This is a genomic window from Massilia aurea (assembly GCF_024753205.1).
GTDB classification, from domain to species: Bacteria; Pseudomonadota; Gammaproteobacteria; order Burkholderiales; family Burkholderiaceae_D; genus Telluria; species Telluria aurea.
The window spans coordinates 517,516-978,888 of sequence record NZ_JANUGZ010000001.1 but is presented as its reverse complement, the minus strand read 5'-3'; the positions used below and the strand labels follow the sequence as shown (position 1 = coordinate 978,888).

General features: G+C 64.4%; 391 protein-coding genes, 13 tRNA genes, 2 pseudogenes and 2 riboswitches (2 of these 408 cut by a window edge). Of the genes and pseudogenes, 259 read left to right on the top strand and 147 right to left on the bottom strand.

From position 1 onward, the window contains the following. The 14 genes from NX775_RS04120 to NX775_RS04055 form a co-directional block, all read left to right on the top strand. Positions 1 to 487 carry the 3' portion of a hypothetical protein gene (locus tag NX775_RS04120; RefSeq protein WP_258834829.1) on the top strand. The gene continues 449 nt to the left of window position 1, outside the view, so only the last 487 of its 936 coding nucleotides appear in the window; its start codon lies off the left edge, out of view; its stop codon occupies positions 485 to 487. Beyond that, entirely contained in the window at positions 484 to 1,317 is an 834-nt protein-coding gene (locus NX775_RS04115) for a hypothetical protein (RefSeq protein ID WP_258834828.1), read from the top strand. The genes NX775_RS04120 and NX775_RS04115 overlap by 4 nt, the downstream gene beginning before the upstream one ends. An 8-nt stretch (positions 1,318 to 1,325) precedes the next feature. Further along, positions 1,326 to 2,111, top strand: coding sequence for a hypothetical protein (locus NX775_RS04110; protein WP_258834827.1), 786 nt, complete (start codon positions 1,326 to 1,328; stop codon positions 2,109 to 2,111). Beyond that, positions 2,108 to 2,302, top strand: coding sequence for a hypothetical protein (locus NX775_RS04105; protein ID WP_258834826.1), 195 nt, complete (start codon positions 2,108 to 2,110; stop codon positions 2,300 to 2,302). Before NX775_RS04110 ends, NX775_RS04105 begins: the two co-directional genes overlap by 4 nt. A 2-nt stretch (positions 2,303 to 2,304) precedes the next feature. Beyond that, positions 2,305 to 3,279: a Flp pilus assembly protein CpaB gene (gene cpaB / locus NX775_RS04100; protein WP_258834825.1), complete on the top strand. Its 975-nt coding sequence runs from the start codon at positions 2,305 to 2,307 to the stop codon at positions 3,277 to 3,279. 68 nt (positions 3,280 to 3,347) lie between these two features. Further along, positions 3,348 to 4,997, top strand: a complete 1,650-nt coding sequence (locus tag NX775_RS04095; protein ID WP_258834824.1) for a type II and III secretion system protein family protein — start codon at positions 3,348 to 3,350, stop codon at positions 4,995 to 4,997. An 8-nt stretch (positions 4,998 to 5,005) separates the two neighbouring features. Continuing rightward, on the top strand, positions 5,006 to 6,880 hold the full coding sequence (locus tag NX775_RS04090; RefSeq protein WP_258834823.1) for a TadA family conjugal transfer-associated ATPase: 1,875 nt from the start codon (positions 5,006 to 5,008) through the stop codon (positions 6,878 to 6,880). Continuing rightward, complete coding sequence (locus tag NX775_RS04085; protein ID WP_258834822.1) at positions 6,877 to 7,737, top strand: type II secretion system F family protein; 861 nt, start codon at positions 6,877 to 6,879, stop codon at positions 7,735 to 7,737. Before NX775_RS04090 ends, NX775_RS04085 begins: the two co-directional genes overlap by 4 nt. A 24-nt stretch (positions 7,738 to 7,761) precedes the next feature. Continuing rightward, positions 7,762 to 8,694, top strand: a complete 933-nt coding sequence (locus tag NX775_RS04080; RefSeq protein WP_258834821.1) for a type II secretion system F family protein — start codon at positions 7,762 to 7,764, stop codon at positions 8,692 to 8,694. Positions 8,695 to 8,715: 21 nt separating this feature from the next. Continuing rightward, entirely contained in the window at positions 8,716 to 10,371 is a 1,656-nt protein-coding gene (locus tag NX775_RS04075) for a DUF192 domain-containing protein (RefSeq protein ID WP_258834820.1), read from the top strand. A gap of 28 nt (positions 10,372 to 10,399) precedes the next feature. Then, entirely contained in the window at positions 10,400 to 15,028 is a 4,629-nt protein-coding gene (locus tag NX775_RS04070) for an RHS repeat-associated core domain-containing protein (RefSeq protein WP_307732061.1), read from the top strand. Between the two features lie 30 nt (positions 15,029 to 15,058). Further along, on the top strand, positions 15,059 to 16,102 hold the full coding sequence (locus tag NX775_RS04065) for a hypothetical protein (protein ID WP_258834819.1): 1,044 nt from the start codon (positions 15,059 to 15,061) through the stop codon (positions 16,100 to 16,102). Then, entirely contained in the window at positions 16,102 to 16,290 is a 189-nt protein-coding gene (locus tag NX775_RS04060) for a hypothetical protein (RefSeq protein WP_258834818.1), read from the top strand. Before NX775_RS04065 ends, NX775_RS04060 begins: the two co-directional genes overlap by 1 nt. 357 nt (positions 16,291 to 16,647) lie before the next feature. Beyond that, positions 16,648 to 17,628, top strand: coding sequence for a magnesium and cobalt transport protein CorA (locus NX775_RS04055; RefSeq protein ID WP_258834817.1), 981 nt, complete (start codon positions 16,648 to 16,650; stop codon positions 17,626 to 17,628). 15 nt (positions 17,629 to 17,643) lie between these two features. Here the strand turns inward: NX775_RS04055 and NX775_RS04050 are convergent, their stop codons facing one another. Beyond that, positions 17,644 to 19,020, bottom strand: a complete 1,377-nt coding sequence (locus tag NX775_RS04050; RefSeq protein ID WP_258834816.1) for an ATP-binding protein — start codon at positions 19,018 to 19,020, stop codon at positions 17,644 to 17,646. Next, a complete protein-coding gene (locus NX775_RS04045; protein WP_258834815.1) occupies positions 19,010 to 19,672 on the bottom strand; it encodes a response regulator in 663 nt (220 codons plus the stop codon). The genes NX775_RS04050 and NX775_RS04045 overlap by 11 nt, the downstream gene beginning before the upstream one ends. Before the next feature lie 160 nt (positions 19,673 to 19,832). Here NX775_RS04045 and NX775_RS04040 point away from each other — a divergent pair, with 160 nt between their 5' ends. From NX775_RS04040 to NX775_RS04020, 5 genes are all read left to right on the top strand, one after another. Next, positions 19,833 to 21,875, top strand: coding sequence for a glycoside hydrolase family 97 protein (locus NX775_RS04040; RefSeq protein WP_258834814.1), 2,043 nt, complete (start codon positions 19,833 to 19,835; stop codon positions 21,873 to 21,875). A gap of 149 nt (positions 21,876 to 22,024) precedes the next feature. Beyond that, complete coding sequence (locus NX775_RS04035; protein WP_258835107.1) at positions 22,025 to 23,176, top strand: MFS transporter; 1,152 nt, start codon at positions 22,025 to 22,027, stop codon at positions 23,174 to 23,176. 46 nt (positions 23,177 to 23,222) lie between these two features. Further along, positions 23,223 to 24,056, top strand: a complete 834-nt coding sequence (locus NX775_RS04030) for a PhzF family phenazine biosynthesis protein (protein ID WP_258834813.1) — start codon at positions 23,223 to 23,225, stop codon at positions 24,054 to 24,056. A gap of 179 nt (positions 24,057 to 24,235) precedes the next feature. Then, complete coding sequence (locus tag NX775_RS04025; RefSeq protein ID WP_258834812.1) at positions 24,236 to 24,994, top strand: N-acyl amino acid synthase FeeM domain-containing protein; 759 nt, start codon at positions 24,236 to 24,238, stop codon at positions 24,992 to 24,994. Positions 24,995 to 25,129: 135 nt separating this feature from the next. Next, complete coding sequence (locus NX775_RS04020; RefSeq protein WP_258834811.1) at positions 25,130 to 28,069, top strand: putative bifunctional diguanylate cyclase/phosphodiesterase; 2,940 nt, start codon at positions 25,130 to 25,132, stop codon at positions 28,067 to 28,069. Between the two features lie 84 nt (positions 28,070 to 28,153). On the opposite strand, the gene NX775_RS04015 is transcribed toward NX775_RS04020, so the two are convergent. Together NX775_RS04015 and NX775_RS04010 are read right to left on the bottom strand one after the other, a co-directional pair. Next, positions 28,154 to 28,747 carry a PEP-CTERM sorting domain-containing protein gene (locus NX775_RS04015; protein ID WP_258834810.1) on the bottom strand — a complete coding sequence of 198 codons (594 nt, stop codon included), beginning with the start codon at positions 28,745 to 28,747 and terminating at the stop codon, positions 28,154 to 28,156. Positions 28,748 to 28,911: 164 nt separating this feature from the next. Further along, entirely contained in the window at positions 28,912 to 29,295 is a 384-nt protein-coding gene (locus tag NX775_RS04010; RefSeq protein ID WP_258834809.1) for a DUF4124 domain-containing protein, read from the bottom strand. Between the two features lie 192 nt (positions 29,296 to 29,487). On the opposite strand from NX775_RS04010, the gene NX775_RS04005 reads away from it, so the two are divergent. Next, positions 29,488 to 30,480, top strand: a complete 993-nt coding sequence (locus tag NX775_RS04005; protein ID WP_258834808.1) for a 2-hydroxyacid dehydrogenase — start codon at positions 29,488 to 29,490, stop codon at positions 30,478 to 30,480. A 90-nt stretch (positions 30,481 to 30,570) separates the two neighbouring features. Next, positions 30,571 to 31,062, top strand: a complete 492-nt coding sequence (locus NX775_RS04000; protein WP_258834807.1) for a hypothetical protein — start codon at positions 30,571 to 30,573, stop codon at positions 31,060 to 31,062. Here NX775_RS04000 and NX775_RS24135 read toward each other — a convergent pair. Next, the gene (locus NX775_RS24135; RefSeq protein ID WP_258834806.1) at positions 31,007 to 32,254 is read right to left on the bottom strand and encodes a S41 family peptidase; all 1,248 of its coding nucleotides are present in this window, start codon (positions 32,252 to 32,254) and stop codon (positions 31,007 to 31,009) included. The genes NX775_RS04000 and NX775_RS24135 overlap by 56 nt on opposite strands. Positions 32,255 to 32,528: 274 nt before the next feature. On the opposite strand from NX775_RS24135, the gene NX775_RS03990 reads away from it, so the two are divergent. Continuing rightward, complete coding sequence (locus tag NX775_RS03990; protein WP_258834805.1) at positions 32,529 to 33,497, top strand: threo-3-hydroxy-L-aspartate ammonia-lyase; 969 nt, start codon at positions 32,529 to 32,531, stop codon at positions 33,495 to 33,497. Between the two features lie 12 nt (positions 33,498 to 33,509). Here the strand turns inward: NX775_RS03990 and NX775_RS03985 are convergent, their stop codons facing one another. Both NX775_RS03985 and ompR read right to left on the bottom strand, forming a co-directional pair. Beyond that, positions 33,510 to 34,895: a sensor histidine kinase family protein gene (locus NX775_RS03985; RefSeq protein WP_441295283.1), complete on the bottom strand. Its 1,386-nt coding sequence runs from the start codon at positions 34,893 to 34,895 to the stop codon at positions 33,510 to 33,512. Next, positions 34,895 to 35,662, bottom strand: a complete 768-nt coding sequence (gene ompR / locus NX775_RS03980) for an osmolarity response regulator transcription factor OmpR (protein ID WP_258834804.1) — start codon at positions 35,660 to 35,662, stop codon at positions 34,895 to 34,897. Before ompR ends, NX775_RS03985 begins: the two co-directional genes overlap by 1 nt. A 200-nt stretch (positions 35,663 to 35,862) precedes the next feature. Between ompR and NX775_RS03975 the strand changes: the two genes are divergently transcribed. From NX775_RS03975 to NX775_RS03965, 3 genes are all read left to right on the top strand, one after another. Then, positions 35,863 to 36,228: a hypothetical protein gene (locus NX775_RS03975; protein WP_258834803.1), complete on the top strand. Its 366-nt coding sequence runs from the start codon at positions 35,863 to 35,865 to the stop codon at positions 36,226 to 36,228. A gap of 241 nt (positions 36,229 to 36,469) precedes the next feature. After that, positions 36,470 to 38,347, top strand: a complete 1,878-nt coding sequence (locus NX775_RS03970) for a flagellar assembly protein A (protein WP_258834802.1) — start codon at positions 36,470 to 36,472, stop codon at positions 38,345 to 38,347. A 99-nt stretch (positions 38,348 to 38,446) separates the two neighbouring features. Next, on the top strand, positions 38,447 to 38,929 hold the full coding sequence (locus NX775_RS03965; RefSeq protein WP_183557956.1) for a chemotaxis protein CheW: 483 nt from the start codon (positions 38,447 to 38,449) through the stop codon (positions 38,927 to 38,929). Positions 38,930 to 38,947: 18 nt separating this feature from the next. Here NX775_RS03965 and NX775_RS03960 read toward each other — a convergent pair whose 3' ends face one another. The 4 genes from NX775_RS03960 to NX775_RS03945 all read right to left on the bottom strand — a co-directional run bounded on the left by NX775_RS03960 (position 38,948) and on the right by NX775_RS03945 (position 43,520). Beyond that, on the bottom strand, positions 38,948 to 40,921 hold the full coding sequence (locus NX775_RS03960; RefSeq protein WP_258834801.1) for an ATP-binding cassette domain-containing protein: 1,974 nt from the start codon (positions 40,919 to 40,921) through the stop codon (positions 38,948 to 38,950). A gap of 187 nt (positions 40,922 to 41,108) precedes the next feature. Further along, complete coding sequence (gene prmB, locus NX775_RS03955) at positions 41,109 to 42,002, bottom strand: 50S ribosomal protein L3 N(5)-glutamine methyltransferase (RefSeq protein WP_258834800.1); 894 nt, start codon at positions 42,000 to 42,002, stop codon at positions 41,109 to 41,111. 25 nt (positions 42,003 to 42,027) lie between these two features. Next, complete coding sequence (gene dapE / locus NX775_RS03950) at positions 42,028 to 43,164, bottom strand: succinyl-diaminopimelate desuccinylase (RefSeq protein ID WP_258834799.1); 1,137 nt, start codon at positions 43,162 to 43,164, stop codon at positions 42,028 to 42,030. Further along, positions 43,161 to 43,520 (bottom strand): ArsC family reductase, encoded by a 360-nt coding sequence (locus NX775_RS03945; RefSeq protein WP_258834798.1) that lies wholly within the window; start codon positions 43,518 to 43,520, stop codon positions 43,161 to 43,163. Before NX775_RS03945 ends, dapE begins: the two co-directional genes overlap by 4 nt. Before the next feature lie 180 nt (positions 43,521 to 43,700). Here NX775_RS03945 and NX775_RS03940 point away from each other — a divergent pair, with 180 nt between their 5' ends. After that, positions 43,701 to 46,787, top strand: coding sequence for a TrlF family AAA-like ATPase (locus NX775_RS03940; protein WP_343829455.1), 3,087 nt, complete (start codon positions 43,701 to 43,703; stop codon positions 46,785 to 46,787). 65 nt (positions 46,788 to 46,852) lie between these two features. Here NX775_RS03940 and NX775_RS03935 read toward each other — a convergent pair whose 3' ends face one another. The 3 genes from NX775_RS03935 to dapC form a co-directional block, all read right to left on the bottom strand. After that, positions 46,853 to 47,998: a PilT/PilU family type 4a pilus ATPase gene (locus tag NX775_RS03935; protein WP_258834796.1), complete on the bottom strand. Its 1,146-nt coding sequence runs from the start codon at positions 47,996 to 47,998 to the stop codon at positions 46,853 to 46,855. A gap of 93 nt (positions 47,999 to 48,091) precedes the next feature. Continuing rightward, positions 48,092 to 48,916 carry a 2,3,4,5-tetrahydropyridine-2,6-dicarboxylate N-succinyltransferase gene (dapD, locus tag NX775_RS03930; RefSeq protein WP_258834795.1) on the bottom strand — a complete coding sequence of 275 codons (825 nt, stop codon included), beginning with the start codon at positions 48,914 to 48,916 and terminating at the stop codon, positions 48,092 to 48,094. 42 nt (positions 48,917 to 48,958) lie between these two features. Beyond that, a complete protein-coding gene (gene dapC / locus NX775_RS03925) occupies positions 48,959 to 50,173 on the bottom strand; it encodes a succinyldiaminopimelate transaminase (RefSeq protein WP_258834794.1) in 1,215 nt (404 codons plus the stop codon). A gap of 141 nt (positions 50,174 to 50,314) precedes the next feature. On the opposite strand from dapC, the gene NX775_RS03920 reads away from it, so the two are divergent. After that, the gene (locus NX775_RS03920; RefSeq protein WP_258834793.1) at positions 50,315 to 51,094 is read left to right on the top strand and encodes a YoaK family protein; all 780 of its coding nucleotides are present in this window, start codon (positions 50,315 to 50,317) and stop codon (positions 51,092 to 51,094) included. A 203-nt stretch (positions 51,095 to 51,297) separates the two neighbouring features. Then, on the top strand, positions 51,298 to 52,524 hold the full coding sequence (locus tag NX775_RS03915; RefSeq protein WP_258834792.1) for an alpha/beta hydrolase: 1,227 nt from the start codon (positions 51,298 to 51,300) through the stop codon (positions 52,522 to 52,524). A 341-nt stretch (positions 52,525 to 52,865) separates the two neighbouring features. Here NX775_RS03915 and NX775_RS03910 read toward each other — a convergent pair whose 3' ends face one another. Then, positions 52,866 to 53,936, bottom strand: a complete 1,071-nt coding sequence (locus NX775_RS03910) for an AraC family transcriptional regulator (RefSeq protein ID WP_258834791.1) — start codon at positions 53,934 to 53,936, stop codon at positions 52,866 to 52,868. A 224-nt stretch (positions 53,937 to 54,160) separates the two neighbouring features. Between NX775_RS03910 and NX775_RS03905 the strand changes: the two genes are divergently transcribed. After that, positions 54,161 to 55,717: a glycerol-3-phosphate dehydrogenase/oxidase gene (locus NX775_RS03905; protein WP_258834790.1), complete on the top strand. Its 1,557-nt coding sequence runs from the start codon at positions 54,161 to 54,163 to the stop codon at positions 55,715 to 55,717. 9 nt (positions 55,718 to 55,726) lie between these two features. On the opposite strand, the gene NX775_RS03900 is transcribed toward NX775_RS03905, so the two are convergent. The 3 genes from NX775_RS03900 to NX775_RS03890 all read right to left on the bottom strand — a co-directional run bounded on the left by NX775_RS03900 (position 55,727) and on the right by NX775_RS03890 (position 59,062). Next, complete coding sequence (locus NX775_RS03900; RefSeq protein WP_258834789.1) at positions 55,727 to 57,085, bottom strand: diguanylate cyclase; 1,359 nt, start codon at positions 57,083 to 57,085, stop codon at positions 55,727 to 55,729. A 160-nt stretch (positions 57,086 to 57,245) separates the two neighbouring features. Further along, the gene (locus NX775_RS03895; protein WP_258834788.1) at positions 57,246 to 58,439 is read right to left on the bottom strand and encodes an aminotransferase-like domain-containing protein; all 1,194 of its coding nucleotides are present in this window, start codon (positions 58,437 to 58,439) and stop codon (positions 57,246 to 57,248) included. 161 nt (positions 58,440 to 58,600) lie between these two features. Further along, positions 58,601 to 59,062 (bottom strand): RidA family protein, encoded by a 462-nt coding sequence (locus NX775_RS03890; RefSeq protein WP_258834787.1) that lies wholly within the window; start codon positions 59,060 to 59,062, stop codon positions 58,601 to 58,603. Positions 59,063 to 59,266: 204 nt separating this feature from the next. On the opposite strand from NX775_RS03890, the gene htpG reads away from it, so the two are divergent. Next, positions 59,267 to 61,186, top strand: a complete 1,920-nt coding sequence (gene htpG, locus NX775_RS03885) for a molecular chaperone HtpG (protein ID WP_258834786.1) — start codon at positions 59,267 to 59,269, stop codon at positions 61,184 to 61,186. A 93-nt stretch (positions 61,187 to 61,279) separates the two neighbouring features. Here htpG and NX775_RS03880 read toward each other — a convergent pair whose 3' ends face one another. Genes NX775_RS03880 through NX775_RS03865 form a run of 4 tightly spaced genes read right to left on the bottom strand, consistent with a single transcriptional unit; the run spans position 61,280 to position 63,891 of the window. Beyond that, complete coding sequence (locus NX775_RS03880) at positions 61,280 to 61,669, bottom strand: GFA family protein (protein ID WP_258834785.1); 390 nt, start codon at positions 61,667 to 61,669, stop codon at positions 61,280 to 61,282. After that, complete coding sequence (locus NX775_RS03875; protein WP_258834784.1) at positions 61,670 to 62,206, bottom strand: GNAT family N-acetyltransferase; 537 nt, start codon at positions 62,204 to 62,206, stop codon at positions 61,670 to 61,672. It abuts the gene before it with no gap. A 3-nt stretch (positions 62,207 to 62,209) separates the two neighbouring features. Then, entirely contained in the window at positions 62,210 to 62,755 is a 546-nt protein-coding gene (locus NX775_RS03870) for an RBBP9/YdeN family alpha/beta hydrolase (protein ID WP_258834783.1), read from the bottom strand. Next, complete coding sequence (locus tag NX775_RS03865; RefSeq protein WP_258834782.1) at positions 62,752 to 63,891, bottom strand: acyltransferase family protein; 1,140 nt, start codon at positions 63,889 to 63,891, stop codon at positions 62,752 to 62,754. Before NX775_RS03865 ends, NX775_RS03870 begins: the two co-directional genes overlap by 4 nt. A gap of 202 nt (positions 63,892 to 64,093) precedes the next feature. On the opposite strand from NX775_RS03865, the gene NX775_RS03860 reads away from it, so the two are divergent. The 17 genes from NX775_RS03860 to NX775_RS03780 all read left to right on the top strand — a co-directional run bounded on the left by NX775_RS03860 (position 64,094) and on the right by NX775_RS03780 (position 77,489). After that, positions 64,094 to 64,285 (top strand): hypothetical protein, encoded by a 192-nt coding sequence (locus NX775_RS03860; RefSeq protein WP_258834781.1) that lies wholly within the window; start codon positions 64,094 to 64,096, stop codon positions 64,283 to 64,285. Between the two features lie 179 nt (positions 64,286 to 64,464). Continuing rightward, on the top strand, positions 64,465 to 64,782 hold the full coding sequence (flhD, locus tag NX775_RS03855; protein ID WP_183558046.1) for a flagellar transcriptional regulator FlhD: 318 nt from the start codon (positions 64,465 to 64,467) through the stop codon (positions 64,780 to 64,782). Positions 64,783 to 64,834: 52 nt separating this feature from the next. After that, positions 64,835 to 65,425: a flagellar transcriptional regulator FlhC gene (gene flhC / locus NX775_RS03850; RefSeq protein WP_258834780.1), complete on the top strand. Its 591-nt coding sequence runs from the start codon at positions 64,835 to 64,837 to the stop codon at positions 65,423 to 65,425. Between the two features lie 22 nt (positions 65,426 to 65,447). Continuing rightward, positions 65,448 to 66,233 carry a class I SAM-dependent methyltransferase gene (locus tag NX775_RS03845; protein WP_258834779.1) on the top strand — a complete coding sequence of 262 codons (786 nt, stop codon included), beginning with the start codon at positions 65,448 to 65,450 and terminating at the stop codon, positions 66,231 to 66,233. 147 nt (positions 66,234 to 66,380) lie between these two features. After that, complete coding sequence (gene motA, locus NX775_RS03840; protein ID WP_258834778.1) at positions 66,381 to 67,235, top strand: flagellar motor stator protein MotA; 855 nt, start codon at positions 66,381 to 66,383, stop codon at positions 67,233 to 67,235. A 52-nt stretch (positions 67,236 to 67,287) separates the two neighbouring features. Then, complete coding sequence (gene motB / locus NX775_RS03835; RefSeq protein WP_258835105.1) at positions 67,288 to 68,223, top strand: flagellar motor protein MotB; 936 nt, start codon at positions 67,288 to 67,290, stop codon at positions 68,221 to 68,223. A gap of 34 nt (positions 68,224 to 68,257) precedes the next feature. Beyond that, a complete protein-coding gene (locus NX775_RS03830) occupies positions 68,258 to 68,806 on the top strand; it encodes a chemotaxis protein (protein ID WP_258834777.1) in 549 nt (182 codons plus the stop codon). A gap of 77 nt (positions 68,807 to 68,883) precedes the next feature. Beyond that, the gene (locus NX775_RS03825; RefSeq protein ID WP_183558064.1) at positions 68,884 to 69,249 is read left to right on the top strand and encodes a response regulator; all 366 of its coding nucleotides are present in this window, start codon (positions 68,884 to 68,886) and stop codon (positions 69,247 to 69,249) included. A 41-nt stretch (positions 69,250 to 69,290) separates the two neighbouring features. Further along, entirely contained in the window at positions 69,291 to 71,450 is a 2,160-nt protein-coding gene (gene cheA / locus NX775_RS03820; protein ID WP_258834776.1) for a chemotaxis protein CheA, read from the top strand. Between the two features lie 32 nt (positions 71,451 to 71,482). Then, positions 71,483 to 71,986, top strand: a complete 504-nt coding sequence (locus NX775_RS03815; protein ID WP_183558070.1) for a chemotaxis protein CheW — start codon at positions 71,483 to 71,485, stop codon at positions 71,984 to 71,986. A gap of 81 nt (positions 71,987 to 72,067) precedes the next feature. Then, positions 72,068 to 72,922: a CheR family methyltransferase gene (locus NX775_RS03810; RefSeq protein WP_258834775.1), complete on the top strand. Its 855-nt coding sequence runs from the start codon at positions 72,068 to 72,070 to the stop codon at positions 72,920 to 72,922. Positions 72,923 to 72,937: 15 nt separating this feature from the next. Next, positions 72,938 to 73,534 carry a chemoreceptor glutamine deamidase CheD gene (gene cheD, locus NX775_RS03805; protein ID WP_183558077.1) on the top strand — a complete coding sequence of 199 codons (597 nt, stop codon included), beginning with the start codon at positions 72,938 to 72,940 and terminating at the stop codon, positions 73,532 to 73,534. 17 nt (positions 73,535 to 73,551) lie between these two features. Beyond that, positions 73,552 to 74,616, top strand: coding sequence for a protein-glutamate methylesterase/protein-glutamine glutaminase (locus NX775_RS03800; protein WP_183558080.1), 1,065 nt, complete (start codon positions 73,552 to 73,554; stop codon positions 74,614 to 74,616). Positions 74,617 to 74,745: 129 nt separating this feature from the next. Continuing rightward, positions 74,746 to 75,144 carry a chemotaxis response regulator CheY gene (cheY, locus tag NX775_RS03795; RefSeq protein WP_183558083.1) on the top strand — a complete coding sequence of 133 codons (399 nt, stop codon included), beginning with the start codon at positions 74,746 to 74,748 and terminating at the stop codon, positions 75,142 to 75,144. A 1-nt stretch (position 75,145) separates the two neighbouring features. Then, positions 75,146 to 75,796, top strand: coding sequence for a protein phosphatase CheZ (cheZ, locus tag NX775_RS03790; protein WP_258834774.1), 651 nt, complete (start codon positions 75,146 to 75,148; stop codon positions 75,794 to 75,796). Positions 75,797 to 75,828: 32 nt separating this feature from the next. After that, the gene (locus NX775_RS03785) at positions 75,829 to 77,043 is read left to right on the top strand and encodes an EAL and HDOD domain-containing protein (RefSeq protein WP_258834773.1); all 1,215 of its coding nucleotides are present in this window, start codon (positions 75,829 to 75,831) and stop codon (positions 77,041 to 77,043) included. A 59-nt stretch (positions 77,044 to 77,102) separates the two neighbouring features. Continuing rightward, positions 77,103 to 77,489, top strand: a complete 387-nt coding sequence (locus tag NX775_RS03780) for a response regulator (protein ID WP_258834772.1) — start codon at positions 77,103 to 77,105, stop codon at positions 77,487 to 77,489. A 23-nt stretch (positions 77,490 to 77,512) separates the two neighbouring features. Here the strand turns inward: NX775_RS03780 and panC are convergent, their stop codons facing one another. The 5 genes from panC to metG form a co-directional block, all read right to left on the bottom strand. Beyond that, positions 77,513 to 78,352 carry a pantoate--beta-alanine ligase gene (gene panC, locus NX775_RS03775; protein ID WP_258834771.1) on the bottom strand — a complete coding sequence of 280 codons (840 nt, stop codon included), beginning with the start codon at positions 78,350 to 78,352 and terminating at the stop codon, positions 77,513 to 77,515. 27 nt (positions 78,353 to 78,379) lie between these two features. Further along, on the bottom strand, positions 78,380 to 79,237 hold the full coding sequence (locus NX775_RS03770; protein WP_370660558.1) for a segregation and condensation protein A: 858 nt from the start codon (positions 79,235 to 79,237) through the stop codon (positions 78,380 to 78,382). Positions 79,238 to 79,251: 14 nt separating this feature from the next. Further along, positions 79,252 to 79,461 (bottom strand): DUF3460 family protein, encoded by a 210-nt coding sequence (locus NX775_RS03765; protein WP_183558098.1) that lies wholly within the window; start codon positions 79,459 to 79,461, stop codon positions 79,252 to 79,254. Positions 79,462 to 79,562: 101 nt separating this feature from the next. Then, positions 79,563 to 80,879 carry an enoyl ACP reductase FabMG family protein gene (locus NX775_RS03760; protein ID WP_258834770.1) on the bottom strand — a complete coding sequence of 439 codons (1,317 nt, stop codon included), beginning with the start codon at positions 80,877 to 80,879 and terminating at the stop codon, positions 79,563 to 79,565. Between the two features lie 164 nt (positions 80,880 to 81,043). Further along, complete coding sequence (metG, locus tag NX775_RS03755; RefSeq protein ID WP_258834769.1) at positions 81,044 to 83,209, bottom strand: methionine--tRNA ligase; 2,166 nt, start codon at positions 83,207 to 83,209, stop codon at positions 81,044 to 81,046. Between the two features lie 161 nt (positions 83,210 to 83,370). Here metG and apbC point away from each other — a divergent pair, with 161 nt between their 5' ends. From apbC to NX775_RS03715, 8 genes are all read left to right on the top strand, one after another. After that, complete coding sequence (apbC, locus tag NX775_RS03750) at positions 83,371 to 84,459, top strand: iron-sulfur cluster carrier protein ApbC (RefSeq protein ID WP_183558121.1); 1,089 nt, start codon at positions 83,371 to 83,373, stop codon at positions 84,457 to 84,459. Between the two features lie 319 nt (positions 84,460 to 84,778). Then, positions 84,779 to 86,170 (top strand): glutamate--tRNA ligase, encoded by a 1,392-nt coding sequence (gene gltX / locus NX775_RS03745; protein ID WP_258834768.1) that lies wholly within the window; start codon positions 84,779 to 84,781, stop codon positions 86,168 to 86,170. 91 nt (positions 86,171 to 86,261) lie between these two features. Next, positions 86,262 to 86,337 (top strand) — tRNA-Ala (locus NX775_RS03740). Between the two features lie 90 nt (positions 86,338 to 86,427). Then, positions 86,428 to 86,503: transfer RNA gene (locus NX775_RS03735), tRNA-Glu, on the top strand. Between the two features lie 92 nt (positions 86,504 to 86,595). Continuing rightward, positions 86,596 to 86,671 (top strand) — tRNA-Ala (locus tag NX775_RS03730). 75 nt (positions 86,672 to 86,746) lie between these two features. Next, positions 86,747 to 86,822, top strand: a tRNA-Glu gene (locus NX775_RS03725). Positions 86,823 to 86,915: 93 nt separating this feature from the next. Continuing rightward, positions 86,916 to 86,991: transfer RNA gene (locus NX775_RS03720), tRNA-Glu, on the top strand. A gap of 217 nt (positions 86,992 to 87,208) precedes the next feature. Then, positions 87,209 to 87,284, top strand: a tRNA-Glu gene (locus tag NX775_RS03715). A gap of 81 nt (positions 87,285 to 87,365) precedes the next feature. Here NX775_RS03715 and NX775_RS03710 read toward each other — a convergent pair. From NX775_RS03710 to NX775_RS03700, 3 genes are all read right to left on the bottom strand, one after another. Beyond that, positions 87,366 to 89,270 carry a S8 family serine peptidase gene (locus NX775_RS03710; RefSeq protein WP_258834767.1) on the bottom strand — a complete coding sequence of 635 codons (1,905 nt, stop codon included), beginning with the start codon at positions 89,268 to 89,270 and terminating at the stop codon, positions 87,366 to 87,368. A gap of 24 nt (positions 89,271 to 89,294) precedes the next feature. Beyond that, the gene (locus NX775_RS03705) at positions 89,295 to 89,552 is read right to left on the bottom strand and encodes a hypothetical protein (protein ID WP_258834766.1); all 258 of its coding nucleotides are present in this window, start codon (positions 89,550 to 89,552) and stop codon (positions 89,295 to 89,297) included. A gap of 85 nt (positions 89,553 to 89,637) precedes the next feature. Continuing rightward, entirely contained in the window at positions 89,638 to 90,564 is a 927-nt protein-coding gene (locus NX775_RS03700; protein ID WP_258834765.1) for a hypothetical protein, read from the bottom strand. 359 nt (positions 90,565 to 90,923) lie between these two features. Here NX775_RS03700 and earP point away from each other — a divergent pair, with 359 nt between their 5' ends. After that, on the top strand, positions 90,924 to 92,099 hold the full coding sequence (earP, locus tag NX775_RS03695) for an elongation factor P maturation arginine rhamnosyltransferase EarP (RefSeq protein ID WP_258834764.1): 1,176 nt from the start codon (positions 90,924 to 90,926) through the stop codon (positions 92,097 to 92,099). A gap of 107 nt (positions 92,100 to 92,206) precedes the next feature. Continuing rightward, positions 92,207 to 92,782: an elongation factor P gene (locus tag NX775_RS03690; protein ID WP_183558142.1), complete on the top strand. Its 576-nt coding sequence runs from the start codon at positions 92,207 to 92,209 to the stop codon at positions 92,780 to 92,782. 225 nt (positions 92,783 to 93,007) lie between these two features. On the opposite strand, the gene ilvD is transcribed toward NX775_RS03690, so the two are convergent. Then, complete coding sequence (ilvD, locus tag NX775_RS03685; RefSeq protein WP_258834763.1) at positions 93,008 to 94,873, bottom strand: dihydroxy-acid dehydratase; 1,866 nt, start codon at positions 94,871 to 94,873, stop codon at positions 93,008 to 93,010. A 175-nt stretch (positions 94,874 to 95,048) separates the two neighbouring features. Between ilvD and NX775_RS03680 the strand changes: the two genes are divergently transcribed. Then, on the top strand, positions 95,049 to 96,641 hold the full coding sequence (locus NX775_RS03680) for an amidase (protein WP_258834762.1): 1,593 nt from the start codon (positions 95,049 to 95,051) through the stop codon (positions 96,639 to 96,641). A 4-nt stretch (positions 96,642 to 96,645) separates the two neighbouring features. Here the strand turns inward: NX775_RS03680 and NX775_RS03675 are convergent, their stop codons facing one another. From NX775_RS03675 to NX775_RS03635, 9 genes are all read right to left on the bottom strand, one after another. Further along, complete coding sequence (locus tag NX775_RS03675; protein ID WP_258834761.1) at positions 96,646 to 97,137, bottom strand: TssQ family T6SS-associated lipoprotein; 492 nt, start codon at positions 97,135 to 97,137, stop codon at positions 96,646 to 96,648. After that, positions 97,134 to 98,429 (bottom strand): PEGA domain-containing protein, encoded by a 1,296-nt coding sequence (locus NX775_RS24025; RefSeq protein ID WP_307732056.1) that lies wholly within the window; start codon positions 98,427 to 98,429, stop codon positions 97,134 to 97,136. The genes NX775_RS03675 and NX775_RS24025 overlap by 4 nt, the downstream gene beginning before the upstream one ends. 140 nt (positions 98,430 to 98,569) lie before the next feature. Then, on the bottom strand, positions 98,570 to 99,979 hold the full coding sequence (dbpA, locus tag NX775_RS03665; protein WP_258834760.1) for an ATP-dependent RNA helicase DbpA: 1,410 nt from the start codon (positions 99,977 to 99,979) through the stop codon (positions 98,570 to 98,572). Between the two features lie 27 nt (positions 99,980 to 100,006). Further along, positions 100,007 to 100,240, bottom strand: a complete 234-nt coding sequence (locus tag NX775_RS03660) for a hypothetical protein (RefSeq protein ID WP_183558164.1) — start codon at positions 100,238 to 100,240, stop codon at positions 100,007 to 100,009. Positions 100,241 to 100,317: 77 nt separating this feature from the next. Further along, a tRNA-Met gene (locus NX775_RS03655) sits at positions 100,318 to 100,394 on the bottom strand. Between the two features lie 62 nt (positions 100,395 to 100,456). Next, a complete protein-coding gene (locus NX775_RS03650; protein ID WP_258834759.1) occupies positions 100,457 to 101,599 on the bottom strand; it encodes a methyltransferase in 1,143 nt (380 codons plus the stop codon). Positions 101,600 to 101,618: 19 nt separating this feature from the next. Further along, a complete protein-coding gene (locus NX775_RS03645; RefSeq protein WP_183558170.1) occupies positions 101,619 to 101,828 on the bottom strand; it encodes a hypothetical protein in 210 nt (69 codons plus the stop codon). Between the two features lie 56 nt (positions 101,829 to 101,884). Further along, entirely contained in the window at positions 101,885 to 105,634 is a 3,750-nt protein-coding gene (locus tag NX775_RS03640) for an AAA family ATPase (RefSeq protein WP_258834758.1), read from the bottom strand. Continuing rightward, on the bottom strand, positions 105,631 to 106,902 hold the full coding sequence (locus NX775_RS03635; protein WP_258834757.1) for an exonuclease SbcCD subunit D C-terminal domain-containing protein: 1,272 nt from the start codon (positions 106,900 to 106,902) through the stop codon (positions 105,631 to 105,633). The genes NX775_RS03640 and NX775_RS03635 overlap by 4 nt, the downstream gene beginning before the upstream one ends. Positions 106,903 to 107,208: 306 nt before the next feature. Here NX775_RS03635 and NX775_RS03630 point away from each other — a divergent pair, with 306 nt between their 5' ends. From NX775_RS03630 to NX775_RS03590, 9 genes are all read left to right on the top strand, one after another. After that, positions 107,209 to 107,793 carry a hypothetical protein gene (locus NX775_RS03630; RefSeq protein ID WP_258834756.1) on the top strand — a complete coding sequence of 195 codons (585 nt, stop codon included), beginning with the start codon at positions 107,209 to 107,211 and terminating at the stop codon, positions 107,791 to 107,793. A 77-nt stretch (positions 107,794 to 107,870) separates the two neighbouring features. Then, positions 107,871 to 110,585, top strand: a complete 2,715-nt coding sequence (locus NX775_RS03625) for a DUF349 domain-containing protein (protein ID WP_258834755.1) — start codon at positions 107,871 to 107,873, stop codon at positions 110,583 to 110,585. Next, a complete protein-coding gene (gene moaE / locus NX775_RS03620; RefSeq protein WP_183558183.1) occupies positions 110,582 to 111,040 on the top strand; it encodes a molybdopterin synthase catalytic subunit MoaE in 459 nt (152 codons plus the stop codon). Before NX775_RS03625 ends, moaE begins: the two co-directional genes overlap by 4 nt. Further along, complete coding sequence (gene crcB, locus NX775_RS03615; protein WP_258834754.1) at positions 111,025 to 111,411, top strand: fluoride efflux transporter CrcB; 387 nt, start codon at positions 111,025 to 111,027, stop codon at positions 111,409 to 111,411. The genes moaE and crcB overlap by 16 nt, the downstream gene beginning before the upstream one ends. A gap of 97 nt (positions 111,412 to 111,508) precedes the next feature. Continuing rightward, positions 111,509 to 111,934: an inner membrane protein YiaA gene (gene yiaA, locus NX775_RS03610; RefSeq protein WP_258834753.1), complete on the top strand. Its 426-nt coding sequence runs from the start codon at positions 111,509 to 111,511 to the stop codon at positions 111,932 to 111,934. A 113-nt stretch (positions 111,935 to 112,047) separates the two neighbouring features. Next, positions 112,048 to 114,654 carry an ATP-dependent chaperone ClpB gene (clpB, locus tag NX775_RS03605; protein ID WP_258834752.1) on the top strand — a complete coding sequence of 869 codons (2,607 nt, stop codon included), beginning with the start codon at positions 112,048 to 112,050 and terminating at the stop codon, positions 114,652 to 114,654. 328 nt (positions 114,655 to 114,982) lie between these two features. After that, positions 114,983 to 116,281 carry an isocitrate lyase gene (gene aceA, locus NX775_RS03600; protein WP_258834751.1) on the top strand — a complete coding sequence of 433 codons (1,299 nt, stop codon included), beginning with the start codon at positions 114,983 to 114,985 and terminating at the stop codon, positions 116,279 to 116,281. Between the two features lie 166 nt (positions 116,282 to 116,447). Continuing rightward, the gene (locus tag NX775_RS03595; RefSeq protein ID WP_258834750.1) at positions 116,448 to 117,767 is read left to right on the top strand and encodes a 23S rRNA (adenine(2030)-N(6))-methyltransferase RlmJ; all 1,320 of its coding nucleotides are present in this window, start codon (positions 116,448 to 116,450) and stop codon (positions 117,765 to 117,767) included. Positions 117,768 to 117,892: 125 nt separating this feature from the next. After that, a complete protein-coding gene (locus NX775_RS03590; protein WP_258834749.1) occupies positions 117,893 to 119,161 on the top strand; it encodes an EAL and HDOD domain-containing protein in 1,269 nt (422 codons plus the stop codon). A 14-nt stretch (positions 119,162 to 119,175) separates the two neighbouring features. Here the strand turns inward: NX775_RS03590 and NX775_RS03585 are convergent, their stop codons facing one another. Both NX775_RS03585 and NX775_RS03580 read right to left on the bottom strand, forming a co-directional pair. Then, positions 119,176 to 119,925 carry an SAM-dependent methyltransferase gene (locus tag NX775_RS03585; RefSeq protein ID WP_258834748.1) on the bottom strand — a complete coding sequence of 250 codons (750 nt, stop codon included), beginning with the start codon at positions 119,923 to 119,925 and terminating at the stop codon, positions 119,176 to 119,178. 20 nt (positions 119,926 to 119,945) lie between these two features. Further along, positions 119,946 to 120,560: a Maf-like protein gene (locus NX775_RS03580; protein WP_258834747.1), complete on the bottom strand. Its 615-nt coding sequence runs from the start codon at positions 120,558 to 120,560 to the stop codon at positions 119,946 to 119,948. Positions 120,561 to 120,656: 96 nt separating this feature from the next. Between NX775_RS03580 and NX775_RS03575 the strand changes: the two genes are divergently transcribed. From NX775_RS03575 to NX775_RS03440, 28 genes are all read left to right on the top strand, one after another. After that, positions 120,657 to 121,154, top strand: a complete 498-nt coding sequence (locus tag NX775_RS03575; RefSeq protein ID WP_183558204.1) for a YceD family protein — start codon at positions 120,657 to 120,659, stop codon at positions 121,152 to 121,154. 251 nt (positions 121,155 to 121,405) lie between these two features. Further along, positions 121,406 to 121,588 (top strand): 50S ribosomal protein L32, encoded by a 183-nt coding sequence (gene rpmF / locus NX775_RS03570; RefSeq protein ID WP_028104096.1) that lies wholly within the window; start codon positions 121,406 to 121,408, stop codon positions 121,586 to 121,588. A 212-nt stretch (positions 121,589 to 121,800) separates the two neighbouring features. Then, a complete protein-coding gene (gene plsX, locus NX775_RS03565; RefSeq protein ID WP_258834746.1) occupies positions 121,801 to 122,871 on the top strand; it encodes a phosphate acyltransferase PlsX in 1,071 nt (356 codons plus the stop codon). A gap of 19 nt (positions 122,872 to 122,890) precedes the next feature. Further along, positions 122,891 to 123,877: a beta-ketoacyl-ACP synthase III gene (locus tag NX775_RS03560; RefSeq protein WP_307732053.1), complete on the top strand. Its 987-nt coding sequence runs from the start codon at positions 122,891 to 122,893 to the stop codon at positions 123,875 to 123,877. A 67-nt stretch (positions 123,878 to 123,944) separates the two neighbouring features. Further along, positions 123,945 to 124,880, top strand: coding sequence for an ACP S-malonyltransferase (gene fabD, locus NX775_RS03555; protein ID WP_258834745.1), 936 nt, complete (start codon positions 123,945 to 123,947; stop codon positions 124,878 to 124,880). 39 nt (positions 124,881 to 124,919) lie between these two features. Continuing rightward, positions 124,920 to 125,657 (top strand): 3-oxoacyl-ACP reductase FabG, encoded by a 738-nt coding sequence (gene fabG / locus NX775_RS03550; protein WP_258834744.1) that lies wholly within the window; start codon positions 124,920 to 124,922, stop codon positions 125,655 to 125,657. A gap of 212 nt (positions 125,658 to 125,869) precedes the next feature. Beyond that, positions 125,870 to 126,109, top strand: a complete 240-nt coding sequence (gene acpP / locus NX775_RS03545; protein ID WP_020653257.1) for an acyl carrier protein — start codon at positions 125,870 to 125,872, stop codon at positions 126,107 to 126,109. A gap of 42 nt (positions 126,110 to 126,151) precedes the next feature. Beyond that, a complete protein-coding gene (gene fabF, locus NX775_RS03540) occupies positions 126,152 to 127,399 on the top strand; it encodes a beta-ketoacyl-ACP synthase II (protein ID WP_183558217.1) in 1,248 nt (415 codons plus the stop codon). A 174-nt stretch (positions 127,400 to 127,573) separates the two neighbouring features. Then, complete coding sequence (locus NX775_RS03535) at positions 127,574 to 128,173, top strand: protein YgfX (protein WP_258834743.1); 600 nt, start codon at positions 127,574 to 127,576, stop codon at positions 128,171 to 128,173. Positions 128,174 to 128,226: 53 nt separating this feature from the next. Beyond that, positions 128,227 to 128,829: an RNA polymerase sigma factor RpoE gene (gene rpoE, locus NX775_RS03530; protein WP_258834742.1), complete on the top strand. Its 603-nt coding sequence runs from the start codon at positions 128,227 to 128,229 to the stop codon at positions 128,827 to 128,829. Between the two features lie 72 nt (positions 128,830 to 128,901). Beyond that, positions 128,902 to 129,216, top strand: a complete 315-nt coding sequence (locus tag NX775_RS03525; protein WP_258834741.1) for a sigma-E factor negative regulatory protein — start codon at positions 128,902 to 128,904, stop codon at positions 129,214 to 129,216. A 133-nt stretch (positions 129,217 to 129,349) separates the two neighbouring features. Then, complete coding sequence (locus tag NX775_RS03520; protein WP_258834740.1) at positions 129,350 to 130,813, top strand: Do family serine endopeptidase; 1,464 nt, start codon at positions 129,350 to 129,352, stop codon at positions 130,811 to 130,813. Continuing rightward, complete coding sequence (locus NX775_RS03515) at positions 130,813 to 131,118, top strand: glutaredoxin family protein (protein WP_258834739.1); 306 nt, start codon at positions 130,813 to 130,815, stop codon at positions 131,116 to 131,118. The genes NX775_RS03520 and NX775_RS03515 overlap by 1 nt, the downstream gene beginning before the upstream one ends. Positions 131,119 to 131,299: 181 nt before the next feature. After that, on the top strand, positions 131,300 to 133,093 hold the full coding sequence (gene lepA, locus NX775_RS03510; RefSeq protein WP_183558236.1) for a translation elongation factor 4: 1,794 nt from the start codon (positions 131,300 to 131,302) through the stop codon (positions 133,091 to 133,093). Continuing rightward, positions 133,093 to 134,022 (top strand): signal peptidase I, encoded by a 930-nt coding sequence (gene lepB / locus NX775_RS03505; RefSeq protein WP_258834738.1) that lies wholly within the window; start codon positions 133,093 to 133,095, stop codon positions 134,020 to 134,022. The genes lepA and lepB overlap by 1 nt, the downstream gene beginning before the upstream one ends. Before the next feature lie 10 nt (positions 134,023 to 134,032). Beyond that, positions 134,033 to 134,419 carry a DUF4845 domain-containing protein gene (locus NX775_RS03500; RefSeq protein ID WP_258834737.1) on the top strand — a complete coding sequence of 129 codons (387 nt, stop codon included), beginning with the start codon at positions 134,033 to 134,035 and terminating at the stop codon, positions 134,417 to 134,419. A gap of 95 nt (positions 134,420 to 134,514) precedes the next feature. Continuing rightward, positions 134,515 to 135,306, top strand: a complete 792-nt coding sequence (gene rnc / locus NX775_RS03495; protein WP_258834736.1) for a ribonuclease III — start codon at positions 134,515 to 134,517, stop codon at positions 135,304 to 135,306. Beyond that, positions 135,303 to 136,199: a GTPase Era gene (era, locus tag NX775_RS03490; RefSeq protein ID WP_258834735.1), complete on the top strand. Its 897-nt coding sequence runs from the start codon at positions 135,303 to 135,305 to the stop codon at positions 136,197 to 136,199. Before rnc ends, era begins: the two co-directional genes overlap by 4 nt. Positions 136,200 to 136,223: 24 nt before the next feature. Next, positions 136,224 to 137,054 carry a DNA repair protein RecO gene (gene recO, locus NX775_RS03485; RefSeq protein WP_258834734.1) on the top strand — a complete coding sequence of 277 codons (831 nt, stop codon included), beginning with the start codon at positions 136,224 to 136,226 and terminating at the stop codon, positions 137,052 to 137,054. 16 nt (positions 137,055 to 137,070) lie between these two features. Next, positions 137,071 to 137,853, top strand: a complete 783-nt coding sequence (gene pdxJ, locus NX775_RS03480) for a pyridoxine 5'-phosphate synthase (protein WP_258834733.1) — start codon at positions 137,071 to 137,073, stop codon at positions 137,851 to 137,853. Beyond that, complete coding sequence (gene acpS, locus NX775_RS03475) at positions 137,850 to 138,254, top strand: holo-ACP synthase (protein ID WP_258834732.1); 405 nt, start codon at positions 137,850 to 137,852, stop codon at positions 138,252 to 138,254. Before pdxJ ends, acpS begins: the two co-directional genes overlap by 4 nt. Before the next feature lie 18 nt (positions 138,255 to 138,272). After that, positions 138,273 to 140,273, top strand: coding sequence for an excinuclease ABC subunit UvrC (gene uvrC / locus NX775_RS03470; protein ID WP_258834731.1), 2,001 nt, complete (start codon positions 138,273 to 138,275; stop codon positions 140,271 to 140,273). Positions 140,274 to 140,472: 199 nt separating this feature from the next. After that, positions 140,473 to 141,051: a CDP-diacylglycerol--glycerol-3-phosphate 3-phosphatidyltransferase gene (gene pgsA, locus NX775_RS03465; protein WP_258834730.1), complete on the top strand. Its 579-nt coding sequence runs from the start codon at positions 140,473 to 140,475 to the stop codon at positions 141,049 to 141,051. 87 nt (positions 141,052 to 141,138) lie between these two features. After that, a tRNA-Gly gene (locus NX775_RS03460) sits at positions 141,139 to 141,214 on the top strand. Between the two features lie 67 nt (positions 141,215 to 141,281). Continuing rightward, a tRNA-Gly gene (locus NX775_RS03455) sits at positions 141,282 to 141,357 on the top strand. 76 nt (positions 141,358 to 141,433) lie between these two features. Next, positions 141,434 to 141,509 (top strand) — tRNA-Gly (locus NX775_RS03450). Positions 141,510 to 141,546: 37 nt separating this feature from the next. Next, positions 141,547 to 141,622, top strand: a tRNA-Gly gene (locus NX775_RS03445). A gap of 78 nt (positions 141,623 to 141,700) precedes the next feature. After that, positions 141,701 to 141,774: transfer RNA gene (locus tag NX775_RS03440), tRNA-Cys, on the top strand. Positions 141,775 to 141,854: 80 nt separating this feature from the next. On the opposite strand, the gene NX775_RS03435 is transcribed toward NX775_RS03440, so the two are convergent. The 7 genes from NX775_RS03435 to NX775_RS03405 form a co-directional block, all read right to left on the bottom strand. Further along, on the bottom strand, positions 141,855 to 142,262 hold the full coding sequence (locus NX775_RS03435; protein WP_258834729.1) for a hemerythrin domain-containing protein: 408 nt from the start codon (positions 142,260 to 142,262) through the stop codon (positions 141,855 to 141,857). A gap of 102 nt (positions 142,263 to 142,364) precedes the next feature. Continuing rightward, positions 142,365 to 143,207: a universal stress protein gene (locus tag NX775_RS03430; protein WP_258834728.1), complete on the bottom strand. Its 843-nt coding sequence runs from the start codon at positions 143,205 to 143,207 to the stop codon at positions 142,365 to 142,367. A gap of 51 nt (positions 143,208 to 143,258) precedes the next feature. Beyond that, the gene (locus NX775_RS03425; RefSeq protein WP_258834727.1) at positions 143,259 to 144,314 is read right to left on the bottom strand and encodes an NAD(P)-dependent alcohol dehydrogenase; all 1,056 of its coding nucleotides are present in this window, start codon (positions 144,312 to 144,314) and stop codon (positions 143,259 to 143,261) included. 145 nt (positions 144,315 to 144,459) lie between these two features. Continuing rightward, positions 144,460 to 145,230, bottom strand: a complete 771-nt coding sequence (locus NX775_RS03420; protein WP_258834726.1) for a helix-turn-helix domain-containing protein — start codon at positions 145,228 to 145,230, stop codon at positions 144,460 to 144,462. Next, complete coding sequence (locus NX775_RS03415; RefSeq protein WP_258834725.1) at positions 145,227 to 146,198, bottom strand: diguanylate cyclase domain-containing protein; 972 nt, start codon at positions 146,196 to 146,198, stop codon at positions 145,227 to 145,229. The genes NX775_RS03420 and NX775_RS03415 overlap by 4 nt, the downstream gene beginning before the upstream one ends. Positions 146,199 to 146,359: 161 nt before the next feature. Next, positions 146,360 to 148,840, bottom strand: a complete 2,481-nt coding sequence (locus tag NX775_RS03410) for a cation-translocating P-type ATPase (RefSeq protein WP_258834724.1) — start codon at positions 148,838 to 148,840, stop codon at positions 146,360 to 146,362. Continuing rightward, positions 148,840 to 149,763, bottom strand: a complete 924-nt coding sequence (locus tag NX775_RS03405) for a universal stress protein (protein WP_258834723.1) — start codon at positions 149,761 to 149,763, stop codon at positions 148,840 to 148,842. The genes NX775_RS03410 and NX775_RS03405 overlap by 1 nt, the downstream gene beginning before the upstream one ends. Before the next feature lie 164 nt (positions 149,764 to 149,927). Between NX775_RS03405 and NX775_RS03400 the strand changes: the two genes are divergently transcribed. From NX775_RS03400 to NX775_RS03390, 3 genes and pseudogenes are all read left to right on the top strand, one after another. Continuing rightward, entirely contained in the window at positions 149,928 to 150,335 is a 408-nt protein-coding gene (locus NX775_RS03400) for a universal stress protein (protein WP_258834722.1), read from the top strand. 9 nt (positions 150,336 to 150,344) lie between these two features. Next, a pseudogene (locus tag NX775_RS03395) lies at positions 150,345 to 152,106 on the top strand (PHA/PHB synthase family protein). 131 nt (positions 152,107 to 152,237) lie between these two features. After that, entirely contained in the window at positions 152,238 to 152,408 is a 171-nt protein-coding gene (locus NX775_RS03390) for a hypothetical protein (RefSeq protein ID WP_258834721.1), read from the top strand. A gap of 55 nt (positions 152,409 to 152,463) precedes the next feature. Here NX775_RS03390 and NX775_RS03385 read toward each other — a convergent pair whose 3' ends face one another. From NX775_RS03385 to NX775_RS03365, 5 genes are all read right to left on the bottom strand, one after another. Further along, entirely contained in the window at positions 152,464 to 154,062 is a 1,599-nt protein-coding gene (locus NX775_RS03385; protein WP_258834720.1) for a L,D-transpeptidase family protein, read from the bottom strand. A gap of 145 nt (positions 154,063 to 154,207) precedes the next feature. Further along, positions 154,208 to 156,316 (bottom strand): TonB-dependent receptor, encoded by a 2,109-nt coding sequence (locus NX775_RS03380; protein ID WP_258834719.1) that lies wholly within the window; start codon positions 156,314 to 156,316, stop codon positions 154,208 to 154,210. 47 nt (positions 156,317 to 156,363) lie between these two features. Further along, complete coding sequence (locus NX775_RS03375) at positions 156,364 to 157,866, bottom strand: DUF3526 domain-containing protein (RefSeq protein ID WP_258834718.1); 1,503 nt, start codon at positions 157,864 to 157,866, stop codon at positions 156,364 to 156,366. Next, positions 157,863 to 159,344 (bottom strand): DUF3526 domain-containing protein, encoded by a 1,482-nt coding sequence (locus NX775_RS03370; RefSeq protein WP_258834717.1) that lies wholly within the window; start codon positions 159,342 to 159,344, stop codon positions 157,863 to 157,865. The genes NX775_RS03375 and NX775_RS03370 overlap by 4 nt, the downstream gene beginning before the upstream one ends. Next, positions 159,292 to 159,996: an ABC transporter ATP-binding protein gene (locus NX775_RS03365; protein ID WP_258834716.1), complete on the bottom strand. Its 705-nt coding sequence runs from the start codon at positions 159,994 to 159,996 to the stop codon at positions 159,292 to 159,294. The genes NX775_RS03370 and NX775_RS03365 overlap by 53 nt, the downstream gene beginning before the upstream one ends. A 272-nt stretch (positions 159,997 to 160,268) precedes the next feature. Between NX775_RS03365 and NX775_RS03360 the strand changes: the two genes are divergently transcribed. The 5 genes from NX775_RS03360 to NX775_RS03340 all read left to right on the top strand — a co-directional run bounded on the left by NX775_RS03360 (position 160,269) and on the right by NX775_RS03340 (position 165,920). Beyond that, complete coding sequence (locus NX775_RS03360; protein ID WP_258834715.1) at positions 160,269 to 161,630, top strand: MmgE/PrpD family protein; 1,362 nt, start codon at positions 160,269 to 160,271, stop codon at positions 161,628 to 161,630. 53 nt (positions 161,631 to 161,683) lie between these two features. Then, on the top strand, positions 161,684 to 162,619 hold the full coding sequence (locus tag NX775_RS03355; protein WP_258834714.1) for a LysR family transcriptional regulator: 936 nt from the start codon (positions 161,684 to 161,686) through the stop codon (positions 162,617 to 162,619). A gap of 75 nt (positions 162,620 to 162,694) precedes the next feature. Beyond that, positions 162,695 to 163,906: a CaiB/BaiF CoA transferase family protein gene (locus NX775_RS03350; RefSeq protein ID WP_258834713.1), complete on the top strand. Its 1,212-nt coding sequence runs from the start codon at positions 162,695 to 162,697 to the stop codon at positions 163,904 to 163,906. Next, positions 163,903 to 164,880: a hydroxymethylglutaryl-CoA lyase gene (locus NX775_RS03345; protein WP_258834712.1), complete on the top strand. Its 978-nt coding sequence runs from the start codon at positions 163,903 to 163,905 to the stop codon at positions 164,878 to 164,880. Before NX775_RS03350 ends, NX775_RS03345 begins: the two co-directional genes overlap by 4 nt. A gap of 53 nt (positions 164,881 to 164,933) precedes the next feature. Then, on the top strand, positions 164,934 to 165,920 hold the full coding sequence (locus NX775_RS03340) for a Bug family tripartite tricarboxylate transporter substrate binding protein (RefSeq protein ID WP_258834711.1): 987 nt from the start codon (positions 164,934 to 164,936) through the stop codon (positions 165,918 to 165,920). Positions 165,921 to 165,992: 72 nt separating this feature from the next. Here the strand turns inward: NX775_RS03340 and NX775_RS03335 are convergent, their stop codons facing one another. Further along, positions 165,993 to 168,194 (bottom strand): EAL domain-containing protein, encoded by a 2,202-nt coding sequence (locus NX775_RS03335; RefSeq protein WP_258834710.1) that lies wholly within the window; start codon positions 168,192 to 168,194, stop codon positions 165,993 to 165,995. 288 nt (positions 168,195 to 168,482) lie between these two features. Here NX775_RS03335 and NX775_RS03330 point away from each other — a divergent pair, with 288 nt between their 5' ends. Continuing rightward, positions 168,483 to 168,905, top strand: coding sequence for a hypothetical protein (locus NX775_RS03330; RefSeq protein ID WP_258834709.1), 423 nt, complete (start codon positions 168,483 to 168,485; stop codon positions 168,903 to 168,905). Between the two features lie 33 nt (positions 168,906 to 168,938). Here NX775_RS03330 and NX775_RS03325 read toward each other — a convergent pair whose 3' ends face one another. The 3 genes from NX775_RS03325 to NX775_RS03315 form a co-directional block, all read right to left on the bottom strand. Continuing rightward, positions 168,939 to 169,535, bottom strand: coding sequence for a PEP-CTERM sorting domain-containing protein (locus NX775_RS03325; RefSeq protein WP_258834708.1), 597 nt, complete (start codon positions 169,533 to 169,535; stop codon positions 168,939 to 168,941). 223 nt (positions 169,536 to 169,758) lie between these two features. After that, positions 169,759 to 172,500, bottom strand: a complete 2,742-nt coding sequence (locus NX775_RS03320) for a TonB-dependent receptor (protein WP_258834707.1) — start codon at positions 172,498 to 172,500, stop codon at positions 169,759 to 169,761. Positions 172,501 to 172,669: 169 nt separating this feature from the next. Beyond that, the gene (locus tag NX775_RS03315; protein ID WP_258834706.1) at positions 172,670 to 173,131 is read right to left on the bottom strand and encodes an RcnB family protein; all 462 of its coding nucleotides are present in this window, start codon (positions 173,129 to 173,131) and stop codon (positions 172,670 to 172,672) included. 197 nt (positions 173,132 to 173,328) lie between these two features. On the opposite strand from NX775_RS03315, the gene NX775_RS03310 reads away from it, so the two are divergent. Next, positions 173,329 to 174,285 (top strand): hypothetical protein, encoded by a 957-nt coding sequence (locus NX775_RS03310; RefSeq protein WP_258834705.1) that lies wholly within the window; start codon positions 173,329 to 173,331, stop codon positions 174,283 to 174,285. Here NX775_RS03310 and NX775_RS03305 read toward each other — a convergent pair. Then, positions 174,260 to 175,480 carry a sugar diacid recognition domain-containing protein gene (locus NX775_RS03305; protein ID WP_258834704.1) on the bottom strand — a complete coding sequence of 407 codons (1,221 nt, stop codon included), beginning with the start codon at positions 175,478 to 175,480 and terminating at the stop codon, positions 174,260 to 174,262. The two genes, NX775_RS03310 and NX775_RS03305, sit on opposite strands and share 26 nt — an antisense overlap. Before the next feature lie 219 nt (positions 175,481 to 175,699). On the opposite strand from NX775_RS03305, the gene NX775_RS03300 reads away from it, so the two are divergent. Beyond that, positions 175,700 to 177,013: an MFS transporter gene (locus tag NX775_RS03300; RefSeq protein WP_258834703.1), complete on the top strand. Its 1,314-nt coding sequence runs from the start codon at positions 175,700 to 175,702 to the stop codon at positions 177,011 to 177,013. Between the two features lie 12 nt (positions 177,014 to 177,025). Continuing rightward, entirely contained in the window at positions 177,026 to 178,165 is a 1,140-nt protein-coding gene (locus tag NX775_RS03295) for a glycerate kinase (RefSeq protein ID WP_258834702.1), read from the top strand. 273 nt (positions 178,166 to 178,438) lie between these two features. On the opposite strand, the gene NX775_RS03290 is transcribed toward NX775_RS03295, so the two are convergent. Next, positions 178,439 to 179,368 (bottom strand): LysR family transcriptional regulator, encoded by a 930-nt coding sequence (locus tag NX775_RS03290; protein ID WP_258834701.1) that lies wholly within the window; start codon positions 179,366 to 179,368, stop codon positions 178,439 to 178,441. 179 nt (positions 179,369 to 179,547) lie between these two features. On the opposite strand from NX775_RS03290, the gene NX775_RS03285 reads away from it, so the two are divergent. From NX775_RS03285 to NX775_RS03270, 4 genes are read left to right on the top strand one after another with little or no spacing between them, the layout of a single operon-like run. Then, positions 179,548 to 180,345 carry an HpcH/HpaI aldolase/citrate lyase family protein gene (locus NX775_RS03285; protein ID WP_258834700.1) on the top strand — a complete coding sequence of 266 codons (798 nt, stop codon included), beginning with the start codon at positions 179,548 to 179,550 and terminating at the stop codon, positions 180,343 to 180,345. Positions 180,346 to 180,371: 26 nt separating this feature from the next. Then, a complete protein-coding gene (locus NX775_RS03280) occupies positions 180,372 to 181,214 on the top strand; it encodes an HTD2 family dehydratase (protein ID WP_258834699.1) in 843 nt (280 codons plus the stop codon). Positions 181,215 to 181,242: 28 nt separating this feature from the next. Further along, complete coding sequence (locus tag NX775_RS03275; RefSeq protein WP_258834698.1) at positions 181,243 to 182,400, top strand: acyl-CoA dehydrogenase family protein; 1,158 nt, start codon at positions 181,243 to 181,245, stop codon at positions 182,398 to 182,400. 21 nt (positions 182,401 to 182,421) lie between these two features. Continuing rightward, the gene (locus NX775_RS03270; protein WP_258835102.1) at positions 182,422 to 183,600 is read left to right on the top strand and encodes a CaiB/BaiF CoA transferase family protein; all 1,179 of its coding nucleotides are present in this window, start codon (positions 182,422 to 182,424) and stop codon (positions 183,598 to 183,600) included. Positions 183,601 to 183,664: 64 nt separating this feature from the next. On the opposite strand, the gene NX775_RS03265 is transcribed toward NX775_RS03270, so the two are convergent. Beyond that, positions 183,665 to 184,648: a tripartite tricarboxylate transporter substrate-binding protein gene (locus tag NX775_RS03265; protein ID WP_258834697.1), complete on the bottom strand. Its 984-nt coding sequence runs from the start codon at positions 184,646 to 184,648 to the stop codon at positions 183,665 to 183,667. A gap of 304 nt (positions 184,649 to 184,952) precedes the next feature. Between NX775_RS03265 and NX775_RS03260 the strand changes: the two genes are divergently transcribed. From NX775_RS03260 to NX775_RS03250, 3 genes are all read left to right on the top strand, one after another. Further along, the gene (locus tag NX775_RS03260) at positions 184,953 to 187,019 is read left to right on the top strand and encodes a TonB-dependent siderophore receptor (protein WP_258834696.1); all 2,067 of its coding nucleotides are present in this window, start codon (positions 184,953 to 184,955) and stop codon (positions 187,017 to 187,019) included. Then, the gene (locus NX775_RS03255; RefSeq protein WP_258834695.1) at positions 187,016 to 189,580 is read left to right on the top strand and encodes a PepSY domain-containing protein; all 2,565 of its coding nucleotides are present in this window, start codon (positions 187,016 to 187,018) and stop codon (positions 189,578 to 189,580) included. Before NX775_RS03260 ends, NX775_RS03255 begins: the two co-directional genes overlap by 4 nt. Before the next feature lie 71 nt (positions 189,581 to 189,651). Continuing rightward, entirely contained in the window at positions 189,652 to 190,239 is a 588-nt protein-coding gene (locus NX775_RS03250; protein WP_258834694.1) for a nitroreductase family protein, read from the top strand. A gap of 227 nt (positions 190,240 to 190,466) precedes the next feature. Here the strand turns inward: NX775_RS03250 and NX775_RS03245 are convergent, their stop codons facing one another. Both NX775_RS03245 and sugE read right to left on the bottom strand, forming a co-directional pair. Beyond that, positions 190,467 to 190,676 (bottom strand): cold-shock protein, encoded by a 210-nt coding sequence (locus tag NX775_RS03245; RefSeq protein ID WP_258834693.1) that lies wholly within the window; start codon positions 190,674 to 190,676, stop codon positions 190,467 to 190,469. Between the two features lie 214 nt (positions 190,677 to 190,890). Beyond that, the gene (sugE, locus tag NX775_RS03240; RefSeq protein WP_258834692.1) at positions 190,891 to 191,211 is read right to left on the bottom strand and encodes a quaternary ammonium compound efflux SMR transporter SugE; all 321 of its coding nucleotides are present in this window, start codon (positions 191,209 to 191,211) and stop codon (positions 190,891 to 190,893) included. An 81-nt stretch (positions 191,212 to 191,292) separates the two neighbouring features. Between sugE and NX775_RS03235 the strand changes: the two genes are divergently transcribed. Next, the gene (locus NX775_RS03235; protein WP_258834691.1) at positions 191,293 to 192,186 is read left to right on the top strand and encodes a LysR family transcriptional regulator; all 894 of its coding nucleotides are present in this window, start codon (positions 191,293 to 191,295) and stop codon (positions 192,184 to 192,186) included. Between the two features lie 141 nt (positions 192,187 to 192,327). Further along, on the top strand, positions 192,328 to 194,529 hold the full coding sequence (locus tag NX775_RS03230; protein WP_258834690.1) for an NADP-dependent malic enzyme: 2,202 nt from the start codon (positions 192,328 to 192,330) through the stop codon (positions 194,527 to 194,529). Between the two features lie 90 nt (positions 194,530 to 194,619). Here NX775_RS03230 and NX775_RS03225 read toward each other — a convergent pair whose 3' ends face one another. After that, positions 194,620 to 195,513, bottom strand: a complete 894-nt coding sequence (locus NX775_RS03225) for a LysR family transcriptional regulator (RefSeq protein ID WP_258834689.1) — start codon at positions 195,511 to 195,513, stop codon at positions 194,620 to 194,622. A gap of 96 nt (positions 195,514 to 195,609) precedes the next feature. Here NX775_RS03225 and NX775_RS03220 point away from each other — a divergent pair, with 96 nt between their 5' ends. Beyond that, positions 195,610 to 196,776: a mandelate racemase/muconate lactonizing enzyme family protein gene (locus NX775_RS03220; RefSeq protein ID WP_258834688.1), complete on the top strand. Its 1,167-nt coding sequence runs from the start codon at positions 195,610 to 195,612 to the stop codon at positions 196,774 to 196,776. Here the strand turns inward: NX775_RS03220 and NX775_RS03215 are convergent, their stop codons facing one another. After that, positions 196,777 to 197,259: an RDD family protein gene (locus tag NX775_RS03215; RefSeq protein WP_258834687.1), complete on the bottom strand. Its 483-nt coding sequence runs from the start codon at positions 197,257 to 197,259 to the stop codon at positions 196,777 to 196,779. Between the two features lie 63 nt (positions 197,260 to 197,322). Continuing rightward, on the bottom strand, positions 197,323 to 198,405 hold the full coding sequence (locus NX775_RS03210) for a tartrate dehydrogenase (protein WP_258834686.1): 1,083 nt from the start codon (positions 198,403 to 198,405) through the stop codon (positions 197,323 to 197,325). Positions 198,406 to 198,499: 94 nt separating this feature from the next. Between NX775_RS03210 and NX775_RS03205 the strand changes: the two genes are divergently transcribed. From NX775_RS03205 to NX775_RS03195, 3 genes are all read left to right on the top strand, one after another. Next, complete coding sequence (locus tag NX775_RS03205; RefSeq protein ID WP_258834685.1) at positions 198,500 to 199,417, top strand: LysR substrate-binding domain-containing protein; 918 nt, start codon at positions 198,500 to 198,502, stop codon at positions 199,415 to 199,417. Then, positions 199,404 to 199,553: a hypothetical protein gene (locus NX775_RS03200; protein ID WP_258834684.1), complete on the top strand. Its 150-nt coding sequence runs from the start codon at positions 199,404 to 199,406 to the stop codon at positions 199,551 to 199,553. Before NX775_RS03205 ends, NX775_RS03200 begins: the two co-directional genes overlap by 14 nt. Positions 199,554 to 199,768: 215 nt before the next feature. Then, complete coding sequence (locus tag NX775_RS03195; protein ID WP_258834683.1) at positions 199,769 to 200,422, top strand: YitT family protein; 654 nt, start codon at positions 199,769 to 199,771, stop codon at positions 200,420 to 200,422. Positions 200,423 to 200,870: 448 nt separating this feature from the next. Here NX775_RS03195 and tssA read toward each other — a convergent pair whose 3' ends face one another. From tssA to NX775_RS03120, 15 genes are all read right to left on the bottom strand, one after another. Further along, positions 200,871 to 201,980 (bottom strand): type VI secretion system protein TssA, encoded by a 1,110-nt coding sequence (gene tssA, locus NX775_RS03190; RefSeq protein WP_258834682.1) that lies wholly within the window; start codon positions 201,978 to 201,980, stop codon positions 200,871 to 200,873. Between the two features lie 155 nt (positions 201,981 to 202,135). Continuing rightward, positions 202,136 to 203,521, bottom strand: a complete 1,386-nt coding sequence (locus NX775_RS03185) for a sensor histidine kinase (RefSeq protein WP_258834681.1) — start codon at positions 203,519 to 203,521, stop codon at positions 202,136 to 202,138. Further along, positions 203,518 to 204,198: a response regulator transcription factor gene (locus tag NX775_RS03180; RefSeq protein WP_258834680.1), complete on the bottom strand. Its 681-nt coding sequence runs from the start codon at positions 204,196 to 204,198 to the stop codon at positions 203,518 to 203,520. Before NX775_RS03180 ends, NX775_RS03185 begins: the two co-directional genes overlap by 4 nt. 7 nt (positions 204,199 to 204,205) lie before the next feature. Next, a complete protein-coding gene (locus NX775_RS03175) occupies positions 204,206 to 207,379 on the bottom strand; it encodes an efflux RND transporter permease subunit (protein WP_258834679.1) in 3,174 nt (1,057 codons plus the stop codon). A 6-nt stretch (positions 207,380 to 207,385) separates the two neighbouring features. Next, positions 207,386 to 208,597, bottom strand: coding sequence for an efflux RND transporter periplasmic adaptor subunit (locus tag NX775_RS03170; RefSeq protein ID WP_307732049.1), 1,212 nt, complete (start codon positions 208,595 to 208,597; stop codon positions 207,386 to 207,388). A gap of 127 nt (positions 208,598 to 208,724) precedes the next feature. Further along, positions 208,725 to 209,570 carry a type II CAAX endopeptidase family protein gene (locus NX775_RS03165; protein ID WP_258834678.1) on the bottom strand — a complete coding sequence of 282 codons (846 nt, stop codon included), beginning with the start codon at positions 209,568 to 209,570 and terminating at the stop codon, positions 208,725 to 208,727. Next, positions 209,567 to 210,127, bottom strand: coding sequence for a MarR family winged helix-turn-helix transcriptional regulator (locus tag NX775_RS03160; protein ID WP_258834677.1), 561 nt, complete (start codon positions 210,125 to 210,127; stop codon positions 209,567 to 209,569). The genes NX775_RS03165 and NX775_RS03160 overlap by 4 nt, the downstream gene beginning before the upstream one ends. A gap of 137 nt (positions 210,128 to 210,264) precedes the next feature. Continuing rightward, positions 210,265 to 211,857: a sensor histidine kinase gene (locus NX775_RS03155; RefSeq protein WP_258834676.1), complete on the bottom strand. Its 1,593-nt coding sequence runs from the start codon at positions 211,855 to 211,857 to the stop codon at positions 210,265 to 210,267. A gap of 20 nt (positions 211,858 to 211,877) precedes the next feature. After that, positions 211,878 to 212,525 carry a response regulator gene (locus tag NX775_RS03150; RefSeq protein ID WP_258834675.1) on the bottom strand — a complete coding sequence of 216 codons (648 nt, stop codon included), beginning with the start codon at positions 212,523 to 212,525 and terminating at the stop codon, positions 211,878 to 211,880. A gap of 86 nt (positions 212,526 to 212,611) precedes the next feature. Next, entirely contained in the window at positions 212,612 to 214,234 is a 1,623-nt protein-coding gene (locus tag NX775_RS03145) for a sensor histidine kinase (protein ID WP_258834674.1), read from the bottom strand. A gap of 13 nt (positions 214,235 to 214,247) precedes the next feature. Next, positions 214,248 to 214,907, bottom strand: coding sequence for a response regulator (locus NX775_RS03140; RefSeq protein ID WP_258834673.1), 660 nt, complete (start codon positions 214,905 to 214,907; stop codon positions 214,248 to 214,250). Between the two features lie 229 nt (positions 214,908 to 215,136). After that, the gene (locus tag NX775_RS03135) at positions 215,137 to 216,816 is read right to left on the bottom strand and encodes a hypothetical protein (protein WP_258834672.1); all 1,680 of its coding nucleotides are present in this window, start codon (positions 216,814 to 216,816) and stop codon (positions 215,137 to 215,139) included. Positions 216,817 to 216,830: 14 nt separating this feature from the next. Next, a complete protein-coding gene (locus NX775_RS03130) occupies positions 216,831 to 221,618 on the bottom strand; it encodes a hypothetical protein (protein WP_258834671.1) in 4,788 nt (1,595 codons plus the stop codon). Positions 221,619 to 221,725: 107 nt separating this feature from the next. Next, positions 221,726 to 223,036, bottom strand: a complete 1,311-nt coding sequence (locus tag NX775_RS03125) for an NEW3 domain-containing protein (protein ID WP_258834670.1) — start codon at positions 223,034 to 223,036, stop codon at positions 221,726 to 221,728. Positions 223,037 to 223,165: 129 nt separating this feature from the next. Next, a complete protein-coding gene (locus NX775_RS03120; RefSeq protein ID WP_258834669.1) occupies positions 223,166 to 223,717 on the bottom strand; it encodes a hypothetical protein in 552 nt (183 codons plus the stop codon). On the opposite strand from NX775_RS03120, the gene NX775_RS03115 reads away from it, so the two are divergent. The 5 genes from NX775_RS03115 (at position 223,716) to NX775_RS03095 (ending at position 228,645) form a co-directional block, all read left to right on the top strand. Then, positions 223,716 to 223,913 carry a hypothetical protein gene (locus tag NX775_RS03115; RefSeq protein WP_258834668.1) on the top strand — a complete coding sequence of 66 codons (198 nt, stop codon included), beginning with the start codon at positions 223,716 to 223,718 and terminating at the stop codon, positions 223,911 to 223,913. The genes NX775_RS03120 and NX775_RS03115 overlap by 2 nt on opposite strands. A 124-nt stretch (positions 223,914 to 224,037) precedes the next feature. Then, positions 224,038 to 225,735, top strand: a complete 1,698-nt coding sequence (locus NX775_RS03110) for a methyl-accepting chemotaxis protein (RefSeq protein ID WP_258834667.1) — start codon at positions 224,038 to 224,040, stop codon at positions 225,733 to 225,735. A gap of 17 nt (positions 225,736 to 225,752) precedes the next feature. Next, positions 225,753 to 226,571 (top strand): CheR family methyltransferase, encoded by an 819-nt coding sequence (locus NX775_RS03105; RefSeq protein WP_258834666.1) that lies wholly within the window; start codon positions 225,753 to 225,755, stop codon positions 226,569 to 226,571. Continuing rightward, entirely contained in the window at positions 226,568 to 227,059 is a 492-nt protein-coding gene (locus NX775_RS03100; RefSeq protein ID WP_258834665.1) for a chemotaxis protein CheD, read from the top strand. The genes NX775_RS03105 and NX775_RS03100 overlap by 4 nt, the downstream gene beginning before the upstream one ends. Beyond that, the gene (locus NX775_RS03095; RefSeq protein WP_258834664.1) at positions 227,056 to 228,645 is read left to right on the top strand and encodes a chemotaxis protein CheW; all 1,590 of its coding nucleotides are present in this window, start codon (positions 227,056 to 227,058) and stop codon (positions 228,643 to 228,645) included. The genes NX775_RS03100 and NX775_RS03095 overlap by 4 nt, the downstream gene beginning before the upstream one ends. A gap of 55 nt (positions 228,646 to 228,700) precedes the next feature. On the opposite strand, the gene NX775_RS03090 is transcribed toward NX775_RS03095, so the two are convergent. Continuing rightward, positions 228,701 to 231,901, bottom strand: a complete 3,201-nt coding sequence (locus NX775_RS03090) for a hybrid sensor histidine kinase/response regulator (protein WP_258834663.1) — start codon at positions 231,899 to 231,901, stop codon at positions 228,701 to 228,703. Positions 231,902 to 232,000: 99 nt separating this feature from the next. Between NX775_RS03090 and NX775_RS03085 the strand changes: the two genes are divergently transcribed. Beyond that, on the top strand, positions 232,001 to 232,702 hold the full coding sequence (locus NX775_RS03085) for an SOS response-associated peptidase family protein (protein ID WP_258834662.1): 702 nt from the start codon (positions 232,001 to 232,003) through the stop codon (positions 232,700 to 232,702). Here NX775_RS03085 and gudD read toward each other — a convergent pair whose 3' ends face one another. The 6 genes from gudD to NX775_RS03055 all read right to left on the bottom strand — a co-directional run bounded on the left by gudD (position 232,703) and on the right by NX775_RS03055 (position 239,686). Further along, positions 232,703 to 234,043: a glucarate dehydratase gene (gudD, locus tag NX775_RS03080; protein ID WP_307732047.1), complete on the bottom strand. Its 1,341-nt coding sequence runs from the start codon at positions 234,041 to 234,043 to the stop codon at positions 232,703 to 232,705. It abuts the gene before it with no gap. Between the two features lie 39 nt (positions 234,044 to 234,082). Continuing rightward, positions 234,083 to 235,051 (bottom strand): Bug family tripartite tricarboxylate transporter substrate binding protein, encoded by a 969-nt coding sequence (locus tag NX775_RS03075; RefSeq protein ID WP_258834661.1) that lies wholly within the window; start codon positions 235,049 to 235,051, stop codon positions 234,083 to 234,085. 30 nt (positions 235,052 to 235,081) lie between these two features. Then, positions 235,082 to 236,155 carry a porin gene (locus tag NX775_RS03070; RefSeq protein WP_258834660.1) on the bottom strand — a complete coding sequence of 358 codons (1,074 nt, stop codon included), beginning with the start codon at positions 236,153 to 236,155 and terminating at the stop codon, positions 235,082 to 235,084. A 156-nt stretch (positions 236,156 to 236,311) separates the two neighbouring features. Next, the gene (locus NX775_RS03065; protein ID WP_258834659.1) at positions 236,312 to 237,196 is read right to left on the bottom strand and encodes a LysR family transcriptional regulator; all 885 of its coding nucleotides are present in this window, start codon (positions 237,194 to 237,196) and stop codon (positions 236,312 to 236,314) included. Positions 237,197 to 237,288: 92 nt separating this feature from the next. After that, a complete protein-coding gene (gene alr, locus NX775_RS03060; RefSeq protein WP_258834658.1) occupies positions 237,289 to 238,389 on the bottom strand; it encodes an alanine racemase in 1,101 nt (366 codons plus the stop codon). A gap of 4 nt (positions 238,390 to 238,393) precedes the next feature. Continuing rightward, complete coding sequence (locus NX775_RS03055) at positions 238,394 to 239,686, bottom strand: D-amino acid dehydrogenase (protein ID WP_258834657.1); 1,293 nt, start codon at positions 239,684 to 239,686, stop codon at positions 238,394 to 238,396. Positions 239,687 to 239,798: 112 nt separating this feature from the next. Here NX775_RS03055 and NX775_RS03050 point away from each other — a divergent pair, with 112 nt between their 5' ends. The 4 genes from NX775_RS03050 to NX775_RS03035 all read left to right on the top strand — a co-directional run bounded on the left by NX775_RS03050 (position 239,799) and on the right by NX775_RS03035 (position 242,497). Then, positions 239,799 to 240,284: an Lrp/AsnC ligand binding domain-containing protein gene (locus tag NX775_RS03050; protein WP_258834656.1), complete on the top strand. Its 486-nt coding sequence runs from the start codon at positions 239,799 to 239,801 to the stop codon at positions 240,282 to 240,284. Between the two features lie 73 nt (positions 240,285 to 240,357). Continuing rightward, positions 240,358 to 241,419: an NAD(P)H-dependent flavin oxidoreductase gene (locus NX775_RS03045; RefSeq protein ID WP_258834655.1), complete on the top strand. Its 1,062-nt coding sequence runs from the start codon at positions 240,358 to 240,360 to the stop codon at positions 241,417 to 241,419. 1 nt (position 241,420) lies between these two features. Further along, positions 241,421 to 241,963: a flavin reductase family protein gene (locus NX775_RS03040; RefSeq protein WP_258834654.1), complete on the top strand. Its 543-nt coding sequence runs from the start codon at positions 241,421 to 241,423 to the stop codon at positions 241,961 to 241,963. A gap of 93 nt (positions 241,964 to 242,056) precedes the next feature. Then, a complete protein-coding gene (locus NX775_RS03035; RefSeq protein WP_258834653.1) occupies positions 242,057 to 242,497 on the top strand; it encodes a hypothetical protein in 441 nt (146 codons plus the stop codon). Here the strand turns inward: NX775_RS03035 and NX775_RS03030 are convergent. From NX775_RS03030 to NX775_RS03020, 3 genes are all read right to left on the bottom strand, one after another. Then, positions 242,445 to 243,278, bottom strand: coding sequence for a universal stress protein (locus tag NX775_RS03030; protein ID WP_258834652.1), 834 nt, complete (start codon positions 243,276 to 243,278; stop codon positions 242,445 to 242,447). The two genes, NX775_RS03035 and NX775_RS03030, sit on opposite strands and share 53 nt — an antisense overlap. 93 nt (positions 243,279 to 243,371) lie before the next feature. Continuing rightward, on the bottom strand, positions 243,372 to 243,767 hold the full coding sequence (locus NX775_RS03025; protein WP_258834651.1) for an MAPEG family protein: 396 nt from the start codon (positions 243,765 to 243,767) through the stop codon (positions 243,372 to 243,374). Between the two features lie 89 nt (positions 243,768 to 243,856). After that, positions 243,857 to 245,086 (bottom strand): metal-dependent hydrolase, encoded by a 1,230-nt coding sequence (locus NX775_RS03020; RefSeq protein ID WP_258834650.1) that lies wholly within the window; start codon positions 245,084 to 245,086, stop codon positions 243,857 to 243,859. A 160-nt stretch (positions 245,087 to 245,246) separates the two neighbouring features. Between NX775_RS03020 and NX775_RS03015 the strand changes: the two genes are divergently transcribed. Together NX775_RS03015 and hemN are read left to right on the top strand one after the other, a co-directional pair. Then, positions 245,247 to 246,881 (top strand): methyl-accepting chemotaxis protein, encoded by a 1,635-nt coding sequence (locus NX775_RS03015; protein ID WP_258834649.1) that lies wholly within the window; start codon positions 245,247 to 245,249, stop codon positions 246,879 to 246,881. 79 nt (positions 246,882 to 246,960) lie between these two features. Beyond that, entirely contained in the window at positions 246,961 to 248,394 is a 1,434-nt protein-coding gene (gene hemN / locus NX775_RS03010) for an oxygen-independent coproporphyrinogen III oxidase (RefSeq protein ID WP_258834648.1), read from the top strand. Positions 248,395 to 248,402: 8 nt separating this feature from the next. On the opposite strand, the gene NX775_RS03005 is transcribed toward hemN, so the two are convergent. Both NX775_RS03005 and NX775_RS03000 read right to left on the bottom strand, forming a co-directional pair. Continuing rightward, on the bottom strand, positions 248,403 to 248,885 hold the full coding sequence (locus NX775_RS03005) for a hypothetical protein (protein WP_258834647.1): 483 nt from the start codon (positions 248,883 to 248,885) through the stop codon (positions 248,403 to 248,405). Positions 248,886 to 249,000: 115 nt separating this feature from the next. Continuing rightward, a complete protein-coding gene (locus NX775_RS03000) occupies positions 249,001 to 249,966 on the bottom strand; it encodes an arsenic resistance protein (protein WP_258834646.1) in 966 nt (321 codons plus the stop codon). A gap of 89 nt (positions 249,967 to 250,055) precedes the next feature. On the opposite strand from NX775_RS03000, the gene NX775_RS02995 reads away from it, so the two are divergent. Continuing rightward, positions 250,056 to 250,403: a hypothetical protein gene (locus NX775_RS02995; RefSeq protein ID WP_258834645.1), complete on the top strand. Its 348-nt coding sequence runs from the start codon at positions 250,056 to 250,058 to the stop codon at positions 250,401 to 250,403. 139 nt (positions 250,404 to 250,542) lie between these two features. Next, positions 250,543 to 252,375, top strand: a complete 1,833-nt coding sequence (locus NX775_RS02990) for a DUF885 domain-containing protein (protein ID WP_258834644.1) — start codon at positions 250,543 to 250,545, stop codon at positions 252,373 to 252,375. Between the two features lie 175 nt (positions 252,376 to 252,550). On the opposite strand, the gene NX775_RS02985 is transcribed toward NX775_RS02990, so the two are convergent. After that, the gene (locus NX775_RS02985; RefSeq protein WP_258834643.1) at positions 252,551 to 252,928 is read right to left on the bottom strand and encodes a cupin domain-containing protein; all 378 of its coding nucleotides are present in this window, start codon (positions 252,926 to 252,928) and stop codon (positions 252,551 to 252,553) included. A 140-nt stretch (positions 252,929 to 253,068) separates the two neighbouring features. On the opposite strand from NX775_RS02985, the gene NX775_RS02980 reads away from it, so the two are divergent. The 4 genes from NX775_RS02980 to NX775_RS02965 all read left to right on the top strand — a co-directional run bounded on the left by NX775_RS02980 (position 253,069) and on the right by NX775_RS02965 (position 257,259). Next, entirely contained in the window at positions 253,069 to 253,350 is a 282-nt protein-coding gene (locus NX775_RS02980) for a LysR family transcriptional regulator (protein WP_258834642.1), read from the top strand. A 32-nt stretch (positions 253,351 to 253,382) separates the two neighbouring features. Then, positions 253,383 to 253,973 carry a substrate binding domain-containing protein gene (locus tag NX775_RS02975; protein ID WP_258834641.1) on the top strand — a complete coding sequence of 197 codons (591 nt, stop codon included), beginning with the start codon at positions 253,383 to 253,385 and terminating at the stop codon, positions 253,971 to 253,973. Between the two features lie 130 nt (positions 253,974 to 254,103). Further along, on the top strand, positions 254,104 to 256,371 hold the full coding sequence (locus NX775_RS02970) for a catecholate siderophore receptor Fiu (protein ID WP_258834640.1): 2,268 nt from the start codon (positions 254,104 to 254,106) through the stop codon (positions 256,369 to 256,371). Between the two features lie 51 nt (positions 256,372 to 256,422). Further along, positions 256,423 to 257,259, top strand: a complete 837-nt coding sequence (locus NX775_RS02965; RefSeq protein ID WP_258834639.1) for a metallophosphoesterase — start codon at positions 256,423 to 256,425, stop codon at positions 257,257 to 257,259. Here NX775_RS02965 and NX775_RS02960 read toward each other — a convergent pair whose 3' ends face one another. From NX775_RS02960 to NX775_RS02940, 5 genes are all read right to left on the bottom strand, one after another. Next, a complete protein-coding gene (locus NX775_RS02960; RefSeq protein WP_258834638.1) occupies positions 257,260 to 259,533 on the bottom strand; it encodes a penicillin-binding protein 1A in 2,274 nt (757 codons plus the stop codon). 159 nt (positions 259,534 to 259,692) lie between these two features. Next, complete coding sequence (fnr, locus tag NX775_RS02955) at positions 259,693 to 260,454, bottom strand: fumarate/nitrate reduction transcriptional regulator Fnr (RefSeq protein WP_258834637.1); 762 nt, start codon at positions 260,452 to 260,454, stop codon at positions 259,693 to 259,695. A 43-nt stretch (positions 260,455 to 260,497) separates the two neighbouring features. Then, positions 260,498 to 260,692, bottom strand: coding sequence for a type II toxin-antitoxin system antitoxin (locus tag NX775_RS02950; RefSeq protein ID WP_183553196.1), 195 nt, complete (start codon positions 260,690 to 260,692; stop codon positions 260,498 to 260,500). Positions 260,693 to 260,704: 12 nt separating this feature from the next. Further along, on the bottom strand, positions 260,705 to 261,598 hold the full coding sequence (locus tag NX775_RS02945) for an SPFH domain-containing protein (RefSeq protein WP_258834636.1): 894 nt from the start codon (positions 261,596 to 261,598) through the stop codon (positions 260,705 to 260,707). Positions 261,599 to 261,705: 107 nt separating this feature from the next. Next, positions 261,706 to 261,972, bottom strand: coding sequence for a hypothetical protein (locus NX775_RS02940; RefSeq protein WP_183553191.1), 267 nt, complete (start codon positions 261,970 to 261,972; stop codon positions 261,706 to 261,708). Positions 261,973 to 262,129: 157 nt separating this feature from the next. Here NX775_RS02940 and NX775_RS02935 point away from each other — a divergent pair, with 157 nt between their 5' ends. The 3 genes from NX775_RS02935 (at position 262,130) to pncB (ending at position 265,690) form a co-directional block, all read left to right on the top strand. Next, the gene (locus NX775_RS02935) at positions 262,130 to 263,821 is read left to right on the top strand and encodes an AMP-binding protein (protein ID WP_258834635.1); all 1,692 of its coding nucleotides are present in this window, start codon (positions 262,130 to 262,132) and stop codon (positions 263,819 to 263,821) included. A 74-nt stretch (positions 263,822 to 263,895) separates the two neighbouring features. Continuing rightward, positions 263,896 to 264,444: an SET domain-containing protein gene (locus NX775_RS02930; RefSeq protein ID WP_258834634.1), complete on the top strand. Its 549-nt coding sequence runs from the start codon at positions 263,896 to 263,898 to the stop codon at positions 264,442 to 264,444. 58 nt (positions 264,445 to 264,502) lie between these two features. Beyond that, positions 264,503 to 265,690 (top strand): nicotinate phosphoribosyltransferase, encoded by a 1,188-nt coding sequence (pncB, locus tag NX775_RS02925; RefSeq protein ID WP_258834633.1) that lies wholly within the window; start codon positions 264,503 to 264,505, stop codon positions 265,688 to 265,690. A 22-nt stretch (positions 265,691 to 265,712) separates the two neighbouring features. Here pncB and NX775_RS02920 read toward each other — a convergent pair whose 3' ends face one another. From NX775_RS02920 to NX775_RS02905, 4 genes are all read right to left on the bottom strand, one after another. Continuing rightward, complete coding sequence (locus tag NX775_RS02920; protein ID WP_258834632.1) at positions 265,713 to 266,894, bottom strand: DNA topoisomerase IB; 1,182 nt, start codon at positions 266,892 to 266,894, stop codon at positions 265,713 to 265,715. A gap of 104 nt (positions 266,895 to 266,998) precedes the next feature. Then, entirely contained in the window at positions 266,999 to 268,645 is a 1,647-nt protein-coding gene (locus NX775_RS02915) for a Na+/H+ antiporter (RefSeq protein ID WP_258834631.1), read from the bottom strand. Positions 268,646 to 268,708: 63 nt separating this feature from the next. Further along, complete coding sequence (locus tag NX775_RS02910; RefSeq protein WP_258834630.1) at positions 268,709 to 271,027, bottom strand: putative bifunctional diguanylate cyclase/phosphodiesterase; 2,319 nt, start codon at positions 271,025 to 271,027, stop codon at positions 268,709 to 268,711. Positions 271,028 to 271,193: 166 nt separating this feature from the next. Continuing rightward, positions 271,194 to 273,422, bottom strand: a complete 2,229-nt coding sequence (locus NX775_RS02905) for a hybrid sensor histidine kinase/response regulator (RefSeq protein WP_258834629.1) — start codon at positions 273,420 to 273,422, stop codon at positions 271,194 to 271,196. Between the two features lie 249 nt (positions 273,423 to 273,671). Here NX775_RS02905 and NX775_RS02900 point away from each other — a divergent pair, with 249 nt between their 5' ends. The 4 genes from NX775_RS02900 to NX775_RS02885 are packed head-to-tail and all read left to right on the top strand — an operon-like array spanning position 273,672 to position 278,461. Continuing rightward, positions 273,672 to 276,002 carry a bifunctional salicylyl-CoA 5-hydroxylase/oxidoreductase gene (locus NX775_RS02900; protein ID WP_258834628.1) on the top strand — a complete coding sequence of 777 codons (2,331 nt, stop codon included), beginning with the start codon at positions 273,672 to 273,674 and terminating at the stop codon, positions 276,000 to 276,002. A gap of 39 nt (positions 276,003 to 276,041) precedes the next feature. Then, positions 276,042 to 276,881, top strand: a complete 840-nt coding sequence (locus tag NX775_RS02895; protein ID WP_258834627.1) for an enoyl-CoA hydratase family protein — start codon at positions 276,042 to 276,044, stop codon at positions 276,879 to 276,881. After that, entirely contained in the window at positions 276,881 to 278,047 is a 1,167-nt protein-coding gene (locus NX775_RS02890) for an acyl-CoA dehydrogenase family protein (protein ID WP_258834626.1), read from the top strand. The genes NX775_RS02895 and NX775_RS02890 overlap by 1 nt, the downstream gene beginning before the upstream one ends. A 21-nt stretch (positions 278,048 to 278,068) precedes the next feature. Continuing rightward, positions 278,069 to 278,461, top strand: coding sequence for a RidA family protein (locus NX775_RS02885; protein WP_258834625.1), 393 nt, complete (start codon positions 278,069 to 278,071; stop codon positions 278,459 to 278,461). Between the two features lie 95 nt (positions 278,462 to 278,556). On the opposite strand, the gene NX775_RS02880 is transcribed toward NX775_RS02885, so the two are convergent. Then, complete coding sequence (locus NX775_RS02880) at positions 278,557 to 279,981, bottom strand: SRPBCC family protein (protein ID WP_258834624.1); 1,425 nt, start codon at positions 279,979 to 279,981, stop codon at positions 278,557 to 278,559. 529 nt (positions 279,982 to 280,510) lie between these two features. On the opposite strand from NX775_RS02880, the gene NX775_RS02875 reads away from it, so the two are divergent. Next, on the top strand, positions 280,511 to 280,852 hold the full coding sequence (locus NX775_RS02875; RefSeq protein ID WP_258834623.1) for a hypothetical protein: 342 nt from the start codon (positions 280,511 to 280,513) through the stop codon (positions 280,850 to 280,852). A 66-nt stretch (positions 280,853 to 280,918) separates the two neighbouring features. On the opposite strand, the gene NX775_RS02870 is transcribed toward NX775_RS02875, so the two are convergent. From NX775_RS02870 to NX775_RS02855, 4 genes are read right to left on the bottom strand one after another with little or no spacing between them, the layout of a single operon-like run. Continuing rightward, a complete protein-coding gene (locus tag NX775_RS02870) occupies positions 280,919 to 281,722 on the bottom strand; it encodes an ABC transporter substrate-binding protein (protein ID WP_258834622.1) in 804 nt (267 codons plus the stop codon). A 25-nt stretch (positions 281,723 to 281,747) separates the two neighbouring features. Next, positions 281,748 to 282,401: an energy-coupling factor ABC transporter ATP-binding protein gene (locus tag NX775_RS02865; RefSeq protein ID WP_258834621.1), complete on the bottom strand. Its 654-nt coding sequence runs from the start codon at positions 282,399 to 282,401 to the stop codon at positions 281,748 to 281,750. Continuing rightward, positions 282,398 to 283,105, bottom strand: coding sequence for an ABC transporter permease (locus tag NX775_RS02860; protein WP_258834620.1), 708 nt, complete (start codon positions 283,103 to 283,105; stop codon positions 282,398 to 282,400). Before NX775_RS02860 ends, NX775_RS02865 begins: the two co-directional genes overlap by 4 nt. Continuing rightward, positions 283,106 to 284,002 (bottom strand): formate dehydrogenase accessory sulfurtransferase FdhD, encoded by an 897-nt coding sequence (locus NX775_RS02855; RefSeq protein WP_307732043.1) that lies wholly within the window; start codon positions 284,000 to 284,002, stop codon positions 283,106 to 283,108. A 234-nt stretch (positions 284,003 to 284,236) separates the two neighbouring features. Here NX775_RS02855 and NX775_RS02850 point away from each other — a divergent pair, with 234 nt between their 5' ends. The 12 genes from NX775_RS02850 to NX775_RS02795 are packed head-to-tail and all read left to right on the top strand — an operon-like array spanning position 284,237 to position 294,827. Then, positions 284,237 to 284,908, top strand: coding sequence for a TorD/DmsD family molecular chaperone (locus tag NX775_RS02850; RefSeq protein WP_258834619.1), 672 nt, complete (start codon positions 284,237 to 284,239; stop codon positions 284,906 to 284,908). After that, positions 284,898 to 285,107: a formate dehydrogenase gene (locus tag NX775_RS02845; protein WP_258834618.1), complete on the top strand. Its 210-nt coding sequence runs from the start codon at positions 284,898 to 284,900 to the stop codon at positions 285,105 to 285,107. The genes NX775_RS02850 and NX775_RS02845 overlap by 11 nt, the downstream gene beginning before the upstream one ends. A gap of 30 nt (positions 285,108 to 285,137) precedes the next feature. Next, a complete protein-coding gene (locus NX775_RS02840; protein WP_258834617.1) occupies positions 285,138 to 287,957 on the top strand; it encodes a formate dehydrogenase subunit alpha in 2,820 nt (939 codons plus the stop codon). A 34-nt stretch (positions 287,958 to 287,991) separates the two neighbouring features. Beyond that, positions 287,992 to 288,663, top strand: coding sequence for a formate dehydrogenase FDH3 subunit beta (fdh3B, locus tag NX775_RS02835; protein ID WP_258834616.1), 672 nt, complete (start codon positions 287,992 to 287,994; stop codon positions 288,661 to 288,663). Then, entirely contained in the window at positions 288,660 to 288,887 is a 228-nt protein-coding gene (locus tag NX775_RS02830; RefSeq protein ID WP_258834615.1) for a hypothetical protein, read from the top strand. The genes fdh3B and NX775_RS02830 overlap by 4 nt, the downstream gene beginning before the upstream one ends. 9 nt (positions 288,888 to 288,896) lie before the next feature. Further along, on the top strand, positions 288,897 to 290,024 hold the full coding sequence (locus tag NX775_RS02825; protein ID WP_258834614.1) for a formate dehydrogenase subunit gamma: 1,128 nt from the start codon (positions 288,897 to 288,899) through the stop codon (positions 290,022 to 290,024). Positions 290,025 to 290,032: 8 nt separating this feature from the next. Continuing rightward, positions 290,033 to 290,482: a hypothetical protein gene (locus tag NX775_RS02820; protein ID WP_258834613.1), complete on the top strand. Its 450-nt coding sequence runs from the start codon at positions 290,033 to 290,035 to the stop codon at positions 290,480 to 290,482. Continuing rightward, the gene (locus NX775_RS02815; RefSeq protein WP_258834612.1) at positions 290,479 to 291,036 is read left to right on the top strand and encodes a hypothetical protein; all 558 of its coding nucleotides are present in this window, start codon (positions 290,479 to 290,481) and stop codon (positions 291,034 to 291,036) included. The genes NX775_RS02820 and NX775_RS02815 overlap by 4 nt, the downstream gene beginning before the upstream one ends. A gap of 16 nt (positions 291,037 to 291,052) precedes the next feature. Further along, positions 291,053 to 291,496 (top strand): DUF3305 domain-containing protein, encoded by a 444-nt coding sequence (locus tag NX775_RS02810; RefSeq protein ID WP_258834611.1) that lies wholly within the window; start codon positions 291,053 to 291,055, stop codon positions 291,494 to 291,496. Further along, a complete protein-coding gene (locus NX775_RS02805) occupies positions 291,493 to 292,125 on the top strand; it encodes a DUF3306 domain-containing protein (protein ID WP_258834610.1) in 633 nt (210 codons plus the stop codon). The genes NX775_RS02810 and NX775_RS02805 overlap by 4 nt, the downstream gene beginning before the upstream one ends. Beyond that, positions 292,122 to 293,801, top strand: a complete 1,680-nt coding sequence (locus tag NX775_RS02800) for a 4Fe-4S binding protein (protein ID WP_258834609.1) — start codon at positions 292,122 to 292,124, stop codon at positions 293,799 to 293,801. Before NX775_RS02805 ends, NX775_RS02800 begins: the two co-directional genes overlap by 4 nt. 33 nt (positions 293,802 to 293,834) lie before the next feature. Continuing rightward, positions 293,835 to 294,827: an MBL fold metallo-hydrolase gene (locus NX775_RS02795; protein ID WP_258834608.1), complete on the top strand. Its 993-nt coding sequence runs from the start codon at positions 293,835 to 293,837 to the stop codon at positions 294,825 to 294,827. A gap of 61 nt (positions 294,828 to 294,888) precedes the next feature. On the opposite strand, the gene NX775_RS24015 is transcribed toward NX775_RS02795, so the two are convergent. From NX775_RS24015 to NX775_RS02770, 4 genes are all read right to left on the bottom strand, one after another. Further along, a complete protein-coding gene (locus NX775_RS24015) occupies positions 294,889 to 296,493 on the bottom strand; it encodes a methyl-accepting chemotaxis protein (RefSeq protein ID WP_307732042.1) in 1,605 nt (534 codons plus the stop codon). Between the two features lie 307 nt (positions 296,494 to 296,800). Beyond that, positions 296,801 to 297,652, bottom strand: coding sequence for an S-formylglutathione hydrolase (gene fghA / locus NX775_RS02780; RefSeq protein ID WP_258835098.1), 852 nt, complete (start codon positions 297,650 to 297,652; stop codon positions 296,801 to 296,803). A 61-nt stretch (positions 297,653 to 297,713) separates the two neighbouring features. Continuing rightward, entirely contained in the window at positions 297,714 to 298,295 is a 582-nt protein-coding gene (locus tag NX775_RS02775) for a chromate transporter (protein ID WP_258834607.1), read from the bottom strand. Then, positions 298,292 to 298,900 carry a chromate transporter gene (locus NX775_RS02770; protein WP_258834606.1) on the bottom strand — a complete coding sequence of 203 codons (609 nt, stop codon included), beginning with the start codon at positions 298,898 to 298,900 and terminating at the stop codon, positions 298,292 to 298,294. The genes NX775_RS02775 and NX775_RS02770 overlap by 4 nt, the downstream gene beginning before the upstream one ends. Before the next feature lie 141 nt (positions 298,901 to 299,041). Between NX775_RS02770 and NX775_RS02765 the strand changes: the two genes are divergently transcribed. The 3 genes from NX775_RS02765 to NX775_RS02755 all read left to right on the top strand — a co-directional run bounded on the left by NX775_RS02765 (position 299,042) and on the right by NX775_RS02755 (position 303,639). Next, positions 299,042 to 299,260 carry a hypothetical protein gene (locus NX775_RS02765; protein WP_258834605.1) on the top strand — a complete coding sequence of 73 codons (219 nt, stop codon included), beginning with the start codon at positions 299,042 to 299,044 and terminating at the stop codon, positions 299,258 to 299,260. Positions 299,261 to 299,587: 327 nt separating this feature from the next. Beyond that, on the top strand, positions 299,588 to 301,681 hold the full coding sequence (locus NX775_RS02760) for an ATP-dependent helicase (protein ID WP_258834604.1): 2,094 nt from the start codon (positions 299,588 to 299,590) through the stop codon (positions 301,679 to 301,681). A 524-nt stretch (positions 301,682 to 302,205) separates the two neighbouring features. Next, entirely contained in the window at positions 302,206 to 303,639 is a 1,434-nt protein-coding gene (locus NX775_RS02755; protein ID WP_258834603.1) for a sugar porter family MFS transporter, read from the top strand. Between the two features lie 18 nt (positions 303,640 to 303,657). On the opposite strand, the gene NX775_RS02750 is transcribed toward NX775_RS02755, so the two are convergent. Next, entirely contained in the window at positions 303,658 to 304,185 is a 528-nt protein-coding gene (locus NX775_RS02750) for a hypothetical protein (protein ID WP_258834602.1), read from the bottom strand. A 148-nt stretch (positions 304,186 to 304,333) separates the two neighbouring features. Between NX775_RS02750 and NX775_RS02745 the strand changes: the two genes are divergently transcribed. The 6 genes from NX775_RS02745 to NX775_RS02725 all read left to right on the top strand — a co-directional run bounded on the left by NX775_RS02745 (position 304,334) and on the right by NX775_RS02725 (position 313,908). Further along, positions 304,334 to 309,187, top strand: coding sequence for a DEAD/DEAH box helicase family protein (locus tag NX775_RS02745; RefSeq protein WP_258834601.1), 4,854 nt, complete (start codon positions 304,334 to 304,336; stop codon positions 309,185 to 309,187). Then, positions 309,136 to 310,611, top strand: coding sequence for a hypothetical protein (locus NX775_RS02740; RefSeq protein WP_258834600.1), 1,476 nt, complete (start codon positions 309,136 to 309,138; stop codon positions 310,609 to 310,611). The genes NX775_RS02745 and NX775_RS02740 overlap by 52 nt, the downstream gene beginning before the upstream one ends. 217 nt (positions 310,612 to 310,828) lie before the next feature. Next, on the top strand, positions 310,829 to 312,076 hold the full coding sequence (locus NX775_RS02735) for a hypothetical protein (protein WP_258834599.1): 1,248 nt from the start codon (positions 310,829 to 310,831) through the stop codon (positions 312,074 to 312,076). Between the two features lie 466 nt (positions 312,077 to 312,542). Further along, positions 312,543 to 312,743 (top strand): hypothetical protein, encoded by a 201-nt coding sequence (locus NX775_RS02730; RefSeq protein ID WP_258834598.1) that lies wholly within the window; start codon positions 312,543 to 312,545, stop codon positions 312,741 to 312,743. Next, positions 312,740 to 312,793: an SEC-C metal-binding domain-containing protein gene (locus NX775_RS24270; RefSeq protein ID WP_502572601.1), complete on the top strand. Its 54-nt coding sequence runs from the start codon at positions 312,740 to 312,742 to the stop codon at positions 312,791 to 312,793. Before NX775_RS02730 ends, NX775_RS24270 begins: the two co-directional genes overlap by 4 nt. Before the next feature lie 116 nt (positions 312,794 to 312,909). After that, positions 312,910 to 313,908, top strand: a complete 999-nt coding sequence (locus tag NX775_RS02725; RefSeq protein ID WP_258834597.1) for a hypothetical protein — start codon at positions 312,910 to 312,912, stop codon at positions 313,906 to 313,908. A 380-nt stretch (positions 313,909 to 314,288) separates the two neighbouring features. Here NX775_RS02725 and NX775_RS02720 read toward each other — a convergent pair whose 3' ends face one another. After that, a complete protein-coding gene (locus NX775_RS02720) occupies positions 314,289 to 314,903 on the bottom strand; it encodes a phosphohydrolase (RefSeq protein WP_258835097.1) in 615 nt (204 codons plus the stop codon). Positions 314,904 to 315,387: 484 nt separating this feature from the next. Here NX775_RS02720 and NX775_RS02715 point away from each other — a divergent pair, with 484 nt between their 5' ends. Further along, a complete protein-coding gene (locus tag NX775_RS02715; protein WP_258834596.1) occupies positions 315,388 to 316,140 on the top strand; it encodes a helix-turn-helix transcriptional regulator in 753 nt (250 codons plus the stop codon). Here the strand turns inward: NX775_RS02715 and NX775_RS02710 are convergent. Beyond that, positions 316,115 to 316,387, bottom strand: a complete 273-nt coding sequence (locus NX775_RS02710) for a helix-turn-helix domain-containing protein (protein WP_258834595.1) — start codon at positions 316,385 to 316,387, stop codon at positions 316,115 to 316,117. The two genes, NX775_RS02715 and NX775_RS02710, sit on opposite strands and share 26 nt — an antisense overlap. Positions 316,388 to 316,566: 179 nt before the next feature. On the opposite strand from NX775_RS02710, the gene NX775_RS02705 reads away from it, so the two are divergent. From NX775_RS02705 to NX775_RS02675, 7 genes are all read left to right on the top strand, one after another. Further along, complete coding sequence (locus NX775_RS02705) at positions 316,567 to 317,148, top strand: acyl-homoserine-lactone synthase (protein WP_258834594.1); 582 nt, start codon at positions 316,567 to 316,569, stop codon at positions 317,146 to 317,148. A gap of 148 nt (positions 317,149 to 317,296) precedes the next feature. Then, positions 317,297 to 320,350, top strand: coding sequence for a CHASE domain-containing hybrid sensor histidine kinase/response regulator family protein (locus tag NX775_RS02700; RefSeq protein ID WP_258834593.1), 3,054 nt, complete (start codon positions 317,297 to 317,299; stop codon positions 320,348 to 320,350). Positions 320,351 to 320,422: 72 nt separating this feature from the next. Beyond that, positions 320,423 to 323,851: an exodeoxyribonuclease V subunit gamma gene (gene recC / locus NX775_RS02695; protein WP_258834592.1), complete on the top strand. Its 3,429-nt coding sequence runs from the start codon at positions 320,423 to 320,425 to the stop codon at positions 323,849 to 323,851. A gap of 9 nt (positions 323,852 to 323,860) precedes the next feature. Further along, a complete protein-coding gene (gene recB / locus NX775_RS02690; protein ID WP_258834591.1) occupies positions 323,861 to 327,508 on the top strand; it encodes an exodeoxyribonuclease V subunit beta in 3,648 nt (1,215 codons plus the stop codon). Continuing rightward, the gene (gene recD / locus NX775_RS02685; RefSeq protein ID WP_258834590.1) at positions 327,495 to 329,420 is read left to right on the top strand and encodes an exodeoxyribonuclease V subunit alpha; all 1,926 of its coding nucleotides are present in this window, start codon (positions 327,495 to 327,497) and stop codon (positions 329,418 to 329,420) included. Before recB ends, recD begins: the two co-directional genes overlap by 14 nt. 89 nt (positions 329,421 to 329,509) lie before the next feature. Then, positions 329,510 to 330,172: a thiol:disulfide interchange protein DsbA/DsbL gene (locus NX775_RS02680; RefSeq protein WP_258834589.1), complete on the top strand. Its 663-nt coding sequence runs from the start codon at positions 329,510 to 329,512 to the stop codon at positions 330,170 to 330,172. Positions 330,173 to 330,211: 39 nt separating this feature from the next. Further along, complete coding sequence (locus NX775_RS02675; RefSeq protein ID WP_258834588.1) at positions 330,212 to 330,739, top strand: GNAT family N-acetyltransferase; 528 nt, start codon at positions 330,212 to 330,214, stop codon at positions 330,737 to 330,739. Positions 330,740 to 330,788: 49 nt separating this feature from the next. Here the strand turns inward: NX775_RS02675 and NX775_RS02670 are convergent, their stop codons facing one another. Both NX775_RS02670 and NX775_RS02665 read right to left on the bottom strand, forming a co-directional pair. Continuing rightward, positions 330,789 to 331,754 carry a serine hydrolase gene (locus NX775_RS02670; RefSeq protein WP_258834587.1) on the bottom strand — a complete coding sequence of 322 codons (966 nt, stop codon included), beginning with the start codon at positions 331,752 to 331,754 and terminating at the stop codon, positions 330,789 to 330,791. Positions 331,755 to 332,042: 288 nt separating this feature from the next. Further along, positions 332,043 to 333,062, bottom strand: coding sequence for a sulfate ABC transporter substrate-binding protein (locus NX775_RS02665; protein WP_258834586.1), 1,020 nt, complete (start codon positions 333,060 to 333,062; stop codon positions 332,043 to 332,045). 220 nt (positions 333,063 to 333,282) lie between these two features. On the opposite strand from NX775_RS02665, the gene NX775_RS02660 reads away from it, so the two are divergent. The 5 genes from NX775_RS02660 to NX775_RS02640 all read left to right on the top strand — a co-directional run bounded on the left by NX775_RS02660 (position 333,283) and on the right by NX775_RS02640 (position 335,943). Continuing rightward, positions 333,283 to 333,807 carry a GNAT family N-acetyltransferase gene (locus NX775_RS02660; protein ID WP_258834585.1) on the top strand — a complete coding sequence of 175 codons (525 nt, stop codon included), beginning with the start codon at positions 333,283 to 333,285 and terminating at the stop codon, positions 333,805 to 333,807. A gap of 122 nt (positions 333,808 to 333,929) precedes the next feature. Further along, positions 333,930 to 334,547, top strand: a complete 618-nt coding sequence (locus NX775_RS02655; RefSeq protein WP_258834584.1) for a YcbK family protein — start codon at positions 333,930 to 333,932, stop codon at positions 334,545 to 334,547. A gap of 144 nt (positions 334,548 to 334,691) precedes the next feature. Then, complete coding sequence (locus tag NX775_RS02650) at positions 334,692 to 334,982, top strand: DUF378 domain-containing protein (RefSeq protein WP_258834583.1); 291 nt, start codon at positions 334,692 to 334,694, stop codon at positions 334,980 to 334,982. Between the two features lie 6 nt (positions 334,983 to 334,988). Further along, positions 334,989 to 335,450, top strand: coding sequence for a metallophosphoesterase family protein (locus tag NX775_RS02645; protein ID WP_258835096.1), 462 nt, complete (start codon positions 334,989 to 334,991; stop codon positions 335,448 to 335,450). 88 nt (positions 335,451 to 335,538) lie between these two features. Then, positions 335,539 to 335,943: a hypothetical protein gene (locus NX775_RS02640; RefSeq protein ID WP_183553116.1), complete on the top strand. Its 405-nt coding sequence runs from the start codon at positions 335,539 to 335,541 to the stop codon at positions 335,941 to 335,943. Between the two features lie 6 nt (positions 335,944 to 335,949). Here NX775_RS02640 and NX775_RS02635 read toward each other — a convergent pair whose 3' ends face one another. After that, a complete protein-coding gene (locus tag NX775_RS02635) occupies positions 335,950 to 336,933 on the bottom strand; it encodes an SMP-30/gluconolactonase/LRE family protein (RefSeq protein WP_258834582.1) in 984 nt (327 codons plus the stop codon). A gap of 126 nt (positions 336,934 to 337,059) precedes the next feature. Here NX775_RS02635 and NX775_RS02630 point away from each other — a divergent pair, with 126 nt between their 5' ends. Then, a complete protein-coding gene (locus NX775_RS02630) occupies positions 337,060 to 338,172 on the top strand; it encodes a Gfo/Idh/MocA family protein (protein ID WP_258834581.1) in 1,113 nt (370 codons plus the stop codon). Positions 338,173 to 338,233: 61 nt separating this feature from the next. After that, a complete protein-coding gene (locus NX775_RS02625; RefSeq protein WP_258834580.1) occupies positions 338,234 to 339,064 on the top strand; it encodes a transporter substrate-binding domain-containing protein in 831 nt (276 codons plus the stop codon). A gap of 59 nt (positions 339,065 to 339,123) precedes the next feature. Here NX775_RS02625 and NX775_RS02620 read toward each other — a convergent pair whose 3' ends face one another. Continuing rightward, entirely contained in the window at positions 339,124 to 339,477 is a 354-nt protein-coding gene (locus NX775_RS02620) for a hypothetical protein (RefSeq protein ID WP_258834579.1), read from the bottom strand. 132 nt (positions 339,478 to 339,609) lie between these two features. Continuing rightward, on the bottom strand, positions 339,610 to 341,286 hold the full coding sequence (locus NX775_RS02615) for an electron transfer flavoprotein-ubiquinone oxidoreductase (RefSeq protein ID WP_258834578.1): 1,677 nt from the start codon (positions 341,284 to 341,286) through the stop codon (positions 339,610 to 339,612). Positions 341,287 to 341,468: 182 nt separating this feature from the next. Here NX775_RS02615 and NX775_RS02610 point away from each other — a divergent pair, with 182 nt between their 5' ends. Genes NX775_RS02610 through NX775_RS02600 form a run of 3 tightly spaced genes read left to right on the top strand, consistent with a single transcriptional unit; the run spans position 341,469 to position 344,226 of the window. Further along, positions 341,469 to 342,245, top strand: a complete 777-nt coding sequence (locus tag NX775_RS02610) for an SDR family oxidoreductase (RefSeq protein WP_183553104.1) — start codon at positions 341,469 to 341,471, stop codon at positions 342,243 to 342,245. Between the two features lie 17 nt (positions 342,246 to 342,262). Continuing rightward, complete coding sequence (locus NX775_RS02605; protein WP_258834577.1) at positions 342,263 to 342,694, top strand: acyl-CoA thioesterase; 432 nt, start codon at positions 342,263 to 342,265, stop codon at positions 342,692 to 342,694. Continuing rightward, a complete protein-coding gene (locus tag NX775_RS02600; RefSeq protein WP_258835095.1) occupies positions 342,691 to 344,226 on the top strand; it encodes an HAL/PAL/TAL family ammonia-lyase in 1,536 nt (511 codons plus the stop codon). The genes NX775_RS02605 and NX775_RS02600 overlap by 4 nt, the downstream gene beginning before the upstream one ends. Before the next feature lie 35 nt (positions 344,227 to 344,261). On the opposite strand, the gene NX775_RS02595 is transcribed toward NX775_RS02600, so the two are convergent. Further along, positions 344,262 to 344,819 (bottom strand): PAS and helix-turn-helix domain-containing protein, encoded by a 558-nt coding sequence (locus tag NX775_RS02595; protein WP_258835094.1) that lies wholly within the window; start codon positions 344,817 to 344,819, stop codon positions 344,262 to 344,264. 129 nt (positions 344,820 to 344,948) lie between these two features. Between NX775_RS02595 and NX775_RS02590 the strand changes: the two genes are divergently transcribed. Then, positions 344,949 to 345,644, top strand: coding sequence for a CoA transferase subunit A (locus NX775_RS02590; protein WP_258834576.1), 696 nt, complete (start codon positions 344,949 to 344,951; stop codon positions 345,642 to 345,644). 36 nt (positions 345,645 to 345,680) lie between these two features. Next, the gene (locus NX775_RS02585; RefSeq protein WP_258834575.1) at positions 345,681 to 346,340 is read left to right on the top strand and encodes a 3-oxoacid CoA-transferase subunit B; all 660 of its coding nucleotides are present in this window, start codon (positions 345,681 to 345,683) and stop codon (positions 346,338 to 346,340) included. Between the two features lie 136 nt (positions 346,341 to 346,476). On the opposite strand, the gene NX775_RS02580 is transcribed toward NX775_RS02585, so the two are convergent. From NX775_RS02580 to NX775_RS02565, 4 genes are all read right to left on the bottom strand, one after another. Further along, entirely contained in the window at positions 346,477 to 347,748 is a 1,272-nt protein-coding gene (locus NX775_RS02580) for a M56 family metallopeptidase (protein WP_258834574.1), read from the bottom strand. Then, positions 347,745 to 348,131 carry a BlaI/MecI/CopY family transcriptional regulator gene (locus NX775_RS02575; protein WP_258834573.1) on the bottom strand — a complete coding sequence of 129 codons (387 nt, stop codon included), beginning with the start codon at positions 348,129 to 348,131 and terminating at the stop codon, positions 347,745 to 347,747. The genes NX775_RS02580 and NX775_RS02575 overlap by 4 nt, the downstream gene beginning before the upstream one ends. Before the next feature lie 89 nt (positions 348,132 to 348,220). Further along, positions 348,221 to 348,631 (bottom strand): DNA-binding transcriptional response regulator, encoded by a 411-nt coding sequence (locus NX775_RS02570; RefSeq protein ID WP_258834572.1) that lies wholly within the window; start codon positions 348,629 to 348,631, stop codon positions 348,221 to 348,223. Further along, positions 348,624 to 349,127 carry a GAF domain-containing protein gene (locus NX775_RS02565; protein WP_258834571.1) on the bottom strand — a complete coding sequence of 168 codons (504 nt, stop codon included), beginning with the start codon at positions 349,125 to 349,127 and terminating at the stop codon, positions 348,624 to 348,626. Before NX775_RS02565 ends, NX775_RS02570 begins: the two co-directional genes overlap by 8 nt. Positions 349,128 to 349,308: 181 nt before the next feature. On the opposite strand from NX775_RS02565, the gene NX775_RS02560 reads away from it, so the two are divergent. Further along, positions 349,309 to 350,277, top strand: coding sequence for an IS1595 family transposase (locus NX775_RS02560; protein ID WP_258834570.1), 969 nt, complete (start codon positions 349,309 to 349,311; stop codon positions 350,275 to 350,277). A gap of 70 nt (positions 350,278 to 350,347) precedes the next feature. On the opposite strand, the gene NX775_RS02555 is transcribed toward NX775_RS02560, so the two are convergent. Both NX775_RS02555 and NX775_RS02550 read right to left on the bottom strand, forming a co-directional pair. After that, complete coding sequence (locus NX775_RS02555; protein WP_258834569.1) at positions 350,348 to 351,649, bottom strand: dicarboxylate/amino acid:cation symporter; 1,302 nt, start codon at positions 351,647 to 351,649, stop codon at positions 350,348 to 350,350. Positions 351,650 to 351,812: 163 nt separating this feature from the next. Further along, entirely contained in the window at positions 351,813 to 352,595 is a 783-nt protein-coding gene (locus NX775_RS02550; protein WP_258834568.1) for a 3-hydroxybutyrate dehydrogenase, read from the bottom strand. Between the two features lie 149 nt (positions 352,596 to 352,744). On the opposite strand from NX775_RS02550, the gene NX775_RS02545 reads away from it, so the two are divergent. The 6 genes from NX775_RS02545 (at position 352,745) to NX775_RS02520 (ending at position 358,754) form a co-directional block, all read left to right on the top strand. Beyond that, a complete protein-coding gene (locus tag NX775_RS02545; RefSeq protein ID WP_258834567.1) occupies positions 352,745 to 353,632 on the top strand; it encodes an alpha/beta fold hydrolase in 888 nt (295 codons plus the stop codon). Between the two features lie 41 nt (positions 353,633 to 353,673). Further along, entirely contained in the window at positions 353,674 to 354,024 is a 351-nt protein-coding gene (locus NX775_RS02540; protein WP_183553092.1) for a RidA family protein, read from the top strand. A gap of 4 nt (positions 354,025 to 354,028) precedes the next feature. Then, positions 354,029 to 356,269 (top strand): RelA/SpoT family protein, encoded by a 2,241-nt coding sequence (locus NX775_RS02535; protein ID WP_258834566.1) that lies wholly within the window; start codon positions 354,029 to 354,031, stop codon positions 356,267 to 356,269. Positions 356,270 to 356,353: 84 nt separating this feature from the next. Beyond that, complete coding sequence (locus tag NX775_RS02530) at positions 356,354 to 357,160, top strand: MlaE family ABC transporter permease (RefSeq protein WP_258834565.1); 807 nt, start codon at positions 356,354 to 356,356, stop codon at positions 357,158 to 357,160. Between the two features lie 20 nt (positions 357,161 to 357,180). Next, positions 357,181 to 358,128, top strand: coding sequence for an MlaD family protein (locus NX775_RS02525; protein ID WP_258834564.1), 948 nt, complete (start codon positions 357,181 to 357,183; stop codon positions 358,126 to 358,128). Beyond that, positions 358,125 to 358,754 (top strand): hypothetical protein, encoded by a 630-nt coding sequence (locus NX775_RS02520; RefSeq protein WP_258834563.1) that lies wholly within the window; start codon positions 358,125 to 358,127, stop codon positions 358,752 to 358,754. The genes NX775_RS02525 and NX775_RS02520 overlap by 4 nt, the downstream gene beginning before the upstream one ends. Positions 358,755 to 358,765: 11 nt before the next feature. Here NX775_RS02520 and NX775_RS02515 read toward each other — a convergent pair whose 3' ends face one another. Both NX775_RS02515 and NX775_RS02510 read right to left on the bottom strand, forming a co-directional pair. Continuing rightward, entirely contained in the window at positions 358,766 to 359,695 is a 930-nt protein-coding gene (locus NX775_RS02515; RefSeq protein ID WP_258834562.1) for an NAD(P)/FAD-dependent oxidoreductase, read from the bottom strand. A 107-nt stretch (positions 359,696 to 359,802) separates the two neighbouring features. Beyond that, positions 359,803 to 360,726 carry a cation diffusion facilitator family transporter gene (locus tag NX775_RS02510; RefSeq protein WP_258835093.1) on the bottom strand — a complete coding sequence of 308 codons (924 nt, stop codon included), beginning with the start codon at positions 360,724 to 360,726 and terminating at the stop codon, positions 359,803 to 359,805. A 132-nt stretch (positions 360,727 to 360,858) separates the two neighbouring features. Between NX775_RS02510 and NX775_RS02505 the strand changes: the two genes are divergently transcribed. The 11 genes from NX775_RS02505 (at position 360,859) to NX775_RS02455 (ending at position 371,585) form a co-directional block, all read left to right on the top strand. Continuing rightward, a tRNA-Val gene (locus NX775_RS02505) sits at positions 360,859 to 360,935 on the top strand. Positions 360,936 to 361,140: 205 nt separating this feature from the next. Beyond that, a complete protein-coding gene (gene thrS / locus NX775_RS02500; protein WP_183553081.1) occupies positions 361,141 to 363,051 on the top strand; it encodes a threonine--tRNA ligase in 1,911 nt (636 codons plus the stop codon). Between the two features lie 87 nt (positions 363,052 to 363,138). Beyond that, positions 363,139 to 363,609 carry a translation initiation factor IF-3 gene (gene infC, locus NX775_RS02495; RefSeq protein ID WP_221290154.1) on the top strand — a complete coding sequence of 157 codons (471 nt, stop codon included), beginning with the start codon at positions 363,139 to 363,141 and terminating at the stop codon, positions 363,607 to 363,609. Positions 363,610 to 363,898: 289 nt separating this feature from the next. Next, on the top strand, positions 363,899 to 364,096 hold the full coding sequence (gene rpmI, locus NX775_RS02490; RefSeq protein WP_183553079.1) for a 50S ribosomal protein L35: 198 nt from the start codon (positions 363,899 to 363,901) through the stop codon (positions 364,094 to 364,096). 20 nt (positions 364,097 to 364,116) lie between these two features. Beyond that, positions 364,117 to 364,476, top strand: a complete 360-nt coding sequence (gene rplT / locus NX775_RS02485; RefSeq protein ID WP_183553077.1) for a 50S ribosomal protein L20 — start codon at positions 364,117 to 364,119, stop codon at positions 364,474 to 364,476. 137 nt (positions 364,477 to 364,613) lie between these two features. Further along, positions 364,614 to 365,627, top strand: a complete 1,014-nt coding sequence (gene pheS, locus NX775_RS02480; protein ID WP_258834561.1) for a phenylalanine--tRNA ligase subunit alpha — start codon at positions 364,614 to 364,616, stop codon at positions 365,625 to 365,627. A gap of 23 nt (positions 365,628 to 365,650) precedes the next feature. Further along, positions 365,651 to 368,077 carry a phenylalanine--tRNA ligase subunit beta gene (pheT, locus tag NX775_RS02475; protein WP_258834560.1) on the top strand — a complete coding sequence of 809 codons (2,427 nt, stop codon included), beginning with the start codon at positions 365,651 to 365,653 and terminating at the stop codon, positions 368,075 to 368,077. Between the two features lie 152 nt (positions 368,078 to 368,229). Next, positions 368,230 to 368,598 (top strand): integration host factor subunit alpha, encoded by a 369-nt coding sequence (locus tag NX775_RS02470; RefSeq protein WP_183553735.1) that lies wholly within the window; start codon positions 368,230 to 368,232, stop codon positions 368,596 to 368,598. 6 nt (positions 368,599 to 368,604) lie between these two features. After that, a complete protein-coding gene (locus tag NX775_RS02465) occupies positions 368,605 to 369,012 on the top strand; it encodes a MerR family transcriptional regulator (protein WP_258834559.1) in 408 nt (135 codons plus the stop codon). A gap of 247 nt (positions 369,013 to 369,259) precedes the next feature. Beyond that, entirely contained in the window at positions 369,260 to 369,892 is a 633-nt protein-coding gene (locus NX775_RS02460) for a response regulator (protein ID WP_091873377.1), read from the top strand. 202 nt (positions 369,893 to 370,094) lie between these two features. Continuing rightward, positions 370,095 to 371,585 (top strand): CHASE3 domain-containing protein, encoded by a 1,491-nt coding sequence (locus tag NX775_RS02455; RefSeq protein ID WP_258834558.1) that lies wholly within the window; start codon positions 370,095 to 370,097, stop codon positions 371,583 to 371,585. Positions 371,586 to 371,589: 4 nt separating this feature from the next. Here the strand turns inward: NX775_RS02455 and NX775_RS02450 are convergent, their stop codons facing one another. After that, positions 371,590 to 372,393 carry a Crp/Fnr family transcriptional regulator gene (locus NX775_RS02450; protein ID WP_183553067.1) on the bottom strand — a complete coding sequence of 268 codons (804 nt, stop codon included), beginning with the start codon at positions 372,391 to 372,393 and terminating at the stop codon, positions 371,590 to 371,592. Between the two features lie 289 nt (positions 372,394 to 372,682). Here NX775_RS02450 and NX775_RS02445 point away from each other — a divergent pair, with 289 nt between their 5' ends. The 9 genes from NX775_RS02445 to NX775_RS02405 all read left to right on the top strand — a co-directional run bounded on the left by NX775_RS02445 (position 372,683) and on the right by NX775_RS02405 (position 384,670). Next, positions 372,683 to 373,399: a response regulator transcription factor gene (locus tag NX775_RS02445; protein ID WP_258834557.1), complete on the top strand. Its 717-nt coding sequence runs from the start codon at positions 372,683 to 372,685 to the stop codon at positions 373,397 to 373,399. 13 nt (positions 373,400 to 373,412) lie between these two features. Next, positions 373,413 to 374,744 (top strand): sensor histidine kinase, encoded by a 1,332-nt coding sequence (locus NX775_RS02440; RefSeq protein ID WP_258834556.1) that lies wholly within the window; start codon positions 373,413 to 373,415, stop codon positions 374,742 to 374,744. A gap of 121 nt (positions 374,745 to 374,865) precedes the next feature. Then, the gene (locus NX775_RS02435) at positions 374,866 to 375,282 is read left to right on the top strand and encodes a type IV pilin protein (protein WP_258834555.1); all 417 of its coding nucleotides are present in this window, start codon (positions 374,866 to 374,868) and stop codon (positions 375,280 to 375,282) included. Further along, positions 375,270 to 375,902, top strand: a complete 633-nt coding sequence (locus NX775_RS02430; RefSeq protein WP_258834554.1) for a prepilin-type N-terminal cleavage/methylation domain-containing protein — start codon at positions 375,270 to 375,272, stop codon at positions 375,900 to 375,902. Before NX775_RS02435 ends, NX775_RS02430 begins: the two co-directional genes overlap by 13 nt. Continuing rightward, on the top strand, positions 375,899 to 376,363 hold the full coding sequence (locus tag NX775_RS02425) for a prepilin-type N-terminal cleavage/methylation domain-containing protein (RefSeq protein ID WP_258834553.1): 465 nt from the start codon (positions 375,899 to 375,901) through the stop codon (positions 376,361 to 376,363). Before NX775_RS02430 ends, NX775_RS02425 begins: the two co-directional genes overlap by 4 nt. Further along, the gene (locus tag NX775_RS02420) at positions 376,360 to 377,532 is read left to right on the top strand and encodes a PilW family protein (RefSeq protein ID WP_258834552.1); all 1,173 of its coding nucleotides are present in this window, start codon (positions 376,360 to 376,362) and stop codon (positions 377,530 to 377,532) included. Before NX775_RS02425 ends, NX775_RS02420 begins: the two co-directional genes overlap by 4 nt. After that, positions 377,529 to 378,131, top strand: coding sequence for a pilus assembly PilX family protein (locus NX775_RS02415; protein ID WP_258834551.1), 603 nt, complete (start codon positions 377,529 to 377,531; stop codon positions 378,129 to 378,131). Before NX775_RS02420 ends, NX775_RS02415 begins: the two co-directional genes overlap by 4 nt. A 35-nt stretch (positions 378,132 to 378,166) precedes the next feature. After that, the gene (locus NX775_RS02410; RefSeq protein ID WP_258834550.1) at positions 378,167 to 382,873 is read left to right on the top strand and encodes a pilus assembly protein; all 4,707 of its coding nucleotides are present in this window, start codon (positions 378,167 to 378,169) and stop codon (positions 382,871 to 382,873) included. A 120-nt stretch (positions 382,874 to 382,993) separates the two neighbouring features. Further along, positions 382,994 to 384,670 carry a peptide chain release factor 3 gene (locus tag NX775_RS02405; protein WP_258834549.1) on the top strand — a complete coding sequence of 559 codons (1,677 nt, stop codon included), beginning with the start codon at positions 382,994 to 382,996 and terminating at the stop codon, positions 384,668 to 384,670. 72 nt (positions 384,671 to 384,742) lie between these two features. Here NX775_RS02405 and NX775_RS02400 read toward each other — a convergent pair whose 3' ends face one another. Then, complete coding sequence (locus tag NX775_RS02400; RefSeq protein ID WP_258834548.1) at positions 384,743 to 385,744, bottom strand: DUF3108 domain-containing protein; 1,002 nt, start codon at positions 385,742 to 385,744, stop codon at positions 384,743 to 384,745. Positions 385,745 to 385,994: 250 nt separating this feature from the next. On the opposite strand from NX775_RS02400, the gene NX775_RS02395 reads away from it, so the two are divergent. After that, the gene (locus NX775_RS02395; RefSeq protein WP_258834547.1) at positions 385,995 to 387,707 is read left to right on the top strand and encodes a methyl-accepting chemotaxis protein; all 1,713 of its coding nucleotides are present in this window, start codon (positions 385,995 to 385,997) and stop codon (positions 387,705 to 387,707) included. 25 nt (positions 387,708 to 387,732) lie between these two features. Here the strand turns inward: NX775_RS02395 and gcvP are convergent, their stop codons facing one another. From gcvP to gcvT, 3 genes are all read right to left on the bottom strand, one after another. Then, entirely contained in the window at positions 387,733 to 390,615 is a 2,883-nt protein-coding gene (gcvP, locus tag NX775_RS02390; RefSeq protein WP_258834546.1) for an aminomethyl-transferring glycine dehydrogenase, read from the bottom strand. 95 nt (positions 390,616 to 390,710) lie between these two features. After that, positions 390,711 to 391,091 (bottom strand): glycine cleavage system protein GcvH, encoded by a 381-nt coding sequence (gene gcvH, locus NX775_RS02385; protein ID WP_258834545.1) that lies wholly within the window; start codon positions 391,089 to 391,091, stop codon positions 390,711 to 390,713. Positions 391,092 to 391,149: 58 nt separating this feature from the next. Next, positions 391,150 to 392,268 (bottom strand): glycine cleavage system aminomethyltransferase GcvT, encoded by a 1,119-nt coding sequence (gcvT, locus tag NX775_RS02380; protein WP_258834544.1) that lies wholly within the window; start codon positions 392,266 to 392,268, stop codon positions 391,150 to 391,152. A gap of 46 nt (positions 392,269 to 392,314) precedes the next feature. Further along, positions 392,315 to 392,411: riboswitch (glycine riboswitch) on the bottom strand. Positions 392,412 to 392,428: 17 nt separating this feature from the next. After that, positions 392,429 to 392,513, bottom strand: a riboswitch (glycine riboswitch). A gap of 404 nt (positions 392,514 to 392,917) precedes the next feature. Between gcvT and NX775_RS02375 the strand changes: the two genes are divergently transcribed. Continuing rightward, positions 392,918 to 393,478, top strand: a complete 561-nt coding sequence (locus tag NX775_RS02375; protein ID WP_258834543.1) for an ATP-dependent Clp protease proteolytic subunit — start codon at positions 392,918 to 392,920, stop codon at positions 393,476 to 393,478. Positions 393,479 to 393,528: 50 nt separating this feature from the next. Here NX775_RS02375 and NX775_RS02370 read toward each other — a convergent pair whose 3' ends face one another. Then, positions 393,529 to 393,828, bottom strand: a complete 300-nt coding sequence (locus NX775_RS02370) for a hypothetical protein (RefSeq protein WP_258834542.1) — start codon at positions 393,826 to 393,828, stop codon at positions 393,529 to 393,531. 286 nt (positions 393,829 to 394,114) lie between these two features. On the opposite strand from NX775_RS02370, the gene NX775_RS02365 reads away from it, so the two are divergent. The 7 genes from NX775_RS02365 (at position 394,115) to NX775_RS02335 (ending at position 406,010) form a co-directional block, all read left to right on the top strand. Then, entirely contained in the window at positions 394,115 to 396,496 is a 2,382-nt protein-coding gene (locus NX775_RS02365) for a DUF1631 family protein (protein WP_258834541.1), read from the top strand. A gap of 91 nt (positions 396,497 to 396,587) precedes the next feature. Further along, positions 396,588 to 400,100, top strand: coding sequence for a chromosome segregation protein SMC (gene smc / locus NX775_RS02360; protein WP_258834540.1), 3,513 nt, complete (start codon positions 396,588 to 396,590; stop codon positions 400,098 to 400,100). A gap of 194 nt (positions 400,101 to 400,294) precedes the next feature. Beyond that, on the top strand, positions 400,295 to 401,722 hold the full coding sequence (locus tag NX775_RS02355; RefSeq protein WP_258834539.1) for a cell division protein ZipA C-terminal FtsZ-binding domain-containing protein: 1,428 nt from the start codon (positions 400,295 to 400,297) through the stop codon (positions 401,720 to 401,722). A gap of 10 nt (positions 401,723 to 401,732) precedes the next feature. After that, positions 401,733 to 404,093: an NAD-dependent DNA ligase LigA gene (gene ligA / locus NX775_RS02350; protein ID WP_502572599.1), complete on the top strand. Its 2,361-nt coding sequence runs from the start codon at positions 401,733 to 401,735 to the stop codon at positions 404,091 to 404,093. A gap of 5 nt (positions 404,094 to 404,098) precedes the next feature. Continuing rightward, complete coding sequence (galU, locus tag NX775_RS02345) at positions 404,099 to 404,992, top strand: UTP--glucose-1-phosphate uridylyltransferase GalU (RefSeq protein ID WP_258834538.1); 894 nt, start codon at positions 404,099 to 404,101, stop codon at positions 404,990 to 404,992. Continuing rightward, the gene (gene def, locus NX775_RS02340) at positions 404,989 to 405,525 is read left to right on the top strand and encodes a peptide deformylase (RefSeq protein ID WP_258834537.1); all 537 of its coding nucleotides are present in this window, start codon (positions 404,989 to 404,991) and stop codon (positions 405,523 to 405,525) included. The genes galU and def overlap by 4 nt, the downstream gene beginning before the upstream one ends. Continuing rightward, the gene (locus NX775_RS02335) at positions 405,525 to 406,010 is read left to right on the top strand and encodes a hypothetical protein (protein ID WP_370660557.1); all 486 of its coding nucleotides are present in this window, start codon (positions 405,525 to 405,527) and stop codon (positions 406,008 to 406,010) included. The genes def and NX775_RS02335 overlap by 1 nt, the downstream gene beginning before the upstream one ends. A 183-nt stretch (positions 406,011 to 406,193) precedes the next feature. Here NX775_RS02335 and NX775_RS02330 read toward each other — a convergent pair whose 3' ends face one another. Then, on the bottom strand, positions 406,194 to 407,990 hold the full coding sequence (locus tag NX775_RS02330) for a DUF885 domain-containing protein (protein ID WP_258834535.1): 1,797 nt from the start codon (positions 407,988 to 407,990) through the stop codon (positions 406,194 to 406,196). Positions 407,991 to 408,308: 318 nt separating this feature from the next. Here NX775_RS02330 and NX775_RS02325 point away from each other — a divergent pair, with 318 nt between their 5' ends. The 6 genes from NX775_RS02325 (at position 408,309) to NX775_RS02300 (ending at position 413,790) form a co-directional block, all read left to right on the top strand. Continuing rightward, positions 408,309 to 408,692, top strand: coding sequence for a hypothetical protein (locus tag NX775_RS02325; RefSeq protein ID WP_183553022.1), 384 nt, complete (start codon positions 408,309 to 408,311; stop codon positions 408,690 to 408,692). Then, positions 408,692 to 410,158, top strand: a complete 1,467-nt coding sequence (locus NX775_RS02320) for an ATPase domain-containing protein (protein ID WP_258834534.1) — start codon at positions 408,692 to 408,694, stop codon at positions 410,156 to 410,158. The genes NX775_RS02325 and NX775_RS02320 overlap by 1 nt, the downstream gene beginning before the upstream one ends. Positions 410,159 to 410,167: 9 nt before the next feature. Continuing rightward, complete coding sequence (locus tag NX775_RS02315; RefSeq protein ID WP_258834533.1) at positions 410,168 to 411,463, top strand: hybrid sensor histidine kinase/response regulator; 1,296 nt, start codon at positions 410,168 to 410,170, stop codon at positions 411,461 to 411,463. A 106-nt stretch (positions 411,464 to 411,569) separates the two neighbouring features. Next, complete coding sequence (locus NX775_RS02310) at positions 411,570 to 412,103, top strand: TetR/AcrR family transcriptional regulator (RefSeq protein ID WP_258834532.1); 534 nt, start codon at positions 411,570 to 411,572, stop codon at positions 412,101 to 412,103. Further along, positions 412,093 to 413,256, top strand: coding sequence for an MFS transporter (locus NX775_RS02305; RefSeq protein WP_258834531.1), 1,164 nt, complete (start codon positions 412,093 to 412,095; stop codon positions 413,254 to 413,256). The genes NX775_RS02310 and NX775_RS02305 overlap by 11 nt, the downstream gene beginning before the upstream one ends. 300 nt (positions 413,257 to 413,556) lie before the next feature. Next, positions 413,557 to 413,790 carry a hypothetical protein gene (locus NX775_RS02300; RefSeq protein WP_258834530.1) on the top strand — a complete coding sequence of 78 codons (234 nt, stop codon included), beginning with the start codon at positions 413,557 to 413,559 and terminating at the stop codon, positions 413,788 to 413,790. Between the two features lie 50 nt (positions 413,791 to 413,840). Here NX775_RS02300 and NX775_RS02295 read toward each other — a convergent pair whose 3' ends face one another. Further along, on the bottom strand, positions 413,841 to 414,317 hold the full coding sequence (locus NX775_RS02295) for a VOC family protein (RefSeq protein ID WP_258834529.1): 477 nt from the start codon (positions 414,315 to 414,317) through the stop codon (positions 413,841 to 413,843). Positions 414,318 to 414,499: 182 nt separating this feature from the next. Here NX775_RS02295 and NX775_RS02290 point away from each other — a divergent pair, with 182 nt between their 5' ends. Next, complete coding sequence (locus NX775_RS02290; RefSeq protein ID WP_258834528.1) at positions 414,500 to 415,417, top strand: LysR family transcriptional regulator; 918 nt, start codon at positions 414,500 to 414,502, stop codon at positions 415,415 to 415,417. Between the two features lie 298 nt (positions 415,418 to 415,715). Here NX775_RS02290 and NX775_RS02285 read toward each other — a convergent pair whose 3' ends face one another. The 3 genes from NX775_RS02285 to NX775_RS02275 form a co-directional block, all read right to left on the bottom strand. After that, positions 415,716 to 417,548: a glycoside hydrolase family protein gene (locus tag NX775_RS02285; protein WP_258834527.1), complete on the bottom strand. Its 1,833-nt coding sequence runs from the start codon at positions 417,546 to 417,548 to the stop codon at positions 415,716 to 415,718. Between the two features lie 307 nt (positions 417,549 to 417,855). Then, a complete protein-coding gene (locus NX775_RS02280) occupies positions 417,856 to 419,052 on the bottom strand; it encodes a pyridoxal phosphate-dependent aminotransferase (RefSeq protein ID WP_258834526.1) in 1,197 nt (398 codons plus the stop codon). A 46-nt stretch (positions 419,053 to 419,098) separates the two neighbouring features. Further along, positions 419,099 to 420,601 carry a peptide MFS transporter gene (locus tag NX775_RS02275; RefSeq protein WP_258834525.1) on the bottom strand — a complete coding sequence of 501 codons (1,503 nt, stop codon included), beginning with the start codon at positions 420,599 to 420,601 and terminating at the stop codon, positions 419,099 to 419,101. A 239-nt stretch (positions 420,602 to 420,840) separates the two neighbouring features. Between NX775_RS02275 and NX775_RS02270 the strand changes: the two genes are divergently transcribed. Together NX775_RS02270 and NX775_RS02265 are read left to right on the top strand one after the other, a co-directional pair. Then, positions 420,841 to 423,261: a glycoside hydrolase family 31 protein gene (locus NX775_RS02270; RefSeq protein WP_258834524.1), complete on the top strand. Its 2,421-nt coding sequence runs from the start codon at positions 420,841 to 420,843 to the stop codon at positions 423,259 to 423,261. An 85-nt stretch (positions 423,262 to 423,346) separates the two neighbouring features. Continuing rightward, positions 423,347 to 424,426 (top strand): catalase family protein, encoded by a 1,080-nt coding sequence (locus NX775_RS02265; RefSeq protein WP_258834523.1) that lies wholly within the window; start codon positions 423,347 to 423,349, stop codon positions 424,424 to 424,426. A gap of 11 nt (positions 424,427 to 424,437) precedes the next feature. Here the strand turns inward: NX775_RS02265 and NX775_RS02260 are convergent, their stop codons facing one another. From NX775_RS02260 to xth, 3 genes are all read right to left on the bottom strand, one after another. After that, the gene (locus NX775_RS02260) at positions 424,438 to 425,064 is read right to left on the bottom strand and encodes a LysE family translocator (RefSeq protein WP_258834522.1); all 627 of its coding nucleotides are present in this window, start codon (positions 425,062 to 425,064) and stop codon (positions 424,438 to 424,440) included. An 86-nt stretch (positions 425,065 to 425,150) separates the two neighbouring features. Continuing rightward, complete coding sequence (locus tag NX775_RS02255) at positions 425,151 to 425,726, bottom strand: MliC family protein (RefSeq protein WP_258834521.1); 576 nt, start codon at positions 425,724 to 425,726, stop codon at positions 425,151 to 425,153. Positions 425,727 to 425,784: 58 nt separating this feature from the next. Further along, positions 425,785 to 426,579 carry an exodeoxyribonuclease III gene (xth, locus tag NX775_RS02250; protein ID WP_258834520.1) on the bottom strand — a complete coding sequence of 265 codons (795 nt, stop codon included), beginning with the start codon at positions 426,577 to 426,579 and terminating at the stop codon, positions 425,785 to 425,787. A gap of 184 nt (positions 426,580 to 426,763) precedes the next feature. Between xth and NX775_RS02245 the strand changes: the two genes are divergently transcribed. The 6 genes from NX775_RS02245 to NX775_RS02220 all read left to right on the top strand — a co-directional run bounded on the left by NX775_RS02245 (position 426,764) and on the right by NX775_RS02220 (position 432,619). Then, complete coding sequence (locus NX775_RS02245) at positions 426,764 to 427,594, top strand: ABC transporter substrate-binding protein (protein WP_258834519.1); 831 nt, start codon at positions 426,764 to 426,766, stop codon at positions 427,592 to 427,594. Positions 427,595 to 427,596: 2 nt separating this feature from the next. Further along, positions 427,597 to 428,295, top strand: coding sequence for an amino acid ABC transporter permease (locus NX775_RS02240; protein ID WP_258834518.1), 699 nt, complete (start codon positions 427,597 to 427,599; stop codon positions 428,293 to 428,295). A 16-nt stretch (positions 428,296 to 428,311) separates the two neighbouring features. Continuing rightward, on the top strand, positions 428,312 to 429,004 hold the full coding sequence (locus tag NX775_RS02235; protein WP_258834517.1) for an amino acid ABC transporter permease: 693 nt from the start codon (positions 428,312 to 428,314) through the stop codon (positions 429,002 to 429,004). 20 nt (positions 429,005 to 429,024) lie between these two features. After that, positions 429,025 to 429,753: an amino acid ABC transporter ATP-binding protein gene (locus NX775_RS02230; RefSeq protein WP_258834516.1), complete on the top strand. Its 729-nt coding sequence runs from the start codon at positions 429,025 to 429,027 to the stop codon at positions 429,751 to 429,753. A 166-nt stretch (positions 429,754 to 429,919) separates the two neighbouring features. Further along, positions 429,920 to 431,569 (top strand): hybrid sensor histidine kinase/response regulator, encoded by a 1,650-nt coding sequence (locus NX775_RS02225; RefSeq protein ID WP_258834515.1) that lies wholly within the window; start codon positions 429,920 to 429,922, stop codon positions 431,567 to 431,569. Positions 431,570 to 431,638: 69 nt separating this feature from the next. After that, positions 431,639 to 432,619 (top strand): aldo/keto reductase, encoded by a 981-nt coding sequence (locus tag NX775_RS02220; RefSeq protein ID WP_258834514.1) that lies wholly within the window; start codon positions 431,639 to 431,641, stop codon positions 432,617 to 432,619. A gap of 181 nt (positions 432,620 to 432,800) precedes the next feature. On the opposite strand, the gene NX775_RS02215 is transcribed toward NX775_RS02220, so the two are convergent. The 3 genes and pseudogenes from NX775_RS02215 to map form a co-directional block, all read right to left on the bottom strand. Next, positions 432,801 to 433,547: a pseudouridine synthase gene (locus tag NX775_RS02215; RefSeq protein WP_258834513.1), complete on the bottom strand. Its 747-nt coding sequence runs from the start codon at positions 433,545 to 433,547 to the stop codon at positions 432,801 to 432,803. Positions 433,548 to 433,575: 28 nt separating this feature from the next. Further along, on the bottom strand, positions 433,576 to 436,158 hold the full coding sequence (locus NX775_RS02210; protein ID WP_258834512.1) for a [protein-PII] uridylyltransferase: 2,583 nt from the start codon (positions 436,156 to 436,158) through the stop codon (positions 433,576 to 433,578). A 9-nt stretch (positions 436,159 to 436,167) separates the two neighbouring features. Continuing rightward, a pseudogene (map, locus tag NX775_RS02205) lies at positions 436,168 to 437,058 on the bottom strand (type I methionyl aminopeptidase); the annotation flags it as partial. 295 nt (positions 437,059 to 437,353) lie between these two features. On the opposite strand from map, the gene rpsB reads away from it, so the two are divergent. From rpsB to NX775_RS02120, 17 genes are all read left to right on the top strand, one after another. Next, entirely contained in the window at positions 437,354 to 438,106 is a 753-nt protein-coding gene (gene rpsB, locus NX775_RS02200) for a 30S ribosomal protein S2 (RefSeq protein ID WP_258834511.1), read from the top strand. A gap of 139 nt (positions 438,107 to 438,245) precedes the next feature. Beyond that, a complete protein-coding gene (tsf, locus tag NX775_RS02195) occupies positions 438,246 to 439,154 on the top strand; it encodes a translation elongation factor Ts (protein WP_258834510.1) in 909 nt (302 codons plus the stop codon). Between the two features lie 338 nt (positions 439,155 to 439,492). Continuing rightward, positions 439,493 to 440,209: a UMP kinase gene (gene pyrH / locus NX775_RS02190; RefSeq protein WP_183552976.1), complete on the top strand. Its 717-nt coding sequence runs from the start codon at positions 439,493 to 439,495 to the stop codon at positions 440,207 to 440,209. A 25-nt stretch (positions 440,210 to 440,234) separates the two neighbouring features. Next, positions 440,235 to 440,795, top strand: a complete 561-nt coding sequence (gene frr / locus NX775_RS02185) for a ribosome recycling factor (RefSeq protein ID WP_258834509.1) — start codon at positions 440,235 to 440,237, stop codon at positions 440,793 to 440,795. A 152-nt stretch (positions 440,796 to 440,947) separates the two neighbouring features. Then, the gene (uppS, locus tag NX775_RS02180) at positions 440,948 to 441,697 is read left to right on the top strand and encodes a polyprenyl diphosphate synthase (RefSeq protein WP_370660556.1); all 750 of its coding nucleotides are present in this window, start codon (positions 440,948 to 440,950) and stop codon (positions 441,695 to 441,697) included. Next, positions 441,698 to 442,528, top strand: coding sequence for a phosphatidate cytidylyltransferase (locus NX775_RS02175; protein WP_258834508.1), 831 nt, complete (start codon positions 441,698 to 441,700; stop codon positions 442,526 to 442,528). Positions 442,529 to 442,540: 12 nt separating this feature from the next. After that, positions 442,541 to 443,713 carry a 1-deoxy-D-xylulose-5-phosphate reductoisomerase gene (ispC, locus tag NX775_RS02170; RefSeq protein ID WP_258834507.1) on the top strand — a complete coding sequence of 391 codons (1,173 nt, stop codon included), beginning with the start codon at positions 442,541 to 442,543 and terminating at the stop codon, positions 443,711 to 443,713. A gap of 17 nt (positions 443,714 to 443,730) precedes the next feature. Next, positions 443,731 to 445,068: an RIP metalloprotease RseP gene (gene rseP / locus NX775_RS02165; protein WP_258834506.1), complete on the top strand. Its 1,338-nt coding sequence runs from the start codon at positions 443,731 to 443,733 to the stop codon at positions 445,066 to 445,068. A gap of 81 nt (positions 445,069 to 445,149) precedes the next feature. After that, positions 445,150 to 447,498, top strand: coding sequence for an outer membrane protein assembly factor BamA (gene bamA, locus NX775_RS02160; RefSeq protein ID WP_258834505.1), 2,349 nt, complete (start codon positions 445,150 to 445,152; stop codon positions 447,496 to 447,498). 40 nt (positions 447,499 to 447,538) lie between these two features. Further along, positions 447,539 to 448,084: an OmpH/Skp family outer membrane protein gene (locus NX775_RS02155; RefSeq protein ID WP_258834504.1), complete on the top strand. Its 546-nt coding sequence runs from the start codon at positions 447,539 to 447,541 to the stop codon at positions 448,082 to 448,084. A 57-nt stretch (positions 448,085 to 448,141) separates the two neighbouring features. Then, the gene (lpxD, locus tag NX775_RS02150; protein ID WP_258834503.1) at positions 448,142 to 449,191 is read left to right on the top strand and encodes a UDP-3-O-(3-hydroxymyristoyl)glucosamine N-acyltransferase; all 1,050 of its coding nucleotides are present in this window, start codon (positions 448,142 to 448,144) and stop codon (positions 449,189 to 449,191) included. Beyond that, a complete protein-coding gene (gene fabZ, locus NX775_RS02145) occupies positions 449,188 to 449,700 on the top strand; it encodes a 3-hydroxyacyl-ACP dehydratase FabZ (RefSeq protein WP_183552960.1) in 513 nt (170 codons plus the stop codon). The genes lpxD and fabZ overlap by 4 nt, the downstream gene beginning before the upstream one ends. A gap of 9 nt (positions 449,701 to 449,709) precedes the next feature. Beyond that, positions 449,710 to 450,498: an acyl-ACP--UDP-N-acetylglucosamine O-acyltransferase gene (gene lpxA, locus NX775_RS02140; RefSeq protein WP_258834502.1), complete on the top strand. Its 789-nt coding sequence runs from the start codon at positions 449,710 to 449,712 to the stop codon at positions 450,496 to 450,498. Then, positions 450,482 to 451,684 (top strand): lipid-A-disaccharide synthase, encoded by a 1,203-nt coding sequence (lpxB, locus tag NX775_RS02135; RefSeq protein WP_258834501.1) that lies wholly within the window; start codon positions 450,482 to 450,484, stop codon positions 451,682 to 451,684. The genes lpxA and lpxB overlap by 17 nt, the downstream gene beginning before the upstream one ends. Next, positions 451,681 to 452,349 carry a ribonuclease HII gene (rnhB, locus tag NX775_RS02130; protein ID WP_258834500.1) on the top strand — a complete coding sequence of 223 codons (669 nt, stop codon included), beginning with the start codon at positions 451,681 to 451,683 and terminating at the stop codon, positions 452,347 to 452,349. Before lpxB ends, rnhB begins: the two co-directional genes overlap by 4 nt. Then, positions 452,346 to 453,131 (top strand): TrmH family RNA methyltransferase, encoded by a 786-nt coding sequence (locus NX775_RS02125; protein WP_258834499.1) that lies wholly within the window; start codon positions 452,346 to 452,348, stop codon positions 453,129 to 453,131. The genes rnhB and NX775_RS02125 overlap by 4 nt, the downstream gene beginning before the upstream one ends. A 50-nt stretch (positions 453,132 to 453,181) precedes the next feature. Next, the gene (locus tag NX775_RS02120; protein WP_258834498.1) at positions 453,182 to 454,378 is read left to right on the top strand and encodes an EAL domain-containing response regulator; all 1,197 of its coding nucleotides are present in this window, start codon (positions 453,182 to 453,184) and stop codon (positions 454,376 to 454,378) included. A 26-nt stretch (positions 454,379 to 454,404) separates the two neighbouring features. On the opposite strand, the gene NX775_RS02115 is transcribed toward NX775_RS02120, so the two are convergent. Next, positions 454,405 to 455,421 (bottom strand): LacI family DNA-binding transcriptional regulator, encoded by a 1,017-nt coding sequence (locus NX775_RS02115; protein ID WP_258834497.1) that lies wholly within the window; start codon positions 455,419 to 455,421, stop codon positions 454,405 to 454,407. Positions 455,422 to 455,705: 284 nt separating this feature from the next. Here NX775_RS02115 and NX775_RS02110 point away from each other — a divergent pair, with 284 nt between their 5' ends. From NX775_RS02110 to NX775_RS02095, 4 genes are all read left to right on the top strand, one after another. Beyond that, positions 455,706 to 458,588 carry a TonB-dependent receptor gene (locus tag NX775_RS02110; protein WP_258834496.1) on the top strand — a complete coding sequence of 961 codons (2,883 nt, stop codon included), beginning with the start codon at positions 455,706 to 455,708 and terminating at the stop codon, positions 458,586 to 458,588. A 36-nt stretch (positions 458,589 to 458,624) separates the two neighbouring features. Beyond that, a complete protein-coding gene (locus NX775_RS02105; RefSeq protein ID WP_258834495.1) occupies positions 458,625 to 459,956 on the top strand; it encodes a BNR repeat-containing protein in 1,332 nt (443 codons plus the stop codon). 22 nt (positions 459,957 to 459,978) lie between these two features. Further along, the gene (locus tag NX775_RS02100) at positions 459,979 to 461,142 is read left to right on the top strand and encodes a glycoside hydrolase family 88/105 protein (RefSeq protein ID WP_258834494.1); all 1,164 of its coding nucleotides are present in this window, start codon (positions 459,979 to 459,981) and stop codon (positions 461,140 to 461,142) included. Between the two features lie 69 nt (positions 461,143 to 461,211). Continuing rightward, positions 461,212 to 461,373: the 5' portion of a beta-galactosidase gene (locus NX775_RS02095; protein ID WP_258834493.1), read on the top strand. 2,226 nt of this gene lie beyond the right edge of the window; only the first 162 of its 2,388 coding nucleotides appear in the window; the start codon lies at positions 461,212 to 461,214; its stop codon lies off the right edge, out of view.

The window sequence follows — 461,373 nt, the reverse complement described above, 5'->3', positions numbered from 1 at the left end:
GGGCAAGGGCGTCTGCCAGATCGACCTGGTCGCGAAAAAAGCCGATGGTGAGTGCGGGCCCGGCGGCCATGCCGATGCTCGCCCTGTCGCCAGCGCCCCACCGCGGCCGCCGGCCGACATGATGAAGCGGCTGGCCGCGAACCCCGCCTTTGCTGCGGCCATGCCACAGATGCTGAAAGCCGCTGCCATGGCGCCCGCGCGCGGCGCACAACATACGGTGGCAGGCGTGCATTGCAGGCGCTGGACGCAGCCCATCGACGACAAGGGCACGAAGTCAACGCTGTGCTATGCCATTGGTGGATCATTCTTGCCGCTGCATGCCGTTGACAAGGACGGCTTCGGCGGCCTGCTGCTGGAGAGCACCACGCCCGAAGGTTTTCAACTGAAGGCAGTCGATGCACGCCTGGATACCGAAGTAGGTGGTGCCGTCTTCGCACCGTACCTGCATAGTGGTTTCGCGATCAATGCCGACCGGAGCGTGCCATGAAGCGCCACGTTGCAACGGGTCTGCGCCGGCGGCACGATTGTGGCCAGGCATTGACGGAGTTCGTCGTCATCGCGCTGGCGCTGGTGCCGCTGTTCCTGCTGATTCCACTCATCGGCAAATACCAGAGCATCAGCCACGCCACCGAACTGGCCAGCCGCTACGTGGCGTTTGATGCGATCACCAATAACGAAGGCATGAATGCCTATAAGCCTCGTGCCCAGCTAGAGCAGGAAGTGCGGCGACGCTTCTTCAGCAATTCCGATGCGCCGATCAAAACCAACGACGAAGCGGGCGATTTCAAGGCTAACCAGAACCTGATGTGGGTCGATCCACAGGGTGCGGCACTGATCCGCCACTTTTCCGATATCAGCGTCAGTTTTGGCACGTCCAATGGTACCAGTCATGCAAGCGGCATCAGCAGCGCCGACGATGACAGGCCGTTCAACATGCCGACGCCGTTCAAGGCTGCCGATACGATGGGCCTGAAAAACGGCATCTATCGCGCCAATGTTCATGTCACGCTGGCCAACCTGAAGGACATCGGCCCCGGCTATGCATCGACCTACGAGGGTTTCAAGAACATCAACCTGTCGGTGTCGCGCCATACGGCGGTGGTGCCCGACAGCTGGACCGCTGCCGATCCGCAGCAGGTGCAGTCGCGCTTCGGCCAGAAGTTACTTTTCCCGGGCGAGTTGCTGAAGAACGCCAGGCCGCTCGTAAAAGCAGCTGTCACCGTGCTCCAGTCGCCGGCAGGCCACAACGCGCATGCTCCCAAGCTCGGCGAGCTCGATTTCTGGCGCGACGAAGTGCCGAAGGATCGCACACGATGAAGGCCGGCATGTTGACAGTTGCCGGCTGCGGCTGGCGGCATGGTTTCGCGGTCGTGCTTGGCATGTTGGCACTGGCCGTTTGTGCAGCGGTGTCGGGCGCGCCCGGCAACAGCGTGTCGGATTGGCCGGACACCGCGCTGCCCCCTGGCGCTGCGCCGTATGCCATCGGCGAGCAGCTCAATGTGAATGGCCTGCCGATGCGGCTGCGCGGCTTCAGCACCACCAGTTCGCCCGCGCTGACGGCAGCGTGGTTCCGCGATCACCTGCCGCGGCCCCTGATGGAGAACCGCGCCGGTGACCGGCTGGTGCTGGGCCGTGCCAGCGGCAATTACTACATCACGGTCCAGTTGTCGCCGCAGGGAGCCGGCACGAATGGCCTGGTGGCGGTGACCGATGTGCGCGCCAGCCTTGGGGGCCGTGCTACCACCCGTGCGGCCAACGATAAATTGCTGTCCGCGCTGCCTTCCGGCACCCAGGTCCTGAACTCGATGACCTCCATCGATGCTGGCCGCAACGCCACCTTCGTCGTGCTGGCCAATACCTACAGCGAGGACGCAAACCGCGAACGCTTGCAGCAGATGCTGCGCCGCGACGGCTACGAGCTCGAACGCGAGTCACGCGCCGCCGATGCGGGCGCCGCGGCGCTGGCAGCTATGCCACGCGGCGCGGCCGGCGGTCGCACGATGTTCTTCAGCGGGAAACGCCGCGAAGCGGTCGCCGTCATCAGCCGCATGCCGGACAACCGGGTCGTCATTGTCCTCAATACCATCACCTCGATCGAAACCTTCAAATGAATTACCGACAAGCAGGGCACACATCGCTGGAGTACGTGATCGTTTGCGCGGCCCTAGCCTTCGCGCTGTTCGTGCCGATCAGCGGCGATGCGGCCAGTCCGGAAGGCGCCCGCTCCACGCTCAAGGTCGTGCTGGATATCTTCAAGCAGTCCTACCGCGACGTCAGTCACGCCATCTCCTTACCGAACTGATCATGAACCTGGACCGTCTCAAACCGCTGCGCCGCTTCCGGCCTGGCAAGACCTGGATCGTTCTGGGTGTCGCGCTTGCCATCGGCGGTCTAGCCGCGTTTGCCGCCACCCGCTACCTGAACAACCGCGTGGAAGCGATCGAAGCGCGCACCAAGGGCAGCACCGTGCAGGTGGTGGTGGCCAAGGTAGACATCGCCCGTGGCGTCAAGCTCGATAACACCAACGTGGCAGTGCGCAACGTGCCAATTGAATATGCGCACTCTGTGGCCGTAACGCCGGACGATTTTCCCCGCATCGACGGCCAGGCATTGGCCTATCCGGTCAAGGCCGGCGAGATGGTCCTGTGGGGCCTGATGGAGGCGCAGAAGGCGCCGACATTCTCGGCACGGGTGGAAGCGGGCCGTCGCGCGATGACGGTCCCTGTCGATGAAATCAATTCCATCTCGGGCCTGCTCGAACCCGGTGACATGATCGACCTGATCGCCACGGTCGACCAGAACGGCAAGAAGCTGACGTTCCCGCTGCTGCAGCGCGTGCACGTACTGGCCACCGGGCAACGCCAGGTCGACGATGCCACCGCTGGCGACAACCGCCAGTACACCACCGTCACCATCGACACCACGCCGGCGCAGGCGCAGAACCTGATCGTGGCGCGCGACATCGGCAAGCTCACCGCGCTACTACGCAACCCGGACGACAACCAGCCGATCGGTGCTGAAGTCAACGACCTGGCGTCGTTGTTGGGCATACAAGGGCGGCCGAAGGCTGCCGGGGGCGGCCAGGCGCGGCGCGGCGTACCGGTAATCTACGGTAACAGCAAGGTGCCATCCGAGGCGTTGTACCTGCGCCGCACGGGTGGACGGGCTCTCGTCAATCCCGGCGAAGCCCCGGCGCCGGGCGCGAATACACAGTCGGCAGCGGGCGACGATGACCAGTCCGTGCCCGGCACCCAGACCACCACTATTGGCATGCGCTGAAGCGCGCCTCTTACTTTTCCTGATCCATGAGCCAGAACACAATCCAGCTGAATCTTCAAGCAAGACGATTGGCAACGCTGTCGTTGTCGATCCTCGCGGCCCTGGCCACCGCACCCCTGCAAGCCGTCGCACAGGTCACCGCGCAACAACCGGCGGCCGCCAGCCGCGCAGTATCCGCATCGTCGTCATTTGGCGCTCCAACGCCAGCCGCGCTGGCGCCGAAAGCCATCGCTGCCCCTGCCGTGCCCCAAGGAGCGGCACCGGGAACGCAATTCTTGAGCCGCAATCCGATCACCGAGGCGGGCGCCGCTAAGATCAGGCGGGCCGCTCGGAAGACGGTCGAACCGTATGCGCCGATCAATGCGGATGGCGAGCTGGCCCCAGTCTCCGAGATCGAACTGTACGTGGGTGAATCTCGCGTGTTCCCTACCCCGGGCGTGGCCCGTATCGCCGTGGGCAATGGCCAGATCCTCAGCGCTAGTGCGCTGGACGGCCGGGAAATCATCGTGTTCGGCAATGGCGTGGGCGTGTCGTCGCTGTTCGTGTGGAACGAGGACGGTCGCTACCAGCGCATCAAGGTCAATATTGTGTCGGGCGAGACGGCGCGCATCACACGCGAGGTGGCGGGATTTCTTCGCCATATTCCCAGGGCCACCGCGTCGGTGGTGGGTGACAAGGTGATCGTCGAAGGCGAGGAGCTGTCCGATATCGATCGCGAGAAGGTCGCCGAGCTGGCCAAGCGCTATCCGCAGATCGTCAATTTCACCAGCCCGATCGGCTGGGAGCAGACGGTGCTGATGGATGTGAAGGTCGTGGAATTTCCCAAGTCCGAGCTGCGCGAACTGGGCTTGAGATGGAATCCCACCGGCGGCGGCGCCTTGGGCGCGATCTGGTCGCCGTTCAACCGCGGTAATAACGGCGCCGCAGTGGGCGGTCGCCAGATCACCATCACGGCACCGGCCGGCCAGCAGCCGCCGATCTCGAACATCGACCAGAGCCAAGGTGTGGTCCTACCGTCCTCGCTGACACTGATGAGCGCGATAAATGTGGGTTTAAATGCGCAACTGAACCTGCTCGAGCAGAACGGCAGCGCGTCGATCCTTGCCGAGCCGCAGCTGTCCACCCGCAGCGGAGGCAAATCGAGCTTCCTCGCCGGCGGCGAATTTCCCTATTCGGTGGCTAACGACAATGGCGTGACGATCCTGTTCAAGCCCTATGGCATCCGGCTCGAGATCGAACCCAAGGTGGGGCGCAATGGCGTGATCCGTGCCGAGATCGATTCAGATGTCAGTTCGCTGGACCCGTCGGTGACGACGACCAGCGGCCCGGCCCTGCTGACGCGGCGCACCAAGACCGAATTCAATGTGCGCAGCGGTGAGACGATCGTCTTGTCTGGCCTGCTGCAGCGGACTACCAGCAACGATATCGACAAGGTGCCAGTGCTGGGCGACCTGCCCGTGCTGGGCGCGCTGTTCCGGTCCAAGCGTTTCCAGAACCGCGAGACGGAGCTGGTGGTCTTCGTCACGCCGACCGTCGTCGATACCCGCGCGCCGGGCCTCGTCGAACGTGTCGAGCGCACCAAGGAACGGCTCGGCGAACACATGGGACCTATGCCGTTCCTGTCCGATCCGCTACAGCCGCAGACGGATGCGGGGGAAGTCTTCACGCCGGCCGCCACGTCCACTGCGGCGCCGGTCGTCACCAATGAAACACGCTAGGAGTCGCCATGCTGGATATTGAAATCACCGCGGGCGATGGCGCGCCGCACCTGCTTGAAGTGCCGGACGAAGCGATCATCGGCAAAGGCAGCGACAGCGACATCCGGCTCGATGGCTGGCGCCTGGGCAAGGAACACGCGCGGCTGTACCGTACGCCGGCCGGCGTGGTGGTGCAGGACTTGGGGGCGTACATCGGCCTGTCCGTCAACGGCGCGCGAGTGGATTCGCAGTATGGCCCCCTGGCCGCGAGCGACGTGATCACCGTGGGCGGCTACCGGTTGCGCGTCCTCAACAGCATGCCCGAAGCGCCGCAGGTGCAGGCGGCGTCGCCCGTATCGCGCTCCAGTTCGGCGCCGGCGCGCAACCGTCAGGCCACCGAGGAACTGGAAAGCTCGCGCCACTTGGCGGCACGGGCAGCCGAGGCCGTGCAGGCGGCGCTTCGGCAGCCGGCGCTGGGTGCGGTGGTCGATGCTGCGCCGGCCAACGGTTTCGCGCTGGTGCCCGGTGTTGATGTGCGCCGCAAGGAGCTTGAATTCGAATGGCGCAAGCGCATCCACGCAAAGCTGCTCGATACAATGGACCTGCGCCGCCACGATGTGTCGAGCATGAGCGACGAGCAACTGCGTACCGAGAGCGCCACAGTGATCCGCACCATCATGCGCGAAATAGATGCAGACCTGCCGCGCGAACTGGACCGCGCAGTGCTGAGCCGCCAGGTGCTCGACGAGGCCGTGGGCCTGGGGCCGCTGGAAGAACTGCTGGCCGATGATACTGTCAGCGAGATCATGGTCAACCGCTACGACGAGATATATGTCGAACGCAATGGCCGCCTCCTGCGCCATCCGCTCACGTTCACCGGCGACCGTGCCGTGCTGGGCGTGATCGAGCGCATCGTGGCACCACTAGGCCGTCGGATCGACGAGTCGTCGCCGATGGTCGATGCCCGGCTGAAGGACGGCTCCCGGGTCAACGCCATCATCGCGCCACTGGCCCTGAAAGGTCCGGCGTTGACGATTCGTAAATTCTCGGCGCGGCGCCTGACGTCGCAGGACCTGGTGGAATTCGGTGCGCTGAGCCCGAACATGGCTGACTTTCTGCAGATCTGCGTGGAGTCGCGCAAGAACATCATCGTATCCGGCGGCACGGGGTCGGGCAAGACCACGCTGCTGAATATCCTGTCCAATTTCATTCCGTCGGGAGAACGCATCATCACCGTGGAAGACGCGGCGGAACTGAAGCTGCACCACGAGCACCTGATCAGCCTGGAGTCGCGACCGCCCAATTTGGAAGGCAAGGGCAGCGTGCCGATCCGCGACCTGGTAAAGAACACGCTGCGCATGCGGCCGGACCGCATCGTCGTTGGCGAGTGCCGCGGCGCCGAGGCGCTTGACATGCTGCAGGCGATGAACACGGGCCATGAAGGATCGCTGACGACCCTGCACGCGAACACGCCGCGTGATGGCCTGGCCCGACTCGAAACGATGGTGCTGATGGCCGGCATGGACCTGCCGCTGACGGCGATCCGCGAACAGATCTCGTCGGCCGTGGACGTGGTGGTGCAGCAGTCGCGCTTTGCCTGCGGCTCGCGCAAGGTGACCAGCATTACCGAATTGACCGGCATGGAAAGCGGCAAGGTCCAGTTGCAGGAACTGTTCCGCTTCGTCAGCCAGGGTTACGGCAATCCGGACCAGCATGGACTGAAGCGGGTGCAAGGCTACTTCACCGGCTGCGACATGGTGCCGAACTTCTACGAGGAGCTGCGCGCCGTCGGCGCCGATCTCGACATGGATATCTTCAAGCCCACGCTGCCGCCCGGCCACGAGCAGGTGGAGCGGCGCGACTGGCGTACCCGCAGCAGCACCGACAGGCGGCGCGCGTCATGAACGATACGGCGGTGATCGCCGGCATCAGCGTCGTCATCGCGCTGGCGGCCGGCATGCTGACCTGGCTGGCCATCGACGTCGGCACCGGCTCGATGAAGCGTTACCGCTCCAGCTTCACGGAGCGCACCCGCTTCCAGGTGCGCGAGTTCTTCTTGTTTATCGATCCACGCCAGCTGTTCGTTCTGAACATGGCCGGGATCGTGCTGGGAGCGCTGATGACATGGCTCTTCACCGACAGCGCGCTGCTGGCACTTGCGATGGCTGTCGCGCTGACATTCGCGCCGCGGGTGCTGTACGCGCGCTTGCGTGCCCGCCGCCTGCGCCAGTTCGAGGAACAGTTGCCTGATGCGTTGATGATGCTGGCTGGCGGCATGCGCGCCGGCGCCGGCTTCAGCTCGGCGCTGACCCAGCTGGTGCAGGAAGCCCCGGCGCCGCTGGGCCAGGAATTTTCGCTGATGCTGCGCGAGCAGCGCATCGGCGTGACACTTGAACAGAGCCTGAACAATCTTGCGCACCGCATGCCTACGCAGACCACGATCCTCGTCGTGTCGGCCATGCGCATCGCGGCGGAAACGGGCGGCGGCCTGGCCGAAACGCTGGAACGCACGGCCGGCACCATCCGGAGCCGCCTGCAAATGGAAGGCAAGATCCGCGCGCTGACGGCGCAGGGCAAGCTGCAGGCTTGGGTAGTGGGGCTGCTGCCCGTGGGACTGGCGCTGGTGCTGGGCAAGATGGAACCGGCGGCAATGGACATGTTGTGGCACACCCGCGTGGGCTGGGCCGTACTGGCCGTTCTGGCGGTGCTCGAAGCGTTGGGCGTGTACGTGATCCGCAAGATCATCGCTATCGACGTTTGAGGGACAAGCGACAGGGAAATGGACATGGATAAGTTACTGCTCGAACATGGCACGGCACTAATCGTGATGGTAGCGCTGGCGGCCGGCCTGTCGGTGGCGCTGGTGGCCTGGTTGCTTAGCAGCGCGCTGGCCGACGTCCCGACGGAAGACCGCTCGTACAAGGACGCGCCGCCGCTAGGCTTTCGACTCGTCTGGTACCCGATCCACTGGCTTAGCTATTTTCTCGAACCGCTGATCTCGACGCGACGGCTGGCCGCGATCCAGGCGCAGCTGCGCCAGGCAGGGTTGGATTACACTGTGACCGCGCCGCAGATGGTGGGCGCGCGCGTGCTCGGCGCCATCGTGATAACGGCGCTGTGCTGGTGGGGCCTGGCGAGCTTCGACAACCCGCCCGATGGTGAACAGGGACTGGCGCTGACGCTGTACTGGCAGGTGATGGGGGCCGGCGCCCTGCTGGGCTTTTTCTATCCGTCGTTCTGGCTGCGCGACCTGATGAGGGCGCGGCGCAGCGAGCTGCTCAAGACACTGCCGTTCTACCTGGACATCATCACGTTGTGCGTCGAGGCTGGCTTAAACCTGCAGGGTGCTCTCAACCAGGCGGTCGCGAAAGGGCCGAAGGGCGTGCTGCGCACCGAGATCCAGCGCGTGCTGCGCGATATCCGTGCTGGCAAAGCGCGCGCCGAAGCGATGCGTTCGATGGCCGACCGACTGGTCGAACCGAATGTGACGCACTTCATCACTGCCGTGATCCAGGCAGAGCGGATGGGCATGAACCTGGGGCCGGTGTTGCGCGCGCAGGCCGACCAGCGCCGCACCGAGCGGTTCGCTCGGGCCGAGAAGCTGGCCATGGAAGCGCCCGTGAAGATGCTGTTCCCCCTGATCGCGTTCATTTTCCCGTGCACGTTCATCGTGCTGTTCTTCCCGATTGTCATGAAATTCATGCACCCCGGTGTCTGACGAACCTCGCTGCGACCCCTTATGACCAATTCCTCCGTTTTGCCCGCAGCGGCGCCGAGCGACACCCGGTTACTGACCATCAGCGGCAGCCACGCGCTGGCAGTGCGCCGCGCGGCCAGTTTCTTCAGCCGCTTCCGTGGCCTGATGCTGACCTCCTGCCTGGCAGCCGACAGCGGCCTGCTGCTGACTGACTGTCCTGGCGTGCACACCGCGTTCATGCGCTTCGCCATTGACGTGCTGTATCTGGACCGCGACGGCGTGGTGCTCAAGTGCGTGCCGCGCCTGCGGCCGTGGCGCACCAGTGCCAGCAACATGGGCCGTGGCGTCAATGGCCAACGCCATGTGCGCGCCGCGCACACGCTGGAACTGGCCGTTGGCAGCATAGAGCGCCTACAGGTCCGGCCCGGTGACCGGCTGCACCAGCCGCACTGGTTCGCGTCCACGTCGGCACCCCGGTCAGCCGACACCCCGCCGCGCCAGCCGCGGCGCCGTGCGACGCTGCGCCAACGCGGATCGGCCGTCGTCGAACTGGCGGTTGTGGGGCCGATCATGGCGATGATCGGGCTCGGTTCCATCCAGTACAGCCAGCTGTTTTTCGCCAAGAACACGCTTGATCATGCCGGCTTTCTGGCAGCGCGCGCGGGCAGCACGGGCAACGCGAAGATGGACACCATCAAGCAGGCATTCATGGGCGGGCTGGTGCCGATGTTCGGCGGCGGCGACACGGCCGCCAAGCTGGCCAAATCGTTGATCGACGTGGAAAAGGAACTGGCAAAGCCCAATCGCTATCGCGTCGAGATGCTGAATCCGACCAAGGAGTCGTTCGCCGACTTCAATGATCCGGCCCTGCAGGCGCTGCTGAAAACGGGCGGCAAGCGGGTGATCTCCAACCGCTCGCTGGCGTTCAAAGGCAATGCCGTCGGGTTAACGTCAGGCCAGACGCGGCAGGATGCCAACCTGATCAAGCTGCGCATTACCTACGGCCTGAAGCCGGTCGTGCCGATCGTGCGCAGCATCTACACGACCTACCTGAAGTGGCAGGATACCGGCGGAGACGCGGTGCGCACGGCGATGATCGCCGAGGGACTGGTCCCCGTCGTCACGCATGTGACAATGCAGATGCAGTCCGACGCCATCGAGCCGGACAATCCCGTGTCGCTGCCCGGCGACGGCAATGGCGGTAACCCGAGCAACCCGGGCGATCCACCGGTGACGACCGATCCGCCGCCGGATGACGACTGCATGCTTGGCGGGTGCAGCACGCCACCGACCGATGGCACGCCCGGCTGGTGTCCGGTGCCGATCACGGCCGAGCTGAGTGCCGACACGCTGTTCGGCTTCGACCAGGCCAAGCTGACGCCAGACGGCATCGCGGCGCTCGACCAGCTATTGCAGAGTACGAGCGGCAAGACGTTCAGCACGATGACCGTCATCGGTCATACCGATCCGATCGGCACGGAAGCGTACAACCTCGACCTGTCTCGCCGGCGCGCCGAGGCCGTGCGTGACTACCTGCTGTCGAAAGGGCTCAAAGTTGACCAGGTTAACATCGTGGGCGCCGGTGCCGCCGACCTCGTAGTGCCGGCTGAGGCCTGCACCGGCAAGACGGGCACTGCCCTGCAGACCTGTTACGCGGCCAACCGGCGTGTGACGGTGGAACTGAAGCCGAAGACCTGAAACAGACCGACATCCTGATATCGACGACATGAAGACACTTTCGAGATTGCGGCTGCGCGCCGACCTGTCCACCAGTGTGCTGACACTGACACTGATGCTGGTGCTGGTGCTGGCGACGTGGGCCTGGCCCGTTGCCGATGCCCTGGCGTGTCCCGCGGGCGGCGGTACCTGTTCGATTGGCACGGAGGAGCCCGCGAGCTTGCCGCTGGCTAGTTCCCTCAACGTCGGCGCAGGCAATCCGATCAATGTCATGAGTGGTAACAAGTACCTGCGCGAAGAAGACATGCCGGCACTGCCGGGCGTGCTGGGGCTGGAGATCGTCCGTCACTACAACAGCATCGTCAGCGGCGTACGGGCGCCGGTCGGTATCATTGGACGCGGCTGGAAGCTGTCGTACGAAACGCAGCTGCTGGTGGCCACCGGCGGCATGCAGATCGTGCAGGCCGATGGCGCCGTCAGCAACTTTAGCCGCGACGTGCTGCGTCCCACGGTGGCCGTCGGCAGCAATCCTGCCAATGGCATCATCCGCGCCGAACGTCGCAAGGGCAGGGAAGAATACGTGTGGCACTGGACGGATGGCCGCGAACTGACATTCGACCATCGCGGCAAGCTGATGCAGATCCGCGCGGCCACGGGCGAAGTGGCGAGCCTGCTGTACGACGCCCGCGGCCTGCTGGTCAAGGTCACCGATCCGCAGGGCCGTAGCCTGCGCTTGGCGTACCTGGATCGCGAGACCGCGCGCCGCGCGGACCGTTTCCGCGGCGTGCAGAGCATCGACAGCCCAGTCGGCCGGTTCACCTATGACCACGGCAGCAGCGCGCCGCAAGGCAGCGGCACCGACCGCCGTGTCTTGCTGGCCAGCCTTGTCGCCGTGAGCCACCCGGATGGGAGCCAGATGCGTCAGTACCATTACGAAGATGCCCGCTATCCCACTTACCTGACCGGCATCAGCATCGGCGCCGAACGCTTCGCCACCTACGCGTATGATGCCATCGGCAAGGGCGTGCTGTCGACGCATGCCAACGGCAGCGACAAGGTGACGCTCGACTTCTCGCGGCCGGGAATGACGGTCGTGACCAACAGCCTGGGGCAGGAGACTCGCTATCGCTTCGCGCTGCAGGATGACGATTACCGGCTGGCCGAAGTGCGCGGCCCGGGCTGCGCATGGTGCGGGCCGGGAGACCGGCGCTACGACTACAACCGCGCCGGCCAGCTGGTGGAAACCACCGGACTGGATGCGCAGGGCGTGCCGCAGCAGACCGTGCGCACCGATGTCGACTACCTTGGCCGGCCGGTGCGCGTGACGCGTCGGGTGTATGGCACGGACAGTGTACCCGCATCGCGCCTCGTCTCCCGCTATGAATATGCCGACCAGCGCACCACGCGGCCGACGCTGGTCGCCTGGCCCAGTGTCGTCGCGGGTCGTGAAGCGCTGCGGCGGATTGCCTACAATGCGGCCGGCCAACCGGTCAGCGTGAAGGAGCGTGGCTGGTCGCCCGCCGTCGGCGGCGAGGCGCCTGGTGCGATCGAACGCACCACCCTGTACCGATATCGCGTCGTCCAGGGACGCAGCCTGCTGGCCGAAATCGACGGCCCGCTGCCGAACGGGAAGACCGCGACACCGGCCGATTCCGATATCACCCGATTCGAGTACGACCAGGGCGGCTCGTACGTGACCCGGACCGTCGCACCCGGCAACGTAGTGACCGAAGTGCGCGAACGCGACTCGGCGCTGCGGCCGCTTATGACGGTCAGCACCGACGGGGTGCGCATGCTGTCGGTCGAAGAACGCCTCGCGCCCTCCGGGCAGGTGCTCAAGCGCATCGAGAGCGCATGGCTGCTGGACGACAAGGGGCAGGCAGATCCCGGCACGCGGCAGGTGAATGTACTGGAATACCGCTACGACGGGCAGGGCCGGCTGCAGACAGCACTGGCACCCGGCGGCGGCATGACGCGCTACCGTTACGACGGTGCTGGCAACCTGACGCAGCGCATCGCGCCGGATGGCAGCAGCGTCACGCACACGTTCGACACCGAGCGGCAGCTGACGGCCGAGACACGTCATGGTCCGGCGGCAGGCAGCGGGATCACGTGGCGCTACGATGCCGAAGGCAGGTCGGACAGCGCTGCCGCGACCCTCGACTGGCGCTCCGGCCGTATTGACGAGCGCTGGCCAGACGCAACGCAGCCATGGACCGCCAGACATCAGCTGGGCGCCGCCGACACTGCGTCCGAGGGCTTGGTCGAGGAAGTCACGCGGCCGGACGGTAGTCAGGTGCGCCGCTGGTTTGATGACTTCGGCCGCATCGTCGCCACCCGTTCGCCCGAGCAGGGCTTGCGGCTGGCGCGCTACGACAATGCCGGCAACGTGGTGGCACTGCGCGATGGCGTGGGCGTCACCACCACGGTGCGGCGCGACGCACAGGGCCGCGCGCTGGAAGTGCGCTACGCCGATGCAACGGCGCGCGTGCAGCAGCAACTGACGTTGCGCTACGCGGGCATCGCGCTGGCCGAAGAGACGCGATTCGAACGGGGCGCCGTCGATAGCCGGATCACCTGGCTCAGCGATGCGTGGGGTCGGACCAGCGGTAAGCAGCTGACCATCTTCGGCGCGCAAGGAAAGCCTGCACCCACGCTGGTGGTTGGCAGCACGATCGACCGCGAAGACCAGGCTGTGCGCAGGACGCTACCGTCGGGCGCCGAGCTGTCGTACCACTACGATGCCGCCGGCAATGTCGGCCGCATCGAACTGGATGGGCACCCGCTGCTGAGCGACATCCGCCACACGATGACGCTGACCGGCTTGCGGCCCACGGCATTTGAGTATGCCAACGGGCGGCGCAGCGAGACACGCTACAACGCCGACGGCACGCTGGCCAGCCACCTGACCGGCACGGATCTGTTCACCGCCACCCACGATCCGGCGAGCCGCAGCAGCCGTTTCCAGCGCACGGCGGTGCCATTGGCGGCCACGGCGCAGGCGGCGGGTGGCTGGGCGTCGGTAATCAGCAGCTGGATCGGAACCGCCCATGCCGCGGCGCCACCACCGGCGTCCATCGCCGCGCCGGTGAGCATGACTTATGACACGCACGGCAGGCTGGTAAGGGAGCAGCGCGGCGGGCACGACGCATTCGCCGTCGAGTACGATAGCCTGGGCAACCGTGGCGGCACGGCGGCGGCCAGCATCGACGGCATCGGCAACGTGCTGGCGTCCGGCAAGCTGCGCCTTGCCTACAATGCCGCCGGTGAACTGCAGCGCGTGACCGATGAGCGCGGTGTCGAGCGCGCGGCCTATCGTTACGACGCACGCGGTCACCGCATCGCCAAGCAGGCGGGCGGCGAGACGCGCTATTTCATGTACGACGATGGTCAATTGCTTGCTGAAGCGGATGCGGCCGGCCGCGTCGTGGCCGAATATGTCTACCTGGGCCGCCGGCCCGTCGCGCGGCTGCGCTATGATGCGAGCCCGCGCGGCTGGTTGCCGGGCAGCCGGCTCAAGCCGGTCATCGAGTACCTGCACACTGACCAACGCGATGCGGTGGCCACCATCACCGCTGCCGATGGCCACCTGTTGTGGCGCGGCGAGCTCGATGCATTCGGCGTGCTGCGCGCCGAGACGGGTGCCGCAGGCAGCATGCCGCTGCGCCTGGCCGGCCAGTACGCTGACCGGGAAACGGGCTTGTACTACAACGTCCATCGTTACTACGATCCGGCGCAGGGACGCTACCTGCAGGCCGACCCACTGGGCCTGGCCGCCGGCTTGAACATGTACGCCTACACTGGCAACGATCCATTGAGCAAGACGGATCCGCTGGGACTCAATCCGGAGCCAGATGACGGTTGGGCAGGGATCGTGCAGCCGTGGTTGTTCGGCACCTTCGTGCACTCGGCGTTTGCAGACCAAGTCCGGCTCTTCCAGCCCGGGTGGGGCGCCAACGATGGCCGCGAAGGTACCTGGAAAGACCTGCGTCCCGATGCGTATTTCGTCAAGCCGGGGAACGACAAGGTCAACTATACCGGAACGCTATGGGAATTGAAGCCCATTACCTGGGCTTCGGGGCCCAAATACAAAGCAGGTTTGGCAGAGGTTCTCCTGTACAAGAGCAAGGCCAAAACCGGCTGCTGGAGCGCCGGATCCAGCAGCTCGCTGGCCAACCGCCTCACTGCCGATGAAATTTTCATGGGCAACGCCACGTATGAAGTAAATTACGTCGCGGACAAGCAGGATGGCTCGGGCCTGATCTTCTACACGAAGAAGAAGCTCGAGACAAAGCCGGAACCCAAGATCGTGCCAGTCCCAGCCCTATCGAAGAAGGATAGTGACGAGCTGGCCAGGCAGATGCAGGCCGTGCGTAACCAAGGCAAGAAGGAAGGCTGGTCAACCTTGCAGGAGATCGGCATGATAGTTCTGATCGGCCTAGCCATCGCTGCGGCCATTGCCGTTGCCTTCCTGGCCGCATCGACGATCGGCGCGATCATTTCGGCAATTGCCGGCGCAATCGCCGCTGCGGCATCGGGCGCGGTAACGCTACTTGCAGCGATTGCCGCCGTGTTCGCACTGGGTACAGGTGTGGCGGCGGCAGCTGAAGCAAAAGGCAAGGAAAAGGAACAGGGGCTGCTGGATGGCGCGATCGGCTGGTTCAAGAGCTGGTTCTGAGGCCACCGCGTACCAACAATGAAAGGATTTATGGCAAGCAAAAAATTTGAATCGTTCGCGCAACACCTGCGCGCGGCATTGTCCGATGATGCAGGCATGCTCTTTGATTTCCAGTTGCAGTTGATGACACGTGAAATTGCCGAAGGCTGGAAGGCATTTCACGCGCAGGCGGTTTTATTCAAAGAGATATTGCCGGATCCCCTGATCAATGAACTCGGTAGGCAGCATGCGGTGGAAAATCTGCGCTGCGAGATCTGGCGCGATCGTGACCAGATGGTCTGGGTTGGTTTTGGTCAGCTCGGCTCCCAGTATCGTTCTTCTCTGCTCACTCAGTGGTCCGAACATCCGGAAACCCTGGCGGAATACCGCAATTTCCTGCACGTGGGCGAGCTGGACACGGGTGCAGCACCAACGCCGAATCCGCTCGATCGCACCGCCAATGCCGTGTTGAGAGACCGTATCGAGACAGATAATCAGCACTGGTGGTACAAAACCCAGGCAGACACGACAGACTGGTATGTGGAGGCAGCGGCGCAAGGCGTGCTGACGCCGCCACTGATGGTCCGCGAACTGGAGCCGGCCACGCCCGTTCGGGACATGAGCGTGGCCTTGGCGGACGACGGGCCGTACTGGAAAGCCGTGCACCAGGCCCGCTGGCGACGGGTCATGAATGCGACGGAATTTGCTGTATTTACCAAGCCAGACGAAAACCTGCGCCTGATGGCGGCATTGGCCCCGGACTTCCCTTATGCTCCGGGACTGAGTACGGGTAAGCGGCTTATTTTCGTTCAAGAAGGCGAGAGAGCGTTGGCTTGGGCGCTAATGGTCGACAAGACCGATGGAAGTACCACTTACCGCTATCCGCCAAAGCTCATTCTGATCAGCCGCGAACAAACGAAGAAGCTCAAGGACGACGACATAATCTTCCACAATGTAATTGGTACTTGGTTCGTCAGCTACACCTCCGGTGCGCGCTGCCTTGAAACCGAACTACTGTTCCATTTGCCGCGCAGCAGGCGGCTGATCGAATTTTACGAGCCCTACGTGCGGCAGGTGCTCAGTCACGCGGGTTGATGGAAGGTGACTTGCTGGCCGGATCGGTCGTGTTGCCGATCCTGTCGAACGATTTCAGATCCTGTCAATCCATCCATCGATCGCCGTCATCGCCTGCTCGTCGCGCTCGCCGCAGCGATCCGTTTCTCGCCTTTCTGCCGCATGGCGTCGAGCACCGCCAGCCCTACGCGCCGAAGAACCAACCCTGAATGCTCTGACGTTGGTGAAGACCCGCACACTTGCAAGCAGATTCAGCCGTTAGCAGGCCGTTCGCTTGACGAACCGCGGGCTGAATCTGCTCGTTCATCCGCAGGTAGCTTCTGTGCGACTGTAACGAGAAGAAATTCGTGGTCAAAGTTTCTGTGTCATGAGTCCTTTCCTCTGCGTCCGACCTTGCGCGGTTTCGCCTCATTTTTGACAAAATTTTTACGCGGCGCTGCGTAGAATCGCGGCCACGATCAATGTTGCATGACGAGACCCCATGACTATCCGACGAGACAGCGCGAAAGGGCGTAATCCTGGCCATACCGTGTTCACGCGCCAGCGCGCACTGCAGGAGCCGATCAGTGAATGAAGTGGCGACGCGCATCAACTGCACGGTGTATCGCAAGGGCGTCAAGCTGGAAGAGATCCAGATCGAGGATATCAGCGTCGCGCTGGAAGATGAGGACACCTTCGTCTGGCTCGGCTTGTTCGAGCCAGACAAGGAACTGATGGACATGGTGCAGGACGAATTCGACCTGCACGACCTGGCGGTGGAAGACGCGCGCAAGGCGCACCAGCGGCCCAAGATCGAAGAGTATGGCGAGAACCTGTTTGTCGTGCTGCATACGGTGTCGCTGGTCGAGCAGGCGATCCACTTTGGCGAAACGCACGTGTTTGTCGGGCCGCGCTTCGTGATGACGATCCGGCATGGCATGTCCAACGGATATCGCGCGGTCCGCGAACGCGCCGAGAGCGTGCCCGCCAAACTCGCGATGGGCCCCGGGTACGTGCTCTACACGATCATCGATTTCATCGTCGATCATTACCAGCCATGCATGGATATGCTGCAGGACCGATTCCGCCAGGTGGAGAAGGCATTGTTTCTGCCCAATCCGTCGTCGGATAACCTGGAAGAGTTCTACAACCTGAAAAACGAGCTGTTGTCGGTGCATGGGGCGGCGGCGCCATTGATCGACATCTGTAACGAATTGCTGCGTTTTCACGGCGACATCATCCCGGCCGGAAACCGCATCTACTACCGGGACATTCTCGACCATGTCGCGCGCGTAACGCAGACGGCAGACCGGATCGGCGAGATGATCAATGCCGCCATGCAGGTGGCGCTGGCGCAGGTGACGATTCGCCAGAATGACGTCGTCAAGCGCCTCGCCGGCTGGGGCGCGATCTTGGCGGTGCCGACGATGGTGTTCAGCCTGTACGGCATGAACTTCCAGCACATGCCGGAGCTGGCCTGGCGCTGGAGTTATCCCGCGGTGATGTTCGGGATCGTCGCCGGTTGCGCGCTGCTGCACCGGCGGCTGAAGCGTGTCGGCTGGTTGTAGGCACCACCCGGAAAGCTACCCCACGGCGCCAGTGAACGTAATGGTCGCGCACACGCCGCGACCATGCTCGCCATTCTCCAGCGAGATCGTGCCGCCGTTCCTTGCCGCGCCCCGTTCGGCAATTGCCAGCCCCAGTCCTGAACCCAGCTGCTCCTGCCCCGGCACCCGGTAGAACCGCTCGAACACCTTGTCGCGCAGATCCGGCGCAATCCCCGGCCCTCCATCGCAGATCGCCAGCCGGTAGCCAGAAGCAGCACGCGTCAGGCGCACGGTGATGCGGCCATCCGTCGGTGAATACTTGATTGCATTGCTGATCAGGTTATCGACCGCCGACGCCATGCTTTCCAGATGCAGCGGCAGCGCACCGGTGGCGTCGGGGGCAGCGTCGAATTCGATCTCGATATTGCGCTGCACCGCCAAGTGCGCCGCCGTCGCCACGCGCTCGCGCACGAAGTCGGCCACGTCCGTCAGCGGGCACGCCTGCGCGACCTGCGGTTCGGCCCGGGCGCGTTCGAGCGCCAGCAACTGGTGCACCGTGTGCGTGGCGCGAGCGACGCCGCTGCGCAGGCCGGCCGCCGGCTCGGCGCAGCGCTCGGCCATTTCGGCGCCGGCGCGGCTCATCAAGACGTGGGCGTTGATCTGGATGGCCGCCAGTGGCGTCTTGAGTTCGTGCGCGGCGTCGGTCAGGAACTCGTGTTCGTGCTCGATGCGCTGACTCAGGCGATGCATCAGGCCATTGATCGCTACCACCAGCGGCGAGAGTTCCTTGTACTTGGAGTCGGGCAGCGGCGTCAGGTCGGCATCCGTGCGCTGGGCGATGCTCGACGCGATCGAGCGCAGTGGCCGCAGGCCGATGCCGACGATCAGCCACGCCGGAATCAACAGCAGCGGCAGGCTGAAGAAGGTCGACGACAGCAGGAAGCTCACGCCCCAGATGGTCAGCATCCACTCGTCGTCGACTTCGTGGCGGCGCTCGACGACGATGCGGTTGCCCGCGTCGTGCGCCGTCCAGCGCACCCACGCGTAGGCGCCGCGCGCGGCCACCTCGGGCAGCACGTCCGGCAGCTGCGGCATCGAGTTGTAGAGCAGGCGGCCATCGAGCCAGACCCGCACGCGCACGCGCGAGTGGTAATCGAGCTCCTTGAACATGCGCTCGCGGTTCACCTCGATCGCGGCAAGCGCCGGCAGCATGCGCTCGGGCCGGGCGCCGGTGTCCACCAGGTGCGACAGGATGTTGAGCGTATGCGCCTTGTTTTCGCTGAAGGTACGCGTGCGCTGCGTGACCTTGGCCTCATAAAACATCCACAGCACGCCGATGATCGCGACGCTGACGATCACGCCGGCAAAGCTGAACATCAGGCGCCGGAACAGCGAGGACTGTCTAAACGTCACGCTGCACCATGTAGCCGACGCCGCGCACGGTGCGGATCACGCCTTCGCCCACTTTTTTGCGCAGGTTGAAGATGTGCACGTCCAGCGTCTGGCTCTGGCCTTCGCCGGAGGGCAGGGCGCGCCGTTCGAGCTCGACGCGCGTGAGCACGCGGTTGGCCTGCTTCATCAAGGTAAGCAGCAGCGCGAATTCGGTTTTCGAGAGCGTGACGCTCTGGCCAGCGCGCGTGACGAGCATGCGGTTTTCGTCCAGTTCAATGTCGCCCGCCACCCACAGGTTTTCTTCCAGTGCGCCGTGGCTGCGGCGCACGATTGCGCGCAGGCGCACCAGCAGTTCGGGAATCTCGAAGGGCTTGATCAGGTAGTCGTCGGCGCCCAGGTCGAATCCCTTCAGGCGGTCCTGCAGGCTGTCGCGCGCGCTGATGATCAACACCGGCAGTCGCACGCCCTCATCGCGCAGCGCGCGCAGCACGTCGGTGCCGTCGCCATCGGGCAGGCCCAGGTCGAGCACCACCGCGTCGAACGATTCGCTGCGCATGCGCGCGGCCGCGCCCTGGGCCAGGCGCAGCCATACCGCTGTGTGGCCCTCGTCCTGGAACACCGACAAGAGGGCCTGGCCGATCGCCAGATCGTCTTCGATCATCAGAATTTTCATGCCGGAAGTGTATCAGTGCGCTGCGCTTCGGGCGCCGCGACGAATCTTCAGATTCGCTTCAGCCGCACATTGACCGCGCATCCCCGATGCCGGACTATCCGGGGCGACCGCTTTCAGGTTGAAATTGCAACAGAAAACAAGACGAGACAGGAGACGAAGGATGCGTACCAGTTTATTGAAGATGAGCCTCGTGGCGCTGGGCATGGTGATCAGTACCGGCGCGTTCGCCGCCGAAGACCTGATGGCGACCGTCGAGTCGCCCGGCAAGGTGCTCAAGGTGTCGTTGCAGGTGGCCCCGGACGGGCGCCTGTCGTACCAGGTCGAGCGCAAGGGCCAGCCGGTCATCGCGCCGTCGCGCCTGGGCTTCGTGCTGGCCAGCGACAAGCCGCTCGATGCCGGTTTTGCGATGGAGCGCCACCTGGTCACGGCCCATGACAGCACTTGGGAGCAGCCGTGGGGCGAGCGTCGCACGGTTCGCAATCACTACAGCCAGCTGCGCGTGGACGTGCACCAGAAGAAGGATGGCCGGCGCCTGGCGATCGTGTTTCGCGTGTTCGACGATGGCGTGGGCTTCCGCTACGAATTCCCGAAGCAGACCAATAACCGCGCCGTGCACATTGCCGACGAGCTGACCGAGTTCGTGGTGGCGCAGCCAGCTACCGCCTGGTGGCAGCAGGCCGGTGAAGTCTGGGCGCTCGAATACCCGATCCAGAAAACGCCGCTGCGTGAAGTGGGCATGGCCAACACGCCGATGACGGTGCGCATGGAAAACGGCACGCACATCGCCTTCCACGAAGCGGCGCTGGTCGACTACGCGTCGATGTGGCTGCGCCGGGTCGAAGGCCAGCGCCTGCGCGCGCACCTGACGCCGTCCGCCAACGGCGCGCCGGTCGTGCGCACCGGGAGCTTCACGACGCCGTGGCGCACGATGCAGATCGCGGGCGATGCGGCGGGCCTGTACATGTCCGACCTCGTGCTGAACCTCAACGAGCCCAATAAACTGGGCGACGTCTCGTGGGTCAAGCCATCGAAGTATGTCGGCGTCTGGTGGGACATGCACTTGGAGACCAAAACCTGGGCCGCGGGCGACCGGCTCGGCGCGACGACCGATTATACGAAGCGCTACATCGACTTCGCGGCAAAGAACGGCTTCCGTGGCGTACTGGTCGAAGGCTGGAATCCGGGCTGGGACAGCGACTGGGCCGGCAACGGCGCGGACATGGACTTCACCCGCTCGAACCCGCGCTTCGACCTGCCGGCACTGGCGGCGTACGGCAAAGCGCGCGGTGTCCACATCATCGGCCATCACGAAACCGGCGGCAATATCGCGCACTACGAAAAGCAGCTCGATGCAGCGCTGCGCCTGTATGCAAAGAACGGCGTGGACAGCATCAAGACCGGCTACGTGACCGACGGCGGCGCCGCCCAGTTCATGGGCAAGAACGGCAAGGTCCATTTTGGCTACACAGATTCGCAAGAGGGCGTGCGCCACTACCAGAAGGTGGTCGAGGATGCGGCGCGCTACAAGATCGCGATCAACACGCACGAGCCGGTGAAGGACACGGGCCTGCGCCGCACCTATCCGAACTGGATCTCGCGTGAAGGCGCGCGCGGCACGGAGTACAACGCCTGGGGCGATCCGGTCAACAGCGTCGAGCACGAGGCCAACCTGGTGTTCACCCGCATGCTCAGCGGCCCGCTCGATTACACGCCGGGCATCCTGAGCCTGGAGGGCAAGGACAAGAAGCCGTTCAACTCGACCCAGGCCAAGCAGCTGGCCAACTTCGTGGTGATCTATTCGCCGGTGGTGATGGCGGCGGATCTGATCGAGCATTACGACCGCTATCCGGGCGCGTTCAAGTTCATACGCGACGTGCCGACCGACTGGGACGATACGCGTGTGCTGCATGGCGCTGTCGGTGAATACGCAACCATTGCGCGCAAGGACCGCAACTCGAGCGCCTGGTACGTCGGCTCGGTCACCGATGGCAATGCGCGCACGCTCGATCTGCCATTGTCGTTCCTCGATGCCGGCAAATCGTATGTGGCCGAAATCTACCGCGATGGCGACAAGGCGGATTATCGCAGCGAGCGCCGCTTCGACCTGGTGATCGAGAAGCGCACCGTCAAGAGCACCGACACCATCAAGATGGTGCTGGCGCCGGGCGGCGGGCAAGCCATCCGGCTGGTGCCGGCCAGCTAACCGACCGTTGGTAAAAGAACCGGCGCCCGCGGGCGCCGGTTTTCGCATATCCTGTCGGACTGTTCTGTCCACCCGCGTCGTCCATGTCCACATCTTCCTCGCCGTCCAGCACCACCTCCGCAGTCACCCCGGCCGCCTCCGGCGCCGTGATGCAGATCCTTCTCTCGGTTGCCTTCGTCCACCTGCTCAACGATTGCGTGCAGGCGGTGCTGCCGTCGATCTACCCGCTCCTGAAGCACGAATTCAACCTGACCTTTACCCAGGTCGGCCTGATCACGCTGACGTTCCAGTGCACCGCGTCGCTGCTGCAGCCGTGGATCGGCCTGTACACCGACAAGCGGCCGATTCCGTTCCTGCTGCCGGCCGGGATGTGCGTAACGCTGCTCGGCGTGGGGTTGCTGGCGTGGGCCAACAGCTATCCGATGCTGCTGGTTGCTGCCGGCATGATCGGCGTGGGCTCGTCGACCTTCCACCCGGAAGCCTCGCGCGTGGCGCGCCTGGCCTCGGGCGGGCGCTTCGGATTTGCGCAGTCGGTGTTCCAGGTTGGCGGCAATGCCGGCTCGGCCCTGGGGCCGTTGCTGGCGGCGGCGATCGTCGTCGGCCGCGGGCAGGCCGAGATCGCCTGGTTCATGCTGCTGGTGCTCGTTGCGGTGGCGGTGCTGGTGGGCGTGAGCCGCTGGTACAGCCACCACCTGATGAACATGGTCAAGAAAGCGGCGCTGCATGCCGGTCCGGCGCTGCCGCGCAAGAAGGTGATCCAGGCGCTGGCCGTGCTGGCGCTGCTGGTGTTCTCCAAGTACATCTATATGGCGAGCCTGCAGACCTACTACACCTTCTTCCTCATTGAGAAGTTCAAGCTGCCCGTGGGCACCGCCCAGATGTACTTGTTCCTGTTCCTGGCATCGGTGGCGTTGGGCACGTTCGCGGGCGGGCCGATCGGCGACAAGATCGGGCGCAAGCGCGTGATCTGGTTCTCGATTCTGGGCGCGGCGCCGTTCACGATCGCACTGCCGTACGCCGACCTGTTCTGGACCGGCGTGTTGTCGGTCATCATCGGCCTGGTGATGTCGTCGGCGTTCTCGGCCATCGTCGTGTTCGCTCAGGAGCTGGTGCCGGGCAAGGTCGGCCTGATCTCGGGCATCTTCTTCGGCCTGATGTTTGGCATCAGCGGCATGGGTGCGGCCGCGATGGGCACCATCGCCGACGTGCACGGCATCGCGCAGGTGTACCAGATCGCCTCGTTCCTGCCGCTGCTGGGCATCCTGGCCGTGCTGCTGCCGCGCATCGACGCCCGGCGCTAGCGGCCCGGCGCTATGATGGGTGTTTCCAATCACTGAGGAAGCACCCATGCGCCAGGATATTGAACTTCTCGCCGCCTTTGACGACCACGGGCAGGGCGGTAATCCGGCCGGGGTCTGGATCGGCGCGGTCTTGCCGCCGGCTGCCGAGATGGCTGCAATGGCGCGCGACGTCGGATTTTCCGAAACCGCGTTTGCCGCGCCCGAAGGCGAGGGGTGGCGCGTGCGTTATTTTTCGCCCGCTTCCGAAGTGCCGTTCTGTGGCCACGCGACGATTGCCCTGGGTGCCGCCCTGGCGCGCCGGCATGGTGCTGGCCGCTTTGCGCTGACCCTGAATGCCGCTGCCATCTCTGTCGAGGGACGGCAGGACGGCGCGCGCATGCAGGCGGCGCTGCAGTCCCCGCCTACCCGTAGCCGTCCTGCGCCGCCCGCTCTTGTCGACGCTGCGCTCGCGCTGTTCGGCTACGGGCACGCCGACCTCGATCCACGCCTGCCGCCCGCATGCATTCACGCCGGCGCCGATCACCTGTTCCTGGCGCTGTCCAGCCGCGCTGCGCTGGCGGCGATGACGTACGCGCTCGACCCGGGCCGGGCGCTGATGGACGCCCACGGCCTGGTGACGATCGTGCTGGCCTGGTCCGAACACAATAATCTGTTTCATTCGCGCAACGCTTTTGCCTCCGGTGGCGTGCTGGAAGATCCGGCGACGGGCGCTGCGACGGCCGCGCTGGCCGGCTATTTGCGCGATCTGGGCTGGCCGCATGGCGGCCGGATCGAGATCGTGCAGGGCGAAGATATGGGCATGCGCTCTCTCATTACTGCCGAATTTGGCAATGACATTGGCGGGCCGATCCGGGTCTCGGGAACTGCGCGGATGCTGTAATGACAGCCGCCGTTATGCAACGCACATGGTCCGCGTGACGTAGCCATTTTTCCTGGTTTCTCGCTCATTCAAACTGAAGGTGAAAAGTAGGCCTGCTCTGTAAATCGATTCTCCGTAAGCGGATTGATAATTGAATCCAGTTAATTTCTGTTTCTCTTAATCAATCAAGGAGTTCCGCCATGGAGCAGTTCACCGCCGCCGTCATCCACCCAGCCACGCTGTCGCGACCACGTTCGGTGCGTCCTCCGGTCGCCGGCAGCGTGACCGAACGATTGCCGTTCACGATCCGCCGGGTACAGACCCAGGCCGACTTGCTCAAAGCCGTGAAGATCCGCCACGCCGCCTATGCGCGCCACGTGCCGGATTTCGCACGCACCCTGGCGCAGCCTGAAGCGGCTGACTTCGATGCCGACACGATCGTGCTGCTGGCCGAGTCCAAGCTCGACGGGACGGCGATCGGCAGTACCCGCATCCGCACCAACCTGCACCGGCCGCTGGGTGTGGAAGAATCGGTGGTCTTGCCCGACTGGCTGCGAGGCAAGCGGCTGGTCGAGGCCACCCGGCTGGCCGTCGATGAAGGGCGGGTGGGGCGCATGGTAAAAATTGCATTGGTCAAGGCGTGTTTCATGTATTGCGAAGACAACGCAATCGACTTCTCGGTGGCGACAGGCCGCCCGCCGGTCGACCGGCAATACGAGCAGATGCTGTTCGTCGATGTGTTCCCGGAAGATGGCCTGGTGCCCCTGCGCCATGTCGGCAATATCCCGCACCGCGTGATGGCCTTCGAGATCGCCACCTTCCAGCAAAGGTGGACCGAGGCGCGGCATCCGATGCTCGACTTCTTCTTCAACACGGTGCACCCGGATATCGACATCGGTCCTGTCGTCTTCCCATCGGTACCGGAATGGCCGGCCCAGGAACAACTGGCTGTCGCCTGAGGCCGCATTACACCGCGCGAAACCGACGGTTGTTCAACTACGAAGGGCATGACGGCACTACGCTAAAGCTGTATCCTTGCGCTTTAGTGGCCGTCGTTGTCTGCGCGGTGGTCACGCGTATTACCAAGGCCGCTCATGCCCAAGCTTTCCCATCAGTTTCGTGCTTCGCTGCCAGCCGCGTTGCAAGCGGCGGTCGAACTGATTCTGAAGACATTTTCTTACTACCTCATCCCGATCGGGATCGCGGTGGTGTCGCTGATTGCGCTCGTTTTCTGGCACGACGAATACCGCACCAGCGGCGACGTGCCGCTGACGATGCACGTGCTGGCCGATCCGGCCGGCACGCTCGATCCTGCCAGCGCACTCGGGCCGGCGCGCGAGCGCCCGCTGACCAACACGCATGACACCCATCTGTCCGAAGCGCCGGTCTGGTTCGTCATCGAGCCGATGCCGCGCCCGGGTGCACAGGTGCTCGAATTCCCGTCACGCCACGCGCTCGATATCGCTTGCTGGAACGCGGCTTCGCTGGCCCCGCTGGGCACGGCCAGCCGCAGCGACAGCACCGGCCTGCTGCGCGCCGACAAGGCCGGCTTCGCGCTGAGCGTTGCGCCGTTGCCGCGCCAGCTGCTGTGCCGCGGCACGTTCGCGGGCCCTGCGCGCCTGACGGTCGTGCAGTGGCCCATCGAACAGTACGCGCTGTCGGTCAAGCAGTACCACCGCAAGTCGGGCCTGCTCGACGGCGGCATGATCGTGCTGGCGCTGTTCATTCTGATCACGGCACTGATCAACCGGCAGCCGGTGTACGTCATGTTTGCCGGCTGGCTGATCCTGAACCTGCGCGTGGGGGCGTTGTCGGCCGGCTGGGACATCCAGTGGCTCGGCCAGGCGGTGCCGTCCGACTGGCTGCTGCGCAGCCGCGCCGTCACGTTCACGATGTACGGCATCGCGACGCTGACGCTGTACCAGGCGCTGCTGAAGGATCACCTGGCCGAGATGCGCTACGTGGTGCCGATGCGCGTCATGCAGTGGCTGTGCATGCCGATGCTGGCCGCCGCCATCCTGGTCCCGTATGGCATGTACCTGCCGCTGATGTGGGGCATCCTTGCGTGCTGCTTCTCGTTGATGACGATTGGCCTCTTCAAGATCATCATCGAATCCCGCACGCGGGTTGCGGCCTGGTTCGCCGCCTCGTTCGCTGTCACCTTCATGGCGTCGCTGGCCGAAGTCGCGTCGGCCGCGTTCGGCATGCGCGAACTGCTGGGCGTGATCAACAGCGTCACCGCGGCGCTCGCATCGAGCCTGCTGGCGGCGCTGGCCGTGGCTGAACAGATGCGCATGGAAACCGAGAAGCGCCAGGAAGCACAGGAAGAACTCGAGCATGCGTACAAGGCGATGCCGGTCGGCCTGTTTACGCTTGATATCTACGGCCACTTTTTGAGCGTGAACCCGGCGCTGCAGAAAATGCTGGGCATGACCGACTTCACGGCGGGCCGTACAGCGTGGCGCCAGTACTTCACTGAAGCGAGCTGGGCCGCGCTGCACGAGCAGGTCCATGCAAAAGTCGAAGCCGAGATGGAGCTGACCAGCCGAGAAGGCGGCCAGCGCTTCCAGGTCAGCGCCACGCTGGCCAGGTCGCGCATCGAGGGCGTGCTGCAGGACACCACCGAGAAACACAAGGCCACCGAGCAGCTGCGCTTCATGGCCAACAACGATCCATTGACCAAGGTCTTCAACCGGCGCGGCATCGAGCGCGAGTTCAGCAATGCCAGTGCAAGCCTGGCAGCCGGCCGGCCAATGGCGCTGGCATATGTCGACCTCGACCGCTTCAAGCTGATCAACGATCTGTTCGGGCACGGCGCCGGTGACGAAGTGCTCAAGCAGGTCTGCGAACGGATGGGCGCGATGCTGGCCGGCGGCCAGCAACTGGGCCGCGTGGGCGGCGACGAATTCGTGATAGTGATGCCCGAGACAGCGATTCCGCTGGCCTCGATCATCATTCGCGGCATCGTCGACCGGCTGGGCAACACGCCCTACCGCGTGGGTGACAAGGCGTTCCACGTGCGCGCGTCGGTCGGGCTGATCGAGGTGGTGCCGGGCATGCCGATGAAGGATGCCGTCTCCACTGCCGACCGCGCCTGCCGCGAAGCCAAGACCGGCACGGGCGACGGCCTGGTCGTATACGAGCGCGATGCCGATGCATTCCGCCAGCGCGCCGCCGAACTCGACATGGTCGAGCGCCTGTCGGGCCCGGGCGCCACCGACGGCCTGCTGCTCGAAATGCAGCCGATCATGTCGCTGCGCACGCCGCTGGAATCGCTCAATTTCGAGGTGCTGCTGCGCATGCGCGAGCCCGATGGCCGCGTCGTGCCGGCCGGCGCCGTGATCGTCGCCGCCGAAAAAAGCGGGCGTGCGAGCATGATCGACCGCTGGGTGCTCACGAGCACGCTGGCCTGGATCGCCGAGCATAACGACGAGTTGGTCAATACTCGCTTCGTCTGCATGAACCTGTCGGGCGCATCGCTCAACGACGAGCGCTTCGTGCAGGACACGTTCGACATTCTCGGCCGCTACGTGCACGTGGCCAGCCGCCTGTGCCTCGAAATCACCGAGAGCGTGGCCTTGCACGATCTGGACAACACGCGCCGCTTCATCGACCAGGTGCGCGGCTTCGGCGTGAAGGTCGCGCTGGATGATTTCGGCGCCGGTTACACCTCGTTCTCGTACCTGAAAGAGCTGCCGGCGGACGTGCTCAAGATCGATGGCAACTTCATCGTCAATATCAATGCGCATCCGGCCAACGTGGCGATCGTCGAGGCCATTGTCAGCCTGGCTGTCAACCTGGGCATGAAGACGATCGCGGAGTGGGCCGAGGATGCGGCCACAGTCCAGACGCTGCAGGAAATCGGTGTCGATTACGTGCAGGGGTTCGTCGTGGCGCGCTCGATGCCGCCCGAGCGCATCCTGGAAGGACGCTCCAGCGCCAGCTTCATCCAGGATCCAGCCTTGCTGGCGCTGCTGAGCGAGTGGGACAAGCCGCCGACGTCACATCTGGCCAGCGTCACGCGCTTGCATTAGCCGGCAACGTCTGCTGCCGTCAGACAGCGTCACGGTGTGCCAACCGCCCATGGGCGGGTGACTGACTGTACTGATGCAGGGCGATCAGGCTGCAGTCGTGACGGCGTTGCGACGACGGCGGGCTGTATAGCCCATCAGCGCCAGGCCAGCGCCGATCAGCAAGCCACTGGCCGGCTCCGGTACTTCACTGCCAGGCGGGACGTCGATGGCGTCCGTATTGAACGTGATGGTGCCAAAATTCCAGACGCCATCCGGCGAAATCCCGGTATCGTTGAAATCTTCATAAAACTCGAGGCGCAGAATGCCATCGGCATCCACGCTAAAGCTCACGCCCTCCGCAACCAGATCCAGCATGCCCGCGAAGGTCTCCGTACCGGACTGCGTAAGATCGATATCCGGGTTCAGTTGCAAGCCTTTCGTCAGGCCGGAATTCGTGAACGCGAACGCCATTTCAGACAAATAGCTTGGGGCAAAGGCGGTCACGTTGAAGTTGTAGTTGACGCTGGTAATGGTTGCGTTGGCCCCGACATTGATTTCATACACGTCGTTACCCTCGCTACCGATCGTGCCGATGCTCCGGACGCCCGCAACGTCAAAGGTGAATGGTGCGGCAAAGGCAGAGGTGGCGGCAAGAAGCGACATGCCGACCAAGAGTTGTTTGAATGAGCGCGCTGACAAGATAGCCTCCGGTAAGTATGTACTTGTCAGTTATGCAATTAGCATGCCAGTCTTCTAATCTTTAATAGGTTATTGATTTAGCTACCTATTTTGACGCTGGGCAAACCGATTGATGATTGGGTGTAAATTGCATCGACAGTTTTCAATGAAACGACAGGGCGCGTTCAGTCGAGGCCGGCTAACGCAGGCGTCGAACGCACGTCGCTCAGCACGAACTGCGCACGTGCTGCCTTGAGCGTCGCGATGTCGCTGGCCAGGGGCCTGGACGCGACACGGGTGACCGGCATATGGATGCGCTGCGACGCGCGCGGCGGGGGGAGGACGCTGGCGTCAGCAACCAATGGGTGGGCCGGAACGCGCGTCACGCCATCGTTGGCGGGTTCGCCGGCCATTCGCACGGTGGTGGCGCCCGTCTCGCAAGCACGATCGGTGAGCGTCACACGGCCGGCGTCGTCGATACATTTGACGATGCTGGTCTCGGAAAACGCAACCGGTGCAGCCATCATGGTGGCGGCCAGCAGGCACAGTTGGCAGATATGACGCTTCATGATCGACTCCTCGGTTCGGTTTCAAATTCAACAAGTTTATTGTCTTATTTGCATCATTTGGTTTCTGTGCGCCAGTTCACATTCATTTGTAGGCCTGCGCGCCGTTCATTTGCCAGCAATCGGCGGTTTGTCTGTGCTTATGGTGGGCAAGGGCGTATAACGACTTGACCATGATTCACTCAGGAGAAACGCTTGAAAACAGCCGTATTCAGTGCACGCCGCTATGACAAGACCATGCTGGCGCAGGCCAATGACGGGGTCGGTCATGCGCTTTTGTTCATCGAAGAGCGGCTCAGTGTCCAGACGGCCAGCCAGGCGACCGGGTGCGTGGCGGTCTGCGTCTTCGTCAACGACACGGTCGATGCTGCCGTTCTGGAGATCCTTGCGCGGCAGGGCACGCGCCTCGTGGCCACGCGCTCGACCGGCTACAACCATATCGACGCCGCCGCTGCGCGCCGGCTCGGCATCGAGGTCGTGCGCATTACCGACTATTCGCCAAATTCGGTTGCCGAGTTTGCGGTCGGCCTGTTGCTGGCCGTGAACCGCAAGATCGCGCGCGCCAGCGTGCGCACACGCGAAGGCAACTTCGACCTCGATGGGCTGATGGGGTTCGACTTGCACGGCAAGACGGTCGGTGTGATCGGCACCGGCAAGATCGGGCTGATCTTCGCCCGCATCATGGCCGGCTTTGGCTGCACGCTCGTGGGACACGATCTGTATCCGACGCCGGCATTCGAGGCGCTGGGCGGGCGCTACCTGGGCGTGGACGAGTTGCTGGCGTGCAGCGATGTCGTTTCGCTCCATTGCCCGCTGCTGGATGCGACGCACCATATCGTCGATGCGGCCGCGCTGGCGCGCGTCAAGCGCGGCTGCGTGCTGATCAACACCAGTCGCGGCGGGCTGGTCGATACCGATGCCGTGGTCCAGGCGCTCAAGACCGGCCAGCTGGGCGGGCTGGCAATCGACGTCTACGAGCAGGAGGCGAGCCTGTTCTTCCAGGACCTGTCGTCGACGATCATCCTCGACGACGTGATCCAGCGCCTGGTGTCGTTCCCGAACGTGATCGTCACCGGCCACCAGGCGTTCTTCACGGTCGAGGCGATCGGCCAGATCATGCGCACGACCATCGACAGCATCAGTGCCTTCGAGCGCGGCGAAGCGCTGGTCAACCGCATTCCCGGCTGACGAAAAGATACATGAACCGCCCTGACTACTGGACAGCGCACCTCGCCTGCGTTACGGTGCAGTGAGCAGGCCAAACATGGGAGAACACACATGTACATTGAGACAGTCCGCTTCGAGCGGGTATTCGACGTCCAGTCGGGGACATTCAGTTTTGAAGCGGGCGGCAAATGCGAGTTCGCCGTCGTGCTCGATCACAAACGCGCCCCCACGGCAGGATCGACCTTTGCCGTTGCGCTGAGTGAGCCGGGTAACTGGCAGAAGGTACTGGGCTGGCGCGATCTGTCCAGCCCCACCGTGGGACTCAAATACAGCCCCTGGTTCATGGCCTTCGATCTGGTGCTGGATCTGTATTTTCTTGGTATAGCAGTCCTTGCCGCAGCCTGGTTGTTCGGTGGTCCGTGGGCAGCGCTGGCGGCATTCGCCGCGATGGTGCTGGGTGAGGGCAGCCTCATCGTCTTCAGCGCCCTGCGCAACCGCCAGATCGAGCAGGCGCTGCTGGCCGTCTCGCCGGAGCAGACGCGTACGGTCACAATGCCGGACATGCAGTTGCGGCGCGCGGATTCCACGGCGCCTGCGCGCTGAGCAGGGCGCCCTTCGGCGCGCCGCCCGGTGGATCGAGCACGAAGCGCGGTATCCACAGCGTCAGGCCTGACTGCGGCAGCGGCACACCATACACGCCGCCCGACTGGCTGCGCCGGGCCGCGCCGCCGGTGCCGACCAAGGTGGCAAAGCCGAAGTCCTGCATCACATTGGCAAACAGCACGCTCGACGAGTAGGTCAGCGGACCGATCGCCACCTCAACCTTGCCGCTGAAGCGGGCGGGCTGGTCGGGTTGCGGCTCGCGCCAGGTGGCGATCTGCGTGTGGATGATCTGGCCGACCTGTTCGCCGCGCTCGGGGTTGGCGCGCAACACGCGTTTGATCGCGCTCGAGCCGGTGCGGTATCGCGCTGTTGCCAGATATGGCATCAAGCCGTCGAGCCACATGACGTCGTCGCCGCCGGTGTTGGCGCGGATGTCGATGACGAGGTGCCTGATGTGTTCCTGCCCCATGCGCGTGAACGCAGCCCGGGTAAAAGCGACGAAATCTGCCAGGTGGGCGCTATCGAACGCGTTGACGGTCAGGACCGCCGAACAGCCGGGCACGGTGTCGAGCCGGTACAGGCGCGCGATGTCGACCTCGTCCTGCAGCATGCGCGGCTGGTCCATGCTGCCGGGGATCGCAAGCTCGCTGCGTTTGCCATCGCGTTCGATCACGAGCCGGTACTGCTGCGCCGGGCCGAGCGTTTTCCAGTGATACAGCCACCAGCGCTGCGCCAGCAGGGCCATGCGCATCGCGGGCGTATCGCCGTGGACGCGAGAGGCCAGGGTGGTCACGAGCGTGTCGACCGGCATGCCGTCAATGGCGACAATGCGCGCGCCGGCCAGGGGTGACGCTGCACCTCCCAGTGCGGCATCGATGACGAGCCGGCCCTGCGGATCGAACGCCACGTCGAACGGGAACAGGGCGCCGCCGGCAGCGCGGTGTGCTGCGGTATCGGCGCGCCAGTCGGTCAGCGTGATCGCAAGATGCCCGTCAGCCAGCAGCGGATTGAGGCGGGCCAGCTGGCGCCACGCTTCGTCGCGCGTCATCGACGGGGGCAGGTCGCGCCTGATCGCTTCCAGCGCAGCGGTCACGGCCGCATCGCTCGTCGAAAACCCCAGGTCCGGATGCTGCTCGCGCACGGTCCGGAGCACGAGATCGATATCCTGTTGCAGCGCTTGTTTCGTGATCACGGGAGCGGCGTGGGCCGCTTGTCCCAACAGCAGAAAAGCGAACAAACTGGTGACGGCAAAACGCAACGGATACATATGCTTCCTCGGTGTGTGCAACGTGGCGTCTCCTGGGACGATCGGTTACTGTACCAACAATTACATCGTAAAACTATCTAATTGGCAACGTCTGCATACGATTGTTCAGCCACCTTGCCGACGCGTTTGACGTTCGTCCGGGTGGCCGATAGACTGCGCCATCGCCTTCCTTACCCATGCCCCTGAAAGGACCACCCGCATGACCATGCTCCAGCTTCCCACGTATGACGATGTCGTCCAGGCCGCCGAACGCATTGCAGGCGCCGCGCACCGCACGCCGGTGCTGACCTCGCGCACCGTCAACGAGGAGTTCGGCGCCGAGGTATTCTTCAAGTGCGAAAACATGCAGCGCATGGGCGCCTTCAAGTTCCGGGGCGGCTACAACGCGCTGGCCAGGTTCAGCCCGGAGCAGCGGCGCGCCGGCGTCGTGGCGTTCTCGTCCGGTAATCACGCGCAGGCGATCGCGCTGTCGGCGCGGCTGCTGGAGATCCCGGCCACGATCATCATGCCCGAGGACGCGCCGGCCGCGAAGGTGGCCGCCACGCGCGGCTATGGCGCCACCGTCGTCACCTACGATCGCTATACCGAAGACCGCGAGCAGATCGGCCGCGCGCTGGCCGCGCGCGACGGCCTGACGCTGATCCCGCCATACGACCACGCGGACGTGATTGCAGGGCAGGGCACCGCGGCCAAGGAACTGTTCGACGAGGTCGGCCCGCTCGACGCGTTCTTCGTGTGCCTGGGCGGTGGCGGACTGCTGTCAGGCTCGGCACTGGCCACGCGCGCCTTGTCGCCGGGGTGCCTGCTGTACGGCGTCGAGCCCGAAGCCGGCAACGATGGCCAGCAGTCGTTCCGTACCGGGCAGATCGTGCACATCGACACGCCGCGCACGATCGCCGATGGCGCGCAGACGCAGCACCTGGGGCAGCTGACATTCCCGATCATCCAGCGCGACGTCGACGACATCCTGACCGTCAGCGACGATGAACTGGTGGCATGCATGCGGTTCTTTGCCGAGCGCATGAAGATCGTCGTGGAGCCGACGGGCTGTCTGGGCTTTGCGGCCGCGCGCAAGATGAAGGACAGCTTGCGGGGCAAGCGGATCGGCGTGCTGGTCAGCGGCGGGAATATCGATCTGGCCCGCTTCGCGAGCCTGATCGGGGCTTGACCCCCTGAACTATCAGGCCGCCAGCGGCAACGCCACCTGCAGCAGGAACCCGCCACCGTCGCGGTTGCTCACTTCGAGCCCCGCATTGTGGCGCGTGAGCACCCGTTCGACGATGGCCAGGCCCAGCCCGGCGCCGTTGGCCTGGCCGCGCGCGCTGTCCAGCCGCGTGAATGGCTTCATCAGTTGCGCGATCTGGTCCGCCGGCACGCCGACGCCATGGTCGCCGATCTCGATCACGGCGCGCCGCCCGTGGCCCGTTGCTTTCACGCGCAGCACGATGTCGATCTCGGTGTAGTCCTGTCCCGGCGTGACGCCGTAACGGCGCGCATTCTCGATGATGTTGTTGATCACGCGCCGCAGGTCGGTGGCGTTGCCCTGCACGTGCACGTCCGGCACCAGGTCGGTCCTGATGCGCAGGCTCGGGATGCGGCCCGCGTGGTGGCCGATGTCCGCCAGTAGCTCGGACAGATCCACCGGCACGAACGTTGCTGCTTCGGTCGGCTTGGCGTAGTCGAGGAACTGGCCGATGATGGCGTCCATCTGCGCGATGTCCGACTGCATGCCGTCGCGCGCTTCCTGCGACAGGTTGGCCATTTCGACCTCGAGGCCCATGCGCGCGAGCGGCGTGCGCAAATCGTGCGAAATGCCGGCCAGGATCACCGCGCGGTCCTTCTCGACCTGGGCCAGGTCTTCGACCATCTGGTTGAAGCTGCGATTGGCTTCGATGATTTCTTGCGACCCTTTTTCGGGCAGCCGCGCCGGGCGCTCGCCCTTGGCGATGGCGCGCGCGGCGGACGTCAGGCGCGCCAGCGGCCGGTTGACGAGGCTCGAGATCAGTGCCGCGCCCAGCACCGACAGCAGGCCGACCACCACCGCCCAGCCGAGCCACTGCACGCGCGTCAGGCCCGCGAGGCGTTCGCGCTCGAGCATCAACCAATATTTGTCGTCTTCGATATTGAAGCTGATATAGAAGCCGGGCACGCCGTTCACGCCGCTGGAAAAGCGGGTGTCGGCGCCGAGTCGCTCGCGCACGATGGCGGCGATTTCGGGCATCAGGGGATTGTGCGGCGGCGGATCGATGATGTCCGTGTCTTCGAGCGTGAAGATGCGGATGCCTTCGTTCGAGGCCAGTTCGAGCAGCAGTTCGAGCCGCAGGTCGGGCGCCGAGTGCGTCAGCGCGGCCTTGGTGATGGTGACGACGGACACGACCGTTTCGGCCGTTTGCTGCACTTGCGGGCCGCGCTGGTAGACGTTGATCATGCCGATCCAGGCGCCCATCGAGACGGCAGTGAGCACCGACATCAGGAAGAACGTGCGCCAGAACAGGCCGCTCTTGAACCAGGCAAAGCGCACGGCGCGATGCGCCGCCGCGAGCGACGTAAATGCAGGAGGCTTCACTAGCGCGGCTGACCCTCAGGGATGAACACATAGCCCAGGCCCCAGACGGTCTGGATGTACAGCGGGCTCGACGGATCGGGTTCGATCAGCTTGCGCAGGCGCGAGATCTGGACGTCGAGCGAGCGGTCGAACACTTCGTATTCGCGGCCGCGGGCCAGTTCCATCAGCTTTTCGCGCGACAGCGGCTGGCGTGCATGGCGCGCAAACACCTTGAGCACCGAGAATTCGCCGGTGGTCAACGGCACGGTCTCGCCGTTTTTCTTCAGCGTGCGCGTGCCCAGGTCGAGGATGAAGTCGCCGAACTCGAAGGTTTGCGGGGTTTCCGATGGCGCGCCCGGGATTTCGTCGGGGCCTTTGCGGCGCAGCACCGCGCCGATGCGGGCCACCAGTTCGCGCGGGTTGAACGGCTTGGGCAGGTAGTCGTCGGCGCCCATTTCGAGGCCGACGATGCGGTCGACGTCTTCGCCCTTGGCGGTCAGCATGATGATCGGAGTCTGGTCGCCCGCGCCGCGCAGGCGGCGGCAGATCGACAGGCCGTCTTCGCCGGGCAGCATCAGGTCGAGCACGAGCAGGTCATAGCGTTCACGCAGCCAGAGCTTGTTCATGGCCGGCGCGCTTTCGGCGGTCACGACCTGAAAACCCTGTTCGGTCAGATAGCGGCGCAGCAGATCGCGCAGGCGCACGTCGTCATCCACGACCATGATCTTGGCGGAGTGGCCGCCCTGCGTGCCGGTACCCACGTTAATGTTCGAAGTCGATGAAGTCATGGAACTGTCCAGAATTGTCAGATGAATGTCGCTATGGTAACTTCTTATGGCTGCGCCGCAGGCACGACTCAGCTCAGCCATTACAATGTGTTACAAACTTTACCCAATTACTCTTACCCCGCCTCCGCTATCAACCTACACTGGCGTCAAGTGATCAACACAGCTTATCCGTTTATCAGGCATCACGGAAGAGGAACACCATGAACCACGCGCTCAACGACAATCCAGCAGCACCCGGCACCGCTCGCGGCCGGTTCGCCCGGCTTGTGCGCCTTGGTGTTTTCGCCTGCGCGCTTGCAGCAACTGGCGCCGGTGCATTGGCCCAGGACCAGGACCGCAACCGCCGCAGCGATGACGTCCAGGCGCGCGAGCGTTACGAGATGCAGGCCCAGCGCGACGCACGCGCATTTGAAGTGCGCGAGCAGGGCCGCCGCAATGCCGAGGTCCAGCAGGACACGGCGCGCGAAGAGCGGCCGCGCGGACGCCTGTCGCCGGACGAGCGGCGCGACCTGCGCCGCCAGATCAAGGAAGGTGCGGATCTGTATCCAAATTCGCGCCGCCGCTGAACTGCGGCCGCTTCAGTAAAGACAACGGCGCCAGAGGCGCCGTTGTTGCGTCTGGCGTTTGATGGCTCTCAACGCACGACGCTGGCGTAGGTTGACATTCCCGGGCGCAACTGTGTCCATTTTCTTTTTCGCAAATAATATTGCTATATGTTTATTTAATTAGCGCAACATGCTATGTTGGCGGACGCCTTACTGTTGGTAAGGTTCGTCGTCAACAGTACTCGTCCCCTGGAGCGCAAACGTGTCCGATGTCGCCTTGTCTTCTGCAGCACACTTTGCCTCTGACCGACCCGAGCATTGCATCGTCCAGCGCGAAGACGGCGTGTATGCCAACCCGGAAGCGCTCGGCACGACACTCGCGGCGGCGCTCGACAACTTGCTGCGCGCCGGTCACTATCTGGCGGGGCTCGATTACCCGATATTGATCAAAGCCCTGTATGACCATGGCCCGGCGTTGCCACGCGATGCTGCGGGCCGGGTACAGGTGTGCATCGCCAATCACATCTTGCCGTTCACGCCGGCCCGCCAGGCGCTGTACCGGTCAGCGAAAATCACGGACGGCCAGGCGGAGTACTACTTCGAACCGGTGCTCGAGCCCGATCCCGACGGAGGCGAGCGGCCAGCCGCGCTCGATGCCGACGAATTCGTCGCCGACCTGTGGATCAAGGGGATCCGCTTCGGCGCCGATGTCACCGCCATCGCCGAGGCCATCGGCAAGGGCGCGGCTGGCCGCTGCGTGGTGGCGCGCCGCCTGGCGCCCGTCGATGGCGACGCCGCGCGCGTCGAAGAAGTCACGAGCGAACTGCACCGCAGCAATGCGCCGCTCCAGCTGGCCAATGGCAAGCTCGACCTCATGAGCTTCCAGAACCGCTTCCCGCAAGTGCGCATGGGGACGCGCCTGCTGCGCAAGGTGCCACGCACGGCGGGCACCCCGGGTTTTGAGCTGACCGGCATCCCCCTTCTGGCCCAGATCGGGGCGGACCTCGACCTGGCCGCGTACGCCGGAGAAGGCACCGGCATCGACATCGTCTCCGCCGGTGAATTTTTGATCGCGCGCCGCGACGGCTTTTTAAATGTCGACCCGGACAGCAGCCGCATCGCCATCTCCGACAAGATCGTCAGCCGCGATGGCGTCAGCGCCAGGACCACCGGCAACCTGAACCTGAGCGGCGACTACGAAGAATTCGGCGAAGTCCAGGAGCAGCGCACCATCGAAGGCGACAGCATCACCGTGCATGCGAACGTGTATGGCCACGTGCTCTCGCGCGGCGGCGCCATCCGCCTGGAGCGCAATCTGGTTGGCGGCAGCGCGCGCAACATGAACGGCGGCGTGCGCGTGCTGGGCGTGGCCTCCAGCGCGACAATTCAGGCGGCCCGGGGCGACGTGGTGCTGGGACGGGCCGAGAACTGCGTGATTTCCGGTGCCCGCATCCGGGTCGACACCGCGATCAATTGCGAAATCATGGGCGACGACGTCGAGGTCACGCACGCCGAAGGTAGCGCGATTGCCGGCCGGCGCGTCAGGATCGGCCACGCCGCGCCGTGGAAGCAGGGCGAGATGCTGGTGTATCTGCTGCGGCCCGATTGCGCGCGCATCGACGATGCGATGGCCCAGGTGCGCGAGCGCATCGGCCAGTTCGGCCAGCTCGCGGCGCGCCACCGCGCATCGATCGAGACGCTGACGGCCCAGCCGCACCTGAGCACCTACCTGAAGATCGCGCCGCGCATCCGTAGCGGCGACCTGGTGCTCAAGCCCGAGCAGGTACCGCAATTCCAGCGCATGACGGATGCCGCGGGGCCGGCGCTCAAGGAGCTTGGCCGCCTGTCGGACGAAGCAAAAAAGCTCGACGCCGAACGACAGTCGGGGATGGCGGTGCTGGGTCGCCTGGAAGCGCAGCGCTACGACCGCGTCGGCGCGGCGCAGATCGCGCTCGAGGCCATCGCCGGCGAGGTGCAGGTACGCGCGTTGCCGTACGAACCGGACCTTGGCTGCATCTGGGACCAGGGGCCGCGCGACATCCGGCTGCGCCTGCGCGACGCCATCGGCACCGAATTGCTGCATGCCGGCCGCGAGGGCGCCTGGGCCTGGGATTCCGCATCCGCGACCTCCATGGGGTGATCCCCCACGCCCGGGGAGCGGCCAGTCTGAATTGATGGTAGTCAACATCAGGCCGGGAGGCAGGCATACGATGGTGGTCGGACTGACGAAGGATCCACCATGCACACCACATCGCGCGCGCCACGGTCTGGCGCACCCCGGGATTACCTCAGCTTCATGCTCGACGGGCAGGAGTACGGACTCGATTGCGCGCGCGTGCAAGAACTCAAACTGCTCAAGTCCCTCGAACGCTTCGCCGAAGACGGCGACATCATCGGCGGCGTGGCGCTGTCGCATGGCGTGATCCTGCCAGTGATCGACATGCGTACCACTGCTACCCAAGTAGTGGATGCGCACGGCGGTGTGGTGCACCCGGACACCGACGTGATCATCCTGCGCCTGTCGAGCGGCCTGGTGGGAATGGTGGTGGAAGGAGTGACGGGCATCGTGCACGTGCGCCCGGAGGCCGTGCAAACCGTCCCGGGCGAAGCAGGCGCCAGTTACCTGATCGGCATTGCCCGCATCGACGGCCGGTGCGTCGTGTTGATCGACATCGATGGCCTGATGTCGTTGTCGCCGCGGCGGCCGCTCCGGGCCGCCTGACGGCGTGGTACTGCCAGCTTACGCCAGCGCTTCCAGCTGTTCCTGCAATTCCAGCCACTCCATCTCGAACGTTTCCAGATCGCGCGCCACGAATGCCTGGTCGGCCACCAGCGTCTTGAGGCGATCCTTGTTCTGCGCATCGTAGATCGTCGGGTCGAGCAGGGCGGCATCGATCGTGGCCTTCTTGGCCTGCAGCTTGGCCATCTGCTCGTCCAGACGCTTGACCTTGTTCTCGATCGGTTTGCGCTGCGCGGCGTTGCGCTGGCGTTCTTCGGCGCCCAGGCGCTTTTGTTCCTTGCGCTCGGCCGGCGTGGCGCTCGGCACCGGCGCGACGGGCGCAGCGGCCTTGGCCAGCGGCAGGATGTCGGTGCCTTTGCCCAGCTTGGTCTTGAACAGCCAGTCCTTGTAGTCGTCCAGGTCGCCGTCAAATGGTTGCAGACGACCGTCGGCGACGATGATGAATTCATCGGTCGTCGCGCGCAGCAGGTGGCGATCATGGGACACGACGATCAGCGTGCCTTCGAACTGCGCCAGCGCCATCGTCAGCGCCTCGCGTGTTTCCAGGTCCAGGTGGTTGGTCGGTTCATCGAGCAGCAGCAGGTTAGGGCGCTGCCAGACGATCAGGGCCAGCGCCAGGCGCGCCTTCTCGCCGCCCGAGAACGGCTTGATCGAGCTGGTCACCATATCGCCCGGGAAGTTGAAGCTGCCCAGGAAGTTGCGCAGTTCCTGCTCGCGCACCGTCGGCGCGATCTTGGCCAGGTGCCACAGCGGCGATTCATCGTGGCGCAGCATCTCGACCTGGTGCTGGGCGAAGTAGCCGATCGACAGGCCTTTACCAATGGTCGCTTCGCCGGTCAGCGGCATCAGCTCGCCGGCGATGGTCTTGATCAGCGTCGATTTACCGGCGCCGTTCACACCCAACAGGCCAATGCGCTGGCCGATGGTCAGCGAAAAGTCAATGTGGTTGACGATGGTTTTCTTGCCGACCTTGTCGCCGTGCTCGTCGAGCAGGAAGTAGCCGGCATCGACTTTGTCGAGCACCAGCAGCGGATTCGGGGCCGACAGCGGCTCGCGGAAGTCGAACGAGAACTCGGCCGCGGCGCGCAGCGGCGCCAGCTCTTCCATCTTGGCCAGGGCCTTCATGCGGCTCTGGGCCTGGCGTGCCTTGGAGGCCTGCGCCTTGAAGCGGTTGACGAACGACTCGAGGTGGGCGCGCTGGCGCTGTTGCTTCTCGAGTGCGCCGGCGGCCAGGATCATCTGGGCGGCGCGCTGGCGCTCGAAGCCCGAGTAGTTGGCCGTGTAGCGCTTCAGCTTGCGCTCGTCGATGTGCACGATCACGTTGACGACTTCGTCGAGGAAGTCGCGATCGTGGGAAATGATGATCAGGGTGCCCGTGTAGCGCTTGAGCCAGTCTTCGAGCCAGATGATCGCATCCAGATCCAGGTGGTTGGTCGGTTCATCGAGCAGCAAGAGGTCGGACGGGCACATCAGCGCCTGCGCCAGGTTCAGGCGCATGCGCCAGCCGCCCGAGAAGCTCGCCACCGGCTGGTTCATCTGCGCCAGCGAAAAGCCCAGGCCCAGCAGCAGCTGTTCGCCGCGCGACTGCACCGTGTAGCCATCGGCATCGGCCAGCATGCCGTGCAGCTCGCCCAGGCGCATGCCGTGGGCGTCGACGTCCGGGTGCGATTCCAGTTCTTCCAGCTCGGCCTGGAGCTTGCGCAGGCCGACGTCGCCGTCGATCGCGTAATCGAGCGCCGCGCGGTCCAGCGCTGGCGTCTCTTGCGCCACGTATGCCATGCGCCATTTGGCCGGGAAGTCGATCTGGCCCTGGTCCGGGTGCAGCTCGTTACGGAGCATGCCGAACAGGCTCGATTTGCCGGCGCCGTTGGCGCCGATCAGGCCGATCTTGTCGCCCGGGTTGAGGGTCAGGTCGGCATCGACGAGCAGCGGCTTGGTGCCGCGCATCAGGCTGACGTTCTGGATACGGATCATGGTGTCGCTTCGTGTAGGGTGGGCGGCTGTGCCGCCCACGCGGTGATAGTTAGAGGTGCCGGTCTGGGGCCGGATGGTCTTGCTGTGATGGTTACTGGTTCCGGTTTCGTGCCGGATGATCTTGCTGTTATCGATCACCGCGTGGTCGGCGTAGCCGACCACCCTACGATCAATGGCGGCAGGGGTGTTATGGGGCGTTTTGCAGCTGTTCGGCCGTCAGCAGGAACACGGCGTCGTCGCCGATGCTGGTGGTCAGCCAGGTCAGGCCCAGGTGGCCAAACGCGGCTTCGGCGTATTCACGCTCGTTGCCGATTTCGACCACCAGGATGCCTTCCGGCGTCAGGCGCTCGGCGGCGCCGGCGATGATCTTGCGCACCAGGTCCATGCCGTCTTCGCCGCCGGCCAGCGCGATCTGCGGCTCGACCATGTATTCCTGCGGCAGCGTGCGCATCGATTCTGCGTTCACGTACGGCGGGTTGGTGATGATCAGGTCGTACTTCTTGAACGGCACGTTCTCGTACAGGTCCGATTCGATCGGGTTCACGCGCCCTTCGAGTTTGTATTCGCGGATATTCGTTTCGGCCACGGCCAGCGCATCCTTCGAGATGTCGATCGCATCGACTACCGCGTTGGCAAACGTATCGGCCATCATGATCGCCAGGCAACCGCTGCCGGTGCACAGTTCGAGCACGTTTTCCACGCCATCCGGGTCCACCAGCCATGGGCTGAACTGCTGCGGAATCAGCTCGGCGATGAACGAGCGCGGCACCAGCACGCGTTCGTCGACATAGAAGCGGTATTCGCCCAGCCATGCCTCTTTGGTGATGTAGGCGGCCGGCACGCGCTCGGTCACGCGGCGTTCGATCACGGCCAGCACCTGCAGTACTTCGTCGTCCAGCAGCTTGGCGTCGAGGAACGGCTCCAGGCGGTCGAGCGGCAGCTTCAGGGTGTGCAGGATCAGGTAGGCGGCTTCGTCGAACGCTTCGACGCTGCCGTGGCCGAAGAACAGCTTGGCACCGTTGAAACGGGTGATCGCATAGCGCAGCAGGTCGCGCGGCGTGGAGAATGAGGTGGTGGTCATGGCCTGGATGATGGGTTGTAAGGCTTCAAGCGGCCAGCAGGCGCTGGAGCGTACGGCGATAGATATTCTTCAGGGGATCGATGTAGCGCAGTTCGATGTGCTCGTCGATTTTGTGAATGCTGGCGTTCGGTGGGCCGAATTCTATCACCTGAGGGCAGATGCGGGCGATGAAGCGGCCATCCGAGGTCCCGCCCGAGGTCGATAATTCGGTATGCACGCCCAGTTCGTCGCTGATCGCGGTGCAGACGGCGTCCGACAGCGTGCCTTTCTCGGTCAGGAAGGGCAGGCCAGACAAGGTCCAGTCCAGATCGTAGTCCAGGCCATGGCGGTCGAGGATCGCATGCACGCGCGCCTGCAGGCCTTCGGCCGTGCTGGCAGTCGAGAAGCGGAAGTTAAACTCCAGGCTCACGCTGCCCGGGATCACGTTGTTGGCGCCGGTGCCGGCGGCGATGTTCGAGACTTGCCAGCTGGTGGGCGCGTAGTACTCGTTGCCTTCGTCCCAGACCTCTTGCGTCAGTTCGGCCAGTGCCGGCGCGGCCTGGTGGATCGGGTTGCGCGCCAGTTGCGGGTAGGCGATGTGGCCCTGGACGCCGTTGACGGTCAGGTGGCCCGAGAGCGAACCGCGACGGCCATTCTTGATCGTGTCGCCCAGCACATGGTTCGAAGTCGGCTCGCCCACCAGGCAATAGTCGGGCGCGACGCCCCGTTCTTCGAGCAGGTCGCAGACGATGGCGGTGCCGTCGACCGCCGGGCCTTCTTCGTCGCTCGTGATCAACAAGGCGATCGAGCCGCGATGGTCAGGATAGGCGGCAATGAACTCTTCGCACGCGACGACCATCGCCGCGATCGACGTCTTCATGTCGGAGGCGCCGCGCCCGAACAGCTTGCCGTCGCGCTGCGTCGGCATGAACGGCTCGGAGGTCCACTGGTGCAGCGGACCGGCCGGGACCACGTCGGTATGGCCGGCAAACACGAACAGCGGCGCATTCTCGCCCTTGCGGGCCCACAGATTGGTCACGCCGTTCGAGACGATCGTTTCGCACACGAAGCCCAGCGGCGCCAGCAGCTCGATCAGGCGCTGCTGGCAACCCTTGTCCTGGGGCGTGATCGAGTCGAGTGCGATCAGCTCTTCAGTGAGCAGCAGGGTGCGTGATGGCCTCATGCTGCTGCCCCGAATTTTTCTTCAAATGCAGCCGGTGAAAAACCGACCGTCACTGGTCCGGCGCCTTGCAAGACCGGGCGCTTGATGACCGACGGGTTCTCGAGCATCAGCGCCATGGCGCTGTCTGCATCGACGATGGCCGCCTTGCGTTCGTCCGGCAGGTTGCGCCAGGTGGTGCCCTTGCGGTTGACCAGAGTGGTCCAGTCGAGGTCTTGCAGCCAGGCCTTCACCAGTTCAGGCGTGAGCCCCTGCTTCTTTAAGTCGTGGAACGTGAAGTCGATGCCGTGATCCTGCAGCCAGGTGCGGGCTTTTTTCACGGTGTCGCAATTGGGGATGCCGTAGATCTGTATTTTCATAGCGAAATCAATCAATTAAACCCTTTGGGTTATGGTCGAAGATACTACACGCAGCTAGAATCTGCGTGAAATATGAGGATAGCATACTTGAGAGCTTAAAAAAATTACTAAGAGTATTGCTAGTCTTTTGACTTTCATAGAGAATCACTTCATAAATATTAATCACTTGGAGGCAATGCAATGACTCACGCGGGATCGAAGTATGAGCGAGGCGCAGAATGGAGGCAGTGGGACTTACACATTCATACTCCCGCGTCGTTTCACTGGACTGGGGAGCGATTTGACTCAGAAATTGGTTCTGAGAAAAACCGTCGCTTAGTTGATGCAATGATCAATGCGCTCAATGCGGCAAAGCCAACGGTATTTGCAATTATGGATTATTGGACTTTTGAAGGTTGGTTTGCTTTAAAGAGAAGGCTTAAAGATCCTGATGCGCCAAAATTATTAAAAACTGTGTTCCCTGGGATTGAACTTCGGTTAATGGCGCCAATGGTTGGGCGCCTAAATGCACATGTTGTCTTTTCTGACCTCGTGTCTGACCAAGTACTATTAGATTTTCAAGCTGGACTTAAAGTTGAAATCGAAGATCGTCCGCTCTCCAATGATTGTCTAATTTGTCTTGCTCGAAGAGTTGGTAGTGACCTTTTAGAAAAACATGGACTAAAGAAGGGGGAAGTCGATTCGGATGAAATTATTGCACTACATGCAGGCTCAATGTTGGCAGAGATAAATGTCGATAGTTATAAAAAAGCAATTCGCTGCGTTCCTGATAATCAAGCAATTGGATTTATGCCTTTTGACACTAGTGACGGATTGAGTGACGTAAAATGGAAGGATAACTATGCATATTTCATTGGATTATTTAAATCTTCGCCTATTTTTGAATCTAGAGATTCTGCGTTGCGAGATTGCTTCATCGGCGAAGTGACCGAAAAAAATAAAGGGTATATAAAGAATTTTCAAAATGGGCTAGATAATATTCCCCGATTGGTTGTTGCAGGTAGTGATGCGCATCGGTTTAGCGGAACGCAAGGAGACGACGACAAGCGTGGGTATGGCGACTTTCCTTCAAATAAAGCAACTTGGATAAAAGCTGATCCAACGTTCCAAGGCCTACTCCAAGCGATAATGGAACCTGCAAAGCGTTCTTTCATTGGGGAAGTTCCGCCTAAAGTAGCAGCAGTTCAGCGAGGAAAAACATCATTTATCGACACAATAGAAATTGTGAAAAATACCAGTGCGCCCGTCGGAGCTTGGCTGGACGGCGTAAAGTTGCCATTAAACCCAGATTTAGTAGCAATTATTGGAAATAAAGGAAGCGGGAAAAGTGCTCTTGCCGATGTCATTGCGCTCACGGGAAACTCGAAGCAAAGCAATCATTTTTCATTTTTGAAAAGAGACCGTTTTCGAGGAAGGTCAGGAGATCCAGCAAAACATTTTGATGCCACACTAACTTGGCTGGATGGTAGCGCAAACCCTAGAAATCTTAACGAAAATTCTCCGGAAGATAAAGTTGAACTTATCCGCTATATCCCTCAGGGTCACTTCGAAGATCTTTGTAACGGTCACATCTCTGGAACATCCGATGCTTTCGAAAAAGAATTGCGTGCAGTTATATTTGCGCACGCAGATGACTCCGTAAGATTGGGAGCTTTAGACTTTGATCAATTGGTTATTCAGCAAGAAAAGGGATTTAGGCAAAAACTGGAAGAGGGAAGGAAGAATCTTCGGCAAATCAATCAGGAGATTGTTAATCTGGAGGACGAACTGCAATCTGAAGTAAAAGATTGGTTATTGGAGCAGAAGAAATTTAAAGAACGTCAAATATTGGAACACGAGAAATTGAGGCCAATAGAAGTTTCGAAGCCAAGCGAGGTAGTTTCTTTAAGGCAATCAGAATTGATGGCTGAGCTTAATGCAATTGATTTCAGATTGAAAGAAAATGAAAACCTAAACAGTCTCGGGATTTTAAAAAGTGGGACTTTGGCTCGAAAGAAAAAAGCGCTGAGTAATATTCAAGAGCGTGTAGAAATACTCGAAAACAATTTCCGTCAGTTTGTTGAGGAAACTATGATTGAAATGGAGTCGGTGGAAATAAATATTGAGAGTATAGTTTCAATAAAATTTGATAAAACTCCCCTGTTTGATTTGGCAGAAAAAATTTCATTCGAGCAGGTTGAGCTGGAGCGTAGTTCTAGCGACCGTTTCCATGTAAATTCTGAGCTAGTTCTTACAAAGGGGCGAGTGCGTGATCAACTTGGGGCGCCACAGCAGGCCTATCAAAATTATATGCAAGCAATGAATGAATGGAAGTTTCAGTTGTCCGTTCTTCAAGGCAATGCTGAGTCTCCAGATACCTTAGAGGGCGTTAATGAGCGTCTCAGGCAGCTTGAAGAGTTGCCTGCAAAATTACTCACGAAGAAAAGTAAGCGCGTTGATATCTCTAGTGAAATATATGGAGCTCTTGCTCAACAACGTGAAGCTAGAAAAAACCTATTCCGCCCGGTGCAAGAATTGATTAGGTCAAATAAGTTGATACGTGACGAATACAAATTGGAATTTCAGGCAATACTTGGAGGCTCAGTAGAGCTCCTCGCTTCTCCGCTCTTCAGCTTAATAAAGCAGAGCTCTGGGGAGTTTAGAGGTGAGGATGAAAGTATTGCCCTCGTGAGAAAGCTGATGGAAGATAGTGATTTTGATGATGTTACCGGGGCGCGCAGTTTTGTCAAGTCGCTTGATGAAAAATTACAAAGGGCCGCCCATGCAGGAAAGGGAACCGGAATCAGGAGTCTGCTTAGAAAAGATCGACTTGCTCATGAAGTCTATGACTTGATATTTGGGCTTGCTTATTTAGAGCCGAGGTATTCATTGGTTTTCCAGCAGACGCAAATTGAGCAGCTATCACCAGGTCAGCGAGGTGCTTTACTTTTAATATTCTACCTTCTGGTGGATAAGGATTCGTTACCAATAATTTTGGATCAGCCTGAAGAAAATCTTGATAACGAAACAGTGGTTAACCTTTTGGTTCCTGTTCTCACAGAGGCTAAAAAAACGCGTCAGATAATCATGGTAACGCATAATCCTAATTTGGCTGTTGTATGCGATGCCGAACAAATTATATGGTCGATATTTGATAGGAGAAATGATTCAAAAATAACTTACATTTCCGGTGCCATCGAAAATCCAAAAATTAACACCCGAGTTGTTGATGTATTGGAGGGCACCATGCGCGCGTTCAACAACAGAGGTAGTAAGTATTTCAATTGAGAGCAAGTCTAATGCTGATTTGGTAAAACCAGGCATGGCATTTGGGAGTTTTTGACGGTTCGTTCTTACGAATTGAGCGTGAACTCGGTAAACGACGCGCCGCCCTTGGGCTCGCTGGCCTTGTCGTCCAGCTGCTGCTGGATCTGGCTATCGGGCCCGTTGTTGAGCAGCCAGAGCAGGTTGGTGGCCGAGTCGGCGTTGGCCAGGCCTTCGTCCTGCGTCACGTGGCCTTCCTTGATCAGGTGGAACAGGGCGCCTTCGAACGATTGCGAGCCGGCCGACAGGCTCTTGTCCATCGCTTCCTTGATCTGGCTGATTTCGCCCTGTTCGATCAGGTCGGCGATGTAGCGGGTGTTCAGCATGACTTCGACCGCGGCGCGGCGCGCACCGCCGGCAGCGGCCTTGACGAGCCGCTGCGAGACGATGGCCTTGATGCTCGATGCCAGGTCTTGCAGCAGCGCGTTGCGATTTTCCAGCGGGTAGAAGCTGATGATCCGGTTGAGCGCGTTGTAGCTGTTGTTGGCGTGCAGCGTGGCCAGCACCAGGTGGCCGGACTGCGCATAGGCCAGCGCGGCCTGCATCGTTTCGCGGTCGCGGATTTCGCCGATGAGGATGCAGTCGGGCGCCTGGCGCATCGAGTTCTTCAGCGCGATGCCGAAGTCATGCGTGTCACTGCCGATCTCGCGCTGGTTGACGATCGATTTCTTGTTCTTGAAGAGGTATTCGATCGGGTCTTCCAGCGTCAGGATATGCCCGGTGCGCAGGTCGTTGCGATGGTCGAGCATCGATGCGATGGTGGTCGACTTGCCCGAGCCGGTAGCGCCCACGACCAGCATCAGGCCGCGCTTTTCCATGATCAGCTCGGCCAGCACGGGTGGCAGGCCCAGCTCGGCCAGCGGCGGGATGGTCGCCGGGATGAAGCGGAACACGGCCGAGATCGAGCCGCGCTGGCGAAACGCCGACAGGCGGAACCGGCCCACATTCGCGACCGACACGCCCATGTTCAATTCATTGTCGCGCTGGAGTTCGTCGATCTGTTCTGGTGTCGCGATTTCGGACAGCAGCGACAGGATGTTCTCGGGTTCGAGGCGATGCTGGTTGATGGGGATGAGCGCACCGTTGATCTTGATGTGCACCGGGGAGTTCACGGCGAAGAACATGTCGGACGCGTTCTTCTCTTTCATCAGCTGAAACAGGCGGTCCATGGCCATCGCATCGTCTCCGTCAATCGGGGAAATTACAAAAGCCGGTCGAACAGGTAGTCATGTCACCCGTTCGACCGGCTGGTCCTGCTACCTGCGCAATCAGTCGCCGCGCAGCAGGTCGTTGATGGCCGTCTTCGAGCGCGTCTGTGCATCGACGCGCTTGACGATCACGGCGCAGTACAGGCTGTACTTGCCATCGGCGGACGGCAGGCTGCCCGAGACGACAACCGAACCCGATGGCACGCGGCCGTACGACACTTCGCCGGTGGCGCGGTCATAGATCTTGGTCGACTGGCCGATGTACACGCCCATCGAGATCACCGAGTTTTCTTCGACGATGACGCCTTCGACGATCTCGGAACGCGCGCCGATGAAGCAGTTGTCTTCGATAATGGTCGGGTTGGCCTGCATTGGCTCGAGCACGCCGCCGATACCGACGCCGCCCGACAGGTGGACGTTCTTGCCGATCTGCGCGCACGAACCGACCGTGGCCCAGGTATCGACCATCGTGCCTTCGTCGACGTAGGCGCCGATGTTGACGTACGACGGCATCAGGACGACGTTCTTGCCGATGAAGCTGCCGCGACGTGCGACTGCCGGTGGCACCACACGGAAACCGCCGCGTGCGAAGTCTTCAGGCGTGTAGTCGGCGAACTTGGTCGGGACCTTGTCGTAGAACTGGATGTCGCCCGAGACGACCGGCACGTTGTTCTCGAGGCGGAACGACAGCAGCACGGCCTTTTTGAGCCACTGGTTCACGACCCAGGTGCCGGTGTCCTTCTGCGCGACGCGCAGGCTGCCGTCGTCGAGGCCCGCGAGCACGTGGGCAACTGCATCACGCAGTTCGGCGCTGGCGCTGTTCGGGCTGATGTCGGCGCGCTGTTCCCAGGCGGTGTCGATGATGTTCTGGAGTTGTTGGGTCATGGTGCTGTTCTTGGTTGGAATGATTTCAAGGGTGCAGAGGCGTCAGGCGAGGCCCTGGCAGAACTGGACGATGCGGTTGGCCGCTTCCAGTCCTTCGTCGACGCTGGCCACCAGGGCCATGCGGATGCGGTCCTGGCCCGGGTTCTGCCCGTGCGCATCGCGCGCCAGGTAGCTGCCCGGAAGGACCGTGACATTATAGTCGGCGTACAGGCGCCGTGCGAAGTCGACATCCGACAGCCCGGTACGGCGCACGTCGGCCCACAGATAAAAGCCGGCGTCAGGCAGTTCGACGTCCATCACCTGCTTGAGCAGCGGCGTAATCAGATGGAATTTTTCTTTGTACAGCGTGCGGTTATCCTGCACGTGCTGCTCGTCGTTCCAGGCCGCGATCGACGCCGCCTGCACTGGTGGCGACATCGCGCCGCCGCAGTAGGTGCGGTACAGCAGGAAGCGCTTCATCGCCACCGGATCGCCCGCCACGAAGCCCGAGCGCATACCCGGCACGTTCGAGCGCTTCGACAGGCTCGAGAACACGATCAGGTTGCGGTAGGGCTGCTCGCCGCTGCTGCGGCCCAGCTGGTGCGCGGCTTCCAGCGCGCCCAGCGGGGGCGTGCTGCCCGTATAGATCTCGGAATAGCATTCGTCGGCCGCAATCAAAAAGCCCCAGCGGTCCGACAGCGCGAACAGGTCGCGCCAGTCGTCCAGCGTGAGCGTGGCGCCGGTCGGGTTGCCGGGCGAGCAGACATACATCAGCTGCACGCGCGGCCAGACATCGTCTGGCACGCTCGCGTAGTCGGGCGCAAAATTGCGGCCCGGTTCCGAGTTAACAAACCACGGCGCCGCGCCGGCCAGGTAGGCCGCGCCCTCGTAGATCTGGTAGAACGGGTTCGGGCACACCACCAGCGGATCGGGCCTGGACGCGTCGATCGTGCACTGCGCGATGGCAAACAGCGCCTCACGTGAGCCGTTCACCGGCAGCACCATCGTGGCCGCGTCGAGCGCCGGCAAGCCGTAGCGTCGCTCGAGCCAGCCGGCAATCGCCGTACGCAAGGGCTCACTGCCGATCGTGCTCGGATAACTGGCCAGGCCCGATACCGCATGCATCAGCGCTTTCTCGATGAACGCGGGCGTCGGATGCTTCGGCTCGCCGATGCCAAGACTGATGGGCGTGTAGTCCGGGTTCGGTGTGACGCCGGCAAACAACTGGCGCAGTTTTTCGAACGGGTAGGAATGGAGTTTGTCGAGATGGGGGTTCACGGCGATACCAGTGTGTGCTTTTGGCTAATTTTTCATTATAGCGCCAGGAATCGCCGCCACGGCGCATACACCTAAAGTGATTTGCGGTAACATCTGACGTCAATACCCACCTGTAATGTCCACGCCGAAAGTCGATTTTCCGTGCCGATCAATTACGCGCGCAGCCTGACTGGACACGCCCGCACGCCGGGCGCCAACCGCCACCTGGGCGTGGCGCTGGCCTTTGTTGCAGGCGCCATCAATGCAGGCGGCTTTCTGGCAGTGCGCGAGTACACGTCGCACATGACCGGCATCGTCTCGGGTGCGGCCGACCATCTGGTGCTCGGCCAGACCGATCTGGTGCTCTCGGCGCTGGGCGCCTTGTTCAGCTTCATGCTGGGCGCGGCCAGCACCGCGATTCTCGTCAATCTCGTGCGGCGCCAGGGCCTGCACAGCGGCTTCGCGCTGCCGTTGGTGCTCGAGGCGATCCTGCTGCTGGTGTTCGGCATCCTGGGCGCACGGCTCAATGACATCGATGCGCTGTTCATCCCGCTGACCGTGATGTTGCTGTGTTTCATGATGGGCTTGCAGAACGCCGTCATCACCAAGGTCTCGCACGCCGAAATCCGCACCACCCACATGACCGGCATCGTCACCGATATCGGCATCGAGCTGGGCAAGCTGGCGTACTGGAACCGCGATGGCGGCCTGCGCCAGCCGAAGGTCTCGGCCAACCTGGGCCGCCTGGCCCTGATGGTGGCGCTGCTGGCCGCATTCTGCATCGGCGGCGTGGCCGGTGCGCTGGGCTTCAAGCACCTGGGCTACCTGTCGACGATTCCGCTGGCCGCGTTCCTGTGCGTGCTAGGGATTGTGCCGGTGGTCGACGACACGCTGCGCGTGCTGGGACGCGGCCGGGGAGCAGGCCGCGACGCCGCACGCTGACGCCGCTGCGCAGGCTTGCTGCTCACCCGGTGATTCGTGTCTCATCTGTACGACGCAACTAACTATTGTATTTACGACTGTGTAAATATTGGTATATTTACACAGCGCGCCGGATTACCTTTTCCCTGAAAGATCACTGCTTTCCACTTCGAGAGGAAGATATGGTCACGAATCGTCCGTTGGAAAACGGGTACGGATCGAGGATGTTTCGTAGTCTGATGTTGCAGGCATTTGCGGCAATGCTGATTGCCGGATGCGCGACATCACCCGCTGAATATCCTGACCGACCCGTGGCAGCACCGGCGCCGGTAATGGAACCTCCCCCAGAGCCTGTGCCGGCGGCTGCACCGGTTGCAGAAGTCCGGGAAACAAACCCGGTCCAAACGATAGCGGCGCCGGCACCAGCGCAAGTAAAATCATTCATTCTGCCAGCCGATGGTGTGCTACTGACCCAGGTATATTACGCCACCGATCGCACCCGCTCCGGCAGAACGTTCAGTGCGAAGCCCGCCGATCCTGCAGCGTCACTGTCATACGGCTCGGTCGTGGTGAGCTTGCCAACCAAGAGGGTATTGGGCACGGTTCCGCTCATGCCATGGTATGACGAATCCACCAGCAATAAAGAGCGGAAGTACGTGCTCCTGCATCCGTTGCGGGCGATGACGGCGGCGCAGTTCTTCTCGAATGTCTCCGGGGCCACTTTCAGCACGCCGGCGAAAGCGGCCTTTATTTATATCCACGGATATAACAACTCGTTTGACGACGCGGCGCGGCGGACCGGCCAGATTGCAGTTGACCTCAATTTGCCAGTCGTTCCAGTGATGTACAGCTGGCCGTCGACTGCGAAAATTACAGGCTACGGACGAGACCTGAAAAACGCGAACGCGTCCATTACCCATCTTGAGGCATTCTTCCGTGATTTTGCCGAGCGCTCCGACGCAAAACAAATCTTCGTGATAGCGCACAGCATGGGTAATTTGGTCACGACCAACGCGCTGAAATCGCTGTTTGCCAATCGCAGCGACTTGAGCACGAAGTTCACTCAGGTTGTTCTGGCCGCCCCCGATATTGATCCGGACGTATTCAGAAAAGAGATTGCTCCAAGGTTCAGTGAATTAAAAATGCCCGTTACGATCTATTCGTCGAGGCATGACAGGGCACTGAAGGCGTCGGTTGCTTATCACACTCGCCTGAGAATGACGCGTCTGCGACTTGGACATCCGGACGCTATCGTCGGCAAGATCGATGGTGTCGATTTTGTCGATGCATCCGTACTCAGGACCAATTTTATGGGGCATGACTATGTCGCGAGCAATCGTGCCATGCTCACAGATATGGCCCAGATGTTCAAAAGCGGTACACGGGCCAAAGACAGGGTAGGACTGTTTGGCGAGCCCATGCCGGTACCAGAGCGGTGGCGATTTCCCTGATTCTGGCGAATAGCACGTTCATGGCAGCACGGTCGCCATGACGTTCGTGGCACCGTGGACCGTCTTGAATCCCATATGGTCGGCGCGCGAGTCCGCCTCTTGTGCGTCGGGCGTAGAGGCATGGTAGCAGATGCTGTAGCTGGTGTGGCCACGTCACGCTCCTGTCCGGCGCGTTTCGCCAGTCATCGCTCGACGAGCGTTTTGCCGCCAGCACGAGATCGAGCTGCGATTGCGAGTAATGTCGCCCGACGTTGAATTGATGGTCCATACCATCGTCGGAACCGACCTGGTGGCGACGATGCCAAGCCGCCTGACCAGGATCTGCGCCGGCCGCCACCCGATCACGCTGTTGGAGCCGCCAATGGCCGTGCCACCGCAGCCTGCGTGCGCCATGCGCCGGGATTGACCCCGCTCCACTCGCGAAACGCGTGCGTGAACGCGCTCTGGTCCTGAAATCCCAGCAAAAAAGCGACGTCGGCCAGCCCCAGCTCGCGCCGCCGCAAATAGTCCTGCGCAAGAGCGAAGCGCACGCCATCGAGCACCTGCTGGAAGCTCGAGCCGGCGTCGGCCAGCTTGCGCTGCAATGTGCGCACCGACAATCCCAGTTCTGCCGCCACCGGCGCCAGGCGTGCCTGGCCATCGGGCAGCCGTTGCGTCAGCGCAGCCGTCACCAGCGCCACGATGCCGTCAACACCCTTGGCGCGCTGCGCCAGCAGTCCCTCGGCATGCTGGTGGAGTACCGGATAAAGGCTGGGGTCGGCGTTCGGCACTGGCATGTCGAGTAGCGCCACGTCGAAGGCAGCGCAGTGGCGCGGCGCGTCGAAGGTGGGCACACTGCCCAGCACGCGCCGGTATTCGTCGTGGCCGTGGCCGGGATCGGCGTGCCGGAAGCGCATCGCCTGAGGTGTCAGCGGTCGGCCTGCCATCCAACTGCCGAACACGGCAATGCCGGCATACACGCTTTCGGCCAGGTGACGCGTAGCGTCCGGATAGCGGCTAATCCATTCATACTGTGCCTGCGGGCCTTCGATCCCCAGCCGGCTGCGGCCCAGGTCATGCGCGAGCGATTCATAGCGCTGGGTCAGCGCCATCGCATGGCCGAAACTGCTGCAGGCCAGTAGCAGCAGGCCGTATGCGCTGTAGGTTGCGGGCCGCACCTGTTCACCGACATGCAGGCCGAAAAACGGATCGTTTGCCAGTCGCGCGCCAGCATCGAGCAGGGCGATGTAGCGTGCTGTCGGCAGGGTGGCGGGGAGCGGCTCGAGTGCATCCGCGGCAAGGCCAACGGCGTCAGCAAGCGCGTCGCGCGTCACACCGCGTGCGAGCGCAGCATCGAGCAGCGCCTGCAGGTAGGCGCCAGTCACGCGGGCGTGATTGGGCAAGTGTGGCGTGATGGAGCAAGGCGATGGCATGAATGCGCAATACAGTTGGCGAAGCCCTGACTAGTCTGGCAAAAAGGGCAACTTGTGCCCAGTATAACGGGAAGCGTATCGATGCAGCGTTGGAATGGCTGGAGTAACAAGGTAATGGCGGTGCGACTGCAAGACCGGCCCCGGGCGCTGGATGCCCGGCGATGTGTGGTGTTGCGCCGGTCCGGCCCCGACGGCTGCATGCGCACCGCCTGTATGGTGCGGCCATGATGACGTTCCCGCCACCGCGCGATTGGGACGTGCTCGTGATCGGCGGCGGCATCACGGGCGCCGGCGTCCTGCTCGAAGCGGCGCGGCGCGGCCTCAAAACGCTGCTGGTCGAGCAGGCCGACTTTGGCTGCGGCACCTCGAGCCGCTCGTCGAAACTGATGCATGGCGGCCTGCGCTATCTGGCTGCTGGCAGCCTGCGCCGCACGCGCGATGCGGTGGCCGAGCGCGAGGCGCTGCTGCGCGCAGCGCCCGGTCTGGTCGATGCGCAGCCATTCGCGTTCGCCAACCATGGCGCCGACCTCACGCGTCGCCTGGGCCTGCTGTCGATGCTGCGCGTGGTCGACCTGCTCACGGGCCGGCGCGAACCGCAATGGCAGCGCCAGGACGCGCTGCGCAAACCGGCGCCGGATGCGCCCGATCCGCGCAGCGCCGGCAGCATCCGCTATACCGACGCCAAGACCGACGATGCGCGCCTCGTGCTGCGCGTGCTGGGCGAGGCGCGCACCCATGGCGCGGTGGCCTGCAATTATGTGACGGTGCAATCGCTCGTGCGCGATGGCGGTAAGGTGCATGGCGCCTTGCTGCGCGACGAGCGCACCGGCGCCGAGACTGCCGTGCGCGCCCGCCTGGTGATCGACGCTACCGGCGCGCCGCCGGCGCCTGCCAACGCTGGCGCCAACGACAATGCGCCGCGCCTGCGCTGGCTGCGCGGCAGCCACCTGCTGCTGCCGGCCGACCGCCTGCCACTGACCGAAGCCGTCAGCCTGCTGCATCCGCTCGACGGTCGTCCCGTGTTTGCGTTTCCGTGGGAGGGCGTGACGCTGGTGGGCACGGCCGACATCGACCAGGCCGACGACGTCAACGCCCAGCCGAGCATCACGCGCCGCGAATTCGATTACCTGATGGCGGCCGTGCAGGCCCAGTTCGCGCCGCTGGCGCTGGTCGATGCCGACGTGCTGGCCACGTTTGCCGGCGTGCGCCTCGTGTTCGACAGCGGCAGCGACGGCGTATCGATCAGCGACAAGCGCGAGCATCTGGTGTGGTCCGAACCCGGCCTGGTGTCGGTCGCGGGCGGCACGCTGACCACGTTCCGCCTGGCCGCGCGCGACGTGCTGCGCGAAGCGGCGCGCCAGTTGCCGGGGTGGCAGATGCGCACCGAGCGTGGCGCCGTGTTTGCGCGCGCCAGTGCGCCGGCGCGGCGCGACCTCCCGCCCAATGTGCTGCGCCGGCTGACGGGCCGCCACGGCGCGCACGTCAAGGCGCTGCTCTCCGCCGCCCACGCAGGCGAGCTCGAATGCATTCCGGGCACGCACACGCTGTGGGCCGAGCTGCGCTGGGCGGCGCGCGCCGAACAGGTGTACCGCCTCGACGACCTGCTGCTGCGCCGCACGCGCCTGGGCATCCAGCTGACGGATGGCGGCGCCGCCCTCATGGGCCGGGTGCGCGCGATCTGTCAGAAAGAGCTGGGGTGGGACGATGCGCAGTGGGAGGCGCAGGAAAAACGGTATATCGCGGCCTGGCGGTTGCAGCACGCGGTGCCGCCTTCCGTGTAGCCGGCAGGCTCAGGGCGCGCGGCCGCCGCGCACGGTGTCCAGCGTCGTCCCCGCCTGCAGCATGACGACCTGATTGCGCCCGCGCGCCTTGGCCTCGTACATGGCCCGGTCGGCCGAGATGAACAGTGAGCGCAGATCGTCGAACAGCGTCGGCACGATGCAGGCCACGCCCACACTGGCCGTGACCACGCTGGCGCACTCGGCGCGCGGGTTCGGCATGGCCAGACGCTCGATGTGGGCGCGGATCGTTTCACCGAGACTCGCGGCGTTTGCGGCGCTGGTATCGGCCAACAGCACGACGAATTCCTCGCCGCCATAGCGCGCCGCCAGATCGGTCGGGCGCATCGCATGCGATTGCAGCGCTTCGGCGATCGCCTGCAGGCAGGTGTCGCCGGCGGCGTGGCCCAGGCTGTCGTTGTAGCCCTTGAAATGGTCGACGTCGATCACGATCAGCGACAGCGGCTGGCCGTTCCTGATCGCGCGCTGCCATTCTTTTTCGAGAAAGGCGTCGAAGTGGCGGCGGTTGGCGATGCGTGTGAGCGGGTCGACCAGCGCGGCATGCTGCAGCGCCGTCTCGGACTGCTTGTGGTGCGTGATGTCGTGCAGCAGGATCACGAACAGGGTTTCGTCGCCGGCCATCGGCGACAGGCCCAAGTCGATCGCGCGCAGTGCGCCGTCGGGCTGGCGCAGCAGCACTTCGCGCGTGCCGCGGCAGCGTGCAGCAGCATGCTCGTCCGACGGGTTGGCGAAGAAGGCGGCGTAGTCGTGGGCCGCCGGCGGCTCGAGCAGGTCGCACAGCGGGCGCCCGACGAGCAGGCTGCGCGGCTGCGCCAGGAAGCCTTCGCTGGCGGGGTTGGCAAAGGCGATGCACCCGCTTGCGTCGACGAGCATCAGGCCTTCATCCATCCCGTCGACGACCAGCTGGAGGCGCTCGGCTTGCTGTTTCTGGCTGTCGCTGCTGCTGCGCAGGCGCAGCTGGGCGCGCACACGCGCGCAGACTTCGGCCATGCGCACGGGTTTGGCGATGTAATCGGCGGCGCCAGTGTCGAAGCCGGCGACGACGTCATCGGTCTCGCCACATTCGGTGATGAAGATGACGGGAATATGGGCGGTGTCGGGCGCGCGCTTGAGGCGGCGGCAGATTTCCAGGCCGTCGAGGTCGGGCAGGCGGACGTCAAGCAGGATCAGGTCGGGCTGCACGCGCAGCGCGATGTCGAGCGCGCGTTTGCCGGTGCCGGCGACGAAGGTCTGGTAACCCTGCTGTCGCATCATGTCCTGCAACAGGCCGACGCTGTCGGGGGCGTCGTCGACGATCAGAATGGCGGATTGGCGCGCCGGAGCTGCAAGCGCTAGAGCAGGGTGCATCATCAATTGCGGAAAGACCTCATCAGTGTGCGGAAATCATAACCGCAATCCGAAGTAATCAGACAACTGATCTTGCCAGAAACCCACTATGCGATACAGTTGTTGCAATAATGCAACTGAACCGTGATTGGCCCGCGAATGATTCGCGGGCCAATTGGGGGTATTACAGCATGCCGGCGATGAGCTTGCCGAGGATGGCGATGCCTTCGCGGATGCGTTCCGGCGGCACCGTCACGAACGACAGGCGCAGCGTGTTCGACGCCGGATCGTTGGCATAGAACGGCGCGCCCGGCACGAAGGCCACTTTGGCGGCCAGCGACTGCTCGAGCAGTTTCATGGCGTCGATCTGCTGTGGCAGCGTGACCCAGATGAACATGCCGCCTTCCGGTTCGGTCCAGCTGACGCTCGTCGGGAAATGTTCTTTCATCGCGTCGAGCATGCACTGGCACTGGTCGCTGTACAGCTTGCGGATGGTCGGGATGTGCTCGTCGAGGAAACCGTCCTTGACGACTTCATGCACGACCATCTGCGTGAGCTGCGCGGTGTGCAGGTCGGCGGCCTGCTTGGCCAGCTCGAGGCGGCGCACCAGCGGCAGCGGGGCGCACACATAGCCCAGGCGAATGCCGGGCGTGAGCACCTTCGAGAACGAGCCCATGTAGATGACGCCGTCCGGGTTCATCGCGACCATCTTCGGCATCGGCTCGCCGCGGTACGACAGCGAACCGTACGGATCGTCCTCGATCAGCGGGATGGCCAGGCGTGCGCAGGTTTCCACCAGTTCGCGACGGCGCTCGAGCGACAGGCTGCGGCCGGTCGGGTTCTGGAAGTTCGGCAGCGAATACAGCATGCGTGCGCCCTTGGCGACGGCGTCGATCGACGACGGCACCAGGCCATGTTCGTCGGTGTCGACCGATTTGAATTCGGGGCGGTACACCGAGAACGCCTGCAGCGCGCCCAGGTAGCTCGGGGTTTCGACCAGCACGCGGCTGCCTTCGTCGACCAGCACCTTGCCGAGCAGGTCGAGCGCCTGTTGCGAGCCGGACGTCATCAGGATCTGTTCCGGCAGGATGGTCGAGCCTTCTGTCGACAACGAATTGGCAATCCATTCGCGCAGTGGCGCGTAACCGTCGGTCGGGCCGTATTGCAGCGCCACTTTGCCGGCCTCGCTCAGCACCTTGTCATAGGCCGCTTTCATGCGCTCGACCGGGAAGGTCGCAGGCGATGGCAGGCCGCCGGCGAACGAAATGATGTCCGGACGCTGGGTGATCTTCAGGATTTCGCGGATGAAGGAGCTTTGCAGCTGCGCGGCGCGTTCCGAGAACTGCCACTGGATAGGATTGGGGTTTTCGATTTTCATACTTGTCTCGCAGGAAGGGGCACGGTCGTGCCGGGCCATTATAGAACACGCCGGGTAGGCGATCTCTTGTCGGCGGACGGCGCCGGGTCAGCGCCACCCGTAATGACAGTAAAGGAAACACCGGCGAATGTGCGCCGGTTATTGCCACACAAACGCTGTGTTTATGCCACTTCGACGATCATTTCGATTTCGACGCAGGTGCCACGCGGCAGCGATGCGACGCCAAAGGCCGAACGCGCGTGCTTGCCGGCGTCGCCAAATACCTCGCCGATCAGCTCCGACGCGCCGTTCGTGACCAGGTGCTGTTCGTTGTACTCCGGGGTCGATGCGACCAGGCTCATGAGCTTGACGATGCGCTTGACGCGGGTCAGGTCGCCGCCGACGGCTTCCTGCAGCGTGCCGATCAGGTCGATGGCGACCGAGCGTGCAGCAGCCTGGCCGTCCGCGGTGGTCTTGTCGCGGCCCAGGATGCCGGCGTTCGGCGAACCGTCGGCATTCTTGGCGATGTGGCCCGAGATGAACACGAGGTTGCCGGTCTGGACGTACATGACGTAGGCTGCGGCCGGGGTGGCTGGCGCTTCCAGCGTGATGTTCAGTTCTTTGAGTTTGTCGTAGACGGTCATGGAATTTCCAGGGTGCGTGAATGAATCCGGTATTGTACGTCGAGCCGGCGGCACTGCCCAATCACCGGCTTTTGGGGGCACCCATGTCGGGAGTCATGGGCGCCGCGCGATATTGCTTATCAAAAATATCTCTTGAAATCCCCCGGCAGGGCCACATATGCGTCCGGGTCTGACCAACCCCTATTGTCTTTAACGAGGAACAAGATGGCACATGCCGAAAAAGAAACCCTTGGATTTCAGGCTGAAGTAAAACAGCTGCTGCAACTGATGATTCACTCCTTGTACTCCAACAAGGAAATCTTCCTGCGCGAACTGATCTCGAACGCGTCGGATGCCTCCGACAAGCTGCGCTTCGAGGCGATCAACAACGACGCCCTGTACGGCAACGACCACGAACTGAAAATCAAGGTGGCGTTCGACGCCGCCGCCAAGACGATCACGATCTCGGACAACGGTATCGGCATGAACCGTGACGAAGTGATCTCGCACCTGGGCACCATCGCCAAGTCGGGCACCAAGGAATTCTTCAGCAAGCTCTCCGGCGACCAGCAGCAGGACGCGGCGCTGATCGGCCAATTCGGCGTGGGCTTCTATTCGGGCTTCATCGTCGCGTCGAAAATCACCGTCGAAACCCGCCGCGCAGGCGCGGATGCATCCGAAGGCGTGCGCTGGGAGTCTGCCGGTGAAGGCGACTACAGCATCGAACAGATCGAAAAGGCCGGTCGCGGCACAGACGTGATCCTGCACCTGCGCGACGGCGAAGAAGAACTGCTGTCGGCCTGGAAGCTCAAGTCGATCATCCGCAAATACTCCGACCACATCTCGCTGCCGATCGTGATGCAGAAAGAAGAGTGGGACGAAGAAAAGAAAGAAACCGTCCTGAAGGACGACGTCGAGACCGTGAACCAGGCCAGCGCACTGTGGGCACGTTCGAAGAACGACATCACCGAAGAGCAGTACAACGAGTTCTACAAGCACGTTTCGCACGACTTCCAGGAACCGCTGACCTACACCCACAACCGGGTCGAGGGCCGCAGCGAATACACGCAGCTGCTGTACGTGCCAGCGCACGCGCCGTTCGACCTGTGGGACCGCAACAAGCGCGGCGGCATCAAGCTGTACGTCAAGCGCGTCTTCATCATGGACGACGCCGAGCAGCTGATGCCGACCTATCTGCGCTTCATCAAGGGCGTGATCGACTCGAGCGACCTGCCACTGAACGTCTCGCGTGAAATCCTGCAGGAGTCGCGCGACGTGCGCGTGATCCGCGAAGGCTCAACCAAGCGCGTGCTGGGTATGCTGGAAGAAATGGCGAACTCGGAAGAGCAAGCCGGCAAGGACAAGTACGCGACCTTCTGGAAGGAATTCGGCCAGGTGCTCAAGGAGGGCGTGGGCGAAGATGCGACCAACAAGGACCGCATCGCCAAGCTGCTGCGCTTTGCGTCGACCGCAAATGACTCAGACGCCCAGACCGTCTCGTTCACCGACTATATCGGCCGCATGAAAGAAGGCCAGGACAAGATCTATTACGTCACGGCTGATAACTACAACGCCGGCAAGAACAGCCCGCACCTGGAAATCTTCCGCAAGAAGGGCGTCGAAGTCATCCTGATGACCGACCGCGTCGACGAGTGGATGCTGTCGTTCTTCACCGAGTTCGAAGGCAAGGAACTGGTGTCGGTTGCCAAGGGCGGCCTGGACCTGGGCGCGCTGGAAGACGAGGCCGAGAAGAAGGAACATGCCGAGACCGAAGCCGGTTACAAGGAACTGGTCGAGAGCATGAAGGGCGCGCTGGGCGAGAAGGCCAAGGAAGTACGCGTGACGTTCCGCCTGACCGATTCGCCGGCCTGCCTGGTGGCGGATGACAACGAGCTGTCGGGCAACCTGCTGCGCATGCTCAAGGCCGCGGGCCAGGACGCGCCGGAATCCAAGCCGATCCTCGAGATCAACCCGGACCACCCGCTGGTGCAGCGCCTGAAGTACGAAGACACGACGAGCCCACGCTTTGCCGACTGGTCGCACATCCTGTTCGATCAGGCGATGCTGGCCGAAGGCGGCAGCCTGAGCAATCCGGCGTCGTTCGTGAAGCGCCTCAACGAAATGCTGCTCTCTGGCGCGAAGTAAGCGCTTGATCCGTTAGTGTAAAAGCCGCTGCTCCCGTTACCGGGAGCGGTGGCTTTTTTTTTGGTGAGCGCTGATTGCGCGCTGCTGCTCCACCTACAAGTGACGCACCTCGGCTGGCGCTGTATGCCAGTTGTCGTTACGCCCGTCGATGTAGCGCACCGGACCCGCCATCAGCGCATCGACCGGCAGATCGTCCAGGCTGGCGACTGTTACCGCAACGAACGGTCCCGCCGCGACGGTCGTGAAGACATGGACGCCGCACACGCTGCAAAACGCGTGGCCATCACGGCGCGCACCGAAGCGGTAGTCGCGCAGCATCTCGTTGCCCTGCAACAGGCGAAATGCCGCCGGCGCGATGACACAGCCCCAGAACCGCAGCTTGGTGCAGATCGAGCAGTCGCACTTGACCGTGCCAGCGGCCAGGTCGATGTCGGCCTCATAGCGTACCGAACCACAGTGGCAACTGCCGTGAAAGGTGGTCATTCAGGCATGCACGCCATGACGACGCGCCCAGGTGGCGCGGTCGATGCCGTACGCCGTGACAGACGTGCCATGCCACGTTTCCACGCCGCGATACGTCATGCCCAATTTTTCCATCACGCGCCGCGACGCGGCGTTCTCAGGGTCGCAGATCGCGCAGAGGAGCGGTACGCCCAGATCGTCGAAGGCAAAGCGTGCCATGCGCTCGGCTGCTTCGATCGCGTAACCCTGGCCCCAGCGATCGGGCCGCAGGCGCCAGCCGATTTCATGCGGGTTGGATGTGTCGTGCCCGAGATGCTGGATACAGCCGGCGCCGATCAACTCGCCCGAGTCGCGTTCGATCAGGCTCCACCACGCGTAGCCGAGTGTTTCCCAGCGCGCCTTGACCCGGGCAATCACGGCGTGCGTGTCGTCGGGTGTTTCGGGCTGGACGGAAATGAAGCGCATGACGAGCGGATCACTGTTAAGCCGGCGCAGGCCGTCGTAATGGGCATCCTGCATTGGCTCGAAGCGCAGCCGCGCGCTGTCCAGGATCGTCATCGTTTATTTGCTGATGTCAGCGCAAAACGCATCCAGCAAACGCAAGCCTTCGGGCCAGTCGCCATACCCTGAATCGGTGGTGACGTGGCCGGCGTCGCCGATCTCGACCAGTTTGCTGCCCCAGGCGTCGGCAAACGACTGGGTACGCTCGAGGCTGGCATACGGATCGTTCGTGCTCGCCACGATCATGCTGGGAAACGGCAGCGGCGTGCGGGGGACCGGCGCCCAGTTGCGGGCAGGGATCGGGAACGATGGCCGCTCGACGTCGCTGGGCGCTACGAGAAGGGCGCCGGCCACTTTCAGGGGCGAGCCGGACAGCGCCCAATGCGCGACCAGCATGCAGCCCAGGCTGTGCGCGACCAGCACCGGAGCGCCGCTGCAGCCGGCGATGGCTTCTTCCATCTCGGCCACCCACTCGTCGCGGTCGGGGTTGGTCCAGTCGCGGTGCTCCGCGCGGCGCCATGCTGGATGACGCTCGTGCCACAGCGATTGCCAGTGCTGGGGACCGGAGTTGAACAGGCCGGGCAGGATCAATACGTCACATGTCATCTTGTTTCTCCTTGATGGGGTTGGTCGGCGCCGGCGCCAGCGTGGCGCCGCAGCGGGCGCAGCGCGCGCTCGAACAGGCGCTTGAACACGTCCTTGCGCTGCTCGGTCAGCATGCCGAGCAATGCAGTAGCGAGGGCGACTGCAGCCGCCAGGACCAGTACGTCAGTCACGCTGGCGGGATCATGCGGATACACCTCGGACCAGCCGATCAGTACCAGCGCATGGGACAGGTACAGTGTCAGCGTATAGGCGGCGAACAGCCGGATGGGCCGCGCCACGCGCAGCAGGCCGGTAAAACCGGCGAAGCGGGCGCAGGCAAAGTTGAGCACGACGATCAGGCCGAAGGCATAGTCGGCCAGGAAACGGTCGGCGTTGCCGAGTGCGACGTACTGGCCGAGCCAGCTGGCACGCCCGGCCTCGCGCAGCAGTTCCTCGACGCCGTACGCCTCGTAGGCCACCAGCAAGACCATGCTCAGCGCCCAGCCGGCGCGCGCCGCTGTGCGGCCCAGGCTGTAGCGCGCCTGCCAGTGGTACAGCGCAACCCCTGCCAGCCAGACGGGCAGCAGGAGCCACAGCTTGTAACCCATGACGGCCAGCAGCAGGGCAATTGCCGGCAGGCGCCATGGACGGCGCACGTAGCAGGCGACGCCGAACAGTACATAGAACCAGACCTCGTAATTGAGCGACCACCAGGGGCCAAGCCAGGGCGGATGCTCGGACAGTCGCCACAGGTCGCCCATGAACAGCAGGTGAAACGGGATATAGAACCAGGGTTTGGCCACCTGGTAGCTCGCGTCCATGCCGGGGACGTGCGGGCCCTGGCTCAGGTAAGCGCACAGAAAGCCCAGCAGCAGCACGGGCAGGGCGACCGAATAGATCCGTGCCGCGCGCGCGACGGTGAAGTCGAGTGCATCGGGGCGGCGCATCTGCGTGGTGTACGCGATGACAAAGCCGGACAACACGAAGAAGGCCATGACCGATTCGCGGCCGAGCAGTGTCCAGTGCTCGGAGCCGGGAATCGTCACCAGCCTGAACATGCGCATATGCATCAGTACCACGGCCAGCGCGGCAAGGAAGCGGACCAGGTCGAGGTACACCGAGAACGGCTGGTTGAGGGGAGTAGGGGTAGTGCGCATCGTGTTAATAATAAAGCAAAACGTGGATTGCACGATTTTTGGCTGGGGGGCGATACGAAGAAAAAAAGTTCAAAATTTTTTGCAGCGAACCCTAAAGTTCCCGCAGGACCGTCCGATAACAGTCCCAGATAGGCAGTGAATCGCACCTATTTTTTAAAAATTGTGGCGAATCGCCCTAAAGTCGGCGGCGCGGCTGCCGTAAATGGAAGAGCAGGCAGGGTGGAGCAGTTTGGGTGGCTGCAAAAATGTTGAAAATTTTTTCAATCAGACCCTAAAGTTGCCCCGCGAGCTGCCGTTAAAGAGATTAGCGGCTGTTGCCGAGTGGCAAAATTGCGACAAATTCGTTTTGTTGCTGCATATCATCAAGGTGCTTTCCTGCACCAAACAGCCCTGATTTTTACCAGGGTTTCATAGGGAGCCAGATGGGTTTGTAAGACAAACTCCTATGGGTCCGTCTCGTCGTTCACTGACTGAAAATACAGACTTTCTCCAATTTGTGAATAGTTTCCCCACGGTCAGAATCTATCTCATCGGCAACACAACGGCAGCCGACACAACGACTGGAGAGAGAAAATGACGATGAACGACATGATGGCTGAAATTCGCGACGCTAACCTGAGCTACCTGATGCTGGCACAGCAAATGATCCGTGCCGACAAGGTCACCGCCATTTTCCGCCTGGGCGTCTCGGCCGACATCGCCGACCTGATCGAAGGCATGAGCAATGCGCAAATCCTGAAGCTTGCTGGCGGCAACATGATGCTGGCCCGCTTCCGCTTCGACGACAGCGCGATCCTGTCGATGCTGACGAGCCACACGAAGGACCGTAGCCTGGCCCAGTCGCACGCCGCCATCCTGATGGCCGGCCAGCCAGTCGAAGAGATCGTATAATCGCTGTCAGCGGTCTTGCTGTAAGGCCGACAGTGCCGGGAGCCGTATCGCCATGAGTAAAAAGAGCGTTGTCACCGAGGCGCAGGAAATCCAGCTCGCCATTGAACTGATCAACCTGGGCGCACGCCTGCAACTGCTCGAGACCGAAGTCTCGCTGTCGCGCGAACGCCTGCTCAAGCTGTACAAGGAGCTCAAGGGTGTCTCTCCACCCAAGGGCATGCTGCCGTTCTCGACCGACTGGTTCCTGACCTGGCAACCGAATATCCATTCGTCGTTGTTCATCAATATCCACCAGTTCCTGGTGGAGCATGCCGGCGCCACCGGCATCCAGGCCGTCATGAAGGCCTACAAACTCTACCTCGAACAAATGCCGCCGGCGCCGAACGAAGAGCCGTTGCTCTCGCTTACGCGCGCCTGGACGCTGGTACGCTTCTTCAATGGCGGCATGCTGCAGCTGGCCCCCTGCAGCAAGTGCCAGGGCAAGTTCATCGTCAATGCCCTCGATCTCAACAGCGACTACCTGTGTGGGCTGTGCCACATGCCGTCACGCGCAGGCAAGACGCGCAAGGCCAAGGAAGCGCTCGACCAGGCGCGCGCCGACGAAGAGGCCGAGGGCAGGGCCGCCGGCTTGGGCCCGGCCTGATCCAGCACGCCGGCAGCCTGCCTTGCCCGCATCACCGTCTTCCCCGTCGCCCCGGCGCCTGCTGGGCGCGCCCGCAGTCCGGGCGCTGCTGCTGCAGCTCGCTGCCTTTCCCCTCACGCTCGCCGTCATCTACCTGCTCGCCACGGGCGGCCTGACCGTCTCGTACTGGCACGTGGCGCTGGTCCAGGGTCTGCTTGCGGCAGGCCTGACCTGGTGGCGCGGCCTGGCGATCTGGTGGCGCGCGATCCAGTTCGGTTTTCCGCTGGCCCTGCTGGCCACCAGCACGCTGGCGATACCGCCGCTGGCATTTCTCGTCATCTTCGTGTTCCTGTTGCTGCTGTACTGGTCGACCTACCGCACGCAGGTGCCGTATTACCCGTCCGGCCGCAAGGTGTGGGAGGCCGTCGATGCCGCGCTGCCGCAGGGCAGGACGCTGCGCGTGATCGACATCGGCAGCGGCATCGGCGGGCTGGTGCTGGCGCTGCAGCGCCGCCGTTCGAACGCGCGCATCGAGGGCATCGAGCTTGCGCCCCTGCCATGGCTGGCCAGCTTCGTGCGCGCGAAGCTGGCGCGCAGCCCGGCTGTCTTCATCCGTGGCGACTATGAACAGCTCGACCTGGGCGACTATGACGCCGTGTTTGCCTACCTGTCCCCGGTCGCGATGACCGCGCTGTGGCGCAAGGCTGCGCGTGAGATGCGTCCCGGTTCGATGCTTTTCAGTTACGAATTCATCGTTGTCGGACAAACACCGACGCGTGTTGTGCATCCGTACACAGGTGGACCTGCTTTGTATATATGGGACTTTTAAGAGACAAACGGTGAGTTTCCAGGGTGGTTTTGCTTGCCGGACAGCACTTCTCCAGCTAAAGTAATTCCCTGAATAAACATTTTCTGAAATTACCGGTTCCGAGTCGACATGTCGCGACACGGCACGGGTTTTCTGGAGCAAAATCCTTTGTTAGTTATTGTTGGTTACATCATCGTCTGTGCCTGCGTGTTTGGTGGCTTTGCCTTGGCGGGTGGTCACCTTGCATCGCTGTGGCAGCCCATCGAGCTGTTGATGATCGGCGGCGCCGCGTTCGGCGCTCTGTTCGTCGGCAACAGCGGCAAGGCAATCAAGGCGACGCTCAAGGCGTTTCCCAGCATCTTCAAGGGCTCGAAGTACACGAAAGACATGTACATGGAACTCATGGCGCTGCAATTCGACGTGCTGTCCAAGGTCCGCAAGGAAGGCCTGATGTCGATCGAGGGCGATATCGAAGCCCCGGACGCATCGCCGCTGTTTTCCAAGTACCCGGCTGTCGTGTCCGACCATCACATCGTCGAATTCATGACCGATTACCTGCGCCTGATGGTGTCCGGCAATATGGACGCGATGCAGATCGAAAACCTGATGGACAACGAGATTGAGACGCACCACCACGAAGGCGCTATTCCGGCCCACGTGATTGCCAAGATCGGCGACGGCCTGCCGGCCTTCGGTATCGTGGCGGCGGTGATGGGCGTGGTCCACACGATGGAATCGGTCGGCTTGCCGCCGGCCGAGCTGGGCATCCTGATCGCCAAGGCGCTGGTCGGTACCTTCCTGGGTATTTTGCTGGCCTATGCATTCGTCAGCCCGCTGTCCACCGTGCTGGAGCAGAAACTCGAAGAGTCGACCAAGATGTTCCAGTGTGTGAAGGTGACGCTGCTGGCGAGCCTGAACGGCTATGCGCCGGCGCTGGCCGTCGAATTCGGCCGCAAGGTGCTGTACTCGACCGAGCGCCCGACCTTCGCCGAGCTCGAAGAACACATCAAGAAGAAGAAGTAAGCCGCGATGACCGCATTCGATCTTTCGCCGGCGTACACCAGGGAGCATGAGCGTGGCTGACGACAACGCACGTCCCATCGTCATCAAGCGCATCAAGAAGGTGGCCGCCGGCCACCACGGCGGCGCCTGGAAAATTGCGTACGCCGACTTCGTGACCGCGATGATGGCGTTCTTCCTGCTCATGTGGCTGCTGGGCTCGACCGCCAAGGGCGACCTGGTGGGCATCTCGGAATACTTCAAGACCCCGCTCAAGGTGGCAATGCAGGGTGGCTCCGGCTCGGGCGACTCGTCGTCGGTGATCAAGGGCGGCGGCGAAGACCTGACGCGCACCGCCGGCCAGGTCAAGCGCGGCGACTCGGCACCGGCCAACAAGAGCTACGACCTGCAGGCGGCCAAGGCCGCACTGGCGCGCGAAGAAGGCGAGCGCCTGAAAAACCTGAAGGCGCGCATCGAGTCGGCCATCGAAGTCAATCCGATGCTCAAGAAGTACCAGAACCAGCTGCTGCTCGACATCACCAGCGAAGGCTTGCGCATCCAGATCGTCGATGAAAAGAACCGCCCGATGTTCGCGATGGCCAAGGCCGAGCTGCAGCCGTACACGAAGGAAATCCTGCACATCATCGGCATGGTGCTCAACGAGGTGCCGAACAAGCTGGGAATTTCGGGGCATACCGATTCGACGCCGTATCACAGCGACGCCGGCTACAGCAACTGGGAACTGTCGGCCGACCGCGCCAACGCGTCGCGCCGCGAGATGGTGCTGGGCGGCCTGCAGGACGACAAGGTGCTGCGCGTGGTCGGGCTGGCCTCGGCCGCGCACCTGGATGCCACCGACCCGTTCAGCCCCATCAACCGGCGTATCAGCATCATCGTCATGAACAAGCGCACCGAAGACGCGGTGCGGCGCGATGCGTCCACACTGGACGTGCCGGCCGAGGATGTCGAGGCAGCAGCGACGGCAACGCTAAATGCGGTGAAACCGCGATGACCGACGCTGTGCGGGCAGGTTTGGAGAGAACACGATGACAAGAAAAAAGATACTCGGATCGCACGTCAAGCGCCTGCTCTCAGGCGTGTCGGTGCATGGCCGGCGCCACCTGACCGAAGTGGAAGCCGATCTGCTCCAGACCGAACTGCTGCTCGAAGAAGCCATCGACAAGCTCACCGGCAGCTTCGTGGCGGTGCACGCCGTCGTCGGCGCGCGCCAGGAAGCAATCGACCGCATGCTCGCCGGGGGCACGCTGTCGCTTGAGGATCGCGCGCTGCTGGGCTCGATGTCGGACGATGTGAGCGAGCACGTGAACACGGCGATCACCAGCATGCAGTTCCAGGACCTGACGGCGCAACTAATCGAGCGTACGCTGCGCCGCGTGGCGGGCTTGCGCGACTTTCTGGGCACGTTGAACGACCATGGCGAAGGGATCACGCCAGAGCACGGCAGCGACGAAATCGTCGACCGGCTGGGCCAGGTCAGCGTCGCACTGGCGATCCAGTCGCTGCAACTACGCAGCAAGCTGCGCAGGTCGGTCGAACAGAAACACCTGGAAAGCGGCGACGTCGAGCTGTTCTGACCGCGCCGCCGCCCCGTAGTCACCTAACAACCAATTCAACCCGGGTCCGCCCGGTGTAAAAACAGCAGGAGCACAAGATGGCAAAAACGATTCTCGCAGTCGACGATTCCAGTTCACTACGCCAGATGGTGGCTTTCAGTCTGAAGGCAGCCGGCTACCATGTGGTGGAAGCCGTGGACGGCCAGGACGGCCTCGACAAGGCGAAGCTGCAGGCCGTCGACCTGGTGCTGACCGACCAGAACATGCCGAAGATGGACGGCCTGGCGCTGATCAAGTCGCTGCGCTCGCTGCCCGGCTACGCGAAGACGCCCATCCTGATGCTCACCACCGAGTCGTCGGACGAAATGAAATCCAAGGGCCGTGCTGCCGGCGCCAATGGCTGGCTGGTCAAGCCGTTCGATCCGCAGCGCCTGATCGAGGTGGTCAAAAAAGTGATCGGTTAAGCCATGAATTTTGGCTTAGGCAACCACGAGCGGACATCCCCATGAGCATCGACATCAGCCAGTTTTACCAGGTCTTTTTCGACGAAGCAGAAGAACTGCTCGCCGAAATGGAGCGCCTGCTGCTGGGCGTCGATCTGGCAGCGCCCGACGCCGAAGATCTGAACGCGATCTTCCGCACCGCGCACTCGGTCAAGGGCGGCGCATCGACCTTCGGCCTGACCGATATGTGCGACGTGACCCACGTGCTTGAGTCCCTGCTGGACCGTATCCGCAAGGGCGAGATGGCGCTGACCTCGAACCACGTGGACGCGTTTTTGGCGGCCAAGGACGCGCTCAAGATGCAGCTCGACGGCCATCGCCATGGCAAGCAGGTCGACCAGGAAGTCGTCGCCAATGTGCGCATGGCGCTGCACGACCTGGCCGAAGGCGTCGTGCCGGTCGCGCCGGTCGTTGCACCGTCCTACCTGTCGGCGCCGGCACGCGTTGAAGTGCCCACCGAAGGCGCGCACCGCTACAAGATCGAGCTGCCGCAAGTGGCGCAGCGCGACATCGATGCGCTCGTCGACGAGCTGGGCCTGATGGGCCGGATCTCGGTCGCGCCGCTCGATGGCGGGCGCACCGCCGTCATCATCACGACGCTGGAAAGCCTGGACGACATCATCGCGATCTGCTCGTTCGTGCTCGACCCCGATGACCTGAAAATCTTCGAAGCGCCGGCGCTCACCCCAGAGCAGCGGCTGATCGAAGCGGCCGAGCGCAAGCGGATCGAAGACGACCAGGGCTATGGCTTCTTCGGCCCGGACGACGATGTGGCGCCTGCCGCGGGCGAGCCGTCCGAAGATGAACTGGGCTACGGCTTCTTTCAGCCGATCGAGCAGATCCGCGCTGCGGCCGGCATCGTCGAGAGCGCGCCGGAGCCGGTGGCGGCGCTTGCCACGCAAGCCCAGAACGTCGTTGAGCACCTGGCCGAACTGGCGCTGGAAAAGAAAGCCGCGCGCAAGGACGACAAGAACGAGTCGTCGTCCATCCGCGTGTCCGTCGAAAAAGTCGACCAGCTGATCAACCTGATCGGCGAACTCGTCATCACCAATGCGATGCTCGAGCAGCGCAGCGCCGTGCTCGATCCGATCCTGCACGAGCGCCTGCTGTCGTCGGTCAGCCAGCTCGACCGCAACACGCGCGAGCTGCAAGAGGCGGTGATGTCGATCCGCATGATGCCGATGGACTTCGTGTTTTCGCGCTTCCCGCGCATGGTGCGCGACCTGGCCGGCAAGCTCGGCAAGAAGGTCGACTTCATCACCAATGGCGCGGCCACCGAACTGGATAAAGGCCTGATCGAGCGGATCGTCGATCCGCTGACGCACCTGGTGCGCAATTCGATCGACCATGGCGTCGAGATGCCGGCCGCGCGCATTGCCGCGGGCAAGAGCGAAGCTGGGCGCCTGTTCCTGTCGGCCGGGCACCAGGGCGGGCATATCGTCATCGAAGTGGCTGACGATGGCGCCGGCCTGAACCGCGAAAAAATCCTGGCCAAGGCGGCCCAGAACGGGCTGGCCGTGTCCGACACGATGACGGACGCCGAAGTCTGGCAACTGATTTTCGCACCGGGCTTCTCGACCGCCGATACCGTGACCGACGTGTCGGGCCGCGGCGTGGGCATGGATGTCGTCAAGCGCAATATCACCGCGATGGGCGGCACGGTCGACATCCGCTCGGCAGCCGGTTTCGGCACGACGATCTCGATTTCGCTGCCGCTGACGCTGGCGATCCTGGACGGCATGTCGATCCGCAGCGGCGAAGAAATCTATATTTTGCCGCTGTCGTTCGTGGTCGAATCGCTGCAGCCGACGCCCGAGGACGTGCGCGAAATCGCCGGGCGCGGGCGCGTGCTGAAAGTGCGCGGCGAATACCTGCCGATGATCCCGCTGTACCAGATGTTCGATATCGAACCGGTGCACCGCGACCCGTCCGACGGCATCGTCGTCATCCTCGAAACCGAGGGCAAGAAGGCCGCGCTGTTCGTGGACGAACTGGTCGGGCAGCAGCAGGTGGTGGTCAAGAACCTGGAAGCGAATTACCGTAAAGTGGCCGGGATTTCCGGCGCAACCATCATGGGCGACGGTGGTGTCGCCCTGATCCTCGACGTGGCAGCGCTGGTGCGCTCGTCGCGCCAGCTGGCCGACGACCCCGTCGTTCAATAAATTTTTATTTTCACTGCAAACAAAGGAATACCATGTCCAACCTGGCAAACACCCTCTCGACCGACGGCACCGCGCACGACGGCGCCGGCAGCGAATTCCTTGCCTTCACCCTGGGTTCGGAAGAATACGGCATCGACATCCTGAAGGTGCAGGAAATCCGCGGCTACGAAGCCGTGACCCGCATCGCCAACGCTCCCGAATTCATCAAGGGCGTGATCAATCTGCGCGGCATCATCATTCCCGTGGTCGACATGCGCATCAAGTTCAAGCTGGGCACCCCGGTGTATGACCAGTTCACGGTCGTGATCATCCTGAACATCGGTGGCCGCATCATGGGCATGGTGGTCGACAGCGTGTCGGACGTCACCACGCTCACGCCGGACCAGATCAAGCCGGCCCCGGAAATGGGCAGCGCCTTCAATTCGGACTACATGATTGGCCTGGGCACCGTCGATGAGCGCATGCTGATCCTGGTCGACATCGACAAGCTGATGTCGTCGAGCGAAATGGGCCTGATCGACAAGCTGGCGGCGTAAGCCACCGTCTGCGTCGGCACCAAGCACAACAATCCGGCCGGCTCATCCAGCCCGCCATCGTATTCAAGAAAGTCACGCACAGTGCCGCAGCAGAAAACAGAAACCAATAAAGAGTTCGATTTCACCCGGCGTGATTTCGAACGGGTGCGCGCGCTGATTCACCAGCGCGCCGGCATCTCGCTGGCCGACAGCAAGCAGGAGATGGTCTACAGCCGCCTGGCCCGGCGCCTGCGCGCCACCGGCATCCAGTCGTTCACGCGTTACCTGGACGACCTGGAAGCAGGGCGCATGGACCGCGAGTGGGAGTCGTTCACCAACGCGCTGACCACCAACCTGACGTCGTTCTTCCGCGAGGCGCATCACTTCCCGCTGCTGCTCGATCACCTGGTGGCGCTGCACAAGAAGGATTCGCGCCCGCTGCGCATCTGGTGCTCGGCCGCGTCCACCGGCGAAGAGCCGTATTCGATTGCGATGACGGCCTGCGAAGCGTTCAACACGCTCACGCCCAAAGTCGAGATCATCGCCACCGACATCGACACCAATGTGCTGGCCACGGCCTCCAATGGCGTGTACCCGATGGAGCGCATCGAGAAGGTGTCGCCGGAACGCCTGCGCCGCTTCTTCTTGCGCGGCAAGGGCGCCCACGAAGGCATGGTGCGCATCCGCCCCGAGCTGCGCTCGCTCGTCACGTTCAAGCCGCTCAATCTGCTGGCCGATGGCTGGCCGCTGGACGGGCAGTTCGACGCGATCTTTTGCCGCAACGTGATGATCTATTTCGACAAGCCGACCCAGCGCACCATCCTGAGCCGCTTCGTGCCGCTGATGAAGGGCCACGGTCTGCTGTTTGCCGGCCACTCCGAAAACTTCCTGTACGTGTCCGATTCCCTGCGCCTGCGCGGCAAGACCGTGTACGAACTCGACGCGCGCACGGCGTAAGAACGAAGGGCGACCATGAACAGCCAATTCGCAACCAATCTGTACCACGACCGCACGTTCGCGATCGATGCCGCCAAGATCCTGCCCGGCGAGTATTTTTATACCAAAGAGAACATGCTGATCTCGACCGTGCTCGGCTCGTGCGTGTCGGCCTGCATCCGCGACCGCGTCACGGGCCTGGGCGGCATGAACCATTTCATGCTGCCCGACGGCGCGGCCGAGCCCAACAATCCGGTATCGGCCTCGATGCGCTACGGCACCTTCGCCATGGAAATCCTGATCAACGATCTGCTCAAGGCCGGCGCGCGCCGTGAACACCTCGAAGCGAAGGTGTTTGGCGGCGGCGCCGTGCTGCGCGGCTTTACCGCGATGAACGTCGGCGAGCGCAATGCCGCGTTCGTCATGCAGTTCCTGAAAACCGAACGGATTCCGGTGCTGGCCGAAGACCTCAATGACATCTACCCGCGCAAGGTGTTTTTCTTCCCGCGCACGGGCAAGGTGCTGGTCAAGAAGCTGATGCAGACCCATAACGATACGCTGGCCAAGCGCGAACTCGATTACGCCAAGCGACTCAAGGTCGAACCCGTCGGCGGCGCGATCGATCTGTTCTGAGCAACTACGGAGACACCATGAAAATCAAGGTCCTGATCGTCGACGACTCGGCACTGATCCGCAGCGTGATGAGCGAGATCGTCAATTCGCAACCCGATATGGAAGTGGTGGCCACGGCGCCCGATCCCCTTGTCGCGCGCGAGCTGATCAAGAAACACAATCCGGACGTGCTGACGCTCGACGTCGAGATGCCCAAGATGGATGGCCTCGACTTTCTCGAAAAGCTGATGCGCCTGCGCCCGATGCCGGTGCTGATGGTGTCGTCGCTGACCGAGCGCGGCTCGGAAATCACGATGCGCGCGCTGGAACTTGGCGCGGTCGACTTCGTCACCAAGCCCAAGATATCGATCCAGAGCGGCATGCGCGAGTATGCCGACATGATCGCCGACAAGATTCGCGGCGCGGCGCGTGCGCGCATCGCCCCGCGCAGCCGCACGCCCCAGGTGGCCAGCACGCAGCTGTCGGCGCTGAGGAGTCCTCTTATTTCTTCCGAAAAACTGATCATCATCGGCGCCTCGACCGGCGGCACCGAAGCGATCCGCGAATTTTTGATGCAGATGCCGTCCGATTGCCCGGGCATCCTGATTGCCCAGCACATGCCGGAAGGCTTTACCACGTCGTTCGCCAAGCGCCTCGATTCGCTGTGCAAGATCAGCGTGGTCGAGTCGGCCGGCAACGAGCGTGTGCTGCCTGGCCACGCGTACATCGCGCCTGGTCATTCGCACCTGTTGCTGGTGCGCTCCGGCGCAAATTACATGACGCGCATCGAGCAGAGTCCGCCCGTGAATCGTCACCGGCCATCGGTCGACGTGTTGTTCCGTTCCGCTGCGCAGGCGGCCGGTAAAAACGCCGTTGGTGTTATCCTGACCGGGATGGGCAAGGACGGCGCGGCGGGCATGCTCGAGATGCGCGAAGCCGGCGCCCACAACTTCGCGCAGGACGAAGCGAGCTGTGTCGTGTTTGGTATGCCGCGTGAAGCGATTGCCATCGGCGCAGCCCACGAAGTCGGTCCATTACAGGCTTTACCGCGCCTCGTACTCGACCATCTGGCCGCCCAAGGCAGCCGGGCGTTGCGTGTTTGAACTGAATTCATCATCCTTCCATGCTTTGTGGGCTATTTTATCGCCGCAGAGCAACAAAAATGCTATTCTTGCGTCTGTAAAAGTAGCTTACCCAACAAACCAAATTAGTAGATTCAAACGGAGTAATTCATGGCTGATCCAAAGATGCGTTTTCTGGTTGTTGACGATTTCTCGACGATGCGACGCATCGTCCGGAATCTGTTGAAAGAACTGGGTTATGCCAACGTCGACGAAGCAGAAGATGGCGTCATGGCGCTGGCAAAACTGCGCAGTGAATCGTTCGACTTCGTCGTGTCGGACTGGAATATGCCGAACATGGACGGTCTGACGATGCTGCAGCACATTCGCGCCGACCCTGCACTGGCCAAGCTGCCGGTGCTGATGGTGACCGCCGAAGCGAAGAAGGAAAACATCATCGCTGCAGCACAGGCAGGCGCCAGCGGCTATGTCGTCAAGCCATTCACGGCGGCGACGCTGGACGAAAAGCTCAACAAGATTTTCGAGAAACTGGACAAAGCCGGAGCCTGAAATGGTTGAGCAGAACACCGCGCCTGTTGCCGGCGCGTCGTCGCACGATGAGGTGCTGAGCCGGGTCGGTCACATGACCCGCGCGCTGCACGAGAATCTGCGCGGCCTGGGCCTCGACAAGCTGATCGAGAAGGCTGCCAGCGACATCCCCGATGCGCGCGACCGGCTCGACTACGTGGCGCATTTGTCCGAACAGGCCGCCAAGAAGGTGCTGGACGCCACCGACGCGGCCGGTCCGCTGCAGGATGCCATCGAAACGCGTTCGACCGACCTCAAGGCAGGTTGGCAGGCGCTGCTCGATGCGCCTGCAACCGAGGCAACGGATGCGCAGTGGCGCGCGATGGCGCAGCGCACGATTGCCGGTCTGGAGGAGTCGCGTGCAGGGGCGGTTGCCACCCGCAGCGAGCTGATGAGCATCATGATGGCCCAGGACTTCCAGGATCTCACGGGCCAGGTCATCGGCCGCATCACGGGCATTGCCCAGAACCTCGAAAAGCAGCTGGTCCAGGTCCTGATCGATTTCGCACCAAGCGAGATCAAGCGGGAACTGGACAATGGCCTGATGAACGGTCCGCAAATCAAGCCGACCGGCACCGAAGTCGTGGCAAACCAGGGGCAGGTCGACGACCTGCTCGACAGTCTCGGGTTTTGAGCTTGCGCCGAGCAATTTAAAACGGCGCCCCCATGTATCGCACCAACTTCATTGTCCGTGAACCGCTGCTCGATCCCCGGCAGCGCGTTCTCGGCTACGAGCTGTCGTGGCAACAGCACGACGGTCTCATCCCGACCGGCCCCGACCTCGAAGGCCTGGTCGGTTTCGTCGCCGAGCACGTCAACCATGTTGACCAGGGTTGGCTGCTGCGCGACAAGATCCTGTTCCTGGACGCCGTGCCAGCCATGCTGTCGACCGACGCGCTGCACGCGCTGCCGCCGGATCGCACCGTCCTCGCCTTCGATATTCGCCAATTGGCCGACGTCGACGTGCGCTCGGCCGTGCAAGCGGTGCGCGCCGGTGGCGTGGGCGTGGCCATCCGCGGTTGCGATCTCACACTGCTGGGGCGCAACCTGGCGCCGTACGCTTCGTATGTCGAAGTGCGCTTTACCGGCGTCGACGTGGCCGATCAGGCCCGCACCTATGCGAGCGCCAAGCATTCGTCGCTGCGCATGGTTGGGCGGCCGGTGGGCACATGGGCCGATTTCGACGCCTGCGCTGCACTTGGCCTGGATGCCTTTGTCGGCAAGCTGCACCTGACCCCGCGGCCCGGCAATCCCGTCAAGGGCATGAACCCGAGCCAGCAAATCATCCTGCAACTGATGCAGATGGTGCAGGCCAATGACGACGTTGGCCGGCTCGAAAGCGTGCTCAAACGCGATCCGGCGCTGACCTACAAGCTGCTGCGCTACATCAATACCGCCGGCTTTGGGGCAGGGCGCGAAGTCCAGTCGCTGCGCCAGGCCATCTCGCTGCTCGGCTACGCGCCGCTGTACCGCTGGCTGGTGCTGCTGCTGGCCACGGCCAGTGCCAGCGGGTATTCGCCGGTGCTGATGGAAACGGCCGTCGTGCGCGGCCGCCTGGCTGAATTGCTGGGACAAAAAGCCCTCGGCCGGGGTGCCGGCGAACACCTGTTCGTCGCCGGCATGTTCTCGCTGCTCGACCGGCTGCTGGGCCTGTCGATGCAGGAAGTGCTCGATGCAATCCAGTTGCCCGATGAAGTCGTCAAGGCACTGACGAAGCGCGAAGGCAGTTACGGGCCGTATCTCGCGCTGGCCGAAGCGTGCGAACTGAACTCGAACCTGGTGGCGTCGCTCGCCGCTAACTTGGCGCTGAGCCCGTCCGACGTCAATGAGGCGCATCTGTCGGCGCTGGCGTGGGCGCAGAGCGTGGGACTGGACGGGTAGCCTGTCGCCCCCTGTGCATACGTGGCGGCGTCCGTTTGGCGGCTCTGCTAGCATGCCGGATGAAAAATATTCTCCTGGTCGACGATCTGGGCATCGATGTCATGCTGACGCGATTGGCCCTGCAAGAGTTTGCGTTCGACCACCAGCTGGTCGTGGCAAGCGATGGGGCAGAAGCGTTCCAGATGATCCGCGATCAGCGCTTCGATCTGCTGCTCCTGGACATCAAGATGCCGCAGGTCGACGGGTTCGAGCTGCTGGCGCGCCTGCGCGCCGAGTCCCTGGCCGGAATGCCCGTCATCGTCGTGTCGGGGTCTGGCCTTGCGGCCGATCGTGAACGCGCCCAGGCGCTGGGTGTCGACGACTATGTGCAGAAAGCCGTCGATTACACCGGGTTCAAGCGGGAATTGAAGGCAGCGCTGGTGCGCCAGGGCTGCCCGGCGGGCTGAGGCCGGCAGGGCGGCCCAAACGATCAGATTTCCAGATTGTCGATCAGGCGCGTGTTGCCCAGCTTGGCTGCGGCAAGCACGACCAGCGGCGCGCCATTCGTCAGGTCGGCCGCGTCCGGGGCCTGCAGGTCGCCGCGCTTGCGCACCGAGATGTAATCAGGTTTCCAGCCACGCTCGGCCAGCGCCGCCATTGCGCGCGCTTCGACTTGCGCGATATCGCGCTCGCCGCCACGCACGCTGTCGGCCACTGCATTCAGGTTCTGGTACAGGGTCGGCGCTTCAGTCCGCTCGGTCGCCGACAGATACCCATTGCGCGAAGACAGTGCCAGGCCATCCTCCGCGCGATAGGTTTCGGCGCCGATGATCTGGGTTGGCATGGCGAACTGGCGCGCCATATTCCGCACGATCATCAGCTGCTGATAATCCTTCTTGCCGAACACGGCCACGCGCGGCTGCACGCACGAGAACAGCTTGGTGACCACGGTGCAGACACCTTCAAAGAAGCCGGGGCGGAATTCGCCTTCCAGCGTGCTGCCCAGGCCGTCAGGCGGGCGCACACGGTACTCTTGCGGCTCCGGGTACAGATCCTTCTCGGTGGGCGCGAACAGCACGTAGACACCTTCTTTTTCCAGCTTGGCCACGTCTTCGTGGAATGTGCGCGGGTACTTGTCGAAGTCTTCGTTGGGGCCGAATTGCAGGCGGTTGACGAAGATCGACGCGACGACCGGGTCGCCATGGCGGCGCGCCAGGCGCATCAGCGACAGGTGGCCTTCGTGCAGATTGCCCATCGTCGGCACGAATGCCGTGCGCAGTTGGCCGCTGAGCTGGTCGCGCAGTTCGTCGATGGAAGAGATGATTTTCATGATGGATCGGGTCAGGAGAAGCCGGCGTTATGCCGGCGAATAGGCCAGTCGCACGTAGATCGGTGCAAACGGTTCGGCCTGGGTAATTTCAATCAAGGTTTCTTTGGCAAGTTCAAGCATCGCGACGAAGTGCACGACGACAATCGGCACCGTGTGCTGGCCCGCGAACAGGTCGCCGAACTCGACGAAGCGCTGCGACTGCAGCGTGCGCAGGATGGCCGACATGTGCTCGCGCACCGATAATTCCTGGCGGCCGATCCGGTGATGCTGGGTCAGCTTGGCGCGGCGCAAGACATCGAGCCAGGCGCGCTGCAAATCCCACGGATCGACATCGGGCAGCGGCTGGACCAGGCCCTGTTCGACGAACAGCTCGGGCCGGACAAAGTCGCGGCCTTCCTGCGGCACATTGCCCAGAGCTACGGCGGCGGTCTTGATCTGCTCATAGTCCAGCAGACGGCGCACCAGCTCGGCGCGCGGGTCGCCTGCGTCTTCGATCAAGTCGTCCTGGCGCTTGGGCAGCAGCATGCGCGACTTGATCTCGATCAGCATCGCCGCCATCAGCAGATACTCTGCCGCCAGCTCGAGATTGCTTTTGCGGATCTGCTCGACATAGACGAGGTATTGCAGGGTGACCTGCGCCATCGGGATGTCGAGAATATTGAAGTTTTGCCGCCGGATCAGGTACAGCAGCAGATCGAGCGGCCCTTCAAATGCGTCAAGAAAGATCTCGAGCGCATCGGGCGGGATATACAAGTCATTCGGCAAGCGCGTGAGCGGTTCGCCGTACAGGCGTGCCAGGGTGGCGTCGGCCGGCGCAGGATGCGGTGTTTCCATGGCGGGCTGGACAGGCACCTGGTGCCCGTCAGCCGCCCCGTTGGGCATCATGCGCGCGTCCGTCCTCAGACCTTGTTCTGGTACGGATAGGCTCGCTGACGCAGGCGCGACTCTTCAGTGCGTGCCTGTTCGTCGAGCGAGACGGGGGCCTTGTCCCACAGCAGCGCGCGGCCGGCCACCTGGCCAGCGTCCATCTCTGGATGCTGTTTCTTCAGTTCCGAGATGAACTTGGTGTGCTCGGATTCGTAGTTCACGTGTTTTTTCGAGAAGATCATGATTGGCTTCGTGGGTGCATGGAACAGCGGCTTGACGACACCTGGGGCGGGGCAGATTCCTGCGCCCCGCGCCGGTGTCGTCAAGTATGACGATGTTGCGCTTACTTGTGCAGCGCGTTCAACTGGCGCGCGATGATGTCGTGGTTCAGCCACAGCACCGGGGCAATCTTTTCGGATGCGCCATGGAACATCAGCGGGCCGGCGCCTTCCAGCACGAGGCTCGACAGGTGATCGGTGATCAGCGCTTTCTTGTCCTTGTGCAGCGCCGTGATCGCTTCCGAGGTGCCGATCATCACATCGGCCAGGGCCGGCGTGTTGTCCATCGGCCAGGCCTCGAAATTGCGGAACTCGGCGCTGGTGGCGTCGTTGTTGTAGCCCTCGATGGTGCCCAGCAGTTGCTGCAGCGACGTGCCTTCGCCCAGCAATTCTTCGCAGATGCGCCATTGCTCGTCGGCCCAGGCGCCGCCGCCTTCGCGCTTGAGCGCGACCAGCAACGGGAACAGCGACAGTTCCACGCCGACAAAGATGTCCGACGAGTTCGTGCGGATTTCCGGGCAGTTGAATACGGTGGCAGTGATGCCGTTCTTCCACGCTGCTTCGGCCACCGACTCCAGGCGCATCTTGGCGTAGCCCTGCGTGTAGTTGGTGTAGGTCTGCCAGTGGTACTCGCCGCCGATCAGGATCTCGGTGCCGTGGTAACCGTAGGCCGTGTAGCGCACTTCGCCGCCAGCCTGGGTTACGCGGTCGCGGATCGTGGCCGACGCGTCGATCAGATACTTGAGCGTGTTGGCCGAGACTTCGTCGAAGTTCATCAAAATCAGTTTGCCCAGATCGCTCTCGAGCAGGGCGCGCGAGGACATGAAGCGCTCGCCGCGGCCTTTGTAAATGCGATTGGCAATGGCCAGGAAGGCCTTGATCTTCGGGATGCCGCCGGCCATCGTGTGGGCGAAGAACACGTTCGCGCCCTGTGGCACCAGCTTGTCGATCTCCTGCATGACCTGCGCGGCCGAGGTCGTGAAGCGGTGCACGCCCGCTTCACGGCAACGCTCGATGTGGTTCCAGTCCAGCGTTTCTTCCTGCCAGGTTTTCAGCGTGATCCCGGACAGCATTTCGGTCGGGTTCTTTTCGCCCTCCGGTGCATCCATGTCGAAGCCGGCCATCAGCGGCACATTGATGATGCGGCCACCCAGTTTTTCTTCGGCTTCGGCCAGTTCAGCGGCGTCCAGCGGGCGCAGTGCGCCGGTCTCGTCGCGGCGGCCCACGGTGATGCCGACGATCGTCATGCCGGCGGCGCGCGCTTCGTCGATCAGGCCATTCACGTAGCCGCGGCCGAACAGTTCACCGAACAGGACGAACACGTCGCCTTTGCGGAACACGTTGGCGGTCGGGATATGGCGCAGGGGAGTCAAATCGGTCATGGTTCTTGGCTACCTATCAAAAGAGTTTGTAGGGCGTCTTGTCATAGTTTAAACATGGCATTGTACACCCGGTACTGGCCCCGGAAATCGCGTCCGAGGCCGTCCAGCGGCTGGCTGGCGGCCACATCATCGTGGCACGCCAAGCCAGCCGCCGGCATGAAGCTTCAGCGGATGCGCATGCCTGGCGTCGCGCCCGGCATCGGGTCGAGCAGGTACAGGCCCGGATTGGTTTTCTCGTCAGCGGCGGATGCGCACAGCACCATACCTTCGGACACGCCGAACTTCATCTTGCGTGGGGCCAGGTTGGCCACCAGCACCGTCAGCTTGCCGATCAGGTCTTCCGGCTGGTACGCCGACTTGATGCCCGAGAACACATTACGGTGACGGCCTTCGCCGACGTCGAGCGTCAGGCGCAGCAGCTTGGTCGACCCTTCGACGTGTTCGCAGTTGACGATCTTTGCGACGCGCAGGTCGATCTTGGCGAAATCGTCGATCGTGATGGTCGGGGCCAGGTCTTCGATGTCGCCTTCGCTGTCGCCGGCATCGGTCGTCGGCGTCGCTGCCGGGGCAGCCGCAGCCGCGGCGGCGACCGCCGGAGCAGGTGCTGCCAAGACCGGCTTGTCGAACAGGTTCTCGACCATCTTGGCGTCGACGCGCTGCATCAGGTGCGTGTAGGTGCCAATGGTGCGGCCGAGCATCGATTCGTAGACGGCGGCGCCATGGGTGTCAGCCCAGCTCAGTTCAGCGTCGCCCAGGAATTCGGCGACGCGCGCGGCCACTTGCGGCAGCACCGGCTGCAGCATGATCGTCAGTTGACGGAACAGGATCAGCGCGGTCGTGCAGACGTCATGCAGTTCGGCCGTTTTGGTCTCGTCCTTGGCCAGGATCCATGGCTTGTGTTCATCGACGTACTGATTGATGACGTCGGCGATTTCCATGATTTCGCGCAGTGCGCGGCCATACTCGCGCGCCTCGAAGCTGGCGGCCACCGATGCCTGGCGCTCGGCGCCGTCGTGCATCAGCGCCTTGCAGATCCAGTCGCGACTCAGCGGCGAGACGCTGTCGGCCAGCTTGCCGTCGAAGCGCTTGGCGATGAAGCCGGCGCAGCGGCTGGCGATATTCACGTACTTGCCGATCAGGTCGCTGTTGACGCGGGCCACGAAGTCGTCGCCGTTGAAGTCCAGGTCTTCCACTTTGGCGTTGAGCTTGAAGGCCAGATAGTAGCGCAGCCACTCCGGGTTCATGCCCAGTTCCAGATAGCGCAGCGGCGAGATGCCGGTGCCGCGCGACTTCGACATTTTTTCATTGTTCACCGTCAGGTGGCCGTGGACGGCGACCTTCAGGTTGTCGATGATCGGGTGGCCCGAGAAATTGAGCATCGCAGGCCAGAACAGCAGGTGGAACGAGACAATATCTTTGCCGATGAAGTGCAGCTGCTCGGCGGCCGGGTCGTTCAGGAACGCCTCGACATCCAGGCCCTGCTTGTCGAAGTAGTTTTTCAGGCTGGCCAGGTAGCCGACCGGCGCGTCCAGCCACACATAGAAGAACTTGCCTGGTGCATCCGGAATCGGGATGCCGAAGTAGGGCGCATCGCGCGAGATATCCCAGTCGGCCAGCTTTTCGCCGGATTCGCCCAGCCATTCCGAGACTTTGTTGACCATTTCGGGCTGCAGGCGGCCCGGGGTGTTGAGCCACTCTTTGAGGAAGGCGAAGCAGCGCGGGTCGGACAGCTTGAAGAAGTACTGCTCCGACGGCTTGAGCACGGGCGTGGAGCCGGTGAAGACCGAGAACGGATTGATCAGTTCGGTTGGCTGGTAGGCGGCGCCGCAGACTTCGCAGTTGTCGCCGTACTGATCCTTGGCGTGGCATACAGGGCACTCGCCCTTGATGTTGCGGTCGGCCAGGAACATGCCCTTGACCGGATCGTAGAAGCGGTCGACGGTCTTGGTGACGATCAGGCCGGCATCGCGCAGCTTGCGGTAGATGCCTTGCGAGAGTTCAACGTTTTCGGGCGAATCGGTGGAATACCAGTTATCGAAGGCGATATGGAAGCCATCGAGATATTGCGCGCGGCCGGCGGCGATCTTGGCCACGAATTCCTGCGGCGTGATGTTTTCTTTTTCGGCCGCGATCATGATCGGCGTGCCGTGCGTATCGTCGGCGCAGACGAAATGCACTTCGCGTTTCTGGCCGCCCTGCGCATTGCCTTCGCGCTGCATTCGCTGGAAGCGGACCCAGATGTCGGCCTGGATGTACTCCATCATGTGGCCGATATGGAAGGCAGCATTGGCGTAGGGCAGTGCGGTGGTGACGAACAGCTTGCGGGTCATGGTTGAAACGCTTCGGTTATATGAAAAGAAGCATTTTAACAGCGGATGGCCCTGTGCGCGCAGGGGGTATTCCCCGTGGTTTACGACCAACAGGCTGGCTGCCCTGCCGTTTTGCGCTACACTTCGCCCCAATATCAATCGGAGAACACCCGGAGAGCACCATGAGCATCACTGAAAGCGATATCAAGACGGCATTGGCGAGCGTAATCGACCCCAATACCACCAAGGATTTCATCACCACCAAGTCGATCAAGAACATCAATATCGACAATGGCCAGGTCACGTTCGAGCTGGAACTGGGTTACCCGGCCGCCAGCCAGGTCGAGATGCTGCGCCAGATGGCGGCCAGCGCCGTGCTGGCCCTGCCGGGCGTCGAAGGCGTGGCCATTCGCGCCTACAGCAAGATCGTGTCGCACACGGTCCAGCGCGGCATGAAGGTGATGCCGAACGTGAAGAACATCATCGCCGTTGCCTCGGGCAAGGGCGGCGTCGGCAAATCGACGACGGCCGTGAACCTGGCCCTGGCGCTGCACGCCGAAGGCGCCAGCGTCGGCATCCTGGATGCGGACATCTATGGTCCGTCGCAGCCGATGATGCTGGGCGTGAGCGGTCGCCCGCTGACCAATGACGGCAAGAGCATGGAGCCGCTGGAAAACCACGGCATCCAGGTGTCGTCGGTCGGCTTCATGATCGACCCGGATGAGCCGATGGTGTGGCGTGGCCCGATGGCCAGCGGCGCGCTGCAGCAGCTGCTCGAGCAGACCAACTGGCGCGACCTGGATTACCTGATCGTCGACATGCCGCCAGGCACGGGCGATATCCAGCTGACGCTGTCGCAGAAAGTGCCGGTCACGGGCGCCGTGATCGTCACCACGCCGCAGGACATCGCCTTGCTCGACGCGCGCAAGGGCCTCAAGATGTTCGAAAAAGTCGGGATCCCGATCCTGGGCGTGGTCGAGAACATGAGCACCCACACCTGCACCAACTGCGGCCATACCGAAGCGATCTTCGGTCACGGCGGCGGCGAGAAGATGTGCGCCGACTTCGGCATCGAGTTCCTCGGCGCGCTGCCGCTCACGATGTCGATCCGCGAGCAGGCCGATGCCGGTCGTCCGACTGTCGTCGCCGATCCGGATGGCGCCGTTGCCGCGGTCTACAAGCAGATCGCCCGCAAGGTCGCGATCAAGATCGCCGACAAGGCCAAGGACATGAGCAGCAAGTTCCCGAGCATTGTCGTCAGGAACGACTGATATCAAACCTGGCCGGGCCTGGTGTCCGGACTGGTTTCACAAAGCCCCTGCACAACGCTGTTGTGCAGGGGCTTTGTTCATTTTGCAGGCCGATGTCGTGTGGGGGTGCGGCAGGCGGCGCTGTGCGTGTCTGTTCAGGCGCTGCCTGTGGCGCTACCACCGCGCTCATGTGTGGGGCAGGTCGTTGCGCTCGCATCCACCGATGGCCCCATCGCGCCGTTGTGCGCCGCCAAGCAGACTAGGCGAGGGGCCGTGGGGATGCATGCTGGCCGGCCGGGCGTCGGGGTAGAATACGCCTTTTACCTGATTGCTTTCCGCCATGACCGTCCGCACCCGTTTTGCTCCCAGCCCGACCGGCTATCTCCACGTTGGTGGCGCGCGCACCGCGCTGTATTCGTGGGCCTACGCCCGCCACTTCGGCGGCACCTTTATCTTGCGCATCGAAGACACCGACCTCGAACGCTCGACGCCGGAAGCCGTGCAGGCCATCCTTGACGGCATGAAGTGGCTGGGTCTGGAGCACGACGAAGGCCCGTTCTATCAGATGCAGCGCATGGACCGCTACCGCGAAGTGGTCGCCGGCATGCTCGACGCCGGCACTGCGTACCTGTGCTACTCGTCGCCCGACGAAGTGGAAGCGATGCGCGAGCGCATGCGCGCAGCCGGCGAGAAGCCGCGCTACGACGGCACCTGGCGTCCGGAAGACGGCAAGGTCCTGCCGACCGTGCCGGAAGGCGTCAAGCCGGTGGTGCGATTCAAGAATCCGCTCGATGGCGACGTGACCTGGACGGACGTGGTCAAGGGCACGATCACGATCGGCAACAAGGAACTCGACGACCTGGTCATCGCGCGCCCGGACGGTACGCCGACCTATAACTTCTGCGTCGCGGTCGACGACTGGGACATGAAGATCACGCACGTGCTGCGCGGCGACGATCACGTCAACAACACCCCACGCCAGATCAACATCCTGCGCGCGCTCGGCGCCGAGCTGCCGCTGTACGGCCACCTGCCGATGATTCTCGGGACCGATGGCGCGAAGCTGTCCAAGCGCCATGGCGCCGTGAGCGTCATGGATTATCCGGAGCAGGGTTATCTGCCGGAAGCGATGCTCAATTACCTGGCGCGCCTGGGCTGGAGCCACGGCGACGACGAGGTGTTCTCGATGGCGCAGTTCACCGAGTGGTTCAACCTGGAGCACCTGACCGCATCGGCGGCCCAGTTCAATCCGGAAAAGCTGAACTGGCTGAACAACCACTACATCAAGGCGGCCGACAACGAGCGCCTGGCTGCACTGGCGTTGCCGAAGCTCGAACGCGACGGCGCGCGCTTCGATGGGGCGCCGGCGCTGCCAACCGTGCTGGGCCTGATGAAGGAGCGCGCGAACACGATCAACGAGCTGGCCGATGCCGCGATGCTGTTCTACCGCGATCCGCAACCGGATGCCGAGCAACTGGCGCTGCACCTGACCGAAGCCGTGCGCGGGGCGCTGGCGCTGTTTGCCGAACGCTGCGCCACGGTGGCGTGGGACAAGGCGTCTCTGGCAGCCATGATCAAGGAAGTGCTGGCTGGCCACAGCCTCAAGATGCCGCAACTGGCCATGCCGCTGCGCCTGCTGCTGACAGGTCAGTTGCAGACCCCGGCGATCGATGTGGTGCTCGAGTTGTTTGGCCGCGACGTCGTGCTGGCGCGCGTGCAGAAGGGGCTGTAACAGCCCGCACTGGACACCCCGCTTCGACGTCTCAAAACGTTGTTTGCGAAATGCAAGGGTGTCCTATATAATGCTCGCACTTCAGCGCTGCGGGGGTATAGCTCAGCTGGGAGAGCGCTTGCATGGCATGCAAGAGGTCAGCGGTTCGATCCCGCTTACCTCCACCAACTCTGAAGTGTGGCAGTGGTTTTGCCTCGGTAGTGATGTGACGCTGCGTAGCCGGCAGCAAAGTAGTAATGCAGTATCGGTTGTTCACGGTCCCCATCGTCTAGAGGCCTAGGACATCACCCTTTCACGGTGAGTACCGGGGTTCGAATCCCCGTGGGGACGCCAGCTTGCTGGTTAGAATGACCCGACACAGTATGCAAGCAGCATGCGCTACTGGTCGAAGCAGGTGCAGTGTAGTAAAATGTTGTTTTCCCGTGGGGGGTATAGCTCAGCTGGGAGAGCGCTTGCATGGCATGCAAGAGGTCAGCGGTTCGATCCCGCTTACCTCCACCACGTAAAAGAAAACGGCATTGAGTAGTACCGGAGTAGTAGTAAAGAAAGCGTAGTAAAAGTTTCAGCAAGTCCAGGGTCCCCATCGTCTAGAGGCCTAGGACATCACCCTTTCACGGTGAGTACCGGGGTTCGAATCCCCGTGGGGACGCCAAGAATTTGGCAGGTGTGCCGCGCCAGCGGCGGCGCATCAAAGTCAGTCGCATCATGCAGTTGCAGTACGCTCGTCAGAGCAAAACAGTTTTAGGTCCCCATCGTCTAGAGGCCTAGGACATCACCCTTTCACGGTGAGTACCGGGGTTCGAATCCCCGTGGGGACGCCAGTTTAAACCGGGGTAGACCAACGCGCTTGCGCGGAGAGGTGCTCCGGTTTTTCTATTGTGATGCTACATTTGTGCGCGCAATGGTTTGGTTGTAAAGTAGGATCGCAGGATCGTCGTTGTGGCGGTATGCGAAGTTTGCGACAGTGTTGTGATGTTTTGCGTTGCAGTCAGCAGCATCGGGCAACACCCAGTTGGTAATATGCAGCACCAGTTTTAGGTCCCCATCGTCTAGAGGCCTAGGACATCACCCTTTCACGGTGAGTACCGGGGTTCGAATCCCCGTGGGGACGCCAGACAGAAAGCCGGAGCCGGCCACGAGAGTGGGGCTCCGGTTTTTTTTTCGTCTGCGATAGTGTCGCGCAGTGCTACGTACTTCACCAACCGGACACCCGCAGCGTGCCGAACGGATATGGCAACGCCGGCCCTTGATTCGGCATGCCCTGCTGTTGCATACCCTGATACTGCATGTTGGCCCCGGCTGCGCCGGGCCATCCACCATCATGTGACGACATCGCATGCATGCCAACCGGCGCGCCAAACCCTGCTGCTGTGTTTTGCCACGGCATGGTCTGCTGTGTCGTAGGCAAGCCCAGTGCGACCAGCGCATCGGGCAACCCGTAGCCGATGTGGTTGGGATCATTCAGCGTGACAGGGCGCGCGCTCATCCGTAGAACCTGGAACAATCGTTCGACCCGCTCTGGTGAGCGGGCCTGCATCATCGACCCGAATTCGGGCCTGTGTGCCAGTACGAGGGCGGCAAGGCCCGTCACATGCGGCGCTGCCATCGACGTCCCGTCCCAAGCGGCGAAATTATTTGGCGGCACCGAGGACACGACGGCCACACCTGGCGCGCACACATCGACCTGTGGTCCGAAGCAGCTGAAGCGCGCCGTGAAGTAGCCATACATGTCGATGTCGGCGCCGATGGTTTCGGTATGGTAGCTGTCGGACGGGAATTCGCCGATCTTGCCGATGGCTGCGACGGCCAGCACATGCGGCGACGATGCCGGATATTGCACGGCAGCGGCCGAATTGCCGGCGGCGGCTATGCAGGCAACCCCGGCTTGTTTGGCGCGCACGATCTGGCGCTCGAGCGCCTCGGACGGTGCCGAGCCGCCCAGGCTCATGTTGACGATGTCGATGCCTTGCTCGATGCAGTATTCGAGCGCGTCGATCAGCTGGCTGACTTGGCCGCCGGGAAACAGCTTGCAGACGTGGATTTCGGCCTCGGGCGCGAAGCCGCGGATGCCCCAGGCCGGATCGGTAGCGGCAATTACGCCGGTGCAGTGCGAGCCATGGCCGAGCGTGTCGACATTCCAGGTACTGCGGTCGGTGCGCTTGTTGATGACGTCGAAGCCTCCGTGGATCTCGTTCAGGTTGCCATGCGTGGTGGCAGCCCCGGAATCGATGACGGCCACCTTGATGCCACGCCCGCGATAATGCTGGGGTACCTGATCGAGGCGCATGGCCCGTGCCCCCCAGCCCATGACGTTTTGCTGCGGCAGGCCGCGCAGCGCTGGCCATTCGGCCAGAGGGCGCAGCATGACGACGTTGGCCTCTTGCAGGCTCAGGTCGGGATCGCGCTGGTAGAAGCTCCAGTAATCGGCGCGTGGTTTCACATACAGCCCGCTGATCGTGTGCGCATCGTCGCCATACAGACGCAGGCACGCCACGCCGTCGGCGCCGGTGACGGCGGTGCTGGGCAGTACGCCGCCGAACAGCGAGACCTCGACCTCGGGTAGGGGCGCACCGTCAGTGCCCACCACCGCCAGCAGGAGTTCGCACTGTGGGCCCTGGTAGGGCGTGAGCGAACTGACCAGGTCGGGGCGGCGCAGCATGGGGTCGAGCAGCGCGAGGTGCTGGTCGCGTTCGACAAGCAACTGGCCCTGGCCGCGCTGTAGCAGTTCGCCCGCTTTCTGATCGGTCATGCGTGCGACGACCACGCCTTCGGTGCTGTCGCCCATCGAAGATGGCCCGAAGCCGGCCGTGGTCAGCCCGGCGCGTGGCGTGATGGTGTCGACCACGTCGATATCGGGCATGGCGTCGAGTTTCTGCTGCACCGTTGACAGGCCCAGCGGCGTCATCCAGCTGCTGGTGCCAAATGCGCCGAGCACGGCACGCGGCGCCACCAGGTATTTTTTCTTGCGCTCGGTAACCGGGCGTCCGAGCATCGGGGTGGGGCTGCTGCCGTTATCGGCGCGGGCGTCTCCTGCACCGTCATGCAACTCGTTGGGCGACTGCTGCGAATCGGCAGCACCGCCTTTTGCTTGTTTGGCCATAGTGTGTCCTTTGCCCGGCGCCGCTCAGTCGAACAACGAGAGCGGTTGGTCGGGTTCGATCGTTAACTGACCCAGAGTCTGCTGCCGCAGTCGCTCGGCAGTGCGCGCGTCGGTTTCGACGACCGCCGTGTGTGGCGGGCCGGACGACGGACCGATCAGGTCGACGACCTGCACGCCGGGCTCGGCGCTCAGGGCCGCCAGGAACCGGACGAGTTCGTTGTCGTCGTTCGCAGCGCGCACGATGTAGCGACCGGGAGGGGCAGGGGGCAGGGAAGCCGGCATGGCGGAAACTCCTCGGCGCCAGATCATTGCCGGCAACTGCCGGCAATGATCTGGCTGCGTGTCATGGTGTGGTGTGGGTCATGGCTTAGTGCACGGTTTGCTGGCCGAACTGCCCGGACTGGCCATACTGCGCTTGCTGGCCGGCGAACTGGCCGCTAGGCGGGCCACCAAGCGGACCACCGAGCTGGCCGCCGAACTGCTGCCCGTATGGATCAGCCGATGCGGGGATATAGCGGCCAAGCTGCGCCGCCACATTGCCGATCGCGTTGCCCAGGCCCTGATTGCCCAGTTGCTCACCGATGAAGCCGCCCACCGGCCGTGCATATTGGGTGATCGCATTGCTGAGCCAGCCTTGCGGCGCCAATTGACCGCCTTGCTGCATGATCTGCTGCTGCAGCATGACGGCCTGTTGCTGGACTTGCTGCAGCAGTTGCTGCAATTGCTGCTGCTGTGCCTGCAACTGCTGCAGCTGGAGCATCGGATGTTGCTGCTGCATCTGCTGCTGCACTTGCGGCTCGGCGCCGAGCGGCAATAGCCGGGCATAGCCGGAATAGTCGCTGATCATGTTGCCGAGCTGGCGTTTGCCGGTCAGGTTGCCGATCAGGGCGCCGGCAGGCTTGCCGATCGTGCTGATCAGATTGCCGAAGAAGCCGCCTTGCGGGGTCAACTGCCCTTGCTGTTGCAACTGCTGCATCTGTTGTTGCTGCTGAAGTTGCTGCAGTTGTTGCAGCTGCTGCAGTTGTTGAAGTTGCTGCATCTGCTGAAGTTGTTGCAGCTGTTCCGGATCGATCTGCTGCTGCGCCCCCATGGCAGCGGAGGGATCGACCGAGAACGGCGACAGGTGACCGAGGAAGTTGCCGGCCACTTCGCCAATGCGCCCGCCCGCGCCGCTATTGCCAAACCAGCCGCCGATTCCGCGGCCAACGACGCCGCCGAGCGCGCCGCCGAACATGCTGCCCAGGCCTTGTGGTGCAAACTGTGGTTGACCAAATGGTTGTTGAAATTCATTCATGGTGCTAGCCTCCGGTTGATCGGTCGCGCTGAGCCGGCTTTACATCAGGTGCCTGCCACAAAGGACCGTGTTCATATGATTCGCGCCCCGGCATGACCGGTGGTGCGAGGGAAGGGCAGGATGGCGGCCTTTCGAGGCTGCTTTTCCTGCAGGTAGGCGTTCGACCGGTGCCTGGCGGCGAAGTTTTGGTCTTGTGGCGATGTGGGCAACGTTAAAATCGCGCTTTGCGGTAGCGCAGACGCGCGTCAGAAAGCCCCAATTTTCTTCGCGATGCGCACTGGGGCTTGAGACAAATCACCACGTAAAGTCGGGTAAAATGACGACCCCCGCTTCTGCGCGTCACGGCGCCGCCCGCATCCATGTCTCTGTCTTCCTCCCCGCCGTCGCTGGCGATTTTCTGCAAAGTCATCGATAACTATGGGGACATCGGCATCTGCTGGCGCCTGGCGCGCCAGTTGTGCCACGAGCATGCGCTGGCGGTCACGCTGTGGGTCGATGACTTGGTCAGTTTCCGGCGCATCTGCCCCGAGGTGGCGCCGGCGGCGGCACAGCAAACAATTCAAGGCGTCACAGTGCGCCACTGGCAGGATCAGGATGGCCAGTTCGACGCGCGCGACATCCCCGACGTCGTCATCGAGTTCTTCGGTTGCGAGCTGCCGCCCGACTATCAGCGGGCGATGGCCGCCCGCACGCCGCGTCCGGTATGGCTGAACTACGAGGGCTTGACGGCCGAGGACTGGGTCGAGGGCTGCCACCGCCTGCCGTCGATGCATCCGCGCCTGCCCCTGACCAAGCATTTCTATTTCCCGGGCTTTAATGCGCGTACCGGCGGGCTGCTGCACGAAGCGGGGCTGGACGCGCGCCGTCGTGCGTTCCAGCAGGATGGCGCTGCGGTGACCGCTTTCCTGGCCCGGTTCGGCGTGAGCGCGGCCGAGGCCGCCGGGCGCAAGGTGTCACTGTTCTGCTACCTTGACGCGCCGGTGGCCGCACTGTTCGACACCTGGCGGGGCGGCGCCACCCCTACGCTGTGCCTGGTGCCGGAAGGCGTCGCGCCCGGTCAGGTCGGCGCCTTCCTGGGCGCCACGCCAGTGGCCGGCGCGAGCGCAACCCGGGGCTCGCTGACCGTGCGCGTGCTGCCATTCCTGCCCCAGGCCGATTACGACCTGTTACTGTGGGCCTGCGACGTCAATTTCGTGCGCGGCGAAGATTCGTGGGTGCGGGCGCAATGGGCCGCTCGTCCTTTCGTCTGGCACATTTATCCGCAGGACGAGAATCTGCACCACAAGAAGCTGCGCGCGTTCCTGGCGCTCTACGCGGAGCAGGCGCCGGCACTGGCGGCGTACATGCTCGGCTGGAACGGTGCGCAGCCAATGGACGATCACCGTTCCGCCTGGAATGCACTCGACGCCGCGTTGCCCGACATCGCAGCGCGGGCCGATGCGTGGCGCGAGGCGATACTCGCGCAGGGCGATCTGGTCACGCAACTGCTCGATTTCGTGCGCGATCTGCGGTTTGCCCAGGAAAACAGCGTATAATGCCCGGTTAGTTTCTAACGGATTCCGACGATCAAACGCAGGTCCGGGGCCTTCGGCCCACCAGCCGGCGATGATTTAATGCAACTATCTTTTTACGTAAAATATCTATGAAACCCGCAAAAGAAATTCGTGTTGGCAACATCATCATGGTTGATGAAAAGCCGTTCATCGTGCTGCGTTCCGACGTCAACGGCTCGAGCCGCACGGGCTTCACCTACAAGTGGAAGATGAAGAATCTTCTGACCAATGCACCGCTGGAAAACGTGTTCCGTGGCGATGACAAGTTCGACGTCGTCGTGCTGGACAAGAAGCCAGTGACCTACTCGTACTTCGCCGATCCGCTGTATGTCTTCATGGACGCCGACTACGAACAGTTCGAAATCGAAGAAGAGAACCTGGGCGACGCGCTGCACTACCTGAAAGACGGTATGGAATGCGAAGCCGTGTTCTATGACGGCAAGGCCATCTCGGTCGAACTGCCAACCACGATCGCACGCCAGATCGTGTACTCGGAGCCAGCAGTCAAGGGCAACACGTCGGGCAACGTCCTGAAAGAAGCCAAGATCGAAAACGCCATCGAAGGCAAGCAGCACACCGTGATGGTGCCGTTGTTCGTCAGCGGCGACGACATGATCGAAATCGACACCCGTACCAACGAGTACAAGAAAGTCGTGCGTAACTAAGCTCGGGTTTCTCCATAAAAAAACGCTGCCTCGGCAGCGTTTTTTTATGGGCGGGGCAAACCAATTCGTACCACATCGGATGATGCGGTGACGTAGGGTGGACGGCTTTGCCGTCCACGCGTTCAATCAAGCCCATCGAACCACGCGATTTCACACAGCGCCGTTTTGGTTTGAACGCGTGGACGGCGTAGCCGCCCACCCTACAGCCAGCTGTACCAACCAACCCTACTTGCGGCGCAATTGCGCCAGATCCCGCACCGCGCCGCGATCGGCCGACGTGGTCAGCGCCGCATACGCTTGCAACGCCTGCGACACATAACGCTCGCGCCCCAGCGGCAACCAGGCATCCGCACCCAGCGCATCCATCGCCGCGCGGCGGTGCGCCAGTTCCTCGGTCGTCACGCGCAGGTTGATGGTGCGCTCGGGGATGTCGATGTCGACCATGTCGCCTTCCTGCACCAGTCCGATGGCGCCGCCTTCGGCCGCTTCGGGCGACGCATGCCCGATCACCAGCCCCGACGAACCGCCCGAGAAACGGCCATCGGTAAACAATGCGCAGGCTTTGCCCAGGCCCTTGGATTTGATGTACGAGGTCGGGTACAGCATCTCCTGCATACCCGGTCCGCCTTTCGGGCCTTCGTAGCGAATGATGACGACGTCGCCGGCCACCACGTTGTCACCCAGGATCGCTTCGACCGCTGCATCCTGGCTCTCGAACACGCGCGCCTTGCCCGAGAATTTAAGGATGCTTTCGTCCACGCCGGCCGTCTTCACGATGCAACCCTTTTCGGCGATATTGCCGTACAAGACCGCCAGGCCGCCATCCTTCGAATACGCGTGCTCGCGGTCGCGGATGCAGCCCATGGCGCGGTCGAGGTCGTTCTTTTCGTAGCGCTCGGCTTGCGAAAACGCCACCTGGGTCGGCACGCCGCCCGGCGCTGCGCGGAACCACTGGTGCACGGCCTCGTCGGTGCTGACCGCGATATCGTACTTTTCGATGGCTGCCGCCATCGTCGGGCTATGGATCGTTGGCAGCGATGTGTCGAACAGGCCGGCGCGCGCCAGTTCGCCCAGGATCGAGAAGATGCCGCCGGCGCGGTGCACGTCTTCGATATGGTATTTGTCGGTCATCGGCGCGACCTTGCACAGGCAGGGCACCAGGCGCGAGATGCGGTCGATGTCGGCCATCGTGAAGTCGACTTCGGCTTCGTGCGCGGCGGCCAGCAGGTGCAGCACGGTGTTGGTCGAACCGCCCATCGACACGTCGAGCGCCATCGCGTTCTCGAACGCGGTCTTGGTCGCGATCGAACGCGGCAGCACCGAGTAGTCGTCTTCCTCGTAGTGGCGCTTGGCGGTCTCGACGATCAGGCGGCCGGCGCGCAGGAACAGTTCCTTGCGGTCGGCGTGGGTCGCGACGATCGTGCCATTACCCGGCAGCGCCAGGCCCAGCGCCTCGGTCAGGCAATTCATCGAGTTGGCCGTGAACATGCCCGAGCACGATCCGCAGGTCGGACAGGCCGAGCGCTCGATCTCGGCCACGTCGGCGTCCGACACGGTCGCGTCGCCGGCCTTGATCATCGCATCGATCAGGTCGAGCTTGATGACCTTGCGTTCGTTGTTCACGACCTTGATGACCTTGCCGGCTTCCATCGGGCCGCCCGAGACGAACACGGTAGGAATATTCAGGCGCATTGCGGCCATCAGCATGCCGGGCGTGATCTTGTCGCAGTTCGAGATGCAGACCATTGCGTCGGCGCAGTGCGCGTTGACCATGTACTCGACCGAGTCGGCGATCAGATCGCGCGAGGGCAGCGAGTACAGCATGCCGCCGTGGCCCATCGCGATGCCATCGTCGACCGCGATGGTGTTGAATTCCTTGGCCACGCCGCCGGCCGCTTCAATCTCGCGTGCGACCAGCTGGCCCAGGTCTTTCAGGTGGACGTGGCCCGGTACGAACTGGGTGAACGAATTGACCACGGCAATGATCGGCTTGTCGAAGTCGCCGTCTTTCATGCCGGTGGCGCGCCACAGGGCACGGGCGCCTGCCATATTGCGACCCTGGGTCGTGGTGTGTGAACGGTAAGTCGGCATGGCAATCTCCCAGAATAATGCAAAAACAATGATTGGATCAGGGTGACGGCTGGCGCTGGATTTGTCCAATATATGATCGACTCGTCTGTGAGTCGTTTCGCCTATCACAGCCGGGCAGTCCGCCTGTCACGTTGCTGCTATGCTATTGCTTGGCCATTTGACGGAGCACACAGGCATGGAGCGCAGGGATTTTGTACGAATGGGGGTGGCCGGGACAGTATCCGGTACCGTTGCCGGCACGAGCATGCTGGCACATGCCGCGCCATCGAAAACGGCGCCGGCCGCCATCCTCGAGGCCGGCGTCCACGCACAGGCGCAGGCCATGCGCGCCGGCAAGTTGACGGCGCACGAGCTGGCCTCGCGTTACCTGGCCCGCATCGCGGCCGTCGACCGCGCCGGCCCGCGCCTGCGCTCGGTCATCGAAATCAATCCCGATGCGCTCGAGATCGCCCGCGAGCGTGACCGCGAACGCAAGGCCGGCAAGCTGCGCGGCCCGCTGCATGGCATTCCGGTCCTGCTGAAAGACAATATCGCCACCGCCGACAAGATGAGCACGACGGCCGGCTCGCTGGCACTGGATGGCGTCAAGGCCCGGCGCGATGCTCACATCGTGGCCCGCCTGCGCAATGCCGGGGCGGTCATCCTCGGCAAGACCAATCTGTCGGAATGGGCGAACATGCGCTCGACCCGCTCGACCAGCGGCTGGAGCGGGCGCGGCGGCCTGACGCGCAATCCGTATGCGCTCGACCGCAACACGAGCGGCTCGAGTTCCGGCTCGGCCTCGGCAATGGCCGCCAGCCTGGCCACGCTGGCCGTCGGCACCGAAACCGATGGCTCCATCGTCTCGCCCGCGTCAACCTGCGGCATCGTCGGCATCAAGCCGACGCTGGGTCTGGTCAGCCGCAGCGGCATCATTCCCATCGCGCATTCGCAGGACACGGCCGGGCCGATGACGCGCAGCGTGGCCGATGCCGCACTGCTGCTGGCGGCGCTGGCCGGCGCGGATCCGCAGGATGGCGCCACGTCGCGCGCGCCCGTCATCAATTATGCGAACGCGCTCAACAAGGATGGCTTGCGCGGCAAACGCATCGGCGTGGCGCGCGACTTTTTTGGCGGGCACGATGGTGTGAATGCGCTGATCGAGAAGGAGCTGGGTGTACTCAGGGCACAGGGCGCGGTGCTGGTCGATGTGACGGTGCCCAATACCGACAAATACGGCGCGTCCGAACTGACCGTGCTGCTGCACGAATTCCGGCCCGACCTCGAAGCGTGGCTGGAGGCGTACGCGCCGCATGCGCCGGTCAAGACCATGGCCGACATCATCGCGTTCAACCAGCGCAACGCGGCGCGGGAGATGCCGTTCTTCGGCCAGGAACACCTGATCGCGGCGCAGGCAGCCGGCGGCCTGCAGGCGCGCGACTACGTGAAAGCGCTGGCCAACAACCAGCGCTATTCGCGCGACAAGGGGATCGACCAGGTGCTGCGCGCGTACAAGCTCGACGCGCTGGTGGCGCCGACCGGCGGGCCGGCCTGGCTGACCGACACCGTCAACGGCGACCATTACGGCGCGAGTTTTTCGTCACCGGCAGCGGTGGCCGGCTATCCCCACATCACGGTGCCAGCGGGCTTTATCCACGGCTTGCCGGTCGGGCTGTCGTTCGTTGGCACGGCGTGGAGCGAGCCGGCGCTGATCGGGATGGCGTACGCCTACGAGCAGGCCAGCCGGCGCCGCCGCGCGCCGACTTACCGGGCGCGCGTCAGCGTCTGAACGGTCAACGGCGCGCCGCCGCCTTGGCCTGGCTGAACACCGGCCCCCACAGCGGGTGGCCGTGTTCGCCGGGGCTCAGATCGAACGCCGGATCGAGGCGAAAAGCGGCGTCGAACGTCTCGCGGCACAGCGCCTGGCGCCCGCTCACGCAATAGCTGAACGCCGTGTACTTGGCGGCCGACAGGCGTTCGCGTGGGTTGCCGCTTTTCATGTCGGCGCTGCTCAAGCGCCGGATCGCGCCGTTGTAGTCGCCGTCGTTGTAGAGCGCGATGCCTTCGCGCAGCGCGACATCGCTGCGGTCGACCGTGCCGGCAGCGGGGCGGTTCGTGCGGTCCGCGCGCTGGGCGCGTTCGGCGCGCGGGCGCGCATCGTCGGCACGCGGGTGGGCGCGTGCGGCTTCCTTGCCGCCCAGTGCCGGGCCGAATTCGGCGCAGCCTGTCGCCATCACGGCGATCAGCGCCGCGGCCGGCAGGTGTTTCATGAAAGGGGTACTCAAGGCGTTTTCTCCTCGGTGAAATCAAGTTCGATGGTGCCGTTCTGGCCCTCGACCGATTGTACGGTCACGGTATGCTCGGGAAAGCCCGGATTGACGATGCGGATCGTGTGCTCGCCCGGCGGCAGCGTGATGTGCTTGAGCGGAGGCGTCGCGCCGCGCTCGACGCCATCGACGACGATCGTCCCCCACGGCTGGATCAACAATTTATAGGTGGTGCCGGCGATGGCCGCTTCGGGCGGCGTGCCTTGTGGCGCCAGGCGCACTGCGGTAGGTGGCACGGCGACGTCCGGTTTGGCCGGCGGCGGGGTGGTCGTGGCTGCGCGCGGTTCGGTCTCGTCGATGACCGGCGCGTCGGGTTGCGCCGGTTCTTCGGCGAGCGTGACCAGCGGCGCCGGGGCAGCTGCCGGAGCAGCTGCCCCGGGCGTTGCCGGCAGCGCGGACCTGTCTTTCATGGCACTCAGGTCGGCCTGGGGCATCAGTGCGAACAAGGCTGCCAGCGCGGCCAGGATCAGGATGATGGCGCCGATGATCAGCGGCCAGCGTGTCCTGGTGCGCCGGGCAGCGACCGGCGTTGGGGCGGGCGCCATCGGCGTCGATGCATTGGCGGCGGCGCGCATCGGCAGCGGACCGGGGGCGGGGGTAGGGGGTGGCGCTGCCGGTGCTGGCTTTGGCGCCGCCACCGGTTCAGGCGCGCGGACAGGTTCTGGCTTCAGCGGCGGTGCTGGCGTCGGGGCTGGCGTCGGTGCAGGCGCTGGCGTTGGCAGCGGCATGACCGGCGTCACGGGCTCGTCGTCGATCGGCGGCAGCGACATGGCAGGCTTCGGCGCAATCACGGCAATGCCCAGCAGGCCGCGCATCTGCTCGATGGTTTGTGGCCGCACGGCCGGATCGGGTGACAGGCAGCGGTCGAGCGCCGCGAGGAAACCCTCGCTGTATTCAGTCAGGCCCAGCGTGCGCAGTTGCGCGACCGGCGCCAGTTCCTGCGAAATCGCGTAATGCATCACGGCGGCCAGGTCGTACAGGTCACGCGCTTCGTAGTCGGCCGGCACGGCGGTGTCGGGCAACTCGCTGTAACCCGGCACCAGCATCGGGTCGCCGGCCTCAAGGATGTGCAGGCTGTCGGGCGTGATGCGGCGGTGTGGCACGTTCATGCCGTACTGGACTTCGAGCGATTGCAGTACTTGGCGGATGATGCGGCGGCACCATGGCTCGCTGACCATCTCGTGGTTGTACTCGACGATCTCGCGGACCGTGCGGCCGTCGAGTTGCTGCGGGGGCGTGCTGGGGTTCATGGCATCTTGCCGGTCGCCGCTTGCGCGGGCCGAACGAATGTTTATTTATTGCAAATAATGCCAGATTTGTGAGGAAGACGGTACCCCCATCTTAAGCGTGCGCGGAAGATGGGGTGGCAAATGCGCTGCCGCGCAACCGTTCAGGCGTCGAGAAAACGCATCTTGAACCAGCGGCCCTTGATGACGCCAAAGCCCGGTCCCGGCGCATCGCCTTCGCCCAGGCGCTTGACGGCGGCCTGCGCCACGCTGCGCTCGAGCGCGACGTAGCTGTTGAATTCGCCGATATTGATCTTGCCAACCTGGTCTTTCGTCAGGCCGGCGTCGCCGGTCAATGCGCCCAGCAGGTCGCCCGGACGCAGCTTGGCCTTCTTGCCGCCGGCAATCACCAGCGTGACCATCGGCGCTGGCGCGGCCGGTTCTGCGTCGTCACCGAGCGCAGCCAGGCTTTCCCAGACGGCCGGCTGGTCCTGGTACTGCTCGATCAGGCCAACCCATTTCTTTTCGTTCGGCGCGCACAGGGTGTGCGCCATGCCGCTGCCGCCGGCACGGCCGGTGCGGCCAATGCGGTGCACATGGACTTCGGGGTCTTTCGACACGTCCACGTTGATCACGGTGTCCAGGTCGGCGATATCCAGACCGCGCGCGGCGACGTCAGTGGCCACCAGTACTGAGCAGCTGCGGTTCGCAAACAGCACCAGGATTTCATCGCGCTCGCTCTGTTCCAGTTCGCCGTACAGCGCGCGCGCCGAAAAGCCTTGCGCCTGCAGGGCATCGGCCAGTTCGCGGCAGCGCGCCTTGGTATTGCAGAAGGCCAGCGCCGACACCGGACGGTGATGCCGCAGCAGGCGCCCGACCGCATCTTCGCGGCCTTCGAAGCCGATCTCATAAAAACGCTGGTCGATCTGCTCGAAGCTGTGCTTGCCCTCGACCTTCACTTCCAGTGGATCGCGCAGGAAGCCTTGCGTGGCAAAGCGGATATCGTCCGGGTAGGTGGCCGAGAACAGCAGCGTCTGGCGATGTTTCGGCGTGGCCGACACGATGCCCGCGATCTCGTCGTAGAAGCCCATGTCGGTCATGCGGTCGGCTTCGTCCAGCACCAGCGTCTGCACGTTGGCCAGGTCGAGCGTCGCGCGGCCCAGGTGGTCGCGAATGCGGCCCGGCGTGCCGACGACGATGTGCGCGCCGTGCTCGAGCGACGCGATTTGCGGGCGCATCGACACGCCACCGGTCAGCGTCAGGATCTTGACATTGCCCACGCCGCGCGCCAGCCGGCGCAGTTCACCGGCGACCTGGTCGGCCAGTTCGCGCGTCGGGCACAGCACCAGGCCCTGAATGGCGAACCAGGCCGGATTGAGCTTGTGCAGGATGCCGATGCCAAATGCGGCGGTCTTGCCGCTGCCGGTCTTGGCCTGGGCGATCAGGTCGCTGCCAGCCAGGACGGACGGCAGCGTTTCCGCCTGCACCTGCGTCATGTGGTCGTAACCGAGGGTGGTCAGGTTGGCGAGAAATTGCGGCGTGAGGGCCAGCGAAGTAAACGAATCGGATTGCATGGAAGCCTCCAGCCGGCAGGGCCGACGCTATTGGGGATCGGGCGCCCAGACCGGCAGGCCGGTCAGGTCGAGCTTGTCGTCGCGGCGCCAGACAGGCAGGCCGGAGTTGTCGGTTTCGTCGATCAGGCAGAGTTGTTCTTGCTTGAGCGAGCTGCGGCGGGGACGAGGGCCGGTGCGTTTGGGTTCGGTGACCGTATCGAGCGGCGCTGCCGGCTCGAAACCAGGCAGGTCGAACGTTGCGTGGTCTTTCTTGTCTCTCATCCTCTGCCTTCGAGGTTGCATTTTGTTGCCATAGAAAACAAAAGCCCGGCTCTGTGAGTCGGGCTTTTGTATTGAATTGGTTGCGGGGACAGGATTTGAACCTGTGACCTTCGGGTTATGAGCCCGACGAGCTGCCAGACTGCTCCACCCCGCAGCGCAATTATAGCGCGCTGCGCAGCAATATGCAATGCGCGACGTGCAGAGGGAGTAAATCCCTCAAATGGCGCTGCTGCGCAGGCGCCACAGCGACGTGACTTCCTGCGAGCGCGCCGCGTGCAGCGGATCGTCGGCATCGGTCGCGCGCGGGTGTACGGGCCGCGTGTCGTGGCGCTCGATGACTTCCAGGCCGCCCGCCGCAATCCATGCCAGCAACTGATCGCGGCTGCGCAGGCCCAGGTGTTCGGCAAAGTCCGACATGATCAGCCAGCCTTCGCCACCGGCCTCCAGATGGGCACCGAGGCCCGCCAGGAACGCGCGCAGCATGCGGCTGTCCGGATCGTAGATCGCATACTCGATCGCCGAACTCGGTTTGCCCGGCAGCCACGGTGGATTGCAGACCACCAGCGGCGCGCGGCCTTCCGGGAACAGGTCGGTCTGCGCGATCTCGACTTGTGCGCTCAGGCCCAGGCGCGCGATGTTTTCTCGCGCGCAGCCCAGCGCCCGCGGATCGACCTCGGTGGCCAGCACGGCTAGGCCGCGCCGCGCCAGCACGGCCGACAGCACGCCGGTGCCGGCGCCGATGTCGAACGCGCGCTGTGCACCGGCAGGCAGCGGCGCCTGCGCGACCAGCTCGACGTATTCGCCGCGCACGGGCGAAAACACGCCGTACCACGGGTGGATGCGGTCGTTCAGCGCCGGAATCATGACGCCCTTGCTGCGCCACTCGTGGGCGCCGATCACGCCCAGCAGCTCGCGCAACGAGGCGACATACGGCGCGTCGACCGGGCCGTAGGCTTCCAGGCAGGCCTGTTGCGCATCGGGCGCGCGGCGCAGGGGGATGCTGTGATCGGCCTCGAACGGCAGCACGAGCATCGCCAGCGTGCGGGCGCGCTGCAACTGGGACAGGCGATGGCGGTGGAATGCTTCGAGTGGCGTCGGGGCCGCCTTGCCAGCCTTGGCGCGGCGTGGGCGCTCGCCTTTGTGGTCGATCCGGCGCGCGAGCGCCTGCACCAGCTGGCGGGCGTTCTGGAAGTCGCCGCGCCACAGCAGCGCCGTGCCGTCCAGCGCGAGCCGGTACGCGGCGTCAGCGCTCATCGTGTCGTCGGCCAGCACGACCTTCTTTGGCGCGGGCCAGCCGCTCTCCGAGCGCCAGACGGCCGAGCGTTCGACGCCGTCCTCGACCCATTCGATGCGTGCCATCGCTTGATCCCTATTAGTATTAGTGATGGTGGTTCCAGTTGCCGTCGCTCGACGCCAGATAGGACGCAACGGCGTCGGCATTGCCGGTGGCGTGGCGCTTGACTTCACCGCAGCCGCAGATGCCCTGGTAAGGCTGGATGTGCGAGCAGGCGGAGACTTTTTGCAGGTAGACGGTGACTGGCTTGGTGCATTTCGCGCACTTGAATGTCAGGGTACGGGCTGGTTTCATGATCACGGAGCAGGTAAAGGAAAGGAGGGCGGCATTTTACACCGCCTGACTCGGTTTCATTCGACCACCACGGCGCTGCTGCCGCCACCCGCCGGGCGCACCAGCACCTTGGTTGCGATGCGCTCGGTCATCTCCTGCACGTGCGAGATCACGCCCACCTTGCGGCCCAGCGATTGCAGCGCGTCCAGGGCGTCCATCGCCACGCCCAGCGTTTCGCTGTCGAGGCTGCCGAAGCCCTCGTCGATGAAGAGTGATTCGACCCGCACCCGGTTCGACGACAGCGAGGCCAGGCCCAGCGCCAGCGCGAGCGAGACCAGGAACGATTCGCCACCGGACAGCGAATTGACCGAGCGCACCTCGCCGCCCATGTCCTGGTCGCGCACCATCAGCGCCAGCGACGGCATGCCCGCGTAGCTGACGCGCTCGAGGCGATAGCGTTTGGCCAGCTGCGCCAGGTGCGCGTTTGCATAGCCAAGCAGTACGTCGAGCGTGAACTGCTGCGCGTAGTTGCGGAACTTCTTGCCGTCGCTCGAACCGATCAGCTCCGACAGCTTGCCCCAGCGCTGCTCCTGCACCTGCTGCCCCTCGATCTCGCGCAGGCTGGACGCGGCGGCCACGCGCCGCTCGTCGTCCTGCATGACGCGCAGGCGCGCCGAGGTCGACGCTTCGATGGCCGCATGGTGCTCGGCCTGGATCGCCTCGAACGCCGCCGTGACGGCCTCGACCGGCTGGCCGGCCGGCGGGGCCGACGCCAGATGCGCCAGCCGCTGCGCGCGCCGCTCGTTCAGAATTGCCGTCGCCTGGCCGACCTCGGTATCGATCGTATTCAGAGCCGTGCGTTCCTGCGCCAGCCATGCGGCGCCCACTTGCAGCAGGCGGGCCAGCGCATCCAGATTGGCGATGTCGTCCACGCCGTCGGGATCCTTGCGGTAGTCCTCCAGCCAGTCGGCCAGGGCGGTGGCCGCCGCCGCGCCGGCGTTGTCGAGTTGCGCCACGCGCTCGACCAGGCCCGCCAGTGCCGTGCGCGCCGTCGTTTCGCCCTGTGCCGCGTGCTGCGCCACCAGCTGGCGCGCCGCGAGCGCTTCGCGCGCGCCGGTGACGGCGGCGTTCAGTTCGTGCTCGACGTCGCGTGCCGGGCGGCCTGCCCACAGCGCGGCGCGCGCCGTGCGTTTCTGTGTGAGTTCGGCGTCGATGCGCTCGAAGTCGAGTGCACTGCGTGCGCTGGCCGTATCGATCTCGGCGATGCGCGTGGCCAGCGCCGTTGTTTCCACGTCCAGTGTGGCAATTGCCGCAGTGGCGCGGGCCAGTGCGTCGGTCTGTTCACGCCATGCGGCGGCTTCCTGCGCACGCGCCCCGCGCCAGGTGGCTGGATCGCGTCGCCATGCCGCTTGCCAGCCATCGCCATGCGCATCGGCCAGCGGGGCGTCGAGTTCGGCCAGTAGCGCATCCAGTTGCGCGCTGGCTGCTTCGTGGCGCAGCGTGTGGGTCTTGAGCGCGGCCTGCAGGCCGGCTGCCGCTTCGCGCTCGGCTTCTGCTGCAGAGCGCAGGCGGGCCAGGTCGGACTGGGCAGCATCGACATCGTGCTGGGCCGCGTCGCGGGCGGCGGCAGCGGCGCGCCACTGTTGCTCTTGCCGTGCCAACTCGTCGACGGCGTCGCGCAGCGCGCTGCGCTGGGCGCTGAGCCAGTCGGCGCGTTCGGCTGCCGGTGGCGCGCCTGCTGCCAGCGGGTCGGCGTGCCAAGCCTGTTCGAGACTGGCAACGCGCGTGGCGAGCGTGCTGCGTTCGTGCGCCAGCGCCGCCAGCCGCTCGTGCGCCGCGCCCGCTGCGGCCGCGTGCTGCGCCTGCAGCGCCCCGTTGTCGCGCACGCGCAGGCGGCAGCCGTCCACTTCAGCGCGCAGGCTGGCCAGCATGTTCTTCAGCGGCGCAGCCTGATGGGCATACGGATGCTCGTGCGCGCCGCAGACGGGGCAGGGCGCGTCGTCCTCCAGGTTCGCACGCAGCTGTTCGACATCCGCTGCGCATGCGAGTTCCGCTGCCGCCAGCGAGCGCTCGGCCTGTGTCATGGCCGCTTCCAGCGCCGGGGCGCCAGCGCGTGCCTCGGCCAACCCCTGTTCGGCGCCTGAGCGCGCTGTCTCGACGCGGTCAACGTCGCGCGCAAGGTCGGCCAGCGTGGCGTGCGCGGCGGCCAGGTCGGTCCAGGTGCGCTCGGCCTGTGTCAGGCGTTCGCGGCGCACATCGAGACCCTGGCGTTCGGCGCCGATGGCGTCGGCATCGACGCCGGCCAGCGCCGCCATGGCCGCGCGGCGTGTCGTCTCCAGCGCGTCGAGGCGTGCGGTGCTGGCTACCAGCGCGCTCGTGGCTTGCGCTTCGCGCTCGGCAGCGCCCAGTGCCTGGGTTTGGATTGTTTCCGCCGCGGCCTGGTTGGCGGCCAGCGTGGCAAGCGTGTCTTCGCCCTGGCGCAGCAGGCGTTCCCATTGGCCCCAGGCGCCGGCCACCGCGTCCAGGCGCGACTGGGCTGCGAGCCAGGCGGCAGCGCCATCGCGGGCTTGTTGCGCACGTGCCAGTGCAGTCGATTTGGCCTGGTGCTGCTCACGCGCCTGGCGCGCCTGCGCGCGCGCGGCGTCGAGCGCCGACTGCGCCTGCAGATGGTTCGGCGCCAATGTCGCCAGCGCGGCATCGAGGGCCTTGGCATCGTCCAGTTGCGGCGCTGCCGCGCGCAGTGCCGCTTCGGCGGCGTCCAGCTGCACGGTGGCCGCGTCGGTCTCGGCCACGCTGGTGCGCCGCACCTCGAGCGCGGCCGCCAGCTGGGCCTGCGTCGTGTCGATGGCCGAATGGGCTTGCCGGCGCTCGGCTTCGAGGCGCTGCACGTCCAGGCTCAGGGGCCGCGCCGCCTGCACCGCGTCGAGCGTGGCCAGACGCTGGCGCCGCTCGCCGGCGTCCACGCGCTGCGCGTTGGCCGCCGCCAGGACTTGCTCGGCCTGCGCTTCGCCGCGCGTGAGCTTGTCTTGTTCCTGGTGCCAGCGCAATTGCCCCTCGAGCAGGGCGTGGCGATCGTCCAGCGCTTGCCGGGCCATGTCGGCGTTCGTGCGTTCGGTGTCCAGCAGCGCGCGGTCTTCCGGCGACAGCGGGGCGGCATTGGCCAATTTGGATTGCAGGACCTGGGTGCGGACCTGTTCGGCCTTGTAGCGCTCGAATGCCCGGCGCGAAATGTCGCTGTAGATCGTCGTCCCGGTGAGCGTTTCGAGCAGTTCGCCGCGCTCGTTTTCGTCGGTCTTCAAAAACGCCGAGAATTCGTTCTGGGCCAGCAGCACGGCGCGCGTGAACTGTTCGAACGACAGGCCGATGCGTTGCACGATCTCTGCCGCGGCTTCGGTGTTGGTGCCGCCCACGGGGATCAGTTCGGGCAGCCGGTTCAGCGAAATCTTGACCGGCTGCAGCGCGCCGTTCGGCTTGTTGCGCGAGCGCCGCACGGCCCAGCGGGCGCGGTAGCGGCGGTCGTCGCTTCCCACGAAGTCGACCTCGGCCCAGCCTTCGGCCGCGCCCCGGCGCAGCAGCGTGCGGGCATCCTGCGCGGTGACGGTTTCTTCGCCGACATCGGGCAGGCGCGTGCTCGAACGCTTCAGCAGGCGCGGCGTGTCGCCATACAGCGCCAGGCACAGCGCATCGAGCAGGGTGCTCTTGCCGGCGCCGGTCGGGCCGCTGATGGCAAACAGGCCGGCGGAGGCGAGCGGTTCGGATTCGAAATCGATGGCAAATTCGCCCGCGAGCGAAGCGAGGTTCTTGCCGCTGATACGCAGGATCTTCATCGCGGCTCACCTTCCACCGCGTGGAACAGTTCGGCAAACGACGCAATCTGCTCGGGTGGCGCTTCGGCGCCGTATTTCTGCAGCCACAGGCGGCGGAACACGTCGTCCGGTTGCAGCTGCGCCAGTTGATCCAGGCTCAGCGCGAGTTCCGTATCGTCGACGGCCACGTGCTTGCGGGTCGGTTCGATCTTGGCCAGGCGCACGGGTTTGCCAGCCAGTGCCGCCTCGATGCGCGCGCGCAGGCCGGGTTCGGGGCCGTCGAGCAGCACCCTGACTTCGAGGAAGGGCCAGGCGTGTTGTGGCAGGTCGGGATCGAGTTCGAGCGCCTCCAGGGCCGCGAGTGCCTCGTCGAGCGGCGCGGGCTTGGCCGGCACGCGCAGCAAGGCCACCGCGCGTGGCACGAACAGCGGCGTGATCTCCGCGGCACGATCCCCTTCCAGGTCGATTCGCAGCACCTGGTGCTGGTAATTGACTTCGGAAAACGACAGCGGCAGCGGACTGCCGCTGTAGCGCACGTTCTCGCGCCCGCCAACCTTCTGGGCCAAGTGCAGGTGGCCCAGCGCCGCATAGGCGATGCCCGGATCGAACATGCTGCTGGGCAGAGCCTCGGTGCCGCCGATGACGATGCGGCGCTCGGAGTCGAGCGACGCCTGGCCGTCGACCATATGACAGTGGCCCATGGCGATGATGGCCTGGCCATCCGTGGCGCGGGTACGCGCCAGCGCGTACGCCTGGCGGTACAGCAGGGTGGTGCCCTGCAGATACGGATCGAGCCCTGGCGCATCGCTGGCTGCATCGCCCGCCGCGGCGCGCAGACGCGGCACGTCGCCAGGGCGCAGGAACGGCACGGCCAGGCACCAGGCGGCCACCTTGCCGTCGCGGTCATGCAGCGGCACCAGCAGCCGGTCGAGGTCGACCTCGCCATCGCTGCTGCGCAATACATTGCCGACGATAATCGTGCCATAGGCCTCGAGCAGCGGCGTGGGCGCTTCCAGCCGGCCGGCCGAATCGTGGTTGCCCGCGATGACCACCACCTGCAGATGGGGCACGCGGCTGCGGGCCTGCTGCAGGAAGCGGTACAGCTGGCGATGCGCGGCCGACGACGGATTGGCGTTATCGAAAATATCGCCGGCTATCAGCAGCACGTCGATGCGCTCTTCGTCCAGCGTCCCGACCAGCCAGTCGAGGAAGCGCTGGTGTTCGTGGATCCGGTCGAAGTTGTGCAGGGTCTGGCCAAGATGCCAGTCGGAGGTGTGCAGCAGCCGCATGGGGAGTTCTACCGTTGGGAAAGCCGGGGCCTACTATAACGCAGCCGGCGACCGGTCGTGGCGCGCCGTGCAATACCATCTCGCAAGCATGTTGTGTGGGGAAAGTCGTCGTGCCTGACCCCGCTCTTGTTGTCAAATCGCATTTGACGAACATCAAACCTGGCCAGGACCGTGTCTCTACACTAGCTAGTTCTTGTCGCCGGTTACTACTACAAAATCCATCGCCGGCTACCCCGATACCCGCATTCCCAGCCGCTCCGGCATGGCCTCGCCATGCGCGCTGGCGGCGCATTGAGAGGAGACATCATGCTCACTTCCACCTACACCTTGGTGGCATTGTCCGTTGAACAGGCGCGGGTACGCGTCGATTTGCAGGCGCTGCTCGACCGCTGGCGGCCCGCCGCCTGGTGGGGCGAGCCGCCAGCGGCGCACCAGTACCAGGCGGCATGCGACGCGCTGCGCCAGGTCAGCGACGCGTGCCAGTGGCGCAAACTCGACAAGTTCGTGTTGCCGGCGCTGCGCCGGCGTGGCGCCGAGGCCGGCGCGCTGCTGGCCGAACTCGATGCGCTGAGCCGGCGCGCCAACGCCGCGCGCATGGCGGCCCAGGCCGCCGCTGCCGAAGGCGACCCCGGCTGCCTGGCAGCGCTCGAAGCATGTTGCGAACTGCTGCTCGAGCGCCTCGAACGCGAAGAGATCGAGTTGCTGCCGCTGGCGCGCACATTGATTCCCAGCGACCTCTGGTTCACGATCGCCAACCAGATGCTGGCCCATGACACGGTGCAGAACGAACACCGTGACGCCGGGCGCGGCATCGTGCGTGCCAGGCTTCCCGCAGAAGTTTCAACCAGGAAATCGCCCGCATTGCCACCTGTCGTGCCCATCGTGAATTAGCCGCTACGGCAGGGCGTGCGCGCCGGTTGACGCCATGTTCTTTGCTATGATGGCAGTTTTAGCGGTGCGAATTTCCTATGTTCGATTTTCTCTTCAAGCGGCAGGGCAGCAAGCCGGCCGCGTCCGGCGAGCAACAGGGCGCCGCCAAGCCGGCCCCGGCAAAATCGGGCGCTGCCCAGCCCGCCGTTAGCAAGACCGCTGGCAAAGCCGGTAGCAAAGCCGATAACAAGGCCAAGGCGGCCGCAGCCGCTGCTGCCGAGCAGACGGCAAACCAGGCCGCAGCGCAGGCTGCCGAGGCGCGCGCCGCCGTGGCCAGCGCCCGCGAGCGCCAGGCTACGCAGCTCAAGGCGCTCGGCAGCGACGAAGCTGCCGCCGCCGAGTTCATCCTGCAATCCCCGTTTTCCGAATTGCGCCTGGCCGCCGCCGAGCTGCTCCATGGTCGCGAGCACCTCGAGCGCGTGTACGGCGCGATGCGCAATGTCGATCGCCGCGTTGCCAAGCTCGTGCATGGCCGGCTGGATGCGATCCGCCACCATGAAGCCGAACTGCGTCGTGGTGAAGACACGCTGGCGCAGGCGCGCGCCATGCTGGCCGATGCGTTGCTCACGCCCAACCACGTTGGCGAACTCGACCGCAAATGGTCGGTCATCCGCGCGCCCGAACTCGCTGCCGACTTCGAGGCCGTACGCGCCCAGCTTGGCGCCCGTCTCGAAGCGCAGGTCCAGTTGCAGCGCGCCATGATCGATCGCCTGACGGCGCTGCGCCAGCTCGACGGGCAGGGGCTGGACGCCGCCGCGCTCGGCGAGACACTCGCCCGCCTGCAGCAGGAGCAAGCAGCGGCAATGGCCGATCCTGGCCACCCATCGCTGCCGCGCGCACTGGTGGGCGAGGTGAGCAATGAACTGGCACGCCTGACGGCCAGCCTGGCCACCGCCGAGAAGGATGCCGCAGCGCTGGCCGCCCGTGATGCGGCGCTCACCGCATGGGCGGCGCAGCCGCGAGAAGAATTGACGCCGGATGTCCTGCGCCGCGAATGGCAGCGTCTGCCGGCCATGCCTGCCAACGCCGCCACTGAAGAGTTGCAAGCGCGCTTCGACGCCTTGCTCGCGTCGTTCCCGCAAGCGGTCCGCAAGCCGAAAGCAGTTCAGGCCGCAGCGCCAGCCGATAGCGGCACCGCGCCTGCTAAAGACAAGGGCGCCGACCAGGCCTTCCTCGACCAGATGGACGCGCTCGAAGCCGCCCTGCAGCAGGGCTCGCTTGGCACCGCCGCCGAAATCGACAAATCGCTGAAGGACGCCAAGGACAAGGGCGTGCGCCTGACGGGCGCCCAGCTCGAGCACCTGACCCATCTGCGCGCCGACCTGAAACGTTTGTCGGACTGGGCGCGCTGGGGCGGTAATGTGTCGCGCGAAGAATTGATCAAGACAGTCGAGACGCTGGCCACGCAGAACCTGGCGATGGGCGAGCTGGCCAAGAAGGTCGGCAGCATGCGCGAGCGCTGGAAGGCGCTCGACACCTTGTCCGGCCCGGCGCCGCGCAGCCTGTGGGAGCGCTTTGACGCCGCCTGCAGCGCTGCTTACGCACCGGCCGCCGCGCATTTCCGCCAGCTGGCCGACGAGCGCCACGCGAATGCCGCGCGCGGCCAGGCGCTGGTCGACGAAGCCCAGGCCGAGATCGCCAATCTGCAGCAGGATAATGCCGACTGGAAGCACGTGTCGGCCACCGTCCAGCGCCTGCGTACGGCCTGGAGTCATCTGGGCGCGGTCGACCGCAAGGAAAAGAAACGTCTTGATGGCTTGTTCTCCGAGGCACTGACCACGTTGCAGCGGCCGCTGGAAAACCAGCGCAAGGTCGAAGTCGCCGTGCGCGAACAACTGATCGAAGAAGTCCACAAGCTCGACCCGAACGAACGGCATGCCGTCGATATGCTGCGCGAGTTGCAGAGCCGCTGGCAAGACCATGCGCGTGCGCTGCCGCTCGAACGCAAGGCCGAGCAGGCGCTGTGGCAGCGTTTCCGCGCCGCCTGTGACGCACTGTTTGCGGCCCGCAAGGAGCATGCACACGCGGCCGACAGCGAACGCCGCACCCACGAAGCGGCCAAGGAAGCGTTGTGCGCCCGTCTCGAAGCGGCGGCGCTCGATGCCACGCCGTCCAACGTCGCCAGAATGTTGCGTGAAGCCGCGGCCGAATGGCAGGCGATCGGCCCGGTGCCGCGCGCCCACGAGGCGCGCATCGAGGGCCGTTACCAGGCTGCTGTAGCCCAGGTGCAGGCCCAGGTGGCCGAGGTGCGGCGCGCCGCCGACACGGTCCTGGCCGGCGTCGTGCGCGACAAGCTGCGCCTGATCCAGGCGCTCGAAACGGCGCTCGCCGATCCGGACAGCAATGCCGGCACCCATACGCAGGGAGATGACTGGCGTGCCCGCTGGGCGGCACTGGCGCCGGTGGACGGTGGTTACGAGCCGATTCTGCAGAAGCGGTTTGACGCAGCGCTGGCGGCACTCGAAGGCGATCGCGCCGCGTATGCGCGCCAGCTCCAGGAAAACCGGCCGCGCCTGTTGAACGATCTGCTGCGCCTGGAGATTGCCGCCGGCATCGACAGCGGCGCCGAATTCGCCCGCGACCGCCTGCGCCTGCAGGTCGAGGTGCTGCAAAGCTCGCTCAAGTCTGGCCAGAAGCCGGGCGGCAACACGGCTGAACTGCGCGCATTGCTGGCGCTGCCAGCCCTGGCCGACGTGCGCACCGAAACGCGTATCGAGTGCCTGATGCTGCGCCAGCCGAAGGAGGCTTCATGAACAATGTCCGTGTGCAAACGGGCGACTTCGACCTCGGCCTCGAAGTCGCGCGCCTGCGCGAGGGCGACGCCCGGGTCGGCGCTGTCGTCGCGTTCGTCGGCACCGTGCGCGACCTGAATGACGGCGCGCAGGTCGCCGCAATGGAGCTCGAGCACTATCCCGGCATGACCGAGAAAGCGCTCGACGACATCGCGGCCCAGGCCGCCGCGCGCTGGCCCCTGTTCGCCACCCTGGTCATCCACCGCGTGGGGCCGCTGCTGCCGCTCGATCAGATCGTGCTGGTGGCGGTGACCGCCGCGCACCGGGGCGATGCGTTCGCGGCCTGCGAATTCATCATGGATTACCTGAAGACGGAAGCGCCGTTCTGGAAGAAGGAAGACACGCCGGACGGCGCGCGCTGGGTCGATGCGCGCGTGACGGACGATACAGCGCGGGCGCGGTGGCAAGCCCGCTGAATTTTCTCGCGATCGGGCTCGGCGCCGCGATTGGCGCCTGGCTGCGCTGGGGGCTGGGGCTGTGGCTGGGCAGCCTGCACGGCTTTGTCCAGATCGGCACGCTGGCGGCCAACCTGCTCGGTGGCTTTCTGATCGGCTGTGCGCTCGCGTTCTTTGCCGACCAGCCGGGTCTGGCGCCGCACTGGCGCCTGTTCATTATTACCGGCTTCCTCGGTGGCTTGACGACCTTCTCCAGCTTTAGTGGTGAATCGATGACGCTGCTGCAGCGCGGCGACATTGGCTGGGCGCTGGCGCACACGGCGTTGCACCTGATCGGCTCGCTGCTGTGCTGCATGGCCGGTTTCGCCCTGCTGCGTACCCTGCGCGGGTAAAGTCGGCAAAGCAGGGCGGGTTTGCCTGACAACGCACAATTTGCCCGGTTGAAGCATGCTAGAGTTTCCGTCCAGTAAATACATACGGGGCTCGATCATGCATACCCATTACCGGCCGACCGCGGCCTTCGTCGGCGCCTCCTGGGGCGCGCTCATCATCGGCATGGCCGCCTATCTGATTGGCCTCTGGAACGCCCAGATGCAGCTCAATGAAAAAGGTTATTACCTCGTGCTGCTGCTGTACGGGCTGTTCGCCGCCATTTCACTACAAAAAACGGTGCGCGACCGCGCGGAAGGCGTGCCGGTCACGGGCCTGTACTCGTCGCTGTGCTGGTTCTCGCTGATGGCAGCGATCGGGCTGCTGGGCATCGGCCTCGTCAACGCCACGCTGGCGCTGAGCGAAAAAGGTTTTTATGCGATGTCGTTTGCGCTGTCGCTGTTTGCCGTTGTTGCCGTGCAAAAGAACGTGCGCGATCTGCAGGCTGCCGGGCCAGCGCCCGAGTCCAGGTTGTCCGACAGTTAAGTACTATTCTTCCTGTAGGTGTTTTTCTTACGTACTGCCCGACGGGGTGCTTGAAATGCATCCCGTCATCCCAATCTTGTATCGCAACCAAGAACAAACTCAGGAGTCACACCATGCGACAAGATAAATTGACGACCAAGCTCCAGGAAGCGCTGGCGGATGCCCAGAGCCTGGCGGTCGGCAACGACAACCAATACATTGAAACGGTCCACCTGCTGGTGGCGCTGTTGAACCAGGACGACGGCAGTGCGCGCTCGCTGCTGCAGCGCGCCGGCGTGAACGTCGGCGCGCTGTCTAATGCGCTGAAAGCCTCGCTCGAGCGCCAGCCGAAGGTCACCGGTACCGGTGGCAACGTCCAGGTCGGGCGCGACCTGATGGGCCTGTTGAACCTGGCCGATCGCGAAGCGCAAAAGCGCGGCGATGGTTTCGTCTCGTCCGAGATGATCCTGCTGGCGCTGTTGGAAGACAAGTCCGACGCCGGCCGCCTGGCGCGTGAAAACGGCCTGGCGAAAAAGTCGCTCGAGGCGGCGATCCAGGCCGTGCGCGGTGGCGAAAGCGTCAATTCGCCCGAAGCCGAAGGCCAGCGCGAATCGCTCAAGAAATACACGCTCGACCTGACCGAGCGTGCCCGCGCCGGCAAGCTCGATCCGGTGATCGGCCGCGACGATGAAATCCGCCGCGCGATCCAGGTGCTGCAGCGCCGCAGCAAGAACAATCCGGTCCTGATCGGTGAGCCGGGCGTGGGCAAGACGGCCATCGTCGAAGGCCTGGCGCAGCGCATCGTCAATGGCGAAGTGCCCGATTCGCTCAAGGGCAAGCGCGTGCTGTCGCTCGACATGGCCTCGCTCCTGGCCGGCGCGAAGTTCCGCGGCGAATTCGAAGAGCGCCTGAAAAGCGTGCTGAAAGAGCTGGCGCAGGACGAAGGGCAGACGATCGTCTTCATTGACGAGCTGCACACGATGGTTGGCGCCGGCAAGGCCGAAGGCGCGATGGACGCCGGCAATATGCTCAAGCCGGCGCTGGCGCGCGGCGAGCTGCACTGCGTCGGTGCGACCACGCTCGACGAGTACCGCAAGTATGTCGAGAAGGATGCTGCGCTCGAGCGCCGCTTCCAGAAGATCATCGTCGACGAGCCAAGTGTCGAGGCGACGATTGCCATCCTGCGCGGGCTGCAGGAGAAATACGAGCTGCACCACCAGGTCGACATCACTGATGCGGCGATCATCGCGGCGGCCGAGCTGTCGCACCGCTACATCACCGACCGCTTCCTGCCCGACAAGGCCATCGACCTGATCGACGAAGCGGCGGCCAAGATCAAGATCGAGATCGATTCGAAGCCCGAAGTCATGGACCGCCTCGAGCGCCGCATGATCCAGCTGAAGATCGAACGCGAAGCCGTGCGCCGCGAGACCGATGAAGCGTCGCAGCGCCGTCTCGAGCTGCTGGGCGACGAAATCACGCGCCTGGAGCGCGAGTACAACGACTTCGAAGAAATCCTGAAAGCCGAAAAGGCCGCGGTGCAGGGCACCACGCACATCAAGGAAGAGATCGAGCGCATCCGCTACCAGATGGAAGAAGCGCGCCGCCAGAGCAACTGGCAGCAGGCCTCCGAGCTGCAATATGGCCGCCTGCCGGAACTCGAAGCGCAGCTGCGTGACGCTGAAGCCAGCACCGCGCGCGCCGAACTCGACGGCCAGAAGCCCAAGCTGCTGCGTACGCAGGTTGGCGCCGAGGAAATTGCCGAAGTGGTCTCGCGCGCGACCGGCATTCCCGTCACGCGCATGCTGCAGGGCGAGCGCGACAAGCTGCTGCACATCGAGGACGAGCTGCACAAACGCGTCGTGGGCCAGAACGAAGCCATCGAAGCGGTGTCGGACGCGATCCGCCGTTCGCGCGCCGGCCTGTCCGACCCGGATCGCCCGTATGGTTCGTTCATGTTCCTGGGCCCGACCGGTGTCGGTAAAACCGAGCTGTGCAAGGCGCTGGCCGGCTTCCTGTTCGATACGCAGGACGCGATGATCCGCATCGACATGAGCGAATTCATGGAGAAACACTCGGTTGCCCGCCTGATCGGCGCGCCACCGGGGTATGTGGGCTATGAAGAGGGCGGTTACCTGACCGAAGCCGTGCGGCGCAAGCCGTACAGCGTGATCCTGCTCGACGAGATCGAAAAGGCGCACCCGGACGTGTTCAATGTGCTGCTGCAGGTGCTGGACGATGGCCGCATGACCGATGGCCAGGGTCGCACGGTCGACTTCAAGAACACGGTGATCGTGATGACGTCGAACCTCGGTTCGCACCGGATCCAGGCGATGGAAAGCGATGAGCCGGCTGTTGTGAAGATGGCGGTGATGGCCGAGGTGCGCGGGCACTTCCGCCCCGAGTTCATCAACCGTATCGACGAGATCGTGGTGTTCCATGCACTGGATGAGAAGAACATCGGCGCGATTGCCCGCATCCAGCTTCAGATCCTGGAAGCGCGCCTTGCGAAGATGGACATGACGCTCGACATCGACGAAGAGGCGCTGCAGAAGATCGCCGAAGTGGGTTACGACCCGGTGTATGGCGCACGGCCGCTCAAGCGGGCGATTCAGCAGCAGATCGAGAATCCGCTGTCGAAAGCGATCCTGTCGGGCCGCTTTGGACCGAAGGATGTGATTCCGGTCCGGGTGCGGGGTGGCGAGCTGACCTTCGGCGAGCAGACCGAACTGGCGAAGTAAGCCGGTTCGGTTGAAATGAAAAGGGCGCGGCAATTGCCGCGCCCTTTGTCGTTTCTTGACGGGAAATAAGACGCCATATTTCAGGATGCGAAATGATCGTCGTGCAATGCGAAATGCGCAGCATGCCAGCCACCGCTTTTCTTACCATCGTAAGAAATTTCATTCCGCATCATGATATCGAGAATGCAAGCCATTGATATCGTTAGTAATTATTTTAGTCGTATGTCTTATAGAAGACTGATGGTGCCACGCACAAACGGCTATATGATTGTTTCAACGGAATCGCATGCTTGATCAAACGTCTTACCACCCTTCAGGAGAACACACCATGACTACCCGTGAACAGCAAATCGCCGAACTGCAGCAAGACTGGGACACCAATCCACGCTGGAAAGGCGTCGTGCGCAATTACACCGCCGCCGACGTCGTCCGTCTGCGCGGCTCGGTGCGCATCGAGCACACGCTGGCCAAGCGCGGCGCCGAGAAGCTGTGGAGTCTGGTCAATGACGAGCCGTATGTGAACGCCCTGGGCGCGCTGACCGGCAACCAGGCCATGCAGCAGGTGAAAGCGGGCCTGAAGGCGATCTACCTGTCGGGCTGGCAAGTGGCAGGTGACGCCAACGCCGCTGGCGAAATGTACCCGGACCAGTCGCTGTATCCGGCCAACTCGGTGCCGCTGGTCGTGCGCCGCATCAATAACACCTTCCAGCGCGCCGACCAGATCCAATGGTCGGAAGGCAAGGATGACATCGATTACTTCGCCCCGATCGTGGCCGACGCCGAAGCCGGTTTCGGCGGCGTGCTCAATGCCTACGAATTGATGAAGTCGATGATCGAAGCCGGCGCATCGGGCGTGCACTTCGAGGATCAGCTGGCCTCGGTCAAGAAATGCGGCCACATGGGCGGCAAGGTGCTGGTGCCGACCCGCGAAGCCATCGAAAAACTCAACGCCGCCCGCCTGGCAGCCGACGTGATGGGCACCACGACGCTCGTGATCGCCCGCACCGACGCCGAAGCTGCCGACCTGCTCACGTCCGATGTGGATGCCAACGACAAGGAATTCTGCACCGGCGAGCGCACGGTCGAAGGTTTCTTCCGCGTCCAGCCGGGTGTCGAGCAAGCGATTTCGCGCGGCCTGGCCTATGCACCGTTTGCCGACCTGGTCTGGTGCGAAACCGGCAAGCCCGACCTCGAGTTTGCGCGCCGCTTTGCCGATGCGATCCACGCCAAGTTCCCGGGCAAGATGCTGGCCTATAACTGCTCGCCGTCGTTCAACTGGAAAAAGAATCTGGACGACGCGACCATCGCCAAATTCCAGCGTGAGCTGGGCGCGATGGGTTACAAGTTCCAGTTCATCACGCTGGCCGGCTTCCACTCGCTCAATTACGGCATGTTCAATCTGGCCCACGGCTATGCACGCACCGGCATGTCGGCCTTTGTCGAGCTGCAAGAGGCCGAGTTCGCTGCCGCCGAAAAAGGGTTCACGGCAGTCAAGCACCAGCGCGAAGTGGGCACCGGTTACTTCGACGCCGTGACCCAGGCCATCCAGCAGGGACAGAGCTCGACGACGGCGCTGCACGGCTCGACTGAGGACGAACAGTTCTTCGAAGAAAAGAAAGTCGCCTGACCAGCACATTGATGGCACGCCGGCCGCAACCTCACGAGGGTTGCGGCTTTTTTTATGTGAACCACAGATCCCACCGATTCCCAGCCGGGCCCGGTTGTAGTGGATAATGGCGCCTAATATCGCCGCCAGTTTCGCGCGGCAACGTCACTTTTAGGAATTCCAGCTTATGTTGAGCTACCGCCACGCCTTCCACGCGGGTAACCATGCCGATGTCCTCAAGCACTTCATTCAGGTGCAACTGCACCAGTACATGAACCAGAAGGATGCCGCCTATACCTATATCGATACCCACTCGGGCGCCGGCGTGTACGCACTCGACAGTTTCCAGTCGACCAAGACCGCCGAATTCGATACCGGCATCGGCCCGCTGTGGGCGCTCACTGACGTTCCGGCACCCCTCAAGGAATACCTCGATCTGATCAAGGGCATGAACCCGAGCGGCAAGATGCGCTATTACCCGGGCTCGCCGTATGTTGCCGAGCAGATGGCGCGCGAGCAGGACCGCCTGCGCCTGTTCGAGCTGCACCCGGCCGATTGCAAGATTCTGGCCGATAACTTCCGCAAGCTGGACGCGCACAAGGCCGAGCAGGGAGAGCGCTCGCGCGGCCGCCGCGTGATGATCGACCGGGGCGACGGCTTCGACAGCATGAAGGCCCTGCTGCCGCCACCGTCACGCCGCGCGCTGGTGCTGATCGACCCTCCGTACGAAGTCAAGGATGACTACAAGCGTGTGAAAGAAGCCCTCGACGATGCGCTGCTGCGCTTCCCGAGCGGCATCTACGCTGTCTGGTATCCGGTACTGCAGCGCATGGAATCGCGCCAGTTTGCCGATCGCCTGAAGCGCGTGCCGGCCAAGGAGTGGCTGAACGTTACGCTGACGATCCAGACGCCGACCCCGGACGGCACGGGCCTGCACAGCTCCGGCATGTTCATCCTGAACCCGCCGTACACGCTCGAGCCGATCCTGCGCGAAGTGCTGCCGTATCTTGTGCGGGTGCTGGGCAAGGATGCCGGCGCACGCTTCACGATCGAAAAAGGCACCCAGGTCACGGGCACGGCCCTCGGCCGCAGCGCCAGCCGCACCGACGGCGCCGCCGGCATGCCGCGCCAGCCGATCGGCAATGCGCGCCGCGCCAGCCCGCTGTCGGGCAAGGGCAGTCTGCGCCTGCCGGGCCAGGTCATGCCGCGTGAAGGTGACGAGCCGGCAGTGCCGGTCAAGCCATCGCGCACGGGTACCGGCACCGGCGCGGGCCGTCCGACGCAGAGCACAGGCCGTCCAACGCAGGATGCTGGCCGGCCGGGCGCGCCACCGCGCTCGAGTGCGCCGAAGAGTGCCGCACCGCGCGCGCCCCGTGCACCGGGCGCCCCATCGCGCGCGGCGTCGGATACTGCCGCCCCACGTGCACCCCGCACCGGTGGCGATCGCCCGGCGACGCCGGGTGCACCGCGCACCGGCCGCACCCGCCAGGGCGGCGGCCGCAGCTAGCGTTCGATTTGATGTCGAAATGCTAAGATTGATGTTTTTGTAGTATAGTCGGTGCAGGTGGCGCGCGGGTGCGTGCTGCCAGCGCGCCGCGATCCGCCGCGACAGTTTCCAGGAGTAATATTTCAATGCATGCTGATGCAACGGCAGCGGTCTTGGTGCCGTCTGACGATTTTTTCCTCGCACGGCAACCCATTCTCGGGCGCGACCAGCAATTGCTGGCGTTCGAACTGCTGTTTCGTGCTGCCGGCGAGGACGAAGACGCCAAGCTGACCGACGGCGCCGCCGCGACGGCGGCCGTCATTTCGCACGCGTCCCAGCTTGGCATGGAGCAGGTGGTGGGCGATCAGCTCGCGTTCGTCAATGTCGACGCTGTCGTCCTGATGAGCGACTTCGTGCGCTTCCTGCAGCCGCATAAAGTCATTCTCGAAATCCTGGAAACCGTCAAGCCCACGCCCGAGTTGCTGGCGCGGGTGGACGAACTCAAAAACCTCGGCTTCAAGTTCGCCGTCGACGACGTCATCGAGCATTCGCCCGAACTCGATCAGCTGATCTCGCTGATCGACATCATCAAGGTCGATATCAAGGGCGTGGCCCCGGATGCATTGAGCGGTCTGGTCGCGTCGTTGAAAAAGACCGGCAAGCGCCTGTTGGCCGAAAAAGTCGAGACGATCGAAGAGTTCAAGCTGTGCATGGAACTCGGTTTTGAATACTTCCAGGGGTATTATTTTGCGCGACCGGTGATCCTCAGCGGCCGCAAGATTGCCCCGACCGAAGTCGTGCTGCTGCGCTTGCTTGAGCTCGTCAATTCCAACGCCGACAACCAGACCATCGAGACGGCCGTCAAGCGCGACGCGCTGGTCAGCCTGAACTTGCTGCGCTTGGTCAACAGCCGCGCAGTGCCCGGTCCGCGTATCGAATCGCTGTCACAGGCGCTGGCGGTGCTGGGCCGGCGCCAGCTGGGCCGCTGGCTGCAGATCCTGCTGTACACGGCTGCGGGTGCGCAAGTCTCGCTTCACTCGCCGTTGCTGCAGCTGGCCACCACACGCGGCAAACTCCTCGAACTGATGACGCTGCGCGTGCGCCCCGGCGACACGGCCAGCGCCGACCGCGCCTTTACGGTCGGCATCATGTCACTGGCCGAAGCGCTGTTCTCGGTGCGCATGGCCGACATCCTCGTGCATGTCGAGGTCGCGCATGACGTACGCGACGCGCTGATCGACCGCGATGGCGACTTCGGCACGATGTTGCGCATCGCCGAGCTGCTCGAGACGGCCGTCGGCGGCCGCAAGCTCAATGCCGAACTCAAGAAGATCGGGCTGACGGTGCCCGAGGTACGCGAGATCGAACTGGCCGCGTTCGACTGGGTCCGCGAGCTGACCCACGACGTGCGCTGAGTTCGACCTCTCCCTTATTGCCCCAGCAGCAGGAACACGGTCGGCTTCTTGTGGAAGTCCGGCCCCTTGTCGCCCGCCAAGGCCGCCTTCCATTTTGCCGCCGTCATGGTGCGCACCGACTCGCTCGGCAGCGACAGGTCGGTGGCCACGCACACCAGCGTGCCCGGCTGGCAGCCCGCCACCAGCGCCTCGAGCATCACGCCATTGCGATACGGCGTTTCGATGAACAGCTGCGTCTGGCGCTCGCCGCGTGAGCGGGTTTCCAGCTCGCGGATGCGCTTCGTGCGCAGCGCCGCATCGGTCGGCAGATAGCCGTTGAACGCGAAACTCTGGCCGTTCAGGCCACTGGCCATGACGGCCAGCAGCAGCGACGACGGGCCGACCAGCGGCCGCACGGCAATCCCATGCTGATGCGCCAGGCGCACGAGGTCGGCGCCGGGATCGGCCACCGCTGGCACACCCGCCTCTGACACGAGGCCCGCATCGCGCCCCGCCAGGAGCGGCGCCAGCAATTGCGTCAGCGCCGCGGCCGGCGTGTTCACGTTCAGTTCGGCGATCTCGATTTCCTGCAGCGGCTTGGCCAGCGGATGGTCGATCGCGATCAGTTTCAGGAACGCGCGCGCTGTCTTGGCGTTTTCGGCCACAAAATAGTCGAGCGAGCTGGTCAGTGCCTGCACTTGCGTCGGCAGCAGGCTGTTCAGGCAGCCGGGCGCGGCGTCGAGTGGGCCGAGGGTATTGGGAATCAGGTACAGGGTGCCGGGCATGGGTCGTTTCAGGTAAGTGGTCAGGTGCCGAAGAAGCGCACACCGGCGCGCCGCAGCATGCCGGTCAGGGCGATGAGCGGCAAGCCGGTGAGGGCGGTCGGATCAAGCGAGTGGATGTGGTCGATCAGGGCGATGCCCAGGCCTTCGTTCTTGGCGCTGCCGGCGCAATCGTATGGCTGTTCGATGCGCAGATAGGCGTCGAGTTCGGCATCTGGCAGGTCGCGAAAGCGCACGCGGACCTGCACATTGTCGACCTGGGCAGCAGCGGCAGGGTTCGCAGCGCGCCCGTCCCACAGGCACAGCGCCGTATGAAACACGACTTCACGGCCCCGCATCAATTGCAGCTGCGCCAGCGCGCGCGCATGGTCACCCGGCTTGCCGATCTGCAGATCGTCGAGTGTGGCGACCTGGTCGGAGCCGATCACGAGCGCACCCGGATGCAGCTTTGCCACGGCCTCGGCCTTGGCGCGCGCCAGGCGCAGCGCGGTCGCCGGCGGTGTTTCGCCTGGCAGCGGGGTTTCATCGAGATCGGGTGCGATGGCCTCGAACGGCAGGCCAAGCCGGCCCAGCAATTCGCGCCGGTACGCCGAGCTCGAGGCGAGGATCAGGCGGGGCGGGGTGGAACTTGGTAGCATGCGGCCCTCGGGATAAATCGGCAGCGAAGCCACAGTTTCATGGCGCTGCGGTGAAAAGCCTGCTATTATCGCAGGTTTTCCGGGACGACTTTCTAAATGAGCGCTTTCATTATTGATGCCTTCGAGTTTTGCAAGAGCGATGGTTTTCGTGAAGGCAGCACGCCCCTGGTCGAGATGACCCGGCTGGCCGCAGAGAGTTCCGAAAAAGGCGGCGACATCCGCTGGACGATGCAAGGTGGTCAAACCCGTCACGGTTATCCGTCGCTGACCCTTGAGGTCGCCGGTCACGTGAAGCTGGAATGCCAGCGTTGCCTGCAACCCATGGATTACGAAATCGATTCGTCGACCATGCTGGTGCTGGGTAAGGATGACGAAGAAGCCGATGCCATCGAGATCGTTCTCGACGATGACAGCATCGATGTGATCGTTGGCAGCCATACCTGCGATATTCGTCAGTTGCTCGAAGACGAAGCGCTGCTGGCGTTGCCGCAGTCGCCAAAGCACGATGTCTGCCCAGAAAACAAGCTGTTGGACAGCCTGAAGAACGAGAAGCCGTCGCCATTTGCCGGCCTCAAGAATCTCAAGACAGAGTGATGTAGTACCAAATACAGCAGGATCGGTTTCGCAGTACGGTGGCGGCAGCGTAGAAAGAATGTCGCCCAAAATTTGCAAAAAGAATGTGTCAGACGCGTGCAGCGCTCGAGTATGGCATTGGTAGTAGAAGTAGACGGAAACGTGTCGGCAATCCCGGGGACATCCTTGAAGATTGCTGCTGGGATACTCGATGCGCAAATCGTTGCACGTCGAATGTGTTAAAATTTTAGAACTTAGTATTAGGAGTTATCATGGCTGTTCAGCAGAATAAAAAATCCCCATCGAAGCGCGGTATGCACCGTTCGCACGACTTCCTGGTTGCACCAAACCTGGCAGTCGAGCCAACCACCGGCGAAACGCACCTGCGTCACCACATCAGCCCTAACGGTTTCTACCGTGGTCGCAAAGTTCTGAAGACCAAAAACGACGAGTAATCGACGTCCTGGCTTTTAGAACCATGAAAGCGGCGCAACGTATGTTATCTGCGTGGCGCCGCTTTTTCTTTGGCATCTGCTCAGGCATTGTTGGCATCACGGGCATGCATTTCGCCCCGTCATGTTGAGCAGCGCGGATCCTGTGCGCCTCCTGGCGACGAATCGATCCCATCTGGCCGCCAGTCCTGTGTGAGCCGCGGCATTCCCAATACATGACCATAAAAATTTCCATTGACTGCATGGGTGGCGATCACGGCCCGTCAGTAACCATTCCGGCAGCAATCTCGTTCCTCAAGAAGCAGGCTGACGCCGAGCTCGTGCTCGTGGGCGTCGAAGAGGTGCTGCGCGCAGAACTCAAGAAACACCACGGCGACAAATTGCCGCGTCTGACGATCAAGCACGCATCCGAAGTCGTTGCAATGGACGATCCGATCGAAGTGGCCCTGCGCCGCAAGAAGGATTCGTCGATGCGCGTGGCGATCGAACTGGTGAAAGACGGCAGCGCCAATGCCTGCGTCTCGGCCGGCAACACCGGCGCCCTGATGGCCGTCTCGCGCTACGTGCTCAAGACGATGCCCGGCGTCGACCGTCCGGCGATCTGCTCGATCATGCCGAACCAGAAGAACGGGCCGACCTACATCCTGGATCTGGGTGCGAACGTCGATTGCGAACCGCATCACCTGCACCAGTTCGCCATCATGGGCTCGGTGCTGTGCTCGGCAATCGAAGGCATTCCCCGTCCGACCATTGGCCTCCTGAACGTGGGCACCGAAGACATCAAGGGCAACGAAGTGGTCAAGGCCACCGGCGTGCTGCTGCGCGACGATGCTGCCCGCGGCAAGCTCAATTTCTACGGCAACGTCGAAGGCAATGACATCTTCAAGGGCACCGTTGACGTCGTCGTCTGCGACGGTTTCGTCGGCAACGTGATGCTCAAGGCGATTGAAGGCCTGTCGCGCTTCATGAAATCGACCTTCAAGTCCGACATCATGTCGATGGTCGGCGCCGTGTTCGCACGCAAGGCGATGAAGAAACTCAATCCCGAGCGCTACAATGGCGCCGGTCTGCTGGGCCTGAAGGGCCTGGTGTTCAAGAGCCACGGCGGTGCCAACGCCTATTCATTCGAATGGGCGATCAAGCGTGCCTACGAGGCCGCGCACAATAATGTGCAAGAACAGTTGTCGGCACTAATTACCGAGCTGATGCCGAATTCAACGGGCGCTGCCGAAGCGCCCATGCCGGTGCTCGAGTCCGTGTCCACGATCGAGCGCCAGGCGCAATAACCGAGCGGATGGTGAAGCAATGACCCTGTACAGCAAAATCACCGGCACCGGCAGCTACCTGCCGGCCAACCGTGTCACCAATGAAGCGCTGGCCACGCGGCTGGCTGCGCAAGGTGTCGAAACGTCGCACGAATGGATTGTTACCCGTAGCGGCATCGAGGCGCGTCACTTCGCCGCCGCCGACGAGCTCTCATCCGACCTCGCCGTGCACGCCGCGCGCCGCGCGCTCGAGATGGCGGGCCGCGAGGCGGGCGATATCGACCTCGTCATCGTCGCCAGTTCCACCCCCGACTTCCACGGCAGCTTCCCGAGTACGGCCTGCATCGTCCAGCAAAAGCTGGGCATGGCCAATGGCAGCGCCGCCTTCGACGTGCAGGCGGTCTGCAGCGGCTTCGTCTATGCGTTGTCGACGGCCGACGCGTTCATCCGCGCCGGCAATCACAAGCGCGTGCTCGTGATCGGTTCCGAGATTTTCTCGCGCATCGTCGACTTCAATGACCGCGGCACCTGCGTGCTGTTCGGCGATGGCGCCGGCGCCGTGCTGCTGGAAGTGTCGAACGAGCCGGGCATTCTGGCCACCAAACTGCACGCCGATGGCAGCCACGCCGACATTCTGTCGATCCCGGGCAACCTGGCGGGCGGCGCCGTTGCTGGCAGCGGTTTCCTGCACATGGACGGCCCGGCGGTGTTCAAGCTGGCCGTGTCGGTGCTCGAGAAAGTCGCGCACGAAGTGCTCGATACCGCCGGCGTCACGCCGAACCAGATCGACTGGCTGGTGCCACACCAGGCCAATATCCGCATCATGAACGGCACCGCCAAGAAGCTCGGCCTGCCGCTGGAAAAAATGGTTGTCACCGTCAATGAGCACGGCAATACGTCGGCCGCTTCGATCCCGCTGGCGCTCGACCAGGCGGTGCGCGATGGCCGCATCAAGCCAGGCCAGAACGTGCTGATGGAAGGCGTGGGCGGCGGCTTTACCTGGGGCGCCGTGCTGGCGCGCATGTAACGAGTCGCACGCCGCGTCGCAATCACCAGCGGCACTCCCAAGAACCAATTATTACGGATATATCACGATGAGCAACTTCGCATTCCTGTTTACCGGACAAGGCGCCCAGGCAGTGGGCATGCTGAACGGTTTCGCCGGCAACCCGGTTGTCGACCAGACCGTGCAGGAAGCCTCCGACGCCCTTGGCTTTGATCTGCAGCGCCTGATCGCTGACGGCCCGAAAGGAGACCTCGACCTCACCACCAATACCCAGCCGGTCATGCTGACCGCCGCCGTGGCCGTGTACCGCGCCTGGATCGCGGCCGGTGGCCCGATTCCGTCCGTTGTTGCCGGTCACAGCCTGGGTGAATACTCGGCGCTGGTCGCCGCTGGCGTGATCCCGTTTGCCGATGCTGTGCCGCTGGTGCGCTTTCGCGCGCAGTCGATGCAGGACGCGGTGCCGGTCGGGCAGGGCGGCATGGCCGTCATTCTCGGCCTGCAAGCCGACGACGTGCGCGCAGTCTGTGCTGAAGCAGCACAGGGCGAGGTCGTCGAAGCAGTCAACTTCAATGAGCCGACCCAGATCGTGATCGCCGGCCACACGGCTGCGGTCGAGCGCGCCTGCGAGATCGCCAAGGCCAAGGGCGCCAAGCGCGCCATGAAGCTGTCGGTGTCGGCGCCGTTCCACTCGTCGCTGCTGAAACCCGCATCGGACCGCCTGCGCGAATACATGCGCACGCTCACCTTTGCCGTACCGCAGATCCCCGTCATCAACAACGTCGATGTCGTCGTGTTGAGCGATCCGGAACAGATCAAGGATGCGCTGGTGCGCCAGGCCGCCGGCCCGGTGCGCTGGGTCGAGACGATGCAGAAGATGGCGCAGGATGGCGTCACCCAGGTCATCGAGTGCGCACCGAGCAAGACGCTCGTGGGCATGGCCAAGCGGATCGATCCGGCCTTGGTCGGCGACGCGCTGGTCGACCAGGCCGCGCTCGAGCGCGTGCTGGCCACGTTCAACGCGTAACGCCGGCGCTGCACCACTAACCCCAACAAGAGGATCACCATGAATCTGGAAAACCAAGTCGCCCTGATCAGCGGCGCATCGCGCGGCATCGGCAAGGCCATCGCTCTCGAACTGGCCCGTCAGGGCGCGAAAGTCGTCGGCACTGCCACTAGCGATGCCGGCGCGCAGGCGATCTCGGACTACCTGGCGCCGTTCGGCGGCAAGGGCGTCGTCCTGAACGTGCTCGACAGCGAACGCTGCGCGGCCGTCGTGGCGGATGTGCAGAAGGAATTCGACAGCCTGTCGATCCTGGTGAACAATGCCGGCATCACCCAGGACAACCTGGCCATGCGCATGAAAGACGAAGAGTGGGATGGCGTGATCGCCACCAACCTGACCGCCGTCGGCCGCCTGTCGCGCCTGGTGCTGCGCGGGATGATGAAGGCCAAGGCCGGCCGCATCATCAACATCACGTCGGTGGTGGGCGCCTCGGGTAACCCGGGCCAGATGAACTACGCAGCGGCCAAGGCCGGCGTGGCCGGCATGACCCGCGCGCTGGCGCGCGAGATCGGCAGCCGCAATATCACCGTCAATTGCGTCGCGCCGGGCTTCATCGATACCGACATGACCAAGTCGCTGGGCGACGACCAGCATGCTGCACTGCTGACTCAGATTCCGCTGGGCCGCCTGGGCCAGCCGGAAGACATCGCGCATGCGGTGGCGTTCCTGGCCGGTCCGCAAGCGGCCTACATCACGGGCACCGAGCTGCATGTGAACGGCGGCATGTACATGAATTAAGTATATTAAGCATCAAGTAAGAAATCAGCAGCAATAAAGGGCTGGATTGCACGATAATTGGACCCGTTTGAACAGGACGATATCGGTGCAATCCCGACTTTTAGCAGGACTTTCCGGCGAGTTAGGCGCAGTCGCCGAAAATAGTTTTTCAGGTCGCAAACCTGATAAAATGCGCGCACTTTCCGCAACACATACCTTAATGGAGCTACAACATGTCGGATATCGAACAACGCGTTAAAAAAATCGTCGCTGAGCAACTGGGTGTTGCTGAAGCAGACATCAAAATCGAATCCTCGTTCGTTGACGACCTCGGTGCTGACTCGCTGGACACCGTCGAGCTGGTGATGGCTCTGGAAGATGAGTTCGAAATGGAAATCCCTGACGAACAGGCTGAGAAGATCACCACCGTCAAGCAAGCCATCGACTACGCTACCGCGCACGTCAAAGCCTGAGTCGGGTCTGAGTAGTCGCTTTACAGTTTTTGGGAGAATCGCTTGAGTCGTTCACGCAACCGCCGTGTCGTCGTCACTGGCCTGGGTTGCATTTCACCAATCGGTAACACCGTTACCGAAGCGTGGGATGCAGCGCTGGCTGGCAAGTCGGGGATTGCCGCCATCACCAAGTTTGATGCGTCGCAATTCACGACCCACTTCGCTGGTGAAGTAAAGAACTTCGTCGTCGAGGATTACCTGCCGGGCAAAGAAGGCCGCCATATGGATAGCTTTATCCATTACGGTATGGCAGCCGGTATCCAGGCCCTGCAGGATTCGGGTCTGGTTGTCACCGAAGACAATGCGGACCGCATTGGCGTGGTGATCGGCTCGGGCATCGGCGGCTTGCCGCTGATCGAAGCCACCAAAGAGGAATACACGAACCGCGGTGCACGCCGTATTTCGCCATTCTTCGTGCCAGCCTCGATCATCAACATGATCTCGGGCGATCTCTCGATCAAGTTCGGCCTGCGTGGCCCGAACTTGGCCATCGTTACCGCTTGTACCACTGGCTTGCACAGTATCGGCGCGGCAGCGCGCCTGATCGAATACGGCGACGCCGACGTGATGATCGCGGGCGGCGCCGAGTCGACCGTGTCGCCACTGGGCCTGGGCGGTTTCGCCTCGGCACGCGCGCTGTCGACCCGCAACGATGATCCGGCCACGGCCTCGCGTCCCTGGGACCGCGACCGCGACGGCTTCGTGCTGGGCGAGGGCGCCGGTGTCATGGTCGTCGAAGAGTATGAACACGCTGTCGCGCGCGGCGCCCGCATCTATGCTGAAGTCATCGGCTTCGGCATGAGCGCGGACGCCAACCACATCACCTCGCCGGTCGAGGATGGCAGTGGCGCGGCACGTTGCATGGTCAATGCCCTCAACAACGCCGGCATCAATGCCGACCAGGTCCAGTACGTGAATGCGCACGGTACCTCGACGCCATTGGGCGATGCTGCAGAAGTGCGCGGCATCAAGCGCGTGTTTGGCGACCATGCCAAGAAGATTGTCGTGAATTCGACCAAGTCGATGACCGGTCACCTGCTTGGTGGCGCCGGCGGCCTGGAATCGGTGTTCACGGTACTGGCGATCCATAACCAGATCTCGCCGCCAACGATCAACATCTTCAACCAGGATCCCGAGTGCGACCTGGACTTCTGCGCCAACACGGCGCGTGAGATGAAGATCGATTACGCGGTGAAGAACTCGTTCGGTTTCGGCGGTACCAACGGTACGCTCGTTTTCGCGAAAATCTGAACTTGACCAGCCCCATCCCGGTCGAACGGGATGGGCGCTTCTGTAGCCCGGTGCATTGCCCCGCTTGTTGTTCTACAGCGGTGATGTCCCGGTGCTGGCGGCAACGTCCGCAGCTTGCCCGCCGGGCCAGCCGATTCTTGTTATTCATGCTTCCCCCGTTGTATGAACTGTGCGGTGTCTGTCGTCGTCCGGCCGTCGCCTTGCCTGTACTGGCTGTGCGCCGGGTTCGGCGGCGCCCTCATTGCGACCGCCCTGGTCATCGGCCTCGGCACGCCTGAACGCTTTGCGTTTGGCGGCCTCGTCGCCCTTGTGCCGCTGGCGGGCGCTGCGGCGCTGGGGTGGCCACTGGTCCGCGCACGTCATCGTCATCGTCATCGTCATCGTCATCGTCATCGTCATCGTCTACAGGCTTGCTCACAGGCTGATTCCCATGCACTTTTGCCCAAATTTGGAACGGCGCACCGCCTTGATATTTCTGGACTTGGGCAGCTACGCCTGACGGTACAACAAGAGATGCGCCCAGCCGGCGCGGCGGGCGCACTGCACGTAGCGGGTTCATCCGGACCCACCTCCGAAGGCGTTGCGGTGACGCTGCTGCCAGGGGCCACGGTCTGGCCGGGCTGCATCCTGCTGCGTCTGCGCACGGCGGCTGGCAAGACCGTAACGCTCGTCGTACTGCCCGACAGCATGTCGCCAGGCGACTTTCGTGCGCTGTCCGTGGCTGTACGGTCGTTGGCGCAGGGTGCGCGCGACGAAGCGACAAAAATACTTTGAACTTATTGCAGGGGATCAACTCTTAGGAGAGGGTCGCCAATGGGGCATGGTCCGTGACGACAGAACGCGAGAGTGATCAAGTGCTGGTGGAGCGCGTGCAGGCAGGGGAACAGAAGGCCTTCGATCTGCTCGTCTCCAAGTACCAGCGCCGCTTGATGCGCCTGGTGTCGCGTCTTGTTCACGATCCGGCGGAAGCCGAAGACGTCGTGCAGGAAACGTTTATCAAGGCATATCGGGCACTGCGCCATTTTCGCGGTGATTCCGCGTTTTATACCTGGCTCTATCGGATAGGCATCAACACGGCCAAGAATTACCTGGTGACCCAGGGCAGGCGTGCGCCGACCTCGACCGAGACCGACGCCGAAGGGGCCGAAGGCTTCGACGATGCGGACAGTCTGCGTGACATTAATACGCCAGAGTCAATGCTCGCCAGTAAGCAGATCGCCCATACGGTGAATGCGGCCATGGAAGCGCTACCCCTGGAACTACGCACGGCAATTGTCTTGCGCGAAATAGAAGGACTCAGCTACGAAGAAATATCCGAAGTCATGGCCTGTCCCATCGGTACGGTGCGCAGTCGTATTTTTCGGGCGCGCGAAGTCATTGCCGACAAATTGCGGCCTTTGCTTGAATTTCCGGTTGACAAACGACGGTAGGTAGCGGGATCGTACGAACACAGCATTAAGATTGAACTTACCGTGAACACACCGACGTCGACGGACACTCCGATGGACACCAACGAGACACTACGCGCGCATATCTCCGCACTGGTCGACGGCGAATTGCCGCAGGCCGACGCCGAGCTTGCGCTTGCCGCACTTCAGGAGAAGGATGGCAAGGCGGCGTGGGACCGGTATCACCTGATCAGGGACACGCTGCGCGCAACACCCGCGCCAGCGTTGTCGCCCGGCTTTGCCGAACGGCTGGCGGCGCGTCTGGCGGCTGAGCCGGTGGCACTGGCGCCCGAAGGTGGCGATGGTGTCAGCGGCGCCACCGAGTCGACGGGCCAGGCAGTCATCCTCGCCAATCCTGGCGCTTCCTGAGCCGCGCGTCCTCCTCAGATCAGGCTGTCACGCTGTGCAGCCGGGGCCGCCCTGCACGCGACACCTGGTGACGCGACAAAGCGCCGTTTTTGGCTTACCATTTGGTCAATCTTAGCCATTCAACAGCGAATCCATGACCAGTAAAACTGCCAGCCTGCTCTTGTCGGCACTGCTCGTGTCCGGCACCTCAGTACTCTCCCTGTCGCCTGCGTACGCCGCCGGCGCCGCGCCTGTGTCCGCGCCCACCGTCACCGGCTTGCCCGACTTCACCGATGTGATCGACAAGGTCGGCCCGGCCGTCGTCAATATCCGCACCACCGAACGTGTCAGCACGCGCGGCGGGGCGCCTGGCGAAGAAGAAATGCAGGAATTCTTGCGCCGCTTCTTCGGTGGCCAGATGCCACCGCGCGGTGGTCGGCGCGGCCCGCCGCAAGCCGAAGAAGAGCGCGAAGTCCAGCGCGGCGTCGGCTCCGGCTTCATCATTTCGGGCGATGGTTACGTGCTGACCAATGCCCACGTCGTCGAAGGCGCCGACGAAGTCACGGTCACGTTGACCGACCGGCGTGAATTCAAGGCCAAGGTGCTGGGCGCCGACCGTCGCTCCGATGTGGCTCTGCTCAAGCTGACCGCCACCAACCTGCCGTACCTGCGCACGGGCGACTCGAGCAAGATCCGCGTCGGCGAATGGGTGCTGGCGATCGGCTCGCCATTCGGCCTCGAAAACACCGTCACGGCCGGCATCATTTCGGCCAAGTCGCGCGACACGGGCGAATACCTGCCGCTGATCCAGAGCGATGTGGCGGTCAACCCCGGCAACTCTGGTGGTCCGTTGATCAATATGCGCGGCGAAGTCATCGGCATCAATTCGCAGATCGCCACGCTGTCCGGCGCCTACAACGGCATCTCGTTCGCGGTGCCGATCGATGAAGTCACGCGTGTCTCCGAACAACTCAAGGCCAGCGGCAAGGTCACGCGGGGCCGCATCGGCGTGCAGATCAGTGAAGTCACGCGCGACGTGGCCGAGTCGCTGGGCCTGGGCAAGGCACGCGGCGCCGAAGTGTCGATGGTCGAGGCGGGCGGGCCGGCCGAGAAGGGCGGCATCAAGGTTGGCGACATCATCCTGGCCTTCAACAAGCAGCCCGTTGAGACCACGCGCGACCTGCCACGCTTGGTCGGCGCCGCCAAGGTCGGCAGCCGCGCCAGCGTCACCGTCTGGCGCCGCGGCGCGCAGGTCGAAGTGCCGGTCACGATCGTCGAGCTGCAGGACGAGAAATCGACACCCGGCAAGCCTGCGGCGAAAAAGCCGGCACAGGGCGCGACGGCCAATGCGTTTGGTTTGACATTGTCAGCCATCCCGCAGGCCGACCGCCGCCAGCTGGGCGTGGAGGGTGGCGTGCTGGTCGAGAGCGCAACGGGCGCTGCAGCCAGCGCCGGCATCGAGCCGGGCGACGTGCTCCTGCAGTGGAACAACACGCCGCTGACGAGCGTCGAACAGTTCGCGGGCCTGCTGGCCAAGCATGACAAGGCGAAGCCGGTGGCGTTGCTGGTGCAGCGCGACGGCGCCACGCAATACCTGACCATCAAGCCGCGTCCCTGATGCGCGCAGTGCCCGCCGCGCTGCCCGTGCCGTTCACGTTGTACGCGCGGGGATATTGCCACCTGTGCGATGACATGCTGGTGGCGCTGCGGGCCCTGGAAACCCCGGCGCAGCCGTTCGCCATCAGCGTGCTGGACGTCGATGCCGATCCCGCGCTGGTGGCGCGCTTCGACGAGCTGGTGCCGGTGCTGTATGGCGCGCTCGACCAGCCCGAGCTGTGCCATTACTTCCTCGACCGCGCCGCGGTGCTGGCCTACCTCGAGGAGCAGGCCCGAAATCCCGTTGGGCGTCCCGAAATCCGGTAAAATGCCGGGTTGGCGTGTTTCAAGACGGCCCTCCCCAGAATTGTTTGCTTTGCCATGGCGCTCGCCTGGGGACCGGCACGGCCCCGGCGCGGCGCTTTTTCTGTTTGCCGCGCGCGGCACGTGCACCCTGATTCAGTCGTATCCGCCGCATTCGCGGTCTATTTGGTTTTGAGCTCTGTTAATGAACAACATACGTAACTTCTCCATCATCGCCCACATCGACCACGGTAAATCGACCCTGGCTGACCGCATCATTCAGCTGTGCGGCGGCTTGTCGGACCGTGAAATGGATGCCCAGGTGCTCGATTCGATGGACCTGGAACGCGAGCGCGGCATCACCATCAAGGCCCAGACCGCGGCCCTGCATTACAAGGCGCGCGATGGCCAGGTCTATAACCTGAATCTGATCGACACCCCGGGTCACGTCGATTTCTCGTACGAAGTGAGCCGCTCGCTGTCCGCCTGCGAAGGCGCGCTGCTGGTCGTCGACGCATCGCAGGGCGTGGAAGCGCAGACGGTCGCCAACTGCTACACCGCGCTCGACCTGGGTGTCGAAGTGGTGCCGATCCTGAACAAGATCGACTTGCCGCACGCCGACCCGGACAATGCGCGCAAGGAAATCGAAGACGTTATCGGCATCGACGCCAGCGACGCGACGATGTGCTCGGCCAAGACGGGCCTGGGCATCGAAGACGTGCTGGAAACGCTGATCGCCCGCGTGCCACCACCGAAAGGTGACGCCGATGCGCCGCTGCAGGCGCTGATCGTCGACTCGTGGTACGACCCGTACGTCGGCGTCGTGATGCTGGTGCGCGTGATCAACGGCACACTGCGCCCGAAAGACAAGATCCTCCTGATGGCGACCGGTTCGGTGAACCTGGTCGAAAGCATCGGCGTGTTCACGCCGCGTTCGGTCTCGCTGCCGTCGCTGTCGGCCGGCCAGGTGGGCTTCATCATCGCCGGCATCAAGGAACTGACCGCCGCGAAGGTCGGCGATACGGTGACCCTGGCCAACAAGCCGGCCGCCGAACCGCTGCCGGGCTTCAAGGAAGTCCAGCCGCAAGTGTTCGCCGGCCTGTTCCCGGTCGAGGCCAACCAGTACGACGCGCTGCGCGATTCGCTGGAAAAGCTCAAGCTGAACGATGCGGCCCTGATGTACGAGCCCGAAGTCTCGCAGGCGCTGGGCTTCGGCTTCCGCTGCGGCTTCCTGGGCCTCTTGCACATGGAAATCGTGCAGGAGCGCCTTGAGCGCGAATTCGACATGGACCTGATCACGACGGCCCCGACCGTGGTGTACGAAGTCGAAATGCGCGACGGCACCATGATCCGCGTCGACAATCCATCGAAGATGCCGGAACCGTCAAAAATCAACGAAGTGCGCGAGCCGATCGTCGACGTCAATCTGTACATGCCGCAAGAATACGTGGGCGCCGTTATGACGCTGTGTAACGGCAAGCGCGGCATCCAGATGGACATGGCCTACCACGGTCGCCAAGTGAAACTGCACTACGAAATTCCGATGGCCGAGATCGTACTGGACTTCTTCGATCGCCTGAAGTCCACCTCGCGCGGTTACGCGTCGATGGATTACGAGTTCAAGGAAAACCGCGCTGCCGACGTCGTCAAGGTCGATATGCTGATCAACAGCGAGAAGGTCGATGCGCTGGCGATCATCGTGCACCGTGCCAACGCACCGTACCGTGGCCGTCAGGTGGCTGCGAAGATGCGCGAACTGATTCCACGTCAGATGTTCGACGTGGCGATCCAGGCGGCGATTGGCGCAACGATCATTTCGCGTGAAAACGTGAAGGCACTGCGCAAAAACGTGCTGGCCAAGTGCTACGGCGGCGACATTTCCCGTAAAAAGAAACTGCTCGAGAAACAAAAGGCAGGTAAGAAGCGCATGAAGCAGGTCGGTTCGGTGGAGATTCCACAAGAAGCGTTCCTGGCGATCCTCCAGGTGGAAGACAAATAATGAACCTGCAACCCGTGTTGAGCAATTTCGCCCTGATCCTGTTCGTGCTGATGGTCATCACGGGCATCATCTGGTGCCTGGACCGGTTTGTGTTGGCAAAGCAGCGCCGACGCGCAGCCGATGCCGCGCTGCGCGAGTACGATGCGCGCAACGCCAAGCTGGTGGCCGAGGGCATCAAGGTCGACCACAACGGCAACCGCGCCGCGATCGAAGCGGCGCACGTGCGCCAGCCGACATGGGTCGAGTATTCGGGCAGCTTCTTCCCGGTGATTGCCATGGTGTTCATCCTGCGTTCGTTCCTGTGGGAGCCGTTCAAGATTCCGTCGTCATCGATGGTGCCGACGCTGCTGGTAGGCGACTTCATCCTGGTGAACAAGTACACCTACGGTATTCGCCTGCCAATCATCAACAAGAAAGTTATCCAGATCAATGACCCGCAGCGGGGCGACGTGATGGTGTTTAAATATCCGAAGGACATGAGCCAGGATTACATCAAGCGCGTCGTTGGCGTGCCTGGTGATACCATCACCTACGAAGACAAGCGCCTGACCGTCAATGGCAAGGCCGTCGAGTACACGCCGCTGAACGATTACCTGGACGACCAGCATCCGGTCTACCACAAGCAGCTCGAAGAAAAACTGCCGAGTCCGGGCGGCTTCACGCAACACCGCATCCTGAACACGGCCGATCGTCGCAACTTTGACTTCCCCAGCGTCGAGCAGTTCCCGCTGCGCGAAGCCTGCGACTATACGGAAGACAAATTCACTTGCGTCGTGCCGGCCGGGCAGTATTTCATGATGGGCGATAACCGCGACAACAGCGCCGACAGCCGCTACTGGGGCTTCGTGCCAGACCGTAATATCGTGGGCAAGGCATTCGTCGTCTGGATGAACTTTGGCAACTTCAAGCGCGTTGGCGGCATTCATTAAAGAGGTGCGTATGGTCCGGAGCAAACAGCAGGGCGTCACCTTGACCGGCCTGATCGTGGCCCTTGCCGTGATCGGCCTCGTGCTGGTCTTTGCGATGCGCATGATTCCGGCCTATATCGAGTACAACGCGATCAAGACTGCGATCGTCAAGACCAAGGCCGAAGGCGGTACGGTGCGCGCCATGCAGGCGGCGTTTGACCGCAATACCAGCGTCAACGATGTCGAAGCCATCCGCGGGGCCGACCTGGTCTTCACACGCGACGATGGCGACCTCGAGATCAGCTTCGCCTACGAAAAACGCCTGCCCCTGGCCGGCAACGTCAGCATCCTCATCGATTTTTCCGGCACCACGGACCCGAGCGGCATCGTCGCCGAGGCCAGCACCGCCGCACCGTAACCGTACTTTCACGCCATATGGACTTCGTGGCAGGGCGCCTGGCGCCGGCCACGCACACGACACCGACAATGAATCATCAGTTATTGCAGACGCGCTTGGGCTATACATTCCGGGATGCCGGGCTGCTTCAGCAAGCCCTGACCCACCGTAGCCATAGCGCGCTGCATAACGAGCGCCTCGAATTTCTGGGCGACTCGATCCTAAACTGCGTCGTCGCCTCGATCCTGTACGAACGCTATCGTGGCCTCGACGAGGGCGACCTGTCGCGTCTGCGCGCCAATCTCGTCAAGCAGCAGGCGCTGTTCGAAATCGCCCAGAAGCTCGACCTGTCGCAGTTCCTGCGCCTGGGTGAGGGTGAACTGAAATCGGGAGGCTTTCGTCGCCCCTCGATCCTGGCCGATACGCTCGAAGCACTGCTGGGCGCGATCTTCCTCGATGCCGACTTCGACAGCGCGCGCGACGTCATCCGCGCCTTCTATATTCCGCTTTTGGATACGGTCGACCCCGGCACGCTGGGCAAGGATGCCAAGACGCTGCTGCAGGAATTCCTGCAGGCCAAGCGGATCGCGCTGCCGACGTATAATGTGGTGGCCACGCACGGCGCCGCGCACAGCCAGGAATTCGAAGTCGAATGCCTGGTGCCCAAATTAAGTGTGCAAGTGTTCGGGCGCGGTGGCAGCCGCCGCGCTGCCGAGCAGGCTGCGGCCAGCCTGGCACTGGGCGCCGCTCAGAAGGCGCTGGCCAAGTCGCCTGTGAGCCGCAAGGCCAAGCCGCGCACGGCCCAGCTCAAGCTGGCCGGCATCGCCACCAATCAGGGCGGCGCCCCAGACCAATCCTTGGCGCCGGCTGCGGCAAAGCCAGAACAACCAGGAAGCAAAAAAGTATGAACGCCATCCCCGACAATTTCCGCTGCGGCTATATCGCCATCGTTGGCCGTCCAAACGTCGGCAAGTCGACGCTGATGAACGTCCTGATCGGCGCCAAGGTGTCGATCACGTCGCGCAAGGCGCAGACCACCCGCCACCGCATCACCGGCATCCAGACCCGCGACGACGCCCAGTTCATCTACGTCGACACGCCGGGCTTTCAGACCCGGCACGCCAATGCGCTGAACAAGACGCTCAACAAGACCGTCTCGAACACGCTGATCTCGGCCGACGTCGTGCTGTTTCTGCTCGAAGCCGGCACGTTCGGTCCGGCGGATGAACAGGTCCTTAATCTGTTGCCAAAGAACGTGCCGGTGATCCTGGTGCTGAACAAGTCCGACCACGTCAAGGACAAGGCCGTCTTGATGCCGTTCGCGCAAAAGATCGCGGCGATGCGTGAATTTGCCGCCGTCGTGCCGGTCTCGGCCAAGCTGCGCTTCCAGACCGATGCGCTGGAAAACGAGATCAAGAACCACCTGCCGCAGAATGCGCCCGTGTTCGGCCCGGACGACATCACCGACCGCAGCGAAAAGTTCCTCGCTGCCGAGATCGTCCGCGAAAAAGTATTCCGCCTGTCGGGCGACGAATTGCCATACACCAGTACCGTGCTGATCGAGCAGTTCCTGCAAGAGGGCAATCTGCGCCGCGTGTTCGCCGCGATCCTGGTCGAGCGCGACACCCATAAATCGATGATCATCGGTAACAAGGGTGCGCGCCTGAAAGAAATTTCGACGCAGTCGCGCCTCGACATGGAAAAGCTGTTCGGCGGTCCCGTGTACCTGGAAATCTGGGTCAAGGTCAAATCGGGCTGGGCCGACAATGAAATGGGCCTGCGCGCCTATGGTTACGAGTAAGTTCCCGGAGCGCGCCCACACAGCATGCCGAGCCACGATGACCTGATCGACGACGCGCCCGAGCAGGCGGCGCCACCGCCCGCCAAGCGGACCCGCGCGTCGGCCAGCGCACCTACCAACGCATCTTCCAGGACCTCGGCGCGTGACGGCCGTGTAATCGGCCAGCCCGGCTTCGTGCTGCACAGCTATCCCTACAAAGAAACCAGCCTGATCATCGACATGTTCACGCGCGACCATGGTCGCGTGGGTGTCGTGGCCAAGGGCGCCAAGCGCCCGTTCTCGAAGCTGCGCGGTGTGCTGCAAACCTTCCAGCCGCTCTCCGTGTCGTGGAGCGGCAAGTCCGAACTGCGCACGCTGATCGACGCCGAATGGGTCGGCGGCATGCTGCCGCTGGAGCGCACGGCGCTGTTGTGCGGCTTCTACCTCAACGAACTCCTCGTCAAGCTGCTGGCGCGCGACGACCGCCATCCGGCCCTGTTCGACCACTATGTCTCGACCTTGAACCAGTTGGCGCACGGCGAACCTGCGCAAATTGTCTTGCGAAAATTCGAACGGGCCTTACTTAAGGAGACTGGGGTCGCTGCCGACCTGAGTCGCAGTACCGTGACGCGCAGCCAGCTGACGCTCGAGGGTATGTATGTGGTCGACCCCGAACGCGGCGCCCGTGAAGCCAGTGCGGGCGAAGTCTGGCCCGTGGTGCTGGGCAAGACGCTGCTGGACATGGAGCGCGAAGACTATACTGACCCGGCCACGCAGGCGCAGAGCAAGCAATTGATGCGCTTCCTGCTGGCGCACCACCTGGGCGGCCAGCCGCTCAATACGCGCCAGATCCTGATCGACTTGATGCAACTGTAAAACAAGAGCAAACACCATGAGCTTCCTGCAACCCGTTGGCCAGGTGATCGACCTGGGCGTGAACATCGACCACATCGCCACCGTGCGCAATGCGCGCGGCACGACCTATCCCGACCCGCTGCGCGGCGCGCTGCTGGCCGAGCAGGCGGGCGCCGACCTGATCACGCTGCACCTGCGTGAAGACCGCCGCCACATCCGCGACGCCGACGTGATCGCGCTGCGCCCGCTGCTGGCCACCCGCATGAATCTGGAAGCGGCCGTCACGCGCGAGATGATCGATTTCGCCTGCCGCGTCAAGCCGCAGGACGTGTGCCTGGTGCCGGAGCGGCGCGAAGAAGTCACGACCGAAGGTGGCCTCGATGTCGTGCGTTATTACAACGAGGTCGAGGCGGCCGTGAAGCAGTTGAAGGGCGAGGGCATCCGCGTCTCGCTGTTCATCGATGCCGACGCGCGCCAGATCGAGGCGGCCGCCGCCGTCGGCGCCACCGTGATCGAGCTGCACACGGGCCGCTACGCCGAGGCCACGCCGGGCGAAGTCGCGCACGAGCTTGAGCGCATCCGCATGGGTGCGCGCGAAGGCGTCCAGCGCGGCCTGCGCGTGAATGCCGGCCACGGCCTGCACTACACCAACGTCCAGCCGATCGCGGCCATCAAGGACCTGCATGAGCTGAACATCGGTCACGCCATCGTTGGCCACGCCTTGTTTGTGGGCTTTGAAAACGCCGTGCGCGAGATGAAGGCGATCATGGTCGCGGCGCGCCTGGGCACGGCCTATACGAGCGGGACCGGGCCGGCATGATCTACGGTATCGGCACTGACATCGTCCAGATTTCGCGCGTGGAAGCGGCGCTCGCGCGCAGTGGCCCGCGTTTTGCCGAAAAAGTGCTGGGCCCGGAAGAGCTGGCCAAGTACCACGCCCGCAGCGCCAAGAACGCTGTGCGCGGGCTGCGCTTTTTGGCCACCCGTTTTTCGGCCAAGGAAGCGTTCTCGAAAGCCATCGGCACCGGGATCCGCATGCCAATGACCTGGCGCTCGATGCAGATGCTCAATGCCCCGAGTGGCAAGCCGATGATCGTCTGCAGCGGCGCGCTCGAAGAATTCATGCAACAGAACCGGCTCAGCGCCCAGGTGTCGATCAGCGACGAGGCCGATTACGGCGTCGCGTTCGTCATCGTCACCCAGGCCCCCGCGCCAGCCTGACCCCTTTTCAAGAGATTCATGTCCGAAGCAAAGCCCGTCGTACCCACCACGCCCACCGACAGCGGTGTCGAACTCACGCCCGAACTGACGGCGCGCCTGGGGCGCGAACGCCTGGCGGAGGCGCGTGATCAGTCGCGTGCCGAGGCCAACCGCGAACTGAGCCCCAAGGTCGAGCCCGACGTACGCGCGCAAGTGCTCGCGACCGTCAATCGCCTGCCGGGCCTGCCTGGTGTATACCGCTACTTCGACGCAGCCGAGAATGTGCTGTACGTCGGCAAGGCGCGCAATCTGAAGAACCGCGTCTCGAGCTATTTCCAGAAGAATCTGTCGAGCCCACGCATCGCGATGATGGTGTCGCAGATCGCGCGCCTGGAAACGACGATCGTCAGCAGCGAAGCCGAAGCGCTGATCCTCGAAAACAACCTGATCAAGTCGCTCAAGCCGCGCTACAACATCCTGTTTCGCGACGATAAGTCGTACCCGTACATCAAGATCACGGGCGGTGAAGCGCCGCGCATGGCGTATTACCGCGGCGCGCTGGACAAGCGCAACCAGTACTTCGGCCCGTTCCCAAGCGCCTGGGCGGCCAAGGAATCGATCCAGCTGCTGCAGCGCGTGTTCATGCTGCGCACCTGCGAAGACAGCGTGTACGCCAACCGCACGCGGCCGTGCCTGCTGCACCAGATCGGCCGCTGCAGCGCGCCATGCGTCAAGCTGATCGAGCCAGAGCAGTACAAGCTCGACGTCGAGAACGCCGCGCGATTCCTGCGCGGGCGCCAGAGCGAAGTCATGGCCGACCTGCAGAACAAGATGCAGACCTACGCGATGGACCTGAAGTTCGAGCAGGCGGCCGGCGTGCGCAACCAGATCCAGGCGCTGTCGAAAGTGCTGCATGCGCAAAGCATGGAAACCGTGGGCGACGCGGATGTCGACGTCATCGCGGTCGTGCTGCAGGGCGGGCGCGCCTGCGTCAATCTGGCGATGGTGCGCGGCGGGCGGCATTTGGGCGACCGTGCCTACTTCCCGAGCCATGTCGGCGAGTCGCTGGGCGAATGCCCGCTCGACGTCGAGGTGCTGTGCGCGTTCCTGGCTCAGCATTACGCGGGCCAGTTCATCCCGGGCACGCTGATCCTGAACGTCGAGTTCGACCAGCCCGAGCTGATCCTGGCGCTCAGCGAGCAATGCGGCCATCGCATCAACCTCGTGCTGCAGCCGGGCGGCCAGCGCCGCCAGTGGCTCGAGATGGCGCAGAAGGGCGGCGAGATCGCGCTGGCGCGCCTGCTGTCCGAGCAGGGCTCGCAGCAATTGCGCACGCGCGCGCTGGCCGACACGCTGGGGCTGGAGACCGACGATCTCGACTCACTAAGGATCGAGTGCTTCGACATCAGCCACACGGCAGGCGAGGCGACGCAGGCGTCGTGCGTCGTGTTCCACCACCACGCGATGCAGAACGGCGAGTACCGCCGCTTCAACATCAACGGCATCACGCCGGGCGACGATTACGCGGCCATGCGGCAAGTGCTGATGCGCCGCTACGAGAAGGTAGCAGCGGAAGTGCTGGCCGGCGCCGGCGTGATGCCCGACATCGTGCTGGTCGACGGCGGCAAGGGCCAGGTCGAGATGGCGCGCCAGGTGTTTACCGAGCTGGGACTGGACCTGTCGATGATCGTCGGCGTGGCCAAGGGGGAAGGGCGCCGCGTGGGCCTGGAAACCCTGATCTTCGCCGATGGCCGTCCGGCGCAGGAACTGGGCAAGGAATCGGCAGCGCTGATGCTGGTGGCCCTGATCCGCGACGAGGCGCACCGCTTCGCCATCACCGGCATGCGCGCCAAGCGCGCCAAGACCCGCCAGGCGTCGCGTCTGGAAGAGATCGAGGGTATCGGCGCCAAACGCCGCCAGCGCCTTCTGGCACGCTTTGGTGGCCTGCGCGGGGTCATCGACGCCAGTGTCGAAGACCTGATGACGGTCGAGGGCATTTCGAGCGCCTTGGCCGAAGAGATTTACCGGCAATTGCACTGAAGATTGGCAGAGACCCGCGGCGCCCCACGGCGCCGCCAATCTCTGTAGCCGGTGTCAACCGGCACCGTCCCATAGCCGTTGAGCTTGCACGCACCGCAGCGTCCGCTGTTCGTCGACATTACCGACGAGTCAACTGGCCCAAACCCCCTTAGCCATGTAGACTTACGGCCAAGCATTTTCCACGGTAATCAGCTCCCCCATGCCTTTAAATATCCCGATTCTCCTGACCTGGTTACGTGTCGCCCTGATTCCGCTGGTGGTCGGATTGTTCTATCTTCCTTCTGACTGGATGAGCATGACGGACCGTAATCTGGCCGCCACGTCCGTCTTCATCGTGGCCGCCATCACCGACTGGTTCGACGGTTTCCTGGCGCGCCGCTGGAACGAAACCTCGGCCTTCGGCGCCTTCCTCGACCCGGTCGCCGACAAGCTGATGGTGGCCGTGGCGCTGCTCGTGCTGGTCCAGCTCGACCGCGTCGACGCGATCATCGCCGGCATCATCATTGGCCGCGAAATCACAATCTCGGCGCTGCGCGAATGGATGGCTCAGATCGGCGCGACGCGCTCGGTCGCGGTCAGCTCGATCGGCAAGATCAAGACCGCCGCCCAGATGACGGCGATCCCGATGCTGCTGCTTCATGACACGCTGTTCGGCATCGATTTCCAGTTCTGGGGCGAGTATTTGCTGTGGGTCGCGGGCGTGCTGACCGTGTGGTCGATGTTCTACTACCTGCGCCGCGCCTGGCCCCTGATCAAGGAAAAAGCGGGCCCGATTTAATTAGTTTCCGGGCATCCTTGACGTACGGAATAGAATCTCTATAATGCCTGCCTGTTGCGACAACAACGCGACAGATTGAAAGACGAAGCGGGAGTAGCTCAGTTGGTAGAGCGCAACCTTGCCAAGGTTGAGGTCGAGAGTTCGAGCCTCTTCTCCCGCTCCAAAGATTGCAAAGTTGGCACGCGATCTTGGAAAAACGTCTGAAACCTGTCATAATCGTTGTTCTGTACGCGGGAGTAGCTCAGTTGGTAGAGCGCAACCTTGCCAAGGTTGAGGTCGAGAGTTCGAGCCTCTTCTCCCGCTCCAGTTTCGGCTGGTTGTTGCAGAACGTAGCATTGGCGTAATAAAGCAGTAGATGTGATCAGTAATTGCATGGCTCTAAGCGGGAGTAGCTCAGTTGGTAGAGCGCAACCTTGCCAAGGTTGAGGTCGAGAGTTCGAGCCTCTTCTCCCGCTCCAGTGTCTTGCAAATGGCGTAGTAACGTAGTACTCCCCAGCGGGAGTAGCTCAGTTGGTAGAGCGCAACCTTGCCAAGGTTGAGGTCGAGAGTTCGAGCCTCTTCTCCCGCTCCAGAATTCCAGGAAGATCCATTCTTCCCTTGTCGATGCGGTGCATAACCGCCCGCATCAGGCAAGCGCATCAAATCCTCTGGCGAGGTAGCAAAGCGGTTATGCAGCGGCCTGCAAAGCCGTCTAGGTCGGTTCGACTCCGATCCTCGCCTCCAGAACGTATCGCACGGGCCCCTTCGGGGCCCGTTTTGCGTTTGTACAGACGATACTGTCGATTTCGGCGCGACCCAGCGCTTCAGCCACAGAGCGGCGGCTGATACGCACGCAATTGCACGGCGGCCAGCGGCCGGATCCTGACGCCGCACCGGTGCGACGAGATGATGGCCGCCAGTGCCGACAATACCTCGCGCCCAATGCCGTGGTCGCCGTCATCGACGCGCGGCGATACGTGATGCAGCGCGCTGAGAATGCAGGCATTCTCGGCCCGGTGCTCCGCCAGTCCGGCATACCGGACCTCCTCCATCACACGCTCTTCATCCCGGAAGGCCGTTTCGGTCCCTGCTACCAGGTCGGTCCAGCCGGCTGCGAAGGACGCTTCAGGCTGTGCTGCCAGCGCATCGATCTGGCGGCACAATTGCGTGTGCGTGTGCCGAAGGGCAGTACCGAGGGCGTGCGCCGCTTCGTCGGCAGTGAGGGTGTGCATGAAGGCTCCTTGGCCGGGTGGAAACACGAAGAATGTCTGCGGGTGCGAATAGTCGCCGGCGACCGGCGCGACGCCGGTGCTGCTGCGGGAGACCGCGTGTGACTAGTGGCTTGTCAGCATGGGCACGACCGTACCGGCCAGCACGGTTTCAGTGACGCCCCCCAGCACCAGCTCGCGGAAGCGCGAATGCCCGAAGTTGCCCATGACGATCAGGTCGTGCGCCCCTGTGGCGGCCAGCCCGAGCAGCGCCTCGCCGATGTTGCCGGTTGGTGCCGGCGCTGGCGTCAGAATCTCGACGTCGATGCCGTGACCCGCCAGGTAGGTGGCAAGCTGGGTGCCCGCCTGGACTTGAGCGCCACTGTATTTCTGCGGGTGAAAGCACACTGCCGTCACGCTGCCCGCGCGGCGCAGCAGCGGCAGGGCGGCGCGCACGGCCCGGCTCGCCTCCATGCTGCCGTCCCAGGCGATCAGGGGCCGGACGGGCACCCTGGTGACAGCGGTCGTGGACGGCACCACCATGACCGGGCAGGGCGCATGGATGAGAATAGTGCGCGCCAGCGAGTAATCGTCGGCCAGGATCGCATCGGGGTGGGTGACCTGGCCGATCATCAGCAGATCGCAATAGCGGGCCTCCAGCGGCAAGGCGCGGATGGCCGATTCATCGCTGAGCTTGCTTTCCAACGGTATGACGCCTGCGGCGCGTACCGCGTGCTCGAAGTCCGTCAGCGTCCGTTTCGCGTTGTCGGTCAGGAAGTTGTAGTCGTCCGGGCCGATGGGCGCGACGCCAGCGGCAGCGCTGCAACGGACGATGAATTCGATCGCGCCCGAGAGAGCGATGCCGGTCAGGCGCGTCCCTTCGGCCAGCGCGATTGCCGCTGCCAGCCGGTAGCGTGCTTGTGCCAGTTCTGGCTGGCACGCGTGGACGAGAATCGATTGGTAGGACATGGCTTTCCCCTTGGTGGGTGACGTGGCGAACATGGTCGGGCGGGCCGGTTCTCAAGGCGTGATCGCCACCTTCAGCACGCCGTCGCGCCCGTTGGCAAACAGGTCGTACGCTTCTTCGATCTGCTCGAGCCGGAAGCGGTGCGTGATCATCGGTTGCAAATCAAGGCGGCCGGAGGCGACGATGGCCATCAGACGGCGCATGCGCTCCTTGCCGCCGGGGCACAGCGTGGTGACCAGCGACTGGTCGGCCAGCCCGGCCGCAAAGGCGTCGATCGGCAGCGACAGCTTGCCGGAGTACACGCCCAGGCTCGACAAGGTGCCGCCCGGTTTGAGGGCGCGCAGGCAGTTCTCGAACGTCTGCTGGGTGCCGAGCGCTTCAATCGCAACATCGACGCCCTGGCCACCGGTCAGCCGCATGATTTCGCCGACCGGGTCGGTTTCGCGGTAATCAATGGTGTGATCGGCCCCCAAATGCCGGGCCATCTTCAGGCGCTCCGGGACGGCGTCGACAGCAATGATGCAACTGGCGCCGCGCAGCCGGGCACCGGCGGTGGCGCACAGGCCGATGGGGCCCTGCGCGAAAATGGCGACCGTATCGCCCAGTCGGATGCCGCCGTGTTCGGCGCCGCCAAATCCGGTGCTCATGATATCGGGGCACATCAGCACTTGCTCATCGGTCAGGCCGTCGGGAATCGGCGCGAGGTTGGCCATCGCAAACGGGACCTTCAGGTACTCGGCCTGGCAGCCGTCGATCGTGTTGCCGAAGCGCCAGCCGCCGATGGCGTGGCCGCCGCACTGCGACTGGCGCCCGTCCAGGCAGGTATGGCACTGGCCACACGGCGTGATGGCGCCCACGACCACGCGCTGGCCAATCTGGTAACCCGTCACGCCCGGGCCCAGTTCATGGATCGTGCCAACTGGCTCGTGCCCGATCGTCAGGCCCGGCTTGACGGGATACTCGCCTTTCAGGATATGGACATCGGTGCCGCAGATCGTCGTCAGCGTGATCTTGATGACGGCTTCGCCCGGCCCGGCGACCGGAACGGGTTTGCGGTCCAGGATGATGCGGCCGGAGCCGGTGAAGACTGCTGCGTTCATCATGCTCATGAAAACCTCCGGTGTCTTCGTGCTTGCTGTCGCGCTGTCGGCAACGGCGTGCCGCTCGGTCGTGTCGTTCACAAGGATGACGGGGAGGGTTCGCAAAATCCATGACGTGCATCAAAACCGCCAGCGTGCCCTGGCGCACTTCCAGTCAGACCATCGGGCTGCAGGGCGAGAAACCGCTTGCCATCTCGGCAATCCGCTGCGGATCGTTCAGGACGATGGCACGCTTGTTGACCGTGATCAGCCCCAGCTTGGTAAAGCGGGCCAGCAGGCGGCTGATGCTTTCGATGGTCAGCCCAAGATAGCTGCCGATGTCTTCACGCGACATGCGCAGCTGGAATCGCACGGGAGAGTAACCGCGCGACGCGTACGCCGCCCCCATGTCGATCAGAAAGGTGGCCATCCGCTGCTCTGCCCGCATATTTCCAAGCAAGATCATCAGATGCTGCTGCCGGTTGATTTCGTAGCTCATCATGCGGTAGAACCGGCGATGCAGGCCGGGAATGTCCTCGAACAGAAGTTCGAGCGCCGCGAACGGCAGTTCGCACACGATGCTGTCCTCGAGCGCGACCGCATCGGACTGGTGGATGCCCGTGCCCACCGCTTCCAGCCCCAGCAGTTCGCCAGTCATCGGGAAACTGGTGATCTGGTCCCCTGCAGGACCCCGACGGCGTGTCTTGAAGAAGCCGCAGCGCACGGTGTACAGGCTGTGCAGCGGCTGGCCGGTCCGGTACAGCATGTCGCCGCCAGCGATGCGGCGATGCTGGCCAACTAGGCGATCGAAACGCATCTTGCTGACCGAGTCCAGGCCGGTGGCCAAACACAGACCACCCGTGTTGCAATCGCTGCACTGGCCTTTCATGTCCGCCCGTAACCCGGGTGCGGCCGGACCGAGGGGCATGCGTAGCGGAGCATTCATGGTGGGAATACCTCATGGTGGTGATGCTTTCCGCTTGCCGGGCTGGCTGCGGAAACATTGATGGGGTGCGTTCCACCGCGCGCTTCACGCTTGGCGGTATACATCGCGGCGTCGGCATGGGCAATCAGTTGCGCCGGTGTGGTGCCATCGTGCGGAAACACGGCGACGCCGATACTGGCTGACAGGCAGATCGCCCTGCCATCGATGACGATCGGCGTTCGGGCAGCAACGGCCACGCGGGCGAGCAGGGCGGCCAGCAGCGCGTCGTCGTGCATGCCGGGCAGTGCAGCAACGAACTCGTCGCCGCCAAAGCGCGCCAGTGTGTCCGACCCGCGCAGTGCGGCGCGCAGGTTCTGGGCGATGCTGGCCAGCAGGCGGTCGCCGGCCGGATGGCCCATGCTGTCATTGACCTGCTTGAAACCATCGAGGTCGATAAAGGCCAGCGCCACGCTGGACGAGGCTTCACGTGCGCATGCCAGCAGCTGTTCCAGCCGCTCGCCGAGCAGGACGCGGTTGGGCAGGCCGGTCAGGGCGTCGTAGTTGGCGCGTTCTTCGAGACGGCGGCGCTGCATGCTGGCGCTGGTGACATCGGCAAACATGGCGATGTAGTGGTGCGGCTTGCCGTCAGCGCCCGGGACCGCAACGATCGTCAGGCGTTCGGCGAACAGGGTGCCATCCTTGCGCCGGTTCCAGGCTTCGCCCTGCCAGTAGCCCTGGCTGGTGATCGCTTGCCACATGCGCGCATAGAATGCCTGGTCTTGCACGCCCGACTTGAGGATGCGCGGATTCTTGCCGCACACGTCATCTTCGGTGTACCCGGTGATGGTGCAAAAGGCGCGGTTGACGGCCAGGATCGTGCCATCCAGGGCCGTGATCATGATGGCGTCGCGGCTGTGGTGGAACACGGACGCCGCCAGTTCCCCGGCAGTGCTGGCGCAAGCTGGTTGGATGGCTGGCGTGGATGTCATGACGTTCCGGCTTGGTGTGCTGAATGTATTGACAATAAGCCCATCGCCGGGTTACGTCGAGATCAAGGTGCTGAAGAGGTCACTTATTTTATTGATTTTTGATTTGCATCAAAAAAATACCGACTGGCTATTGACCTAAATCTGTACGTGCAGCGAGCTGGTCAGTGTCCATGCCGCCGCATCAGCAGCGCCGGCAGCAGCGCGCTAGCCAGGCCAACGACGCCCGCGCCAGCGACCAGTGCCGGTGCCAGCACCGCAAACTGGAACACCGCCGCCAGCCACGGCACGTACAGCGCCAGGGCCAGCAGACCCAGGGCCGCCGCCACGACCAGCCAGAGGATCCGGTTGGGCTGGCGCAGCGAACCGAGCAGGCTCGCGCCAGCAGCGCGGTTGACCAGAATCAGCGACAGGTTGGCAAACACCAGCGTGGTAAAGCCAAAGGCACGTGCCTGCGCCGGTGCCAGTGCGCCCAGTGCCCAGCCATACGCCAGGGCCACCCCCAGCAGGGGGCCGAGGCCCATGGCTAGCGTGCGGGCCAGAGCGCCGGGCGAAAACAGCGGCGCCTGCGCATCGCGGGGCGGGCGCTGCATCGCACCGGGCACCGCCGGCTCATTTTCGAACACCAGCGTGCAGGCGGGATCGATGATCAATTCCATGAACACGATGTGCATTGGAAACAGCAGGGGCGGCCAGCCCGCAAGGATCGGCAGGATGGCCATGCCGGCAATCGGTGCGTGCATCGAAATGACATAGCGGATCGACTTGCGCAGGTTGTCGTGGATTCGGCGGCCGGCGCCGATCGCATCGACGATCGACGCGAAGCGGTCGTCCAGCAGCACCAGCGCCGCTGCCTCGCGTGCCACGTCGGTGCCGCGCCCACCCATGGCGATGCCCACGTGGGCGGCCTTGAGTGCCGGTGCGTCATTGACGCCGTCCCCCGTCATGCCAACCGTGGCGCCGTTCCGTGCGAACGCCTGGACCAGGCGCAGTTTCTGCGTCGGGGCAATGCGCGCGCAAATACTGAGAGCACCGATGCGCGCATCCAGCGCGGCATCGTCCAGCGCGTCGAGCGCCGCGCCGGTGAGTACTGGCATGTCGGCCAGCCCAGCCTGCCGCGCGATGGCGCGCGCCGTGTCCGGATGGTCGCCCGTAATCATCACCACCCGGATGCCGGCCCCTACGCAGCGCGCGACGCACGCGGGGATCTCGGGCCGCAGCGGGTCGGCCAGGGCCAGCAGGCCGGTTGGTACGAACGGGATATCGGCAGCGCGGGTGGGCCAGCTGGCGTCGGGCAGGGTGGCCTGCGCCACCGCCAGCATGCGCAGGCCGTCCTGCGCCATGGATGACGCCGCGACCAGCAGCCCGGCGCTGACATTGGCATCAACATCGGCATCAACGTTGCACCACCCCAGCACGGTTTCCGGTGCGCCCTTGGCCGCTGCGATCAGGACCCCGTCGGGGCGCCGCCACACCTGCACCAGTGCCCGTTGCTGCGCGCTCACGCCATATTCGTGCACGAGCGACCAGTCCGGATGGCGCTGCGCGAGCGGCAGGTTTGCCGCGCCAAGACGCTGGACGGCGCGGTCGATCGGGTCGGGGCCCGTCGCAGTACTGGCCAGCACGGCTGTTTCAAGCAGCGGCGCCAGCGCGGTCGGCAGGGGTTCGTCCATCACCGGATGGCGCGCGCCGTGCGCGTACAGCGCCACGACGTCCATCCGGTTGGCCGTCAGCGTGCCGGTCTTGTCGACGCACAGGACCGAGATGGCGCCCAGCGTTTCGATCGCCGGCAGGCGCCGCACCAACACCTGCTGCCGCGACAGGCGCCAGGCGCCGATCGCGGGAAACACGGTCATCACGATCGCGAGTTCTTCGGGCAGCATCGACATGGCCAGCGCGATGCCGGCCAGTACCGCCTGCAGCCAGTCGCCGCGCATGAGGCCATAGACCAGCACCAGGACGACGCTGAACGCCATGCCCAGCACGGCAAAGGCGCGCGCCAGCGCGGCGCTCTGGCGCTGCAGCGGGGACGGCGCGGGCCGCAGCGACTGCAGTGACGCGGCAATCCGGCCCAGCTGGCTGCGCCCGCCGGTGGCAGCCACGCGGGCGATCGCGTGGCCCTGCAGCACCAGGGACCCGGCAAACAGCATGGCCGTTGCGTCCTTATCGACCGGCATCGATTCGCCCGTCAGCAGCGATTCGTCGGCCTGCAGTCCGGTGCTGTTGAGCACGTGGGCATCGGCCGGCACGCGGTCGCCTTCGTGCACGGCGACGAGATCGCCAGCGACGATCCCGGCGCTGTCGATCACGTGCCAGCAGCCGTCGCGCAGGACGTGCGCGCGCGGACTGGCCAGGTCGCGCAGCGCGGCCAGTGCGCGCTCGGTCTTGCCTTCCTGGTACAGGCCCAGGCCAAGGCTGACGGCGACCATCAGGCACAGCAGCAGCCCTTCGTCGAGCTGGCCCAGCGCCAGGTACAGCAGGGCCGCGCCCACGAGCAGCAGGAACATCGGTTCGCGGGCGCTGTCGGTGACGATGCGGCGCCAGGTGCGCCGTTCGGTTTCGGCCAGCGTGTTTGGCCCGTCCATGGCGATGCGGTGCGCGGCCTCGGCGGCGCTCAAGCCATCGGTCGTCGGGTCGGCGGCCATCAGTGCGCCATCAGCACCGGCACGGTCATCCGGTCGAGGAGCGTTTCCGTGACACCCCCCAACACCAGCTCGCGCAGGCGCGGCCGCCCGTAGGCGCCCATCACGATCAGGTCGGCATCCAGGCAATCCGTGCAGGCCAGCAAGGCGGCGCCGTCGTCGATCGGCGACGGTTCGACGTGCACCTCGCAGCGCACGCCCTGGCGGGCCAGGTACAGCGCCAGATCGGTGCCCGGCTCGCGCCCGATTGCCTCGAGCGGCTGGAACAGGACGATCGCCACCAGGCCGGCATCGCGCAGCAGCGGCATGGCGCCGGCGACGGCGCGCGTTGCCTGCAGGCTGCCGTCCCATGCCAGCATGATGCGCCCGCCGATCGTCTCGTGGCGGCGTACATGGGGAAGCACCAGCACCGGGCGGGCACTGCCCTGGACCACCTGCGCCGGCACGGGCCCGGCCAGGTGGGCCGCCGCCGGATCGTCGAGGTCGGTCTGGCTGACGATGACGAGGTCGGCGTAACGGCCTTGCAGCGCGAGCCCGCCGGCCGGGTCGTCGTCGGCATAGCGCCGCTCGTGACTGGCGACACCCTCGGCAGCGGCGATGGCGTCGAAGCGTGCCAGTGCGGTGTCGTGGTCGCCCCGGCGTTCATGCTGCTGCGCCAGCAGCATGGTGCTGCCGGCCTCGGCGTAGCGCGAGATGCCGGAAAAGGCGCTGCCGACGAGGTGCGCGCCGCAGCGCGCCGCCAGTTGCGCCGCGTACCGTATGCGCGCCTCGGCATGGGGCGAATGGTCGACGTGAACGACGATGGTCTTGTAGCACATGCTGCACCTCCGGATGGCCGTGACAGCCAGCGTACGGCGCGTCGTGGTGGTCAGTCCAGCGCGACGTTTGCGCTTGGTGCAACCGGTTTCACCGAATTTGACTTGCATCAAACTTGCCGGGTGAGGCTGAAGGCGGACCTCCGCCAGACAACGCGTCGCCGAGATTCTTGATGCATGTCATAGCGGTGTTCGTGCCGATACGACTAGGATCAACCCGATGCCCGACGATAGTCCGACGGCAGGCGCTGACACCCATTTTTGGAGAATGCCCCATGTTCCAGCGCATCCTGTTGCCGGTCGACGGGTCGTTGTCGATGACGCCCCTGGTGTCCACCTGCCTGACGTTTGCCGCCGGCATTGGGGCGGCCGTGGTGGCCGTGCATGTCGTCCCGCCCCCTGATACTGCTGATACCGCGTTGGCGCTGGCCACGCCGGCGCACGCAGAGCGCATTCTGGAGCAGGTGGCCGACACCGCGCGCACGCTGGGCGTGCCGTGCGAGTGCCAGATCTTGACCGGCGCCGAACCGTGGCGTGAAATCGTGCGCGCCGCGCTCGACCATCACGCTGACCTGATCTGCATGAGCTCGCATGGCCGCCACGGCGCCAGCGAGCACATTCTGGCAAGCCAGACGGCGCGGGTGATCGAGCACGCGCATCTGCCTGTTCTACTGTTTCGCTGAGGGGAGGGTATGCGCATTGCGGATCTGCCATCCCAGCCTGTGACCGGGGCCGCCACCCCTGGCGAGACGCCGGTGCGCGAGCTCGACCGCGCACTGTACGCCCAGCTCGCCTGGTGGACGCAGGGCCTGTCCCCGGCGTCGCTGGCGGCGGCCGCCACGGACTGGCTGGTGCACCTGGCCGGCTCTCCCGACAAGCAGCGCGAACTGGTCATCAAGGCGCAGCGCAAGCTGCTGCGCCTGGCGGCAAGCGCCGCCGCAAGTGCGGATCAGAACGGCGTACCTTGCATCACCCCGCTGCCGCAAGACCGCCGCTTCGCCGCGCCCGAATGGCAGGCGTGGCCATTCAACCTGATCCACCAGGCGTTCCTGTTCGAGCAGCAGTGGTGGTACAACGCCACCACCGGCGTGCCCGGGGTGACGCGGCATCACGAGCAGGTATGGACCTTTGCCGTGCGCCAGGCGCTGGACATGTTCTCGCCATCCAATTTCCTGCTGACGAATCCGGTCGTGCTCAAGGAAACCTGGCGTTCCGGCGGCATGAATCTTGCCATGGGTTGGCACAATGCGCTCGAGGACGCGAGCGGCGCCGCAGCGACGGCGCCAACGGGGTTCGAACCCGGCCGGGGCGTGGCCCTGACACCAGGCAAGGTGGTATACCGCAACCGTCTTATCGAGCTGATCCAGTATGAGCCGGCGACCCCTACCGTCTGCGCCGAGCCGGTCCTGATGGTGCCGCCATGGATCATGAAATACTACATTCTCGACCTGTCCCCGGCCAATTCCCTGGTGCGCTACCTGGTCGGCCAGGGCCACACCGTCTTCATGATTTCCTGGAAAAATCCGGACGCGGCCGATCGCGATCTCGGAATGGACGATTATCTGACACTGGGCGTGATGGCGGCCATCGACCAGGTCGCCGCGCGGCGCCCCGGGTACGCGATCCAGGGGCTTGGATATTGCCTGGGCGGCACGCTGCTGGCGATTGCCGCGGCCGCCATGGCGCGCGAGGGCGACGAGCGCCTGGCCAGCCTGACACTGCTGGCGGCGCAGGTCGACTTCACCGAGCCGGGCGAACTGGGCCTGTTCATCGACGAGAGCCAGCTGAACTTCCTCGACAACGTCATGGCCGGCAAAGGTTATCTCGACGGCACGCAGATGGAAGGCACGTTTGCGCTGCTCAATGCGAAGGACATGGTCTGGTCGCGCATGGTGCAGAATTATCTGATGGGGAAGGGCCGGCGCGTCACCAGCGATCTGGCGGCCTGGAATGCCGATGCCACCCGGATGCCGTACCGCCAGCAAAGCGGGTACCTGCGCAGCCTGTATCTCGACAACGATTTGGCGCAGGGCCGCTACCGCGTGGGCGGTAGTCCGGTCGCGTTGTCCGACCTGCACTTGCCCATGTTCGTGCTCGGTACCCGGCGCGACACGGTCGCGCCCTGGCTGTCGGTCTACAAGCTGCACCTGCTGGCCGACGCTGACATCACGTTCTGTCTGACGGGCGGCGGGCACAATGCCGGTGTCGTCAACCCCCCCGCTCGCAAGCGGCGGGCACGGCTACCAGATCGCCACGCGTGCCCGTGACGGCCGCTATCTCGATCCCGACGCTTGGTGCGCCGCGGCGCCGCAGCAGTCCGGCTCGTGGTGGCCGGCCTGGGAGCACTGGCTGCGCAGCCATGCCACAGCGCAGATCGCCGCCACGGCAGTGACGTCGGTCGATCCTGACGCGGTGCTGGACGATGCGCCGGGCCGTTACGTGCTGGTGCGGTAGGCATATTTCACCGATGTGCCACGGTGACGGCAGTTTTTGACGTGCATCATTCAAATTGCGTGCCCATCTCGGCACACTGCATGCCATGACTGCCAACCATATGGCGCTCATCCATCAATCAAGGAGCCCCCATGGATACCAAGAAAATGCGCCGCATGAACGCGGTCTTCTACGCGCTGCTGGCGCAGGCCGCTGCCGTCCACGGTGCTGCTGCGAAGGCGCCGGTGAACAGCACGTCGTCGTCCGTCAAGCAGGAGATTATCGACAGCGAACCCGTGAGCGACGCAGTCGCCGTGGTGTGACGGTGGTCAGGCGAAACAAGAAGGTGCAGGGCGCCGCGCCACGGCGGCGTGGCCCTTACTCCAGCTGCAGCGCCGCGATCAGCGCGGCGTCGCGCCCGTAGATGTCGGGTGCAAACAAGGCCCGGCCCTGACGATCGACCAGGGCCGTTGCATAGAACAGCACGACGGGCACCGGCGCGGCCAGCTTGACGAACCGGTTCTTGCCCGCACTCATGGCGGCCGTCACCTGTGCAGCGCTCCACTGTTGCGCGTCGGCCAGCACGAATTGCGCGAGCTCGGCCGGTTGTTCGACGCGGATGCAGCCATGGCTCAGGTCACGGTGCGTGCGCTGGAACAGTTCCCTGGCTGACGTCGAATGCAAATAGATATTCATCGGATTGGGGAATGCAAACTTGACGTCGCCCAGCACATTGCGTGAGCCGGGGCGCTGCCTGACCCTGGCGCCACCGGCCCGCAGGCGGCTTGCCGCATCGCCCGCGCCAACCTGCAGCACACGCCCGTCCGCCCCTACCAGTTCCATGTCATTCTGCTGCAGGTAGGCAGGATTGCGCGCCAGCTTCGGGAGGATTTCATTCTTCTGGATGCTGGCTGGAACATTCCAGTAAGGCGCGAATTCCAGGTAGCGCATTTCTCCGATGAACAGCGGCGTGGGCGTGCGACCGCGCGCGCCGACGATCACGCGCATTTCCAGCGCCGGCGCCGCAAAGTTGTCCCTGGCATCGAAGGTCCACAAGCGGTAAGTGGGCACGTTCACGACGACGACGCGCCCGTGTGCCGGCGGCGGTGGCAGCCAGCGCAGGCGTTCGAGCGTCAGCGCCAGCTGGGCGATGCGATGCGCGGGCGGCACCGACAGGGCCGTGACCGTCCCAGCGCCCAGTACGCCGTCTTCATCCAGCCCGTGCCGCGCCTGGAAACGCCGCACGGCGCCCGCCAGTGCCGGCGTATAGATGCTGTCGCTGTCCATGGGCGCCTGCGCGTCCAGATCACCCAGCAACTGCAGCCGCGCCTGCAGCAGGGCCGTGCCCGTGTAAGTCTCGCCGGCGTGGATGGCGGCCCGTGCGACCGGCGGCAGCGCGGGCCAGTCCGGTGTCGCACGAGACAGTTCGCGGTACTGTGCCAGCGCCGCCTTGACCCTGCCATACAGCGGAATGGCGGGCGCCGCGGCGTCGATGGCCTGCGCCAGCCCTTGCGCGTCGCGCACGGTGGCCAGGCGCTGGCGCGGGTCGAAGCCGGTGTCGGGCGCTGCGGCAACCCGGCTGGCCCAGGCCGCGCGGCCCCCGTGCAGATCGCACAGGTACTGCATCATCGCGCGGTCGAGATCGCGCACGAATGCCGCCGATGTGCCCTCCGGGCCGGCCAGCCGCCGGGTCAGCTCGTCCACCTGATAGCGGCGGACGTCAAGTCCGTGCTCGGGCGCCGCGCGCAGCAGTTGCAGTGCGAGCGGGGCCAGTTCCTGCGCGCCGGCCAGCCAGGATGCAGCGGGTGCGGCGCCCGGGGCACAAGGATCAACGGCAGGCGCCGGGACGTCGGCGCCCACGCCGGCATCACGGGCAAACGCGGCGGAACCCGTGGCAGCCTGAAGCAGCAACAGCAGGAGGAGATGCGCGGCGCCGCCATGTGCTTTGGCGGGCCAGGTCAGACGGGGAACTACCATGGGGTGTGATGCATGCGCTGTGATGGAGGGGTAATGTGACAGGCATCAAAATTACACCCTGCGGCGCCTGGTAGTCGTTGATGTGCATCAATCGAGTGGGTCGCCGCAGCAATGACCGCGCCACCGTGGACGCGGTCTCTCCCAATCAGAAGTAGTAACGCAGCGACGCCCCGGCCGTGGCCTGCGGCACGGTCGTCACCAGCAAGCCACCGGCCGTGCCATACGCAATGTCGCTGGCGAACTCGTGCGGCTGCAGCGTGGCGAACAGTGAACCCTGGAACTTTCCCAGATCGTAGGTCGCCTTCATGTCGTAGCGCACATAGGTCGGCATGTCGCGCTCGTACAGCGGCGTGCCCATGTAATAGGGATTGCCGGCCGTGACATATACGTCGCCACTGAGCGACAACCGGCCCGGGCCCATCGCCGTGCGGTACTGGACGCCGGCTTTCCACGTGTGTTCCGGCACCGACAGGCGCGGGCCGGCGCCAGGCGCCGGGTTGTCCAGCTGCGCGCGCAGGATGCGGCCGTAGCTCAGATACGTGTTCAGCGCGCTGCTGATCTGGTAGTGCAGGTCAAGTTCGAGACCGCGGCGCGTGGTCTGGCCGGACGCGACGAACACGTCCGGCGCCGTGTTGATGATCTCGTCGTCATTCTGGATGAAGTAGAACGCGCCGGACACGCTCAGGCCGTCCAGTGGCGCCGCCTTGAAACCGAGGTCATGCGAGCGCACCCGGCTCGGATCGATGCCAGGATTGCTGCGCCCGCCAAGCGCGCCCAGCGGACCCAGACTGCCGCTGGTGCTGATCTGCTCGGCCGCCGGTGAGCGGAAGCCCTGGGCGATGTTCGCGTACAGCTCGACAGTCGGCAGGACATTCCAGATGGCGCCGTATTTTGGCGTGACCACCGAGGCTTCATAGCCGGTCGATGCGGCGGGCAGCTTGCGGTTGACGAGGTCGTAGTCGAAGCGGTCGTAGCGCGCGCCGCCGTGTAGCTTGAGCGTGGGCAGCATGCGGTACTGGCCCTGGATGAACGCGCCATAGGTCAGCAGGTCGAGGTTTTGGTTGTTGACGTAGCTGGCGGTCGGTTGGCGGTTGCGGTATTGCTGGCGGAACGCATCGCCCTTGTCCTTGCGCGCTTCAAAGCCGGCCGTGAGTACCCCTGCTGAGCCGAAGACCCAGGTATTGCCGCCGCGCGCGCCAAAGATGTCGCGCTCGTCATAGCCATAGGTGTGCAGCGTGGTGCTGGTCTGGATCGCGCGGCTGCGTGCAAAGTCCTCCGCATAGGCGGTGGCGAACCAGCCCGCGTCGCCCGATGCCGGACTGCGGTTGAACACGAGCGTCTTGCGGTGCGCGTCGCCAAAGCCCGGCAGGTTGAACATGGTGTCGTGCGGATCGACGAGGCCCGCTTCCATGGCCGGCAGCGACAGGTAGCCGGCGCCAGCATAGTCCGACTTGTAATAGGTGGCGCGCAGGCTGTAGACACCGTCACCGATATTGGTCGAGAGCTTCCAGAACAGGTTGTTGCGGTCGAGGCTGGCGCCGTGGCGGAAACCGTCGAGGCTGTAGCGGTCGGCCACTACCAGTGAACGGATGTGCCCGAAGTCATTCGACAGAACGAGCGAGCCGCGCCGCCCGCCATAGCTTTCCACGGTGACCGTGGCGCTCGACGGCGTGGCCGCGCCGCCTTCGCGGGTGCGGATCGCCACCGCGCCGGCGCGGTTCTGGTCGCCGTACAGGGCCGAGACCGGGCCCTTGATGACGTCGAACGTGTCGATCATGTCGCCCGTCATCCATTCGAGGAAGGCCGGACCGTGGCCCGCGCCGCCCTGGCTCGATGGAATGTTCTGCGGCACGCCGTCGATATAGATGGCGGTGTCGGCGCCGTGCGTGCCCTGGGTGGCGAAGCCGCGCATGCGAAATCCATTGCCGGTGTCGCCCTGGTCGATATTGTTGGCGACCACGCCCGGCACGCGGCGAAACACGTTCGAGATGTCGCGGCCAATGTCCAGCGTGGCCAGGTCTTCGGCTGTCACGGTGGTCACGCTGCCCGGCAGTAACTTGTTGCCCAGGCCAGGCGCCAGCCGTTCATCGTCGCCCCGCTGGCCCCGGACTTCGACGACCTGCGCCGAGGATCCGGCCAGCGGCGCGAGGTCAGGCGTCTCGTCATCAGCCACGGCAACGCCGCCAAACAGGCAGGTGAGCATGACGGCGTGGGGAATTGCACGCAGGCGGGTGAAACGGGTAGCGGATTGCAAGATCAATACTCCAGTGGGTGGCAGGGTGAGGGTGAGAGAAACAGATATCAGCAGCGCTGCCGGCGGCGCTCGCGCCAGAGGGCGATGCAGGCCAGCACGGCAAAGGCGCAGGCCCAGACCGGCAGCATCCAGGTGCGCGCCGGCATGTGCGCCGGGCGCGCCAGAGCAGGCGATGCGGCGTAGCGGGGCACCGCATCGAAGTCGCGGAACCCATAGCCGCCCAGACAGGTGCGGGCGCACGGCGCCTGTTCGTCGCCCAGTGCTGCGCGCTGAATGGTGGCTTGGAACCAGTCGCGCAAGCGGCCCTGGTGGCGCGCGACGTCCTCGATGAAGCGGCGATGGCGGGCGCGGTCGGTGCCGGCGGCGTCGGCGAAAGCTTCATTGGCGAGACTGACGGGACTGAGCACGCTCATGCGGGTAAAGAACGCAGCGCGCGCATGTTCGGCCAGCGCGAATTCGCGTTCGATGCCTGACATGAGACGTTCGGTTTCCTGAGCCCGGTGCAGGCGTGACACGCTCGAAGCGACCTCGCCCGGCGCGGTGCGCCTGGGTTTCCATTCGGGATGGCTGTCGTAGAAGCGCGCCAGGCTCCCGGCCTGGTCGGCATTGACCTGATCAAGGGCATCGCGCATGGCTTGCACATAGCGTTCGCGGGGCGGCACCGGTGCCGCGATGCGGGTGACGGCGTCGAGGGCGGCCGGCAGCACGATCGCGAACAGCAGCCACAGGCCGAAGCCGGCAAAGGCGGCGCTCATGCGGTTCGCGCAGCAGGCGCAGACGGCGATGCCGACGCCGCTCCAGAACGCCGAGTACAGCAGCACCAGACCGGCCCACTGGGCAAGCGCGCCTGCCCCGGCGCCATCGAATGGCACGGCGCCGGACAGCAGCGCGGCGCCAGCGACGCCCAGGATCAGCAAGATCGTCGCGAGCAGGACGCGTACGCCGGCCTGGACAAACAGGATGCGCGCCGTGCCGACGCCCTGCAGCAGCAGGCTGCGCAGCCGCAGGCTCTCGCGGTCTTGCGTCAGCACCGACGCCGACAGCGTCAACAGGATCAAAGGCCATAGGTAGACCACGAAGAACATCAGGTCGTAACGGCCCGATGCCAGGCGGGCAGGGTGGTCGATGTCGGTGGCAGTGCGCACCGACGCCATCGATTCGGCCCGCACCCGCACATAGGCCGGCTGGATGTCGGCCAGGCCGATCGCCAGCGCCGCACCCGGCAGCGCCGGCATGACGGCAAAGCCCACGTGCTCGCGAAACGCGTAGCCGCGCACGTCCACTGGCGTGCGGTAGTACAGCACGCCGGCAAATTCGGGCGCGTCCGGCTGCGCGAAGTAGCGCGCTGCGAGATCCCTGGCCGCAGTGCGCGCTGCGGCCTCCTGCGCGACTGCCGCCTGGCTCGCGGCCTGCGCGTGCCGCTGGAAGCGGGCGCCTTCAAACAGGCCATACCAGGCCAGCAACAGCGCCGCCGCGAGCAGCAGCAGCGTGCCGCGCTCGCGCAGCAGTGCGCGCAGATCGAAGCGGATCAGTGCCAGGGTGCGGATCATTTGACGCTCCCGAGACGAAGGCGCCGTAGCGCTGCCCAAGCGAGGCCAATGCTGGCAACGAGCAGCGTGAAGAGCGGCAGCAACCAGCGCACGGCCACTTCACGCAGATCGAGCGCCGCAAAGCCAAACGTGAGCGGGGGAATGCTGCGCCACAGCGCCGCATCGGCCTGGTACTTGACACCATCGCGGTCGGGATGACGCGCCAGGTCGCTGTTGAGCAGGTTCTGCATCAGGCGGCGGTGGGTTTCGGCAGCGCGGATGAATTCGACGTGGCTGGCGCTGTCGCTGGCGGCCAGCCGGCTCGACAGCCCTGCGATCGCGGCGGCCGGCGACAACCAGCCCGCCAGCGCCATCGCCCGGTCCTGGCTTGCCAGCGCGGCGAACAGCGGGCCGTAATGGCGGTCGAAGACGACATTGCCATGGGCTTCACTGCGCAGCTGGCTGATGCCAGCCCAGTTGACCGGCAGGTCGGCCACCTTGTCGACGCCATACTGCTTGAGCAGTTGCTGCTTGTGGCGCTCGGCCTCCTGCGGATCGTCCGGCATGCCGAGGTCGTCGTCGACGGCTTGCCGGAATGCCTGCGCGGACGGCAGCGGCGCGGCCGATTGCGCCAGTTCGGCAGCGGCGCGCGGCAGCACGAGCGTGAGCGCCGTCCACAGGGTAACGAGCAGGGCCAGGCTGGCGCGCAGCGTGGCCGCATACGCCGACGCGGCCGTGATGATGGCAGCCCAGACAGTCAGGTAGACGAGGTAGCCGCCACCGAAGAGCAGCGCGCGCAGGCCCGGATCGGCAACCGGTTCGCCGCCGCCGGCCTGCCACTTCAGGGCGACGATGGCGACGATGGCGGGCAGCGACAGCGTCATGGCCAGGCACAGCAGGACCGCGCCACGTGCGACCGCGATTGCGCCCAGTGGCGCACCGTTCAGGCGCAGCGCCGGCAGCATCCCGCGTTCGCGCTCGCCGGCAAACATGCCGAAGCCCAGAAAGATCATCGCTGCCGGCGCCAGCACTTGCAGCACCAGCGCGGGGCTCAGGCGAAACTGGCGGTCGGCGCCCGCGCTGTCGGCGGCGGGGCGGTACACCATGTCGTTCTGCTTGTGCGCTTCCAGCCAGATGCTGGACCCCACATATTGTTCGATGCCGGGATCGATCGCCGCCAGTGTCGGCAGCGGCTTGAACGCGTACACGCCGTAGTGGGCGGCAGAATGGGGATTCTTGCTGCCCTGGTGCACCCAACGTTCGGCCTCAGCCGCAGCCGCGACGGTGCGCGCGGCGCGGGTGCGTTCCAGGTCGAGCGAGGCCAGCAGCGCCGCGCCTGCGGCCAGCGCCAGCCCGAGGGCCAGCACGAGCGCCACGCGCCAGTCACGCCGGCGCTCGCGCCAGTCGGCTTGCCAGGCACCGATGAAGGCTTGTCGCCACACGTGATCAACCACGGGCCGCGAGACTGTCGAGGTAATTGCGTTCGAGTTCGCCGGCATGCAGTTCTCCAAGTTGCCATTCGCTGACCAGATGGCCGCCCACCAGGACGCCACAGCGGTCCGCCAGTTCCTGCGCGCGCAGCAGGTCGTGCGTGGCCATGATCACGGCCGCCCCGTCATTGGCGACGGTGCGGATCAGGTGGCCGAAGGCGACGCTTGCTTCCGGATCGAGGCCCGAGGTCGGCTCGTCGAGCACCAGCACGCGCGCGCCCTTGGCCAGCGCCATGACGATGCCGACCTTCTGGCGCATGCCTTTCGAATAGCCGTGCGCATGGCGGTGCCAGGCGTGGCGGGGCAGGCCGACCCGCTCGAGCAAGGCTTCGATTTCGGCCGTGGCAAGCCGGCGCCCCAGCAGGCGCATGAAGAAGTCGACGTTCTCGACCCCGGTCAGGCGTTCGTACAGGGCCACGTTTTCGGCGATGTAGGCGGCGTGCCGGATCGCAGCCTCGGCCGGCATCAACGGCGAACCGGCCAGCGTGATGCGGCCGGTATCGGGTTTGACGAAGCCGAGCAGGCAACCGATCGTCGTGGATTTGCCGGCGCCGTTCGGGCCCAGCAATGCATAGACCTGGCCCGCTTCGACGTGCAGGTTGAGGTCGTTGACGACGACCCGCTCGCCGTAGCGCTTGGTCAGGTGTTCAATGCGGATCATGGCGTCTCGTGAGGTACGGGCGTGCAGAGTGGACCGGCTGGCACAGGACGTGCGCCTTATTGATAATGATATATCATTACTGACAAAGTGAACACTATTTCATGGTTGGCAAGAAAGGTGCATGGTTGGCTTGCATGGCGGTAATCTGACAGCAGCATGGTGGTATCAAATTTTTCTATTTCTTCATGGCCGGTATTGCTCTCTATGATGGTCGCAGAGCGCCATTGAGTCGCAGTACGCCGACCACCAACATCAAGAACCAAGGAGACCACATGGCTGACCACCAGCACCCGAGCCAGCTGCTCGCCAGCTTCGCCGCCAACCTGCGCTACGAGCAGATTCCCGACGCCGTGCACATGCGCACCGAAGACCTGTTTCTTGACTGGATCGGTTCCGCGCTGGCCGGCCGCACGTCACGCGCCGTACAAACCATCGACCGCTACGCGCAGACGATGGGGCCGGGCGGCGGCCCCTGCGAGGTGCTGATCTCGCGCCGCACCACCACGCCGCTGTTCGCGGCAATGGTCAACGCGGCCGCCTCGCACGTCGCCGAACAGGATGACGTGCACAACGGCTCGGTCTTCCATCCCGGCGCAGTCGTGTTTCCGGCGGCGCTGGCCGTTGCCCAGTCGATCGGCGCCAGCGGGCGCGACCTGCTGACGGCGGCCGTGGCCGGTTACGAGGTCGGCATCCGTGTCGGCGAATTTCTTGGCCGTTCGCATTACCGCATCTTCCACACGACGGGTACGGCAGGCACGCTGGCGGCCGCAGCGGCGGCGGGGCACCTGCTCAAGCTCACACCCCACCAGATGCTGCATGCGTTCGGCTCGGCCGGCACCCAGGCGGCGGGCTTGTGGGAATTCCTGCGCGATGCTGCGGACTCGAAGCAATTGCACACAGCCGCCGCGGCCGCGAACGGCTTGACCTCGGCCTACCTGGCGCAGGACGGTTTTACCGGTGCGCGCCGCATCCTCGAGGGCGCGCAGGGAATGGCGGCGGGCATGTCGAGCGACGCCGATCCGGCCAAGCTGACCGACCGCCTGGGCGAGCGCTGGGCGCTGGCCGAGACGTCCTTCAAATTCCACGCGTCGTGCCGGCACACGCATCCGGCCGCCGACGCCTTGCAGCAGGTGATGCGAACCCACGGCCTGCAACCCGGGCAGATCACGCGCGTCGTCGCGCACGTGCACCAGGGCGCGATCGACGTGCTGGGCGCGGTCGTCGATCCGCAGACGGTACACCAGGCCAAATTTTCGATGGGGACGGTGCTCGGGCTGATCGCGCATTACGATGTGGCCGGCCTGAGCCAGTTCGAGGACAATTTCAATGCGGCGCCGATTGCCGCGTTTCGTGGCAAGGTGGGCATGGAGTTCGACGACGAAGTCGACACCGCCTATCCGGCGCGCTGGATCGGTAAGGTCACGGTCGAGACAACCGATGGCCGGCGCCTCACCGGCCGCGTCGATGAACCGAAGGGCGACCCCGGCAACACCTTGTCGCGCGCTGAACTCGAACAGAAAGCGCTGCGGCTGGCGCTGTTCAGCGAAGCCGCGAGCGAGGCCGAGATGTACGCGCTGGCCGAACGCGTCTGGCATCTGGCGGATGCCCCCACGGTGGGAAACCTGTTTGCCTGAACAGACCTGATACAGTCGTGACACTCTCGTCTTCCGCTGTATCAGCTTTTCCGATGGCACTGAACAATATCCTCAGAAGGCTGGACCTCACCAGCCTGCAGCTTTTCCTGGCAATCCACGAAGAAGGTTCACTCACCCGCGCCGCCGAGCGCGAAGCCATTGCCGTCTCGGCCGCCAGCAAGCGGCTGGCCGACATGGAGCGGGCGCTGGGCGTGGCGCTGATGGTGCGCGCCGCGCGCGGCATGACCTTGACCCCGGCCGGCGAATCGCTGCTGACGCATGCGCGCCGCATCCTGCAGAGCGTTGACAAGATCGGCCAGGAACTGGCCGAGCACGCCCAGGGCTTGCGCGGTTATGTGCGCATGGTGGCGAACCTGTCGGCCATCGTGGAATTTCTGCCGGAAGACTTGCGCGCCTTCCTGAACCTGCACGAGCAGATCCGGCTCGACCTGGAAGAGCGCCCCAGCGGCGACGTCGTCAAGGGCGTCGAAGACGGCTTTGCCGAGATCGGCATCTGCTCGGGCGACACCGATACCCGCGACCTGCACAGCCACCTGTACCGGCGCGACCGCATCGTGCTCGTCATGCGCCACGACCATGCGCTGGCCGGGCGCGGCCGCGTCCCGTTCGCGGACACGCTCGACTTCGATCATGTCGGCCTGCACGCGGACAGCTCCATCAACAAGCGCACGCACCTGGCGTCGCGCGCCTCCGGCCGGCCGTTGAAAACCCGCATCCACGTGCCAGGCTTCGACGCCGTGTGCCGCATGGCGCAGGTGGGCATGGGTCTGGGCGTGATTCCCCACGAAGTCTTCACCGCCATCGGCCAGCCACTGGGCCTGGTGGCCGTCGAGATTGACGAGCCATGGGCCGAACGCGAGCTGCGCATCGTCGTGCGGGAAGAAAAGGGCTTGTCGCCGGTGACGCGGGCGCTGCTCGCGCATCTGGGCGCTGCCGAAGAGCGTTCGCGGTTGACGAAGGCTCGTTGAAAAGAAACGGTTGGACGGGCAGGGTCCGTTCTCTCTATGCTGGGTCGACAAGCTACAACCATCGACGAGACCAGCATGAACCTCAACAGCAGCATTCCCGACGGCGCCTTGCGCGGCGTGCGCGTCATCGAAATGGGCCAATTGATCGCCGGCCCGTTCGCCGGCAAGACCCTCGGCGAATTCGGCGCCGACGTCATCAAGATCGAGGCCCCCGGCAGCGGCGACCCGCTGCGCAACTGGCGCATGATCAAGGAAGGTACGTCGGTCTGGTGGCAGGTGCAGTCGCGTAACAAGCGCTCGATCGCCCTCGACCTGCGCAGCGCCGAAGGCCAGGACATAGCCCGCAAGCTGATCGCCGAAGCCGATGTGCTGATCGAGAACTTCCGCCCCGGCACCCTGGAAGGCTGGGGCATGGGCTGGGATGCGCTGTCGGCTCTCAATCCCGGCCTCGTCATGCTGCGCATCTCGGGCTATGGCCAGACCGGCCCGTACCGCGACCTGCCGGGCTTCGGCGCCATCGGCGAAGCGATGGGCGGCCTGCGCCACCTGACAGGCGAACCCGACCGCGTGCCGGTGCGCTGCGGCGTGTCGATCGGCGACACGCTGGCCGCACTGCACGGGACCATCGGCGTGCTGACGGCGCTGTACCACCGCAAGGTCAATGGCGGCAAGGGCCAGGTGATCGACGTTGCCCTGCACGAGGCCGTGTTCAACGTCATGGAAAGCCTGCTGCCCGAATACAGCGCGTTCGGCGCCGTGCGTGAAGCGGCCGGCAGCGCGCTGCCCGGCATCGCACCGTCGAACGCCTACCGCTGCAACGACGGCTACGTGCTCATCGCTGGTAACGGCGACAGCATCTTCAAGCGCCTGATGGCCGTGATCGGGCGCGACGACCTGGCCCACGACCCGGCGCTGGCCGACAATGCCGGCCGCGTCGTGCGCGTGGCCGAGATCGACGCCGCCATCAGCGTCTGGACGGCAACGCGCCCGATCACCGAGGTCCTCGACCTGCTGGGCGGTGCCCGCGTCCCGGCCGGCAAGGTCTATACGGCGAAAGACATCGCGGAGGACCCCCATTACCGGGCGCGCGACATGATCCTGGCCCAGTCCACGCGCGACGGTTACGACCTCGAGGTGCCGGGCGTCGTTCCCAAACTGCTGGGCACGCCAGGCACTGTGCGCACCTCCGCGCCGGGCCTGGGTGACGATACCGATGGCGTGCTGCGCGAACTGGGCTTGAGCGAGCCGGACATCGCCGCCTTGCGCGACAAGGGAGTGGTCGCATGAACCGGTGGAACGGCGCCGGTCGCCGCATCCACATGCAGGAAGTCGGCACGCGCGATGGCTTGCAGGCCGAGTCGGTGTTCGTACCGACCGCCGACAAGATAGCCCTGGTCAACAGCCTGTCGCAGGCCGGCATGGCCAAGATCGAAGTGACCGCCTTTGTTTCACCCAAGGCGATTCCGGCGCTGGCCGATGCCCAGCAGGTGATGCTCGGCATCGAGCGCGTGCCGGGCGTGATCTACAGCGCGCTGGTGCCGAATGTACGTGGCGCCGAGCGCGCAATCGAGAGCCGCACCGACGAGCTGAATCTGGTGATGTCGGCCAGCGAAACGCACAACCTGGCCAATCTGCGCATGACGCAGGCGCAATCGTTCGAGGGCTTGTGCGAAGTGGCGGCCCTGGCGCGACAGGCGGCGCTGGCCGTGAATATTTCGTTGTCGTGTTCGTTCGGCTGCCCGATGGAAGGCGACGTGCCGGAAGACACGGTGCTGGCCTGGTGCGCGCGCTTCATCGACGAGGCGGGCGCCGACGGCGTTACCCTATGCGACACGACCGGCATGGCGTACCCGAGCCAGGTGGCGTCGCTCACGGCGCGTTTTCGCGCAGCCTGGCCGGATACCGAACTGAGCCTGCACTTTCACAATACCCGCGGCATGGGCCTGGCCAATGTGCTGGCCGGAATCGACGCGGGCGCCGACCGCTTCGACGCGTCGCTTGGCGGCATTGGTGGCTGCCCGTATGCGCCTGGCGCCTCGGGCAATGTCTGCACCGAAGAGGTGGTGCATGCGCTGCAGTTGATGGGTTACGACACGGGCGTCGATCTGGGCCGCTTGCTGGACGCATCGTCGCAGCTGCCGGCGCTGATCGGGCACGAGACGCCGAGCCAGATCGTCAAGGCAGGCCGGCGGCTCGATCTGCACCGGCCACCCGGGGATTTTGAAGCGATCAGGGAGCGCGCAGAAGCGCGTCCGGCTTGAACCCATGCCATCGCCCGCACGAACAAAACTATTTTAATAATTCAGGAGACACCATGAAATCGATTCACTCGCTGCGCATTCGCGCAGGTCTGCTCGCCGTCGGCGCAGCACTTGCCAGCATCGGCGCGCACGCGCAAGACAACTATCCCGCGCGCGCCATCACGCTGATGGTCTCGGCCGCGCCGGGCGGCACGACCGACCTGGCCGCGCGCATGATTTCCGATCCGCTGTCCAAGGCACTGGGCAAACCGGTCGTCGTCGAGAACCGGCCGGGTGGGGCAGGCGCAATCGCTGCCTCGGCCGTCAAGCGGGCCAAACCGGACGGCTATACCTTGCTGGTGCAGTACTCGGGCTTTCACGTCATCACGCCGCACGTGGTCAAGGCCGGATTCGATCCGATCAAGGACTTCACCCCGGTTGCGAACCTGATCGTGGCGCCGCAAGTGTTCGTCGTGCGGCCCGATCTGCCGATCAAGACGCTGCCCGAGCTGGTCAGCTACGCCAAAGCACATCCCGGCAAACTCAATTACGCGTCGTCTGGGAATGGCTCGCTGCAGCACGTGACGGGCGAAATGCTGAACCGGATGAGCGGCACGAATATCGCCCACGTGCCGTACAAAGGTACGGGGCCGGCCATTACCGATCTGCTGGGGGGTAACGTCGAAATGACCTTTACGACGGCGCCGCCGCTGCTCGCCCACATCCGGTCCGGCAAACTGCGCGCCATTGCTGTGACCGGCAATGTTGCGCTGCCGAGCCTGCCCAACGTGCCGACGACGGCGACGATCAAAGGGTACGAGAAGCTGGACGTGAGCTCGTGGTTTGCCGTGTACGCGCCCGCCAACACGCCCAAGCCGATCGTGGACAAGCTGACTGGCGAGATCAAGAAAATCATGGCGACCGACGCATTCAAACGCAAGGCGCAGGAGCAGGGTGCATATGCCGTGTATATGACGCCGCAGGAATTGGCAGCGCATACGGGCAAGGAATATCAGACGTGGGGCAAGTTCGTGAAGGATGCGAAGATCACGGGGGAGTGAGGGCGTACTGCACCTGCTGTTGAAGTCACAGCAGAAGTGGTTTGCCGGGAGGGCGATCCCCCGGCAACCACGTCAGGAATTGAGCACGTTGACGAAGCCCCCCAGCGGCATCGGCCGGTGAAACAAAAAGCCCTGCATCGTCGAACACCCGTGCGCACGCAGGTAGCGCGCCTGCACTTCCGTCTCCACGCCCTCGGCCACCAGGTCGAGATTCAAACCGCGTGAAATCGAGATGATCGCCAGCACGACCGGATAATGCCCGTCCTCGTCGCTGATCTGCTGCACGAACGACTGGTCGATCTTGATGGTGTGGATTGGAAACCGGTGCAGATACGCGAGCGATGAATACCCGGTGCCGAAATCGTCAATGGCCACCGACACACCCAGCTGCCCGAGCTTTTTCAGCTGCTCGATCGCATATTGCGGATTGCGGATGCAGATGTTTTCGGTGATCTCCACGGCGATCCGCCCGGGGCCGATGTCGTAGCGCTCGAGGGCATTGCGCATCGTTTCGAAGAATTTGCTGTGGTCCAGATAATGCGGCGACAGATTCAGCGACAGCGTCAGCTGGTCTGCACCATCCGTTCCCCACTGCGCCATGTCGCGGCACAGCGTGTCGATCATCCACTCCGAGATCGGCACGATCAGGCCACTTTCTTCGGCGAACGGCAAAAACTCGCCAGGCATGATCAGGCCACGCACCGGATGGTTCCAGCGCATCAGCGCCTCGGCGCCGATGATGCGGCCACTGGCGGCGTCAATCTGCGGCTGGTAGTACATCTCGAGTTCGTTGCGCTCGAGCGCGCGGCGCAGATGCTGTTCGAGGGCGACGTTCTGGTGCAGCGCATCGTGCATCGACGGGTCGTAGAAGGCGTGGCCATTCTTGCCGAGGTCCTTCACGCGGTACATTGCGATGTCCGCATTGCGCAGCAGCTCGTCGATCGATTCGCCGTGTTCGGGGTAAATGGCCACGCCGATCGACGCCGAGATATGCACTTCGTTGCCTTCCAGGTCGAACGGCTGTTGCAGCCGCTCGATGAACTTGTCGGCAACCACGCGTGCATCGTCGCGCGAGCGCAGGTCGGGCAGCACGATCGTGAACTCGTCGCCACCCTGGCGCGCCAGCGTGTCGCCTTTGCGCAGGCAATCCTTCAGGCGCTGCGCCACCTGCTGCAGCAATTTGTCGCCATGGCCGTGGCCGAGCGTGTCATTGACGAGCTTGAAGCGGTCCAGGTCGATGAACATCACCGCCAGTTCAGTGCGCTTGCGCCGGGCCTGCAGCATTGCCAGGCCGAGCCGGTCCTTGAACAGCACGCGGTTAGGCAGGTCGGTCAGGATGTCGTGGTAGGCCTGATGATGGATGACCGCCTCGGCACGCTTGCGCGCGCTGACGTCGCGCGCGATGCCGTAGGTGCCGACATAGGTCGGCGTGTGCGGATCGCGTTTTTCACGGTGCATGCCGATCGCGTTAAGTGAAATCGTCATGACGGACGTGTCGGCAGCGTCGTGCGTGTGCTGCTGGCCCGCGCGGCACGTCACGCGCAGCTCGACGTCGCGCGAGGCCCGCTCGCCGACGCGCCGCTCGTTGAACACATAGAGTGCACGCTCGTGGTCTTCGGCATGCAGCAGCGCCGTATAGTGCTGGCCCAGCAGCTCTTCCCGTTCGTAGCCCAGCATCTGGCAGGCGCGGTCATTGACGTAGGTGAAGCGGCCTTCATGACCGAGCATGTAGATCATGTCGGGCGAGGCATCGACCAGATAGCGGTATTTTTTTTCGGACAGCGCGAGCGCCGCCACCATGCGGCGGTTGGTCTGCTGCAGGTCGCGCTGCCTGAGCGCGTTGTCCACCGTGCGCAGCAATTCTTCGCGGCTGAATGGCTTGCGCAGGTAATCGTGAGCGCCGCGCTTCAGGGCCCCGATGGCGGAATCGATGCCGACGGTGCCGCTGACAACGATGACGTCGGTCTTGATGTCGTGCTGGTTGATGAAGTCCATGACCTCGTGGCCGTCGACATCCATCATCAAAAGGTCAAGCAGCACCAGGTCGAAGCGCTGCTCTGCCAGGCACGCCAGTGCTTCGTTGCCGCTGGCAGCCGTACTGATGGCGTAACCGCAGCCTTTGAGCATTTCCTGCAGTGAAGCAAGTACGCGCGGCTCGTCGTCGACCAGCAGCAGGCGAGGGCGGTGGGAAGGCGGGGTAACGGAGGCGTCAAGATAAGTGGGCAGCGTGCCCCGGATGCTGGCCGGGAGTCCGGTAGTTCGAAATCGATTCATCGTCATTCTGTCAGTGCCGTGCGATTTTCTGTGTCTGGCGCCCGTGAGCGCTGCAGACGTCATGTCTTATCTTCCACATAATGCCAGCTTATTCGTTGCATTTGAGGCATGACAATGCAATCGTGTGCAGAAATGCGTCATGTCAGATGGGTTTCGTTCCTGTATGACGACAGAAATGCCGCAGCGCGCACCATTTTTTCTTGATGGTGACTTGTCAAGGCGGCTTGATCGTGTTCAGGGAACTATTGCTGTTCTGATAAACTGGTACGCTGCCGGCTTGATTGCGGCGTGCCATTTCTGAAGGAATCGATCCGGGAGGTCAACGTGGGTGGTTTGAACAAGCTATTCTTTTCACTGCTGCTGATGGCGGCAAGCCACGGCCAGGCGGCTCAGTTGAACACCCGGTCCGCTTCGCCGACAGCCACGTCGACGCCCGTTTGCCCGGCCCAGGACATTTCATTTTTCATCCAGCAATTTTCCAGCGACGAGGCGGTGCAAAGTCTCTACACCACGATCCAGTCGGCTGAATTTCCCGTCATGCCCCTGGTGCAGGAGCGCAAGGACAACGCGCTCCTCATGCGACTGGAAGACGTGACGGCGTCGACGGCGCGGGTCAATCTAACCAAGCCCGACAGCGATTATCTGGTGTCGTATTACTTCAAGATGGACGATTGCTGGAGACTGGTCAGTATCGAGAACCAGTCTCTCTGACGCAGCGCGCAAGCGACTGCGCCAGGTTGCTGCTTACGCTGCCTTGCCGCGTGAGCGACGACGACGCGCCGTGAAGCCCATCAGCGCCAGTCCAGCGCCCATCAGCATGCCCGTTGCCGGCTCAGGAATGTCGGTGCCAGGGTCGCCAGGCACGTTATCTCCCGTCACATCGAACGTGATCGTGCCGAAGTTCCACACACCGTCCGGCGATACTTGTGAATCATTGAAATCCTCGTAGAATTCCAGTCGCAGAATGCCATCGGCGCCGACCGCGAAGTCCAATCCGAAGTCAATCAGGTTGGCTGAATCGGCGTAGCTGCCGGTGCCAGGATCTGCATTCTCAAACCCAGGGTTGAAATAAACCCCGCCTGTCTGCGCCGAGTTACTGAAGTACAGGCCGATTTCGGATAAATAGCTCGGTGTGTATGCGGTGATGTTGACGTCGTAGACGACACCGATAACCCGCGAGCCTGCGCCGACGTTCAGGGTAAATACCGTGTTTCCGGCTGTTCCCGGCGCACCGAAACTTTGCACCCCAGCCACATTGACCACAAACGGTACGGCAAAGGCAGAGGTGCAAACCAGCAACGACAGGCCGACAAGCAGATTTTTTAGCGTTCGCAGGGACATGGTTTTCTCCGGTTAGTGTGAGCCTTGTAACTAGCAGTAACCGTGCCATGCCTTTAGATAGTTTCAAGCGTCTGATTCCAATCGGAATTTTAACTGACGCCTGATTCCTGTATTTACAAATGTAAGCTTTTCCGACAATCTCATTCAACACGCGTTGAATCTCGTTCATTGAAAAAAATCGGGATACCACTGTTTGGCGGAATCCCGTGAAGACCGTCAGGCCTTATTTGAACGAGTAATTGGCACTCGCATAAAAACGGCGCCCGCGCGGATCGGTATAGCTTGGGTCGTAACCGGACAAAAAGTAATATGCCTGGTTCGAATAAGGCGGACTCGTGTCGAACAGATTCTGGATACCCACGCGCAGTTTCAGGTTTGTATTGACTGCATACGCGCCCGACAAATCCCACAACGAATAATGCTTGACCCGGTTGGCCGCCACCACGCTGCCATTGTCGATATTGATCGCCGTATTCTGGTCTTCGTAGCCGCTCGAGAACGTATTTTGCAAGCTGGTCGACAGTGGCCCGCGATCCCAGTCGACACTGACCGTATGGCGCCAGCGCTGGACCACGCCTTTCGTCACGAAGCGATTCAGATTGCTCACGAACGGATCGCCGGGAGCATTCTGGATTTTCGACGTCAGCACATAGGTGCCGTTCAGGCGCCCGCCGAAGCGGCCGATGGCCGTGTCGACGCCGCGTACCGTCAGCGCCAGGTCGAGGCCGCGCGCCAGTTGCGCGCCGCGGTTGTCCTTGCGCAGTTCGATGTAGTCGATCAGCCCATCCTCGTCGCGATACACCAGGTCGCCGTATTTGGCCAGGTTGCCGAGGATGATGTCGTCGCCGATTTCGCTGATGAGGTTGGTGCGCTTGATGTTCCAGTAGTCGAGCGATGCGCTGACATGCTTGCCGGCGGCGAACACGGCGCCCAGCGAGAACTGGCGGCTGCGTTCGGGTTTCAGCGCGTCGTTACTGTAGCGGCGCGTGTCCCAGTTGTCGGCGCAGTCCGAATAATTGTTCTCGACCGTGGCGCAGTAGACCGGATCGGGCAGGGTGGCCGTGCTGCTGTAGACGGTCGGGCGGTACAGCTCTGTCATCGACGGCGCGCGGAAGCCCCGGCCGGCCGAGCCGCGCAGCAGCAGCGCGTCGCTTGGCCGGTAGGTCAGGCCGATCTTCGGACTGGCAGCGCCGCCCACGTTTTCGTAATGGTCGTAGCGTGCCGACAGCTGTGCTTCCCACTGTTGTGCGAACGGCACCAGCACTTCGCCATAGACCGCCGCCACATCGCGGCTGTCGCTGGTGGCGCGGCCGCCTTCGGGCGCGGCGTCATTGTTGATGTTGTCGCTCAGGAGCAGGGCCGATGGCGTGAACTGGTTTTTCTCGCGCCGTGCTTCACCGCCAATCGCCACCGCCAGGTCGCCGCCGGCCATCGGCATCAGGGCGCGCGACAACTTGACGTCGACGGCGTCGAGCGTGCCGCGAGCGCGGCGCACGACATCGTCGACCTGGATGCTGTCGATCAGCGCGCGGCCTTCCGGGCTCGATGGGCCGAACGGGTTGATGCGGCCGTCGGCGATTCCTTCGAGCAGCTCGTTGTAGAGCAGATAGCCATGGGTGTCGCGGTCCTTGACGGTGTTGACGCTGTGGTTGTACGCGGTGTCGTAATCCCAGCCGCCCACGGTGCCCGTCACGCCGACGACGACACGCACGCCTTCGCTGGTGAGGGTGCTGGTGCGCTGGCCCGCTTCGTTCAGGCGCATGCGCAATTCCAGTTCGCCCGGGATGTCGTCGTCCAACCCATCCAGGCCGGTGCCGGCCAGTTGCGGCACCCGCGAATAATCGATGTATCCGGCCACGCGCGCCGAACTGCCGGTGTAGTCGGTCTTGGCGCGGCTGAGCGCCACCTCAGCATATGCCTGGTGCGAGCCGCCCAGCTTGATGACAGCGCGGCTGAGCACACTGGCTTTTTCGGACTTCGGATACAGCTCGGTGTCGCCCATATAGTTATAGGTACAGGCGTCGACGCCGCCCGTGCCATCCGGCAGGTACACATTGGCCGGCGGCGCGCAGCCCGGGACCGACAGGTTGATCAGGCGGTTCGTGATCGGCTTGCCATTGAGTGTGAAACCGATCTCCTGCAGATGGTCGCGCTGGGCCGACGTCAGGCGGATATTGGCGGGACTCGTGTAGCTCGACAGCAGGTGACCGAGGCGCTGCTCGACCTGCAGGCCCGGGATGAAGCTGCGCTGCGACGTGTTCAGGGGATTGGTGCGCTGGAAGTCGGCCACGGCGAAGATGTTGTAGCCATCGCGCTCGAGCACACCCTTGCCGGCGCTGAGGCTGGCGGTGCGCTTGCCGGCGCCGCCTTCGTCGGTCGTGCCGACGTACACGTTCGCTTCCAGTCCCTGGAAGTCCTTGCGGGTAATGAAATTGATGACGCCGCCGATGGCGTCGGTGCCATACAGTGCCGAGGCGCCGTCGAGCAGCACTTCGACGCGCTCGAGCGCGGCGGCCGGGATATTGTTCAGGTCAACGCCGCTGTCGTCGCCGGGAGAGGCGAAGTTGGCCATGCGCCGGCCATTGAGCAGCACCAGCGTGGACGAGGTACCGATGCCGCGCAGGTTGGCGCTATTGAACCCGCGCTGGTCGCCGCCGACATTGATGCTGGCGCCGTCCGTCAGGCCGTTGCTGTTGGCCGAGACCCGTCCCATCAGTTCAGCGGCAGTGGTGACGCCTGTTTTTTCGATCTCGGCCCGTGAAATCGTTTGCACAGGCAGCGCGGTTTCAGACTGCACGCGGCGGATCGCCGAGCCCGTGACTTCGACGCGCGGCAACTCGGCTGCCGATACCGCCGGCAATGTCTGCGCGGCCAGGGGCAGGCTGGCCAGGGCAATGGTCGTTCCGGCGCACGCCAGGAGCACACCACGCACGGCGCGGGCGCCTGCTTTCAAATTCGTATTCATCCATTCTCCGTTATTACGTCAGGCACATTGATTGATATTAAACGGGCGCGAGGTTGAAGGGATGCAACAAATGGAGAGCGATGAATAGATGTTGTAAATATGGTACGCGTGTGCGTAAAAAAACCGCCGCGTCTTTCGACGGGCGGTTTATAGAGGCATCAGCCAGCTTTTAATTCGCGAACAATACCTGGGCAATAATGCCGCTGGCGATCGCTGCCAGCACATAATCGTTACCGGTCTGGACCCAGTGATAACCACGCGGTGGCGCGCTCAGGTGACGGCCGCGCCAGTCATTGACGACGTAGCGATCGTGACGATATTCCTTGTGCAGCTTGCCGCCGCGGCGCAGGTCGTGGCGGGGACCGCCACCGCGGGAATCGTCACGGCGATAATACTGGGCATTGTCGTTGCGGTGGTTGCGATCGTTGGCGCGCGGGCCGTCGTGGCGGTCGTTGCGGTCGTTTCGTTTGTCATCGCGGCGATCATCGTCGCGGCGGTCGTTGTGCTGTTGTTGCGAATAGCCGTTGCGGTCGTGATCGCGGTCGTTTCCGTGATCACCGCGTTGTGCAAAAGCGCTGCCACTCGCGGTAAAGGTCAATGCAATCAGTGCTGCGATGAACTTGGTTTTCATTATTGTTTCTCCTGGTGGCCGATCCGTTGAATCGATGAGTTCATTAGACTACGGGCACCACCTAACATGTTAAGAATTCCAGTAAGCAATGCTACAAAGTGTATCTGTGCCGGCTGTCGCCATGATGTGTGAGAAATAGCGTGCAGGCGCTGGCTATACTCGGTGCGATCGATGCATTTCACCGGGGAGGCGCTGCCATGGAAAAACGTCTGCAACAATGGCTGGTCGGCGCGCTCGTCGTGGCCGGCATTGGCGCGGCCGGGCTCATGTGGAACAGCTCAACACGTGAAACGGTCGTCGATGTGGCCGGCGCACCGCCGCCGCATGCACCACGTGCCGCCATGCCCGTGCCAGCGCAGGCGGTGCCAGCTGCCGTACCGGCATCAGTGCTTGCTGCTGCAGCCAACCAGAACCTGAGCGCGCACGTGGCCGACCTGCTGGCCTCGGGTGATCCGTACGATGCCTACGCGGCCTACATGCTTGTCTCGAGCTGCGCGTCGTTCAACCGGCGGCACGATCTCGAGGTCCACGACAGCAAACTGGGCGCGAAACGCGCGCTGAACGCCGAGGAGCGCCGAAACATGACACGCATGTGCGGCGCGATGACCGAGCGCGAGCGGGTGGCCCGGCTCGATTACCTGGCCACGGCCGTCAAGGCCGGCGTGCCGGGCGCGGCGTGGATGCATGCCATCGAAGGTCCGTTTGGCGATCCGAGCGCGTTGACGACGCGGCCCGACGACCCCCTGGTGCGCGAATGGAAGGCGACGGCAGCCAGTCAGCTCGACACGGCAGCCCAGGCGGGCGACACAACGGTACTCATGCTATGGGGAATGCAGAAACTGGGCGGCTCGAACCTGACGGACAGGCATCCGGTGCAGGGGTACGGCTACCTGCTCGCGGTTGGCCTGATCGACGCCGAACTTGCGCAGCCTGACGACCGGTCGCCGCAGATGTTCGCCGAGGGCAGCGGGCTGCTGACCGCGTTGGGTGGCCAGCTGACGCAGGAACAGCGCGCGGCGGCCCTGATCGAAGCGCGCCGCATCGCTGCGGCTGCAAAAGCACGGCGTGAACGCAGCGAAAACAAGTCGGGCGTCGGGCCAGCGTCGATGCCGGGCGGCGGATTGTCGGCTATGCCGGCAGGTCGTCGGGGCTGACCGTCGCGTTCAGCGTCGAACTCAGCGTCGGGCTTAAGAGCGACGACACATACAGCAGCAGCTTGTCTTCGCTCGCGCCGAGGTCGAGGCCCGTGAGCTCGCCGATGCGGCGCAGCCGGTAGTCGAGCGTATTGCGGTGGATGCCCAGCGCCTTCGCGGTGGCGGCCGAATTCTCGTTCTGCTCGAACCATGCCGAGAGCGTCGCGCGCAGCATGGCGCGGCTCTTGTCGTGCGCGAGCCGCGCGATCGGCATGCGCAGCTGATGCGCCTGCCAGCCACTGTCCAGGCCCGACAGCAAGACCGGCAAGGCCATCTCGTAATAGCTGAAAACCTGCTGTTGCGGATGGCGTGCGCGCCCGAGCCGGCTGGCGGTGCGCGCGCTCCCGTACGAGATCGCGGCGCCATCGATGCCGGGCAGCGCAATGCCCATCGACAGCGTGAACGGCAGCGTGCACTCTTCGCGCAACAGCTGGGCCAGGGCATCGAGACGGCGCTGCGGCGGTGTCTCGAGTCCTTTGCGGGAAGGCTCCCAGGCCTCGAGCAGCACCAGTTCGGTGGGGCCGACGGTGGCGGTGAGGGCATCGTCGCGGCGCGCCAGGAGCCGCATCTGCAGCACCTGCACGGCGCTCGGGGCATGGTCCACCGCCGCCGGCACGCCCTGCAGTTCGACGAGGAACACGAGCTGCATGCGCTCGATGTCGATCCCGAGCCGCTGCGCCCAGCCTTCGAGTTCGGCGCGCGCGCCCGGCTCGTAGCGGATCAGGTTGAGCACGAACGCTTCGCGGTAGCGCGAGTGGCTTTGCAGCGTCTGTGTCAGCGCGGCCTGCTCGAGGATCATCTCGGCGCTCAGGCGTACCAGCTCGCCGAACTGACGCACGGCGTCTGGCGCGCCGGACAAGCCTACTGCCCCGCAGATCTCGCCGCCGACGCACAGCGGCAGATTGATGCCCGGCTGGGCGCCATGCAGCTTTTGCGCGGCCGCCGCATCGATTTCGGTGGTGAGCTTCTTGGCCAGCGCCAGCAGGGCGCCGGCATGCAGCTCGCCGACCCGCGCCGCATTGCCGCTGGCGAGGATCACGCCGTGGGCGTCCATCACATTGACGTTGAACGGGATGATGCGCATGGTGCGGGCGACGATTTCCTGGGCGAGGCCGGTGTCGAGGATGTGCATGGCGGTGTCTGTTGAAGGAGGCATTTGTGATTATGCACAATTATGCCGGCAGGCTGCGCGGTCCGGGCGGGTCGGGTTGGCATGCTGATTGGGTATGTCGACACTGGGTTTGTCATCAACTTGTGCACATGCCTGAAAAAAGGCGAGAATCAAGGGGCTTGAATTGTGCGTGTCGCCGACGCTTGGCAGCCCTTGTTTGGTTGATAATCTCGATGATTACATGACCATATATTCGGAGACAGCATGAGTACCATTGCCAGCACCCCCGGCGCGAGCCTGCTCGAAGGCGCCTACCGCAAGGCCACATGGCGCCTGATCCCCTTCATCTTCGTCTGCTACTTCTTCAATTACCTGGATCGCGTCAACGTCGGTTTCGCCAAGCTCGAGATGCTCGACGCGCTGCAACTGAGCGAGACCGTGTATGGCCTGGGCGCCGGCATCTTCTTCATCGGCTACGTGACCTTCGGCGTGCCGAGCAATCTCATCCTGCACAAGCTGGGCGCGCGGCGCTGGATCGCGGTGATGATGATGACCTGGGGCGCGCTGTCGGCGTGCATGCTGTTCGTGAGCACGCCGGTCGAATTCTATGTGCTGCGCTTCTTTACCGGTGTGGCCGAAGCGGGCTTCTTCCCCGGCATGGTCCTGTACTTCACCAAGTGGTTCCCGGCGCACAAGCGCGGCCAGGTAATGGCGCTGTTCATGTCGGCCATTCCCGTCTCGGGCCTGATCGGCGGCCCGCTGTCGGGCTGGATGCTGAGTCACTTCTCGGCCGGGCAGGGCGGCATGGCTGGCTGGCAGTGGCTGTTCCTGCTGCAGGGGATTCCGACCGTGCTGCTGGGCGTCGCGGTGCTGTTCTACCTGAACGATAGCCTGGCGCAGGCGCCGTGGCTCACGAACGAAGAAAAAACGGCGATGCAGACGGCGCTCGACGAGGACGAAGCGCAGCGCTCGAGCGGCACGCATGCGGTGCATTCGTTCGGCGCCGTGCTGCGCGACTGGCATGTGTGGATGCTCGGCTTCATCTACTTCAGCATCCAGATGGGCGTGTATGCGATCAACTTCTGGCTGCCGTCGATCATCAAGTCGCTGGGCTTCGAAAGCGCCACGACGGTCGGCTGGCTCAGCGCGATTCCCTACCTGTTCGCCGGCGTCTTCATGGTGCTGGTGGGCCGCTCGGCCGACCGCCGGCGCGAGCGCCGCTGGCACCTCTCGGCGCCACTGCTGATGGCGCTGGCCGGCCTGCTGCTGGCCGCGAACTTCTCGGATAACGTGGTGCTGGTGATGATCGGCCTGAGCCTGGCGACGATGGGCGCACTGACCGGCTTGCCGATGTTCTGGCCGCTGCCAGCGGCATTCCTGGGCAGCGCGGCCGCTGCCGCGGGCCTGGCGCTGATCAATTCGATGGGGCAGATCGCCGGTTTCCTCAGCCCGTTCCTGGTCGGCTGGATCAAGGACGCCACCGGCAGCACGGACATGGCGCTGTACATCCTGTCGACCGTGCTGTTCATCGGCGCGATGCTGGTGCTCGTGGTGCCTGCGCGCCTCGTCAATCGTTGATCGGAGCGGACCATGCACATCGTGATCGCCCCCGATTCATTCAAGGAAAGCCTGTCGGCGCTGGAAGCAGCCAGCGCCATCGAGGCGGGTTTCCGCGAGATCTTCCCTGACGCCAGCTACGTCAAGATCCCCGTCGCCGATGGCGGCGAAGGCACCGTCGACGCGATGATCGCCGCGACGGCAGGTCGCCGCGTCGACCTGCGCGCCACTGGTCCACTCGGCACGCCCGTCGACGCCTTCTACGGCCTGACGGGCGGCGACGTCATCGCCGTGATCGAGATGGCGGCCGCCAGCGGCCTGGAACTGGTCCCGCCGGCCGCGCGCGATCCACTGCACGCGACCAGCCGTGGCACGGGCGAGTTGATCCTCGCCGCGCTCGACGCCGGCGCGCGCCGCTTCATTCTCGGCGTGGGCGGCAGCGCCACCAACGACGGCGGCGCCGGGATGCTGCAAGCGCTGGGCGTACGGCTGCTCGACGCGCAGGATGCACCACTGGCGCCGGGCGGCGCAGCGCTGGCGAACCTGGCGCGGATTGACATCACGCAGCTAGACGCACGCGTGCTGGATTCGGTATTCGAGGTGGCCTGCGACGTCAGCAACCCGCTGGTTGGCGTGAATGGCGCCTCAGCCATCTTCGGCCCGCAAAAGGGGGCCACGCCGGTAATGGTCGCCCAGCTCGACGCCAACCTGCGCCACTACGCCGCCATCATCGCACGCGACCTGGGGCAGGATGTGGCGGACGTCCCGGGCGCCGGCGCCGGTGGCGGCATCGCCGCTGCAATGCTGGTCTTCCTGAAAGGCCGCCTGCGCCCGGGCAGCGAAATCGTGGCCGATGCGGTCGGACTAGACGCCGCCGTCGCGCTGGCCGACCTGGTCATCACGGGAGAGGGTCGCATCGACAGTCAAACCGTCAACGGAAAAACCCCGATCGGCGTGGCCCGCGTCGCCGCGCGCCACGGCAAACCGGTGATCGCCATCGGCGGCTGCCTGGGCCACGACGCCAGCGCCGTCCACGCCCACGGTATCGACGCCACCTTCAGCACGATCATGAAAGCCGGCACGGTCGCCGAAGCCCTCGCCAACGCTGAATTCAACCTGCGCACCACGGCCCGCAACGTCGCCGCCACACTCAAACTCGGCCAATCCCTCTGACCCCAACCCCTAATTAGGGTCAGAGTAGAATTATTGAGCAATTGATCCGATTTCTCCGCAATGAGGGTCAGAGTCGAATTATTGGGCAATTGCTCGGCCCCGCCAACAAGTAGGGTCAGAGTCGATTTATTGGGCAATTCCCAAAAGTTGTCAAACAATTCGACTCTGACCCTAATTGTTTCTTCGATTGCCGAGGCTGCCTGACAATTAGGGTCAGAGTCGAATTATTGAGCAATTTCTCTGGCAGCCGGTTAGTGGCTGCTGCTGGTGCGGTCAGCGGCCGATCCAGGCGGCGCCGGGCCAGGCGCCGCTGAGCACCATTTCTTTCATCAGGCCGACCAGTTCTGGGGCCGCCGCCACGCTGACGGGGGACGCGCGGCGGGTGGCGGCGCGTGCCAGGACGATGCGGCGTGACAGGTCGGGGGTGCCGACCGGGGCGCCGGACAGCGTGCCGTCGCGCAGTTCGTCGAGGATCGCGGAGCTGGGCAGGATGCTGTAGCCGAAGCCTTTATTGACCAGCGATTTCTGCAGGTCGAGGGCATTCGTTTCGGCCACCACGTCGACACTGATGCCGGCCACCGCCAGCGCGTGCTCGATGATGCTGCGCAGGCCATGCGGTGCATTCGGCAGGATCATCGGCCGGTCGCGCAGCTGCTTGAGCGGGAACGGTTTTGATGCGTCGATCTCGCCCGGTGGGCCGATCACGTACAGGCGTTCGTCGAGCAGCGCTTCGACCTGCAGGCCATTCGAGGCACGCGTGTCGTACAGCAGCGCCAGTTCGACTTCGCCGGCTTCCAGCCACTGCACGACATTGCCTGCATAACCGACATTGATGCCGACCGTGACCGCGGGGTGCTTCGCGCGCACACGCGCCACCAGCTCGGTCGCCAGCAGATTGCTGGTGCTGGCCAGCAGGCCGATCATCAGCCGGCCCGAGATCGCATTGGCGGCCGGGCCGATTTCTGCACGCGCCTTGTCCAGTTCACGCAGCGCGCGCCGGCCGTATTCGGCCAGCGTGCGGCCGGCGTCGGTTAGCACCATGCCGTGGCGTTCGCGCTCGAACAGCAGGGCGCCGCATTCTTCTTCGAGCATCCGGATATGGCGCGACACGGCTGGCTGCACCAGATGCAGCAGTTCCGCAGCCTTCGTGGCGCTGCCCGTTTCGGCGATGGCGATGAGCGTGCGGATCTGCTTGATGTCCATGGTCGTCCTTCAAGTGGTCGAGACATCAACATAAGCTATTCCTCCGCTGCCTGCAATACCGGGGTGTGATCCCTGCCAGCCATGCGCTCACGTGATCGTGGAATCACGTTTTTCTATTTCCGAGTCGCCTGAATTCAAATTTATGATGGGTTTCGATCCCACCACGCGACTGGTTCGTCATGGCAGCCATCCCCCGTTCCTACCTGTTCGTCCCCGGTAACCGCCCCGAGCGTTTTGTCCGCGCGTTGGATAGCGGAGCCGACGCCGTTATCGTCGACCTGGAAGATGCCGTCCCGCCCGCAGACAAGGACGCCGCGCGGATGCAGGTGGCCGCGGCGCTCGATCCGTCCATGCCCGTCGTCGTGCGCATCAACGCCGAAGACACCCCCTGGTTCGAGGATGACCTGGCCCTGTGCCGTCACGCGGGCGTGGCTGCCATCATGTTGCCGAAGGCGGAATCGGTCGACAACCTGCGCCGCGTTGCGCAGCTCGGCCTGCCCGTGCTGCCGCTGATCGAAACCGCCTGCGGCATGGCGGCAGTCGATGCGCTGGCGCGGGTGAAGGGCGTCGCGCGGCTGGCATTCGGCTCGATCGATTTCCAGTTCGACCTCGGCATCGAGGGCGATGACGAGGAATTGCTGCACTTTCGCTCGATGCTGGTGCTGGCCTCGCGCGTGGCCGGCCTGGCGTCCCCCATCGATGGCGTGACCGTGGCGCTGGACGACGACGCCCAGCTGCGCGCGGACACCCTGCGCGCCCGCCGCTTCGGCTTCGGCGCCAAGCTGTGCATCCATCCGCGCCAAGTGGCGTCCGTCAACGCAGGCTTTCGGCCCACGGATGCCGAGCTGGCGTGGGCCACGCGCGTGCTGGCCGCAGCGCGCGAGGCCAACGGCGCCGCCGTTGCCGTGGACGGCAAGATGGTCGATCGGCCCGTGATCCTCCGGGCGCAGCGCATCGTCGACGACGCTGCCCACTAAAACAAGACAACAACAGGAGACACCCCATGGACAATTTGACCGCCTGGCAGGGCCGCACCGAAGAACAGCTCGACGCCATCACTGCGACGCCGCTCGCGGCGATGGCCGCGCTGCTCGATCGCGACGACCCGGCGCCGCACCCCGGCAGCGCCGTGCCACCACTGTGGCACTGGTTGTACTTCTTGCCTGTGCACCGGCAATCGCAACTCGGCCCCGACGGCCACGTACTGCGCGGGGGCTTTTTGCCGCCAGTGGACCTGCCGCGCCGCATGTGGGCCGGGGGACGCCTGCGTTTCTTGGCGCCGCTGCAGGTCGGCGACCAGGCGCGGCGCGTGTCGACCATCGCCGACATCACGAGCAAGGAAGGCCGCAGCGGCAAGCTGGTGTTCGTGCTGGTGCGCCACGTGATCGAAGGTGCGGCCGGCGTGGCGATCGAGGAGGAACACGACATCGTCTACCGCGCCAATCCGCAGCCGGGCGATCCAACGCCATCCCCGGTGGCGGCGGACCTTGACCACGACTGGATCCGCGACATCACGCCCGACCCGGTGCTGCTGTTTCGCTACTCGGCGCTGACCTTCAACGGCCACCGCATCCATTACGACCAGCCGTACGTGACGCAGGTCGAAGGCTATCCGGGCCTGATCGTGCATGGCCCGCTGATCGCGAGCCTGCTGCTCGACCTCGTGCGGCGCGAACGGCCGGCCGCCGTCGTCACCGCGTTTTCGTTCCGCGCCGTGCAGCCGCTGTTCGACATCCACCGCTTCAGCGTCTGCGGCCGCGTCGAGCCGGACGGCCACACGATCACGCTGTGGGCCAAGACCCACGACGGCCAGCTGGCCATGCGCGCCGAAGCGCTGCTGGCGTAAGCCACCCCAATAAATACCAGGAGACCGCATGCACACCGACCACGATTTTGAAGACATCCGCGACGCGCTGCGCGCCCTGTGCGCCGAATTCCCGGCCGAGTACTTCCGCAAGGTCGACGACGAGCGGGGCTACCCCGAAGCCTTCGTCACTGCACTGACGCAAGCCGGCTGGCTCGCGGCACTGATCCCGCAGGAATACGGCGGCTCGGGCCTGGGCCTGACGGAAGCCTCGGTCATCATGGAAGAGATCAACCGCTCGGGCGGCAACGCCGGCGCCTGCCACGGCCAGATGTACAATATGGGCACGCTGCTGCGCCACGGCTCCGAAGCGCAGAAGCGCCACTACCTGCCGCGCATCGCCAGCGGCGAACTGCGCCTGCAATCGATGGCCGTGACCGAGCCCACCACCGGCACCGACACCACCAAGATCAAGACGACGGCCGTGCGCAAGGGCGACCGCTACGTGATCAACGGCCAGAAGGTCTGGATCTCGCGCGTGCAGCATTCCGACCTGATGATCCTGCTGGCGCGCACCACGCCTCTTGCCGAGGTTACCAAGAAGTCCGAAGGCATGTCGATCTTCCTGGTCGATATCAAGGACGCCATCCAGCAGGGCATGGTCGTGCAGCCGATCCAGAACATGGTCAATCACGAGACCAATGAGCTGTTCTTCGAAAACCTGGAAATCCCGGCCGGGAATCTGATCGGCGAAGAAGGCAAGGGCTTCAAGTACATCCTCGATGGCCTGAACGCCGAGCGCACGCTGATCGCCGCCGAATGCATCGGCGACGGCTACTGGTTCATCGACAAGATCAGCAAGTACGTCAACGAGCGCGTCGTGTTCGGGCGGCCCATCGGCCAGAACCAGGGCGTGCAATTCCCGATTGCACGCGCGTACATCAACGTCGAAGCGGCGAACCTGATGCGCTTTAAAGCCTGCGCGCTGTTCGATGCGCACAAGCCGTGCGGCGCCGAAGCCAATATGGCCAAGATGCTGGCCGCCGAAGCGTCGTGGGAAGCGGCCAACGCCTGCCTGCAGTTCCACGGCGGCTTCGGTTTCGCGTCCGAATACGACGTCGAGCGCAAGTTCCGCGAGACGCGCCTGTATCAGGTGGCGCCGATCTCGACGAACCTGATCCTGTCATACGTCGCCGAGCATGTGCTTGGCCTGCCACGCTCGTTCTGAGGAGGCGCGCACATGACACCAATGCGACCTCTCGACGGCATCACCGTCGTCACGCTCGAACACGCAATCGCCGCGCCGTTCTGCACACGCCAGCTGGCCGACCTGGGCGCGCGCGTCATCAAGGTCGAGCGGCCCGGCAGCGGCGACTTCGCGCGCGGCTACGATGAACGCGTCAATGGCCTGGCCTCGCACTTCGTCTGGACCAACCGCTCGAAGGAAAGCCTGACGCTCGACGTCAAACACGAACAGGCCGACGCCGTGCTGGCGGGCCTGCTGGCAGAAGCCGACGTGCTGGTGCAGAATCTCGCGCCCGGCGCGGCCGAGCGCCTTGGCTTGTCGTACGACGCGCTGAAAGAACGCCATCCGCGCCTGATCGTCTGCGACATCTCCGGCTACGGCAGCGACGGTCCTTACCGCGACCGCAAGGCCTACGACCTGCTGATCCAGAGCGAGTCGGGCTTCCTGTCGATCACCGGCACGCCGGACGAACCATCGAAGGCCGGCTGCTCGATTGCCGATATCGCCGCCGGCATGTACGCATACACGAACATCCTCGCCGCGCTTCTGCAGCGGGGCCGCACGGGCGAGGGCTGCCGCATCGACGTGTCGATGTTGGAGAGCATGGCCGAGTGGATGAGTTATCCGCTGTACTACGCGTACGACGGCGCGCCGCCGCCGCCGCGCACGGGTGCCTCGCACGCGACCATCTTCCCGTACGGGCCGTTCATGGCCGGCGACGGCAAGTCGGTCATGCTGGGCATCCAGAACGAACGTGAGTGGGCGGCCTTTTGCGCCATCGTGCTGGAGGCGCCCGACCTGGCGACCGATCCGCGCTTCAACGCCAACGCACGCCGGGTCGCAGCGCGCGATGAACTGGCGGCGCTGATCGTGGCGGCGTTTTCGACGTTGACGGCGCAGCAGGTGCGCGAGCGGCTGGAGCTGGCGCACATCGCCAATGCCCAGGTCAACGACATGCACGAAGTCTGGGACCATCCGCAACTGAAGGCGCGTGGGCGCTGGACCGAAGTCGATACCGCCAACGGCCGCGTGCCCGCCATGCTGCCGCCCGGGTTGCCGCACAACGTCACGCCGCGCATGGACGCCGTGCCCGCGCTGGGCCAGCATACGGATGCGATCCTGGCGGAGCTGGGCTACGACGCGGCCGCCATCGCGGGCATGCACGCGCAAGGCGCGGTCTAGCGAACAGCGATAAAAAAAGCCCGCGCTGCCGTGATGGCAGCGCGGGCTTTTTGCGTTGCGTGGCTCAGTCGGCGAACGCGCCGTTCTTCTTGTAAATCGGGCCCCACTTGTCGATCTCGGCCTTCAGGTGCGTGCGCAGACCTTCGGGTGTGGCCTTTGCATCCGACACCGGCTCGGCGCCCAGTTCGGCGAAGCGCGCCTTCACGTTCGGGTCATTGAGCGCCTCACGCAGCGCCGTGCCAATGCGCGCCACCACCGCTGGCGGCGTGCCTTTTGGTGCGTACATGCCGTGCCACACATACATCTCGAAACCGGCCATCCCTTGTTCGGCCAGTGTCGGCAGGGCTGGCAGCGACGGGATGCGGGTCTTCGTCGTTGCGCCGTACACCTTCACGCGATTGGTGCGGATGTACGACGTCGTCTGCGTCGTCTGGTCGCACAACAGGTCGATCTGGCCACCCAGCATATCGCTCAACGCGGGCGCCGTGCCCTTGTAGGGAACGGTCGTCAGCGGCACGCCGATCGCGCTCAGAAACAGCATGCCGCACTGGTGCGACACGGCGCCCAGGCCCGCGTGGCCCATTGTCATCGCGTCCTTCTTCGACTTGATCATCGCGATCAGCTCGGGCAGCGTATTGGCCGCCAGGTCCTTGCGCGCCATGAGCACCATCGGCACGTCGGCCACCTGGCCGATGTATTCGAAGTCGGTCATGGGGTTGAAGGCGAGTTTGCGGTACAGCGTCGTGCTGGTGGCCATGCCGTTATGGTGCAGCAGCAGCGTATAGCCGTCCGGCGTGGCGCGCGCGATGCGGCCGGCGGCCAGCGTGCCGCCCGCGCCGAGGGCGTTTTCCACGATGATCGATTGCTTGAGCGACTTCGCCATGCTCTGCCCGAGGATCCGGGCCACGACGTCAGTGGGCCCGCCGGCCGAGAACGGGACGACGAGGGTGATGGTTTTCTCCGGATAGTCGGCGGCAAGCGCGGTGCTTGAAGCGAGCAGGGCGATGGCGGTGGTCAGTACCCTGCGTGTAATTGCGTGTGTCGGCATGCGTGTCTCCTGTTATAGGCTTTTGTGCTCGAAGCTGCCCCGCGCGTGGCGTTTGATGCAGTCAAGTCATCATAGAATTGAATGACATGCACATGTAAATAGCGTTTTCTGATGCCTCCATCAAAAAAGGCGATAGGTACGACCCATGCTCGGTGTGCATCTGCAGCAAGCTCAGGGGTACCTGCAGCCGTCATTGAAAATGATTCTCATTCACGATAGAATCCCGGTTTGCTACTGATCACCGCTTCTTCTCATGTCCCAGTCCCTTTCCCTGCGTCCGTCACGTCTCGTTCTTACGCTGTCCATGGTGTTTCCTCATGCGTTTCCGGCGGCAGCGATGGCGCAGGAAGCCGATGCTGTCGCGATGCCGGCAGTGCGCGTGACGGCGGTGAAGGCGCAGGGCTTCATGCCCAACACGGTGGAAGCCGGGAGCTTTCGCGGCAGCGACGTGATGGACGTGCCGTCGACCGTCAACGTCATCACGCGCGACGTGCTCGAGCTGCAGGGCGCTGCCGGCCTGTATGACGCAGTGCGCAATACGGCCGGCGTGACGCGCCAGCAGAACGGTGGCGACACGTGGGACCAGTTGGTTATCCGTGGCATCGCTGTCGAAAACCGCACCAACTACCGCCTCAATGGCTCGCTGCCGCTCATGAACTTCGGCCAGGTGTCGATGGAGAACAAGGAGCGCGTCGAGGTGCTCAAGGGCGCGACCGCGCTGTATTACGGCTTCACGTCGCCGGCCGGCGTCGTGAACTTCGTCACCAAGCGCGCCGGCAGCGCGCCGCTGACGACCGTCGGCGCCCAGGCCGACAGCAACGGGACGGTCGTCGCCACGCTCGACGCTGCGCGCCGCTTCGGCGTTGATGATGCAGTCGGCGTGCGCATCAACGCAGCCGGTGGCACGCTCGGCTCGCACCTCGATGGCGTCGGCAACGGCAACCGCGGTTTCGTCTCCGGCGCATTCGACTGGCGCGTCAATGCGCGTGTGCGCCTGCGCGCTGACCTCGAATACGACAAGCGCCGCGTGACCGAGCAGGCCGGTATCAACCTGCCGCCGGCCGTGGGCGGCGTGATCACGATGCCGCGCGCGGTCGATCCGCGCCGGCTCGTCGGCCCCGACTGGGCCAGGTTCGAAACGCATGCACGCAACGCGCAGCTGCGCGCAGACATCGCACTGAATGATGCCTGGGCACTGACGCTCGAAGCGGGCCACGCCGAAACGAAGCGCGACCGTTCGCTGCCGATCTTCCGCTTCAATAATGCAGCGAGTGTCGCAACCGGGGCAGGGCGCATCACCGGCAATCTGCAGCATGCCGACGTCGATTCGCGCATGCTGCGCGCCGAACTGGCGGGCCAGTGGCGCACCGGCCCCTTGACGCACGAGCTGACGATTGGCGCGAGCGACACCGACAAGGGCCAGGCGCCGATCTATCAGGCCAACTACACGATCCCCGCACAGAACCTGTATGCGCCGCTGCCGGTGACGAACTTCTCGGTCAGCGCGCGGCCGGCGATGCCCACGACTGCGGCCCTCGATTCGCGTGACCGGGGTCTGTACCTGGTCGATCGCATCAGCGTGGGCAGCTGGCAATTCATCGGTGGCGTGCGCCGCGTCGACTACCGCAGCACGCAGGGCGTGAACGATTACGACGCGAGCGAGACGACGCCAATGGCGGCCGTCGTCTACCGCCTCCGTGACGACTTCTCTGTGTATGCATCGGCGGCAGAAGGCCTGGAAGAGGGCGAGGCCGCACCGGCCGGCACTGCGAATGAAGGAACCCGCATGGCGCCGGGCGTGAGCAAGCAGCGCGAAGTCGGTGCGCGCTGGCGCACGGCCAGTGGTCTGCTGACGCAGGCGGCGCTCTTCGAGATCGAGCGCCCCGGTTACTACACCAACACCGCCAATGTCTTCACTGCTGACGGCGAGCAGCGCTATCGCGGCCTCGAACTGTCGTCGCAGGGCCGCATTCTGCGCAGTGTGGCCTGGCAGGCGTCGGCCCAGTGGCTCGATCCGGCTTTCCGCAATATCAACACGACGTATGACGGCAAGCTGCCCGAGAACGCAGCGCGCCGCACCGCCAGCACCTTCGTGGCCTGGGACCTCGATGCGGTGCCCGGCCTGGCGCTGACGGGCGGCGCGTACTACACGGGCCGGCGGCCAGTGAATGACCTGAACCAGGCCTGGCTGGGTGGCACCACGCTGTTGGGCGTGGGCGCCCGCTACATTGGCCAGTTCGCCGGCAAACGCACCACGTGGCAGCTCAATGTCGACAATGCCGCCGACAAGCGGTACTGGGCCGGTGCCGGCACGCGCCTGAGCGCCGGCTTGCCCCGCCTGATCAAGCTGTCGATGAAGGTCGCGCTGTGAGTCGCTGGCGCCTGCCGTCGCTGCGCGCGGTCTGGTTCCAGCTGCACTGGTTCGTCGGCATCACGGCCGGCACGCTGCTGGCCGTGATCGGGCTGACCGGCGCCATCATGGCGTTCGAGGACGAACTGCTAGACGTGCTCAATCCCGGCGTCATGACGGTCGATGCCGAAGCGCGTCCGCCCCTGAAGCCCGAACAGCTGCTGCAGGCCGCGCAGCGCGTACGCCCAGGTGAGCACGTGGTGAGCATCGTGCTGGAAGCGGATCCGCGCAGCACGGCGCTGGTGCGCTTTGCCGCGCCGCCGGGCGAGCGGCGCGGCCCGGACGTGCGGGTTCACCCGTACAGCGGCGCTGTGCTGCCGGCGCTGCGTTTCGAGGCCGCGTTCAACTGGGTCGAGGAGCTGCATCGCTGGCTGCTGCTGCCGCGTGCGCCGGGCCGCCTCGTGCTGGGCATCCTGGCGCTGTGCCTCGTGGGTCTCGCGCTCAGCGGCCTGTATCTGCGCTGGCCGCGCAAACCCGCCAACTGGCGCACGTGGCTGACCTTCAATACCAGCCTGCGCGGCCGCTCGTTCCTGTGGGCGCTGCATGCGATTGCCGGCACCTGGGCGCTGGTGGCTTACCTGATCGTGGGTGGCACCGGCATTTACTGGAGTTTTGACGTCGTGCGCGACACGGTGCAGGCGTGGGCCGGCAACGAGCGTCGCGCCGCAGCCGAGACAAAGGTGCAGCCACGCAAGCGCGCAGCAACGCCGGGTGGCCCTGCCGCTCTCGATCCGGCCTGGAACACCTTCCTTGCGCATGCCCCGAACTGGGCCAGCGCGACGATCCGCCTGCCGGAACGTGGCAGCGGCGCCTACCAGCTGACGTGGATTGCGCAGGACGGCCCGCACGAGCGCGCCCGCAACCGCATGTCGCTGCGCGCCAGCGACGGCGCACTGCTCAAGAACGAACCCTACGGCGCGCAAACCGTCGGCCAGCGCGCCTTGACCACGATCCGGCCGCTCCACACGGGCAGCTATTTCGGCTTGCCGGGGCGGGTCATCATGATGCTCGCCAGCCTGGCCTTGCCCGGCTTTGCCATCACCGGCTGGCTGCTGTACCTCGGCCGTCGCCGCCAGCAGCGCGCATTGGCGCGCGAACGGGCGCTGGCCCTGACGAGCGAATCCACCACGCCAGGCGCCGGCGCACCGATCCTGCTGGCGTTTGCAAGCCAGGGCGGCCAGGCCGAACGGATCGCGCTGCACAGCGCCGCGGCCCTGCGCGCCGGTGGCCGCGCGGTCGATCTGCGCGCGGTGTCGGCGCTCAGCCCGGGCGAACTGGCCGGTTACGACCACGCGCTATTCGTGGCGGCGACCTTCGGCGACGGCGAGGCGCCGGATGCCGCGCGCCGCTTCACGCGCGAGCTGCATGCGGGACCGCTGGCGCTGGCAGGCTGCAAGTACGCGGTGCTGGCGCTGGGCGACCGCAATTACGCGCGCTACTGCGGCTATGGGGTCGCGCTTGACGAGCGCCTCGGTGCGCTGGGCGCCACGGCGCTGTTCCCGCGCATCGATGTCGATCAGGGCGACGCCGTAGCGCTGGGCCGCTGGATGCATGCGCTGGGCACACTGGGTGCGGCTGCCGGTACGCTGCCCGCCGCTGCCAATGACGCGGCACCGATGACCGACTGGCGCCTCGTCGCGCGCACGCTGTTGAATCCCGGCAGCCTGGGCGCACCGTTGTACGAACTGGTGCTGCAGACGACGGCAGATCAGCAGTGGCAGGCCGGCGACCTGCTGGACGTCGCCGCGTGCCACACGGCGGCGACCGTCGATGCCTGGCTGGCGGCCAGTGGTCTGGATGGCGCGGTGCGCGTGACCTGGCAGGGCGAACCCCAGACGCTGCGCGACGCGCTGGCCTGGAGCGAGCTGCCCGGTGTCGGGCATCCGTTCGCATCGACCCAGGAATGCGCCGATGCACTCAAACCGCTGGCGCCGCGCCGTTATTCGATTGCCGGCATCCCGCAGGACGGTGCACTGACGCTGCTCGTGCGCCAGCAGCGCCACGAGCAGGGAATGGGCCTGGCGTCCGGCTGGCTGACCGCGCATCTCGCCGTCGGCGCGATGGTCCGTGCACGGCTGGCGACGAACCCGAGCTTCCACGGTCCGCAGGATGCGCGGCCCTGCATCTATATCGGCAACGGCTCGGGCATGGCCGGCCTTCGGGCGCACCTGCGCAGCCGCGTGCTGGCCGGGCAGCACCGCAACTGGTTGCTGTTCGGTGAGCGCCAGCGCGCCTTCGACAGCCTGTGCGCGGGCGAGATCGCCGCGTGGCGCAATGCCGGCGCACTGCCGGAATGCGATCTGGTGTTCTCGCGCGACGATGCGCCCGAGTATGTGCAGGACCGCCTGCGCGCACGCGCCGACACGCTGCGCGACTGGGTCGAACGCGATGCGGTCATCCATGTCTGCGGCAGCCTGCAGGGCATGGCGGGGGAAGTCGATGCAGCGCTGGCGGCGATTCTTGGCGAGGCCGGGCGCGATCGCCTGATTGATGCGGGCCGTTACCGGCGCGACGTGTACTGAGCGTGCATTCACTGTGCACCGTCAGTTCGCCCACTCCGGCGAATCGGCGGCGCTGTCGCTATACTGGCGCCATGCATACCGAGTATCCGGCTGGCGCCGACGATTTCCTGACCATCCTGGCCGCGCGGCGCAACTACACGCTGCGCCGCCTCGTTGCGCCCGGCCCGGACGATGCGGCCCTGCTGCGCATCGTCGAAGCCGGCGCGCAGGCGCCCGACCATGGCCTGCTGCGGCCGTGGCGCTTCATCCTGATCCCGCAGCACAAGCGGCATCTGCTGGGCGACGTGTTCGCCGCTGCCGTGCTGGCGCGCGATCCGGTCTGCGGCGACGAGGCGCTCGCCACCGCGCACGACAAGGCGCTACGCGCGCCATGTCTGCTGGTGGCGGTGCTGCGCGACGAACCGGGCACCATCATTCCGGCGCACGAAAAACTCGTGTCGTTGGGCTGCGCCATCCAGAACATGCTGGTGGCAAGCCAGTTGCTGGGCTTTGCGAGCGGTCTGGCCAGTGGCGCGGCGATGGATTTTGCGGGCATGCGCACGTTGCTGCAGCTCGAGGCGCATGAGCGGGCTATTTGTTTCATTGGGCTGGGCACCGCCTCGAATGTCAAAGCACCACGCGCGCGGCCGGATGTGAGCCAATTCCTCAGCAGTTTATGAGGTGATTGAACGCGTGGACGGCGGAGCCGTCCACCCTACGAGCGGCATTGTAGATGTCGTCACGCCACCGACCTGAGGTAGGGTGGACGGGTTTACCGTCCACGCGTTCAACGAACCCCGAACGCCCAGACAGCAAAAAGCCCGCCGATTGGCGGGCTTTTCAATGTGCGCTGCGGCTGCGCCCACGCTATCTGCGTGGTGCGCGCTGCGGCGTCACGAGGGCAGCATCAGATTGCGCAGATGTTGCCGGCTTTTTCGCCTTTAGGGCCGGTCGAGCGCTCGAACGACACGCGCTGATTTTCGGCCAGGCTCTTGAAGCCTTCCGATTGGATGTCCTGGAAGTGCGCGAACAGATCGTCGCCGCCGCCATCAGGCGTGATGAAGCCGAAGCCTTTTGCGTCGTTGAACCATTTTACGGTGCCGGTTTGGGTAGTCATGTTGAATTCCTTTGCAGTGACATGGGCAAAATCGCCCAATACGCACGTTCAACCAAGAGAAGATAAAAGCGGGGGAATCAAACTGGACTGCCGGAAGAGGCGAGGCGGGAGAGAAAAGCCAACAATAACAACGACTTGATGTGGTGCATCGTTGAAGATACACGGCTTTTCCAGAATGTCCTAACGATTTGTCGATTCATTTCCCGAATCGACCTCAGTGTGCAGAAACGAGCTTGAGTCCGACGATGCCTGCCGCGATCATGCCGATGCACGCCAGCCGCGCCGGTGACGCCGATTCCCCAAGCACGATGATGCCCACCAGGGCCGTGCCGACGGCGCCAATCCCCGTCCAGATCGCGTAGGCGGTGCCGATTGGCAGCGTCTTGAGCACGTGGGCCAGCAGGCCGAAGCTGACGATCATGGCGGCGACCGTGCCGACCGTGGGCCACAGGCGCGTGAAGCCTTCCGTGTATTTCAGGCCAACGGCCCAGACAATTTCAAACAGTCCTGCAAGGACCAGCAGTATCCAGACCATATTGCCTCCGATTGAATAAGGCCCGATACTATGTCGAATCCGGTGATGAAAGAAGTCAGCACCTATCAATGGAATTGAACGATGGCGTTTGACCTCGACAACGTAAAAGCCTTCCTGGCAGCGATCGACCATGGCTCGTTTTCCGCGGCCGCGCGTGCGCTCGGTCGCGTGCCGTCGGCGGTCAGCATGGCGATCGCAAATCTCGAAGCGCAGCTCGACGTGCAGCTGTTCGACCGTACCGGCCGCAATCCGGTACCGACCGCGCAGGCGCTGGCGCTGCTGCCGCAGGCGCGCCTGCTGGCCGAGGGATTGCAGCGCTTGAACGTGCATGCGCTGTCACTGAGCCAGGGCCTGGAAGCGTCGCTGACGTTGGCGCTTGTGCCCGAACTGCTGGGCACCGTGCCATGGAGCGACGCGCTGCATGCGCTGGCCCTCGAGCATCCGCTGTTGCAGGTCGAGGTCCTGACTGCGCCGCAGGCCGATGCGCTGGCGATGGTGCGCAGCGGGCGCGCCGACCTGGCGCTGGTGTTCGAACGTTACGGCGCGGCGCCGTATCAGGCATTCCAGGAAGTGGCCGAGGAGCGCCTGGTCGCGGTCGCGGCGCGCGCCCATCCGATGTTCAAGGGGGCCGAAGAGGCGCAGGTGCGCGATACCGATCTGCTGCTGCAGCGCCAGATCGTCGTGGCGGGGCGCGACACCGGCCAGGTCGACCAGCGCATCGCGATGTCATCGCTGCAGTGGAAGACCGACAGCCCAATCGCCGCGCTGGCGCTGGTCAAGGCGGGCCTGGGCTGGGCGTGGCTGCCAGCGAGCCAGGTGCGCGATGCGGTGCAGGGCGGCGACCTGGTTGAGATCCCCACCGCCAATCTGACCAACGTGCTGCGCTTCTTCGTCGACATCGTGTGGACCGAAGAACGGCCGCTGGGCATGGCGGCGACGCGCTTCATCGAACTGCTAAACGTGCAGAAAATGTGAACGATCGTGCGGGAACCGGTCGCGCACGCGATGGTGTCGGTTCGGCTAGAATGTTTGCCCAACAATGGGAGGATCGTTGCGCGCACGCCTTGTGGCGGCCCCGCCTCCCACGCCGCATCACCCAATAAGCATAGGAAGAACATGAGCACCGACAGTACGCTGAACGAAGCACAGAACACCCAACTGCGGATCGACGCGCTGGAATACCACCGCAGCCCGACCCGCGGCAAGATCGAAGTCATCGCCACCAAACCGCTGTCGAACCAGCGCGACCTGTCGCTCGCCTATTCGCCGGGCGTGGCGTACGCCTGCGAAGAAATCGCCGCCGACCCGGCCACCGCGTTCGACTACACCTCGCGCGGCAACCTGGTGGCCGTGATCACCAATGGCACCGCGGTGCTTGGCCTGGGCAATATCGGTCCGCTGGCCGCCAAGCCAGTCATGGAAGGCAAGGGCTGCCTGTTCAAGAAATTTGCCGGTGTCGACGTGTTCGACCTGGAGCTGGACGAACTCGATCCGGACAAGCTGATCGACGCGATCGCAATGCTCGAGCCGACCGTCGGCGGCATCAACCTGGAAGACATCAAAGCGCCGGAATGCTTCTACATCGAGAAGAAGCTGCGCGAGCGCATGAACATCCCGGTCTTCCACGACGACCAGCACGGCACCGCGATCATCTCGACCGCTGCACTGCTCAATGCGATGAAAGTCGTCGGCAAGGACATCGGCCAGATCAAGCTGGTCGCTTCCGGCGCCGGCGCGGCGGCGATTGCCTGCCTGGACATGATGGTGCTGCTGGGCGTGAAGCAAGAGAACATCTACGTCGTCGACTCGCGCGGCGTGATCTGGCAGGGCCGCGACGCCAATATGGAAGAGAACAAGGCGCGCTATGCGCAGGCGACCGATGCGCGCGTGCTGGCCGATGTGGTCAAGGGCGCCGACGTGTTCCTGGGCTGCTCGACCGCCGGCGTGCTGACAGGCGAGATGGTCAAGACGATGGCCGACAAGCCGGTCATCCTGGCGCTGGCCAATCCCGAGCCTGAGATTCGTCCTGAAGTGGCCAAGGCCGCGCGCCCGGACGTCATCATCGCCACGGGCCGTTCGGACTACCCGAACCAGGTCAACAACGTGCTGTGCTTCCCGTACATCTTCCGCGGCGCGCTCGATTGCGGCGCCACGCGCATCACCGACGAAATGAAGCTCGCCTGCGTGACGGCGATCGCCGAACTGGCCGAAGCCGAAGCGAGCGATGTCGTCGCGCTGGCCTACGAAGGCCAGGACCTGACTTTCGGCCCCGAGTACATCATTCCGAAGCCATTCGATCCACGCCTGCTCGGCGCGATCGCACCGCGCGTGGCGGAAGCCGCTGCCGCATCGGGCGTGGCAACGCGCCCGATCACCGACATGGACGCCTACCGCGACAAGCTGGGCCAGATGATCTATCACACCGGGTTCTTCATGAAGCCGGTGTTCGACAAGGCGCGCGCCGATGTGCGCAAGGTGGCGTACGCCGAAGCGGCCGAGCCACGCGTGCTGCGCGCGGTGCAGGCCGTGGTCGACGAGGGCATCGCCCATCCGGTGCTGATCGGCGACACGTCGGTCCTGCAGCGCGCCATCAAGGATGCGGGCCTGCGCCTGCGTGAAGGCGCCGATTACACCGTCATTGCGGCCGAAGCCGATACGACGCTGCAGGGCACGCGCCTGCTGGCGGCGGGCACGGTCGACGCGCTGATCTGCGGCATGACCGGCTGCTACGACGACCATCTGGAGCATGTGCGCAGCGAGATCGGCGTGGCGCCGGGCGCCGAAGTGCTGGCCGCGATGAATGCGCTGGTGCTCGACAAGTTCACGCTGTTCATCACCGACACGTATGTCAACGAGCAGCCAAGCGCCCAGGAGCTGGCCGCCATCACGCGCCTGGCAGCCGAGACGCTGCAGCACTTCGGCCTTGAGCCGAAGGCCGCGCTGCTGTCGCACTCGTCGCAAGGTTCGTCCGAGCGCCCGTCCGCCAAGCGCATGCGCGAAGCACGCGCGCTGCTGGCCGAGCAGTCGCCCGAGCTGGCCGTGGTCGGCGAGATCCACGGCGACGCTGCGCTGTCGGAAGAAATCCGTGACCTGTACAAGATCGACGCGGGCTACTCGGGCAGCGCGAACCTGCTGGTGATGCCGTCGCTGGACGCGGCCAACATCCTGTTCAATGTGCTGAAGGTCGCAGCGGGCAAGGGCGTGACCGTGGGCCCGATCCTGCTGGGCGCGGCCAAGCCGGTGCATATCCTGAGCCCGAGCGCCACCGTGCGCCGCATCGTCAATATGACGGCGCTGGCAGCGGCAGCCGTGAAGTAAGGGCGATCGCCGGGGCTGGGCCCTGGCCCTGGTGTATTGCCAGTAAAACGGCCCCGATCGGGGCCGTTTTTGCGTCCGCTCAGCGAGACGTCAGGCGCCGAAGTGCGCCACCAGAAAATCGATGAAGGCGCGTGCCCGCGCCGATTGCCAGCGCTTGTTCGGATAGACGACGAACAGGTCGGCCTCGGGCTGCGCGTACCCGGGCAGCACGATGCGCAGTCGGCCGCTGTCGACGTACTTCGCCAGATCCCACTCCGAGCGCACCAGGATGCCGTGGCCATCGAGCGCCCAGCCCAGCACGATGTCGCCATCGTTGCTCGATAGCGCACCCTGGACCTTGACCGACACAGCGCGGCCTTCATGTTCCAGGCGCCAGACCCCGTGCGCCTCGTCGTTCTGCCGGTGCACGATGCAGCGGTGGCTGGCCAGATCGGCCAGACTGGCCGGCATGCCATGCCGTTCGAGGTAGCGGGGCGACGCGCACAGGAGGCGCCGGTTCGACATCATGCGGCGCGCGACCAGGCGCTGGTCGGGCAGCTCGCCGAAGCGGATCGCCAGGTCGATGCCTTCCGCGACGAGGTCCATCGGCCGGTCGGTGACGTCGAGCTGCACCTCCACCTGCGGATAGCGCTGCGCGAAGGTCGACACCAGCGGCGCGATCGTCGTGCGCCCGAAGCCGAGCGATGCATTCACGCGCAGCAGGCCGCGCGGCACGGCGCGCGTGCTCGATACCGCTTCTTCCATCTCGTGCAGGTCAGCCAGGATGCGCGTCGCGTAGTGCAGATAGGTTTCGCCCTCGGGCGTGAGGCTGCTGGTACGCGTGGTGCGGTTCACGAGCCGCACGCCGAGACGCTCCTCGAGCTGCGCCAGGCGCTTGGTGGCAGCCGGCGGCGTGAGGTCGAGCGCGCGCGCAGCGGCGCTCAGGCTGCCATGGCGGGCCAGCAGCACAAAGAATTCGAGATGCGAGGCGAGGTCATTTTTCACTTTGGGTGAAGAATCCTGTGAAAGAGATTCAATCATAACCGCCTCTGCAGCGAATAATCTGGTGTCTCGTTCAACCAGCACATGAGAGACACCGCCATGAGAATCGTCGACATCCGCGAGCAGACCGTTCCAATCAGCTCCCCGATCCGCAACGCCTACATTGATTTCAGCAAGATGACGCTGAGCGTGGTCGCCGTGGTGACCGACGTGATCCGCGATGGCAAACCGGTGATCGGCTACGGCTTCAACTCCAACGGCCGCTATGGCCAGGGCACGCTGATGCGCGAGCGCTTCATCCCGCGCATCCTCGAGGCAGATCCGGCGGCGCTGCAAGACGACACGGGCGCGAACCTCGACCCGCACAAGATCTGGCAGACGATGTTCACCAACGAAAAGCCGGGTGGTCACGGCGAGCGCTCGGTGGCCATCGGCACCATCGACATGGCCGTGTGGGATGCAACGGCCAAGATCGCGGGCGTGCCGCTGTTCCAGATGCTGGCCGACCGCTATGGCAATGGCCAGCCGGAGCGCCGCGTGTTCGTGTATGCGGCCGGTGGCTACTATTATCCGGGGCAGGACCACGGCAAGCTGAAAGACGAGATGCGCAGCTATCTCGATCGCGGCTACACGGTGGTCAAGAAGAAGATCGGCGGCGACTCGCTCGACGAAGACCTGCGCCGCATCGACTCGATCCTGAGTGTGCTGGGCGACGGGCAGAAGCTGGCGGTCGATGCCAACGGCCGCTTCGATCTGGACACGGCGATCCGTTACGCCAAGGCGCTGTCGCAGTACGACCTGTTCTGGTACGAGGAAGCGGGCGACCCGCTCGACTACGAACTGCAGGCGACGCTGCGCAACTACTACGCCAATCCGATGGCCACGGGCGAGAACCTGTTTTCGATGCAGGATGCGCGCAACCTGATCCGCCATGGCGGCATGCGCGCTGACCGCGACTGGCTGCAATTCGACTGCGCGCTCAGTTATGGCCTGGTGGAGTATCTGCGCACGCTGGACATGCTCAAGGAACACGGCTGGTCGGCCAATCGCTGCATCCCGCACGGCGGGCACCAGATGTCACTGAATATCGCCGCCGGCCTGGGGCTGGGCGGGAACGAATCGTATCCCGACTTGTTCCAGCCCTACGGCGGCTTCCCGGATGGCGTCAAGGTCGAGAATGGGCACATCACGATGCCCGATCTGCCGGGGATCGGCTTCGAAGGCAAGGCCGATCTGATTGCGCAGATGCGCAGGCTGACCGATTGATCAGGCGCGGTCGGTGGCGTCGAATTTGACGGGTTGCGTCGCGCCGCCCTTGCGCCGCACGACCACGGTGCCGGCCATCTTGTCGTGCCAGCCCTGCTTGCGCGCGTCGAAGCCGACCCAGAGAATGCCCAGTAACAGCGGGATCATCGAGACGTAGTAGCCCAGGTAGCGGATGATGAACTGGCGCGTGCTTGGCTTGCCGCCGGTACGCGCATCGACAATGATGGCGCCAACGGCCATCTTGCCCGGCGTGGCCGAGAGCTTGATCCATAGCGCGAGCACGAAGGCAGCCGGCAGGAGCCAGTTGATGACAAAATCCGCCGGACCGATGACCATCGCAGTGCTGTCCCAATACGCGGCGCCGTAGATCGCGTAGAGCAGTGGCAGCGCGACGATCATCACCAGGATGCTGTCGATGAGCGCCGCGCCGGTGCGCGCCCAGAAGCCAACGTATTCCAGTTCGGTCGATTCGTGCGGCTGCATGGTGGCTCCGGTTGATTGTGCTGTAAGGACCCCCACAATAGCACTGGCCAACCGGGGCGTGGCTTAAGTCTCGAGGTAGCGCGTGACGGCCTGACCCACGTCAGTGGTGTTGGCCGTGCCACCCATGTCGGGCGTGCGCGGGCCCTCGACCAGGCAGCGCTCGATCGCGCCCAGCATGGTGTCATGCGCGGCCGTGTAGTTGGCGTCGCCCTGGCCCAGGAACTCGAGCATCATCGCGCCCGACCAGATCATCGCGATCGGGTTGGCGATGTTCTTGCCGTAGATGTCGGGGGCCGAACCGTGCACCGGCTCGAACAGCGACGGGAAGGTGCGGTCCGGGTTCAGGTTGGCCGACGGCGCGATGCCGATCGTGCCGGTGCAGGCCGGGCCGAGGTCCGACAGGATGTCGCCGAACAGGTTCGACGCCACGACGACGTCGAAGCGCTCGGGCGAGATCACGAAGCGCGCGCACAGGATGTCGATGTGGTACTTGTCCCATTTGACATCGGCGTACTGTTCGCCCATGGCGGCCACGCGCTCGTCCCAGTACGGCATCGAGATGGAGATGCCGTTCGATTTGGTGGCGGCGGTCAGGTGCTTTTTGGGGCGGCTCTGGGCCAGATCGAACGCATACTTGAGGATGCGGTCGGTGCCGTGGCGCGTGAAGACCGATTCCTGCAGCACGAATTCGCGGTCGGTCCCTTCGAACATCTTGCCGCCGACCGACGAGTATTCGCCCTCGGTGTTTTCGCGCACGACGTAGAAGTCGATGTCGCCTGGCTTCTTGTTGGCGAGCGGGCAGGGCACGCCGGGCATCAGGCGCACGGGCCGCAGGTTGACGTACTGGTCGAACTCGCGCCGGAACTTGAGCAGGGAGCCCCACAGCGAGATATGGTCGGGGACAATGTCGGGCATGCCGACGGCGCCAAAGAAAATGGCCTCGAAGCCGGAGAGCTGCGCGCGCCAGTCGTCCGGCATCATCTTGCCGTGCTTGACGTAGTAGTCGCAGTCGGCCCATTCGAAGGTGGTGAATTCGAGGTGGATGCCGAAGCGTTTGGCGGTGGCGTCCAGCGCGCGCAGGCCTTCTGGCATGACTTCCTTGCCGATGCCGTCGCCGGCGATCACGGCAATCTTGTGGGTTTTCATAGGTGTCTCCTGTGAGCTGATCTGAATGCTTCAAGAATAATGCAAAACGCTGTGTTTATAATGCTACTTCTTGTGGTGCAAAGGAACGCGTAGCGTGAATAATCTGTTGGAGAATGCTGATTTGCGGGTGTTCGTGACCGTGGCGCGTCAGGGATCGTTTGCGGGCGCGGCGCAGGCGCTCGGCATGTCGGCCGCGTATGTCAGCAAACGGATCGGGGTGCTCGAGGCTGCGCTGGGCGTGCGGCTGTTCCAGCGCACGACGCGGCGCGTCGTCATCACCGAAGACGGGGCGCAGGCGTTTGAACGGGCGCAGGCGATTCTTGCCAGCCTGGATGACCTGATCGAGGAATCGGCCGAGCGGCGCCGAGCGCCCAGTGGCGAGCTGCGCGTGTGCAGTAGTTTCGGCTTCGGCCGCCAGGTCGTCGCACCGGCGATTGCCCGGCTGGCGCGCGCGTATCCGGCGCTGCAGATCCGCTTCGAGGTGTTCGACCGGCTGGTCGATCCGGTGGCTGAAGGGTTCGATCTGGACGTACGGATCGGCGACGAGATCGCGCCGCAGCTGATCGCGCGGCGCCTGATGGTCAATCACCGCATCCTGTGCGCGGCGCCCGAATATCTGGCGCAGCATGGGACGCCGCGCACGCTACAGGATCTGGCGGGCCACCAGTGCCTGGTGATCAAGGAGCGCGACCATCCATTTGGTGTGTGGCGGCTGCGCGCGAAAGGCGGTGAGGAGACGGTGAAGGTGTCGGGCGCGCTGTCGACCAATCATGGCGAAGTCGCGCTGCGCTGGGCGCTCGATGGCGCCGGGATCGTGCTGCGCTCGCGCTGGCATGCGCAGCCGCTGCTGGCGGCCGGGCAGCTGGTGCAGATCCTGCCCGAGTTTGCGCAGGAGGCCAACGTATGGGCCGTGTATCCGCAGCGGCTGAGCAATTCGGCGAAGGTGCGGGTGTGCGTTGAATTCCTCGAGCGCGAACTGGCGGCGGGTGGGGCACCGGATGCTGGCGCGTAGCGCACCGCAGCGGCGCAATGGGCGCTGTTCGTGCACCGTCAAGGTGCAGCGCACCATCCATTCGCTCATTCGCGACATGGCGCGTTCGTGCGGCTCGACACTGCGCCGCAACATGGGCGATAATGGCGGGCTGTAGCGCGCCGTAACTTGCGTGTTTGCGTCTTTTGACCAGACCTGCGCCGCTTGCAGCTTCTCTTACCCATCCGATCATCCGAGGACCATGAACTCCAGCCCGACGCTTGCCGATTCCGTGTGCGCAGCCCCGCGCCGCCACTTTCCCGCTCGCGTGGTGATAGCGCTCGCGCCGATGTGCGCATCGCGGTCCGGTCCTGCTTGCGCGATGGTGCGGGCGTGAGTCAGTCTGTCATGTATCCAGGCTCCCCCAGCAAGCCATCGCGTCCGATCATCGAGGTCAAGCCGCATTCGACGCTCGATGACGTGTACGGCATCATCGTCGGCGTGCTGTTCGTCGTCATCGGAATCGTGCTGCTGCATGCAGCTGGCCTGCTCACCGGCGGTGTCGCCGGCATCGCCTTGTTGACGTCGTACTCGACCGGCGTGCCGGTCGGTACGCTGTTCATGATGATCAACGTGCCGTTCTTCCTGTTTGGTTACTTCTTCATGGGCGCGCGTTTCACGATCAAGTCGCTGGCCGGCAGCGCGATGATCATGGGCCTGCTCAAGATCATGCCGTTCGTGCTGGTCATCGACCGGGTCCACCCGGCAGTGGCAGCATTAGGCGGCGGCACCTTCTGCGGCATGGGCATCCTGGCACTCGCGCGCCATGGCGCCGGCGTCGGCGGCACGGGCATCGTCACGCTGTGGCTGCAAAAGCAGTACAACATCAACGCCGGCCGCACCCAGATCATGATCGACAGCGTCATCCTGGCGCTGGCACTGCTGCTGGTCGCCCCCCACCTGGTCGCCTGGTCCGCCCTGAGCGCCGTCGCCATGAGCGGCATGGTCATGGCCTGGCACCGCGCCGGCCGCTACTTCGGCAGCTAACCCCCCACAATTAGGGTCAGAGTAGAATTGTTGGGTAATAGCCTTTAGCAAATGCCGTATTCGAGCTCTTAAAGATGAGCCCGTAAAAAATTGCATAAAAATTAGGGTCAGAGTCGAATTGTTTTTCAATTGATTTATAAAAATTGACAAACAATTCGACTCTGACCCTCATTGTTTTTGGCGATTGGTAGCGCTATCTGGTAGTAGGCAAATCCTCTTGTGCAATTAATGGCACAAGGGCATCGGCAGGCTCCAAAAAATCATTCTAAACAATTAGGGTCAGAGTCGAATTAATGGGCAATTACCCAAAGTTGTCAAACAATTCGACTCCGACCCTAAGCTCAGCAGTTAATCTTGCAAATTAATTGGGGTCAGAGTCGAATTAATACACAATTGATTTACTGAAGTTGGCAAACAATTCGACTCTGACCCTAATTTAAATCAGGGGTTATTGGGGTGGGGTGGGTTTTTGCGGGGTGGGGAGCATGTCGGTGCCGACCATGTCGAAGATGCTCAGTTGGCCGCCCAGGCGGATGAAGAGTTCCTGGTAGAGGGCGCCGGTGTTCATATTGCCCCATTCGACGGCGCGATTGATCAGGTAGGGCGTGGGGCTGTGTGGCTCGAGGTGGGCGAGGTAGGCGGCGGCGGCGGCGAGGCAGGCGTAGGCGTCGGCGCGGTCGCGGAAGTGGTGGGGGGCGGGGGTGTTCGTTGGGGTTGCAGTGGCTGGTGTTTCGGACGGTTCTGCCGGCGCTTCGGTTGGCACGGTCGCTGGCGCTGGCGCTGGGACTCGTGCGGCGCGTTCGTTGTGGAGTGCTGAGAGGATGGCGTGTACCTGGTCGGTCAGGGCCGTCAGGCACGGTGCGGTGGTGGTTCGCGGGGTGTTGAAGGTGCCTTGGAGCTGGGCGATTATGGCGTGCGCGTCTTCCAGTGCGGTGATGCGCTCGGTCAGGATTGCTGGTGGCATTGCTGCCAGCGTGCCGCGGGTCGTGGCGTGGCCGTCAAGCTCGTACGTGGTTTGTTCGCAGTCGGCCCACGTCGTGGCGCGGCCGTCTTCCGTTGTGAATAGCGGTGACTGGCGCAGTGTTGGGGCCAGCTTCTGGTCCAGCCAGCGGAGGATGTTCGCGCGGGCTTCGGTATCGTCGTGTTCCAGCTGCGGATGGAGGGCGGCCGGGTAACGCTCGCACAGCGTGTGCGCCAGCAGCAGGCAGGGGGCCAGCGCGCCCAGGCCATGTTCGTGGACCTGGGCCTCGCACAGCCATGCGGCCAGTTGCAGGTCCTTGCCCTGGGTGCGCAAGGCGCCGGCGGCCAGGTTGCTGACGTGCGGCCAGTCCGAGCGCTTTGGTTGCCGCTGCCAGACCCCGCGCGGCTGGATATCTTCATCGCCCTGGCGCGCTTCGATGATGGCGCGGTAGACGCTCGTTGCGCGGGCCGGCAGACCTGTCGGATTGGCGGGATCCACCGGCGCTGCCAGCACCTCCAGGGTGATGCCGAGGTGGAGCAGGAAGTGGTCGTCGGCGCGTCTTGTCAGGTCGCCGTTGGTTGGAACTGGTTCAGGCATGGGGCTCTCCCGTGAATGTGGCCCGACAGAGTGGGGCGCCAACAAAGGCCACACTGTAGCGCAAATGCAGCCAGCAGGGCAGGTGCCGGGAGCCTGAGCCGAAGCGCAAGCCGAAGCTCAAGCCGAACCCAAGCTGGAGCCCGACGCCACCGGCCTCACGGCGCCACCGCGCCGATACGCAGCGTGGCCCGCAATCCCGGATGATTGTCGTCCAGTGTCAGCGTGCCGCCATGCAGCCGCGCCACCGCCGAGACCACGCTCAGGCCGAGGCCCACGCCAGGCGTGCCACGGCTCGCATCGACCCGGTAGAAGCGCTCAATGACGCGCGTGCGTTCGTGCACAGGGATGCCGGGGCCATTGTCGGCCACGACGATCTGCACCGTGTCGGCATCGATGCGCTGTGCGGAGATCGCGATCGCGCCGCGCACCGGCGCATACTTCAGTGCATTGTCGACCATATTACCCAGCGCCTGCGCCAGCAGCACAGGGTCGCCTACCACGTGCAGGTTGTCCGGGCCGTCAAAGCCCAGAACGATGTCCTTCAGTTCGGCGACCGGCGCGTAGAACTCGGTCACCTCTGCGCCCAGCGCCGCCAGGTCGACATCGACGAAACCGGCGCGCCGGCTGCCACTGTCAATTTCGGCCAGCCGCAGCAAGGCATTGAAGATGCCCATCACGCGGTCGACGTCATCGATCGCGGCGTCGATCTCGACGAAGGTTTCGTCCGGCGCCGGCCGCGCGACCGACAACTCCTCGAGCCGCGCGCGCAGCTCGGACAGCGGCGTGCGCAGGTCGTGCGCGATCGCGTTCGAGACATCCTGCACGCCGGTCACCAGATGCTCGATCTGGTCGAGCATGCGGTTCACGGTGCGCGTCAGTTGCTGCAGCTCGTCGCCATCGCCCGGTTCGACCAGCCGGTGCGACAGCTTGCCCTCGATGATCGAGGCAGTGGTGTCGCTGATGCCCTGCATGCGGCCCAGCAGCGCGCGGCGGATCATCAGGCCACCCATCGCGGCGCTGAGCAGCACCGTGATCGCGCAGCCCAGCAAGCCATACGCGAACAGGCGTTCGAGCTTCTGGAAGCGATTCAGGTTGCTGGCTACGAGCAGCCGGTAGCCGTCTTCCAGCGTCACGCGCACCAGCTCCACGTTGCGTGGCACGTCGTCGACCAAGATCGTTACCTGGCACAGGCCATCGCGGTCGGGCACGCCCTCGGGCCACGCCTGCAGGTTACCCGCCAGCTTGGCGCCGTCGGGCGCGACGAACAGCATGATCTTGCGCACGCCGTCGTTCACGCCGTGGACCTGGCTGTCGATCGCGGCGGCCAGCGCGGGCGGGCCCTGGCGGATGAACAGGTTGCTCAGGTGCTGGGCATCGGATTTGAGCAGCTGGCTGCGCACCTCGCCGATATTGGTATGCCACGCGTACCACAGCGGGCCAGCGAACATCACCAGCACCAGCAGCGTCACGAGGCCATAACCGATGGCGATCGTGCGGGCGGAAAAACTGGGGAGCCTGAGCATCGTGTGCGTCTCGCTCAAGGCTGGTCGGTCAGCATGTAGCCGGCATTGCGCACCGTGCGCAGCAAGGCAGTGGGAAAGCCAGCGTCGATCTTTTGCCGCAGCTTGCTGATGTGGACATCGATGACATTGGTCTGCGGGTCGAAGTGATAATCCCACACGTTCTCGAGCAGCATCGTGCGCGTGACGACCTGGTTCGCATGGCGCAGCAGATAGGCCAGCAGCTTGAACTCGCGCGGCTGCAGCGCCAGCGTCTTGCCGGCGCGGGTGACGCGGTGCGCCAGCATGTCGACACTCAGGTCGCCCAGCGTCATGACGGTTTCGACGGCCTGGCTTTGCGAGCGACGCAGCAGCGCATCCAGCCGCGCAAGCAGTTCGCCGAATGCGAACGGCTTGGTCAGGTAGTCGTCGCCACCGGCGCGCAGGCCGCGGATGCGATCGTCCACGCCATCGAGGGCGCTCAGGATCAGGATCGGCACCCGGTTGCCCTGCTGGCGCAGTGTTTCGATCAGTGCCAGGCCGTCGATCCCACCGGGCAGCATGCGGTCCATGACGATCGCGTCGTATGGCTCGGTGACGGCGTAGACCATGCCGTCGCGGCCATTGTCGGCATGGTCGACCGTGTGCCCGGCTTCGCTCAGGCCTTTGGTGACGAAGCGCGCGACGCGCTCGTTGTCTTCGATGAGGAGCAGTTTCACGGCGACCTCAATGCGCTTGCGGCTGCGGTTCAGACGTTTCCGCGGCCGCCTCGCCGTCGGCCGGCGTGTCATCGATATGCGTCGGGGTCTTGGCCCGCGACGCGACGATCACATAGAACAGCGGAATCAGGAACGTGGCCAGGAACGTCGCCGTCAGCATGCCGCCGATGACGCCGATGCCCAGTGCGTTCTGGCTGCCCGAACCGGCGCCGCTCGACAAGGCCAGCGGCAGCACGCCCAGGATGAACGCCATCGACGTCATGATGATCGGGCGCAGTCGCACCTTGGCCGATTCGAGCGCCGCTTCGACAATGCCCATCCCCTGCATCTGCAGTTCGCGTGCGAATTCGACGATCAGGATCGCGTTCTTGGCCGACAGGCCGATCGTGGTCAAGAGGCCTACCTGGAAGAACACGTCGTTCTCCATGCCGAAGGCCGTCGCCGCGCTCAGGGCCCCGAGGATACCGACCGGCACCACCATGATGACCGAGATCGGAATCGCCCAGCTTTCATACAGCGCGGCCAGGCACAGGAACACGACCAGGATCGACAGCGCATACAGCAGCGGCGCCTGCGAGCCGGCCTGCGATTCCTGCAGCGAGATGCCGCTCCACTCGAAGCCGATGCCTTCCGGGAGTTCGCCCACCAGGCGCTCCATGATCGCCATCGCCTCGCCGGAGCTGAAGCCCGGCGCCGGCTGGCCAAGGATTTCGGCCGACTCGATGCCGTTGTAGCGCGCCATCGCCGGCGAACCCCAGGCCCAGCGCGCACTGGCGAAGCTCGAAAACGGCACCATCTCGCCGGCGCCGTTGCGCGCATACAGCAGCTTGATGTCGTCCGGGTTCATGCGGAACTGGGCATCGGCTTGCACGTACACGCGCTTGATGCGGTTGTCCGTGTCGAGGAAGTTGTTGATGTAGCGCGAGCCCCAGGCCGTCGAGAAGGTCTGGTCGACTTCGGTCAGGTTCACGCCCAGCGCGGCGGCCTTTTCGCGGTCGATGTCGATCTTGTAGGTGGCGTTGTCGGCCTGGCCCGTGAAACGCACGCGCTGCAGGTTCGGTTCCTTGCGCGCCAGCTCGAGCAGCTGGTCGCGCGCCTTGGCCAGCGCGTCGTGCCCCAGACCACCGCGATCCTGCAGCTGCAGCGAGAAGCCGTTGGCCGAGCCCAGGCCGCGGATCGATGGCGGTTCGACCGTGTTGATGGTCGCGCCCTGGTAATTGGCGTAGCGCGCTGCGATGCGGTTGGCCAGCGCCGACACACCCAGCGCCTCGTCCTTGCGCTCGTCCCACGTCTTCAGGCGCACGAACAGGCGGCCCTGGTTCTGGCCGCGCTGCGGCTGGCTCGCGCCATTGGTCATGAAGGTGGCTTCCACCACTGCCGATTCTTCTTTCAGCAGGTACTGGCTGATTTCTTCCAGCACGCGGCCCGTCGTTTCCTGCGTGCTGCCGGCCGGTGTCTGCACCTGGACGAACATATAGCCCTGGTCTTCCTTCGGCAGGAAGCCGCCTGGCAGGCGCATGAAGAGGGCGATCACGGCGCCGACCAGCACCAGGTACACCACCATCCACAGCGCGCGCCGGCCCAGGATGCGGGTCACGCCGCCCAGGTAGCGGTCGCGGGTTGCATCGAATGAGCGGTTGAACCAGCCGAAGAAACCCTTCTTTTCATGGTGTTCCGGGTCGACCGGCTTGAGCATCGTGGCGCACAGCGCCGGTGTGAGCGTGAGCGCGATGAACGCCGACAGCAGCATCGAGGCCACGACCGTCAGCGAGAATTCGCGGTAGATCGCGCCCACCGTGCCGCTCGAGAAGGCCACCGGCACGAACACGGCCGACAGCACGAGGGCCACGCCGATCAGCGCGCTGGTGATCTGGCTCATGGCCTTGATCGTCGCTTCTTTCGGCGCCAAGCCGTCTTCGTGCATCACGCGCTCGACGTTCTCCACCACCACGATCGCATCGTCGACCAAGAGGCCAATGGACAGCACGAGGCCGAACATCGACAGCGTATTGATGGTAAAGCCCAGCGCGGACATGATGCCGAAGGTCCCCAGCAACACCACCGGCACCGTGATCGACGGGATCAGGGTGGCGCGGAAGTTTTGCAGGAACAGGTACATCACCAGGAACACCAGCACGATGCCCTCAATCAGCGTGTGGGTCACGCCCTTGATCGACGTTTCGATGAAGGGCGTGACGTCGTTCGGATACACGGTGCGCAGGCCGGGCGGGAAGAATTCGCCCAGCTCCTTCAGGCGTGCGCGCACGGCTTCTGCGGTATCGAGCGCATTGGCGTTCGGGGCGAGCTGGATGCCCAGGCCCGACGCCGACTTGCCGTTGTAGCGCACGTCGACGTTGTAGTTTTCAGGCCCCAGCGCCACGCGTGCGACGTCGCCGATGCGCACCGACGAGCCGTCCGGCTGGACCTTGACCAGGATGCGCTTGAATTCCTCGGGCGTGCGCAGCATGGTCGCCTGGTTGATGGTGGCGCTCAGGGTCTGGCCCTGGACCGCCGGTGTGCCACCCAGCTGGCCGCCCGAGATCTGCACGTTCTGCGCGCGGATCGCGTCCGTCACGTCGAGCGGCGTCAGTGCAAAACTCGTCAGCTTGACCGGGTCGAGCCAGATGCGCATCGCGTACTGGGTGCCGAACAGGTTCATGCTGCCCACACCCGGCATGCGCGAGAGCGGGTCCTGGATATTCGAGGCCACGTAGTTGGCGATGTCGAACTTCGTCATGCTGTCGTCGTCCGAAACGAACGCCGCCACCATCAGGAAGTCGGACGTCGACTTGGTCACGCGCAGGCCCGATTGCTGGACCTCGCTCGGCAGGCGCGGGACCGCCGCCTGCAGCTTGTTCTGCACCTGGACCTGGGCGATGTCGGGATCGGTGCCGGCGGCGAACGTCAGCGACGTCGTCGACTGGCCCGTGTCGTCGCTGGTCGACTGCATGTACAGCAGGTTGTCGATCGCCGTCATCTGCTGCTCGATCACCTGGATCACGGTGTTCTGCATGGTCTCGGCCGATGCGCCGGGGAAGGTCGCCTGGATCTGCACCGAAGGTGGCGAGACCGGCGGATACTGCTCGATCGGCATCTTGAGCAGCGCGATGCCGCCGATCAGCATGATGAGCAGCGAAATGACGATCGCGAAGATCGGACGGTTGATGAAGTACTTTGGCATCTTGGTTTATTCCTGGCGCGCGGCGGTGGCTGCGGCAGGCGCCGTGGCCGCTGGTGCCGCTGGTGCCGCTGCTGGCGCTGCTGGTGCGGTGGCGACCTTGACCACGGTGCCGGGCCGCAGCTTCTGCACGCCGCTGACGATCACGCGTTCGCCGGCCTTCAAGCCGTCGTCGACGAGCCAGAACCCATCGACCAGCGTGCCGGTGCGCACGGTGCGCAGCGCCACCTTGTTGTCCTGGCCAACGATCATCACGGTGGCTGTGCCTTGCGGCGTGCGCGTCACGGCGGTCGCGGGCACGCGCATGACCCCCTGACGCACACCCTGGCTGACGCTCGCGCGCACGAACATGCCTGGCAACAGCAGCTTGTCGGGGTTCGGGAAGCGCGCGCGCAGCGTGACCGAGCCGGTGGCCTGGTCGACCGTCACGCCGGAAAACGCGAGCGTGCCGCTGCGGCTGTAAGTACTGCCGTCTTCCAGTTGCAGGCTGACCTTGGCCGCATCGGTGCCTTCCATGCGCACGCGGCCAGCGGCGATCTCGCGCCGCAGCGCCAGGCCTTCGCTGCTCGATTGCTGCAGGTCGACGTACATCGGATCGATCTGCTGGATAGTCGTCATCAAGGTGGCGGCGCTGCCTTGCACATACGCGCCCTGGGTCACGGCCGACGCACTGCTGCGGCCCGCGATCGGTGCGGTCACGGTGGTGTAGCCAAGGTTGATGCGGGCCACCTCAAGGGCAGCCTTGGCGGCGGCGACATCGGCCGCCGCTTCGAGTTGCGCTGCTTCGGTGGTTTCGAATTCCTGCTTGCTGACCGCATTTTCCTTCACCAGTACGCGGTTGCGATTCAGTTGCGACACATTGCTGGCCAGCGTCGCCTGCGCCCGTTGCAGCTCGGCTTCGGCGCTCTTGACGGCGGCGCGGTACGGCGCCGGATCGATCAGGTACAGCGCCTCGCCCTTGCGCACGTCGGCGCCTTCGGTAAAGCGGCGCTCCTGCACGATACCGTCGACCCGCGCCCGGACCTCGGCCAGCAGGAACGGCGCTGTGCGGCCGGGCAGGGCGATGTTCAGCGCGACGTTCGTGGTTGCCATGGTCAGTATGGCGACTTCGGGCACCGCAGGCGGGGCAGGCTTGGGGTCTTTGCCGCAGGCGGAGAGCAGCGCGGCGGCCGTTATGGCGGTCGCCAGCGCCGGGCGGCGCGGAAGGGTCATCGAGGGCATGGGTGTCGGATCCGTTTGCAAGGTGGAGAGCGTATTGTTCCCTACCTTCGACTATGCCCGGCGCAGGCTTAAACGGGGGTGGCTAATTCGTTAAATATCGTTAATGTTGGCGCTGTCAGCCTCAGCCTCAGCGCCAGTGACCGCGTCGGTATGCGATCGCGAGCAGCGCGATGGCAGCCATGGACCAGGTGATACCGGTGACGATGGAACCTTCAATGCCGTAATCCCCGCCGGACAGCCATGCTGGACCGCTTGTGGAGACCTGAAGCCAGCCGCGAGCGGGGTGGCCGGAGACAGAGACTGCGAACACGGCATCACACAAGAAATTCCATGCGAAATGCAGGCCGATCGGCAGCCACAGACGGCCAGAGAGCAGATAGGCGCCGGAGAGGGCAAGCGATGCCGCCGCCGTCATCGCCGCGCCCAGCACGCTGAAACCTTCGTTCGGCATGTGGGCGACCACAAAAATCACGGTCGACACCCCCAACGCAATTTTCGTGCCCCAGAATTTCTGCAGCATGCCAAAGACAATGGCGCGGAACACAATCTCTTCGAAGATGGCCACCATGACTTGTTCAGGAAAAGGCTTCAGCAGCACGCCTGGCGCTACTGCACCAGTGATGCTGAAGGCGCCACTGGCCAGCAACACCGAATACGTCGCCAGGACGAGCAGTACGCCGATGCCGAGTCCGCGCCATAGTTCACGTCCCGCACCAGCCAGAGCCAGCTCAGTGACCGGGCGGCGTTCCAGACGCATGACAAACCAGCGATAGCCAGCTACCGCGACTGCAGCCGACAGCAGCATGGGCCAGCCGAGGCGCAGCGGTTTCGGCACGATTTCGGTAAGGCCCAGCGTGACAAACATCGGCACGATTGTCGCCAGGATGCCCACGATCGCCAGGATCAAAGGATATCGCAGGATGCGGGTGCGCAGCGGAAGTGCGGACGGTACGGCATATTGCTGGGTACTCATGACGGCTCCTCGTGGTTGGTTCGCTCGCGCGCGGCATGGATCCGTGCGCCGAACGGTCGTGCTTCCAGTGCAGCAATTGCTTGCGCCAATACTTCCGACAGCGGGTATGCCAGATCTGCATCCAGCGTCGCAGCGGCCGCAGTCGTCGCCGCCCAGCAGTGCTGCAGTTGCGGCAGCAGCGCGCGCCCTCGCTCCGACAACCCGATCAGCTTTTGCCGTCCATCTTCGGATGACATGCGGATAACAAGCTCTTCCTTCAGCATCAACGCAAGGGTCTGCGTTGCCGCCGGCTGCGTGATGCCAGCACTTGCGGCAATGTCGCCAATAGTGCGCGGCTCACGTACCGCCAGTGCTCGCATGACGGGGGTATAGCGCGGGCGGTAATTCAGGCCGGCCTCCGTATAGGAAGCAGCTACTGCGCCGTCGAGCAGCTCGATAAGATGGCGCAACTTGGTGCCGAGTCCTTGTTTCATCTTTTGATAATACACGCATTTGCATAAGCGCTTATATAATTTCTCGAGCTGCTTTTTGGCGAGGCAAAATCCAACGCTGTTCATGAAATTGACTGACGCTTGTAAGAAACCTGATGTATTGATTCAGTTAACGACTGCTATTGGCGCAGGCAGTGTAAAAACGCAGGAACCAGTCAGCCATCGCAGGCCGGCCTGGCCATCGCCCACCAGAATCGGGCGCATCAGACAGCTGCTGCATCGCCAACACCAGCACCCGCCGGCAACCACAACGCAACCTCAGTCCCATCCCCCGGCGCCGACACGATCTCGATCACGCCGCCATGCGCGGTCACGATCTCGCGCACGATGGTCATGCCCAGGCCGTTGCCAGGCACGTCGGGCAGGGCGTTGGCGCGCCAGAAGGCGTCATACACCTGTTTGCGCTGCTCGGGCGTCATGCCCACGCCCTGGTCGCGCACCCGCACTGCGGCGCCGGCTTGCCCGGCGCGTTCCTGCTGCGAGATGCTGATATCGACGATGCTGTCCGGCGCCGAGTAGGCCAGCGCATTGTTGACGATATTACCCAGCGCCTGCTGCACGCGCGCGGCGTCGGCCGTCACGGGCGGCAGGCCGGGCGCCACGGCCAGCGCGATCCGTGCGGCGTGCGCGTCGTTGGCCAGCGCGCCCTGGATCTTGGCCATCATGTCGGCCAGGTCGAGCAAGGTTGGTTGCAGCTGGGCCGCGCCGCCGGCATCGATGCGCGCCAGGTCGAGCATCTGATTCACCAGGCCGATCAGGCGCGTGGCCTGGCGGTGGATGATGTCGATCAGCTCGCGCCCGGTGGTCGGGTCGAACTCGCGCTTGAGGAGCAACTCCGAAAACCCGAGGATGCTGGCCATCGGCGTGCGCAATTCGTGGCTGGCGGTGCGGAAGTAATCGTGACGCCGCTGGTTGGCGGCGCGCACCCGTTCGCGTTCCGCGCGCAGGCCGTCCATGTCGCGCACGGTGGCCACCAGGTGTACATGTTCGTCGAGCGTCATTTCGGCAATCGATATTTCGGCGGCAAAGCTGCTGCCATCGATCCGGCGGGCATTGCCCTCGCGGCGCGAGACGACCTGCGGCGCCATGCCGATCAGCAGAGCCGACGGGTGGTCCGCCAGCGCGCGGCTGGGCGCCCCGAACAACTGCTCGGCGGCGGGATTGCACGACAGGATCCGGCCCCCGGCGTCGAGCAGCAGCACGGCGTCGGGCAGGTGTTCGAGCAGCGTGCGCAGTGCGCGCGCGCTGCTGCGTTCACGCTCGCAGGCGGCGCGCAGCTCGATGGTGGCGATTTCCCCCGCCACCATGCCGGCCAGGTCGCGCAGCATCGCGCGGTCGGCGTCGGAAAATTCACGCGGTACGCTGTCGATGATGCACAGCGTGCCAATCCGCATGCCGTCCCCGACGTCGATCGGCGAACCGGCGTAGAAGCGCGCCGCCGTCTCGCCGCGCACCAGCGGATTGTCGGCAAAGCGCGCGTCGGCGCGGGCGTCGCGCACCACCATCACGTCGTCCTGCAGGATGGCGTGCGCGCAAAATGACACCGAGCGCGGGGTCTCGGTCAGCGTCACGCCCACGCGCGACTTGAACCACTGGCGGTCGGTGTCGACCAGGCTCACGAGCGCGATCGGCACCTTAAACAGGTGCGTGGCCATGCGCGTGATGCGGTCGAACGAGGCTTGCGGCGGCGTGTCGAGCAGATTCAGGTCGAGCAGCACCGCGTGGCGCCGGGCTTCGTCCGGGGGCAGGGGGGCAGAACCAGGAGTGGGGTGGAGGTTTGTCGGCGTCTCGTTCATTATGGGGTCCTGCGGATGGATCAGGGCGCCGGTGGTAGCGCCGATGTCACTGCGGCGCGCAGGGCCGCGAGCGGCGCCGGCTTGGTCAGGTAAGGTACATCGTCGGGCAGGCCCATGGCCAGTACGGTCGGCTTGTCCATGCCGCTGATGACCACCATCGGCATCGACGCGGTGGCCGGATTGTCGCGCAGGCTGCGGATCATGCCGAAGCCGTCCATGCCGGGCATGCGCAGGTCGCTCACCAGGATATCGGGGCGCGCCTGGCCGATGCACATCATGGCCTCAAAGCCGTTGCTCGCCTTGCGCACTGAGAGATCCATACCCCAGGTTTCGATTTCCAGTTCGTACAGGCGCAGCAGCGTTGCGTCGTCATCGACAATCAGCACAGTGCGCGCGGCGCCCAGCGGCAGGATCGGGCGGGCGCTGCTCGCCATGGCGGGCGGTGGGGCAAGCACGGCGCGACGCCCGTCGAGCAGGCGCTCGACCGAGGCATTGGTGATGCGGCGATGGCCGCCCGCCGTCTTCCATGCCTGCAGCGCGCCATTCTCGACCCACATCTGCACCGTGCGGTGCGAGACACCGATCCGCTCGGCCGCTTGCCGGGTGGTGCAGAAGGCCGACCGGTCACAGGCGGGCTCAGTATTTTCTTGACGCTCGGCAATTTTCATATTTGCTGATTTTACCGGTTCGGATTGGACTGTCAAGGCAAACCGGAAGGTCTCGTCGGCACTGATGGGCACTTGCAACACCAGCCTTACCGACGGGCCGATGCTGGCCCGTCATCGGTATGGGCCACCGGCAGATAGAGGGTGACTTCTGTGCCGACGCCGGCTTCGGATTGGAGCGCGATGCGCCCGCCGTGCAGATCGACGATCTCCTTGAGGATCGTCAGCCCCAGGCCGCTGCCCGGCGCCGCCGTGTCGCTGTCGACGCGGTAAAAGGCGTCGAAGACCTGGGCCTGCTGCTGGGGCGTCATGCCGATGCCGCGGTCGCGCACGCGGATCGCCACCATCGGCCGTTCGCCCCACTGTTCGGGCGCGGCGCGCAGTAAAATCGGCGTGCCGGGGGCCGAATACTTGATGCTGTTGCTGACGATATTGGTCAGCGCCTGCTGCATCTTCTGGGCGTCGGCGGCCAGTGGCGGCAGGCCAGGTGCGATGTCGGTGCTGACGCGGTGTGCCTGGCCGAGGCCCTCGAGGGATGCCAGCGTCCTGCTCACCAGATCGTCCACTGGGACGGCGTCGATCTTCAGTTCGTCCCGCCCGCCCGCTTCGATCCGCGCCAGGTCGAGCAGCTGGTTCACCAGGCTGACCAGGCGGCCGGATTCGCGGTGGATGATCTCGACCAGTTCACGGCTGACGGCGGGATCGAATTCGCGCTTGAGCAGCAGTTCCGAAAAGCCCAGCACGCTCGACATCGGCGTACGCAGCTCGTGGGTGGCGGTGGCGAAGTGGCGCCGGCGCCGTTCGTCGGTGGCGCGGTTGTGCTCTTCGGCGGCGCGCCGCTGCGAAATGTCGCGCACCGTCACGGCAAACTTCGGGCGCGCCGCCCACATCATGCGGCAATACGAAAACTCGACCGGGAAGCGGCTGCCGTCCAGGCGCCGCGCCAGTGCCTCGTAACGCGCGCCTTCGCGCAACTGGCCCGTGCGGCGCAGGCGCAGCAGGTCTTCGTCCATCAGTTCGCGCAGCGGGCGCCCGGCCAGCAGCGGGCCGGATGCGCCGAACAGCCTTTCGGCGGCCGGGTTCGCGGCCACGATATTGCCTTGCGCATTGAGCATCAGGATGCCGTCGGGCAGGTGGGCCACCAGCGCCTTTTCCCAGCCTTCGGGCGCGGGGCGGCCTGCCGGCCGCGCGCGCAATTCGTCGCCCGCAATGGCGGCCAGGTCGCGCAGCGTGGCCATCTGCTCGTCATCGAAATGGCGCACCTCGCGATCGATCACGCACAGCGCGCCGACCCGGCTGCCGTCCGGCGCGGCCAGCGGAATGCCGGCATAGAAGCGCACGTCCGGCGCACCGGTGACGAACGGGTTGTGGGCAAAGCGGGGATCGAGGCGCGCGTCGTCGATCACCAGGCCATTTTCGTGCTCGATCGTGTGGGTGCAGAACGAGGTCACGCGCGTGGTTTCGTGCAGATCGATGCCCACGCGCGACTTGAACCACTGGCGGTCGGCGTCGACCAGCGCGATCAGCGAAATGGGCACGCCGAGCAGGCGGCAGGCCAGGCGCGTGATGCGGTCGAACCGTTCTTCGGGCGGGGTGTCGAGCAGGGCGAGTTCGTGCAGCGCGCGCACGCGGGCCTGGTCGGACTGGGGGATGGATTGCGGCGCAGGCAAAGTCGGGGCAACCAGGGGGTGTCGGTCCGGCTCGGAATGCATGATGTCGGTCCTGTCAGTCGCGGGCAGCCGCCCCGTCGATGTCACTGAAGATGCGTTCGATCCGGGCGCGCAGTTCGGGGAAGCGCACCGGTTTGGCGAATACCGGGATGTCATCGGGCAGGCCCATCGACTTGATGGTTGCAGGATCGAGGCCGCTGATGACGATGATTGCCATATTGCCATAGCGCGGGTCAGCGCGCAGTGTACGTACCATGCGGAAACCATCCATGCCCGGCATATTCAAGTCGCTGATCAACAGGTCGGGTCGCGCTTCGCCGATCCGGATCAGCGCATCGAAGCCGTCGCGCGCCTTGATCAGCTGAGCGTCGAGGCCCCAGCCCGACATTTCCAGCTCGTACAGGCGCAGCAGGGTCGCGTCGTCGTCGGCCATCACGATGCGCCGGCCGGCAGGCGTCGGCCTGGCAGGGGGCGCCGGTGCAGGTTGACCGCCGGTGACTGCGTGATTGCGCTGTGCTACCAGGCGATGTACCGACGTGAGCAGGATACGGCGGTGGCCGCCGGCGGTTTTCCAGGCTTGCAGAACGCCGCTTTCGACCCAGAGTTGCACGGTCCGGTGCGATACGCCAAGCAGGCTCGCGGCCTCCTTGGTCGAGCAGACTTCTGCGGAAGCGGGGTCGGTCGGCGCCGGCGCCGGACTGCTGTGCGATATCATGAAATAGAATTGTGCAGGTGGTTAAAAGCCTCCCGACCGGGGGCCGATGATCCACCCGATTGCGTGTCGTCAGAGCAACAACGCATCGAAAACAACCGGATCAAGCCACCTGGATGCGTAACGAATACACATAGGCAAGTCAACAATCTATCAAATTATCACAAATTACGATAGTGAAACGTGATAACCCGTTTCTGTATTGTAACTGTCGGTCGTGAACAATGGGACGCTATTGTAGCTTTACCGTCACGGTGACAGTGCCACTGGCCCCCGGCGCCAGCGTACCGGTGATGCCCCACTCGATCTTGCCGTTTGCGCCCACCTCGGGTTTGGCCGCCACCGCGCAGGCCAGGCCAGAAGGCAGGGTGCCGCAGCCGCTGTCGGCATAGGTCGTGAAGGCCGGCGTGGTGTCTTCGATTTTCAGTTGCGTCAGCGTGGTGGTGCCGTTGTTCTCGAACGTGATCGTATACAGGATCGTGCTGCCCGGCGTGGCATTGGCCTTGTCCACTGCCTTGGTCAGCTTGAAGTCGTCGCAGGTCTGGCAAATGCCTTCGACCGTGACGACGATTTCGCCCAGGCCGATGCCGAGCAGATCGAGCAGCGGATCGGCCACCCCAGCCAGCGCCGGCGCAAGCAGTGGCGTGACCACGCCCTTCACCAGCGTCTTGACGAGCGGTTCGACCGCGCCCTGCAACAGCCCCAGGGCCGGCATGCTGCGGATCTGCAGGTTCGTCGCCAGGCTGTTGGCCGCGTTGGTAATGAAGGTCGTGCTCGAGGTCACGGTGCGCGTCTGCGGGAAGGTGCCCGACATCGTCACGCTCGTCGAAAATGGCGCCTGGCCACGCACGATGCTCTTGATGTCGAGTGCAATATCGACCGGCAACAGTCCCAGCGCGGCGGCCCGCAGCGAACCGATGGTGCCGAAGTCGACGTCCGAATCAAGAATCACGCGGCTGCGGTTGAAGAACACGCTGTCGTCGATCTTGCCGATGAAGATGTCGGACACGCCCGGCGCCACCTGCAGCGTGACGGCCCGGTTAGCGGCGTCCACGGCGCTCAAGCTGCCCTGGCCGCGCGCGACTTCCACGTACACATCCAGCTTGCCGATGCCCACCGACGCGCTTTGCAGCAGCCCCACGCCGACCAGCGAATTGGTGGCCGGCGTCAGCGACACCAGGTCCATCTTGAGCTTGAGGCGGATCGCGGCCGAATGGAAGGTCGAGCCGGTCGGGCCGCACACGTACACCGGCGGCTCGATCACCTGCGCATACAGTTGCAGGTTGTTGACCACGCCCGTTGCGCCCAGCAGGCCGCCCGAGATGCCGACCGGCTGCGGCGTGGTCAGCACGTTGCGGCGGTTGTACAGCTGGACCAGGCCGGTGAACATGTCGAGCGCATTGACCGTGCTGGTGCCGAGCGACCCTGTGTCGGCCGTGACCTTGAGCAGGTCGCCCAGGCGCACGGTGCCGCCCACGCCATTGAGTTGCGAGGCCAGGCTGGACAACGCACCGGCCAGCTGCGGCTTGGCCTCGGCCTGCGCCTCGACTGCCAGCGCGTTGGCGATCTGCACCAGCGTGACGTTGGTGCTCAGTGCCTGCGCCGGGGTCGATACGCCCAGGTCGGTCTTGAGCACGTTCAGGAAATTCAGCAGGTTCAGGTTGCCGCCGGCCAGCGCGTTCCAGTCAACGGCATTGAGCGACGTGCCGGTGCCAAGCATGCCGCCCAGCAGCGGGCCGAGCAGGGCGCTCTTGCCGGTGTCGACGCTGGCCAGGCGCGGGCCGGCGGTGATGCAGGCGCCGGTCACCGTGCAGTCGGCCATGGCGGGCAGGGCGCCGAGCAGGCACACGATGGCGAGAAAGGCGCGCAGCCAGGCGTGGCGCAGGCGGGACGAGAGCAGTGCGAAAGTCATGTCGGTATCCTTGATTACTTGAGCAGGTCGCCCGTGAGCAGGCCTTGCAGCGTGTTCTCGTCGAACTTCATGCGCACCCGGAAGTACACGCCCCTGGCGGTGGCGTCGGCGCCGGCCAGGTCGCGTTCCTTGAAGCCGAGCAGGTTGTAGCCGGCCGAGACCCACATATTGCGTTGCAGCTGGTAGCCTGCCTCGATGCCGGCGGCGTACTGGCGGCCACGCGTGTCGCGGTCCATCAGCATCTGCGCGGTGGCGCCGATGTCCCAGTCGGCATTGATCTCGTGGGTCACGCGGCCGGCCACCAGGTGGCTGACCGTACGGTTCGACAGGCCGCTCGACTGGTCCATCGCCATCTTGGCGGCGTAGCGGGCGCTGACGGTGGTATCAAGGCGCAGCTGCCAGTTGGCGCCGACCGAGACGGCGTGCACGGCGCGCTTGAGGTCAGCCAGGCCGTCGTCGCGTTCGAGCTTGTACTCGTACTTGGCCAGGCCGTTCATACCGATCGACTGCAGCGCGCGGTAGGCCACGCCGCTTTGCAGCAGTTCGGTCACGCGCATGGCCTTGCTGGCATTCGAGCGGGTGGCGGCCAGCGTGTTCTTGCCCAGGAAGGTCCAGCTGTCGTCGATCTTGTAGGCCAGGCCCAGCGTCGAGAGGAGGCCATCGCTGTCGGCGCCGTGGCGCAGTTCGAGACGGGCGTTGCCGGTCCAGGTCGGATGCCGGCTTACTTCAATGGCGCCGGTCAGCGCGATGGCTTCGTTGTTGCTGGCGCCCGAGAGCACCTTGACGCGCTCGAAGCTGGTGTTGGCGCGCACGCCGTCGCCCAGCGTCCACAGGTTGCGCAGGCCCAGGGCTGCTTCGGCCTGGCGCTCGCCGGTCACGGTGCCCGCTGGCGAGGTGCCGCCAGCGCGGTATTCCGAGAACACGCGGCCGTCGTGCATGTAGTCGGTGTCGACACCGAACACGGTGGCGTGGCGCTGCTGGCCCTGGTTCAGCGCATAGGTGGAACCCAGGCTGCTGATCAGTTCATGGCGGCCATACACGCGGCTGCCGCCGGCGAAGCGGTAGTCGCCGCCCAGTGCCACCATGCGGCGGCCATTGTCGTGGATATCCTGTTCGCCTTCGACGAACACACCGGCCTGCGGCAGGCCAGGGATCTGCATGCCCAGCTTGGCGCGCACGCTGGTCAGGTCGGGCTGGGCCACGATGACGCCGGCGCCGCCTTCTTCACGGGAATGGCGCATGCCGACTTCGGCTTGCAGGCCGTTCTCGAACGCGTAGCCGGCAAAGAGCTGCACGCCGTTGCGGGTGGCGTCGGTGGTCAGGTCGGCGGTGTGCAGGCCTTCCAGGCCGACGCTGGTGCGCTCGGTGAAGCGGTAGCGCACATTGGCGCCGCCTTCGGTACGGCCCTTCGGCAGGTTGGCCGATGGATTGTCGAAGTTGGCGTCGGCGCGGCCCAGGAACAGGCGGCTCTCGAGCTTGCCGTCGGTGCGGTTGGCGTCGAAGCGCGCGGCGCGACCCGACAGGCCGGCTTTTTCCATCTGCGCCGCTTCGACGATGACGACGGTTTTTTCATCCGGCTTGACGCTGGCGTTGACGCTCACCAGGCGGGTCGGGGCGGCCGGATTGCGGTCTTCGACGGCGCTGGCGCCGACTTCGACATGGCTGCCGATCTGGTACTGGGCGGCGACACCGCCGACCAGGAAGCGTGCGCCGTTCTGGTCGACTTCGTACGCCAGGCGCAGGCTGACCGGGTTCAGGTTTTCGTCCAGGCTCGGCACCGGGGCGCGCAGCAGGATGCGGCCGCTGAGCGGATCGATATCGTAGTCGACGTAGCGCACCAGGGCGCGGCGCGACAGGATCACGCCGGTCTGGTCGCGGTCACGCACGATGATTTCGATGCGCTCGCTGTTGATGACCATCAGGCCGCCGCCGGTGAGGAACGGGCCCGAGGTGCCGTTGGCGGCGAATTCTTCGACCATCTGACGGGTGCTGTCATAGCTGAGGAACGAATCGACTGTCAGACCATCGAGTTCGGCGTGCTGGCGCAGGCCCGTCAGGTTGCGGTTGTAGGCGCCCAGGTTGCGCGCCGGGGTCACGCCTGGCGGCACGAAGTCACCGAACATCACGTACGAGCGGTTGCGCTCAGCCTTGACGTACAGGCGGCCGGCCGATTGCGCCTCGAAGCCGCGGCGCGCGTCGTCGCCGTAGGTCGGGTAAAAGGCAAACGGGTTGATGTCGCGGAACATCTTCGGTTCGGTGTCCTTGTCCGAGTCGTACGACATCGTCAGCAGCGTATCGGCGCCGATCTGGCCCTTGGCGAACATGGCGGCGCGGGCGCCGGCGTTGGCGTTCTCACCCCCTGCCACGTGGCGCAGGCGGTCTTCGAAGCCGTCGAAATCGCGCTGCGGGGTGGCGGTATTGCCGCGGCTGCGGTTCAGGCTGAAGGCGCCTTCGACGACGCCGGCCGCCACCATCGGGCGCAGGGCTGGCAGGAAGCGCAGCGTGTTCTTCGCGCGCAGCAGGCCACTGGTGGCCTGCAGGCGGGCTTCACCGGCGTCCGGTGCCGTGCGCAGCGCGAATTCGGCGCTGCCGCCTTCGACGAAGACTTGGTGGCCTGGCTCGCGTGGATCGAGGTCGGGCTGGTCCCACTGGCCGGCGCTGGCGGCCAAAGTGACCGGCGTGCGTTCGGCGATCAGCACGCCTTGTGCGTCTTCGAGGCGCACGGCGACCATCGCCAGCGAACGGCCGTCGGCCGGCGCGGATTCGACCAGCGGGGCGACCGACAGGCGCGCCAGGGCGCCCGGCACGATGACGTCGACGACGCTGCTGCCGCGCGGGTTGCCGAAGCTGTCCGTCTCGCGCACTTCGATCAGGTTGTGGCCAGGTTTCAGGGTCACGCCGACATAGTCGCGCAGCTCGAGTGCCTGCGCCGCCACCGTGTCCTGCTTGCCGATATGGCTGTCGTCCACGGCCACGCCATCGACCAGCAGCGTAAAGCTCGAACCGGCGCCGCCCTTGACGCGGATCGTCGGCTGGGCGTGTGGCAGGATGGCGCCGTCGACCAGGCCGATGAAGCCCAGGCGGTTGGTGACCGTGGCCAGGTCCAGCTCGGGCGCGGCCTTCGCGGCGGCTGGACTTGGGGCGGTCAGCACGGCGGCCGAGGCCAGCACGGCGCGCAGGCGGGCAGCCCGGGCCTTGATCGCCTCGAGCACATCGGGATTGCAGCCGCTCAGCGCGAAATCGGCGCGCGCCAGTTCGCCGTCTTTCAGGTCGACGAAGCGGCTGCCGGCGTCGCCAGCATTGCGGTTCGACAGCACGGCCAGCGGGCCGGCCAGCATGGTGCTCAGGTCGACTTTCGCCACGTGGGTGCGCGGGGCAACGTCGGCGAAGCTGTAGCGGCCATCGGCATCTGTCTGCGAGAAGCTGCCGTCTTCGAGGTAGATGCGCACGTCGGGGATGCCCGGTTCGCCCAGGTCGCGCTGGCCATTGACATTGCAGTCGGCGAACACGTCGCCCAGGATGAAGCCCTTGCTGCTGAAGATGCCCGCTTTGACCTTGACTTTGGCCGCGGCCACCGAGGAGACCAGCACCAGCGGAGCGCCGCTGGTGGCCTGGGCGCGGTTGATGCCGTCGCCCTGCAGCGCGCCGCCGCCGATGCGCACGCGGTAGCGCAGCACGCGGTTCGATTTCGCGGCCAGCGTATCGAGGGGAATGCGCAGCGTCGGGCCGCGGTCCTCGAACTTGTCGGTCACGAGCGCACCATCGATGCGCAGCGTGCCCGGCACGAATGAGAAGCCGGCCGGCAGGCGGTCTTCGACCACGACATCCACCAGCGCCTGTTCGGCGGTGTTGTGGACGCGCACCGTGTAGTCGAGCACGTCGCCCACTTCGACGACGGCGCGCGACGCATTCTTTTCCACGTACAGCACACCCGGAATCGGGTCGAGCGGCACGTCGATCGTGACCACGCCCGAGGTTTCGCTGACGATGAACTCGCCGCCGAACGAGCCATACAGGTTGGTGGTGCGGCCGGCCGGCAGTTCACCGATGGCGCGCTTTGACGGGAAGCCATAGTTCGACGGCGGGGTGACCTGCAGGCGATACAGGCTCGGTGCCACCAGCGGAAACTGATACATGCCACCGCGATCGGTGATGACGGTGCTTGGCGCGGGCGTGACGCCATCCACGCCGAACACGCGGGCCGGTCCACCAGGCGCGCCGCCGTTGCCGGCGCCGGTGATGTCGATCAGGCTCACGGTCGCGCCCGGCAGCGGCAGGTTGCTGCGGCTGTCGTAGACGATGCCGATCGGGTCGACCAGGATCGCGGTCTGGATCATGCCGCTGCCGCAGCCTTCGACGCTGGCCAGCAGGGTGTCGTTCTTCATCACTTCAACGATGCCGTCGGCAGCGTCGTCCTCATGGTCTTCGTCTTCGCTGTGGTTTGCGGCGACGGCGCTGAAGCGGTATTCGCCGGTGTCGGCGCCCGTCTCGCGCGCCGTGAAGGCTTGCCGGTCGCCCGTCAGCGTGGAGGTCAGCGTCACGCTGACCTGCTCGGCAACATTTTTGTCGACGTTGCATTCGGCGGCATCGACCTGGAGGAACAGGTTGCCGTTGATCTCGGTCGCGCGCGCCACGCGGCTGTAGGCGGCCGAGGTGAAATAGGTGATTGAATCCGGGCGCACGGCGCGCACGGTATTCGATTCAATGGTGATGCTGTTGCCGGTAGCGCCGACAAAGGTCGCGCTGGCGCGGTTGTTGATGGCGGCGCCCGCGTCGCAGGACAACCACAGGACAAAGCTCATGCAGAGAAATACGAGGTGTCGGAGGAGGGTTGTCATGGCGCGCGAGAGTCTGGGAATTCGAAGGCAGCGCCGCCGGAGCGGCGCTGCGTTGGTTTACGTTGGTCTACTTAGTCGATCTTCACGCCGAACGCCATCGTGTTCGACTGGCCCGGGGCCAGCATGCCAACACTGGCCGAGACGCTGCCGACGAAGCCGGCGGCCGGCGCCAGGATCGAACCCAGCAGCGTGTTGGCCGGGGCGCCGGCGTGATAGGTCGTGTTGGCCGGGATCGTGTCGGTCATGACCATCGAGTTGATGACGGTCGCGCCCTTGTTGGTGCCGACGATCTGGTAGCGGATGCATGCGCCCGGCACGGCGCCAGACACGATCGGCGCGCTGCTGAAGGCGGTATCGGCGGTGCCGTCGCAGTTGGCGTCCAGGGCCTGCGTCTTGACCAGCTCGACGAGCGAATCGGCAGCCGCGACCGTGACGGCTTCGTGGATGCGGTCGGCTACGCCGGTGATGCCCGAGATGGCGCGGAAGTACAGGTCGGTCGTGCCTGGCGCGGTTCCGGCTGGCGGGGTTACTTCGGCCGTCACGCGCACATTGGCGCCGGCGGCGACGGTGGCGTTGGTAATGACCGCGCCGTTGGCGTCCTTGAAGACCACGGTCCAGCCGGCTGGCAGGATTTGCATGCCGAACGTGCCGTCGGTGCTCGCTTGCAGATTGAAGGTGTCGGGGCTGCCGCCGGTGTTGTTCAGGAACAGGACGAACGAGGTCATCGTGCCGGCCGTCGTGGTCTTGGTCTCCACGGCAGCTGCTTCGACGCCAGGACCTGCGCCCGGTGCGCCGGCGCCGGCCGAATTGGCGGTGATGTCGAGCACGGCGGCGGCCGACACGGTGGTGGTATCGATGCTGGCGGCGGTGACCGCGCCGTTGAAGCCGCTGGTAGCGCGTACGGTCAGCACGTTGGTCGTGCCGTTGGCGGCGCCGGCCGGCAGCGCGGCGACGGCCACGAAGCGGAAGGTGGCGCCGGCAGTTAGCGGGCCCGTGCTGGTGATTGGGATAGCGTTGTCGGCCACGCCGTCACCGTTGGCGTCCGCGTAGAACACGACGCCGGTCATGTTCAGTGTGCCGGTATTGATTTGCGACAGGGCGAAGGTATCGCTGCCGTTACCCGTGTTGGTCACGCTGTGGGCGTAGGTGACCGAGGTGCCGGCGCCGGCGCTTTTGGCGGTACCGGCCGGCATCGTCAGGCTGGCAACCTGCTGCACGGTCGTGATCACGGTGTTCGACTGGACCGTCTTGGTGCCGGTGGAATCGTTATAGGTGGCGGTGGCCTGGTTGGTGATCTGGGTGCCGGCCGCAGTGGCGGCGTAGGCGCCGTTGGCGGTTGCCAGCAGCGCTGCTGCGGCGACGAGCTTGAGATGGGTTTTCATGGCTGCTTCCTTGTAATGGGACTTGCGTGAGTCAGGATCGAACAGGGTGATCGGATTGTTATGTTAATAAAAAGACAACTATTTGTGCAGTGTTGCAGAGCGACGCCGAAACGTCAGGACATCAAAGGGTCAGGAGCGCGCGAGCCTGGCCGACGGCGGGACGGCGACACGCATGCGCGAGGTCACAGTCGCGGCCTTGCCGGGCGCGAGATCGCCCAGGTCCCAGCGCAGAAAACGGTATTGCTCGGGCGGTACCGGCTCGACGGTGCGGCGACCGTTGCGCATCACTTCGCGGGTCAGGGGGAGGGGACTGAACTGCTTGCCATCGAGACTGGCCTGAACTGCTTTCGGCGCTGCGCTGCCGTCGAGGTAGACCATCGCGCCTTCAGGCACCGGCAGCGTCGCTGCTACTCCCTTTGCGGCCGACTTGCCGTGGTTCCGGTAGGTGACCTGGTATTCGATCGTGTCGCCAGGATTGGCTTCAGTTGCAGGGACCAGCTTTTCGCCGCCCTTGTCCTGCGTCACGACCTGGAAGGCTTGCAGGCGCACATCGACCACCTGGGCATCGGCAGCGAACACCTTCGTTCCGGCCAGCACCGTGGTCCAGAACAGCAGGATCATCACGATGCGCATCAGCAGGGGATTTGTTTCAGTCAAACGGAGATGGTTGGAAGTAATCATGGTTTCGTTTTTACTGGATTATTGGTGTGAGGAATTTTACCGTATTTACCGAATTTCTCAAGAAAAATATTTCTTTTTGACTGATTTGGTTGCGCGGAGGGAACATATGGAACACGCGCTTAAGATGTCTGATCGTTCAAAAAAATGGGGCTTCTCATCTGTAGCAGGACAGGTTGTTGTTGTAGGGCAACGATAAATCAGGCAGAATCAATACTCTGACTTTGCTGGATTTACTGTTTGTGTGAAATGACGGATGATGCAGACATGCACCCGTTGCGTCGTCGCCCGCAGCGCCCTTATTCACCTATCTCACTGAATTTATGGAAACGATCTATCTGGAATCGCCTGACGCGCTGCAAGACCTGCGTGCGATCTACTCGGCGCTCGACGGCGCCCAGGCCATCGTCGAATTCGATTTGAATGGCAACATCCTGCGCGCCAACGACAACTTCCTGAGCGTGACGGGTTACACGGACGCGGAGCTGGCAGGGCGCCATCACTCGATGTTCTGCGAGCGCGAGCTGATCGATTCACCGGCCTATGCCCGTTTCTGGCAAGACCTGGGCGCCGGCAAGTCAGACCGCGCCGAATACAAGCGCATCGCCAAGGGCGGGCGCGAATTCTGGATCAACGCGTCCTACAATCCGGTCAAGGACAGCTCGGGACGCGTGTCCAAGATCATCAAGTTCGCTACTGACATCACGGCCGAGAAAGTTCGGGCTGCCGAGACGACCGGCCTCGTGTCGGCAATCGGCCGCGCGCAGGCCGTGGTCGAATTCGACATGAGCGGCGTCCTGCTCGACGCCAATGCCAATTTCCTCGACCTGCTCGACTACGCGCTGGAAGACGTGCGCGGCGAACACCACCGCGTGTTCTGCGACGACGAATACGCGTCGAGCGCAGCCTACCGCCGCTTCTGGGGCAAGCTCAATCGTGGCGAATTCGACGCCGGCCGCTACAAGCGCCACGGCAACAACGGCAAGACGGTGTGGATTCAGGCGACCTACAACCCGATCTTCGACGCCAACGGCAAGCCGGTCAAAGTCGTCAAGTTCGCCACCGACATCACCGCCCAGGTGATGCTCGAAGAAGCGGCTGTCCAGCGCGCCGAAGATGAGCGCCGCAAGGTCGGCCTGCTGCTCGAGCAGGTGGCGCGCGCCTCGGCCGGCGACCTGACCGGCACGATCGACACGAGCGGCGCCGAGCCCCTCGACGAACTGGGCCGCGGCGTGATGAAGATGATCGGCGACCTGCGCGGCGTGATCGGCGACGCCGTCTCGGCTGCCGGCAAGCTCAATGTCTCGTCGCGCACGATTGCCGACCGCTCCAACACGGTGGCCGCCAGCGCCCAGGCGCTGGGCGCGACGGTCGAACAGATGAACGCCTCGGTCGATGGCCTGACCGCCTCGATCAACACGATCGCCCGCAGCACGCAGGAAGCCAACAGCCTGGCCCAGTCGACCCGCGACGAAGCGGAAATCGGCGCCAAGGCGATTGCCCGTTCGATCGAAGCGATGGCGATGATCAACCAGTCGTCCGAAGACATCGGCGAGATCGTCAAGGTCATCGGCGAGATCGCCGGGCAGACCAATATGCTCGCCTTCAATGCGGCCATCGAAGCGGCGCGCGCCGGTGAACACGGCCTGGGCTTCTCGGTCGTGGCCGACGAAGTGCGCAAGCTGGCCGAGCGTTCGTCGCAGGCGACCAAGGAAATCTCGAAGCTGATCAATGAATCGGTGCGCCGCGTGGCGCAGGGCAGCGAAATCTCGCGCCAGGCCAGCGAAGCGTTCGACCGCATCACCAGCGGCGTCGGCAAGACCTCGCTGGCGATCGCCGAGATCTCCGACAGCGCCAGCGAGCAGTCGCTCACGGCCAAGGAAGTTTCGGCCGCGATCCTCTACATCGCCCAGGAAACCGAGCGGTCAGCCGGTTCGTGCGACAGCATCGCCCGTTCGACCGAAGGCCTGAACGAGCACGCGACCCATTTGAACAACACTGTTGCCCGCTTCGTGGTCTGAAGCACGAGGAAACGGCCATGGAACTGCGCGACGACCATCTCTCCGCCCTGATCGCCCTGGTGCGCCAGCACACGGGCATCGCGATGAACGAGCACAAGCGCGTGCTGCTGCAGGGGCGCCTGCTCCCGCGCCTGCGCGCGCTGGGCATCGCCTCGTGGGCCGCCTATATCGAGCGCCTGGCCAGCGACCGCACCGAGGTCACGTCGTTCATCGACTCGGTGACCACCAACGACACGGTGTTCTTCCGCACGCCGGCCGTCTGGGCCTGGCTGTCGGAGACGTTCCTGCCGGCGTTCGCGGCGCAGGGCCGCGCGGCGCCGCTGCGCATCTGGTCGGCCGCTGCCGCCACCGGCGAAGAAGCTTATTCGCTGGCCATGAGTTGCCTCGAATACCAGGCGCAGGCACCCGGCCTGCGTTTCGAGATCCTGGGCACCGACATCTCGCATGCGGCGCTGGCCACGGCGCGCGCCGGCGCCTACCGCGGCCGCAGCGTGGCACGCTTCGAGGCCGATCGTCCGGCCCTGTTTCGCAAATACCTGGTCGCGCATGGCGACGGCGTGAAGGTCGGTCCGGATGTCGCGCAGCACGTGCGCTTCGACCAGCACAACCTGTTGGGCCGGCCGCCACGGGGCGCCGCGTTCGACCTCGTCATGCTGCGCAATGTGCTGATCTATTTCGATGCCGAGCACCAGCAGCAGGTGCTGGCCGGCGCCCGGGCCGCGATGGGACCAAGCGCCCGCCTGGTCCTGGGCGAACAGGAATCCATCACCCGCCTGCAGACCGCGTTCGCGTTCGAGCAGGCCCACGTATATCGTATCGGCGGAGAACCATCATGAGTATGCAAAGCCTGAGCCAGATGTCGCATGTCTTGTCCGGCCAGATGCAGATCGGCCACGGCCACCAGGTCCTGACCGCGCTGCTCGGCTCCTGCGTCGGGATCGGCATGATCTGGCGTAACCAGGGCCGCTGCGGCCTGGCGCACTGCTTCCTGCCCGATGGTGTGGAAGCCGGCGAAGGCTCGGCCCGCTACGTGAGCGCCGCGGTGCCGCGGCTGCTGGCGATGATGGGCGTGCGGCGCGAGCAGTACGACGAAGTCGACGTCGTCATCGCCGGCGGCGCGCGCATGCTGAACCTGCGCCCGGTGGGCGGCGCGGTCGGCACGCGCAATATCGAAGCGGCCCGTTCGCATTTGTCGCTGCGCGGTCTGCAGGTGAGCTTCCAGGACGTGGGCGGCTCGCAGGGCCGGCGCCTGTCGATCGATTGCGATCAACAGACGTTCAGCGTGGTGCGCATCGCGCGCGAACAGGAGGCGCTGGCGGCATGAATATGGAGACTGCAACGATGAGCGATGTCGGCGCGGCCGTGACGGCCATCGAACAACAGATGGCCGGGGCTGCGCGCGTGCTGCGCGAAGCAGCCGGCATGGAAGTGATAGGGACGTTCTTCCTGGCCGGCCAGGAGTTCGCACTGCCGGCACTGAACGTGCGCGAAGTGGTGGGCATGCCGGCGCGGATCACGCCGATCCCATTGTCGCCGCGCTGCCTGGAGGGCATCTTCACGCTGCGGGGCGCGGCGATCCCGCTGCTGAATCTGGGCCGCATTTTCGATGCGGCTGCACCCGGCGTGACGGGCGAGCAGCGCGTGGTGATCATCGATGTCGACGACATCCAGGTGGGCCTCGTGTTCGACGCCACCGGCGAAGTGCTGCGCGTGCGGCCCGAGCAACGCGCCGGCCTGCAATGGCAACAGGGCGCTGCGCGCGGTGTTGTCGCCGGGACCATCACGCTGGCCGATGGCGCGCGCGTGCTGCAACTGCTGGACGCCGATGCGCTGGTGCGGATCGATAACGTGCCCCAGGTGCGCGCCCATGCCAGCGTGGCGCGCGACGCCTGGCGCATGCGCTTTTTACGCCAGGCGCAGGGCCGCAAGTGCATCTCGTTTACCGTCGGCGGCCTGCGCTTTGCGCTGGCGATGGAAGCGATCCAGGAAATCATGCGCGTGCCCGAACTGCTGCCATCGGTGATGGTGGGCCGCCTGTGCAAGGGTTGGCTGAACCTGCGCGGTGTGCCCGTCGGCGTGGTCGACTTCGGCGCGTTGCTCGGTTGCGGGCCGTCGCAGTCGGAGCCGTCTGATGCGCGCGTGCTGATCGTACGCATCGGCGACGAACAACTGGGCCTGCTGGTCGATGCGGTCGACGACATCCGCCCGTACTTCGACACCGACATCCTGCCCATCCCGCTGCTGGGCACCGCGCGCGGGGCAATGTACCGCGGCTGCCTGCCCAACGCCGAACTGGGCGACAGCCTGTTCCTGGCCCACGACCATCTATTCTCGGAGTCCGAAGTGAGCGACATCTGCGCCGGCCATCGCCGCCTGTACGCACAAGAAGCCGGCGCCGCCTGCGCTGCCCGCAAGATGACCGGCGCGCGCCAGGTGTACCTGGCGTTTTCGCTCGATACCGGCTGGGCCGCCGACATCAGCCAGGTGCGCGAGATCGTCGATTTCAACGGCGCCGTCACCCGCCCGCCCGGCATGCCGGCTTGCGTGCACGGCATGCTGCAGGTACGCCAGCAGATGGTGTGCGTGATCGACCTGCGCCTGTTGTACGGCATGGCGCTCTTGGCCGCAGCGCCGGCGACCGATGCAGCGCGCCGCATCCTGGTGCTCGAGCACGACGGCGAGCGTTTCGGTCTGATCGTCGACCGCGTCGACACCATCCTGTCGCTGCCGGACACCCAGCGCCGCCCGTCACCGCAACTGCTGCGCGTGAACGGCCCGCAAGACATGCGCCAGGACAGCGCCGAAGTGCTCGAAGTGCCCGGCATCGACGGGCGCGAGGACGTGCTGACGCTGTTTGACAAGGAGAAGTTCATTGTCACGCTGCGCCAGCAGTTGGGCGCGGTGCACTGAGCTGCGCGCCCTCCAACGGATTCAATGGCCCTGCGGGGCCTTTGTTATTTGTGCATCAAGCCAGCCGCCCCAGCAACGCCTCAAGCTGCTGCGCATCGTACGGCTTGGCCAGAATCGCATCCGCAACGCTGGAGGCCTGACTGGCCCCGCTGGCAAACGCGATGCGCGTCTGCGGCAGGCGCGCCTTGACCTTCATGGCCAGTTCGTCGCCTTGCATGTTCGGCAGGTGCAGGTCGGTCAGCACGATGTCGGGCGCCCGGTCTAGCAAGTCCAGCGCGGCTTCGGCATCGGCCGCTTCCAGCACCTCGTATCCCAGAAAACGCATCAGTTCAGCCGTGTTCTCACGGATGGCGTCGTCATCTTCCACCAGCAGCACGCGCGCCTTCGCCGTCACCGGCGCCGCCACAGTGGCCGGCAGACTGGCCGCCAGCAGTGCATTCTTCTGCTGCTGGTTCGACAGCACGTGCCGCACCTTGCGCGCCAGGTTATCGCGCGTGTACGGCTTGCCGAGCAGTTCGACGCCGGCGTCGAGCCGGCCGCCGTGCACGATGGCATTCTCGGTATAGCCCGACGTGAACAGCACCGCCACGTTCGGCAAGCGTTCGCGCGTCTTTTTGGCCAGCTCGGGGCTGCGTAGCGGCCCGGGCATCACGACATCGGTGAACAGCAGGTCGATGTGGATGCCGCTGTCGACCACCGTCAGCGCCGCGCTGGCGTCGTTGGCGCGCAGGACGCGGTAACCCAGGTCGGTCAGCATGTCGACCACCGTCAGGCGCACCTGCTCGTCGTCCTCGACCACCAGCACCGTCTCGTGGCCGCCGGTGACCGGTTGCAGCAGCGGCTCGCCCGCATGATCCTCGACCTGCAGGGAGCGGGGCAGGTAGATCTTGATCGTGGTGCCTTCATCGACCTCGCTGTAGATCTTGACGTGGCCGCCCGATTGCTTGACCAGGCCATACACCATCGACAAGCCCAGGCCCGTGCCTTTGCCTTCGGGCTTGGTCGAGAAGAACGGCTCGAAGGCCTGGTCGATCACCTCCTGCGGCATGCCGCTGCCGGTGTCGCTCACGGCCAGCATCACGTACTGGCCGGGCGTGACCTCCGGGTGCGCCAGGCAATAGGTGGCGTCCAGCGCCGCGTTGGCCACTTCGAGCGTCAGGCGACCGGCGCCTTCCATTGCGTCGCGCGCGTTGATGGCCAGGTTCAGGATCGCGTTCTCGAGCTGCGCCGGGTCGACCTCGGTGGTCCACAGGCCGCCCGAAATCACCATCTCGATGTCGATCTCTTCGCCCAGCGCGCGCCGCATCATGTCGTCCATATTGCCCAGAAGGCGGCCGATCTTGACCGCCTTGGGTTCGAGCGGCTGGCGCCGCGCGAACGACAGCAGCGAGCTGGCCAGCTTGGCGCCCCGTTCGACGCCGCTCATGGCGTTCTGGACGCGTTTCTGGATCTCGGGTAGGCCGTCGGCGCGGCGTGCGATGAGTTGCAGGTTGCCGCCGATGACCTGCAGCAGGTTGTTGAAGTCGTGCGCCACGCCGCCGGTGAGTTTGCCGATCGTCTCCATCTTCTGCGACTGCTGCAATGCCGCCTCTGTGCGGCGCATGACGTCCATCTGCGCCAGGTCGGCGCTGATGTCGCGGCCCACGGCGTGCACGTACTGCAGGTCGGGCGACGCGGTCCACGACAGGTTGCACCATGAGCCATTCTTGCGCTGCCAGCGGTTCTCGAAGCGGTACACCTGGCCACCGGCCCGCAGCGCCTCCATCTGCTGCGCCGTCACGGCGCGGTCGTCGGGATGCACGAGTGCGAGCATCGGCGTGCCCAGCACCTCGGCTTCGGTCCAGCCGAGGATGGCCGTGAAGGCCGGATTGACGGCGAACAGCGTGGCGTGCAGGTCGGCCACCAGCATGATGTCCTTCGACAGGCGCCACATGCGGTCACGTTCGGCGGTGCGGCGTTCGACCCGTTCTTCCAGGCTCGCATTGGACAAGGCCAGTGCGTCGGCCGCGCGCTTCTGGTCTTCGATGTCGATGCTGCTGCCGATCCAGAGCGATGCTTCGCCCGCCTCGCCCGGAGAACGGTGGGCGCGCACCAGGTGCCAGCGGTACTGGCCATCGTGGCGGCGCAGGCGGATTTCGGCGTCGATCGGCGCGCCTGTCGCCACGCTGGCCTGCCACACGGCGCGGTAGCGTTCCATGTCGTCCGGATGCACGATGGCCTTCCAGCCCAGGCCCAGCGCATCGTCGGGCGACGTGCTGCAGCCGGCGTACTCGCGCACGCGGTCGTTGATCCATTCGACGCTGCCGTCATCGTGCGCCGCCCACACGTGGTTCGGCATCGCTTGAGCAAAGGTGCGAAAGCGCGTTTCGCTTGCGCGCAGCGCGCGCTCGGCGTGCACCCGCTCGGTGACGTCGTTGCCGAGCACGAAGGTGGCGAACACGGCGCCATCGGCGTCGCGCAGCGGCTGCAGCACGACGTCGATGAAGGTGCTGGTCGGCCCGTCCTGGCCGGGATTGTTCAGTACCAGTTCGACACCTTCGGCGCGAAACGCCGTGCCATCGGCGAAACTGCGATCGAGCTGCTCGACCAGGCCATGCGAGGCCAGTTCGGGCAAGGCCTGCGCCACCGGCATGCCGAGCAGGGCGCGCATGCCGGTCAGCGTGCGGTAGGCGTCGTTGGTGAGCGCGTAGTGGTGTTCGGGGCCGTCCAGCAGGCACATGAAGCCCGGCGCCTGCTCGAACATCGTGTGCAGGCGCGCGCGCTCGGCCTGGATGTGGCGCTCGGCCTTGACCTTGCTGGAGGTCTCGACCACGACCGCCATGACGCCGGCAATCACGCCATCCTGGTCGCGGATCGGCGAGTAATCGAGGTTCATCCAGACCTGCTCGGGCGCGCCGCTGCGGTGCAGCGTGAGTTCCTGATCCCGGTAACTGAGCGTGCCGCCCGCCAGGCCGACGCGCATCACGTTGTCGTTGAAGGCCGCCACTTCGGGCCAGCCTTCGCGCACTTTCGAGCCCAGCAGCATTGGATGGCGCCCGCCCGCGAACACCCGGTAGGCGTCGTTATAGATCATGTAGCCGTCCGGGCCCCACAGCGTGACGATGGGCGTTGGCGTGGCCATGATCAGCGCGACGGTCGTCTTGAGCACGGTTGGCCAGGCGTCGATGGGGCCGAGATCGGTGCTTTGCCAGGGGTAGGCCAGGACCAAACGCGAGGTTTCGTCGATTTCGGGCAGGAAGGGCAGGCTGGCTGGCATCGTGGGTAGAATGCTAAAAAAAGGACGCTGGTATTTTACACTTGTACCGCTGAGCAGTGACGCATCATTACCGATAAGAAATATTTTGGGAGTACAGCCATGTGCGTGAATTACCATCCCCCGACGCCCGAGATGTTCAACGGCCGCATCGGCGCGTTCAGCCAGTTGCCGCGCGACTGGCAATGGCCCGAAGAAACGTGGAAGGATTACGATGCGCCGATCCTGTGCGCCGCGCCCGGGCTGGCGCCGCAGGCGCGCGTGGCGAGCTACGGCATGGTCCCGCGCCGCCACATTCCGCCTGACGTGAAACCGTTCGACACGATGAACGCGCGCGCCGAATCGCTCGTCGCCCGCCGGTCGTTTGCGTCGGCCTGGCGCCGCCTGCAACTGTGCGCAGTGCCGATGCTGTGGTTTTACGAACCGTGCTACGAGAGCGGCCGCGCCGAACGCACGGCGATCGGCATGCGCGACAAATCGCTGTTCTGGGTGGCGGGGCTGTGGCGCGAATGGCAGGAAGCCGACGGCAGCATGACCAGTGCCTTCACCCAGATCACGATCAACGCCGACACGCATCCCTTGATGCGCCGCATGCACCGGCCGGGCGACGAAAAGCGGTCGCTCGTGCTGCTGGGCGACGACGAGGTACGCGACTGGCTGGGCAGCCGCGACCTCGACGTGGCGCACAGTTTTCTGCGTCATTTTCCAGCCGAGGCGATGACGGCGTGGCCGGCGCCGCTGGCGCCCAGGCGGGCAGCACCTTCAACCGCGGTGCCGATGCCTGTCAATGGTGAGCTGTTCTGATCAGCGCAGCAGGCAGGGGCGCTTGTTGTCGAACTTCCAGTCGCGGATCAGGTACTGCATTGCCACTGCATCGTCGCGTGCGCCCAGGCCGAGATTCTTGTAGGCCTGGTGCGCCGCTTCGAGCTTGTCGGCATCGAGTTCGATACCCAGGCCCGGGCGCGCCGGCACCTGCACCATGCCGCCTTCGATGCGCAGCGGCTCCCTGGTCAGGTGCTGGCCATCCTGCCAGATCCAGTGGGTGTCGATGGCCGTGACGCGCCCCGGCGCGGCGGCGCCCACGTGCGTGAACATCGCCAGCGAGATGTCGAAGTGGTTGTTCGAGTGCGAGCCCCAGGTCAGGCCGAACATCTCGCACAACTGGGCCACCCGCACCGAGCCCTGCATGGTCCAGAAGTGCGGGTCGGCCAGCGGGATGTCCACTGACTGCAGCTGGATCGCATGGGCCATCTGGCGCCAGTCGGTCGCGATCATGTTGGTGGCCGTGCGCAGGCCCGTGGCGCGGCGGAACTCGGCCATCACTTCGCGGCCCGAGTAGCCGTTTTCGGCGCCGCACGGGTCTTCGGCATAGGCCAGGATGTCGTGCTTGTCGCGGCACACGCGGATGGCGTCGGCCAGCAGCCAGCCGCCATTCGGGTCGAGCGTCACGCGCGCCTGCGGGAAGCGCTCGTGCAGTGCGACGATCGCCTCCATTTCTTCATCGGCGCCCAGCACGCCGCCCTTGAGCTTGAAGTCATTGAAGCCGTAGCGCGCGCGCGCCGCTTCGGCCAGACGCACGATGGCTTCCGGCGTGAGCGCCTGCTCGTTGCGCAGGCGCAGCCAGGGATCGACTGCGTCGGCTTCGCTGCGGTAGCCCAGCGGCGTCTTGCCGCTGTCGCCGACATAGAACAGGTAGCCCAGCATCTCGACCGCCGTGCGCTGCTGGCCTTCGCCCAATAGCGCCGCGACCGGCACACCCATGAACTGGCCGAGCAGGTCGAGCATCGCCGATTCGACGGCCGTGACGGCGTGAATGGTCGTGCGCAGGTCGAACGTCTGCAGGCCGCGGCCACCCAGGTCGCGGTCGGCGAACGCGCTGCGCATCGCGTTCAGCACCTTGTTGTAGTCGCCCAGCGTGGCGCCGATGACGAATGGGCCGGCATCCTCGATGGTCTGGCGGATCTTTTCGCCGCCGGGCACTTCGCCCAGGCCGGTATTGCCGACGCTGTCGGTCAGGATCACGATATTGCGGGTGAACCAGGGGCCGTGCGCGCCGCTCAGGTTCAGGAGCATGCTGTCCTGGCCCGCGACGGGGACGACGCGCAGGCTGGTGATGACGGGGGCGTTTGCCGAGGTATTGGACATGATGGGCTGCTTGAAAATAAATGTTGAACGGGTTTGGCGTCAGTCCAGCGTGATCTTGCCGTTGATGATGACCTCGCGCCAGCGGGCCAGCTCCTGCGCCTGGAACTTGGCGAATTGCTCGGGCGTTGAGGCCACGACCTCGAAACCCTGTTCGGTCAGTTTGGCGGCAATCTGCGGATCGTGCAGTGCGCCCGTGATCGTCGCGTGCAGCGTGGCCTTGATGTCTTTCGGCAAGCCCTTCGGCGCCGCAATGCCTTGCCACGAATAGACGTCGACTTCCTTGACGCCGGCTTCGCCCAGCGTCGGCACGTTCGGCAGCACCGCCGAGCGCTTGCTGCCCGTGACGGCCAGGGCCTTGAGTTTACCGGCCTTGATGTGGCTGAGCACGACGTTGATGTTCTGGAAGGATGCGTTGGCGTGGCCGCCCAGCAGGTCGGTGATCGCCGGTGCGCCGCCCTTGTACGGCACGTGCAGGCCCGAGGTGCCCGTCTTTTGCCAGAACAGCGCCGTCGTCAGATGGTCCGAGCTGCCGGCGCCGGACGTGGCGAACGTGATCTTGTCCGGATTTTTCTTCAGGTAGGCGACGAAGTCCGCGACCGTGGTGGCCGGCACCGTGGCATTCGTCACCAGCACGTTCGGCGCCTGCACGGCCACGGTCAGCAAGTCGAAGTCTTTTGATGGATCGTAGGGCAGCGTTTTCTGCAGCAGCGGGTTGACCGAATACACGCCAATCGACGCGACCATCAGCGTGTAGCCATCGGGCGCCGCGCGCTTGACGTAGCCGCCGCCCAGCGCGCCCGTGGCGCCCGGCCGGTTATCGACCACCCACGGCTGGCCCAGTTTGGCGCTGACCTTCGGACCGATGGCGCGCGCGATGGCGTCGGTGGAGCCGCCCGCCGGGAACGGCACGACGACATTGATTGCCTTGTCTGGAAAACCTGCTGCCTGCACGCCACCTAGAATTGCCAGTCCGATGAACAGGGATGAAACTTTGGTACGGATCGTCATTGTGTCTCCTCGTTGTTATGGTGTCAGGACTCAGAAGCTGTGGCGCACGCCCAGGTTCCAGGCGGTGTCGCCGCTGCCCGATTCGGTATTGTTCGCCACCGTGTAGCCGGCGCCGTTGCGGTTGGCGACGTGGCCATAGGCGGCGTACAGGCCGGTGCGCTTGGACAGCGCGTACAGGTAGCCGATGCCCCAGGCATTGGCATCCTGGTTGAAACGGGTGCGGTCATCCTTGTGCAGGACCGACGCCAGCAGCGTGCCGCCCATGACGGGCGCCGAGATGCCGAGCAGGTAGCTGCGTCCGTCCGTTGACGGCGTTGGTCGCACGCCGCCATACGGGTTGTTGGGGTTGATCAGCGGCGCGGCGTTGTCGCCCTTGTCGCTGCTGATGCCCGAGTGCAGCTTGATCCAGCCAGCGTTGTACGAGGCTGCGAGCAGGATGTTGCGGCCGATCGACCGGTCCACCGCAGGTGTGGCGCCATTGGCCGCGACATCGGTGTTCTTGTTGTTGTAGACAAGGCGCACGGCCAGCGGGCCGGCCGCATAGCCAATCGCGCCGCCGAACTGGCGGCCCGCGGCCGAGCGGCTTTGCTCGCCCACGCTGTACGCCAGTTCGCCGTCGAAGCCGTTCTTTTTTTGCGTGGCGTAGGTGATCGTGTTGCTGGTGCGGATATTGGTGCCGTTGTGGGGAAACAGGCTCTTGGCACTGCCCGCATAGCCGGTGTTGAACGGGTCGACGATCGAGACCATCGCCGTGTGATACGGCGTGTACTGGCGCCCGAGCGCCACCGAGCCGAACTTGGTGCGCAAGCCGACGTAGGCCTGGCGATTGAAGATGGTGCCGGCGGCGTCGATTTCGCCAGTGTCGATCTTGGTGCCGCCTTCAAGCGTGAAGAAGGCGGCCATGCCGTCGCCCAGCTCTTCCACGCCGCGCAGGCCGAAGCGCGAGGCGGCCGCGGCGCCGCTGGTGACCTTGGTGACGCCGCCGGCGGTGCCGCCATCCTCGACGACGATGGCGGCGTCCACCAGGCCATAGAACGCGACGGACGTTTGGGCATGGGCCGTGCCGGCGCCCAGTAACAGGACAAGCGCTGCTGCTGTTTTCAAGACTGTCTCCTTTGTTATGTGGTCGGACCTTATGTGATCCGTACGCAGCCTTCAGCAGTCGCATGCTTTGGGCTGGGTCCATCATAGAGCGGAGATCAATGCCGAATCAATCCAAAGGCTGTCGCCACCAATACAGGAATTGAATCAATGCCGCGGTCAGGCAGGGTGGAACGGCGCCAGTACCTGTTGCTTGAGTAGTGCGAGCACGGGATTGTCGCTGTCGCGCCGGTAGGTAGCCACCAGGTGCACCGGGTCGGTGGCCACCTTGCGCAGGACGATGCCTTCGAACTTCAGCCGGGCCGCGCCTTCCGCGATCAGGGCCGCGCCCATGCCGGCGCCAACGAGGGCCAGCATCGTGTGCACCTGGCCGATATGCTCGACGATGTCGGGCACCACGCCAGCCTTTGCGAACCGTTCGCTCAGCATCTGGTAGAACGGCCGCGCCTCGTAGGGCGAGTACATGACGAACGGCTTGCCGTGAAAGCAGTCCAGCGTCGGGGCCTCGGGCCACAGGTGGGCGTCGCTTTCCTGGATCGCCAGCATCAGCGATTCGGTCACCATCAGGATGCTTTCCAGTTCGCTGTTGATGGTGTGGGGGCGCATCAAGCCAAGGTCGATTTCACCGGCGTTCAGCGCTTCGACCTGCGCCGTGCTGACCAGCTCCTTGAGATTGAGGGCGACCTGGGGACAGGCCTGGCGGATGCCGCGCACGACAGCTGGCAGCAGGCTGTAACCCGATGCGGCGCTAAAGCCAATGGTCAGCGAACCCTGTTCGCCGCTGGCGGTGCGGCGCGCCTTGACCGCGGCTTCCTGCGCCAGTCGCAGGATCCGTGTCGCTTCGGGCAGGAAGGCCGCGCCGGCGGCGGTCAGCGTGACGGAGCGGCTGGTGCGCTCGAGCAGGGCGACGCCCACGCTGTGTTCGAGCAGGCGGATCTGGCGGCTCAGGGGCGGCTGCGTCATGTTCAGACGCTCGGCTGCGCGGCTGAAGTGCAGCTCTTCGGCGACCGCAACGAAGCAGCGCAGCTGGCTGATTTCAAACAAGGGTTACCTCTTCACCAGAATACGGCGGGTCGCCGGGCGAATAGTGTAACCGGTGGAGGGTGGATCAAGCCCCGCGGGTTACAAGCCGCGGGTTACAAGCCGATGTACTCTCGGTGGAAACGGCTGCCCAGGCGCGTGAGCACCTCGTACCCGATCGTGCCGGCCTGCGCTGCCACATCGTCCACCGTCTGCTGTGCGCACAGCAGGTCGACGCTCTGGCCCGGTGCAACGCGCTCGTCCGGCACGCCGGTCACGTCAAGCGTGATGCTGTCCATCGACACGGTGCCGACGAAGGGCACGGCAACGCCATCGACATACGCGTACGAGCGGCCGCTCAATGCGCGCAGCCAGCCGTCGGCGTAGCCGATGGCGATCGTGGCGATGCGGCGCGGGCCGGGCGCCACGTAGCGCGCGCCGTAGCCGACGATGTCGCCCGCGTCGATGCTGCGCAGCTGCACCACGCGCGCAGCGAGCGACACCGCCTGCGCGAGCGGATTGACGCCGCCCGGCTGCGGGTGGATGCCGTACAGCGCCGCGCCCGGGCGCAGCAGGTCGTGATGAAAGGCCGGGCCGAGGAACACGCCCGACGAATTGGCCAGGCTGCCCGGCACGCCGGGAAACAGCGCGCGCACAGCGTCAAAACGCTGGCGCTGGTGCGCATTGATCGGGTGCAGGGCTTCGTCGGCGCAGGCCAGGTGGCTCATGACCAGTTGCGGGCGCAGGCCATCCAGCCAGGCCGGGTCCTGGCGCAGGCGCTCGACATCCGCGCCGGCCAGGCCCATGCGCGCCATGCCCGTGTCGAACTGCAGCGCGGCCGGCAGCACGCGGCCGGTTTCCCGCGCCAGCGCGCGCCACTCTTCGAGCTGGCCCGGATCGTTCAGCACCGGCACCAGGTCGTGCGCCAGGCAGTCGCGCGCCGCGCCGGGCATCGCGCCGTGCATCACATAGATGGTGGTCCCGGCCGGCAGGAGCGTGCGCAGGCGAATGCCTTCATCCAGGTGCGCCGTGAAGAACGTGCGGCAGCCTTCGGCCACCAGCGCGGCAGCCACCGGCGCCATGCCCAGGCCATACGCATCGGCCTTGAGCACGGCGCCGCATTCGACGCCGCCGAGCGCGCGCAGATGGCGGTAGTTGGCCCGCACCGCGTGCAGGTCGACGGTGAGATACGCGCCAGCGCGCGTTGCGGACGGCATTGCCTCAGTTCCGCGCCAGTTCGGCGTCAGGCGAAACGTCGCGCGCGCCGGCATAGCGGAACACGGCCAGGTCGTCGGCGCGGATCGCCGGCGTCTTGCCGCCCACCAGGTCGGCGATGACCGTCGCCGAACCGGCTGCCATGGTCCAGCCCAGCGTGCCGTGGCCCGTGTTGAGGAACAGGTTGCGCAGCGGCGTGGGGCCGACGATCGGCGTGCTGTCCGGCGTCATCGGGCGCAGGCCGGTCCAGAAACTGGCCTGGGCGGTGTCGCCGGCGCCGGGGAACAGGTCGTTGACAACCAGTTCGAGCGTCTCGCGGCGGCGCGGATTGAGGTCGAGGTTAAAGCCCGACAGCTCGGCCATGCCGCCCACGCGGATGCGGTCGTCAAAGCGCGTCACGGCGATCTTGTAGGTTTCGTCGAGGATGGTCGAGACGGGCGCGCGCGCTGCGTCGACGATCGGCACGGTCAGCGAGTACCCCTTCATCGGATACACGGGCACCGGGAACCAGCGCTGCAACAGCGCGCGCGTGTGGCTGCCGGTGGCCAGCACGTAGCGGTCGGCCGTCAATACCCCCTTGTCGGTGACGATGCCGGCGATCTCGCCGCCGGCTTGTTCCAGGCGGCGTACCTTGGTGTCGAATTCGAAGCGCACACCCAGGTCGCGCGCCATCGCGGTCAGGCGGGTGGTAAACAGCTGGCAGTCGCCCGTTTCATCGTTCGGCAGGCGCAGGCCGCCGACCAGCTTGTGGGCGACATTGGCCAGCGCCGGTTCGGCCGCCGCCAGTTGCGCGCCTTGTAGCACTTCGTACGCCACGCCGGCGTCGCGCAGCACGTTGATGTCCTTGGCGGCGCTGTCGAACTGCTGCTGCGTGCGGAATAGCTGCACGGTGCCTTGCTGGCGGCCTTCGTAGGCGATGCCGGTGTCGCGCCGCAGCTGGCGCATGCAATCGCGGCTGTATTCGGCCAGGCGCACCATGCGCTCCTTGTTGACGGCATAGCGCGCCGGGTCGCAGTTGCGGTACATCTCCCACATCCACTGCAGCTGGAACAGCGTGCCGTCGGGCTTGATCGACAGCGGCGCATGGCGCTGGAACAGCCATTTCGCGGCTTTCAGCGGAATGCCGGGCGCGGCCCACGGCGAAGCGTAGCCGGGCGAGATCTGGCCGGCATTGGCGAAACTGGTTTCGAGGGCGGGACCGGGCTGGCGGTCGATCACGGTGACTTCATGCCCGGCCAGGGCCAGGTAATACGCGGTGGTGACGCCGACCACGCCACTGCCCAATACGATGACACGCATAATTTCCTCGAAAAGAATCAGGATTTGGTAAAGCTTGCCATCGTACCGCCAGAAGCCTGATAATTGTTTCTGTTAATACGGCAGTTTTCAGCAAAAATTACGGAGTTTCTCCATGCGCGTACAAAAGGCCTCGAACCGCATCCTCGACCGCATCGACCTGCACATCCTGTCGGTGCTGCAGCAGGATGCGCGGATCGTCATGAAAGACCTGGCCGAGCAGGTCGGGCTGTCGCTGACGCCCTGCATCGAGCGCGTCAAGCGCATGGAGCGTGACGGCGTGATCATGGGCTACTACGCGCGCGTCAATCCGCAGGCGCTGGGCATGCAGATCCTGGTGTTCGTCGAAATCAACCTGCACCAGAAATCGGACAAGGCCTTCGAGCGCTTCCGGCGCGCGATGCTGGCCATTCCCGAGGTGCTCGAATGCCACCTGGTGTCGGGCGACTTCGATTACCTGATCAAGGCGCGTATCCCCGAGATGTCCGAGTATCGGCGCCTGCTGGGCGACATCCTGCACGTGGCCGATGCGGGCCAGTCGAAGAGCTATGTGGTGATGGAAGAACTGAAGGAAACGCTGGCGCTGTCGATTCCGCGCTAGGGCAGGGCGTCAGCCGTTGTACCTGACGACGCTCTATACTGGTGGACCAATCTCAACCGCCCATGGAGTGCCCGTGAACACCCTGACTTCGCTACTCGGCATCCGCCATCCGATCATCCAGGCGCCGATGGCCGGTTTCGGCACGCCGCAGCTGGCGGCCGCCGTGACCGATGCCGGGGGTCTGGGCTCGCTCGCACTGGGCGCCGGCACGGCGGCGCAGGCCGAAAGCACGATCACCGCGCTGCAGGCGCTGACGGGCGGCCCGTTCAACGTCAACCTGTTTACGCATGCGCCGGCGCAGCTTGACGCGGCGCGCGAGGCGCGCTGGCTGGATCATCTTGCGCCGCACTTCGCGCGCACGGGCCAGGCGCCGCCGACGGCGCTGCGCGAAATCTACCGCAGCTTTCTGGCCGACCCCGACATGCTCGAGGTGCTGGTGCGCACGCGCCCGGCCGTGGTCAGCTTTCATTTCGGCCTGCCTGGCGCGCAGCAGATCGACGCGCTGCACGGCGCCGGCTGCGTGCTGATGGCCACCGCCACCAACCCGTTTGAAGCGCGCGCCATCGACGCGGCCGGCATCGACATCGTCGTCGCACAAGGCTACGAGGCAGGCGGGCATCGCGGTATCTTCGATCCATCGGTGCCCGATCCGGCGCTCGGCACGTTCGCGCTGGTGCGTCTGCTGGCAAAGGCGGTGAGGATTCCGGTGGTGGCGGCTGGCGGAATCATGGACGGGCAGGGCATTGCCGCCAGCCTGCGCCTGGGCGCGAGTGGCGTGCAGATGGGGACCGCCTTCCTGGCCTGCCCCGAGGCGAATACATCCGCGCACCACCGCGCGCTGCTCGCGCAGCCCGATCTTGGCACGGCGGTGACGGCGACGATTTCAGGCCGGCCGGCGCGCGGCATCGTCAATCGGTTCTTCAGCGAGATCGGTGCGCCCGACCATCCGCCGGTGCCCGATTATCCGATTGCCTACGACGCCGCCAAGGCGCTGCATGCGGCCGCCAGCAGCCAGGGGCTCGACGACTATTCAGTGAACTGGGCCGGGCAGGCGTATGCGCTGGCGCGGCCGATGCCGGCGGCGCAGCTCGTGGCGTTGCTGGTCGAAGAACTGCGCACGGCGCACGAAGCATAAGATGGCGCGCAAACCCGACCTGCCGCTGCACGAGGTGCGCCGTTTCCTGGAGCCGGGACCGGTGGTGCTGGTCACATCCGCCCACGCCGGCGAGCGCGACGTGATGGTGATGGGCTGGCACACGGTGATGGAATTTAGCCCGTCCCTGATCGGCTGCGTGATCTCGTCCGCCAACCACAGCCACAGCCTGATCCGCGCCAGCGGCGAGTGCGTGATCAACCTGCCCACCAGCAGCCAGCTCGAGGCGGTGCTGGGCGTGGGCTCGACGTCCGGTGCCGACATCGACAAGTTCGCCACGTTCGGCCTGACGCCGGAGTCCAGCGAACTGGTGGTGCCGCCATCCATCCGCGAATGCCATGCCCAGTTCGAGTGCCGGCTGCATGACGACAGCCTGGTCGAGCGCTACGACTTTTTCATCTGGGAAGTGGTGGCAGCGCGCGCGGCGGCGCGGCCGCGGCATCCGGAAACGCTGCATTACAAGGGCGATGGCACGTTTATGGTGGCCGGCAAGGTGATCCGGCGTCAGCGCGACGGCTTGAAGTAGTCGCGTCGCTTCAGTGCCCCCGCCAGGTGGCTGCCCTGGCGGCCCGGGGGGCGCTTTAGGCATCGTCACCAGTGCGAGGTCGGTGGAGATGCGATGGAGCGAGAGCAGGTCGAGCAGCGCCGCAACGAGCCGCCGGCCGAGCGCGATGTCGCCGTCTTCGATCAGCGGCAAGGCGCGGTGCAGCGCCGCCAGGACGACGGCGTTGTCGGCCAGGTGATCGTGCAGGCTGTGATAGTCGAGCAATTCCATCACCGTTTCTTCGTGCCGGAATCCCGCTTCGACCCGGGCCACCAGCACGGGAAACTCGCGCACGAAATGAGCGTCCGGCGTGCGGACAGGATCGAGCGCACACGCCAGGCGCTCGCACAGGCGGCGCCGGGCATGGCGAATGGCGGCGCCGATGGCGCCCGCCCCACCGCCCGGATAATGGCGAAAGCCCATGGTGTGATCAGTGCGCAATTAGTGCGCAATCAGTGCGCAATCAGTGCGCAATCAGCAGCGGCACCGGCGCGCTGCCGAGCAGGTCGCGCGTGACGCCGCCCAGGAACCATTCGCGGTAGCGGCTGTGGCCAAAGGCGCCCGCTACCATCAGGCCTGCGTGGACCTCGCCCGCCATGTCGATCAGCGCGTCGCTCTCCCGTGCACGGGTGTGGGCGACGACGACATTGACCTTCACGCCGTGACGCGCCAGGTACAGCGCCATATCCGCACCCGGTTCGTCGCCGTGCAGCTCGGACTGGCGTTCAGGGTTGATCAGCCCGAGCGTGACGCTGCCGGCGCGTGCGAGCAGGGGCAGGGCGGCGCAGATGGCGCGCTGGGCCGGCATCGACCCATCCCAGCCAACCAGCACGTTGCTGGCGATTGGTGCGCCGTCGTAGGTGGTGGGCACCACCAGCACGGGACGTGTACCGCCCAGTGCCAGGGTTTGCGGCAGGCCGTGTTCGACGCCGAAACGATCGTTGGGATCTGGCTGACTGACGACGATCAGATCGGCATAGCGCGACTGCAGCAGCAGGCCGTCGTGTGTGCTGCCCTCGAACAGGCGCGCTTCGGCGCCGACGATGCCGAGGCGCTGCGCCTGCTCGATAAAGGCGTCAAGCCGGATGCGGACGTCGTCGCGCAGCGCTTCGAATGCGCGGTCGGACAGTGGCACGGCCATGCCGCCATTGAGCACCGCATAGTTGGCCAGCGAGATACCGGTGGCGCCAGCGCCGACGAGGTGGGCGCCGTGCATCTCGGCCAGCACTGCCGCCGCGCGCAATCGGCTGGCCTGGCCCGCACCGCCGTCGATCTGCACCAGGATAGTCTTGAACATGGTTGGCTCCGTTCGTATGGGTCGTGCAACGGTGCACGACGAGAAAAGCATACGCCCGGCGCGCGGCCATGTCAGGCGCGCGTTTGATGCAGGTCAACCAGTCAGCACAGCGGCCAGCACCATCACCAGACCGGCCAGCGACACGAGCCACACGAGCGAACGCACGTACGGAATCCCGGCCGCATACAGCGGGATGTAGACGATGCGCGCGACCAGATACATCCAGCAGCCCCACAGCGTGAGGTCACCTTCGTTGCCCGACACGTGCGCAATCAGGACCGCGCCAATGAACAGCGGCAGCGTCTCGAACAGATTGGCCTGCGCCCGCTGCAGACGCGCCGTGACGGGCCGCGGTGGCGGGGCTTCGCCGTCGCGGGCGCTGGCGTTGTACTGGATGCCGGTCTCGGCGGTGCGCAGGTTGGCCGTCAGCATGATCTGGACCAGCGCCAGCACAAGGGTCCAGGCCAGCAGGGTCAGTTCGGTCGTCATTGTTGTTTCCTTGTTATGTGGGTAGACGGGAGCAGTGTCGCGCCTTTCCCGTGTTCAGGCACGCACTGCTGACCGGGCCGGCTGGAAGGTCAGGGGCGAGCCTGCCCTTCGCCCAGCAGGTCGCCCCGCGGCCGTCCCCACTGGGGCACGGGCGCCGGACATGGCTGACTGTCCATCGCCTTGTACGGCAGCGTCGAGAAATTGTCTTCGCCTGGCGTGGAAAAGCGGATGTCGGTGGCCTTGCCGTCGATCAGCGATGGCACGCGCGCAAAGCGCAGCCAGGCGTCGAACTGGCAATTGTCGCGCTGCAGGCCGCGCAAGCCGGCAAGGCTGCCGCCTTCACGATACTTCCAGGCGAAATCGGCAGGCGCGCTGTCCGGCATGCCGCCAAAGCGCACGGGGCAGGCCTGCACCCCGGTCACGCCCGGCGCCAGGCTCAGCACGCCAAGGCGGATTGCGTAACTGCCGGCGCCGCCATTGTCGGTCACGGTCGCGAACGACCAGCACAGCGGGTTGGACGGGAACGCCGACAAGGGCATGTCGAGCACGCGGCTGCCCGGTTCCACCTGGGCCAGTGCGCTGCGGATCTGTTCGCGCGCCAGGTGCCCGGCCACTCCCTGGATGGCGATGAAACCCATGCAGGCGACGATTGCCGTGACGAGGCCGGCGCCGCCGCCCCGGCGCGATGCCAGCGCGATCACGCCAGCCAGCAGCAACAACCCAAGAAGCGAGCCCCACTGCAGGAAGCCCATCGCGAAAAACAGCACCGGCGCGGCGAGCATCAGGCCGGTGAGTAGCCAGCGCAGCACGCGCCCCGGCACCTGCAGCGCCAGCGCCACGCCCAGGGCGGTCCAGAACACGGGTTCGACGATGAACACGATGTCGCCATACAGCCAACGGCTATCGAGCGGGTAGAACGGGTGCACCCCGTACACGTTCAAAAAATCGAATGACAGGTGCAGCACCATGCCGAGCGCGGCAGTGGCAAGGATCGCGTTGCGCGCCGTCCGGTCGCCCTGCATGAGCCGCCGCGCGCCCGGCCACAGCAGCCACATCAGGCCCAGCAGCAGGGCGATCTGCGGCAGCGCGAACAGCAGCGTGTGCGTGTGCCCCCGGTGATGCAGCAGATAGCCCAGCGGCGGAGCCAGCAGCGGCGTGAGCACCAGATCCAGGTCGGGGAAATTGCTGGCGAGCGCGCCGGTGGCCAGCAGGACGCGGCGACGGGTGCGCCCGCGCTGCGGATCGGGGTGGGCAGGCAGGGCGCGGTCGACGAGTTCGCCAAGGGCCAGGCCGACGAGGGAGTGGGTCAGATTATCCATTTGCAAAGTTTATCCTGAAAAGCAACACCCTGGCCCCTGCTGAAGATGCCACACGCACTACAGGGGATCGACCGGGCCATTTTTGATCCAGATCAAATTTTTTTGGGAAAGTCGTCCGTACAATCTAAATATTGCATTAAGGAAACTCAAGGAGAGCGCAGTGCGTCACAACCAGCCCGTCACCACGACCGAATACCGGATACAACCAGGCCAGTCGATCGTCTCGAAGACCGATACCAAGGGCCGCATCACCTATGTAAATCCGACGTTTGTCGAGGTCAGCGGCTTTTCTGAAGTCGAACTTCTGGGCAAGGCCCACAATCTGGTGCGCCATCCGGCCATGCCGCCCGAGGCCTTTGCCGACATGTGGCGCACGCTGCAGGGCGGCGAGCCGTGGACCGGCCTGGTCAAGAACCGCTGCAAGAACGGCGACTTTTACTGGGTGGTGGCCAATGTGGCGCCGATCCGCGAGCGCGGCCAGATAACAGGTTATATGTCGGTGCGCACCGCGCCCACGCGCGAACAGGTCGAGACCGCCAGCGCGCTGTACCGCAAGTTCACCGACAACGAAGCGCATGGACTGGCCATCGTGCGCGGGCGCGTCGTGCGTACCGGTTTGGCGCCCGATCGTCTGCTGCGACTGCTGCGCGATGCGCCGCTCGGTCAGCGGCTCGGCTGGCTGATGGGCGGCCAGACGCTGCTGCTGGTGGCGCTTGGCCTGGCGGCCGGGGGCGGCGTCTGGCGCGCGGCCGCCGGCGCCGGTGCGCTGGCCACGCTTGCGGCCTGGTACGGGCTGCAACGCAGCATCGTGCGGCCACTGCGCGACGCGATCGCGACCGTCAATGCACTGGCCGGCGGCGATTTGTCGCACCCGGCGCCGGCATCGGCGGCCGGCAGCGGCGAGATGGGCCGCCTGCAACTGGCTCTGCGCCAGTTGACCGTAAACCTGACGGCAATCATCGGCGACGTGCGCGACAACGTCAGCTCGATCGAGCACGCCACCCGGGCGATCGCCGCCGGCAATGCTGACCTGGCCAGCCGCACCGAAGCGCAGGCCGCGAGCCTGGAGCAAACCGCGGGCAGCCTGGGGACGATTGCCGAGGCGGCGAGCCGCAACACGGACAGCGCCGTGCGCGCCGATGGCATGGTACTGGCCGCGACCACCGTCGCCGGGCATGGCGGCCAGGCCGTCGAGCGGGTCGGCGCGACGATGCAGGAAATCAGCGCCTCGTCGAACCGGATCGGCGACATCATCGGCCTGATCGATGGCATTGCGTTCCAGACCAATCTGCTGGCGCTGAACGCCGCCGTGGAAGCGGCCCGCGCCGGCGAGCAGGGCCGGGGTTTTGCGGTCGTGGCCGGCGAAGTGCGCAGCCTGGCCCAGCGCACGGCTGGCGCAGCCCGCGAAATCACGGGACTGATCGAGGCGTCACGGGCCCACGTGGGCCAGGGCGGGCAGCTGGTGGGCGCCGCCGGCCAGACGATGCGCGACGTGGTCGGCAAGGTGGCCGATGCGGCCGCGATCATGAGTGCGATCACGGCCGCGAGCCGCGAGCAGGCGCTGGAAATCGATGGCGTGAATGCGGCCATGGTGGAACTCGACGCGATCACGCGGCGCAACGCGGCCCAGGTCGAGGAATCGGCGGCGGCGTCGGGTAACGTGGCCGATGAAGCGGCGCGCCTGTCGCTGGCGCTGTCGGTCTTCAAATTTCGCGGTACGGGGAGGGCGGCTACAGCCGACTTGGCCGCGTTTGATGCACCGCATGGATTCATCCGGCATGGATCAATAAGCTGATCGCTGTTGGCGCCGCGTTGCTTCCTGCAACGCGGTCATTGCCGCAGTTTGCTGAAATCTTTTGCTGGAGTTGTTCATCATGCCGGGTCACGCCGAAATCCCTCCTGCGGTACGTTCCGCCATCGTCTTTCCTGCCGCCCAGTTCGATGGCGCCTTGCTGGCCCGCCTGGGCAAGTCGGGGCCGCGCTACACCTCGTATCCCACTGCCGACCGCTTCGGCGCCGACTTCGGCCCCGGCGACTATCTGGAAGCCGTCGCAGCGCGGCGCCAGCGCGGCGGGCGTCCGCTGTCGCTGTACGTGCACATTCCGTTTTGCGACACGGTCTGCTACTACTGCGCCTGCAACAAGATCGTCACGCGCAAACACGAGCGAGCGGCGACGTACCTCGATTACCTCAAGCGAGAAATCACGATGCAAAGCCAGCTGTTTGCCGGCATGAACGAGGTCGAACAACTGCACTTTGGCGGCGGCACGCCGACCTTTTTGCTCGATGCCGAAATGGACGACCTGATGGCGCATCTGCAGGCCAGCTTCCGGTTTGCGTCGGATGCGCTCGGCGAGTACGGGATCGAGGTGGACCCGCGCACCGTGTCACCCGAGCGCGTGCAGAGCCTGCGCCAGCAGGGGTTCAATCGCATCAGCCTGGGCGTGCAGGATTTTGATCCGGACGTGCAGCGCGCCGTGAACCGCGTCCAGCCCGAAGCCGAGACCGTGGCCATCATCGACGCCGCGCGCGCCGCCGGTTTCCGCTCGGTGAGCATCGACCTGATCTACGGCTTGCCCAAGCAGACGCTGGTCAGCATGGCGCAGACGCTCGAGAAGGTCATCCAGGCCAGCCCGGACCGCATCTCAGTCTACCACTATGCCCATATGCCGCACCTGTTCAAGCCGCAGCGGCGCATCCTGGAAGCCGACATGCCGAGCGCCGACACCAAGCTCGCGATGCTCCAGCTGTGTATCGAGCGCCTGGGCGCGGCGGGTTACGTGTATATCGGGATGGACCATTTCGCCAAGCCGGGCGACGACCTCGCCGTGGCCCAGCGCCAGGGCCGGCTGCACCGCAACTTCCAGGGGTACTCGACCCATGCCGATGCCGATCTGGTCGCATGCGGCGTGTCGAGCATCGGCGCCGTGGGCGCGACCTACAGCCAGAATGCCAAGACGCTTGAGGATTACTACGCGCTGATCGACGCCGGCGCGCTGCCGCTCCAGCGCGGCATCCGTCTGGGCATGGACGACCTGCTGCGCCGCGCGATCATCCAGAAGCTGATGTGCCAGTTCGAGTTGTCGGTCTGCGCCATCGAGCAGGCATTTCCGATCGTGTTTGCCGAGCACTTCGCGGCCGAACTGGCGGCGCTGCGCGCGCTGCAGGCTGACGGCCTGGTGCAGGTGGACGACGCCTGGATCAGCGTCACGCCCAAGGGGCGCCTGTTGATCCGCAACCTGTGCATGGTGTTCGATCGCTACCTTGGCCAGCAGGCCGGTGGGCAGCGCTTCTCGCGCACGATCTAGGCGCGGCGTCAGCCCCGCACGACGCGTACCACGACCGCCACCATCACGACCAGCACTGCCAGCACGCCCAGGGCTGCCAGGATCACGCCGTACCACGGGCGGCGCGTGTAGGCGCCGCCCGTGATGACCGCGACATAGCGTTCCTGCGCGCGACCGCCCCAGACATGCCAGCCCACAAGCAAGCCGATCGTCGCCGAGACGGGCGGCGCCAGATTGCGCCCGACGATGTCGCTCACGCCGAGCAGCACGCCGAACGCGACGAAGTAACCAAGCAGCATGCAGCACCAGGCCCGCGCTTCCAGAGACTGGTCGTCTTCGCCCAGCGTCGTCCAGTTGCACATGTGGATGTAGGCGCTGAAGGCGGGCGAGAGCAGCACGCCCAGATACGTCGCCGCGCGCGGATTCCACAGAGGCAGGCTGGCGTCGAGCGTGCACGCTTTGCTGGGCGTCATCGGGGGCGCGTCGGTTGCTTCCTCAAGAAGGGTTTCCACGGCAGTCTCCATTGATTTCCATGTGGAAACATCATGGGCATGCGCCGATGGATCATCCTTGATGCCGGGCAGCTCAAGCCAAGACGCCGCCCCAGGGTCTGCGCTGGCCCAAGCATCAGTCGCGGCCGCCCGCGCCCAGGCGTGCGATGGCGCGCACGTAGACCAGTTCGGCGATCAGCTCGACCAGCGTCTGCGTCACGATGATCGCCGGCAGCAGCGGCAGCGCGCCCGGCACGGCCAGCGCCAGGGGCAGGATCACGAGCGAGTTGCGGGTGGCGCCGCTGAAGGCGACGGCGCGTGCGGCGGGCGCCGCCAGCCGGCACAGCCGCGCGACAAACCAGCCAGCCAGCGGCGCCAGCAGTGCGAAGGCAATGTAGACGGGGATGACGGCCAGCGCGGCAGCGCGCGACTGGCCCAGCTGCGGCAGCACGGACGCCACCACGACGAACAGCACGAGCGCCGTGGCCGGCACCGGCAGCACGCCAAGCACCGCGGCGGCCTGCGCACCGGTGCGCGTGCGCGCTGCCCAATACTGCACGGCGCCCGCCAGTACCAGCGGCGCGGCGATCAGCCAGACGAAGGCGTCGATGAACGGCGCCGGCTGGATCAGGGCGGCCGCATCATCGCCCAGCAGGATGCGCAAATAGACCGGCAGCAGCGCCATCTGCGCCACCAGCAGCACGGGCGTTGCGGCCAGGAGGGCGCGCGCATCGGCGCGGCCCAGGTGCGAGAACGTGACGACGTAGTCGATGCAGGGGGCGAGCAGCACGAGCAGGACACCGAGCCGGATGAGCGGATCGGTCGGCGCCAGCGGCAGCAGGCACGCGACCAGCAGGGGAATGACGAGAAAGTTGGTGACCAGGAGCGCAGCCAGAAAGCGCAGGTGCGTGAAGGCGCGGCCAAGTTGCGCCAGCGGTACCTGCAGAAAGGTCACGAACAGCATGAAGGCCAGGGCCGGATTGACGACGGCGGCCAGCCTGGAGGTTGCCGGCGTCAAGCCCGCCACGATGGCGGCCATCGCGACGGCGCCGAAGTAGATGGCGATCTGCCGGTGTTCCAGCTTGTCGCGCAATGCCTGCATGGGTGTGTCGCCTCGTCGGATGAATGGTGGCGGTATTGTAAGATGCCGCTGTCGATCGATCGGGAGAGCATGTGCAGTACCGGAACCTCATGTTGTACTGGCTGGCCCTTGGCCTTGGCGGGTTGCTGGCCTTTCGCGTGCCCGGTGTCGGCTTCGCGCTGGGCATCGGCGCGCTGCTGTATTTTGTCTACGCGATCGGCTATTGGCTGATGTTCGTCGTGTTCCTGCACACGCGGCCGCGCAGCCGTTTCGTCTTCGGCATGACGCGGCGCACCTTCGCAATCCGCCTCGCCATCGGCGCAGCCGTCGTGTGCATCGGCAGCCTGCTGCTTGGCTGGAAGGTACTGGCCTGCATCGCGGCCGCGCTGCTGTGCTACTGCGGTGAAAGCATCTTCAAGGACCGGATGTTGACAGCGGCGCGCGGCTATACGGATTGATTAAGGTTCGTCATCGGCAGCACAGTACTTACGCCGCACCGCAACACCCATGTTGTCGATTTGTTTACTTCCATGTTAGATTCTTCACGGCAAAAAGCAGCCACCGCCGCCGACAGACAATCACAAGGAAGCCCACGACATGCCATTGACCCGCCAGCGCAGCACGCGCGCCCTCATCGCCGCCCTGTTCGTTCCCGCCATGCTTGCCGGGGTGGCCTTGCCGGCAGCAGCCGCGCCGGCGCCCGTCGCGCAGGCCAGCGCGAGCAAACCGGACGCCGCGTTCAACGTCTGGGCCGACCGCTTCGCCGAAGACTGGGTGCGCCTGTCGCCACAGTCGGCCACGTCGACCCAGTACTTCAGCGGCGCCGAGCAGGCGCGCCTGGATCGCGAACTGACGCCGCTGACCGCCGCGCATCGTCAGAAAGCCGTGGCGCTGGCCCGCGAAGGCCTCAAGCGCCTGGATGGCTTCAAGAATGCCCCACTGGATGCGACCCAGAAGATTTCGGCATCCGTCATGCGCTGGTCGCTGGACAACGTGATCGCCAACGAGCCGTTCGAAGACTACAACTTCGTGTTCTCGCAGTTCAGCGGCGTGCAGAATGGCCTGGTCAACTTCATGACCAACACGCACCCGATGCGCAACAAGCAGGACGTCGACAGCTACCTGGCGCGCCTGGACCAGGTGGGCATGCGCATGGACGAAGCGCTGGTGCGCGCACGGGGCGCCGCGGCCAAAAAGCTGATCCCGCCGCGCTTCATCCTCGAGCGCGCGCAGTTCCAGGTCGACCACTTCCTCAAGCCGTCGGCGGCCGAGAACGTGTTCGTGACGTCGCTGACCGAGCGCAGCGCCGAGCTGAAAGACCTGACCCCGGAAGCGCGCAGCGCCGCCATCGCCCGCGCCACAAGGATCGTCGAGACGAAGGTGCGCCCGGCCTATGCGCGCGTGCAGGCCTTCATGGCCGAGATCCATCCAGCGACCATCGACGTGGCCGGCATCTCGCGCCTGCCGAACGGCGCCGCCGCGTATGCGCGCGCATTGGAAAACTTCACCAGCACCAAGCTCACCGCCGACCAGATCCACACGATCGGCTTGCGCGAAGTGGCGCGCATCGAAGCGGAGATGGACAAGCATCTGAAGTCGCTGGGCTTGAGCGAAGGCGGCATCGAAGCGCGCATGAAGCAGCTCGACGCGCGCTTCCAGCCGAAAGGCGAGGGCGATCCGCGCCCGGGCATCATTGCCAGCTACAACGAGATGGTGCGCGACGCCGAGCGTCGTAGCGCGCCGCTGTTCAACCTCAAGCCACGCGCGCCGGTCGATGTGCGCCGTGTCCCGCCGATGACGGAGCCGTCGGCCGCCGCCCACTACAGCATGCCGGCGCCGGATGGCACGCGCCCTGGCATCTTCTGGGTGCCGCTGGTCGGCCCGACGTTCCCGATGATCCGCATGCGCAGCCTGTCGTACCACGAGGCCGTGCCTGGCCACCACTTCCAGCTCGCGATCCAGCAGGAGATGAAGGATCTGCCGAAGTTCCGCAGCCAGCGCATCTTCAGCGGCGGCAGCGCGCACTCGGAAGGCTGGGCGTTGTACACCGAGCGCCTGGCGGTCGAGCAGGGCTGGTATGAAGGCGACGTGCCGGGCCTGCTCGGCGCGCTGGGTTCGGAACTGTTCCGCGCCCGCCGCCTCGTGGCCGACACGGGCCTGCACACCAAGAACTGGACGCGCCAGCAGGCGATCGACTACGGCATGGGCGTGCAGGAAACCGAGCGCTACATCGTCTGGCCGGGCCAGGCCAATGCCTACATGATCGGCATGCTGCGCATCCTGGAACTGCGCCAGAAGGCGCAGACCGAACTGGGTGACAAGTTCTCGCTGCCGGCGTTCCATGACCTGGTGCTGGGCGCCGGGTCGGTACCGCTGGATGTGCTGGGCAATCTGGTGGACAACTGGATTGCGGGGCAGAAGAAGGCGTGATGGCGGGCGCAGTGCGTTAGCGCGTTGTTTGTAGAGTTGGTGTGATGACGACATCCCCGCGCAGGCCTGGCCTGCGCGGGGATGTTTATTAACATGCTGTATAGCTCGCTGGGTGCCACGCTCGGCCTCCTGCTTGATTGCCACAACAATGCGGAGTCTGGCGGCACGCCCGGCATCAAGACTTCCAGGGAAGTTCAATCGCTGTACCGTCTGGAAGACAAGCAAGCACTGGAGACATCGAAAATACGGCAACGAACTGCAGGTGATCCAGGCCGATATTGATGATCTGGTGCTCGACATTGGCAGGAATGACGACCGTCATGTTGCGAGTAAACCGTTCTACTTTCTCGCCTGAACGCAATTCTCCGGTGCCGCTATTGCAGATCACCACTTCTTCGCAATCATGCCGATGTGGCGGCGTGGCACTACCAGGCGCAACCGATTGCTGCCATACCGACAGCTTGCTCAATCCGTCCTCATGGCCGGCAAGGGTGGTATGGGAAATACCGGGAATGGCGCTGGGCAGAGGCTGTTGATTGGACATCACATGCATGGCTGTTCTCGTCTTGCGGATCCCGTCGGCTGACGGCGTCAATACAGTATCGGCGACTCTGGATCGTTTTAAAAGACGCGTCGATTGACTAATATTGACGAAGATTTTTCTTCAATCTTTCCAGTCAGAGTGAGGGAATCATGAGCGGATTTGGTCGTTTCATTGCTTTCTCGTGCGCAGCACGCCATGGCAGCTTTGCCCGGGCGGGCAGGGAACTGGCGCTGACACCTTCGACTGTTGCCAAACGCATCAGCAGTCTGGAGAGCGAGCTCGGCGTCAAGCTGTTTCACCGTACCACGCGCCAGGTGCAGCTCACCGCCGACGGCGAGGTCCTGCATGCCCGCTGCGAGAAGATACTGGCCGATATCGGCGAGCTTGAACATTTGGCTGCCGTGCAAACGTTGAACCGCGCGGTGAATTGAGAATCAGCCTTCCCATCACCTACGGCAAGCAGATGGCCATGCCTGTCGTGGCACGCATGCTGCGCGATTACCCTGAACTGCGTGCTGACGTACGCATGTCAGACCAGCAGTGCGACCTGATTCGGGAAGGTCTGGATGCGGCAGTGCGGATCATGCCGCTCGACGATTCACGGCTGGCGTATCGGCAAGTCGACGAACAACACCTGACGCTGTGTGCCAGTGCTGCCTACCTAGAGCGTCGCGGCTTGCCGGCGCATCCCGACCAGTTGCCAGACCATGACTTTGTGGTCTTTCGGAACCCGACGTCGGGCCGGCAGAGACCTGTGCAACTCCAGCTTGGTGGAGCGATGATCAACCTGTATCCGCCATACCGCGTCATCCTCGACGACGGCGAGGCCCTGGTACAGGCTGCACGCCTTGGTGCGGGACTGACCCAGGTGCCCGCTTACATGGCAGCAGAAGAATTGATGCGCGGTGATCTGGTGGAGGTGCTGCCGAACTTCAGGCCTTCCCCGATGCCGATCAGCGTAGTTTGGCCTGGCAACAGGCTCATGCCATCACGACTCCGGGTGTTCATCGATGCGCTGGTCGCGCATTGCCAACGAACTTCAAGCTGCCATTGACTCAACTCAAATCGGTGTCGTACGAATGCAAATGATAATGATTATCGTTTACATGTGCTTACATTCTCAGTAGAATCATTGTTTTTCAAGCAGTGTTTCCACCCACTCACACCAAAGAGACCGCCTCGCCATGAAAGCAATAACAAGCCGCAAGCATCCGTCTACCCGCAACCAGGTCATGCGCACCGCGCTGGCCGCTGTCCTGCTGCCCCTTGGCGCGCAGGCTGCCGGCATCGATGCAGCGGCCCCCGTCGACGTCGTTCCAGAAACCAAGGTCGAGATCGTCGGCAAATACGAAAACGCGTTCCGCGCCGAACAGGCGTCGTCGCCCAAGTACACCGAGCGCCTGGTCGATACCGCGCAGACGCTCCAGGTCATCAAGAAGGAACTGTTCGAGCAGCAGGGCGCCCTGACGCTCACCGAAGCGCTGCGCAACACGCCAGGCGTGGGCGCGTTCTTCCTGGGCGAGAACGGCAACACCACCACGGGCGACGCGATCTTCATGCGCGGCTTCGACACGTCGAGCTCCATTTTCGTCGACGGCGTGCGCGACATCGGCTCGATCTCGCGCGATGTTTTCAACCTCGAACAGATCGAAGTGCTCAAGGGCCCGGCGGGCACCGACAATGGCCGCGGCTCGCCAACCGGTTCGGTCAACCTGGTGTCGAAAAAAGCCAGCATGACCAACGCGATGTCGACCGCGATCACCGGCGGCAGCGGCTCGCAAAAGCGCGTCACGGCCGACGTCAACCAGGTGCTCGACGAAGAGCGTGGCATTGCGGTGCGCCTGAACGTGCTGGCCCAGGATGCCGGCAGCGCCTCGCGCGACGTGGTCGAGAACAAGCGCTGGGCAATCGCGCCGAGCATCGGCTTTGGCCTGAACGGGGCCACGCGCGTGCATCTGGACTACCTGCACGTCGACCAGAACAACATCCCCGACGGTGGTGTCTATGTCATCGGCCTGCCTGGCTATACGAGCCCGGACCCTACCCGGGCCTTCATTACCGATGGCAAAAAGGTCGATCCGAAGAATTTTTATGGATCGGCAAGCGACTACGACGACGTGAAAGCCGACATGGCCACCGTACGCGTCGAGCACGACTTCTCGCCGACGATGAAGCTGCAGAACACGAGCCGTTACGGCAAGACGTCGCAGGACTACTTGCTCAGTGCATTCCTGACCAGCGCCGCCAACCTGCGCACCCCCAACTCGGCCGACCCGAACACGTGGACGCTGGCGCGTAGCCTGCGCACCGGCAAAGACCAGGAAAATAAAATCCTGACCAACGTGACCACGCTGACGTCGCAGTTCGACACCGGCGCGGTCAAGCATACGCTGGTGGCGGGCCTTGAATTGACCAGCGAGCGTCAGACCACCTGGGGCCTGACGGGTCTGGGCACGCTGCCGGCCGCGAACATCTACAACCCGAATCCGGACGACGCGCCGACCGTGCCCGTGAATGTGCGCCGCACCGGCGCCTACAACGAAGGCGAGGTCGATACCCAGAGCCTGTACCTGTTCGACACCGCCAAGATCGGCGAGCGCTGGATCATCAACGGCGGCGTGCGGGTCGACCATTTCCGCGCTGACTACTCGACCGTGGCGCTGACCAATAACGTGCTCGTGGCGAACCGTTTCAAGGTCGGCGACAACCTGGTCAACGGCAAGCTGTCTGCCCTGTACAAACCGACCGCCAACAGCAGCGTGTATGCAATGATCGCCAGCTCGAAGCAGCCGCCGGGCGGCAACTTTACCGTCTCGGGCAATGTCAACAGCGCGCAAAATCCGATCTACGATCCGCAAGAGTCGACGACCACGGAATTCGGCGGCAAGCTCGATCTGCTCAAGTCCAAGCTGTCGCTGTCGGGCGCGCTGTTCCGCACCGACGTCAAGAACGAGGTCGAGCAGGATCCGATCGACTCGCAGTGGTACCAGACCGGCGAGAAGCGCGTGCAGGGCATCGAGCTGGGCGCGACCGGCGAACTCGCCCCGCATTGGCTAGTCAGCGCCGGCTACGTGTACATGGACACCAGCGTGGAAGCGGGCCGCAACGTCACCGCCTCGGGCGAGAACAGCCTGACCTACACGCCGAAGCAGTCGTTCACTGCCTGGTCCTCGTATGACCTGCCATGGGGCCTGCGCATCGGCGGCGGCGCGCGCTTCTCGGACAAGCTCAAACGCGGCACCGACGGCGCCATCGGCACCCCGGCCTACACCGATTCGTACTGGGTGGTCGATGCGATGCTGGGTTACCGTCTGACGAAGAACATCGATCTGCGCCTGAACGTCTACAACCTGACCGACGAAAAATACGTCGTCGCGATCAACAAGAGCGGCTACCGCTACACGCCAGGCGTGGCGCGTTCGGCCAGCCTGACGGCCAATATCGGGTTCTAAAATCCTTGCGTTGCGGGCCGGCGAAGGGCGCTTGCGCTATACTCGCCGGCCATGCGCATACAGCTTTTTTCCGACCTCCACCTCGAACGGTACCCCGACTTCCAGCCGCAGATCCTGCCCGGCACCCACGTCGTGGTGCTGGCCGGCGACATCGGCTCGTACCAACCCGGCTCGCGTCTGCTCACGCAGGACTTCGGGCTGGAACGTTTTTCCCCACTGCTGGTGCCTGCCCTGGCGCAGGCGCAGGTGCTGTTCATCCCCGGTAACCACGAATTCGACGCGCTCGACTACGACGCCACCTACGCGCGCCTGCAAGAAACCTGCGCGCGCCTGGGCATCACCTGGCTCGATCGCGAAATCGTCACGCTCGATGGCGTGCGCTTCATCGGCACCACGCTGTGGAGCGACTTCGACGCACTGGTGGAAGAGGGCGCGCCGCTGACGAAGCAGTTGCAGCAGCGCACCAAGGCCTTCCGCGCCGCAAACTACTACCTGAGCAAGAATACGACCATCAAGGATGGCGAGCCGGTGCTGGCCGAAGGCATCCGCGCGCTGGCGCTCGATTGCCAGGCCTGGCTGCGCGCTGCGTTGGCTACGCCGTTCGAAGGCAAGACAGTCGTCGTCACGCATTTTGCCCCGAGCCTCGAGAGCGCCGACCCGCGCTACGGCAAGACGCCCGGCACCGCCGGCTTCTGCAATTCGCTCGATGAACTGTTCAAGCGCGCGCAGGTGTGGATGCATGGCCACCTGCATTGCGCGAACGACTACGTGGTCGAGGGCCGTGACGGCCCGCTGTCATGGGGCTGCCGCGTCATCGCCAATCCGCTCGGGTATCTGAGCAAGGGCGAGCAGGAAGGGTATCGTCCGGCGCTGGTGATTGAGCTGTAGCTACTGGCGCGGCGGGGCTTCCTGCAACAGGTTTTCCATCAGCGTGTCGATGCTGTCTACCGGCGGCGGTGGCGTTTCCAGCTGCTGCTGTTGCTGCTGATCCGCATACTCCGCATACACCCAGTCGCCAGCGACGTTCACGACGCCGTCGGGCACCAGCGGCGCGCGTTCTGGGGCGTTGGCCAGCGCGACGCGCATGTAGTCGACCCAGATCGGCAGCGCGAGCGTTGCGCCGAATTCGCGCCCGCCCAGCGAGCGCGGTTCGTCATAGCCCATCCACGCCACCGCCACCACCGGACCGCTGTAGCCGGCGAACCAGCCGTCGATCGCATTGCTCGTCGTGCCGGTCTTGCCGGCCAGGTCACTGCGCCCCAGTTGGCGTGACGCGGCTGCCGCCGTGCCCACGCGCGCCACGTCGCGCAGCATGCTGTCCGTGATGAAGGCATTTCGCGCGTCGAGCACGCGCACCGGTTCCTTGCGGGCGTGTTCGTAGACGACCTTGCCGTCGCCATCCTGGATGCGGGCGATCAGCCACGGTTCGACCCGGTAACCACCGTTCGCCAGCACCGTGTAGGCGCCTGCCATCTGCAGTGGCGTGACGGCGCCGGTGCCGAGCGCCATGGTCAGGTTGCGCGGATGGCGCGCGGCGTCGAAGCCGAACTGCGCGAGGTGCGCGCGCGTGTCGTCCACGCCAATCGCCTGCAGCATGCGCACGGTGGGCACGTTCCTCGAGCGCGTCAGCGCATGGCGCACCGTCACGGGGCCTTCGAACGTATTGTCGTCATTGCGCGGCGACCAGGCGGCAGCGCCGTTTTCGCCACCAAGTTCGAGTGGCGCGTCGAGGATCGGCGTACCGGGGAAAAATCCCCGTTCCAGGCCCGCCGAATACACGAACGGCTTGATGCTCGATCCCGGCTGGCGCCAGGCTTGCGTCACGTGATTGAACTTGTTCAGCCCGAAGTCGAAGCCGCCGACCAGCGCGCGGTAGGCACCCGTACCGGCATCGACCGCGACGAATGCTGCCGCCACTTCGGGCAGTTGCGTGATCGCCCAGTCGCCTTGCGATTTGCTCAAGCGGATGACGGCGCCGGGGGAGAGTTTCACACCGGTCTTTGCAGAAGGCGCCAGCGCAGCTGCCGCAAAACGCAGGCCAGCGCCGGTGATCTCGATCGTCTCGCCGCTCGTCGTCGCAGCACGTACGCGCTTGGCCGATGCACTCACGACGACGGCGGGCACGAAGCCATCCACGGCCGGGCGTTTCTGCAACGCGGCGGCCACTGCATCGTCACGCGCGTCGCCCGCGGTCGGCAACGCGATGCGCGCTTCCGGGCCGCGGTAGCCGTGGCGCCGGTCGTAGGCGACCACGTTGCGGCGTACCGCATCCCAGGCGGCTTCCTGTTCGGCGGCGATGACGGTCGTCGTCACCGTGATCCCCCGTTCGTAGGCCGCTGCGCCGAAGCGCGTATGCACGGCCTGGCGCGCGATCTCGGCGACCCAGGCGGCGCGCCCGCCGTAGCCGGCGCCGTCACGCCTGAGGGTCAACGGCTCGGCCAGCGCGCGCCGGTACTGCGGCTCGGTGATCGCCTTTAACTCGAACATGCGGCGCAGGACCGTCTGCTGGCGCTTCTTTGCCGCTGCCGGATTCGTGATGGGATTGCTGCTCGATGGGTTCTGCGGCAGGCCAGCCAGCATCGCCGTTTCCGCCAGCGTCAGGTCGTTCAGCGATTTCCCAAAATAGGTGCGCGCGGCGCTGGAAAAGCCGTACGAGCGCTGACCCAGATAGATCTGGTTCAGGTAGACCTCGAGGATCTGATCCTTGGTGAGCGCCTTTTCGATCTTGTAGGCCAGCGCGATTTCGGTGAGCTTGCGTGGCAGCGTCTTGTCGCGCGACAGAAAGAAGTTGCGCGCCACCTGCATCGTGATCGTCGAGGCGCCCTGGCTGCCGAAGTCGGTGATGTTGGCCTTGGCCGCGCCCAGCGCGCGAATCCAGTCGATGCCGCCATGCTCGTAGAAACGCGTGTCTTCGATGGCCAGCACGGCGGTCTTCATCAGGGCGGGCACCTTCGCGATCTGCACGAAGTCGCGCCGCTCGGCGCCGAATTCGCCGATCAGCACTTTGTCGGCGCTGTAGACACGCAGCGGAATCTTGGGGCGGTAGTCGGTGACGGCGCTGATGTCCGGCACGTCTGGCAGGATCGACGCGGCCACCGGGGGCGGGGCAGTGAGGATCAGTGCAGACAACAGCAAGGGCAGGAACGGACGGGCAGGGATCATGGCAATGGTCAGGTAGGTAGTCAGGGCGTATTGAATGAATCGCTACGACGATTCGGTGCCGATCTTACGTCCGCCTGGCTGCGCCTGCTGGGTTTGAAACCGGGTATTACAACTTGCGCTACGAAGGGGCGCCGGGCGCTACCTGCTTCGATCCCCGCATCATTCCATTGGGCTGCACACATCCGTACCCGCCGCCAGCGCCTTGAGCTTGGCCGGATCGAGCAGCGTGACCTCGCGCTTGTCGACGGCAAGCCAGCCCTGTTTCTTGAAGCGCGACAGCAGGCGGCTGATGCTCTCGATGGTCAGGCCCAGGTAATTGCCGATGTCTTCGCGCGACATGCGCAGCTGGAACTGCGTGCTTGAATAGCCGCGCGCCGCGTAGCGCGCCGACAGGTTGACCAGGAAGACGGCGAAGCGCTGCTCGGCGCGCATATTCCCGAGCAAGAGCATGACGTTCTGCTCGCGCGTGATTTCCTGGCTCATGATGCGGTGGAAGTGGCGCAGCAGCGCCGGCACTTCGCCGAACAGTTCTTCAAGGCGCACGAACGGGATCTCGCACACTTCGCTGTCTTCGAGCGCGACGGCGTCGCAGTGGTGGGTGCCGCTGATCGCATCCATGCCCAGCAATTCGCCGGCCATCTGGAAGCCCGTGATCTGGGCTTCGCCGGCGGCGTTGATCTGGAAGGTCTTGAAGTGGCCGAAGCGCACCGCGTACAGATTGCGAAACGGCTCGCCGACCTGGTACAGGCGCTCGTCGCGCGCCAGCCGCCGGCGCCGGCCGATGATCTGGTCGAGGCGCACGATGTCGGCGTCTTCCAGGCCCATCGGGAGACACAGCTGGTGCATGCTGCAGGCAGCGCACGACTTGAGCGCCTGGATGTTCACGAGCGGGGTGGACGGGGAGGGTGAGGCGGGAATCATGGGATAGGCCGGCAGAGGTTCAGCCCGGATTATAGTCCCGCTGTCAGCTTTCCCCGTCAGTATCGCTCTGGCCCTTTGGTTCGGCCAGTTTCACGCCGCGCCGGGCCAGGCCTTCGCGCAGCAGGAATTCGATTTCCGCGTTCACGCTGCGCAGGTCGCGCGCGGCCAGCCGCTGCAGTTCATCCCACAGCGCCGGGTCGATCCGTAGCGCGAACGCTTTTTTTCCTGGACTTGCCATACTGGTCGGCCGCTAGTTGTACAGCGTGCCCGTGTTGATGATCGGTTGCGTTTCCTTGTCCGAGCACAGTACCACGAGCAGATTGCTGACCATCGCCGCCTTGCGCTCGTCGTCCAGTTCGACGATGCCGCGCTCCGACAATCCTTTCAGCGCTGCTTCGACCATGCTCACGGCGCCATGCACGATCTTGCTGCGGGCGCTGATGATGGCTTCGGCCTGCTGGCGCCGCAGCATGACCTGGGCGATTTCGGCGGCGTAGGCAAGGTGGGTCAGCTTGGCGTCGAGCACCTCGACACCGGCCGCTTCGAAGCGTGCCTGCAGTTCGGTCTTGAGCGCATCAGCAACGACGTCCATGCCGGCGCGCAGCGTGGTCTCGCCCTGCGGCAGATCTTCGCCTTCGTCATACGCGTACTGCGAGGCCAGATGCCGCAACGCCGCCTCGGCCTGGATCGACACGTAGCGCTCGAAATCGTCGACTTCGAACACGGCTTGCGCCGTATCGCGCACGCGCCAGACGACGGCCGCGCTGATCTCCACCGGGTTGCCGCGCTTGTCGTTGACCTTCAGCGTGGGCGCATTGAAGTTGCGGGCGCGCAGCGACAGGCGCCGCTTGACGTACAGCGGGAAGGCCCAGCGCAGGCCTTCGCTGCGGTCGGTGCCGATGTACTTGCCGAACAGTGTGAGGATCGCGCTTTCGTTCGGCTGCAGCATGAACAGGCCTGTCAGGCAGAGCAGACCGGCCAGTCCCAGCGCGATGGCGCCCAGCAGAAACAGACCGTCGGGCGTCTCCATCCCGGTCTTGAACAGGTACACCGCAACCAGCAGGAAAACGATGCCGGCGCAAGCGGCCAGATAGCCATTCGCGGACGAAAATGCCTTTTCGCGGCGGGTGTGCGATGCGTTCATGCTTGAACCTCTTCTGGGTGGGTGTGACATCAAAGTGATATCACTTTAGGATTGCCAGAAAGTATTGTCAAGCGATTTGGTGAACGCCCTGAAACTGCCAGTCAGCGTTAGTCGGCCAGTCCCTTTTGCAGCAGCTCGGCCACCAGCGCATTGAGTTCGACGCCGCGCTCCTTGCTCAGCGTTTGCAGCTGCGCTACCAGATCGCCATTGAGCTTGACGGCAAACGGCACCAGTCCCAGCGCGCGGTCGCGTTCGCGCTGTTCGCGGCGATCCGGCGCCGCATCTTTTGCTGGCGCGCCGACGACGGCGCCCCGGGCAGCCATCTGGCCTTGAATCTTCTTGGCGTCGCCTTTTGCCATGTCAGTCTTTTTCATCACGTGCCTTTAGTTTGTTGGAGCCGAATTCTACTCTCGAAACAGGCCGCCAACGGGAATTGGCAAGCCGCGCGCATTTGGTGGCATGATGGCGTGGCAGCACGACAGCAGGCGCGCCGCGGCGCAGCCTGCCCCTGCAACCCATCAGGAGACCACCATGACGCCCACCCAGCGCTTCGTGCAGGCGCGCGACTTCCTCCAGCAGCATCGGCTCGACTACGACACCGCTGTCCGCGACTACCAGCCCCCGCAGCTGACCACCTTCAACTGGGCGCTCGACTTTTTCGACCACCAGGCCCGGGACAATTACGGCATCGCGCTGTGGGTCGTCGACGAAGACGGCACCGAGCACAAGATCACGTTCGCCGACATGGCCGCCCGCTCCAGCCAGGTCGCCGAATACCTGCGCAACTGCGGCGTGCGGCGTGGCGACCGGGTGCTGCTGATGCTGCCGAACCGGGTCGAGCTGTGGGAAGTCATGCTCGCCGGGATCAAGCTGGGCGCCGTGCTGGTGCCCACGACGATGCTGCTGTCCGGCGACGACCTGGCCGACCGGATCGCACGCGGCGCCGTCAAGCACGTGATCGCGCAGGCGTCCGAGACGCACAAGTTCGATGCGCTGCCGGGCTGTTTTACCCGGATCGCTGTGGGTGGCGCGCATGAAGGCAGCAATGAAGGCTGGCATGACTACGCCGCCAGCCACGCCGTGGTGAGCGTATTCGTGCCCGAGGGCGAGACACTGGCCACCGATCCGCTGCTGCTGTACTTCACCTCCGGCACCACGGCGCGGCCGAAACTCGTGCTGCACACGCACCAGAGCTATCCCGTCGGCCACCTGTCGACGATGTACTGGATCGGCCTGCAGGCAGGCGACATCCACTGGAATATCAGCTCGCCCGGCTGGGCCAAGCACGCCTGGAGCTGCTTCTTCGCGCCCTGGAACGCGGGCGCCACCGTGTTCGTCTATAACTACGAACGCTTTGCCGGCGCGGCCGTCCTGAACGTGATCGAGCGTTGCGGCGTGACCTCGCTGTGCGCGCCGCCAACCGTCTGGCGCATGCTGATCAAGGAAGACCTGGCGGCCTGCAAGCCGGCCCTGCGCGAACTGGTGGGGGCGGGCGAGCCGCTCAATCCCGAAGTCATCGAGCAGGTCGAGCGCGCCTGGGGCATCCGTATCCGCGACGGCTTCGGCCAGTCCGAGACCACCTGCCAGATCGGCAATTCTCCAGGCCAGCGCCTCAAGCCCGGCTCGATGGGCCGCGCGCTGCCGGGCTATCGCATCGCGCTGCTCGACATCGACGACGCACCGGCCACCGAAGGCGAAATCGCGGTGGTGCTGGCGGCCAATCCGGTCGGCCTGATGGCGGGCTACGAAGGCGACGCTGACAAGACGCGCGACGTCATGCGCGCCGGCCACTACCACACAGGTGACACGGCGGCGATCGACAGCGACGGCTACTACTTTTATGTGGGCCGCAACGACGACGTGTTCAAGTCGGCCGATTACCGCATCAGCCCCTTCGAGCTCGAAAGTGTGCTGATCGAACACGAGAGCGTGCTCGAAGCGGCGATCGTACCGAGTCCCGACCCGTTACGGCTGTCGGTGCCGAAGGCCTTTGTCACGCTGCGTGCCGGCGTTGCGCCGAGCCGCGAGATGGCCGCCGCGCTGTTCGCGTTCAGCCGCGCGCGCCTCGCACCGTACCAACGGATCCGGCGCATCACGTTCCGCGAGCTGCCCAAGACCATTTCAGGCAAGATCCGGCGCGTCGAGTTGCGGCGCGAAGAAGCAAGGCGGGGCGACGGCGCGGACGATGCGCTCGAATACCGCGAGGAGGATTTCCCCGTGTAGCGGCAAGTGCGTGGCGTTTTGGACGAATGCGGCCATAATGGACGCTCTCTTTTTCTCGTCCTTGCGCCATCCTGATGACCACCAAGCGAACCCCAGCCACGCCGGCTGACACCAGCACCGCCACCGCCACGGCCACCGCCACGCCAGATAGCGGCCCGTCGTACGAAGTGCGCCAGTCGCCCATCCACGGTAACGGCGTTTTCGCCAGGAAGCCCATCGCCGCGGGCGAGCGCATCATCGAGTACCGCGGTGAGCGCATCAGCTGGGACCTCGCGACCGAGCGCGCCGACAAGGCCGGCGGCCCGGTCAACCACACTTTCTATTTCAGCCTGGCCGACGGCCGCGTGATCGACGGCGGCCGGCGCGGCAACGAGGCGCGCTGGATCAACCACGCGTGCTCGCCCAACTGCGAAGCGTTCGAAGATGAAGGCAAGGTCTATATCCACGCGCTGCACGACATCGACGCCGGTGAAGAGCTGAACTACAATTACGCCCTGATCTACGAAGAGCGCCATACGCCCAAGCTCAAGAAACTGTTCGCCTGCCGCTGCGGTACGCCCGGCTGCACGGGCACGATGCTTGCGCCGAAGCGCCGCACCCGCACGCCAGCCGCCGGCAAATGAACCAAGCCCTGGCTGGCCTGGTCAGGCCGGCCCGCCCCATCATCGACCTGGAGCAACGATGAAACCTGTAGTTCGCAGCCTGCTTGAAACCGATCTGTATAAATTCACGATGTGGCAGGCTTTGCTGCACAGCCACCCGGGCGCGACGGGCGAGTACGAATTCCGCTGCCGTAACGAGCCGGCTTATCCGCTGGCGGAGCTCAAGGAAGACATCGAACGCGAGCTCGATCACCTGTGCTCGATGATGTTTACCGAGCACGAAGTCGCCTACCTGCGCGGACTGCGCTTCATCAAGGGCGACTTCGCTGACTTCCTCACGCTGTTTCGCTTCCAGCGCAAGTTCATCGAGGTCACGACCGACGGCCCGCACCTGCGCATCCGCGCCAGCGGCCCGCTGGTGCACGTGATGGGCTATGAAATCTTCGTGCTGTATATCGTCAACGAGCTGTATTTCCGCCGCTTCGACCAGGCCGAGGCCATGGATGTGGCGCGTGCGCGCCTGCGCCAGAAGATCGACGAGCTGCGCGCCTTCGGCGAAGAAGCCCCGCGCGCCAACCCGTTCGAGTTCTTCGATTTCGGTGTGCGCCGCCGCTTCTCGGGCGAGTGGCACGACGAAGTGGTGCAGACGCTGGCGCGCGAGCTGCCGGTCTACTTCAAGGGCACCTCGAACGTTTATCTGGCCTACAAGTTCAATCTGGTCCCGATCGGCACGATGGCGCATGAATACCTGCAGGCGCACCAGGCCTTCGGCACGCGCCTGGTCGACTTCCAGAGCGCCGCGCTCGAGAACTGGGTACAGGAATACCGGGGCGACCTGGGCACGGCGCTGACCGATGTCGTCGGCATGGATGCTTTTCTGGCCGACTTCGACCTGTACTTCGCCAAGCTGTTCGACGGCCTGCGCCACGACTCGGGCGATCCGGTCGTGTGGGGCGAAAAGGCGCTGGCCCATTACGCGCGCCTGCGCATCAACGCGCGCACCAAGCGCCTCGTGTTCTCGGATGCGCTGACCATCCCCAAGGCCCTGAACCTGTACCGCCATTTCGCCGACCGCGTAATGACGGGCTTTGGCATCGGCACCAAGCTGACCAACGACACGCCTTTCCCGGCGATCAATATCGTCATGAAGCTCGTGCGCTGCAACGGCCAGCCGGTGGCCAAGCTGTCGGACGAACCGGGCAAGTCGCAGTGCACCGACGTCACCTACATCGCCTACCTGCGCCAGGTGTTCAACCACCCGGTGTAGCCGGGGCGTTGACCACCTGGGGTCATGCTGCGACCGGCTCGCGACGTCGTGCCGGCTTCTTTGCCGCAGCTTTCGGTGCTGCTTTCTTGCGCGGGGCGGCTGCACGTGGCTTATCTTCTTCGTGCCTGAGCCGCTGCTGCAGCATCGCCAGCACGGCCGCTTCTTCGGGCTGCAGCGCGTGCAGGTCTTCGGCCAGCTTTTCTTCGGTCCGTTCGCGCATCACGTCCAGCGGCGCGCCCTCGAGGTAGGCGTCCAGCACGGCCGGGTGCACGTAGCACTTGCGGCAGATCGTCGGCGTGTTGCCGAGCTTTTCGGCCACCGACTCGATCGCGCGCACGATGTTCTTTTTCGCCTGCGTCTCGGAGTCGAATTTTTCAAATTCCTGCAGAGCCAGCGCTGCCAGCACAGTGCCTGACCAGGTGCGGAAATCCTTCGCCGTGTACTCTTCGCCCGTGATGTTGCGCAGGTAGTCGTTGACGTCGCTGGAGTCGACGCTGTGGGTTTCGCCATCTTCGTCGATGTACTGGAACAGTTCCTGGCCCGGCAGGTCGCGCGTGCGCTTGACGATGCCGGCCAGGCGCCGGTCGTGCACCTTGACCTTGTGGTACACGCCGCTCTTGCCGCGGAAGCTGAATTGCACATCGCTGCCATCGACTTTGACGTGGCGGTTGCGCAGCGTCGTCAGGCCAAACGATTTGTTGGTGCGCGCGTATTCCTCGTTCCCGACCCGCATCATCGTCGCTTCGAGCAGGTAAACAATCGTGGCCAGCACCTTTTCGCGCGGCAGGCCGGGCAGCTTGAGGGCACGGTCGACTTCATGCCGGATCGCCGGCAGCGCGTCGCCGAACTTGAGCATGCGTTCGTATTTCACTTCGTCGCGCGCCGTGCGCCACTTTGGATGGTAGCGGTATTGCTTGCGCCCGCGCGCATCGCGTCCGGTCGCCTGCAGGTGGCCGTTGGCCTGCGCGCAGATCCAGACATCCTGCCACGCCGGCGGAATCACCAGACCCTTGATGCGCGCCAGCGTGGTCTCGTCCTCCACCGGCGCGCCATGCGCGTCCAGGTAGCGAAAGCCGTCCTTGACGGCCTCGCGGTGGATGCCGGCGCGGCCATCGTGCACGTAGCGCAGGCCGGCCGCGCGCGCGGCGCTGGTGGAATCTTTGGTGTCGAGTGCGTCGACGGCATCAAGGGTCTGGCTGGGCATGGCGGTTTCGCGAATGGTGGATATCGCGTTGATGCTACGCCCGGGCCAGGGCCCGCACTGTTCGCAAGATAACGGAGTGCGGGACAGGCAGGTACGTCTTCGGGTCAGCGATAGCGCGCCTCGACCAGGTCGATCTCGCGCAGCAGCTTGCGCGCCACTTCGTCCGACAAGGTGTTGTTGCGCGCCATGCGCAGCAGGACGGCGCGCTCGTGCTCCAGCGCTGTCAAGCGATAGTGGCGCTCGGCGCTTTCGGCGGCGCGTGCGTGCGCCGGATCGACATCGTTGCCGTTGCCGCCATCCAGGCGATATTGGTACAGGCTGCGCACCTGATCGACCGCGCTCGCGTGCATCTCCACCGCGCCCTGCGCATCGCAGCCCGACGTCGGCGGCGGTGGCGGTGCATTCGCGATGGCTTCGAGCGCGGCCAGCGCGGCGGCGTGGCGCGCATTTGCTTCTTCGCTGTCATGCGCCGAATCGTGTGGCAGTTCGAGGCCGCGCAGCACGCGCGGCAGCCCGACACTGGCCAGCACGAGCGAGACGACAATCACGGCGCTGGCCAAAAAAATCACGAGGTCGCGCCCCGGGAATGGCGCGCCCCCCGGCATCGCCAGCGGCAGCGTGAGCACGCCGGCCAGCGTGATCGCACCGCGCACGCCGGCCAGCGAGGTGGCCAGGATCAGGCGCGGATTCGGGCGGTATTCCGGCAGCTTCTGACGTCGGGCGTTGAGCAGCGTCAGACGCAGCGAGACCCAGACCCAGACGAAACGCAGCAGGATCAGGCCGAAGCTGATCGCGAGCGCGTTGGTGACCAGCCACCAGACATCGTTCGCACGTGGCAATTCGGGTGCGACCAGGGCTGCTTCGAGAATATCGGGAAGCTGCTCGCCCAGCAGCACGAACATGATGCCGTTGAGCGCGAACTGCACCGTGTCCCACACCACCGCGCGCCGCACGCGCGTCGTGGCGGCCGCGCGCCCGCTCAATTCAACGTAGCTCATCGTCACGCCAGCCGCGACTGCCGCCAGGATGCCCGAGGCGCCCAGATGTTCCGCTGCCAGATAGGCGCCGAACGGCAGCAACAGGTTGATCAGGATCGGCGAGCCGCTTTCCTCGCCGATGCGCGCGCCCAACTGGCGCTGGGCCCAGCTCACGCCCACCGTGATGCCCGCGCCGATGGCCACGCCCGCCAGCGCGACCCACAGGAACGTGAGCGTGGCTTCGCCCAGCGAAAAGGTGCCGGTCAGGGCAGCGGCCACGGCGAAGCGGAAGCACACCAGGCCACTGGCGTCGTTCAGCAGCGACTCGCCCTCGAGGATGTGCATCAGGCGCGGCGGGATCGGCACGCGCGCGGCGATGGACGACACCGCGACCGGGTCGGTAGGCGCCAGGATCGCGGCGAGGGCGAAGCACACGGCCAGCGGCAGCGACGGAATCAGCCAGTGAATCAAAAAGCCCGCGCCCAGTACCGTAAACAGCACCAGGCCCAGGGCCAGTTCGAGGATGGTGGAGCGGTCGCGGAACAGCCCGACCTTGGGGATGCGCCAGCCGTCGAGAAACAGCAGCGGCGGCAGGAACACGAGGAAGAAGATGTGCGGTTCGAGCCGCACCCCATGGCCGGTGCTGCCGGCAATCGCCGCGCCAAGCGCGATCTGCATCAGCGGCAGCGGCACCGCGAACGGCAGCATGCGCACCAGGTAGCCGCTGGCTACCACCGCCAGCAGCATGGCCAGCACGATTCCCACTTCATCCATCAACATCTCCCTGTTCAAGACAAGATGATAAGGGATTGGCGCCGCCCGTGGCGACGCTGTTGATCAGGCGGCGGACAAACTGGCCTGGGGCGCAGCCTGCAGTTCGGCCAGCAGCGCCTCGAGCGGCATCGGCCGGTGGAACAGGTAACCCTGCATGCACGCGTTGCCGTGCGCGGCCAGATACTCGGCCTGGGCCGATGTCTCGACGCCTTCGGCCACGACGCGCAGGCCCAGGTGGCTGGCCATCGCCAGGATCGACTGCACGATGGCGGTGCCGTTCTTGTCGTGCGGGGTGTCGCGGATGAAGCTCTTGTCGATCTTCAGTTCGTACAGCGGCATCCGGGTCAGGTACGACAGGCTCGAATAGCCGGTGCCGAAATCGTCGATCGAGATGCGGATGCCGAGCGCAGCCAGTGCATGCATCCGCTCGATGGTCTGGTCGAGGCGATCGATCAGCAAGCCTTCGGTGATCTCGAAGATCAGCTGGCCGGGCGGCACGCCCGTCTCGTGCAGGATCGCTTCGACCCGCGTGACGAAGTCGTGCTGGCGGAACTGCATCGGGCTGACATTGACCGACAGCGGGAAGCGGTGGCCGGCGCGGTCCAGAACGTGCCAGGCCAGGCACGCTTCGCGCAGCACCCAGTCGCCCAGCGCCACGATCAGGCCACTCGATTCGGCCACCGGGATGAAGACATCGGGCGGCACGCTGCTGCCGTCCTTGCGGCGCCAGCGCATCAGCAGTTCGGCGCCGCTCGGCATGCGCGCGCCATCGACCTGCAGCTGCAGGTGCAGCGACAGCTCGCCGTTGTCGAGCGCCTGGCCCAGGTCGCGCTCGAGCGTGAGGCGGCCTTCGGCATCGGACAGCATGCCCGGTTCGAACAGCGCCACGCCATTGCGGCCGCGCGACTTGGCGTGGTACATCGCGGTGTCGGCTTCGCGCAGCAGGTCGTGCACCGTGTGCTGCGCGTTGCCGGGTGCGGTGAGCGCGACGCCGATGCTGCTGGTAGCGTAGTAGCGCTGGGCGTCGATGACGATCTTGTCGGCGAGCGCTGCCCGGATCCGCTCGGCCACGGCCAGCGCGCGGTCGGTGGCCCGGTCCGCATGCTGGCCCAGCGCGTCGAGCAGGACGACGAATTCATCCCCGCCCAGGCGTGCCACGCAGCCGTCGTCGCCCGTCATCGCCACCAGGCGATCGGCCACGTTCTTGAGCAGCTGGTCGCCGATGGCATGGCCGCGTGCGTCGTTGACGGTCTTGAAGTTGTCGATGTCGACGTACAGCACGGCAGCCATCGATCCGCCCGCGCGCGCGCCGGCCACCGCCACATCGAGCCGCTCCATCAGCAGGCGCCGGTTCGGCAGGCTGGTCAGCACGTCGTAGAACGCAAGGCGGTGGATCGCGTCGGCGGCGTTGCGTCGCTCCGTCACGTCGCGGCTGACAATCAGCCAGTGCGTGATCGCGCCACTGTCGCCGGAGAACGGCACCATCTCGGCCTCCACCCAATATGGCGTGCCGTGTTTCGTGTACAGGACCATTTCGGCACTGGCGGCTTCCTTGTGCATCACGGCCGTGATCACACGCCGGACGGTCTCCTGGTCGGTGTCGGGCCCTTCGAGCATGCGCACGCTGCGCCCGATGATTTCTTCGCGCGCGTAACCGGTGTGGCGCAGCAGGGCGTCGTTGGCAAAAATGATCGGCTGCTCGGCGCCGGGCACGTCGACCATGCGCGCGATCATGACCATGTCGTTCAGGCGCGCGACCGCGGCCGACGTCAGGCGCAGCTCGTCGTTGACAGCGTGCAGGCGCAACTGGCCCGCTTCGAGTCCTGCGGCGGCCGTGCGCGCTTCGAGGAGCGACCGGTCCAGCCCCTTGAGCAGGGTGCCGCTGGTGATCGTGATCAACGCGCCGACGCAGCAGAAGTTGATGACAACGACGACCGCCGATGCCAGGCCATTCTGTTCCAGGCCAGGCACATACAGGTGCACCTTGCCGGCCAGGCCCAGCAGTAGCACACAGGCGGCGCCCAGGGCCAGGCCAATGAGCGCCTGGCGCATGCCAAGCAGGACGACGGCCAGTGCGGGCAGGGCCGTCATGTAGACCAGGCCAACCGGCCCTACCGCAAACAGCAGGCCGACGGACACCAGGAACAGCATGGCAATGAAGTTGAGAACGCGGACCGTGTGCGCGACGCGGTCGAGTCGCCAGATGGCCAGCAGCCATGCCATCGCCACCGCATCCATGACGATGACCGGCCATTTTCCTTTGCTGATCAGCAGCGGGATGCTGGGCAGGGCGGCAACGAATCCCAGCGCGACGACGATCGGCAGGATGGTGGTAAAGACCTTGACGCGCCACTGCGCGATGTCATCTGGAGGAATTGGCATGAAGCATCCTGTTCGGCACGCCGCACGGAATTTCTCCGGAGCATAGTAAATTTTAGTGCAGCAAATTCTATGCAGGTGTAATGATACCTGTCACGCAATATTTTCGGCTCTGTTGTGCCGATGAAACGACCCCGCCCGAAAGGGCGGTTCAGTTACGGTACCGGCTTCAGCAGGCGCCTGCCTGCGCCAGGAGATCGCCCAGTTGCAGCGTGTTGAGTGGCTTGACCAGATAGTGGTCGAACCCCGCCTGGCGCGCCTGTTCGCGGTCTTGCTGGCGGCCATAGCCGGTCGCCGCGATGAGCGTCGCGTTCTCCATGTCGGGCAATGCGCGCAGGCGCCGCGCCAGCTCGTTGCCGTCGATGTCGGGCAGCCCGATGTCGAGCAGGCAGACCTGCGGCTTGAACACGGCAGCGACATCGATTGCGTCCAGCGCGCAATACACCACTTCCACCGTGTGGCCGCTCGCACGCAAGAACAGACTCAGCGTGTGGGCGGCATCGAGATTGTCATCCACCACGAGGATACGCAGGGGGCCGACGGCGCTGGCGCTGCCGGCCAGCGGCGACGCCACCGGCGCGGTTGGGGCCTCCTGCGCAAAGCACGGCAGGCGCACGGTAAACGTGCTGCCCAGGCCCGGGCCGGGGCTCATCGCGCCGACGCTGCCGCCATGCAGCTCGACCAGGCTGCGGGCCAGCGCCAGGCCCAGGCCCAGGCCGCCCTGCGAGCGGTCCGGCGTACGCTCGGCCTGGGTGAACAGATCGAAGACGCGCTCGACGAGGCGCGCATCCATCCCGATGCCATCGTCGGTTACGTCGATGACCCACGCGTCGGCCTGCTGCGCCAGGTGCAGCGTGATGTGGCCGCCCTCGGGCGTGTACTTGGTTGCGTTGCCCAGCAGGTTGGCGACGACCTGCACCAGGCGCTTGTGGTCGCCCTTGACGCTGGCCGGTTCCGGCGGCATGTCCAGCACCACCTTGTGGCGGCGGGCGAGCATCAGCGGGCGAATCTGCTCGGCCGCATCGTCGACCACCTTGCGCAGGTCGAGGATCTGGGTCGACAGCGTGACCAGCCCGCGCGTCACGCGCGAGACGTCCAGCAGGTCGTCGACGAGGCTCGTCATGTGCTCGACCTGGCGCGCAATGATGGCGCAGGTCTGCGTGATCTGCGCATTGTCCGAATGGAGCAGCTTGAGCAGATGGGCGCCGGTGCTGATCGGCGCGAGCGGGTTGCGCAGTTCGTGCGCCAGCATCGCCAGGAATTCGTCCTTGCGCTGGTCGGCTGCGCGCAGTTCGCGCTCGGCCAGGCTGCGCTGGGCTTCTTTCTGCTGCAGGTGCTCGGCCATCTCGTCCAAGGCCGCGGCCAGCCGGCCGATTTCCTCGCTGTTCGACCCGATGCCGGTGCGGGCATCGAGTTCGCCGGCGGCGATCCGGCGCGCCACCGTCATCAGCTTGCGCACGCGCCGGACAATCAGCTTGTCGCCCGCCAGCCAAGCTGCCAGCAGGGCCAGGATGGTCGTCAGGCCCAGGCCGAGCAGCGACATCAGCTGCGCTTCGCGCGCCACGCGCGTGATGGTTTCGGTCGGCACGCCGATCGTGACCGTATAGTCGGACAGCGTCGGCGGCCCGACGCGCGCAAACGCGTGCAGGCGCTCGACGCCATCCTCGCCCTGGATCACACGGGCGCTGTCGTGCGGGCCGCGCATCGCCGCAAACAGCGGGGCGGGCACACGCTTGCCGAACCAGCGCTCGGGATCGGGGCGGCGCGAAATCAGCTTGCCCGTGGCATCGGCCGTCTCGAGGATCGAACCGGCCGGCAGGCTGATGTCGTTGACGAAGGTGTCCAGGCCCGCCAGGTCCATCGCGGCAAACACGACCGCCACCACCTTGCCATCGCGGTCGGTAACGGGATAGGTCAGGTTGATCGTGTGGCGGCGGATCACGCGCCCGAACACATAGTCGCCGGCGATGAAGCGGCGTTCGGCGACGGCGCGCTTGAAGTGGCTGCGGTCGCCCAGGTTCACCGGATGCACCATCGGCACCGCGCTGCAACTGACGTCGCCATTGAGCTGGATGAGGCCAAAATTGACATACAGCTCGTTGCGGTCGAGGACATTGGCCAGCAGCGCATTGCAGCCAGCCGTGTCGCCCATCAGGTCCGGCACGCTGGCCAGGTCGACCAGGATCTGGCGCGCGCGGTCGATCGACTGCGCTTCATTGGCGGCGGCCAGCGCCGTCAAGCGTTTGAGGTTGTCTTCCGTCGCGCGGATCGCGGCTTCGCGCTCGCGCAGGCCTCCCAGCACGGTGACGATGGCGATCGGTGTGATGGCCAGCAGCACCAGCAGCATCAGCCTGCTGCGCAGGCTGTTCAGGCGAAAACGGCCGGGTGACTTGTTCATCGCCGCGGCGCCGGTTGCGGCGTGGTGGTGACGATCGAAGGCGCAATCTGGCGGGCGATGTAGAACATGTGTGGCGGACGGTTGATCGATCGGACCCGCGACAGAAGGCGGGAATACAAGTGTAACGTTTCCTGATTGTACTAAAAATTGGCTTATCCACAGGGAATGAGTCGCGTGTGCGCGACGCCTTGTTGACATGTCAAGCATCGGCGCAGGTAAGATAGGCCCATGCCAGTATCAGGAGAGACCATGAACATCGTCTGCGTCGGTGGCGGGCCGGCCGGTCTGTACGCCGGCCTGCTCATGAAACTGCGCGATCCGCGCCGCACCGTCACGGTCGTCGAGCGCCACCAGGCCGGCGACACGTTCGGCTGGGGCGTCGTCTTTTCGGACCAGACCCTGGGCAATCTGGCGCTGGCCGATGCGCCCAGCGCGCGCGCCATCGAACACGCGTTCAACCGCTGGGATGCGATCGACGTGCAGATCGGCGGCGCCACCATCATCTCGCATGGTCATGGTTTTTGCGGCATCGCGCGCAAGCGCCTGCTCGGCATCCTGCAGGCGCGCTGCGAAGAAGCCGGCGTGGCGCTCGTGTTCGACACCGACGTGACGGACGAGGTGGCGCTGGCGCGCCGCCATGGCGCCGACCTGTTGGTCGCCGCCGACGGCGTGCACAGCGCGATCCGCACGCGCCATGCCGCCGTGTTCCAACCCGACCTGCAGGAGGGGCGCTGCCGCTACGTCTGGCTTGGCACCCGGCGCCGCTTGTCCGCGTTCACGTTCGCGTTCGAGCCGACCGAGCATGGCTGGTTCCAGGCCCACGCTTACCAATACGATGAGCAGAACGCGACCTTCATCGTCGAGACGCTGGAGTCGACCTGGCACGCCAGTGGCCTGGCCGACATGGACGCCGCAAGCACGCTGGCGTTTTGCGAGCGCCTGTTCGCCAGTCTTCTTGGCGGCGCGCCGCTCTTGACCCAGGCCAGCCGTGGCGGCGCCGCCATGTGGCACCGCTTTGCGCGTTTGACCTGCCGCGAGTGGGGGGGCGCGCTCGACGTCGACGGCCGGCGCGTGCCGCTGGTGCTGCTGGGCGACGCCGCGCACACGGCGCATTTCTCCATCGGCTCGGGCACCAAGCTGGCGCTGGAAGACGCCATCGCGCTGGCTGCCGAACTGCCGGCCGAGCCGAATGGCGGCATCGAGGCCGCGCTGGCGCGCTACCAGGCCGCGCGCGTGACCGAAGTGAGCAAGCTGCAAAGCGCGGCGCGCAATTCGACCGAGTGGTTCGAGAATGTGGCCCGCTACGCTCCCATGCCGCCCGATGCGTTCGCCTACTCGCTGCTCACGCGCAGCCAGCGCCTGTCGCACGAAAACCTGCGCCTGCGCGACCCCGCCTATATAGAAGGCTTCGAGCGCCGCTTTGCCGTGCAGGCGGCAGCGCAGGCCGGCGTGGCCGCGCCAACGACGTCCACGCCGCCGATGTTTACGCCATTGCGGGTGCGCGACGTGCTGCTCAAGAACCGCGTGGTCGTCTCGCCGATGGCGCAGTACGCGTGCGTCGACGGCGTGGCGGGCGACTTTCACCTGGCCCACCTCGGCGCACGCGCGCTGGGCGGGGCCGGCCTGGTGATCGCCGAGATGACCTGCGTGTCGGCCGACGCGCGCATCACGCCGCGCTGCCCGGGACTGTACCTGCCCGAACACACGCAGGCCTGGGCCCGCATCGTCGACTTCGTGCATGCGGCGAGCGACGCGAAAATCGGCATCCAGCTGGGGCACGCGGGCGCCAAGGGCTCGACCCGGCCGATGTGGGAAGGCATCGACCAGCCGCTCGCGCACGGCAACTGGCCGCTTTTGGCGGCGTCGCCCCAGCAATACCTGGCCGGCGTGTCGCAGGTGGCGCGCCAGGCGAGTGAGGCCGACATGGCGCAGATCGAAGCCGATTTTGTGCGCGCCACGCTGGCCGCGGGCGAGGCGGGCTTCGACTGGCTCGAACTGCATTGCGCGCATGGTTATCTGCTCTCGAGTTTTATTTCGCCGCTGACCAACCGGCGCGACGATGAATATGGCGGCAGTCTCGAAAACCGCTGCCGCTTTCCGCTGCGCGTGTTTGCCGCCGTGCGCGCGGCCTGGCCAGCGCACCTGCCGATCAGCGTGCGCATCTCGAGCCACGACTGGGTCGATGGTGGCATCACCCCGATGGACGCCGTGGAGATCGCGCGGCTGTTGCGCGCCGCCGGCGCCGACATGATCGACTGTTCATCCGGGCAGGTGAGCAAGGCCGAGCAACCGGTGTACGGCCGCAGGTACCAGACGCCGTTTTCGGACCGCATCCGCAACGAGGCCGGCATTCCGACGATCGCCGTCGGTGGCATCAGCGAAGCCGATCACGTCAACAGCATCATCGCCGCCGGCCGCGCCGACCTGTGCGCGGTGGGGCGCCCGCACCTGGCCAATCCCGCGTGGACGCTGAACGAGGCGGCGCGCATCGGCTACACTGGCGCCGCGTGGCCACGCCAGTACGCGCCCGGCAAGCAGCAACTCGAGCGCAATCTGGCGCGCGGGCGGCCCGCTACGTGACCGGTTCGTCCATTTTTCAACGCGTCATCAGGAGCAGGCATGCATGATCTAGCGGGCAATCGAACGGGCCTGACCGGCTACGTGGCGCAGCAAGTCGGCTTGGCGTTTGACCCGGCGACGCGGGTAGCAACCCTGACGCTCGACCGGCCCGAGCGCAAGAATCCGCTCACGTTCGCCGCCTACGCCGAGCTGCGTGACCTGTTTCGCGCGCTGGCATATGCCGACGACGTCAAGGCGGTCGTGCTCACCGGCGCGGGCGAGAATTTCTGTTCAGGCGGCGACGTGCACGAGATCATCGGACCGCTGACGCAACTGGATACGCCGGGCCTGCTGGCCTTCACCCGCATGACGGGCGACCTCGTGAAAGCGATGCGCGCCTGTCCGCAGCCGATCGTCGCGGCAGTGGATGGTGTGTGCGCCGGCGCCGGTGCGATCCTGGCGCTGGCCTCGGACATCCGCTACGCCACGGCGCGCAGCCGCACCGCCTTCCTGTTCACCCGCGTGGGCCTGGCCGGCTGCGACATGGGCGCCTGCGCCTTGCTGCCGCGCGTGATCGGCCAGGGGCGCGCGGCCGAACTGCTCTACACCGGTCGCTCGATGGATGGCAAAGAGGGCGAGCGCTGGGGCTTCTTCAATCGCTTGTGCGCGCCGGGCGACGTACTCGCCGAGGCGCAGGCGTTTGCCGCGCAGCTGGCGGCCGGCCCGACGTTCGCGCACGGCATGACCAAGAAGATGCTGCAGCAGGAATGGAATATGGGCGTGGACGAAGCCATCGAGGCCGAGGCGCAGGCGCAGGCCATCTGCATGATGACGCAGGATTTCCAGCGCGCCTACCAGGCATTCGTGGGCAAACAGCGGCCGCAGTTCGAAGGCAATTGATGGAACCCGATGTTCTCGACTGGCCGTTCTTCGATGCGCACCACGGCGTGCTGGCGCGTGAACTCGACGCCTGGGCCGCGGCGAACCTGGCCGACGCGCACGGGGCCGATGTCGACGCGGTCTGCCGCGCGCTGGTCTCGAGGCTGGGGCAGGGCGGCTGTCTGCGCCACGCCGTGGCCGGCGTCGAGCATGGCGGCGCACATGCCACCATCGACACCCGCGCCATTTGCCTGATCCGCGAAACGCTGGCGCGCCATGCCGGCCTGGCCGACTTCGCGTTTGCGATGCAGGGTCTGGGCAGCGGTGCGATCTCGCTGTTCGGCAGCGCAGCGCAGCGCAGCACCTGGCTGCCGTGCGTGGCCGACGGCAGCGCGATTGCCGCCTTTGCGCTGTCCGAACCCGCGGCTGGCTCCGACGTCGCCGCCTTGCAATGCGCCGCGCGCCGCGACGGCGATGCCTGGGTGCTCAATGGTGAAAAAACCTGGATCTCGAATGGTGGCATCGCCGACTTCTACATCGTGTTCGCGCGCACGGGCGAAGCGGTCGAGCGCAGCGCGCGGGGTATCTCGGCCTTCATCGTCGAAGCGGCCACGCCTGGCCTGGAAGTCGCCGAGCGCATCGACGTGATCGCGCCGCATCCGCTGGCGCGCCTGCGTTTCAACGGCTGCCGCGTGCCAGCCGCGTGCCTGGTCGGCCCTGAAGGCGATGGCTTCAAGGTGGCGATGGCCACGCTTGACGTGTTTCGCACATCGGTAGCGGCAGCGGCGCTGGGTTTTGCGCGGCGCGCCATGGCTGAAGCACTGGCGCATGCGCAGGCGCGCCCGATGTTCGGCAAGCTGATGGCCGACTTCCAGCTGACGCAGGCCCGGCTGGCGCAGATGGCGCTGGAGATCGACGCCGCCGCGCTGCTGACCTACCGCGCGGCGTGGCTGCGCGACAGCGGCAAGCGCGTCACAAAAGAAGCGGCGATGGCCAAGCTGGCCGCAACCGAATCGGCGCAGCGCGTGATCGACGGCGCGGTGCAGCTGTTTGGCGGGCAGGGCGTGCAACGGGGCCAGGTCGTCGAAGGCCTGTACCGCGAGATCCGCGCCTTGCGCATCTACGAGGGAGCCAGCGAAGTGCAGCTCCTGATCATCGCGCGCGAACTGCTCGCGCCGCAACACTGAGGCCACATGCCTGGAGATTTGATGGAATTCTTGCAACCGCCTGGCTGGCCGCGCCCCAAAGGGTACGCCAATGGTGTTGTTGCGCGCGGCCGGCAAGTGCATGTCAGCGGGATGGTTGGCTGGACGCCGGCAGGCCGGTTCGAGACGGACGATTTCGTCGGGCAGTCACGCCAGGCGCTGGCCAATATCGTGGCTGTGCTGCGCGAAGCGGGCGCCGGCCCCGAGCACATCGTGCGCATGACCTGGTATGTACTCGACAAGCGCGAATATCTCGATGCCGGGCCGGCGCTGGGCGCAGCCTATCGCGACGTCATCGGGCGCCATTATCCGGCCATGACGGCCGTGCAGGTGGCGGGCCTGATGGAAGACCGCGCGCGGGTGGAGATCGAGGTCACGGCCATCATTCCGGATTGAGCGATGCCGGACGAACGAATGGCCCCGCATGGGGGCCATTCATGGTCCTGCACCGCCGCGCCGTTTAACGTTCGGCGCGGCGGCAAAGTGGCGGATTAGCGGCGGCCTGCACCACGCGCACCACCGCGTTCGATGAACGCTTTCATCTCTGCCAGGTCGTCATCCATCTGACGCTGCGGATCGACGCCCAGCATACGTGCCACGCCGTGGCCCAGCACGCCCGCTGGTGGCGCGTAGCTGATGCGCACCGTTGCGCGCGTGCCGCCATTGACGGACTCGAACGTGACGCTGCCGTCCTGTTCGATTTCCGAGCCCGGCTCGCTGCGCCACGACAGGCGATCCGGACGCGACTGCTCGGTCATGACTGCATTCCATGCGTATTCCATGCCGGCCGGGCCGCGCACGACCCAGTGCGAACGGCGGTGGCCGAGGTCACGCACTTCGGTCACGTGCGACATGAAGCGCGGGAAGTTTTCCACGTCGGCCCACGCATCGAACACTTCGCGTGGCGAGGCGTCGATGAAGACGCTGTTCTCGACCTCGACCCGGCTAGCGTCGCCGCGGTGACGCAGCGAGTCGACCAGATTGCGGCCACGGTCGCTGCGCAGCAGCACTGCGAGCGCGCCCAGGCCCAGCAGGGCAACAGCCGGCGAACGGCGCGCCAGGCCGACGATGCTCAGCGCGCTGGTGCCCAGCAGCGCCGAGTTGGTCAGCGTGGGGCCGCGCGAGCCGAAGGCCTGCGTCAGGTGATCGGTCCATTCGCGTACCTGGTTGCCCACCTCGCTGGCGCGGGCACGGGCGCCGTTGCCGGCGCTGTGCGCGGCCTGCGCCAGGTTTTCACGGGCGATGTCGGCGCGTTCGCGTGCGCGGTCGGCGGCGTCATCGGCGCTGTTGCGGGCCTTGTCGGCAACGTCACTGGCGCTGCTGCGCGCCTTGTCGGCAGCGTAGCTGGCGCGGTCACGGGCATCGTTGGCGACGTGGTGCGCACGTGAGCGGACATCGTCGGCGTAGTCGCGTGCATCGTCAGCCGCGCGGGCGGCGGTGCTGCGGGCCGAGTCGGCGGCGTGCGACACGCGGTCACGCGCGGTGTCGGCGGCGTGCGAAACACGGTCACGGGCATAATCGGCAGCCTGCGCCGCAGCGTGCGAGGCGCGGTCGCGCGCATCGTACGAGGCTTCGGCCAGGCGGCCGCGCGTGCGTTCGAGGCGGTCGCGCGTTTCGTGCGAAGCCTCGGCCAGGCGGTCACCGGCAGCGTGGGCGGCGCCAGCCAGGCGCGCGCCGGCGCGCAGGTAGACCGATTCGGCACGTTCGCGCGCCGAATCGAAGCGCTCGCCGGCAGTGTGCAGCGCGTGTTCGAGTTTGTCAGCGCCGCGGTGACGCGCGTCGCGCAGTGCGCCCTTGGCGCGTGCACGGCGTTTCGGGCCGCGGTCCGGGTCGAATGCATACATCAGCAGGGCGCCAGCCACTGCGGCGCCAATCCATTTACCTGCGTTGTTTCCCTGATCGTTCGATTCGTTCATGTCGACTCCTCTCGGTTAGTTGTACTGTGTTGCGCTGGACCTTGTTGCCAGCCGGGCGGTGCCACGGCATGTCTGATCCAGCACCGGTCTGTTACTGACGATTCATCGTGCTTTGCAGCGTCGCTTTGCAGCGTCACTTGCACGCATAAAAAAACGCACCGCTTCGCAGTCATGCGTTGCAGTGCGTTCCGGCGAACCATCACGCGATTCGGGCAATACCCGTTGCGCAGTAAATGGTCAGACGACGTGCTTTGTCAGCCTGCTTTTTGCAGGGTCAGTAGCAGTACGCCGTTCTCGAGCTTCACCGATGCGGGAGCGCCTGCGACGCCGTCGGTCTGGTAAAGCCGCGCAGGTATCTGCGTGCATTGCATTCAGCATACACCACGGTTTCGCGTTCCCGGCGTTCGTTTGCCGCGTGGCAATTGACTTGGATTCAGCTTGGCGACAAGCGTGTCACGAACTGTCAGTGGCCTGCGCCGCGTGCCACGAGATTCTGGTACGGTGGTTGCCAATGAAACAAGGAGATAACATGAATCACCATATCGTTCGCATGCTGCCCAACTTCGAAGCGGCCGAGGCAGCCCGCAATGGCTTGCTGGCCGAGGGTTTCGACGGCGACGGCATCAATGTCAATGTCACCACCGACGAAGCCGGTCCTGCAGAAAGCAATTTCTATGTGGGCGACTCGCCCGCTGTCAAAGGCGGCACCGACTACGAGGACGTCTTCAAGCCCGCGGTTCGAGGCGATCTGTGCATGATGACGGTGACCGTGGCAGAAGCCTTCCAGCTCGAACGGGCTGCCGCCATCCTGGAACACCACGGCGGGATCGACGTCGATCCGGCCCACGGCGCGGCCAGCAGCACCTTCTAATAGCGGTAGGGCTCGTTTGCCGCATGGGAGCTCAAGCGCTTTCATGCGGTACTGGCGACACCGCTGTCAGCGCGCTGGCGGAAAGAACAACTGCTCGCCCGCTGGCTTGAACCCCGTGATCTGGCGCTGCCCTTGTGGCGACGTGATCCATTCGATCAGCTGCTGCGCGCCCTTGTAGTTCACGCCCGGGTGCTTCGCAGGGTTGACCGCGATGATCCCGTACGGGTTGTACATCCGCTTGTCGCCTTCGACCACGATCGCCAGGCCCGTCCTGGCCTTGTACGCGCCGTAGGTGGCGCGGTCGGTCAGCGTATAGGCCCGCATCTCGGCGGCCATATTGAGCACTTCGCCCATGCCCAGCCCGGCCGACACGTAGTTGCTTCCCTGCGGTTTGGCCCCCGCCTGCTGCCAGTAGGCTTTTTCCATCACGTCGGTTCCCGAGTTGTCGCCCCGCGAGATGAAGCGCACGTTGGCGGCCGTGATGCGCCTGAAGGCGTCGATCACGTCTTTCGAGCCCTTGATGCGCGCCGGATCGGCCTCCGGTCCCACCACGATGAAGTCGTTGTACATGACGTCGCGCCGGTCCACGCCCCAGCCTTCGGCGACAAACTTGTCTTCCAGCGTGCGGGCATGGACCAGTGCCACGTCAACGTCGCCATTCTTGGCCAGCTCGAGGGCCTTGCCGGTACCGACCGCGATGACCTGCACGCGGGCGCCGGTGGCGGCCTCGAAGGCGGGCAGCACCTGCTTGAGCAGGCCCGAGTTTTCGGTGCTGGTGGTGGTCGACAGGCGAATCACGTCCTGCGCCATGGCAGCGGAGCTGGCGAGGGTAGGGATGAGCACGAGGGCGAGCACGATGCGGCGTTTCATGAGGTTCTCCAGGTGGTGGTTGGGATTATCTTGCTTCGAGGCGCCCGTCGCGCAGCTTCAGGCGCTGCACGCCGGGCAGGTTGATCAGGTCGCGGTCATGGCAGGCCACGATCACGCTGGCGCCCAGGTCGATCAGGGTCGGGATCAGGGCAATGACCTGTTCGCGCGCCGCGCCATCGAGGTTCGCGGTCGGCTCGTCGAGCAGCAGCAGGCGTGGCTGCAGCACACGGGCGCGCGCCAGCGCCACACGCTGCTTTTCACCGCCCGACAGGCGCGCCGGATCGTTGTCGCGCAGGTGGGTCACGCCGGCCCAGTCCATCGCTTCGTCGACCAAATCATGCAGCAGACGCCGGTCGCCGCCGCGCGCCAGCAGGCCATAGCCGATATTGTGGGCCACGCTGGTGGAAAACATGATCGGATGCTGGTGCACGTAGACGATCGCATGCCGCAATTGCCGCGGGTAAGGGTAGAGCGGCAGATGCAGGCCATCGAACTCGACGCTGCAGGCAGCGCTGCGTTCCAGGCCACCCAGCATGCGCAGCAGCGTGCTCTTGCCCGATCCGTTGGCGCCGGTCAGCACGTAGGCAGCGCCGGCCGCGATGTCGAGGCGCCCGATATCGAACAGCAAGCGCTCGCCATGGCGCTTGTGCAGCGCGTGCACGGACAGGAGCGGCGTCACAGGCGCGCTCCCGGATTGTGCGCGTCGCCCTGCAACAGCACGAGCACGCCGTTCATCCCCAGCGCCAGCGTCACCAGCACGATGCCCAGCGCGATGCCCTGGGCAAAATCCCCCTTGCTGGTCTCGAGGGCGATGGCGGTCGTGATGGTGCGGGTATGGCCTTCGATATTGCCGCCTACCATCAGCGCGCAGCCCACTTCCGAGATCACGCGCCCGAAGCCGCTGATCACGGCCGCCATCACGCCATAACGGGCTTCATGCAGGACCGAAAACATCACGCGCAGGCGCGAGGCGCCGTGGGCCAGCGCAGTTTCGGCGTAGCGCGGATCGAGCGCCTGCACGGCCGCCAGCGTAAATGCCAGCAGCACCGGCAGGCCGATCAGGCACTGGCCGGCGATGATGCCCGGCTGCGAGAACAGCCATCCCAGATCGCCCAGCGGGCCGCGCCGCGACAGCATCAGGTAGAGCAGCAGGCCTATAAGTACGGTGGGCAGCGACAACGCGGCCTGCGCCAGCCAGACGGCAATGCGCCGCCCCGGAAACCGGTGCATCGCGATCAGGTAACCGAGCACGACGGCCGGGGGCGTGGCCAGGATCAGGCCCGACAACGTGGTCTTGACCGAGACCCACACGATATGCCACAGCGCCGCATCGCCGCGCAGCAGCAACGCGAAGGCGCCGCTCGTCGCCTCGAGCAGGCCCATTCAGGTGACAGGCTCGCCGGACGGCCGCACCTGTGGCGTATCCAGCAGGTGCGGCTCGAACACCAGCCGCTCGTGGCCCGCCACCAGCAGGAAGTGACGGCCGCTGCAGCGTGTCAGCAGGCTCATGCCGACCCGCCCGGCCACCATCTGGCCCATCTGCGTGGTGCCCGAACGCGACAGCAGGAACGGGATGCCCATCTGGGCGCCCTTGATCACCATTTCGGACGTCAGGCGGCCAGTGGTATAAAAAATCTTGTCGGCGCCATCCACGCCGTCCAGCCACATCAAGCCGGCGATCGCGTCCACCGCATTGTGGCGGCCCACATCCTCGACGAAGTACAGCAACTCGCCATCGCGTGTAAACAGCGCGCAGCCGTGCACCGAGCCGGCCTGTTTGTAGACCGACTGCTGGGTGCGGATGGTCTCGACGATGCGGTATACGCTCGACTGGGTCAGGCGGGCATCGGGCGGCAGCACGATGCTGTCGACTTCATCCATCAGGCCGCCGAACACCGAGCCCTGGCCGCAACCGGTCGTGACCACTTTTTTTGCAGTGCGCTGTTCGATGTCGGCAATGCCGCTGCGGGTGACGACGGCCACCGCGTCGACCGACCAGTCGACTTGGATCGAGACGATGTCGTCCAGCTTGCGCACCAGGCGCTGGTTGCGCAGATAGCCGAGCGTGAGCATTTCGGGCGCGCTGCCCAGCGTCATCAGGGTGACGAGTTCGCGCTTGTCGACATACACCGACAGGGGGCGCTCGGCGGGGATCGCCAGCACCTTGTGGCGCCCGCGTTCATCGATCGACAGTATGTCGCGGGTAAGGACCGCGCGCGCATCGGACAGCGCCGGCCGGCAGCCGGGCACGGCGTGCACGGTGAGGTCATCGATGGTCAAGCAGCGCCTCCTGTGTTGAATATTTTATAAAAGTATAAGCCGACCCGGCTCGCGCACGGAAGGGGCGGCTGGCTTTTACGGATCTGCCATGTGCTGCGCATTGCCCTTTGTCGCGGTATGAGGTTGATATTCTCAATTGTGCGCCCCGATAATTTCCCGACAAGTAAAGTTCATGTAACGTTCAGTTACACCTTGTATCGCGACTTACTCGTAATTACAGGCGACCGACCTGCAATGCATGCCATCCAGCTCCCTGCCAGCCACGCGCTCCACGCGCCGCCCAGCCCAGATGACCAGGCCCGGGCCGATCTGTACGCCCTCTTGGCGCGCCTGTTGCTCGCACCGCCCGACATGGCGCTGCTCGATGCCCTTGCCAGCAGCACCCCGATCGTCGCGCAGGGTGGCGACCCTGCACTCGAGCGCTGCTGGGAGCACCTGACGCTGGCGTCGAGCGTGATGGACGCGGGCGCTGTCGCCGCGGAGTTCGACACCCTGTTCATCAGCATCGGCACGCCGCCGGTCGATCCATACGGTTCGCGCTACATCGCCGGCTTCATGAATGACACGCCGCTGGCCGAACTGCGCGCCGACCTGGCGCGTCTGGGCTTGCGCCGTGCGCGTGGCGTCGGCGAGTTCGAAGACCACCTGGGCGCGCTGTGCGAAACCATGCGTGTGCTGATCCTGGGCATGCCCGGCAGCGCGCGCGCATCGATCGAGCAGCAACAACACTTTTTCGAGCGCCATATCGCGCCATGGTGCGAACGCGCACTGGACGATATCGCCGCCGCCGAAGGCGCCAATTATTACCGCCTGGTAGCGCGCCTTGGCGCTGCCTTCCTGGCCATCGAGGCGCAAGCCTTTGAAGTAGGAGAACAAGTCAATGCCCAGAACAATCATGGACGATAAAGAACAGCCTGCCGTGCTGCCCGACCCGGCACGGCGCAGCTTCCTGAAAGCCGCGCCACTGGGCGCGCTGGTGGTGGCTGGTGCGGCGACCGCGGCCGCGCCCGAGGTCGCCCCGGTTGCGGCCGACCCTGCGGAAAAGCGCGGCTACCACGAGACGGAGCACATCCGTCGCTACTATCAGACGGCTGCCTACTGGTAGCGACGACCCACTATCCAATAGGAACACCCCATGTCCCTGGTCAAGTCAACGCGCGACAGCGCCCTGAAACGGCGCCGCTTCCTCGCTGGTGCCGGCGTCATTGCCGGCGCTGGCGCACTGGGGCGCCATCTGCCCCTGGGCGTCATCGAGCAGGCGCAAGCCGATCCGCTGCCCAATACGCCCGTGCCCACCGAAGTCAAGCGCACGGTGTGCAGCCACTGCTCGGTAGGCTGCTCGGTCGACGCCGTGGTGGCCAATGGCGTCTGGGTACGCCAGGAAGCCGCCTTCGATTCGCCGATCAATATGGGCGCCCACTGCGCCAAGGGCGCCTCGGTCCGCGAGCATGCTTTTGGCGAGCATCGCCTGCGCTATCCGATGAAGCTGGTCAATGGCAAATATGTGCGCATGTCGTGGGACCAGGCCATCAACGAGATCGGCGACAAGCTCCTTAAACTGCGCGAGGAAGCCGGGCCCGATGCGCTGATGCTCATCGGCAGTTCGAAACACAATAACGAGCAAGCCTACCTGCTGCGCAAGTTCATGGCCTTCTGGGGCTCGAACAACTGCGATCACCAGGCGCGCATCTGCCACTCGACGACGGTGGCCGGCGTGGCCCAGACCTTCGGCTACGGCGCGATGACCAACTCGTTCAACGACCTGCACCACAGCAAGGCCGTCCTGTTCATCGGCTCGAATCCGGCCGAGGCGCACCCGATCTCGATGCTGCATTTCCTGCACGCCAAGGAACTGGGCGCCAAGATGATCGTCATCGATCCGCGCTTCACGCGCACGGCGCGCTTTGCCCACCATTACGTACGGGTGCGGCCGGGCACGGATATCCCGCTGGTCTGGGGCATCCTGTGGCACATCTTCGAAAACGGCTGGGAAGACAAAAAATACATCAGCGAGCGCACGACCGGCATGGACGAAGTGCGCAAGGAAGTGGCCAAATGGACGCCGGACAAGGTGTCGGACGTCACCGGCGTGCCCGAGTCGGCGGTGCGCCTGACGGCTGAAATGCTCGCCCTCAACCGCCCGTCATCGGTGGTCTGGTGCATGGGGATTACCCAGCACCACGTGGGCACTGCCAATGTGCGGGCACTCTCGATTCTGCAACTGGCGCTGGGCAATATCGGTGTCCCGGGTGGCGGCGCCAATATCTACCGCGGCCACGACAATGTGCAGGGCGCTACCGACGTCGGCCCGAACGGCGATTCGCTGCCTGGCTATTACGGTCTGGCCGAGGGCGCGTGGAAGCACTTCGCCGAGGTCTGGGGCGTCGACTACGAGTGGATCAAATCGCGCTTCGGCTCGAAAGAGCTGATGGAAAAGCCCGGCATCACGGTGTCGCGCTGGTTCGACGCCGTCAACGAGCAGAACCAGTTCATCGACCAGCCGAGCAATCTGCGCGCGGTGTTCTACTGGGGCCACGCGCCCAATAGCCAGACCCGCCTGCCCGACATGAAGGCGGCGATGCAAAAGCTCGACATGATGGTGGTCATCGACCCGTACCCGAGCATGACGGCGGCGATGCATGGCCGCACCGATGGCGTCTACCTGCTGCCGGCGGCCTCGCAGTTCGAGACGCAAGGTTCGTGCACGGCGTCGAACAGGTCGATCCAGTGGCGCGAACGCGTGATCATGCCGCTGTTCGAGTGCAAGACCGACCACGAAATCATGTACCTGTTCGCCCGCAAGCTGGGCTTTGCCGACCAGCTGTGCAAGACCATCAAGGTGGTGCACAACGAGCCGGTGGTCGAGGACATCCTGCGCGAGATCAACCGCTCGTGCTGGACCATCGGCTACTCGGGCTGTTCGCCCGAGCGGCTCAAGCTGCACATGGAAAACAAGCACACGTTCAACCCGACGACGCTGCGCGCCGATTCGGGACCGTGCAAGGGCGATTACTACGGCCTGCCGTGGCCGTGCTGGGGCACCCCCGAAATGAAGCATCCTGGGACGCCGATCCTGTATGACCTGAGCAAGAGCGTGGCCGAGGGCGGCCTGCCGTTCCGGGCCAACTGGGGTGTCGAGCACAATGGCGAGAGCCTGCTGGCGGCCGACGGTTCGGCCAACAAGGATAGCGAACTCGACGTTGGCTATCCTGAATTCGACCACGTGTTCCTGAAGAAGCTGGGCTGGTGGGCCGAGCTCACGCCGCAGGAGCAGGCCATGGCCGAAGGCAAGAACTGGAAGACCGACCTGTCCGGCGGCATCATCCGCGTCGTCATCGCGCACGGCTGCGCGCCGTACGGCAATGCGCGCGCCCGCTGCAATGTCTGGAACTTCCCCGATCCGGTGCCGGTTCACCGCGAACCGCTGGCCTCGCCGCGGCGCGACCTGGTCGCGCAATACCCGACCTACGACGACAAGGCCAACCACTGGCGCCTGCCGACGCTGTACAAATCGGTGCAGGCCGTCGATTTTTCCAAGGACTTCCCGCTCATCATGACGTCCGGGCGCCTGGTCGAGTACGAGGGCGGGGGCGAGGAAACGCGCTCGAATCCATGGCTGGCTGAACTGCAGCAGAACATGTTCGTCGAGATCAACCCGAGCGACGCCGTCCAGATCGGCGCCAAGATCGGCGAGTACGTCTGGCTCGAAACCCCGACCGGGGCGCGCATGAAGATGATGGCGATGGTGACCGAGCGCGTGCCGGTGGGCCTGGTGTGGGCGCCGTTCCACTTCGGCGGCTGGTGGATGGGCGACGACCTGAAAGACAACTACCCGGAGGGCGGCGCGCCGATCGTTCGCGGCGAGGCAATCAATACCGGCTGGACGTACGGCTACGACGCCGTGACGATGATGCAGGAAACCAAAGTGTCGCTGTGCCGCGTGGTACGGGCCTGACGCGACCATCAGGAGAAATACGATGAGCGCAAGAATGAAATTCATTTGCGACACCGAGCGTTGCATCGACTGCAACGGCTGCGTGACCGCCTGCAAGAACGAGCACGAACTGGCCTGGGGCATCAACCGGCGCCGCGTGGTGACGATCAATGACGGCATTCCGGGCGAGCGCTCGGTGTCGGTCGCCTGCATGCACTGCACCGATGCGCCGTGCCTGGCGGTGTGCCCGACCAACTGCATCTACCACACCGAAGACGGCATCGTGTTGCACAGCAAGGACCAGTGCATCGGTTGCGGCTACTGCTACTACGCCTGCCCGTTCGGCGCGCCGCAGTTTCCCGAAACGGGCCTGTTCAACCACCGCGGCAAGATGGACAAGTGCACGTTCTGCGCGGGTGGTCCCGAGCCCGATACGTCCGAAGCCGAATTCAAGAAGTATGGCCGCAACCGCATCGCCGAAGGCAAGCTGCCTGCCTGCGCCGAGCAGTGCGGCACCAAAGCGCTGCTGGGTGGCGAAGCCAACATCATTGCCGACATCTATCGGCAGCGGGTCGAAACGCGCGGCTACGGTCCCGAACTGTGGGGCTGGAAAATCGCTTATGGCAAGCCCAAGCGCGGTGGCCAGATCACGAACAAGGGCAATCTGCCACGCGTGAACCAGAAGGCCAACGATTCGCAGAACGATCCGGGGAGGTTCCCGACATGACACATTGCACCCGCATCCTCAAGGTCTGCGCGCTTGCCGCGCCTCTGCTCCTGACCGGCTGCCTCGAAGTGGACCAGCACCCGCACTGGATCGCGGGCGAGTACGCCGGCAAGCCGGACGATCGCCATTTCCAGCGCCGCTTCCACAATGACCGGCTGGCATGGTGGGCCACGGTCGAGAACCGCAACGGCAAGCAGAACGAGTACAACCGCGCCAATCCCTGAGGAGACATCATGCGAGCCACTTCCAATGCGCTGCGCGCCATGCTCTGTCTGGGGCTGCTGGTACTGGGCGTACTGATGGCGCCTGGCGCCTGGGCACAGGGCAAGAATGAACGCGCCACGCCCGCCTACGCCGAAGAGCAGACCATGCTGCAGATCGAGGCCGATTCACGCGTGCCCGATCCGGGTCTGCTGTCGACCGATTCGGGCCGCGTGCACATGGACCGCCATTACCTGGGCCAGTACGGCACCAAGGAGGGCAATGTGATCGTCCAGCGCGGCGGCAATACCTGGCGCCATCTGCGCAACGGCCCGCTGGCCACCATCGCGGGCTTCATCCTGCTCGGCGTGCCGCTGGCGATCTTCGTGTTCTACAAGACGATCGGTCCGGCCGAGCCGCAGCCCGAATCGGGCCGCAAACTCCAGCGCTTCAACCGCTGGGAGCGCCAGGTGCACTGGGCCACCGCGTTTGCCTTCGTCGCGCTGGGCGTCACGGGCATCATCATCATGTATGGCAAGAACATCTTTCTGCCGTGGATGGGCCACAACGTGTTCTCCTGGGTCGCGATCCTCTCGAAGTACCTGCACAACTTCGTCGGCCCGCTGTTCGTGATTTGCTCGATCCTGATGTTTGCTACCTTCTTGAAGCGCAATTTCTATAACCGCGCCGACTGGCTGTGGATCAAGAAGGGTGGGGGGCTGATTACCCATGAGCACGTGCCAGCCGGTTTCTTCAATGCCGGCGAGAAGGCCTGGTTCTGGGGCGGCGTGGCGCTGCTGGGGCTGATCGTGTCGGTCTCCGGCCTGGTGCTGGATTTTGCCGTGGGCCAGACGCGCTACGTGATGCAGGTGGCAAACGTGCTGCATGTGACGGGCGCGGCGCTGTACATGGCGTTCACGATGGGGCACGCATTCATCGGCACGGTCGGCACGCCCGGCGCCTACGAAGGGATGCGCCACGGCACCGTGGACGAGAACTGGGCCAAGGCGCACCACCGGCTGTGGTACGAGCAAATGAAAACCGGCGTGCCGCCCGGCCTGGACAAGGACGGCAACGTGATTCCTGGCGCAGGCGCGCCGGCGCAGGAGGGCCGTGGCGCTGGTCCCGGACCCCGTCCGCAACCGGGCCCGGCCCACTAAGGACTGCCATGAACCAACGGTCTAATTTGATACTTGCTGGTGTGGCCGCATGCTGCGCCTTGCTCACCGGTTGCCAGCGCGACCGGCCGGCCGCCTCGGACGGCGTCATCCAGACCGGCTACCCGGGCCAGGTGACTGCGGGCGGCGGCAGCAGCGGCCAGGTAATGGCGCGCACGGCGCGGCCTGAAACCGACGCGACCTACGCCGGCGGCACGCCAGGCATCGCCGGCGGATCGGGCGGCAATACCAGCGGCGCAGAAACGGGCGGCACGACGCAGGAGTCGGGCCAGGGACCATCGAGCGGCACGACCCAGCCCACCAGTGCCGGCCGGGCAGGCGCGAATCTGCAGTCGGGCGATACCGGTGGCGCCACCGCGCCTGCGGCAAACCAGCCGGCGCCTGCTGCCAGCAATGCGGCGCCGCAGGGGCCGGCAACGCGCCAGACGGAGGGGAAATGACGAACCAAGCCATCCTGAAGCTGATCCTGAAGCTCAAATTTGTGGCCGGCATGGGGCTGGCCGGCACCGCACTGGCCGCACTGCCACCGCCATCGCCAAAGCAGGCGCAAGCGGCTGCGGCCAAGAAAGCCGAGGCCGACGCCAAGGCGGCCGAAGAGAAAGAACGGCTCGCGGCATCGATGGACAGGGTCAGCAAGCACTGGCGCGAGCGCGCCGCAAGCGAAGGGTTCCGGATCGTGCCGCCCACGGCGCTGGCCAGCGCCGCGCCCGTGCCGGCAAGGGCAGCGTCGGATGTCACGCCACCCGGGGCCGGCATCCCGGCGCCAGCGCCGGCCAATGCTGCGCCCGGTACGGCGGCAGCGGCGCCGGCCACCGGCGCAGCGCCACGCAGCGTGTACGCCCTGCGCGCGGCGACGGTGCCGATCAAGAGCGAAAAACTGGGCACGGCGCGACCAAGCGAGGACGTCAAGCGCGCACCGACGCCGAGCCTGCCGCGTGGCGCCGCGCCCACCGTCAACCGGCCCGGCGTACCGAACGACGCCCACAAACAATGAAAGCCTGGACCCCGTCATGAAAATGGGAAGCATGCCCGTTGCATTCATCATGCAACGCCGCGCTGTGATGCACAAATGGGGCGCGATGGACAGCTGGAGCGCCGTCGGCGTGGTGCCCGACCGCGGCGGCCTGGCCGCGTTGCAGATGCTCAGCGAAAGTGCCCAGCGCGACTATTACCTGGTGTCGGGGATCGAACTCGAACTCTACACCGACGAAAACGAAGGCTATTACGAAAACATCATGGCACCCGACTCGAAGGTGTTCGTGCTGTGGCGCATGGTGGACGGGCGCGCCATGCCGGCGCGCGCCTCTGTCAGCTATGTCGAAGGCACGCGCATGTTCGATTCGGGCGAGGACGCCGACGGCGTGACCATGCCGGCCGAGATCTATCAGTGGGTGGCCAGCTACCTGCGTGACAACTTCACGCCGCGCCCGCGCAAGGGCCGGCAGCACGGATGAGCGATACCCCGATGCCCGAAGAAGGCTTTTTGCGCCGCTGGGCGCGCCTGAAAGCGCAGCCCGAGCCGGCGCCTGTCGATGCGCCGCAGGCCCAGGTCGCTGCTGTTTCGCCTGCGTTGCAGCCGGTTCAGCCCCCCTCTGCGGCGCCGGCCGGGGCGACCGAACGGCCGGCGCCGACGCTGGAAGACGTGGCACTTCTGACGCCCGAGTCGGATTACGCCGCGTTTGTCGCCGGCGGCGTCGACCCAGCCGTGCGGCGCCTGGCACTCAAAAAACTGTTCGCCGACCCGAACTTCGCCGTCATGGACGGCCTGGATATCTATATCAGCGACTACACCAAGGCTTCGCCGCTCACCGACGCGATGCTTGCTTCGCTCAAGCATGCTCCCAATGTGCTCGACCGCCTGTTCGGGAAGAACGATGAGCCGGATGAGGCTGCAGGCCCCGATACACCGCCAGACGACACGCTTGCCGTGCACGACGAGGTGCCTGCGCCATCTCCTGCAACGATGGGCGCCGGCATGCACCAGGCTGCGGAAGCCGATGCCGCGCCCGCGCCCGTGCCCATGCCCATACAGCATGCCGACATGCCGCAAGGTGCACCTGCATCACCACAAGGAACTATATGACGATTCGACTCAGCGACGGTATGCCCGTCGCCCCTGTCCAGCAACAGCATGACGCGCTGGCGCGCCGCGCCGCGCTGCAGGTACTGCACGCATTTCCCGATGTCGAACCGGTCGCCACGGTCGAGTACCGCTCGACGGGCCGCACCCTCGTGGTCGGCGCCGCCCGCGATGCATTGCCACTGGCCGAACGCCTGGCAATGGCGCTGCCGGTCACCGTCCTGCTGCTCGACGAACCCGATGGCGTGGCGCGTCTTTTTCCGGTGCACGCCGCGCGCACGGTGGCGCTGGCCGGCTGGCTGGGCGCGTTCGAGGCGCGCTGGCAGGCGCCGGGCCAGCCGGTGGGCGAGGGCAGGTTCGATCTCGTGCTCGACCTGTGCCCGGTGCGCCTGATCGACAGCCACCAGCGTCCGCATGGCTACCAGGCGCCGGGGCCGGATGGTTCGGCGCGCCTGGCTGCCGTCGAGACACTGCTCGAGATGGTGGGCGACTTCGAGAAACCGACCTACTTCAGCTACAAGGAGCGCATCTGCGCGCACGGGCGCAACGGCATCAAGGCCTGCAGCGCCTGCATCGACATCTGCTCGGCGCGCGCCATCGTCAGTGCTGGCGACAAGGTCCGGGTCAATCCCTACCTGTGCGCCGGGTGCGGCGCCTGCGGGACCGTGTGCCCGACGGGCGCGATGCGTTACGCGTATCCGCCGGTGCCGGTGACCGGCAAGCGGATCCAGGCGCTGCTGCGCGGGTACACCGATGCCGGCGGCGCGCAGCCCGTCCTGCTGCTGCACGATGCATCGGGCCAGGCCGCGCTCGATGGGCTGGGCGATGCAATCCCGGGCCGGGTGCTCACGTATCCGCTGCACCACGTGGCCTCGACCGGCATCGACGTCTGGCTGGCCGCGCTGGCCTATGGCGCGGCCGGCATCTCGATCCTCTGTACGGGCGACGAGGCGCCGCAGTACGTCGAGGCCTTGAGCCACCAGATGCAGATCGCCCAGACCGTACTGGATGGCCTCGGTTACGCCGGGCCGCATTTCCAGCTGATCCGGGTCGACGCCGCAAACGGCGACACGGCGCAGGAGCTTGCGCTGGCGCTGCGGCATGCGCCGCGCGGCGATGCCCCAAGCGCGCCGGCCCTGTTCCACCTGTCGCCAGAAAAGCGCACCACGCTCGATTACGCGCTCGACCACCTGCACCGGCACGCGCCGCTGCAGCCGCAGCATATCGGTCTGCCGGCAGGCGCGCCGTTCGGCGCGCTGGCGCTCGACCGCAAGGCGTGCAGCCTGTGCATGTCGTGTGTGGGCGTGTGTCCGTCCGCAGCGTTGCAGGACGGGCAGGGCACGCCGCAACTGCGCTTCATCGAGAAGAACTGTGTCCAGTGCGGGCTGTGCGCCAATACCTGTCCCGAAAATGCAATCACGCTGGCGCCGCGCATGTCGTTCGCGCCCGAGCGCATTCAGGCAGTGGTCATCAACGAGTCGCAGCCGTTTCACTGCATCCGCTGCAGCAAGGCCTTCGGCACGCTGCACATGGTCGAGAACATGCTGGGCCGGCTCGCGGCGCATCCTGCCTTCACGGGCAATCTGGATCGCCTCAAGATGTGCGGCGACTGCCGCGTGGTGGACATGATGACGCCGACCGACGAGATGCAAGTGACGACGCTCAGGCGCACCCTGTAGCTCAATCAGCAACGTAGCCTGTAAAGGAAGGCAATGATGAAGCACTGGACGAAGCGCGTGGGTAGCCTGTTGACGATGGTGGCGCTGGCCGTGGCGCCGGCAATGGCGCCAGTCGCCGCCGCCCATGCCGGGGGGCAGCAGCCGGCGGCGTTGCCGGCCACCGGAGCGGGCTTTTCGCTGACGCTGCCGGCCACCTCCACTGCGCCGGTCGCCGAGGAGGACGGCGTCCAGTTCATCGGCACGGCGACGGTGCTGATCCGCTACCGTGGCCTGACGATCCTGACCGATCCGAATTTCCTGCACAAGGGCGAGCACGTCCACCTTGGCTACGGCCTGACGTCCAAGCGCCTGACCAACCCCGCGATCGCGCTCGAGGATTTGCCGCCCATCGATCTGGTGGTGCTGTCGCACATGCACGAAGACCATTTCGACAAGCGGGTGCAGGAAAAGCTCGACAAGAATATCCCGATTGTGACGACGCCGGGCGCGGCAAAGGCGCTCAAGAACCTGGGCTTCGTGCGCACCATCGGCCTGGCGCACTGGGACCGGCTCGACGTCGAGAAAGGCGCCACGCGCGTGCGGATCACGTCAGCGCCGGGCAGGCATGGCAAGCTCGGCGCGCAAGCGCTGCTGCCGAGCGTCATGGGGGCGGTGTATGACTTCGGCGCCGACCCCGCGCAACCGGATTACCGGATGTACGTGACCGGCGACACCTTGATCCATGACGATCTCAAGGACATTCCGCAGCGCTTCCCCGGCATCGACCTGGCCTTGCTGCATCTTGGCGGGACCCGCATCCTGGGCGTGTTCAAGGTGACGATGGACGCACAGGACGGCGTCCAGCTGCTGCAGATCGTGCAGCCGCGCCATGCCATCCCCATCCACTACAACGACTACGATGTCTTCAAGTCGCCGCTCGCCGATTTCGCGCGCGAGGTCAAGGCGGCAGGGTGGGGTGACCGCGTCACCTTCCTGGCGCATGGCGAACGCTATCGGTTCGTGCTGCGCAAGCCGCTGGCGAAGTGACGCGGTGCTGATGTGCAGTCACCGCCGTGCACAGGTGCAGGGCGGTGACCGCGGCCGACGATCAGTTGTTGGCGCGTGAAGTCAGTGCAAGGCGAGGCGCCGTGCCCGGGTGAAGCTGGCTTGCCGTCAGCTTGAACAGGCTGACTGCACCGGTCAGGTTATGTGCCTGCATGTGCAGCGATGCAGACGCCGATGCCGCTTCTTCGACCAGCGCTGCGTTTTGCTGCATCGTGCTGTCCATGTCGAGAATGGTGTCGTTGATTTGTTTCAGCTCCACCTGCTGCGCTTGGCCGGCATCCGCGATTTCTCCGATGATATCCGTCACGCGCTTGACGCTCGCGACGATGTCATCCATCGTGCTGCCCGCTTCGCCGACCAGTTTGCTGCCTGCCTCGACCGTCGCAACCGAGTCGCTGATCAGCGTCTTGACGTCCCTGGCCGCTGCAGCCGAGCGCTGGGCCAGGTTGCGCACTTCAGCGGCCACGACCGCAAAGCCGCGGCCCTGTTCACCCGCCCGTGCTGCTTCGACGGCAGCGTTCAACGCCAGGATATTGGTCTGGAAGGCGATGCCATCGATGACGCTGATGATGTCGACGATCTTGGTCGATGAGGCATTGATCGACGCCATCGTCGTGACAACTTGAGAAACGATCGTGCCGCCGTGGGTTGCTACATCGGACGCCGACAGCGCCAGCGTGTTGGCCTGGCGCGCATACTCGCCGTTCTCGCGTACCGTGCCGGCCAGCGTTTCCATCGACGCGGTGGTTTTGTCGAGCGAAGCGACCTGCTGCTCGGTACGCGCCGACAGATCGAGATTGCCTTGCGCAATCTGCGATGAAGCGGCGGCGATGGCGTCCGTGCCCTGGCGTACTTCGCTCACGACGTTGGCAAGGCCTTGCTGCATTCTGTCAAGCGACGACATCAGTTGCGCGATCTCGTCCTTGCCTTCGATCGTGATGTGATGGGTCAGGTCGCCGCCGGCCACGGCATCCGCTGCACTGACTGCCTGGCGGATCGAGTGTGTGATATTACGCAGTACCAGCAACACAATCGTGCTCAGGATCACACCGCAAATCGCCAGGAAGACGACGGCGCGCCACAGGTCGCCAACAAACGCGTCATGCAGGTCATCCATGTAGAGACCCGTCATGAAGGTCCAGTCCCACGGCTTGTAGGTGAGCACATAGGCGCCTTTCGGGAACACCTGCTGCTGGTCCGGGTTGCCTGGCTTGGGCCAGACGTATTCAACCCAGCCTTCTCCGCTGGCTTTGGCAATGGCCGCCACGTTGCGGTACAAGTAGGTGCCGTTGGTATCCTTGAAGTCGCTCAGGTCCTTGCCGATCAGCTCTGCCTTGACCGGGTGCATCAGCATTTTCGGGGCTGAATCGACGACCGTGTAATAGCCATCCTTCCCGTAACGCATGGACTTCAGACGTTTGAGGGCTTGCTGCTGTGCTTCTGCGACGCTCATCGCGCCAGATGACGCCAGTTCCGCGTATTCCTTGACGGTGGACATGCCGACATCGGTCGCAAATCTCAGCGCGATTTTACGTTCCTCGAGACGCTGGGCGTTACTTTCGTACACATGAAGAATCGCCATCACTGACAGGCACAACCAGCTCAGAACGAGTGGCAGGTAGAGTTTGGTACGGAAGCTGAGTTTCATCTTTTTATTGACGTGTTTGACGAACGTGAAGTGGGGATGTGCATCGTGGCGAGCCAGGCGGGCCGGGCAGGAATGACGGGATGCGGATGGGAATTTTAAGAAAGCATTGTATCCTTACGGAAACTTTGTGACTATGGCGATTGTCACTTGCCTTAAGATGATCTAAAGAATGACTGTCTTTGTTGCAGTTATCAGACAGTAATCACTGCGGACAGGTCGCGAGCGAATGGCACGACAACAGGAGGCGGGAGAGCGGAGAAGGGAGCGTACGGGAAAACGGCTTCAGCCTGGCTGAAGCCGCCAAGAATCAGCCGAGCTGACGTGCGTGGAAACGCAGATGGTCTTCGACGAAGGTCGAGATGAAGTAGTAGCCGTGGTCATAGCCTGGCTGGCGGCGCAGCGTGAGCGGCTGGCCGATGCGGGCGCAGGCGCCTTCGAAGGCTTCCGGCCGCAACTGCTCGGGCAGGAACTTGTCGCCCAGGCCCTGGTCAATCAGGATACCGTCCGGGAAGGGCGCCGTTTCCTGCTGCGCCATCAGCGCGCTGGCGTCATATTGTTGCCAGGTGCTTTCATCCGGGCCCAGATAGCCGCCAAAGGCTTTGACGCCCCATGGGCAGCGGCTTGGTGCGGCGATGGGTGCAAACGCCGACACCGAACGGAACAGCTCCGGGTGGCGCAGCGCCATGACGAGCGCGCCGTGCCCGCCCATCGAATGGCCGAAGATGCCCACGCGCGCCGGATCGGCCGGCAGCAGATCAAGCACCAGCGTGTGCAGTTCGAGCAGGTAGCTGTGCATGCGGTAATGGATCGACCATGGCGCTTCGGTGGCGTCAAGGTAGAAGCCGGCGCCGACGCCGAAGTCCCAGCTGTCGGTCTCGCCTGGCACGTTGGCACCGCGCGGGCTGGTGTCGGGCGCCACCAGGATGATGCCCAGTTCGCTCGCCACGCGCTGGGCGCCGGCCTTGGTCATGAACGTTTCTTCGGTACAGGTCAGGCCGGCCAGGTAGAACAGCACCGGCAGCTTCTTGCCGCTGGCCTCGGTGGCCTCGGGCGGCAGGTACACCGAAAACTTCATCGGCAAGCCGATGGCGCTGGAGTCGTGCTGGTAAAAACGCTGCTCGCCGCCGAAGCAGGCATGTTGGTTCAGGAGTTCGGACATCATCATGTGGGGGGCAGTGAAAGATGCGGCCAGTATGCCGCGTCCTGCGAAGGCATGCCAACTACACCAGCTGGAGTGCGCCGAGCACGGCGCCGGACGCCAGCATCCACAGCAGGTGCAGGCGGGTGCGCCAGATGACGATGCAGCTGGCCGCCGACAGCAGCCACAGTGGCCAGTGGTCCGGACCGGCGCCGCTGCCCGAGGCCAGCAGCCAGGCGGTCGACAGCAGCATCGCAATGACGAGCGGGGCCATGCCCTGCTTGAAGGCGCGCACGGCCCGCCGTTCGCGATTGCGATGCGCCCACTGCGCCACCTGATAGGTAAACACGGTCGACGGCAGCATGATGCCGATCATCGCGATGACCACGCCGCAGAGCGCGGCCGCCGTGCTGCCATTGTTCAGGCCGACGTTCCAGCCCAGCAGCGCCACGAACAGCACATTCGGGCCGGGCGACGATTGCGCGAGCGCCACCGAGTCGCCAAACTGCGCCGGTGTCAGCCAGCCCTGGCGCTCGACCAGATAGCGCTGCATCTCGGACGTGGTCGAGATCGCGCCGCCGAGGGACATCAGCGACAGCCCCAGAAAGTGCGTGAACAGGCTGACCCAGTCGTGCCACGTAAAGACGAGCTGCGGCGCGCTCATGGGGTGAGCCTGCGCCAGGCCAGTACGCAGCCCAGGCCACCGAGTCCGAGTACGACGGCCGCCAGTGGAACCCGCACCCAGGCCAGCAGCACGAAGGCGACTGCGGCGATAAGTACGCAGACGATGAGCGGCAGCACGTTCTTGCCCAGCGCGGCCGACATCTTCAGGCCAGTGGCCGCCACCAGGCCTGCAGCGACGGCCGCCATGCCGCGCAGCGCCCCCTGGACCTGTGGCACGTCGGCGAAGCGCGCATATACCAGGGCCAGCGCCAGCACCACGACCAGCGGCGCCGCCAGCAAGCCGGCCAGTGCGCTCATCGCGCCGGCCAGGCCGAAATGGCGCTGGCCGATCATCAGCGCCAGGTTGCACACGTTCGGCCCCGGCAGGATTTGCGCGACCGACCATTCTTCGATGAATTCTTCATTGCTCAGCCAGCGTTTGCGCTCGACCATTTCGCGCTGGATCACGGCCAGCACACCGCCAAAGCCCTGCAGGGCGATCAGCGTGAACGAGACGAACAGGTCGGTGCATGAGGTGGGCACCGGGTGGGCTGCTGCGGCGGCGTCCGGCGGCGCGTTTGGGGAGGGAAGGGGCGATTGGCTCATCCCGTTATTATCGCCGTTGCGCCGTGCTCACGCTCGGCATGACCTTGTATTCGCGGACTGATACACGTTTGCCATTGACTTTGGATTTACTTCGCCAATAATCGTGGTGCATGACACATCCACCATTACCGGAGTTCAGCGATGAAACCACTGCACGCGCAAGACATCCATCCACGCGCTGCCAGCGTGTCCGAGTTGCGATCCAATGCCGGCCAGCGCGATGTCGTCACACGTGGCATTGCCACGTTGGGCGAACTCGGCGTCGTGCCGGCGGTCGAATACCTGAAGTCCAACGGTGTGCGGCCGAAGGTCATCGAGCGTGTTTTGCTCGAGCCCGAACGGCGCCGCGTACTGGCGTAATCCGCACAGCGGCGCGGGCGCTGTCAAGGGTGCGGGCCCCTTTGTTTGGGACAAATCTGCAGTTGTCACCGTCGATGCCTCCCCAATAGGCAACTTGTTGAAAGCCGCCCCGCAGGCCATGTCCAGCGTGTCAAGCCCCCGCTTTTCCACATAGTTATTCACAGACTTTGTGGATATCCAGAACGGTTTTATTTGTCCATGGCCTGGCGCTGGCACGGTAATCCGTGCCCGATGTCACGCGAACGCTCTGCCCGCGGTCGCGCGATTTAGCACTTGTGGTTTGGTACTGGATAAATGTACAGTATCGCTTTCTCCGTCCGCCACACCATGACCACCGCTACCGCCGAGCCTGCCATTGAGGACCCGTTCGCCAGCCTGAATCCAGAGCAGCGCGCCGCGGTCGAGCACGATATCGGCTCGGAGGCACCACGCCCGCTGCTGGTGGTGGCCGGCGCGGGCTCCGGCAAGACCAAAACCCTGGCGCACCGTGTGGCGCGCCTGATCGGGGCCGGCGCCGATCCGCAGCGCATCCTGCTGCTGACCTTTTCGCGGCGCGCCGCGGGCGAGATGAGCCAGCGCGCCAGCGGTGTCCTGCACCGCCTGCTTGGCCGTGGCGCATCTACCCGCACGCAGGCGCCGGTATCTCTGCCATGGGCGGGCACCTTTCACAGCATCGGCGCACGCCTGCTGCGCGAATTCGCCGGGCGCATCGGGCTCGACCCGCAATTCACGATCCACGACCGGGGCGACGCCGAAGACCTGATGGGCATGGTGCGCCACGAGATCGGCCTGTCGCGCACCGAAAAACGCTTCCCCATGAAAGGCACCTGCCTGTCGATCTATTCGCGGGTGGTCAACAGCCGCGATCCGCTGGATCAGGTGCTGCAGGCATATTTCCCGTGGTGCGCTGAATGGGAAGCCCAGCTCAAGACGCTGTTGGGCGCCTATGTCGATGCCAAGCAAGAGCAAAATGTTCTCGACTATGACGATCTGCTGCTGTTCTGGGCCGAGATGGCAGCTGATCCGGTGCTGGGGGCCGAGCTGGGCAGCTGGTTCGACCACGTGCTGGTCGACGAATACCAGGACACCAACCGCCTGCAGGCCGCAATCATCACCGGCATGAAGCCCGACGGCAGGGGCGTGATGGTGGTCGGCGACGACGCCCAGTCCATCTATGGATTTCGCGGCGCCACCGTGCGCAACATCCTCGATTTTGCGGGCCAGTTCACGCAGCCGGCGCACCTGATCACACTCGAACGCAATTACCGCTCGACGCAGCCGATCCTGGATGCCTCTAATGCCGTGATTGGCGCTGCGCTCGAGCGCCACGCCAAGACGCTCTGGACCGACAAGGTGTCGGCCATTAAACCGCAGCTGGTCCTGATTCCCGATGAAGCCGAGCAGGCGCGCTGGGTCTGCAGCCGCATTCTCGAGCAGCGCGAAGAAGGTGTACCCCTCAAGTCGCAGGCGGTGCTGTTTCGGGCGGCCAGCCACAGCGCCGCGCTCGAACTCGAACTCATGCGGCGCAACGTCCCGTTCGTCAAGTTCGGCGGCCTGAAGTTTCTGGAAGCCTCGCATATCAAGGATGTGCTGGCGCTGCTGCGCTTTGCCCAGAACCCGAGCGGGCGCCTGGCCGGGTTCCGCGTGCTGCAACTGATTCCCGGAATCGGCCAGGCGACTGCCACGCGCGTGCTCGATGCGGTGGGCGAGAGCAGCGAAGTCGCCGCCACGCTGGCGGCGTTCCCGGTGCCGGCCCGCTGCAGCGTCGAGTGGCAGGCGTTCTGCGCGCTGTATGCGCGCCTGCGCACCCCTGGCCTGCGCTGGCCGCAAGACCTGGAGCTGGCGCGCGACTGGTATGCGCCGCATCTGGAGCGCCTGCACGACGATTTCCAGGTGCGCGCACTTGACCTCGACCAGCTCGTCGCCTTGTCGGGTGGCCATGCCAATCGCGAAAGTTTCCTGGCCGAGATCACGCTCGACCCGCCTGAAGCGACCAGTGACCGCGCCGGCCCGCCACTGCTCGATGACGATTACGTGATCCTCTCCACCATTCACTCGAGTAAGGGGCAAGAGTGGAAGTCGGTCCACGTGCTCAATGTGGTCGACGGCTGCATACCGTCGGACATGGCCACTGGCAACCAGGACGATATCGAGGAAGAGCGGCGTTTATTGTATGTGGCCATGACCCGGGCCCGCGACAACCTGCATCTGATCGTCCCCAACCGCTTCTTCATCAAGCAGCAGTCAAGCATGGGCGACCGCCATGTGTATGCGACGCGTTCGCGCTTTGTCACGCCTGTCATGCTCAAGCATTTTGAAGAATCCGCGTGGCTGAGCGCCGACAAGCGCGAACTGCGCACGCCCATGCCCGATAGTGTTCGCATGCTCGTGCGTGACCGGGCCCGCAGCGCCTGGAAATAGCCGCAGATCGCGCCACGTTGGCCACTTATCCCCCATGTCACGCTTTTGTAGGAGTGGGCCGCACATAAACTTGTTGCTCCCATGTGGTGCACGTGCAAGTCGTTGATTTTATTGGAACAAAATTTTGCCTCTCGAACGGGCAATTTGTTGAAACCCGCATCCCGTCTGGCCTTGCGGCTTGTCAAGTGGCGCTTGTCCACACAGTTATCCACAATTCTTGTGGATAGCCTAAAACCCTGAACAAAATCAGCTAGTTAGCGTCCATTGATGCTTCTGGGCATGTTTCGTATGATGGCGAATCTCGATTCAGTATCGACAACACGATTGTGTTTTTGTTAGTCCACCACATTCACTAATATGTTTGCTATCGAACAGTCGTGTCATCTGCAGTTCTTTATCCTTTGCCAAGTTATATACCTTGACGGGTAACGTCCTCGTGCGTTTGCCAACGCCGCCATCGCCCGGATGGTGACGAAATGGGCCCGCTGTTTCCCTATCCTGTCCATTTCCAACAAAGGATCCGTATGTCTTCAGCAGTTCCTCCGGCAGACGCACCAGCGCCGCCCGATACCAAGGAAAGCCGCTTCGTCTTCAAGGTCGCCATCGTTGCGACGATGGGCGCGCTCGCGTTTGGGTACGATACCGGCGTGATCTCCGGCGCGCTGCCGTTCATGAGCGCGCCGCCATCGCAGGGTGGCCTCGGCTTGACCCCGCTGACAGAAGGCATCGTGACGTCCGCGCTCGTGTTCGGCGCCGCGGTCGGTTCGCTGATGGCGGGCACGCTGTCCGACCGGTTCGGTCGCCGCATGACGCTGATCTGGCTGTCGCTGGTGTTCATGATCGGCGCGCTCGGCACAACGCTCGCGCCGTCGGTCGAGATCATGGTCGCGATGCGCTTCGTGCTCGGCCTGGCCGTGGGTGGCGCGTCGTCCACCGTGCCGGTGTTCATTGCCGAAATGGCTGGCCCCAGCAGGCGCGCCAGACTGGTCACGCAGAACGAGCTGATGATCGTGACCGGCCAGTTGATCGCCTACGTGCTCAATGCAGTGCTGGCGCATTATTCGAATTCGCCGGATGTCTGGCGCTACATGCTGGCCATCGCCGCCGTGCCCGCCTTGCTGCTGGGTGTGGGGATGATGTTCGTGCCGCCGTCGCCACGCTGGCTGGCCAGCAAGAACCGGATGGATGAAGCGCGCGCCGTGCTGCAGCAAATCCGCTCGAGCGACAAGCAGATCGAGACCGAGATGGCCGACATGACCAAGCTGAACGGGATCGAGCACGAGCAGGCCGGCTGGTCGGCAGTGCTGGGCACGCCATGGATCAAGAAATTGCTGTGGCTCGGCATCGGCCTGGGCTTCATGGCCCAGTTCACGGGCGTGAACGCCTTCATGTACTTCACCCCGATCATCCTGCAGTCGACGGGCCTGGGCACGAACGCGGCCCTGACCGCGACCATCGGCAACGGCGTGGTCGCCGTGATCGCCACGTTCATCGGTATCTGGCTGATCGGCAAGCACGGTCGCCGCTCGATGCTGATGTCGGGCCTGACCGGCGTGGTCGTCATGCAGTTTGCGCTGGGCGCCGTGCTGCTGTGGATGCCCGACGGCATCACGCGCAGCTACGCCGCACTGGCCTGCATCCTGTGCTTCCTGTTGTGCATGCAGATGCTGATTGCACCCGTGTACTGGCTGTTGATGTCCGAGCTGTTCCCGATGCATCTGCGCGGCGTGCTGACCGGTACCGCCGTGGCGTGCCAGTGGATTTTCAACGCGATCGTGGCCTTGCTGTTCCCGCTGGCGCTGGCGCAGTTCGGCAGTGCGACGTTCTTCCTGTTCGCCGCCATCAATGTCGGCTCGCTGATCTTTGTTGCGCTGCGTTTGCCGGAAACGCGTGGCCGCTCGCTTGAGGGCCTGGAAAAGTTTCTGGAAAAAGAACTGACCCCGCGCGCGAAAGCGTAAATGGGAGGCCGGCGCTTCTCAGGGCGCCGGCTTGACCGACGCCGTCCCGGCAGATTCCGTGAGCCGTTCGAGCTCACGCAAAAAACGTTCACAGGCCAGCGCCGGTGGCCACGGTTCCCATGGCGCGCAATCGTAGTAGCGCGCCAGCGGGTCTTCAGGCAGGATCGCTGCGCGAATTTTCAGCGTGCGCCGGACTTCTTCAGCCGACCAGCCTGCCACATGAACCGCTTCGCTGGCCGCGGCCAACCGGTCGGCTTTCTTGTGCGCCGCATGCGACTTCTCATCCCAGGCCGGCAGGCCGTAGCGCAAAAACACCATGTGTTCCAGGCGCTGGGTCAGGGCGCGAAAAGCGTCGCCCAGAAACGGCTTGATGACCGAAATCGCATCGAATCCCAGCAAGCCTTCTTCGGCATCGTGCAGCAGCTCGCGCAGTTCGTCGAGCGGCGACAACGAGGGCGTCGCCGCGCGCCACAGTTTGCCCGTAGTGTTGTCGACAGTTGAATACCTCCTGCTCGAGAACGCGTTGAAGCCATTTTTCTTGTTCAACCATATAGATTTGCTGAGAAAGCGCGGCGGCTGCCGGTTTGCTTGACACCTTATTTCGATTAAGGGCGGTTTGTCTTCCCTGCTGGGGATAGTTCACGTTGTGCAATAATGGCGGCCACTCCCCGAAGTCAACTTAAGCGAGTCAAACTTGGTAACCTCACAGTATCCCACTACCTCTCGAGGCATATCCAGTGGTGGCGCGGCCGCAGCAGCGGGTATTGGGTTTCAGGCCCAGCTTGGGGCGCTTTTTGGTCTGCAGTTGCTTGCCCAGGTTCCAGTCGACCACGTACTGGAATTGGGGGCAGCCGTGCCTGTATGGGTTCGCTTCGAGACCGAGGCACCTGTGGATGACATTCTGGTGGCAACCTCGAGCGGCGGGTTCATCGCGGTGCAGGCCAAAACGACCGTGAACCTCTCGTCCGGGGCTCAAGGCGGCTTAGCCAAAACCATACAGCAGTTCGTTCGACACTGGCTTGTCTGCCGCGATGGCCAGGGCGAACAATTTTGGGATCGCCGCCTCGATCCGAACATGGATCGACTCGTGCTGGCAGTAGGGCCCACCACACCCGCATCGATTCGTGTAGATCTTCCGTCAGCCCTGCGGTCTTACTCGCAGCCGTCGCCGAGTGCGCTGACGCAAGACCAGCAAAGGGCTCTGGAGGTGTTCGAGACATGCATGCAGGCGGCCTGGAGCGACACCACTACCGAACCCTGGAGCCCGACCGTGCTTCGAAGTGTTGCGCCGCTTGTGAGGGTGATGACGTTTGACCCGGCTGGCGCGTACGCCAACGTCATGGAAGGGCTAGCGGCAAAGGCGACGACGACGGATCAGGCTCGACCTTTGATCACCGCAGTGACGCAGATCAGCCAGCGCTGGATGACCGAACGGAGCGGTGGTGACTTACCTCAACTGCGGCAGGCAGTCATGCATGCACGAGTACCGCTGTCGGCGCCGCCGCGCTTCGAAAACGATATCCGCAAGCTTAGGGAACACTCGGCCCAGATTGCCGCCGATTTGCAGCCCTACGAGCAAATCGAGAGAACCGAGGGCGTTATCCGAATTACCCGGGAATGCCAGGTAGCCGCACTAGCCGCCGCTCAAGCAGGATCGCTCCTCTTGATCGGCGAGCCCGGTGCCGGCAAGAGCGCCGTCATCAACGCGCTGGCCCGTGAGTTGAGAAACTATGGCGACGTCGTCGAGCTCGCCGTTGACCGCTATAGCGTTCAAGACCTCGTTGGGCTGAAGAACGAACTGGTTCTCGAACACGACCTGGTCAAAGTGCTCGAGGCATGGGACGGACCGTCGGGCGGATGGCTAGTTGTTGACGCCCTTGATGCTACCCGTGGCGGACAGGGAGAGGGTGCGTTTCGAACACTAATCGAGCGCGTTCTCGCCTTGAAGGGACGGTGGAAGGTCGTGGCCTCGATACGGACGTTCGACCTGCGCATGGGCGTCCGGTTCCGGGAGTTGTTCGCAGGTCTTCCGATCAACCCGAACTATCAGGATGCCGCGTTCCCAACGGTGAGGCATCTGCTTGTGCCTCCTTGGTCGGAGGACGAGTTCGACCAAGTCCTGAACCAAGCGCCGGAACTTCGTACCGCACTCGATGGCGCGCCAACGAAGCTTCGGCAACTTGCGCTTGTGCCTTTTAACACCCGTCTCATCGGCGAGTTGCTTCGCACAGGAATGGGGGCTGAAGCATTTAGCGATCTGGCGAACCAGGCGGGCCTGCTGCGGTTGTATTGGGAGCATCGGGTGACGCCATTGGGGTCGCGCGCTGACGCCTGCTTGCACCTCGTTGTAAAAGCTATGGTTGATAGCAGAGCGCTGCGGGTCCAGACTCATGTCATCGCTGCCACGGCGCCAGATGGCTTGGATGCGCTTCTGCTCAAGGGCGTGTTAGCCAAGGTCGAGAACGAGCGTTTCGTCCAGTTCCGTCACCACCTACTATTCGACTATGCTGCATCGCGACTTCTTATGGACGTCGACAGGCTCGTTTCCGGTGAGGTGCAGTACCTGAAAGCTCAGACAATTGGTCTGATGCTTGCGCCGGCGATGGGCTTCTTGCTGCAGGAGCTCTGGGGGGCTCAGCCGGATCATGAGCGCTACTGGATGGCCGTCGAAAGGATGGTCAGCAATCCGGAGGGAGACCCGATTCTTCGAAGCTTGGCTGGAAGGCTCAGCGCTGAGCTGCCGGAGAATGCTGCCGACACTCATGCTATCGCCAAACATGTAGCCAGCGGTCGAGACATGGTGCCTATGGCACTTTGGCACGTGGTGGCTGCGCTGGCGGTGCGCTTCGAAGACCATCCGAATGTTATTCTCACGCCGTGGGTCTCGCTTGCCGGTGCACTCGCTGCCAGCGTCGAGCGAGTTCCCTCCCCATTGAGGACGCTGCTTTACCTCCTGATCAACGTGGCGCGTCCCTCTCAGACAGGTGCGGCGGTCGGTCTTGCGGCTAGAGCACTATTGGGTTTCTTGTTCGACCATCCTGACTCGAGAATCGACGCAGCGCTCGTCATCCCCTATGTCGTCGCCACTTACGCGACTGCTGCTTCGGAGTCACGAGCGCTCTTGGAACGCATTTTTGAATCTGGGCGCGCCGAGGCACACAACTGGGAGGACGTTCCGGCGCTGTGCCGTGAGATTTCCAAACTAGCCGCCGCCGATCCCGATTTCGCTGCTACGGTGTATTCGAAGACCTTTGCAGGGACCGTCAAGGATGATGTGACGACCAACATGGGCGGTCGAAGTCAGATCCTAAATCTGACGTCGAGCTCCGAGCAAGACTACCGCATGGCGCTATACTCGTTGTGCGAGTTCTTCCCAACATTTCTGCAGGATCACCCTCAAGCGGCTGCCCGAGCGTTTGTGGAATCGGTAGACCACTACATTCGGCGGACGCACAAGCTAACAGAGCGCGAAGTTATCACCAGAACGATCGGTGGCAGGACTCTCCGACTTGAAACCGACTTGAGTCACATCTGGGGGAACGACCCTGATCACACGTATGGCCAGGATGGTGACGCCCTGATCGCGAAGTTCCTGCCAGCGTTTGTGTCCTTACCGGAGCCCGATGCTCTCTTGGTTGCAGACCAGATCTCAACATCATCGGCATGGGCATTAACATGGGCAAGGATATTTCTTGCGGCAGTACGACGCAACGATAGCTTGATTGACCAGCTTTGGCCAATTGCGGCAGATGAAGGCTGGCTCTCGAATATCGATACTCAGAAAGATGCGATTGACCTCGTGGCCCGCGGGTACGAGCGGCGTAGCATGGCTGAGCGGGAGGCCCTCGAAAGCTCGGTGACGACCTTCTCAATGGAAAGGTATACCGATCCCGAGGCGGCCAGGGAACACCTGATCCAGCGTTTGTATAGCGTTATCGGGCATGATCAACTGGTCACCGAAAGTGCACGTGCCATTCTTGCGGCTATGCCAGTAGAGTCGGTCGAGCGTAGCCTTCGAAATGAGAGACCATTTCGCATCACAACCGGATCCAGTCAGCCCGAGCCCTTTTTCTGGATTAGAAATCTTGACAGAGACAGACCGTCAAATATCACCGTCATGGAGGCCATTGAGGCGGCCCGGGACTATTTGGAGGCCAAGCCTGGTCGCCCATCGACCGAAGAAATCGATACGGCGCGTGCACTCACGTTGCTAGAGGCAATCGTTCGTGGCCTAGAAGCTCCCGACTTGGACGGAGCGCTGCGCAGCCATGGCGAAGGCGTAATCGGTCAGGGATGTGAGCGACTTGCGCAGGGCGAGCGCTTAGTTGTCAGGGAGGGCTTCGATCCGACTGCTCGTTATCTTGCGCTCTTTCGGATAGCGGCCGACTCTAACAACCCGGATGTCACTAAACAGACGGAGTCCGAGTATGAACGGTCCCAGGCTTGGGGCAGTCCTGCTGCCCGCATCGAGGCCGCCACGGCGGCGCTGGACGTCTGCTTGCAGCGGCCCGATCTGTACCTACAACTTGCAGAGGATATTGATCGTTTTTTGGAGGATCCCCATCCAGCGGCACGAGCTCAGTCAGTTGGACACCTCATTCGATTGTGGGATCGCGATCGAGCTGGCTTCTGGCGACGGCTCGAACTGCGTCTTGAACGAGAGACGAACTTTGCGGTATTGGACTCCGTCGTCAATGTGCTGCGGACAGTTATCCATGTCGAACCTGACCGAAGCGAGCGACTGATCCAAGCGCTACTTGCGCGGTACAGTGGTACGGCAAAGCTGACTGATCTTGAGGAATCTGTAGCAGACCTCGTCGCGATTCTTTCGGTGACTCATCAGCGAGGCTTGGCGGAGGCTGTTTTGGCAGGATGGCTGCAGGACCCGGCTGGGCATAGCCGACAGCTCGGAACAATTCTGTTCACGCTCCGTGATGCATTAGTGCTGGGTCTGCAGCATAGCCAATCAGTGGAAGATGCGCTTCGGCAACGAGCCCAGGGCCTCGTTCATCGAATTGTCGTTGCCGCCAGCGGACCACTTGCAGCGTATAACCCGAGTGTCGCTGTCCCCGACGATCAGGTGCCGAGGTTGAGACCATGTATAGAGCTCATTGACAAGGCAACCATGCAGCTCTATTTCGCGGCCAGTCGAGACAACGGCAGTTCTGGAATCGACGAGGAGGGGTATGAGATTTACTTTCGCGAGGTAGCGTCGACGCTCGAGCTTATCGCGGATCAAGCACATCCGCACACTATTTACCATCTCCTGCAATTGATCGAGATTCTGTCTCCGCAGGCCCCGGAGCGTGCATTCGATCTGACTGCGCGTGCGATTCGAGGAGGCGGCGCGAAAGGCGGCTACCAATACGAACCATTGGGGGCCGACCTGATGGTGCGACTGATAAGCAGCTTCTTGGCGGATAGCAAGGAGATCTTTGGATCTAAAGAAAGGCGTGAGGCACTTGTGGACTGCCTCGAGATATTCATGGAAGCAGGGTGGCCGTCGGCAAGAAAGCTGCTCTATCGTCTGCCGGAGCTGCTCCAGTGATTCGCGAGGTCACGGAGGCAGAGTTCATCGAACGATTTGCCAGTCTGATCGATCGCTTTGATGCGTCGATCGCCGCAGACGCGCGGCCGGAGTTTGCAGGCGCGGAGCCAGGCGATCCGCATGAACACACGACTCGCGTTCACTTTCTAGATGAACTCGTAGAACTGCTTGGTTGGTCGCTTGGATTAGGTGGGGATATGGCGGAAGAGGCTCGCCTCAAGGGCGAGACCACCACGTTCATGGACTATCTTGGCGTCGAAGCGACCAGCAATGTTCCAGCCTTACTCATTGAGGCCAAAGCTTGGGACAAGTCGTTTCTGCAGCCCCGAAAGAAGGAGGCTTTTGAGGCTCCAGCCCTGCTGGGTGAAGGCATCAATCATTGGAGAACCGGTGGGGAGGCGAAAAACTCTCCGGTGGCGGGACAATGGCACGCCTACATCGATCAGGTGGGCGGCTACGTTAAAGGTCTGAAAGACCGGCACGGTCTCACGCTGCCAAGAGCCATGATCACAAGTGGACAATGGATCGTCGTGTTCGTTGACCCAATGCAGGCCTTCGTCGAGGGCACCGTCGTAGACACCAAGATCAAGATTTTTCACAAGCAGAATTTCAAGGCTCAGGCCAGCGAATTGTTCTGGCTGATATCGAAGAAGGCTCTCGCCGCCGAGACCCCTTTCAGCGTCCGGCCTACACAGATCCTGAACTACCTCACAAAGGACTCGGTCGTCGCATGTTTTCACGCAGTTCACGTGAGCTACGAGGCAAGTGGATCACCTGTTTTCGGGCGAAAGCCGCGTGTATTGGTCTATCCTGCGCTAGTGTTACGGGGGGCGGACAATATGCTCCTGACAGTGCTCGAGGAATCTGAGGAGTCCTTGCTCGCGTACACGAAGGACGAGATAACAGACGAACTCTCTCTAGGGCCGCACGTCGACGACCTTGCTGCCGGCGCCGCGGCTCTCCTGGCGCGAACGGGAGAGCAGCTCGACCTTGCGCTTCGGCCCGCGCCGACTGTTGATTTTCCTGGATTCCTGCGCGAGCCGATGCACAAACAGGCGGTCACACGGCCACTTGCACGTTCGAATCCTAGAGAGCCCGATAACTGGATTATTGTCACTGGCCAAGCGACCCACTTTGTCAAAACTGGACCGGATATGGACTGCAGCTTCCATAAGTGGAGCGTCTGCAATATCGTTCGACTCGCGGCAGGGTCATCTGCAATCTCTATGCCCGTGTTGTCGGCGCCCAGGGTCCTCTTCATTGATGAAACGCCTCACCACTGCGCCCACCTCGATGTCATAGACCGCAGAGAGTCCCGCTGTCAAATACACATGATCGATGCGCGTCTTTGTTGTCGTGGCTGCACATTTGCCTCAGATTGTTGGCCCGGCAATACCCGTCCGCCGCTGCCGTGTGGCACCTAGCAGGCTGTCGCCGTAGCAAAATGGCGGCCGCGTGAAGAGTAAGTACATATGCGAGCTTCCGCCTCGGGCCGCTGACTGGTTGTCTCGAAAGCTGACGTTTAACCTCGTTGTTTTGAGCACTTAAAGAGTGTGTATAAAAAATAAGATTCGTGGTGAATGCATTGCTAAAGGTAGTGCCTTGTCAAAAATGACGTCTTCTTAGAGGAAAGGATTTCAAATGACCATTACAGACTGGGGCTATCGCGACGAACGTTCCGAAAAACCGAAGGTGTTCGACCGTGTGGCCGGCGGGGCTCAGCTCGACGGGATCATGTCGCCACTGTCACGTGAACTTACGGAGCGGTTTAACGTTCTTACCGAAGCTATCGACATGACTCTTGCGTGGGCCTGCACTCCAACGGATTGGACCTGTCCAGGCTGCGGTAGGGGCAAGCGCGACATTGCTCGGGTAACCGATAAAGGCAAGCTAATGTGCCGACTCGTGGAGCATCATGATCACATGGCAGATTTAGTGGAAGCCGAGTTTGAACGTCAATGCAAAACGCGTGGCAAGGTTGTCGCAGATGAATTTGCAAAACGCTTTGCAAAGCGATCCTCGCAAATGGTGGCAGCTTATGACAACACTATAATTTGCGACGACTGCAACACTGTCGATCCCAAAGCAAAACGTGAGGTTGGCGCTCATGTGGATTTTTCGTACTCACCGCAGGAAATCAGTCAGTTTGTCAAAGCGAGGCCGAACGTCCCGCATGAGATTGATCGCGAACAAGCACGACGGATCTGGTTAGAACAGGCAGAAACGTTCAAGCTCAGGCTCAAGATCGTCGCACGAATCGCGGACATTGCAGCCGGCAATAACCATTGGTATCAGGAGGTCCCAAGACCCCAGCGCGCAGAAGAGATCTATACTAAAGCCAAGTTTCTTTCCACAAGCTACGGAGCGCCCACCGCGCTTTATGAACTGGCAGGAGATAAAAGGCGTCCGCCGACGGACTTAAGCGCTTGGCGTAGGAGCGTCCATCAGCCGCCGCGGAAGACGCCTCAAGCCGAAGATTTCGATTACATTGCGAAGGTTTCATGTACTAAGTCATGGAGCAAGGTGGATGACACGTGGCAGTGCCCGTGCTGCGAGCGCAAGAAATTCCATACGGTTCGCTTGTCGAATAAGAACAAGTGGGTGTTCGATATCTTCACCCCGTCGTTCTATACACCTACCGACCGCTACGGTGCCTATCGCGGCATGGTATGCCAAGACTGCTCATCACTGTCTACGGCGCTTGGGCGGGAAGCATGCATGGTGTTGGGAATCGAAAACGAAAGCGCCTACGCAAAATTTGTGACAGCGGAGGAAGTTGCGATGGTGGCCCTATCGAATCCGCACCGGCAACACAACGTCAGTAACGATCATGCCGATAAACTTGTGATGCTTCTCGTTGAGCGAATCCAGCAGCAGCGCACTTCCTAAGCGCTCTTTCATACTTACCGGTAGTGATCCGCCAGACTAAGCAGATAGATTCATCGAACGGGACAGTCGTCCCATGTGTCCGAAGCGCTTTAGGCGTAATCAGTTTTCAATTTAGTTTCCAAAGGTTGAATGGCTCCTTGTACAGGGGCGAAGGCAAGCTGGTGGTTTGTTAGGCGCTCGTGATGAGCCGGCGGCTAGGCTTCAATGCTCGGCGCCTAAATCCTAAGAGTCTGCCACCAGCGGCGTTGCCGACAGCAGCGGCCGCAAGGCCTGCGCTCGAGCTGGCGGTAGCCGTAGTGGTCGCTGCGACTTCGCCGGATGCCCTTGTATCATTATCGCCGACACGCTATATACTTCCTGCACTTGCTGGTTGCTGCATGCAACCCGTGGAAAATTTCCCCCCATTATTTTGCCGCGGCAGCTTACCGAGCCTGGCAATAACGACACACCTGTTCGAGCCGAATCGATGCCCAAGACTGAAATGCACACGCGGGATATCCCCGCCCCCTATCACTGCTTTGAGAGCGAGGTGGGGGAGAACCACTGGCGCAACCGTGTGGCACAGTGCAAAGTAGAAATCAAAGGGAATGAGTTCCTGGGCAATTACTTGCGTGGTGAAAATAGCATCGCTTTTCAGCTCGGCCACTTGGGCGACCTAGTTGAGTGACTCGGGTTAGCGGGCCCTGCACATGTGGCAGCGGCGCCAAGTTCAAATAGTGTCGTGCTTGACCCTCGGCGTCTGCTGTCGAGCCGGTGTAGTAAGCATCGACGTCCGACAGTCGTCGTTTATGGCAATGGAAGTAATGTAATTGCCCCGTCCGCTTTTGGTCCGGATGTGGACATACCGCAGAGCGAAAGTAAGCGGAAAAAGTGAATATCTCGAAAAACAATACCCTTCAATAGAGGAGCAAACAAAAGTGTCGCGATTAGGAATAGATATCAACACGGGTTTGGTGTATGAAGGCCGCGCTGGGCCAACGCATCCCGTATGGCCAACTCCGCCAGTCTGCAACGCGACCTTAATTGAAATGCCTAGTGATATGCAAAAAGTCCCTCGGAGCTTTGCAAGTGATCCGTTCGGGTGGGTGTTTGTCGAAACATCTTTCGATTTTGGCCCGAGGGTACGACGTGGCCGGCTATACCAAAACTTCAGCAATACGAATCGGGAGATGGTTCGGGTAGAGGCCCATCCAGCACTTCATTCTGATTTGATCAAAGCTGCGAATAATGGCTGGAACGTTTCAAAGGAGTTGACGGTTTATATAGAAGCCACTGACTTACTTCTTCGTCAGAATAGGGGCGTAGGTTTAAGAATGGTGCTGGGCCAAGCCGATGCTTGCTCCATTTGGAAAATTGTCCAGGTAGAACGTTCGCTTGGCTCTGACGTTCTCCTCGTATTGCGAGCGGAGTCGGCCCTGGGGGTGCTCCCGGAACTCGATCCAACCCGGATCCATCCGCCAGGTTTTGCAGCCGTCAAGTCAGCATACGATCGGGCGTTAGACGCCGCTTATCGAGAGTTACCAACTTCAGTTGTCGATCAGTGCCGAAACGCAGCCGTCGTATTTGTTTCGCGGTGGATGCAGCAGCAGGAGGGTGCGGAATCGCCAACAGAAAAGGATCTCGGTGCATGGGTTAAAGCATTACAAAACCGTTTTGGTGACAAGGAAATGGTCGCGCTGCGGTCAACCCTAGAAATCATTTCAAGGCTGCATTCAAGAGGTAAGGATAACGAACGACATAAAATGTCGCTAAGAACTGTGGAAGAAGATGACGCCGGGCTTGCAGTGCAGGCGCTAGGTTTCATATTGCGTGAACTTGGATGGGTAGCTTAGCAACGCCGGTCATCGAGATGATCCTCGTATCCGCCGCAACACTTTTCGTTGCTCGCCGCAGATCTCCTCTTAGTTGGCCTTGTGCCGGGCAGGGCGCGCCCTATCTCTAGTTCGGCTGGTCGCCAGCACAGCGGCGAAATACCCAAAGCGTGCGCGAGCTTAAACACGACCCGAACAGTAGGTTGATGCACGCCGCGTTTGATGAGACAAACGAAATTTCGTTCGATGCCAGCGCTCAATGCAAGCTGCTCTCGCGGCTTCTTCGCCTCCTTGCCGACGAGTCGCAAAACTTTTCCAAACGCTCCTTTTGGATCTTGGAAAAGTTTCTGGAAAAAGAACTGACCCCACGCGCAAAGGCATAAGGGAGAGGCCGGCGCTTCTCAAGGCGCCGGCTTAACCGACGCCGTCCCGGCAGACTCTGTGAGCCGTTCGAGCTCACGCAAAAAACGTTCACAGGCCAGCGCCGGTGGCCACGGTTCCCATGGCGCACAATCGTAGTAGCGCGCCAGCGGGTCTTCAGGCAGGATCGCCGCGCGAATTTTCAGCGTGTGCCGGACTTCTTCAGCCGACCAGCCCGCCACATGGACCGCTTCGCTGGCCGCGGCGAGCCGGTCGGCTTTCTTGTGCGCCGCATGCGACTTCGCATCCCAGGCCGGCAAGCCATAGCGCAAAAACACCATGTGTTCCAGGCGCTGGGTCAGGGCGCGAAAAGCGTCGCCCAGAAATGGCTTGATGACCGAAATCGCATCGAATCCCAGCAAGCCTTCTTCGGCATCGTGCAGCAGCTCGCGCAGTTCGTCGAGCGGCGACAACGAGGGCGTCGCCGCGCGCCGCAGCAGCATCACGCTGATCGAATGCTGCGCGACCGACAGCGGCAATGGCCACGCCGAGTGGCCGCCCCAGCGGTAGGTGCGGGCCAGGCCTAGCGCCAGGTCGGCGTCGTCCCAGTCGAACGGGGTGGGGTCGAGCAGGTCGAGGCGCCGGCCTGACGGCATGCGGACCCAGGCGCGTGTCGTGGTGTCCGGCGTTGCGCCTTGTGGGGCCGGTGAAGATGAAAGGTGCATGTGGCGATTTTACACACCGGCTCTGCCATTTTGCGCATGATTGACCGGCCCACGCCCCGCAGGCGAAGCCGGCGTGGGACGCGCACGGAAGGTCATACGGTGCGGCAGGAGCCACCTTGGCCCGTTGGATGGTCTGCAACAGCGAAAGAACGTGTCATTGATCTACGTCAAGACACAATTTTGTTTTCCGAGAACAAAAGCATAAACGCGCACTGCATGGGAAAAATGCGCAGCAAGTGACCCCACACATCGTCATCAAACGCAATCTGCAATGAAGAATGGTCTGAAAATAGTTGTTGTCATTACACGACACGCGTGAAATAGGTGCGTGTAAATATATCGATTGTTAATTTTCGAGGATTTTGAAGGGGGGTGAAGCGACTAGGATAACGCTGATGCATATTCTAACGACCCCATGATTGATACCGCCTTGCTACTCGAATTGATGCAAGCCAGAGATGCGACCCAGTGGAGCGCTTCCCTGTTCAATCTCGCGCGGACATTGGGGTTCGATCAAGTGCTGTTCGGGCTGGTCGGTTCGCGCCATGCGCGCTTCGAGTCGGCCTTCTTGCGCAGTAACTACGCCGATAACTGGCGCGAGCGCTACGACCGCAACGGTTTTGCCTATGTCGATCCAACCGTGGCGCACTGCCTGACGAGCACGTTGCCGATGGTGTGGGAGCCGGGCCTGTTCGCGTCGGGCACCCAGCAAGCGGGCCTGTACGAAGAAGCAAGCGCGCACGGCATCCGCAGCGGCGTGACGCTGCCGGTACACGGCCCGCAGGGTGAATTCGGTGTGATCAGTTTTGCATCCGATGCGCGCCCGGATATCGCGGCGCAGCGCGCCGTGATGGAAGCACTGCCGATGCTGGCGCTGGTACGCGATTACGCGTTCGCCTCATCGCAGCGCTTTCGCGAAGAAGGTGCGCGGCCCGAAGAAGGCCGGGGTGCGGCGCCGCGCCTGACCAAGCGTGAATTGGAAGTCCTGCAGTGGGTCATGGCAGGCAAGTCCTCATGGGAAATTGCTCGCATCACCAACTGCTCCGAAGCGACCGTCAACTTCCATCTGGCGAATGTGCGTCAGAAGTTCGACGTCAACACCCGCCAGCAGGCCGTGGTCAAGGCCATCGGCCTTGGCTTGATCACGCCTGAAGATCACCATCGCTGAGCTTGCCATTGACATACATGCGCAGCAGGATCGACACGGGCGTCGGGATGGCCAGGCCAGTCTCGAAGCGGGAGCCGCTCGACTGGGTGACGCCGAAGCGGCCCCAGAACTTTTCCTGGCTTTCACGCTTGGTGATGCGCAGACGGCGCAGTTCATGCGGCGCCATGCGTACAGCACCAGCTGCACCGATGACGTGGTTGGCGTGCATGTCGGCGGCGAGCGCGTCGGACATCATTTCGATTGCCATGATTATTCCTTTCGGGAAAGTGAAGACAGCACTTGGAAAACTGCATAAGCAAAAGTATTGCACTCCCGACATTGCTCGCCACCTAGCAGAGCTGATAGTACCCAGGCTACCCGACTTGCATAACGATTTTATGCGTCCTGCATTTTCCGATCGACCAGATGTCATTTCAGGAAGGGGTAATGAGCATGCATATCCGGATCGCGCCACGCCGCGCCATTCCATCGAACGAGTTGTGCGAAATGCACTTGCTGCGCGCCCGGGTGTTCCGCGGGCGGCTTGGCTGGGAAGTGCCGGTGTTGTCGGGCATGGAGATCGATGGCTACGACGCCCTCGAGCCGCGCTATATGCTGATGCGCGACGACGCCACGTTGCGCGGCTGCTGGCGCCTGCTGCCCACCGAAGGGCCGTACATGCTCAAGGATTCGTTCCCGCAACTGCTCGACGGGCAGGTGGCGCCGAGCGACCCGCAGATCTGGGAGCTGTCGCGCTTTGCGCTGGAGACGGATGGGGCGGCTGGCTACGGTTTCTCGGCCATGACGATGGAGTCGATTGCCGCCATCATCGACGATGCCCACGAGCGCGCTCTGTCGCGCTACATCACCGTGACCACCACGGCGATCGAGCGCATGCTGCGGCGCGCCGGCGTGGTCATCACGCGCATCGGCATGCCGCAGGCCGTCGGGATCGAGCAGGCAGTGGCGCTGTACGTCGAGATCGAGCCGACCTGGAACGCGCTGTTCGCCAAGCGCCTGGCATCGTAAACAGGGGCTGCGGTGCTCCCGTGAGGCGCGATCTGTTGCTCGCGTGCCTCATCGGGATCGTGACCGTGGCCGCGCCAGGCCGGTGCACCGATATACTCATCTTGATTCTTACCAATATGCGGGGCATGCAGCGCCCGAGAGGGAAAGCATGAAGCGATCAGCTTTGCGTGGCGCCCGCGCCATCGAACTTGCCGCCGCGCGCGTGAGCCGGCCCATCGTGCTGTGGGGCGGCGGCGTCCTGCTGGCGCTGGCGATCGGCATGCTGCTGCATGCGGTCGCCAGTGCCGCCGTCGAGACCGACGCCCGGCGCCGCTTCGACAACCTGGCGCGCGGCGCCCAGGAACGGCTCGACAACGCCATCGCCTCGTATGCCCGCGCCGTGCGCGCGATGGCCGCCCTGCATGCAGCCGGCGGCGGCAGTGCGGTGCCCGACCGCGCATCGTTCCATCGTTACGCAGCGGCGCTCGACCTGCCAAATAATTATCCGGCCATCGAAGCCCTGACGTTTGCCACGCGCGTGCCCGACAACGAGCGCGATGCCTTCGTTGCCGCCATGCGCGCCGACCGCAGCGTCGATGTGCGCGGTTACCCGGATTTTCAGATCTTTCCGGCCGGGTGCCGCCCGTGGTACGAAGTGGTGACCTACCAATACCCGGCCGACAAGCCGACCCGGCGGCTCGGCTTCGACATGGCGTCCCGGCCGCTGGTCGCGCGGGCGCTGTCACAGGCGCGCGACAGCGGCACGATCGTCGCATCGGGGCAGCCCGTGTTCCTGCCCGACCCGGTGCCGCACAATGCCCTCGGCATGCGCGTGCCCGTGTACGTCGGGGGCGTGCTGCCCCTGGGCGTGGGCCAGCGCCGGGCTGCCTATCTGGGCTCGTTCGGCATTTTCTTTTCGGTGCAGGAAATGGTGCGCAATGCGCTCGTCTCGCTCGAGGCGCAGCCGCTGCGCGTGAGCCTGTATGGCACCGGGCGCCGCTATACCGGCCGGCCAGGCGCGCCGGTGGCGGGGGATATCCTGCTGCATGGCGTGGACGTGCGCCGCGCAACACCGGATCCGGCGCTGCATTTTGTGTCGGTACTGGGCGTAAACTACGTCGGCAACGGCTGGACAGCCCACTTTTCGGCGCCCCGCGCCAAGATGCTGGACGGCGTCGACCGCTTTGTGCCCTTGGGCGCGCTGGCCGCCGGTTTCATCGGCACGCTGCTGATGTACGGGCTGTTCCTGGCCCAGTACCGGGCGCGCCGCGCTGCCGTCGAGCAGCGCCTGCTGCTCGACACGGTGCTCGACAACCTCGATGCCGAGGTATACCTGAAGGATGGCGCGCGCCGCATCCGCTATCTGAATGCCAAGGGCGCCTCGCGGCTCGGACGTCCGGCGACGGACCTGATCGGCCGGCCCGATGTCGAGGCGATGGACGCGGGTCAGGCCGACGCCACCTGGGAGCTGGATCGCGCCGTGCTGCGGGCCGACCGCCAGAGCAGCGCGCAAGTGACCCAGGCCGGCCCGGACGGCGCCACGCGCCAGTTGTGGAGCGTGCGCGTGCCGCTGCAGGTCGACGAAGAGCCGGCAGTGCTGTGCGTGTCGACTGACATCACCGAGCTGCACCGCCTGAAGGCGCGCGCCGACGCGGCCAGCAAGGCCAAGAGCGACTTCCTGTCGAACATGAGCCACGAGATCCGCACGCCGATGAACAGCATCATCGGCATGACGCACCTGGCGCTGCAGGCCGGGCCCGATCCGCGCCAGCGCGACTATCTCGAAAAGATCTACCACTCGGGCCAGCACCTGCTGGGCATCATCAACGACATCCTCGACTTTTCCAAGATCGAGGCCGGCATGCTCGAACTGGCGACCGAACGCTTCATGCCCGACGCCCTGATGCGCAACGTCGAGGCGCAACTGAGCACGGCGGCTGCCGCCAAGGGCCTGGGTTTCGATATCGAGATCGCGCCCGAGCTGATGCGGCCCCTGTGCGGCGATTCGCTGCGCCTCGAACAAGTGCTGCTCAATTTTGCCGGCAACGCCGTCAAGTTCGCCGAGCGTGGCCGCATCACGATGCGGGCACGCCTGGCGCATGCATTTGGCCCGGAAATCCTGGTGCGCTTCGAAGTCGAAGACCGCGGCATCGGCATCGCGCCCAACGCGCTGCAGCACCTGTTTACGCCATTCCAGCAGGCCGACCAGTCGGCCACGCGCCAGCACGGCGGCACCGGCCTGGGCCTCGCGATCAGCCGCCAGCTGGCCGAGCTGATGGGCGGTGAGGTCGGCGTCACCAGCACCCCTGCCGTGGGCAGCATCTTCTGGTTCACGGCGCGTCTCGCGCTGGACGATGGCGCCGGCGCGCGGGTGGGGGCGGGCGCAAGTTCGGGCCTGGGCGCAGCGCCCGCGCCGGCCCAGGCACGCCTGGACGGCTGCGCCGTGCTGCTGGTCGAGGACAATCCGTTCAACCAGCAGGTGGCGCGCGAACTGCTTGAACTGGCCGGGGCCGACGTCGTCGTGGCGGGCAATGGCGAAGAGGCGTTGGCAGCAATGGCACAGGCGCGCTTCGACTGCGTGCTGATGGACGTGCAGATGCCGGTGATGGATGGCCTGGAGGCGACCCGCCGCATCCGGCGCGATCCGCGCCTGGCCGACACGCTCGTGGTGGCGATGACGGCCAATGCCGGCGTGGACGACCGCGCGCGCTGCATGGCGGCCGGCATGAACGAATTTCTCGCCAAGCCGGTGGTGCCGGAACTGCTGGCCGCCACCATCGCGCGCTGCCTGGGGCGCACCACGGCGCCGGTGTCGGACGTCGCCGTCAACCTGCCCGCGACCATGGCCCCGGGCAGTGCGGTGCTCGACGTGGCGCTGCTGGCCGCGACGGCCGGTGGCGACCTCGAACGAATGCGCAAATACGCGTTCCTGTTCCTGGACACCACGCGCGAGAACCTGGCCGGTATCGACACGGCGCTGGCAGGGGGCGATCTGACCCACACCGCGAGCCTCGCGCACCAACTGAAGTCGGCGGCGCGCGCGGTCGGCGCCACGGCGTTCGCCACCATCTGCGAAGACCTGGAAGCGCAGCCGGTGCGCGAGCTGCGCGGGGACGGCACGGCGCAGGCGCGGGCATTGACAGCGCGCCTGCGGGCGCTGCTGGTGCGCATCGAGCGCGAGGTCTCGGCGCAGTTTGGCAGCCGCGCCAGCGATGGCCGCTGACCGGCCCTTTTGGCCCTACCGCCAGGGGGCCAAACGCGGTATGCTTTGGTCCCGATTGCCCACGCCCAGCGCATGTCTGCCCCGATCACTCCCGGTCTCTTGATCCTCCACGGTAACCAGATGGAGCTGCTGCGCAGCGCCGTCTTCGACTGGCTGCGCAACCATCCTTTGGGCCCGCTCGAGGAAGAGATTTTTCTCGTCCAGTCGAATGGCGTGGCCGAGTGGCTCAAGATTGCGCTGGCCGAGGAAAACGGCGTCTGCGCCGCCACCCGCGTGGCGCTGCCGGCGCGCTTCATGTGGGAAGCCTACCGGGGCATGCTGGGACGTGAGCGCGTGCCGCAGCGCGCGCCGTTCGACAAGGATCCGCTCACCTGGCGCCTGATGCGCCTGTTGCCGACGCTGCTGCAGGACGACGGCTACGCGCCACTGGCGCGCTTTCTCGCCGATGGCGACGCCGAGCGCCGCCTGCAACTGGCCGAGCGCGTAGCCGACCTGTACGACCAGTACCAGGTGTACCGCGCCGACTGGCTGGCCGATTGGGCTGCGGGCCGCGATGTGCTGCGCCGCGCGAGTGGCGACGTGGTTCCGCTCGCGCCCGAGCAGCGCTGGCAAGCCTGCCTGTGGCGCGCCGTGCACGCGAGCCTGCCCGAGGCGCAGCGCGAGAGCGGCCGCGCCACCATCCACGACCAGTTCCTCGCCGCCGTCGCGGCGGACGTTGCGCCGGCCAGCCGGCTGCCGCGCCGCGTGGTGCTGTTCGGGATGTCGACGCTGCCGTACCAAACGCTGCAAGCGATCTCGGCGCTGGCGCGCCACACGCAGGTGCTGTTCGCGGTACCCAATCCGTGCCAGTTCTACTGGGGCGACATCATCGAAGGCAGCCAGCTGCTCAAGGCGGCGCGCCGCCGCCAGCCGCAGCGCGAGGGCGTCGACCTGGGCACGATCCCGATCGAGGAAATGCATGTCCACAGCCACCCGCTGCTGGCCAGCTGGGGGAGGCAAGGCCGCGATTTCGTGCGCATGCTCGATGAATTCGACCAGCAGCACGAGGCTGGCGAACGCGGCGAACGCGGCGAAGGTGGAGAAAGCGGCGCAGGCCAGCCTGCGCCGCTGCGCGTCGACCTGTTCACCGATGACGATGGCGGCACGCTGCTGTCGCAGGTCCAGGCCGCGGTGCGCGACCTGGTGCCGCTGTCCGAGCACCCGCATGTGCCGCCGATGCTGGATGATCGTTCGATCGAGTTCCACGTCACGCACAGCGTGCAGCGCGAAATCGAGGTGCTGCACGACCAGTTGCTGTCGTGGTTTGCAGACGACCCGACGCTGCGCCCGCGCGACGTGGTGGTGATGGTGCCCGATATCGATGCGTTCTCGCCTGCGATCCACGCGGTGTTCGACCAGCACCGGCGCCACGATCCGCGCCACATCCCGTTCGAGATCGGCGACGTGCGCGACCGCAGCGTCAATCCGCTGCTGGTCTCGCTCGAGTGGCTGCTGCGCCTGCCCCAGCAGCGCTGCCGCCAGAGCGAGGTGCGCGACCTGCTCGACGTGCCTGCCGTCGCGCGCCGCTTTGGCGTGACGAGCGAGGACCTGCCGATCCTGGGCCGCTGGATCGATGGCGCCGGCGTGCGCTGGGGCCTGGACCACGACCACCGCGCGGGCCTGGGCCTGGGAATGACGGGCGAGCAGAATGCCTGGATCTTCGGTGTGCGCCGCATGCTGCTGGGTTACGCCAGCGGCGCCGGCGCCAGTTTCGGCGACATCGAGCCGTACGCCGAAGTCGGTGGCCTCGATGCCGCGCTGGCCGGCTCGCTCGCCCAACTGGTCGAATGCCTGCTGACGTGGCGCGGCCGGCTCGATGCATCGCTGCGGCCAGCCGAATGGGGCGAGGCGGCGCGCGAGATGCTGTCGTGCTTTTATGCGGCCGGCGACGAAGCCGACCGCCTGACGCTGTCGAACCTGGGCGAGGGTCTGCAGTGCTGGCTCGAGACCTGCGCCGGGGCCGGCTTCGATGAGCCGGTGCCGCTGGCGGTGCTGCGCGAAGCGTGGATGAATGAACTCGATGCGCCCACGCTGAATCACCAGTTCGTGTCGGGCGGCGTGACCTTCTGCACCCTGATGCCGATGCGCGCGGTGCCGTTTCGCGCCGTCTGCCTGCTGGGCATGAACGATGGCGACTTTCCGCGCCGCGCGCGCCCGTCCGACTTCGACCTGCTGGCGCTGCCCGGCATGGCGCGTCCCGGTGATCGTTCCCGGCGCGACGACGACCGCTACCTGATGCTCGAGGCTTTGCTGGCTGCGCGCGACAAGTTCTACGTGAGCTGGGTCGGGCGCAATGTGCGTGACAACAGCGAGCAGCCGCCATCGGTGCTGGTGGCGCAGTTGCGCGACTACCTGAAGGCCGGCTGGGACATGGACGACCTGCATCACATCACGACCGAGCATCCGCTGCAGCCGTTCAGCCGGCGCTACTTCCAGCGCGGCGGTCTGCTCACGTACGCGGGCGAATGGCGCACCGCGCATGGCACCGATGACCGTCCCGTCGATGATGCGCTGCCGGCCTACGAGCTTGAACCCGATTTTGTCCTCAAGCTGGGCGAACTGGCCAGTTTCCTGCGCCAGCCGGCGCGCTTTTTCTTCCGCCGCCGGCTGGGCGTCGTGTTTGCCGATGCCGCGCACGTGGGCGACGACGAAGAGCCGTTTGGCCTCGATGCGCTGGAGCGTTACCAGATCGAAGACCACCTGCTGGACGACAGCGGCGAGGCCGAGGCCATCGGCGACGTGCGCGCCACGCTGGCGGTGCGCGCCGAACGTCTGGCGCGCGAAGGCGTGCTGCCGATCGGCCTGATGGGGCGCATGTGGCAAGAGCAGCTGGTCGAGAGCCTGGCGCCCGTGCGCACCGAGTGGCTGCGTCTGGGCGCGCGCTTCCCGCAAGCGGCGCCGAAATTCGCCGTCAGCCTGCTGCTGGGTGACATCCATCTGGACGACTGGATCGATCGCCTGCGTTCGAGCGGTGAGGGCAGTGCGTGGCTGATGCAGATCTCGTCGAAGGTGCTGGACCGGGCCGGCAATCCACGCGGCGACAAATTGATCGCGCCATGGCTGCGCCAGCTTGCGGCCGCCGCTGCCGGCAATCCCGTGACGGGTTATCTGGTGGCGCGTGACGGGGTGCTCGAGATGGCGCCGCTGGCGCAGGAGGCGGCGCTTGAGACGCTGCGCGACTTGGTGCGCCTGTGGCGGGCCAATCTGGACAGTCCGCTGCCGGTGGCGTGCAAGACGGCCCTGAGTCACCTGGCGCAGGGCGATCCGCGCGCGACTTACGATGGCGGCTTCGAGCTGCGCGGTGAGGTCGATGACCTGTGCCTGGCGCGCCTGTGGCCGGACTTCGACGCGTTGAAGAGCGCCGGCGGCTGGCCCGATCTGGCCGAGGAACTGTATGGACCGTTGGCACGCTGGATGCAGGACTGCGTCAAGATCAGGCCGTTGCAGGAGTCGGCTACATGAGAAAAAAAGATGAGCACCAAACTTGAACCGGTCGATTTCCCGCTGCACGGCTCGCGCCTGATCGAAGCATCGGCCGGCACCGGCAAGACCTGGACCATCGCCGCGCTCTACGTGCGCCTGGTGCTGGGGCATGGCGGGCAGGATGCGTTCGTGCGGCCACTGCTGCCATCCGAAATCCTGGTAATGACGTTCACGCGCGCCGCCACGCGCGAACTGGCCAATCGCGTGCGCGAGCGGCTGGTGCAGGCAGCAAGCTACTTCCGCGGTGAACTCGACATGGTCGATCCGTACCTGCACGAACTGGCCGCCAGCTACACGGCAGGCAGCGAGCGCCAGATCGCCGGGCACCGCCTGTTCATGGCCGCCGAGACGATGGACGAGGCAGCGATCTTCACGATCGACGCCTGGTGCCAGCGCATGCTGCGCGAGCACGCCTTCGACAGCGGCAGCCTGTTCGACGAAGAACTGGTCAGCGACGAGCGCGAACTGTTCGAGGACGCCGCGCACGATTACTGGCGCCAGCAGGTCTATCCGCTGGGCGCCGATTCGCTGGCGATCGTGATGGACAGCTGGCGTGACGTCGAGGCGCTCAAGACGAGCGTGCGCGAGCTGGTGCGGCGCGACGCCTTGCTCGGCGCGCTCGCGACCGAACCACTTAAGCAGCTGGTGGCGCGGCTGGCCAAGGCGCAGCGCGAAGAGCTGATGCGCCTGAAGGACGGCTGGTTCGAGCGCGCCCACGAGATGGAGCGCTGGATCGCCGGTCACCGCGAGCGCCAGCCCAAGTGCTTCAACGGCAATAAAATGCGCGCCGATTCGCTCGTTAAATGGTTCGAGGCGCTGCGCGCGTGGGCCACGGACCCGGCGCGCCACATGCCCGACTTGACCGAAACGGCGTGGCGCCGCCTGACCCCGGACGGCATCGCCGATGCGTTCAGCAAGGACTTTTCGACCGACGTGCCGGACTGTTTCGACGCCACCGCCGCGCTGCAGGCCAGCCTCGCTGCGCTCGACCCGATCGCCCACGCGCTGCTGCGCCACGCCGCCGGCCATATCGGCGCGCGCATGCAGGAGCTCAAACGGCGCAACCGCCAGTTCGGCTTTGCCGACATGCTCGAACGCCTGAAGGTTGCGCTCGAAGGCGAGAACGGCGCCGCGCTGCGCGCGCGCATCGTGGGTCAGTATCCGGTGGCGCTGGTCGATGAATTCCAGGACACGTCGCCCGACCAGTACCGCATCTTCGACCTGCTGTACCGGGTCGAGGCGAACGACGTGGAGCACGGGTTGTTCTTGATTGGCGACCCGAAGCAGTCGATCTACGGCTTTCGCGGTGCTGACATCCACAGCTACCTGGCTGCGCGCCGTGCCACCGCTGGCCGCCACTACCAGCTCGACACCAATTACCGCTCGACCGCGCCACTCGTGAGCGCTGTCAATGGCCTGTTCCTGCATGCAGAGGGCGCGCATCCGGGCGCGGCGTTCCGGTTCCGGCGCGGCGACGACAACCCGCTGCCGTTCGACGCGGTCAAGGCGCAAGGCCATCGCCGCCATCTTGTGGGCATGGGCGATGCCACTGGCGCACTGACCGTGAACATCGTGGACCGCGCCGACCTGAAGGCCGACGACTACCGCGATGTGTTTGCCCATCACTGCGCCGAACACATTGTCGGCCTGCTCAACGATGCGCGCGTGGGCTTCGACGACGGCACCGGGGAGACCGATGGATTCACGCGCCTGATGCCGGCCGATATCGCAATCCTCGTGCGCGACCGGCGCGAAGCCGGCGCCATCCGGCGCGCGCTGATGCGGCGCAAGGTGGCCAGCGTCTACCTGTCCGACAAGGACTCGGTCGTCGAGAGCGACGAAGCGGCGGACGTGCTGCGCTGGCTGTACGCGGTGGCCAATCCGCTCGATGGCGCGCTGGCGCGGGCGGCGTTTGCCACCGCCACTGCCGGCCTGGGGCTGTCTGAACTAGCGCAGTTCTCGCATGACGAGATGGTCTGGGAAGCCCGCGTCGAGCAACTCAAGGCGCTGCACGGGAGCTGGCAGCGTCAGGGCGTGCTGGCGATGCTGCGCCGCTTCATCCACGAACTGGGACTGCCGGCACGCCTGCTGCGCGAACCGGGCGGCGAGCGGCGCCTGACCAATCTGCTGCACCTGGCCGAACTGCTGCAGGAGGCCAGCAGCCAGCTCGAGGGCGAACAGGCGCTGATCCGCTGGTTCGCCGAACAGATCGATGGGCTGGGTTCGAGCGGCGACGAGCGCGTGCTGCGCCTGGAAAGCGACGCCGAACTGGTCAAGGTCGTCACGGTCCACAAGTCGAAAGGCCTGGAATACCCGCTGGTGTACCTGCCGTTCGCCGTGACGGCGCGCGCCACCAACCGCCGCAACCGCGCGTTCTTCGAGTACGTGGACGATGCCGGCATGCGCCATCTCGACCTGGCCCTGACCGACGACGCGCTGGCGGTGGTCGACCGCGCCCGCATCGAGGAAGACCTGCGCCTGCTGTACGTCGCGCTGACGCGTGCGCGCCACTTCCTGTGGCTCGGCGCAGCGGCCGTCTCCGGCACGCGCAAGGGCGAGAACAAGCTGCACGAATCGGCCCTTGGCTATCTGCTGGCCGGCGGCGACGCGATCGCCGCCGAGGCGCTGCGCGGGCACTTCGATGTCGTGGCGAGCAGCGCTGACGGCATCTCGCTGCACGCGTTGGCTGAACCGGATGAGTTGACGATGCTGTCGCGCCAGGACATCCGCCCCGACTTGCTCGATGCGCCGCGCTACCGCGCCGAATTCGAGCGCGACTGGTCGGTCGGCTCGTTCACGTCGCTCACGCGCCATGCGATCGCGCCGCCCACGCCGATGCGCGCGCAGGACCAGACGCTGATGGAGGACGTGCCGCAGGCAGCCACGCCGCCCCGCATCGAGGACGCGCCATGGCACCGTTTCCCGCGCGGCTCGGTGCCGGGCAACTTCATGCACGAGCGGCTCGAATGGCTGGCGCGCGAAGGTTTTGCCTGTCTGGACGAACCGAACTGCGAGACGCGCCTGGTGCAGCATATCGAACGTGCGGGCTGGGGCCACCGCCTGTCCGATGCGCTGGCGTGGCTGCGCGAGATCGTCGATACGCCATTGCCGCCACTGAATGCGCGCCTGCGCGACCTGCACGGCGTGCTGCCCGAGATGGAGTTCTGGTTCCCGAGCGAGCACCTCGACCTGCAGCGCCTGGACGCGCTGTGCCGCACACATCTGCTGGGCGGACTTGAGCGGCCCGTGCTGCCCGAGCGTGTGCTGCATGGGATGCTCAAGGGCTTTGCCGACCTGGTGTTCGAGCACGAAGGCCGCTACTGGGTGCTGGACTACAAGTCCAATGCGCTGGGGCCGGGCGACGCGTCGTACAGCCAGGCCGCAATGACTGCGGGGATGGCCGAGCACCGCTACGAGATCCAGGGCAGCATCTACCTGCTGGCCCTGCACCGACTGCTGCGCGCGCGCCTGGGCGACGCTTACGAGCCCGAATACCAGCTGGGCGGCGCCGTCTTCATGTTCCTGCGCGGGATCGCCAATCCGGTGACGCGCGGCTGCTGGGTGCTGGCGCCCGACCTCGAGCTGCTGGATGGACTGGAACGCTTGCTGGACAAGGATATACATGGCGAAGCTTGATGCCGATATCGACGGTCTGTGGCGCGAGATCGGTGCGCTGACCGAAGCGGGTGAGCTGCGTCGCCTGTCGGGCGCGTTCGCGCGCTTCATTGCGCAACTGGGCGACGCGCCGCCGGCGCTGATCCTGGCGGCGGCGGTGCTGTCCGAGCTCGAAGGCCATGGCCACAGCTGCCTGCAGCTGGACGACCTGGCCGCCGGGCCGGCGCTGCTGCTGGGCTGGAGCGACGACCTGTGGCGCCAGCTGGCGCAGGCGGCGGCGCCGCTGCCGCGCGGCGTGGCAGGGTGGAGCAAGCTGCTGGCGCATTGCCAGCAGGTCTGGATCCGGGGCGAATTCGATCTCGACCAGCCGCTGGTGCTCGATGGCCAGCGCCTGTACCTGCGGCGTTACTGGCGCGACGAGACACTGGTGGCGCAGGCCGTGCGCGAGCGCGCGGCGGCCACGCATCCGGTGGATACACCGCTCGTGCGCAGCTGGCTCGACAAGCTGTTCGCGGCGCAGCCTGGCGCGCAGGGACCGGACTGGCAAAAGCTCGCCTGCGCCGTGGCGCTGCGCAGTTCGGTGGCGATCATTACGGGCGGCCCCGGCACCGGCAAGACCTACACGGTAGCGCGCCTGCTGGCCCTGTTGTTCGCGACGGCGCCGGAAGCAGGCCGCCAGCGCGTGGCGCTGGCCGCACCGACGGGCAAGGCGGCAGCGCGCCTGAAGCAGTCCATTGACAAGGCCTTGAATGAACTGGCGGATCGTGTCGGTGGCGATCTGCCGCTGCGCGAACTGACGGCGCGCATGGGTGCTGCGCGCACGCTCCACAGCCTGCTCGGGGCGCGCCCCGATACGCGCGCGTTCGCGCACCACCGCGGCAATCCGCTCGACGTCGATGTGCTGATCGTCGACGAGGCATCGATGGTGCACCTGGAAATGATGGCGAGCCTGCTCGATGCGCTGCCCGTTGGCGCGACCCTGATTCTGCTGGGTGACAAGGACCAGCTGGCGTCGGTGGAGGCGGGCGCGGTGCTGGGTGACCTGTGCCATGCCGCGCACGAAGGCCACTACAGCGCAGCGACGATCGACTACATCGAGGCCGCGAGCGGCGAAATCATCCCGGACATCTATCGCGGCGACGGCGGCGCGCTGGCCCAGCAAACCGTGATGCTGCGCTACAGCCGCCGCTTCGGCGGGCCGATCGGCCAACTGGCGCTGGCGGTTAATGGCGGCGACACCGCGCGCGCCGAACAGGTCCTGCGCGCCGGGGACGAGAGCGTACGCTGGCTCGAGCATGCGCAGCCGGCCCAGCTCCTGCAACTGGCGCATGCCGGCTATGCGCCATACCTGCAACTGCTGCGCGACGGCGCCAGTGGCGAGCACGAAGACTGGGTGCGCCGGATCCTGCTCAGTTTCGAGACCTTCCGCATCCTGTGCGCGGTGCGCGATGGCGAGTGGGGTGTGGCGGGCCTGAACGAAGCCATCGAAAAACGGCTCGCGGCCAGTCACTTGCTGCGCCATGGCGCCGAGTGGTATGTCGGTCGGCCGGTCATGGTCACGCGCAACGACTACTCGACGCGCGTGTTCAACGGCGATATTGGCGTCACGCTGCCGGATCCGGCGCGCGCCGGCGCGCTGCGCGTGTACTTCCTCGAAGGCGACGCGGTGCGCAGCGTGCTGGCCACGCGCCTGCGCAATGTCGAAACGGCGTTCGCGATGACCGTGCACAAATCGCAGGGCTCGGAGTTTCGCCACACGGTGCTGGCGCTGCCGCGCGAGCGCAACGCGGTGCTCACACGCGAGCTGGTCTACACGGGCATCACGCGCGCCAGCGAGGTGTTTACGCTCGTGACGCCGGGCGGCGACGTGCTGCAGGAAGCGATTGCCAGCCGCACGCACCGCACGAGTGGGTTGCGCGATCTGGTGGCGTAATGGGGCACCCATCCAGCGTCGTGAGAATGCGCGCATTTGACGGCGTCCCCGTCCGCTAGAATGTTTGCTTCATACTGAAAAGGATCGATATGCGCGCCCTGCGACTTGCCCTCATCGCCGCTGCCCTGGTGGCCGGTCTTGCCAACGCTTCGCCAACCGCGCCGCGCGATGGTGCAGACTTCACGACACTGGCTGCGCCGCAGCCAACCCAGGCCGAGGGCAAAAAGATCGAGGTGATCGAATTCTTCGCGTATCACTGCGGCGCCTGCAATGCGTTCGAACCGACGCTGAAGAACTGGGTCAAGCAGCAGGGCGACCGGATCGCGCTGCGCCGCGTGCCGCTGCCGTTCCAGGGCCCGAACGATCCGGAAGCGCGCCTGTTCCTGACGCTCGAGGCGATGGGCAAGCTCGATGCCTATCACGGGCGCGTCTTCAATGCCGTGCACGTCGAGCGCAAGCGCCTGATGAAGGACGCCGACATCATCGCGTGGGCGGGCGAGAATGCACTCGACAAGGCGGCGTTTGCCGACACGTGGAACTCGTTCGGCGTCCAGACGAGGCTCAAACGTCTGAGCCAGATGGTCGACGCCTACAAGGTGACTGGCACCCCAACCGTCGTCATCGACGGCACCTATCTCGTGTCGCCATCGCAAGTACAGCAGGCGAACAGGATCCAGGATGCCGGTGACGTCATGGCGGCGACCGGGCAGGTCATGGATGCGCTCGTGGTGAAGGCAGCTGCCACCCGGTAAAACGTGCCGGGCCGGATGTGCAATGAACAGGGGCGTCCCATGCTGTTTTCCAACGATTTCGTCCTCCGCCCTTATGTCCCTGGCGATGCGCCGGCACTGGTTGCGGCCATTGTCGAGTCGACGCCGACGCTCGCGCCGTGGATGCCCTGGGCGACGGCGCAGTTTTCAATGAACGATGCCCTTGCCTGGATCGCGACGTGCGAAAAAGGACTGGCGGAAGCGACGTGCTTCGAATTCGCTATCTTCGACCGTACATCCGGCGTGTTCGTCGGCGGCTGCGGCTTGAACCAGATCAACGGGCTGCACGGATTCTGCAACCTGAGTTACTGGGTGCGCCAATCGTGGCAGCGCAATGGAGCAGCGTCGGCGGCGATTCGCGCGCTCACCGATTACGCCTGGACGGAACTTGACGTGCAGCGTCTCGAAATTGTGGTCGCCGTTGGTAACGACGCGAGTTTGAACACCGCACGCAAGGCCGGGGCGTTCGACGAAGGCATCGCGCGCAAGCGGCTCAAATTGGGACACAAGTGGGTGGACGCCCACATGCTGTCGTTCGTCAAACCGTAAAGGCGAGAAAAAGGGGCCTCGCGGCCCCTTGATCCCATCAAACACGTGCTTAGTCGCGGCGCTTGCGCGTCGTCTTGACCTTGGCGACCTTGCGGTTCTTGGTTGCCTGGACCTTCGACTTGACGACCTTCGTGCGGGCTTTTGCTTTCACGCCACCGGCGCTGGCCTTGATGCGCGGACCGCCGGTGGCGGCGCGTGCAGCGCTCGCCACACGGGCCACGGGCGCGGCGTCGCCGGTCATGAAACGGCGGATGTTCAGTGCGTCGAGCACGCGGGCCGACGACGCGCCGGCGTTGAGCAGCACGAGCGTTGCCTTCTTGCCGGCTGCCGTGATGTTCATGATCAGGCAGCGGCCCGCTTCATTCGTGTAGCCGGTCTTCGACAGGCCGATGTCCCAGCCCTTGGCGCCGACCAGGCGGTTGGTGTTATGGTATTCGACGCCGCGGCCATTGATGTCGATCATTTCCTTCGTCTCGGTGGTCATGCGCACGATATCCGGGTACCGGACCGACGCAACGGCCATCTTGACCAGGTCGCCTGCGGTGGAGCGGTTCTGCGGCGACAGGCCGGTCGGCTCTTCGATCGTGGTCTGGGTCATGCCCAGCGCGCGGATCTTGCGGCGTACGGCAGCCTTGAAGGCTTCGTTACCGCCCGGGTAGGTACGGGCAAGCGCAGCGGCGGCGCGATTGTCCGAGGACATCAGCGCCAGGTGCAGCACGTCGCTGCGCGAGATGCTGGCGCCGACCGGCACGCGCGAGCTGCTGAACTTGACGCGGTCGACGTCGTCGCGGTCGATCTCGATCTGCTCGTTCATGTCGAGCTTGGCGTCGAGCACGACCATTGCCGTCATCAGCTTGGTCAGCGAGGCAATCGGGACGACCGTATCGGCATTTTTTTCAAGGAGGATTTTGCCGGTGTCGTTTTCAACGACGAGGACGGACTGGGAGCCGAACGGCACGGCGAATGCCGCGGCCGACAACGTCATCAGGGCCGTGGCGAACAGGTGTTTGATCATGTCTGTCTGGAATCTGGGTTGAGGTTGATGGAGCTGGGCGCCGGGCGGCGCGGATCAACATCTGTTTCTAGGGCAACTAGAAGGCAGGCAAGATAGCATTCATCGGCTACGCATGTCTATGGTGCACGAGAAAATTCCCCTGTCTAAACCCAATTTTCTATCGAAATAGGGCATTACAGGTGCATATTATTAATAGGACATGTCGCACAGAAATGTCGACTGAGCTGATTGGCGTGACCAAATGCAAACAGCCCTGCACGTGGCAGGGCTGTTGTGAGGTGATGCAGATTACTTCGCGGTGTAGATCTTGTCGAACTCGCCGCCATCGTCAAAGTGGCGCTTTTGCGCTGCGCGCCAGCCGCCGAAGACCTCATCGACCGTGAACAGGCTGATCGGCTTGTAGTTGGCCGCGTACTTCTTCATGACGGCTTCCGAGCGAACGCGCATGAAGTGCTTGGCGCCGATTTCCTGGCCCACCGGGCTGTACAGGAAGTTCAGGTAAGCCGTTGCCGGCTGACGCAGCTTCTGGCGATCGACGACCTTGTCGACGACGGCCACCGGCGACTCGGCCAGGATCGAGCTGGTCGGGTAGACGACTTCGAAGTCGTTACCGAACTCCTTGCGCACCATGCTCACTTCGTTTTCAAACGTCACGAGCACGTCGCCGATCTGGCGCTGCGTGAAGGTGGTGGTGGCGGCGCGGCCGCCGCCGTCCAGGATCGGCACGTTCTTGAATATCTTCGAGACCAGGTCGCGGGCAGCGGCTTCGTTGCCACCTTTCTTGATCACGGAACCCCACGCGCCCAGGTAGGTGTAGCGGCCGTTGCCGGCGGTCTTCGGATTCGGGATGATCACGGCCACACCGGGGCGCGCCAGGTCTTGCCAGTCGCGCACCTGCTTAGGATTGCCCTTGCGGACCAGGAACACCATGGTCGAGTAGTAGGGCGCCGCATTGTTCGGGAACTTCTTGGCCCAGTCTTTTGCCACCAGGCCGCGGTCGGCCAGCATGTCGATGTCATTGGCCTGGTTCATGGTGACGACCGACGCGCCCAAGCCATCGGCCACGGCGCGCGCCTGCTTGCTCGAGCCGCCGTGCGACTGCTTGACTTCGACCGTCTGGCCGCTTTGCTGCTTGTACGATGCGATGAACGCCGGGTTGATTTCTTTGTACAATTCACGGGCGACGTCGTACGACACGTTCAGCAGCTCGGGCCCGGCAGCGCTGGCGTGCAGCGGCACGGCGCCGCCAGCAGCCAGGACCAGCGCCAGGATCGAGCGGCGCAGCGTGTTCGGAGGGGTGGTGCGCATAGTGGGTCTCGCTTGCTTGAAGTTGGAGTGACAGCGTGCATGTTCCCCGATGCCACCGTCAAACGGAACAATAGTTTCGTCATATGGTTATGCCGATCATGCGCTTGACCCTGCCGCCAGCAGGGTCGTTGGCTTTCAGTGTATAGTCGAGCCCGTGTTAAGCCGGGGGCGCCAACTGTCGCCACCTCACGTCTTTGTACCGTATTTATGTTGATGATCGATGTCCACGCGTATTGAAATCCGCAAGGCGGTTCCCGCCGACGCTGCGCCAGCCTGCAATCTGCTGCGCCGCTCCATCGAGGAAGGCTGCCGTGCCGACCACCATGGCCAGCCGGCATTACTCGACGCCTGGCTCGGCAACAAGACGCCGGCCACCGTTGCGGCCTGGTTTGCTGCGCCCGCCAACTTTGCCGTCGTCGCCGAGAGCGAAGGGCGGATGGTGGGGTTGACGCTGCTGACCCCGGCCGGCAAGGTGGCGCTGTGTTACGTGCTGCCCGATGCGCTGCGCTGCGGCGTGGGCCGGGCGCTGCTGGCGGCGGTCGAAGAGCAGGCGCGTGCCTGGAACATCAGCAAGCTGCATCTGCACAGCCCCGCTGGCGCCAGTGCGTTCTTCGAACGCCACGGCTACAGCAATGCGGGCAAGGAAAAATCCTGTTTCGGCCTCGATAGCGACCTGATGTGGAAGCGGCTCGACGGCGCCGGCGAAGGCAGCGCGCGCAAGCGCTTCTGCAACTGCAGCGACTGAGCGCGCGGCGCAGCGCAACCGGGCGCGCGCGCTGCACGCCCGCAGCACGCCACACAGTGCTATCCATGACGAATACGCTATAGTACGGCCCATCGATATTCACGAGTTAGACCAACGCATATATGGCTTCCCGCAGAGACTTCCTCCATCAGGGCGCGCGCCTTGCCGCCATCGGTGTCATCGGTTCGCCGCTGGCCGCTGCCGCAACTGACCTTCAACCGCCACCCGACCTGTTCGACTCGCAGGCACTTGACCTCGATTTCTGGGTCAAGCCGCGTACCTTGTCGGTCACGCGCCCGCAAAGCGGCGAGACGGCGAACGTGCTGTACTGGAAAGACGGCGAAGTCATCGAGTCGGCGTACCAGGAACTGTGCCATCTGCTGCGCGACGTGAACGGCAAGGCATCCGCAGCCATCGATCCGAAGCTGTTCGAGATGCTGTGGAGCACCCAGGCCTTCATCGCCCGTTTCGGCATCATCAAGCCGCTCGAAATTTTGTCAGGCTACCGTTCGCCGGAATCGAACGCACGCCTGCGTGAGCAGGGCATCCCGGCAGCGCGCCAGTCGCTGCATCTGGTCGGCAAGGCGGCCGATATCCGGATCGCCAACCTGAACGAAGAAGTGCTCGGCGGCCTGATCAAGAGCTTCCGTGGCGGCGGCGTCGGCTATTACTACCGCAGCGGTCCGCGCGGTGGCTGGATCCATGCCGATACGGGCCTGGCGCGCACCTGGAAAGGCTGAGTTCGCGGCCGCAGCCCCGTGACGGGGCAGCGGTGTGCACGCGCTGCAACAGTGCGTGCGTGTTTGCTAACCTGGGCTAGTATGGACAGCAAGTGCCGGGGCGCCGCCCCGGTGGTGTCCACGTCACTTTTCCAGGAGGCTCTGATGTCAACAATCAATACCCCAACCATGGATCGCCGTTCGATTCCCGATCGTCGCGTGACGGCGCGTACGCATGGCCGCCCGGCCATGTCTGCACTGGATTACATTGCGATGGTGCTGTTGATTATTGGTGGCCTCAACTGGGGCATGGTCGGCCTGTTCGACGTCGACATGGTCGGCGTGCTGTTCGCGCCGGGCTCGACGCTCACCCGCGTTGTCTACGTGCTCGTTGGCCTGGCGGCGCTGTACTCGGTTGTCACGATGGCCAAGATGGCCGGCAGCAAGCGTTCGTAAGTGGTCATTCGCATTGGCCTGATCTCCGATACGCACGGCCTGCTGCGTCCGCAGGCGCTCGACTTCCTGCAGGGTAGCGATGCCATCCTGCATGCCGGCGACATCGTCGATCCGGCCACGCTCGAGCGCCTGGCCGAACTCGCCCCGCTCACGAGCGTGCGCGGCAATAACGACAGCGGCGCCTGGGCCCGGGCATTGCCTGAGACCGTCACGGTGACCTTTGGCGGCGTCGACATCCACATGCTGCACGACCTGAAGGAGCTTGCCATCGACCCGGTGGCAAGCGGCGTGCGCGTTGTCGTCACCGGTCACACGCACAAGCCGGCCTGCGTCGAGCGTAGTGGCGTGTTGTATGTGAATCCTGGAGCGGCTGGGCGGCGCCGGTTTACGCTGCCTGTGTCGGTCGGCGAACTCATCATCGAGAGTGGGCAGGCCAGTGTGCGGCTCGTGACGCTGGACATCCCATAATGTAAGCGTGACCCTGGCGAGCGTGGACCTGGCCCACGGCGATGGAAATTGCCGTAAGATACGCCCCGTCCCCTTTTGCTTGCAGCACATGACCCTCCCGCCAGAACAACCACCCCGCTTCAAACCCCGCCCCTGGAACGCGCTCGAGACGCCGCAAGACGTCGAGCTCTGGATCGACGAGCACAATGCCGCCATGCAGGAACTGATCACGCCGCAGGAAACAGGCGTCGGCATCTGCTTCGCGCTGGCTGAAGGCGGCCTCGTGCATATGCAGACGACGGCTGACGCCATCCTGCTCGACGTCGACAGCGACGCTGCCTGGATCGCGCCGTTGATCATGGCCGCGACCGGCGCCGAGCAGCCGCGCGGCCAGATCTGGGTGTTGCCGGACGATAAGCTCGTCCAGCTGATCCTGGGCTTGTCGACGCTCGTGCAGAGCACCACGCTGGTCACGGGCCACAACTTCGGGCCAGGTTCGCGCCCGAGCTGGTAAGCGGTATCAGTAGGGCAGTCCCGTAACTTCCAGCGGCAATTGCCAGACGGCGCCCGCGCCCGTGATGTACAGCGTCTTGCCGTCGACCCCGCCGAAGGCGACGTTGGTGACATTGGCATCGACCCGGATCGTCGCCAGTTCGCGGCCCTGCGGCGAAAATACCCGTACGCGCTTGGGCGCATGTTCCGTCACGTACAGGTTGCCGTGGCAGTCGAGCGTCATGCCGTCGCCATTCTCGATGCCCTTGATCAGGTCGCGTCCCGCCTGCGGCACGCCATTCTTGATCGGGTAGGCGCGCACCGCGCCATCGCTCGCATTCACGTACAGCGTCTTGCCGTCAAGTGACAGGGCAATCCCGTTGGGATTCTTGCGCGAGCCGTCGACCAGCGTCACCGTGCCATCTGTCCCCACGCGATAGATGCCGGTCACCGGCTGGCCGCCGGGCGCCGCAGCTTTCTGGTAATCCGGATCGGTGAAGTAGATCGTGCCATCGGCCGCGATGGCGATATCGTTCGGTGAATTGAAGACCTGGCCCTGGAACTGTGAGGCGATATTCGTGCGCTTGCCGTCCGCCAGGTCGTAGCGCGACAGCGCCTTGTACTTGTGGGTGGCCGCGACCAGCGCACCCTTGGCGTCGACCGCCAGGCCATTGCTGCCTGCATCCTCAATGGCCGTCGTGACATCGCCGCCCGGCGTGTACTTGCGCACGCGTGACGGAAAGCCTTCGCTGAAGCTGAAGTCCGAAAAATACAGCGCACCATTCGTCCATACCGCCCCCTCATACAAGCCCGGTTCGCCCCGCGACGGCGTGATCGCAGCGATGCGCTCGGCTCTCAGCTCGCCCGACGGGGCCTTGCCGCTGCAACTGGCGGCTGGCGCGGCCAATACTGCTGGTGACAGGATGGCAGCGACGCTGGCGGCAAGCATCAGGTGGACGAGCGGAACACGGCGGGTAGCAGGGCAAGTGGCACGACGGGGGGACACGGACATGGGCAACTCCTGACAAGGTGAACGGTGAATACTGGCGGTGATACCGCTATCATTTCAAATGAATCAATTGTATCCTTCTCTCCACAAGACGATAACATTCCCGCAACCTTATTGGAGGAGACACGCATGATCGATTTACAACGACGCGGCCTGGTCATGGCTGCAGGTGGCGTTCTGGCGGCAAGCGCAGTGAACCCGGGCTGGGCTGCCAGCACCGGCCGCAAGCTCGGCTACGCGATCGTGGGCCTGGGCGGCTACGGCCTGGGCCGCATCATCCCGCAGTTCCAGAATTGCCAGCACAGCCGCCTCGTGGCGCTCGTCAGCGGCGACCCCGCCAAGGCAAGGAAGGTAGCGCAGGAATATGGCGTGCCCGAGCGCGGCATCTATTCGTACAGCGATTTCGACCGCATCCGTGACAATCCCGACATCGACATCGTGTATATCTGCCTGCCCGTGTTCATGCACGCCGAGTACACGATCCGCGCCGCCCAGGCCGGCAAGCACGTCATGTGCGAAAAGCCGATGGCCATCAATCCAGCCGAATGCGAACAGATGATTGCCGCCTGCCGCAAGGCCGGCAAGAAGCTGATGATCGGCTACCGCTCGCGTTTCGAGCCGCACAATGTCGAGGCCATCCGCCTGGCGCGCGCCGGCGCGATCGGCAATATCCGCTACTTCCGCTCCGAGCACGGCTTTGTCGTGGGTGACGCGAACACCTGGCGCATGAAGAAGGCGCAGTCGGGCGGCGGCTCGATGATGGACATTGGCATCTATGCGCTGCAGGCGGCGCGCTACATGACCGGCGAAGAGCCGATGGCCGTGTTTGCCACGGAAACCACCAACCGCAGCGACCCGCGTTTCCGTGAAGTGGAAGACATGATCGACTTCCAGCTCGAGTTCCCGTCCGGTGCGATCGGCTCGTGCATGTCGATGTACAGCGCGAACCGCAACCAGTTTGTGCTGATGGGCGACAAGGGCCGCATCGAACTGGAGCCAGCCACTGCCTACAGCGGCCAGCGCATGTGGGTGGGCCAGGAACGCAGCGACAAGACCGAGGTCAAACCCCCGCCGGGACCGTACGCGAACCAGTGGGTTGGCCAGCTCGACCACATGGCGCAGTGCGTCATGCAGAACCGCGAGCCGCTCGTGCCTGGCGAAGAAGGCCTGCGCGATATCCGCATCATCGAGGCCGTATACCGCTCGGCGCGCGAACAGAAGCGGATCGTCGTGCAGTCCTGATCCTGTGCCATTCCGCTGCTTTTCGGTTATAACGTGTCTTTGACCGTGCGGAGGCAAGGGGATGGCCGAAGGGATCGACAACGGCGGGCGGCGCCGCGTGCTGGAGCAGTTGCTGGCGCTGCCAGCCTCTGCCGCACTGTGTATGCCATGGGCAGGCGCGGCGGGCCTGGCAGACCCGGCAGACGCACGCGGCACACGGGGCACACTGCGCATCGCGCTCGAGGGCACCTATCCCCCATTCAATTTCATGGACCCGACAAGCGGGCAGCTGACCGGTCATGATGTCGACGTGGCGCGCGCGGTTGCCACGCGCATGGGCCTCGAGCCGCAGTTCGTGCTGACCGAATGGAGCGCGATCCTGCCGGCGGTGCGTGCGGGCAGGGTGGATGTGGCCATCAGCCAGGTCATCATCACGCCGCAGCGCGCGAAAGCGTTCGACTTTTCCGCACCATATTGCTATTCGCAGCCCCAGCTCATCGTGCGCAAGAACGAGCGCGCCAGCTACCGCACGCTGGCCGACCTCAAGGGCCGCACACTGGGCGTGCGCCAGAACAGCGTCTTCGAGCAGCAGGCCAGGGCGGTACCGGGCATCAAGATCAAGCGCTATCCGGCGGTGCCCGAGAATCTGCAGGACCTGGCCTTCGGCCGCATCGACGCTTTGCTCGACGACAGCTTGCTGATGCAATACCTGATCCGCAAGACGCAGCTGCCACTGAAGGCCGGCGCCCGCATTGGCGCGCCTGAGCCCGTTGGCATCGCCCTGCGCAAGGGCCGTCCGGCGTTCAGGCTGGCAATCGACAAGGCACTGCGCGAGGCGCGTTCGGATGGCACGCTGCGCGCGCTGTCGCTCAAGTGGTTCGGTCAGGACGCCGGCAGCATGCCGCCGACCTGACAGGCGCAAAAAAAGCGCGGCCCAGTCATGGCGCCGCGCTTTGTGTGGACAGTGCCACGTCAGCGTTGTTTGTCCTGCTTGCCTTGCCAGTCGCTCTGCTGGTCCATTTGCCGGGACCCGCTGCCCGGCGAACCCTGGTCGCGGCTGGCGCGGTCGGCGTTCAGGTCGTCCAGCGCCGGGGTGCCACCAGATGCATGCTGGCCACCATGTTGCTGGTTCTGCTGTTGGGCACCGGCACCTTGCCGGCTACCGGTGTCAGGCTGCTTGCCCTCCTGCGTGCGGCCACCTTGCTGCCCGGTGGATTGCTTGTTGCCAGCAATATCCTGCTTGGCGCTTTGCAGATTGCTGTTTTGCTGCATGCCGGGGTTTGAACGCCCCGATGATTGGTCATTGCTGCGTGTGGAATCACCCATCGCTGCCTCCTGCCACTGGTGTAGGAGCGACCCATGCTACGCCGTTCGTGTCGACCGCCAATCAGCAGATTGGCGGTGGTATTGCAGGACGATTCTTACAAAGTCAGCAGTAAAAACGGAAGGTCAGGCCGATTACATGTTCGGATAGTTCGGCCCGCCGCCACCTTCCGGCGTCACCCAGACGATGTTCTGGGTCGGGTCCTTGATATCGCAGGTCTTGCAGTGCACGCAGTTCTGGGCATTGATCTGCAGGCGATCGCCCCCGTCTTCGCGCTTGACGTACTCATACACCCCGGCCGGACAGTAACGCTGTTCGGGCCCGGCGTACTTGGCCAGGTTGACGTCGACCGGCACGCTCGGATTTTTGAGCGTCAGGTGGATCGGTTCGTCTTCGCGGTGGTTGGTGTTCGAAATGAACACTGACGACAGCTTGTCGAAGGTCAGCTTGCCATCCGGCTTCGGATAGACGATCGGCTTGAAGTGCGACGCGGGCTTCAGGCATTCATGGTCGGCATGCTTGTGGTGCAGCGTCCATGGTGCCTTGCCACGGAACACGATCTGGTCGATGCCGGTCATGATCGTGCCCAGCACCAGGCCCTTGCTCATCCACGGCTTGAAGTTGCGCGCCACGTGCAGCTCTTCGTGCAGCCACGATTTTTCGAACGCGGCAGGGAAACTCGTCAGCTCGTCGCTCGTGCGGCCTTCGCCCAGCGCGGCAAACGCCGCTTCGGCCGCCAGCATGCCGGTCTTGATCGCGCCGTGGCTGCCCTTGATGCGGCTGGTGTTCAGGAAGCCCGCATCGCAGCCGATCAGCGCGCCGCCCGGGAAGACGGTCTTTGGCAGCGATTGCAGGCCACCGGCGGTAATTGAACGTGCGCCGTACGAGATGCGCTTGCCGCCTTCAAAAAAGCCGCGGATGGCCGGGTGCGTCTTATAGCGCTGGAATTCTTCGTATGGCGACAGGTATGGATTCTGGTACGACAGGCCGACGACATAACCGACTGCGACCTGGTTGTTTTCCAGGTGGTACAGGAACGAGCCACCATAGGTGTCGTTCGGCAGTGGCCAGCCGGCCGTGTGGATCACCAGGCCTGGCTGGTGCTTGGCCGGATCGATTTCCCACAACTCCTTGATGCCAATGCCGTAGGTCTGCGGGTCCTTGCCCTTGTTCAGCTCATACTTGGCCATCAGCTGGCGGCCCAAATTACCACGCGAGCCTTCGGCAAAGAACGTGTACTTCGCATGCAGCTCCATGCCAAGCTGGAATTCCGGGCCCGGCTCGCCGTCACGTTTCATCCCCATATTGCCGGTGGCGACGCCCTTGACCGAGCCGTCTTCGTTGTACAGGATCTCAGCGGCCGGAAAGCCCGGGAAGATTTCCACGCCCAGCGCTTCGGCTTGCTGGCCCAGCCAGCGCACCACATTGGCCAGCGAGATCACGTAGTTGCCGTGATTGGCCAGTGCTGGCGGGATGGCAAACGCCGGCGTGGCGTACGATTTGGTCTCGCTCAGGAACAAGACGCGGTCTTCGGTCACGGCCGTATTGAGCGGCGCGCCTTTTTCTTTCCAGTCGGGGATCAGTTCGTTGATCGCGCGCGGATCCATTACCGCGCCGGACAGGATATGCGCGCCCAGCTCGCCGCCTTTTTCCAGCACGCAGACCGTTACTTCCTGGCCTTTATCAAGCGCCAGCTGTTTCAGGCGGATCGCCGCCGACAGGCCGGCGGGGCCGCCGCCGACGACCACGACGTCGTATTCCATCGCTTCGCGTGGGCCGTATTGTTCGAGAAGATTCGTTGTCTCTGTCATGGTTTTTTTGGGAAAGGGATGACGGTAATCAGAAAATAGCACGAGTGTGCGGGTTTTCGCTGTTCATTGCAATATCGCGGCCATTGTAAAGGCATTATTAGAAGGGACAATCGAATACCGGACATTTGTGGGATCATGGTGCTTTCGCAACTCGTGATCGTACTTACATCGGGGAGTCGGACGTGGGCATTGAAGTCAATTTTGAAGGAAAGATCGCCATGGTCACCGGCGCATCGAGCGGTCTGGGCGCCCGTTTCGCCAAGGCCCTGGCCGGTGCCGGCGCGCAGGTCGTGCTGGCGTCGCGCCGCGTCGAGCGCCTCAAGGAGCTGCGCGCCGAGATCGAAGCCGACGGCGGCGCCGCCCACGTGGTGCGGCTCGATGTGACCGACCTCGGCAGCATCAAGGCAGCCATCGCCCATGCCGAGACCGAGGCGGGGCCGATCGATATCCTGATCAACAACTCGTCCGTATCATCAACCCAGCGCCTGATCGACGTGGGCGAGGATGACTACACCTACATCATGGACACCAATTTGCGCGGCGCGTTCTTCGTGGCCCAGCAAACCGCCAAGCGCATGATCGCGCGCGCCAAGGGCGATCCGCGCAAGCAGCATCGCATCGTCAACATCGCCTCGGTGGCGGGCCTGCGCGTGCTGCCGCAGATCGGCGTGTACTGCATGAGCAAGGCCGGTGTGGTGCAGATGACCAAGGCGATGGCGGTGGAGTGGGGCAAGTACGGCATCAACGTCAATGCCATCTGCCCCGGCTACATTGCCACGGACGCGAACGAAGATTATTTCGAGACCGAGCAGGGCCGCAAACTTGTCGAGATGCTGCCACGCAAGCGCGCCGGCCGGCCCGAAGACCTCGACGGCCTGCTGCTGCTGCTGGCCGCCGAAGAAGCCCACTTCATCAACGGCGCCATCATCACGGCCGACGACGGCATGATGGCGCACTAAACGCCAGGAACCACAGAATGAGTAGTGAGAACATCGCACCGATGCTGGTGCACACCATGCGCATGCCGATCCGCTGGGGCGATATGGACGCCATGGGGCACGTCAACAATACCAATTATTTCCGTTACATCGAGTCGGCCCGCATTGCCTGGCTCGAGCAGGTGGGCGGCTTGCCCGACTCGCGCGACCAAGGCCCCGTCATCGTCAACGCATCGATGAACTTTCTGAAGCAGCTGACCTATCCGGGCGAGATCGAGGTGCGTACCTTCATCGCGCCGCCGGGGCGCTCGAGCATCGAGGTGTCGCACGAAATCCGTCTGCTGGATGCTGACGGCGCACCGGGCGAGCTGCACGCCAACGGGATGGCCAAGGTGGTGTGGGTCGATTTCAAGGTGGGCAAGTCGGCCCCGTTGCCGGCTGCACTGCGCAGCGTCTTCCCGGCTACGTGACCGCGGTGGTCTGTTTCGACCGCAACCGCCTCGCGCTGGACGACATCGTCGCCATCGCGCGCGGCGCGGCCCAGCCGGTGCTCTCGCCCGACCCGGCCTTTCGCGCTTTTATTCAGCGCGGCGCCGACTTCCTCGACCGGCTGCTGCTTGAAGACGGCGCCATCTATGGCGTGACCACCGGCTACGGCGATTCGTGCATGGTGCCAGTACCGCTGGCGCTCGTGACCGAACTGCCGCACCACCTGTACACCTACCACGGCTGTGGCCTGGGCAGTTTTCTAAGTCCGGCCGAGACGCGCGCCGTGATGGCGGCGCGCCTGGCGTCGCTGGCGAAAGGGTTCTCGGGCGTCAGCATCGACCTGCTCGAGCAGATGGTGCGCCTGTTCGATGCCGACCTGTTGCCACTGATCCCCAGCGAAGGCTCGGTCGGCGCCAGCGGTGACCTGACGCCGTTGTCCTATCTCGCAGCGGTACTGTGCGGCGAACGCGAAGTGTTGCGCGGCGGCGTGCAGATGCCCGCTGCCGATGCGCTGCGCGAGGCCGGCATCGCGCCGCTGCGCCTGCGGCCGAAAGAGGGTCTAGCGATCATGAACGGCACCGCCGTCATGACGGGCCTGGCTTGCCTGGCCTGGGACCGCGCCGCCTACCTGACGCGCCTGGCCACGCGCATCACGGCGATGGCTTCGTTTGCACTGGATGGCAACGCCGATCACTTTGACGAAACGCTGTTCTCGGTCAAGCCGCATGCGGGCATGCAGGACGTGGCCGCCTGGCTGCGCGCTGATCTGGCGTACACCGGCCAGCAGGAGCGCAACGGTAAGCGCCTGCAGGACCGTTATTCGATCCGCTGCGCGCCGCATGTGATCGGCGTGCTGGCCGACGCGCTGCCGTTCTTTCGCACCACGGTCGAGAACGAACTCAATAGCGCGAACGACAATCCGATCATCGACGCCGAGGGCGAGCGCGTGCTGCATGGCGGGCACTTCTACGGCGGCCATATCGCGTTCGCGATGGACAGCATGAAGAATGCCGTCGCCAATCTGGCCGACCTGCTCGACCGGCAACTGGCGCTGCTGGTCGATCCACGCTACAACGCCGGTCTGCCCGCCAACCTGTCGGGCATGGAGGGCGAGCGCGCTGCGATCAATCATGGCCTCAAGGCGCTGCAGATCAGCGCGTCGGCCTGGACGGCCGAAGCGCTCAAGCTGACGATGCCGGCATCGGTCTTTTCGCGCTCGACCGAATGCCACAACCAGGACAAGGTCAGCATGGGCACGATCGCCGCGCGCGACTGCCTGCGCGTGCTGGAACTGACCGAGCAGGTGGCCGCAGCGCTCTTGATCGGGGTGCATCAGGGCGTGTGGCTGCGCTGCCGGCTCGAGCCGGAGCGCGTGTTGCCGGCGCCGCTGGCGGAGATGCTGGCGCAGCTGGGGCAAGATATTGCGCCGGTGCGTGAAGACCGGCGGCTTGACGGTGATCTGCGTCTGCTGCTTGAGCGCACGCGCGAACAGCACTGGCAGCTGTATCTGTGATCGTGCGAAGGTGGATCGGGGCTCTGATGGCCCCCTCAGCCCGCACCCACCAGCTTGTGCACCAGTTCCACCGACGTCGATGCCGCAAACTTGCGCATCAGGCTGGCGCGGTGCATTTCGACCGTGCGCGGACTGAGGTCGGTTTCGCGCGCGATGATCTTGCTGGTCTTGCCCTCGACCAGCAGTGCGGCGATCTCGCGCTCGCGCGGCGTCAGCTGCGCCGTCACGGGGCGCTTCTCGCTGACATCCTCGAAGATCCAGACGCCCGCGCCCAGGGGCTCGAGCGGGGACAGCGCACGGCCCGTCACGTGACACCAGAACAGCTCGCCATTGGCGCGGCGCATGATGCGCTCGTCCGAGTAGCGCCCCTTCGCATTCATGATCGGGATGATGCGGTCGCCCGTGCGCAGAAATTCGTCCATCGTCGGATACAGCACCGAGAACGACGAGCCGGTCAGGTGGCCGGCCGGATGGCCGAACATCGCTGCCAGCGCGCCATTGCAGGCCTCTATCACCCGGTCGCGCGAGATGCACATGCCCACTGGCGCGTGCTGGAAAATCATCTCGTAGTCAATCGTGTGCGGCAGGTTCATGTGAGGCGGGTCAGGGCGTTGTTCATTGGCGTGCAGGTGGCGCGGCATGGCGGTAGTTCTACGGTATTGTGCACGGGCTGCCGGTATTCTATGCTGAGACGGGTTCTCAAACTTATAAAAGGGACAGGTATGAATAAAGTGTATCCAGACGCGCGCTCGGCACTTGAAGGCGTCGTGCAGGACGGCCAGACCATCGCCGTGGGCGGGTTTGGCCTGTGCGGTATTCCGGAAGCCCTGATCGCGGCATTGCGCGACTCGGGTGTCAAGCAACTCACCGCCATCTCCAACAACGCGGGCGTCGATGGTTTCGGCCTGGGCCAGTTGCTCGAGACACGCCAGATCAAGAAAATGATCGCGTCGTACGTCGGTGAAAACAAGGAATTCGCGCGCCAGTTCCTGGCCGGCGAACTCGAACTCGAATTCACGCCGCAAGGCACGCTGGCCGAGAAGCTGCGCGCCGGCGGTGCCGGCATCCCGGCGTTCTTCACCAAGACCGGCTATGGCACCATCGTCGCCGACGGCAAGGAAACCCGCGAATTCAATGGCGAGCATTACGTGATGGAGCACGCGCTGTTCCCCGATGTATCGCTGGTCAAGGCCTATATGGCCGACCGCTCGGGCAACCTCGTGTTTCGCAAGACGGCCCGCAACTTCAACCCCAACGTGGCCACGGCCGGCAAGATCTGCATCGTCGAAGTCGAGAAGCTGGTGGAAGTCGGCGAGATCGATCCCGACCACGTGCATACCCCGGGCATCTTCGTGCACCGCATCGTCCACAACCCGTCGCCCGAGAAGCGCATCGAGCAGCGCACCGTGAGCAACTAAGCGCACTTACCCGACGACAGAAACGGAGACAACAACATGGCATGGACTCGTGATGAAATGGCCGCGCGTGCGGCGCTGGAGCTGCAAGACGGCTTCTATGTGAACCTGGGCATTGGCTTACCAACCCTGGTGGCAAACTATGTCCCGAAGGATATCGAGGTCTCGCTGCAGTCCGAAAACGGCCTGCTGGGCATCGGCCCGTTCCCGACGGAAGATGCGGTCGACGCCGACCTGATCAACGCCGGCAAGCAGACCGTGACGGCGCTGCCGGGCTCGGCCTACTTCAGCTCGGCCGATTCGTTCGGCATGATCCGCGGCGGCAAGATCAACCTGGCGATCCTGGGCGCGATGCAGGTCTCCGAAGAAGGCGATCTGGCCAACTGGATGATCCCGGGGAAAATGGTCAAGGGCATGGGCGGTGCGATGGACCTGGTGGCCGGCGTCAAGCGCGTGGTCGTGGTGATGGAACATGTCGCCACCGCCAAGGATGGTTCCACCAGCCACAAGCTGCTGAAGAAGTGCGATCTGCCGTTGACAGGTGTCGGCGTGGTCGATCGCATCATTACCGACCTGGGCGTGCTTGATGTAACGGCCAGCGGCTTGAAGCTGGTCGAGCTGGCGCCTGGCGTCAGTGTGGACGAGATTGTCGCGGCGACCGGTTGCGAACTGGACGTGTCGTCCGTCCAGCACGCGTAGCCGTCGCCGAACGTAGCGTGGGCGGCTATGCCGCCCATGCGTTCAACTTGCCCGGATTTCGTGGCGCATCAACAATCGTTGAACGCGTGGACGGCGCAGCCGTCCACCCTACGGTAATGCTTGGCGATAGAGGTAATCAGCTCGTCGTCCACACATACTTCACTTCGGTCCACTGTTCCTTCGCCGCGCCATTCACCGTGCCCGGCTGGAAGCTGCATTTGGCAATCGCGGCGCGCGCTGCCTCGTCGAGCGACCCATTGCCGCTGGTCTGGCGCACGACAGCTTCGCGCACCTTGCCATCGGCCTTTACCAGCATTCCGAGCGTTACCGTGCCCTCGACCTTGGCTGCCAGCGCATCGGCCGGGTACACAGGCTTGGCGCAAGAATTGAATTTTGCGACCGGCGACGTCGTATCGTTGTCGGGCATGGCGGCAAACGGGTTGACCGGCGCCGTGCTCGTGCAGCCGGCCAGGGCGGCCAGGGCCAGGCCGAGCACCGGAAGCGCGGCTTTCCAGTTCAGTGCCTGCGTATCGGGACGAACAAGTTGTTTGATGCGTTGCATGAGATTGCCTCCATTGGCCGCCTGGGCCAGATGCTGGGTTGAAAACTGGAGTCGTTCCAGTTCGGATAGCGCAAGAGCCAGGCGCCGCGGTTCGCCCAGTTGTCTTGCTGCGATGGTGTCGGCAACCAGTTCCCGTTCGGCGCGGATGCGTCCCGAGATCCACCAGATTGCCGGGTGATAAAACAGCAGTGCCTCGACCACGTTCTGCAGCAGGTTGACGAGGTAGTCGTGACGCCGGATATGGGCCAGCTCGTGCGCCAGCAGTGCTTCGAGCAAGTGGGCCGGCATGCCGGACATGAGCGATGCCGGCACCAGCACCACCGGGCGCCACCAGCCGAAGGTGACCGGGCTGGGCAGGCCCGCGACGATGCGCAGCCGCACCGTGCGCGCAATGCCGGCGGCCTGCGCCATCCGGTCGATCCGGGCTTGCCAGACCGGATCGGATGCCTCGACCGCCGCTGCGCGGTGCAGCCACAGCAAACCTGCGATCATCCGCAATGCGAGCACGAGAGCGCAGACACCCCACGTGCCAACGATCCAGCCCAGGCTGCGTTCGAACACGGCGCGCCAGCTGTCGTCGAGCGGACCCGCCAGCAGCCCGCTAGCGAAGGCCGCCATCGGCTGGGCCGCCAGATCCTGCGTGCCGGCCAGGCGCGCCGCCAGTTCGGCCGCGGGCCAGAGCAGGCACAGCAATAGGCCAGCGCAGGCGACTGCGTACCGGTGCTCGGCGCGCGCATTGCGCAGCAAGCTCATCGCCAGCGCCACGGCGCAGCCGATCAGCGCGCCTTGCCAGATGAATTCGACGAGCGTCCAGCCGATGCTGGCGACCAGATGGGCGGCGGTCATTGGCCGTCCCCGTCCTTGAGCAGTTGCTCGATCTCGGCCCGTTCCTTCTTCGAGATGCCGCTCTTGAGCGCCGCCAGTACGAGCGCCTTGGCCGAGCCGGCAAAGGCCCGTTGCATCAGGTCATTGAGCAGATTGCCCTGCAGCGCATCGCGCGCGTGGACCGGGCTGTAGACGTGCGAGCGTTCGCTCTCGTCGCGGCCCAGCAAACCCTTGGCGTGCATGACCTGCATCAGCCGCAGCACCGTCGCGTAGGTCACGTCGGGCCGCTGCGGCAGCATCGCTTCGTGGACCTGCTTGGCAGTGGCGGCGCCCAGCGGCCACAGCACTTGTAACAGGTCAAGCTCGGCAGGCGTGGGCTTGGGCGCGTCGGGGGAGTGCGGCATGACATCCTCGAATAGGCAAGATGAAGCTAGATTATCTTGTCTAGATCGAGTTGTCTACGAAGATTTGTGCGTGCGCTGGCGAGCTCGGCCTATGTTTTCCCTGAGCGGCACATCGTCTCGATGGTGTCGAGCACGACCCTGGCGCGAAACGGCTTGAGGATCACGCGGGTGATCCGGCGTTCGCGCAGGTCGCTCAGGAGTTCGGGCGTGGCGGTTTCGGTCATGATCGCAATCGACAAGCCTTGCTTGTTGGCGGCCGCATCGGCGCGCAGACGGTCGATCAGGCCCAGGTCGTAGCGGCTGTCCTTGCCGCTGCCCACGCAGTCGACGGCGATCACCGCGCCCTGGAAGGTGCGCACGCTCAGCAGGCGCAGTGCGGCCGCGCTCGTTGCCGCTTCGTGGACCTGGCCCAGGTTCAGGCTGCGCGCCGTCATCGCGACGGTACGGCGCAGCATCGGTTCCGGTTCGACCAGCAGGATGTGCTTGGTTGCGTCAGGCATCGGCCACCTCGCTGATATTGCGCAGTTCCAGTACGACCAGATCGCGCAGCGTGCGCAGGATGCCCAGTTCCATCGCGTCGAGCGTGCGTGGCTTGCGGTCGATCAGGCACAAGGTGCCCAGGCTCAGGCTCGAGGGCATGGTCAATGGCGCCCCGGCATAGAAACGGATGTGCGGTGCGCCGGTGACGAGGGGATTGTCGGCAAAGCGCGCATCGAGCAGCGTGTCGTTCACGACCAGGATGTCCTGCTCAAGGATCGCGTGGGAGCACAGCGAGATGTCGCGGCCGGTTTCGCACAGCTCGGTGCCGGTGCGGGCCTTGAACCATTGGCGATCCGTGTCGACCAGCGTAACGGTGACGATCGGTACATCGAACTCGGTGGCGGCGAAGGCCACGATCCGGTCGAAGCGCTCCTCGGCGGGCGTGTCCAGGAGCAGCAGGTCGTACAGGGCGGTCAGGCGCGCGGCTTCGTTGTCGGGGGTAGCGGCAATCAGCATCTTGCAAGCACCGGCGCGGCCGGTCGTCAGTCGGGATGTTCCGAATATACCAGACACTATCGAGCGGCCTCGACACGATCAGGCACGCCCAAAAGGCGCAGTCAACGTTAAATAGAGCCGAGCTTTGAACTGATGAGCGGTTCCGTGGTCCAACGCCTGTCCCCAACGTCAGGAGCCAGTCATGAAAGCGCCAAGTTTCAAGAGTTGGTTTGCCAGACTGCCATCGCTGAACGTGCCGCAGCGCAAGCAAGTGTTCGACGCCCTGCATCCTGCAGCTGGCCTCGACCAGGTAGTCGCACTCATTACCCAGGCCAGAGGGCCTGGCCGTTGCTGTCCCCGCTGTGGTGACCAACGCTGTCACCGGCACGGTTTCGCCAATGATCTGCAGCGCTTTCGCTGCTGCGCCTGTGGCCGTACATTCAACGACCTGAGCGGCACACCCCTGGCGCGGCTCAGGCACAAGGCCAAATGGCTGGCGTATTCACAGGTGCTGCTCGATTCACTATCCGTGCGTAAAGGTGCAGACCGGGTTGGCGTGCACCGTAATACCGCCTTTCGATGGCGTCACCGCTTCCTCGATTGGGTCAAGCACGACCGACCGGCATCCCTGAACGGCATTGTCGAGGCCGACGAGACGTTTCTTCTGGAGTCGCAAAAAGGATCGCGCACGCTTGACCGCCCGCCGCGCCGGCGGGGCGGGCACGCCCCTGCGCGTGGCATTTCGCGGCACCTCGATTGCATACTGGTCGCGCGCGACCGTAACGGCAACACCATCGATGCCGTCACCGGGCGAGGCGCTTTGACGGTCGCGCAACTCGAACGCGACTTACTGCCTCGGCTCGACGCGCAGGCATTGTTGGTCACGGACAGTCATGCTGCCTACCGGGCCTTCGCACGCAAGTTCAGGATTGGCCACGAGGCGGTGAATCTCCGTGCCGGCGTGCGTACCAGGCACTCGGGCAGCCGCGCTATTCACGTGCAGAACGTGAATGCCTACCATGGGCGTTTCAAGTCCTGGCTACGGGGCTTTCGCGGCGTGGCCTCCCGCTATTTGCGCAATTATCTGGGTTGGCTCTGGGCCCTGGATGGTGGGCGGGTCAGTTCAGTCGAACAATTGTTCTCAATTGCAGTCAGAATCATCAACAGATAACGCTGACTGCGCCAAAAAAAAAGCCGCACCCCGAAGGGTGCGGCTTTCATGGAAGGGCAAACGCAGACGATTACGCCGCTTCGCGCACGGCCTTCATCGTGGTCTGGTCTTCGACGATCACGCGGCCATGCAGGACATCGTCCATGCGCTTGACGTCAAGTTCGTTTTCCCATTTCGACACGACGACCGTGGCGACACCGTTGCCGATGAAGTTGGTCAGCGCGCGCGCTTCGCTCATGAAGCGGTCGATGCCCAGGATCAGCGCCATGCCGGCCACCGGAATCGTCGGCACCACGGCCAGCGTTGCGGCCAGCGTGATGAAGCCGGCGCCGGTGATGCCCGATGCGCCTTTCGAGGTCAGCATCGCCACCAGCAGGATGGTCAGTTCCTGGGTCAGCGTCAGGTCGGTGTTGGTTGCTTGCGCCACGAACAGGGCGGCCATCGTCATGTAGATATTGGTGCCGTCCAGGTTGAACGAGTAGCCGGTTGGCACGACCAGGCCGACGACCGGCTTGGCGCAGCCCAGGCTTTCCAGCTTGCGCATCAGGCTTGGCAGAGCGCTTTCCGACGACGACGTTCCCAGCACGATCAGCAGTTCTTCCTTGATGTAGCGGATGAACTTGAAGATCGAGAAGCCGGTGAAGCGGGCGATTGCGCCCAGCACGATGAAGATGAACAGGGCGCAGGTCAGGTAGAACGAACCCATCAGCTTGGCCAGCGGCAGCAGCGATGCGATGCCGTATTTGCCGATCGTGAACGCCATCGCACCGAATGCGCCCAGCGGAGCAACCTTCATGATGATATTGACGATGCCAAAGATCACGTGCGAAACGTCATCGATGAGCTTGGTCACCGGACGGCCGCGCTCGCCCATCATCGACAGCGCGAAACCGAACAGGATCGCGACCAGCAGCACTTGCAGGATGTTACCCGTAGCAAACGCATCCACGAACGTCGTCGGGATGATGTGCATGATGAACTCGGTCGTGGTCTGGGCATGCGCATTGGTCGTGTATTGCGCAATCGCGCTCGAATCGAGCGTGGCCGGATCGACGTTGAAGCCGGCACCCGGCTTGGCGACGTTGGCCACGACCAGGCCGATGGCCAGGGCGAAGGTCGAGACGACTTCGAAGTACAGCAGTGCCTTGCCGCCGACGCGGCCGATCTTCTTCATGTCCTGCATGCCGGCGATACCGGCGACGACGGTACAGAAGATCACGGGGGCGATGATCATCTTGATCAGTTTGATGAAGCCGTCTCCCAGTGGCTTCATCGCGGTGCCTACCTCTGGGTAAAATACGCCCAGCAACACGCCAAGAACAATGGCGAACAATACCTGGACGTACAGGATTTTATAAAACGGCTTCTTCATGGCAACTCTTCAACGAGGTTGGTAGTAATGCCATGGTGGCGCATTCAAGCGGTGCGGGCTATTGTGGAAATCCGCATGCTGCACCGCAGCAGTGCGGCGTGGAAATTTTTGCACCCGGAGTGTGCGTGGCCGGGCAACAAGCCCGGCCACGACGGGAGAATTATTACTGGGCAGCCCAGCCGCCGTCCATATTCCAGGCCACGCCGCGCACCTGGTTCGCCGCCGGGCTGCAGAAGAACACAGCCAGCGCGCCCAGTTCGTCGGGCGTGACGAATTCGCCGGACGGCTGCTTTTCGAGCAGCAGCGCCTTGCGCGCGGCGTCGTTGTCGAGCCCTTCGCGGGCGGCGCGGTCGTCCACCTGCTTCTGGACCAGTGGCGTGAGCACGAAGCCGGGGCAGATCGCATTGCAGGTCACGCCCGTCTGCGCCGTTTCCAGCGCGGTGACCTTGGTCAGGCCGACCAGCCCGTGCTTGGCCGCGACATAGGCTGACTTCTGGCTCGAGCCCACCAGGCCATGGACCGAGGCCAGATTGATGATGCGGCCCCAGTTCTTTTGCTTCATGCCGGGCAGGGCCAGGCGCGTCGTGTGGAACGCCGAGCTCAGGTTGATGGCGATGATCGCGTCCCAGCGTTCGGCCGGAAAATCTTCGAGCGCGGCCACGTGCTGGATGCCGGCATTGTTGACCAGGATGTCGACGCCGCCGAATTTGTCGTTCGCATACTGCATCAGCGCGGCGATCTCGTCGGGCTTGGACATGTCGGCATTGTGGTACGCCGTCTGCACACCGAATTCGGCGCCGATATCGGTGTAGAGCTTTTCGATTTGCTGCGCGTCGCCGAAGCCGTTGAACACGATATTGGCCCCCTGTTCGGCCAGCGAGCGTGCGATGCCCAGGCCGATGCCGGAGGTCGATCCGGTGACGAGAGCCGTTTTACCGTTTAGCATGGTCGATGTCATTGTGTCCTCATGGGTAAATGCCCGATGGCGAGCGTATGGGGGGAACTCCCTCAGAATTGGTAGAATTCTAACCGTAACGCCTCCCGCGTGCGAAAGCAGCCAGGCGCCTTTCATGATTTTCTTATTCCGGAGTCGCGATGTCCGAGCCCAGATTCAAGAGCGTCCAGTGCATCTCGCCTGCCGGTTTGCACCGTGTCGCCTACAAGGAATGGGGCGCGGCGGACAATCCGAAGGTGCTCGTGTGCGTGCACGGCGTAACCCGCGTCGGGGATGATTTTGACGATATGGCGCAGGCGCTGTGCGATACGTGGCGTGTCGTGTGCCCGGATATCGTCGGGCGCGGCCGCTCCGACCGGCTGCGCGATCCGGCCGGTTATCAGGTGTCGCAATACGTGGCCGACATGGTCACGCTGATTGCCCGTGTCACTGCCGGCTCCGACAATGAAGACGTCGCCTGGTTCGGCACCTCGATGGGCGGCCTGATCGGCATGTCGCTCGCGGCACTGGAAAATTCGCCGATCTCGCGGCTCGTGATCAACGATATCGGCCCGGCACTGGGCGGCGAGGCGCTGCAGCGCATCGGCGAGTACATCGGCCAGGACGTGCGCTTTCCGAGCTTTGCGGCCGGCGCGGATTACATTAAGGCCGTCTCGGCCACGTTCGGGCCGCACGCCGACGACGAGTGGCACAAGCTGGCCAGCGATGTGCTGCGCCAGGACGGCGACGGCCAGTGGCGCCGCCACTACGACCTGAACCTGGCGCAGCCGTTTCGCAGCATGACGGTAGCGCGTGCGGCCGAGGACGAAGCGGCGCTGTGGGCAGCCTGGGATGCCATCACGTGCCCCACGCTGCTGGTGCGTGGCGAACAGTCCGATCTGCTCTCGCGCGCCACGGCGCAGCAGATGACGACCCGCGGGCCGCGGGCGCGTTTGGTCGAGATCCCCGGCGTCGGCCATGCGCCGACCTTCGTGCACGCCGATCAGATCGCGCTTGCCCGCACATTTTTAAACGGCACGGGATCATGACGATCCGGCCTGAATCAACCTTTATCGAACAGAAAGAGATCATGGAAATCAAACGACTGCACGTAGGCAAACGACTGTCCGAAGTCGCGATCCACAACGAGACCGTGTACCTGGCCGGCCAGATCGCCGAAGACACCACCCAGGGCATCGATGGCCAGATGCGCGAAGTGCTGGGCCACGTCGACCGTTTGCTGGGCGAAGCGGGCAGCGACAAATCGTGCATCCTGTCCTGCAATATCTTCATCTCGGACATGGACAACTTCCCCGGCATGAACGATGTCTGGGACGAGTGGGTCGCCCAGGGCCACACGCCGCCGCGCGCCACCGTCGAAGCGAAGCTGGCCAATCCGGCCTGCCTGGTCGAGGTGTGCGTCATCGCCGCGCTGCGCTGAGCGCATGGTCTCCACCGCACTGTTAGGAGATACCAAGACCGGCCTGGTACAGGGGCTGAGCCCTGAGGACTGCGTGCGCGTGCACGCTGCGCTCGACTACGCGTTCGGCGCCTACGGCGCGCGCCTGGCCGGCTCGGGCCAGAGCGCGTTCGAATTCTCGCTTGGCGCTGCCGGCACGCTGGCGTACCTGAATACCGATGCCGAAACCCGCATCGCCGGCCTGGTGTTCGAGCTGGCGCTGATGGACCCGGCCGTGTTCACCGACTTGGAGGAACGCTTCGGCGCCGGCGTCGTTGCGCTCGTGCAGGGCGTGCATCAATTGATCCGCCTGCGCGACCTGACTGCCGGCGGCGCGCCCGTGGGCAGCGGCAAGAATGCGGCCCAGCAGGCGGCGGCGCAAAACGAGACGCTGCGCAAGATGCTGCTGGCGATGGCCACCGACATGCGCGTGGTGCTGATGCGCCTGGCCTCGTGCGCGGCCACGCTGCGCCACTTCGCCGAGCACAAACGGTTTGACGACGTCACGCGCGCCTACGGGCGCGAGGTGCTGGACTTCTATGCGCCGCTGGCCAACCGGCTCGGCATCTGGCAACTGAAGTGGGAACTCGAAGACCTGGCGTTTCGCTTCATCGAACCTGATACCTACAAGCGCATTGCCAAGATGCTCGAAGAAAAGCGCATGTCGCGCGAGAGTTTCGTCGCCTCGTCGATCGAGCGCCTGCAACGCGAGCTGGCATCGGCCTCGATTCCGGCCGATGTGTCGGGCCGGCCGAAGCACATCTACAGCATCTGGAGCAAGATGCGCGGCAAGGAGCTCGATTTCACCGAGCTGTATGACGTGCGCGCGTTTCGCGTGATCGTCCCCGACATCAAGACCTGCTACACGGTGCTGGGCGTGATCCACAATATCTGGACGCCGGTGCCGAAGGAATTCGACGACTATATCTCGCGCCCGAAGCCCAATGGTTACCGCTCGCTGCACACGGTGGTCATGGCCGAAGACGGCCGGCCGCTCGAAGTGCAGATCCGCACGCAGGAGATGCACAACTTTGCCGAATACGGCATCGCCGCGCACTGGCGTTATAAAGAAGAAGGGGGCTCCAACTTCAAGAGCCAGCAATACGACGAAAAGATCGCCTGGCTGCGCCAGCTGCTGGCCTGGAAGACCGACGTGTCCGATGCAGTGTCGGGCCAGGAAGAACTGCAGCGCGAATGGGTTGAAAAGCTCAAGGCCACGACCCTCGACGACCGCATCTTCGTGCTGACACCGCAGGCGCGGGTGCTCGAACTGCCGGTGGGCGCCACGCCGATCGACTTCGCGTACCACCTGCACAGCGATGTCGGCCACCGCTGCCGCGGCGCGCGCATCGATGGCGTGATGGTGCCGCTCAATACCCAGCTCAAGAACGGCCAGACCTGCGAAATCATTACGGCCAAGGGCTCCAGCGGCAACCAGGGCCCGTCGCGCGACTGGCTCAGTCCCGGCTACGCGGTCAGCAGCCGCACGCGCTCGAAGATCCGGGCATGGTTCCATGCGCTGGACCAGGCCGAAACGCTGGCACATGGCCGCGCGCTCGTCGAAAAGTCGCTCCAGCGCGAAGGCAAGACGGCCGTCAACCTGGAACTGCTCGCGCAAAAGCTGGGCTTTGCCAAGGTCGATGAACTGTTCATCGAAGTGGGCAAGGACAAGTTCAGCCTGCGCCACGTGGAGGCTGCGCTGCACGATGGCGACGAACCGGCGCCGGTGGAGGAACCGAAGTTCGACAACAAGAGCCGCGCCTCGAGCGTGGAGCAGGGCGCCAAGTCGGGCGTGCTGGTGCTGGGCACCGAGGGGCTCATGACCTTGCTCGCCAAGTGCTGCAAGCCGGCGCCGCCCGATCCGATCATCGGTTTTGTCACGCGCGGCAAGGGTGTCTCGATCCACCGGCTGACCTGCAAGAACTTCTCCGAGATGCAGGCCAAGTCGCCGGAACGGGTGATCCAGACCGAATGGGGTTCAGCGGGGAACGAAACCGTGTATCCGGTCGACCTGTTCATCCTGGCGCAGGACCGGCAAGGGCTGCTGCGCGATATCTCCGAAGTCTTCTCGCGCGAGAAGATCAATGTGATCGGGGTGAATACGCAAAGCGCCAAGGGGCAGGCGCGCATGATCTTCACGGCCGAAATCGGGTCGACGGCGCAGGCGCAGAAGGCGCTGGCGGCGATCATGGAAGTGGGCGGCGTGATGGAGGCGAAGCGGCAGTAGTGTCATGCTTTATGCGCGGGGAGGTGACGTAATCATTTGTCACCGACCCGCGCAGCCTGCCGCAACCGCAGTATCATTCAGCCCATGCCGCGCTCGCTTCCTTCCACCGCCCATCCCGAACTCTGGTTCGCGCACGCCAAACGCTACCTGCGCAGCTGGTGGTACATGATTCATCTGGGCGCAATCGCCATCGTGCTCGCGTTCTCGCCGTCCACCTGGCAGCGCGAGCGCTTCCACGCTACCGCGCGCCACATCCACGCCAGTACCTGGCAGGTACTGCCCTGGTTCACGCTGGCTGCATGCCTGGTGAGCCTCGTCATCATCCGCATCGTGCTGGTCACGGCCAAGAGCTATGGCTTGTCGGGCTTTGCGCTCGAGATGGTGGTGCGGGTGCTGGTGCTCGAACTGATTCCGCTGTGCGCGGCGCTGTTCGTCGCGCTGCGCGCCAGCATGGCGTTCGACGCGTCGGCGCTGGGCTTAGCTCACCGCGCGCTGCCCGCGCGTGGCGCCAGCGACGACGCCTTGCGCCGCATGCGCCACGACCTGGTGCCCCAGTTGATCGCGAATGCGGTGGCGGTGCTGACGCTGGCGCTGGTCACGTCCATCGTCGTGCTGCTGCTGGCCTACCTGAACGTGTACGGCGTCTCGCCGTGGGGCCTGGGCGACTATACCCGCACGGTAGGGCGCGTGTTCGCGCCAACCGTCACGGCCGGCTTCGTGCTCAAGACGGTGCTGTTCGGCCTGGCCGTGGCGCTGATCCCGACGGCCGCCATCCTCGAATTGCAGCGCTACCCGCGCCGCCTGGTCTCGACCGTGCAGCCGGGCGCACTGCGCCTGCTGTTCGTGCTGATCGTGATCGAAGCGGCCTCGCTTGCACTGAAATACATCTGATTGACAGGACCAATACCCACATGACGGACCAGATTCCCGATAGCGCGCTGCCCGACGAGCCGAAGCACGTCGAAACCAAGGCCGTGATCCTCCTCGTTTTTCTGGGGCTGATGATTTGCGGCTTCGTGTTCTACGTGATGTACGCGCGCGGCGTGTTCGAGCCGACCCAGCGCCTCACGCTCGTGGCCGACGATTCGACCGGCGTCATTCCCGGCATGGACATGACGTTTGCCGGCTTTCCGATCGGGCGCGTGCGCCAAGTGGAGCTGGCCGACACCGGCAAGGTGAATATCCTGGTCGACGTCCAGAGCAAGGACGCCAAGTGGCTGCGCGCCTCGAGCGTGTTCACGCTGGAGTCGAGCATCGTCGGTGAAACGCGGCTGCGCGCCTACACGGGCGTGCTGACCGATGCGCCGCTGCCGGCCGGCTCGACCCGCACCGTGCTGCGCGGCGACGCCACCGCGGAAATCCCGCGAATCGTCGCCACGGCGCGCGGACTGCTGGAAAACCTGGAAACGATGACGTCGTCCGGCTCGGACGTGAACACCAGCCTGTCGAACCTGTCGGCCGTGACGGGCCGCATGTCGGGGCGTTATGGCGTGCTCGGTGGCGCGCTCGGTGGCGACGAAGAAGCGAAGAAGCTGATGGAAGCGCTCGACCGCGTGAATCTGATCCTGGCCAAGGCCGACCAGCGCGTGTTCGGCCAGGCCGGCGTGATGGACGATGCCCAGGCGGCCGTGCGCCAGCTGGATGTCGTGCTCAAGGACGCGAGCGCCACCTTGAAGAAAGTCGACGCCGTGCTGGTCGAGGCGCAGGCCGTTGGCGCCAACACGCGCGAAGCGACCGAAGACCTGAGCGCACTGCGCGGCGATGTCGACGCCAGTCTGCGCAAGGTGAATCGCCTCGTTGAGGAAATCAACCGCAAGTGGCCGTTCGCGCGCACCAATCCGGAGATCAAGTTGCCATGAAGTGCATTCCATTATTGATCGCTGCAATGCTGGCCGGCTGCGCGAGCAAGCCGTTGCCACCCGACTGGCAGGCAAATGCCAAGGGCGCGCTCGACGCCTCGGTAGACGATTACCTGAAAGGGCATACGGCCGCGTCGAATGCCGAGTTCCGCGAAGCGCGCGCCGAGACCACCGCCACTGGCCGTCTTGATCACGTGGCCCAGGTCGAGCTGGTGCGCTGCGCGGCGCAGGTGGCCAGCCTGGTGTTCGAGGATTGTCCGGGGTACGCGGCGCTGGCGGAGGGCGCCACGCCGGCGCAGCGTGCCTACGCCGCGTATCTGGCCGGGCAGTGGGATGGTCTGGATGTGACGCTGCTGCCCGAGCAGCATCGCGCCGTTGTTGGTGGTGGGACGCTGGAGACCATTGCCGATCCCCTGGCGCGGCTGGTTGCGGCTGGCGCGCAGTTCAAGGCGAGCCGCATCGCGCCGGCCGGCATCGCGCTGGCGGTCGACACAGCGTCGACCCAGGGCTGGCGCCGACCGCTGCTGGCATGGCTGGGCGTGCAGGCGCAACGCGCCGAAGCGGCGGGCGACACGACCGCGCAGGCGGCGATCGAGCGGCGCCGCAAGCTGGCCGGCGGCCAGTAAAACTCAACCCGTCAGCGCAGCGCCCACGGCAGCATGTTGTGGATCGTCGTTGCAGCAATGGCTGCCTGACCGGTGGCCACCGTGATCTGGTTCAGCCCGCGCGTGACGTCACCGATCGCGTACAGGCCGGGCACGGCCGTGCGGCAATGGTCGTCCACCGTCAGCGTGTCGCATTCGACCGTTTCGGCGCCCAGATTGGCCGCCAGGGCGGAGCGGGCATTTTCGCCCAGCATCGGGTAGAACACATCGCATTCATAGGATTGCCCGTCGCGCGTGTGCAGCACGGGTTTCAGGTCGTCGGTCAGTGTGACGCCGGCCAGCGGTGACGCGATGTGCTGCACGTTCGCCGCCTGCAACTGCGCATGCTGGTCGGCGTCGACCACCGACTCGTCGGCGCGCTCGAACAGCAGGACGTCGCGGCTGAAGCTGCGCATGAAGAGGGCGTGGCCGACCGGATTGACTTCGGCCGTGGCCACGGCGATGCGCTTGTCGATCACGTCGTAGCCATCGCACACGGGGCACAGGCGCACCGCGCCGCTGGCCACGGCTTCGTCCCAGCGCTCGACCGGCATGCCGACGTCCGCCACGCCCGTGGCGAGCAGCACCGTGTAGGCGCGCATTTCGGTGACGTCGCCCTCCGGGCTCGTGCAGTCGGCGATGAACAGGCCGTCGTCGATGCGCAGGTTGCTGATTTCGCCGGGAATCACGTGGCCGCCATATTTTCCGAGCTGGCAGCGCAGCTGGTCAAGCAGCAGCTTGCCATTGATCCCGTCCGGGAAGCCGGGATAGTTGTGCGAAACTGGAATCCAGGCCAGGCGGCTGTTGCCCTTGTCGACCAGGGCGACATTGCGGGTAAAGCGGCGCAGGTAGATGGCGGCGGTCAGGCCACCCGGCCCGCCGCCGATGATGAGAGTGTCGAATACGTTCGGTGTAAGGTCCATACGTGCATTATGTCGCCGATTGCCGAACCGGGCTATCGGCGCACGCGCTCGCATCTAGTGGGCCTGTGCTTACACGAAAAGTGGCAAGCCGATGTTGACCGCCGGTTTCACAGCGATTTGCCGCCGGCTGCTTCCGGTTGCAGCGTCACGTGGTCGATGCCATGGCGCGCGCGCAGCATCGCGCGCACGGCTTCCAGCACGGCGGGCCACTGCTCCAGGCTGCGGATCTCGATATGGCCGATCAGCGCAGGATGGCCGGGCGACATGTCCCATACATGCATATCGTGCACGGCCAGTACGCCGTCGACGGCAGCCATGTCGGCGCCGACCTGCACGAAGTCGATCGCGTGCGGCACGGCTTCCATCAGAAAGTGGTACGACTCGCGCAGGATGCCGCTGGTCGAGCGCAGGATCAGCAGGGCAACGAAGATCGACAGGATCGGGTCGGCCCGCAGCCACCCGGTGTAATAAATGATCGCGCCGGATGCGATCGCGGCCAGCGAGCCGAGCAGGTCACCCATCACATTGACGAGCGCAGCGCGCGTGTTGATGCTGTCGTTGTTGCGTGACAGGATCCACGCGACGAGCAGATTGATCGAGGCGCCCAGCGCGGCCACGACCAGCACGATGCCGCCCTTGACGGGCTCCGGATGGATCAGGCGCTGGATGGCTTCCCAGCCGATCCAGCCCACCAGGGCCAGCATCACCAGGCAGTTGACGAATGCGGCCAGCGCTTCGGCGCGTACAAAGCCGAACGAGTGGCGCGCCGAGGGCGGACGCTTGGCGATCATCTGTGCGAGCAGGGCCAGGCCGAGGGCGGCGGCGTCGGTGACCATATGGCCGGCGTCCGAGATCAGGGCCAGCGAGTTCGACAGAAAGCCGGTGATCACCTCGATCAGCGCGAACAGCAGGGTCAAGCCCATCGCGAACGCCAGCGCCTTCTGGCTGCGCGCTTCGATGGAATGGGAGTGGCGTGCGTCACCGTCGAGGTGCGCATGCAGGTGGGAAGGGTCGTGCGGCTGGTACGTCATCGCCATGCAATCAATAATCGAACGGGGCACCAGTGTAAATCATCGGCGTCGGTGCAGCATGACAGCCTGGTCAGCAATAAATTTTGTGTGAGGGTTGCAGTTCGCGCATCGGGTCCCTATAATGACGGCATCGGGCGGTTAGTTCAGCTGGTTAGAATACTTGGTCGACATCCAAGGGGTCGCAGATTCGAATTCTGCACCGCCCACCAGAACATCAGTAAGAGCGAGAAAGGCACCACGGTTATGACACCGCGAACTACAACGACGTTGTGGGGGAATCGCTAGACGCGAAGGGGTGTGCTTTTGCTTAACACAACGAATCAACGCGGCTAGCCCGCGTTTTTTTTCGTCCAGATTTTACTATCCTTGATTCTTGTTATTTAACGGCGCGCGGCGCCACGATTGGAGTACAGCATGTTGAACGTCCGACTTCCCGATGGTTCCAGCCGCCAGTTTGACGGTCCCGTGACGGTGGCGCAGGTAGCGCAGAGCATTGCCCCGAGCTTGGGCAAGGCGGCGCTGGCCGGCAAGGTCAACGGCAAAGTGGTCGACACGTCGTTTCTGATCGATGCCGACGCCGATCTCGCGATCGTCACCGACCGCGATCCTGAAGGGCTGGACGTGATCCGTCACTCGACCGCCCACCTGCTGGCGCACGCGGTCAAGGAGTTGTTCCCTGAAGCGCAGGTGACGATCGGTCCGGTCATCGAAAATGGTTTCTATTACGACTTCTCGTACAAGCGTCCGTTCACCCCGGACGACCTGACCGCCATCGAAAAGAAGATGACCGAGCTGGCCAAGAAGGATGAGCCGGTCACCCGCAAGGTGCTGCCGCGTGACGAAGCTGTCGATTACTTCAAATCGATCGGCGAACACTACAAGGCGGAAATCATTGCCTCGATCCCGGCAAACGAGGATGTCTCGCTGTACACCGAAGGCAGCTTCACCGACCTGTGCCGCGGCCCGCACGTGCCATCGTCCGGCAAGCTGAAAGTCTTCAAGCTGATGAAGCTGGCGGGCGCCTACTGGCGCGGAGACTCGAAGAACGAAATGCTGCAGCGCGTGTACGGCACCGCCTGGACCAAGAAGGAAGACCAGGAGCAGTACCTGCACATGCTCGAGGAAGCCGAAAAGCGCGATCACCGCAAACTCGGCAAGTCGCTGGACCTGTTCCACTTCCAGGAAGAAGCCCCGGGCCTCGTGTTCTGGCATCCGAAGGGCTGGACCATCTGGCAGCAGGTCGAGCAGTACATGCGCCACAAGTACCAGGTTGCCGGTTACAGCGAAGTCAAGGCGCCGCAGATTCTCGATCGCACGCTGTGGGAAAAGACCGGTCACTGGGAAAACTACCGCGACAATATGTTTACGACCGAGTCGGAGAACCGTTCGTACGCATTGAAGCCGATGAATTGCCCGGGCCACGTGCAGATCTACAATTCGGGCATGCGCTCGTACCGTGACCTGCCGCTGCGCTTCGGCGAATTCGGCCAGTGCCACCGCAACGAGCCGTCCGGCGCGCTGCACGGCCTGATGCGCGTGCGCGGCTTTACCCAGGATGACGGCCACATCTTCTGTACCGAAGAGCAGGTCGAGCGCGAAGTCACGTCGTTCCATGCCCAGGCGATGGCCGTGTATGACGACTTCGGTTTCGCCAATATCGACGTCAAGCTGGCGCTGCGTCCCGACAGCCGTATCGGTTCGGACGAGGTTTGGGACCAGGCCGAAGAATCGCTGCGCTCGGCGCTGCGTGCCTGCGGCGTGACCTGGACCGAATTGCCGGGCGAGGGCGCGTTCTATGGTCCGAAGATCGAGTACCACCTGAAGGATAGCCTCGGCCGTCCATGGCAGGTCGGCACCGTGCAGGTCGACTTCTCGATGCCGGGCCGCCTCGGTTCCGAGTATGTGGCGGAAGACAACACCCGCCGCGTGCCGGTGATGCTGCACCGTGCGATCGTCGGTTCGATGGAGCGTTTCATCGGCATCCTGATCGAAAACTATGCCGGCGCGCTGCCGTTGTGGCTGGCGCCGGTGCAAGTTGCGGTGCTGAATATCTCGGATGCGCAGGGCGATTACGTGAAAGAAGTCGAGGCCAAGCTGCGCGCCGCAGGCCTGCGTGTTCACGCTGATTTGCGCAATGAGAAGATCACCTATAAAATACGTGAACATTCCGTCCAAAAACTGCCGTACATCCTCGTTGTTGGGGATAAAGAAAAAGACGCGAATACCGTGGCTGTGCGAGCCCGAGGCAATGTCGATCTGGGCGTGATGTCCGTCGATGCACTCGTGGAACGTCTGGTGGGCGAAGTCGCCGCCAAGACCAAGTAATCCCGGCCAAATTTCAATACGTTCAAAGGAAACAACATAGCTACTGACAAGAATAATCGCATCAATGGCGAGATCACCCATCCCGAAATGCGTTTGAACGGCGTAGAGAACGAGCCATTGGGCATCGTTAGTCTGGCCGACGCGTTCCGCATGGCCGAAGAACTGAACGTCGACCTGGTCGAGATCGCGCCAAACGCGGTCCCGCCGGTCTGCCGCCTGATGGACTACGGCAAGTTCAAGTATTCGGAGCAAAAAAAGGCGCATGAGGCGAAGCTCAAGCAGAAGATTATCCAGGTCAAGGAAGTCAAATTCCGTCCGGGTACCGATGATGGCGACTACAACATCAAGTTGCGTAACCTCATCAAGTTCCTGGAAGAAGGCGACAAAGCCAAGATCACGCTGCGCTTCCGCGGTCGTGAAATGGCCCACCAGGATATCGGTATGCGTGTGCTCGAGCGTCTGCGCACGGATCTCGATGCAGTCGGTCAGGTGGAGCAGTTCCCGAAACTCGAAGGTCGCCAGATGATCATGGTGGTCGCGCCGAGGAAGAAGAAGTAATTCTTCGCCGGGAGCATCCAGAGCCGGGTCCGCGTTGCAGAGGTTGTCTGCAGCCCGGCCCGGCTTTATTGCGTCCGTACGCCCGGTGTCGCTGACTGCCTGTCTTTCTTGCAGTCAGCTATCCAAGCGTGAATAAGCTGTGCTACAATCTTCGATTCCTGTTTGCGACAAGCAGGTTGTAGCAGGCTCTGAGTCTGCTGCAAAACAAGTGAAAGTAGGCATCTAAGAGCAGCGTCGCTGCCACCTGCAATCCTGTTACATATGAGACTGTCCGCGAGGGCAGATGACTATGCCAAAAATGAAAACCAAAAGCAGCGCGAAGAAACGTTTTCGCGTGCGTCCAGGTGGTACTGTGAAATCGGGTATGGCGTTCAAGCGTCACATCCTGACCAAGAAGACCACCAAGAACAAGCGCCAACTGCGCGGCACCCGCAACATCAATGCAGCAGACGTCACGTCCGTCTACCGCATGATGCCATCTGCTTAATCTCACACTAAGGAGCTACTATGCCTAGAGTTAAACGTGGGGTTACAGCACGTGCCCGTCATAAGAAGGTTCTTGACCTTGCCAAAGGTTACCGCGGTCGTCGCAGCAAGGTATATCGTGTTGCCAAGCAAGCAGTCATGCGCGCTGGCCAATACGCATACCGTGACCGTCGCAACAAGAAGCGCGTCTTCCGCGCACTGTGGATCACCCGTATCAACGCGGCATCGCGTTCGCACGGTATGACCTACAGCGTGTTCATGAACGGCCTGAAGAAGTCCGCAATTGAACTGGACCGTAAAGTCCTGGCCGACATGGCTGTGCATGACAAGCCGGCATTCGCCGCGATTGTCAGCGCCGTCAAGGCCAAGCTGGCTGCTTGATTCGTTAAGCTGCTAAGCAAGTTGGTGCTGCGCCCCTCACCGGGCGTGGCGCACAAAGAAGCGGGGCAAGGTTCACACCTGTGCCCCGTTTTTGATTCTGGCGTCTCCCGCCAACGAAAAACAGGAAAAGAACAAGCATGAACCTGGAAGAACTCGTCGTCGCGGCCCGTGCCGATTTCGCGGAGGCGCCAGACGCCGCCGCGCTTGAAAATGCGAAAGCCAAGTACCTGGGCAAGACCGGCCAGGTCACCGACCTGATGAAGGGTCTGGGCAAGCTCGATCCCGATGCGCGCAAGGCGCAGGGCGCCCTGATCAATGCCGCCAAAGAACAAATCGAACAGGCATTGACCGCGCGCCGCGATGCGCTCGCCGAGGCGCAGTTGCAGGCGCGTCTTTCCATGGAAGCTATCGACGTGACGCTGCCCGGCCGTGGCCGCTCGAAGGGTGGCATCCATCCGGTGATGCGCACCTGGGAACGTGTCGAACAGATCTTCCGCTCCATCGGTTTCGACGTGGCCGACGGCCCCGAGATCGAAAACGACTGGACCAATTTCACGGCACTGAACAGCCCCGAAAATCACCCGGCCCGTTCGATGCAGGACACCTTCTACATCGACGGCAACGACAGCACCGGCAAGCCGCTGCTGCTGCGCACGCACACGAGCCCGATGCAGGTACGCTATGCACGCACGCACACGCCGCCGATCAAGGTCATCGCGCCGGGGCGCACCTACCGCGTCGATAGCGACGCGACCCACTCGCCGATGTTCCACCAGGTCGAAGGCCTGTGGATCGGTGAAAACATCAGCTTCGCCGACCTGAAGGGCGTGTACCTGAACTTCGTCCAGGCCTTTTTCGAGACCGACGACCTGGAAGTGCGCTTCCGTCCGTCGTATTTCCCGTTTACCGAACCGTCGGCCGAGATCGACATCGCGTTCGGCTCCGGGCCGCTCAAGGGCCGCTGGCTCGAAGTGTCGGGCGCCGGCCAGGTGCACCCGACGGTGGTGCGCAACTTCGGGCTCGACCCGGAAAAATTCATCGGCTTCGCGTTCGGCTCCGGCCTCGAGCGCCTGACGATGCTGCGTTATGGAATCAGCGATTTGCGCCTGTTCTACGAAGGCGACCTGCGCTTCCTGAAGCAGTTCAATTAATTCGACGCTGAGGCACAAAGATTATGCAATTCTCCGAAAACTGGCTCCGCTCGATCGTCAATCCGCAGATCGACTCCGGCGCGCTGTCGCACCTGCTCACCATGTCGGGCCTCGAAGTGGAAGAGGTCGAAGCGGTCGCGCCACCGTTCTCGAACGTCGTCGTGGCCGAGGTCAAGGAAGTGGTCAAGCACCCGAACGCCGACCGCCTGAACGTGTGCCAGGTCGATGTCGGCACCGGCACCTTGCTCAATATCGTGTGCGGTGCGCCGAACGTGCGCGCCGGCATGAAAGCGATCTGCGCGAAAGCCGGCGCCGTGCTGCCGCCAGGCACCGATGGCAAGCCGTTTGAAATCAAGGTTGGCCAGCTGCGCGGCGTCGAGTCGCAGGGCATGATGTGCTCGAGTAAAGAGCTGGGCATCTCCGAAGAGAGCAATGGCCTGATGGAACTGCCGGCCGATGCGCCGGTGGGCCAGAGCATTCGCGACTACCTGGGCCTGGACGACCTGAAATTCACGATCAAGCTCACGCCGAACAAGGCCGATTGCCTGTCCGTGCTGGGTGTGGCGCGGGAAGTGGCAGCCCTGACCGGTGCACCTTTGATGTTCGAGCCGACCCGCACAGTGGCGGTCAACAGCGATGAAATCCTGCCCGTCAAAGTGTCGGCACCGGACCTGTGTGGCCGTTTCGCCGGCCGCGTGATCCGCGGCCTGAATGCGCGCGCCGCCACGCCAGAATGGATGAAGCGCCGCCTGGAACGCAGCGGCCAGCGCTCGGTGTCGGCCCTGGTCGACATCTCCAATTACGTGATGCTCGAAGTCGGCCGTCCGTCGCACGTGTTCGACTTGGCCAAGATCCACGGAAGCCTCGACGTACGCTGGGGCAAGACTGGCGAATCGCTCAAGCTCCTGAATGGCAACACGGTTGCCGTCGACGAGTGGGTGGGCGTGATCGCCGATGAACAGCAGATCGAATCGCTGGCCGGCATCATGGGCGGCGACTCGACCGCCGTGTCGCTCGACACCACCGATATCTATCTGGAAGCGGCATTCTGGTGGCCAAACGCCATCCAGGGCCGTGCCCGCCGCTTCAACTTCTCGACCGATGCCGCGCACCGCTTCGAGCGTGGCGTTGACTACGCGACCGTGCCCGAGCACCTCGAGCGCATCACGGCGCTCCTGATCGACATCTGCGGCACGCCGGACAGCAAGGTCGGCCCGATCGACGACCAGATCGTCAACCTGCCGGTGCGCACACCCGTAGTGCTGCGCACGGCGCGCGCCGCGCAAGTGATCGGCGTGCCGCTGACCGATGCCGTGATCGCCGACATCTTCACGCGCCTGCAACTGGGCTTCGTGCAGGAAGAGGGCGTGTTCCATGTGACGGCGCCAACCTACCGTTTCGACATCGAGATCGAGGAAGACCTGATCGAAGAAGTCGCGCGCGTCTATGGCTTCGAGAACATTCCGACCCGGCCGCCCACCGCGCCGAGCGCGATGCTGATCGAGCCGGAAAACACCCGCTCGCTGTTCGCGATCCGCCATCAGCTGGCCGACCTGGGTTTCCAGGAAGTGGTCAACATGAGTTTTGTCGAAAGCACGTGGGAACAGGATTTCGCCGGCAACCTCGAGCCGATCCGCCTGCAGAACCCGATCGCCAGCCAGCTCAGCGTGATGCGTTCGTCGCTGATCGGCAGCCTGGTCGCCAACGTGCGCTACAACATCAACCGCAAGGCTGGCCGCGTGCGCGCGTTTGAAGTCGGCGGCGTGTTCAAGCGCAACGCGTCGGTCATGGATGGCCCGTTGACGGTGGCCGGTTACGACCAGCCAAAGCGCGTCGCCGCGATTGCCTACGGCCCGGCGCTCGACGAGCAATGGGATGTCGCCACGCGCGCCGTCGACTTTTTCGACCTGAAGGCCGATCTGGAAGCATTGTTCGCGCCGCGTCAGCTGCGTTTCTCCACTGCGGAACACCCGGCGTTGCACCCGGGCCGCTCGGCCAATGTCATGCTCGACGACCAGCAGATCGGCGTGATTGGCGAGCTGCACCCGCGCTGGCTGCAAAAGTATGATCTGCCGCAAGCGCCGGTTGTGTTCGAGGTCGATGCTGAAGCATTGGGCGGTCGCATCGTGCCCGTGTATGCCGAGATTTCCAAGTTCCCGGGCGCCACGCGCGACCTGGCGCTGGTCGTAAAACAGGACGTGCCAGCCCAGTCCGTACTGGACGCTTTTACCGCAGAAATCGCAGTAAATCCTATGGGAAAGATTGTGCAAGCCGTTGTTTTGTTTGATGAATATCGCGGTAAGGGTCTCGAAGCGGATGAAAAAAGCCTTGCTTTCCGCTTTAGCTTGCAAGATACTCAATCGACACTGCAGGACGATGCGGTCGACGCCATTATGGCGGCGGTGCTCGCCACTGCTTCAACCAAACTGAACGCGAAGCTGCGTGCATAATATGCATTCCCAGGCTGACAGCACACGGGTCCCAATCTGTGTTGCTGTCGCCGCGGCATCGTTTGACTTACGGGCAGGGCCTCAAAATTAACAATAACGACGTTGATTCGACCGTGTTCCAGGAAGCCCTCGTGGCCGACCTGGATCGTGCAATGCTGGTGGCGCGCGTGCGTAAAGAGGCAGAGCAGTCATTGCCCACGCTCACCAAGGCCGAGCTGGCCGAACTGCTGTTCGAGCAGGTCGGGCTGAACAAGCGCGAAGCCAAAGACATGGTCGAGACCTTCTTCGACGAGATCCGCAATGCACTCGAGCGCGGCGAAGCCGTCAAGCTGTCGGGCTTTGGCAATTTCCAGTTGCGCGACAAGCCGCAGCGGCCCGGCCGCAATCCGAAAACCGGGGAAGAAATTCCCATTACGGCACGCCGCGTCGTGACGTTCCACGCCAGCCAGAAGCTCAAGGCCATGGTGGAAGAAGCCGGGCCAGGCAATTCGGGCTCGGGTTCGATGGCGCGCGCAGCCTGATAGACGATGAACGACCGACCAAACAAGACCGAACTGACCGTGCTGCCACCCATTCCGGCCAAACGTTATTTCACGATTGGGGAAGTCAGTGAGCTGTGCGGTGTCAAACCCCATGTGTTGCGCTACTGGGAGCAGGAATTCACCCAGCTCAAGCCCGTCAAGCGTCGTGGCAACCGCCGCTATTACCAGCACCACGAGGTCCTGCTGATCCGGCGTATCCGCGAATTGCTGTACGAGCAGGGCTTTACCATCAGCGGCGCGCGCAACCGGCTCGACCATCGCGCAACCGTGGTGGCCGAGCTCGATGAAGAGCGCCTGCGCGACACCCCACCGGCCATCGATGGCGACAAATTGCGCGCCGGCTTGCTGGATATCCTCGATCTGCTCAAGCACGGGTCGCAACCAGCGCCCTAGTGCAGGTCAACATCTCACGCCATCGGCAAGATTGCCGTACCAGATTGCGCCGGGTCGCTTAGCGACCTTGCAGGCAGCGGGTCGTCGCCGGGTCAAGCAAGGCGTTTGATCACTCATGCATTCGTACCGCTGTTGAAGGCAGGCTGCGGAGTGTTAAAATGTCACTCGCGCGATGCTGAATGACACGCATCAACCGGGCGGAGCAGATCCGGCACTTTCCTGCGCAAGGAAAATTTAAGGGAAGACAATGATACGCGTTGCCATTTGTGACGATCACCAGATAGTACGAGCAGGTTTCAAGCAGATTTTTTCGTCGTCGGGCGATTTTGAAGTCGTGGCCGAAGGCGCCACGGGCCGTGAGGCGCTGGATATCGCGCGCCGCGAGATTTGCGACGTGCTGCTGCTCGATATCGCCATGCCGGATCAAAGCGGCATTGACATCCTGCGCACCATCCGCCAGGGCCAGCCCAATCTGCCCGTGCTGATCCTGTCGGGCTATCCGGCGCAGCAATATGCGCTGAACCTGTTCAAGATGGGCGCGAACGGCTACCTGAACAAGGAATGCGAAGCGGACGAGCTCAAGACGGCCGTGCGCACCGTGTTCCAGGGCCGGCGTTACGTCTCGTCAACGGTTGGCGAATTGCTGGCCCAGAGTTTTGACCGCGATCCGAACACAGCGCTGCACACCGAGCTTTCCGATCGCGAATTCCAGGTATTCCTGCGTCTGGCGAAGGGCGCAACCGTGTCCGATATCGGCAATGCGCTGTCGCTGTCGATCAAGACGGTGTCGACCTACCGCACCCGCATCATGGAAAAAATGGGTCTGCAGTCCAACTCCGACTTGACCTATTACGCCATGAAGAACAATCTGCTCGACTAAGAACTCGGCTGGTTGCTACTATCAGATTTGTCCCACAACGCGCCTTGGCGCGTTTTGTCATTTGCACGGCTGTAAAACGAAGTCAGCAGTATTCATCAGCATCAACTGCAACAAATAGTTACGTCGGGCCATTTTGCGGCGCAACAATACGTCCTTACAGGTAGAATGCGAGGCCGCGTTGTCAGCGTGAAAGGATGTCTGGATGTATTTTTCTACCACCCGGGCCGAGCGCCCGTCCCGTCGTCTTCCGCTTCACAAGTCTGTGGTGTGCCTGGTTTGCGTGGTGCTGCTTGTGATCAATGGCGTATTCTTGCTGCGCAATCTCGACGATTTGCGTGATGCCAATCTGCTCCAGGCGCAGACGGCCCAGGTCTCGGACGAGCTGCAATACCTGAACCTCCTCGTCACGGATGCCGAATCCAGTCTGCGCGGGTATTTCCTGTCGAACGATCCGGTGTACCTGAGCCCGCTGCGCGGCGCGCCGCAGCAAATCGATGCCCAGCTGCGCGCACTTGGCGTGCTGCTTGCCGATAATCCTTCTCAAACCCGCAATCTGGCGCAATTGCGTGCGCTGGTCCAGCGCAAGCTGGCCTTGCTGAACCAGTCTCTGGACGTATTCCGCCACGGTGGTCTGGGCGACATCGTCGCGAACGCTGCATTACCGGACGAGCGTGCGGAGATGGATGAAATCCGCCTGCAAGTGGTGATCATGGCCCGTGAACAGAACGAGCTGCTCAAGTCGCGCACTGCGGGGTTTTATCAGCAATACCGGCATGCGGCGCTGTTTGGCGTGAGTATCAATGTTGCGGCGATCATCATTCTGCTGCTCTTTTACAAGCTGGTGCAGCGGGCTTTCGGGGCGCGCCTGGATGCCGAGCACGCGTTGCAGCAGACGAACGACGGTCTCGAGCACATTGTCGCGGAACGTACCGCGCAATTGTCCGTCCTGTCGCGCCACCTGATTCGCGTGTCGGAAGAAGAAAAGTCACGGCTTGCCCGCGAACTGCACGACGAGATGGGCGCCAACCTGACGGCAATTGGCATCGACCTGGCCACGGTCATTGACCGCTTGCGTGAGAACGAACCTGATTTGGCGGACAAGCTGGGCCGTGCACGCCGCACGCTGGTCGACACCGTGCAGCTCAAGCGCCGCATCGTCGAGAACTTGCGCCCGAGCCTGCTCGACAATATGGGCTTGTCGGCGGCGCTGCAAAGCTACTGCACCGATTACGCGCATGTGACGTCGCTCGACTGCGATGCGTTGATCGATCCTGATGTGGATGCGGCCGGTCCGACACAGGCCATTGCCTTGTTCCGCATCACGCAGGAGGCGCTCAACAACATCGCCAAGTATGCGAAGGCGCGCAATGTCATCGTGAACCTGACGCGCGAGCCAACTGGATGGGGTCTGGAAATTACCGACGATGGCATCGGTATCCCTGATGGCATGCTGACCGGAACGAAATCCCATGGCTTGCTTGGCATGCGTGAGCGTGCTTTGTTATTGGGCGGAACGTTGGTAGTGGAGCGGGGAGTGAATGACGTTGGAACGTGTGTTCGCGCCTTGATTCCGGCAGTGGCGCCGGGTGGCAATGAGGTGGCAGGCACCGTTTACACACCGCCGGCCCTGACGCAGAGTGCAGGGCCGGCATATCAGGATTCGCTACCGCACAGGGCGGCGAATCCAGGTTGACTGCTTAGCGTGCGACGTCCGACAGCAGGCGGTCGTATTCCGACTTGGCGACCTTGTAGCATTCGCCAGCGTAGTCTTCCAGGCCAGCACGGTCGAGCACGGTGATGTTACCGCGACGGTACTGGATCAGGCCTTCGTCTTGCAGCTTGCCGGCGGCAGCAGTGATGCTTTCGCGGCGCACACCCAGCATGATCGAGATCAGTTCCTGGGTCACTTTCAGTTCGTTGCTTGCTGAACGATCCAGGCGGTCGAGCAACCAGCGGCACAGCTTCTGTTCGATCGAGCTGTGACGGCCACCGACAGCGTTCTGTGCCATCTGGGCGAACAGGGCGTTGGTGTAGCGCATCAGCAGTTGTGGAAGGGCGCCGCCGCGGTTGAAGGCGTCACGCAGGTACTGGGTGCGCAGACGATAACCGTAGCCGGCGCTTTGCACGACAGCCGAGCAGGTAGCGCGCTCACCCATGAACAGCGACACACCGACTGCACCTTCGTGGCCGACGACAGCGATTTCGGTCGTGGCGCCATCTTCCATCACGTACAGCAGCGACACGATTGCCGTTGTCGGGAAATACACGTATTCCAGTTTGCTGCCATACTCGAACAGTTCTTTACCGAATGGCATTGCCACCAGTTCGAGGTGGTCGAACATTTCTTCGAGATCCATGCGTGGCAGCGCTGCCAGCAATTCATTTTGTTGGGTACCGCTGTAGCTGACGATCGGTTTAGACTGGGACTTCATTGCCTCACTCGTGGCAGGGGTCTGGCTTTTTGCTTTTTGTGTGATACCAGCAAGTTGAGTGTTGTTCATTTTATGTCCTCTTAGGTCTATCGTGCGTCGGGTGCAAGTCAGAAGGCGTATGGTGCTTGCCTCGTTGCGATGTGTGTACTTTACGTCCACCGTCTGTTGGCGCACATAAGACATGTAGTCGCCCCGGTGTAGGTTGCAAGCATCATCACGTGTCAGCCCAGTCCTACTGGGGGAAATGCCTGTTTTAGCCCCAAAAGGCGTTGTATTTTGTTATGGAAACAAAAAATAACGCATAATTCGGGGTGCCGGCGGTGATGTTCACCGTCCACAAAACAGGGTATTCCTACAAATGCTGCGCATTCAGCCGCAAATCGGACTACACATCGGGCTGCATATCTTGTTGGTTGAAGACGATCCCGTGCTTGCCGACGGTTTACTGCGCGCGCTCAGCGCGCAGGCCATGACAGTTCAGCTGGTGCGCGATGGCATCGCCGCTGACACCGCCTTGCAACGGACCGCGTCCGTCCCCACCTTCGACGTCGCCGTGCTGGATATCGGCCTGACCGGCATCGATGGCTTCGAGGTCGTACGCCGCCTGCGCGCCCGTGGTGCTGCAATGCCTGTGCTGTTGCTGACCGCCCGCGACGCCGTCGAAGACCGCGTGCGCGGCCTGGAAACCGGCGCCGACGACTACCTGGTCAAACCGTTTGCCACCGCCGAGCTGATTGCCCGCATCCGCGCACTGGCGCGCCGCCATGCGCCCCCGTCGTCCGTTCTGGCCCTCGGCCGCCTCAGCCTGGACAGCGCCACCCGCCGCGCACGGATCGGCGATCGCGCGGTCGAGTTGTCGGTACGCGAGTGGGGCGTGCTCGAATACCTGCTGCAGCATGCAGGGCGCGTCGTCTCCAAACAGCAGATCCTCGACGCCATCCTGCCCTGGGGCGACGATGTCACGCTCAACGCCGTGGAAGTCTATGTTTCGCGCCTGCGCCTGAAGCTCGAAGGCGCCGATGTGGCGATCAGGACCATCCGCGGCTTTGGCTACCTGCTCGAAGCCGCCGCATGACCCCGTCCAGCCGATGAACAGCATCCGCCTGCGCCTGCTGAAATGGCTGCTCGGACCCATCCTGCTCGTCAATCTCGTGCTCGCCGCGCTGGTCGCGGGCCTCGCGTGGACGCCGGCCCAGGTGGCGTTCGACGCCGGCCTCATGGACACGGCCACCACCCTGGCAAGCCGCGTGGCCACTGGCGGCACAGCCGGCCTGTCGCCCGTGGCCCCCGCTGCGACGGGCGAACGCGCCTGGTTCGTGGTGCGCGACCTGCAAGGCCGCCGGCTGGAAGGGACCACGGGTTTTCCACCATTGCGCCCTGGCATGTCAGCCTATGATGCCGACGTCAGCGGCGAGCCGGTGCGCGTGGTTGCGCTGGCGGTCGCCACGCCGGCCGGAATCCGTCACGTCGGCGTGGCCCGCACGCTGCGCCAGCGCCTCGACCTGCGCGCTGCCATTGTCCGCTCGCTCGTCGTGCTGGTCTCGCTTGGCACGCTGACGCTGGTTGGCGTTGTCTGGCTGTCGGTCGGCAATGGCTTGCGGCCACTGGCGCGCATTCGCGCCGAGCTGGCGAGGCGGGGACCGGGCGACCTCGCGCCCATTCCTGCCGACGGCGTGCCCTATGAAATCGCACCGGTGGTCAGCGGTTTCAATGACCTGCTGGACAAAGTCGAAGCCGGCGCGCGCGCGCAGCGCGACTTCCTGGCTGACATGGCGCACCAGCTCCGCACGCCGCTGGCTGGCGTGCAACTGCAGCTCGAATGGCTGCATGCCCGTCACGCGCAGGATGCCGACACCGTGCAATCGCTTGCCATGATGGGCATGGCCAACGAGCGCATGATCCGCCAGGTCAACCAGTTGCTGGCCCTGGCACGCGCGCGGGAAGGGCGCCCGGGCGACCATGCCGGTCCACTCGACCTGGCGCTGCTGGTGCAGGAATCGATCCAGTTCTTTGTCGACAAGGCAGCCCGCAAGGACATCGACCTGGGCTTCGAGCTGGCGCCGGCCCCGGTGACGGGCGATGCCTTCCAGCTGCGCGATCTGATCGACAATCTGGTCGACAATGCACTGCGCTACACGCCAGCAGGCGGACAGGTGACAGTCGGGTGCGGCATGGATGATGGCGCGCCGCAATTTTCCGTGATCGATTCCGGCCCCGGCATTCCCGCCGCGCGCCGCGCCGCCGTGTTCGAACGCTTCGTGCGGTTCGATGACAAATCCCAGGGCAGCGGGCTGGGGCTGGCGATCGTGCGCGACATCGCGCTGGCGCACGGCGCTTCGGTTCATCTGGCCGACGCCGGGGGTGGCGGTACCAGCATCGTCGTGCGTTTTGCTGTCAGGCAGACAAACCCGCATCGATAAAACAGGGATTCTGCGCACTTGTCAGGGTTTTGTCAGCCTTTCCTCAGGGAAATGACAGCTAGCCGGGTTATCATTCCTTCTGGAAACATTACCGATTCATTTTCGGCCAGGAGCAACCCCCATGCAACATCGTCCATCCGGCTTCACCCTTGTCGAACTCATGATCGTCGTGGCGATCATCGGCATCCTCGGCGCCATGGCCATGCCGTCCTATACGAGTTACGTGACGCGCGCGCGCCTGGTCGAAGCCCACAGCGCGCTGGCCTCCACGCAGCCGAAACTGGAACAGTTCTGGTCGAACAACCGTACCTATGACAAGTTCGCCCAGGTCCCGGGCGCCACCGCCAACTTTACCTACACGCTCAAGGACGCCAACGTCAGCGGCTACCTGCTCGTGGCAACCGGGAGGGCGGCTGCCGCCAGCTTCGTCTATACGCTGGACCAGACCGGCAAGCGCGCTACCACCGGCGTGCCTGCAGGCTGGACGAAGAGCGACAACTGCTGGGTCGACCGGAAGGATGGCTCGTGCACCCAGTGAGCGCCAGGTTCCGCCTTGTGCGCCATGCCGGCTTCACGCTGGTCGAAACCATGGTCGTGCTGGCCATTTTCGCCATCCTGATGGCGGTAGGCGTGCCGAACATGCGCGCCTGGCTCGGCGCCACTACCAGCACCGGCGCCGCCCAGTTCTATGCCGAAGGTTATACGCTGGCGCGCAGTCTGGCCCTGACCAACAATGCCCGCAGCCGCCTGGTGTTTACCGCGAATGCACAAAGTGGTCAGCGCAACTGGCAGGTGGACGTGTGCTTTCCAACTGCAGGCGATGATTGCACAGCGGCCAGCGGCCGCTGGTCGGACGTCGATAAACCGGCGGTCGTGCCCGGTGGCGGCGCTGTCAAGACGAGCTCGGTGTTTCGCAGCGCGGCATCGCTGCCGCGTGTCTCGGCTTTGAAAGTCACGCCCGACGGCGACGCCAGCGCGGCGTATTTCACGGCGCTGGGGTGGATCGACACATCCAAGCCGTCGTTGACGCGGCTGGACCTGACACCGGCAGGGGGCGGCGACGCTTTTCCCGCCAGCGCGGTTGTCGTCACGCTGGCCGGGGCAGTCGTGACCTGCCGACCCAGCGCGGACGCAGGTGACTCGCGCCGGTGCCCATGATGCCGCGCCGTCCACCTGCCATGCGCCACACGCCGCGCCGCCCGGGGCGCGCCGGCCAGCGCGGCGTCGCGCTGCTCGAAGCGTTGATCGCGATCCTGATCCTGGCCATCGGCCTCATCGGCACGCTGGGACTGCAAGTCAATTCGCAGGCCGCGCTGGCCGAAGCGAGCATGCGCGCCGAAGCGACCATCGCAGCGAACGAACTGATCGGCGTGATGAATAACGATCTCGACCACCTGAGCGACTACGCCGTGGCCGAAAACGCCACGCCCGGGGCGCGTTTGCAGGACTGGCACGCGGCCCTGGCCAAACACCTGCCCAATGCCAGCGTTGTCGTTGCCGTCACCCCGGCCGCGGGCACGAAGCGCACGGCAGTGGCAGTGGAGATCCGCTGGTGCCGCAACGCGACGGCGCAGCAGAACCGGCACCGGATCGTCACCTACCTGTCGAGGTCTGCATGAGCACGCGCATACCACCCGCACTGCCACGGGCAGCCGGCTTTTCGCTGGTGGAACTGATGGTCAGCATCGTGATCGGCTTGCTGGCCGTGATGTTCGCCACCCGCATGATGACTGATTCCGAGAGCAACAAGGATGGCGCGCTGGGCGGGTCCGAATCGATGCAGAACGGGATGATGGCGATGTTCTCGATCAGCGCCGATGCCGAGCAGGCCGGTTACGGGCTGAACGACCCGATCCTGGCCGGGTGCGACACCATCTTCAACGACAGCAAGAAGTTCACGATGACGTCGGCCCTGCGCGGGGCCGCGACCGTGCATCCGCTGGCGGCCGCCGTGATCGTGCATGGCAACGCCGGGCCGGACCAGCTGACCCTGTACTCGGGCAGCGCGGCCAGCGGCACGGCCACCGTGCGCCTGACCACGAACTACAACGGCGGCAACCAGATTGCCCTGGACCGCACGCCCTACGGCTTTGCCGTCGGTGACGTGATCGTGGTCGCGCCCGAGGACGGCGCTGGCCAGTGCGCGCTGGCGCAGATCTCGACACTGAATCAGGATGCGCCGTCCATCGGCTTTGCCAGCACAGCCGATCGCTTCAATACGGGCGATCTGGACCGCACGTTCCCCGGCAGCGCCACCCGTGTGTTCAATCTGGGGCGGGCTGCGAATCTGCCGTTTCATACCTGGCTGGTGGAGGACGGCGTACTGCGCCTGCGCGCGACCAACCTCGGCAGCAGCGGCGACACGGCGCAGGCAGTGGCCGACAATATCGTCTCCCTCAAGGCCCAGTACGGCTTCGACACGCGCGCCGTGGCCGCCTTCGATCCGGAACTGGGCATGCAGGTGCGTGAGTGGTCCAACACCATGATCGATGCCGACGGCGATGGCGTGGTCGGCAGCGCAGGCGATTATCAGCGCGTTGCCGCGCTCAGAATTGCCGTGATCGCGCGCAACAAGCGCCCCGAGCGCCCGGGCGCCGGAGGCGCCTGCAGCACCACGACCGAAGCGTTGAAAGTGTTCGAGACGGACCAGCCAAGCGGCATCGATGCTGTTCCGGTCACGCTCGACCTGGGCGTCAAGGATGACCCGATCGACTGGAAATGCTATCGCTACCGCGCGTTCGAGTCCGTCGTGCCGCTGCGTAACGCGAGCTGGAGGCCTACCGCATGACGTTCCGAATCGTTTCGCGCCGCCAGCGCGGCGTTGCCTTGCCGGTCATGCTGATCATGATGCTGGTCATGCTGGTGACCAGCATCTACCTGCTGCGCTCGAGCAATACCACGACGCTGGCCGCGTCCAACCTGGCCTACGACGCGACGCTGAGCCGGGCCGTCGACCTGGGCCTGCACACGGGGTTCCAGTGGCTGCGCGAGACCGCGATCGCGAAGCGCTCCGACCTCGATGCCGACAATGCCGCCAAGGGCTATGTCGCCAGCATGGAAAACACGGCCCTGAGCCCGCGCGACAGCGCCTTCTGGAATGGCAGCGTCGAGTTGCAGGACGCCGACGGCAACAAGATCAAGTACGTGATCCACCGCCTGTGCAAGGCGACCGGGCCGTTCAATAACCCCAAGCCGAAGAACAGCTGCGTCCAGACCGCTGCCAACACTGTCAAGCTCGGCACGACGGTGGCGATTGGCGAGAGCCTGGCGTCCGATGCGCCGGCGTATGCCAGTTCGCCGCAGCTGCACTATGTCATTACTGCCCGCCTCGATGGTGCACGCGGCGGTAACGTGATCAACCAGATGGTCGTGCTGATCGGCGCCTGACGGGCTCCGCGCATCGCCGTTCGAATGGATATCGCATGAAACAGTCTCTTACTACCATCCTGGCGCTGCTGGCTTTGTCGCTTGGTCTCGGCGCCACGCCGGCACTGGCGGGGCCGACCTCGCTGGCGTCCATGCCCTTGATGAGCCTGACCGGCAGCGGGACGGTCAAGCCGAACCTGATGCTCTTGTACGACGATTCCGGTTCGATGGCGTACACCTACACGCCCGACTACGTCAACGACAACACGACCTGCCGCGCCAGCAGCACGCTGGCCCTGGGCCTGCGCGAATGCGCGGTCGGCGACGTGCCGTATCACACGCCGCAATTCAACCGCCAGTACTACAACCCGGACATGCGCTACAAGCCGCCGGTGAAGGCCGACCAGAGTTCGTACCCGGAGCAGAACCGGGCCACGACGAGCGGCTGGACTAACGTGACCACCGACGGCTTCAGCCTCGAGTACCGGGACCTGGCCGGTGCATCCTCGCAAAAGACCAATCTGGTCACGGGTTTCCCCGACCTGGAGTGGTGCGACAGTACCGGCGAATGCCGCCGCAACGTGATCGGCTACACGTATCCGAACCGCACCTACACCAGCCCGAACGCCGTGACCGGCAACGCCTATTACTACCGGCTGAACGTCAACGAATACTGCAGGGACAGCAAGCTCCAGAGCTGCGTATCGACTGCCGTGAACGCCGTCGCACCCAACACGACCTACAGCAAGCCGGCGCCGGTGCGCTGGTGCGACAGCACGAGCCTGACCAACTGCCAGGCCAAGTACGTGGGCAGCTACAAATACCCGCGCTTTGGCGACCCGAACCGCCCGGTCAACTGGTACAGCACGATCACCATCAACAATTCCGGGTCCGACAGCACGCTGACGCTGACCAAGGTCACGTCGGCCAGCGTGGCCGGCCTGCAGGAAATCACCAACGGCGCCATGACCGTGACAGGCGGCACCAATACGGCCGCCGAGCAGCTTGCCCTGGCGGTCGCGCTGGCCAAGTCGATCAATGCCAAAATGGGACTGGCACGGCCGTTCTACGCCTGCGTGCAGACGGCCTCCGGTACGGCGCCCGCCTGTTCAACTTATGGCATCACGCTGCCGGCGGCCAACATGCTAGCTGTGTTCCCGATTGCCTGCCCGCGCACCACCGACAAGAACGGCTGCCAGGTCGTCAGGGAAGGCAGCCGCACGGCCGAAGAACTGATCGTCGAATCGGGCGCCCGCGTCACGGCGCTGCTGCAGTTCAGCGGCATCGCCGGCGATAACACGCGCAGCGTGCTGACCAATCTGCGCTTTGCCGGCCAGACCTGGTTCAGTCGCGGCCTCGAGCTGACGCGCAGGGGCACGGCCGCGCAGATCGCCACGCAGCTCGCCACCGAAATTGGCACTGGCGGCACCGTCAAGGCGTACGTCGGCGGCAACGGCATTACGCCACAGTGCGCGGCGGCGCCATCGACGGCTTTGTGCCTGGTGGGCCCGCTGTCGGCCGCCGGGACCGCTGCCACCATTGGCGCGATCAATAACCGCAACACGCTCGCCTTCACGTCCGTGGCAGCGGTGACCGACCAGGTGCCGACATCGGTGTCAGGCGTCGATACTGGCGTATTCACGCGCACCGACATCGTCGCCACGCGCGACGCCTACCCACGCACCGAGGCGCGCACCGACTGCCGGGCCGAAACCTCCTGCACCTACGACGAAGAAATGACCAACTTCGCCAACTGGTATGCCTACTACAAGTCGCGCAACCAAATGATGAAGACGGCCGTGGGCCATGCGTTCCAGCCGCTGGACAAGGACTACAAGGTGGGCCTGGTGGGCCTGCAGCGCGCCGCGAACCAGACCGACTACATGGGCAACGACCAGATCCTGTATCCGAAGTCGTTCGCCGGGGGCGATCGCACCGCCTGGTACAAGGCGCTGTATGAAATGAACAGCGCCGGCGGCACGCCGGTGCGGCTGGCCCTGAACGAGATGGGCAATATGTTTGCCAACAAGGGGATCTTCAAGCAGGCGCAGGGCGCCGAAGTGATCGAATTCCCCTGCCAGCAGAACTTCACGTTCGTCACGACCGACGGCTACTGGAACGGCGGCAGCGTCGCCGATGTCGTCAACAACGACAACAAGGACGATCCGGCGCGCTTCTGTACCCAGGACACCGGCTGCGTCGACACCAGCGCGCAAGCCAAGCCGTCTCTGGCCGACGTCGCGCTGTACTGGTACAACGGCGGCCGCAACACGCGTGCCCCGGCCGCCAAGGACAATTCGCTGCGTCCCGAGCTCGAAGGCGACGACGGCGTCGTGGCCGGCGACCGCAACAAGCGCCTGCACATGCGCACCTATGGCCTGGGACTGGGCGTGGACGGCGTCATGACCTACGAGCCGAAGTACGATACCGCGCGCGAGTCGGGCGGCGACCTCGACAACATCATCAACAAGGTGGCTGTCGGTTGCCCTTGGACGAGCGACGGCGTGTACCGCTGGCCCGATCCAGTGGTCGACAAGGTGGCGCTGTCGGATACCTACCAGTCGCGCGTGGACGACCTGTGGCACGCGGCCATCAATGGCGGCGGCAAGTACTTTGCTGCGTCCGATCCGCAGCAGGTGGTCGAAGGGCTGAACGAGGCTCTGAACGACATCCGCCAGGCGACCGGCGCGGCCGCCTCTGCAGCTACCTCGACACCGAACATCACGCTGGATGACGCCGACATCTTCTCGTCGACATTCACCACGGTGAAGTGGACTGGCAACCTGGCCAAGCGGGTACTCGACCCGGTGACCGGCGAGGTCGATAAGAAAGTGATCTGGAGCTCGTCCTGGACCCTCGGCCAGCAGGTGGCCGCTGCCAGCGACACGCGCACCATCTGGTACCGCGACCCGGTCAGCGGCACGCGCAAGAATCTCGTGTACGCGGACATGGGCGCCGACCGTGCCTGGTTCGCCAACAAGTGCTCGCTGATGTCGCAATGCGCCAACCTGAACAGCGCAAACCAGGCGATCGTCAACAATGGCGAGACGATCGTCAACTGGCTGCGCGGGCACCAGCAATACGCCAACAACGTGATCCTGCGCGGCTATTCCGGCCCGAGCGAGACCGAGATCGAACCGGACAAGCCGGCGCAGCCGGTGGTGCTGGGCGACATCGCCTCGTCCAAGCCGGCCTACCTGCGCGGCGCGCGCAAGAGCTACGTGGCCGAAGGCTACGACGCCTACAAGGCGGCCCAGGCCGGACGCAAGCCGACCGTGTTCATCGCCGCCAATGACGGCATGCTGCATGCGTTCGACGCCGTCAAGGGCACCGAAATGTGGGCCTACATGCCGCGCATCACGATGAAGAAACTGTACCGCCAGGCCAGCGTGGGCTATGCGACCGAGCACCAGTTCACGGTCGACGGTTCGCCCGAACTGGCGGACGTGCAGATCAACGGCGCCTGGCGCACGATCCTGGTCGCGGGCCTGAACGCCGGCGGCCGGGGCTACTACGCACTGGACGTCACCGATCCGGATGCGCCGGCGCCGCTGTGGGAAATCTGCGCCGACGCCACCGTCTGCGCCGGCCCCCTGCACCAGCCCGAGATGGGCTTCACGTTCGGCAATCCGCAGTTCGGCACCATCAAGGACGGCAAGGACGCCAACGGCAACGACAAGCAGCGCTGGGTAACGTTCCTGACATCGGGCTACAACAATATTCCCGATGCGGACGGCGTGGCCGGCGGCAGCGGCAAGGGGATCCTGTTCGTGGTCGATGTCGCGACCGGCCAGCAGGTGCTGAACCTGGGCGACCGGGACATCACCCACGCCGACACGGGCCTCTTGACCACCGGCTCGGGTGGCATCGGCTCGGGCAGCGGCGTGGCCGATCCGTCCGGCCTGGCCAAGATCACGGCGATCACCGCCAACCCGAACACCGATCCGCTGGTGACCTACCTGTACGGGGGCGACAACTTCGGCCAGATGTGGCGCTTCGATTTCACCGGCGCCAAGGTGGCGCGGGTGCGCATGGGCAGTGCCGGCGTCAACCAGCCGATCACGTCGCGGCCCGACGTGGCGCTGTGCCAGGTCGATACGACCGGGCAGGGGGCGGACGCGTCGCCGACGCGGCGCGTCGTGACCTTCGGCACCGGCCGCATGCTCGACTACATCGACATCAAGGATGTCGGCGAGCAGAGCGTGTACGTGCTGGCCGACACGGGTACGCCGGTGGCCGATGCCAAATGGCGCGCCGCCGACACGTTCTCGGAGCGCCAGTTCACCGAGACCGTGCCGTATAACCCCGCGAAGCCATTGGTGCCGCGCTCGAACCGCTTCACCGTTGGTGGGGCGATCGTCAATCTGGGCGCAAAGGCCGGCTGGTTCATCGACTTCGACAAGAACGCGGGCGAACGGGTCAACCTCGATCCGAAGATCGTCGCAGGCACCTTGTCGGTGGTGACGAACCTGCCGCAGTCATCGACGGCCTGCAACGTGGGCGGCTCGAGTTACGCCTACCATCTGGATGTCTGCACCGGTCGCGCCGTATCCGGCAATGTCGCCGGCGACGGTGCCGGCGACATTGCCGGTTCTCTGCTGTCGGGCGATGCGGCGGCCGTGGGCTTCATCATCGTGCGCCTGCCGTCGGGCGCGCTGAAGATGGTCACCACCACCGCCAAGGGCGACACCATCACGTCCGAGGTAACGTCGGCCACCAGCCAGGATGCCCGCCGCACCGGCTGGCGCCGCGTGCGCGACTGACGCCACACGCTGTGCCTGCCCGGGCGCGCGCCGTATTCTGTTCACACGGCGCGTGCCCGAGACGGTAAAATCGAGGGTTTTCCGACAAGGGCCGTCACAGGTCCACAACTGGGCTCGATTATGGCCAACGACACCGATATTTCCAGCGCCGACGATCCGTCCGGCGCAGGCGCCGACCTTGAAGTCGCCGCCAACCGCCAGGCCGGCACGATCGCGCGCGAAGTCGCGCGCCGCCGCACCTTCGGCATCATTTCCCACCCCGACGCCGGTAAAACGACGCTGACCGAAAAGCTGCTGCTGTTCTCGGGCGCGATCCAGCTGGCCGGTACCGTCAAGGGCCGCAAGAGCGGTCGCCATGCGACGTCCGACTGGATGGACATCGAGAAGCAGCGCGGCATTTCCGTGGCCTCGTCGGTGATGCAGTTCGATTACCGCGACCACGTCATCAACCTGCTCGACACCCCGGGCCACCAGGACTTCTCGGAAGACACCTACCGCGTGCTGACGGCGGTCGACTCGGCGCTGATGGTGATCGATGCCGCCAAGGGCGTCGAATCGCAGACCATCAAGCTGCTCGAGGTGTGCCGCATGCGCGCCACGCCGATCGTCACGTTCATGAACAAGATGGACCGCGAAACGCGCGATCCGCTCGAACTGCTCGACGAAGTCGAATCGGTGCTCAAGATCGAATGCGCGCCGGTGACCTGGCCGATCGGCATGGGCAAGAACTTCCGCGGGGTGTACCACCTGCTGAAGGACGAGATCATGCTGTTCAAGGCGGGCGAAGAAAAAGCCGACGGCGCCTTCGAGATCGTCAAGGGCATCGACAACCCGCGCCTGGCCGAGATGTTCCCGCTCGAAATCGAGCAGCTCAAGATGGAAGTCGAACTGGTGCACGGCGCCTCGCACGAATTTGACCTCGAGCGCTTCCTGTCGGGTGTGCAGACGCCGGTGTTCTTCGGCTCGGCCATCAACAACTTCGGCGTCCGCGAAATCCTGTCGGCCCTGGTCGACTGGGCGCCATCGCCGCGCGAGCGCGACGCCACGGTGCGCGCGGTCAAGCCGGACGAGCAGCCATTCTCCGGCTTCGTCTTCAAGATCCAGGCCAATATGGACCCGGCCCACCGCGACCGCATCGCGTTCCTGCGCGTGTGCTCGGGGCGTTTCGAAAAGGGCATGAAGGTCAAGCACCTGCGCCTTGGCCGCGACGTCAAGCTGTCGTCGGTGGTGACGTTCATGGCCTCGAGCCGCGAACAGGTCGAAGAGGCATTCGCCGGCGACATCATCGGCTTGCCGAACCACGGCAATATGCAGATCGGCGACAGCTTCACCGAAGGCGAGATGCTCAGCTTCACCGGCATTCCGTACTTCGCACCGGAGCTGTTCCGCTCCGTGCGCATCCGTAATCCGCTGAAGATGAAGCAGTTGCACAAGGGGCTGCAGCAGCTGGGCGAAGAGGGCGCGGTGCAGGTGTTCAAGCCGGTGCTGGGTGGCGAACTGATCCTGGGCGCGGTCGGCGTGCTGCAGTTCGAGGTGGTCGCCAGCCGCCTGCTCAACGAATATGGCGTCGATGCCGTGTTTGAAAGCGCAAGCATCAGCAGTGCGCGCTGGGTGTCGAGCGACGACAAGAAAAACCTGGCCGACTTCGAAGCCTCGCTGGGTCACAACGTTGCCTACGATGCAGCCGGCAATATGGCCTATCTGGCCACGTCCGGCGTGAACCTGCGCCTGACGCAGGAACGCTGGCCGAAGCTGACGTTCCACGCAACGCGTGAGCACGCGGTCAAGCTGGCTTGATGTCGGCGCGTGCCTGGGTTGATTGAACGCGTGGACGGCGCAGCCGTCCACCCTACGTTGTTTGCGCTGCTGTTAATTCGTCTGCGCGGCGCTGATCGCGCAGACGGTTTGCGTGCGCACCGCGCCATCAGGTCCGCTCAGGCGCAGTTGCACCGGTAGCCAGGCCTTCGCTGGCGCCAGCCACACCTCCAGTTGCGGCGCGCCATCGTCGGCCAGCCGCACCAGGCGCACTGTCTCCAGCGTGCCGATCCTGGTGTCGAGGGATTCCTGACCTGCGGTCTCGAAATACACCACGCGCGCGCCAGTCACGCCGCCCACCCAGAACGCCAGCCTGCTGCGCAACTGGTCCGGGTCGGCCTGGCCGATGCTGGCCAATTGCAGCAGCACCGAGGCAGCGTCCTGGCTGCCGGGGAGCAGCTGCGCGCTGCGTCCGGTGACGCCATCGACGATCTGGCCGCGTGCGCGGTCGAACACCGTCGTCGCCCGGCCTGCACCCCATTGCTCGCTGGTCCGGCGCGGCGACATCCCGGCGTCGTCCAGACCGCCTTCGCTGACGATCTCGCCCAGTATCCCATCCAGTTCCAGGCGGTAGCTGCTGCCATCCGTTTCCCAGGCCAGACGCGCGTCGCCGCCATTCACCCCGTTGACGCAGTAATCGATGCGCACCGAATCGTGCGAGGCGGTGCGGTATTGGCTGGGCCTCTGGGGCGGACTCGTGTCCTGCTGCGGCAGAGCTGCGCGGTCGCTGGCGGCTGGCGGCGCTGCCGTGGGCGGGCTGAATGGAGGTTCGGCGGTCGCAGGCAGGTCCTGCGGCAGGGGAGCGGGTGGGGTGGGTGGTGCGGACGGGGCTGCTGGGGCCGGCGGGGCTGCGGGCATCCGCACAGGCGGCGCCACCGCTGGCAGCGACGTGCTGGCGCCGGGATCCGCGAGCGTCACGGTCAGTGGCCCCGTCGCCGCCAGGCGCGGCGCGGGACGCGGATCGAGCCACATGATGGCCAGCAGGTGCAGTGCCAGCGACAGCACGAGCAGGGTGGGCAACAGCAGGTGGCGTCCGCGGAAAACAAAAACTGTCATACCCGCAGTGTAGCGCGTGCGGGTGCGCGAGGGTGTATCTGGGAGGCAATTGCTCAGTCAGTGGCCCGGTAGCTTGCGTTGTTGCGCGGCCGGTGGCCGGGCCGGGTTTGCGCCATCACAAACGAAACGCGTGACACGCGACGTACAGTCATGAATGCACTGAGGAAATGGTGCGCGAGAACTCAAGTGAGGATGCCATGACGTTACCGCCATACGCCACGCGCTGTGCCACGCTGCCGTCGGGGGCGTTATGCTGAGTCGCCTGCGTATCGGCCCCAAATTGCTGCTGGCCCCGGGCGCTGTCCTCGTGCTGCTGCTGGTGCTGTCCTGGGCGGCCTATGTCGCGCTGGCACGCCAGAATGCATCGCTCGAATCGATCGTCGGCCAGCGCGCCGCCAGCCTGCACGCTGCCGCCAGTCTGGGCACGCAGTCGCACAAGGCGCATGCCGACATCTACCGTTACCTGAGCTGGATGGGCGGCAGCTTTCCGCCGGCCCGCACCGAGCCGCTGCGGCGCGACATCCTGGCGCAGCACGGGCGCATTGCGGTTGGCCTCACGACGCTGTCGACCGGTCCGCTGACCGGCGCCGAGCTGCGTCACGTCGAGCAGGCCGCGCAGGCGCAGCGCCGCTATGCGCGCGCGGTGCGCGACGTCATCGAGCTCGCGCCACTGGACGGCTCGATCAGCGCCAACGCGATGCAGAAGGCCGAAGCCGCGTACGCGCTGGTCGACCAGCGCCTGGCCGGTCTCAGCGCGCTCGAAGACACGCTGGCGCGCCAGGCCGCCGCGGGGGCCAAGGCCGACTTTCGCATGGTCTCGCTGCTGATGCCCACCGTGCTGGTGCTGGCGATCGGTCTGTCGCTGGCCATTACGTTCGCCGTGCGCCGCATCCTGCTTGGCGAGATCCGCGGCATCGGCCTGGCTGCCAGCAGCCTGGCCAGCGGCAACCTCACGGTGCAGGAACGTGACTACGGCAGCGACGAAATCGCCGACACCTCGCGCCTGCTCGATGCCAGCATCCGCAATCTGAATGGCATGCTGTGCACGGTGGCCGAAGCAGCGCGCACGATCGGCGCGGCCTCGCGCGACATCAAGCTCGGGAGCCTGAGCCTGGGCAGCCGCGCCGTGTACCGCGCCGGGGCGCTGGCCGACACCGAGGACACGCTGCAAGCGCTGGCGGCGAACGTGCGTGACAACGTCGACGATGCCCGCGCCGCCAACCGCCTCGCTGCCGGCGCCGGCGACGTTGCGCAGGACGGCGGCGGTGTCGTCGAGCGCCTCGTGACCACGCTCGACGCGAGCCGGCGCAGCGCGCAGCAGGTGATGGCGATCGTCGATGCGCTGGAAGTGGCGGCAGGCGAAACGGGCACGCGGGTGTTGAATGCGGCGCTGGACGCCTCGCGTGCGCCAATGAGCGCCACGGATCTGGCAGCGGTGGCGACCGAGGTGCGCGCGCTGGCGCGGCGGGTGGCCGCGGCCAGCCAGGAAATCCGCGCCGTGATCGCGCAGTCGGTGGCGCAGATCGACGGCGGCGAGGCATGGGCGCTGCACGCTGGCAGCAATATGCAGCGCATCGCCAGTTCGGTGCGCGATGTCGAACATCTCGTCGGGCGGATTGGCTCGACCGGCGATGGCCAGGCCAAGCAGTTGCAGGGCGTCAGTCAGGCGATCGTGCAGATGGACCAGGTCACACGCCAGAACTGCACGCTGGTCGAGGAAGCCGCGAGCGCCGCGTGCATGCTGCAGATGCAGGCGATTGCGCTGGCGCGCACCGTGGCCGGGTTCAGGCTGGAAGAGGGGGATGGCACCCAGGAGGCGCCGGGAACAACGCCTGCGTTAGCGCCAGGCCCCAATGAAAACAGCGGCGTTCCCGGCGAACCCACGCGCGAGCGGCGTGGGTCAAACCGGGAACGCCGCCGTCACTCGGCATCGCATTTGCGGCTCGCATCGAGCCGCAAATGATGCCGCTGCGGGAGCAGGTCAGTGATTACTCGTAATCGCTGATCGGCGCGCAGCCGCAGAACAGGTTGCGGTCACCGTACACATTGTCGGCGCGGCCGACCGGTGGCCAGTACTTCTTCTTGCGCAGACTCGCGACCGGGAACGCCGCCACTTCACGCGTGTAGCCGTGGGCCCAGTCGTCGCTCGTGACCACTTCGGCCGTGTGCGGTGCACCCTTGAGCGGATTGTCCATGCGGTCGTACTCGCCGCGCTCGACCTTGACGATCTCGGCGTGGATCGTGATCATCGCCTCGATGAAGCGGTCGATCTCGGCTTTCGATTCCGATTCGGTCGGCTCGATCATGAGTGTGCCCGGGACCGGGAAGCTCATGGTCGGCGCATGGAAACCGAAGTCCATCAGGCGCTTGGCCACGTCTTCGTTCGAGATGCCGGTCTTGTCCTGCAGCGGACGCAGGTCGATGATGCACTCGTGCGCCACCAGACCATCGTGGCCCGCGTACAGTACCGGGTAATGGGGCGCCAGGCGGCGTGCGATGTAGTTGGCATTCAGGATCGCCACTTCGGTCGCTGCGGTCAGGCCATCCGCGCCCATCATCGCGATGTACATCCACGAAATCGGCAGGATCGAGGCCGAGCCGAAGGCTGCAGCGCTGACGGCGCCGATACCTTGTTCGTCACGCACGTAGCCGGTCGAGAGCTGGTTTGGCAGGAACTTGGCCAGGTGCGCGCCGACGCCGATCGGGCCGACGCCCGGGCCGCCACCGCCGTGCGGGATGCAGAAGGTCTTGTGCAGGTTCAGGTGGCTGACGTCGCCGCCGAACGCGCCCGGCGAGGCCAGGCCCACCAGTGCATTCATGTTGGCGCCGTCGACGTACACCTGGCCGCCGTGCTGGTGCACGATCTCGCACAGTTCCTTGATGCCTTCTTCGAACACGCCGTGGGTCGACGGGTAGGTGACCATCACGCAGGCCAGATTCGCGCTGTGCTGCTCGGCCTTGGCTTTCAGGTCGGCCAGGTCGACGTTGCCGTTTTCATCGCAGGCGGTGACGACGACCTTCATGCCGACCATGCTGGCCGACGCCGGGTTGGTGCCGTGGGCCGACGACGGGATCAGGCAGATATTGCGGTGGCCTTCGCCACGCGCCTGGTGGTACTTCTGGATCACCAGCAGACCGGCGTACTCACCCTGCGAGCCGGCGTTCGGCTGCAGCGAGATCGCGGCGTAACCGGTGGCGGCGCACAGCATCGCCTCCAACTGCGTGATCATTTCACGGTAGCCGACGGTCTGATCGTTCGGTGCCAGCGGGTGGATGTTCGAGAACTCGGGCCAGGTGACCGGCACCATCTCGGACGTTGCGTTGAGCTTCATCGTGCACGAACCGAGCGGGATCATCGTGCGGTCCAGCGCCAGATCCTTGTCGGCCAGTGCGCGCAGGTAGCGCAGCATTTCGTGCTCGGCGTGGTAGCGGTTGAAGGTTGGGTGGGTCAGGTATTCGCTGGTACGGGCCAGGGCCGTCGGCAGCGCGTCGCTGGCGTCGGCGTCCAGCGCGTCCAGGTCAACGGATTTGCCGTCGCCGAAGATCGCCATCAGCGTGGCCAGGTCGTCGCGGGTGACGGTTTCGTCGAGCGCGATGCCCACTTGCGTGGCGTCGATCTGGCGCAGGTTGATGCCGTGCGCGGTCGCGGCGGCGTGGATCGCGCCGGCGTCCTTGACGCGCACGGTCAGCGTGTCGAAGTAGGTCTGGTTGACCAGCTCGAAGCCCAGTTGCTGCAGGCCGGCGGCCAGGATCGCAGTCTGGCGGTGCACGCGGCGGGCAATGCGCTCCAGACCCTGCGGGCCGTGGTAGACCGTGTACATGCCGGCCATCACGGCCAGCAGCACTTGCGCGGTGCAGATGTTCGACGTCGCTTTTTCGCGGCGGATGTGCTGCTCGCGCGTCTGCAGCGCCAGGCGGTAGGCCTGGTTGCCTTGCGCGTCGATCGTCACGCCGACCAGGCGGCCGGACATGCTGCGCTTGAATTCGTCGCGGGTGGCCAGATAGCCGGCGTGCGGGCCGCCGAAACCGAGCGGCACGCCAAAGCGCTGGCTGTTACCGACGACGACGTCCGCGCCCCATTCGCCCGGCGGCGTGAGCAGCGTCAGGGCCAGCAGGTCGGCGGCCACGATCACCATGCTGCCGGCGGCGTGCAGTTTCTCGACGGCGGCGCGGTAGTCGCGCACTTCGCCATTCACGCCAGGGTATTGCAGCAGCACGCCGAAGCAGGTTTCGCTCAGCGACTCGATGTCGGCCGCGGCGATGGTGCGCACTTCAACGCCGATTGGCAGCGCGCGCGTTTCGATGATTTCGCGGGTCTGCGGCAGCACGTCGTCGGCGACGTAGAACACTTTCGACGCCGACTTGCCGACGCGCTGGATCAGCGTCATGGCTTCGGCGGCGGCGGTGCCTTCGTCCAGCATCGACGAGTTGGCGATGCCCATGCCGGTCAGGTCGGTCACGGCCTGCTGGAAGTTCAGGATCGCTTCGAGGCGGCCCTGCGAAATCTCTGGCTGGTAGGGCGTGTAGGCGGTGTACCAGGCCGGGTTTTCGAAGATGTTGCGCAGGATGACCTTCGGCGTGAAGGTGCCATAGTAGCCCTGGCCGATCAGCGACTTGAGCACCTTGTTCTTCGAGGCCAGGCCTTTAAGAGTGGCCAATGCTTCTTCTTCGGTGCGTGGCTCGGCGAACTGGCCCAGGTTGATCTTGTCCTTGCGGCGGATATTGGCTGGCACGACGGCGTCGATCAGCGCGGCGCGGGTCTCGTAGCCGAGGGCCGACAGCATCGCTGCCTGGTCGGCGTCGGACGGGCCGATGTGGCGCGGGATGAATGAATCACGTGCTTCGAGTTGGGTGAGGCTTGGTCGGGTCATGTTGGGGGACACAGTCTGCGGCGACGTTGAAGGAGAATGGCGGGTGGTGCAGGGCGGTGCGCCGCGGCGGGGCCGGCGGCGCACCTGGAGGCGGATCAGTGGTCGGTGGTCTTGCCGTAGGCGTCAGCGTCGAGCAGATTGTCGTACGAGCCGGCGTCGCTTGGCGCGAGCTTGAATAGCCAGCTGCCGTAGGCATCCTGGTTGATCGAGTCCGGCGCGTCGGCCACTGGCTGGTTCACGGCGGTGACGGTGCCGTCGACTGGCGAATAGATGTCGCTGGCGGCTTTCACCGATTCCACGACGGCGGCGTCGCTGCCGGCGGTAAAGGCCTTGCCGAGCTGCGGCAGCTCGACGAACACGATGTCGCCCAGCGCGTCCTGCGCGTACTCGGTGATGCCGACGGTCAGGGTGCCGTCTTCTTCGCGGCGAACCCACTCATGGGATTCGGTGTATTTCAGGTCGGTAGGGATGTTCATGAGGACTCCGGGTAGTTGGGTGGATAGCAGTATAGGTGTTCTGGGGTCCAGGCAGCGTTCAGGAGGCCAGCACTTTACCGTTGCGCACGAACGGCAGCTTGACGACGCTGGCGGCCAGGCGCTTGTCGCGGATGATCACGTGGACGGTGTCGCCGATGGCCACGTCCATCGGCACGCGCGCCAAGGCGATCGCCTGCTGCATGCTCGGGCTGAAGGTGCCGCTGGTGATTTCGCCTTCCAGGCCGGAGGCCGCGACCACTTTCTGGTGCGCGCGCAGGATGCCGCCTTTTTCGCGCAGGATCAGGCCGACGAATTGCGCGCCCTGGCCCTTGGCCTGGAGCGCCGCCTTGCCGATGAAGTCGCGCTCCGAGACCAGGTCGATCGTCCAGGCCAGGCCGGCGTCGAGCGGGTTGACGGCATCGTCCATGTCCTGGCCGTACAGATTCATGCCGGCTTCCAGGCGCAGCGTATCGCGCGCGCCGAGACCGGCCGGCTTGATGCCGACGGCGACAAAGGCATTCCACAGCGCTTCGGCTTGCGAGGCCGGCACGCCGATCTCGAAGCCGTCTTCACCGGTGTAGCCGGTGCGGGCGATCATCGCTTCGCCAAACGCGGTATCAGGAACGATGACGGCGTTGAACGGCTTGAGGTTTTCCGATGGCGCCTGGGTGGTCGGCAGCACCTGCCACACCTTGGCGCGCGCGTTCGGGCCCTGCACGGCGATCAGCGCGATCGGATCGTTGCCATCGCGGCGCGCGGTAATCGTCACGCCGCTGTTGGTGGCGGTGTTCTGCTGATTCATCCAGGCGACGTCTTTTTCGGCAGTGCCGGCGTTGACGACGATGCGGAACCATTCTTCGGACAGGAAATAGACGATCAGGTCATCGATGACGCCGCCTTCGGGATTGAGCATGCACGAGTACAGGGCCTTGCCCGGCACCTGCAGCTTGTCGACGTTATTGGCCAGGAGGCCGCGCAGGAACGTGCGCATATTGGCGCCTTTGACGTCAACGACGCACATATGGGACACGTCGAACATGCCGGCGTCGCTGCGCACCGCGTTGTGCTCTTCGATTTGCGAACCGTAGTTGACGGGCATGTCCCAGCCGCCGAAATCGACCATCTTGGCGTTGGCGGCGCGGTGAGCGGAATTGAGCGGGGTCGCTTTGAGCGTCATGGAATCCTCAGGCAGAAATAGGGGTACAGCACGGTCGTCGTGCGCTGTCGACCCCTCTGTCCTTGGTACCTGAGAGATAGCGGCTGTGCGCCGCTTGCCCCTTCGGTGGACCGCTACCGCGGCCGCTCTCCAGAGTTGAACCGCCGCGCGTCGCGCCGCCGTCCCTTGACCGGTCCTTTTGCCTGAGAGTTTATGGGTGAGTGCCCCTTCGGCGGCAGCATGCTGCGCTCTCCCGATCAAGACTGCGGAGGATATGCCACCCTTTGCCGACTGTCAACCGCCCACCCCCACCCATAATTAGGGTCAGAGTCGAATTGTTTGACAACTTTCGATAATTGCCCAGTAAGTCGACTCCGACCCTCATTATTTTTGACCTTCACGGCAATAAAAACGATGCATTCAGAAAATTAAGTGACAAGCAGAATCAAAGGCCCATTTTGATAGCGCTAAAGGTTCAAATAATAATTAGGGTCAGAGTCGAATTGTTTGACAACTTTGGGGAATTGCCCATTAAATCTACTCTGACCCTAATTGTAGATAGGCGTGGGATTGCCTTGAAACATTGCTTTGCACTATTGGTGATCGGTTGTGGGGGCGTGCGAGGGGATTTGCTACACTTGGTTCACTTATTTTGTAGGCGGAACAGACTATGAATCAAGAAAAAGCGCGGCAGGAGAAAGAGGGGTGGTTTACGCTGTCTGGCGATGTCAACAGTGATATGGTTCACCGGATATTCGAGGCGGTGGCCAATATGACGGAAGATGGCATCGATACCGCCCACGTGCTGCTGCAATCCAACGGTGGTTATGTCAGCGATGGGCTGTGCCTGTATAACTTCATGGCCAATTCGCCCATTAAATTTGTCATGTACAACGCCGGGGCGGTGGCGTCGATTGCTGTCGTCGTGTATCTGGCCGGGTCGCGCCGCTATGCCAGCGAGACGGCGCGGTTCATGATTCACAAGTCGCATGCGACGGCCTCGCCCGGTTCACGACCGGACGCGCTCAATATCATCGTCGAGGGCCTGCGCGCCGACGATGCGCGCACCGAGGCGATCCTGCGCAAGGAGATCGAGCTCACGCCCGAGCAATGGAGCGTGCACCAGTACGGCGACCTGCACATGACGGCGCGCGATGCCAAGCTGGCCAGGATGATTCATGAAGTGAAAGACTTTGCGCCGCCCAAGGGCGCCGTATTGCACAATATCTGACCGTCGTCGAACCTCCTGGCGCGCAGCGTGACTGGGCGCCTTGTGTCGTTCTAGTCGCTCTGACGCCCTGCGCCCGCGTGCTGCCCGGGTATGCCGCCCTCGACGTCGGCAGCGGAGAGCGAGCCTGGCTCATGCGAATCATTCAGACGGGTATCCGGTTGCTGGACCGGTGTGGGCTGGCACTCCGATTGCACGGCTGCATCGGGCACCGAATCCGCTTGCTGATTCGACAAAGCATCGGGCCGCCCGGCTGGATCGCTCTCGCGACGCTGGCGTTCGGCGTCGATGTGCTGCGCCTGCGCGCTGCCCCCATTGTCTGCACCCGGACCAGCGCTGTTTTTCTCGACCATGATGAATCCTTTCAAGAGTGTCGACAGATCGTACTCCAGCCGCCGACATGGCGTTGTTCGTTTCCGCGACGTGCCACCCGGTGAAGCCCGGCGCCGGATGCCAATCCGACGGCGGCCTCTGCCTCTGTAGACATGTGCCTGCCTGGAAGGCTACTATCGACCCAGGCAAGCGCCGCGCTGGCGCAGCCTGCGCAGTGCCGCTCTGCCTCTGGCCCGCTGTGTTTGCTCATTGCTGACTGGCAAGAGTGTGGCAAAATAGAGGCTCGCCTTACTTTGCCGAATCGTCATGGCCACCCCATCCGTCCAGACCAACGCCGCGCGCAATGCCGCCGCTCAGCAGGCAACGCTTGCCGAGCTGGTCGCCATCGCCTGCCGCCAGGCCGGGACGGACCTGGGCGACGTCGTACGCCGCATCGTGTCGGTCCTGCTCGACCTTACTGCAGCCGGCCCGGATCCCCGCGCCGTCATGCGTCGGGTCAAATCCGGCAATCTCCTCAAGAGCAACGATTACGCCTTTGTCCACCTCGCCACCAGCGCGCTCGAAACGGCGCTGGAAGCCGAGATCGCATTGCTGGCGCCGGGCGCCCCGGCTGCGCAGGCCGCCCCCGTGGCACTGAGCCTTGTGCCGCTCGAGCAGATCGACCAGCAAATGGCGCTGGACGCCGTCAGCCGCCCGTTCGACCTGCAGTACTCGGAGCAGTTAGCCACCCTCGGCGTGCGCCTTGGATTGCTGCTGGGGCGCGACCTCGTGCGCGCCGCCCATAATCCGTTTCGGCCTGCCGTGTTCCTGGGCGCGCTGCACGCCGCGTGGTGCGAGTTCGAGCCTGACCCGGAGGCGCACGGCATGCTGGCGCCACTGCTGCGCCCGGGCCTGATGATCGATCTCGGGCCGCTCTACGAAGCATTGACCGAGGCACTCAAGGTCGCGCGCAAGGGCAGGGACGATGACACGCGCTTTGCCAAGACCGATGACCGCGCCGCGCGCCGCGCCGAACGTGCACGGCGCGAAGCGTCGTTGTCGGACCAGCTGCGCCAGCTGTTTGACCCGGCGCTGGCCGTGCCGGAGATTCCGGATCTGCCGCAGGGCAGCGGTGGCTGGCGGCCCAGCACTGCCTCGGGCTTTGCGGTTGCGCCGCCGGCAGTGAGCATGCCAGTCAGCACGGAGGCTGGCGCCCAGGCCGGCGCGCCAGCCGGTGCCCAGGCTGCCTTCCACCCAGGCGCACCAGGCCACGCCATGTCGACGCCCGCCCACGGATTCACCTATGGTGCCGCCATCGGATCACCTGCGCCCGGCGCGCTGCCACTGATCGACCTGCTCGGCCGCCTCGGCACCGGCGCCGCCATTCCCGGCATGCCGGACCTGCCCCAGTTTGCCGTCAACGCCAGTGCCCCAGGGACCACCAGCTCGGGTCACGGCAGTAACAACAGCGTCCCCCACGGCGCCTTCTACCTCCCGCGCCTGCGCGCCAGCCTGCCGCCCGGCGCACTCTCGCGCGGCGACGCCACCACGCTTGATTTGCTGGCGCGCGTGTTCGAAGGCGTGCTGCAGGACGATGGCGTCGCGCCCGAAACACGCGAGCTGCTGGCGTTCCTGCAGGTGCCGGTGCTCAAGGCGGCCCTGCGCGACCGCAGCTTCTTCTACGAGGAAGCGCATCCCGCGCGGCGCCTGCTCGACCTGCTCTCGCAGACGGGCTGGGAGCAGCCGGCCGACCAGGATGATCCCGTCTACCGCGCCATGCGCCGCAGCGTCGAACGGGTCCGCGATGCCGAGCAGCCCGAGTTCGAGGCCGCCGTGGCCGAACTCGAAGCTGGCCTCGCCGCGCGCGAGGCTGCCGAGCAAGCCGCCATCGCCGGTCCGATCGCCAACGCCACGCGCCAGGAAAAGCGGGTCGCCGCCGAGCGCTCGGCGCAGCGCGCGGTAGCCCGGCGCCTGGCCGGCGAGCAGCTCGTGCCCGCCGTGGCGGGCTTTCTCGAACAGCGCTGGAGCGCCGCGCTGGCGCTGGCCTACACGATCGAAGATACCCGTCCCGGCGCGATAGAAAACGCCACGCGCACGATGGAAGACCTGATCTGGAGCGTCAAGCCCAAAGCGACGCAAGAGCAGCGCAAGACCCTGATCGCGCGCCTGCCGGCGCTGCTGGCAAGTCTGAACAAATGGCTCGACGCCACGCGCTGGCAGGACGCCGAGCGGCTGCAGTTCTTCGCCGAGCTGGCCGAGTGTCACGCCTCGATCGTACGGGCGCCGATCGAGCTGGCGCCCGAACGCCAGCTCGAACTGGCGGTGGAAGCGGCGCAGCAGGATGCATTGCGCCGCGTGGCGCAGGAGCAGGCGCAGGCCGAGGACGAGGCGCACGCCAGTCAGGGTCCGGAAGCCGACACCCTGGCGGGCCTCGAGCGCGGCATGCGCCTCGAACTGGCGGAAGGCGATCGCGTCCGCAAGGTGCGCCTGGCCTGGGTCAGTCCGCTGCGCACGCTGTACATCTTTTCCGGCGCCGCGCGCCAGGAAGCGTTCTCGTTGCCGGCCGGGCGCCTGGCGGATCTGCTGCGCGCCGGCGCGATCCGGGTCGTGCTGGCCGAAGGCGTCGTCGGTCGCATTCTTGGCGCCGCCGTCGGCAGCGCGGCGGTCAACGATGCAGGCCCGCCAGCGGACCATCGCGCCGCCGAGTAAGCGCTTGTCTGTCGGCCCGCCGGTCATGGCCTTCGGTATCGTGGCGATGGTATGATGATCGCTTCTTTGCTACCTTCCTCTCCCACGCAACGTGCGCCTCTCTTCCATCAAATTGTCGGGATTCAAATCGTTCGTCGATCCCACCAATTTTCAGGTGCCCGGCCAGCTGGTCGGCGTGGTCGGCCCCAATGGCTGCGGCAAGTCGAACATCATCGACGCCGTGCGCTGGGTCCTGGGCGAATCGAAGGCCTCCGAGCTGCGCGGCGAGTCGATGCAGGACGTGATCTTCAACGGCTCCACGCACAGGAAGCCCGCCGGGCGCTCATCGGTCGAACTGGTGTTCGACAACAACGCCGGCAAGGCCGCCGGTCAGTGGGGCCAGTACGCCGAGATCGCGGTCAAGCGCACGCTCACGCGCGACGGCACCTCCACCTATTACATCAACGGCCAGCCGGTGCGCCGGCGCGACATCCAGGATATCTTTCTGGGCACGGGCCTGGGCCCGCGCGCCTACGCCATCATCGGCCAGGGCATGATTTCGCGGATCATCGAATCGCGCCCCGAAGAACTGCGCGTGTTCCTCGAAGAGGCGGCCGGCGTCTCCAAATACAAGGAGCGCCGCCGCGAAACTGAAAACCGCCTGTCCGATACGCGCGAAAACCTGCTGCGGGTCGAAGACATCCTGCGCGAACTGAACGCCAACCTGGAAAAGCTCGAAGCCCAGGCGGCCGTCGCGCGACGCTTCCAGCAGATGCAGTCCGACCAGGAAGAAAAGCAGAAGCTCCTCTGGCTGCTGCGCAAGAACGACGCCAACGCCGAGCAGGTCCGTTTCTTCCGCGAGATCGAAGACGCGCAGACCGGGCTCGAAGCCCAGACCGCGCAACTGCGCGGCGTGGAGCTCGACCTCGAACACCTGCGCCAGGCGCACTTCGCTGCGGGCGACCGCCTGCACACGGCGCAGGGCGCGCTCTACAGCGTCAACGCGGAGATCGGCAGCCTCGAAGCGCAGATCAAGTTCGTCGTCGAATCGCGCACGCGCCTGCAAAACCAGATCGCCACACTGAGCGCCCAGCGCGATGGCTGGTCGACCCAGGCCGAAGAACACCGCGAAGGCCAGGAAGAAGCCGAGATGCAGCTCGAAGAACTGGCCGCGCGGGCCGAGGGCGCGCAGATCGCCGTCGAAGTCCATGGCGAGCGCCTGCCCGAACTCGAAGCGGCCTGGCGCACCGGCCAGGATGCGGCCAATGCGGCGCGTGCGCGCATCATGGCGGTCCAGCAGCGCATCGAGCTGGCAGCCGCCCACGGGCGCAACGCCGGCGGCATCCTGGCCAACCTGGTCGTGCGGCGCGAGCGCCTGCAGCAAGAGCGCAACACGCTGAACCTGCCCGACAGCGCCACGCTCGACAACCTGCGCCTGCAGCTCGAAGAAAAACAGCTGGCGCTCGAAGAACAGACGCAGGCGCTGGACGACGCCACGGCGCGCCAGGACACCGTCGAAGCCGAGCGCCGCCTGGCCAATGGCGATGTCCAGCGCGAAAGCGCCGCCAACACGCAGCTGGAAGCACGCCTGGCCGCGCTGCGCCAGATGCAGGACCGCGTGCAAACCAAAGGCAAGGTCCAGCCCTGGTTGCAGAAGCACGCGCTGGCCGACTTGCCGCGCCTGTGGCAGCAGCTCGATGTCGAAGCAGGCTGGGAAACGGCGCTCGAGGCCGTGCTGCGCGAACGCGCCGGCGCGCTCGACGTGTCGAACCTCGACGCCACCAAGGCCTTTTTCAACGATCCGCCACCGGCGCGCCTCGCGCTGTACGCGCCGCAGCCGGGCGCCGCGCGCGACCCGGCACCAGCTGGCCTGACGCCGTTCGCGAGCCTCTTGCGCATCAACGACGCCGGCGTGCGCGGTGTGCTCGATGACTGGCTGCACGGCGTGTATATCGCGCAGGATGCATCGGAAGCGTTCGATGCGCGCGCCCGCCTGCCGCATGGCGCCAGCTTCGTCACGCGCCAGGGGCACGTGATCACGCGTTCGAGCGTGCGCTTTCACGCGCCCGACGCCGAGCAGGATGGCATGCTGGCGCGCCAGCACGAGATCGACAACACCGACAAGCAGGTGCGCGCGCAGGCGCTGCTGGCGAGCGAGGCGCGCGAGCGCGCTGCCCGCGCCGACGCCGCCGTTCTCGATCTGGCGCGGCGCGTGCAGGATGCGCGCGCCCGCGTCGCGACCCTGCAGCGCGAGGTGCACGCGCTGCAGATCGAGGTGCTCAAGCAAAGCGAGATCGAAGCACGCTTCAACCAGCGCAGTGGCCAGATCGCGGCCGACCTGACCGAGATCGCGGCGCAGGAAGCCGAGCAGCGCCAGACGCAGGCGGAAGCGGAGCAAACCTTCGAAGAACTCGAGATGCAACTGGCCGAGCTGCAGGACGCCAGCGAAGACGACCAGGTGGCGTTCCAGGACCAGGAGCAGGCGCTGGCCCGCGCGCGCGAACACCTGCGCGACCTGGAACGGGGCGCGCAGGAAGCGCAGTTCGCCGAGCGCGCCCAGCGCAGCCGCATCGACGAATTGCGCCGCACGATCGCCACCGCCGCGACGCAGGCCGAGCAGGTTGGCGCGAGCCTGGCGCAGGCGCGCCTGGAACTGGCAGCACTCGAAAGCGGCAGCGCCCACGAAGGCCTGCAAGTGCTGCTGGACCAGCGCACGACGCAGGAAGCGGCATTATCAAGCGCCCGCCATGAACTCGACCAGGTCGCGCAGCAGCTGCGCACGGCCGAAGAATCGCGCATGCAGACCGAGCGCAGCCTGCAACCGCAGCGCGACCGCATCACCGAGCTGCAATTGAAGGAGCAGGCGGCGCGCCTGAACCAGGAGCAGTTCGCCGAAGCGCTGGCTGCCACCGGCGCCGACGAAGCCGAGCTGCAGGCCAAGCTCGTCCCTGACCTCAAGCCGCAATACCTGCAGGGCGAAGTCACGCGCCTGACCAATGCCATTGCTGGCCTGGGCGCCGTCAACCTGGCGGCGGTGGACGAACTGGCGCAGTCCAGCGAGCGCAAGCACTTCCTCGATTCGCAGAATGCCGACCTGAGTGAAGCCATCGCCACGCTGGAAGACGCGATCGGGCGCATCGACCGTGAAACGCGCGACCTGCTGCAGGACACGTTCGACCGCGTGAATGGGCATTTTTCGGAGCTGTTCCCGATCCTGTTCGGCGGGGGCAATGCGCGCCTGGTAATGACGGGGGACGAGATCCTCGACGCGGGCGTGCAGGTGATGGCGCAACCGCCGGGCAAGAAGAACGCGACGATCCACCTGCTGTCGGGTGGCGAGAAAGCCCTGACCGCGACGGCGCTCGTGTTTTCGATGTTCCGTTTGAACCCGGCGCCATTCTGCCTGCTCGACGAAGTCGATGCGCCGCTGGACGACGCCAACACCGAGCGGTTCTGCCGCATGGTCAAGCGCATGTCCGAGCACACGCAGTTCCTCTTCATCTCGCATAACAAGATCGCGATGGAGATGGCCAGCCAGTTGATCGGCGTGACGATGCAGGAGCAGGGCGTCTCGCGCATCGTCGCGGTGGACATGGAAGCGGCCGCGGATCTCGTGGCCGCGTGAGCGTGCGGACTTCGCGTGCGGCTCGGCCCGTGTCAGAATGCTAATAAATGACATTCACGCGGGGGAGTTGGTATCATTGCATGCCTTCGCGTGGGGACTGCCCGCACACGTGGCATTTCGATTGAATCACCCAGTTCGCGGCAAGACCAGGACCGTGTGTCCGGCGCGACTTTCGCTATTGAGGCACAAGCAGCATGACTGATCTCCAAATGAGCCTGATCGCAGCCGGCGGCGTGTTCGTCGTCGGTGTCGTCACTTACAACAAATGGCAAGAGTACAAGGCCAGGAAAAGCGTCGAGCGCGCGTTCGCATCGGACCACGACGACGTGTTGATGCGCACCGGCGAAGGCGCGCCGGCGGCCGAACGCAGCGAGCCGATGTTCGACCTCGGCATGCCGTCTGCGACACTGCCAGCGACGCTGCCAGCCAACCCGCCAGCGGCCCCTGTCCCCGGCGCCGCCGCACCCGTCAAGGACACTGAATTTACCTACACGCGCGTGAACGAGCCGACGCTCGACGCGGACGCGTTCACGGTCGCCGGCACCAAGCCCGAGCCGCAGCTCGATGCGCCGGTACTGGGCGACACGCCGACGGCAGCGCCGGTTGCCGCGCCAGCAGCTGAAGAAACGCCTGCGCCTGTAACGATGCCGGTACCTGCGCCAGCCACGCCGGCAACGCCAACCGCGCCGGCTACGCCGGCCGCACCAGCCGCACCCGTCACGCCACCGTCCTACCGCGCCGCCGGCGCCACCGCCGCGCAGGACGCCGTGGCCGCATCGCTCCCGGGCACCCGTCCCGGTATGCCGCCGGCCGAACTGGCCGAATGCCTGGTCGACCCGCTGATCGACTGCATGATCCCGCTGGCGCTCGAAGCGCCGGTCCGCGGTGACAAGATCCTGCCGACGCTGCACGGCCTGCGCCGTGTGGGCAACAAGCCGATCCACTACATCGGCTTTGCCGTCAGCGGTGAGTGGGAAGCGATCGTCCATGGCGGCGTGTACACCAAACTGCAGGCGGGCGTCCAGATGGCCACGCGCACCACAGCGCTCAATGAACTCGAATACTCCGAACTCGTCACGCGCCTGCGCGCGGTGGGTGACGATATCGGCGCCGAGCCGCACGTGCCGGACATGATCGAAGTGATGAGCGAAGCACGTACGCTGCACCGGTTTGTCGCCGGTCACGACGCGCAACTGAGCGTCAACCTGGCCGCCAACGGCGCGCCATGGGCGATGTCGACGCTGATCGGCGCGCTGGAAAACGCGGGCTTCGACGTGCGTCCAGATGGCCGCTTTGCGATGCCGGACCGTGACGGCGCCGGCAACAGCGTGCTGTTTACGCTCTCGACCAACGTCACGCTGGGCGCCGACACCACGTCGCGCCTGACGCTGCTGCTGGACGTGCCGTGCGTGTCTCCGGCCCGCGATCCTTTCGGCCGCATGGTCGATACTGCGCGCGCACTGACGCAGCGCCTGGACGCGACCATTGTCGACGACGGCAACCAGCCGCTCGAAGCCGAAGCGCTCGACGAAATCAAGGGCCAGGTGGTCGAGTTCTACGCCGAGATGGACGCGGCCGACATCGCCGCCGGTTCGACCCGGGCACTGCGCCTGTTCAGCTGAGGACCGTCCCGTGACCGAGCAACCCGATGCCCCGGCCCGGATGGCCTGGCTGGTCGCGGAACTGAACCGCGCCAGCTACAACTACCACGTGCTCGACGCCCCGACGATTCCGGACGCCGAGTACGATCGCCTGTACCACGAACTGGCCGCGCTCGAGACGCTGCATCCGCAAGCGATCGCGCCCGATTCGCCGACCCAGCGCGTGGGCGACGCCCCGATCTCCGAATTCAACCAGGTCACGCACGCGGTGCCGATGCTGTCGCTGAATAACGGGTTTGCCGACGAGGATGTCGACAACTTCGATCGCCGCGTGCGCGAGGGGCTCGAGACGCGCGAAGTCGCCTACAACGCCGAACTCAAATTCGACGGTCTGGCCATCAGCCTGCGCTACGAAAACGGCCGCTTCGTGCAGGCCGCCACGCGCGGCGACGGCTACACGGGCGAAGACGTCACTGCCAATATCCGCACCGTGCGCGTGATCCCGATGCGCCTGCATGGCGACGCCGTGCCGGCCGTGCTCGAGGTGCGTGGTGAAGTGCTGATGTTCAAGCGCGATTTCGAGAGTCTGAACGAACGCCAGCGCGCTGCTGGCCAGAAGGAATTCGCCAACCCGCGCAACGCTGCCGCCGGCAGCCTGCGCCAGTTAGACGCGCGCATCACCAGTGCCCGCCGGCTGCGCTTTTTCGCCTATGGTGTCGGCCAGCTCGAGGGCGCGCCAGCGGCGCTGCCCGCATCGCATTCGACCATGCTCGACTGGCTCGATGCGCTCGGCCTGCCGGTGGCGAAGGAACGCCAGGTGGTCACCGGCCGCGATGGCTTGCTGGGGTTCTACCGCGATATCGGCGAGCGCCGCGCGTCGCTCTCGTACGAGATCGACGGCGTCGTCTACAAGGTCGACCGGCTGGAGGACCAGCGCACGCTGGGCTTCGTCTCGCGCGCGCCGCGCTTCGCGCTGGCGCATAAATTCCCGGCGGAAGAAGCCTTGACCACGGTCCAGGCGATCGAGGTCCAGGTTGGTCGTACCGGCGCCATCACGCCGGTGGCGCGCCTGGTGCCCGTATCGGTTGGCGGCGTGACCGTCACCAACGCCACGCTGCACAACGAAGACGAAGTGCGGCGCAAGGACGTGCGGGTGGGCGACACGGTCATCGTGCGCCGCGCCGGCGACGTCATTCCCGAGGTGCTGGGCGTGGTGCTCGAACGCCGCTTGATGCCGGAACCTCCGGTCTACACCTTGCCGGCGACCTGCCCGGTGTGCGGCTCGCACGTGGTGCGCGAGGAAGGCGAGATCGTTGCGCGCTGCTCCGGCGGCCTGACCTGCGCTGCGCAGCGCAAGGAGGCGATCCGCCACTTCGCCGGCCGCCGCATGATGGACATCGAAGGGCTGGGTGACCGCTACATCGACAGCCTGGTTGAAGCGAACCTGGTCACCGGGGTGGCCGATTTGTACAAGCTGACGCAGGACGACCTGCTCAAGATGAAGCGCCTGGCCGATGAGGCCGAGGAGGCGGCGCCGGAGACCGCCCGGCAGGGCAAGGTGCCGACCAAATGGGCCGACAATCTGCTCGCGGCGATTGCCGCCAGCAAGGCCCCGCCGCTCGAACGCCTGCTGTTCGCACTGGGCATCCGCCATGTGGGCGAATCCACCGCCAAGACGCTGGCCGAGTATCTGGGCAGCCTCGCACTGGTACGCCGCGCCCCGGCCGCGCTGCTGCGCGTGCTGCCCGATATCGGCGGCACAGTAGCGCAGTCGATCGCTGACTTCTTCGCCGAGGAAAAAAACCAGATTGCGCTCGATGCCTTGCTGGCGGCCGGCGTGGCGCCCAAGGGCGAGCATCCGCCCAAGGCCCAGCTGCGCGAGAAGCTCGACGAGATCAAGCTGCTGGCCGCGCTGGACATCCCGAAACTGACCGAGCCGCGCGCGCGCCAGATCATCGCCGCGGACCAGACGCTCGACACCATCGCGGCGCGTACCGACTTCGGCATCTTCGGCTTGCCGGCCACGGTGGCGAGCGCGCTCGAAGGATGGCTGTTTGAGGCGGCCAACCGCGATCTGCTGACGGCGCTGGCGGCCATGCGGCGCGAACTGCTCGATGCGGTGCCCGAAGCAGCGCCTGCGCTTGACGGCCCATTGACCGGCAAGACGTTCGTGCTGACCGGGACACTGCCGACGATGAGCCGCGACGCGGCCGGCGCCCTGATCGAAGCGGCCGGCGGCAAGATATCCGGCTCGGTGTCGAAGAAGACCTCGTACGTGGTGGCCGGTGCCGAGGCGGGCAGCAAGCTGGCCAAGGCCGAAGAACTGGGCGTCGCGATCCTGGACGAGGCGGCGCTGTTGGCGCTGCTCGAACAATCATCCCAACCTGACTGACTACGATGACCCTGATCCGCAAAGCCGTATTTCCTGTCGCCGGTCTTGGCAGCCGCTTCCTGCCCGCGACCAAGGCGCAGCCGAAGGAAATGCTGCCGATCGTCGACAAGCCGCTGATCCAGTACGCGGTCGAAGAGGCAGTCGCCGCCGGCATCACGGAGCTCATCTTCATCACGGGCCGCAACAAGCGCGCGATCGAAGACCATTTCGACACCGCCTACGAGCTCGAAGCCGAGCTGGAAGCGGCCGGCAAGCAGAAGCTGCTCGAGACGGTGCGCAATGTGATTCCGAAGAACGTCAATTGCATCTACATCCGCCAGTCCTCGCCCCTGGGCCTGGGCCACGCGGTACTGTGCGCGCGCCCGGTGGTGGGCAACGATCCGTTCGCTGTCCTGCTGGCCGACGACTTCATGGACACCGCCGAGGGCCACAAGCCGGTGCTGGCGCAGATGACCGACCTCTACACGTATGAGCGCAGCAGCATCCTGGCGGTGCAGGACGTGCCGCGCGAGCAGACGCGCCAGTACGGGATCGTCAGCGCCGCGCCATACCGCCCGAACCTCGAACTGGTGTCCGGCATCGTCGAGAAACCGCAGCCGGCCGATGCGCCGTCGACGCTGGCCGTCGTGGGCCGCTACGTGCTGTCGCCATCGATCTTCAGCTATCTCGAGACGATCGGCAAGGGCGCCGGCGGCGAAATCCAGCTGACCGACGGTATCGCCGCGCTGATGCAGGCCGAGCGCGTGCTGGCCTATCGCTACGCCGGTCAGCGCTACGACTGCGGCTCCAAACTCGGTTACCTGCAGGCGATGACGGCCATCGGCCTGAAACACCCCGAGACCGCCGAAGGTTTTCGCGCGTCCCTGACCGCGCTGCTGGCCGGGGAGGGAGCGCAATGACCGTACGAACCATCCTGCGCATGGGCGACCCACGCCTGCTGCGCGTGGCCCCGCCGGTCACGCACTTTGATACGCCCGAGTTGCACACGCTGGTGGCGGACATGTTCGAGACCATGCATGCGGCCAAAGGCGTGGGCCTGGCCGCGCCGCAGATCGGCATCGATCTGCAACTGGTGGTCTTCGGCTTCGCCAGCAACCAGCGCTATCCGGACGCGCCGCCGGTGCCGGAAACCGTGTTGATCAATCCCGTGCTCACGCCGATCGGCGAGGCGATGGAAGAGGGCGTTGAAGGCTGCCTGTCAATACCGGGCCTGCGCGGCAGCGTCCCACGCTACGCGCGCCTGCATTACGAAGGCTTCGACCAGTTCGGCAAGCGTATTGCCGTCGACGCCGAAGGCTTCCATGCGCGCGTGGTGCAGCATGAGGTGGATCATCTGCTGGGCATCCTGTACCCGTCGCGGATTCGCGACTTCAACCGCTTCGGTTTCACCGACGTGATGTTCCCCGACCTTGAGACGAAAGCGGCCACTTGATGCGTACCCTTTATTTGCTGGCACTTCTTGGCGCAGCGCCGCTGGCGCATGGCGCCGACTTCTTCACGAAGATCGACCCGGCGCCAACAAGCGAATTGTGGATCGACACGGGCTTTTACACGGCCCACTTCGACGGCGACAAGGACCTGAACAATAACAACAAGGGCCTGGCGCTCGAGTACCGCTTCAGCGGCACGCTTGCCGCCACCGGCGGGCGCTTCTACAACAGCGACCGCGCCTGGTCGAACTACGCCGGCGTGATCTGGCAGCCGTATGCGGTGGGGCCGGTGCGCGTGGGTCTGGCGCTGGCAGCGTTCGACGGCTACCCGAAGACGCGCGACGGCGGCTGGTTCCCGGGTGTGGTTCCCACGCTCACCTACGAGTACGAGCGGGTGGGCGTGAATGTCGGGATCATCCCGAACTACAAGGACCGCCTGTACGGCGGTATCTCGTTCCAGCTCAAGTTCAAGCTGTTCCAGCGATAAATGCAAAAGCGGGGGTCAGGTCTGACATTCGGACACGATCTCGACAGTCAGGTAGCCGGAACTAGCTGGCCGGGCGATGCTAGCACCAGGCAAGACACTAATCGATGTGGCTAAGGCCGAGGCCGTGTCCGAATGTCAGACCTGACCCCGGCTGTGCCGTTCACGCGTTCAATGCCGGAGCGGTCAGCTTTCCTTCGGATACGGACTCGGTCCGCCATCCGCGATGAACGCGTCAATGCGCTGCTGCAGCACCGGCAGCGGCACCGATCCCATATGCAGCACGGTGTCGTGGAAGTTGCGGATATCGAACTTCGGCCCCAGCGCCTTTTCAGCCCGCGCGCGTGCTTCCTGGATCGCCATCTGGCCCAGGTAGTACGACAGGGCCTGGCCCGGCCACGAGATGTAGCGATCCACTTCGGTCTCGACTTCGTGCTTGGACAGCGCCGTGTTCTCCATCAGGTAGGCCTGCGCCTGTTCGCGCGTCCAGCCCTTGGCATGCACGCCCGTGTCGACGACGAGGCGTGACGCGCGCCAGGCCTGGTAGCTGAGCATCCCGAAGACTTCATACGGCGTCTCGTAGATGCCCATTTCGGCGCCAAGGCGTTCGGTGTACAGTGCCCACCCTTCGCCGTAGGCCGAGATGTACGCACGCCGGAACGGCGGCACGCCTTTCTGTTCCTGCGCCAGCGGAATCTGGAAGGCGTGACCGGGCGCCGATTCGTGCAGCGTCAGTGCCGGCAGGCTGTAGAGCGGGCGCGCCGGCAGGTTGTAGGTATTCACCCAATACATGCCCGGGCCGCCGCGGCCGGCCGTCCAGAACGGCGCCTGGTCGTCCGGCACCGGCACGATCGCAAAGCGCCGGCGCGGCAGGTGGCCGAAGTACTGGTCGGCCTTGGCGTCGAAGCGCTTGGCGGTCCACGCCGCACTCTTGAGCAGCTCGGCCGGGGTCTTGGCGTAGAACTGCGGATCGGTGCGCAGGAACTGCAGGAAGGCCTGCAGGTCGCCCTTGAAGCCGACCTGCCGCATGATGTCGTGCATCTCGGCGCGGATCTTGGCCATCTCGGCCAGACCGATCGCATGGATCTGGTCGGCCGTCAGATTGGTCGTCGTGAACTCGACGATCTTCGACTGGTAGTAGTCCTTCCCGCCCGGCATGTCCTGGGCGGCCAGCGTGGTGCGTGCTTTCGGCACGTATTCGTCGCGGAAGAACGCGAGCGTCTTGGCGTGCGCAGGCTGCACCTTGCCGGCGATGATGGCGACGGCCTGGCGGCGCAGCGCTTCCTGCTCGGCCGCGGGCATGGTCGACGGCATCTCTTTGAACGGGCCGTAGAACACGGTGTCCTGCGGCGTTTTGGCCTCGGTCACCGACAGCAGCGTGCTTTCGCGGCCGGCCAGCGTGACCTTCGGCGGCGTGAAGCCGCGCGCCAGGCCCGCGCGCATATTGCCGATCTCTTCGTCGAAGTAGGCGGGGATGCCTTCGAGCTGATCCAGGTAATTGCGGTAGGCCTGTGTGGTCTTGAGCGGGCGGCGCGCGCCGTAGGTGACGCCGGTCCAGAACGCGCTGTCGGCATTGACCGGCTGCTCGAACTCGCGAAACACCTGGGCGTCGTGCAGCGAAGCGATCTGCGCGCGGTAGACGGCGAAGTTGATGCGCTCGGCCGGCGACAGGCTGGCAGGCTTGATCGCATCGAGCTGTTTCAGGATGCCGGCCCAGTAGACGCGGCGCGCTTCCTGCGCCGGTGCATCGACCCGGGCGAAGCCGCGGCTGGTGTCCGGGGCGTCTTCATCGCGTTCGAGCTTTTCGGCGACACGCCACTTCCATTCCCGCGTGTAGATGTCCTTGAAGCGCGCATCGGCTGGCGTGGCCTGCGCGGTCTTGCCCGCTGCCGGCGCTGCCGTCACCGACGCTGCTGGTGCCATGGCCAATCCCATTACCACGAAGGCCGTCGAGATGACGGCGCTGAGCTTCTTCTTTTCCATTGAATCCCAATCCATGAGTGTGCACGATGCTCGGGAGCAGGTTCGCCCGGCGCATGCCATCTTAGCGGGGATTATCGCGCATGCCTACTCTGGACGGGGACATCGCCACTGCGTAAACACGCGATAGTGACTGCCTGTTCGTGTCGCTTTCTACCCCTTATTTACTTCACACTTTCAAGAGAAATTGTGAAAAGCCACGATATAATGTTGCCAACCTAATGCCGGCAAGCGCACGACGCAAGCGTTCGACGACTCCGCACCGCAGCGTGCATGGACCTTTCATGATGATAACGGCCGCAATTGCTTTTCGATCCAGACATGATGACGAGTAAGGGTGATCCCGGCCGCTCTGTTGAGCACCTGTTACTCATTCAGTCCTGGCGGCGCCTTGCCGACCAATTGGGGCCGCTGATTGGCGACAACGGTTTCTGCGCGCTGTACGGCCGGGCCCTGCGCCTTGTCGGCCCCGATTACACATGGCTGGCCACGACTGCGCCGTGCAAGACCCGCGCCGCCCAAATCGACGCGCTGGACGACATGCTCGCCAGCGTCGCACCGGACCTCGCACAAGTGGCCCACGCGGCCCTGCTCCAGACGTTTACCGATTTGCTGGCGTCGCTGATCGGGCACGCACTTGCGCGGCGCCTGCTCGACGCCGCGACGGTTGACGGAGAAGAGAAGAAAGTACAGGAGCACAAGTAATGAGCGACAAAGTATCACTTGGGAAATTGAGCACTGGTGTGCAAGGGCTCGACGTCCTGCTCGGAGGCGGGCTGAGCGAGTTTTCGTTCAACCTGATCGCCGGGCCACCAGGTTCGGGCAAAACCACGCTCGCCCACCAGATCATGTTCTCGATCGCAACGCCCGAGCGGCGCGCGCTGTTCTTCACCGTGCTGGGCGAGCCGCCGCTGAAGATGCTGCGCTACCAGCAGCAGTACAGTTTCTTCGATATGCAGAAGGTCGGCACTGCGGTGCGCTACGTGAATCTGGCCGAAGACCTGCGCGCAGGCGACTTCAGCACCGTGCTGGCGCGCGTGATGAAAGAAGTCGAAGACTTCGCGCCGAGCCTTGTGTTCGTCGATTCGTTCCGCTCGGTCGCGCAGACGGCGCGCAGCGGCAACGAAGGCGTGGCCGACCTGCAGCACTTCATTCAGGATCTCGGCACGCGCATGACGAGCTGGCAAGCGACCACGTTCCTGATCGGCGAATACGCCAACAGCGATGTCGAAGCCAGTCCGATCATGACGGTGGCCGATGGCATGATCTCGCTGACACCCGTGCATGACGACAATTCGGTGGTGCGCAAGATGCGCGTGGTGAAGATGCGCGGCCAGGCCCACATGAACGGCTCGCACACCTTCCGTATCACCAGCGACGGCATCCGCGTCTACCCACGCATGCTGCCGCCACTGGCGCAGGACCACCACGACGGCGCGCCGACCGATCGCCATCACAGGCGCATTCCGACCGGCACGCGCGACCTCGACGTGCTGCTGCATGGCGGCCTGCCGCAGGGGCATTCACTGATGGTCACCGGCCCCAGCGGCTGCGGCAAGACCATTCTGGCCACGCGCTTCCTGCAAGAGGGCGTGCATCATGGCGAAAAGGGCGTGGCCCTGTCGTTCGAGAAGGGCACATCGCGCCTGCGCAATGCCGAACTGGCCGCGATGGTGGACGCGGGTGACGTGGTGGTGCTCGAAAGCCGGATGATCGACCTGACGGTCGACGAGCTGCTCGAGGCGCTCAATGAAGCGATCGACCGTACCGGCGCGCGCCGGGTGGTGGTCGATTCGCTGTCCGAGCTGTCGCTGTACCTGGCGCCGGAAGGGCGCAACCAGTTACGCGCCACCGTGTTCCAGATGCTCACGTCGCTGGCCAAGCGCAACGTCACCGTGCTGGTCACGATGGGAATGGACGATGACTTCACCCACCTGCGCTTCAGCCAGGCCGAGGTGGCCTACCTGACCGATGCGATCGTCCTGATGCGCTTTGGCGAAAGCGCCGGCCAGCTGCGCCGGTTCATTTCGGTGGTCAAGGTGCGCGGCAGCAGCCACAGTCACGACCTGCGCGAATTCCATATCGACGATGCCGGCATCCACATCGATGCGATCAGCACCGCGCACGAGGGTGTGCTGCACGGGTTGCCGACCACGCGCGGCGCCACCTGAATGACTCCCATGCCGGTGCTTCCAGGTAACGAGCCAGCCACGCACGACGGCCACCTTGCGCAGCTCGAACGCGAAAATGCGCGGCTGCGGCGCGAGCTCGATGTCAGCACCACGCTGGCCTTGAGCCTGCGCGAAGCCAACGAACACCTGGTGCTGGCGGCGGTCGACGCGCAGACGTCGCGCGACGACGCCGAAGACACCAACCGGCGCCAGAACGAATTCCTGGCCATGCTGGCGCACGAACTGCGCAACCCGCTGGTGCCGATCAGCGTATCGGCGGGCTTGCTCGAGCGCGGCCCCGTTGCGTCGTTACCGCTGGGTCGCCTCACGGCCGTCATCCAGCGCCAGGTTGATCACATGGCGCGCCTGCTGGACGACCTGCTCGACGCGGCGCGCCTGAGCAGTGGCAAGATCACGCTGTCGATCGAGCCGCTGCGCCTGGCCGAAGTGCTCGAACACGCAGCCGAGACGATCATGCCGCGCGTGCGCGAGCGCAGTCAGCGTCTGACGATCGCCCACGACAGGCGCGATCCCGTCGTCGACGGCGACCGCGTGCGCCTGACGCAGGTCTTCACCAATCTTCTCAACAACGCCTCGAAGTACACGCAGGATGGCGGCCAGGTCACGGTCAGTGTGCGCTGCGACGACGGCATCGCGGTCACGATTGCCGACAACGGCGCCGGTATGTCGGATGAGACCATCGGGCGCGCGTTCGAGCTGTTCACGCAGGGACCGCGCACGCTGGCCCGCTCCGAGGGCGGACTAGGCGTGGGCCTGAACGTCGTGCGCAATCTGGTGAGCATGCACGGCGGCAGCGTGACTGCCGGCAGCGACGGCCCGGGGCACGGCAGCACCTTCACCGTGAGGCTGCCGCAATCGTCGGCCGATGCCCCGCGTGCCCCCACCGCTGCGCCAGTGCATACGGCCAGCGCCACGCGCCGCATCCTGGTCATCGAAGACAATGGCGACGCCGCCGACGTGCTGCGCATGCTGCTCGAGCTCGAGGGCCACCAGGTCGAGATCGCGGCCGAGGGGCACGCCGGCCTGGCGCTGGCGCTTGAAGGACGGTTCGACGCCATCGTCTGCGACATCGGCTTGCCCGGCATCGATGGCCTGGAACTGATGACGCGCCTGCGCGCCGCGCAACCGGACCCGCGCCCGCTGACGGTGGCGCTGTCGGGCTATGGCCAACCGAGTGACCGCGCGCGAGCGCTGGCTGCCGGCTTCGATCGCTACCTGATCAAACCGGTATCGCCGGCCACGCTCGTCGAGGCGCTGGCTGGCGTGTCTGCCGCCTCAGCGTAAATAGACTTCACTCTCCATGCATCATGAGACGAATCACGTGCAGACTCTGCACGCTTGATATGTACAACGATCGTTGTACACTCGGGCCATGGACAAGAAAACTGATATGGCAGCATCCGCAGCGCAGCTGTTCGCGCGGGAAGGCTTGCGCGGCATCGGCGTCGATCACATCGGCGCCAGCGTCGGCGCCTCGACTCGTACCCTGTACAAGCACTTCGGTTCGCGTGACGGGTTGGTCATCGCAGCGCTCGAATCGCGGCATGCGGCGTTCATGGCGCTCCTGCAGCACGACGATGCAGCGATCGGTACCGTCGAATCGCTGTTCGATACGCTCGAACAATGGTCGAATGAGTTTGGTGCTTCGGGCTGCCTGCTGCTGCGTGCTGGCAATGAGTACCGGGGCGCCAACGATGACATCGTGGCCTTGGTGCGCGGGCAAAAAGCCGCGTTTTTCAAGGAGATTACAAGGCGCGTCAAGCACGCGCTGGGGCATGACGATCCGCTGTTGTCTTCCCAGATCTGGATCCTGTTCGAAGGCGCCACGGCCATCGCCAGTCTGGATAACACGGCGGTAATTGGTGCTGCCAGGGCTGCCGCCGCATCGCTGATGGCCCATGGGGGCAAGCGCAGTGAAGCATAACGTCAACCTGTTGGCAGCGGCTTTCGCGCTCACTGCCGTCTCGTACGGGCTGGCGCGCTTTGCCTTCGGGCTGCTGCTGCCGCAGATACGCTCTGAGCTATCCCTCGACATCGGCACCACGGGCTGGATCGGCAGCAGCGCGTTCGTCGCGTATTGCATTGGCGTGTGCATCACCTTCGCGTTGAACCGTGCGTGCTCGCCACGGGCGATTGCCGTTGGCGCCGGATTGGCGTCGACCATCGGCATGGTCATCATCACGTTGTCCACGAGCGGGGTAGTCCTGGGACTGGGCGTTGCGCTGGCAGGCCTGAGTACCGGCCTGACCTCGCCGCCACTGGCGACGGCGGTGTCATTGCAATTTGACGATGCCCACCGGCCGAAGGCCAACGCCATCATCAATGCGGGCACCGCAGCGGGCATCGTATTGTCAGGCCTGGCGAGCCTGCTCGCATTCGGTGGCTGGCGTGAACTGTATATCCTGTTTTCTGTCATCAGTGGCGCAGTCGCGGTGTGGATGTTGTATGCCGTGCCAGCGACGCACGAACGCACCGCGAGCGAGCCGATGTCATTCGCCATCTCATTCGCCATCTTCAAGCGCCCCGGCATGCTGGCGCTCTGCACCGGCAGCTTTTTGATGGCCTTGTCGAGTACCGCGATCTGGACGTTCGGCGGCAGCCTGCTGCGCTATGAATTCAACTTCACGCAAACCGATATCTCCTGGATCTGGGTGGCGCTTGGTCTGGCCGGCGTCGCCGGCGCGATGACGGGCGTTTTCGTGCAGCGGTTCGGCCTCGTGCGGGTTCATTGGATTTCTTTGGCCGGGATGGCGGCGGGGATGATTGGCCTGTCCTTCACGTCGATCTCGGTGGCATTCGCCTTTATCAGCGTGGCGCTATTCGGCGCTTCATATATCACGTCGTCCGGCGCGTTTCTGATCCAGGGCATCCGGCTGCTTCCGGATCGGCCCGACCTGGGGCTGGGTATGCCATTTTTGATCCTCGCATCGGGCCAGAGCGCGGGATCGCCATTGTTTGGCGCATTGTTGAGCGGGTGGGGCGCCGGTGTTGCGCTCGCTGCATTTGCGGGGGTGGCATTGCTGTCGGCTTGTATTCGCCCACGGCACTTCGCGGATAAGGCACTTGTTACGCCTTGACGTTTTACCCGATCGGTTTTGTACCGATTCTGGACCGGTTATGTTTCAACGCTTCGATGGTTTGGCCGGCAGGGAGTTGCTCTGGATTTAATTGCGCTCTCGGTGACATTCTGAGACTAAGTTGGCCACGGCTCTCGGCTATGCTCAGCCCAGCCGGTTGACAATGCGCGCAAGTACTCGAAGCGACTGCAGCCTGAGCAACCATTGACGCTTGCTGTTTGCATTGCCGGTTCATGTCCGGATACAGACACACGAACATGGCAATCACCACCAAATTTACCGCGAACTTCCACATCGAACATGACATCGAAACTTGAAAGACAATGGTGGTATTCGCTACCGATTGGCGCGCTTGCAGCAATCCTGACACTGTATGTCTTGCGCAGCGCAGGCATCGAGCATCCGTACACGGCTTCACAGTGGCTGCTGTATATGATGTGTTTTATTGGATTTCAGCGTGGCATTTCCTTTATCGGCTGGCTTGTAGTTTCTTCAGTCTCACCTCGAAACAAGATGCTGGAAAATACGAGGTAACGGATATTTGTCAGAGCGAAGGAACCCATGCCCTGACCCGGAAACTCGGGTTAATTTATAGCTGTAATGTTCAGAAGCGGCTGCGTTAGTTCGATCAGATTGCCCCATGGATCGCTGAAAAACGCAAACCGCAGTGCGAGACCGGGGGCGTCCCGCGGTTCGCTGACAATCCTCACGTCACGACGTTTCAGTTCACCGATCGCGGCATCGACATCCTCGACGCGCAGGCACAGATGGTGCCATCCGGCGACCGCATGGGTATCGATCAGCTGGTCGTACGCGGGACGCGGCGCGCAGCCGGGACCGGCAATCAACTCGATGCGAAAACTGTCGTCAAAAGCAGGTGCGAGAAAAGCCAGTGTCTTTTCACCCAGTGCCATCGTGCGGATCAGGCGGAAATCGAGCGTGCCGGTGTACCAGGCTGCAGCGGTATCGAAGTCCGGCACGCGCAGTCCGACGTGGTCGCCTCGCCATGAAGTGAACGGGCTCGTTGGGTTGGTCGACATGGCGTCGTGGGATGCTGGCATGGGGTTCTTTCAAAAGGTTCGAAAACGGATTAACCAGTCGGACGACGCTATTTCCACGTTCGCTCCAGCGATCACTGAACGCCGGCGTTCGCCGTCTGGTGACCGGTCGTATTCGGCACAAACCAGTGTAGTAGCGCTTAGCCAGTTTGATAAGACGGTGGTTTCAGAATAGACTGATCGCCATGAAGAACAATCGTGAGCCATCCCTGGACGATCTTTCCGTGTTTATTGCGGTGTGCGATGCGAAGGGATTCCGGGCCGCCGCCAAACGGCTGGGACTGGCGCCGTCGAATGTCAGCGACACCATCACGCGTCTGGAAAAGCAGCTTGGCTTGCCCCTCCTGACCCGAAACACGCGCAGCGTCACGCCAACCGAAGCAGGGCGCGAACTGGAAGCCCGCCTGAGCCCCTTGTTGTCCCAGACGCGCGCCGCCTTGCAGGAGATCAGCACCGCGTCGACGTCGGTGACCGGGCTACTGAAGCTGAATGTGGCCGGTTCGGTCATGGTCGACATACTGCCGCCGTTGATCGATCGCTTTCTTGCCGCGCACCCTGCAGTACGCGTCGAACTGGTCGTGAACGACCGGCTGACCGATACGATTGCCCAGGGTTGTGCTGCCGGCATCCGCTATCCCGAACATCTTGCGAAGGACATGATTGCGGTGCCCATCGGTCCCCGCTACCAGGAGCTGGCGCTGGCTGCGGCGCCATCGTATCTGCGGGCGCATGGCCACCCCGCGCATCCCCGCGACGTCATGGCGCACCAGTGCGTGCGTCTGCGCTTTGCCAGCGGCGCGCTCACTGCCTGGGACTTCGAGCGCGGCGGCGAAAAAATCACCGTCGATCCGGCGAGCCGGTTGATCATCGGTGTCGATGCAGCCGCTGCCGGTATCGAACTGGCGCGCGCCGGGCATGGATTGATCTGCACTTTCAGGAACTGGCTCGATCCGTATTTCGAAAACGGCAGTCTTGAGCCTGTCCTGCCAACGTGGTGGCAACGCTTCGATGGCCCCAAGCTGTATTTCCCGAGCAGGCGCATGCCGGCGCCGCTGCGTGCCTTCATCGACCTGGTCGCAGAAGCGCCGGTGTCCGAGGGTTGACGGCGACGGTGCTGCAAGGCAGGCATCGAACGCTACAACCGGAAAACTGCGGTCGGCGCTGCACCACTGGTAACGAGAGGTCAGCCATGTAGCTTCCGTACCAGCCGTGCCACGGCTTCCTCGATCTGCGCATACTTTGTCGCATGCGAAAAACGCACATGCCGACATCGTGCTGCTACGCAGAAATCGTCGCCCGGTACCATCGCCACATGCGCGTCATTGAGCAGCGCAATGCTCAGCGTCGCGTAAACCAGCTTGTCGCTTGGTTGGCTGCAAGCTGGAATAAACCGGAAGAAGTCTAGTTTTGGATTAACTTGTGGCGGTATGTGGCGAGCGTATTGTAGTTGCCAGTCTGCTCATCAACCCAATTTTCAATACCGTAATTATAGTAAAGGAAGGTCGAGCCATTGATCTTTGCAAGCACAGGATATTGCATCCAGCAATTATCTGCTTTAGCAGCCTGCAAATACGGCCCGTGACTTGATCGAGTCCAGCTGGATAATGTACTTGGGGTAGCAGTTCGCATAATCCCTAGCCCCCATTGGCCTTTGCATTCACTGCTTGTGGCCCCTTCGTAAACCCGATAATAGTGGCCGTCCTCGTACATGACCGAACCTGAACCGGAATTGATATAGTCCCACTGCCCAGGCGATGAGCGCGGTAAAGCATAAGGCTGCATCGCGGAGGTGTTTGAAAAGTTCAATGTTCCCGTCCAAAGGCTACTAATGGTCGCCTGATACTGCAGGGCAATAAGGGAAACAGTGTCAACGCTTACCCATTGGAGATATTGATTCCCATTCTCGACGTCAACAAAATAATTTGGCACACTGCCGCTAATATCATAGTTTGTTGTGCAAACAGGGGTATTGCGGAATTGCCAGTTGTTGACGCCATCAGCTGAAAACGCAGATCGTGATGTCCAGGTACACCCGTTCCCACCGCCCTCGAACACCATGTAATAGCCGTCTGGGCGTCTGACAACACTCGGGTCCACAAGAACGTCTAGTCCAGTCCCAGCTCTAGTAATAATCGGTGTTGGAGAGACAGTAAAGTTTCTCCCCCCGTCGTTGGATACTGCCATGAACAGATCAAACTTGTTTTCGGTTTTGGTCTGTCCTTGTCGCCAATCTATTTCTTGTCGGAAGTAAGCGTACACGGTATTCGCATTAACCTGTACGACAGCAACTCGCCCCGGATCTTTCAGTTTTCGATCTGTCAGTGATCCACGCCAGATTACCTGTTCTCGATCGCCCAATGCAGTACGACCGCCCGCAAACAACGATTGCAGCGTCGAATTTTCATCGTAGGGAGTAGACCGGACTAATTTAATACGATCGACCTTCAACTTTGCATCCGAGTAGTCGCTGAATCGCACGGACTGGCTAGGGCCGGTGTAGACGAAATTATTTAATGGGTACCACTGATAGCCGGTATTGCTTACTACACGTGTGACAACAGGGGTTTCATTCCCATTCAAGACGATATGTCCGCCGAATGCATGAGATGCGCCATCTGCGGAAGAAAGTGAGGCGTGAACCGTGTAATCGCCGGATCGCATGTCGTTAGTCGCTGGAAGCCACCAGACATAATTTCCTACTGTTGTGGAAGTCACTGCCTTTTGATTGGATGCATTGAGATCAGTTATAACAGTGCCACCTGCAGCAGCCTCAGCCTCGATAGAAATATCCTTTAATATTGCTACTTTGTCCACTGCGAGACCCGCTGCAGACCAGTCGGATATTCTTAGTTGCTTGCCAACTTCCTTTAAATCAACGCTGCCGACGATAACCCACTTGTAGGCTTTATTGCTTATGAGCGTTTGTTGAGTTGAGATATTGACTTCATTATAATAAGCGCCAAATCCGAAGTTCCTCGGAGTTGTTACGCCGGGCGCCAAGGCTATCCTTGCGTACACTGTGTAAGAACCTGGTTGCATTGATTGGGTTTCTGTTACCCACCAAGTGTATATGCCATCCGTCGTGCGCGTGACCACTTGATTAGTGCTCGTGCCTGGTTCCGCAACATTCGTACCGCCAGACACAAGTTCAGCTTCTCGAGTGATCTGGTAGGGGAGTGCAACCGCCATGCTCGTTGCAAGAATAGTAGTTGTGAAGAAAATTAGTTTTTTCATGTCGTATTTGGCGAGGGGGAGACTCGCAAGTATAGGTCGTCTGCCAAGTCAAATACTCTCAAATAATTTCAGCAATCCATTTTCCGGTTTGTTTTGCTCATCTATATCGTTGACGGAAGATCAAGGTGCTTACTGGCGTCAACAATCGCTCTTAAGAAGAATTATTCTTGCGAGACAGAAAGGGCGAGCTGATCTCAATTCTTTAATATCATTTAAGCTGGATGTGATCCGTTTATTTCGAGAACGGCAGTCTCGAGCCCATCTTGACAACGTGGTCGCAGCGATTGACTCCAATGGTCCCGGGCGTTCAGCGCTGCAGCTCACGCGCCAGCCGCGCCACCGCTTCCTCGATCCGCTCATACTTCGTCGCATACGAAAAACGGACATGCCGCGCCGGTGCGGCCACGCCGAAATCGTCCCCCGGCACGATCGCCACGTGCGCGTCATTGAGCAGCGCCATGCTCAGCGCCGCGCTGTCGCCGCGCAGCGGATGATCGAGCGCGGTGATGTCGGCGTACACGTAGAACGCGCCGTCGGGCATTACGGGCACCCCGAACCCGAGCTCGCGCAAGGCCGGCACCAGATAGTCGCGGCGGCGCTGGAATTCCTGGCGGCGCGCTTCGAAGATCGCCAGCGCTTCGGGCTGGAAGCAGGCCAGCGCCGCATGCTGGGCGATCGTCGGCGCGCAGATGAACAGGTTCTGGGCCAGCTTCTCGAACACGGGTACCAGGCTGTCGGGCACCACGAGCCAGCCCAGGCGCCAGCCGGTCATGTTGAAGTATTTCGAGAAGCTGTTCACGGTGATCACATCCGGGTCCAGCGCCAGCGCGCTGACGGGCACGTGGTCGTACGACAGTCCCTGGTAGATCTCGTCGACGATGGCAAAGCCGCCCCGTGCGCGCACGGCGGCCAGCATGTCGCGCAGCTGCGCCGGGGTCATCGACGTGCCCGTGGGGTTGGAGGGCGAGGCCACCAGCACGCCGCGCGTGCGCGCCGTCCAGCGCTCGTGTACATGGTGCGCGCCGAGCTGGTAGCGGTCCTCGAACGAGGCCGGCACCAGGATCGGCGTGCCGCCGAAGCTGGTCACGAAATGGCGGTTGCACGGGTAAGAGGGGTCGGGCATCAGGACCTCGTCGCCCTGGCCGACCAGCGCGGCGCAGGCCAGCAGCAGGCCGGCCGAGGCACCGGCAGTGATGACGATGCGGCGCGGATCGATGTCCAGGCCCTGCGTCGCGGCGTAGTGGCCAGAAATCGCAGCGCGCAGCTCGGGCAGTCCGAGCGACTCGGTGTATTGCGTGACGCCGCCACGGATCGCGGCCACGGCTGCATCGGCGACGATGTCGGGCGCCGTAAAATCGGGCTCGCCGACGCTCATGCTGATGATGGCGTGGCCCGCGCGCCGCAAAAGCGCGGCGGCCTTGACCATCTCCATGACGCGAAACGGTTCGATGGCGTGCACGCGCTGTGCGACCTGCAGGTTGGTGTCGAGGGAATTGGAAGACATGATGGCCGGATCGGAAAAGAAGCAATCCGGCCATCTTACAAGAACCCTAGCGGTGCGTGTGGTGCTCGGCCGTCAGGCGGCGCATCAGCGGCAGTGCGGCCAGCGCGATCAGCGTGCAGGCGATGGCGGCCAGGCCCAGCTTGTTGAACAGGCTCGTGTAGATCGGCAGCGTTTGCAGCGGGTCAGTCATCCCTTGCGGCACGCTGGCCATCGTGGCCACCAGGCCGCCCAGGTATTGCGAAATGCCCACCGCCACGAAGTAGGCGCCCATCATGAAGCCGCCCATCCGCGCCGGCACGTAACGCGCGATCATCGCCAGTCCGAGGCCGCTCACCAGGAGTTCGCCCAGCGAATACAGGCCGTAGCCCGCGATCATGATCCACGACGACGTCAGGCCGTTGACCGCGAAGGCGCCAGCGAAGCCGTACGTGAAGAAGCCCGCCGCGACGACGGCAAAGCCCAGCGCAAACTTGGCGGCAATCGACAAATCGCGCCCGGCATTGCTGGCGCGCGTGTAGACCCAGGCCAGCACGGGGCTGAGCAGCATGATCCAGATGGCGTTGAGCGCCTGGAACTGCGCCGGCGACCAGGTGAACAGGTGGTTGCCGAACAGGCTGAAGTCCAGGTCGACGTTCCGCAGCGCGAACAGCGACAGCGACGTCGACATCTGCTGGTAGAAGATGAAGAAGAACACCGTCTGCAGCGTCAGCACGAGCGCGGCGACGAGGCCAGAGCGTTCGCTGGCCTGGCTGGTGCGGATCAGGTGGATAAAGATGCCCAGCACGACCAGCCCGGCCAGATACACGAACAGGCGCGCGAGCCAGCCGTATTCGAGGATGAAGGCGGATGCGATCACGGCCAGCACGCCGCCGCCCAGCACCAGCGCGAGCTTGCCCCAATTGAGCGGCAAGTTGTCCGGCGGTGAGCCGATATGCCCGATCGTGCGGCGTAGCAGCCCCACCGTGATCAGGCCCACCCACAGGCCGACGCTGCAGAATGCGAACGCCACGTGCCAGCCCAGTTCACCGGCGTAGTTGGCGTTGACGTGGTCCTTGATCGCCGGCGTGGCCAGCATCGACACCGTCGAGCCGACGTTGACCGCCATGTAGTAGATGGTGAAGGCGCTGTCGATCTTCGAGTCGTTGCCCTCGTAGATCTTGCGCACCAGGTTGGCGGTATTGGGCTTGAACAGGCCGTTACCGACGACGATCACGCCCAGCGCCGAAAAGGTCAGCCAGGTATTGGTCGTCGGGATGCCCATCAGCGCGTAGCCGAGCGACAGGATGATGGCGCCAATCACCATCGAGCGGCGCGTGCCGAGCACCTTGTCGCCGATCCAGCCGCCGATCGCCGGCGCGACGTAGATCAGGGCAGCGGCCGCGCCCCATACTAGCGTGGCGCGGGTGTCGTCGAACCCCAGGCGCTGCACCATGAAGTAGACGATCAGCGCCTGCATGCCGTAGTAGCCGAAGCGCTCCCACAACTCGATCAGCGCGATCGTGGCGAATGAGCGGGTCTGGCTGACCGGGCGCCCGAGTGTCGTGTCCATACAAGTCCTCTGCGACTGCGCCCCGGTCAGGCCGGCGCGCAAAATCCGACGATTCTATGCCATCCGGATGAAGCGTGCAGCCCGGTCGGCGCGCATGGTGCTGACACCTCTCGTGGGCCCGGTACCGGCCAGGCAGCGAACGGTCTTCAGGTTTCATGTAGGGCAAGGCTGTTGGTGATACTCGAAATCTGTCATGCTTCGGCTGCAGCCGCACAACCTGACATAACGACAACCACGCCATGACAACAGCCACGATCGCCCGCCTTGCCCTGTGCATCACCGCACTCCCACTGGCCACCAGCACGTTCGCGTTCGCACAGAACGCCGAGCGCCAGTTCAAGAGCGTCACGCAGAACGGCAACACGCTCGAGATCGCGACGGCCGACGGGCGCTACCTGATCAAGCCATATTCGAGCGCGATCGTCGAAACCACCTTCATCCCGAACGGCGAACAGCTGGACCCCGCTTCGCACGCGGTGATCCTGGCCCCGGTCCAGGCGCCGGCCAGCTTCAAGGACGACGGCGCGCGCATCACGTATGCCACTGACGGCATCGCGGTCACGATCGAGCGCAAGCCGTTTCGCATCGCGTATACGTACAAGGGCAAACCGCTGGTGGCCGAAAAGCGCGGCTTTGGCCGCGTCGACGGCATGGACACCATCGAATTCGGGCTTGACGACGGCGAGGCGCTGTATGGCGGCGGGGCGCGTGCGCTCGGCATGAACCGGCGCGGCAACCGCCTGCGCCTGTACAACAAGGCCGACTATGGCTACGCCGAACGTTCCGAGCTCCTCAACTTCACGATTCCGGTGGCGCTGTCGTCGAAAAAATACGCGATCCACTTCGACAATCCGCAGGTCGGCTGGCTCGATTTCGACAGCCGCAAGGACGGCACGCTGCGCTATGAAGTCATCGGCGGGCGCAAGACGTACCAGGTCGTTGCGGGCGACACCTGGGACGCTGTCATGACCGGCTACACCGACCTGACGGGCCGCCAGCCGCTGCCACCGCGCTGGGCTTTTGGTAACTTCGCCAGCCGCTTCGGCTACAAGACCGAGGCCGAGACACGCGCCATCGTCGACAAGTTCGCGCAAGAGAAGATTCCGCTCGACGCCGTCGTGCTCGATCTGTACTGGTTCGGCAAGACGGTGCAGGGCACGATGGGCAATATGGACTGGGACCGCGACACGTTCCCGCACGCCGAAAAAATGATGGCCGACTTCAAGGCCAAGGGCGTCAAGACGGTCGTCATCACCGAACCGTTCGTGCTGACCACGTCCAAGCGCTGGCAGGAAGCCGTCGACAAGAAGGTGCTGGCGCTGGACGGCGCCGGCAAGCCGGCCACGTATGACTTCTACTTCGGTAACACGGGCCTGATCGACCTGTACAAAAAGGAAGGGCGCGACTGGTGGTGGAACATCTACCGCGACCTGAAGAAGGGCGGCGTCACGGGCTGGTGGGGCGACCTGGGCGAGCCGGAACTGCATCCGTCGAACCTGGTGCACGGCACCGGAACGGCCGACCAGGTCCACAACGTCTATGGCCACGACTGGGCGCGCCTGATCGCCGAAGGTTATCAGCGTGAATTCCCGGCCGAGCGCCCATTCATCCTGATGCGCGCCGGTTACTCGGGCTCGCAGCGCTTCGGCATGATCCCGTGGTCGGGTGACGTCAGCCGCAGCTGGGGTGGCCTGCAGTCGCAGATGGAAATCTCGCTGCAGATGGGCATGCAGGGCCTGGCGTACATGCACTCGGACCTGGGCGGCTTTGCCGGCGCGGTGCTCGACGATGAACTTTACGTGCGCTGGCTGCAGTACGGCGTGTTCCAGCCAATCTTCCGCCCGCATGCGCAAGAGGCGGTGGCGTCCGAACCCGTGCTGCGCTCGGAACGCACCAAGGTGCTGGCGCGCGAAGCGGTATGGCTGCGCTACGCGATGCTGCCGTATAACTACACGATCGCGTTCGACAACCAGCAGACCGGCATGCCGTTGATGCGCCCCCTGATGTTCGTCGAGACCGATCCGGCCCAGCCGATCGAGCGCTCGTCGACCTATCTGTGGGGCCCGGATTTCCTCGTCACGCCGATCGTCAAGCCGGGCGCCACGCGCGCCGAGGTGTACTTCCCGACCACGGGCAGCGTGTGGTTCGACTTCCATACGGGCCAGGCGCACAAGGGCGGCATCCTCGAAACCGTGCGGCCGGTTGACGCCAATATCCCCGTATACGTGCGCGCCGGCGCGTTCGTGCCGATGGCGAAGGTGGTGCAGACCACGCGCGACTACACGGGCCGTCAGATCGATCTGCACTACTACCACGATGCCTCGGTCAAGACCTCGAGCGGCAAGCTGTATGACGACGATGGCGAGACGGCCGGTGCTTTCGCGGCGGGCAAGTACGAGATCGTGCGCTTCACCAGCAAGTTGGGTGAGGCCGACGGCAAAGGGCGCCTCGAGATCGGCTTTGCCACCGAAACCGGCAAGGCCATGACCGCCGTCCCACGGGGCTTTTCGCTGAAGGTACACAACGTCGCGGCCAAACCGCGGGCGGTGACGGTGGACGGGCGCGCTGTGCGCTTCGTGTTCAACGCCCAGCAGCATCTGCTGGAAGTGCCGGTTGCGGCGAAGGCGAGCCAGGCGGCACAGGTGGTGGTCACGCTGTAATGGCGCGTAGTCGGAATGGTGGTCTGGCGAACATCGCGCATGGGCGAAGTTCGCTACATTGGAGGCTTCATTTCAGGAGCCCCCAATGACGACCACCGCACCAGCCAATCCCCTCGTGTTTCGCAGCGAGTTCGAACACGTCGGCCTCGACGAATCCGAGACCATCCACGCGCTGCAAACCGTGTTTGCCAATATGGCCAAGAAGGTGGCGGATGCCGAAGGCCACGCCAGCCGCGCCGTGCACGCCAAGGGCCACGCCCTGGTGCGCGGCAAGCTGACCGTGCTGGACAACCTGCCGCCGCAACTGGCCCAGGGCCTGTTCGGCAAGGCCGGCACCTATGACGTGCTGCTGCGATGGTCGTCGCCACCGGCGGAGCAGCTGCCGGATGGCGTCTCCACCCACCGCGCCGTGGCGATGAAAGTGCTGAACGTGCCGGGTGAGCGCTTCGACTCGGCCAAGAGCGGCAACTCGCAGGACTTCCTGATGGTGAATGGCCCGGTGTTTTCGGCGCCCGATCCACAAGGGTTCCTCAAGAGCGTGAAGATGCTGGCAGCGACGACCAACGCATCGGAAACCGGCAAGAAGATCATCTCGGCCGTGCTGCGCACCGCTGAAAATGCACTGGAAGCGGTCGGTGGCGAGAGCGGCATGCTCAAGGCGCTGGGCGGCGAGCCGCAGCACCATCCGCTGGGCGAAACCTACTTCAGCCAGACGCCGTACCTGTACGGCCAGTACATGGCCAAGCTGTCGCTGGCGCCCGTCGCGCCTGAACTGCTGGCGCTCGATGGCGCATCGATCAAGACCGAAGACGACGCCCAGCGTCACGCAATCGGCTCGCACTTCGCGTCGCAGGGTGGCGAGTGGGAGCTGCGCGTGCAGCTGAACGTCGATGTCGAGAAGATGCCGATCGAGGATGCCTCGGTCGAATGGCCACAGGAACTGAGCCCGTTCATCGCCGTGGCGCGCGTGCGCCTCGAACCGCAAACAAGCTGGGATGCGTCGCTGGAAAAGCTGGAAGATGAAATCGCCTACGACCAGTGGAACTGCCTCGTCGAACACCGCCCGCTCGGGTCAGTCAACCGCGCGCGGCGCCAGGTGATGGCCACGTCGCGCGAATTCCGTTCGGAGTTCAACCGCTGCCCGATCCACGAGCCGTCGGCATAACGATGCAGTGACTACCGGGCCACGATCAAGCGCAGCCCCAGTCCGATGAACACCGCCCCCGCGATCCGGTCGAGCCACATGCCGGCCGTGGGGGTGCGATTGAGCCAACCGCCGATCGTGCCCGAGAAGTAGCCTAGCAGGCCAAAGATCACGGCCGCCTGCAGCGTGAAGACCAGCCCCAGCACGCCGATCTGCAGATTGGCGTCGCCGCGCGCCGCAACGACAAATTGCGGCAGGAACGACAGAAAAAACAGCACCACTTTCGGATTGATCGCCGCAGCCACCAGGCCTTTGGCGAACAGGCGCCGCGCCGGTTCGTTCGATAAGCCCTCACCAGAGACGCGCGCGCCGCCACGGCTGCGAATCGCGCCCCAGCCCATCCAGATCAGGTACAGGCCACCGGCGATCTTGAGCGCCGTGAACGCCGTCGGCGACGCCGCGATCAGCGCACTCACGCCAACGACGGCCAGAAGCGTGTGACTCAGGCAGCCGAAGGCGCAGCCAAGCCCGAAGGCCATGCCGCGCAGGCGCCCCTTGGCGATGCCGGTGCTGAGCACCATCAGGTTGTCGGGGCCGGGAGAGAGCGTGATCAGGATGGCGGCGGCAAGAAAGCCGAAAAGCTGTTCGGGCGAAAGCATGGTGGCGGCGAGATGAAGAAAGGGCGAACAGCATAGCGCATGTTCGCCCTTCGTCAAGCATCCCGCAGCGCGGGGTCAAGCGCTCATCACGCCTTCTTGCAGCTCAGTTCCTTGGCGTTCTCGCCCCACTTGATGGTGACCTTGCCATTCTGTTCCTTGAACTGTTCGCCGCGGTTGCCGTAGGCGACGCCGTTGTCGCTTGGCTCGCCGCGCAGCAGCACGTGTTCCTTGTTGCGCGCTGCGACCATCGACGCTGGCGTGGTTTCGAGGAAGAACGCAGTGATCTTGCTCTTGTCGCTGCAGGTGTACTTCACCGGGCCCTTGGCCTTGGTGACCTTGTAGGCCGTCTGCAGCTGCATGGCGCGGGTGCCGTAGGCATTGTTGATGCAGGTGGTCATGTCCTTGGCATCGGCGCACTGCTTGACGCCGTCCCACCACTTGGTGTGCTGTTCCTGCAGCGTCTTGCCGGCGCCAGCATCGATTTTTTCCAGCGCTGCGCGGTACATCGCGTAGATCAGGCCTTCCGATTCGGCGGAGCCGGGATGGCCGCAGACCTTGGCTTCGGCCGAGCCGATGCCCTTGGCGCAAAAGCCTGGCATCGAGACAGCTTGCGCGCCGATCGGCAGGGCGAGGGCGGCGGCGAGAATGAGCAGTTTTTTCATGAGGATTCCTTATGGTGGTGGTCGCGGCGCATGGATGGGGGCGCCGTCGTGAATTGGGTCAGGCGGATTTGTTCGGAATTTTGCTCAGGTCGAGCTCGATCCAGGTCGGCGTGTGGTCGCTGGGCTTTTCGCGTCCGCGCATGAATTTGTCCACGCCGGCCGCCTTGAGTGCCGGCGCCAGCGCAGGGCTGAGCAGCAGGTGGTCGATGCGCAGGCCGGCGTCGCGCCCGAACGCGTTGCGAAAGTAATCCCAGAATGTATAGATCGTCTCGTCCGGATGCAGTGCGCGCAGCGAATCGAGCCAGCCCTGTTCCATCAGGCGCCCGAACGCAGCGCGGGTCTCGTCGCGGAACAGCGCGTCGTCGACCCAGCGTTCTGGCTTGTAGACATCGCGCTCGGTCGGAATCACATTGAAGTCGCCGGCCAGCACGGCCGGCACGCCGGCGGCCAGCAGCTCGAGGCCGCGCAGGCGCAGGCGCTCCATCCAGGCCAGCTTGTAATCGTATTTGGGGCCAGGCGCCGGGTTCCCGTTTGGCAGGTACAGGCAGGCGATCAGGATGCCCTGGTACGCCACCTCGAGGTAGCGGCTTTGCTCGTCGGCGTCGTCGCCCGGCAGGCCGCGCTGCACTTCCTGCGCCGGCTCCCGCGTGACGATCGCGACGCCATTCCAGCTTTTCTGGCCATGCCACAGCGCGTGGTAGCCGGCCGCCTCGATCGCCGCGATCGGGAATTTCTCCTGCGGCGCCTTGAGTTCTTGCAGGCACACGACGTCGGGCTGGCGCTCCTCGAGATAGTGCAAGAGGGCGTCCAGCCTGCTGTTGATACTGTTGACGTTGTAGGTGGCGAGCAGCATGGGGTGTTCCGCATTTGTGACGGGTCATTATGACAATATTGCGTGGGATCAGTCGCACGCCTCATCGGGCTTGGATTGGTTCATATATGCGAAACAGTATTATCTTATGGCGAATAATTCGTTTTTCCATATAACTGTTTGTTCTATACTTCGATCATCGAATATTGTTGCTGGAGATTTTTGCATGATCAACCGCCGTTCCCTCATCCTGTGCGCCGTTGCGCTGGGTAGTTCGCTTACCATGGGTATGGCCCAAGCCGACCAGCTGGCCGACATCAAGAAAAAAGGCCAGATCGTGTTCGGGGTGCTTGGCACCGATGAGCCGAACAGCTTCATCGACCCGAAGACGCGCCAACTGGTGGGCTACGAGATCGACGTCGCCACCGCCGTGGCCAAGAAAATCGGCGTCAAGCCGGTGTTCAAGCAGCTGGCCGTGTCGGCCCGCATCCCCGAGCTGCAGCAGGGCCACGTCGACATCCTTGCCGCCACGCTCACGCACAACAAGGAGCGCGAAGCGCAGGTCGACTTCGCGCTGACGCACTTCGTCACCGGTTCGAAGGTCATGGTGCGCAAGAGCAGTGGCATCACGGCGCTGCCGCAACTTGCGGGCAAGAAGGTCGTCACGGTCCGCGGCGGCACCCAGGAAACCAATATGAAGAAGGCCGTGCCAACGGCCAGCATCGTCACCTTCGAGAATACCCAGCAAGCGTTCCAGGCACTGCGCCAGGGCAAGGGCGCAGCCTACGTCAATGACGAGTCGTCGCTGCTGGCCGACTACGGCAAACTGGGCCCGGCCGCGAAAGACTTCGTGATCCTGCCGCAATCGATCGGCGTCGAGCCGATCGCGCTCGGCTTGCGCAAGGGCGAGGCGGGCCTCAAGACGGTCGTCGACCAGGCGCTGCGCGAGCTCGAAGCCAATGGCGCGGCCGAAAACCTGTTCGTCAAGTGGTATGGCCCCGGTACGCGCGCCAATATCGCCAAGCGGACCTTCAAGATCAGCACTGACAAGATCTGACCTTGGCGCTGTTCGATCCGACCATCCTGCAATCCGGCGAGTACCACGACTGGCTGGTGCAGGGCTTCATCCTGTCGATCCAGCTGACCGTGATCAGCTTCGCCTTGGCGCTGCCATTCGGCGCGCTGGTGGCGGTGATGCGCACCTCGACGTCCAGGCTGCTGCGCGCGATTGGCACGACGCTCGTCGAGTCGATCCGCAATGTGCCGCTGCTGGCGCACCTGCTGTTCTGGTATTTTGCGTTCCCCGAGCTGCTGCCCGAGGGACTGCGCGAGATCCTGTACGCGAACAATCCCGAAGTGGTGTGCGCCGTCATTGCGCTCACGCTCTACAGCGGCGTGCACATGGCCGAGGATATCCGCAGCGGGATCCGCGCGGTGCCCGCGACCCAGCTGGAAGCAGCCCGTTCGCTGGGCCTGGGGCGCGCCGCGGCGGTGCGCCTCGTGCTGTTGCCGCAGGCGCTGCGCGCTTCCGTGCCGCCGCTCTTGTCGCAGACGGTCAATCTGTGGAAGGACACCAGCGTGGCCACCGTGATCGGCGCAGCCGAGATGATGTACCAGGCCGCGCGCGTCGAGACGGCGAGCTTTCGCAGCCTGGAAGCGTTCACCTTCGCCACGCTGGCTTACCTGACCGTCTCGCTGCTCATTTCGGCAGCCGCCTACCTGTTCCAGCGCCGCTATCCGGTGCGCACGGCGGGCTGACCATGAAAGTGTCCCGATGCTGGAATTGATCGATACCTACTGGCTGTACTTCCTGGTCGGCCAATACCCTGACGGCCCGCTTGGCGGCCTGGTGCTGACCATCCTGCTGTCCGGCGCCGCGCTGGTGCTGGCCATGCCGCTTGGTCTTATGCTCGGCATCGCGCGCGTCAGCCACCGGCGCGCCATCAGCCTGCCGGTGGGCGCGTTCGTGCAGCTCGTGCGCGCCGTGCCGCTGCTGCTGGTGCTGTTCTGGGTGTATTTCTTCTTGCCGGCGGTGACCGGCGTGAAGACCTCGCAGGCCGCGACGATGCTGATCGTGCTGGTAGTGTTCGACAGCGTGTATCTGGCCGAGATCGTGGCGGCGGGCATCCGCGCGCTGCCGAAAGGGCAGCTGGAAAGCGCCCGTTCGCTGGGCCTGGGCTACGGCCAGGCGCTGCGCCACGTCGTGCTGCCGCAGACCTTGCGTCACGGCCTGCCGTCGATCGTGAACCAGCTGGTCTCGACGATCAAGGCGACCTCGCTTGGCTACATCATCGGCCTTTCGGAAGTCTCGTTCATCGCCACCCAGATCAACACGCTCGTGTTTACCCGGTCGGTGGAGGTGTACCTGATCCTGGCGCTGACCTATTTTTTGCTGTGCTTCGGCCTGTCGCGCCTGGCCTTCCTGCTCGAACGGCGCCTGCAGCGGCGGCCCGTCGGTGCGCACTGAATTTCTGAAAGAAGCGAACGATGATCGTTCTCGATAACGTCAACAAGTATTACGGTGAATATCACGCGCTGGTGGGGATCACCGAGCGCGTGGAAAAAAATGAAGTGCTGGTCGTATGCGGGCCATCGGGCTCGGGCAAGTCGACGCTGATCCGCACGCTCAACCGGCTCGAAGACATCGACGGTGGCCGCATCGCCATCGACGGGCGCGATATCCACGCCAAAGGCTTTGACGTGAACGCGCTGCGTGCCGGCATCGGCTTCGTGTTCCAGCAATTCAACCTGTTCCCGCACCTGACGGCGCTCGAGAACTGCATGCTGGCGCCGGTGCAGCTGAAACGCGCCAGCAAGGCCGACGCCAGGGAACAGGCGATGGCGCTGCTCGACCAGGTGGGCCTGGCCCACAAGGCCGACGCCTATCCTGACGCGCTGTCGGGCGGCCAGCAGCAGCGCGTGGCGATTGCCCGCGCGCTGGCCATGCGGCCGTCGATCATGCTGTTCGACGAGCCGACCAGCGCGCTCGACCCGGAGATGGTGGGCGAGGTGCTGCAGGTGATGCGCACGCTGGCAAAACAAGGCATGACGATGGTCTGCGTGACCCACGAGATGGGGTTCGCGCGCGACGTGGCCGACCGCATCTGGTTCATGGCCGAAGGTAAAATCCTCGAGAAGGGCGCGCCCGGCGACTTCTTCGCCAACCCGCAGCATCCCCGCGCCATCCAGTTTCTCGCCGATCGCAACCGCAACTAGCGGCCTGTCACGCGGGCATGCACAGTTTCGTGGACGCCATGCACATGCAGGGGAGCGGTTTGGTATTTATAATGGGTAGCCATTTGGCAGGCCTGGCCTGCCGATCATGCTTTCCCCTTTGCCGATGCCGGCTTCCTTTTACCGTGCCACTTGAAGCTTTCCCGCGATGACGTCCAATTCCGCCAACTTCGATGAAGATGCACGCCTCGCCGTCCTCGATTCCTTCGGCATCCTCGATACGCCGCCGGAACGCTCTTTCGATGACGTGGTGCGCCTGGTCAGCCAGCTGCTCGATGCGCCGATTGCTGCCGTCAACCTGATCGCGCGCGGACGCCAGTGGTTCAAGTCGGAGATCGGCCTGGGCACGCGCGAAATGCCGCTCGATAACTCGATCTGCCGGCACGCCCTGCTGGAGCAAGAGCAGATGATCGTGCCCGACACCCGGGACGATCCCCGCTTCAGCTGCAATCCGCTCGTCACGGCCGATGGCGGCCTGCGCTTCTATGCCGGCGCCGTGCTGCGCACGCGCGACGGCGTGCCGCTCGGCACCCTGTGCGTGCTGGACAAGAAACCGCGGCCGGAAGGGTTGACCGAGCAGCAGCAGTTCATGCTCACGACAATGGCGCACCAGGTCATGAGCCAGATCGAACTGCGCCGGGCGCTGACGGACCAGGAAGCGCTGAACGAAGCGCTGCGCCGCGCCGACCAGCGCAAGGATGAATTCCTGGCGATGCTGGCGCACGAGCTGCGCAACCCGCTGGCGCCGATCGTCTCGGCGGCCACGATGCTGTCGAATTTCGAGCTCCAGCCAAGCATGGTGCAGCGCGCCGCCGACATCATCGCGCGCCAGGCGGGCCACATGACCTCCCTGATCGACGACCTGCTCGACGTGTCGCGCGTCACGCGCGGCAAGGTGGAGCTCGAATTCGTCGAACTCGACCTGAAGGATGTTCTGGCCGACGCGGTCGAACAGGTACGGCCGCTGATCGAGAAGCATGGCCACCGGCTGGTGCTCGAGGCGATGCCGGCGCCGGCGCTGGTCGTGGGTGACCGCAAGCGTCTGGTGCAGGTCATGACCAATTTGCTCAGCAACGCGGCCAAGTACACGCTCGAGGGCGGGCGCATCGAGGTGCGCCTGGCCACGCGCGGTGCGCTGATCGACCTGACGATTCGCGACGATGGCATCGGCATGTCGCCCGAGCTGATCGCCAGCGCGTTCGACCTGTTCTCCCAGGGCACGCGCGGGCTGGATCGCAGCCAGGGCGGCCTGGGCATCGGCCTGGCGCTCGTGCGCAGCCTGCTCAAGCTGCATGGCGGCGAAGTGACTGCCGCCAGCGATGGGCCGGGTTGCGGCAGCACGTTCCGGGTCACGCTGCCGCTGTCCTCGCGCGCGGGCGTTGCCGCGCCGGCTATCGGGACCGATGCGCCGCAGGGCAATCCGGCCGCGCTGCGCATCGGCGTGGTGGACGACAATGAAGACGCCGCCGTGACGCTGGCGCTGCTGCTCGAGACGCTGGGCCACACGGTGTCGGTTGCCCATTCGGCGCGCGCCGCGCTGGAAGCGCTGCCGGCGTTCGAGCCGGACGTGTGCCTGCTCGATATCGGCCTGCCCGAGATGAATGGGTTCGAGCTGGCACGGGCGCTGCGCGCCAGGCCCGGGACCGATCATGCGATCCTGATCGCGGTCACCGGCTACGCGCAGGAGAAAGACCGCGCCGAAGCACGCGCCGCGGGCTTTCACGACCTGTTCGCCAAACCGGTTGACCTCGAGGTGCTGGGCGCGGCGCTGGTGCAGATCGAACGGCGCCGGCGCTAGCCTGCTGTGCGACGGGGTCCGCGTGCGTCAGGCAGAATTTGTGTCTGATTCATGCACAAAGGACACACCATGACGCAACGCTATCAACCGATCACCCGCCTGGGCCTGGGCGGCACGGGCTTTGGTGACATGTACCACGCTACCAGCGACGAAGCAGCCCAGGCGACCGCCGATGCCGCATGGGACGCCGGCATCCGCTACTTCGACACCGCGCCGCATTACGGCGCCGGCCTGTCCGAACACCGCTTCGGGCACGCACTGCGCCGCCGCCCGCGCGCCGACTACACGCTCTCCACCAAGGTCGGCCGCCTGTTGGCCCCATCCACGCCGGGCGAAATCGCCGCGCCGTTCGTCGGCGCCTTGCCCTTCAAGCGGGTGATCGACTACACGGCCGATGGTGCGCGCCGCTCGGTGGAAGACAGCCTGCAGCGCATGGCGCTGGCATCCATCGACATCGTCTACGTGCACGACCTGTCGCCCGACATGTTCGGCGACCAGTTCGACCACTACTACCGGATCGCGTCCGGTCCGGGCGGCGCCTTCGAGGGTTTGACGAAGCTGCGCGAGGAGGGCGTCATCAAGGCTTGGGGCCTGGGCGTGAACACGGTGGAGCCGTGCCTGCGCGCGCTGCGCGATGCCGATCCCGACATCTTCCTGCTGGCCGGGCGCTACACGCTGATGGAAACGACGCCGCTGGCCGAACTGTTCCCGCTGTGCGCCGAGCGCGGCGCAAAGGTCGTCATCGGTGGACCGTTCAACTCCGGCTTCCTGGCGGGCGGGCCGAATTACGATTACGGTCCGGCCGATGCGGGCAAGCTGGCGCAGCGCGACCGCTTGCGCAAAGTAGCGGTCGACCACGGCGTCGACCTGGCCGCGGCCGCGCTGCAGTTCGGCCTGGCGCATCCGGTGGTCGCCGCCACCATCCCGGGCGCCAGCAGCCCGGAGCACCTGCGACGGAATGCGGTGTTGATGGAGATGGCGATTCCGAAAGCGTTCTGGGAAGCGCTGCGCACTGAGGGCCTGGTGGCCGAGGACGCGCCATTGCCGTAACGTGGCCGTTGTGGGAACACCCGGCGCGATATCGCCGCGGCCAACATCCAACGCGTGGACGGCGCAGCCGTCCACCCTACGTCAATGCGCCGGTTGATGACAATGCGCCGTAGGGTGGGCGGCTATGCCGCCCACGCGGTGATCGTTACAGCCAGAACGGCCGCGATAGAATCCGAAGGCCTTAAAACCCTTCTTCCGGCGTCAGATACCGCCACTGCCCAACCGGCAGGTCACCCAACTTGACGCGGCCGATCCTCACGCGCTTCAGGCCCAGTACCTTCAGGCCCACCATGTCGCACATGCGCCGGATCTGGCGCTTGCGGCCTTCCTTCAGCGTGAAGCTCAGCTGGTCCTCGTTCTGCCAGCGCACCTTGGCCGGCAGCAGCGGTTTGCCATCCATCCACAGGCCGTGCTTGAGCTTTTTGAGTTCACTGTCCGGCAGCGTGCCAGGCTTGGTGTACTCCACGCGCACCAGGTATTCCTTCTCGATCGACGTCGTCTCGCCAATCAGCTGCTTGGCGATGCGGCCATCCTGCGACAGCACCAGGAGGCCCACCGAGTCGATGTCCAGGCGCCCGCAGGGCACGAGGCTGCGCAGCTGGGTCGGGTGGAACTGCTCCGTCGACGGATCGTCGGCCCAGCGGTTCTCGGGCCGGATCAGCGCAACGGCCGGCGTGTAGCCGTCTTCGGCCTGGCCGCTGACGTAGCCGACCGGTTTGTGGATCAGCACCGTGACGCGCTTGGACTGCTCGGCGGCGGCCTGGCGCTCGACCGTGATGCGCTGCGTCGGCAGCACCTTGCTGCCCAGCTCCGACACCACCTGGCCATCCACCCGCACCCAGCCGCGCGCGATCCATTCATCGGCTTCGCGGCGCGAGCACAGGCCCAGTTCGGACATTCGTTTGGAGAGGCGGAGCGGTTCGGTCATTGTCAAAGCTTTTCGGTGAAGGAGTAAATCAGATCTTGAGCGCGTCGAGCAGGTCCGTTTCGAGCTGGACCTGGATGCGCGGGTTGTTCAGGGCGGGGCCGTCGACAAGGAACACGTCTTCGACGCGCTCGCCCAGCGTCATGATCTTGGCGGTGTGCAGGTTGATGCGGTAGCGCGTCAGCACGCTCGATACCGCATACAGCAGGCCCATACGATCATTGGCGGCGATCGACAGCACATGGAACTGGCCCCGTTCGTCAGGCCGCACTTCGACCGTCGGCGTGATCGGGAACGTGCGCGACATGCGCGACAGGCGTCCGCGGCACGGCGGCGGCAGCGGTTCCTGCGACACGAGCAGCGCGCTCAGTTCGTGCTCGATCAGGTTGATGATGTCGCGGTAGCTGCCGGCGAAGTGTTCGTCGGCCACCATGAAGCTGTCGAGTGCATAGCCGTGGCGCGTCGTGTGGATCTTGGCGTCGAGGATCGAGAAATCCTTGCGGTCGAAGTAGCTGCAGATGCGCGCGAACAGGTCGGGTTGATCCTTGATGTACACGGCCACCTGCAGCCCTTCGCCGATCGGCGCCAGACGCACCCGCACGATCGGCTTGTCGCTGTCGACCTTGTCGTGCAGGGCGCGCGTCTGCCAGGCGATGTCGGAGGCGTCGTGGCGCAAAAAGTACGCCACGTCCAGCTGCTTCCACAACGCTTCGTGCGCGTCGACCGGCAGGCCAAACAGGCGCAGCGTGGCCAGTGCTTCTTTCTGGCGCGCGCGCAGCTCGCGGTCGGCCGAATGCGGCTCGCCCCCCAGCACGCGCAGCGTCGTCTTGTACAGGTCTTCCAGCAACTTGGCCTTCCACGCGTTCCAGACCTTGGGGCTGGTGCCGCGGATGTCGGCCACGGTCAGCAGATACAGCGCCGTCAGGTGGCGCTCGTCCTTGACCACCGCAGCAAACGCCGCGATGACGTCGGGATCGGACAGGTCCTGCTTCTGCGCGACCTGCGACATCGTCAGGTGCTGCTCGACGAGGAATACCACCAGTTCGGTGTCGGCCTTGGTCATGCCATGGCTGCTGCAGAACTGGCGCGCGTCGTCCATGCCGAGTTTGGAGTGATCGCCCCCGCGCCCTTTGGCGATATCGTGGAACAGCGCGGCCACGTACAGCACCCAGCGGTCGCGGAAGTCGGCGATCAGCTGGCTGCAGAACGGGTATTCGTGCGCGTGTTCGGGCATCGTGAAGCGGCGCAGGTTACGCACCACCATCATGATGTGCTGGTCGACCGTGTAAGCGTGGAACAGGTCGTGCTGCATCTGGCCGACGATCTTGCGAAACGCAGGCAGGTAGCGGCCCAGGATGCCGAATTCGTTCATGCGGCGCAGCGCGTGCACCATGCCGCGCGGCGCCTGCAGCACGCGCAGGAACAGCGCCTTGTTGACCGGATCGGCGCGGTACGCGTCGTCGATCTGGGTGCGGGCATGCCACAGTGCGCGGGTAGCGCGCGCCGTCATGCCCTTGATGTCGTGGCGCTCGGTCATCACGACGAACAGTTCGAGGATCGCGGTAGGCGTCTGCTCGAACGTGTCGTCCTGCGCGATGTCGATCAGGTTCCCCATCTGCAAAAAATGGGCGCTGATCGGGAAGGCAACGGCCGGCTGCGGGAACAGCTGGGCCTCGATGTTCTGCAGCAGGATCGTGTTGAGCTGCGTGACGGTCTTGGCGGCCCAGTAGTAGCGCTGCATCAGCAGTTCGCTCGGGCGACGCACGTTTGGACCATCGTCCGTCTCGACCAGGCCGAGCGTGTTGGCGATCGCCGTCTGCACGTCGAACACCAGGCGGTCTTCGCGCCGCTTGGTGTGCAGGTGCAGGCGGATCCGGATGTCCTTGAACGCGCTTTCCTTTTCCATCAGCTGGCGCGCTTCCATGCGCGTGATCAGCTCGCGCGTGGCGAGCTGGCCCCAGCTGTCGGCCAGGCCTGCGGCCTTGGCCACCCACATGATCACTTGCAGGTCGCGCAGCGCGCCCGGGCTTTCCTTGACATTCGGTTCGAGCGCGAACGCCGTGTATTCGTGCTTGGCGTGACGCAGGCGCATCTCGGCCGTCTTGGCCCGGAAGAACGCCTGCGGGTCGAGCGCCTCGCGGTAGCGTTGCTGCAGCGTGTCGAACAGGGGCTCGTTGCCGGTGACCAGGCGCGCTTCGAGCAGGCTCGTTTGCACCGTGATGTCGGCTGCGGATTCGATCAGGCATTCGTCGACCGTGCGGATGCTGTGGCCGATCTCCAGGCCCAGGTCCCACAACAGCTGGACCAGGCCTTCGAGGCGCGCCTGCGTGATTGCGTCCGGTGGAGCGGCCAGCAGGATCAACAGGTCGACGTCCGAATATGGAAACAGCTCGCCGCGCCCGTAGCCGCCCACGCCCACCAGCGCGGTGCCGGCGGGCAGGCCGGCCGCCTGCCAGGCGTCGATCAAGACCGCATCGACGACCTGGCGCAGGTTGCGCAGCAGTTTTTCGGGCATGCCGTCTTCGTGGAACGCCTGGAACACGAGCTGGCGCTCATTCTTGAGGCGCTGGCGCAGCGTGGTGCGGACGGTGTCCAGGTGTTCGGCGTGCCCCATGGCGGCTCCTTATGCCGCCGCAGCGGCAGGGGCAGGCGCAGACCAGACAAAGTCCGGCCCGAGCAGCGGCAGGGCGATCGCCGGCGGCGGCGGGCTGCCGGCCGACAGCGTCAAGACTTCGACGCCGGTCTCGGTGACCAGCACCGTGTGTTCCCACTGCGCCGACAGGCTGCGGTCTTTCGTCTTGATGGTCCAGCCGTCCGGCATTTCCTTGATGTCGCGCTTGCCGGCATTGATCATCGGCTCGATCGTGAAGATCATGCCGGGTTGCAGGACTTCGAGCGTGCCCGGGCGGCCGTAGTGCAGCACTTGCGGCTCTTCGTGGAACGAGCGGCCCACGCCGTGGCCGCAGAATTCGCGCACGACGCTATAGCCGTTCTTTTCGGCGTGCTGCTGGATCGCGTAGCCGATGTCGCCCAGGTGCTTGCCCGGCTTGACGGCGGCGATGCCCAGCCACATGCATTCAAAGGTAACTTCGGACAGGCGGCGCGCCATGATCGACGGTTCGCCGACCAGGTACATGCGGCTGTTGTCGCCGTGGAAGCCTTCCTTGGTGATCGGCGTGATGTCGATGTTCAGCGCGTCGCCGCTCTTGAGCACGCGGTCGCCCGGAATGCCGTGGCAGATCACGTCGTTGAGCGAGGCGCAGATCGAGCCCGGAAACGGCGGGTAGCCGGGTGGGGCGTAGTTGAGCGTGGCCGGGATCGTGCCTTGTACGTTGACCATGTATTCGTAGGCCAGGCGGTCGAGCTCGCCGGTGGTGACGCCGGGCTTGATGAACGGAGTGATATAGTCCAGCACTTCCGAGCCGAGGCGGCAAGCGACGCGCATGCCGTCGATTTCTTCGAGGGTCTTGATGATGGTGGCCATAGGAGAGTCGTATCCTGCGTGGTATCGGGTGAGCGCCCGGCGACCGGGGTGGCAATGGTCGGGGCAGTATGGCCGCCATTATAAGGGATGTCGCGTCACTGCTGTAAGGCAGGGGAAGAGCCTGGGGCAACGCGCCGCCTGGCCCGGCTGCGATTGCACGCTTGAATAATGCTGACAATTCCGCTAGAATCTCGGGTTGCTCGGATTCACATCGTGCAACGTTGTAAAAATAAAGTTTTTTAATTGATAGAAATCGCGAATGTGGCCCTAAAAGGGTGCCTGCTTGGTGACTGGCCACATTCAAGACCCAACCCTGGAGAATTACATGTCCGTTACTATGCGCGAAATGCTGGAAGCCGGTATTCACTTCGGCCACCAGACCCGTTTCTGGAATCCAAAGATGGCACCGTTCATCTTCGGTCATCGCAACAAGATCCACATCATCAACCTGGAAAAAACCATGGCGATGTATCAGGATGCGATGAAAACCATCAAGCAGATCTCCGCCAACCGCGGCACGATCCTGATGGTCGGCACCAAGCGTCAGGCTCGCGACATCATCGCAGCTGAAGCGCAACGCGCCGGCGTCCCATACGTCGACCAGCGCTGGCTCGGCGGCATGCTGACCAACTTCAAGACCATCAAGACGTCGATCAAGCGCCTGAAGGAAATGGAAGTCCTGGTCGAAGACGGCTCGGTCGAGAAGATGTCGAAAAAAGAAGCGCTGATGTTCTCGCGCGAAATGATCAAGCTGCAAAAGTCGATCGGCGGTATCAAGGATCTGGGCGGCGTGCCAGACGCGATCTTCGTCGTTGACGTCGGCTACCACAAGGGTACGATCACCGAAGCCGGCAAGCTGGGCATCCCGGTCATCGGCATCGTCGACACCAACCACTCGCCAGAAGGCGTGACCCACATCATCCCGGGTAACGACGACTCGTCGAAAGCCATCAGCCTGTACGCACGCGGCGTTGCCGATGCGATCATCGAAGGCCGCGCCAGCGCGACCAACGAATTGGCTGACATGGTCAAGGCAGCCGGCGGCGACGACTTCGTCGAAGTTTCCGAGCAGGCATAAGTGATGGCAGGCCATGTGCCTGCTGCCACATAGAAGGGGGCGCCGTACTGTCGAGCCCCCCTTTTTTTAAGCTAAATACTTGCAGAACGCACATCATTCGCGGACTGCACCCCTGGATACACATTTAGGAGAACACACTATGGCAGCTATTACTGCAGCAATGGTTGGCGAACTGCGCGCCAAGACCGATGCACCAATGATGGAATGCAAAAAAGCACTGACCGAAGCCGACGGCGACATGGGTCGTGCTGAAGAAATCCTGCGCGTCAAGCTGGGCGGCAAGGCATCGAAGGCATCGGCACGCGTGACCGCTGAAGGCGTTGTTGCTACCTATATTTCGGGCAACGTCGGCGCGCTCGTCGAAGTCAACAGCGAAACCGACTTCGTCGCGAAGAACGACGATTTCCTGGCGCTGGTGAACCTGGCAGCACGTCTGGTCGCTGAAAACAACCCGGCTGACGTCGCTGCACTGGCAGCACTGCCGCACGAAGGCGGTACCTTCGACGACGTCCGTACTGGCCTGATCGGCAAGATCGGCGAGAACATGACCGTGCGTCGTTTCCAGCGTTTCGAAACCACCGGCAAGCTGGCGTCGTACCTGCACGGCACCCGTATCGGCGTCATCGTCGATTTCGAAGGTGCGGACGAGCAAGTCGGCAAGGACCTGGCCATGCACATCGCTGCCATGAAGCCAGTCGCTCTGTCGTCGGAGCAAGTGCCAGCAGAAATGATCGAAAAAGAGCGTTCGGTCGCTGAACTGAAAGCCAAGGAAGATGCCGACAAGGCCGTCGCCGAAGGCAAGCAGCCACAATCGGCTGACATCGTCGCCAAGCGCGTCGACGGTTCGGTGCAGAAGTACCTGAAAGAAGTCTCGCTGCTGAACCAGGCGTTCGTCAAGAACGACAAGCAGTCGATCGAACAGATGATCAAGGCGGCCAACACCACCGTCAAGGGCTTCACCATGTACGTGGTGGGCGAGGGCATCGAGAAGAAGGTCGACGACTTCGCAGCTGAAGTCGCAGCACAGATGGCTGCCAACAAGCAGTAATCAAACAAACGGGCCGTGAGGCCCGTTTTTGTAGGGTGGATGGCTGCGCCATCCACGCGGTGATGGTTGGCGGTGCGGTGATGGGGCAGCGAGCGGAGCCGGTTTGGTTTGGTTTGGTTTGGTATCCGAACGTAAGTTTTGCAGGATGCATATTGCGTCTCCGTTATCATTCCGGATGAGCGTAGAGCCAACAATCGTCGCGTCCGCCATGCGTAGCGCGCCCCACGCCGTACCCGCTTTACAATCCCATCCGTCCCGGCACGGATGAGACCCGCCCACGAGGCGTTGGTCAGACCCGAATTCGATCCACAGCACTATCTTAAAGGAGCCGCTTCATCATGACAAAACCAGCTTACCAACGTGTCCTTCTGAAACTGTCTGGCGAAGCACTGATGGGCGACGATCAGTTCGGCATCAACCGCGCCACCATCGAACGCATGGTGGCCGACGTGGCCGAAGTCGCCAAGCTGGGTGTGCAGATCGCGGTCGTCATTGGCGGTGGCAACATCTTCCGCGGCGTCGCCCCCGGCGCCCAGGGCATGGACCGCGCGACCGCCGACTACATGGGCATGCTGGCCACCGTCATGAATGCGCTGGCACTGGCGGACGCGATGCGTCACGTCGGCATCACCGCCCGCGTCATGTCGGCCATCGCCATCGAGCAGGTCGTCGAGCCCTACGTGCGCCCGAAAGCGCTGCAATACCTCGAAGAGGGCAAGGTCGTCGTGTTTGCCGCCGGTACCGGCAATCCGTTCTTCACGACCGATACGGCTGCCGCCCTGCGCGGCGCCGAAATCTCGGCCGAGATCGTCCTGAAAGCCACCAAGGTCGATGGCGTCTACAGCGCCGACCCGAACAAGGATCCAACCGCGACCCGCTACGAGAGCATCACGTTCGACGAAGCCATCTCGAAACACCTGCAGGTGATGGACGCCACCGCGTTCGCACTGTGCCGCGACCAGAAACTGCCGATCAAGGTGTTTTCCATCGTCAAGCCCGGCGCGCTCACGCGCGTGATCATGGGTGAAGACGAAGGTACACTGGTCCACGTCTAAATTAACTGAACAACAGGAGAGCAGCATGTCCTTAGCTGACGTCAAGAAAAACGCACAAGACCGCATGGTCAAGTCCATCGAAACCCTGCGCGCCGATCTGGCCAAGGTCCGTACCGGCCGCGCCCACACCGGCATTCTGGATCACGTCACGGTCGACTACTACGGTTCGCCAACGGCGCTGCCGATGGTGGCCAACCTGACGCTGGTTGATGCCCGCACGATCGGCGTCCAGCCATTCGAAAAGAAGATGCTGGCGGCTATCGAAAAGGCCATCCGCGATGCCGACCTGGGCCTGAACCCGTCGTCGCAGGGCGAAATGATCCGTGTGCCGACCCCGCCGCTGACCGAAGAGCGCCGCAAGGAAATGGTCAAGCTGACCAAGTCCGAAGGTGAAGACGCGAAAATTGCCGTGCGCAATATCCGTCGCGACGCCAACGAAGCGCTGAAGAAAATGGTCAAAGACAAGACCGCATCGGAAGACGACGAGCGCCGTTCGTCGGACGAAATCCAGAAGCTGACCGACAAGGCCGTGGCTGACATCGACAAGCTGCTGAGCGAAAAAGAAAAAGAAATCCTGACCGTGTAAGCAGGCATTTCATCGGCGAGCCCCCGGGCTTTCCTGCGGACCGGCCCCGGCAACTTGCCGCGGCCGGTCCGCGTGCCTTATGATTGGCCAATTGCGCAATGCCAGGTGCAATTCTGTAGCGCAGCTCTCTGGCGCAGTTTTATGGAAATCTGATGTTCAAAAGCTCGACCACCGCCGTTCCCGCCACGTCCGCCGTGCCACGCCATATTGCCATCATCATGGACGGTAATGGCCGCTGGGCAACCAAACGCTTGCTGCCGCGCGTGGCCGGCCACGTCAAGGGCGTCGAAGCCGTGCGCGGCGTGGTCGAAGCCTGCGTCGAGCGGGGCGTCGAATACCTGACGCTGTTCGCGTTCTCGTCCGAGAACTGGCGTCGTCCTGCCGACGAAGTCTCGCTGCTGATGCGCCTGTTCGTGACGGCGCTCGAGCGCGAAGTCGCCAAGATGCACGCCAATAATATCCGCCTGAAAGTGGTCGGTGACCTGAGCCGCTTCGACGCCAAGCTGCAGGATATGATCGCCAATGCCGAGCGCCGCACGGCCGGCAACACGCGCCTGACGGTCACCGTGTGCGCGAACTATGGCGGGCGCTGGGATATCATGCAGGCAACCGGCAAGATGGTGAAAGCCAACCCCGGCGTCACCGAGTTCAGTGAAGACATGCTGGCGCCGCACCTGGCGATGGCGTATGCGCCTGAGCCCGACCTGTTCATCCGCACCGGCGGCGAAGAACGCATTTCGAATTTCCTGTTGTGGCAGCTGGCATATGCCGAGCTGCACTTTACCGACACCTTCTGGCCTGACTTCACGCCAAAGGCGCTGGACGAGGCGATTGGCTCCTACCAGGAGCGCGAACGGCGCTTTGGCCAGACCGGCGCCCAAGTAGCGAAGAAGACCAACTAAATGCTCAAGACCCGGATTCTCACCGCACTCGTCCTGCTGGCAGTCCTGCTGCCGGTTCTGTACTCCAACAATTACACGGCGTTTGCGGTGGTGGCCTGCGTCTTTTTCGGCGCCGCGATCTGGGAATGTTTTCGCCTGTTCAACCCCGGCGCCCGTAGCGCGCTCCTGATCGCCGGCGCCTGGACGCTGGCCTTTGCCTACGCGTTCTTCGTGCGCGAGCAGGGCAATCCAACCTTCTGGTTCGGTATCGGCGTGCTGCTGTGGGCGCTGCGTTTCGCACCGACGCTCAAGTTCGGCCTGCCGCCGCTGTCGAGCACCCCCAACACTTTGCTGAGCTTGCTCTATGCGATTTCGCTGGTGGCCTGCTTCGTGGCCATCGTCTACCTGTTCAATTATTCGGCCGTGCTGCTGCTGTCGGTGCTGGCCATCGTCTGGGCCGCCGACATCTTTGCCTATGTCTGCGGCAAGACCTTCGGCAAGCGCAAGCTGGCGCCGAGCATCTCGCCTGGTAAATCGTGGGAGGGCGCCATCGGCGGCGGACTCGTCACGCTGGTGCTGGCCGCCTGCACCGTCCTGTTCGGCGGCGAAGCCTTCGCCGGCACGTTCGCCGTGCGCGTCCAGGCGGGCCTCGGCTGGCTCGGCCTGTTCGCCGTGATTGCCCTCATCGTGGTTGCCAGCGTCGTTGGCGACCTGTTCGAATCCCAGCTCAAACGCCGCGCCGGCGCCAAGGACAGCAGCAACCTGCTGCCGGGCCACGGCGGCGTGCTGGACCGGATCGACGCACTCGTGCCGGTCCTGCCACTGGCGGCGCTGATCGCCACCTGGCTCTAGAAGGAAGTTCACATGCAACGCATTACCATCCTGGGCGCCACCGGCTCGATCGGCGCCTCGACCCTCGACGTGCTGGCGCGCCATCCGGAGCAATACCAGGTGTACGCGCTGAGCGCCCACTCGCGCGTGGAAGAACTGGCTGCCGCCTGCCGCAGTTGCCGCCCCGCGCGCGCCGTGGTCGGTAGCGCCGACGCGGCCGCACGCCTGGCAACGCTGATCGCCGACCTGCCTACCAGCGTCGAATACGGCGAGCAGGCGCTGTGCGATATCGCGTCAAACGCCGACACCGACACCGTGATGGCCGCCATTGTCGGCGCCGCCGGCCTGGCCCCGACGCTGGCTGCGGCCCGCGCCGGCAAGAAGATCCTGCTGGCGAACAAGGAAGCGCTGGTCATGTCCGGCCAGCTGTTCATGGACGCCGTGCGCGAGCACAATGCAACGCTGCTGCCGATCGACAGCGAACACAATGCCATCTTTCAGTCGCTGCCCGCCGCTTTCGCTCGCGTGCCGGCGGCAGCCGGGGTGGCCAAGATCCTGCTCACCGCATCGGGCGGCCCGTTCCTGAACCGCGCCGTCGAGACGCTTGGCGACGTGACCCCGGACGAAGCCTGCAAGCACCCGAACTGGGTCATGGGCCGCAAGATCTCGGTGGATTCGGCAACCATGATGAACAAGGGCCTCGAAGTGATCGAAGCCCACTGGCTGTTCGGCGCGCCGGCCGACCAGATCGAGGTCGTGATCCACCCGCAAAGCGTGATCCACTCGATGGTGTCGTACGTCGACGGTTCGGTACTGGCACAGCTGGGTAACCCCGACATGCGCACGCCGATCGCGCACGCGCTGGCGTACCCGGACCGGATCGCGTCCGGCGTGGCCCAGCTCGACCTGACGCAGATGGCGGCGCTGCAGTTCTTCCCGCCCGATTTCACACGCTTCCCATGCCTGGCCCTGGCCTTCGACGCGCTGCGCGCCGGCGGCACGGCCCCGGCACTGCTCAACGCCGCCAATGAAGTCGCGGTGGACGCGTTCCTCGAGCGCCGCATTGGTTTCCGCGACATCGACCGCGTCATCCGCCATGCACTCGACGCCGTCGAGCATGGCCCGGCGCCGTCGATCGAGGCCGTGCTGGCCCAGGACGCGCGCGCCCGCGAGGCTGCAGCGCATGCGGTCGCCAGTCTGCACTGATTGACGGATACCGCCCAATGACCCTGCTTTACACCGTGCTGGCGTTTGCGCTGGCGCTCGGCCCCCTGATCGTGATCCACGAGCTGGGTCACTACCTGGTGGCGCGTGCCTGCGGCGTCAAGGTACTGCGTTTTTCGATCGGCATGGGACGCGTCGTCTGGTCGCGCCGCTTCGGACGCGACCAGACCGAGTGGGCGGTGTCGCTGCTGCCGCTGGGCGGCTACGTCAAGTTCCTCGACAGCCGCGATCCCGACGCTGGCCCGATCGACAAGAGCGAGCTGTCGCGCGAATTCACGCGCCAGAATGTCTGGAAGCGCATTGCCATCGTCGCCGCCGGCCCGCTGTCGAACTTCGCGCTGGCGATCGTCCTGATGGCCGCACTCTTCATGCATGGCGTGGACGAGCCGTCGGCGCGCCTGCGCGCCGTGGCCGAATCGACGGAAGCCTACCGCGCCGGCGTGCGCGGCGGCGAGACCGTGGTTGCTGTCAATGGCAGCGCCGTGCGCTCGTGGTCCGAGCTGCGCTGGCAGATCATGCACGCGGCGGTCGACAAGACCGACGCGCGCCTGGACCTGCGCAGCACGGGCGGCGGGGCATATACCGTGGTGCTGCCGGCGTCCGTCATCGGCAAGCTCGATGTCGACAGCGACGTGATGGCCACGCTCGGCCTGGACTTGTGGCGCCCGCAGCCGCGCATCGACAAGGTGATCGCCGACGGGGCAGGGCAGCGCGCCGGCCTGCAGGCCGGTGACCTCGTGCTGCGCCTGAACGGTGCGCCGGTGGTGGATGGCATCGCTTTCATCGACGCGGTGCGCGCCGCACCGGGCCGCGCGCTGCAGGTCGAAGTCCAGCGTGCCGGCGCGCCCGTCACGCTGTCGCTGACGCCCGAGGCGGACGCCAACGGCCGCGGCGTGATCAAGGCGATGGTGGCGCAGGCGCCCGAGATGGTGACTGTCTCGTCAAGCCCGTTCGACGCCATCGCGCGCGGTGCGGAGCGCACCTGGGAAACGTCCACGATGACGCTGAAAATGATCGGCAAGATGATTACCGGCGAGGCGTCACTGAAAAATGTGACGGGTCCCATCACGATCGCCGATTACGCCGGACAGACCGCCCGCATTGGGCTCGTCAGCTATTTACAGTTTATTGCCTTTATTAGTATCAGCTTAGGCGTCATGAATTTGTTACCAATTCCCGTTCTGGATGGTGGCCATTTACTGTATTATTCGCTGGAAGTTTTGACCGGGCGTCCTGTTTCTGTGCGCGTCGTCGAGTTCGCACAGCGCGCCGGGGTCGGCCTGCTGTTCATGCTGATGGCGCTCGCCGTCTTCAACGACCTGGGACGCTTACTCTAGCCGCCCGCGGTTCGCTCCCCGGGAGCCCAGTCAAATCACCAAGCAATCGTTGTCCAAATGAGTGACCCTTTGATCCAGCCAATGAAATCACAACAAGATCGTTTCGCCTTGCCGTTCATTCGCCGCAGCCTGATCGGCTCCGCCGTTGTGGCGCTGTGCGCCACGCTGTACGCAAATAATGCCATGGCCGTCAACCCGTTCGTCGTCAAGGACATCCGGGTCGAGGGCATCCAGCGTACCGAGGCAGGCACCGTGTTCAGCTACCTGCCGGTGCGCGTGGGCGAGACCTTCGACGACGTCAAGGCCTCGAGCGCGATCAAGGCGTTGTATGCAACCGGCTTCTTCAAGGATATCCGCCTCGAAGAAGAAAACGGCGTGCTGGTCGTGCTGGTCGAAGAGCGTCCGGCGATTTCGTCGGTCGACTTCACGGGCACCAAGGAATTCGAAAAAGACATGTTGGTCAAGGCGCTGTCCGAAATCGGCGTGGCCCAGACCAAGATCTTCGACAAGGCGTCGGTCGACCGCGCCGAGCAGGAACTCAAGCGCCAGTACCTGTCGCATGGCCTGTACGGCGTGAAGATCACCACCACCGTGACCCCGATCGAACGCAACCGCGTCACGATCATGTTCAACGTGGACGAAGGCGATGTCGCCAAGATCAAGGGCATCAACATCATCGGCAACAAGGCGTTCAGCGACAAAGAGTTGCGCCAGTTGCTCGAGCTGCGCCCGTCCGGCTGGTTCACCTGGTATTCGAAGGCTGACCAGTACTCCAAGCAGAAGCTGACCGGCGACCTGGAAAAGATCAAGTCGTGGTACCTGAATCACGGCTACCTCGAAGCCAACGTCGAATCGACGCAAGTGTCGATCACGCCGGACAAGCGCGACATCTACCTGACGCTCAACGTCACCGAAGGCGAGCAGTACACCGTCTCGAGCGTCAAGCTCGAAGGCGAAATGTTCGGCCGCGAAGAAGAGCTCAAGCAGCTGATCCTGCTCCAGCCGGGCAAGACCTACGTGGGCGACCTGCAAGAAGGCACCAACAAGCTGATCTCCGATCGCCTGGGCACCTTCGGCTACGCGTTCGCCAACGTCACGGCCAACCCGGAGCTCAATCGCGAAAAACGCGAAGTGGCCTTCACGTTCTTCGTCGACCCGGGCAAGCGCGCCTATGTGCGCCACATGAACATCACCGGCAACACCGTCACGCGCGATGAAGTCATCCGCCGCGAATTCCGCCAGTTCGAGAGCTCGTGGTACGACGCCAACCGCGTCAAGCTCTCGCGCGACCGCGTCGACCGCCTTGGCTACTTCAAGGACGTGAAGGTCGAAACGCCCGAGTCGCCAGGCACGTCCGACCAGGTCGACGTGAACATCGCCGTCGAAGAAAAGCCGACCGGTAACTTCATGATCGGTGGCGCGTTCTCGCAGTCCGAGAAGTTCACGTTCACCGCGTCGATCTCGCAGGCCAACTTCGCCGGCAGCGGCAACACGGTCGGCATCGAACTCAATACCAGCAAGTACAACCGGACGATCGCGTTCTCGCAGACCAATCCGTACTTCACCGACGACGGCGTCTCACGCGCGTTCTCGCTCTACCTGCGCACGTCGCGTCCACCGGCGCTGAACATCGGTTCGTACACGGTGCGCCAGACCGGCGGCAACATGACCTTCGGCGTGCCGTTCTCCGAGTCCGATACCGTCTACTTCGGTGCGGGCCTGGAACGTACCGAACTGGAAACCGACGAGTCGTCGCCATCCATCTACCGTACGTTCGTGAGCCAGAACGGCGGCCCTTCGAATGGTGTCGGCTCGGCCACCACCAATGCTATCCCGCTGACGGTGGCATGGGGCCGCGACACGCGCGACAGCGCCGTGACGCCAAGCCGTGGCCGCTTCCAGCGCGCCAACTTCGAAGTCGATGCGATCGGCGACGCCAAGTACTACCGCCTCGTGTACGAACACCAGTGGTGGAAGCCGGTCACGCGCTGGATGACGCTGGCCCTGCGCGGCGAGTTCGACTACGGCAAGGGCATTGGCGGCAGCGCCTACCCGGTCTTCAAGAACTTCTATGCGGGTGGTATCGGTTCGGTGCGCGGTTACGAAAGCTCGTCGCTGGGCGTGGTCGACCAGCGTTACTACGATGCGATCGGCGGCTCGAAGCGCATCATCGTCAACGCCGAACTGCAGTTCCCGTTCCCGGGCAGCGGCACCGACCGCAGCCTGCGCTGGTTCACCTTCGCCGACGGTGGCCAGGTGTTCCAGGAGGACGCGAAGATCCGCTTCGGCGAGTTCCGCTACTCGGCCGGTATCGGTCTGTCCTGGATTTCCCCGGTCGGTCCGCTCAAGTTGAGTTATGCTAAGCCGCTGAATTCGCTGCCAGGTGACCGCCTGGAGCGCTTCCAGTTCCAGATGGGTACCGGTTTCTGACCGGCCCACTGCGTCCTGAAGAACGATTGCGAGAGACTTTATGTTGAAAAATCTGATTGCCTCGCTGCCTGACGGCTTCAAGCCCACCGTGGCGCCAGCCTTGCTGCTGGCCGCGGTGTGCGCGTCGCCGCTGGCACAGGCGCAGGCGCAGGTGGCGACGGGCCGCATCGGTTTCGTCTACACCGAGCGCCTGATGACCGACTCCAAGATGGCCAAGGCGGCTGACGCCAAGCTGGCCGCTGAATTCTCCAAGCGTCAGAAGGCCATGGAAGAGATGGTCGGCAAGTTCAAGGGCGCGTCCGAGAAATTCGATGCCGAAGGCAGCAGCCTGGCCGAGCTGGAACGCACGCGCCGCGCGCGCGAGCTGTTCAACATGCAGAAAGACGTCGAGCGCATGCAGCGCGAGTTCCAGGAAGACCTGCAGCAGCGCAAGAACGAAGAACGCGCCGCGATTGCACAGAAGGCCTACAAGCTCGTGGAGCAGTACGCCGAAGCCGAAAAGCTCGATGCGGTACTGGTCGAAGCGGCGTGGGTGAACCCGCGCGTGGACATCACCGACAAGATCCTCAAGCTGCTCGACAAGTAACATCTGTCGGCAGTGTTTTCCTGCTTTACCGATTTTGACTCACACTGAAAGACCGAGATGGGCATTCGACTAGGCGATTTGGTCGAGCGCTTCGGCGGACAGCTGGTGGGCGACCCGAACCTCGAGGTTACGGCGATTGCTCCCCTGGACACGGCCGGCGCTTCGCACATCAGCTTCCTCTCCAACAGCAAGCTGCGCGCACTGGCGGCGCAAAGCGGGGCCGCGGCCCTGATCCTGTCGCCGCTGGACGACCCGACGGTAGCCGCGACCTATGAAGGCGCGCGCATCGTCACCACCAACCCTTACGCATACTTCGCCCGCGCGGCGCAGTATTTCGCCTCGCTGACCGACCATGTGCCGCCCGCAGGCGTACACCCGAGCGCCGTCGTTGCGGAGTCCGCCGTGATCGATCCGAGCGCCCACATCGGGCCGCACGTGACGATCGACGACGGCGCCGTGATTGGGGCGCAGGCCGTCATCGACGCCGGCTGCTACGTCGGGCGCAACGCCGTCATCGGCGAAGGCACGCACCTGTTCGCGAACGTGACGTTCCACGCCGGCTGCGAGATTGGCAAGCGGGGCATCCTGCATTCGGGCGCCGTGATCGGCACCGACGGCTTCGGCTTTGCCAACGAAGGCGGCGTGTACATCAAGATTCCGCAGACCGGCCGCGTGCTGATCGGCGACGACGTCGACATCGGCGCCAACACGACGATCGACCGCGGCGCGCTCGAAGACACGATCATCGAAGACGGCGTCAAGCTCGACAACCAGATCCAGATCGGCCACAACACCCGCATCGGCGCGCACACCGCGATGGCCGGCTGCGTCGGCGTGGCCGGCAGCGCCAAGATCGGTAGCCGCTGCACGTTCGGCGGCGCCGCCATGGTGCTCGGCCACCTCGAGATCGCCGATAACGTGCATATCTCATCGGGTAGCATGGTATCGCGCTCGGTGCTCGAACCTGGCCAGTACACGGGCTTTTACCCGCTGGCCAAGAACGCTGAATGGGAACGCAGCGCCGCGATCGTGCGCAACCTGGGCTCGATGCGCGAAAAACTGCGCGCGCTCGAGAAAACCATCAAAACCCTCACAGAACAACAATGACTACGCCAGAACTCACCACCCTCGACATCAACCAGATCAAGGAATACCTGCCGCACCGCTATCCGCTGCTGCTGGTCGACCGCGTGCTGGATGTCGAACTGGGCAAGCGCATCGTCGCGATCAAGAACGTCACCATCAACGAAGAATTCTTTAACGGCCACTTCCCGCACAAGCCGGTGATGCCGGGCGTCCTGATGATCGAAGCGATGGCGCAGACCGCCGCGATCCTGTCGTTCATGACGATGGGCGTCAAGCCGGATGAAAACTCGGTCGTGTACTTCGTCGGCATCGACAATGCGCGCTTCAAGCGGCCAGTGGAGCCGGGCGACCAGCTGCGCATGGAAGTGGAAATCGTGCGCGTCTCGCGCGGTATCTGGAAGTACAAGGCCGTCGCCACGGTCGACGGCAAGGTCGCTGTCGAGGGCGACTTGATGTGCACGATCCGGGGCGCCGCCGAAGCGCCAATGAAAGGCGCCGGGGCGGCACCGGCTGCATCCACGCCCGAGTAAGGAGACGTGATGAGCAAGATCCATCCAACCGCGATTGTCGATCCGCAGGCGCAGCTCGACAGCTCGGTCGAGGTCGGGGCCTATTCGATCGTCGGGCCGAACGTCCGCATCGATGCCGGCACCGTGATCGGGCCGCACGTCGTCATCGATGGCCACACGACGATCGGCAAGGACAACAAGTTCTTCCAGTTCTGCTCCATTGGCGCTGCGCCACAGGACAAGAAGTGGCAGGGCGAGCCGACGCGGCTTGAAGTGGGCGACCGCAACACCGTGCGCGAATTCGTCAGCTTCAACCTCGGCACAGTGCAGGATGAAGGCGTCACGCGCCTGGGCAACGACAACTGGATTTCGGCCTACGTCCACCTGGCGCACGACTGCCAGGTCGGCAGCAACACGATCTTCTCGAACAATGCGCAGCTCGCGGGCCATGTGCACGTGGGCGACTGGGCGATCCTGTCCGGCTTCGTCGGCGTGCACCAGTTCTGCAAGATCGGCGCCCACGCATTCATCGGCATGTACACGAGCCTGACACAGGATGTGCCGCCGTACGTGCTGGTATCGGGCAATCCGGCCGGTGCGCGCGGCGTCAACCTCGAAGGCCTCAAGCGCCGCGGCTTTACGCGCGAGCAGCTCGACGGCATCCGCAGCGCCTACAAGCTGCTGTACCGGAACGGCCTGACGCTCGAAGAATCGAAAGCCGCGCTGCAGGCCGAAGAAGAACGCCTGCCGGCAGCAGCAAACGACATTCGCCTGCTGCGCGATTTCCTCGGCACCGCAAGCCGTGGCATCGTTCGCTGACGGCGTGCCGTCCACTGCGGCCCGCGATGTGTCGCTGGCCCTGGTGGCCGGCGAAGCGTCCGGCGACATGCTGGCGGCGCGCCTGCTGGCCGGCCTGCGCCCGCATCTGCCACAAGCGCGCTTCCACGGTATCGGTGGGCCGCGCATGATTGAGCAGGGCATGGTGAGCGACGTCCCGATGGACCTGCTGACGGTGCGCGGTCTGTTCGAAGTCATTCCCCGCTACCGCGAGCTCAAGGGCATCCAGAGCCGCCTGCGCGATCGGCTGATCGCCGAGCAGCCGGCCGCCTTCATCGGCGCTGACTACCCCGGATTCAACCTGGGCCTGGAGGAGCAGTTGCGCGCCGCCGGCATCCCGACGGTGCACTTCATCGGGCCGCAGATCTGGGCCTGGCGCGGTGGCCGCATCAAGAAGATCCAGCGCGCGGTGTCGCACATGCTCGTCATCTTCCCGTTCGAAGAAGCGATCTACCGCGCTGCCGGCGTGCCCGTGACGTATATCGGGCACCCGCTGGCCGAGACGATTCCGCTGGCGCCCGACGTGGCCGGTGCGCGCCGCGCACTGGGGTTACCAGATGATGCGCGTGTCGTTACCGTCATGCCGGGCAGCCGCATGGGCGAACTGAAATACCTGGCCGAGCCATTCGTGCGCGCCGTGCAGCTGCTGGCGGCGCGCGATCCTGGCCTGCGCTTTGTCGTGCCCATGGTCGGCGAGCGCCAGCGGGCGTATTTCGACCAGATCGTCACCGCAGCCGGCCTGCAGGGCGTGGAGCTGATCGTGACTGCCGAAGGCTCGCATACGGCGATTGCCGCCGCCGATGCGGTGCTGGTCGCCTCCGGTACGGCCACGCTGGAAGTGGCGCTATTCAAGAAGCCGATGGTCATCGCCTACAAGGTCATGCGCGCTTCGTGGGAGATCATGCGGCACATGGGTTACCAGCCGTGGATCGGCCTGCCCAACATTTTGGCGCGCGAATTCGTCGTGCCCGAGCTGCTGCAGCATGCGGCCACGCCCGAAGCGCTGGCCGACGCCGTCTGGCGCCAGCTGCAAGACACCGCAGGGCGAGAGCGCCTGGCGCAGCGCTTCCTCGACATGCATCACAGCCTGCTGCGCAACAGCGCCGAAGAGAGCGCGCAGGCGGTGCTGCAGATTATCGGGCGCGCGGCGCCTGGAACACGTAGATGACAAAAACCAGAATCAATCTGTATCCGGGCCTGCCCACCAGGGGCCGGCCGTTCACCGCACTGGACATCGTGTGCGGCGTTGACGAAGCCGGGCGCGGCCCGCTGGCAGGACCCGTGTTTGCTGCGGCCGTCATCCTCGATCCGCGCCGTCCGATCGATGGCCTGCGCGATTCAAAAAAACTGACCGCCGCGCGGCGCGACGAACTCGCGCCGCTGATCCGCGCGCAAGCGCTGGCCTGGGCAGTGGCGGAATGCTCGTGCGAAGAAATCGACAGGATCAACATTCTGCAGGCGACCATGCTGGCGATGCGCCGCGCCGTGGAGGCGCTGCAGCACGCGCCGACCATCGCGCTCATCGACGGCAACCGCTGCCCCGAGCTGACGGTGCGCGCGCACGCGATCGTCAAGGGCGACGACAAGGTCAATGCAATTTCAGCCGCGTCGATCCTGGCCAAGACCGCGCGCGACGCGGCGCTGGTGCGGCTGCACGAACAGTATCCGCAATATGGCTTTGATCAGCACAAGGGCTATGGCACCGCGCTGCACCTGGAACGCCTGGGCGCGCACGGGCCGTCGCCGGCGCACCGGCGCTCGTTTGCACCGGTGCGTGGGATGCTGCAGACCGATTTGTTCGGCGTCATGGCTGGCAATGGGGTGAGCGCATGAAGACCATCACCTCGCGCGATAACGCGTTTTATAAAGAGATCAAGGCGCTCGCCACCAGCTCGCAGGCGCGGCGCAAGGCTGGTCACAGCCTGCTCGACGGCGTGCACCTGTGCCAGACCTGGCTCGACCTGCGCGGCGCGCCACGCCACTGCGTGGCGTCCGAGGGGGCATTGGGCAACCCGGAAGTGCAGGCCATCGTCGCGCGCTGCGGCGCCGTGAACGCGCCGGTGACTGCGCTGCCCGATGCGCTGTTCAACGCCGTCAGCCAGGTCGAGCATGGCGTGCATCTGCTGTTCGTGATCGACACGCCGCAGCCGGCAACGGCGCCGGCGCTGGTGATGGCCAGCGTGCTGCTCGATGGCGTGCAGGACCCGGGCAACGTCGGATCGATCCTGCGCAGCGCTGCTGCTGCCGGCGTCAAGCAGGTGTACTGCAGCCCCGGCACTGCGTTCTGCTGGTCGCCGAAGGTGCTGCGCGCGGCGATGGGCGCGCACTTCGTGCTGGAGATCTTCGAGCACGTCGAACTGGCGGACCTGGTGCGCACGGCGCAGGTGCCGGTGCTGGCCACCAGCGGCTATGCGGCCGAAGGCCTGTATACGCTGGACCTGCGGCTACCTGTGGCGTGGGTGCTGGGGCACGAAGGGCAGGGCGTCTCAAACGAGGTACTGGAGCTGGCCACGCACCGCGTCGCGGTGCCGCATCTGGGGCAGGTGGAGTCGCTCAATGTCGCCGCCTGCGCCGCCGTGTGCTTCTTTGAAGGCCTGCGCCAGCAGCAGGCATAGACGGCGTCCGCGCCATCCAGTAGGCTAGCGGCTTGTAACGTGGAGTAACGATGGACATCGCGCATTTGCATTTTCTGGTGGCGCAAGCCGACCCTTCCGAACGCCGGGCGCTGGTGGCCCTGCTGGGGCAACTCGGCGCCGGCCAGGTCACCGACGTCGCCGACGGCGCGGCTGCGCTGCAGGCGCTGGAAGCCAGTGCGACGCCCCGCGTCAACGTCGCGCTGATCGACCTCGATTTGCCTGGCATGGACGGCTTGACGCTGCTGCGGCGCCTGGGCGAGATCCAGTGCGGCGCGCGCCTGATCGTCACCGGCGCGCAGCCGGCAGGCCTGCTGTTTTCCGTCGAGACGCTGGCCGAAGCCTTCGGCATCGAGCTGCTTGGCGCCATCGCCCGGCCGGTCACCGCCGTGACGCTCAAGCCGGTGCTCGAGAATTACACGCCATTGCCGCGCCTCGCCCAGACGCCAGCCGAGCCGCGCTTCACGTTCCAGCAAGTGGGCATCGGCCTGCAAAAGCGTCAGTTCGAGCCGTACTTCCAGCCGAAGATCGAGCTGGCGACGGGGCAGGTCAAAGGCCTCGAGGTATTCGCGCGCTGGAATCACCCGGAGCATGGGGTGCTGGGGCCGGCCTCGTTCGTCGATGCGCTGGGCGAGAGCGGCCGCATCGACTTTCTCGACTGGAGCATGATCGAGTTGTCGGTCGAGCGCCAGCGCTGGCTGCAGGACCAGGACATCGCGATCCCGATCTCGCTGAACATCGCCTCCGAAACGCTGGCCCATCCTGCGTTCGTGCGCCAGATGTCGGCGTGCCTGGAGCGCCACGGGGTCGCCGCGACCGACGTGACCTTCGAGATCTCGGAATCGTCAGTGCTGAACACGGACCCCGACTTCATCGAGCGCCTGGTTCGGCTGCGGATGATGGGCTTCGGCCTGGCCATCGACGACTATGGCACCGGCCGCTCAAACCTGCAGCTGCTGGCGCGCATCCCGTTCACCGAACTGAAGATCGACCGCAGCTTCGTCGACGGCGCCTCACGCCGCCTGCCGCTGAGCACGCTCCTGCGCTCCTGCCTGAGCCTGGCCCACAGCCTGGACCGCAAATCAGTCGCCGTCGGCGTCGAAACCCGCCGCGACTGGGACTTCCTGCAAGCCCTCGGCTGCACCTACGCCCAGGGCTACCACATCGCCAACCCCATGCCCGCCACCGCATTCCCTGCCTGGCTGAGCGACTGGCGCCAATACTTCTAACCCCCAGAGCGCCTCAGGCTTTCACGTCAGGTGCGCGCTGGCGGGGCAGTTGAGTCGCGCATCACCAGTTCCAGGCTGTAGCGAATCTTTGCCGGCTTGATCTCGGCGCCCTGGATCAGGGCGATGACCTCGGTGACCGCGCGCTCGCTCATGGCGTCGTACGGCGGGCGCATGGTGGTCAGTTTGGGAAAGACATAGCTCGACGTCGGAATATCGTCGAAGCCGATCACCGACACATCGCCCGGCACCGACAGGCCGCGGCTCTTGAGTGCATCCATGGCGCCAAACGCCATCTCGTCGTTGGCGGCAAAGATCGCGCTGGGCGGGTTGGGCAGCGCCATCAACTGCTCGGTGGCCGCATAGCCCGAGGTCTGGTTGAACGCGCCTTGCACCACCAGAGCCGGATCGGGTTCGATGCCCGCGGCGGCCAGCGCCTCGCAATAGCCCCGGTAGCGTTCCGCGCTCTGCCCCGTACCAGGGTTGCCGGCAATGAAGGCGATCCGGCGGTGTCCCAGCGACAGCAGGTGCCCGGTAGCGGTGCGCGCGCCGATACGGTTCTCGACCGTGATCACCGGCACGTTCATGTCCTGCGCCTCGAAGTTCATCAAGACGCAGGGAAAGCGGCATTCGTTGACCACATCCAGGTACTCGTCGCCGCAGCTGGGCAGTACCAGCAGCAGGCCGTCGCACAGCTTGCTCAGCATCTCGCTGGTGCCCATCCGGCCCGGACCGGCGAAGCGTTCGGCATTGAAAATGATCAGGTCGTAGCCGCGCGCGCGCGCATGGTCGCTGATGGTGCGGATAATCTCGTGCAGGATCACGGAACCGTAATTGTTGACGAAAACGCCGATCAGGTTGCTCTTGTCGCCGCGCATGCGCCGCGCCAGCATGTCCGGCGTGTAGTGGAGTGTTGCGGCCGCTTCCATGATGCGTGCACGGGTCGCTTCCGACACGTAGCCGACCCCGCGGATCGCCCGCGACGCCGTGATCGGGGACACCCCCGCCAGCTTGGCCACTTCACTCAATTTACTCGGCTTGCGCATGCGGCATCCATTGATTTCGAGACGATGATTGTAGTGTCTGGAGGCAAGTTCGGTACATCGATCAGAGAGATATGCAGGACATGTGGTGACGATACCACTTGCCGCGAAAATATAAATTTCGTGATTTTTTCTTACGTATTCAGGTACTTGCGTGAGCGTTTCGCGCGCCAAAAATCTTGACGTCTTGCAAATCAAAACCGTGATGGTAACGTGACCACATGCCCAGGGTGCGAAGACACCGGGTGCTGTAGTTCACCTACGGAGACAGAGAGATGAGACAGAAAATGTTAGTAACGCAGCTGGCGCTCGCGCTGGCAACGGCCTACGGTACCCAGGCGCATGCCCAGACCGCGGCCGACGCACGGGAAGATGCAACACCGGCCTCGGTCACGCCAGCGGGCACCGCAGCGCCGGCCGCCGACGCCCCCGTCGCCACCGTCCTGGTGACAGGCTTTCGCTCCAGCCTGCAGAAGGCGCTGAACCTGAAGCAGCAGGCCATCGGCGTACGGGATTCGATCGTGGCCGAGGACATCGGCAAATTCCCCGAGGCGAATATCGCCGAATCGCTGCAGCGCGTGCCGGGCGTGATCCTGGTGCGCGACGAGAGCTCGGGCGAAGGGCAGCGTATTTCGATCCGCGGCCTGCCAACCGCGTATTCGGTGACGACGCTGAACGGCGCGCCGGTCAACGCCACGTCCACCAGCGGTATCGGCGGCGCGGCGCGCGGCTTCAACTACGACGTGTTCGCGTCTGAACTGTTCGGCCGCGTCGACTTTTATAAAACGCCATTGGCCGAGTTGACCGAAGGCGGTCTGGGTGGCGTGGTCGATTTGCAGAGCCCGCGCCCGTTCGACAATCCGAAGGGCGCGGTGCGCTATGGCGCCACGGCCAGCTACAACACCACGTCGAAGAAGATCGACCCGATGGGCTTCGCGCTGATGTCCAAGACCTGGGGCCAGTGGGGCCTGCTGGTGGGCGGCTCGCACTCGGGCGGCACCAACAACCGGTCCGGTTTCGAAGCGACGGGCGGCTACAACAGCTCGGCGCTTGGCAGCCAGACGCCGGTGCGCGGCAACTTCGCGCTGGCGCTTGACTATAACGACCCGCGCGCCAACCTGTCGGGTTACACCCGCGAGCAGGTCGACAATGCGCTGCTGCCCCGCATCTACCGTTTCTATGGATCGAGCAACGAGCGCTCGCGCGACGGCATGGTGTCGTCGCTGCAGTACAAGACGCCAACCCTGAACCTGTCGTTCGATACGCTGTACTCGAAGCTGGAGAACGAGCGCGACGAGATTTTCTTTGGCGCCCTGATCCGCAGCACGCGCACCACCGAGTCCGGTCGTGCCACCGCAGCGCCGGGCACCAATAATCACAACGGGCTGGTGCCGATCGACGTGAAAATCGATCCGTCCTCGAACCTGCTGACCGGCACGTTCGGCAATACGTCCTACAGCAGCGGCGCCCTGTACAGCACCGACGAGACGCGCTTTCGCTACAACGCCCTGAACGCCCAGTGGAAAGCCACCGACAAGCTGACCCTGACCGGCCAGATCAGCGACAACGCCAGCAAGGCCGAGCGCGCAAGCACCGAACTGTCGGGCCAGATCTTCGGCATCACCTCGACCATCGACTACGGCAGCGACCACGTCTATCCATCGCTGTCCTCGCCGACCAGTTATACCGATGCCGGCAATTTTGCCGGCTTCGCCAACTCGACCGGGCTGCTGCGTGAACTCGACAAGGGCCGCCAGGCGCGCCTGATCGCCGACTATGATTACGACCTGCCGGGCGAGTGGACCGGGCGGCTGAAGGGCGGCGTGGTGTATGTCGAAACCACCAAGGACATCCACCGGCGCAACGGCACCGCGAACGGGACCGCGAAGATCAACCAGGTGGGTGCGGCCGGCATGCGCGCCGGCATGACGTCGACCCTGCCGATCGATAACCTCGACATCGGCGCCGGCTGGCCAGGTAACTGGGCCACCTTCAACCGCGATTACGCGTACGGCAACTTCAATCCGTACGCGCTCAATCCCGATGGCACATTTTCCCCGGCAGACAGCTTCACCGCCGTGGAGGAGGTCCGCACCGCCTTCGTCCAGTCGGACTTCCGCGGCCAGGTTCTGGGGCGCGAGCTGCGCATGAACGCGGGCGTGCGCTATTCGGAAACCCAGACCGACATCGGCAACTACAAGCGCCGCGGGCCCAACCTGCCGTACGATCCGAACGAAGAGCACGGCAAGTACAGCAATGTGCTGCCGGCGATGTCGGCAGCGTTCGACCTGACCGACACCCTGATGTGGCGCGCCTCGTGGGGCAAGACCATCTCGCGCGCATCGCTGTCGATCATCGCCGCCCAGACTGTTGTTCCGAATCCGTTCGACCCTGTCGCCACGTCAGGCAACCCGAACCTGCGTCCGCAGGCGTCGACCAACATCGACACCAGCCTGGAATGGTACTTCCAGCCGGGCAGCCTGCTGTCCGCCGCGCTGTTCAAGAAGGAGCTGACCGACGCCACCGCGAACGTGTCCACGCAGACCACGTTCGGTGCGCTGGGTCTGCCGGATACGGTCATGGGCGCGTTGTTCCGGGATGCCTCGGGCCGGGTCGATCCGAACCTGCCGATGACGCTCAACACGTCCATCAACGCGGGCAAGCAGACCCTGAAGGGCCTGGAACTGGCGTACCAGCAGAACTTCGACTTCTTGCCCGACCCGTTCAAGGGCTTCGGCGCACTGGCCAGTTACACCTACATCGACCCGTTCAACAGCGCCAAATGGATCACCAATGCCGGCCGCGAGATCGACGTTAATTCGGTGCCGAAGTATGCGTACAGTGTGACCGGTTTTTATGACCGTGGCCCGCTGGCCGTGCGTTTCTCGTTCAATCAGAAGGGCCGGTCGCTACACTCGGGCAATCCGCGCAATAACGGCGACGACCTGATTCGCTGGAACGGCGCGCGCGGCTATCTGGATGGCTCGATCAGCTACAGGCTCAGCGACAAGCTCGAACTGCGCCTTGACGCGTTGAATCTGTCGAACACGCTGGTGTACGACTACTTCGAGGACGCCACCGGCCAGTATGGCAGCGGCAGGAAGACCCGGATGGACTACGCCAAGTACGACGGCCGCACGGTCAAGATCGGTCTGCGTGGCAGCCTGTAAGCCTGGTGGCTGCAACTTGACCTTTCTTGCGCTTGCATGACATCACACATTCTTTCCGCCGCTCTCGCTTCGATCACCCTGTTGCTGGGCGGCTGCGCGTCGCCCGGTGATGGCGGGCCTGCCAATGTGGTCGAGGTCGGCCCGGGCTGGGCGAAAAACTCGGTCAATGCCGTGGTGTTTCGCAAGAATTCGCTGGTGTCGCATGGCGACACGCAATACATCGCGTTCTACGACCAGGATGCCAATGTGGTCCTGGGCAAGCGCCAGCTTGGCACAGCGCGCTGGCAGCTGGCACGCACCCAATACCGCGGCAATGCCGCCGACGCCCACAACAGCATCAGCATCATGGTCGACGGCGACGGCTTTCTGCACCTGGCCTGGGACCACCACAACGACCCGCTGCGCTATGCCCGCAGTCTGCAACCCGGGTCGCTGGCGCTGGGTGAGAAGCGGCCGATGGTGGGCCTGGACGAAGGGTCGGTCAGCTACCCCGAGTTCCACCTGTTGCCGGGCGGTGACCTGTTGTTCTTTTACCGTGACGGTGGGTCGGGGAGGGGCAACATGGTGCTGAACCGTTACGACCGGGCGCGCGCCACCTGGACCCGCGTGCACAGTAACCTGATCAGCGGCGAACAGCAGCGCAATGCCTACTGGCAGGCGTTTGTCGACCAGCACGGCACCATCCACGTCTCGTGGGTGTGGCGTGAGTCACCCGATGTCGCCAGCAACCACGACCTGGCCTATGCCCGTTCGGTGGACGAGGGCCGCTCGTGGCAGACCACGTCCGGCAAGCCCTATGCGTTGCCCATCACCGCCGCGAACGCCGAGTACGCGGCGCGGATACCGCAGAACAGCGAATTGATCAACCAGACCTCGATGGCGGCGGACAAGCGCGGCAACCCCTACATCGCCTCGTACTGGCGCGCGGCCGGGCGGCAGATTCCGCAGTACCACGTGGTCTATCACACCGGCAGCGGGTGGCGCCAGCTCGACCTGAACTTCCGCAAGACGCCGTTTTCGCTCAGCGGCCAGGGCACCAAGGCCATTCCCATCTCGCGACCGCAGATCATGGTCGATACGAATGCAGACCGGGCCGCCGGCCTGCTGGTGTTTCGCGACGAGGAGCGCGGCAGTCGCGTTTCGGTGGTGCGCATCGAGGATTTCGACAGCGCCAGATGGTCGGTGCGCGACCTGAGCGAATCGTCGGTCGGCGCCTGGGAACCGAGCTTCGATACGCAGTTGTGGCGCCAGCGCGGGGAGCTTCATCTGTACGCGCAGCGTGTCCGGCAGGCCGACGCCGAAGGCGTGGAAGAGGCCGCGCCGACCCAGGTGCAGGTGCTGGAGTGGACGCCGGCCCTCAACAAGTGAAACCACGAGGATGACAACACCAATGTTCAAGAGAAGACTGTACCTGAAGGCGCTGCTGGCCAGCGGCGCGGCGCTGGGAGCCGGCTGCACCACGGGCGCGCCCAACCGCAATGCCACCAGCGTCAACGCAACCCGCATCGAAGTGCTGGAAACGCTCACCCATGCCAACGACTACTGGCAGGCCAACCACCAGCCCACCAGCTGGGCGTTCTGGGACTACGCGGCCTACCACACCGGCAATATGGAAGCCTACGCCGTCACCCGCAATGAACGATACCGCCAGTACTCGAGCGCCTGGGCCGAGCACAATGGCTGGAGCGGCGCGAAATCGCAGGACAAGGCGGCGTGGAAGTACCAGTACGGCGAAACCGACGACTATGTGCTGTTCGGCGACTGGCAGATCTGCTTCCAGACCTACGTCGACCTGTACCGGCTCGATCCGGCCAAAGACCGCCGCAAGATCGCCCGTGCGCTCGAGGTGTTCGAGCACCAGATGCGCACGCCGAACGTCGATTACTGGTGGTGGGCCGACGGCCTGTACATGGTGATGCCGGCCATGACCAAGCTGTACAAGGTGACCGGCGACAAGCGCTACCTCGACAAGCTGCACCTGTACTTCGTCTGGGCCGACCAGCTGATGTTCGACCAGGACGCCGGCCTGTACTACCGCGACGCCAAATACGTCTATCCAAAGCACAAGGCATCCAACGGCGGCAAGGACTTCTGGGCGCGCGGAGACGGCTGGGTGTTCGCGGGTCTGGCCAAGGTGCTGGCCGATCTGCCGAAGGATCACGCTGCCTACGCGCTGATGCTGGACCGCTACCGCCGCATGGCGCGCGCGCTCAAGCCCGCGCAGCAGGCAGCAGGCTACTGGACCCGCAGCATCCTCGACCCGAACCATGCGCCGGGACCGGAGTCGAGCGGCACCGCCTTCTTCACCTATGGCTACCTGTGGGGCATCAACCACGGCATCCTGGATCACGACGAGTACACGCCGGTGGTGGCCAGGAGCTGGGCATTCCTGTCGCGCACCGCGCTGGCCGCCAGCGGCAAGTTCGGTTACGTGCAGCCAATCGGTGAGCGGGCGATTCCCGGCCAGCGCGTCGACCAGGAATCGACCGCGCCGTTCGGCGTCGGCGCCTTCCTGCTGGCCGCCGCCGAGATGAGCCGGTTTGTCGGCGGCTGACCGTGGCCGCGAGGTGTCTGACCACTGGACTTTCGCCGCAAGGCGCCATGCATATCGAGTGATATAACCATGACCACCACCATTCCCCGCCGCCGCCTTCTGCAAGGCGCGGCCGCCGCCGTCAGCGGCGCGCTGGTTCCGATGCGCGTCGTCGCGCAGGCCGCGTCGTCGCGCTTTGCCGTCGGTTCGCAGGACTTCCTGCTGGACGGCAAACCGATCCAGATCCGCTGC

Bases quoted from the DNA above. Each gene is read 5' to 3' on its own strand.
- lpxD (WP_258834503.1), top strand. From the start codon at position 448,142: ATGGGCATTCGACTAGGCGATTTGGTCGAGCGCTTCGGCGGACAGCTG.
- NX775_RS02915 (WP_258834631.1), bottom strand. From the start codon at position 268,645: ATGGATGAAGTGGGAATCGTGCTGGCCATGCTGCTGGCGGTGGTAGCC.
- NX775_RS02155 (WP_258834504.1), top strand. From the start codon at position 447,539: ATGTTGAAAAATCTGATTGCCTCGCTGCCTGACGGCTTCAAGCCCACC.
- NX775_RS04040 (WP_258834814.1), top strand. From the start codon at position 19,833: ATGCGTACCAGTTTATTGAAGATGAGCCTCGTGGCGCTGGGCATGGTG.
- recO (WP_258834734.1), top strand. From the start codon at position 136,224: ATGCCGAGCCACGATGACCTGATCGACGACGCGCCCGAGCAGGCGGCG.
- NX775_RS04010 (WP_258834809.1), bottom strand. From the start codon at position 29,295: ATGAAGCGTCATATCTGCCAACTGTGCCTGCTGGCCGCCACCATGATG.
- NX775_RS03165 (WP_258834678.1), bottom strand. From the start codon at position 209,570: ATGAGTACCCAGCAATATGCCGTACCGTCCGCACTTCCGCTGCGCACC.
- NX775_RS02445 (WP_258834557.1), top strand. From the start codon at position 372,683: ATGCTGCGCATTCAGCCGCAAATCGGACTACACATCGGGCTGCATATC.
- NX775_RS03435 (WP_258834729.1), bottom strand. From the start codon at position 142,262: ATGCACACCCTCACTGCCGACGAAGCGGCGCACGCCCTCGGTACTGCC.
- NX775_RS03115 (WP_258834668.1), top strand. From the start codon at position 223,716: ATGGTTTCGTTTTTACTGGATTATTGGTGTGAGGAATTTTACCGTATT.
- cheA (WP_258834776.1), top strand. From the start codon at position 69,291: ATGAGCATCGACATCAGCCAGTTTTACCAGGTCTTTTTCGACGAAGCA.
- yiaA (WP_258834753.1), top strand. From the start codon at position 111,509: ATGCATACCCATTACCGGCCGACCGCGGCCTTCGTCGGCGCCTCCTGG.
- NX775_RS03560 (WP_307732053.1), top strand. From the start codon at position 122,891: ATGACCCTGTACAGCAAAATCACCGGCACCGGCAGCTACCTGCCGGCC.
- pheT (WP_258834560.1), top strand. From the start codon at position 365,651: ATGCAATTCTCCGAAAACTGGCTCCGCTCGATCGTCAATCCGCAGATC.
- NX775_RS03040 (WP_258834654.1), top strand. From the start codon at position 241,421: ATGGCGCGCAAACCCGACCTGCCGCTGCACGAGGTGCGCCGTTTCCTG.
- NX775_RS03870 (WP_258834783.1), bottom strand. From the start codon at position 62,755: ATGACATGTGACGTATTGATCCTGCCCGGCCTGTTCAACTCCGGTCCC.
- NX775_RS02970 (WP_258834640.1), top strand. From the start codon at position 254,104: ATGAAAGCAATAACAAGCCGCAAGCATCCGTCTACCCGCAACCAGGTC.
- recB (WP_258834591.1), top strand. From the start codon at position 323,861: ATGAGCACCAAACTTGAACCGGTCGATTTCCCGCTGCACGGCTCGCGC.
- NX775_RS03155 (WP_258834676.1), bottom strand. From the start codon at position 211,857: ATGAACGAGACGCCGACAAACCTCCACCCCACTCCTGGTTCTGCCCCC.
- NX775_RS03910 (WP_258834791.1), bottom strand. From the start codon at position 53,936: ATGCCATCGCCTTGCTCCATCACGCCACACTTGCCCAATCACGCCCGC.
- NX775_RS02425 (WP_258834553.1), top strand. From the start codon at position 375,899: ATGATGCCGCGCCGTCCACCTGCCATGCGCCACACGCCGCGCCGCCCG.
- NX775_RS03650 (WP_258834759.1), bottom strand. From the start codon at position 101,599: ATGGCACGCATCGAATGGGTCGAGGACGGCGTCGAACGCTCGGCCGTC.
- NX775_RS02590 (WP_258834576.1), top strand. From the start codon at position 344,949: ATGAATAAAGTGTATCCAGACGCGCGCTCGGCACTTGAAGGCGTCGTG.
- flhC (WP_258834780.1), top strand. From the start codon at position 64,835: ATGAGTAAAAAGAGCGTTGTCACCGAGGCGCAGGAAATCCAGCTCGCC.
- NX775_RS02900 (WP_258834628.1), top strand. From the start codon at position 273,672: ATGAACATCGTCTGCGTCGGTGGCGGGCCGGCCGGTCTGTACGCCGGC.
- NX775_RS02650 (WP_258834583.1), top strand. From the start codon at position 334,692: ATGTCAACAATCAATACCCCAACCATGGATCGCCGTTCGATTCCCGAT.
- NX775_RS03340 (WP_258834711.1), top strand. From the start codon at position 164,934: ATGAAATCGATTCACTCGCTGCGCATTCGCGCAGGTCTGCTCGCCGTC.
- NX775_RS02100 (WP_258834494.1), top strand. From the start codon at position 459,979: ATGTTCAAGAGAAGACTGTACCTGAAGGCGCTGCTGGCCAGCGGCGCG.
- NX775_RS02455 (WP_258834558.1), top strand. From the start codon at position 370,095: ATGTATTTTTCTACCACCCGGGCCGAGCGCCCGTCCCGTCGTCTTCCG.
- NX775_RS03320 (WP_258834707.1), bottom strand. From the start codon at position 172,500: ATGAATACGAATTTGAAAGCAGGCGCCCGCGCCGTGCGTGGTGTGCTC.
- NX775_RS02295 (WP_258834529.1), bottom strand. From the start codon at position 414,317: ATGCCAGCATCCCACGACGCCATGTCGACCAACCCAACGAGCCCGTTC.
- gcvP (WP_258834546.1), bottom strand. From the start codon at position 390,615: ATGACCCGACCAAGCCTCACCCAACTCGAAGCACGTGATTCATTCATC.
- NX775_RS03630 (WP_258834756.1), top strand. From the start codon at position 107,209: ATGCTCACTTCCACCTACACCTTGGTGGCATTGTCCGTTGAACAGGCG.
- NX775_RS03700 (WP_258834765.1), bottom strand. From the start codon at position 90,564: ATGAATGAATTTCAACAACCATTTGGTCAACCACAGTTTGCACCACAA.
- NX775_RS02620 (WP_258834579.1), bottom strand. From the start codon at position 339,477: ATGGGTGATTCCACACGCAGCAATGACCAATCATCGGGGCGTTCAAAC.
- NX775_RS03135 (WP_258834672.1), bottom strand. From the start codon at position 216,816: ATGACTTTCGCACTGCTCTCGTCCCGCCTGCGCCACGCCTGGCTGCGC.
- NX775_RS02940 (WP_183553191.1), bottom strand. From the start codon at position 261,972: ATGAAAAAGACTGACATGGCAAAAGGCGACGCCAAGAAGATTCAAGGC.
- NX775_RS02530 (WP_258834565.1), top strand. From the start codon at position 356,354: ATGCCGCGCTCGCTTCCTTCCACCGCCCATCCCGAACTCTGGTTCGCG.
- NX775_RS03900 (WP_258834789.1), bottom strand. From the start codon at position 57,085: ATGATGCACCCTGCTCTAGCGCTTGCAGCTCCGGCGCGCCAATCCGCC.
- NX775_RS02460 (WP_091873377.1), top strand. From the start codon at position 369,260: ATGATACGCGTTGCCATTTGTGACGATCACCAGATAGTACGAGCAGGT.
- NX775_RS02895 (WP_258834627.1), top strand. From the start codon at position 276,042: ATGCATGATCTAGCGGGCAATCGAACGGGCCTGACCGGCTACGTGGCG.
- acpS (WP_258834732.1), top strand. From the start codon at position 137,850: ATGATCTACGGTATCGGCACTGACATCGTCCAGATTTCGCGCGTGGAA.
- NX775_RS02560 (WP_258834570.1), top strand. From the start codon at position 349,309: ATGAAAGCGCCAAGTTTCAAGAGTTGGTTTGCCAGACTGCCATCGCTG.
- gltX (WP_258834768.1), top strand. From the start codon at position 84,779: ATGACCGTCCGCACCCGTTTTGCTCCCAGCCCGACCGGCTATCTCCAC.
- fabG (WP_258834744.1), top strand. From the start codon at position 124,920: ATGAATCTGGAAAACCAAGTCGCCCTGATCAGCGGCGCATCGCGCGGC.
- era (WP_258834735.1), top strand. From the start codon at position 135,303: ATGAACGCCATCCCCGACAATTTCCGCTGCGGCTATATCGCCATCGTT.
- NX775_RS03375 (WP_258834718.1), bottom strand. From the start codon at position 157,866: ATGATCCGCACCCTGGCACTGATCCGCTTCGATCTGCGCGCACTGCTG.
- NX775_RS04085 (WP_258834822.1), top strand. From the start codon at position 6,877: ATGAACGATACGGCGGTGATCGCCGGCATCAGCGTCGTCATCGCGCTG.
- NX775_RS02515 (WP_258834562.1), bottom strand. From the start codon at position 359,695: ATGGACCTTACACCGAACGTATTCGACACTCTCATCATCGGCGGCGGG.
- gudD (WP_307732047.1), bottom strand. From the start codon at position 234,043: ATGTCCAATACCTCGGCAAACGCCCCCGTCATCACCAGCCTGCGCGTC.
- NX775_RS02230 (WP_258834516.1), top strand. From the start codon at position 429,025: ATGATCGTTCTCGATAACGTCAACAAGTATTACGGTGAATATCACGCG.
- rseP (WP_258834506.1), top strand. From the start codon at position 443,731: ATGACCCTGCTTTACACCGTGCTGGCGTTTGCGCTGGCGCTCGGCCCC.
- NX775_RS03090 (WP_258834663.1), bottom strand. From the start codon at position 231,901: ATGCCAGCCAGCCTGCCCTTCCTGCCCGAAATCGACGAAACCTCGCGT.
- NX775_RS03800 (WP_183558080.1), top strand. From the start codon at position 73,552: ATGAAAATCAAGGTCCTGATCGTCGACGACTCGGCACTGATCCGCAGC.
- NX775_RS02830 (WP_258834615.1), top strand. From the start codon at position 288,660: ATGACACATTGCACCCGCATCCTCAAGGTCTGCGCGCTTGCCGCGCCT.
- NX775_RS02995 (WP_258834645.1), top strand. From the start codon at position 250,056: ATGTTGTACTGGCTGGCCCTTGGCCTTGGCGGGTTGCTGGCCTTTCGC.
- fabZ (WP_183552960.1), top strand. From the start codon at position 449,188: ATGACTACGCCAGAACTCACCACCCTCGACATCAACCAGATCAAGGAA.
- NX775_RS03975 (WP_258834803.1), top strand. From the start codon at position 35,863: ATGAACCACGCGCTCAACGACAATCCAGCAGCACCCGGCACCGCTCGC.
- NX775_RS02300 (WP_258834530.1), top strand. From the start codon at position 413,557: ATGACATCGAAACTTGAAAGACAATGGTGGTATTCGCTACCGATTGGC.
- NX775_RS03760 (WP_258834770.1), bottom strand. From the start codon at position 80,879: ATGACCGATTTGACTCCCCTGCGCCATATCCCGACCGCCAACGTGTTC.
- NX775_RS03160 (WP_258834677.1), bottom strand. From the start codon at position 210,127: ATGAACAGCGTTGGATTTTGCCTCGCCAAAAAGCAGCTCGAGAAATTA.
- earP (WP_258834764.1), top strand. From the start codon at position 90,924: ATGTCTCTGTCTTCCTCCCCGCCGTCGCTGGCGATTTTCTGCAAAGTC.
- NX775_RS02630 (WP_258834581.1), top strand. From the start codon at position 337,060: ATGATCGATTTACAACGACGCGGCCTGGTCATGGCTGCAGGTGGCGTT.
- NX775_RS02525 (WP_258834564.1), top strand. From the start codon at position 357,181: ATGACGGACCAGATTCCCGATAGCGCGCTGCCCGACGAGCCGAAGCAC.
- NX775_RS02815 (WP_258834612.1), top strand. From the start codon at position 290,479: ATGACGAACCAAGCCATCCTGAAGCTGATCCTGAAGCTCAAATTTGTG.
- NX775_RS02825 (WP_258834614.1), top strand. From the start codon at position 288,897: ATGCGAGCCACTTCCAATGCGCTGCGCGCCATGCTCTGTCTGGGGCTG.
- NX775_RS03515 (WP_258834739.1), top strand. From the start codon at position 130,813: ATGCGCGCAGTGCCCGCCGCGCTGCCCGTGCCGTTCACGTTGTACGCG.
- NX775_RS03110 (WP_258834667.1), top strand. From the start codon at position 224,038: ATGGAAACGATCTATCTGGAATCGCCTGACGCGCTGCAAGACCTGCGT.
- NX775_RS02255 (WP_258834521.1), bottom strand. From the start codon at position 425,726: ATGAAAAAACTGCTCATTCTCGCCGCCGCCCTCGCCCTGCCGATCGGC.
- NX775_RS03335 (WP_258834710.1), bottom strand. From the start codon at position 168,194: ATGAATCGATTTCGAACTACCGGACTCCCGGCCAGCATCCGGGGCACG.
- NX775_RS03260 (WP_258834696.1), top strand. From the start codon at position 184,953: ATGGTGTTTCCTCATGCGTTTCCGGCGGCAGCGATGGCGCAGGAAGCC.
- prmB (WP_258834800.1), bottom strand. From the start codon at position 42,002: ATGACCACCACCTCATTCTCCACGCCGCGCGACCTGCTGCGCTATGCG.
- NX775_RS02555 (WP_258834569.1), bottom strand. From the start codon at position 351,649: ATGAAGAAGCCGTTTTATAAAATCCTGTACGTCCAGGTATTGTTCGCC.
- lpxA (WP_258834502.1), top strand. From the start codon at position 449,710: ATGAGCAAGATCCATCCAACCGCGATTGTCGATCCGCAGGCGCAGCTC.
- NX775_RS02760 (WP_258834604.1), top strand. From the start codon at position 299,588: ATGACCACCGCTACCGCCGAGCCTGCCATTGAGGACCCGTTCGCCAGC.
- NX775_RS02540 (WP_183553092.1), top strand. From the start codon at position 353,674: ATGGAAATCAAACGACTGCACGTAGGCAAACGACTGTCCGAAGTCGCG.
- NX775_RS03385 (WP_258834720.1), bottom strand. From the start codon at position 154,062: ATGGTAGTTCCCCGTCTGACCTGGCCCGCCAAAGCACATGGCGGCGCC.
- NX775_RS03130 (WP_258834671.1), bottom strand. From the start codon at position 221,618: ATGAGCTTTGTCCTGTGGTTGTCCTGCGACGCGGGCGCCGCCATCAAC.
- NX775_RS03625 (WP_258834755.1), top strand. From the start codon at position 107,871: ATGTTCGATTTTCTCTTCAAGCGGCAGGGCAGCAAGCCGGCCGCGTCC.
- NX775_RS03210 (WP_258834686.1), bottom strand. From the start codon at position 198,405: ATGAAAACCCACAAGATTGCCGTGATCGCCGGCGACGGCATCGGCAAG.
- NX775_RS02765 (WP_258834605.1), top strand. From the start codon at position 299,042: ATGAAACCACTGCACGCGCAAGACATCCATCCACGCGCTGCCAGCGTG.
- NX775_RS03175 (WP_258834679.1), bottom strand. From the start codon at position 207,379: ATGCCAAAGTACTTCATCAACCGTCCGATCTTCGCGATCGTCATTTCG.
- NX775_RS02325 (WP_183553022.1), top strand. From the start codon at position 408,309: ATGATGACGAGTAAGGGTGATCCCGGCCGCTCTGTTGAGCACCTGTTA.
- NX775_RS02260 (WP_258834522.1), bottom strand. From the start codon at position 425,064: ATGCTTTCGCCCGAACAGCTTTTCGGCTTTCTTGCCGCCGCCATCCTG.
- uppS (WP_370660556.1), top strand. From the start codon at position 440,948: ATGTTCAAAAGCTCGACCACCGCCGTTCCCGCCACGTCCGCCGTGCCA.
- NX775_RS02950 (WP_183553196.1), bottom strand. From the start codon at position 260,692: ATGGCAAGTCCAGGAAAAAAAGCGTTCGCGCTACGGATCGACCCGGCG.
- NX775_RS03095 (WP_258834664.1), top strand. From the start codon at position 227,056: ATGAATATGGAGACTGCAACGATGAGCGATGTCGGCGCGGCCGTGACG.
- NX775_RS02405 (WP_258834549.1), top strand. From the start codon at position 382,994: ATGGCCAACGACACCGATATTTCCAGCGCCGACGATCCGTCCGGCGCA.
- NX775_RS02215 (WP_258834513.1), bottom strand. From the start codon at position 433,547: ATGACCGAACCGCTCCGCCTCTCCAAACGAATGTCCGAACTGGGCCTG.
- NX775_RS03350 (WP_258834713.1), top strand. From the start codon at position 162,695: ATGAACCTCAACAGCAGCATTCCCGACGGCGCCTTGCGCGGCGTGCGC.
- NX775_RS03425 (WP_258834727.1), bottom strand. From the start codon at position 144,314: ATGAGCATGATGAACGCAGCAGTCTTCACCGGCTCCGGCCGCATCATC.
- NX775_RS03585 (WP_258834748.1), bottom strand. From the start codon at position 119,925: ATGCCCGGCACCCTGTACCTGATTCCCAATACCCTCGGCCCACTCGAC.
- NX775_RS03265 (WP_258834697.1), bottom strand. From the start codon at position 184,648: ATGCCGACACACGCAATTACACGCAGGGTACTGACCACCGCCATCGCC.
- NX775_RS04065 (WP_258834819.1), top strand. From the start codon at position 15,059: ATGGCAAGCAAAAAATTTGAATCGTTCGCGCAACACCTGCGCGCGGCA.
- NX775_RS03220 (WP_258834688.1), top strand. From the start codon at position 195,610: ATGAGAATCGTCGACATCCGCGAGCAGACCGTTCCAATCAGCTCCCCG.
- NX775_RS02120 (WP_258834498.1), top strand. From the start codon at position 453,182: ATGGACATCGCGCATTTGCATTTTCTGGTGGCGCAAGCCGACCCTTCC.
- NX775_RS03815 (WP_183558070.1), top strand. From the start codon at position 71,483: ATGTCCAACCTGGCAAACACCCTCTCGACCGACGGCACCGCGCACGAC.
- NX775_RS03285 (WP_258834700.1), top strand. From the start codon at position 179,548: ATGGCAGCCATCCCCCGTTCCTACCTGTTCGTCCCCGGTAACCGCCCC.
- NX775_RS03400 (WP_258834722.1), top strand. From the start codon at position 149,928: ATGTTCCAGCGCATCCTGTTGCCGGTCGACGGGTCGTTGTCGATGACG.
- NX775_RS02375 (WP_258834543.1), top strand. From the start codon at position 392,918: ATGAATCAAGAAAAAGCGCGGCAGGAGAAAGAGGGGTGGTTTACGCTG.
- NX775_RS03580 (WP_258834747.1), bottom strand. From the start codon at position 120,560: ATGCTACCAAGTTCCACCCCGCCCCGCCTGATCCTCGCCTCGAGCTCG.
- NX775_RS02220 (WP_258834514.1), top strand. From the start codon at position 431,639: ATGACGCAACGCTATCAACCGATCACCCGCCTGGGCCTGGGCGGCACG.
- NX775_RS03245 (WP_258834693.1), bottom strand. From the start codon at position 190,676: ATGACTACCCAAACCGGCACCGTAAAATGGTTCAACGACGCAAAAGGC.
- moaE (WP_183558183.1), top strand. From the start codon at position 110,582: ATGAACAATGTCCGTGTGCAAACGGGCGACTTCGACCTCGGCCTCGAA.
- NX775_RS02655 (WP_258834584.1), top strand. From the start codon at position 333,930: ATGGCTTCCCGCAGAGACTTCCTCCATCAGGGCGCGCGCCTTGCCGCC.
- NX775_RS02635 (WP_258834582.1), bottom strand. From the start codon at position 336,933: ATGTCCGTGTCCCCCCGTCGTGCCACTTGCCCTGCTACCCGCCGTGTT.
- NX775_RS02370 (WP_258834542.1), bottom strand. From the start codon at position 393,828: ATGGTCGAGAAAAACAGCGCTGGTCCGGGTGCAGACAATGGGGGCAGC.
- NX775_RS02585 (WP_258834575.1), top strand. From the start codon at position 345,681: ATGGCATGGACTCGTGATGAAATGGCCGCGCGTGCGGCGCTGGAGCTG.
- NX775_RS03345 (WP_258834712.1), top strand. From the start codon at position 163,903: ATGAACCGGTGGAACGGCGCCGGTCGCCGCATCCACATGCAGGAAGTC.
- NX775_RS03945 (WP_258834798.1), bottom strand. From the start codon at position 43,520: ATGAAAATACAGATCTACGGCATCCCCAATTGCGACACCGTGAAAAAA.
- lepB (WP_258834738.1), top strand. From the start codon at position 133,093: ATGAACCTGCAACCCGTGTTGAGCAATTTCGCCCTGATCCTGTTCGTG.
- NX775_RS02410 (WP_258834550.1), top strand. From the start codon at position 378,167: ATGAAACAGTCTCTTACTACCATCCTGGCGCTGCTGGCTTTGTCGCTT.
- NX775_RS03020 (WP_258834650.1), bottom strand. From the start codon at position 245,086: ATGGATAATCTGACCCACTCCCTCGTCGGCCTGGCCCTTGGCGAACTC.
- NX775_RS02125 (WP_258834499.1), top strand. From the start codon at position 452,346: ATGAAGACCATCACCTCGCGCGATAACGCGTTTTATAAAGAGATCAAG.
- NX775_RS02680 (WP_258834589.1), top strand. From the start codon at position 329,510: ATGCGCGCCCTGCGACTTGCCCTCATCGCCGCTGCCCTGGTGGCCGGT.
- NX775_RS03940 (WP_343829455.1), top strand. From the start codon at position 43,701: ATGACTCACGCGGGATCGAAGTATGAGCGAGGCGCAGAATGGAGGCAG.
- NX775_RS03250 (WP_258834694.1), top strand. From the start codon at position 189,652: ATGCATACCGAGTATCCGGCTGGCGCCGACGATTTCCTGACCATCCTG.
- NX775_RS04110 (WP_258834827.1), top strand. From the start codon at position 1,326: ATGTTGACAGTTGCCGGCTGCGGCTGGCGGCATGGTTTCGCGGTCGTG.
- NX775_RS03705 (WP_258834766.1), bottom strand. From the start codon at position 89,552: ATGCCGGCTTCCCTGCCCCCTGCCCCTCCCGGTCGCTACATCGTGCGC.
- NX775_RS02945 (WP_258834636.1), bottom strand. From the start codon at position 261,598: ATGAACGCATCGCACACCCGCCGCGAAAAGGCATTTTCGTCCGCGAAT.
- NX775_RS02570 (WP_258834572.1), bottom strand. From the start codon at position 348,631: ATGCCTGACGCAACCAAGCACATCCTGCTGGTCGAACCGGAACCGATG.
- panC (WP_258834771.1), bottom strand. From the start codon at position 78,352: ATGAAAATCATCTCTTCCATCGACGAACTGCGCGACCAGCTCAGCGGC.
- cpaB (WP_258834825.1), top strand. From the start codon at position 2,305: ATGAACCTGGACCGTCTCAAACCGCTGCGCCGCTTCCGGCCTGGCAAG.
- NX775_RS02670 (WP_258834587.1), bottom strand. From the start codon at position 331,754: ATGATCAAACACCTGTTCGCCACGGCCCTGATGACGTTGTCGGCCGCG.
- NX775_RS02840 (WP_258834617.1), top strand. From the start codon at position 285,138: ATGTCCCTGGTCAAGTCAACGCGCGACAGCGCCCTGAAACGGCGCCGC.
- NX775_RS03575 (WP_183558204.1), top strand. From the start codon at position 120,657: ATGAGCGCTTTCATTATTGATGCCTTCGAGTTTTGCAAGAGCGATGGT.
- NX775_RS03355 (WP_258834714.1), top strand. From the start codon at position 161,684: ATGGCACTGAACAATATCCTCAGAAGGCTGGACCTCACCAGCCTGCAG.
- NX775_RS03305 (WP_258834704.1), bottom strand. From the start codon at position 175,480: ATGCCTCCTTCAACAGACACCGCCATGCACATCCTCGACACCGGCCTC.
- NX775_RS04090 (WP_258834823.1), top strand. From the start codon at position 5,006: ATGCTGGATATTGAAATCACCGCGGGCGATGGCGCGCCGCACCTGCTT.
- fabD (WP_258834745.1), top strand. From the start codon at position 123,945: ATGAGCAACTTCGCATTCCTGTTTACCGGACAAGGCGCCCAGGCAGTG.
- NX775_RS02845 (WP_258834618.1), top strand. From the start codon at position 284,898: ATGGACGATAAAGAACAGCCTGCCGTGCTGCCCGACCCGGCACGGCGC.
- NX775_RS03300 (WP_258834703.1), top strand. From the start codon at position 175,700: ATGAGTACCATTGCCAGCACCCCCGGCGCGAGCCTGCTCGAAGGCGCC.
- NX775_RS02755 (WP_258834603.1), top strand. From the start codon at position 302,206: ATGTCTTCAGCAGTTCCTCCGGCAGACGCACCAGCGCCGCCCGATACC.
- NX775_RS03290 (WP_258834701.1), bottom strand. From the start codon at position 179,368: ATGGACATCAAGCAGATCCGCACGCTCATCGCCATCGCCGAAACGGGC.
- NX775_RS03825 (WP_183558064.1), top strand. From the start codon at position 68,884: ATGGCAAAAACGATTCTCGCAGTCGACGATTCCAGTTCACTACGCCAG.
- NX775_RS02805 (WP_258834610.1), top strand. From the start codon at position 291,493: ATGAGCGATACCCCGATGCCCGAAGAAGGCTTTTTGCGCCGCTGGGCG.
- NX775_RS04115 (WP_258834828.1), top strand. From the start codon at position 484: ATGAAGCGCCACGTTGCAACGGGTCTGCGCCGGCGGCACGATTGTGGC.
- NX775_RS03085 (WP_258834662.1), top strand. From the start codon at position 232,001: ATGTGCGTGAATTACCATCCCCCGACGCCCGAGATGTTCAACGGCCGC.
- NX775_RS02565 (WP_258834571.1), bottom strand. From the start codon at position 349,127: ATGCTGATTGCCGCTACCCCCGACAACGAAGCCGCGCGCCTGACCGCC.
- NX775_RS02990 (WP_258834644.1), top strand. From the start codon at position 250,543: ATGCCATTGACCCGCCAGCGCAGCACGCGCGCCCTCATCGCCGCCCTG.
- NX775_RS02660 (WP_258834585.1), top strand. From the start codon at position 333,283: ATGTCCACGCGTATTGAAATCCGCAAGGCGGTTCCCGCCGACGCTGCG.
- NX775_RS02115 (WP_258834497.1), bottom strand. From the start codon at position 455,421: ATGCGCAAGCCGAGTAAATTGAGTGAAGTGGCCAAGCTGGCGGGGGTG.
- NX775_RS04070 (WP_307732061.1), top strand. From the start codon at position 10,400: ATGAAGACACTTTCGAGATTGCGGCTGCGCGCCGACCTGTCCACCAGT.
- pncB (WP_258834633.1), top strand. From the start codon at position 264,503: ATGAAACCTGTAGTTCGCAGCCTGCTTGAAACCGATCTGTATAAATTC.
- NX775_RS02450 (WP_183553067.1), bottom strand. From the start codon at position 372,393: ATGAACAACACTCAACTTGCTGGTATCACACAAAAAGCAAAAAGCCAG.
- NX775_RS03410 (WP_258834724.1), bottom strand. From the start codon at position 148,840: ATGGCCGCCGACCCGACGACCGATGGCTTGAGCGCCGCCGAGGCCGCG.
- rpsB (WP_258834511.1), top strand. From the start codon at position 437,354: ATGTCCGTTACTATGCGCGAAATGCTGGAAGCCGGTATTCACTTCGGC.
- NX775_RS02545 (WP_258834567.1), top strand. From the start codon at position 352,745: ATGTCCGAGCCCAGATTCAAGAGCGTCCAGTGCATCTCGCCTGCCGGT.
- NX775_RS02365 (WP_258834541.1), top strand. From the start codon at position 394,115: ATGGCCACCCCATCCGTCCAGACCAACGCCGCGCGCAATGCCGCCGCT.
- NX775_RS02210 (WP_258834512.1), bottom strand. From the start codon at position 436,158: ATGGGGCACGCCGAACACCTGGACACCGTCCGCACCACGCTGCGCCAG.
- NX775_RS03635 (WP_258834757.1), bottom strand. From the start codon at position 106,902: ATGCGGCTGCTGCACACCTCCGACTGGCATCTTGGCCAGACCCTGCAC.
- NX775_RS03315 (WP_258834706.1), bottom strand. From the start codon at position 173,131: ATGAAAACCAAGTTCATCGCAGCACTGATTGCATTGACCTTTACCGCG.
- NX775_RS03430 (WP_258834728.1), bottom strand. From the start codon at position 143,207: ATGTCCTACCAATCGATTCTCGTCCACGCGTGCCAGCCAGAACTGGCA.
- cheZ (WP_258834774.1), top strand. From the start codon at position 75,146: ATGGTTGAGCAGAACACCGCGCCTGTTGCCGGCGCGTCGTCGCACGAT.
- NX775_RS04105 (WP_258834826.1), top strand. From the start codon at position 2,108: ATGAATTACCGACAAGCAGGGCACACATCGCTGGAGTACGTGATCGTT.
- NX775_RS02710 (WP_258834595.1), bottom strand. From the start codon at position 316,387: ATGGCAATCGAAATGATGTCCGACGCGCTCGCCGCCGACATGCACGCC.
- NX775_RS03230 (WP_258834690.1), top strand. From the start codon at position 192,328: ATGAGCACCGACAGTACGCTGAACGAAGCACAGAACACCCAACTGCGG.
- NX775_RS02105 (WP_258834495.1), top strand. From the start codon at position 458,625: ATGACATCACACATTCTTTCCGCCGCTCTCGCTTCGATCACCCTGTTG.
- NX775_RS02675 (WP_258834588.1), top strand. From the start codon at position 330,212: ATGCTGTTTTCCAACGATTTCGTCCTCCGCCCTTATGTCCCTGGCGAT.
- cheD (WP_183558077.1), top strand. From the start codon at position 72,938: ATGAACAGCCAATTCGCAACCAATCTGTACCACGACCGCACGTTCGCG.
- recC (WP_258834592.1), top strand. From the start codon at position 320,423: ATGTCTGCCCCGATCACTCCCGGTCTCTTGATCCTCCACGGTAACCAG.
- bamA (WP_258834505.1), top strand. From the start codon at position 445,150: ATGAAATCACAACAAGATCGTTTCGCCTTGCCGTTCATTCGCCGCAGC.
- NX775_RS03120 (WP_258834669.1), bottom strand. From the start codon at position 223,717: ATGATTACTTCCAACCATCTCCGTTTGACTGAAACAAATCCCCTGCTG.
- thrS (WP_183553081.1), top strand. From the start codon at position 361,141: ATGTTGAACGTCCGACTTCCCGATGGTTCCAGCCGCCAGTTTGACGGT.
- NX775_RS02175 (WP_258834508.1), top strand. From the start codon at position 441,698: ATGCTCAAGACCCGGATTCTCACCGCACTCGTCCTGCTGGCAGTCCTG.
- NX775_RS03035 (WP_258834653.1), top strand. From the start codon at position 242,057: ATGGAGCGAGAGCAGGTCGAGCAGCGCCGCAACGAGCCGCCGGCCGAG.
- ompR (WP_258834804.1), bottom strand. From the start codon at position 35,662: ATGACTTCATCGACTTCGAACATTAACGTGGGTACCGGCACGCAGGGC.
- NX775_RS02985 (WP_258834643.1), bottom strand. From the start codon at position 252,928: ATGCATGTGATGTCCAATCAACAGCCTCTGCCCAGCGCCATTCCCGGT.
- NX775_RS02520 (WP_258834563.1), top strand. From the start codon at position 358,125: ATGAAGTGCATTCCATTATTGATCGCTGCAATGCTGGCCGGCTGCGCG.
- NX775_RS02280 (WP_258834526.1), bottom strand. From the start codon at position 419,052: ATGTCTTCCAATTCCCTCGACACCAACCTGCAGGTCGCACAGCGCGTG.
- fdh3B (WP_258834616.1), top strand. From the start codon at position 287,992: ATGAAATTCATTTGCGACACCGAGCGTTGCATCGACTGCAACGGCTGC.
- NX775_RS03595 (WP_258834750.1), top strand. From the start codon at position 116,448: ATGTTGAGCTACCGCCACGCCTTCCACGCGGGTAACCATGCCGATGTC.
- NX775_RS04025 (WP_258834812.1), top strand. From the start codon at position 24,236: ATGGAGCAGTTCACCGCCGCCGTCATCCACCCAGCCACGCTGTCGCGA.
- gcvT (WP_258834544.1), bottom strand. From the start codon at position 392,268: ATGACGCTCAAAGCGACCCCGCTCAATTCCGCTCACCGCGCCGCCAAC.
- NX775_RS03690 (WP_183558142.1), top strand. From the start codon at position 92,207: ATGAAACCCGCAAAAGAAATTCGTGTTGGCAACATCATCATGGTTGAT.
- NX775_RS02580 (WP_258834574.1), bottom strand. From the start codon at position 347,748: ATGACCGCCGCCCATCTGGTCGCCAGCATCGGCTGGACGCTCGTCGAA.
- NX775_RS02335 (WP_370660557.1), top strand. From the start codon at position 405,525: ATGCGTACCCTTTATTTGCTGGCACTTCTTGGCGCAGCGCCGCTGGCG.
- acpP (WP_020653257.1), top strand. From the start codon at position 125,870: ATGTCGGATATCGAACAACGCGTTAAAAAAATCGTCGCTGAGCAACTG.
- NX775_RS03915 (WP_258834792.1), top strand. From the start codon at position 51,298: ATGTTTCGTAGTCTGATGTTGCAGGCATTTGCGGCAATGCTGATTGCC.
- NX775_RS03935 (WP_258834796.1), bottom strand. From the start codon at position 47,998: ATGGCCATGGACCGCCTGTTTCAGCTGATGAAAGAGAAGAACGCGTCC.
- NX775_RS03390 (WP_258834721.1), top strand. From the start codon at position 152,238: ATGGATACCAAGAAAATGCGCCGCATGAACGCGGTCTTCTACGCGCTG.
- NX775_RS02850 (WP_258834619.1), top strand. From the start codon at position 284,237: ATGCATGCCATCCAGCTCCCTGCCAGCCACGCGCTCCACGCGCCGCCC.
- alr (WP_258834658.1), bottom strand. From the start codon at position 238,389: ATGCCGTCCGCAACGCGCGCTGGCGCGTATCTCACCGTCGACCTGCAC.
- NX775_RS02395 (WP_258834547.1), top strand. From the start codon at position 385,995: ATGCTGAGTCGCCTGCGTATCGGCCCCAAATTGCTGCTGGCCCCGGGC.
- NX775_RS03125 (WP_258834670.1), bottom strand. From the start codon at position 223,036: ATGAAAACCCATCTCAAGCTCGTCGCCGCAGCAGCGCTGCTGGCAACC.
- tssA (WP_258834682.1), bottom strand. From the start codon at position 201,980: ATGCCTGAACCAGTTCCAACCAACGGCGACCTGACAAGACGCGCCGAC.
- pdxJ (WP_258834733.1), top strand. From the start codon at position 137,071: ATGAGCTTCCTGCAACCCGTTGGCCAGGTGATCGACCTGGGCGTGAAC.
- NX775_RS04020 (WP_258834811.1), top strand. From the start codon at position 25,130: ATGCCCAAGCTTTCCCATCAGTTTCGTGCTTCGCTGCCAGCCGCGTTG.
- NX775_RS02415 (WP_258834551.1), top strand. From the start codon at position 377,529: ATGACGTTCCGAATCGTTTCGCGCCGCCAGCGCGGCGTTGCCTTGCCG.
- NX775_RS02960 (WP_258834638.1), bottom strand. From the start codon at position 259,533: ATGATCCCTGCCCGTCCGTTCCTGCCCTTGCTGTTGTCTGCACTGATC.
- NX775_RS02875 (WP_258834623.1), top strand. From the start codon at position 280,511: ATGAATCACCATATCGTTCGCATGCTGCCCAACTTCGAAGCGGCCGAG.
- NX775_RS03525 (WP_258834741.1), top strand. From the start codon at position 128,902: ATGGACACCAACGAGACACTACGCGCGCATATCTCCGCACTGGTCGAC.
- tsf (WP_258834510.1), top strand. From the start codon at position 438,246: ATGGCAGCTATTACTGCAGCAATGGTTGGCGAACTGCGCGCCAAGACC.
- def (WP_258834537.1), top strand. From the start codon at position 404,989: ATGACCGTACGAACCATCCTGCGCATGGGCGACCCACGCCTGCTGCGC.
- NX775_RS02775 (WP_258834607.1), bottom strand. From the start codon at position 298,295: ATGAGCGCGCCGCAGCTCGTCTTTACGTGGCACGACTGGGTCAGCCTG.
- NX775_RS02930 (WP_258834634.1), top strand. From the start codon at position 263,896: ATGACCACCAAGCGAACCCCAGCCACGCCGGCTGACACCAGCACCGCC.
- NX775_RS04035 (WP_258835107.1), top strand. From the start codon at position 22,025: ATGCAGATCCTTCTCTCGGTTGCCTTCGTCCACCTGCTCAACGATTGC.
- gcvH (WP_258834545.1), bottom strand. From the start codon at position 391,091: ATGAACATCCCTACCGACCTGAAATACACCGAATCCCATGAGTGGGTT.
- NX775_RS02310 (WP_258834532.1), top strand. From the start codon at position 411,570: ATGGCAGCATCCGCAGCGCAGCTGTTCGCGCGGGAAGGCTTGCGCGGC.
- NX775_RS03645 (WP_183558170.1), bottom strand. From the start codon at position 101,828: ATGAAACCAGCCCGTACCCTGACATTCAAGTGCGCGAAATGCACCAAG.
- recD (WP_258834590.1), top strand. From the start codon at position 327,495: ATGGCGAAGCTTGATGCCGATATCGACGGTCTGTGGCGCGAGATCGGT.
- NX775_RS04000 (WP_258834807.1), top strand. From the start codon at position 30,571: ATGTACATTGAGACAGTCCGCTTCGAGCGGGTATTCGACGTCCAGTCG.
- fnr (WP_258834637.1), bottom strand. From the start codon at position 260,454: ATGATTCCCGCCTCACCCTCCCCGTCCACCCCGCTCGTGAACATCCAG.
- NX775_RS03295 (WP_258834702.1), top strand. From the start codon at position 177,026: ATGCACATCGTGATCGCCCCCGATTCATTCAAGGAAAGCCTGTCGGCG.
- NX775_RS02980 (WP_258834642.1), top strand. From the start codon at position 253,069: ATGAGCGGATTTGGTCGTTTCATTGCTTTCTCGTGCGCAGCACGCCAT.
- uvrC (WP_258834731.1), top strand. From the start codon at position 138,273: ATGTCCGAAGCAAAGCCCGTCGTACCCACCACGCCCACCGACAGCGGT.
- NX775_RS03360 (WP_258834715.1), top strand. From the start codon at position 160,269: ATGGCTGACCACCAGCACCCGAGCCAGCTGCTCGCCAGCTTCGCCGCC.
- NX775_RS02440 (WP_258834556.1), top strand. From the start codon at position 373,413: ATGAACAGCATCCGCCTGCGCCTGCTGAAATGGCTGCTCGGACCCATC.
- NX775_RS02245 (WP_258834519.1), top strand. From the start codon at position 426,764: ATGATCAACCGCCGTTCCCTCATCCTGTGCGCCGTTGCGCTGGGTAGT.
- NX775_RS03075 (WP_258834661.1), bottom strand. From the start codon at position 235,051: ATGACGATCCGTACCAAAGTTTCATCCCTGTTCATCGGACTGGCAATT.
- NX775_RS03275 (WP_258834698.1), top strand. From the start codon at position 181,243: ATGCACACCGACCACGATTTTGAAGACATCCGCGACGCGCTGCGCGCC.
- NX775_RS04030 (WP_258834813.1), top strand. From the start codon at position 23,223: ATGCGCCAGGATATTGAACTTCTCGCCGCCTTTGACGACCACGGGCAG.
- NX775_RS02470 (WP_183553735.1), top strand. From the start codon at position 368,230: ATGCTGGTGGCGCGCGTGCGTAAAGAGGCAGAGCAGTCATTGCCCACG.
- NX775_RS03500 (WP_258834737.1), top strand. From the start codon at position 134,033: ATGGTCCGGAGCAAACAGCAGGGCGTCACCTTGACCGGCCTGATCGTG.
- NX775_RS03030 (WP_258834652.1), bottom strand. From the start codon at position 243,278: ATGTTCAAGACTATCCTGGTGCAGATCGACGGCGGTGCGGGCCAGGCC.
- NX775_RS03235 (WP_258834691.1), top strand. From the start codon at position 191,293: ATGGCGTTTGACCTCGACAACGTAAAAGCCTTCCTGGCAGCGATCGAC.
- NX775_RS03965 (WP_183557956.1), top strand. From the start codon at position 38,447: ATGCACACCACATCGCGCGCGCCACGGTCTGGCGCACCCCGGGATTAC.
- NX775_RS02890 (WP_258834626.1), top strand. From the start codon at position 276,881: ATGGAACCCGATGTTCTCGACTGGCCGTTCTTCGATGCGCACCACGGC.
- NX775_RS02720 (WP_258835097.1), bottom strand. From the start codon at position 314,903: ATGCCGTCAGGCCGGCGCCTCGACCTGCTCGACCCCACCCCGTTCGAC.
- NX775_RS03875 (WP_258834784.1), bottom strand. From the start codon at position 62,206: ATGACGATCCTGGACAGCGCGCGGCTGCGCTTCGAGCCAATGCAGGAT.
- NX775_RS02420 (WP_258834552.1), top strand. From the start codon at position 376,360: ATGAGCACGCGCATACCACCCGCACTGCCACGGGCAGCCGGCTTTTCG.
- ispC (WP_258834507.1), top strand. From the start codon at position 442,541: ATGCAACGCATTACCATCCTGGGCGCCACCGGCTCGATCGGCGCCTCG.
- NX775_RS03280 (WP_258834699.1), top strand. From the start codon at position 180,372: ATGGACAATTTGACCGCCTGGCAGGGCCGCACCGAAGAACAGCTCGAC.
- rnhB (WP_258834500.1), top strand. From the start codon at position 451,681: ATGACAAAAACCAGAATCAATCTGTATCCGGGCCTGCCCACCAGGGGC.
- NX775_RS02965 (WP_258834639.1), top strand. From the start codon at position 256,423: ATGCGCATACAGCTTTTTTCCGACCTCCACCTCGAACGGTACCCCGAC.
- clpB (WP_258834752.1), top strand. From the start codon at position 112,048: ATGCGACAAGATAAATTGACGACCAAGCTCCAGGAAGCGCTGGCGGAT.
- NX775_RS02275 (WP_258834525.1), bottom strand. From the start codon at position 420,601: ATGGACACGACACTCGGGCGCCCGGTCAGCCAGACCCGCTCATTCGCC.
- NX775_RS02465 (WP_258834559.1), top strand. From the start codon at position 368,605: ATGAACGACCGACCAAACAAGACCGAACTGACCGTGCTGCCACCCATT.
- cheY (WP_183558083.1), top strand. From the start codon at position 74,746: ATGGCTGATCCAAAGATGCGTTTTCTGGTTGTTGACGATTTCTCGACG.
- NX775_RS02770 (WP_258834606.1), bottom strand. From the start codon at position 298,900: ATGAGCCAATCGCCCCTTCCCTCCCCAAACGCGCCGCCGGACGCCGCC.
- rplT (WP_183553077.1), top strand. From the start codon at position 364,117: ATGCCTAGAGTTAAACGTGGGGTTACAGCACGTGCCCGTCATAAGAAG.
- NX775_RS03405 (WP_258834723.1), bottom strand. From the start codon at position 149,763: ATGCAAGTCAAATTCGGTGAAACCGGTTGCACCAAGCGCAAACGTCGC.
- NX775_RS03370 (WP_258834717.1), bottom strand. From the start codon at position 159,344: ATGCCGGCGAACTCGAACGCAATTACCTCGACAGTCTCGCGGCCCGTG.
- NX775_RS02735 (WP_258834599.1), top strand. From the start codon at position 310,829: ATGACCATTACAGACTGGGGCTATCGCGACGAACGTTCCGAAAAACCG.
- NX775_RS03000 (WP_258834646.1), bottom strand. From the start codon at position 249,966: ATGCAGGCATTGCGCGACAAGCTGGAACACCGGCAGATCGCCATCTAC.
- pheS (WP_258834561.1), top strand. From the start codon at position 364,614: ATGAACCTGGAAGAACTCGTCGTCGCGGCCCGTGCCGATTTCGCGGAG.
- NX775_RS02330 (WP_258834535.1), bottom strand. From the start codon at position 407,990: ATGGAAAAGAAGAAGCTCAGCGCCGTCATCTCGACGGCCTTCGTGGTA.
- NX775_RS02535 (WP_258834566.1), top strand. From the start codon at position 354,029: ATGGTCTCCACCGCACTGTTAGGAGATACCAAGACCGGCCTGGTACAG.
- flhD (WP_183558046.1), top strand. From the start codon at position 64,465: ATGACGATGAACGACATGATGGCTGAAATTCGCGACGCTAACCTGAGC.
- NX775_RS02355 (WP_258834539.1), top strand. From the start codon at position 400,295: ATGACTGATCTCCAAATGAGCCTGATCGCAGCCGGCGGCGTGTTCGTC.
- NX775_RS02910 (WP_258834630.1), bottom strand. From the start codon at position 271,027: ATGCCAATTCCTCCAGATGACATCGCGCAGTGGCGCGTCAAGGTCTTT.
- NX775_RS03215 (WP_258834687.1), bottom strand. From the start codon at position 197,259: ATGCAGCCGCACGAATCGACCGAACTGGAATACGTTGGCTTCTGGGCG.
- NX775_RS02905 (WP_258834629.1), bottom strand. From the start codon at position 273,422: ATGAACAAGTCACCCGGCCGTTTTCGCCTGAACAGCCTGCGCAGCAGG.
- NX775_RS02860 (WP_258834620.1), bottom strand. From the start codon at position 283,105: ATGGGCCTGCTCGAGGCGACGAGCGGCGCCTTCGCGTTGCTGCTGCGC.
- NX775_RS02320 (WP_258834534.1), top strand. From the start codon at position 408,692: ATGAGCGACAAAGTATCACTTGGGAAATTGAGCACTGGTGTGCAAGGG.
- hemN (WP_258834648.1), top strand. From the start codon at position 246,961: ATGCCGGGTCACGCCGAAATCCCTCCTGCGGTACGTTCCGCCATCGTC.
- rpmI (WP_183553079.1), top strand. From the start codon at position 363,899: ATGCCAAAAATGAAAACCAAAAGCAGCGCGAAGAAACGTTTTCGCGTG.
- NX775_RS03770 (WP_370660558.1), bottom strand. From the start codon at position 79,237: ATGATGCCCAACGGGGCGGCTGACGGGCACCAGGTGCCTGTCCAGCCC.
- NX775_RS03325 (WP_258834708.1), bottom strand. From the start codon at position 169,535: ATGTCCCTGCGAACGCTAAAAAATCTGCTTGTCGGCCTGTCGTTGCTG.
- NX775_RS02665 (WP_258834586.1), bottom strand. From the start codon at position 333,062: ATGCGCACCACCCCTCCGAACACGCTGCGCCGCTCGATCCTGGCGCTG.
- NX775_RS03905 (WP_258834790.1), top strand. From the start codon at position 54,161: ATGATGACGTTCCCGCCACCGCGCGATTGGGACGTGCTCGTGATCGGC.
- NX775_RS03310 (WP_258834705.1), top strand. From the start codon at position 173,329: ATGGAAAAACGTCTGCAACAATGGCTGGTCGGCGCGCTCGTCGTGGCC.
- NX775_RS24025 (WP_307732056.1), bottom strand. From the start codon at position 98,429: ATGAACCCCAGCACGCCCCCGCAGCAACTCGACGGCCGCACGGTCCGC.
- NX775_RS03640 (WP_258834758.1), bottom strand. From the start codon at position 105,634: ATGAAGATCCTGCGTATCAGCGGCAAGAACCTCGCTTCGCTCGCGGGC.
- NX775_RS04075 (WP_258834820.1), top strand. From the start codon at position 8,716: ATGACCAATTCCTCCGTTTTGCCCGCAGCGGCGCCGAGCGACACCCGG.
- metG (WP_258834769.1), bottom strand. From the start codon at position 83,209: ATGACCCGCAAGCTGTTCGTCACCACCGCACTGCCCTACGCCAATGCT.
- NX775_RS03415 (WP_258834725.1), bottom strand. From the start codon at position 146,198: ATGACATCCACGCCAGCCATCCAACCAGCTTGCGCCAGCACTGCCGGG.
- NX775_RS02870 (WP_258834622.1), bottom strand. From the start codon at position 281,722: ATGAAACGCCGCATCGTGCTCGCCCTCGTGCTCATCCCTACCCTCGCC.
- NX775_RS03105 (WP_258834666.1), top strand. From the start codon at position 225,753: ATGGAACTGCGCGACGACCATCTCTCCGCCCTGATCGCCCTGGTGCGC.
- NX775_RS02110 (WP_258834496.1), top strand. From the start codon at position 455,706: ATGTTAGTAACGCAGCTGGCGCTCGCGCTGGCAACGGCCTACGGTACC.
- NX775_RS02290 (WP_258834528.1), top strand. From the start codon at position 414,500: ATGAAGAACAATCGTGAGCCATCCCTGGACGATCTTTCCGTGTTTATT.
- dapD (WP_258834795.1), bottom strand. From the start codon at position 48,916: ATGACCCAACAACTCCAGAACATCATCGACACCGCCTGGGAACAGCGC.
- NX775_RS03785 (WP_258834773.1), top strand. From the start codon at position 75,829: ATGTATCGCACCAACTTCATTGTCCGTGAACCGCTGCTCGATCCCCGG.
- NX775_RS03710 (WP_258834767.1), bottom strand. From the start codon at position 89,270: ATGGCCAAACAAGCAAAAGGCGGTGCTGCCGATTCGCAGCAGTCGCCC.
- NX775_RS02880 (WP_258834624.1), bottom strand. From the start codon at position 279,981: ATGAACGAATCGAACGATCAGGGAAACAACGCAGGTAAATGGATTGGC.
- htpG (WP_258834786.1), top strand. From the start codon at position 59,267: ATGGCACATGCCGAAAAAGAAACCCTTGGATTTCAGGCTGAAGTAAAA.
- NX775_RS02615 (WP_258834578.1), bottom strand. From the start codon at position 341,286: ATGACAGAGACAACGAATCTTCTCGAACAATACGGCCCACGCGAAGCG.
- NX775_RS03660 (WP_183558164.1), bottom strand. From the start codon at position 100,240: ATGAGAGACAAGAAAGACCACGCAACGTTCGACCTGCCTGGTTTCGAG.
- NX775_RS03270 (WP_258835102.1), top strand. From the start codon at position 182,422: ATGCGACCTCTCGACGGCATCACCGTCGTCACGCTCGAACACGCAATC.
- NX775_RS02270 (WP_258834524.1), top strand. From the start codon at position 420,841: ATGACAACAGCCACGATCGCCCGCCTTGCCCTGTGCATCACCGCACTC.
- NX775_RS02810 (WP_258834611.1), top strand. From the start codon at position 291,053: ATGAAAATGGGAAGCATGCCCGTTGCATTCATCATGCAACGCCGCGCT.
- NX775_RS02315 (WP_258834533.1), top strand. From the start codon at position 410,168: ATGCCGGTGCTTCCAGGTAACGAGCCAGCCACGCACGACGGCCACCTT.
- NX775_RS02265 (WP_258834523.1), top strand. From the start codon at position 423,347: ATGACGACCACCGCACCAGCCAATCCCCTCGTGTTTCGCAGCGAGTTC.
- plsX (WP_258834746.1), top strand. From the start codon at position 121,801: ATGACCATAAAAATTTCCATTGACTGCATGGGTGGCGATCACGGCCCG.
- NX775_RS02725 (WP_258834597.1), top strand. From the start codon at position 312,910: ATGTGGACATACCGCAGAGCGAAAGTAAGCGGAAAAAGTGAATATCTC.
- NX775_RS04060 (WP_258834818.1), top strand. From the start codon at position 16,102: ATGGAAGGTGACTTGCTGGCCGGATCGGTCGTGTTGCCGATCCTGTCG.
- NX775_RS03200 (WP_258834684.1), top strand. From the start codon at position 199,404: ATGCTGGCGCGTAGCGCACCGCAGCGGCGCAATGGGCGCTGTTCGTGC.
- NX775_RS02975 (WP_258834641.1), top strand. From the start codon at position 253,383: ATGGCCATGCCTGTCGTGGCACGCATGCTGCGCGATTACCCTGAACTG.
- frr (WP_258834509.1), top strand. From the start codon at position 440,235: ATGTCCTTAGCTGACGTCAAGAAAAACGCACAAGACCGCATGGTCAAG.
- NX775_RS02820 (WP_258834613.1), top strand. From the start codon at position 290,033: ATGAACCAACGGTCTAATTTGATACTTGCTGGTGTGGCCGCATGCTGC.
- NX775_RS02700 (WP_258834593.1), top strand. From the start codon at position 317,297: ATGAAGCGATCAGCTTTGCGTGGCGCCCGCGCCATCGAACTTGCCGCC.
- NX775_RS02800 (WP_258834609.1), top strand. From the start codon at position 292,122: ATGACGATTCGACTCAGCGACGGTATGCCCGTCGCCCCTGTCCAGCAA.
- NX775_RS03520 (WP_258834740.1), top strand. From the start codon at position 129,350: ATGACCAGTAAAACTGCCAGCCTGCTCTTGTCGGCACTGCTCGTGTCC.
- NX775_RS03990 (WP_258834805.1), top strand. From the start codon at position 32,529: ATGACCATGCTCCAGCTTCCCACGTATGACGATGTCGTCCAGGCCGCC.
- NX775_RS02285 (WP_258834527.1), bottom strand. From the start codon at position 417,548: ATGAAAAAACTAATTTTCTTCACAACTACTATTCTTGCAACGAGCATG.
- NX775_RS02715 (WP_258834596.1), top strand. From the start codon at position 315,388: ATGATTGATACCGCCTTGCTACTCGAATTGATGCAAGCCAGAGATGCG.
- ilvD (WP_258834763.1), bottom strand. From the start codon at position 94,873: ATGCCGACTTACCGTTCACACACCACGACCCAGGGTCGCAATATGGCA.
- NX775_RS02575 (WP_258834573.1), bottom strand. From the start codon at position 348,131: ATGCCGCACTCCCCCGACGCGCCCAAGCCCACGCCTGCCGAGCTTGAC.
- NX775_RS02730 (WP_258834598.1), top strand. From the start codon at position 312,543: ATGCCCAAGACTGAAATGCACACGCGGGATATCCCCGCCCCCTATCAC.
- NX775_RS03895 (WP_258834788.1), bottom strand. From the start codon at position 58,439: ATGAAAATCGAAAACCCCAATCCTATCCAGTGGCAGTTCTCGGAACGC.
- NX775_RS03780 (WP_258834772.1), top strand. From the start codon at position 77,103: ATGAAAAATATTCTCCTGGTCGACGATCTGGGCATCGATGTCATGCTG.
- NX775_RS02885 (WP_258834625.1), top strand. From the start codon at position 278,069: ATGGAATTCTTGCAACCGCCTGGCTGGCCGCGCCCCAAAGGGTACGCC.
- NX775_RS03170 (WP_307732049.1), bottom strand. From the start codon at position 208,597: ATGCCCTCGATGACCCTTCCGCGCCGCCCGGCGCTGGCGACCGCCATA.
- NX775_RS03050 (WP_258834656.1), top strand. From the start codon at position 239,799: ATGCGCGTACAAAAGGCCTCGAACCGCATCCTCGACCGCATCGACCTG.
- galU (WP_258834538.1), top strand. From the start codon at position 404,099: ATGACCCTGATCCGCAAAGCCGTATTTCCTGTCGCCGGTCTTGGCAGC.
- NX775_RS03365 (WP_258834716.1), bottom strand. From the start codon at position 159,996: ATGATCCGCATTGAACACCTGACCAAGCGCTACGGCGAGCGGGTCGTC.
- NX775_RS02795 (WP_258834608.1), top strand. From the start codon at position 293,835: ATGATGAAGCACTGGACGAAGCGCGTGGGTAGCCTGTTGACGATGGTG.
- NX775_RS03860 (WP_258834781.1), top strand. From the start codon at position 64,094: ATGGAAGAGCAGGCAGGGTGGAGCAGTTTGGGTGGCTGCAAAAATGTT.
- xth (WP_258834520.1), bottom strand. From the start codon at position 426,579: ATGCTGCTCGCCACCTACAACGTCAACAGTATCAACAGCAGGCTGGAC.
- NX775_RS02550 (WP_258834568.1), bottom strand. From the start codon at position 352,595: ATGCTAAACGGTAAAACGGCTCTCGTCACCGGATCGACCTCCGGCATC.
- NX775_RS02400 (WP_258834548.1), bottom strand. From the start codon at position 385,744: ATGACAGTTTTTGTTTTCCGCGGACGCCACCTGCTGTTGCCCACCCTG.
- dapE (WP_258834799.1), bottom strand. From the start codon at position 43,164: ATGAGGCCATCACGCACCCTGCTGCTCACTGAAGAGCTGATCGCACTC.
- rpmF (WP_028104096.1), top strand. From the start codon at position 121,406: ATGGCTGTTCAGCAGAATAAAAAATCCCCATCGAAGCGCGGTATGCAC.
- NX775_RS24015 (WP_307732042.1), bottom strand. From the start codon at position 296,493: ATGAAACTCAGCTTCCGTACCAAACTCTACCTGCCACTCGTTCTGAGC.
- apbC (WP_183558121.1), top strand. From the start codon at position 83,371: ATGAGCATCACTGAAAGCGATATCAAGACGGCATTGGCGAGCGTAATC.
- NX775_RS02935 (WP_258834635.1), top strand. From the start codon at position 262,130: ATGACGCCCACCCAGCGCTTCGTGCAGGCGCGCGACTTCCTCCAGCAG.
- NX775_RS02235 (WP_258834517.1), top strand. From the start codon at position 428,312: ATGCTGGAATTGATCGATACCTACTGGCTGTACTTCCTGGTCGGCCAA.
- lepA (WP_183558236.1), top strand. From the start codon at position 131,300: ATGAACAACATACGTAACTTCTCCATCATCGCCCACATCGACCACGGT.
- NX775_RS03680 (WP_258834762.1), top strand. From the start codon at position 95,049: ATGGAGCGCAGGGATTTTGTACGAATGGGGGTGGCCGGGACAGTATCC.
- fghA (WP_258835098.1), bottom strand. From the start codon at position 297,652: ATGTCCGAACTCCTGAACCAACATGCCTGCTTCGGCGGCGAGCAGCGT.
- NX775_RS02595 (WP_258835094.1), bottom strand. From the start codon at position 344,819: ATGAACCTGCCGCACACGATTGACTACGAGATGATTTTCCAGCACGCG.
- NX775_RS03420 (WP_258834726.1), bottom strand. From the start codon at position 145,230: ATGAATGCTCCGCTACGCATGCCCCTCGGTCCGGCCGCACCCGGGTTA.
- NX775_RS03145 (WP_258834674.1), bottom strand. From the start codon at position 214,234: ATGCATTCCGAGCCGGACCGACACCCCCTGGTTGCCCCGACTTTGCCT.
- sugE (WP_258834692.1), bottom strand. From the start codon at position 191,211: ATGGTCTGGATACTGCTGGTCCTTGCAGGACTGTTTGAAATTGTCTGG.
- NX775_RS03025 (WP_258834651.1), bottom strand. From the start codon at position 243,767: ATGACGACCGAACTGACCCTGCTGGCCTGGACCCTTGTGCTGGCGCTG.
- dbpA (WP_258834760.1), bottom strand. From the start codon at position 99,979: ATGCAATCCGATTCGTTTACTTCGCTGGCCCTCACGCCGCAATTTCTC.
- NX775_RS03865 (WP_258834782.1), bottom strand. From the start codon at position 63,891: ATGCGCACTACCCCTACTCCCCTCAACCAGCCGTTCTCGGTGTACCTC.
- NX775_RS02705 (WP_258834594.1), top strand. From the start codon at position 316,567: ATGAGCATGCATATCCGGATCGCGCCACGCCGCGCCATTCCATCGAAC.
- NX775_RS04045 (WP_258834815.1), bottom strand. From the start codon at position 19,672: ATGAAAATTCTGATGATCGAAGACGATCTGGCGATCGGCCAGGCCCTC.
- NX775_RS04080 (WP_258834821.1), top strand. From the start codon at position 7,762: ATGGATAAGTTACTGCTCGAACATGGCACGGCACTAATCGTGATGGTA.
- NX775_RS02435 (WP_258834555.1), top strand. From the start codon at position 374,866: ATGCAACATCGTCCATCCGGCTTCACCCTTGTCGAACTCATGATCGTC.
- NX775_RS03590 (WP_258834749.1), top strand. From the start codon at position 117,893: ATGCATGCTGATGCAACGGCAGCGGTCTTGGTGCCGTCTGACGATTTT.
- NX775_RS03890 (WP_258834787.1), bottom strand. From the start codon at position 59,062: ATGACCGTCTACGACAAACTCAAAGAACTGAACATCACGCTGGAAGCG.
- NX775_RS02920 (WP_258834632.1), bottom strand. From the start codon at position 266,894: ATGCCCAGCCAGACCCTTGATGCCGTCGACGCACTCGACACCAAAGAT.
- NX775_RS03055 (WP_258834657.1), bottom strand. From the start codon at position 239,686: ATGCGTGTCATCGTATTGGGCAGTGGCGTGGTCGGCGTCACCACCGCG.
- infC (WP_221290154.1), top strand. From the start codon at position 363,139: ATGCGTTTGAACGGCGTAGAGAACGAGCCATTGGGCATCGTTAGTCTG.
- NX775_RS03100 (WP_258834665.1), top strand. From the start codon at position 226,568: ATGAGTATGCAAAGCCTGAGCCAGATGTCGCATGTCTTGTCCGGCCAG.
- NX775_RS03765 (WP_183558098.1), bottom strand. From the start codon at position 79,461: ATGATCTTCTCGAAAAAACACGTGAACTACGAATCCGAGCACACCAAG.
- NX775_RS02640 (WP_183553116.1), top strand. From the start codon at position 335,539: ATGACCCTCCCGCCAGAACAACCACCCCGCTTCAAACCCCGCCCCTGG.
- NX775_RS03150 (WP_258834675.1), bottom strand. From the start codon at position 212,525: ATGAAAATTGCCGAGCGTCAAGAAAATACTGAGCCCGCCTGTGACCGG.
- NX775_RS03140 (WP_258834673.1), bottom strand. From the start codon at position 214,907: ATGATATCGCACAGCAGTCCGGCGCCGGCGCCGACCGACCCCGCTTCC.
- NX775_RS03830 (WP_258834777.1), top strand. From the start codon at position 68,258: ATGACAAGAAAAAAGATACTCGGATCGCACGTCAAGCGCCTGCTCTCA.
- NX775_RS03960 (WP_258834801.1), bottom strand. From the start codon at position 40,921: ATGATCCGTATCCAGAACGTCAGCCTGATGCGCGGCACCAAGCCGCTG.
- pgsA (WP_258834730.1), top strand. From the start codon at position 140,473: ATGCCTTTAAATATCCCGATTCTCCTGACCTGGTTACGTGTCGCCCTG.
- NX775_RS02225 (WP_258834515.1), top strand. From the start codon at position 429,920: ATGACGTCCAATTCCGCCAACTTCGATGAAGATGCACGCCTCGCCGTC.
- NX775_RS02510 (WP_258835093.1), bottom strand. From the start codon at position 360,726: ATGACGTACCAGCCGCACGACCCTTCCCACCTGCATGCGCACCTCGAC.
- NX775_RS02625 (WP_258834580.1), top strand. From the start codon at position 338,234: ATGGCCGAAGGGATCGACAACGGCGGGCGGCGCCGCGTGCTGGAGCAG.
- NX775_RS03880 (WP_258834785.1), bottom strand. From the start codon at position 61,669: ATGACCACCTTTCACGGCAGTTGCCACTGTGGTTCGGTACGCTATGAG.
- aceA (WP_258834751.1), top strand. From the start codon at position 114,983: ATGACTACCCGTGAACAGCAAATCGCCGAACTGCAGCAAGACTGGGAC.
- pyrH (WP_183552976.1), top strand. From the start codon at position 439,493: ATGACAAAACCAGCTTACCAACGTGTCCTTCTGAAACTGTCTGGCGAA.
- NX775_RS02605 (WP_258834577.1), top strand. From the start codon at position 342,263: ATGAGTAGTGAGAACATCGCACCGATGCTGGTGCACACCATGCGCATG.